Origin of the sequence: Nonomuraea sp. NPDC050383 (assembly GCF_044459125.1) — a bacterium.
Classification (GTDB): Bacteria; Actinomycetota; Actinomycetes; order Streptosporangiales; family Streptosporangiaceae; genus Nonomuraea.
Window position 1 is genome coordinate 1 of record NZ_JBITIP010000004.1, and the last position, 457,998, is coordinate 457,998.

The following is a 457,998-nucleotide window of genomic DNA, read 5'->3' on the forward strand; positions in this document are numbered from 1 at the left end:
GGCCGGCCTCGCACCCGACCGGAGCATGTCATCGCTGACAAGGGCTACAGTTCGCGGGCCATCCGCACCTATCTGCGTCGGCGGGGCATCGGCGCAACCATCCCTGAACGCGCCGACCAACTGGCCGGGCGAGCTCATCGAGGGCACCGGCGCTGCGAGTTCGACCCAGCCCGCTACAAGCGTCGCAACGTCGTCGAACGCTGCTTCAACCGGCTCAAGCAGTTCAGAGGCATCGCCACCCGCTACGACAAGCTCGCCGTTCACTACCAGGCAAGTGTCACCATCGTCTGCCTGTTGCTATGGCTCACATGAGATCCACAAAACAGGCCCTAGGGTGTGCATCGCCCCACAGATCACAGCGCGTCCGGGAAGGGAGCGGGATGCCGGGTTCACGCCCGCTCCGGCCAGGCGACCCCGAGCGGATCGGCGCGTACCGGCTCGTCGGCGTGCTCGGCTCCGGCGGCCAGGGCGTCGTCTACCGCGGTGTGCGCGACGGCGGCGGCGACGTCGCGGTCAAGGTCGTCCACAGCCATCTGAGCCAGGACGACGACGCCGTCAAGGGCTTCCTGCGGGAGGTGGAGGCGGCGCGCCGGGTGGCCGCGTTCTGCACCGCCGCCGTGCTCGACATGGGGACGCTGGGCGACCGGCCGTACATCGTGAGCGAGTACGTCCCCGGCGACACCCTCCAAGAGGTCGTCCGCGCCGAGGGCCCGCGCGGCGGAGGGGCGCTCGACCGGCTGGCGATCTCGACGCTCACCGCGCTGGCCGCGATCCACGACGCCGGGATCGTGCACCGCGACTTCAAGCCGGGCAACGTGCTGATGGGCCCCGAGGGGCCGATCGTCATCGACTTCGGCATCGCCAAGGCGCTGGACGCCACCACGCTCGCCTCCGGCCCCATCGGCACCCCCGCGTACATGTCGCCCGAGCAGTTCAGGGGCGAGCGGGTCGGGGCGCCGTCGGACCTGTTCAGCTGGGCGGGCACGATGGTGTTCGCCGCGACCGGGCACCCGCCCTTCCCGGGCGAGACGGTGCCGGCCATCCTGAACGGCGTCCTGAGCAGGGAACCCGACCTGACCGGCGTTCCACCCCGCCTGACGGGACCGATCCAGGAGTGCCTGTCCAAGGACCCTGCGGCCCGGCCGACGGCTCCCGAGCTGCTGCAACGGCTGATCAGCCGTACCGGTGACGGAGCGGCCCGCCCCGTCACCGTCCCTCCGCCCTCAGGCATCAGGGAGGCCCCGGACATCCGGGAGGCGGCGACCGAGCCGAGCCGGCCCAGGACGTTCAGCCGGCGGGCCCTGATCGGCGGGGCCGCCGTCACCGCCGCCGCGGCCGTCTCCGCGTTCACCGTGCTCGGGCGCCGCGACCAGGCCGCCCGGCCGTCCCCGACCGGGACGCCCACGCCCAGCGCCTCCTCCTCCGCCGCCGCGACGCCCACGCCGCAGCCGTTCGGTGCGCCCCTCACCCGCCCCGTCGCCCTCACCGGGGAGTGGGGCACGGCCACCGCGCTCGCCGCCACCGGCGCCCTGGTGGCCTGCGGCACCGGCAAGGGCACCGTGCTGGCCTGGGACACCGCCCAGGCGGCGGCCACCCGCCTCGGCGACGGCGGCGCCTCGGTGACCGCGGTGGCGTGCGGCGAGCGGGACGGCACTCCCGTCGTCGCCTCCGGCCACGGCGACGGCAGGATGCGCCTGTGGAGCCTGACGGGCGAGAACTTGGCCGACCATCGCGCCACCGACCCCGTCATCGGGGTGACCGTCGCCGGCCGCCCTGTCGCGGTGTCGCAGAAGTACGACGGCTCCAAGGACCTCCACAGCGTCGTACGGCTGTGGGACCTCACCACCGGCAAGCAGATCGGGCCCACGATCACCGACCACTTCCAGGGCGTCGACTGCCTGGCCTTCGGCACGCTCGGCGGGAAGCCCGTGCTGGTCACCGGCGACGGCAACAACCGGATCCGGGTGCGGCGGCTCTCCGACGGCAAGGTGACGGGCACGTTCGTCACCGGCGAGATCGGCGGCGTCGAGCGGCTGGCCTGCGGCGAGATCGACGGCAGGACCGTCCTGGTCTCCACGCACCGGGACGCCACCCTCCGCGTGTACGACCTGGCCACCGGCAAGCGCCGCGAGAGGTGGACGTTCAGCGAGCGCAGCCCCGACGACCGGGGCGTGACCGCGCTGGCCATGGGCCGCAGCGGCGACGTCCCCATCGCGGTCGCCGTGCACAACCCGTCCGGCGGCGACGTCCTCGTCCGCGTCTGGAACCTCACCGACGGCGACGTCATCGGCTCCCTCGGGCCGGGCCCCGGCGGCCCGATCCTCACGGCCACCCTGGCCCAGGCCACCGGCCTGCCGGTCGTGACGGGCGTCACCGAGGACCGCACGCTGCGCACCTGGAACATCGGCCCGGCCTGACGACCGCCGGCCTCCGTTCCGCGGAGGAGTGGCGCGTTCCGGCGTCAGGCTCTTCTCGCCGAGCTGCAGACGCGCGGCGCTTAGGCCGGCCCGGCGCACCTGACGGCCGCTTCGCCATGAGGGGACTCGCGGGCGCGGGACGGGGTAGACGGCGGCAGGTGAGAAGGGAGCACTCGTGCGCCGACTGCTGGCCATCGTCAACTCCTCGGCCGGAGGCACGGACGAGGACGTGCTGTCCGAGGTCCTGTCCGAGCTGACCCGGCACGCCGACACCGTGGAGGCCCGTATCAAGGACCCGTCCGAGCTGCCCGGCCTCCTGGGGGAGCATCCCGGACGCGACCCGGTGGTGCTCGGCGGGGACGGCTCGCTGCACTGCCTGGTGGCGGCGCTGGCCGAGCGGGGTGAGCTGGACTCCCGGACGGTCGGGCTGGTGCCCATGGGCACCGGCAACGACCTGGCCCGCGCCCTCGGCGTGCCGCTCGACCCGGTGCGGGCGGCCCGGGTGGCGGCCACCGGGGAGCCGCACGCGCTCGACCTGCTGCGCGACGACGACGGGGGCGTCGTGGTCAACGCCGTGCACGCCGGGGTCGGGGTCGAGGCCGCGCGCACGGCCCAGCCGCTCAAGCCGTACCTGCGGCGCTTCGCGTACGCGGCCGGCAGCGTGATCGCCGGTGTGTGGACCCGTGGCGTGCCCCTGCGGGTGGAGGTGGACGGCAGGGTGGTCGCGGACGGGCGCCGCCGGGTGCTCATGGTCGGCATCGGCAACGGCCGCACCATCGGCGGCGGCACGCCCATCACCCCCGACGCCGGCCCCGCCGACCGGGTCGCCGACGTGATGGTCTCCTTCGCCACGGGCCCGCTCCGCCGCCTGTGCTACGGCCTTCTGCTGAAACTGGGCAGGCACACCGGACGTACGGACGTCGTGACGGTCCGCGGCTCACGCGTCCGCCTCTCCGGCCCTCCGGTGCACGTCAACGCCGACGGCGAGCTGATCGGCCCGTACACCGCCCGCACCTGGACCGTCGCCCCGCACGCGTGGCGCGTGACCCTCCCGCGCGGGTGAGACCGCCTTCTCGGCCATCGCACCGGCATCTCCGCCGACCGCCTATCATCGCCGGGTGATCGAGCTACAGGAGGACGGGGAGATCGCCTGCCCGGCCGCGCGTGTGTGGGCGGTCGTCGCCGACTACGGCCAGGACCCACGCTGGCGCGAGGGCGTCGAGACGATGGCGCCGTGCCCCGAAGGCATCGTCCGGGTGGGCACGACCACCGCCGAGGTGATGCGGTTCGCGGGCCGGACCTACCGCAACGGCGGCGAGGTCGTCCGGGTGGAGCCGGGGCGCTCGTTCGCCTGGCGCACCACCTCGGGGATCGACGCCGAGGGCGGCAGGCTCGTCGAGCCGCTCGGCGAGAGCCGGTGCCGCTTCACCTTCCACGTGCGCGTCACCCCGCGCGTGACCTCCGAGAGGTTGCTGGAGCCGGCGCTGAGGTGGTTGCTGCGGCGGTCGATCCGCGCCGACGTCCGCCGCCTGGCCCGCCTCTGCGCCTCTTGACGAGTCCGGCCCTGACGCCTCGTAACATGCGCGCATGACCACGCACGGATTCGCGCTCACCGCCGAGGGACCGTTCGACTTCGGAGCCTCGTTGCGTTTCGTCGAGGACTGGCCGGCCACCAGCGCGCTGCCCTCCGACGGGCGGGCGCTGCGCTTCGCCTACTGCGCGGAGGCCGACTGGCTGCCGATCGGCGTGAGCGTCACGGCCGCGCCGGGCGGGGTCGCCGTGGCCACGACGCGGGCCGCGGGGCCGGGCGTCCGGGGCGAGGTCGCCCGCATCCTGTCCCTGGATGTGGACGGCGCCGGCTTCGCCAAGCTCGGCGAGGCCGACCCGGTGCTCGGCGACCTGCAGCGGCGCCGCCCCGGACTGCGGCCGGTGTGCTTCTGGAGCCCGTGGGAGGCGGCGTGCTGGGCGGTGATCGTGCAGCGCTCGTCGATGCTGATCGCCGCCCGGATCAAGCAGCGCATCGCCGAGCGGTACGGCGCGCGGGTCACCGTGGACGAGCGGACGTACACGGCGTTCCCGCCGCCCATGACGCTGGTGGACGCCGGCGGCCTCGGCCTGCCCGCGCAGAAGGAGGAATGGCTGCGCGGGCTGGCCCGCGCGGCGCTCGACGGCGTCCTCACCGCCGAGCACCTGCGCTCGCTCGCCCCGGAGGAGGCCCTGGCCGAGCTGCGCGCCCTGCCCGGCGTGGGCCCGTTCTCGGCGGGCCTGATCCTGATCCGCGGGGCGGGCGCGCCGGACGCGTTCCCGGGGGACGAGCCGCGCCTGTTCGCCGTCCTGCGCGAGGCGTACGGCCTGCCGGAGGACGCGCCGCCCGCCGCGTACCGGAGGCTGGCCGAGGCGTGGCGGCCCTACCGCTCCTGGGCCTCCTTCGTGTTCCGGGCCTCGACCTACGGCGTCATGGACGACTGAGCACCCCGCACGGCCCGCGGCGCGGAGTCCCGCGTCCGCGCCGGCGAGCGCCGGTACAGGATCGCGCGGGCGGCCACCACGACGCAGACGGCGCCGAGCAGCAGCCCCCAGGTGATGTCGGTGAGGAAATGCATGCCGCGGTACAGCCGGGAGAAGGCGACGGCGAGCGGGGCGGCGATGCCGACCACCCAGATCACCACCTGGAGCGCCCGGTTGCGGACGTGCGTGGCCAGGACGAGCGCGACCCCGCAGTAGAACGCGACGGCGGCGCTGACGTGCCCCGACGGGAAGCTGGAGGTGGGCGGGGCCGGGTCGAGATGCTCCACCGGCGGCCGGTGCCGCCCGACGATCTCGGTCACGGCCAGGAAGACGAGCGACTGGCTCCAGACCGCCGCGACGAGGAAGACCGATTCGCGCCAGCGCCCGTACGCGAGCCGGAAGAGGATCACGGCGATCGCGGTGAGCGCCACGATGTACGGGGTGTCCGACAGGCTGCTGCCGAAGTCGGTGAGCGTGTTCCCCAGCGAGGTGCGGTCGGCGGCCAGGGCCCGGCTCACACCCGCCTCGCCGGTCGGCACGGCGAGGATCAGCTCGCCCACGCCGTAGGTCACGCCCGCCAGCAGGAGCAGCGGGAGTAAGAGCGTCAGCGCGTAGTGCTTCACGTGCTCAGTTCTTGTGGTCATGGGTCACCTTCACCTGTTCGGGTTCCACTCCCTCGGTCAGCGGCGAGACGGGCCTGCGGCCCTCCTCGCGCCGCCACGTCTCGAATCCCGCCGCGGTGGCCGCGACCACCGCGACGCCCAGCACGATCCCCGCCACCACGTCGCTCACCCAGTGCACGCCGAGCGCGATCCTCGTGTAGCCGACCGACAGCACGAGGAACCAGGCGACGCTCCAGGCCACCCACCGTCCCCAGCGGGGCAGGTGCGGCAGCAGGAGAAGGACGACCACTCCGGCGCCGAGCGTCACGTTGACCGCGTGCCCCGACGGGAAGGAGTCGCCCGGCGCGAGCGCGACGGGGTCGGGAAGGTGCGGCCTGGCCCGGGCGACGACGATCTTGAGCGCGAGGCCGAGCAGCCCGCCCACGGTCACGGTGGTGACCGCCCAGACGGCCAGCCGCGGCGCCCCCTTGTACAGCAGCCAGGCGGCGTACGCGATGACCGCGATCCGCCACGGCCATGGCCCGAACAGATCCGTCCACACGATGAGCAGCCTGGTCACGCCCGGATGAGCCAGCGCGTACTCGTGCAGGTCCGCGGCGACTCCCGCGTCGAGCCCGTTGAGGGGCATCTTGGCCACGACGAGCAGCAGGCCGAACGGGACCATGACCAGCGCCACCGCGAGGCTGGCGAGCGTCAGGCGCAGCCCCAGACGGCTGTCGCCGTCGGCGCGGGCCTTGCGCTGGTGAAGCGTCATGGTTGCGGCTCTTTCTGCGAGATGCGTTCGCGGTCGGCTACCCCGGCGGCCGGAGATGATTCCTCGCCTGAACGACGGCGGCGAGGGTAGTCGGGGTGGCATGTCCCCCACCGTGGCGGTCGTCGCGCACCGCAAGAAGACCCTGGGCGCGGGCCTGGACCGGCTCCGCGTGCTCATCACCGAACAGAACGTGGGCGATCTCCTCTGGTACGAGGTGCCCAAGAGCAGGAAGGCGCCGAAGAAGGTCCGCCAGGCGCTCAAGCAGGGCGCCGACCTGGTGTTCGTCTGGGGCGGCGACGGCATGGTGCAGCGCTGCTCCGACGCGATGGCCGGCACCGGCGTGCCGATGGCGATCCTCCCGGCGGGGACCGCGAACCTGTTCGCCACCAACCTCGGCATCCCCGTCGACCTGGAGGAGTCGGTGCGGATCGGCTTCCACGGCCGGCGGGAGAAGCTGGACCTGGGGCTGCTGAACGGGGAGCACTTCGCGGTCATGGCGGGCGCCGGGTTCGAGGCCGAGATGATCGCCGACGCCGACGGGCAGGCCAAGAGACGGCTGGGCAAGCTCAGCTACGTCAAGGCGGCCGTCCGGCACGTCGGCGGGCCGCTGGTGCCGATGAAGATCAAGGTGGACGGGACGACCTGGTTCGAGGGCGACGCGAGCTGCCTGCTGCTGGGCAACGTGAGCAGGATCGCCGGCGGCATCGACGCGTTCGACGACGCCCGGCCGGACGACGGCTGGCTGGAGGTGGGCGTCTCCACCGCCAAGGGGCCGATCCAGTGGGCCCGGGTGCTCGGCAAGATGGCCGCGGGCCGCTCCGACGACTCCCCGTTCGTCCGCATCACGCGCGCCAGGAAGGTGTCCGCCCGGTTCGGCGCGCCGCTGACGTACGAGCTGGACGGCGGGGAGCGCGAGGCCACCACCCGGCTCAAGGCCGAGGCCGTCCCCGGAGCGCTCACCCTCTGCTTACCGGAGGCGGCGACGATCTAGGGAGAAGTGACAACTTCTGCTCCCCTTCGGCCGTCCAACCGTGCATGATCCGAAACACGATGACCCGTACCGCGCTGGCGACGCTGGTGACGGCCGGCCTGACGCTGGGCGCCCTCGCGCCCGCCGCCCACGCCGCCACCTCCGGCACCACGTTCGGCCCCGCGGGCTACGGGGGCGTGAAGCTGGGGATGAGCGCCAAGGCCGCCCAGGCCACCGGCAAGATCTCCCACAAGAAGGGGCTGGACTCCCCCTCCTGCACCGGATGGCAGCTCAAGGCGCATCCGACCGGCAGCGACGGCGTCGGGCTCTACATCTCCAAGAAGCACGGCGTCGCGATGATCTTCGCTCCGAAGGGCGTCAAGACGCCGGCGGGCATCGGCCTGGGCTCCACCTACAAGCAGATCAAGAAGGCCTACCCCAAGGTGAAGACGGCCGCGAGCGGTTACCCGTACGTGGACGTCCCCGGCGTCACGGGGGCCTACTACTCGTTCCTCCTCCAGAAGGGCAAGGTGTACGAGATGGCGCTGGCGCTCCACAAGCAGGACTGCGCCAACTGACCGTCAGCATGACGTGACAGGCGACCGCGGCGGCCGGCCTCGCGCTCCACCGCCGCGGCCTGGAACGACTTCCTCCGTCTGCACGCCGAGCCGGACCGGTCAGATCTTCGTTACGCTTCCGTGACCGGAAAATGAGTGACAGGAGCCCGTGGAGCGGGCATGGTAGATCGCGAAGTCCAGCAGAGGGCTTTGACTACGCGAGAACCAAGGCGTGCCTCTGCATGGGCTTTTTTCCATGGACGAGGCCGCCCCGCCCATCTGGGAGCAGCAGTGTCCGTCCTCACCGTCGCATTCGAGCAGCTCACCGCCGAGGAACTCCTGGCCGGCCTGGCCGACCCGCAGACTTCCGACCTGCACGCCGCGCGCATTCGCGAGCGCCTGGTGGAGATGCATGAGGGCCTGGTGACCGAGGTCACCCGCCGTTACCGCTACCGCGGCGAGCCCATGGACGACTTGCGGCAGGCCGCCTACGTCGGCCTGATGAAGGCCATCAACGGCTACGACCCCACGCTCGGTCACGAATTCCGCGGATACGCGATGATCACCGTGCTGGGCGAGGTCAAGCGGCACTTCCGTGACCGCACGTGGGCCATCCGGGTGCCGCGCGTCTACCAGGAACGCCGCATCGAGCTCAACAAGGCCACGGCCGAGCTGACCCAGGTCCTCGGTCACTCGCCGACCGTGTCCGAGCTGGCCGCCAAGCTGGGGATCTCCGAGGAGGACGTCCTGCTGGCCATGGAGGCCTCCACCGCCTACTCGGCGCTGTCGCTGGACGCCCCGGTCGGCGGCGCCGACGACGACGCCGCCGAGCTGAGCGACTTCCTGCCCGCGCAGGACGACTCCCTCGACACCCTGCTCGACCGGCACTCGATCAAGCCGCTCATCGACGCCCTGCCGGCCAGGGAGAAGAACATCCTGCTGATGCGCTTCTACGGCAACATGACCCAGTCGGAGATCGCCAAGGAGTTCGGCATCTCGCAGATGCACGTCTCGCGCATCCTCCGCGCCGTGCTCAACAAGCTCCGCACCGCCCTGACCGACTGACCGCCCGGGGCGGCCGCGTCACGTGCCGGTGAGCCCTCCGGTCTCCAGCAGCCGCCCCCCGGACAGCTCCAGCCAGCGGCCCACCCCGATCTCCGCGAGGAACCGCTCGTCGTGGCTGACCACCACGAACGCCCCCTCGTAGGCGCCGAGCGCGCTCTCCAGCTGGCCCACGCTGACCAGGTCCAGGTTGTTGGTGGGCTCGTCGAGCAGCAGGAGCTGAGGCGCCGGCTCCGCGAACAGCACGCAGGCCAGCGTGGCGCGCAGCCGTTCGCCGCCCGACAGCACCCCGACCGGCAGGTGCGCGCGGGCGCCCCGGAACAGGAAGCGGGCCAGCAGGTTCATCCGCTCCGCCTCCGGCATGTCCGGGGCGGACGCGGCCAGGTTCTCCGCCACGGTGCGCCCGACGTCGAGCAGGTCGAGCCGCTGCGACAGATGGGCCACCCGGCCGTCGGCGCGCCTGGTCGTGCCCCCGTCGGGCTCCAGCTCGCCGCTGATCAGGCGCAGCAGGGTGGACTTGCCGGCGCCGTTGGGGCCGGTCAGGGCGATGCGCTCGGGTCCGCGGATCGTCAGGTCGACGCCGGGCTCGGCGAACAGGCCGCGTGCCCGCAGGTGCTCGCCGAGGAAGACCGTGCGGCCGGCGGGGACGTTGGTGTCGGGCAGCCGGAGCACGATCTTCTGGTCGTCGCGCAGGTCGCGCTCCGCCTGGTCGAGACGGGCCCTGGCGTCGCCGACCCGCGCCGCGTGCGTCTGGCCCGCCCGCCCGGCCGACTCCTGGGCGCCCCGTTTCATGTTCCCGGCGAAGATGCGCGGCAGGCCGGCGTTCTTGAGGTTGCGGGCCGCGTTGCTCGCCCGCCGCTCGGCCCGCTCGCGGGCCTGCTGCATCTCCCGCTTCTCGCGCTTGAGCTCCTGCTCGGCGCTGCGCACGCTCCGCTCGGCGGCCTCTTGCTCGGTGCGTACGGCCTCCTCGTACGCCGTGAAGTCGCCGCCGTAGAAGCGGACCTCGCCCCGGTCGAGCTCGGCGATGCGGTCCATGCGGTCGAGCAGCGCCCGGTCGTGGCTGACCACGAGCAGGCAGCCGTTCCAGTCGCCGAGCACGTCGTACAGCCTGCGACGGGCGCCGATGTCGAGGTTGTTCGTGGGCTCGTCGAGCAGCAGGACGTCGGGCCGCCTGAGGAGCTGCGCGGCCAGGCCCAGCGACACGACCTGCCCGCCGCTCAGCGTGCGCAGCGGGCGCGCGAACTCCAGGTGGCCGAGCCCGAGCCGGTCGAGCTGGGCCCGGGTGCGCTCCTCGATGTCCCAGTCGTTGCCGATCGTGGTGAAGTGCTCCTCGCCGGTGTCGCCTGACTCGATGGCGTCCAGCGCGGCGATCACCGGGGCGATCCCGAGGACTTCCGCCACGGTCAGGTCGCCGGCCTGGTCGCCCGTCAGCGGCAGGCTCTGCGGCAGGTAGCCGAGCACGCCGTCGACGGACACGCTGCCGCTCCCGGGCCGGTACTCGCCGGCGATCAGCTTGAGCAGCGTGCTCTTGCCCGCGCCGTTGGGGGCGACGAGGCCCGTCCGGCCGGCGCCCACGGTGAAGGAGAGGTCACTGAAGACGGGCGTGTCGTCAGGCCAGGAGAAGGACAGGTTGGAGCAGATGATGAACGCGTCGGACATGCGGGAGACCTCGTGCATACGTGGTCCGGGCGTGCCGGAGCAGCCCGGCGAAAGGGACAGGGAAAACGACGATCAAGGCCACGCCGGCGGCGGGCATACGCGCCTGCCGGGGCCGATCAACCTCCGGTATCACCCGGAGATGTCGTCGTCACCTGCCATGTCTGCTCTCCTCGATTCCGATCCCAACCGTTCCACACCCTAGCAGCCACCCACGGCCCGACCGCAAGGCCATTTCCGTACGGCTCCCGTACGGCAGGATGAGCCGGCATGAGCGTCCACGTCCACCGGATCACCAAGTACGACCCCGCGGACCGCACCGAGCACGGCTCCTATGCCGGCCCCGAGGACGTGCACAGCGACCACGGTCCGGTGGAAGCGGCCTACCTGGAAGCCGTGGCCGCTTTCGCCGAGGAGACCGGCATCACCCACCTGACCATCCGGGAGCCCGGGGTGACCGGTTTCGTGAACTTCGGAGTGGAGCCCCCGCTCGACGGTCACGGTCTGGCCGGGCTGTTCCCGCCCGACCTGACCGGCTACCACGACGGCGCCCGGGTGCCGATGGCCGTCGCGCTGGAGCTGGTCCGGGCGATGCTGCGCGACAACGGCGCCTGGTGCCGGCTGGAGGACGAGGACCGCTTCTTCGTCCACGTCGGTTACGACCAGTACGTCTATGTCGGCAGTGAGTCACCGTGCCCGCACGCGGTGGCGCTCACTCACCACCGGGGGCTCTTCGCCGAGCCGATGAGCCGGTCACCGTACGACCCGCGACTCGACGACGATGACGAGGACGACGCCGCGCGGCGACGCCCCGCCGACGGGGCGTTCTGGGCCGAGCTGGACGCTCTTCTCGTCGAGCGCGGCGCGGTGGTGCTGGAGGAGGGGTATGTCTCCAACGCCTCACGCTGGCACCGGATCACCGCCGACGAGGTCGCCGCGACACGCGGCGGGCTCGCTCCCCGGGCCAGGCTGCTGGTCTGGCCCGACCTGTCCACAGACGTGGACGCGACCCTTGACGCCCTGGCCGGCAAGAACCTCGTCGAGATCGTCTGGCAGGACCCTCAGGGGCACATCACCAGCCTGACAGTCGACGACCCCGACAACCCGGGACTCCCCGCCAGGCTGGCCGGAGCCCGCGCCATGCTGGTCCTCTCCGGTTACGCGGACGACCGCCACCCGCTGCTGGCCGCCGTACTCCCCGACCCCGACGGCGTGCTCCGCGCGCGATGGCTGCCCTGACGTACCTCACAATGAAGGGGATGTCACCTCATCCCCTCGCGCGGGCCACCGCCTCCCTCCATGGCCTGGCCCTCGGCGACGCCTTCGGTTCCCAGTTCTTCGTCCCCGACCACCGCCACGCCCTTTCCGCTCGCCTCCTTCCACCCGGCCCATGGCAGTGGACGGACGACACCGAGATGGCCTGCTCCGTCTACCGCGTCCTGGACGACCATGGCGCCATCGACCAGGACAAGCTCGCCGCGAGCTTCGCCGCCCGCCATGACTTCGACCGCGGGTACGGCCCGGCCACCAACCGGATGCTCCGGCTGGTCCGTGAAGGAGGCGACTGGCGGCGGCTCTCGGCCGAGCTGTTCGACGGCAAGGGCTCCTGGGGCAACGGGGCCGCGATGCGCGTGGCGCCGCTCGGCGCCTGGTTCGCCGGCGACCTGGCGCACGTCGCCCGGCAGGCGGCCCTGTCGGCGCAGGTCACCCACACGCATCCCGAAGCGGTGGCCGGCGCCGTGGCCGTCGCCGTGGCCACAGCCGTGACCGTCCAGGAGCCCGACCTCCCCGCCGGGCGTTTCCTCGACCGGATCAGGGAGCACGTACCCGCGAGCATGGTCCATGACGGCATCGGCGAGGCCCGGCAACTCCTCACCATCAGCGACCCCGCACTCGCCGCCCGGATGCTCGGGAAGGGGCGGCAGGTCTCCGCACATGACACGGTCCCGTTCACCCTCTGGGTGGCGGCCCGCGAACGCCACGACTTCACAGCGGCCATGTGGACCACCGCGACGGCCGGCGGCGACGTCGACACCACGTGCGCCATCGTCGGCGGCATCGTCGCGGCCGCCTCGGGCGCCCACCTGCCGCCGGAGTGGAGAGCACGATGCGAACCACTACCGGACTGGGCAGGCTCACCGCCGCTCGGCGCAGGTTGATCCGCCGGCCCGGACGCCGAGCCCGGTCTGGCCGTACTGCGGTCGCAGTAGCGCGGATGGGTACCCCGGGATGAGGGAAATCGCCCAGGTCAGACCTACCTTTTAGAGGTGCGTACGGTGACCTGGCTGAGACGGGAGCTGCTCTCCCGTCCCTATGTGGCCGAAACGATCCTGGCCGGGTGCGTGTATGCGATCACGCTGCTGGCACGGGGCGCGCCCCCTCCGCCGGGGGTGGAATGGCATCCCCCGATTCAGCCCCTCACCGCTGACGACATCGCGCTGGCTTCGGTCGTCTGCGGCGCTCTGATCTTCCGGCGGCGTTGGCCCCGCGCCGTTCTCGCCGTCACGGTCACCGGGTTCGCCGCCTACGCCATGACCGACGGCGGGCGGAGCCTGTTGAGCCTGGGGCCGGCGGTCGCGGTGTACACGGTGGCCTCGCGATGCCCGCGCCGGCACGCGTGGACCTACGGAGGGCTCGCCGCGCTCGTGGTGACCATGGCCACGGTCGTGTCCGGTGAAAGCGCGTGGCTGGCGCCCGAAGTGGTGGCACCGATCGCGTCGATCGGCATGGCCACCGCCGTCGGGGACGCGCTGCGCAGCCGCCGGGCCTACGTGGCCGCCGTCGAGGAGCGGGCGCGCAGGGCCGAGGAGACACGGGAGGAGGAGGCCGAACGCCGGGTGATGGAGGAACGGCTGCACATCGCGCGGGAGTTGCACGACGTGCTCGCCCACCACATCGCGCTGATCAACGTGCAGGCGCAGGTCGCCGCGTACATGCTGGCGACCGAGCCCGAGCAGGCCCGCACGGCGCTGGGCCATGTCCGCGAAGCCGGCAAGGAGGCGCTGGAGGAGTTGCGGACGACAGTCGGGCTGCTGCGCAGTCCGGGCAGCCGCGACGACCTTCTGACCGAGCCCGCGCCGGGGCTCGATCGCCTGCCCGAACTGGCCGACTCCTTCACGGCGGCCGGGCTGAGGCTGGGCTGGCTGGTCCACGGCGACCCGCGGCCGTTGCCCGCTCCGGTCGACCTCGCCGCGTTCCGGATCGTCCAGGAGGCGCTGACCAACGTGAGCAAGCACGCGCCGCGCGCCACCGCGACCGTGCGGATCGGCTACGCCGCCGACAAGGTGATCGTCGACGTGGCCGACGACGGTCGGAGCGATGCCGGTGGGACCTCCTCCGGGACCGGTCACGGGCTGATCGGCATGCGCGAGCGGGCCCTGTCCGTCGACGGGACCTTCCTCGCCGGTCCCGTGGACGGCGGCGGCTTCCGGGTGCACGCCGTGCTCCCCACCACCAGGAAGAACACGTGATGACCGTCAAAGTGCTGCTGGCCGACGACCAGGCGCTGGTCCGCGCCGGGTTTCGGGTGCTGATCGACTCCGCCCCCGATCTGGAGGTGGTCGGCGAGGCCGCCAACGGTCATGACGCCGTACGGCTGGCGCGGGAGACCCTTGCCGACGTGGTGCTGATGGACGTCCGCATGCCGGGAATGGACGGTCTGGCCGCGACGAGGGAGATCACCTGCGAGGCGGCCACGGCCGGAGTCCGGGTGCTGGTCCTGACCACGTTCGAGATCGACGAGTACGTCTTCGCCGCGCTGCAGGCGGGCGCCAGCGGTTTCCTCGGCAAGGGCGTGGAGGCCGGCGAGTTGCAGGAGGCCATCAGGGTGGTGGCCGGGGGCGAGGCGCTGCTGTCACCGTCGGCGACCAGACGTCTGATCACCCGCTTCCTGGCCGGCCCCGGCGTCTCCGCCCAGCACGTGCCCGAAGACCTGGCCGTGCTCACCGAGCGCGAGCGCGAGGTGATGATCCTGGTGGCCCACGGGCGCACCAACGACGAGATCGCCGACCTGCTGGGGATCAGCCGGGTGACCGCCAAGACGCACGTCAACCGGGCCATGACCAAGCTGAAGGCGCACGACCGCGCCCAACTGGTGATCATCGCCTACGAGACCGGCCTGGTCCGTCCCCAGGCCCGTTGATCGGCCGGGACCGCGGGCGTGGTAGCCCGCGCCCGCGTCTACTGCGATCGCCGCAGCTCAGAACCATCCTCCAGGCGGACGTTCCCCCGGGGGCAAGGCAGCGAGTCTTGAGTAGCCCGTTCCCGCGCACCGTGCGATCCGGCACCCCTGCCTTGCCACCCGAGGACATCCATGACCAACACCACCCGCGGCCTGGGCGCCCTCCGCGATTTCCAGCCCGCGAAGCTCCCGAATCCCACCGTCGAGATCGTCATCCCCGTCCACAACGAGGAGCGCGCGCTGCCCGGATGCCTGCGCACCCTTCACGCGCACCTGCTTGAGCGGATGCCGTTCCCCTGGCGGATCACCGTGGCGGACAACGCGAGCGGTGACCGGACGCTGGAGGTGGCCCGGGAGCTGGCCGCCGAACTGCCCGGCACGAATGTGGTCCACCTCGACAGGAAAGGGCGCGGGCTCGCGCTGCGTACGGTGTGGGGCGCGAGCGAGGCCGACATCGTCGTCTACATGGACGTCGACCTGTCCACGCGCCTGGACGGGCTGTTGCCGCTGATCGCCCCGCTCGCCAGCGGCCACTCCGATCTCGCCATCGGCAGCCGGCTGGCCCCCGGCGCGCGCACCGTGCGCGGGCCGCGCCGCGAGCTGATCTCCCGCTGCTACAACGCGATCATCCGGCTCACCCACGGAGCCCGGTTCAGCGACGCGCAGTGCGGCTTCAAGGCCGCCCGTACGGACGTGCTCGGCCCGCTGCTCGAACGGACGCGGGACGACGCCTGGTTCTTCGACACCGAGTTGCTGCTGCTCGCCGAGCACAACGGGCTGCGCATCCACGAGGTCCCGGTCGACTGGGTCGAGGACGTCGACACCCGGGTCGACGTCGTCAGCACCGCCGCGGACGATCTGCGCGGACTGTGGCGGGTGGCCCGCATGAAGGCGTCCGGCGCCGCGCGGGCCCCGTTGCCGGGACGCCCCGCACCCGCCGCCGAGCACCCCGACGCCGTGCTGGCCACCGGCAGGGCGGGCTCCCGGATCACCTGGGAGGTCGGCTGCTTCGTGATCATCGGCGTGCTCTCGACGGCCGGTCAGGCGCTGCTCTACTGGCTGCTGCGCACGTGGTGGCCGCCGGTGCTCGCCAACCTGGCGTCGCTGGTCGTCCTCACCGTACTCAACACCGAGGCCAACCGCCGCCTCACCTTCCGCTGGTCCGGCACGGGCGCCGGACGGGCCCACCTGGGAGCCGGAGCCCTGTTCCTGCTCGGGTACGTCGTCACCTCCGCCGCCGTGCTGCTGTTCCGCGAGGTCCAGCCCGAGGCGTCGGCCGCGGCCGAGACGCTGGTGCTCACCGCCTCGTCCGTGCTGGTGACCATTGTCCGCTTCGTGGTGCTGCGGCTGGCCGTCTTCCGCCGCACCACGCCCTGACCGTCTCCGGAGAAGTGACCCAGATGACCGACACCACCGAACTCCCGGCGCCGCCACGCGCCGCGGACCGTCCGCTTCCGGGCTGGGCGGCTCCGGCCGCGCTGGCGGCGATCCTGCTCCTGGCCACCGGCCTGTACTGCTGGGCCCTGGGCTCCCTCGGCTGGGGCAACAGCTACTACTCCGCCGCCGTGAAGTCGATGGGCCAGAGCTGGACGAACTTCCTGTTCGGCGCCTACGACCCGGCGGGGGTGATCACCGTCGACAAGCCGCCGGCGGCGCTCTGGCCGCAGGTCCTCAGCACCAAGATCTTCGGCATGCACGGCTGGGCGCTGATCCTGCCCCAGGTGGCGGAGGGCGTGGCCACGGTGTTCCTCCTGCACCGCGCCGTACGCCTGTGGGCGGGCGAGGCGGCGGGGCTGCTGGCCGCACTGGTCCTGACCCTGACGCCGATCACGGTGGCGATCAACCGTGACAACAACCCCGACACCCTGCTGGTGCTGACGCTGGTGGCGGCGGCATACGCGCTGACCCGGGCCCTGCGGACGGAGTCCGGCCGGGCCGCCCTGCGGTGGCTGTGCGGCGCCGGGCTCCTGATCGGCCTCGGCTTCCTGACCAAGATGCTGGCCGCCTGGATGGTGATCCCCGCCTTCGCGGCGGCCTGGCTGGTCGGCGCGCGCGGTCCCTGGCCCGGCCGGCTCGCCAGGCTGCTGGCCGGCGGCGGCGTCCTCGCGGTGTCCTCCCTGTGGTGGGTCGCGATGGTCGCGCTCTGGCCCGGCGACCGCCCGTACATCGGCGGAAGCACCGACGGCGGCGCCTGGGACCTGGTCATCGGCTACAACGGTCTCGGCCGGATTCTCGGCGGGAGCGGCGGCGGCCTGGGCGGCTTCAGCATCTCGTTCGGCGGAGCGGCCGGCCCGGGCCGGCTCTTCAACGACCAGGTCGGCGGGCAGATCAGCTGGCTGCTGCCCCTGTGCGGGGTGGCGCTGGCGCTGGCCGTGGCCGTCGCCGTACTGCGCCGGCGCGGGGTCACGATGCCCGGTGAGCCGCTCGCCGCGGCCGGATGGGTGCTGTGGGGAGCCTGGCTGGTGATCTGCGGCCTGGTGTACGCCACACAGCAGGGGATCTTCCACCCGTACTACACCACGCAGCTGGCTCCCGCGATCGCCGCCGTCACCGCCGGCTTCGCCACGACGCTGGCCCGCGCCCACCGGGCGGGGGCTCGCTGGGCGCTCCCGCTGGGAGCAGGGGCCGTCGCGGTGACGGCGGCATGGGCCTACGTCGTGATCGAGCGGGTCCCGTCCTGGAACGGCTGGCTGGCGTGGCCCGTGGCCACGGCCGGTGTGGCGGCGATCGTCCTGCTCCTGCTGTCCGCCGGCCGCCGGCGGCTGCTGCCCGCCGCCCTCGGCGTCGCGATCCTGGCGGTGCTGTCGGCGCCCGCGGCCTGGGCGATCAGCGTTCCGGGCTCCACGTCGGTGATGGGCGGCGCCAACCCCACCGCCGGGCCGCCGACCATGCCCTTCGGTCTCGGGGGCGGAGGCGGCCGGGGACCGGGCGGGTTCCAACTCCCGGAAGGGATGCGGCTCCCGCCAGGCGTGAAGCTCCCCGAAGGATTCCCGGGCGGGAACGGTGGCATGCCACCCGGGTTCCCCGGCGGCGGCGCCGAGCTCACCTCCGACCAGCGCAAGATCCTCGACTATGCCGTCGAGAACTCCGGCTCCGCCCGGATCAAGCTCGCCGCCGAGGGTGGCTCCATGGCCGCCTCCCCCTTCATCCTGAACAGTGACGCGACCGTCATCGGCATGGGCGGTTTCAGCGGCATGGACGACGCTCCGACCGTTCAGCAGCTGAAGGACTGGACGAGCTCCGGGCACCTGCGCTTCGTCCTGGGGTCCGGTGCGGGAGGCTTCGGCGCCATGATGGGCGGGACGAGCACGCACCGCTCGCGATGGATCAAGGAGAACTGCGCCGAGGTCCCCGCCGCCGCGTATGGCGGAAGTCCCACCTCCACCGCGCCGGGCAGCCCGACGACCGGCGGTCTGATGATGGGCGGCACCACCCTCTACGACTGCGCCGCCAAGCGCTGACGACGGTGCAGCCGGTACGGCAGGGGCTGGGACCGGCATGTGCGCCTCCGCGAGGCGCCCGGCGCCGGCTGCAAGACTGGTTGGACAGTCTCCGAAGGAGGTCGCCCATGACCCGCCCCGACAACGCGAAGATCGCCATAACGGGGGCCACCGGCCGCATCGGCGGCCGGATCGCCCGCAGGGTGGCGGCGGCCGGGGCGGCGCAGCGCATGGCGGTGCCGCGTCCGGACCGCGCCCCTCAGCTACCGGGCGCGACCACGGCCCGCTGCGCGTACGGTGACCGCGACGCCGCCCGCGCGCTGGAAGGCATCGAGGTGCTCTTCATGATCTCGGCCCCGGAGTCGCCGGACCGCCTGAGCCGGCACCTGTCGTTCGTGGACGCCGCCGCGGAAGCCGGGGTACGGCACGTGGTGTACCTGTCCTTCTTCGGCGCCGCGCCGGACGCCGTCTTCACCCTCGCCCGTGATCACTGGGCGACCGAGGAGCACATCCGTGACAGCGGCCTGTCCTTCACCTTCCTGCGCGACAACCTCTACGCCGACTTCATGCCCGCGCTCGTGGGCCAGGACGGCGTCATCCGCGGCCCGGCGGGCGAGGGCCGGGCCGCGGTCGTGGCCCAGGACGACATCGCCGACGCCGCCACCCAGGTGCTGCTGAACGCCACCGGGCACGAGGGCCGCACGTACGACATGACGGGCCCGCGGTCGCTGTCCATGGCGGAGATCGCCGCGATCCTGTCGGAGACCACCGGCCGCTCGATCACCTACCAACCGGAGACCGTGGAGGACGCCTACCGGTCGCGCGCCTCCTACGGCGCGCCTGACTGGCAGGTCGACGCGTGGGTGTCGACCTACACCGCCATCGCGGCCGGGCAACTGGACGGCGTGAGCGACGACGTCCCGCGTCTGACCGGGCACGCCGCCACTCCCCTGGCCGACGTCGTTCCTTAGCAGGCCGACGTCGTTCCTCAGAAGCAGGTGATGCCGGCCGGGCCGGGCGTGGACGGCCCGTCGGCCTGGAAGCCGAAGGTGGCCGACGCGCCCGGCGCCAGGCTCGCGGCCCAGCTCGGCGCCTTGACCGTCCAGGTGGTACCCGACGACGTGATGGTGGAGCTCCAGGCGTTGGTCAGGGTCACGCCGGCCGGCATGGTCCACGTGACCGTCCAGTTGTTCAAGGTCGTGGTCCCCGTGTTCCGCACGGTGCCGTTGGCCGTGAAGCCGCCCTGCCAGGCGTTGGCGACCTGGTAGTCCACGCCGCAGGAGCCGCCGGTGCCGCCGGTGGTCGTGGGGGTCGGAGTGGCGGTGGGCGTGGGTGTGGGGGTGGGCGTGGAGGTCGGGCCGTCCGAGGTGGTGTAGCCGACCTTGGTGTACGGCGTGCCGCACTGTGGGTCGCAGGCCGGCGGAAGCGCGAAGCTGTACACGCGTCCGCCGTTGATCAGCGTGTCCGTGACGTCCCGCACCCGGATCTGGAACCGGCTCGCCCCCGACGTGGTCCCGCCGATGACGTACGACTGGCCCATGTCGCCGTTCATCTGAGCCGTCCGCCACGCTCCGTCGGCGAAGTACTCGACGCCGTGAATGCCGTTGGCCAGGTGCGAGACGGAGATGGCGGGCCACCACACCTGGGCGGACCGCAGGAACCCGATGCCGATGTCGCCGCTGTAGTTCGGCGCGGGGACGAACGACCAGGTGACGCGCCGGTTGTTCCAATGGCCGGGATACATGTCCCCGACCGTGGCGCCGTTCTTCACGAACCGGTTGAGCGAGTCCTTGGCCAGGTCCAGGTGGTAGGGATCGTCGCGGCACCAGGCGTTGGAGTCGCCGCAACTGTCGGCGACCAGCATGGTGAGCTTCGCGCCCTTGTAGGCGTCGGAGACCCAGGAGCCGTTGCGGCAGAACGGCTGGTTCGGCGCGCCGTCGTTGGTGCCGGTGCAGAGGTCGCCGATCTCCGCCTGCACGTAGCGGCCGCAGTTCAGCCCGTTGTTCCACAACCCGGCCTTGCTGAGGTTCGCCCCCGTCAACGGCCGCGGGTAGAAGCTGTAGTCGCCGGGCGTGTTGTAGACGTTGAGCGCCACGAAGTCCGGTGAGTCGAGATTCGCCTGCGGCACTCCGCAGCCGCCGTACGGCACGCCGAGTCCGTCGAAGTAGGTGGCGTTACCCGTCACGGGGCCGGGCGGGTCGCCGGCCGCGCCGGCGGGCTGTTGCGTCAAGGGCACCAGGCCGCCCAGCGCGACCAGGAGACCGGGAAGCAGGAGGGCGAGCAACCGGCGACGAGCGTGACTCATCGGACCCCCTCGATCGGAAAGGTTCGCGAGAACGAACCTCTCCGCAGAGCGCCGGCCGGTCAAGCAGGGGCCCGCGCGAGCTGGGCGAACACGCCGACAGAACTGAAACTTTCAGCACTCACCGGAAATCGGAGACGACCGCGATGCCCACACCGGCGGCGAGGCGGAGCGGCGGTCCCGGCAGTTGTAAGGTATTGCGGCATGGGGGCGTGGGAAGGGATGAGCCCTGACCTCATGGGGAGACCGGGCGCGCCCGGCGACGGGAGAGCGGGATCTCCCGCCCCCGCGTGGCAAGCCCCCACCGACATCGAACGGGGTTTGTACGAAGCCAAGATGCGGGGCGACTGGGCTGCGTACTTCGACGTCCTCGCCACCGCGAACCTCTATCACCCGATGTCGCGCGCCAGGGCCGATGCCCAACCCGGCTGGGTCAGCTACACCCCCACGTCCTGGGGCCCGCGGCCCGGCGTCAAGGCCCTTGCCTTCCTCACCGACGGGATGCTCCCGGCACCCGCGCCCGACCCGGTCTTCTTCCAGGACGACCTGGGCGAGCTGGCCCGGAACTGGCCCCAGGACGACGAGTGGCTGGCCGTCAACCCCGGCAGCCCCTGCGAAGCGTTCTTCCCCGCGACCGCCGCCCATCGGCTGACGTGGCGCCGGCACGCCGACCGGATGCCCCACCCTCGCCGAAACGAGCTGCGCACGCTATGGACCGGAGGCCCGCTGCACGGCCCGGTCGCTCACGGCCTCGCCTGCGGGGCTCTTCTCTGCGTGAGCAACGCCTCACTCTGGAACGCGATGGGCTGGCACGGCACCGGCTACGTCCGCGAGCGGAAACGCCTCAAGGAGTGGTGGGACATCACCAGCCGCGAGGAGTGGCTGCCGGTCCAGGAGGACCTTCTCAACGGCCGGATGAGCAGCCCGTTCTGGGGGCTGGTCCTGCGGGTACGCAGTGTTCTCGCCCGCGACTTCGGTGGCATGGTCGAGGTGGATCACTGGCGCCAGGCGACCACGCGCGTCATACGGAACAGCACCGCGGAGAAGGACACCGCCCCCGGCGGGGTCACCATGAGCGACTCCGAGACGGAGGCCCAGGTCGCCGGAGCGCAACGGCTCATCGGGCGGATCATCCGATACGAGGCGCGATTTCGTGCAGACGGCCTCCTCGCCGAGGGCAGATTCGTCCACACGGTGGAGGCATGGGACTACGGACGGGCTTCCAAGATGGCCCGGTGGGGACTCGGCGCCCGCTACTGCGACCTGGCGGAGGCCGAACGGGCCGTTCTCCGCGCCGGAAGGCTCAGCCGGATCAACTACCGATCATGGGAAGAGTTCTCGGCCGCCTACGTGCTGGGCCGTTGCCTCCATTTCGACGAGGAGGAGTTCGGCGACTGGTACGGGCAGATGCTCGACGCACACAGAATCCTGACGAGCGACCCGAACAGCCCTTGGCTCAACATCCCCTTCAGATGATCGAGCCCGAAATCGGCGATCGGTGACAGACAAGATCGACTATGCTGGTTCGTCCCCCCGCCTGTGCCCCCGGGAGTCCTGGTGAAGAGGCCCCACCCGAAGTCGCCGTTCGCCGTCGACCCCGTCCTGATCGTCGGCACGGGCCTGTCCGTGCTGCTCGGCGTGATCTTCTACGTCCGCGAGGACACCGCGCAGGCGCTCGGCACCGTCGCCGGGCTCATCGGCGGCGTCATCACCCTGCAGATCCAGTCGCTGATCCAGGACAGGCGCCGGGTCGAGCACGAGACCAGAGTCGGCCAGATGGTCTCCACGATCGACAGGATTCCGTGGATGACCGACCTCATGGAGCCGATGCTGCGAGCGGCCAAGCACGTCGAGCGCGACTACAAGGGGACGCCCGCCGAGGACGCCTGCCGTGCCGCCTTCGAGGAGTGCCTGCGCACCCTCGCCGACCTCGAACGCGGCCACTTCCGCGCGCCGTACGGCGACAACGAGGTCTTCCTGCGCCTCATCGCGCAGGCACGCGAGCACATCTGCGTCACCAGCGTCCCCGCCGTCGACCTCACGTGGTGGCGCCAGCCGGTCGGCAGGCAGTACTGGCGGGCCCAGCTGGACGCGCTGGCGCGCGGTGTGAAGATCCGACGGGTGTTCATCTACCACGAGTGGACGGACGACCTCGACGCGCTGGCCCGCGAGCAGCTGGCGGCCGGGGTCCAGGTGCGCCGCGTTCAGGTGGACCGCCTGCCCCCGCCGATGCGCGTCATCACCGGGCTGTGGGACGGGGCGTGCGGGCACGAGCTCAGCTACACGGCGGCGGGCGAGGCGGTGCACGACACGTTCACGGTCTCGCCTCCGGATCTGGAACGCCTGATGCGCCAGTTCGAGATGATCGAGCGGAGCGCGGTCGAGCTGGACGACGAGCCGCGTCCGACCGCCGGTCCCGTCGCCTGAGGCCGCCGGCGGTCAGCACCGCCAGAGCGGCCCAGAGCAGCCCGAACGCCGCCCACCGGCTGCCCGGCATCGACTCCTTGAAGACCAGCAGACCGACCAGGAACTGCACGATGGGCTCGATGTACTGCAGCATGCCGGTCAGGCTGAGCGGGATCTTCGTGGCGGCGGCGCTGAACAGCAGCATCGGCGCCATCATGACGAAGCCGGCGCCGATGCCGAGCAGGGTGTTGACCGCCGACACGTGCCCGAACGTGGCCTGGCCGGTCGCCTGCAGCCACACCGTGTACACCAGGGCCAGCGGGAACACCACGGCCGTCTCCACCATCAGCCCCTCGACGGCCCCGGCGCCCACCCGCTTCTTGATCATGCCGTAGCCGCCGAAGGTGACCGCCAGGCCGACCGCGATCCACGGCGGGCCGCCGTACCCGATCGTGAGGACGAGCACGGCGGCGGCACCCAGCCCGATGGCCGTCCACTGGCGGAGGCTCAGCCGCTCGCCGAAGACCGCCACCCCCAGCGTGACGCTGACCAGCGGCGTGATGAAGTAGCCGAGCGAGGCGTCGACGACGTGCCCGTTCATCGTGGCCCAGATGAACAGGGCCCAGTTGATCGAGGTCAGCGCGCCGGCCAGGGCGAGCAGGAGCAGGTCGCGCGGGCGGCGCAGGAGCGCGGCCACCTGACGGCGGCGGCCCGTCGCGAGCACCAGCAGGGCGATCGCCACCGGCGACCACAGCACGCGCAGGGCCAGGACCTCAAGTGAGCCGGTGGGCTCCACCAGCGGCCAGTAGAGGGCGGACAGACCCCACAGGACGTAGGCCGCCACACCCAGCAGGACACCACGGCGGGCAACGGACATCTGATCAACCTACGCGGTCCCGCAGCCGCATCGTGAACCTCACCGATCAGGCTCAGGGGCGGAGGACGTCCTCGCCGAAGCCGAAATGGACACCCCGCCTGTCGACATATGATCCTTTCAAGTGATATCTGCACGATCGTCGGAAAGGCCGCCATGCCCCACCCCCTCAGCCGGCGGTCCGCCCTGCTGGGCACCGCGGCCGTGGCCGGCCTCGCTCTGTGGGACAGACCGGCCGAGGCGGTCGGCACCACCGCATCCGGCACCGCCGCGTTCAACACCACCGCCGTCAACGCCGCCGCGTTCGACGCCGCGCGTGAGCGGTGGGTGAGCCTGCTGGCCGGTGGATCGTACGACTCGGCCTACACCGACAAGACCCAGGCGATCGAGGGGTCGGCCAACGCGGTGCTGCGCAAGCTGCGGCCCGTCCCCGGTCGCCCGAGCCTGTGGCCCGACCTGCCGCTCGACGACCCCCGGACGGGCAACTTCAACCGCTCCTACAACCGCATGCGCACACTGGCGCTGGGCTGGGCCACGCCGGGCACCGCCATGCACGGGGACAGGCAGGTCGCCGAGACCGCGGTCAGCGCGCTGGACTTCCTGTACGAGCACGCCTACCACGAGGGGCTCGACCGGCGGGGCAGCAACTGGTACTGGTGGGAGATCGGCGTCCCCCGCTCGCTGACCGAGGCCTGCGCCCTGCTGTACGACGGCCTGCCCAAGGACCGCCTGGAGCGCTGGCTGCGCCCCTTGCGCCGCTGGTGCCCGGACCCGGAGCGCCGCGTCAGCCACCCCGGCGTCGTCGAGACCGGCGCCAACCGGGCGGGCAAGGCCATGGCGGTGGCGATGCGCGGATTGCTCACCCACGACGCGCGCCTCATCACGCGGGCCGGGGACGCGGTCTCCGACCTGTTGCGGCCGACCGCGGGACCAGGCGACGGCTTCTACCGTGACGGGTCGTTCATCCAGCACGACGTGTACCCCTACACCGGCAGCTACGGCGTGGACTACCTGGAGAGCGTGGCCAAGCTCATCGCCATGCTCGCGAGGTCACCGTGGGAGATCACCGGCATCGGGAACGTCTACGACATCGTGGACCGCTCGTTCGCGCCGTTCATCTTCGACGGGCTGATGATGGACTGCGTACGCGGCCGGCAGATCTCGGTGCAGGGCCACCGCGACTACCATTCGGGGCAGAAGGCGGTCGAGGCCGTCCTCACCCTGCTGGAGGCGGCGCCGGAGCGCTATGCGCGGCGCTGGCGACCGCTGGTGAAGGGCTGGCTCACCCGCAACCAGGCCTTCCCCTACGACACGCTCGCGCCGCTGGCGAGCGTCGCACGGGCCAACGCCCTGCTGGAGGACCCGTCGGTGCCGGTCGGCCCGCGTACGACGGGCACGTACGTCTTCGCCGACATGGACCGGGTGGTGCACCGCCGCCCCACCTGGGCCTACGCGATCGCGATGAGCTCGGAGCGCATCGGCGCGGCCGAGGCCATGAACCAGGAGAACCTGCACGGCTGGTACACCGGCGACGGCATGACCTACCTCTACACCGGCGACCTCACCCACTGGAACGACGACCTGTGGCCCACGATCGACCCGTACCGGCTGCCGGGCACGACGGTCGACACCCGCAGGCGCGCCGCTCTCACGCACGGCAAGCGTCGCCTGCCGCCCACCCCGTGGGCGGGCGGCGTGGCGCTTGACGGCGAGTACGGCGTGGCGGCCATGAAGCTGATCGCCGACGGCTCCTCGCTGCGGGCCAAGAAGGCGTGGTTCCTCCTCGACGACGCGGTGATCGCCCTCGGCACCGGCATCTCCGCCTCCGACGGCCGCCGCATCGAGACCGTCGTGGAGAACCGCAACACCCACGACGGGCATCCGCCACTGACCCGGGGCGACGGCTGGGTCCACCTGTCGGGTACGGCCGGCTACGCGCTGCTCGACGGCGTCGAGGCGAAGGTGGTCCGCGAGAAGCGCACCGGCCGCTGGCGGGACATCGACCAGGGCGCCACCACCGGAGGCGACAAGACCCCCGTCACCAGGCACTACACGACGATCCTCGTCGACCACGGCGTCGATCCGCACAAGGCGCGCTACGCCTATGCCGTACTGCCCGACGCCTCCATCGCGCAGACCGCGGCTTACCGCGGGCGGGTCGAGATCCTCGCCAACTCCGGAGCGGTGCAGGCCATCTCCCGCGACGACGTGCTCGCCGCCGTCTTCTGGCGCGCGGGGACCGTCGAGACCGCGGACGGGCCGCTCGCCGCCGACGGCCCCTGCACGCTGCTGATCCGCCGCGACCACAAGCGGGTACGGCTCGCGGTCTCCGACCCGTCGAGGACCGCCGACGAGGTGAAGATCACGCTGCCCTGGCCGGTGAGATCGGTCAAGGAAGGCGACCGCGGCGTCCGCAAGGCCAGGAAGGCGGTCAAGGTGAAGGTCGGCGGCAGCCGCGGCCACGCCCGCACCGCGGTGGTGCGCGTCTGACCCTCCGGGCAGGGACGCACCAGGTACGAGGTCAGGTCAGGTCAGGTCCAGGGCCACCTCCAGGCGCAGGTAAGCGTCGATCCAGGCCTGCTCGACCGCCTCGTCGGAGTCGCGGGTGCGCGTCGCCGCGAAGGCCGTGACGGCCTGGGCGATGCGGTGCAGCCCGAGCACGGTCAACCGCTGCGCCGCGGCGGCGAGCCGGTCGTCGTAGGTCGGCGGCAGGTGGGACAAGCCGTGATGGGTCACTTCGGCGAGCAGTCCCAGGGTGTCGACCAGGGCCGCGGTCAGCGGTTCGTGCCGGACGTCCGCGGCGGCCACGAGCCTGCCGCTTGGGCCGGCAGGCTGCAGGTCGGGGACGACGACGCGTCCGCCGACCGCCAGACCGACCGGTTCGATGACGACACCGCCCGCGGTCCGCCCGACCACGCCGCTGACGAAACGCAGCTCGCCCTCCTCACCGGCGAGCACGGCGGCCAGCGAGTCGAGGCGTCCGGGAGCGGCGCCGGTGTGAACGGCCCGCACCGTGGCGGTGTTACCCGCCCGGTCGACGATGACAGCGTCGAGGCGCTGGTCTCCGGGGGCGTAGGTGACGGTCTCCACCCGCGCGACGGCGACGGCCCGGACCAGCTCGGCCTCCACCCTCGGGCGGATGGGCCAGAGCGTGAGGGCGTCGAGTTCACGGCTGAGCGCGGCGAAGTCGGTCACCAGCAGAGACGGCGGCAGCTCATCCCAGTCGCCCCGTGACGGGCTGACCGTCGTCCTGGAGATCCGGCCGGTGGCCAGCCGCACCGTACGGCTGGCGCTGCGGACGGCGGACTCCGTGACCAGGTTGCCGGTGGCCAGCGCGGCCAGCGTGGAGCCGGCGATCCGCCGCCGGGCCGGCGCCACCCCGTCGTCGTCGCCGTCCCACTGGCGGCGGAGGACCAGCACCATGCCACTGTCGCCGTGGGCCAGGTAGACCTCGGCGATCCGCTGGTCGCCCAGACTGCGGATCCGGCAGCCCAGGCTCTCCAGCCGGGCCCGGCGCAACGGGGTCTCGGCGGCCTCGGCGGTGCCGAGCACGCTGCTGCGCAGGGTGGCGTCCGGCCGCGTCACCGCCCGGTGCCGGGCGTGCAGCTCGGCGACGTGGCTCGCGAGCAGCTCGGGACGGTAGTGGGCGCTCCGGTCGTGGTAGGCGGCCAGTTGCTCGGCGAGGTCGCCGACGGCCAGCAGCGGCCAGCGCGACCCGGCGGCGTCCAGCCGGCGCCGCACGTCGGCGATGGTGGCCTCAAGGCCCTGACCGAGATGCGCCGCGCCCTCACGCAGGACCGTGCCGGCCAGCGCCAGGGCCGGCTCCAGCCCGGAACCGGCACCGGCGCCGGCCTCGCCGCCGACGTCGACGCGCACCTCGGGGACGCCGGGGTGCAGCTCGTCGGCGGCCCGGAACGCCCACACCGCCAGGGCGACGACGTCGTCGCGGCTGCCGGCGACGGCGTCGGTGTGGACGAACCCGAGGTCGCCGGGGACCAGGAAGCGCACGGTCGCGGCGGGCAGCTCGACCTGCGGCACCGGATCGGCGGAGGTGGCGCGGCGGACCCGCGCGGTGAATCCGGCTCGCTCCGTGCGGCGAGCGGCGGCCATCAGGCGGGCACCGATCCTGGCGGTGAGCTCGTCGTCGGTCACCTGCCCCGGTGACCAGGGCAGGGGCTCCGGGGCAGGCTCAGCGGGCAGCCGTTGGTAGGCCAGGACCACCCCGACGACGTGCCGGCAGACGCCGGTGGCGCCGCAGGTGCAGCGGGCCACGTCGAGGCCGCCGGGAGGCAGGGCCGCGGCCACGCCGTCGGGGAAGCTGCCGTGCACGGTGCCGTCAGCGTCGGTCCGGAGCTCCGGCGCGGCCTCCTTGCCGGCACGTTTGACCAGGCCGCGGTTGGTGAGCGCGGCGAGGGAGTCCGCCGTGAGCCCGAGGAGATCCGTCCTCATCGGCCCACGTGCTCCGCCACGAAGGTCGCCAGCTCGCCGGGTGTCATCGCGCCCACATAGGCTCCGGCGTCGGCCAGGCGCTGCGCCAGCTCCCGGTCGTAGGCGGGATTGGCCTGCTCGTCGAGGGCGGCCAGGCCCAGCACCTTGCTGCCCTGGGCCACCAGGTCGCGCACGACGCGCACCAGCCGGTGCGGATCGCCGCCCTCGTAGAAGTCGGAGATCAGCACGACGATCGCCCGGCGCGGCCGGTCCACCAGGCCCGCGCCGTACGCCGCCGCGCGGGCGATGTCGGTGCCGCCGCCGAGCTGGACCTTCATCAGCAACTCCACCGGGTCGTCGACGTCGGCGGTCAGGTCCACCACTTCGGTGTCGAAGGCGACCAGGTGGGTGCGTACACCGGGCAGCCCCCACAGGCAGGCCGCGGTGACCGCCGAGTGGATCACCGAGTCGACCATCGACCCGGACTGGTCGACGAGCAGGATCACCTGCCACTGCTCCAGGTGGCGGCGGGTGCGGGAGAAGAAGAACGGGGTCTCGATCACCACCTTGCCGGTCTCGGGCTGGTAGCGGCCGAGGTTGGCGCGCAGGGTCTTGGCCATGTCGAAGTTGCGGGCCAGCCGCATCCCGCCGGACCGTCGCACCTTGGTGCCGGAGAACGCGCTCCGGACCTCGGTGGCGAGCTTCTCCATCAGCTGCCGTACGACCTGCTCCACGATCCGCCTGGCAAGCCGCAGCACCTGCGGGTTCATCAGGTGCTTGGTCCGCAGCACCGCCTTGAGCAGCGCGGGATTGGGTTCGATGCGCGCCAGCACGGCCGGGTCGGTCACCACGTCATGGATCTCGTAACGCTCGACCGCGTCACGTTGCAGTCGTTCGACGGTCTCCTTGGGGAACAGCCGGGCGATGTCGTCGAGCCAGTCGAAGGTCGTCAGCGTCGACGGGCCCGTCCCGCCTTGCCGTACGCCACGCCGGCGCAGGTCGTCGTCGCGGCCGTAGAGCCAGTCCAGCGCGGCGTCACGGGCGGCGGCCCGTGCGTCGAGTTGCCGCCCGCCGAGGCATGCGCCGCCGGGCTCGCCGAGCAGCAGTCGCCACCGTTCCAGGGTGGGGTCGGTCATGGGGTGATCAGTCCTTCCCGGCGCAGTGCCGCCTCGACCCGCTCGTCCAGTGCCATACCGGCGGCCACCAGCTCCGGCGCCGCGTCCAGCCGCATCAGGTCCCATCCGGACGCGCCGCCGGCGCGCCGCTCGACCAGGCGAGTGGCGATGAGGTGCCGTTCGCGGGGCGGGAAGAAGCCGAACGCCTGGCGCAGCGCGGGCAGGGCCACCAGGAAGTCGTCGTCGGTCATCCCTCCGACCAGCTCGTCGAGCAGCTCCAGCAGGCCGGCGGTGTGCAGCACCTCCTGGCGGGCGAGCGCGAACAACCCGGCCAGCCAGTCCCCGGCCGACGCCGGGACGAACGCGCCGCGCACCGCCCGCGCGGGGTCCGCGGCAGCCGTGCCACGCAGTGACCAGCCCAGACCCAACGACGCTCCGCGCAGGTCGGGTGGCGCCTCGCGGGCGGCGGCGACCCGGTCGGCGACGCCCAGCGCCGCGTGCGTGTCCAGCCCGAGCGACGGGCCGGCGTGCCTGAGGGCGTCACGGACGGCGGTCATGGCGTTGATGCGCTGGAGGTCGGCCGGTGCGGGGCCGCCGCGCACGCCTTCGGCCAGCCACAGCGCCCGGCGCGTGGCGGCCTGGACGACCGCGCCCAAGGTGGTGCTGCCGCTGGTGCGGAACAGGTCGTCGTGGCGCCACATCGCCAGGGCGACGGTGAGGGTGCGGCCCAGCGATGCCAGGTCGGCCGTCGCGCCGACAGCCCGCGCCAGGTCGTCCAGCACCTGTCCGGTCAGTTCGCCGATGCCGCACAGCGCCGTGTCGAACAGAACGTCGGCCAGCTGGTCCAGGTCCGCGCCCGTGATCCGTTCGGCGAGGGCGGCAGCCGCCGCCTCCTGCGGGTCCACGCCGTACCCGCCGGCCTCGATCAGAGCGGGCAGCCGGTCGTCGGACTCGGTCAGCGTCCATCGCTCGACCAGCTCCGTGCCGCCTGCCGGGTGGGGTCCCGAGGTGCGCGTCACGCCCGGGATCCCCAGCACCCGCAGCCGGTGCAGCAGCCGGCTGCGCTCGCGGTCGGCTTCCCTGCCGAGGTCGAGCCGTTCCTCACCCGGGCCGCCCAGTACCCCGAGAACCGCGTGGACCAGCGGTGGTAACGGGGTCGAGTGATGCAGGCGGCCCACCCGGTCACCGCTGAGGGCCGCGATCATCTCGACGATCACCGGATGGTGGCCGGCCTGCAGCGGGCCACGGGTCGCCCAGGGCAGCGGGGTCTCGATCGCCTCGCTGACCAGCGCGCCGGCCAGGCCGTCCAGCACATCGACCCGGGCCGGATGCGGATGACCGCGCATCAGCGCGATCCCCTCCGCGGTGGCCCGGGCGGCGATCAGGTCCGCGGTCGACACCGGCTGGCGCCGGGCGCGCAGCCGGGCCGTCACCGCCTCGGTGAGCCCACGCGCGGCGGCGGCGGGACCGGACTCCCACAGGTGCTGGTAGTAGCCCGGCGACGGCATACCCGACTGGTAGCCGTCGAAGGCGTCCAGCCGCCGGAACGAGTACGGCACCAGGTAACTGCCGACGACCGCGTCCGCGGGCGGCCGCGGCACCTCCGGCCGGCTGCGGTCACCCTGCTCGGCCAGCCGGATCAAGGCGGGGCGGTGGAAGCCGCCCGTGACCACGACCACCGGCCTGTCGCCCGCGTCGGCGACGGCGGCGCGGATCCACTGCGCCATGTACGCCTCGCGGGCCAGGTCGTCCGGCCCGGCCTGCGTGTCGCCGCGCACCAGGTCGAAGTAGGTGGCCAGCCGCTCGGCCAGCCCGTCGGCCGGCTCGATCTCGAACAGGTGGTCCCACAACGCGTCCGCGTTGTCCACGGCGAAGGTACGGCACAGCCGTCTGGTCACCTCGCTGTAGCGGGCCTCGGCGTCGGCGTAACGGTTGCGGACCTCGGCCAGCGCCGGATGCCAGGCGGGCAGGTCGATGAAACGCAGCTCGGAGCCGACCTCACGGCCCGCGGTCAGCGCCGCCCACTCCGGGGAGTAGTCGCACAGCGGCGTCCATGAGCCGTGCCGTCGTCCCGGGTCCCGGTAGCTGGTGTAGACCGCGATCGGCAGCTCATGGCCCAGCAGGAGCTCGTCCATCCGGTGGTTCATGTCCGCCGGGCCTTCGACCAGCACGTACGCGGGCCGTACGGAGTGAATGGTGTCGGCGACCAGCCGGGCGCAGGCGGGGCTGTGGTGCCGCACGCCGAGGAATGTGACCGCCATCGTCAGCCCGGAAGCAGGTGGCGGGCCTCGTACAGGGCCTTCCACTGGTCGCCGTGCCGTTTCTGCTCCAGGTACCTGCGAAGTTTCGCCAGGTCCTCCGGGTTGTCCTTGGCCGCCGTACCGGCCAGGCAGGAGACCAGATCGGCGGGGGTGCCGGGCTCTCCGCGCAGGAACCAGCCGCGCAGTCCGACGGCATGCGCGACCGAGACGGCCTCGGCGGTGCTCATCACCCCGGACAGCCGGTCGGTGGCGTCACCGCGCGCGGTCTGCCCCTCGCGCAGCTCGCGGAAGGCGGTGACCAGGACCTCCAGCACGTCGCGCCGTGGCGGCGCGCCGACGCCTGACCGCTTCAGCAGAGCGGTGGCCTCCGCCTCCACCAGCAGCAGCTCGGTGTCGAAGTCGGCGATCGGGAAGACGGTCTCGAAGTTGAACCGGCGCTTGAGCGCGGCGCTCATCTCGTTGACGCCGCGGTCGCGGGTGTTGGCGGTGGCGATGATGGTGAACCCCTCCTGGGCGAACACCATCGCCTCCGGACCGGTCAGCTCCGGCACGGCGAGCACACGGTCCGACAGCGGCGACAGCAGGCAGTCCTGCACCTCCAGCGGGCACCGGGTGATCTCCTCGAAACGCACCACCTTGCCCTCGGCCATGCCGCGCAGCAGCGGAGCGGCCACCAGCGACCGGGTGGACGGGCCCTCGGCGACCAGCAGCGCGTAGTTCCACGAATATTTGATCTGGTCCTCGGTGGTGGCCGCTCCGCCCTGGATGGTGAGCGTCGAGGTTCCGCTCACCGCCGCGGCGAGCAGCTCGGACAGCAGCGACTTAGCTGTGCCCGGCTCACCCACCAGCATCAGCCCGCGGTTGGTCGCGAGCGTCACCAGGGATCGATCGATGAGTGAAGGATCACCCACGAACTTGCGGCTGATGCCCAGCTTCTCGTCCCCGAGGACGAAGCGCCGGGCGGCGCGCAGGCTCAACGCCCAGCCGGGCGGTCGGGCGTCGGTGTCGTTCTCCCGCAGCCGGGCCAGCTCGCCGGCGTAGCGGATCTCGGCCGGGGGCCGCTGGACGTGCTCGTTCATCGGGTGATCTCCCGCAGGTCCCGCAGGATCTCGGAGACGGTGATCGGGTCGAGGCCGTCGAGGCTGTCGAGGCCGACCCCCTCCAGGGTCTGCTCCTCGGCGAACTCGTGGTAGCCGATCGCGATGCCCGGCAGGAGACCGATCGTGATGGTCCTGCCGTCGGGCACGTCACGCTCGATCCAGCACTGGATGCCGGCGTCCTGTGGCGCGCCCCGCCGCCAGCCACGTCGTTCCAGGCCGATCACCTTCCCGGTGGGGATCTTGGCGGCGCTGATCTCGGACAGCAGCGTCTCGTCCGGCTGACAGGTCTCCCGGCCCAGCTGCGGGAAAGGCTGCAGGATCTCGTAGTCGGCGAACATCTCGGCCCACGCGGCCAGCTCCTCCCCCAGCTCCAGCGGGTGCGCCACCCCTACGACGGCCTCGTCGGGCAACGTCAGCGTGTCGTCCTCGACATCGGCGAAACTGCGGTCCTCGGCCACGCGCAGGGCGCCCGTGAGCAGGCCCGAGGTGTCGTAGCGGCCCCACACCAGCCGCCGTACGATGTGCCAGAGCAGCGGGTGGCCGACGAGCAGCCGCTTGAACTCCGCACCGCTCCAGCGGCGCCGGTTGACCATGGCCTGCTCCAGCCGGCGGATGTTGTCCGCGGCCACGGCCCGCACGTCCTTCTTCAGCCCGGCGAACCGCTGGTGGGCGGCGGGCGCGAGCTCCGGATCGTCGTTCGCCCCCGGCTTGGGCAGGTTCTTGAGCCGCTTCCCCGCGGCGTCGGTCACGTACGGCTTGAGCTGCTCGTCGAAGCCGACGACGAACTGCCTGCGGCCGTAGTCGAGGGTCAGGCTGCCGTCGGCGGACAGTCCGAAGGTCGGCACCAGCCGGTCGGCCAGCTCCTGCGGCGTCAGGCCGAGCCCCGCGGCGACCTCGTCCATCTTCTGCCTGGCCCGGTTCTTGAGCCCGCTGAACTTGACCTTCTCGGCGATGCCGTGCAGGTGCATCAACGCGACCTCGGAGCCGATGCCGGCCAGCAGGTCCAGGCCCGCGACCGCCCGCGCGTGCCCGCCCTCGCCGGGCCAGGTCCTGATCAACGGCGTCAGCCGTCGGACGGTCTCGTCGTCGCCGAGCAGTGCCAGCGCGTCCATCATCCAGCTCTCCTTGGACGGGTAGCCGGCCGCCTGCCAGCGCTGGAACAGCGCCCAGCCGAAGTCCGCGAGGCTGCGGCTGTCGCAGGCCTCCTTGACCAGGGCGAGACCGGCATACGGATCACCGGGCCGGGAGATCGCCAGCATCGTCATCACGTGGCGGGCCGCCTCGGCCGGCAGCGCACCCGCGTCGCCGCGCAGGTGGATCGGTGTCAGGACCGCGACGTCCGCCCACTCGGGCAGCACGGGCAGCTTGGCGGGCAGCGCGTCGAGCGGGTCGGCCGCGAGCAGGTCGGCGACCGCGGCCTCGGCGACGGGGCCGTACCCCGCGGCGGCCCGCGCCACGGCGTCGCGGCTGCCGCTCGCGGCCAGCGCCGCGAGCGCCTGCTCGGCCTGTCGCCGGGCCGCGCCGGGCTTGCCCAGAGCCGGCGGGATCAGCGCCCTGGCAGCCGCCTCGGGGTGGCGTGCCAGCCACGCCAGCGCGGTGGCGCGCACCGACTTCAGCCGGGCCAGCCACTCGGCCATCAGCACGGCGATCTCCGGGGCGGCGAACGGAAGCAGCGCCGGAGCGATCGCGCCGGGGTTGCGCCGGGCGCCGGCCAGCACCGGGGGCAGCGCTGCCAGCTCGAACCTGGCCACCACCTTCGGCATCCACTCGGAGGCTCCCCACAGGTCGGCCGGGTTCCACTTCGCGACCAACGGTCCGGCCAGCTCCTCGGGCCCGGAGACGAACAGGGCGATCTCGTCGTACCAGTGGCTCGTCCGGCCATCGGCGATCCCGCCGGCGATCTCTTCCCAGTTCCGGTGCCACGGGCGATCCCATGAGTCCTGCCCCGGCCGGGCGGAGCGCCAGTTGTCCCGCTCGCCCGGCCCCCACACCACGGCCGGCTCATCGGCACAAACGAGGCCACTCACCACGACCGGCTTGCGGACCGTACGCGGACGGGTCCACGGCGGGCTGACCAGCACCTCGGGCAGGGCCTCGAGCGGAGCGGTGGCGACGGTCGCGGCGGACGCGATCTTGTTGATCCGCTCAGCGGCGGCAGCACCGACGCTCGTGAGGACTTCGGCCACCAGGTCGGGATGGGCCAGCACGTGGGCGCGCAGCAGCAGGTCCGCGACCTTGCCGTCGCAGGTGGCCAGCATCCGCATCGCCCGGCGCGGGAAGCGGGCCGCCGCGCGCAGGAGCGCCGGCTGGGTGTACTTGTGCTCGATCCGGTCGAGGAGTGCCCGCATCGCCGCGTCGGCCGGCAGCTCGGCGAGCACTCCCAGCAGCCGCCGCTCGCTCTCCGCGTCGTAGAGCTTGTCGAACCAGCCGGCCAGCACCGGCACGGCCGCGTCGCCCATGCCGTCCACGAGGGTGGCGGGCAGCGCCAGGGAGCTCATCACGAAGTAGCCCTGCACGTGGCCCACGATGAGCGCCGCGTGCTCCGGCGTGCTGATCGCGGCGACCAGGTTGTGGGCGAGCCCCGGATTGACCTGGCTCACCTCGGCGCAGTCGGCCGCGACCCAGTCGGCCTCGGTCGGCGCCAGGTAGGAAGCCGCCACCCGATGGTGGAGCCCGCCTTCACGGCTCACCGCCAGCGCCGCGACGGCCTCGGCGTACTCGGCGTCCGACGCGGCCGCGAGGGCGGCACGGACCCGCCTGGTGAGCTCTGACCGATTCCAGCCGAACCAGCGGTTGTGGGGCTCATGGGGAGCCAGCCGCCGGACCGGCCGGGTGTCCCCGCCGGCATCCCACTGCAGCGAGGCCAGCTCGGTCACGGCCGTCGCCGCGAACACCAGGCCATGTTCGAGCAGCCAGACTTCGGCGAACAGGGGCAGTAACGTCCGGTCCGCCCATGGCAGGAAACCGGTCATCGCCTCGGCCACCGCGGCGGCGCCCAGCGGCGTGGCGGTGGGCTCCCCGGCCAGGTATGCGGCGCCCGCGGCGGCGATCTCCGGGTCGGGACACTTCGCCAGCGAGTCGAGGATCGATCGGCGACGCTCGTCCAGCCTGGCGGCGAGCTCCTTGGGCGCGCCCGCGTCCAGCGCTCTCGCGGGGACCTGCGCACCGCCCCGCCGCGGATGAAGAGTGCGCAGCCAGGCGGCCGGCATCGTCAGCCGGTCCTCGTCCTCGACGCTGCCGCTCGCCGCTGTGCTCATGCCGGTACCTCCGCGCTGTGTTCGAGTAGGGCTGGTCGTTCAGGCGACGGGGGAACCGCGCCATCGCCGACACCTCATCGGTGATCGTCAGCGGCGAGTATTGCGGGGAAGACCGACAAACTCGCACTCACCGCATGCCCGACGGCCGGACGGCGGCGTGGCCCCCTCCGCCCGGAGAGCCGCCCATCGGTCGAATGGCGCCCAGACGATGCCATCCCCATGGGATGATTTCCGGGCTGGATCAGGATGACGCGAGTCATGATGGGTGGCGGAATGTCCGACGAGAGGGCCGAGCCCGGCCACGGCCGCAATCCGCGCAGGCTGAGCGAGGAGAACGTCGCCCTGCGACTCGCGTGGGAAATGCGCCAGCGGGGCTGGTCCCAGGAGCGGATGGCGCAGGAGCTGACGAACGCCGGCTGCCCCACGCACCAGTCGGCGATCTCGAAGATCGTCAACTCCAAGCCGGACGGAAGCCGCCGGGCGATCAGCCTCGACGAAGCGATCGCCATGGCCAAGGTGTTCGGGATTCCCCTGGAAGAGCTTCCGCTGCCCCCGGAGGGAGCCCAGGGGCGAGATCTGCACGAGCTGAGCCGGGCCGTCACCCAAGAAGGACGTGATGCCCGCGAGCAGTACGCGCGATTCGTCCTGGCCTGGGCCCGCCTGCGCCACCGCCTCAGCCGGCAGGACGACCAGACGGCCTACAGAGACTTCCTGAGTACGAGAAGAGTCGACGCTGACAGGACGAGCAAGGCGATCGAGACCTGGCTCGACGCGGACTCGTGGCGGGACGCGACGGCCGCGTACGACGTGCTCGAACGAACCCTGCAGACGATGGGCACCGGCCGGGACCTGACTCCGCCCAGGCAGGAGCGCCGCTGGCGGCACAGCGTCGTGGCCGACCTCCTGCGCCTGCGTGACCTGTTCGGCAGGAGGATCCCCGGAAGCCAGGTGCGGGCGGTGCCGGAGCTGATCCAGGACGCCGCGGATGTCCTCATCCGCTCAGGAACGCTGGAGGCGGCCATCCCGGTCATCGACTCCTGCGAACAAGGTCAGGCGCACGCCACCGAAGACGTCGTGGCCGAGATCGACACGCGACTCCAGCAGGTCATCGACCGAGAGCCCCGGGACCGGCTGGACTACCTCGAAAGCCTGGCAGCACGCATCGGACTGCGCTGGAAAGGCAGCCAGACCAAGCCGGACCAGGAAGAGCTGGCCGCTCAGCTGGGCGCGAGCCCGGAGGACTACATGGACGCCAAGAAGATCGGCGGCATCTACCGCGGCATAGGAGGCGAGGTGAGCCGTAGCTGACCGGTGTCACCTGTCGCGGGTCCTGAGGAGCGGCGGCACGAGCTTTTTACTTGTCGCGCTGTCGGCGCACCATCTCGGTGATCCAGATGGGGGCGAACGGAGACGTGCAGTTCGGCGGAGTCGGGTAGTCCTTGAGCACCTCCAGGCGCTCACCGATGTCGATGGCGCGGGCGCGGTGCTCGGCATGCTCGATCCCGATCTGAGCCAGGCAGTTGTTCATCGCCCACTGCAGGCGAGCCGGGGCGTCTCTCATCTCCGCCTCGATGACGTCCAGCAGTCCCGCCAGGTCGAGGCCCTCGGGCCTCTTGGCCACGCGCTCGGCGGTCAGCGCCCAGCCGGCACTCGCGACCACCGGATCGGGATCGGCGGACCAGGCCAGGCGCAGCTCCTCGGCGTGCGGGCTCTTCTTCACCACGTAGTTCACGAGCCAGTCGTGCACCTTGGGGGTGCGCGCCTCGCGCACCATGACGTCCAGCTCGTCACGCTCGAACGCCTTCGGGCGGCAGATCAGGATCGCCAGCAGTCTCGCCGCGGTGTCAGTCGTCTGCCAGAGCCGGCGCGCGAGCTCCTGCTGCGTCTTCAGCCGCTTCGCGAGCGCGCGCAGCCTGCCGAGGTTCACACCGTGATCGTCACCGTGTTTCTCGTTCACCTCGCGGGTTCTCGGGTCCTCGATCGCGGCCAGCTCGGCCATCACCTCGGCTACCGTCGTCTCAGTCACCTCAGCCTCTTACCCATCAGATGGATCACCGGCGCGGCGGGTGCCGGCCGGTGGGGCCGATGGTGCGCGGCGAGGAGCGACGCCCATGCCATCGCGAGGGCGATCGCGAGGGCGAAGGCGACGTTGGCGGGGCGGGATCCCTGCAGGGCGAAGATCAGGCTCCAGGTGGCGAGGAAGGCCGCGCCGGTCACGCCGCTGAAGGCCGCCCAACCGGTACGGCCGGCCGCGAGGAACCGCCGGGCGAGGACGAAGCACGCGGCGACGAGCGCGAGAAAGGCGATCGCGGAGACCAGCAGGTGCACCGCCGCGTGCCAGCTCATCGTGGTCGGAAGGCCCCTCGGGGTGCCCGGCGGGAAGCCGTCGGCCGGGTCGGCGGAGAAGGCGGCCGCCGCCAGCATCCCGGCACCGAAGACACCGATCAACCGTGGCCCCCACGTGCCTCCCGGACCCGCCGCCGGGCCGAGGACCCGGTGCAGCCCGATCGCACCCGCCACGAACAGCAGACCGCTGACCACGAAGTTGGCGATCTGGATCCAGCCTTCGTCACCGTTGCTCAGCATGCTGGCCGGGTGCCGGCTGATGTCGAACCCGTCCCTGGTGAGCAGCTGCAGGACGACCACGACGATGTAGAGCGGTCCGGCGACAATGCCGCAGGTCAGCAGAGCTCTCGTCGATCCGGTGTCCGCCGCGGGCGCCCTGCCGCTGGAGGTGACGTCGTGGGTCATCAGCGGTCGCCGCCGGTCTCGGGGGCGAAGTGCCGCACCGCGAACGCGATGGCCGCGGAGATGTCGTCGTCACCGGTTCCCCAGGCAGCCTGGATCGGGGGTCCCCAGGCGTGGCAGCTGCGGACGGCGAATTCCTTGCCCTCGGGCGTGTCCTGCCAGGTGGCGGGGTCGAACGTCACGCCGTTCAGGAAGAGGTCGAGGCCGAGCAGCGCGAGGTCCCAGCCGCAGCCGATTCCGATCGTGCCACCGGGACCGTAGGTGCGCACGAGCTCGTCGACGATCTGGGCGGGTGAGGCGTGCTCCAGCTCGAAGATGGTGCGGCCGTCGTCGCCGGGCGCCAGGCGCACCTCGACCTCGGTCGGCATGCCCTCGCCGAAGACCCAGGTCACCTTGATCAGACGGGGCTTCTCGCAGCGCAGGATCTCGCCACCGGCGTTGTCCTTGAGCTGGAACGTGCCGCCGACCCGCAGGTCGCCCTCGACCTGGCCCAGCCATCGGCCGAGCCGCTCCAGGTCGGTGCAGGCGCTCCAGACGTCTTCGATCGGGGCGTCGTAGACCCGGCGCAGCAGCACCGACCGCCCTTCACCGGTGGCGACCGCCTGATTGCCGATCTCCCGCTGAGTGGCGTTGATCTGGTTGATGACGTCGATCACGTGTCCTCCTCGCTGACAGACTCAGTCCCCTGATGACGATCCGGTGTCCCAGCTGCGTTTCCACCGTTGTCGCGCTGTTCGCGGCGTTCGCGTTTGCCGCGGACGAGTTCGGCGGCCAACGCGTCCATGCGCTGGCTCCAGAACTGCCGGAAGCGCTCCAGCCAGATGTCGACCTCCTGCAGAGGTGCTGCCTCCACCGCGTAGAGGCGCCGCGTACCATCCGGACGGACGGTGACGAAACCCGACTCCCTCAGCACGCGCAGATGCTGCGACACCGCAGGTGGCGAGATGCCGAACTCCGCCCGGACGACCTCACTGATGGCGCCGGCGGCCTGCTCCCCGTCGGCGAGCAGCTCCAGTATCCGGCGACGCACCGGGTCGCCGAGGACATCGAAAGCGTGCACCCAGGAACTATGTCAGCGAGAGCTTAATTAAGTCAAGTCTTAAGAAGGCGCGGGGCGCGGGCGGCGCCGGCCGGGCCCTGCGCCGCTTCCCGCGGCATTACTCGCCTTGCGCCTGACGTGCGGCCTGCGCGGTGACGCGTTCGATGGCCTGGACGGCGACGTCGGGCTCGTCGACGTAGATGTAGTGCCCGCTGTTGGCGGCCGTGCTCAGCTTGGCGGCGCTGGACAGCCCGAGCCACTTGCGCTGGCCCGCGGCCCACGCCTTCTCCAGGCGCGACCCGTACTCGGGGATGGCTTTGAGGTAGGGCTTGCCGTGCTTGATGACCTCGACCGGGATGTTCCCCGCGGAGCGGACCTCGCCGTCGACGACGGTGAGCTTCTCCGGGTTCTGGCCCTGGAAGACCGCGAGGTTCTGCGCGCGCAACTCGGCCGCCGGGCCCTTGGCCGACTCGGGGATCGACTTCTTGATGTCGTCCAGCATCGTGGACGGGGTGGCGTCCAGCAGGACCAGCCCCTTGACCCGGTCCTTGTGGTCGGGGGCGTACCTGGCGGCGATCAGCCCGCCCAGCGAGTGGCCGACCAGGACGACCGGGTTGTCAGCGGCGACGCGGTCGAGCACCCCGGTCAGGATCTTGCCGGTGCTGGCGAAGCTCTGCGGGCCGTCCGGTTGGTCGCTCCCGCCCGAGCCGAGCCGGTCGTAGGAGCAGACCCGGTTCTGCTTGCTCAGCGTCTTCTGGACGGCGGCCAGCTTGTCCAGCCCGTCGCCTGCCCCGTGCATCAGCACGATGACCGGCCTGCCTTTCTCCGGGTCGCCCGAGCAGGACACGTTCACCGACCGGCCCGCCACCTCGATCTTCTTGGTCCCCGAGATCGGGGCGGGCTGGGCCGTCCGCGTGGCCGGGGCCAAGGGGTCCCAGTTCTCCATCGCGTCGCCGTCGCAGCCGGCGACCCCCGCGCCGAGCACGGTGCAGCACAGCGTGGTCACGGCGGCTGTCTTGATCTTGCGGAGCATAGGTCCTCCAGTGAGGGAGTGGATGCGGGGGTGAGGCGCACGGCTGCGCAGTGGAAAGGGCGCCGTGGCCGTGTCGTAACGCTACGGATCGGGCGGTCCGAGATCGTCCCCGCACGGTGGACATTCACCGGTAGCTCGGGCGGGGGACAAAGCGGGTCCGCCGGTGAGGGCCGCGATCGCCCCGCTCTGCCGTGCGACGAATCGCATGTGCGCCTGTCCCCCGTGCGAGCTACCCGCGAGTGTCCACCGCGCGGGGACGATTCCAGGCCGCCGAATCCCTAGCGTTTCCGGCGTAGCGGCGGCATCCCGTCGCGGAATCCCCAGGGAGTAGTCATGCGGTTGTTCAAACAGCTCGTGCCCGTCGCGGTGGTCGCCTTCGTCGGCAGCGCGATCGTGGGCGCGGTCCAGGGGAGCCCGCTCCTCACTCTGCTCCTCGGCGTCGCGACGGCCGTGCTCGCCGTGTTCGTGTACGCCCGCGTGGTGCGGTGGTCCGAGCGCCGCGCACCTGTGGAGGTGGCGGCGCGAGGCGCCGCCGGCGCCATCGCGCGAGGCACGCTGCTCGGGGTCGCGCTGTTCGCGGCCGTCATCGCGAACATCGCTCTCGTGGGCGGCTACCGCATCGACGGCCTGGGCTCGCCGGCGGGCGCGGCCGGGCTGTTCGGCTTCATGGCCGCCGCCGCGGTGACGGAGGAGCTGCTGTTTCGCGGCATCCTGTTCAGGATCGTCGAGGAACGCACGGGGACGTGGCCGGCGCTGGCGCTGACCGGCGTCCTGTTCGGCCTGTCGCACCTGTTCAACCCGCACGCCAACCTGTGGGGAGCGATCGCCATCGCGATCGAGGCGGGCGGCATGCTCGCCGCCGCCTACGCCGCCACCCGCACCCTGTGGGTGCCGATCGGCGTGCACTTCGGCTGGAACTTCGCGGCGGCCGGCATCTTCGGCACCGAGGTCTCGGGCAACGGCGCGACGCAGGGGCTGCTGCACGGCGTGACCTCGGGCCCAGCCCTGCTCACGGGCGGCGAGTTCGGGCCGGAGGCGAGCCTGTACGCGGTGGTGTCCGGCCTGCTGCTGATGGTCGTGTTCATGTGGCTGGCCCGCCGGCGCGGCAACGTGGTCCCGATGCGGCGCGGCGCGACCACTACGCTCGCCCAATGATCGATCTACGGCGGGTCACGGACCTGTGGCGGCGGTGCGACGTCGTGGTCCGGGATTTACCGTTCGGGCTGCTGCTGGCCGTCGCATCGCTCCTGCCGGCGCTCTACGGCAAGGGGACCCAGGTCGGCGACCTGCCGACCCGGCCCTTCGACGCGCTGGCGTTCGTGGTGATCGCCCTGGAGACCCTTCCGCTCGCCGTGCGCCGGCGCTGGCCGGCCGTGTGCCTGGCTCTGGTCTCGCTCGGTTTCGCCCTCGACCAGTTGCACGCCTACCACGTGTTGGCGAGCAACGCGATGCCCATCGCGCTGATCAGCGCGGGCGCCCACCTGGAGCGCCACCGGCGCGTCACCGTGATCATCCTCTCCATGGCGTACGTGCCGCTGGCGTTCGCGCTCAACCGGCTCGGCGCGACCGAGAAGGTGGAAGGGTACGTGGTGTTCTACCTGGCCCTGGCCCTCGCGTGGGGCATCGGAGCCTGGCTGCGCTCCACCCGCGCCGCCGAGGCGGAACACCGCCGCCACGTCGCCGAGGCCACCCGTGCCGCCGAACGCACCCGGATCGCCCGCGAGCTCCACGACGTCGTGACGCACCACGTGACGGCGATGGTCGTGCAGGCCGAGGCGGCCCGCTACCTGATGGCCGCGCCCGATCGCCTCGACGCGACGCTGAGCGCCGTCACCGACACCGGCCGGCGGGCCATCACCGATCTGCGGCACATGCTCGACCTGCTCAAAGCCGATCACGACACCGACGTCAGCGTGCCCTCCGCCGGCGAGCTGCACACGCTCGTGGAGCAGACCCGCCAGGCCGGGCAGCCGGTGGAGTTCGCCGAGGAGGGCAGTCCGGCGGAATCGGCGGGCAGCGCCGAGTTCGTGACCTATAGGGTCGTCCAGGAGGCCCTGACGAACGCCCTCAAACACGCCCACGGCACCCGCACAGTGGTCCGGGTGCGTTACGGCGAGAAGGAGATCAGCGTGGAGGTCAGCACCGACGGCGCCGGCTCCCGGGCCGTCTCTCCCGGCGGGAGCGGGCGGGGGCTGGCCGGGCTCCGCGAGCGGGTGGACGCCCTGGGCGGCGAGTTCAGCGCCGACCGGCAAGCGGGTGGCGGCTTCGTCGTACGGGCCCGCATCCCCGCGAAGAGCCCGTCGTGACTGCGCCGGTCCGGGTCCTGGTCTGCGATGACCAGGCGCTGATCCGCACCGGGTTCGCGACGATCATCGATGCGCAGCCGGACCTTGAGGTGGTGGGCGAGTGCGGCGACGGCCGTGCCGCGGTGGACCTGGCCCGCCGGCTGAGCCCCGACATCGTGGTGATGGACGTGCGGATGCCGGTGCTCGACGGCATCGAGGCGACCCGCCTGCTGGCCGGCGCCGGGGTGGAGCATCCGGTCAAGGTGCTCGTGGTGACGACGTTCAACCTGGACGAGTACGTCTACGAGGCGCTGCGGGCCGGCGCGAGCGGGTTCCTGCTCAAGGACGCCCCGCCGGCGCAGCTGCTGCACGGCATCCGCACCGTCGCGGCGGGCGCCGCGCTGCTGGCGCCCGAGGTGACGCGGCAGCTCGTCGGCAGGTACGCGTCCCGCATCCGCCCCTCCCGGGACAGGCCGGACGACACCGCGCTGACGCCGCGCGAGCTGGAGGTGCTGCGCCTGATCGCCGACGGCCTGTCCAACAGCGAGATCGCCGCCACCCTGGTGATCAGCCAGGAGACGGTCAAGACGTACGTGTCGCGCATCCTCACCAAGCTCGGCCTGCGTGACCGCGTGCAGGCGGTGGTCTACGCCTACCGCAGGGGCCTGGTGACCTGAGGCGCACCGCCGGGCCACCTCGATGGGGCGAACGCCGCAGACATCAGGAACCGTATGTAACCCTGTGCGACCATCAGCGCTCGGCCGTCGGCCCCTCCACGGCCTGTGCGGGCGACGAGCGGGCCGAGACGACGTCGAGCAGGCTGACGAGCCGATCGAGCTGTTCCGGATTCAGGCGGCCGGTCGCGGGCGTCAGGGCACGCCGGATGTCGTCCTCCACGCGTGCGGCGAGTTCGTGCCCGGCAGGGGTCATGTAGACCTCGACCACCCGGCCGTCATAGGGGTTCTTGCCGCGTGTCAGCAGCCCCCGGCGCTGGGCGCGGTCGATGAGGCCGGACATCGTGGACTTGTCCAGGCCGAGGTAGTCGGCCAGCTCGGTGATGCGGGCCCGGCGGTCGCGGAGGATGCCGAGCACCCGTAGCTGGGTGAGCGACAGCTCATGCTCGCCGCCGATGCGGGTCAGCACGCCCGCCACCTCGAAGGTGGTCCGGACGAGGGCGTCCATGGCATCGTCGGCGGTCCTCATGCCGTCATGCTAGCCCGGCATGGTTGGCAATACCAACCATGCCGGGCGAGAGCCTCCTGGTCGTCGACCAGCGTGTTCCCGGCACGTTTTCCGCTCTCCCGCAGTAGCGGCCACTTCCTGACCCCTACCCCTGTGACTGTTGTCCCCTGTGAGGCGCTGCACAGCGTCCCGAACCGATAGGAGCGACATGTCCGTCCAGTCCGTCACTCATCTGAACTTCCGGGGCGACGCCCGCGCAGCGCTGGAGTTCTACCAGTCCGTCTTCGGCGGTCACCTGTCCGTCGTCACGTACAAGGACGCCGGGAACCCGCAGGACGCGGCCGAGGCCGACCAGGTGATGTGGGGCCAGGTGGTCTCGGACCGCGGCTTCCACGTGATGGCCTATGACGTGCCCTCGCGGCTGCCGTGGGACCGGGGCGAGAACTCGTTCTTCCTGTCCGTGCGCGGCGACAGCGCGGAGGAGATCACCGCCTACTGGGAGAGGCTCTCCGAGGGGGCGAGCATCGCGCAGCCGCTCGGACCCGCGCAGTGGGCTCCGCTCTACGGCATGCTGACCGACCGCTTCGGCGTCGTCTGGGTCGTGGACGTCGCGAGCGAGTACAACGGCTGAGCAGCGGGAGCGACCAGCCCCTGGGGCGGACCTGGATCCAGGTCCGCCCATGCCGCCTGCCGCACGGGAGGTGACTCCGCAGGGGGCGTGATCGACGGATACGGCAGCGATCACGCCGCAGCGGTTGACAAGGTTTGTATTACCAACAATCATAGGAGTAGTTGGTAAAACAAACCTTCTGGAGGTCACCATGCACGCTGCCGTCATCCAGGCCGCCGACGCCCCGCCGGTCTATCGCGACCACCCCGACCCCGCGCCGCGCCACGGCGACGAGATGGTCGTCGAGGTCCTCGCGACCGGCCTGCACCATCTGACCAGGGCCAAGGCGAACGGCTCGCACTACTCCGCCGACGGCGTGTACCCGCTGGTCCCCGGCGTCGACGGCGTCGTACGGGACGAGGAGGGCAACGTCCGCTACGTGGTCGTGGACGACACCCCGCTGGGGACGTTCGCCGATCGCACCCTCATCGACCCTCGCCGCAGCGTGATCCTGCCCGGCGGCATCGACCCCGTGCGGATCGCCGCCGCGATGAACCCGGCCATGTCGTCCTGGATCGCGCTGCGCCGGCGCGTCGACTTCCAGGCCGGCCGGCGCGTCCTCGTCCTGGGCGCCACCGGCAACGCCGGACGGATGGCCGTCCAGATCGCCAAGCTGTTCGGCGCCGCCCAGGTCATCGCCGCCGGCCGTGACACCACCCGCCTGAGCGCGCTGACCGCGCTCGGCGCCGACGAGACGATCACGTTCGACCAGATCGGCCGCGCGGCCGACGTCGATGTGGTCATCGACTACGTGTGGGGTGAGCGGGCCGCCGGCGCCATGATGACGATGCTCACCGCCCGCGCCGACCGCTCCGCCCCGCTGGCCTGGATCCAGATCGGATCCATCGCCGGCCAGAGCGCGCCGATCCCCTCCGTGGCGCTGCGCTCCGCCCGCCTGCAGATCGTCGGCAGCGGCATCGGCTCGGTCCCCGCCCGGGACATCCTCGCCGAACTGCCGGAACTGGCCTCAGCGGTGGCCGCGGGCGCGATCGACGTACGGGCCCGCGCCGTCCCCCTCGCCCAGGTCACGCAGGCGTGGACCGCCGAGACCGACGACCGCGTCGTCTTCGTCCCCTGAGGAGCGAGCCATGACAGCGTTGAGCAGCAGCAGGAAACGGGCCCTGGTCGTCGGCCTCGGCGTCAGCGGCATCGCCACGGCGATCGGCCTGCGGCGCATCGGCTGGGAGCCGGTGATCGTGGAGAGAGCGCCGGGCCGCCGATCGGGTGGTTACTTCGTCGGTTTGTTCGGCGCCGGCCAGGCCGCCGCGCGGCGACTCGGCATTCTCGACGCCCTCCCCGACCGATCGCCGCCCGGAGGCATCACCTACACGGTGGATCGCGCCGGCGTCCGCAGGCCCGGCGTGGGGTTCGGGGACCTGCCGGTCTCACCTCGCACGATGCTGCGCGGCGACGTGGAACGGGCCGCCTTCGCCGCGCTCCCGCACGACGTGGAGATCCGTTACGCGACGACCCCCACCCACATCGAGCAGGACGCCTCCGGCGCCGAGGTGACCCTCGAACACGACGGTGGTTCCGTGACCGAGCGATACGACCTCGTCGTGGGCGCCGACGGGTTGCGGTCCACGGTCCGGCGTCTCGTCTTCGGCCCGCACGACAGCTATCTGCACCGGCTCGGCTACATGATCGCGGCGACGATGCTGCCGGGTCCGGTCGGCGGGCTCTCCCCGCACGAGGGGGCGAGCCTCCTTGAGCCCGGCCGGGCCATGTGGGTCTTCCCGTTCGCCGATCACCCGCCCACCGTGCTCTTCTCCTACCGCACCGACGACGTCGACGCCGAGTTCACCGGCCGGCCCGCCGAACGGGTCCGCGCGGCGTACGGACCTCAGCCCACGGGCCGACTGCTCGGCGAGGCGCTCGACGCGCTCGACGCCGCCGACGAGTTCCTGTTCGACTCGGTGGAGCAACCCCGTATGGACGCCTGGTCGCACGGCCGGGTGGTACTGGTCGGCGACTCCGCGTGGTCGCCCAGCCTCTACGCCGCCATGGGGATCTCCGCCGGGCTCGCCGGAGCCGACCTGCTCGCCGGCATGCTGCACCGCCACCCCGGCGACATCCGCGGCGCTCTGCGCGCCTGGGAGACACAGCTCCGCCCGCACATGACCTACTACCAGGCCGACGGCGTCGAACAGCGGTATTTCTTCACCCCGGACAACCAGCGGCAGGTCGCCCTCCGGCCCCTCATGGGGCACAGCCTCCGGCTTCCGGTGATCGGCAACGCCTTGCGCTCCCTGCGAAGCGGCAGCAAGTCCATCCGGGAACGGGAGCGGGACATCGCCCACGCCGGCTGACAAGAGCCCGGCCCGCGGACACGCGCTCGGACGATCAGGCCTGTCCGGCCCTGTGCACGTCCGTACCACTGTTCGTGGCCACCATTCGGCACCGAGCATCCCGCGTCCCGGCGGCTTCCGCCTGCGCTCACCGGCGGATCTCCCGGGGCGCGATCACGGTGGCCAGGCCGTCCAGCAGGCGTTCGAGGCCGAAGGTGAACAGTGATTCCAGGTCGAGCTCCGCGCCCGGCTCCGCGACCTGGGCGATCAGCGGCCCGTCGGCGGACAGCTTGGCCTTGCCCCACTGCCTGCTGGTCATCCCCGTGTCCAGCTCGGCGATGGCCTCGCTCTCGATGTTGATCGCCGTCCCCCGGACGTAGTTCACCATCGTGCCGTAGACGTGCACGCGGGTGATCGGGTCCAGGCCGAGGCCGTCGAGCGCGCGCATCGTCCATACCCCGTACGCGAGCTGCCCGGGCAGCGTGGCCGGCCGGGTGATGGACACGAGCCGTGGCAGCCAGGGATGGCGCTGGTAGGCCGCCCACTGCAGCTGGGCGGCCACCCGCAGGTGGGAACGCCATCCCGGCGGCGGCCCCGGATATTCGATCTCGGCGAACGCGGCGTCGGCGATCAGCTGGGTGAGCTCGGCCTTGGCCTCGAGGTGCCGGTAGAGGGCCATGGTGGCGACGCCGAGCTTGGCCGCCACCGCCCGCATGGACAGTGCGGCCAGGCCGTCGGCGTCGGCGATCTCCATGGCCATGCGGACGACGCGGTCGCGTTCCAGACCCCCGGCCGAACGGGAGGGCAGTCTCCGGGGAGCGACCACGGCGCCGACCCGAGACACCGACTCGATGGCGCCTGCCTGCTTGAGCGCGGCCAGCGCCTTGGTGGCCGTCGCCATCGCGACGCCCCACTCGCGCATGATCGCCCTGGTCGTCGGAACGGGAGCGCCGGGCTGCAACTCCCCGTCGGCGATGCGCCGCTCGATGGCGGCGACGATCCGGAGGTACGGCGGTTGCGGATCGTTCACGACGGCCATGCTGCCACGTCTCAGCGGTCAGGCAGCCAGTTGCCGTGCAGACCGAGCGGCACTCTGACAGGGAGGTGGACGCGCGCGACGGGCTCACCGGTGAAGTCCTGGGCTGAGAGGATCACCAGGTCGCTGGCGCTTCGGCGAGGATTGTGCACGTATGTGAGCAGGTACCCCTCGTCCTCCCCTTGCCCCGCGGCGGCGAACACGGCCTCTCCGACCGCCTCGTCCCTGCCGAACCCGTGTACTTCTTTCGTCCCTCGTACCAGGTCGTGCTTGACCAGGGCGTTGGTGAAAGCGTCGTCCGGCGCGATGCCCTCGGGCGCGAACGGAATCCCGTAGAGGGCTGTCGCGGCCGAGTAGCCGTATCGGTACGGGCGGGTGGTACGTGCCTCGTTCACACGCGGGAAATCCTGCGGCCGGTCGTCGATGCGCTGCTGGTGGATCTTGTCCGGTGTGATCGTCCAGCGGTCCAGCGTGGGCCGGATCGCTCCGGGGTCGGCGGGATCGAACGGCCCCTCGGCCGTGACCAGGTCGACCACGATCGCGTCCCCGTCGTCGTAGGCGTTGAGCGTGTGGCTGACATGGATCGGGTCGATGTCGAGCCAGCGCACCTCACCACCGGTCCGCGGCATGACCCCGACGCGCGTCGGGTGCTCCGGCAGCCACCGGCACTCGAACCCGTCGAAACCCAGCGGCGTGTCCCACAACACCACGTGCTCCTCGGTGAGCGCGAAGTCGTGCATGAACGGCGTCCGCGCCATGGGGACGGTGGTGGTCCGGACGACGCTTCCCCCGGGGTCGGTCACGATGTACTGGACGTAGTCGCGGCCCGGCATGTACGACAGCGAATGCAACTCGCCGGTGAGCGGGTCGTGCTTGGAGTGCGCCCCCGCCGTGAACCCCTCCGCGGTCCCACCCAGCTCACACACGCCCACGGTGTTCAGCTCCTCGTCCAACTCGGCGGGCGGCAGGCCACCCTCGGCCAAGGCGAAGGTGCGCTGAGCGTGCTCGATCACGTGCACCATGGGCGCGAAGCCCGGTGTGCGCACGAAGCGGTTGCGGTACCACTCGGCCCGGCCGTCACGCAGCCGCACCCCGTGCACCATGCCCTGGCCCATGCCCCAGATGTGCACGACGGGGTCTTCCACGCCCAGCGGGTTGGGCCCGTTACGCAGGTAGCGGCCGTTGAGCTCGGCCGGGATCCGCCCGGTGACAGGCAGGTCGTAGGCGGTGACTTCTTCAGCAAGGGGCGCAAAAGGCCCTTCCAGATACTTCATGTGGACACCGTACGCAGGAGAACGCCTGATCCCACGGCAGCAGCGGGAAATGCCCTGCTGTGCACTAGTGCAACAGCACGAGCCCACCCGAAAGGGACCCTCGCAGCGTCGCGGTTCCGAAGAGAAGGCGAGGCAGATTGCACACCCCAGCGGAGCCCGTGTCGCTGATTCTCCAGGTCTCACATTTCACGTTCTCCCCAGATGTCCTTCACTCTCCGCCACTGACCTTCTGGTCGCGATCCCCTGTCAGCATCTGTGTCGCTCAACAACACTGGTTCCCCGCACCTTGACGCTTATGGCGCATCTTGCCCTGTGGAAATGCGGTGAAGACATGTCCCGGAGCTTGACGTTGATCTCGGCTGTGGTTCTACGCACGACTTCCTGCGCTGTGTTCAGCGAGTTCTGATGCCAATTGCTGATCAACGAGGGGCGTGATCGCGAGCGACTTCTGGTACCAGAGGGCTGATTCAGTTCTTTCCTCCGCCGGGGACATTCGCCTGTTTTGGAGCGTTGTACGGGAAGACCATTGAGATGGAGCACAGGTGTCCCTCTACGGAAGCCGTCATGTCACCGCGGTCAGTTTGACCGCCCTCTGTCTTGGGCTGCCGGTCGGTGCGGCCGTCCAGATCGCCGAGGAGGATTACGCACTTCCCGCCGTCATCGGTGCCGTCCTGGTCTGGTGCCTGTCGGCTTGGGCGGGACGGTGGATTCTCAATCGGAAGGCCGCGTCGGCTGAGCCTGTCGAGTGGCTGGTGCGTGCGCATGTCGCGACCCATAAAGGGCTGGTCCGATGCCCCATGCTCAGGCTTACTCCGCTGGACGGCGGCAGAAGTTATTGGCAGCGGGTTATGTGGCATCCGTGGCTAGATGACATGGCCGACGAGGAGATCCTCTTGGTCCGGATCGGCGAGGGTCTCGCGCGGCGCGCGATCGTGGAATTTCCCGAAGGCACGCGCATCATCCCCGCAGGACGCTTGCGTCGGTGGTCCTATCTTGGATGGCCCGTCGGGGACCGCGCACCGGAGCGGGTCGATGGTTTTCCATTCCCTCCGTGGTTCTGCATCGGCCTTCCGGTTTTCGGCGGGATGCTCGGCGGATTCCAGATGTCGCCGGGGGAATGGAGCGGTGCCGCGACGATGGTTCCGGTCATGCTGGGGATCATTCTGCATTTTTGGGGATGGGCCGGAGGGCTGCCCCAGGCGCCGGGCAATCGTCTATGAAGCGGTCCCAACATTCCTGAACTTAAATCTACTTCAGCCAGGTGGCACCGCTGTTCGTACGTACGTGCTATCGGAACACATTCGCATACCATTGGCTGCGAGAGTGAGCGGGGGGAGTTCGGGCATGCCTGCTCCGGCGGGCGATCGTGGTCGGCGTGCCGGGCGGCCGCGTGCTCTCGAAGTCGGCCCAGAATTAGCGCATTTTGTGTTCGAAGGCGTTGGAGCTCGGCCCTGAGCTCGCCGTTGGTGACGGCGAGCTGGCGAATGCGGGCTTCCTTGGAGGGATCCGTCATGCGCTGGCGGGCAGGACGCCGCTGGCCGGAGCGCTGTTGAAGGTTGCGCAGCCGCTGGGTCTCCTCGATCAGCTCGGGAACCCGGTAGAGGAAGGCGCCGGAGGCGCGGACCACCGCGGCAACCGTGATGGCGTCTCCGGCGCCATCGAGACGCCGGATCGCCTCGCGAGGCTGGTCAATGAGCCGTGCTCGGCGCTGCTGCTCGGCAGCGCGCAGGTACCGGGTGTGGTCCGGCATCATGACCGCGCCTCCAACTCTTCGATGGTGTCGATCACGCGGGTCAGGCTGATCTCGACGCGCTGATTCATCTCCACCAGTCGCTGGTTGCCACATGCCTCGCCAGGTTCTTTGAGCCAGGCGGCCTCGTCACCAGGGTCGTGCAGGACTACATGGCCATGGATGTTGACCCGCTTGCTGCTCCACTCGTCGAACGCCTGGCGCAACGTTTGATCGGTAAGCCGGGCATAGACGGTGGTCATTTCCGCGCTCTTGTGCCCGTAGAGGCGCTGGACGACGTGCTGGGCGGCGCCTTCGTTGATCATGCGAGTGCCGAGGGTGTGCCGAGACTGTGCCGGCGAGGGGGCGGCCGATGAGGGTGCGGGTGGCCACGTCCCACAACCGCACGGAGTCGTCCCTGCTGCCGGGCACCGCCACACCTAGGGTGCTGCATACGGCGGTGACCGACATGCGCGTCATCAAGATCTGCCGCCGGCGCCGCCCGGCCTGAGGTCAGCCGGGCTCGTCGTCCCAATGCGGAGGCGTGACGGTGCCCGCCTGCCAGTCCCGGCGCAGGATCGCATAGCTGACCGCGTCGCGGCGCGTTCCGTCGCCGGCGGGCCACGCCTCCCGGTAATGGGCCTCCTTGACGAACCCGCTCTTGCGCAGGACGGCCCGCATGGCGAGATTGTCCTGGCGGGTGGTGCCCTCGATCCGGTCCACCTCGGGCAACTCGGTGAACAGGTAGCCGGTCAGCCAGGCGACCGACGCCGTGCCGAGCCCTCGGCCGCGCCAGGCGGCCCGTACGCGCAGGTCGAACATGGGCGTGTCGTCGGCGAGGTCCTGCAGTCTCACCAGGCCGGCGCGCTCGCCGTCGGCGAGCACCCAGAAGGTCCGCGTCTCCTCGTTGTCGTAGCCGCCTTCGGCCGCCCGCCGCCTGACGGCCTCGCGGTCCTGCGTTGCCGCGTGGTATGGCCAGTCCTCACCCGCCAGGAAGTCGGCGAGCGCGTCCCCGTCGTCGTCGGCGATCGGGGCGAACTCGATGCGCATCCGTCGAGGATGGTCATCGGCCGGCCTTCCGGTCAACCGCTTTTCGGGTCCGCGAACATCGTCTCGATGCCCGCGACGAGCATGTCGAGCCCACTGTCCCTTGCTCCCGTCCTTGGTCTGCCCTCTTGGAACAGATCGCCCTCACCCACGACCGGATGCTCGCCTACGGCCTTGCCCGCCGCGCCGGGCAAGGCCGGCGATCCGCGCTGGCCCGCCTTCGCCGCCGGCTACGGCCTGGACCCGGCCGCGCCGACAACTGGGCCGGATCGACGCCATGCTCACCCCGAGGGATGCGCGGGCAAGATCTGTTCAGACCCGAAGGGCTTCATCGCCGGCCAGGTCAGGGTGGAGCCGAAAGAGTACGCCTACCAGTGGATGAGCGGTGACGACACCTCCGACAAGTACCGCAACCTGTGGGTGCGGATCATCTGCGACCCATCGCTGGTGAAGCTCGCTGACCTGCGCAAGCCCTCCTTCGACTCGGGCGAGTTCGCCAAGGCGGAGCAGGGGAAGGTCGGCGGGCGTACGGTGCTCGTGAAGGTCCCGAACAAAGAGTTTCGCGCCTTCCGCGACGTCGCCTGGGTGGAGCGCAAGGGCGTCGTCGTCAGCGTGACGGTCTCCCAGCCGCTCTTCGCCGACCTCGGCAAGGTCGTCAAGGGGATCCAGGTCAAGTAGCCCTTCAGATCACGTCAGGTGGAACCTGACCGCGGCGGCCGGCGTACGTATGGCGCCGCACCTTCTGCTGCGGCGCCATAGGCACTCATGCGGGGAGGGTCAGCCTTGCGGGCATCCGGCCATCTTCTTCTTCACGTCCGCGATCAGCTCGGGAGTGAACTCCACTCGCTCCGGCTGCGCCCAGACGAGCACCTGCCCCGGGGCCGTCGGCACCGCGTCCTTGACGAACCAGTTCCCCGGCACCTGCTGAGCGCGGTCCGACCTCTTGCCGACTCTGAACTCCTCGATCGAGCCGTCCCGCTCGGCCAGCACGGCCCGTACCTCGTCCACGGTCATGCCGCGATACGGGACGCAGTGCAGCAGCTCACCGGTGGCATCGACGTCACCGGCCGATTCGTACCGCTCGCCGGGACGGGCCGGACGGGCGAACCAGATCGCCGCGCTGCCCTTGAAGTCCGCGGGAATGCGGAACGCGACCGCACACCGGCCGCCGGGGGACTCGCACTCCACCGACTCCTCCTCGATGCGGGCTCCCTCCGAATTCTCCCCGCCCGTGACATGGCCGACCGCGCTCGGCGAGCCTGGGGCGATCGACAGCCGGATGTCGAGCCCGCGGGCCTTGAACTCGGACGCGAAGCGTTCAGGGTCGGCGTAGAGGTCCTTGACGGTGACGATCCAGTCGTCGCCCGAGCGCTGGAACGCCAGCGCGGCGGACGGCGCGATGCCACTCGGCGCGTCGGCGGGGAGGAAGGCCACGCCCAGGACGGCCGCCGCCGCCAGCACCGCGGCGACGGGGAACAGCACCGGCCAGCGCGCCCGGCGACGTGCCTTGATCGGCGTCTCGATGATCTCGTGGAGCAACTCCCGCGCGCCCTGCCCCTGTTCCGGCGCGTGGGGAGCGGGGTCGATGGCGGCCACCATCCGGCCGATCCTGCTCACAGGGTCTCCCCTCTCAGTTCCGCGATCGCCTGGTCTTCTTCCGTGAGCCCCAGCGCCTTGGCCAGCCGCTTGCGTGCACGGTGCAGTCTGATCCGGGCCGCGGTCGCCGTACAGCCGAGCACTTTGCCGATCTCCGGGCCGGTCAGGTCTTCCCAGAAGGCCAGCGCGAGCACCTCACGGTCACGGGCGGGCAGGTCATCGAATGCCTCCCGCACGCGGTCGGGCCCGGCCGGCTCGGACGGCCGAGTGGCGGACAACTCGTCCTTGAGCCGTTCAGCAAGCCCGGTCCTGCGGGACTGGCCGCGCCGGTGGTTGGCCAGGACACGACGGGCCACGCCGTACAGCCACAAGCGGGTGGCATCGCCGTCGGGGACGTCGGCGATGCGCCGCCACGCGGTGAGGAACGTCTCAGAAATCACGTCCGCCGTGTCGTCGGGCGAGTCCGTACGGCGGGCGGCGTACTGGTGGATGGCCGGGTAGTGCGCGTTGTAGATCGCTTCTAAGCGGTCTCGCGCTCCCGGGGAATGGCTCACGGATGGCTCTCCTCGTGCCAAGGTGTCGGACATCTCGTACATGTCCGGCACCTTTTCCGAGTGTTTCACCATGTCGTCCTGGACCGCCGTTCGCAGGGGCCTCCCCGTTCGGTCGCACGTAGCGTGGCCCGTCGATGCCGACAAGCCCGATCCGAGGGATTCCGCAAGCCAGGTCACGACGTCTGCTGGTGCCGGCTGACGCGACCTGGCTCAGCCCCCGCTCGTCCGAATCCATGCTTTCGAGGCGAGCCGCTGCCGGCATGGCCGGCCCGGCGCGCGCACGCGTGGGGTGCCCGGAAAGTCTGGAGACTCGGGGTTTTCGCCGCCCGCCGCGGTGCGCGCCGGCGCGCGACGAATCCCGGCGAGCCGGGCAGCACCGATGATGAGGTGTATGACTGCTGTCACACGTCTGGTGACGTTCGTCGATGTCGATGATCAGGCGGCTGACACCATCTCGGTGTCGGCGCGTCACGAAGCAGAGCTCGTCGACGGAACCCGCGTACTGCTGCTGGATGACCGCGGTTGGGGCTCATCGCAAGGCTGGGCCGCGACATCGGCAGCAGAGATTCAAGAGACGACACGGGTGGTGGTTGGGCCCGATGAGCCGTTCGATGGCCGTTCTCAGGAAGCCATGGAAGCAGACCATTGGGACGCGCTCCAGCAGATCGCCCAGCGGCACGGAGTCATTGTCGACGCGGCCGCGCTCAGACGACTGCCGCACGACGTCGTGCTCAGCCAACAGGTGCTCGCACGCATCGGCGGCAACCCGGACACCGGCACCTCCGGCTGAGCCGGGCAGACCTGCTCACGCCATCGCCGGCCAGATGCGCGAGCACGACGACCGCGACCAGTTCGTCACCGGCATCGCCGCTCTCCATCACCCAGGTGCGGGCCGTCCTCAGGGATCGGTCCTGAGGACGGCCCGCACCTCGGCCTCAGCTGAACTGCCACCAGTCCACGTTGAACAGGTAACCGCTTCCGCCGGTGAACTTCAGGTACAGGTCGCGGGTGCCGGTCGCGCCGGTGACCGAGCAGGAGACGGTGGTCCAGGTCTGCCAGCCGCCCGTGCCCGGGACGGTGCACGTCCCGGCCGCCGCGCCGTTGACGCCGTCCAGGCGTAGTTCGAGCCTGCCGCCGCTGGACGCCGCAGCGACCCGCGCGGTGAAGGTCCTGGCGCCGGCGCCGAACGCGACGCCCTTGACCTTGACGTAGTCGCCGTTCTCGATCCAGCCGACGTTCATCCCGCCTTCGCTGGAGGTCTCGGTCTCGACTCCGGACGCCCAGGCGATCGTCTCGGCCTCCTGGCGGACGTACGGGTTGAGGGTGCCCACCTGCGGCGCCCCGGACGTGGTCATGTTGATCGTCGGGATCGTGCCGCCGGAGCCGTAGGTGAACTTCTCCACGGCCACCGAACGGGTGAAGCCGCCGCCACCCGTCAGTGCGCCGTTGTGGTAGAAGAAGTACGAGCCACCCTGGTAGTCGACGATGCCCACGTGGTTGGTGAAGCTGCTGCCCTGCGTGGGCATGATCGTCCCTCGGTAGGTCCAGGGCCCGGTAGGACTGGTGGCCGTCGAGTAGGCGATGAACTCCGAGCAGCACTTGGCCGCGAACACGATGTAGTACAGGCCGTTCCGTTTGTAGACCCAGGGCCCCTCTTCGAACAGCGTCGGACGGTTGGCATCACCCGTCCGGGTGCCGAACCCCGCCGTGGTGAGCGGGATCTGCGTCGCGCTGCCCGAGTACGAGATCATGTCGGCGTTCAGCTTCACGTACCACAGATGCGGGTTGCCCCAGTACAAATAGGCCTGCCCGTCGTCGTCGATGAAGACCGTGGGGTCGATCTCGCCGTTCTCGACCAGTGGCCGTCCGAGCGCGTCCTTGAACGGCCCGGTCGGACTGTCCGAGACGGCCACCCCGATGGCCATCCGGCCGGTCGCGCGGTTGGTCGTGGGCACGTACCAGTAGAACTTGCCGTTCCGGTGGATGGCCTGCCCCGCCCAGGCGTCGGACTTCGCCCAGCTGAAGGTGGTCAGGCTCAGCGGGGAGCCGTGGTCGGTCCAGTTCACCATGTCGGTGGAGGACCAGACCCGCCACTCCTTCATGGTGAACCACGTCGAGCCGTCCTCGTCGTGGCCGGTGTAGAGGTACACCCGGCCGTTGTGCACCAGCGGAGCCGGGTCGGCGGTGTAGATGGTCTGGATGATCGGGTTGTCGGCCCTGGCCGCGTGGGCGGGCAGGAGCGCCACGAGGCCGAGCAGGACCAGCACTCCCGCGATTGCGCGTCCGGCTCTTGCGGTGGCCGGCAACCGTAATGCCACTCTCACGATCGCTCCCGAGGTGATGCGGCGGATGGGGTCAGGTACGGGTCCAGCGTTGGTTGGCGTCGCCGTTGCACGACCAGATGGTCAGCTTGGTGCCGTTGGCGGTGGCGTTGTTCGGCACGTCCAGGCACTTGTTCGCCCCGACGGCGGTGATGGTGCCGTCGGCGTTGAAGCGCCACTGCTGGTTGCTCTGGCCGTTGCAGTCCCAGATGATGACGTTGGTGCCGTCGGCGGTTCCCCGGTTGTACACGTCCAGGCACTTGCCGCCGTAGACCCGCAGCTCCCCGCTCGCGGAGGGCGTCCATTGCTGGTTGGACTGGCCGTTGCAGTCCCAGATCTGCGCCTGGGTGCCGTTGGCCTGCGCGGCGCCGGTGACGTCGAGGCACCTGCCCGAGCCCACTCCCTTGATCGCGACCGTGGTGGGCTGGACGATGCCGCCTCCGGTCACGACGTACATGGCCGCCCCGTGCCCGGGGACCGACGCGCTGATCGTCCCGGAGGAGGAGGACGTCGTGTGCGCCCACAGGTCACGTACCGAGTAGGAGGACGCCGAGCCCAGCCCCAGGGCCGCGGCGGTGGTGGAGACGGTCGAGGTCGAGGTGCCCCGGTTGAGCAGGACGACCGCGACCGAGCCGTTCTTCATCGGCTTACGCCAGACCTCCAGGTTGCCGTTGTCGCTGATCTTGTGGCCCTGCCGGCCGCCCCAGTCCTGGTTGACCGCGATGACCTCGGTGTTGGTGAGGATGGTGCGCGTGTCGGCGCTCATCGTACGCAGGTCGTTGCCGGCGATGAGCGGAGCGTTCAGCAGCGACCACAGACTGAAGTGCGCGCGGCCCTCGGTCCCCGTCACCCCGCCGACACCCACCTCCAGCATGTCGGGGTCGTTCCACCCGCCCGGGCCCGAGTACGACTCCAGCCCGACCTGCTGGTCCAGGATGCCCATGATGGAGCTCCAGTTGGCCGCGATGTCGCCGGTGTTGCGCCAGGAGTTGCCCACCGGCATCCCCCACGTCCACACGCTCTCCTGGCCCCAGTTGCACAGGCTGTACACGATCGGACGGCCGGTGGCGGCCAGCGCGTCCCGCATGGCCGTGTACCGCTGCTGCCCGTTCATGCCCAGATGGTCGCCGCAGTTGTCGTACTTCAGGTAGTCGATCCCCCAGGACGCCCAGAGAGCCGCGTCCCGCCGCTCGTTGCCCAGGCTGGCCGGGTAGCCGGCGCACGTCGTGGTGCCGGCGGAGGAGTAGATGCCGACCTTGAGCCCCTTGGAGTGGATGTAGTCGGCCAGGGCCTTGATGCCGTTGGGGAACTTCTGCGGGTCCGGCACCAGGTCGCCGTTGGCGTTGCGGCTCTTGGTGGACCAGCAGTCGTCGATGTTGACGTAGGTGTAGCCCGCCGCCGCCATGCCGCTGGAGACCATGGCGTCGGCCGTCTGACGGATCAGGCCGTCGTTGACGTTGCAGCCGAAGCTGTTCCAGTCGTTCCAGCCCATCTGGGGTGTGCGGGCCAGGCCGTTGTCCAGGGCGAGGGCCGGTGACGTGGCACCGCCGATCGCGACGAGGGAGCCGGCCGCAAGTAACGCGGCCATCGTCAGGCCAAGGATTCTGCGCATCTGATTCTCCACCTGTCGAAGTGATGTCATGAGCCGGCGCGGGTCCAGCGCTGGTTGGCGGCGCCGCTGCACGACCAGATCTGGAGCTTGACGCCGTTGGCCGTGGAGTAATCGGGCACGTCCAGGCACTTGTTCGCGCCTACCGCGGTGATGGTGCCGTCGGCGTTGAAGCGCCACTGCTGGTTGCTCTGGCCGTTGCAGTCCCAGATGACGACGCCGGCGCCGTCTGCGGTGCTCCGGTTGGACACGTCCAGGCACTTGCCGCCGTAGACCCGCAGCTCCCCGCTCGCGGAGGGCGTCCATTGCTGGTTGGACTGGCCGTTGCAGTCCCAGATCTGCGCCTGCGCACCGTTCGCCTGCGACGCGCCGGAGACGTCCAGGCACCGGCCCGAGCCCACTCCCTTGATCGCGATCCCGCTGGAGGTGCCACCCCCCGGCTGGCCGATGCTGCCCGCGACCGACTGCAGCGCCGCGTACCAGGCGGCGGCCATCTTGTCGTAACCGCCGGCGGTCGGGTGGATGCCGTCGATCAGGTCGGAGGTGGTCAACCTGCTGTGCATGTCGACCAGGTGAACGTGCTTGCCGCTGTTCACCTTGCTCTGGACGATGCCGGGGATCGCCGCGTTGAAGGTGCGGGCGGCGGACTCCTGGCCGGAGTTGGACAGCGGGATGATGGTCGCGACGAAGACGTCCGCGTCGGGCACGGCCGCGGTGATGTGGTCGATCAGCGTGGACAGCCGTTGCGGGGCGCCGGCCACGTTGTAGTTCTGCAGGATGTCGTTGGTGCCCAGGTGGAGGAGCAGCGTGCGCGGCGTGTACGTGCGCAGCCAGCCGGTGATGTTCGCGTCGATCTGGTCGATCCGCCAGCCCGGGTGGCCCTCGTGGTCGTGATCGCCCAGGCTGCCGGGCCCGTTGAACTGCGAACCGACGAAGTCGGCTGTGTAGCGGCCGCCGATCAGGCGCTGCCACAAGCCGATCCGGTACCCGCCCGGCACCTGCGTGCCCTCGGTGATCGAGTCGCCGAGCGGCATGACCCGGACCCCGCCGTTGGACTCGGCCCTGGCGACCCCCGTCCCCATCGCCGTGCCGGCCGCCAGTAACGCCACCGCCGTGAGCACGGCGGCCCACCCTTGCCTCCAGGTACGCATGGTGGACACCAGGACCTCCCTGTGGTCATGTTCGGAAGCGACGTCACCGGCTCAGGAGCGGGTCCAGCGCTGGTTGGCGCCGCCGTGGCAGGAGTAGAGCTGGAGCCGGGTGCCGTTGGCGGTGCCCTGGCCCACGGCGTCCAGGCACAGCCCCGACTGCGCCCCGGTGATGCTGCCGTCGGCGTTCAGGCGCCATTTCTGGTTGGCGCCGCCGTGGCAGGAGTAGATCTGGACGCCGGCGCCGTTGCCGGTGCCGGCCGCGTCGAGGCATTTGCTGCCGTAGACCCTGAGCTCATCGGCCGAGGTGGCGGCCCACTGCTGGTTGGCACGCCCGTTGCAGTCCCACAACTGCACCGCGGTGCCGTCGGCGGTGGCGGCGCCGGGCACGTCGAGGCAGCGCCCCGAGCCGACTCCCTTGATCTGCCCGGCGGCCGGTGGGGTCGGTGTCGTGGTGGACGAGCCGCCGTCCAGGCCGAAGAAGCGGACGGCGTAGGCGGCCATCCCGGGGTGGGGCAGGTCGTGGCCGGCGCCGCTGATGGTGTACGCCTCGACCTGCCCGGACCCGAAGACCCGACGGGTCCAGCCGGATTGCGGGCTGTCGGTGGAGGCGGGGGTCTGGCTCAGTCCGTGCACGTTGGTCCACTGGTCGACCTCTTCCTGCAACATCGTGTACGGCAGGACGGAGTCGGCGGTGCCGTGCCAGGCCATGACGCGCGGCCGGGGTCCGGTGTAGCCGGGGTAGGCGTTCCTGGCCAGGTCACCCCACTGCTGCGGCGTCTTGTCGCCGCAGCCCGCGGGGCCCAGGCAACCGTAGGGGACCCCCGAGAACGGCGCGCCGGCCCTGAACACGTCCGGATACGTGGCGAGCAGGTTGAGGGTCTCCATCGCGCCGGAGGAGAACCCGGTGGCGAACACCCGTTGCGGGTCGCCGTCGTAGCGTTGCAGCACGTAGTCGGTCATGGAGACGATCGACACCGGGTCGCTGCCGCCGCCGTGGCGCAGGGCCTCGTTCGACCAGACGTCGAAGCAGTTCGACATGCCGTTGGCGCTCTTGTTCGCCTGCGGATAGATGACGATGAAGCCGTACCGGTCGGCCAGCGAGGCGAACTCCGTGCCCTGGTGGAAGCCGGGAGCCCATCCGTTGCAGCCATGCATGGCCACGAGGACCCCTGGCCGGGGCGCCACCCTGTCGGGGACGTAGAGGTACATCCGCAGACCGCCGGGATTGGCGCCGAAGCTCGTCACTTCGGTCAGGACCGCCGCCGACGCTCCCGGCACAGCCGTGAGGAACACGGACAGAGCGGTGGCCACCGCCGTGATCACAGCCGCCAGGGCGGCTCCGATGCCCGCGTACCTTCTCGTACGCGGTTCGCCTCGCCTCATTGTTCCGCCTCTCCGCTGTTAGCGTTAACAATCCGCTGACCAGTCGAACTGCCTCAGGCCGGTGGAAGTGGTGGCAGGTCGGAGCAAATATGAGTCAGAAAGGTACTGTCAAGAGCGCCTTAGCTTGCTGCGGGCCGGAGGGGCGCCGACCGAGCGCGTTCACCTCGGATTATTCGATCTGGACGTGACGACGCAGCGAGAGCGTCGCCATGAAACTTTCACATGGCCCCAGCTACCAGGCCCGATCGAAACATTTCAAGGCCACCGCCAGTACGGCAGACACAGGCGGGCCGGGCATCTCCGAAAGTTTTCATGGCATTCTTGACAACTTTCGGCGAGATTCACACACTGAGTGCCCGAAGGTGAGCTCCCCTGCCGGCTCCGGCGCCGGTGGAGCGCGCACCACCGGGGGTGTGCCCCGCACGATCCCTCCCCACGATTCGCCGATGGAGGCTCAAGCATGCGTGTCAACGCCATGTCCCCACCGACCACCAGGCGGCCGCTCGGCGCGCGCCGCCGGGCGCTGATCACCGGCGCGCTCGGCGCACTCGGCCTGATCACGGCACTGGCGACGGCGGTTCCGGCCGATGCCGCGGCGAGCACGCTCGGCGCGGCCGCCGCGCAGAGCGGCCGCTACTTCGGCACCGCCATCGCCTCGGGCAAGCTCGGCGACTCCGCCTACACGACGATCGCCAATCGCGAGTTCAACATGGTGACGGCCGAGAACGAGATGAAGATCGACGCCACCGAGCCCAACCGGGGGCAGTTCAACTTCACCAGCGGGGACCGGGTCTACAACTGGGCCGTGCAGAACGGCAAGCGGGTGCGGGGGCACACCCTGGCCTGGCACTCCCAGCAGCCGGGCTGGATGCAGTCGCTGTCGGGCAGCTCGCTGCGCCAGGCGATGATCGACCACATCAACGGCGTCATGGGCCACTACAAGGGCAAGATCTACGCCTGGGACGTGGTGAACGAGGCCTACGCCGACAGCGGCGGCGGCCGCCGCGACTCCAACCTCCAGCGCACCGGCAACGACTGGATCGAGGTGGCCTTCCGCACCGCGCGCGCCGCCGACCCGGCCGCCAAGCTGTGCTACAACGACTACAACATCGACAACTGGACCTGGGCCAAGACGCAGGGCGTCTACAACATGGTCAGGGACTTCAAGTCCCGAGGCGTGCCGATCGACTGCGTCGGCCTGCAGTCGCACTTCAACGGCAACAGCCCCTACAACAGCAACTACCGCACGACCATCCAGAGCTTCGCCGCGCTGGGGGTCGACGTGCAGATCACCGAGCTGGACATCCAGGGCGGCTCGGCCACCACGTACGCCAACGTCGTCAACGACTGCCTCGCGGTGTCGCGTTGTGCCGGCATCACGACATGGGGTGTCCGCGACAGCGACTCCTGGCTGGGCGCCAACGCCGCCCCGCTGCTCTTCGACGGCAACGGCAACAAGAAGGCCGCCTACACCGCGGTGCTCAACGCGCTCAACGGCGGCAGCACGACGCCGCCGCCCGGCGGGGGCGATGCGGGGCAGATCAAGGGCGTGACCTCCGGCCGCTGCGTGGACGTGCCCAACGCCGGCACCACCGACGGCACCGCGGTGCAACTGTGGGACTGCAACGGTCAGAGCAACCAGCAGTGGACGCAGACCTCGGCAGGTGAGCTGAAGGTGTACGGCAACAAGTGCCTGGACGCCGGAGGCACGGGCAACGGCGCCCGGATCCAGATCTACTCCTGCTGGGGCGGCGACAACCAGAAATGGCGCGTCAACTCCGACGGCACGATCGTCGGGGTGCAGTCCGGGCTGTGCCTCGACGCCGTCGGCAGCGGCACCGGCAACGGCACGGGGCTGCAGCTGTACAGCTGCTGGGGCGGCAGCAACCAGAAGTGGACCTACAACGCGGGCACCGCGTGAGCTGCACCTGCTGATCCGGTGCGCCCCTCCCCCGGCCCGGCGAAAAGGCCGGGGGAGGGCGAGCCGTGCCCGGCCGTGCGACAGCAACTTAACCATCACTCTGTCGCAATTTACGGTCTTGCCAGTCGGTAACTTATGTGAAACTTTCACATGCACGAGCGGTGCGGCGCGATCTCCTAGGACGGAAAACTCCAGGAGGAATGGCGTTCCGACGGCGACACCCAGGCCGGCGCGGGGCGCCTTTCGTTGACGGCGAGCCGGACCCTCGGATGTACTCCGCGACAACACGCTCCACGGAGGAGGTCAAGACAGCTCCACAGGATGTGATGTTAACGCTAACAATGCACGGAGAGCGGCCTCTCCCAGGGCCTGACCTGCTGAACACGTGACCAGCCGCGGCCGGTCACCGCCCCCCACCCCCAAGGAGCTCCGCATGTCCTTGAGCCGTCGTCAGCTCTTCCAAGCCACCGGCGCGGCCGCCGCGCTCTCGGTCGTCGGCCGGACAGCCGGCGCATCCCCCGCCCTGGCCGCACTCCCCTGGGCCAGACCCGACATCGGCGTCTCGGCCTACGAGTTCGACCTCGGCCAGGTCCGGCTGACCTCCGGCCGCCTGCTGGACAACCAGAACCGCACCCTCACCTACCTGCGCTTCGTCGATGTCGACCGGCTGTTGTACGTCTTCCGGGCCAACCACCGGCTGTCCACCGAAGGCGCGGCGGCCGACGGCGGCTGGGACGCGCCCACCTTCCCGTTCCGGTCGCACGCGCAGGGCCATTTCCTGACGGCGTGGGCGCAGGCCTACGCCGTGCTCGGCGACACCACCTGCCGGGAGAAGGCCGACCACATGGTCGCCGAGCTGGCCAGATGCCAGGCCAACAACGGCGCCGCCGGATTCACCACCGGCTACCTGTCCGGCTTCCCCGAGTCGGACATCACCGCCCTGGAGAACCGCACCCTGACCAACGGCAACGTGCCGTACTACTGCATCCACAAGACCCTGGCCGGACTGCTGGACGTCTGGCGGTTGACCGGCAACACCCAGGCCAGGACCGTGCTGCTGGCTCTGGCGGGGTGGGTGGACACCCGCACGTCGCGACTCGGCTCCAGCCAGATGCAGGCCATGCTCGGCACCGAGTTCGGCGGCATGAACGCCGTGCTGACGGACCTGTACCAGATGACCGGCGACTCCCGCTGGCTGACCACGGCCCAGCGGTTCGACCACGCGGCCGTGTTCAACCCGCTGGCCGCGAACCAGGACCAGCTCAACGGGTTGCACGCCAACACCCAGGTGCCCAAGTGGATCGGGGCGGCCCGCGAGTACAAGGCGACGGGCACCACCCGCTACCGCGACATCGCGGCCAACGCCTGGTCCATCACCGTCGGCGCGCACACGTACGCGAACGGCTCCAACAGTCAGGCCGAGCACTTCCGCGCCCCCGGCGCGATCGCCTCCTACCTGACCAGGGACACCGGCGAGGCGTGCAACACCTACAACATGCTCAAGCTGACCCGGGAACTGTGGACGCTGTCACCGACCCGGGCCGACTACTTCGACTACTACGAGAACGCCCTGCTCAACCATCTGGTCGGGCAGCAGCACCCCACCGACGCGCATGGGCACGTCACCTACTTCACCCCGCTCAACCCCGGCGGACGCAGGGGCGTGGGCCCGGCCTGGGGCGGCGGCACCTGGAGCACGGACTACAACTCGTTCTGGTGCTGCCAGGGCACCGGGATCGAGACCAACACCAAGCTGATGGACTCCATCTACTTCCACAACGGCACGACCCTGTTCGTGAACCTGTTCGTGCCCTCCACGCTCGACTGGAGCCGGCGCGGCATCACGGTCACCCAGACGACCTCCTACCCCGTCGGCGACACCACCTCGCTGCGGGTCACCGGCAACGCGAGCGGATCGTGGACGATGCGCATCCGCATCCCCGCCTGGACCCAGGGCGCGACGATCAGCGTCAACGGGGTCGAGCAGGACATCGCCACCGCGCCGGGCTCCTACGCCGAGCTCACCAGGTCGTGGACCTCGGACGACACCGTGACCGTACGGCTGCCCATGCGGGTGGTCATGAAGGCCGCCAACGACAACCCCGACGTACAAGCCGTCACCTACGGCCCGGTCGTGTTGTCGGGCAACTACGGCGATACCAGCCTGTCGTCGGCCCCCGCCCTGACCCCGTCCTCGATCACCCGGACCAGCACCTCCTCCCTGGCCTTCACGGCCACGGCCAACGGAGCGTCGGTGCGGCTGGGGCCGTTCTACGACGCGCACGACCACAACTACGTCGTCTACTGGAACACCGGTGGCCAGGGCGGCGCAGGCACGGCGAGCTTCCGGCTGGTCAACGCGGCCACCGGGCTGGTCCTCGGCATCCAGAACATGTCCACCGCCGACGGCGGCCTGGCCCTCCAGTGGACCGACAACGGCACCGACGACCACGACTGGGTCCCGGTCGTCGACGGCGGTGCCCTGCGGCTCCGCAACGTGCACAGCGGCAAGGTGCTCGGCGTCGAGAACATGTCGACCGCCGACAACGCCCGGGTGCTCCAGTGGGGCGACACCGGCACCGCCGACCACCGCTGGACGATCACCGACGCCGGCGACGGCTCCGTCAAGATCCGCAACGTCAACAGCTCCAAGCTGCTGGCCGTCCAGAACGGCTCGACCGCCGAGGGCGCCCAGGTGGTCCAGGACTCCGACAACGGCAGCCCGGACAACCAGTGGCGGTTCATGCCGAACGGCGCGCGGCGTATCCAGAACGTGGGCTCCGGCATGGTGCTCGGCGTCACCGACATGTCGACGGCCGACGGCGCGCTCGTCGTGCAGTGGGGCGACACCGGCACCGCCGACCACCTGTGGACGGCGATCGCCGACACCGGCGGCTACCTGCGGCTGCGCAACGCCAACAGCCAGAAGGTGCTGGGCGTGACGAACATGGGCACCGCTGCCGGGTCGCGTGTCGTGCAGTGGGCCGACAACGGCACCGCCGACCATCGCTGGCGGCTCCGCTACGGGTCAGGCGCCGCCTTCCGCATCCAGTGCGCCAACGGCGGCCGGGTCCTCGGCCTCGCCGGCACGTCGCAGGGGGCGCAGGTCGTCCTCGCCGACGACAACGGCGCGAACGACAACCTCTGGAGGTTCCTGTGAGGCGCGTGCTCGCGGCGCTGTCGGCCCTGCTCCTGGTAGGCGTGTTACTCACGGCCCAGGAGGCGTCGGCCGCGACGGTCGACACCAACACGTGGTACGTGCTGGTCAACCGCAACAGCGGCAAGGCCCTGGACGTCTACAACCTGTCCACCGCCGACGGTGGCCGCATCACCCAGTGGACCCGTAACGACGGCAACCAGCAGCAGTGGCAGTTCGTCGACTCCGGCGGCGGCTACTACCGGCTCAAGTCCCGCCACTCCGGCAAGGTGCTGGACGTCTACAACTTCTCCACCGCCAACGGCGGCGCGATCGTGCAGTGGGCCGACGGCAACGGCACCAACCAGCAGTGGAAACTCACCGACTCCGACAGCGGCTACGTGAGATTCATCAACCGCAACAGCAACAAGGCCCTCGAAGTACAGGGCGCCTCCACCGCCGACGGCGCCAACATCGTCCAGTACGACGACTGGGGCGGCGCCAACCAGCAATGGCAGCTCGTCCCCATCGGCGGCACCACGAATCCGGGCGGCACCTACGCCAACCCGGTCGTCTGGCAGGACTTCGCCGACGGCGACATCATCCGGGTCGGCGACGCCTACTACTACTCGGCCTCGACGATGCACTACTCGCCGGGCGCGCCGATCCTGCGCTCCTACAACCTGGTCGACTGGGAGTACGCCGGGCATTCGGTCCCGAGGCTCGACTTCAACTCCAGCGCCTACGACCTCAACGGCGGCCGGGCGTACGTGAAGGGGATCTGGGCCTCGGCCCTGAACTACCGGCCCAGCAACAGCACCTACTACTGGATCGGCTGCGTCGAGTTCAACCGGACCTACGTCTACACCGCCTCCGCCGTCGACGGCACGTGGACCAAACGCTCGCAGATCAACAACTGCTACTACGACGCCGGCTTGCTGGTCGACACCGACGACACCATGTACGTCGCCTACGGCAACAGCACCATCAGCGTCGCCCAGCTCTCGGCCGACGGGCTCAGCCAGGTACGCGCCCAGCAGGTGTTCCAGACCCCGAGCAGCGTCGGCACCCTGGAGGGCTCCCGCTTCTACAAGCGCGGCGGCTACTACTACATCTGGCTGACCCGCCCCGCCAACGGCCAGTACGTGCTGCGCTCCACCTCGCCGTGGGGGCCGTACGAGATGCGCCAGGTCCTGCTCGACATGCCCGGCCCCGTCTCCGGCGGCGGGGTCCCGCACCAGGGCGGACTCGTCCAGACCCAGAACGGCGACTGGTACTACATGTCGTTCGTCGACGCCTACCCCGGCGGCCGTGTCCCGGCGCTCGCGCCGATCACCTGGACCGGCGACTGGCCGACCGTGCAGACCGTCAACGGCGGCTGGGGCGTCAACTACCCGCGCCCGAACATCCAGACCAGCCGGACCGTCGCGTCCATGATCGGCCCGGACACCTTCACCTCGGGCACGCTGGGCCCCCGCTGGGAGTGGAACCACAACCCTGACACCAGCCGCTTCTCCACCGGCAACGGCCTGCGCCTGCAGACCGCGACCGTCACCGGCGACCTCTACAACGCCCGCAACACCCTGACCCACCGCATCCAGGGCCCGTCCTCGACGGCGACGATCGAGCTCGACTACTCGCAGATGGCCAACGGCGACCGCGCCGGGCTGGCGATGCTGCGCGACCAGTCGGCCTGGATCGGCGTCAAACGCGACAACGGCGTCAACCGGGTCGTGATGACCAACGGCCTGACCATGAACACCTCGTGGCAGACCACCGGCACCGGCACCGAGGCGGCGAGCGCGAACATCTCGGGCGGCCGGCTCTGGTTGCGGGTCAGCGCCGACATCCGGCCGGGTTCCGGCAGGCAGGCCCGCTTCTCCTACAGCACCGACGGCAGCACGTTCGTGAGCCTCGGCCCGGCCTTCACGTTGAACAACGCCTGGCAGTTCTTCATGGGCTACCGCTACGGAATCTTCAACTACGCCACCCAGTCCCTCGGCGGCGCGGTGACCGTACGCCGCTTCGACCTCACGACCCCGTGACGACCCGACCCTACGAATCGGAGCACATCGTGAAACCCAGATTGCCGGCCGTCCTCGTGACGGTGGCCACCTTACTGGTGAGCCTGTTCGTCGCCGTCCAGTCCGCCCACGCGGCCACCATCGATACCAACGCCTGGTACGTGCTCGTCAACCGCAACAGCGGCAAGGCCCTGGACGTCTACAACCTGTCCACCGCCGACGGCGGCCGCATCACCCAGTGGACCCGTAACGACGGCAACCAGCAGCAGTGGCAGTTCGTCGACTCCGGCGGCGGCTACTACCGGCTCAAGTCCCGCCACTCCGGCAAGGTGCTCGACGTCTACAACTTCTCCACCGCCAACGGCGGCGCGATCGTGCAGTGGGCCGACGGCAACGGCACCAACCAGCAGTGGAAACTCTCCGACTCCGACAGCGGCTACGTGAGATTCATCAACCGCAACAGCAACAAGGCCCTCGAAGTACAGGGCGCCTCCACCGCCGACGGCGCCAACATCGTCCAGTACGACGACTGGGGCGGCGCCAACCAGCAATGGCAGCTCGTCCCCGTCGGCGGCGGCGGCAACCCCGGCACGTGCGCCCTTCCGTCGACGTACCGCTGGACCTCGACGGGCTCGCTGGCGAACCCGAAGTCGGGGTGGGTCTCGCTCAAGGACTTCACCGTCGCCCCCTACAACGGCCGGCATCTCGTCTACGCCACGACGCACGACACGGGGACGAAGTGGGGCTCGATGAACTTCAGCCCCTTCACCAACTGGTCCGACATGGCCTCGGCCGGACAGAACACGATGTCGTCCGCCGCTGTCGCACCGACGCTGTTCTACTTCGCCCCGAAGAACATCTGGGTGCTCGCCTACCAGTGGGGTGGGACCGCCTTCTCCTACCGGACCTCCAGCGACCCCACCAACCCCAACGGCTGGTCGGCGCAGCAGACGCTCTTCTCCGGCAGCATCTCCGGCTCCGGTACGGGCCCCATCGACCAGACGGTCATCGGTGACGGCACGAACATGTACCTGTTCTTCGCCGGCGACAACGGCAAGATCTACCGCGCCAGCATGCCGATCGGGAACTTCCCCGGCAGTTTCGGCACGACGTCGACGGTGGTCATGAGCGACACGACGAACAACCTGTTCGAAGCCGTTCAGGTCTACAAGCTCCAGGGCCAGAACCAGTACCTCATGCTCGTCGAGGCGATCGGCTCCCAGGGCCGCTACTTCCGCTCGTTCACGGCCACCAGCCTGAACGGTTCGTGGACACCGCAGGCCGCCACCGAGGGCAACCCCTTCGCCGGCAAGGCCAACAGCGGCGCCACCTGGACCAACGACATCAGCCACGGCGAGCTGATCCGCACCAGCGCCGATCAGACCATGACCGTTGACCCCTGCAACCTGCAGTTGCTCTACCAGGGCCGCAGCCCCAGCTCCGGCGGCGACTACGGCCTCCTGCCCTACCGGCCGGGCCTGCTGACACTGCAGCACTGAGGGCGTTGACAGGCGGCCCCGGCGGGCCCGGGCCGCCTGTCGAACGGCGCTCGATCCCGGCAGGACGGGACCGCCCGTCTTCCCGCGCCCCGTGACTAGACTGCCGCCATGACCACGGAGTCGTCCGCTCTCACCATCGCCCAGCTCGCCGAGCTGGCCGGTGTCTCCACCGCGACGGTCTCCAAGGTCGTGAACGGCCGTTCCGAAGTGTCGTCCGAAACCCGCGCCGCCATCGAAGAGCTCATCCGCCGGCACGGCTACCGGCGCCAACGCCGCCGCTCCACGCCGACGGCCCTGGTGGAGCTGGTCTTCCACGCGCTGGAGGGCGACTATCCCGTCGAGATCACCAAAGGAGTGGCGGAGGTCGCGCGTGAGCACGGCCTCATGGTCGGGATATCGGACCTGGGCCATGACCGCACCGCCGGGGACGCCTGGCTGGAGGACGTGCTGCGGCGCCGCCCGAGCGGCGTGATCGCGGTGTTCTCGGGCCTGACCGAGGCCCAGCACGAACAGCTCGCCTGCCGCGAGATCCCGCTGGTTCTGCTGGATCCGGCCGACGTTCCCGCGAGGAACATCCCGTCGGTCGGCGCCGGCAACTGGAACGGCGGGCTCACGGCCACCCGCCACCTCCTGGAGCTCGGGCACCGCCGCATCGCCATCATCACCGGGCCCGACTCCGCGCTGTCCAGCCGGGCCCGCCTCGACGGCTACCGCACCGCTCTCGACATGGCCGGGGTGCCCGTCGACCCGGAGCTGATCGGCCGGGGAGACTTCTACATCGAGGGCGGTCTGGCCGAGGCCCACCGCCTGCTGCGCCTGCCCCACCGGCCAACCGCGATCTTCGCCACGAACGACGGCCAGGCCATCGGCGTCTACCACGCGGCCCACCAGCTCGGCCTGCGCATTCCGGACGATCTCAGTGTGATCGGCTTCGACGACATGCCGTCGGTGAGATGGGCCATCCCACCGCTGACCACCATCCGCCAGCCCTTCACCGAGATGGCCGCCGCGGCCACCTCGATGCTGCTGAGATTGGCCCATGGCGAGCCGCCGCCACAGAGCCGCGTCGAGCTGGCCACCGAACTCGTCGTACGCGAAAGCACCGCGCCTCCCCCACCTCCGGCCGCCTGAGCCGAAACAGCGAGAAGAGACGTCGCGGTGGCGCGTTATGGAAAGATCACCGATCACAGCGGCGTGCCAGGCCGCGCCTGAGAACGACGCAGAACGTCTTTCCCCGTCCTGGGTCGCACTCACGCGCCAGGAGCATGGCCATACCCGAAGACAGAGGAGTTTCTTTGTTCCACCGATATCGGTCCTTACTCGTGGCGGTGGCGGCCCTCACCACGCTGGGGTCCGTCACCGTCACCGCCTCCCAGGCGTCGGCCGCAACGCCGGTCAGCGTGACCTTCGCCGCCGCGGAGGACGTGTTCGTCAGCCAGGCCGAGCCGGCCAAGAGCTTCGCCACCGCGACGTGGCTGAGCGTCTGCGGCTCCGGCTGCGGCGGCGCCGGCGCGGGACAGCGCCTGGCCCTGACCCGCTTCAAGGTCACCGGGATCCCGGAGGACGCCGAGGACGTCAAGGTCACCCTGGACGTCGTCTCGGCCCGGACGACCGACACCACCATCTCCGCCCATCAGGTGACCGGTACGTGGTCGGAGGCGACGACCACGTGGAGCAACCGGCCGGCGGTCGACGGGACGGCGATCGGCTCGAAGACCGGCTTCACGACCGGTTCGACGACCCGGCTGGACGTCTCCTCCGCCGTCAAGGGCGACGGCACCTACGCGTTCGCCCTCACCGGAACGTCCGACACGACCACGGTGCTGATGTCCTCGCGCGAGAGCGGGAACCGCGGCCCGAAGCTGACCGTCACCTACACCGAGGGAACCGGCGGCCAGGAGCAGACCGACGGGCCCCTGCCCTTCACCCTGGCCGGCACGGCGGCGCTGCGGGCGTCGGGCAAGAAGGTGTTCGCGCACTACTTCACCCCGTACCCGGTCTCGCTGGACAACCAGGCGCCCACCGGCGACTACTACGCCAGGAACTACCTGAAGCCGGAGGGTGAGAGCGGCAAGCATGCCGCCTACGGCGGGCTGCTGCGCGACCGGCCGATCGGCCGCGCGCCGCTCAGCGGCGACTACGCGCTGGCCGACTTCAAGACCGAGGTCAAGCAGGCCATCGCCGCCGGTCTGGACGGCTTCACCGTCGACATCCTGTCGGTGACCAGCGCGCACTGGACGCGGGTGCAGAACCTCATCAAGGCCGCCGAAGCGGTCGACCCCGGCTTCAAGATCGTGCTCATGCCGGACACCAACGGGCTGGCCTCGGTCGACAGCGCCACCCTTGCCTCCTCGATCGCCAAGCTGGCCGCCTCCAAGTCGGTCTACCGGCTGGCCGACAACCGCCTGGTCGTGGCGCCGTTCAAGGCCGAAGGCCGCACCGCGGCCTGGTGGGCCGACTGGATGAAGACGATGGAGACGAAGCATGGCATCAAGGTCGCCCTGGTGCCGACGTTCCTGGACTTCAACAAGAACCGCGCGGCCTTCGCCTCCATCAGCTACGGCTTCTCCAACTGGGGCAACCGCAACCCGGCGGGCAACGCTTCGCTGACCGCCAACATCACCACCGCGCACGACATGGACAAGATCTGGATGCAGCCGGTGTCGGTCCAGGACGAGCGGCCCAACCAGGGCATCTTCGACGAGGCCGGCAACACCGAGAACCTGCGCGCCTCCTGGAAGGGCGCGATCGACGGCAAGGCGGACTGGGTCCAGCTCACCACCTGGAACGACTACTCCGAGAACACCCAGTTCGCCCCCTCCGCCAATGCCGGGTGGACCTATCTGGACATCAACGCCTACTACCTGACCTGCTACAAGCTCGGCTGCCCGAAGATCACCAACGATGTGGCCTACCTCACCCACCGGATCCAGCCGGTCGCGGCCACGCCGACGTACGCGCAGACCAAGCTGATGAAGCTGCGCGGCGGCAGCACGGCGGCCCGTGACACGGTCGAGGTGCTCAGCATGCTCACCGCGGCCGGCAAGGTGTCGGTCACGATCGGCGGCACGACGCAGACCTACGACGCCCCCGCCGGAGTGTCGGCCAAGACGTTCCCGCTCAAGGCGGGCACCGCCTCGGCCACCGTGACCAGGAACGCCGCCACGACGGCGAAGGTCGTCTCGCCCTACCCGATCACCACCACACCGTACGTGCAGGACCTGCACTACCGCGCGGCCTCCAGCGACCGCTGATCGAAACGCCGGGTCCCTGAGCCCCAGGGACCCGGCTTCGCCCGGAGCCTGTATCGAAGTCCGCCGTGGGGTGACTCCATCCCCTGCGGGGCGAAGAGCATGGTGTAAGAACGTCCAATATTCACTCGGCGCGGCTTTCCTACCGTGGTGGCATGACCTCCCGGAATGAACGCCTGCCTTTGGACCTTCCGCCCGGCACATCCGAAGCTCTCGGCAGGCAGGCCCTCGATTTCGTCGTCCGGCAGCTCGGCGAGCTGCCGGACGCGCCGGCCAGCGACTACCGGGCCCCCGCCCGTCTGTCGGCGCGGCTACGCCGCCCGCCCGCCGGCAGGGCCTGTGGTTCCACGTGGACGCGGCCTACGGCGGCGGCTTCCAGCTCACCGAACGTGGCCACGCCAGACTACGCGGGATCGAGCAGGCCGACTCGATCACCTTCGACCCGCACAAAAGCCTGTTCCTGCCGTATGGAACAGGCGTGCTGCTCGTGCGTGACCCGGCCGTGCTGCGCGCCGCACACGCCGGCGACGGCCACTACTTGCAAGACCTCCACCCGTGGGAAGGACTGCCCGACCACGGCCACCTCGGCGTCGAGCTCACCAGGGAGTTTCGCGGCCTGCGGGATGACATCAACGCCACCCGGCGCGTCTACCTGTCCAGTACTTCCATCGGGGGTGACTTCTACCTGCGCCTCCGCGTACTGAGTTTCCGCACCCACGCCGATCGCGTCCACGAGGCGCTGCACATCATCCGATCCGCCTGCTGAGCGGTGGCGCGATGCGGGGTTCGCCGGGCGGTCATGCTCCGGGTTCGCCGAGCCTCTGGGCGCCGGCCTCGTGGTGGCCCGCCTCCACCAGACGACGACTGGCCCGTTGCCACGTCAGGGTGTCCTCCAGGATCAGGTCCTCCACCACCTTGCCCCACCGCATGGTGAGGAACTGGGCGAACTGGTTCTGGTAGGGCTCGCCGAGGACGGTACTGCGAATGATCACATGTGCGGCCAAGCGCTGGTTCCACGGGGGGCCACCGACGACGAGGCGTCGGACCTCGAAGCGTGGATGGGGAAGCAACCGTCCGAACCGCTCGAACCAGCGTCGCAGGTCGGCGCGAGTGGAGAGACGGGCACCGAGCGCCGTGTCACTGATGAAGATCAGCTCGCAGTCGGCCCGGAAATTCGCCAGAAGGGTGTCGATGTCGCCTTTCTCGACCGCGGCCAGCCCGCGCCGGTAGACCGCCGCCGCGATGCGGCCGATCATCTGACGTTCCGCTGCCGTGTTGCGAAGGTGCTCATCATCGGGGTCCTCCGTTAGATTGACAGTGTCAATCTAACGGAGTTGGACAGTGTCAATCAAGCATGATTCGCAAGCTGGTAATCGTCCGGCGCGCGCTCGCAACGTCGGCGTGCACTTCGACGGAGACCTCCGCCACGCCTTGATCCAGGCCGCCGTCACCGCTCTCGACGAGGTCGGCGCCGACCACCTCAGCCTGCGCGACGTCGCACGCCGCATCGGGGTGTCGCACACCGCACCGGCCCACCATTTCACCGACAAGGCCGGGCTGCTGACCGCCGTCGCCGTCGAGGGGTTCCATCTGTTCGCCGAGCATCTGGGCGACGCGCTCGCGGCCACGCGCGACGGGCAGCCGCTCGACCAGCTTCCCGCCCTCGCCCGCGCCTATGCCGAGTTCGCCGAGCGGCATCCCGGCCGGTTCGAGGTGATGTTCCGCCCTGCGCTCATCCGTCCCGATGACCCTGACTATCAGCGCGCCGGCGATGCGGCCTTCGCGGCCCTGCGCGAGCACATCGGCCTGTGCCAGCGCCAGGGGTGGCGACCTGACGTCCCCACCGCGACCCTGGCCGCCGCCACCTGGGCGTTCAGCCACGGCATCGCCACCTTGCGCATGCACGGCTCTCTGGCCGGGCACCATCTAGACTCGTCCCTCGACGGCGTGGAGCTCCTGGTCTCCACCATGCTGGGGCGATCAGGGCAGGGTCCTGCGTGATCCTGCGACGTCTTCGCCATGCTGAGCCGTAGGCCGCGGCGGGCATGATCGCCGGGCGGGATCGCGCCCATCGGCTCCAGAACCGGCTGCGCGCGTGCCTCAGCCGGGTCGTCCACGAGCGGTGGAGCGGACGCCTCTCTGGTACGCCCGGGGTGTCGCTCCGACGATCCGCCGGAAGTGCCGCGCCAGGTGCGACTGGTCGCAGAAACCGGTCGCGACCGCCGTCTGGGCGGGCGGCATTCCGCCTTCGAGCAGCTTGCGGGCCTGCCGCACTCGTAACTGGACGACGTAGGCGTGCGGCGGCAGCCCGTAGGCGCGACGGAACGAGTGGAGCAGCGCGAACGGCGTGATGCCCGCCGCCGCGGCCGGCTCCTGCAGATCCGGCGGGTCTGTCCAGGACGCGTGCAGCATCTCGCGCGCCCTGGCTCTCGACGACGCCGATCGCACGCAGCTTCCTGCGCCATCTCCTACACATTTGTGTAGTACCTTGTCCATATGAATAGTCAGATACATGGTCGTGTAGGGAGCTGGGAGTCGTGACGACGCCTCTTCCCGACCCGGAAGACCTCACCGCGCGGGCCCGCATCCGTGACGCGGCTGCCTGGCATTTCGGTGAGTCCGGGTTCGAAGGCGCCACCATCAGGGGCATCGCCGAGACCGCCGGCGTCTCCTCGGGCCTGCTGCGCCACCACTTCGGCTCGAAGCAAGCCCTGCGGGAAGCGTGCGACGAGCACCTGGTCAAGCTCATCCGCAGGCTCGACGACAGCGCCCGGGCCGACCCGGTGCCCGGCATGAACCCGCTGGCCGCCGCCCGCCTCGCGATGGGCCCGTACCAGCGCTACCTCACCCGGGCGCTGACCGAGGGGTGGGCCGCGCCGGTGTTCGACCAGATGGTCGAGGTGGGCGAGACCTGGCTCACCGAAGCCGACAGCAAGCGCCCCGACCAGCCCTACGCCGACCGGCGGGTGCGGGCGGCACTGATCGTCGCCATGGCACTCGCGGTACCGGTCCTGCACCAGCACCTGTCACGCGTCCTGGGCATCGACGCGCTCGGCGCCGAAGGCGACGCGACACTCGCCAGAGCCCTGCTCGACATCTACTCCCACCCCATGCTCAGCCCGGACGAGGCCGCCACCCACCTCGACCTCCTGAACGCGACCGTCAAGGAGTACGACCATGACTGACGCCATCGCCGTGGCCGACCTGGTCAAGAGCTTCGGGTCCACCCGGGCCCTGGACGGGCTCGACCTGACCGTGCGCACGGGCGAGGTGCACGGCTTCCTCGGCCCCAACGGCGCGGGCAAGAGCACCACCATCCGCATCCTGCTGGGACTCATGCGGGCCGATGCCGGCACAGTCCGACTGCTCGGCGGCGATCCGTGGGCCGAGGCGACCACGATGCACCGCCGGCTCGCCTACGTCCCCGGCGACGTGACGTTGTGGCCCAACCTGTCCGGCGGCGAGGTGATCGACCTGCTGGGCCGGTTACGCGGCGGCTTCGACCGGGCCCGCGCCGATGAGCTGCTGGAGCGCTTCGACCTCGATCCCCGCAAGAAGGGCCGCGCCTACTCCAAGGGCAACCGGCAGAAGGTCGCCCTGGTCGCCGCGCTGGCCTCCGACGCGGAGCTGCTCATCCTCGACGAGCCCACCTCCGGCCTGGACCCGCTCATGGAGGAGGTGTTCCGGCAGGCGGTCGGCGAGGAGAAGCAGCGCGGGCGGACGGTGCTGTTGTCCAGCCACATCCTGTCGGAGGTGGAAGCCCTGTGCGACCGGGTCACCATCGTCAGGGACGGCCGTGCGGTGGAGACCGGCACCCTGGCCGGACTACGTCACCTGACCCGCACCGTCATCACCGCCGAGCTGGCCGGCCCCGCCGACGAGCTGGCCGGACTGCCCGGAGTGCATGATCTGCGCGTCGAAGGCGAGCGGGTGCGCTTCGCCGTCGACACCGCCGCCCTGAACTCCGCTCTGAGCCGGCTCACCGCGATCGGCGTGCGCGGTCTCACCAGCCGGCCCCCCACGCTGGAGGAGCTGTTCCTGCGGCACTACGAACGCACCGGCGCGGGGCAGGGACGGCACGCGGAGGCGGCCAGATGAGCGCCCTGACCGGCATGGGAATGATGATCCGCCTCGCCTTGCGGCGCGACCGCGTCGTGCTGCCGCTGTGGACCCTCCTGCCCGCCCTGTTCCCGGTCGCGTTCGTCACCGCGTTCACCACCGGCTACCCCACGGCGCAGGCCCGGCAGGAGTACGCCGAGACGAGCGTCCACAACGTCGCCTTCACCGTCGTCTACGGCGCCCTGCACGGCTCCAGCCTCGGCGAGCTGGTCACCTGGCGCGCCGGCTTCATCCCCATCGTGGTGGGACTGTCCGCCCTGCTGACGGTCATCCGGCACACCCGCACCGAGGAGGAGCAGGGCCGGCGCGAGCTGCTCGGCGCGACCGCGCTGGCGCGCCACGCCGGCCTGGCCGCCGCGCTGATCATCGTCGCGTGCGGCAGCGCGGTGCTCGGCCTGCTGTCCGCGCTGCTGCTGATCGGCCAGGGCCTGCCCGCCGCCGGCGCCCTGGCCTACGGCTGCCGGCTGTTGATCGCCGGATGCGTCTTCGCCGCGGTGGGAGCTGTCGCCGCCCAGCTGACCACCAGCGCGGGCGCCGCCCGCGCTCTGGGCATCGTCGCCCTGGCCGGCGCGTTCCTGCTGCGCGGCATCGGTGACGGCGGCGGTTCTGAGTGGCCGGCCTGGCTGTCGCCGTTCGGCTGGGCCGGGCGGCTCCAGCCGTTCGGCGGTGAACGCTGGTGGGTGCTGGCCCTGCCCGCCGTCGCGTCCGCCGCGCTCGTCGTCCTGGCCGTGGTCCTGTCGCAACGGCGCGACCTCGGCGGCGGTCTCCTGCCCGAGCGGCGAGGTCCCGCCGGTGCGGCGTCCGGACTCCGCAGCCCTCTGGCTCTGGCCTGGCGGTTGCACCGCGGCTCGCTGGCCGGGCGGATCGGCGGCCTGGCGCTGGTCGGGCTGGCGCTGGGCGGCATCACCGAGAGCCTGGGCGAGCTGATGAACAACAGCACCCCGGCCGCCCGCGAGGCGCTGGCCCGGCTGGGCGGTCCCGGCACCGTCGTCGACCAGTTCCTGGTGGGCATGATGACGCTGCTCGGCGTGGTCTGCGCCGGCTTCGCCATCCAGACCGTGCTGCGGCTGCGCGCCGAGGAGAGCGGCGGACGGGCCGAACCGGTGCTGGCCACCCCCGTCGACCGGTCCCGCTGGGCGGGCAGCCATCTGGTCCTGGCACTGGCCGGCCCGGCCGCCGGGCTGGTCGTCTTCGGAGCGGCCCTCGGTCTCGCCCATGGTCTCGGCACCGGCGACCTGTCCGGTCAGCTGCCCCGGGTGCTGGGCGCCGCCCTCATCCAGCTGCCCGCGGTATGGGTGTTCACCGGTCTGGCCTTCGCCCTGTTCGGGCTGCTGCCCCGCTGGGCGGCCACCGCCTTCGCCATCCTCGTGGCCAGCCTGCTGTGCGGCTGGGCCGCCGAAGAACTGCGGCTCAGCCCCTGGGTGACCGACCTGTCGGTGTTCGCCCACCTGCCGCGCCTGCCCGGCGCCGACGTCACGCCGCTGCCGCTGATCGTGCTCACAGCGCTGGCACTGGCCCTCGCCGCCGCGGGCTGGGCGGGCCTGCGCCGTCGCGACATACCGATCAGCTGATCCCCATGATGGAGGAGACCCACCCATGGACAAGATCCCGGCTCGTCTCACCGGCGTCCGCGCCACCGCGCTGCTGGAGCAGTACCTGCGCGCCCTCGACAGCGACGCCCGGCACCCCATCCTCGCCGACCCGTGGGCGCCCAAGGCCGTACGGCGGCTGGACCACGACTTCACCTCGTTCCGATCGGCCGCCATGGGACGGTTCGCGGTCGCCCTGCGCAGCCGGGTCATGGATCTCTGGATCACCAGATACCTGGCGCGGCATCCGGACGCCACCGTCGTGGACCTCGGGAGCGGTCTGGACAACCGGTCCTTCCGCGTCGACCCGCCGCACGGTCACCTCTGGTTCGACCTGGACTTCCCGGACGTCATCGACCTCGCCCGCCGGCTCTACCCCGAACGCCCCGGCCGTACCGGCATCGGCGCCTCCGTCCTCGACCCGGACTGGCTGAAGCAGATCCCCGGCGACAGGCCCGTGGTGGTCGTCGCCGACGGCCTGTTCGGCTTCCTCGCCGAGGAGGAGGTCCGGGAGGTCTTCCGGCGGATCGTGGACCACTTCCCCACCGGCGAGATCGTCTTCAACAACATCTCCACCAGAACCCGGGACCGGCACGCGAAGCAGCCGCCCGCGCTCTTCGAAAGGCTCGGCATCGAGGAGAAATGGGCGCTGCACGACGCGCGGGCGGCCGAGAGGCTGGACGAGCGGCTGCTCCTGGTGGAGAAGCTGGACCAGACCGACATGCCGCTACTCGCGCTGAGCCCGCCGCACTACCGGCTGCTGTGCTCGTTGATCACCATGGTGCCGGCCTGGAGGGAGAGCGGCTGGATCCTGCGCCATCGCTTCTGACGCGCACCGCGCGCGGAGCCGCCGATGCGCCCGGCAAACGGTGGCACGGCGAGGGCGCCTTGGGACACGACGATGCCGGGAGCGCGATACGCTCCCGACATCTCCGCGGCGGGACTAGCTCAGCGTGAACGCCCGGGCCGTGGTCTGCTCGACCTTGTTGCCGTCGGCGTCCCACGCCTCGGCCCTGAGGCTGACGGCCCCCTTGGTACGGGCGAGCGCGGGGTAGGTGAGCGTGGTGGTGTACGCCCCGTCCCGGCCCTTCCTGACCGTGGCGTTCTGCCAGGTCCGGCCGTCATCGGTGCTGTAGGAGAGCTTCAGCCCGGCGATCGCGGGCAGCCTCTCGGTGGACGGCGCGTGGCTCACATCGATCTCGAACGTGTGCCGGCGCCCGGCCGGGACGCTGTTGTCCAGCGCCTGCGTGTCCCCCAGGTCGTAGCCGACGAACACCAGCGGCTGGGGCCCGCACGCGCCGGTCAGCTGCGGCAGGGACAGGCAGACGTGGGTGCCGGTGACGGTGTCCGTCGGACGGCCCTTGGACCGGAACGTCCAGACGTTGGTGTTGCCGCGAGCAGTCTGTTCGAGCCGGTAGACGCCTTCCTCCTTCGGCAGGCTGTACATCGGGTACGGGCTGCCCTGGTGGCGCGGGAGTTCCTTGGCGTCCTTGTACAACTTCGCGAGGCCGCTGAGATAGGTGTCTTCTCGTCCCTGCCGTCCGTTGCCGTTCACGAGGCTGAAAGAGGCCAGGAAGACATTGCCGGCCCGGCACATCGGACATTCCAGCCGGTAGTTGATCCCGGGCAGCGAGGGCATGATCTGGCTTCCGGGGGTGAGCACGCCCGCGTTCCAGTTCCGCGTCTCCCTGCCGGCCTTCTCGACCGTCGTGGCGATCCTGGCGGATTCGGTGCTGCCGGCGTCCACGGTGCCCAACCGGAGCGTGTCCGTGGAGAACCCGCCGAAGTACTCGGGCCGCTGGGCAGGTCCGGCGAAGCCGAAGGCGGCCGAGAACGACACCATCTCCAGCGGCTTGAAGCTGTGCCAGACCTCGAGCTGCCGGCCAGGGCCGTCCGGGCCGTGGAAGTCGGTGTCCACGGTGCGCAGCCGGTTCTGGGAGTAACGGTAGGTGAGGTCGGCGGGGATCCTGCCTTCCTCGTACTCCTGCAGCTGGTAGGTGTAGTCGATGGTGGGAGTACTGGTGACCTCGAGGGTGAGGGGGCCGCGGGCCAGCTGTGCACGCAGCTTCTCACCGGCTGTCCTGAGTATCTGCGCCACCGGGAGCTCCGCCGTGCCGGCACCATGGGTCGAGGTGGGGACCTGGCACTGGGGGGCCGAGCCGTTGGGGAACAGCACGATGCCCACGGCGCCGGCGGCCTTCAACCGCCGGACACGCTCGATGTCGATCTCGCACGCCTGGGGCGGGCCGACGACGAGCAGCGCGAGTTTCCCGCGAAGGTCGGTGGCGGCGATCTCCTCGGGACTGGCGGCGCCGACGTAGGCCGGTTTGTAGCTGCGGGTCCCGGCCGGGAAGGGGATGTCCTCCACTCCCATGCTCTGTCCCTTGTCGAAGTACTCGTTCGTCCAGGATCCGATGGGGTATTTCTGGGGGGCCACGGCGCGCACGGCCAGCTGCTCGTTGAACGCGGTGAGCCGGGTCGAGAACAGGAACTTCCCCTTGGTGACCTTCTGGGTGGGGCTGACATACCGGTCTCCGCCGGCGATGAGGCCCATCTCTCCCGAGGCCACCGGCATGCCGTCCCATGCCGTGCGCACAGACGTGATGGCGCCGACGGCGTGTCCCAGGTCGATCGGCTTCGGGGTCTCGTAGCGAAGGAGGACGGCCTTGCGGGCGTCCAGGGTGATCTCGCGCCCGCCCTCCGGCACGACGACCTCGGGATCCATCAGCGTGGCCGTCGGGCCGGCTCCGCCGTCGACCGGCTGGTGCACGATTCCGGCGGAGACGGCGTAGGTGCCGGGCTCGACCATGTACCGGTAGGTCCCGTCACCGAGGTAGGAGGCCCCCTTGACGCCGTAGGTGCCGGGAACGTCGACCGCGGTCGCCGCGACGTAGAACTCCAGGGGCCCCGGCGCCTGACCGTACCTGTTGATGGTGTGGATGGTCAGCGGGACCCGCTTGGGCCCGCGTACCAGGCCGATCGGGGTGGTGACGTGCGCACCCGCGGCGTCGGTGGCCACCAGGGCGCCGGTGTAGGCGCCTCTGGCGAGACCCTCCGGGTGCAGGGTGACGGTGGCCGAGGCGGTCCCGCCCGCCGGGACGGTCACGGTCGGGGCGCTGACCGTCAGCGCGTCCGCCGTGTCCTTCATGGTGGCGTCGAGCGTCAGGGTCACCTCGGCGTCGCCGTCGTTGGCGTAGGTGACGGTCCTGTCCACGGTGTCGTTCTGGTCGACCGCGATGGAACCGAAGTCGGCGTTGGGGGTGGTGGCGCTCACCTTCTGGGAGATGGCCCGGGCCACGTCCACCCGGCCGGCGCCCTGCTGGTAGACGGTGTGCCCGGCGTCCTTGGCGGTCGACATGAGGGCCGCCTTGAGCCGTTCGCCGCGCCAGCCGGGGTGTTCCTGGGCGAGGATGGCCGCGGCCCCGGCGACGTGCGGGGTGGCCATGGAGGTGCCCGAGAGCGTGGTGTGGAGGTCGTCGACGGGGGTGCCCAGGCTGGTGCCGGCCGCGCGGGCGGCGATGATGCTCACGCCCGGTGCGGCGATGTCCGGCTTGAGCGCGCCGTCGGAGACGCGCGGACCCCGGCTGGAGAAGCTCGCCAGTGCGTCGGACTTGTCGGTGGCGGCCACGGTCAGCGCCGACTCCGCGGCGCCGGGTGTGCCGACGGTCTCCTTCTCCGGCCCCGAGTTGCCGGCGGCGATCACGAACAGCGCGCCGGTCGATTCGCTGAGCTCGTTGACGGCCTGCGAGAGCACGTCCGTGCCGTCGGTGGGGTCACCGCCGATGCTCATCGAGACGATCTTCGCTTTGGCCTCGCCGACGGCCCACTCCATGCCGGCGATGATGGCGGAGCTGTCACCGGATCCGGCGTTGCCGAGAACCTTGCCGATGGCGAGCTTGGCGCCGGGTGCGACGCCCTTGCGGGAGCCGCCGGAAGCGGCGCCGGAGCCGGCGACGGTGGCGGCCACATGGGTGCCGTGGCCGTGGCCGTCGGCCACTTCCTCGCCGGGGACGAAGCTGCGGCTGGTGACGATCTTCCCGGCCAGGTCGGGATGGGCGGCGTCGACCCCGGTGTCGAGGACGGCGACGGTGGTGCCGGAGCCGTCGAACCCGGCCTTCCACGCCTCCGGCGCGCCGATCAGCGGCACGCTCTCCGCGAGGTCGACCTTGACCTTGGCGTCCAGCCACACCTTCCCGATTCCGCCGGTCAGCGACGTGAGCTGCTTGTCCGGTGTCGCGGCGCTCCGGCCGCGCAGGGTGGACCAGAAGTCCAGCGCGCCGTCCTTGTCCACCGCCACCGCGGCGCCGTGGATGCTGGGCAGCGAGCGCTGGGCGGTGCTGGCGGGCAGTGCCTGCGCGGTGGCCGCGACCGAGGCCTGCGGAGCGCTGCCCTGGTACTGCACGATCAGCGGCAGTTGCCTGGCCGCGTCGTCGGCGAAGCCGTTGGTCGCCAGGTACCGCACGTCGAACAGGCGGCGCTCCAGGATCCCCGCCTCGATGGCGGGCCGCGCGTCATCCGGGATCACGAAGATCCCTTCCGGGCTCGCCTCGCTCCGGAAGATCGGCGTGCTGCCGTCCGGACGGCGGACGGCCTCAGGGGTCGCGGTGTACCGGCCGCTGCCGTCCCGGGTGAGCCGGACGGTGTCACCGGTGATCAGAGTGACGTTCCACCGGCCACCACCGGAACCGGCCGGCGTGACGACGTCGCCGTCATCCCCGGAGGCGGCGCTCGCGGCCGCCGTCGTGAGCAGTCCGGCGACCAGCGCCGTGACGACGGCTCCGGCTAACAGTCTGGGCATGCTGCGTTCCTGCCTTCTTGCGGGATGGGGGACGGGGCAGCGCTACGGGCGCGCCTCATGCGTCGACCCAGCTGTCGTCGAGCTCCGGCGCCGGTGTGCCGTCGGCAACCTGCTCGTCATCGTCCTTGTCTTCGGGAGCACGGTCGGGCATGCGACAAGGGTCGAGGTTCCGGCCGCAAGTTACCTATGGGGCGAATGCCCCATTTGTTGTACGTCGGCCAGACGGTTGGCGATCGCGGCACGCGAGTGCAGGCCCAGTTTGCGCATCGCGGCGCCCAGATGCTTGTCGACGGTCTTCGCCGACACGAAGAGCTGCCTGGCGATCTCCTTGTTGGTCAAGCCGGTGGCCGCCAGCCTGGCCACCGCGCTCTCCCTCGGTGACAGCTCGGAGCCGTAACCGCGGGGGCCGCCCCGATGGCGGGCCGGTGAGGACAGGCCCCACTGCCTGCCCGCTCGGGTGGCGCGATCGAGATCCCAGCCGGCGCCCAGCCTGCCGTACCCCTCGATGGCGGCCGCCAGGAGGTCGGCGGCCCGCTCGTCACCCACGGCGAGCAGTCGTGTGGCGGCCTGCTCGCGCGCCTGCGCCGCCTCGTAGGGCGCGGGAAGCCGGTCATAGGCGGCCGCGGCGGCCGTGAACCGTTCGGCGTCGCCTGTCAGGAAACCTCTGGCGTGCTCGAGCGCCGCCGGCGCGAGAGGGGCGTCCAGCTCGGCGAGCTCGCGATCGAGACGCGTCACCAGCTCGGCGGCCTCGTCGGCGCGGCCCACACTGACCAGAGCCTCGGCCAAGGCCGGAACCGCCCGCACGCCGACCGGCCACAATCCCTTGTCCGCCCACAGGGCGAACGTCGCGGCGGTGCCCGCCACCGCGGCGCTCGCCCCGCCCCGGGCCGTGGCGAGCCGGAGCAGCGCGCTCACCGGCAGCGGCAACATGTCCACGGCGCCCGTCTCGAGGTTCTCGCGCACCAGGTCGTCGAAGCGGATGCCGTCGAGCCTGCCCTGCGCGAGTGCCAGGCACGCCGCGACGGTCTCGGCCAGGACGTGGTAGGTCCGCTGCCCGGCGAACAGGTCCAGCAGGACCTCGACCTCTTCCCTCAGCCCCTGCCACGAACCGCTGCAGTAGGCGTGGACGGCCAGATCCACCCGGCATCTGAACTCGGTCAGGCGGGTGACGTCGTGCCTGACGGCCTCCGCGAGAGCGGTGTCCAGCAGTTCCTTGGCGGTGTCATGGTGTCCGGCGAGTGCGGCGATCGCACCGACGGAGTCGTAGGCCACCACCTCCCACCGATTGGCCGGACGGTTCCCGGTCTGCTCCAGCATCTGCCCGGTCAGCGCGGCCCGGCGCGGGTCGCCGATGGAGGTCAGGACCATGGCGGCCTTGCCGAGGACGGAGACCCTCCGCTCGGGTTCGTCGATGGCCGGGATCAGGGCGAGTGCCCGGTCGAGCCACGACAGATGCTCGGCGAGCGGGATGCCGGGGCCGTTCGGAATGCTCAGCCCCACCATCGCCGAGGCTGCCAGAAAGGGGTTGTCCAGCAGCTCGGGAACGGCATCGGCGATCTGGCGGAAGCGTTCGCGCAGTGCGCCCGATCTTTCGAGCTGCAGGCCGATGAGGAAGTTCAGCTCACCGCGCACAGGGCCGGCCGGCTGCCGTTCCGCGGCCTCGCGCAGCAGGTCGATGACCTCGCCCGCCGACAGCGCGTAGCCGGCCGCCCATCCCAGCCGCACCGCGATCCGGCCCTGCCGGACCGGATCGAGGGGCGCGTGCCGAAGCACCGCTTCCAGCAGGCGCTCCGCCTCGGCGTCGTTGGCCAGCGCCACCGCCTGGGCCGCGGCCTTCTCCGCGGCCTCGACCCACGCGTCGTGGTCGCCGGCGCGGCGGAGATGGTGGGCGATCTGCCCCAGAGGCTCGGGACGCTGCCGCGACACGGCCGCCGCGGCGCGCGCGTGCAGCGACTGCCGTCTGGGCAGCGGGACGCTCTCGTACACCGCCTGAACGGCCAGCATGTGCCGGAACCCGGCGGCCCCCGCGCCTTCGGTGAACAGGCCGCGCTCCAGCAGCTCGTCCAGGCCCGCGCGGGCGTCCTGCGCCCGCGCGTGGCAGGTGGCCACGAGTACGGACACCGGCACGGGCACCTGCAGCACGGCCGCGGCCTCCGCCATCGCCTGCGCGCTCGCACTCAGGCCGCGCACGCGCTCCAGCACCGAGTCACGCACCCCGGCGGGGACGTCCAGCGCGTCGAGTGCCTTGCGGGCCCACCCGGTGCCGCGCTGGACCAGCATGCCGCGTCCGCGCAGCAGCGCGACCAGCTCCTGGATGGCGTACGGCAGCCCGGAGGTCCGCTCGCACAGGTAGGCGGCGAACTCCTCCGACACCTGCGCGGTGCCCAGGATCGAGGCGGTCAGCTCGTTGGTCTGGGCCACGTTCAGCGGCGGCAGGACGATGTGGGCCCGTGTCACCTCGGCGCGGTGCCGGGTCATGAGCGCCCTGATGCCCGGGTCGACCTCCTCGCCGCGGAAGGTCAGCACGAGCGCGAGCCCGGCCGGCGGATCGGCCAGCAGGTAGCCGAGGAACGCCACCGTCTGCTCGTCGGCCCAGTGCATGTCCTCCAGCACCAGCACCACCGGGCCCAGCGCCCTGAGCAGCTCCACCAGCCCGCGGAACACCCGATGCCGCCGGCCGGCGGGATCGTCGAGCGGCTCGGGCGCCGGCGGCAGGCAGGGAGCCAGCTCGGGAAGCAGCGGACGCAGGGCGCCGGTCACCGGTGACAGGAGCGCCTTGTCCAGGTGCTCCCCGGTGCCGCGCAGCGCGTCGAGGAGGGGGCCGAGAGGGAACGGCTCGCGGATCTGCACGCATCCACCGACGAGCAGCAGGTGAGCGCCGAGCTCTGGCTCCGAGGCGAGCTCCCCGACGAGCCGCGTCTTGCCGATCCCCGCCTCGCCCTCGATCAGGGCGACGGAAGGCGCGCGCGCCACCGCAGCCAGCAGGCGCCGCAGCTCCGCGGCCCGCCCCACGAGGACCGGAGAGATCACCCGGTCTCCGGTCACATCAGCGTCGTCCATGGTCAGTGCTATTGAAGCGGCCCTTGTGCGGGTTTGTCACCTCAGGCGCCCGCCTTCGACCCGCCTGAAGATCGGACGTCCGCCCAGGCCCTACGATCCCCTGACCTCCCACCAGCCGCGCGTGCATGACCACTTGCCCGCGGCCTTCACGCATGCGCGGAACTTGCGACCCCCTGGGGCGTCCACCGCGAACGACGTGGCGCTGCGGCCTCCCCTGCCCACGACCGCGTGGCAGGCGTGGTAGGTGCGGCCTCCGTCGTCCGTCCAGTCGACGGAGACCCTGTCGCCGGCGCGCAGGCCGGTGCCCCATGCCCACCACACGTCACGGCCTCTGTAGACACCGTTCGCCTCGTACAGGTGGACCGCGCCGCGGCGCCCCGACGCCCCTGCCATGCGCTGCCATGCGCTCCTGGGCACGTCGCGACTCACCCTCAGCCGCGCCCCGCACGAGTAGTTGATCGGTCCCGCGGCCTGGGCGTGCGACACCTGACGGGCGTCCCGCACGGAGGCGCCGGCGGGCGAGGCGGCGGTCAGGACACCGCCGGCCACCATCGCGGCGACCGCCAGAGTTCGGAGGTTACGCATGTGCTCTCCCTGGTTGCGAAATCTTGTCGACCGCAGAGTAGGAGCGCCTCCGTTGAGAATCCGTTGAGCATGCGTTGACCGGCCGTTTCAGGGCAAGAGCTGTGCGCCGCGTTCGCCGCGGTACGGTGAGCACCCGGCGGCGTACGGCCACCAGGACGGAGAGCGAAGGGAACCTCGCGCCATGAACGCCACCGGACCGTTCAAGGGCCTGGCGGCGACCTGGCGGCGGGCCCGCGACCGGCACGGCTGGCTCGACCATCTGTCCCGCGCCGTGGTGCGCTACGACAAGGCCGACGGCGGCCGGCTGTCGGCGGCCCTCACCTACTACTCCTTCTTCGCCACCTTCGCCCTGGCCCTGCTGGCCTTCGGCATCCTCGGCCACGTCATGGACGACCCGACGGTCCTCGCCACGGTCCAGCACTACCTGAGCGAGAACTTCCCGCGCCTCGACGTCCAGGCGCTGCGGGAGGCCGGGGGCACGGCCGGCGCGGTGGCCTTCGTCGCGCTGCCGGTGACCGGGCTGTTCTGGATGGACACCCTGCGCTCGGCCACCCGGGCGATCTGGCGGCTGGAGGAGTACCCGGGCAACTTCTTCCTGCGCCAGCTCATCGACCTGGGCGTGATGGCCGGGCTGGGGCTGCTGCTCGCCCTGTCGCTCGCCGTCGCCTTCGCCGCCGAACGGCTGCTGACGTGGCTGGCCGTGCTCACCGTGGGCGTGGAGGCCCTCCCGGCCCAGTGGGTGCTCACCGCGGCCGGGATCGTGCTCGGCCTCGGTGTGAACACGCTGCTGGCCATGGCGCTGCTGACCGCGCCGCCCCGGTTAAGGATGCCGCTGCGCCGCGTGATGGGCCCGGCGCTGGTCATCACCGCCGGGCTGGAGATCCTCAAGACGCTCGGCCAGGTCTACGTCAACCTCACCGCGGCCAACCCCGCCTACCGGGTCGTCGCGGGCGCGGCGGGCATGCTGCTGTTCCTGAAGGTGCTCAACCAGCTCATCCTGTTCGCCACCGCCCTGACGGCCACCGGGACGGCGGGCGACGTCAAGGATCTGGCCGTCCGGGAGCGCGGCATCGACGACCGCGCAGCCCACCTGTGACCCGGTCTACCCGGTGGAGCCGCGGACGACCAACGGGGTGGGCAGGATCCGCGGGAGAGGGGTGACGCCTTCGTTGATCATCGTGATGACCGCCGCGGCCGCCACCATACCGAAGCCCGCCTTGTCCTGGGCCAGCGTCGTCAGCCCCGGCGGCACCAGCGCGGCCAGCTCGATGTCGTCGAACCCGACCAGCGCGATGTCGTCGGGCACCTTCAATCCCGCCTCCGTCACGGCCCGCAGCGCGCCGATCGCCATCTCGTCGCCTGCGACGAACACCGCGTCCGGCCGCTCCTCCAGCTCCAGCAGGGTACGCATCGCGGCATGACCACCGGACAAGTAGAAGTCGCCCTCGACGACCAGCTCCGGCCGATGTGCCAGACCGAGCGCGGCCAGCTCCTCCAGGTAGCCGCGCAGCCGCTCCGCGCCCGGCCCGGTGCGGACCGGGCCGGTGATGGTGGCGATGACCCGGCGCCCGGTCGCGTGCAGGTGGCGGACCGCCTCGCGCGCCCCGCCCACGTTGTCGGAGGTCACGTAGGTGGTCCACGGCCCCTGGACGGGCCGGTCGAGGGAGACGCACGGCACCTCTGATCCTGCCAGCGGCTGGAGCGAGGGGTCGGCCCTGCCGTTGTCTATGAAGACCACGCCGTCGAGGTTGTGCCTGCGTACGGCGCGGAGATAGCTGTCGGGCGTGCCGTCCTCGCTGGTGGCGAGCATGAGCAGGTGGTAGCCGCGCTCGCTCAGCGCGATCTTCAGCCCGATGAGGATGTCCTGGAAGAACGGGTGCCGCCAACCGGGGCGGCGGTGGTCGGTGTCCCAGATCAGGCCGACCATGTGGGACCTCTTGGTGGCCAGAGTGCGGGCCGACTCGTTGGGCGAATATCCGATGCGTGTCGCGGTGCTGAGAATGAGCTCGCGGGTCTGGGCGTTCACCACCTCGGGGCTGTTGAACACGCGGGAGACAGTCGCCGGCGAAACCCCGCAAAGGCGCGCCAGCTCACGAATCGTTGCCACGGACTTACGTTATCGCACCTCGCTGAAACCGGTTTCATGTAACCGGTTACCGGGAAAGTATGGGAGAGCTGACAGCGTGTCAACCAACACCGCCAATTTCTTTTGCGTGACGTTTCTGTGACTTGACAGAGAATGGTGGAGTTATATGGGATGTCGCACTGACAGGCCGATGCCGCACCGTTGCCGCGGGGCTCGGCCTTCTCATCGCATCTCGCAGTCACCCTTCCTCTCCTTCGAAGGAGTCCCAGGTGTCTGCTGGACGAATCCGTCTCGCCGCCGGAGTGCTCGCCGTCGGCATGCTCGCCACCGGTTGCGGCGGCTCCCCCTCCACCGGCTCCACTCCGGCCGAGGGCAAGATCACCCTGACCCTCAACCTGTTCGGGAACATGGGCTTCAAGGAGCTCTACGCCAAGTACGAGGCCGCCCACCCCAATATCAAGATCGTCGAAAGGACGTCGGCGTACAACGACCACCACCGCAACCTCGCGGCGCACCTGGCCACCGGCAGCGGCACCGCCGACGTCGAGGCGATCGACACCGGCTTCATCGCCCAGTTCAGGAACCAGCCCCAGCACTTCGCCGACTTACGCCGGCACGGCGCCGACCAGCTCAAGGATCGCTGGCTGCCGTGGAAGTGGGAGGCGTCGCTGGCCAAGTCGGGGGCCCAGATCGGCTACGGCACCGACGTAGGCGGCCTGGCCATGTGCTACCGCCGCGACCTGTTCGAGAAGGCCGGGCTGCCCACCGACCGTGACGAGGTCGCCAAGCTCTGGCCCGACTGGACGTCCTACTTCGAGACCGGCAAGCGCTACACCGCCAAGAAGCCCGAAGGCGCCGCGTTCTTCGACGGCGGCCCCCAGGTGTTCAACGCGATGGTCGGCCAGGCCGAGACCGGCTACTACGACACCCAGGACAAGGTCGTGGTCGCCACCAACCCGGCCATCCGCTCCGCCTACGACGAGGTGCTCAAGGCCGTGGCCGACGGCCAGTCGGCCAAGCTCGTCGGCAGCTCGCCCGCCTGGAACACCGGCTTCGCCAAGAGCCAGTTCGCCACCATCGCCTGCCCCGCCTGGATGCTCGCCAAGATCCAGGACCAGGGCAAGGACTTCGCCGGCCAGTGGGACGTGACCGCCATCCCCGGCGGCGGCGGCAACTGGGGCGGCTCCTACCTGACCGTCCCCGCCAAGGGCAAGCACGTGAAGGAGGCCGTGGAGCTGATCGCCTGGCTGACAGCGCCCGAGCAGCAGATCGAGGTGTTCACCAAGCACGGCATCCTGCCCTCCACCGTCGCCACCTACGACAAGCCCGAGGTGACCGGGCTCAAGCATGAGTTCTTCAACAACGCGCCGATCGGGCAGATCTTCACCACCGCCGCCCGCAACCTCAAGCCCCAGTACCAGGGCCCGAGGGCCGGCGACATCCAGACCGCCATCCGCGACGCGATCAACCGCGTGGAGGAGGGCAAGCAGAACGCCGCCGAGGCGTGGACGCAGATGCTCGGGGACGTCGAGCGCATCAGCAAGTGACGCGCATCGATCCGTGAGAGCCGGGCGACGGCGGGCGGTCAGGACCCGCCGTCGTCACCCTTCCCTCCGAGGAGCCGACCATGACCTCCGTCAGATCAGGGCCTCGGCGCCGCTGGGCCTACCAGCTCGACGTCAAGGGCTCGCCGTACCTCTACATCGCCCCGTTCTTCCTGCTGTTCGGCGTGCTGGGCATGTTCCCGCTGCTGTACACCGCGTACGTCTCTCTCACCGACTGGAACCTGCTGGACCCGAACCGCGAATGGGTGGGGCTGGCCAACTACGCCGAGCTGCTGGCCGACGACTACTTCTGGAACGCGCTGTTCAACACCGTCAGCATCTGGCTGTTGTCCACCGTGCCGCAACTGCTGGCCGCGCTGTTCATCGCGCACATGCTCAACCGCCGGCTGCGCGCCCGCACGCTGTTCCGGATGGGCGTGCTGCTGCCCAACGTGACCTCGATCGTCGCCGTCACGATCATCTTCGCCCAGCTCTTCGGCCGCGACTTCGGCATGGTCAACTGGGCCCTCGATCTGGTGGGCCTGGATCCCATCGACTGGCAGGCCGGCACGCTCTCCTCGCACGTCGCGATCTCGATGATCGTCATCTGGCGGTGGACCGGCTACAACGCCCTCATCTACCTGGCCGCCATGCAGACCATCCCCGAGGGCCTGTACGAGGCGGCCCGGCTGGACGGAGCGAGCCAGCTCACCCAGTTCCGGAAGATCACCGTGCCGATGCTCCGCCCCACGATCATCTTCACCGCCGTCGTGTCCACCATCGGCGGCTTCCAGATCATCGCCGAGCCGCTGCTGTTCCAGGCCGGCACCGGCAACCCGACCGGCGGCTCGGACCGCCAGTTCCAGACCGTCGGCCTCTACCTCTACGAGCAGGGCTTCAGCTTGTACGAGTTCGGCTACGCCTCGGCGATCGCCTGGACCCTCTGCGTGATCATCGTGGTCATGGCGCTCGTCAACTTCGCCGTCACGCGCAGGATCAGGAGCAGCTGACATGGCAACCGTCACCGCGGTCCGACGCCGCCTGAACCCCCGGGGAGCAGGGTTCTGGACCTACGCCGCGCTCGTCGCCGTGCTGCTCGGCTCGCTGTTCCCCATCTACTGGTCGCTGGTCGTGGCCTCCCATGACAACGACGCCATCGCCAGCGTGCCGCCCGTCCTCACCCCCGGGGGCCACCTGTTCGAGAACATCGCCCGGGTCTTCGACACCACCCCGTTCGGCCAGGCGATGCTCAACTCCGTCCTCGTGTCGGGCACGGTCACCGTCTCGGTCGTGCTGTTCTCCACGCTGGCCGGCTTCGCCTTCGCCAAGCTGCGCTTCCGCGGGCGCAACGTACTGCTCCTCCTGGCCATCGCCACCACGACCGTGCCGCAGCAGCTCGGCATCATCCCGCTGTACATCCTGATGGCGGAGTTCGGCTGGACCGGCAGGCTCGAGGCGGTGATCGTGCCCGGCCTCGTCACCGCGTTCGGCGTGTTCCTCATGACCCAGTACCTCTCCAGCGCCATCCCCGACGAGCTGCTGGAGGCCGGTCGCATCGACGGGTGCAGCACGCTGCGGCTGTTCTGGCACGTCGTGCTGCCCGCCGCCCGCCCGGCCGCCGCCGTGCTCGGCCTGTTCACCTTCATGCACGCCTGGAACGACTTCTTCTGGCCGCTGGTCGTCCTCACGCCGGAGAACCCGACCGTCCAGCTCGCCCTCTCCAGCCTGGCCAGCGGCTACACCACCGACTACGCGCTCGTGCTCACCGGCACCGTGCTCGCCATCGTGCCGATCGTGGCGGTCTTCGCCGCGCTGGGCCGTCAGATCATCGGGGGAATCATGTCAGGAGCGATCAAGGGATGACCCAGCCACATACCGCCTTTCCCCCCGGGTTCGTGTGGGGGACGGCCACCGCCGCGTACCAGATCGAGGGCGCCGTGGACGCCGACGGGCGCGGGCCCTCCATCTGGGACACGTTCTGTCGCGTCCCCGGCGCGGTGGCCATGGGCCAGAGCGGCGAGCACGCCTGCGACCACTACCACCGCTGGCGGGAGGACGTGGAGCTGATGGACCGGCTCGGCACCGGCGCCTACCGCTTCTCGCTGGCCTGGCCCAGGATCATGCCCGACGGCGACGGCCGGGTGAACCAGCGCGGCCTCGACTTCTACCGGCGGCTCGCCGACGCCCTGCGCGGGCGCGGCATCGAGCCGTACGTCACCCTCTACCACTGGGACCTGCCCCAGGCGCTGGAGGACCGCGGCGGCTGGCGCGAGCGCGACACCGCCGAGCGCTTCGCCGACTACGCCGAGGTCGCCCACGAGGCGCTGGGCGACACGGTGTCCCAGTGGATCACGCTGAACGAGCCGTACTGCTCGTCCATCGTCGGCTACGCCGAAGGCCGCCACGCACCCGGCGCACGCGAGGGTCACGGCGCGCTGGCCGCCGCGCACCACCTGCTGGTGGGCCACGGCTTGGCGGCGGCCAGGCTGCGGGCACGGGCCCGGCCGGGACAGCGGGTCGGCATCACGCTCAACATGTCACCCACGGTGCCCGCGACCGGCTCGGCGGCCGACGCCGACGCGGCGCGCAAGATGGACCTGCTGGTCAACCGCCAGTTCACCGACCCGCTGCTGCTCGGCGTCTACGCCTCCGACATGGTGGAGACCTTCGGCGCGATCAGCGACTTCGCCTTCCGCCGCGAGGGCGACCTGGAGGTCATCGGCGCTCCGTTGGACTTCCTGGGCGTCAACTACTACTACCGCATCCACGCTGCCGCGGCGCCGTACGAGCAGGCGGATCCCGCGCTGCGCACCGCCTTCGACCTCGGGGTGCGCAGCGTCACCCCGGACGGCGCGGCCACCAGCGGGCTGGGCTGGCCGGTGGAGCCGCAAGGGCTCCACCAGACTCTCCTCGGCCTGGCCGGGCGCTACCCCGAGCTCCCGCCGATCTTCATCACCGAGAACGGCTACGGCGACGACGGGACTCTCGACGACACCGGTCGCGTCGGCTTCCTGCGCGACCACCTGGCCGCCATCCGCGCCGCGATGACCGACGGTGTGGACGTGCGGGGCTACTTCTGCTGGTCGCTGCTGGACAACTTCGAGTGGGCCCGCGGGTACGCCGCCCGGTTCGGCCTCGTCCACGTCGACTACGAAACCCAGGCCCGCACCGAGAAGGCGAGCTTCCACTGGCTGCGCGAGTTCATCGGGAAACAGGGATGAGGACCCTGGCACCCGACCTCGGCACCTCATCGGTACGATCACCGCTCCATGAGACCGCCACCGCACTTCGCAGCTGAGGCCCAGGGCGCGTGGACAGCCGGACGGCCGGTGCAGTTCGGGCCTGTGGTCGAAAGCTCATGCCGTAGACGCCGGCGATCATGGTGGGGACGGCGATGAGGGCCGCCTGGACGAGGTGGCCTCCTTCGCCTTGACCGTCGACACGCACTCAGCGCCGTCATGGAACGCCTCGACATGACCCATGACACCGCCGGCGTGCTCAGACGGCAGGGGCGCCGAGATCAGCGGCTGCCCCGTTCCATGCAACCCGCGACCGGGCCGGCGGCATCTCCTCTGGTGTGAAGCCATCTACCTGGGAGAACCATGAGCCCTGACGAGGAGTTCACCGTCTATGTGACGGGGCGACTGTCCTGGTTGCGCAAGATCGCTTACCCGTTGTGCCAGGACTGGCACCGCGCGGACGACCTGGTACAGACAGCGATAACCCGGCTCTACGTCAAATGGCGCCAGGCGCGGGCGGCCGACGATCTCGACGCCTACGTACGGGTGATACTGATCCGGGTCTTCCTCGCCGAACAGCGAAGGGGCTGGTTCTCCCGGGTACGGCTGACGTCCGCGCTACCCCACCAGCAGCTCGAAGACGGCGACCGGGACATGGCCATGGACATCCACCGGGCCCTCGCCGCAATACCTCCGCGCCAGCGCGCCACCCTGGTCCTGCGCTTTCACTGCGATCTGAGCGTGGAGCAGACCGCCCAGGCGCTGGGCTGCTCCACCGGAACCGTCAAGAGCCAGACCGCCCGCGGCCTCACCACCCTGCGCGCGATGCTCGGCGAGCCGCAATCCCGACTAGCACGTTCGGAGGAATGCTGATGGATGTCAAGCAGGTGTTCGACTCGCTGGCGCGCGAGGAGCAGCCGCCTACCGCCGTGGACGTGAACCACGCCATTGCCGCAGGACGCGCCACGCGCGGACGTCATCGTGCCGCCATCGCCGGGATCACGGCAGCGACGGCGGTCACGGCCGTCCTTTCGGCCTGGGCGGTTCACCCGTGGCCGGGACAGCGGGACGGCCTCGCCGTCGCTGTGCTGACCGCACCGTCCGCCACGGCCAAGCCGTCCACCACAACCACGCCACGACCCACCTACAAGGGGTTCGCGGAAATGAAGAAGAAGTATCCCCCCAAGGGAAAGATCGCCTCCGTACCACCGCTGGTCATATGGCTGAGCAACGCACCCCGCGGGAACAAACTCCTCCTTTGCGAGAGCGGGCCGAACGGTAGCTCCTGCTCCAGCTTCCCTCCACTCGCCGCCAACGAGTTCGCCCGCACGCAGGGCAAGCTTCGCGGTATGGACGTCTGGTTCGGTGTGGCCAAGGACGACGTCCACGGGGTGACGGCTGTCACCAAGGACGGGGGGAAGCTCCCAGTGAACCTCACAAGAAACGCCGGAGCGGGGCTCGGGCTGTGGGCCGTGAAGTTCCCCCCGGGAGCCGACGTACGGAGGCTCGTCGTCACCGGCGCGAAGGGCGAGACCCTGCAGCGGATCTCACTCCATTGACGAGCCTGACAGCCCACCCCAGCGATCGGCGCGAGCCTGCCGGGCGCGGCCTGGCAGCGCTGCCGCACCCATTACCTGCGCAATCTGCTCACCACCGTGCCCAAGAGCGCGCAGCCATGGGTGGCCACGCTGGTGCGCACCATGTTCGACCAGCCCACCGCCGAGCAGGTCCGCGCCCAGCACACCTGGGTCATCCAGGCGCTGGAGGCCCAGGAGTGCGGCGGCCGCCCGCCGCCGCCTGTGTCACGGTGCAGTCGGCGGCGGCATGACGATGTGGAGGAGTCGCCGAATTCTGTCAAGGTCGACGTCGGTCGCCAGCCGGGTCTCCTCTGGCGTCTCGTCAACGAGGGGTTCCACTCCGAACAGCAGGCGGGGAAGCGTCGGGTGGATGACGAGGCCGATCAGTTCGTTCGCCACGACCTCGGCCTCGTCGGCCGTGAGCCCCAGGGCTGTCACCAGATGTGAGGCGAGATCGCGGACCGTGATCCCGAAGAGGACGTCGTAGAGGCCCGCCGCCAGATCCGGCAGCCGGTCGGCCTCGGCGATGCCGAGACGAAGCATCCTGGCCACCGAGGACCACCGCAACAACTGGACGAAGCGCCCGCAGTATCGCACGACCGCTTCCGACGGTGGCCCGGAGTACTCGGCAGGTGTGCGCATCCGGGCACCGAACAGGACACGGATGCGCTCGACGACCGCGAGGAACAGCGCGTCCTTGGTCGGGAAGTGCGCATACAGGGAACGCTTCGACGTTTCCGCGCGCGCGGCGATCGCATCCATCGAGGTCCGCTCGAAGCCGTCCTCCAGGAACGCGAGCTTCGCCGTGTCGAGGATGTGCTCGCGCAACTCTTGCCCGCGCCGGGCCATGGCACTCACCTCAATGTATACGGTACAGTCTAGTTTACTTTGCTCACGGTGCTGATGGGAGTCATCATCCATGATTGTGATTACCGCCCCGACCGGGCAGATCGGCAGCAAGCTCGTCACCGCGCTGCTCCAGCAGAGCGAGCCGGTCCGCCTCATCACCCGGGACCCCGGCAAGCTACCCGCCGAGGTACGGGAGCGAGCCGAGATCGTCGTCGGATCGCATCGGGCTCGCGACGTCCTGGACCGCGCGCTCGACGGCGCCGACGCGCTGTTCTGGCTCATGCCGGCGGCCGCGACCGCGAGCAGCCCCTACGAGGCGTACGTCACTGCCTCCGTCCCAGGCGCAGATGCCGTCGTGCGCCACGTGGTACCGCGCGTCGTGATCATCTCCGCGCTCGGGCGCGGATCGCAGATCTATGCCGGTCACGTCTCCGCATCGCACGCGATGGAGGACCTCTTCCGCAGCACCGGCGCGCATGTGCGCGCTCTGGCTCTGCCTACCTTCATGGACAACATCCTCCGGCAGACAGCCACGATCAGGAACGGGGTCGTCTCAGGCACCCTCCCAGCCGATTTCACGATGCCGTGGATCGCGACGAAGGACATCGCGGCGCTCGCCGCCACGTACCTTCTCGACCACACCTGGACCGGGCAGGACTCGGTCGAGGTCCTCGGCGGTGAGGACCTCTCGTACCACGACATCGCCGAAATCCTGACTGACGTTCTCGGCACGCCCGTCCGGTTCGAGCTCGGAGACCGCGCTGCCGTCAAACAGTTCCTCATCAGCCGTGGCTTCTCCGAGGCGATGGCACAGTCCATGATGGATATGGACCTCGCCGGCGAACGCGGCATCAACAACGCCACGCCGCGCACCGCTGAACGCACCACGCCCACCACCTTCCGCGAGTTCGCCGAAGAGACCATCAAGCCGGCGGTGACCGGATGAGCGGCGCCGTCGGCGTTCACGTCTCCAGCCTCCCGACGATCCGCCGTACGGCCGCAAGCGCGGTGACCCCGCCCGTTGCCCCACGACTGCTCCCTGACGCGAGGCAAGGAGACCGGCCAGGATCCTTCGAGCTCCGGATCCGCCTACGCGACGGTCTGGCGGAGGCTCGGACATACGCCTTCACACCGGACCAGGTCGCGTCACCTCTGGCGGGCAGGCCGTACGACCTCCGGCACGCGGCCGTCTCGCTCTGGCTCAACGCGGGCGTGCACGCTCCAGAAGCGGCCGAACGGGCAGGCCACGGCTTGGACGTCATGCTCCGCGTCTACGCCAAGTGCATCGACGGCCAACGAGACGTCGCCAACCAGCGCATCCTGGAGGCCCTCGCGGCGTGACCAGAACCCACAGCAGGACCCCGGGACATCTCGGGGTCCTTTCGCCGTTCCAGGGCTCGAAACCGCCTTCCCGACCTGGAGAAACGCGCTCGCGAGCATTCCGCGTACGTTCCGCGACCACCGGCGCTGCGGCCTCCCGTTGCCTACCGCACCACAACGCCGATCATGCAAAGACCAGCTCATACGGTGTTTGAGCTGGTCTGGTAAGCGCGCCCTGCAGGATTCGAACCTAATGACTCCGTACGACCCCGAGTTTACGGACTCGGGTCCTCGCCCCTGAAGCCTCGATTCGAACTGGAGCTTGACTCCTGACCGCAGGCCGTGCGCGATGGGGCGAGTCCTGGCGGGTGGCGGTCGACGGGGACCGAGTGAACGCCTGAGTTGATACCGGGCCTGGAGCCCTCTGCTAAGGCAGTGCGCCTCGGTCCCTCTCGATCACCGCCCGCCTTTCGTCCATTTTCGCCAAGATCGTGGCGTGAGCCAGCCGCAGGAGACACCGCTCGTATCCACCTGGGCCGTCGAGCCCTTGCGCAGCGTGCGGGCCTGCGGCCGGCTGGGGCTACGAACTGCTGATCGGATGTCGAGCCGTCGAGCTCTCTCATTAGGGCGTGGCGTGCCCCTGCGCGGCTCACCTGCCGCAACGACCGACGAAGGAGATGCTGTTGACGGTGACATGCGGGATCGACTGGGCGGAGAAGCACCACGACGTCGCCCTGGTCGACCAGGCCGGAAAGCTGGTGGCCAAACGGCGCATCAGCGACGACGCCCATGGATGGCGGGTCCTGGTCGAGTTGCTGGCCGAACACGGCGACCGCCCCGACAATCCGATCCCGGTCGCGATCGAGACCAGCCGGGGGCTGCTGGTGTCCTGCCTGCGCTCCACCAGCCGCAAGGTGTATGCGATCAACCCCTTGGCCGTGGCCCGCTACCGCGAACGCCACACCGTCGCCCGATCCAAGTCCGACCACGCCGACGCCATGACCCTGGCCAACATCCTGCGTGTCGACGCCGACCACCACCGGCCCCTGCCGGCCGACTCTGAGCTGGTCCAGGCGATCGCGGTGCTGGCCCGCGCCCAGCAGGACGCGGTCTGGAACCGCCAGCAGCTGGCCAACCAGCTGCGCTCGCTGCTGCGGGAGTACTTCCCCGCAGCACTGAAGGCGTTCCACATCAAGAACATCGGCCTGACCTCCCGCGAGGCTCGTGCCGTCCTTCAAGCGGCGCCGACACCTACCGCGGCCGCCCAACTCACCGCCCGCCGGTTGCACGTGCTGCTGCGCGCCTCGGGCCGACAACGCAACATCGACACCTGGGCCGACCGGCTGCAGGCCATCTTCGGGGAAGAGCACCTTCGCCGGCTCCCGCTGGTCGAGGAAGCCCTCGGCCGTCAGGCGCAGGCGCTGCTGCTGCAACTGGATGCGGCATGCCGCGCCGCCGACGACCTCGCCGACGCCACCAGCGAAGCCTTCCGCCAGCACCCCGACGCGGACCTCATCACCAGCTTTCCCGGCCTGGCCGACCTTACCGGCGCACGCGTGCTCGCCGAAGTCGGAGACGACCGCACCCGCTTCGCCGACGCCCGCGCGCTGAAGGCCTACGCCGGTGCGGCGCCGATCACTCGCGCCTCCGGCAAGAGCCTGGTTGTCCACCATCGCAAGGTGAAGAACCAACGCCTGGCCGCCGCCGGCTACGTGTGGGCCTTCGCCTCTTTGAGAGCGCCAGGTCCCCGAGCGCACTACGACCGCCGCCGAGACGGCGGTGACCGGCATTCCAGCGCCCTGCGCAACACCTTCAACCGGATGCTTGGCTGCCTGTACCACTGCCTGAAAGAACGCAAGGAATACGACGATTTCGCAGCGTTTCCGCCACGATGAGGATCGGCATGCCCTGATTCGGCCGAAGACCATGAGGCCTGAGCCGGTTGACCTACATGACCGTAGAGGCGAGGCTGGTCTGCTCTGCAGCGGTCAGGGGCGCACGAGCCTGACGGCGAGGAAGCACGGCCTTTGGTGCAGCCTGTTGTAGGCGGCCTCGTCGATCTCTCGCAGCTCGGCCACCGGTCGCGGCTCGATGAGCCTCACCAGGACGAATCCGGCTGCCAGCAGCTCGCCCAGGAACGTCTCCAGCGTCATCCGCTGGAAGCGGATCGACAACGGGCTGCCGGCCAGGGGCAGTTCAACCCAGTCGTCGGCGTAGTAGGAGCCGCCGAAGTGGCGCCAGTCGGCCGCCGGATGGGTCGTCGATACCAAGAGCCATCCTCCGGGCCGCAGCACGCGGCGCAGCTCGCCCAGCAACTGCGCGCGATGGGTGAGGTGGTGCAACACCAGCGCGCATATGATCCCGTCGAACGACGCGTCATCGGCGAAGTCGAGCGGTTCCTCCAGATCGTGCAGGACGAGCGTGGTCCGCTCACCTGCACGTACCCGCGCGTGCTCCAGCAGCGTGGCGCTACCGTCGACGCCGACCACCTCTGCACCGCGTGCCAGCAATTCAGCCGCATAGTGCCCGGCTCCGCAGCCGACGTCGAGGACTTTCGCGCCGGCGACGTCACCGGCGAGTTCCAGCATCGCTGGCCGATCGGTGTAGGCGTTGTACGGGCTGATGCCGGAGTGCTCGGCGAAGTAGTCTCCGAGCGCGTCGTGATAGGCGGTCTTCGGGGGCATCAGCACATCATGGCGGCGCTTGTGATCCACCGCGAATGGATTGCAGCGTGACAGAGCCAGACTCGTGATCAAATGACGAACGCTGGCACTGGTACAACTTGACGCCTTAGGCAGATCGGATGTCTGCGACCGTCGGATGAGAAGCAAGATCTTTAAGTGCCGCGCCGTGCCGTTGGATGACGGTTCGTGCCACCTCGGCGCCTTTTGTGTGTCAGGGGGTGCCGGGTCCTGACGGCCGTGTGACGGAGCGTACGAGCACGGTAATTGCGCCGCACGAATCCCCCAACCCCACAGCACGCCGGCACTCTGCAGCGATGACGGTCGCCGCGCTCGGCACGTGCTCCAACACCCGAACGTCCGTCAGATCGCGCAACCGAAGGAAGCGAGCGACACCAGTCAGAATTCGACATCAGTGCCTGTAAAGCCGAGACGATCGCCGACTGCCGATCTTGACGGAGCGTGCGATTTCTGGCTTGATCAGGGCATTTGGATCTTTCCCATGGCCTCACGAGCGGAGATCTCTGTGCGTCTGTTATCCATGGCACCTTCCCGGGCTGTCGCGTCACAGCCCGCCCGGCTCGCTCGCAGGTCGTTGAGCCTCGTCTCGGCCCTGGCCACGGCGGCCGGACTCCTCGTCGCGCTCAGCCCGGCCGCTTCTGCCGCCGACACCACGACGGACCTCGGCGTGGACTACAGCTTCTACAGACCGGGTGATCTGGCCCTCGGCAACGGAAAGGTCTTCGTCTCGAGCGGGGACCAACTCGTTGTCGCCGATACCGATGGTGACCTCCTGGGCGAGGTCGACGGGCTGACAGAGGCCTCCGGGCTGGCAATGTCGCAGGACGGCACGCACCTGTACGCGGCGCTGGTCGGTCCGCAGCAGATCGTCGAGATCGATACCGCCACCCTGGAGATCACCCGGCGCATCGACCTCCCGTCATACCCGTGCCCGACGCGCCTGGCTCGGTCCGGCGAGTGGCTGTGGGTGGGCCACGGCTGCGACAGCAACTGGGACGGCGGCGTTGTCGGGCTTGATCTGACGGTGACGGCACCACAGCCGATCGTGGTCGCATCAGAGATCTCCGGTGCTCCGCTGCTCGCCGCCAACGGGGGCACGCTGGTCGTGGGACAAGTGGGGAGTACCAGCCATCTGTTCGTCTATGACGTGAGCGGCACTCCCACCTTCCGCGGCGAGATCGACGGATTCACACACGACCTCGGCAGGCTAAACGGTCTCGTCGTCACCCCGGACGGGTCAAAATTCTTCTCGGCGGCCTCTGCCGAACGCGGGACCGATCTGTGGGACGCCAACAGCCTGGAGAAAATCCGCTCCTATGCAGGGGAGTCGGCCGCCGAAGGCCCCCCCACGTCCGTCGCGATCAGCCCGGACGGGGCGTACGTGGTGGCCGGGGAGGCTGACGGCTCGGACCTCGTGATGTACGACGCTGTGACGGGGGCGACGATCCACGCGCTCGACAACCTGGCGCTGGCCGGAGGCACGGACCGCCTCGCATTCTCGGGCACGGACGTCTTCGCCGTGAAGACCACCTCCTCCAGACGGCTGCACTTGTGGCGGGTGGAGGACATCACCTTCCCGGCCTCCGCGCTGACGCTGACGCCCCCGTCCGGCGGGGTGGTGAACCAACCGCTCACGCTGACCGGCCGCCTCGAACTGCCCGGCGGAGCGGCGGCGGGAGCCAAACCGCTCACGGTGACCCGCCGCCTGCCCAACGGGACCACCGAGACGCTCGCCGGCGTGACGACCGACCCCGACGGGAGCTTCACCGTCACCGACACCCCGGCGGCCGGCGGGGTGTACACCTATGCCGTGCTCTGGGACGGTGACGCCGACGTTCGCTGGAGCACGGCTTCGGCGAAAGTGGCGGTCAAGAACACCTCGTCACTCACGGTGACGGGCTCCTCGGAATGGCCCGTCGGCGTCGCCCTGACGCTCAGCGGCGTACTGCTGCCCACACCCCCGCCCTCGGGATGGGGTTACCCGCTCACAGTGAAGCGCACCGTCACCAACGCCAACGGCACCGTCACGACCACGTTGCCGGGCGCGCCAGGCCGTAAGAACGGGACCTACAGCTTCTCGGACAGACCGGCCGAGACGGGGCACTACACGTACACCGTCGAGTGGGCGGGAAACGCCGACTATACGCCCGCGAAGGCCGACCACGAGGTGGAGGTCAAGGAGAGCATCGAATAGTCGCGCGCTCTGGGTAACGACTGGGCGGGACCGCCCCTGACCTCCTCGAGGCGCTCATCGCGGGGAGGTCAGGCGGCTGCAGAACTCGGCGGTGACACACTGGCGAATGCGGTTCATCTGCCCCAGCTCGTCCTCCGTACGCTCAAGGTTGAGCTCGACGCGGACCTGGAGGTCGTTGTTCACCAGCGTCACCTCCAACTCCACCAGGAGCCGCTCGGCGTCATGTACCGCTGTTGCACCATCGCCGTATTCCTGCAACTGGTACGAACGCTTTCACAACCAGCACCGCGCTCATCAAACCCTGGCCCAGGCGTGGCTCCGCTGCGTACTGCCCGGGGCCCGACCACGGGCGCGGGACGAATTGCCGACCTGAACATACGCTGGCGAGAATTCGGCGCGAGTCTCGCCGTCAGGGGACCCGCCGTCAGAGCGTTCGCCGCCGGAGGTGGCGGTCACGTGACGCTGCCCGCCGGCTTCCTGCGGGCGCGCCGGTCGGGCACCGGAGAACGGCCTGCGGCGTGATCGGCGAACGCGTCGGCGGCCGTGGCGCCGTCGCCGTCTCCCAGCAGCGTGACCAGGCGGCCGTGCTCGTCGGCCATCGCGCGCCAGTCGCCCTCGAACAGCGGGTCGGCGATGGCACGCAGCGCGCGCAGGTTGGGTTCGAGGACCTCCCACATGCGGGTCAGGAACGGGTTGCCGGCGATCTGGACGACCCGGGTGTGGAAGGCGATGTCGACGTCGCGGAACCGGCCGACGTCGTTGACCCGCACGGCCTCGCGCATCTCGGCGACCAGCTCGCCCAGCTCGCCGAGCTGTTCGGCGGTGATGCGCTCGGCGGCCATGGTGGCGGCCAGCCGTTCGAGCGGCTCGCGGACCTGGCGGGCGTACTCGGCGTCCTGGGCGGAGATCTCGACGACGAAGTTGCCGCGCCGCGGCACGTGCACGAGCAGGCCCTCGCGGGCGAGCTGCTTGACGGCCTCGCGGACCGGCGCTTGACTCACTCCGAGACGGCGGGCGATCTCCGACTCCACCACGCGGTCGTTCGGCGCGAGGTCGCCTTCGACGATGGCCTGCCGGAGCAGCTCGTACACCCGATCGGAAATCAGAGTGGGGCGAACGGAGTCCTTGCTCGTGGCCAGCCGCGAGGCGAAGCCGCTCACTTGCGGTGTCGATGCCATGTGTTCCCCATCATGCGCTGTCGCGTCCCCCTGTCAATGATAAATGATCATCGCTTAGCAGGTATCGATGGTGACAGCCGCCCGGCCGGCCAGCCAGGCGAGCTTGACGACCTCGTGGTCTGCGCCGCCGCCCTCGTGGTCGTTGAATGGGTAGACGCTGATCTGCTTGTCGCCGGCCGGCAGCGCGGCGCGCGCCCCGTAGTGGTTGAAGGCCGCGTACACGGTGGACGGCGGGCAGATGCGGTCCATGAGGCCGACGGAGAACAGCGCGGGGGCCGTGGCCCGCCGGGCGAGGACGGCGGCGTCGAAGTAGGACAGCGTCCGCATCACAATGTCCGCGTGCGCGCGGTGGAGCTTCACGTACCGGGTGATCTCCACGTAGGGGGGCTGGTCGGTGAAGGTGGCGGCGCGCGGGAAGCAGCACAGGAACGGCACGTCGGGCAGGACCGCAAGCAGGCCGGGGGCGAGGCCGGCCGCGGCGAGGGCGATGCCGCCGCCCTGGCTGGTGCCGGTCACCGCGACCCTGGCCGGGTCCACCGCGGGGTGGGCGCGCACGGCCGCCACGGCGCGCACCGCGTCGGTGTAGAGGCGGCGGTAGTAGTAGCGCTCCGGGTCGAGCACGCCACGGGTGAGGAACCCGGGCGCGGCGACGTCGCCGGTCGCGACGTCGGGGTCGGGGGTGTCGGCCCCCTGGCCGCGGCTGTCCATGACGAGGTGCGCGTATCCGGCGCACGCCCAGAGCCGCTTCTCGTGCGGCACGCCGCGCCCGCTGCCGTAGCCCAAGTACTCGACCACGGCGGGCAGCGGCCCCGTCCTGGTGACCGGCAAGTGCAGCCAGCCCCGGACGGTATGGCCGCCGTAACCGGCGAAGGTGACGTCGAAAGTGTCGATCGTCGCCAGGCCGTTCGGCACCGGCTCGGCCGTCATCGCCAGGTCGAAGGCGTCGCTCTCAGCGAGGGTCTTCGCCCAGAACAGGTCGAGGTCGGGCGGCTCCGGCAGGGCCGGCCGGTACTGCTCGAGCTGGTCAAGCGGCAGATCGAACTGTGCCATCGCCCACCAATCATCGCTTATCGATCGTTGACCGGTGCATCGAAGCAGGGCCCCCGATCATTGTCAACCTGAGGCGTCAGGCCGTACGCGCGCCGGGCGGTGCCGCTCAGCACGAGCCGGCGGCCGGCGGCGTCCAGCCCGGCCAGCCCGCGCCGGGCCAGCCGCAGCGAGGCGGCCCGGGAGCCGCGGGCCAGGCAGATCGGCCAGTCGGAGCCGATCATGCACCGGCCGGGGCCGAACTCCCCTGCCGCGTGCGCGACCAGGGCGGCCACCCGCTCCTCGGGCACGCCGTGCTGCTGGGTCAGCAGGCCGGAGATCTTCATGAACACGCCGGGCAACCGGGCCGCCCGCCGCACCTGCTCCCGCCACTCCCCCGGATCGGCGACGGCGAGGCTCGCCGGGTTGCCGAGATGATCGATGATCACGGTCAGCCCGGGGTGGCGGGCCGCGGCCTCGACCGCCGCCGGGACGGCCGCGTGGTGCAGGTTGACTTCGAGGGCGACGCCGTGCCGGGCCAGGACGGGGACGAGCGCCCGCGCGCCCGGCGGCGTGGCGTCCCAGGAGGCGCCGCCGAGCCGCATGCCGTTCGGCCGGGTGCGGGCCAGCAACTCGGCGAAGCGCGCCGGGCCCAGCCCGGCGCAGGCGTTGAGGTTGCCGACGTGGCCGAGGAGCAGGTCGGGGTGGCGCAGGCGCAGGTCGCGCAGCAGAACGTTCTCCGCGTGGTCGCCCCGTGACGCCTCGACCAGGATCGCGCCGGTCAACCCCAGCCCCGCACCCGACGCGGCCAGGTCGCCGGCGGTGAACGTCCGATGGTGCGGCGACCCCGGCCGGATCCAGGGATAGCCCTGGTCGAGGTCCCAGAGGTGGACATGGCAGTCGATCACGTCGGCTCCGTGTTGACAGGCAGATTCGGGGTCAAGAAGATTCATATCATCGGCTATCGATGAACGATTGGTGTTCTCATGCGCATCTCACACCCGCTGGCGCTGCGGGCGAGCCGCACCGTGACCGACCCGCCCGCGTGGGCCGGGCTGCAGCGCGAGCTGTTCGCCGCGCAGGACAAGGCATGGCGGACCTTCGCCGACCGCTACACCGAGGGCGACGGCCGGCTGGTCTTCCGCGACCGGCTCGGCCAGGGGCTCGACGGCCGCGACGGCGTGGACGACTTCTACGAGGCGTTCTTCAACTGGCCGACCCTCTACCTGCTCGGCGGCAGCGACGACGTGCTGGCCGCAGCCCGCAGGCATTGGCGGGGCGTCACCGCCCAGCTCGCCGAGATGGGCATGCTGGTGGACGGCTTCGAGCGCGGCTACGACTGGTTCCACCAAGGCGAGGGCCTGCTGCTGTTCTACGGCCTCTGCCTGGCCGAGCCCGAGGACGGCGAGCTGAGGGAGCTGGCCGCCCGCTTCGCCGACCTCTACCTGCCCGGCGGCCCCAACTACGACCCCGAGCACCGGGTGATCCGCGCGCCGCACAACGGCGCCGCGGGGCCACGCTGGGGCTTCAGCGACCACGACGTCTACTTCCCGTGGAGCCTGGCGCTGCGCCCCTACGGCCTGCCGCTCGACTGGATCGCCGAGGCCGCCCCCTTCGACGACCTGGCCGCCGACCCAGGACGGGCCCGCGCGTACGGCAAGGCGATGTGGGAGCGCATGGGACGCGGCGACACGATCGTCAACCTGGCCGCGACCAGCCTCGTCGCCAACGCCTACCTCCTCGGCGGCGAGCCGCGCCACGCCGTCTGGGTGAGCGAGTACGTGAACGCCTGGCGGGAGCGCCTGGACGGCCGCGAGATCGTCCCGGACAACGCCGGCACGCACGGCGTCGTCGGCGAGCACCTGGACGGCCGCTGGTACGGCGGCCACTACGGCTGGTCCTGGCCGCACGGCCTGCCGCCCGTCGGCACCGCCGCGATCGTCGGCGCGACCAACGCGGCGCTGCTGACCGGCGACCGCTCCTACCTGGAGCTGGCCCACAACCCGCTGGACGCGGTGCTGCGCGAGGCAGCGCCCCGGCGGCCGGCCGAGGTGACCACGATCACCAAGCGCTGGCGGCCCCACCTGCGCGGGCTGGCGGACGAACCGACGCTGCTGGTCCCGATGCGCCGCGACGACTCCGGCTGGTTCGACCACAACATCATGCCGACCCAGCTCCCGGTGGCCCTGTGGCACTTCAGCAGGGACGCCGCCGACCGGGAGCGGATCGACCGGCTCCGGGAGGCGTCGAGCTGGGACTGGACGGCGGTGCACACCCAGCGCACCAAGGAGGAGTCGGGCCACGAGGAGCCCTGGTACGAGTACCTCGCCGGCCGCAACCCCGGCTACCCCGAGCGGATGCTGCGCAGCGCCGCCGACACCTGCGCCGAGCGGATCGCCGCGATCGAGAACGACCCGGTGGACCCGGCCGTCGGACCCGACGCGTTCGGCATCCACGACTGGCAGGACCGCAACCCGGTCGTCACGGAGGCGCTGCTGCAGCTCACCACCGGCTCGCCGCAGGTGCTCTACAACGGCGGCCTGGCCCAGATGCACGTGCGCTACTTCGACGCCGGGCGCCGCCGCCCCGGGCTGCCGCCGGACGTGGCGGCGCTGGTGTCCGCCATCGACCCGGACCGCACGGTGATCGAGCTGGTCAACCTGGGCGGCGTGGCGTGCTCGCTGGTGGTGCAGGGCGGCGCGTTCGCCGAGCACCGCATCGACACGGCCGGCGCCGACGACGAGCCGCCCCGGCCGGTCGGGGGCCCGCACGTCGGCGTCCGGCTGCCGGCCAGGACGCAGGTGCGGCTGACGCTGGCCATGACGCTGCACGCCGCCCGCCCCACCTGCGCGACGCCGCCGTGGGAGGTGGCGGGATGAGCGTCGTGCTGCCCAGACTGGGCCTGGGCACCGCGCCCATCGGCAACCTCTTCGCGGAAGTGAGCGAGCGGGACGCCGCCGACACGGTGGCCGCCGCCGCGGCCGAGGGCATGACGTACTTCGACACCGCCCCGCGCTACGGCCACGGGGTGGCCGAGGACCGGCTCGGCCGGGCCCTGACGGACGGCGCGGCGCCCGGCGCGGTGATCTCGACGAAGGCCGGCTGGCTGCTGCGACCCGGGGAGCGGGTGGTCACCGACTGGAGCGAACGCGGCATGCGCGAGTCGCTGGAGTCGAGCCTGCGCCGGCTGCGCCGGCCGGCGGTGGACGTGCTGTTCCTGCACGACCCGGACGACTTCCGCGAGGAGATCCGGCGCACGGGCTACCCGGCAGCGCGCAGCATCCGCGAGGAGGGGCTGGCGGGGGCGATCGGCTTCGGGATGAACCACTGCGAGCCGATGGCGGCGTACGTGGCCGAGTTCGAGCCGGACGTGGTCCTCATCGCCGGGCGGTTCTCGCTGCTCGACCACGACGCTCTGACGACCCTGCTGCCGTTGTGTGTGAAGACCGGGACCACGGTGGTGGTGGGCGGGGTGTTCAACACCGGGCTGCTGGCCGACCCGCGGCCCGGCGCGATGTTCCACTACCGCGAGACGCCCCCGGACGTGCTGGCGCGAGCGCGGCGGTGCGGGGCGGTCTGCGCGGAGTTCGGGGTGCCGCTCGCCGCGGCGGCACTGCGGTTCCCGTACCTGCATCCGGCCGTGGGGTCGGTGGTGGTGGGGTGCCGGTCGGCGGACGAGGTACGCGCCAACGCGGCGGCGGCGCGGGCCGAGATCCCGCCGGAGCTGTGGCACCGCCTCGCCGCGGAGGGCTTCGTCCCGCCCGAGCTCCTGGAGGCGTGACGGGCCCGCCGTGACCGGGGCCGCCGTGACCGGGCCCCCGCCGCGACCGGGCCCGCCGCGACTGGGCCCGCCGCGAGCGGGCCCGGCCGGTCCCGGGGCGCTGGGGTCAGCCCGCGTCCCGGGACGCCAGGTACTCCTCCAGCCCGGCCCCGGTCAGCGGGTAGTAGTCGGACAGCCGGCCGCCCTCGTCCAGCCGCCGCCGGGCGAACTCCTCGCGGTCCTGGTGCAGCAGGGAGTCCTCGGCCAGCGCGACGGCGCTGCGCTGCGGCACGACGACCGCGCCGTCCTCGTCGGCGACGATGAGGTCGCCGGGCGTCACCAGCGCGCCGCCCACGCCGACCGGCACGTTGAACGCCGACGGGAACAGCTCGGTCTGCGAGGCGTAGTGCGGCGTCACCCCCGTGCACCAGATCGGCACGCCGAGGGCCCGCACGCGCGCGGCGTCGCGCACCCGCCCGTCGACCACGATGCCCGCGCCGCCGCGCAGTTTGAAGTAGCGGACCAGCATGTCGCCGAGGCAGCCGGTGAAGTGGCTGGCCTGGGCCGACACGACGAGCACGTCGCCGGGCCTGATGGTCTCCAGCACCGCCCACAGCGCGGTCTTGCGCTCGGCGTCCTCCTGCTCGCCGCCGGAGAAGACGTCCTCACGCTGCGGGAGGAACTGCAGCGTGACCGCTCCACCGGCGACGCGGACGTCCGGCTCGCGGTGCAGCGGCACGGGCCCGTCGATGAAGGTGCGGGTGATGCCCATCTGGTGCAGTTTGGCGCAGGCGGTGGCGGCGCTGACGCCGTCGAGCGCCTCTACCATCTGCGCGGTCGGCCGGCCGAAGGGCGAGGACTGCGCCGGCCCCAGCATCGTCTCGTAGGTCTCCTGCTCAACGCCGTGCATGTTCGTGTTCATGCGATGCTCTCACCCAAACGTCGACAATTATCGCCTATCGATGGTAGATGTAACTGCCCATCAGCGAGGGCTGTCAACCGTGGGAGGAGACGCCGGTGTCAGGCGGATCGGCAGAGTGGTTCCGGGCGGCGCGCTTCGGATTGTTCGTTCACTTCGGCTTGTACAGCCTCGCCGCGCGGCACGAGTGGGTGCGCAGCCGCGAGGCCATGTCGGACGCCGCCTACGACCGCTACCTGGAGCGGTTCGACCCCGACCTGTTCGACGCCGCCGCCCTGGCCAGGGCGGCGCGCGAGGCGGGGATGCGGTACGCGGTGCTGACCGCCAAGCACCACGACGGCTTCTGCCTGTTCCACTCGGCGCTGACCGACTACACCTCCGTCCGGGCGACCGGCCGCGACCTGGTCGCCGAGTTCGCCGAGGCGATGCGGGCGGAGGGGCTGCGGGTGGGGCTCTACTACTCGCTGCTGGACTGGCGCCATCCCGACTTCACCATCGACCGGTACCACCCGCTGCGCGACAGCGTGCCGCCCGAGGAGGCGGCCGGACGTGACATGGCGCGCTACCGGGCGTACCTGCACGGGCAAGTGCGGGAGCTGCTGACCGGCTACGGCCCCATCGACCTGCTGTTCTTCGACTTCACCTATCCGGCGAAGGGGTCCGCCGAGTGGGGCGCGGCGGAGCTGATGGCGATGGTCCGCGAGCTGCGCCCGGGGATCGTGGTCAACGACCGGCTCGGCATCCCGGGCGACTATGTCACGCCGGAGCAGTACCAGCCCGACTCACCGCTGACCCGCGACGGCGCGGAGGTCATGTGGGAGGCGTGTCACACGCTGAACGGCTCGTGGGGCTACGACCGCGACAACCACGACTACAAGAGCCCGGACCTGCTGGTGCGCATGCTCGTGCAGTCGGTCGCCTGCGGCGGCAACCTGCTGCTCAACGTCGGCCCCACCGGGCGGGGCGCGCTGGACCCGCGGGCCGCCGAGACGCTGCGCGCGATCGGCGCGTGGACCTCCCTGCACGCGCGGGCGGTGCACGGCGCGGGACCCAGCGCGTTCGAGGCACCGCCGAACGCGCTCTACACCCAGCGCGGCGACCGGCTCTACCTGCACCTGCTCGCCTGGCCGATCAAGCACGTCCACCTGCCCGGCCTGGCCGGCCGCGTTCGGTACGCGCAACTGCTGCACGACGGCTCGGAGGTGCGCATGCAGGAGCTGGACGGCGGCGACCACGAGCACAACAACCTCGCTCCCCCGGGCCGGGAGCCGGGCACGCTCACCCTCACCCTGCCGGTGGTCCGGCCGGACGTGCTGCTGCCGGTCGTCGAGCTCGTGCTGTGCGGCGAAGGACCCTGACGCCGCACGAAATGGCTCTTGAACAAGTGAGGCAGGCGAAATAACATCGCCTATCGATAGACGATTGATGGAAGAAGGCACATGAACAGGCGACTGCTGGCGGCCGCGGCGACGGCCCTCGCGTTAACGGCGACGTCGGCGTGCGGCGGTGACGGCGGCGGCACGGACGGCGGAGCGGGCAAGACCACGCTGCGGATGATCGTCAACATCACGCCCAACCTCACCGAGCAGTTCTGGAACGGACTGTTCGACCGCTACGAGGCCAAGCATCCGGACGTGACCGTGCAACTGGAGCTCACCGGCACCATCGAGGCCGAGGCCAAGCTGCGCCAGGACCTCGCCGCGGGCGACCCGCCCGACATCGCGCAGCACCTGGTGCCCACCCCGGAGACCGCCGAGCTCTTCGTGGACCTGTCCGGCCAGCCGTGGGCCGCGAAGACGCCGCTGTTCGACGACTACGCGATCGGCGGCAAGCACTACGTGGTCGGCGTCGGCGAGCAGATCCAGTCGCTGGTCTTCTACAACAAGAAGGCGTTCACCGACGCGGGCCTCGACGCCACCGAGATCCGGACCATCGCCCAGTTCGAGGAGGCGATGGGCAAGCTCAAGAAGGCCGGGCTGGTCCCGCTGCAGACTGCCGGCCAGTGGGTGACCGGGGCGCAGTTCAGCATGCTGGCCGACGCGGGCGTGCTCACCGCCGACCCCGACTGGACGGTCAAGCGCAAGAAGGGCGAGACGACCTTCGCGGCCAGCGGCTACAAGCGCTACTACGAGCTCTACCGGTCCTGGCTCGACCAGGGGTTCCTGGACAAGAGCGCGCTCGGGCTGCAGTACCCCGACGGCCAGGCCGCCTTCCTCAAGGGCGACTCCGCCATGTACATCATGGGCTCGTACTTCGTGCCCGCGGCCGACGAGGCGGGCAAGAGCGACGGCATCGGCGTCTTCCCCGTGCCGTCCGACGGCGCGTACCCGCCCGGCCAGTTCGGCAACATGGCGCAGCCGTACACGGTCGTCGCGCAGTCCAAGCACCGCGAGGCGGCGATCGACCTGGTCGAGTGGCTGGTGACCGACGAGGAGGCCATCAAGGAACAGCTCGCCGCCGACGGCAATCTGCGCAAGGGGTTCGCCTACGACGTCTCCAGCCTCGGGGACGGCGTGCAGAAGGTCCTCGACGAGACGCCGGCCGTCCTGGTCAAGCAGGGCGACCGGCAGCCGGTCCAGGGCTACGCCGACGAGCTGAACAAGCAGATCCAGTCCCTGTTCACCGGCGCCTCGGCCGCTGACGTCGCCACGAAGCTGGACCAGTGGTGGGACTCGCAGGGCTGAGCGCGGACTCCGTGCGGGTGGCCGCCGGGAGTCCTGATTCCGATCGCAGCACGCCGGGCGGCCGGCGCCGCCGCCTGCGCGAGGCGGCGCTGAGCGCGGGCATGCTCGCCCCCGCCGTCGTGGTGTACACGGTCATGACGGTCGTTCCGGTCGTCGTGGCGCTGTACCTGAGCCTCACCGACTGGAACGGCTTCTCCTCGGCGGCCTTCGTCGGCCTGGACAACTACGCTCGCCTGTTCGACGACCCGGACACCACCCGGGCCGGGGTGGTCACCGTGATCGTGGCCTTCTTCGGGTCGGTGGGGATGCTCGGGCTGGGCCTGGTCTACGCGCTCCAGCTCAAGGAGCGGAACTGGGTCAACTCCTTCTTCCGCACCCTCGCCTATTACCCGCACGTGATCAGCTCGCTCATCCTGGGCTTCCTGTGGAGCGCCATCCTCGGCACCAACGGCGCGATCAACAACACCCTCGCCGACCTCGGCATCGGCCCCGTCGGCTTCCTGTTCGACGAGAACCTCGCGGTGATCACCCTGGTGGGCGTCATCGTGTGGGCGGGCTTCGGCTTCAACGTGGTGCTGTTCGTGGCCGGCCTGCAGACGGTGCCGCGCGAGCTCGTCGAGGCGGCGCAGATCGACGGCGCGTCGCGACGGCAGATCAACCGGAGGATCGTCATCCCGATGATCGCGCCGGTGGTCACCGTCGCCATGGTGCTCAACCTGGTGGGGCTGATCAAGGTGTACGACATCGTCGTCAGCCTCACGGACGGCGGCCCGGCCGGGGCCACCGAGACCATCGCGTACGTCATCCTCACCAAGTCGTTCGCCGGCACGGACGTCGGCTTCGCCACCGCCCAGGCCGTGGGCCTCATGGTGGCCTCCGCCGCGCTGTCGGTCGTCGTTACCGCCCTGCGCAACCGGCAGGACCGGGCCGCGGCGAGCTAGGTACCCCAGGAGCCCCCATGACCCTCAATCCCCGCGCCGGCGCGCGGCGGCCGTCGCCGGTCCGCGTCGCGCTGCTGACCCTGCTGTTCGCCGTCATGACCGTGCCGGTCTACCTCCTGCTGGTCAACAGCTTCAAGTCGCAGCAGGACATCCAGAACAGCCCGTTCTCGTTGCCGTTCGCCAGGATCTCGCTGGACTACCTGGCGGCGGCGGTGCAGAGTCCCCAGTACAACGTGCTCAAGAGCTACGGCTTCACGCTCGTGCTGGTGGTGGCCGTCGATCTGCTGTGCATCCTGTTCGCCGGGCCGGCCGCGTACGTGATCGCGCGCAGCCTCAAGCGGCGCACCCAGTTCCTGCTGCTGTTCTTCCTGGCCGGCACGTTCATCCCAGCCTCGGCCCTCATCGTGCCGCTGATCTACGTACTGCGCGCGCTCGGGCTGGGCAACACGGTGGCCGGGCTGATCCTGCACGACGTCGCCATGACGCTGCCGGTGAGCATCTTCCTGTTCGTCGGCTTCATCCGCACCGTCCCCCGGGACATCGACCACGCGGCCGCGATCGACGGGGCCGGACGGCTGCGCACGTACTGGCAGGTCATCTTCCCGCTGACCCGGCCGGCCGTGATCACGGTGCTGATCCTCAACTCGATCGGGATCTGGAACGACTTCATCAGCCCGCAGATCCTGCTGAGCCCCGGATCCGGCACCTACACGGTCACCACCGCCATCTACGCCGGCATCAGCCAGTACTCGACCGACATGACCAAGGTCTTCCCCAACCTCCTCCTCGCCGTGGCCCCGGTGATCATCTTCTTCGTCTACATGCAGCGGCACATCATCAGTGGCCTGACGGTCGGCGCGCTCAAGGGCTGAGCCGGCCCCACCCCCCCCACCTCCGGAAAGGCGGAACGGTGTCCATCACCCGACGGCTGCGCGCCACCCTGGCGGCTTGCCTCCTGTTATCCCTGGCGGCGACGCCCGCAGTGTCACCCGCTGTGGCTCACGCGGAGACCGCGCCGCGGCCGCCAGGAAAGATCCTCTACGTCGCGCCCGGCGGTGACGACGCCGGCAGCGGGACGAAAGGCCGCCCCTTCCGCACCCTCGAAGGGGCCAGGGACGCGATCAGGAAGCTCAAGGCCCGCCACGGCCTGCCCCCCGGCGGGGTGACCGTCTACCTGCGCGAAGGCACTTACCAGCGGAGCGCGTCGTTCGCGCTCGACCAGCGGGACTCCGGCACGGCGAAGGCGCCGGTCGTCTACCGCTCCTACCCCGGCGAGACGGCCCGGCTCACCGGCGGGCGGCAACTCAACCACGACAGCTTCATCCCGGTGACCGACGAGGCCGTGTTGCGGCGCATCGTGGACGAACCGGCCCGCGGCAAGGTGCTGCAGGCCGACCTCGCGGCCCTCGGCATCACCGACTACGGGCAACTCAGCCGGCACGGCTACTGGAAGGCCAACGATGTCAGCACCGTCCCGCCCATGGAGCTGTACGTGGCGGGCCAGGGCATGACGCTGGCCCGCTGGCCCAACGAGGGCACCGTCCAGATGAACAAGATCATCGATGCCGGGCCCACCGTGAAGGACGCCGACCTGCAGAACCGCGGCGGCACGTTCAGCTACGGCTACGACCGGCCGCGCCACTGGAAGCAAGCCGAGGACGTCTGGCTGGACGGCATCTTCGGCTACAGCTGGGAGTGGTCGTACAACAAGATCGCCGCGATCGACACCGAAGCGAAGACGATCACCCTGCGCTACGGCGAGATGTCCGGCCTGATGAAGTCGTGGTACCCGGACTTCCACTTCGCCCAGAACCTGCTGGAGGAGCTGGACGCCCCCGGCGAGTACTACATCGACCGGGCCAAGGGCGTGCTGTACCTGATGCCCAACGCGGCCTTCCGCACGAAGCAGGGCGACATCACCGTCACCATGCTCAAGGAGCCGATGATCAAGACCGCCGGCGCCTCCCACATCTCCTTCCAGGAGCTGGCGCTGGAGTACGGGCGCAGCCTGCCCGCGGTGATCCTCGGCGGCAGCCACGTCACCATCGAGCGCAGCGACATCCAGAATTTCGCCGACGGCGGCGTGTACCTGAACTCAGCCGGCCGCTACGTCTACGACGGCATCCCGGACAAGGCCAAGGGCCGCGACCACGCCGTGGTGTCCTCCACGATCCGGCACGTCGGCGGCGTGGGCGTCGTCCTCAACGGCGGCGACGACAAGACCCTGGAGCCGGGCCGCAACCGGGTGGAGAACTCCCACATCCACGACTTCGCCTACTACCACAAGGCGTACAACCCGGGCGTGATGTTCGACGGCGTCGGGAACACGGCCCGCGGCAACGAGATCCATGACGCGCCGCATCCCGGCATCATCGTCCACGGCAACGACCACCTCATCGAGTACAACGACATCTACGACATCTGTCAGGACTTCCAGGACCTCGGCGCGATCTACATGAACGCCGGCATGACCCCGCACGAGCGGGGCACCGTGATCCGGCGCAACTACTTCCACCACATCGGCGAGGGGCGCGGCGGAGTCGAGGGCGTCTACCCCGACAACCTCACCATGGGCCTGACGATCGACGAGAACGTCTTCTACCGGATGGGCAACGACGCCATCAAGAGCGGCTCCGGCGACCACATCAAGGCCAGGAACAACATCTTCGTCGACACCCACGTCCCGTACGACAACTACGAGATGTGGATGGGCGACCAGCCGGGCAACACGGTGGACAAGAACTACCTGCCGGCCTGGCGGAAGCTGTTCGAGGAGAACGGCGGCTTCGCCGGCACCCCGTACGCCACCAAGTACCCCGAACTGCTCACCTTCTTCGACGAGAACCACTACTTCCCTGCGAAGAACTCCTTCGAGAACAACCTCGTCTGGAACCCAGAGCTGGCCCGGGCCTCCAGCGTCAACCAGCACGGCGCGCGGGACGTCAAGAACCTGCTCAACTACGCCGGCAACTGGGTCGCCGACCGCAACCCCGGCTTCACCGGCTGGCAGTCCGGCGACTTCTCCCTGACCGCGGACGCCGAGGTCTTCCAGCGCATCCCCGGGTTCAAGGCCGTCCCGTTCGCCGAGATCGGCACCCACAGCAAGGTTGGCCTGCCGGGCGGGCCCGACCGGATCGAGCTGACCGCCCTCCACCTGCCCGGCGACGAGCTCACGGTCCCGCTCGGCAAGACCGTGTCCGTCCGGGCCGAGCCGGTGCCGTGGAACGCCACCGACCAGGCGGTGACGTACGCGAGCAGCGACCCGGCGGTGGCCACGGTGAGCGCCGGCGGCGCGGTCACCGCGCTCATGCCGGGCACCACCACCGTCTCAGTCGCCTCCAAGGCCCACCCGGAGATCACCGACACGGCCACCGTAACCGTGAGCGAGGGCGACGGCGTCATGCACGCCACCGACTTCGAGTCCGGCGGCAACGGCTGGCCCGTCGATCCCAACCGCGGCATCGTCGCCGACGCCGCCGGCAACCATTGGTACCGGATCGTCAAGGGCGCCAACGGGCTGCTCGACCGCGCCTTCACCGACTACGCGCTGTCGTACCGGCTGCGGACGCCCGCGCAGATGCCCGAGGGGGCCGTCCTCATCATGTACGACCGCCAGGGCGACGCCGGCGGCGGCTACGTCCGCTACCGGCACGCGACGGCCGGGCCGACCTGGACGCTCTACGACGCGCAGTGGCGGACCCTGAGCCAGGCCGTCCTGCCGGCCGAGCGCGGCCTGCGTCCCGACACCGTCTACGACGTGCGGATGACGGTGCGGGGGGCGTCGGTGAGCGTCAGCGTCGGCGGCGAGGCCGTCCTCGAAGGCGAGAACCCGGCACACAATCCGTCCGGGAAGGTCGGCTTCTACACCGAGGGCTTCGCGCACCTCGACTTCGACGACGTCACGTTCTCGTTGCCACGAGCGTCCTGACCGGCGTCCGGGGCGCCGCCCGGCGGCGGTGCCCCGGACCTCACCAGCGGCGGTAGACCTCCTCTGCCCACCCGTCGAGGTCGCGGATCTCCGCCACCTCGCCGTCGTCGGCGACGCCCGTGCCGTTGCAGGAGCCGAACGCCTGCGCCTCGCGCCACCCGGAACACGGAAGCGCGTACGGCAGGATGATCCGCTGTGCTCCTTCGCCCGGCCTGTCTCACTGTCACGAACGCCTTCGCCGCGCTGCGGTTGCTCCCCATGAGCGATCGGGACAAGGACGTGGAGATTATCGTTCTGCGTCACAGATCGCCGTCCGTGAACGCCAACTCGCCGCTCTCCTGACCTCACTGCCGCGTGAGGCCCTGCGCCAGATGCGCCTCCTCGTCCGTCTGGACACCGTCCTGCGCTGGCACCGCGACCTGATGAGACGTCGTCACGCTCGTATCTGCCGGCCCAAGCGGCCTTCGCACAGTTCGCCCGCCACAACGCCGCCATGTTCTGCGGCGACGCCCGATCCCGTGTCACCCCCTGAGCAGGGCCGCTGCCGCATCACCCGCATGCCCGCCCGAGATTGCTACGGACCCGGCGATGAATCCCGTCTCCCGACCAGGTCTCGTCCAAGCTCATGGCCGGGACTATGGCACTTCCGATTATTTCCGTAGGTTTTGTTGGGGTCCGTCAGGCGCGCGCCGGGCGTCGTAGCGGCCGCGGGCACCCTCGATGTCGTCGTGGTGCTCAACGGCCCAGTCGATCAGCCCCCAGACCCGCTCGAGCAACGTGCGGCCGAGCGGCGTCAGCTCGTAGTCGACGCGGGGCGGCACCTCGGCGTACACGCTGCGGGTGACCAGCCCGTCGCGTTCGAGCACGCGCAGGGTGGCGGTCAGCATGCGCTGGCTGATGCCGGGAACGGTGCGCCTGAGCTCGTTGAAGCGGCGCGGGCCGGCTCCGAGCTCGTTGACGACCGCCAGGGTCCACTTGTCCCCCACCCGGTTCAGGACGTCGCGTACCTGGCAGGTCGTCTCGTCACGCGCCTTGAGCACGGAGCTCGCGCCGCTGGCGGGTCCGTCGGCGTTCATGGGTTCCCTCCGCTTCACTGAGGCAGAAAAAAGTGCCTACTTCCGGTAGGGATTCAGCGTTACTCAGAATGGTGCCGGTTACCAGTCGGAACCATCTCTCATCTCAGGGGATACATCATGTCCGTGCAAACTGTCGTGCCCGACGAGACGTTCGCCGCCCCCGCGCCCGCCGAGCAACTGGACCGCGCGACCGCCGCGTTGCGCGACAACGGCTTCATCGTGCATGTCGTGGACAGCGCCGCCGAGGCCCGCGAGCTCGTCACCGGGCTGATCCCCGGCGGCGAGAGCGTCTTCACCGCCTCCAGCGAGACGCTCCGGCTGTCCGGCATCGCCGCCGACCTTGACGAGTCGGGCCGGTTCGCCTCCGTCCGAGCCGGGGCCGAGGACCCCAAGGGCGACGTGCAGGCGGTCGTCCGTCTCGGCGCCACGGCCGAGTACGTCGTGGGCAGCGTGCACGCGGTGACGGAGGAGGGCCACCTGGTCATCGCCTCGGCCAGCGGCAGCCAGCTCGCGCCGTACGCGTCGGGAGCGCGCAAGGTCGTCTGGGTGGCCGGCGCCCAGAAGGTGGTGCCGGACCTGGAGACGGCGCTGCGACGGGTCCGCTCGTACAGCCTGCCGCGCGAGCACCGGCGCCTCCAGGAGTTCGGGCAGTCGTCGTTCATCGGCAAGATCCTCATCGTCGAGCGCGAGGCCCTGCCGGAGCGGGCCACGGTCGTGCTGGTGCGTGAGCCGATCGGCTTCTGAGCGGGTGCACCGGGACGCCGCTCTCGCCCGGCTGCTGGGCCCTGGGTCGCATTCGGCGCGCACGTCCACCTCGAGCGCGTCCAGGGGCACCTCCGGCTCGGCCGCCCTGATGAGGAGGATGTGGGTCACGCAGCTCCCGAGCATGCCGGCCTGCAGCTCGGGCGAGGCGGGGCCGAGGTCGTAGCCGGCCAAGTCGGGGCCGCTGTCACTGATGAGCTGGTGGTCCCTGATCCTGATGCGCCGGATTCCGCTGCGGCCCTCCGCGGTGACGTGGGCGTGCAGCGGTACCGGCCCGGACGCGGGGGCCGCGCGATGACCTCGCCGCTCTCGTAGTCGTCGACGATCCACAGCTCGCGGTATACCCCTTAAAACTAGTAGGAAATGTTGACTTTAGTGGGGTGCCGCCGTAGCTTCGTGGTCATGAGCCCGTCTCAGACGGTGGCCTCGTCCACCTCGACGGCCGCCCCCTCGACCGCCGTTACCGACGGCGGACCGGAGTCCGCCACCCGGCGACTGCGACCGGCGACACGCAGGATCGTGGTGCGCGTGCTCGCCGCAGCCGCACTCCTCGGCTTGTGGCAGCTCGCCGCGACCGCGGCGGCCAACCCCTCCTTCATCCCCTCCCCCGGCGCCGTGTGGGAGCAGCTCCTGCGGTTGTCCACGACGCACGACGGCATCCGCGGCTACAGCGGCAGCCTGCTCGTCGAGCACCTCGGGATCAGCCTGCGGCGCATCCTCATCGGATCCGCGATCGGCGTGGCAGGCGGGCTCGTCGTGGGCGTCGTGCTCGGCACCGTGCCGTGGATCCGCGTCGTGGCCGAGCCGGTGGTCACGTTCGTGCGGGCGCTACCACCGCTGGCGTACTTCAGCCTCCTCATCATCTGGTTCGGCATCGACGAGACGCCCAAGCTGTGGCTGCTGGCGATCGCGGCGCTGCCGCCGGTGGCGGTGGCCACCGCCGCCGCGGTGCACGGCGCGCCGTCCGACCTGGTCGAGGCCGCCAGAGCGCTGGGCGCCAGGCGGCGCGACGTCATCCGGGACGTGGTGCTGCCCAACGCCCTGCCGGAGATCTTCACCGGCGTGCGTCTGGCCGTCGGCGTCGCGTACTCGTCCGTGGTCGCCGCCGAGACGGTCAACGGCGTGCCCGGCATCGGCGGCATGGTGCGGGACGCCCAGCGTTACCTGCAGACCGACGTCGTGGTGCTGGGGCTGCTGGCCATCGGCCTGTCGGGCCTGCTCATCGACGGCCTTCTGCGGGTCGCGGAGAAACGGCTCATCCCCTGGCGGGGCCGCTCGTGACCCGCCGCACGTCCCTCACGAGGAAGCCGCCATGCGTCTGAGATTCCTGCTGTCCTTCGTACTGATCACGGTCCTGGCCGCCTGCGGTGACGGCACCGCGTCCCGGGGAGGCGGTGACGGCGCGGCCGCCAACCGCATCCGCCTCGCCTACCAGGCGTTCCCCAGCGGCGACCTCATCGTCAAGAACAAGAGGTGGCTGGAGGAGGCGCTGCCCGGCTACCGGATCCAGTGGACGAAGTTCGACTCCGGCGCCAGCATCAACACCGCCTTCGTGGCCGGCAGCGTGGACATCGCCGCCATCGGCTCCAGCCCCGTGGCCCGCGGACTGTCGGCCCCGCTGAACATCCCGTACCAGGTGGCGTTCGTGCTCGACGTGGCCGGCGACAACGAGGCCCTGGTCGTCAGGAACGACAGCGGCGTGTCGGCGATCGAGGGCCTGCGCGGCAAGAAGGTCGCCACGTCGTTCGCCTCGACCTCCCACTACAGCCTGCTGGCCGCGCTCGACCGGGCGGGGGTGCGCGAGTCGGAGCTGACCATCGTCGACCTCGAACCGCAGGACATCCTCGCCTCCTGGACGCGCGGCGACATCGACGCCGCCTACACCTGGCTGCCCACCCTGAAGGAGCTGGAGAAGGACGGCAAGGTCCTGGTCACCAGCCGGGAGCTGGCCACGGCCGGCAAGCCCACGCTGGACCTCGGGGTGGTGTCCACCACGTTCCTCAAGGCGCACCCGGACGCGGTGGACGCCTGGCGCAAGGCCGAGGCGAGGGCTCTACAGCTCATCACCGACAACCGCGCCGAGGCCGCCGCGGCCGTCGCCGCCGAGCTCAACCTGACCAAGAAGGACGCCGAGGACCAGCTCACCCAGGGCGTCTTCCTCAAGCCCGCCGACCTGGCCTCCGCCGAATGGCTCGGCACGCCGGAACGGCCGGGCGCGCTGGCCGAGAACCTCGTCAGCGCCGCGCAGTTCCTCAAGGACCTGCAGAAGATCGAAGCCGTCCCCGATCTGGCGACCGTGCGGAACGCCGTCTACAACAAGGGCCTGCCCGATGTCCTCACCCCTTGAGCTCGGTACGGACACCGCCGTCCACGTGGCGGAGGTCGTGCACGTGTACGGGACGGGTGCGGACGCCGTGACGGCGCTCGGCCCGATCTCGCTAGACGTCCCCCGGGGCTCGTTCCTCGTGATCGTCGGGGCGTCCGGCTCCGGCAAGAGCACGCTGCTGCGCCTGATCGCCGGCTTCGAGCGGCCCACCGCCGGCGTCGTCCGCACCGCCGGAGCTCTGCCGGTGCCCGGCGCCGGCGCCGGGATCGTGTTCCAGCAGCCCCGGCTGTTCCCTTGGAAGAGCGTGGGCGGCAACGTCGGGCTCGCGCTGCGCTACGCCGGCGTCCCCCGCGAGGAACGCGCCCGCCGGGTGCCGGAGCTCCTGGAACGGGTCGGCCTGCACGACGTGGCCCACCGCCGGACCTGGCAGCTCTCCGGTGGTCAGCAACAGCGGGTGGCCATCGCCAGGGCGCTGGCGGGCGACAATCCGCTGCTGCTGCTCGACGAGCCGTTCGCGGCCCTGGACGCGCTCACCCGCGAGCGGCTGCAGGAGGACCTGCGCCGGGTCAGTGAGCAGACGGGCCGCACCTCCGTGTTCGTCACCCACAGCGTCGAAGAGGCCGTCTTCCTCGGCAGCCGCGTCGTCGTGCTCACCAGCAGGCCCGGCCAGATCGCCCTCGACCTCGACGTCCCTCTGCCCCGCACCGGCCTGGAGCCCGACGAGCTCCGCGCCCTCCCCGAGTACACGGCCCTGCGTGCCACCGTCAGTCATGCCGTCCGCGACGCCGCCGGATGACCACCACAGAACAGGAGCGCACATGTCCACACCCCTGGCCGCCAAGCTCACCCTGCGCCCGCTCGGACCGCACTTCGGCGCTCAGGTAGAAGGGCTCGACCTGGCGACCGCCGCCGACGAGGAGCTGGCCGCGGTACGAGCCGCGCTCGTCCAGCGGAAGGTGCTCTTCTTCTCCGGGCAGACCCTCGACGAGGACGGACAGGTCACCCTGGGCCGCCGCCTCGGCGAGCTGACCGCATCCCACCCCGTCGTCGGCGGCGTGGACGAGGCGCACCCGGAGATCTACGCGCTCGACAGCGCCGACAACGGCTTCGCCGACGTCTGGCACACCGACGTCACCTTCATGCCCCGCCCGCCGCTCGGCTCGATCCTGCGTGCCGTGGTCCTGCCTCCCACCGGCGGGGACACGAGCTGGGCCGACAGCCAGCTCGCCTACGACTCCCTTGCCGCGCCCGTACGGGAACTGGCCGACCAGCTCACCGCGGTGCACGACGGCAACCGGGAGTTCGGCTACTACCTGGCCCAGCGGCGCGGCGGCCAGGGCAGCGTCTGGGACGGCGAGGTCGTCACCCGGCTGGACCCGGTGGAGCACCCCGTCGTACGCGTCCACCCCGAGACCGGACGCAAGGGCCTGTTCGTCAACCCCGGCTTCACCTCGCACATCGTCGGCGTCTCCGAGGCCGAGAGCCGTCACATCCTCGACCTGCTCTACGCTCACCTGACCAAGCCGGAGCACATCATCCGCCACCGCTGGAGCCTCGGCGACGTGGCCATGTGGGACAACCGCAGCACATCCCACTACGCCAACCGCGACTACGGCACCGCCCACCGGGTCATGCACCGCATCACTCTGCGCGGCGACCGCCCGTTCGGGCCATCGTCCCCCCGCTGAGGGGAACGGCCCATCCCCTGCCTGCCGGAGGCGGTGGACGGGCTGGACCACCTCGGCCGTGCCAGGCTCGGCCTTCAACGCGCTGTTCTGGTTCGGCGCGGGCGTGGCCGCCCTCGGCGTCGCGGTCGCCCGTACGCCGTGCGCGCCCTGCCCACAGGACCACCGAGCAGGAAGACCGACTGATGAATCTCCAGTTCCTCTGGTACATCCCCAACCAAGCGCAGCCCGGGCACCGCGGCGACGTCGTCGTCGAGAATCACAACAGCCTGGAGACCCTCACCAGCCAGGCCAAGGCCCTCGAGGAGCACGGGTGGGGAGGGGCGCTCATCGGCACCGGCTGGGGACGGCCCGACACCTTCACGGTCGCCACCGCCCTGGCCGCGCGAACGACAACGTTCCAGCCGCTGATCGCCGTCCGGCCCGGCTACTGGCATCCGGCGAAGTTCGCCTCCGCCGCCGCGACCCTCGACCATCTCAGCGGGGGACGGGTGCTGATCAACATCGTGTCGGGCCAGGACAACCTCGCCGCGTACGGCGACCGCGAAGGCGACCAGGCCCACCGCTACGCCCGCACCAAGGAGTTCCTCCAGCTCGTACGCAAGCTGTGGACCGAGGAGAACGTCACCTACCACGGCGAGCACTTCACCGTCACCGACTCCACCGTCGTGCCGCGCACAGTCGTCCGGGGCGAGCGCCGGCACCCCCCGCTCTACTTCGGCGGCGCCTCGGAAGCCGCCGAGAAGGTGGCCGCCACGGAGGCCGACGTCCAGCTCTTCTGGGGCGAGCCGCTCGACGGCATCGAAGAGCGGATCGAGCGGCTCAAGGAGCTCAGCGAGAAGCTCGGACGCGAGCACCCTCCGCTGGAGTTCGGGCTGCGGGTCACCACACTGGTGCGGGACACCACCGAACAGGCCTGGGCCGACGCCGAGGCCAAGGTCGTGCAGATGGCGAACGGCGGCATCGCACGCGACCCCAACCGGTTCACCGCCGTCGGCCAGGAACGGCTGCTCGACCTGGCCGCACGCGGAGAGGTTCTCGACGACAACCTCTACACCACCCCAGGTAAGTTCGGCGGCGGCGGCGCGGGCACCACCTGGCTGGTCGGCTCGGCCGAGGACGTGGCGAAGTCGCTGCGCAGATACCAGGCACTCGGCATCACCCACTTCGTGCTCTCCGACACCCCCTACCTGCCAGAGATCAAGCGTCAGGGCGACCGGCTCCTACCGCTGTTGCGCGGATGAGCGCCGATGCCTGATGCCACAGCCGAATGCTCAGACCGACCGCATCCCTGTGCCGCCCAGAAAGGACGCCTCGCTTTGTCAACGCCTTCACCCCGCACGCGAAACACTCCGCCTCACCGGCTGCGCTCCGCCGTCACTGTGGCCGTGCTCGCCACCAGCACGGCCTTGAGCGGCACAGCCACCTCCGCGTCGACAGCGCGTGCATCGGGGCCGCCCGACGTCGACGTGGCGGTGGAATGGTACGACGTCACCGCCGACACCATCGCCGCCGCCGGGTCTTCCACACAGGTCACCAACAGCCGCACGTGGGCCATCAGCTGGGTGTCCGCCGCCCGCGCCCTGCGATCCGGTCCCCGCCTGCGCGCCTTCCAGGACGCCGCGCTCGCCTCCGCGGTCCGCACCTCACTGGTGAGCCTGATTCCGGCCCGCGCCGCCGAGTTGGACGCTGCGTTCGCGGCGACGCTGGCGCGCATCCCCGCCGGCCCGCCCAAGGATCGGGGTGTGGCGGCCGGAGCCGAGGAGGCGGCGGCGCTGCTCACCGAACGAACCGATGACGGCCTGGACCCGGCGTCGGTCAACCCGCCGTACCCGGTCCCGCAAGCCGCGCCCGGAGTCTGGCAGCCCACGCCGCCGGCTCTCGGGCCGGCCCTTCAAGCGGGCACGAGGTTCGCCAGGCCGTTCCTCCTGGGCCGCGTCGACCGGTTCCGGCCAGGGCCTCCTCCCAAGCTCAGCTCTCCGGAATATCGGGCCGACCTTGAGGAAGTACGCGACTACGGCGCGGCGAACAGCAGCGCACGCACGCAGGCCCAGACGGACATCGCGCAGTTCTGGCTGGGGTCCTCACTGACCATCTACAACGGCGTCTTACGTGCCGCCCTCGTCCAGTCCCGCCTGCCGGCATCGAGGAAGACCGAACTCGTCGCGCTCTTCCATGTCGCTCTGGTGGACACCCAGATCGCCACTTCGGATACCAAATACACCTATGTGAGATGGCGCCCGGTCACCGCGCTTCGCGCCGTCGACACCGGCCACCCCTCCATTCCCTCCGATCCAGCCTGGACACCGCTGCACACGACGCCGTCGCACCCCGACTACCCGAGCGGCCACAACACCTACGCCGGTGCCGCCGAGCAGGTGCTGACCGCACTGGTCGGCTCCCGCTCCCGCGAACCGTTCGAGCTCACGAGCCCGACCGCGCCCGGGGTCACTCGCACCTACACCACATGGAAGGTCCTGACCGACGAGAACGTCGACGCCCGGGTCTGGTCGGGTATCCACACCCGCTCCGCCGACCAGGCCGGGGTGAGGTTGGGCCGCCAGGTCGCGGCCTACGCTCTACGTCACGCCGCGCGACTGTTCTCGTAGGTCGTACCAGGAAGACCACTGAAGACCCATGTTCGGCCCCGTTCCTTCTGGACGGGGCCGAAACAACGGGCGGCTGGTGCCGACGCCCTGGACGCGTGCAGGAATGGCGTCTCGCCCCGGTTCCGAATCATCGCCACCAGCACGCCGCCGGACCTGAGGCCGACATAGACGCTCATGGTGCGACCCGGCTCAGCGGTGCCCGCTGCCGGTCCCGTTCGGCGACCCCCTCACGGACCAGCGGGATCACATGCCGCCCGAAGTCGATGACGTCGTTCAGGATGTCGTAGCCACGGGCCGAGAGGATCTCGACGCCCAGGTCGTAGTAGTCCAGCAGGGCCTCGGCGACGGTCTCGGGGGTGCCGACGAGCGCCGTCGAGTTGCCCGCACCCTGTGTGGCCGCGGCGGTCGGCGTCCACAACGCGCGGTCGTGCCGTTCCCCCTTGGCCGCGACCTCGAGCAGCCGCTGCGAGCCGGCGTTCTGCGGCGGGCCGGACAACCGGCGCCGATTCGCCCCCACCCTGCGCAGATCCCCCAGGATGCGCCGGGCCTTCTCCCAGGCCAACTCCTCGGTCGGCGCTATGATCGGCCGGAACGCCACCTGGAACTTGGGCACGTCACTTCGCCCCGCTCGCAACGCCGCCCGCTTCACCGAGGCGATCTGCTGTGCCGTCTCGGCCAGCGGCTCCCCCCACAGGCAGTAGATGTCGGCCTCCGCCCCGCCCGCCGCGTAGGCGGCCTCCGACGATCCACCGAAGGACACCCTGGGCCGCGGCTGCTGCACCGGGAACACGTCCGAGACGAAATCCCTGAACGAGTAGTGCTCGCCCTCGTGGTCGAACGGCTCCCTCGACGTCCAGCCCTTCTTGACGATCTGGATGTACTCCCTGGTCCGGGAGTAACGCTCGTCCTTGGTCAGGACGTCACCCTCCCTGCCCTGCTCGTGGTCGTTGCCGCCGGTGATGAAGTGCACCGTCACCCGCCCGTCGCTGATCTGGTCGAGGGTGGCGAAGGTCTTGAGCGCGTACGTCGGGTAGGACACGTTCGGCCGGTGCGCCAGCAGGATCTGCAGGTCTTCGACCCTGGTCGCCACGTAGGCGGCCACCTGCGCCGGATCGGGCGAGCCCGAGCCGTAGGCGAACAGCACCCGATTCCAGCCGTACTCCTGGTGGGCGCGCGCGAGCCGCAGCGTGTACTGCTTGTCGAAGGAGGAACCCGAGCGCGGAGAGGTCTCCGAGCCGTCATTGGTCCCGCCGATCCCGAGAAACTCCACAGGCATGAGCCGAAACCTTTCCGATGTTCGTCAGCGAATGGTCTTGTCGTGCGTGGCCGGGAGGGCGCCACTCTGACCAAGGACACAGCCGTACGGCTGCCGCCGCCGCATCACGAGATGATCACCTGCGACGCCGCGGGCAGCACCGGCCCGATCGCCCGCCGCGCGCCCGGAGTGCGCCCGTACCCCCAGCCGATCTGCGCGCGGTAACCGCCCAGCAATCCCCGCTCGGCCAGTTCCGTCGCATCGGGCGGCTCGGGGAGCGGGTGCGCGACCGGCGCCACGTAGAGGGCGTCCACCGGGCAGTACGCCTCGCACATGAAGCACGTCTGGCAGTCGCCCTGCCGCGCAATCAGCGGCACCCCGTCATCCCCTCGTTCGAAGACGTCCGTCGGGCAGACCTGTATGCACTTGTCGCAGGCGATGCACCGGTCGCGCACCACGATCTCGATCACGACGCCACCGCCAGGGGCCGCCCGGTCTCGGGCGCGACCCACACCTCGTCGAGCCCGCCGCAGCTCAGCCGGTGGTGCTGGGCCGGGTCGGAACCCGGGTAGTCCTCGCGCTTGTGCATGCCGCGGCTCTCGGTCCTGGCCAGCGCGCCGGCGTACATCCAGCGCGCGTGGGCCGCCATCGCGGCCGCCGAGCGGGCGCGTACGACGTCGGGGCCATCCGCGCGCAGGGCCTGCCTGGCCCGCGTCCAGGTCTCATCGAGCGAGGCCAGGGCGGGCGCGAGCCGGTCGCCGTGGCGCAGGTAGTTCTTCTCGTACGGCAGCACCTCGGCCTGGACCGCCTCGACGATCTCGCGGTACCCGGCCCGGCCGGCGCCGGTCGGCCGCAGCCCGGCGCCGCCGGCCCCGACCACTGCGCGCCTGGCCGCGCGGGCGCCCGACGTGCGGGCGTGACGGGCGGCGGCCTGCCCCGCCCAGGTGCCGGACGACATGGCCCACGCCGCGTTGTGGCTGCCGCCGCCGGTGAAGCCGCCGCAGATCGGCTCTCGGGTGGCCGCGTCACCGGCGGCGTACAGTCCGGGGACGGAGGTCGCGCAGTCGTAGCCGGTGAGGCGGATGCCGCCGGTCCCGCGCACGGTGCCCTCGGCCAGCAGCGTGACAGGGAACAGCTCGGCGAAGGGGTCGATGCCCTGGCGGTCGAAGGGGAGGAAGAAGTTGGGCTGGGCCAGCCGCATCGCCTGTCTGATCTCTTCCCCGGCCTGGTCGAGTCGGCAGAAGACGCGCTCGGACAGCAGCGCCCGCGCGATCACGGACCGGCCGCGCGTGCTGCCCGCGCCTTCCAGGACACTTCCGTCGGCGTGGTAGAAGGTGGCGTAGGAGTAGAAGGCGGTCTTGGTCACGGAGGTGAACTCGGGGGCGATGGCATAGGCGTTGGAGAACTCCATGCCGGACAGCTCGGCCCCGGTCTCCGCGGCGAGCAGCGCCCCGTCGCCGGTGTTGACGTCGCAGCCGAGTGCCTTGCTGAGGAAGGCGCAGCCGCCGGTGGCCAGCACGACCGCACCCGCGCGTACCTCATAGGACCGGTCGTGCTGCCTGCGGTACCCGGCCGCGCCTGCGACCGCGCCCTCCGCGTCCACCAGCAGCTCGGTAATGGGGCTGTGATCGAGTACGCGCACCCCTGAGCGGCGTGCGCGGATGCGCATGCGGCGCATGTACTCGGGGCCTTGCAGGCCGCGCCTGATCTGATGGCCGTCATCGCCCACGGGGAAGGGGTAGCGGCTCACCTCGGCCAGCTCGTTCATGTTGGCGTAGGTCTGGTCGAGGACGCGGGCCATCCAGCTCCGGTCGGCGAGGTAGCCGCCCAGGGCCTTCCTGGAGGCCATCGCCTCCTCGCGCACCGCAGGGTCGGGATCGACGTACCACACGCCGGTGCCGGCGGCGGCCGTGGCACCGCTCGTGCCGAGATAGCCCTTGTCCACCAGGACGACGTCGGCACCCGCCTCGGCGGCCTTGATCGCGGCCCACGCGCCCGCGGGCCCGCCGCCCGCGACCAGGACGTCGGCCGTGACATCGAGATCTGTCATGCCCTGAAGCTAAGAGCAGGGATGCCTAAAGTCAACATTTCCTACTTGACATACATGGATTTCTGAATGCACGATCTGGTTTGTGAAGAGCAGCGAGCTTCTGGTGGCTCGCCTCCACGTCGATCTCAGACGGCAGGCGAGCGCGCTCTGTGCCATGCGGTGACCTCCGGGTCCCGCCATCCCCGTTTCCGCTCGAACACCCGTCCAAGCTTCAGGGAGCACTTCACCATGTCATCCTCGTCCATCCTCGCCATCAAACGCGTCGCCGGGCACATCGGCGCCGAGATCGCCGGAGTCGACCTCGCCCACCCCCTCGACCCCACCACGGTCGAGGAGATCCGCCAGGCCCTGCTCGCCCACAAGGTGGTCTTCTTCCGCGGACAGAACCTCGACCACGCCGCCCAGATCGCCTTCGCCCGCCAGTTCGGCGAGCTCACCCACGCCCACCCGCACGAGGACGCCCCGCCGGAGGAGTACCCGCAGATCCTCACCATCGACCCGCGCCGCTACGAGGAACGCTACGGCGCGAACTACCGCGAGCTGTACCGCAAGCGGCAGTACTCCTACTACTCCGGCTGGCACACCGACGTGACCGCCGCCGTCAACCCGCCCGCCGCCTCGATCCTGCGCGCCGAGACCGTCCCCGAGTTCGGCGGCGACACCCAGTGGACCAACCTGGTCGCCGCCTACGAGGGCCTGTCGGCGCCACTACGCGACTTCGTGGACGGCCTGCGCGCCGAGCACCGCTTCCTCGCCGGCCACCAGACCACCGACGAGGACGGCAAACTGGTCAAGCGGATCAACGACAACCTGCTGGTCTCCGTGCATCCGGTGGTGCGGGTGCATCCCGACACCGGTGAGCGGGCGCTGTTCGTCAACCCGGGCTTCACCGACCACATCGTCGGCCTCTCGGCTCTGGAGAGCCGTCGCGTCCTGGAGCTGCTGTACGAGCAGATCACCCGTCCCGAGTACACCGTCCGCTTCCGCTGGCAGCCGGGTAGCGTCGCCTTCTGGGACAACCGGGCCACCGCTCACCTCGCCCCGACCGACCTCGACCACCTCGACGTCCAGCGCACCCTGCACCGGGTCACCCTGATCGGTGACCGCCCCGTCGGCCCCGACGGGTTCGTCTCCGAAATCGTCGCCGGCCGCGAGTTCCGGGCCGAGGCTCTCGTCGTCGCCTGACGACCCGAGACCGTGCGGGCGGGGTTGGGGGTCTCCGCCCGCACCGCGGCGTGCGCGACATTCCGAGCGTCACCATGTTCCAACTGCCGGCAGCGCCCCAGCCCTGGTCCATCACCCAAGCGGGCGACCCCGTGCTGCACCGCACGGCCGAGCCGCAGATCGGCATCCCGCCGGCGCCGGCCGTCATCGAGGACCTCCTCCTCGGTGTCGCCCAGCGCGAACGTCACGCGGGGCATGATCTTCAACTGGTGCGGCTCGCGACCGTACCTGGCCAGGCGGCGCTTGACGTCGGCGTAGAAGCCCGTGCCATCCTCCAGCCCGCCGTGCGGTGTGACCATCACATCGGCGTTGACGGCGGCGAACTCGCAGCCCTCGTCGGAGTCGCCCGCCTGATGAAGGAGCCAGCGAGGATCTTGTGGAGGGAGAATGCCGCTGATCAACAAGTGGAGTGGATCAATCCACCCACCGGGGTGGTCTCCGCCAGAGCGTTGTAACGCTCGACGGCGGCCGTCGTCTCCTCCACATAGATCTCGACGCCTTTCTCCATCAAGAGGTCCAGCGTCTCGGGGCAGGTCTGAAGGACCAGCCGCATGCCACGGGAAAGAACGATTGCTTGGCTGCCGTTGTGGAGGAGTTCTTGGACGTCTGCAGGCTGGATGCCGGGAGTGTGCCGTGTGCCGGTCTCGTTCCAGTCCCAGGGCCGTCCACCACCGGGGTAGAGCTTGAAGTCCTTGCCTTCGCCCAGACCCTCGACCACCGTATGGCCCCAGGAGATCTGTGTGATCAGCGGTGATCGACGCTCCATACGGCGAGACTACTTGTCGTCATGTCGCAGGCATAAGCCTGGCCCCGCCTGATCGTCTCGTCACCGTCGTCCCCCCGTCAGGGAAGCGGGCCAAGGGCGGGAGGCGAAGGTGGAGCTCCCCACTGGAAGAGCGACCTTCACCTCTGGCCCCTGGTCTGCTCGGCTTGTCCTGGGCGACGGTGGCGGGAAGATCAGGGTTCCACCTCGGCCACTGATCTCCTGGCCCTGTGGCGCAGACGCAGCATGTCAGACCGTTAGGGCGGCCGCCGCTTCACGGTAGATGACCTTCGGGTCCTCGGACAGCCATGCCTTCACCTGACGGCTCCAGTCGTCGGCGAGCACCTCAGGCCGGTGTGCCTCAAGGCCGTCGAGGGCCGCCGCGACGATCGCCTCGGGGGCGCTCTTGTCGCCGTTGTACCAGGCCATCATGTCGGTGTCCGCAGCGCCCAGGTGCAGGCCCGTCACCAGCGTGCGCTGGTGGGCCAACTCCAGGCGCACGCTGTTGGTGAGCGCCCACTCGGCGGCCTTGGCCGCGTGGTATCCGCCCGCCCCGTCGACGGCGAGCCACGAGATCGCGGACAGAACGTTGAGGATCGCGCCGTCGGCCAGCTGGGGCGCGAAGGCACGGATCACGTTGAGAGTGCCATAGAAGTGGGTGTCCATCTCACGGCGAATCAGGTCCAGGTCCCCGGTGACCAGATTCGCCCCGGTCGAGATTCCCGCATTGTTGATGACGATCTTGACATCAGGTGCCGCTGCCGCCGCGGCGGCGACCGACGCCGGATCCGTGATGTCAAGGCGCAGCGGGACGACCCCCGGTACGTCGATGAGCTCCGGGCGGCGGGCAGTGGCGTACACCTTGCCTGCGCCGCGGTCGAGGAGAGACAGGACGAATTGCCGTCCCAGGCCCCGGTTGGCCCCGGTCACCAGCACATGTGCTCCGTTGATCTGCATGCCGCTAGGCTAAAACCTGACGTTGACGTCAGAGGCAAGTCTTGTGATGGAGGTCACGGTGCGCATCGGCGAGTTGGCGGCAAGGTCGGGCGTCAGCCCGCGGGCCCTGCGCTACTACGAAGAGCAGGGACTGTTGGACGCATACCGGAGCGACTCCGGGCAGCGCCACTACCCCGAGTCGGCGGCCGACCGTGTCCAGCTGATCCAGATGCTTTACGCGGCCGGCCTGTCCAGCCGGACCATCGCCGAACTGCTGCCCTGCTGCGAGGCCAAGGTCAGTACTCCGCAGTCGCGTGCCCGGCTCGCCGCCGAGCGCGATCGCATCGATGCCCAGATCGCCGCGTTGACCCGTACCCGTGACCGCCTGGACGCGGTCATCCGGGTCTCCGGAAGCCCGGACAGCGGCTGCACGTGGATCGCGGACCAGGACGTCGCCGCAGAGGCGGGTCTCTCCGCAACGCCGTGATCGCCGTGGCCAGGTCGGACTCGATGCCAAGACCGCGGTCCGTTGCACAGAGAACGCCCGAGCACTCCTGACGACCGCCGCAGAGCAACAAGATCCCGCCGGTTCCCGCGAACCCAAGGCTCCGAATCACTCATGAAGCGTGAAGACCCATGGGTTTATCGTGAAGACCCTTCGGTTCGCAGAACTTTGGGACTTCAAGGGGTCCCGGTAGCAATCGCCGAAATTCCAATGCCGCAGATAGGAGTCCGGCGGACTGCCATAAGCCCCATGCATGTCCGCCGGCCGTTTGACTGCCTGGTTCGCCTGGTTTGCACCAGTCTGGGCTGATGTGAGCGTCATCGGAGTTGGCGTTTCTCATCAATGTCTGCCGAGGCCGAGGCGATCATGACCATGCCCGTCGCACGCACATGCCGAGTTCAGGGTGTTCGCGGGAGCGTGGACGCGATTCCGGTCGTGCCGATGAGTTCTGTGCGGATCCGTGGTCGATACGGCTGGACACACCGATAGCGGTGGGCCTGTGCTGGGGACGTCCATCGCGGGAGGAAGCACATGGAGGTAGTGATGAGCGTCGACGACTCCAAGCAGGAGCACACCATCCGGGCTGGCGAGCAGGGGACGCGGGTGAGCGGTCCCAGGGTGTTGGTGGCGGGGGCGAGCATCGCGGGACCCGCGCTGGCCCACTGGCTGCGCCGGCGGGGGGCCGAGGTGACCGTGGTGGAGCGGGCTCCTGAGCTGCGTCCCGGCGGGCAGGCGGTGGACGCGCGCGGGATCGCCAAGGAGGTCATCGGGCGTATGGGGCTGGACGCGGCGGTGCGCGCGGCGTGCACCGACACCGCCGGCGCGCACACCGTGGACCCGGACGGGAAAGTGCTGGAGACCTTCCGTGCCGACGACCACGGTGGCGACGGGTTCATCGCGGACATCGAGATCCTGCGCGGGGACCTGTCCCAGGTGCTCTACGACGACACCCGCGACGGCGTCGAGTACGTCTTCGGCGACCGGATCGCGGGGCTCGCCCAGGACGCGGACGGGGTCGACGTGGTCTTCGCGGGCGGCGACCGGCGGCGCTTCGACCTGGTGGTCGGGGCCGACGGGTTGCACTCGGCGCTGCGAGCGATGGTCTTCGGGCCGCATGAGCGGTTCCTCCGCCACCTCGGGCACGTGCTGGCCTTCTACAGCGTGCCCAACGAGTTCGGGCTGGACCGCTGGCTGTTCGAGCACCAGGACCAGGAGTCCGGGCGCTCTGCCCTCCTGCGGCCCATCCAGGACGCCACCCGGGCGATGGCCATGTTCTCCTTCGCCTCGGCCGACTTCGACGTCGACTACCGTGACGTCGCGGCCCAGAAGGTCCTGCTGCGTGAGCGGATGGCGGGCCTGGGCTGGTTGGCCCCGGACATCCTGGCGCACCTGGACGACACTCCGGACTTCTACCTCGATCAGGTCGCCCAGGTGGTGATGGACCGCTGGTCGAGTGGACGGGTGGGGCTGCTCGGGGACGCGGCGTTCAGCTCCTCGCCGATGTCGGGGCAGGGCACCGGGCTGGCGCTGGTCGGCGCCTACCTGCTGGCCGGAGAGCTGGCCGCCGCCGGCTGGGACCCCGACGCCGGGTTCGCCCGCTACGAGGCGCGGATGCGCCCGTTCGTCGAGGCCAACCAGGAGATCGGCCGGTTGAACGCGCGCAGCCGCGGCGTCCCCGGGCCAGAGGCCGAACCGCTCCCCGATTTCGCCGGCGAATGGTTCACCGAGCTGGTCGGGCGCGCGATCAACGGCGTCGAGCTGCCCGACTACGCGGGGGTGCCGGACTCCGCAGCCCCGGCCGGATCGCCGATCACCTCGTCGGCCAAGCCGTAGGTGTCACGTAACGTGTCGGGAGCGACCACGCTTCGGTGGGACACCGCCGGACGGCCTCCGTTCATGCCGCGGAATGCGCGTTGGAGCGCCCGTTCGGCGGCCACGCCACGTTCCGATGAGGCGGTGTCGACTCGGAAAACTGACCAGATCGATGAGATTCCGCCGCGCGGGGTCTCAGCGGTTCTGTCACTTGCCTGGTCGGCGCTGACCGGAACTGACAAGACCATGGGGACATCGACCCTGTGACGTCCAAGCCCATTGATCCCCAGCTGGATTGCTCGCCCGTCCTGATCTCAAGGCAGTTGTCGGTGCGCAGCTCGCCGACATGGCTCCCTGACGCGATGGATGAGAACGGACACTTTGGGATGATCAACGGTGCGTCGGATGTTTGTCCCGCGCGAACCTTGCGACCTTCGGACCTAGCTTGCAAAGAATCATGTGACGGTCCGGACTACGAGTGTGAGAGAAGGCCGGTAGTCGTGAGCGATGCTGGGCGCGTCGATGGTGAGTTGATCCAGCGCCTCCTGTCCAACGCGTGATGGGATATGAGCCGCTGTCGCGGTTCGCGGCCAGATCGCCGCAGTGACACTGGAGTCCGGTGCACGCGCTGTCTTCAAGGCCGCCGACAAGCGCGCGGCGAAAAGCGTTCATGACAGTCAGGTAGGCCAGGCGAAGGAGCACAGCGGATCATCCTGCCGTACCGCTCTCGTCTCTGGGGTGATCGGAGTTCGCATACGCCACGCGAGGCACTCGCAGGTTTATGACCTGGGCGGACGGAATTATCGGCAGGCGCAGAGTCCTTTCCGCATGAAACAGGCACGAACTTGACCGTTGACAGTGCCAGCAGACCTGAATGCTGACGCGCGGGACGCGGCGACCTACGGACAAGCCAGCGACGTCTTCGGCCCGGAGCGCCGACCGCCGGATGTCGGGGAAGGTCCCCGGCATCCGGCAGCGGCCGATCAGATCAGGCTCAGCGCAGGTTGAACAGGCGGGTGCTGGTCTGCTTGAGGCGGTTGCCCTGGGTGTCCCAGGCTTCCACCTTCAGGCTGACCGCGCCCTTGGTGTCGCGGAGCGACGGGTAGCGGGTGGTGGCGGTGTAGGCGCCGGAACGGTCGCGCTTGACCGAGACGGGCGCCCACCGGACGCCGTCGTCGGTGCTCATCCACAGCTTGAGACCGGCGATCTCGGGCATCTTCGCCGCGGACGGCGAGTGGTAGGCCTCGACGGTGAAGGTGTGGGATCGGCCGGCGCGGACGGTGTTGTCCAGCGCCAGGCTGTCGTCCAGGTCGTAGCCGGCGAAGACGACGGGTGTCGGCCGGCACTGCTCGGTGACGCCCTCGACGACCCAGTACTTGCAGAACGATCCCGGCAGCACCTGGTCCTTGGCCGGCGGAGCGCGGAACGTCCACTCGGTGTCGTGCTGGGCGTTCTTCGCGGTCAGCCGGTAGGTGCCGGAGCCCTCGGGCAGGGTGAACGCCGGCATGTTGTCCAAATAGGGCGCCTTGACGCGCGGGATCTCCGTGCCGTCCCGGTAGAGGTGGAGGTCGTAGTCCGGGGTGAGATAGGCCTCACCCTTCCAGAAGCTGCTGCTGGTCGGCTGCTTGTCGGGCGTGCCCGCCGGGGCGAACTCGGCCCAGAGCGTGTCACCCTGCACGCAGATCGTGCACACCAGGTCGATGCCCCGGGTGGACAGGGGCGGCGCGTCCTTGTCGGCGAGGGCGTAGACCTTCTCCGCCGCGGTCTGGGCGCCCGGCGTCAGGTCCGCGGTGAACCATTGCTGCCGGGTCCGTCCGGGCCGGTCGAACACCTCTACGCGGAAGCGGGTGTCGTAGAAGACCGTCGCGTCGAGGTTGGCCGAGGCCATGGCGTGGGACTGGATGACCTTGGGATCGAGGGGCCCGACCCATTCGGTCTGTCTGGCCGGTCCGACGAAGCCCGTCGGCGCCCAGAGAGAGGTGGCCGTCGTCGTGTCCGTGACGTCGTCCTGCTTGTACATCGATCGGTAGCTGTTGAAGCTGGTCGGCTGGGAGGCGTGCACGTCCATGTCGATCTGGGCGAGCTGCTTGCTGGTGAAGGTGTAGTGCAGGGACTTCGGCACGCTGCCCTCGGAGTACGGCTTGAGGACGTAGGTGTAAGGCGTGAGCGGTGTGCCGGTCACCTGGACCGAGACCGGTTCGCTCGCGATCCGCGTACGCAGGCTCTGCCCTTCCTTGCTCGACAGGGAGACGTTCGGGATGCTGATGGGCTTGGGGTCGCCGGTGTTGATTTCCTGGTAGACGCCGATCGGCAGGGAGCAGCGGCTGCTCGTCGACGGGAAGATCGCCACTCCGGCCGCACCGGCCTCCCGCAGGCGGATGATCTGAGTGATCATCACGTAGCAGTTCGCGGCGCCGTCGGGCGCGAGCCCCGTGTCCATGAGCGCCAGTTTGCCGCGCAGGTCCTTCCCGGCGATGTCCTCGGGCCGGGCTGTGCCGACGTCGACGACCGGCAGGTTCTGCGTCCCGGTGAACGGCTTCCAGTCGGGCTGGTTGTTCTGGCGGGGCGCGTTGTCGAAGCCGATGTGCTGGGGGGCGACGGGGTTCAGGGTGATCGGCTTGCGCCCGCCCATGGTCATCGTGACCTGGGCCTGCCCCAGCGTCCATTGGCCGGCGAAGCGGAACTTGCCGGTGGTGACCGGCTTGGTGGGGATGGCCCACACCTCCGCCCACGCGCTGGTCTCGAAGCCCGGAGTCACGGTGGTGCCGTACGTCTGGCCGTTGGCGATGGTCCGCTCGGTGCCGACGACCCAGATGTTGTTCAGCGGCTCGGCCGGCTTCGGGGTGCTGAAGCGGAACTGGGAGGCCTGCCGGGCGTCGAGCGTGATCTCGGTGTCACCGGTGACGGTGATCTCCGGGTTCATCAGGAATGTCTCGTTGTCCCGGTCGTCCTCGTCCACCGTGCTCAGCAACTGCAGCACCGAGATCGTGCCGGCCGGAACCCGGGTGATCGTGATCCCCGTGGACGACACCACGGTGTCGTCCAGGAACTTCTTGTCGCCACCGACGTCGAGGGTCTGCTGAAACCACGGTGTGGCGGGCTGGCCGTCCCTGCCGATGGTGTGGACGGTGAGCTGGAACAGCGGCGCCTCGCGCACCACGCCCACGGGGGTGGTCAGCTGGACGCCGTCTGCCGCGGCCGTCACGGCGCCGGGGTAGGTGCCGAACTCCAGGCCGGTCGTGTCGAGGGTGACGGTCGCCGTGGCGGTGCCGTTCGCGGGTACGGTGAGGGTCGGATCGGCGCTCAGCCTTCCCTCCACCGCCTTCCCGCCGGCCGTGCGCAGGCCGGGAGTGAGCGTGAGGGTGACCGGCTGGTCGGTGAGGTTGGTGTAGGACAGCTCCCGCCGCAGGGGCTCGCCCTCCTCGGTCAGCGAGCCGAAGTCGATCCCGGCGGTGGTGGCGAAGACCCGCTGGGTGTAAGCCTTGGCCAGGTCCACCCGGCCGGCGCCCTGCTCGTAGGCGCTGAAGCCGTCGTCCTTGGCCGTGGACATCAGCGCGGTCTTGAGCAGCGGCCCCTTCCAGTCGGGGTGCAACTGGGCCATGATCGCCGCGGCGCCGGCGACGTGCGGCGTGGCCATCGAGGTGCCGGACGCGCTGGTGTAGTGCTCGTCGAGGGGCGTGCCCATCGTGGTGCCGGCGGCACGCGCGGCGGTGATGTTCACGCCGGGCGCGGCGATGTCGGGCTTGAGCCCCGAGTCGCCGAATCGCGGCCCTCGGCCAGAGAAGTCGGCCAGTTGATCCTTCTTGTCGACCGCGGCGACGGTGAGCGCGGCTTCGGCGGCCCCGGGCATGGACACGGTCCCCGCCCCGGGACCGGAGTTGCCCGCGGCGATGACGAACAGCGTCCCGGTGGTGGTGCTCAGGTCATCGACCGCCTGGCTGATCGGGTCGGTGCCGTCGCTGGGACCGGCGCCCAGGCTCATGCTGACGACCTTGGCGCCGCTGGTGGCGGCCCACTCCATGCCTTCGATGATCCAGGAGTCGAGGCCGCTGCCGGCGTCGTCCAGCACCTTGCCGACAACCAGTCGCGCGCCCGGCGCCACGCCCTTGCGCGTGCCGCCGGCCGCCGCTCCGGAGCCTGCGATGGTGGAGGCCACGTGGGTGCCGTGGCCATGGCCGTCCTTGACCGACGGTGAGTCGGGGACGAAGGACTTGGAGTCGGCGATCTTCCCGTCGAGGTCGGGGTGGGTGGCGTCGATGCCGGTGTCCAGCACCGCGACCTTCACGCCGGTGCCGTCGTGGCCCCCGGCCCAGGCCGTCGGCGCGCCGATCATGGCGACGCTCTCGTCCAGGATGGCCTTGACCTTGCCGTCCAGCCACAGCTTGGCGATCCCACCGCTCAGCGTGTCCGCCGCTTTCAGTCCGGCCGAGGGCGCGGTCCGTACGGCGTTCCAGAACGCCCCCGCCTCCGCCTTGGTGACGCTCACGGCCGAGGCGTGGATGCTGTCCAGACTGTGGGTGGGGACGCTGGCCGGGATCGCGTCGGCGGCCCGCTTGAGCGCCGTGGCCTCCCGGTCCGCCGGGTACTGCACGATCACCGGGACCTGCTTGGTCCGGTCGTCGGCGTAGCCGTTCTCCGCCAGATACTTGACGTCGAACAGCCGCCGGTCCAGCCGCCCCGCCTGGATGGCGGGCATCGCGTCGTCGGGAAGGACGAAGACGCTCTCGGGAGTGGTCTGGGTGATCAGCCGCGGCCGGTGGCCGTCCTGGCGGGTGGCGGGCTCGGTCTTCACCTTGTAGCGGCCGCCGGCGGACTGGGAGAGGGTGACCTTGTCCCCGCTGACCAGGGTGATGACGTGCGGGCCCGGCCCCACCCCGCTCAGGGTGACGGGGGCGGCGGGCGGCGGTGCGGCGGCCGCTCCCGCCGCGATCGGCGGCAGCGTGGCCGCGGCCAGCGCGAGGGCCGACGTCACCAGGATGGCGCGTCTCACGCGGTCCTCCCGGGAGCGGACGGCCGGAATCTGTGCTTGAGCATGGCGGAGGGAGGCCTTTCTACACGATCGTGGTGACGGGGTGGAGCGGGGTCACAGAGGCTCGAAGCCGTCCGGCATCTGGGCCTCTTCGGTGACCGCTCCGATCGGCTCCTCGGGCCGCGGGCAGTGAGCGGGCTCCTCGTCCGGCGGAGGCTCGGGTGCGTCCTGGTCAGACATGTGCCAAGTATCGGCGCGTCCCTATCCCCGGGATATGGGGGATATATGGGGAAAAGCTCCCCAACTTTCCTGCTCAGCCCTCTGGGGTGGGAGCCAGATGCCGGGCGAGCTCCCGGCGGGAAGCCGCGCCGACCTTGCGCATTGCCGCGCTGAGATGCTTGTCGACCGTCTTCGGCGACAGGAAAAGCTCTTTGGCGATCTCCTGGTTGGTCAGCCCCTGCGCGGCCAACCGCGCCACCTGCTGCTGCCGCGCGGACAGCGCGTCGCCCGCCTCCCCGCGCACCGCGGCGGGGGCGGACGGGCGGACCCCCCACCGTCGTGCCAGCCGCGTGGCGCGATCCAGGTCCCATCGGGCGCCCACCCCGGCGTACGCGCTGACGGCGGCCGTGAGAGTGCCGGCCGCGGCCGGGTCTCCCAGGGCGAACAGGCAGGCCGCCGCCTGCTCGTTCGCCTGCGCCTGCTCGTACGGCGCCGACAACCCGCCGAAGGCGACGGCGGCGGCCGTGAAGTGCGCCACGGCCTCGTCCCACCGCTGCTCCGCCGCGGCCATGAGGCCGCGGGCCTGCCGCAGCGCCGCCGGTGCCAGCGGCGCGTCCAGCCCCGGCAACCGCGACTCGTACCGGTCCACCAGCTCCCGCGCCCGCTCCGGATCGCCCGCCGCCAGCATCGCCTCGGCCAGCGCCGGCACCGCACGGACCCCGACCGGCCAGAAACCCCTGACCTCCCACATGGCGACGGCCGGTTCGACCTCCACGACGGCCGCGGCGGCCTCACCCCGCGCGGTGGCCACCCGCAACAGGACGCTCACCAGGAACGGGAGCAGATCGGCGTCCCCCATCAGCCGCACCCGCCGGACGACCGCACGCAGGAGATCCTGAGCGGCGTCGAGACGGCCGGAAGCGGGCGCGAGGCAGGCCGCGAGGGCGTCCAGGGTGACCAGCTCGGTGGGGCGGTCGCTGCGCCCCTGACGGAGCGAGTCGATCGCCTCGCCCAGACCGTCCCAGGCGCCCTGGCAGTAGGCCGCCACCGCGAGTGAGGCCCGGCAGCGGAACTCCGCGCCACCGGTGATGTCAGAGCCGGGCGCACTGTTCAACGCCAAAGTCAGCAACCGCTGCCCGACCTCGTGATGTCCGCTGAAACAGGCTTCCTCGCCGATGGAGCGGTAGGCGTTGACCTCCCTGCGGCGCTCGGCGAGCCCGCCGGTCTCCCGGATGACGCGGTCGGTCAGCTCAGCCCAGCGCGGATCGCCGACCACCGTGAACACCATCGCCACCTTGCTCAGGACGAGCAGGCGGATCTCGGCGTCGCCGACCTCGGTCAGCGTCTCCAGCGCGCGCTCCAGCCACCTCAGCTGGGCGCCGGACGACGCGTCCAGAGTGGTCTGCATCCCCAGGGCCACCATGGTCCAGGCCGCCAGCTCCGGCCGGTCGGCCAGGTCCTCCAGCGCGTCGACGAACGTCCGGGTCCGGCGAGCCGGGTCCGTTCTGGTCACTTCCAGCTGCATCCCCAGCAGGAACCGCAGCTCACCGCGGACCGGTCCGGGAGGCAGGCGATCGAGCGCCCTGACCAGCAAATCGGTGACGTCCGGCAGGTGCAGCAACTCCGAGGCAGCCCACCCCAGCCTGATCGTCATGGCCGCCCGGCGCTCGGGGTCGAGCTCCGCCCGGCGCAGCACGTCTTCGAGGAGCCGCGCCGCCTCGGCGATGTCACCCAGCTCGAAAGCCTGGTCGGCTGCCTGTACGGTCGCCTCCACCCAGTCCCCGACGCGACCGGCCTGCCGGAGATGGTAGGCCACCCGCCCCAGCGGCACCGGGCGCAGGCCCCGTACGACGGTCGCGGCGGCGGCGTGCAGCGTCTGCCTGCGCCCCAGCGCGATCCCCTCGTGCACGGCCTGGGCCGCCAGCACGTGCCGGAACCGCACCATCCCGTCCCGCTCGACGAACAGGCCGGCGTCCAGCACCTCGTCCACGCCGTCGGCCGTGTCCGGCTCCGACAGGCCGGTCACGCCGGTCAGCACCGCGACGGGCGAAGCCAGCTGGAGTACGGCGGCCGCCTCCGCCACCACCCGCGCCGGAGGCGACAGCCGGCCCACCCGCTCCTGCACCGAGGCGCGCACCCCGCTCGGCACGTCCAGTGTGTCCAGAGTCCGGCGCGCCCACCCTCCGGCCCATGGGATCACCGCCCCGCGTGAGCGCAGCAGCGCCAACAACTCCTGGATCGCCAGCGGTAACCCTGAGGCCCGCGCGCACAGATGGGCGGCGAACTCCGCGGAGACGTCCGCGCTGCCCAGGATCGCGCCCGCCAGCTCGCGGGTCTGGTCCTCGTCCAGCGGAGCCAGCACGATGTGCTCATGGGTGAGCGCGTCGGCGGGGCGCGCGGTCAGCGCCCGCACGCCGGTCGGCGCCTCCTCGCCCCGGTAGGTCAGGACGACCGACAGCGCACCGGGCGGATTGGCCAGCAAGTACGCCAAGAACTCGGCCGTCTGCTCGTCTGCCCAGTGCAGGTCCTCCACGACCAGCAGCACGGGGCCCAGCGCGGTCAGCACCTCGCTCAGTCCGCGGAACAGCCGGTGCCGCTCGACCGCCCGATCCTCCAGCGCCTCGGGCTGCGGCGGAAGCACGTGCGCCAGCTCGGGAAGCAGCGTCCGCAACGCACCCGCCACCGGCGACAGCTCCGCGCCGGCCAGGTCCGCGGCCCTGGTCCGCAGCGCCTCGACGACCGGCCCCAGCGGGAACGGCTCCCGGATCTGGCCACACCCGGCGTGCAGGATCCACCGTCCGGAGAGCTCCGGGCGGCTCAGCAGCTCGGCCACCAGGCGGGACTTGCCGATCCCTGCCTCACCCTCGACCACGACCACCGAGGGCGGCACCGTCACGGCGGTGATCAGCCGCCGCAACTCCGCGTCGCGCGCCACCAGAATCGGAGAGACCACCCGGCCCAGAGTCTTGCGCCCATCCGTGCTCATCCGCCTCGCATCCGGTCACCGACCTCAGCCGGTCGGCCCCCGGTCGTGGTGACGATATTCAATCCCCTTGCTTGACGAATGTCACCTATCGCACCGAACGCGACCTCTGCCTACGACGTCACGGTCCCGGCCAGTACGGGCTGAACAGGGCGAACTGGTTCGGCAGACCCAGCAGGTAACGTGCGTCGTCGGTGTTGTAGAGCGGCTTTGTCACTCCCCCGAAGCGTGGAGACGGTTCTATGCCACAGCGGTGTTGACGCTTACCTCTTGGCGATCATCCGCTGCTCGAAGGTAACGGGCGGCAGTCCGTCGTTGGCACTGTGCCTGCGTCGGAGGATTGTAGAAGCCGACGACCCACGTCGCAATCTCCAGTTGGGCCTGGGCCCGGATTGGTGGACATACTCGACCCTTAGCGTGCTGTTCAGCGCCTCGGCGGCGGCGTTGTCCAGGGCGCAGCCGACCCTGCTCATCGGCTGGACCACCCCATGAAGCGGCGCCGCGCGGACTTGGACGCGGTGATCGAGGCGAGGTTCACCGCCTCGGGCGGCACCTACGGCAGCCCTCGGCTACGCCATGTCCGAGCATCACGACGCGGCGCTGACCATCGCCTCGCTGCAGATGGCCGCGGTCACCCGCGGCGGAACCGTCGACGGGGTGATCTTCCACACCGACCGCGGCAGCGAACTCGGATTCAGTCGGTCGTCGCAACACTGCTGTTCAGCAGCGAGTTTAGATGTTCGGTGAAGGCTTCTGCCGGGGTCCTCCATCCAAGGGTCTTTCTCGGCCTGGTGTTGAGCGCGAACGCAACAGCCGCCAACTCCTCGGCATCCCAGCGTGACAGGTCGGTGCCCTTGGGAAAGTACTGCCGCAGCAGGCCGTTGGTGTTCTCGGTGGTGCCACGCTGCCAAGGGCTATGAGGGTCGGCGCAGTAGACCAGCAAGCCGGTGTCGATGCGCAGTTGGGCATGCTGGGCCAGCTCTGTTCCCCGGTCCCAGGTCAGCGAGCGACGGAGTTGCTCGGGCAACCCGGTGATTTCTTTGGTGATCGCATCCCGCACGGCTTCGGCGCCACGGCCTGCCAGCGCCGGGCCGTTCTTGACCCGTTCCTGCGTGCCGAAGCCTTCCACCCGGGGCAGGTGCAGCAGCAGGGTGAACCGCGTCGTGCGCTCCACCAGGGTGCCGATCGCCGACCTGCCGGTGCCGATGATGAGGTCGCCCTCCCAGTGGCCCGGAACCGCGGGTCATCGGCTTCGGCGGGCCGCTCGCTGATCAGCACCTCAGCGGTCACGTGGCCGCCGGCCTTCTTCCGGGCGCGGGCCCGCGGCACCCGCAGCGCACGCCCGGTGCGCAGGCACGCGACCAGCTCCCGCTTGAGCGCTCCACGCCCCTGGATGAACAGGGCCTGATAGATCGCCTCGTGTGAGATCCGCATGGTGTCGTCCTCGGGGAAATCGATCTTCAGCCGGTGGGAGATCTCTTCCGGGCTCCATGACGTTGTCCAGCGGCGGTCTTGAGGGTGGGGTTTGTTCCGTCCCTTCCAGGGCGCTGTCTGCGGCCCCGCCGCCGGCGTGCCGTCCGGATGGCGGACCTGTCCCGCCAGCCGCTGCAGCACATACTCGCGCAGCTGCTGGTTGGCCGCCAGTTTGGCGGTCTTCGGCCGGCGAGCCCGGCGTTCGGCGTGCCATTGCGCGACCGTCGCTCGATAGTCCACGTCACATGTCCGTGTCGAGGCATTGCGCCGCAGCTCGCGCGAAATCGTCGAGGGCGAGCGCCTCAAGCGTCGGGCGATCTCGCGCACGCCGAGCTTCTGGGCGCGGCATAACGCGATCTCTTCCCGCTCTGCGAACGACAGGTAACGACCCGACACCGTCGGGGCAAGGCATGGTCCCACCCCGCCAGCCTGGCGAAACCAGCGTGTCCCGACCGCCGGCGACACGCCGATCTCCACTGTGGCGTCCTCCGAACTCACCCCTCGTGCGATCGCTTGCCAGAACCGGACACGGTCCTGCCTCCAAGCAACGGTCGGCCGTCCCGGCGAGGGGATCTGACCGCGATACAACCGGACGGCCTGCTGCTTCTTGCCCACGCCCATGCACCAACACCTCCAACGACGAGGTGTTGCGAGCACCGATTTAATCCACCCTGACAACCGCGGTCGGAGTGGAAGATCACATCTTTCACGTCGCCGCCCCGTGTGGCGGCCGCCGCGGTCAGCGCGTCACTGATCAGTTCCGTGCGCAGGTGGCCGGCGGTCGACCAGCCGATCAGTCGGCGTGATCCGATGTCGATGACCGTGGCCAGGTACAGCCACGAGTCACCGACCGGCAGATAGGTGATATCGCCGCACCACCGCTCGTCCACCGCGCCCATGCTGAAGTCGCGACCGAGCAGGTCAGACGCGGTAGCGGCCGCCTGATCAGGGATGGTGGTCCGCCTGCCCTTACGCAGGTGCAGGCCGACGACGCCCGCAGCACGCATCAGCCGGGCTACTCGCTTCTCGTTGACCATCTCTCCGTCATCGCGCAGGTCGGCGGTGATCCGCGGGGAACCGTTGGTCCCACTCGAGTCGGTGTGGAAGGCTCGGATCTTCGCCAGGATCCGCTCGTCCTCGGCCGCCCTGGCCTGGCGGGCGGGTTCGCCCGCCCGCCAGGCGTAGTAGGCGCTGCGTCCGACGTTCAAGACCCTGCACAGCCGCGCGATGCCGTAGGTGGCGTGGGCGGAGATGAACCTGAAGCGGCTGGTCAACGATCCATCTCCTTCGCACGATAGGCGGCTGCCTTGCGGAGGATCTCCTTCTCGGTCTCCAGCTCGGCGACCCGCTTGCGCAGCCGGGCGAGTTCGTCGCGTTCGGCCTTGGCCAGGTCCACTCCCGATTGCCGTCGAGGACCGGCATGCGCACATCCATGACGACCATGTCGAGGTCGAGCCGGCGGGCGAGGTCGACCGCGGCGCGGCCGCCGCCGCACTCGCCCACCACCTCCAGGTCGGGCCGGGCGTCGATAACGGTGGCGAAGACGGTGCGAATCAGCGCCTGGTCGTCGGAGATCAGGACCCGGATCGGTGTCGTCACGACGAATTCTCGGCGGGGATGCGGGCCCGTACGAGGAAGCCGCCTCCCGGCTGCCGGTCGGCGCTGAACTGGCCACCGAGGGCTTCGACCCGGTCGTGGAGCCCGGCCAGACCGCGTCCGCTCCCGCCGGGAGAGGCGGTCCGGGAGCCGGGGCCGTCGGTGCTGACCTCCACGCTGATCTCTTTCTCGCCTAACGCACGCGGACCGCGGTGGGGCTGCGATGCCCGGCGATCAGGCATACGCCTAACGATCGTCGCCCTCGACCGGCTCGAAGCCTTCGTTCGCAACCGGCTCAAGCGCCTTCAGCGCCGGCCCGGCACACTCAGGTGACGTCTGCTTCACGAGCGGCGGTCGCGGCGTAGTCGGTCGGGCTCTGGTCGTAGCGGTTGCGGAAGGCGCGGGCGAAGTGACCGCTGTCGGAGAACTGCCAGCGGGCGGCTATGTCCGTGATGGTCATACGCCGGTGCGGTGCGATGAGCGCGCGGCGCGCCTCATCGAGGCGGCGATCCCGGATGTAGGCGCTCAGTGACTGCCCTTCATGGGCGAAGGCCCGTTGCAGGGTACGCACGGAGATGTTCAGTTTCCGCGCGAGTGCCGCAGGGGAGAGGGCGGGGTCGGTGAGCCGCTGGTCTGCCAGGTCCCGCGCGGCCTGGGCCAGCGCCGGCGACAGCCGGGGCTCCACGTCGTCGACCCCGCCTCGGACCGCGGCCCGGGCCAGCTCGGCCAGGGTGTCGCGGGCGGCGTCAACCCCGGCCGGCCCGAGGTCGACCAACGTTCGGCTCACCATGGTGGCGTGCGCGGTCAGCAGCCGCATCTCGGCGGTGTCGACCGGGCCTGAGGCCGTCATGCCCCGTCCGCGCCGGATCTCGGCGGCGGGCAGCACGAGCACTTGGACGGTGGTGCGCGGCGTCGTGGCGAAGTGGGACAGCTTCCCTGTCTGTACCAGGAAGCGGCCGGCGGGTGCCGTGTGCTCGGCTCCCCCCGGTTCCGCGAACCGCCAGGTGCCCTGGTGGATGATCCACAGGCGTACGTGGTCGTCGGCCCCGACTCGCGGGCCCGCCGTCCGGAGGGGGGCCGTGTTCTCGAAGCGGTTGAACATCACGTCCCGCAGCCGGAACCCGCGGGAGCGTGCCCCGAAGCCGGCGACGGTCGCCCGGCTGAAGGGCGCCAGTGCGAAGGTCTCCCCCATCCGGGTCCGCCACTCGCGTGCGAAGTCGCTGAAGGCGTTCGCACCGCTCAGGCTCACCGAGAGAGTGTCGTTCATCGTTGTCGCGAATCTTCCGTTCAGGTTGTCGCGCCGGTCCAAGTCCCCGCGACCCATGCCTTCCTATGTTGTCGACGTGAACCGAAACGATAATAACGAGGTGGTGAATTGAGCACGATCGCGATCGTGGGCGCGGGCCCGCAGTTGGGTCGGGCGATCGGCAGGCGGTTCGGCGCTGAGGGGTTCGGCGTGGCGCTGATCGCCCGCAACCGTACAACGCTCCAGGCGGTGGCCGATGACCTGTCCGGTGCGGGCATCCGGGCCGAGGTGTTCCCCGCCGACGTGACCGACCGTCCCACTCTGCACGCGGCGCTGACCGCCGTCGAGGAGCGGCTGGGGCCGATCGACGTACTCGAGTACTCGCCCGCGCCGGCCCCGGCCGACCTGCGCCGAGCGCCGATCGTCGAGGCCACGAAGGTCACCGTCGACTCGGTCCTGGCCCAACTGGATCTCTACCTACTCGGCGGTGTCGCGGCGGTGCAGCACGTCCTGCCCGGCATGCTGGAGCGCGGCACGGGGACGGTCCTGATCAGCAGTGGCGCGGGTTCCGGACCGATGATCGCCCCACACGTGGCGAACGTTCAGATTGCCACCGGTGGGATGCGCAACTGGATCCTCAATCTGCATGCCGCGCTTTCCGGTACCGGCGTCTACGCCGCGCACGTGGCGATCGCCGCCTTCATCGGCCAAGGCGGCCACGACTCCCAGCCTCAGACGATCGCCGACGCCTACTGGCGGCTGCACACCGGGCGCACCGAAGCCGAGTTGATCATCCAGGACCTGCCGGACGACTACCTGGAACACGGTCTGGCGGACAAGTTCATCGAGTCCTGAGCCTTTCCGGGCAACGCTCAGGTTCTTGTGGGTGCCAAATATTGTGTCACAGGGTTTGGTCTGGGGTTTTGCTGCGTTCGATGGCCCAGCTCCGGCTGGATCGCAGGATGGCGCTTCGGCTGTTGTACGTGATCGTCTTACGGGTATTCGGCTGGTCGCGCTACTCGTCCGATCACAGGCGTCAAGGACGCGGAGATCCTGATACTGCGGCATCAGCTGGCTGTCCTCCGACGCCAGGTCGCCGCTCCCCGGCCATCCTGGGCGGACCGGGCGATCCTCTCCGCGCTTGCGCGACTCCTGCCCCGACGCCGCCGATGTCACTTGTTCGCCACACCGCGGACGCTCCTGCGCTGGCACGCCGAGCTGGTGAAGCGACGCTGGACCTACCCCAAGCATGGGCCGGGACGACCACCGATCCGACCCACCATCCGAGCTCGCGCGCTTGTACTGCTTCGCCGTGGTCGAGCATGCCACGCGGCGGGTCCACCTGCTGGGGATCACGGCGAACCCAACGGCCGGCTGGGTTGCCCAGCAAGCCCGCAACCTGATATTCGACCTGGGCGATCGGATCGGTGACTTCCGATTCTTGATCAGGGATCGGGACAGCAAGTTCACCAGCCTGTTCGATGAGCCTCCAAGATTCCCGGGGCCGTCCAGGAGGTGATCTACCGGGACCGGGCCGGTTGCTATGCCGAAGGCGCCCAGCGTGGCACCCCGCCGGCCATGCAGGTCGCCGACCAAGAACCGGGAGGTCACTGGCTGGATCGTCCAGCCGCCCACCAAGGTCGCCGCCGAAGACCTGGCCACGCTCGAACGGATCACTGCCCGTTGATCGGAACTCGCCTCGGTCACCGAGTTGACGCGCCAGTTCGCCGAGATGCTCGTTGCCCGTCGTGGCGAGCAGGACCTGGAAGGCTGGGGGGCGCGAGCGCAGGCCCAGTCCCGCACGGGAACTGCGCGACTTCGTCGCCGGCCTTCGCCGTGACTGGGCGGCGGTCAAGGCCGGGCTCAGCCTGCCCTACAGCTCCGGTGCCGTGGAAGGCAACCTGAACTGCATCAAGATGATCAAACGGATCATGTACGGGCGAGCCAACCCCGACCTTCTCCGCGTCCGTGTTCTGCACGGCTACTGATCACGAAAAGTGGGCCAGACCCACACGCAATCGGCCGTTGACAGCCCGTTTCCAGGAATCGGCCGGTCCCGAGGAAGCTCCTAACCTCTCTCTGTAGCGGCTGTCAGCTGCGCAGACGGGCCGCGAGCCCGTCGAGGACGATGCCGAGCTGCCGTTCGAACCGCAGGTCACCGTCGTCGCGGAGGTGCCCGGCGGCCTTGACCAGATCGGCGCCTTCGCCCAGCCACGCGTCGCGCTCGGCGAGCGAGTACCGGGCCGGGTCGACGCCGGCGGACTGGCTGCGCTCCTGCTCCTCGATCACGAAGCCGACCACGAACGCGGTGACCAGGTCGATGGTGTCGTCCGCCTCGGCCAGGGAGAATCCGGCCGCGGTCAAGCGCACGAGCCAGGACTCCTTCGCCTTCACCACGTCGGGGTCGGAGAAGCGCGTGCCGCTGAAGATACGCGCTCCGTCCCGGTGGCGCAGGTACTCCGAGCGCAGGACGCGGGCGTAGGCGGCTACGTCGTCACGCCAGCCGGCGCTGGGAGCGATCGCTGAGAGGGCGTCGGTGACGCGGCGCATGACGGACGTGCTCATCTCGTCGAGCAGTTCCTGCTTGTTGCGGACGTGCCAGTACAGCGCGGGGGCTCCCACGCCGAGCCGGGAAGCGAGCGCACGGACGGTGAGAGCGTCCATGCCCTTCTCATCGAGCAGCTCGAGTGCCACCGCGACGATCCGCTCTCGCGTGATGCCCTTCGCCACGGTTGACAGCTTAACAAAGTTCAGGCATGGTGAGCGACACCAAAAACGAACTTAGTTCAGGAGCGTGTCATGCGTGCTGCGGTCGTCAAAACTCCAGAATCGACACCCGTCTGCGCGGACTTCCCCGACCCGGAACAACGGCCGGGCCGGGCACCGCTGAGACTCGTGGGCGCGGGTCTGCACCACGTCGTCCGCGGGCTGGCTGCTGGCCGCCACTACGGCAGCCACCAGGCCTACCCCCTCGTGCCGGGCGTCGACGCCGTGGCCCGGACCGATGACGGGCGGCTGGTCTACACGGGCCTTGCCCGGTCGCCGTGGGGAACGATGGCCGAATGGCTGGTCGCCCCGTTCGAGGTGGAGCTGCCCGCCGGGGCCGATCCGCTCGCGGTCGCCGCCGGCATGAACCCCGCCATGGCGGGCTGGAACCGCTGATCACCCACCACAAGGAGGTGGGCGAGCTCGGCACCGTGCTGGTGCTCGGGGCGACCGGCATGTCGGGCAGCCTGGCCGTACGGGCGGCACTGTCCCTCGGCGCGAAACAGGTCATCGCAGCCGGGTGCGATCACGAGGCGCTGGAGCGGCTGCGCGGCCTCGGCGCCGTCACCGTTCCGCTCGCGGCCGCGGCACCCGACGCCAGGGCGACCGCCCTCGCCGCCACCGTCGCCGAGGCGCAGCCCACGCTCGTGCTCGACTTCGTGTGGGGCCCCGTCGCCGAGGCCACCTTCGCCGCACTGGGAAAGACCGGCACGGACGACGACCGCGCGGCCATCGACTACGTGCAGATCGGCTCACTCGCCGGAACCGAGGCGGCGCTGCCCGCGGCACTGCTGCGCAGCCGGCGGATCCGGATCAGCGGTAGTGGCACGGGCTCGGTCTCCAAGGCCGAGATGATCGCCGAGTTCCCCGAGATCATCGCCCGGTTCGCCGACGGCACCTTCCACGCGCCATACACCGACTACCCGCTCAGCCGCGTCGGCGAGGCCTGGGCGCACCAGGGCCGCACCCGCGCCGTCATCGTCCCGGACTGATCGGACCGACTCGTGGAGCACGGAGGACGGCATCGTGCAGAAGCGCGCATTGGTCGTCGGGCTGGGGATCGCGGACATGTCTGCGGCGATCGGGCTGCGGCGGTTGAGTTATTTCGAGGAGGCCGACGCGTCGGCGCGCTTCCGGCTGCTCTGCACCTCGGTGCTCACGCCGTTCCTGACCACGACACCACGGCCGTTCCCGGCCGGACCACGACAAGAGACGGGCGAAAGGGAAACGACATGACCACCACCCCGTTCACCGGCGGCTTCACCCCCGTCACCGAGGAGATCACGGCCTTCGACCTGGAGGTCACCGGTCGCATTCCGGCCGAGCTGACCGGCCGCTATCTGCGTAACGGCCCCAACCCGCTCGGCCTCGACGACCCCACCGCCAGCCACCTGCTCACCGGCGAAGGCATGGTGCACGGCCTGCGGCTGCGCGACGGCCGCGCCGAGTGGTACCGCAACCGGTGGGTGCGCAGCGCGGCCGTCGCGCGGCGGCTCGGCGAGGAACCGCGTCCCGGGCCGGTGCACGCCGGCATGGACTTCTCCCCCAACACCCATGTGCTTGGGCTGGCCGGGCGCACCTTCGCGACGCAGGAAGGGGGAGCGCGTCCGTACGAGCTGAGCTACGAGCTCGACACGATCGGCCCGTGCGACTTCGGCGGCGCACTGCCCGGGGGGTACACCGGCCACGCCCACCTCGACCCGGTCAGCGGCGAGCTGCACGCGATCGCGAACTTCTGGGGCTGGGACTATCACCAGCACATCGTCATCGACCCCAAGGGCGTGGTGACGCAGGTGACGAACATCCCGGTCCCCGACGGGCCGATGGTGCACGACTTCGCGCTCACCGAGCGGTACGTGGTGATCTATGACCTGCCGGTGACGTTCAGCATGGCGCACGCGCAGAAGGGCTCGCCGCTGCCGGTCGCGTGGAACGAGGCACATACGCCGCGGCTCGGCCTTCTGTCGCGCAGCACCGGCGAAGTGCGCTGGTTTGAGGTGGAGCCGTGCTGGGTGTTCCACACGCTCAACGCCTACGAGGACGGCGACGAGGTGGTCGTGGATGTGGTGCGCTACCCCAAGCGGTTCGTGGAGGGCCGGCTGGACCTCGGGGGCTCGCCCACGCTCGACCGCTGGCGCGTTGACTTGCGTACCGGCCGCGTCGCGCAGACCCGGCTGGACGACCGGGCGCAGGAGTTCCCGCGCATGGACGAGCGCCGCACCGGCCGGCCGTACCGCTACGGCTACACCACCGCCACCCTCGACGTGGAAAACGTCTTTTACCCCGGCGACACCCAGCTGGAGGACATGCCCGACGAGGCGTTCGACAACACCTTGATCAAGCACGACCTTGAGCGCGGCACGCACGAGACCCGGCGGATGGGGCGCAAGGCGTACGTGGGCGAACCGCTCTTCATCGCCGCCGGCGAGGAAGAGGACGACGGCTACGTGTTCTCCTACGTCAACAACCCCGACCGGGGAGCGGCTGACCTGGTGATCCTCTCCGCGCAGGACTTCACCGGCGAGCCTCTCGCCACCGTGCACCTGCCCGTCCGCATCCCGCTCGGCTTCCACGGAAGCTGGATCGCCGACTGAACCGGAATGCTGTGAGCTGGTCACGTGTGTTCGAGGGGGCGGGTCGCCTGCACGAAGGTGACCCGGCCGAACCTGTGGTCGGCGTGCGCGACCTCTCGGGCGTCGCCGAACCCGGCCTCGGCTAGCAGCGCGACGATGCCGTCGCCATGGTTGCGGGCCATGACTGGGCTGTGCGCCACGCGGGAACGGATGAGGCGGGGCAGGTGCTGGAGGGCGTGGGCCAGGCCGTGGCCATGGCGGCCGACCTGACCGCGGGCGCCCAGCCCGTTGCGCTCGGCAGGCAACGCTCGCTCCGTGCTCCCTCCGGCGGGACGGGCCGAGGCCCGACCCGAGAGTCCTTCTCCACGGCGCCCTTCGTCCGGCTCTTCGCCGCCGCTGCCTGCGACAACGGGTTACGGATGGGGAGGCCTCGACGTGGCGGGATCTTGCGGTTACGGTACGTATCGTCTGCTTCAATCGGCGGTCGCGGCAGAGCGTGCAGGGCACGCAGGGTCAGGCCGAGGCCTTTGGCGCTGGCCTCGATTACCGGCGTGGTGTGCACGGCCCTGGCCGCGGTGCTGATGGTCCTCATTACCACCCGCGCTTCCCGATCGGCTGACCTGGCTCAGGTGTTGCGCGCTCTTGCCGAAGTACTGCGCGCAGTCTGGGGCAGGCGATGCGCCCGTCACCTGCGGCTTCATTGCTCCCATCCGGCGGCCTCCGGGCCTTATTCCCGCTACGCCGACCTGCAGCTGAACTGAGGACATCGCAACCGGACGAGAAAGGACGACGACGTGATGAACCTCGACCTCTGATGGTCATCGTCGCCCGGGCGGTGAGCACGCTCACCGCCCGGCATTATGTCCCTCACACTGAAGGTACAACGCCCACGCCGGGCCCGGAGCCGGGCAGCTTGCCCGCCTCCACGTAGCGCGTCGCGCAACTTCTGCCGGTCGGGTGGCAGCTGCCTGGCCTCGCTCATGGGCCTGCCGCCCGTACGGCGTATCCGGCCCATCCGGCGCGAGCAGCACCGGACACCATGCCGGTGCCCTGCGCAGACGGGACCGCAGCCGGCACCCGGTGGCGCTGAGCGCGTCCAGGTAATCTACCCGGCACCGACTTCGGCCTCATGGAGCGCTGTTCCAGCGTGCGGCGGCGCCGGGCGTCGAAGAGTCACCGGAGCCGCTACGCGCCAGCACGCAGGCGCGTAGCGTCCAGGCCATGACCAGGATGTCCCCTCTCCCATCCGCCTCCGTCGACCCGAAACACCCTCCTAGCGTGAGGAGACGGCGAGCAGGCAAGCGGCCAGAGCGCGGCAGTGCGCCAAGACCGAATCAAGCACCGGTACATGAGCGATGGGCTCCGCGGCCCGGTACGCCGACGGTCGGCCGTGCTCGACGGCTCGCAGCTGCTCGACCTCGGCCTGACTCCGCGACCTGGTCCGCGAAGCGGGCGACCGCGCGCACGGGAAGCGATTGATCAGACACGCGTCGTTATCTACGCTGTCATCATGTCACTCCCCACCGAGCCGATCGGCAGCATTCCCCGCCCGCCTGCCCTGCTGACCATCGCAGCCTCCCAACCGGCCGAAGGAGCGCCCGCGCTGGCCGAGGCGCAGGAACAGGCCGTCCGCGACACCATCCACCGTCTCCAAGAGCTGGGTTCGCCGGTGGTCACCGACGGCGAGCAGGCCAAGCCCAGCTTCGCCACCTACCCGATCGACGGGCTCGACGGGCTCGACGCGGACGGCGTGGTGATCCCCTTCGCCGACGGGCACCAGCGGCAGTTGCCCCGGCTGACGGCCGGACCGTTCCGCTACCAGGTCCACGCCGAACGCTACCTGCGCGCCGCCCAGCGCCACGCGAGCGTGCCGGTCAAGCAGGCCGTCATCGCGCCGTCGGCGCTGAGCCTGCTCTACCCGGCCGAGGGCATCGACGGCTACCCGCGCGAGGCGTTCCTGGCCGACCTGGCCGACCAGGCCGAGGCCGACATCCGCGGCTGCCTGGAGGCCGGGGCGCACGTGGTGCAACTCGACTTCACCGAAGGCCGGCTCTCGCTCAAGCTCGACCCCAGCGGCGGAGTGCTGGACGACTTCGTCACGTTCAACAACAGCATCCTGGAGCGCTTCGCCGACGCAGAACGCGCGCGCATCGGGGTGCACACCTGCCCCGGCGGCGACCAGGACTCCACCCACAGCCTCGACGTCGACTATGCGGCCCTGCTGCCCCAGCTGTTCCGGCTCAAGGCGGGCAACTTCTACCTCCAACTGGCCAGCGAGCCCGACCCGGACAAGGTCCTGACGGTCGCCGCCGAACACCTGCCTGCCGACGCGCGGATCTTCGTTGGCGTGATCGACCCGGTGGACCCGCGTGTCGAGACCGCCGAGGAGGTCCGCGACCGCGTCCTGACCGCCGCCCGCCACCTGCCCGCCGACCGACTGGGCACCTGTGACGACTGCGGGTTCGCGCCGTTCGCCGACGACACCTCCACCTCACGGGAGACGGCGTTCGCCAAGATCCGGGCCCGGCTGGAGGGCACAGAGCTGGCCTCGGCCGAGCTCGGCATCTGATCGTCCCGCCTGCCCGTCCGTGAGAACGTTGCCCAAGGCCGAGCAGGTCACCCGCAAGGAGTTGGGCGGGGTACGGCGCACGGACCGCAGCGTTACCCGCCTACTAAGTGCTGAACCGCGCCGACCGCCACCCTGTCCGGTGCCAGAAACTGATTGCAGCGGGTCTGACCTGGTCTTCTAGGCTTGCCTCTCGCGCTGTTTCGCCTTGCTGTATCTGCTGATGGTCAGGGTGTTCGGCTGGCTGGTGCTGCTCGCACGGGGCAGTGCCTCCAAAGAGGTGGAGATCTTGGTGTTGCGGCATGAGGTCGCGGTGCTGCGTCGCCAGGTCCCCCAGCCCAGGCCGTACTGGGCCGATCGGGCGCTGCTGGTCGCGCTGGTAAGACTGTTACCCTGTCTTGCTCGAAAATAGGGTCTCGTGCTGTGAACTGCGGTTTTGCTGCGCGTCCAGGGCAGCGACTGCGACCGTCGCCAAGTGTTGTTGTCGCTGGTCTATCAATTTCTGAGGAACCTCTTCGGCCTGCTGACGATCCTGGTTCGCGCTGATCTGTCCAAGGACGTTGAGCTGCTGGTTCTTCGTCACGAAAACCAGGTGCTCCGCCGCCAACTCGACGGCCGGCCGCAGTGGGACCACGCCGACCGGCTCTGGCTTGCAGCGCTATCGCGGCTGGCCTGCCGCCACCAGTGGACGAAAATCTTCCCGGTCACTCCAGCGACGATCCTGCGTTGGCATCGTCACCTGGTAGCCCGTAAGTGGACCTTCACAGACAGGCGGTACCCGGGACGGCCCCGCACCCGTCAACCCGTCAAGAGACTGATGGCGCGAGAGAACCCGACCTGGGGGCACCGAAGAATCCAAGGCGAGTTGGCGCGCCTGGGCTATCCGATCGCGGCCTCCACGGTGTGGGAGATCCTGCACACAGCCGGTATCGACCCGGCACCCCGCCGGGCCGGGCCGACCTGGCGACAGTTCCTAACCACACAAGCCCACGTGATCGTTGCCTGCGACTTCCTCGTGGTCGAGACGATGATGCTCAAACGCCTGTACGTGCTGGTCTTCATCGAGGACGGCACCCGGAGACTGCACCTGGCCGGAGTAGCCGCGCACCCAACCGGGGCATGGACAGTGCAGCAGGCCCGCAATCTCATGATGGATCTTGGTGATCGCATCTCAGGGCTGCGGTTCGTGATCCACGATCGAGACCCGCTCTTCACCTCCGCCTTCCGGGAGGTCTTCACATCTGAAGGGCTGCGGGACATCACCACGCTGCCGCGGACGCCGAGAATGAACGCCATCTGCGAGCGCGTCATCGGCACTCTACGCCGCGAACTCCTCGACCGGATCCTGATCCTCAACGAACGCCACCTGACCCTTGTGCTTCAGGAGTACCTGATCCACTACAACGGGCACCGGCCGCACCAGTCCAGGCACCAACGTCCCCCGGACATCGCAACCCAACCCGCCCGCGACGTAACCGACCTCAACGACCAGGGGATCGTCCGCCGAAAACCCGTCGTCACAGGCACGATCAACGAATACCACCACGCCGCTTAACCGCAGCTCAGACCACGTAACTCAATATCCGAGCGGCACAGGGGCAGAACGCGGCGCAACACGGATGCATGGTCATCCCAGTCGCTGGGCTGCCAAGCGCGACGCAGGAGATCAAGGCCCAGCTCCACCTCCGGCACCTTCAACTGCGCGAGCTCTTCCGCGCTGCCCCAGTGGCACTCACAGTTGTACTCATCAGGATGTGCGGTCATGCCACGGAAGGTGACGGCCAGGCGGTTCAACGCGGCGTCGAGACGGAGTCGCGCGGACGTCTGGTCAAGGTTCGTCACGAGCGTTCGCTTTCAGAGACTCCGAAAACCTGCGTCATCCGAAGATTGCTACCTTAGCGAACTCCGTGCTCTCGGGCTGATGGTGAAGGAGACGAAAGCGGCGCTGTCAGCTTGGGAACTCTTTCTGGGTCATCGTCCCTGAACAGGGGAAACATTGACCTGGACGTATGCCGGTCGGCTGGCCGTGAGTCCCCCTGAGTTCCCGTTGATCGCTCTGCGAACGGGCACGCAACGGGCACGGCTGAACGGGTCTGTGTCCCTACGCTGTCACCGTGGGCACCGATATCTACGGCTTCATCGAAACTCGTCACCCGTGTGCTGCCGAGGACTGGTACGAAGGAGAACCATGGTCAGTATCGACGCCCCTCTATCCCCTCTATGACGGCCGCGACTACGACGCCTTCGGTTGCCTCTTCGGCGTCCGCAATCGGCTTGACTGGACTCCCGTCGCGGCCGGCCGCGGCCTACCAGCCGACGCTTCGGAAGCGATCCGTCATGACTACGAGAAGTCGGCGAACATCGATAACGCCATACACGGCTGCACATGGGTTGCGTGGGCGGAGCTCCGCGACCTGGACATGACTGTCCGACCCGCCGCGCGCGGAGTACTGCAGATCCACTCGGCAAGATCAGTGATCCACCAGTATCGGATCGACGATCAGTGGCCGGAAGAGGTCGTGGACCTCTATTCCATACCGCCCTTCGACGTCTCGCCTGATCAGGCTCTGCCTGGTCGATGGGACCTTCCCGATGTGACGCTCAAGTATGGCCCGTTGACGCGGCAGGCCGCGCTGGGCCCGGGAACAGGGTGGGAACACGTCTTCGGCGTGATGGAGGCGTTGGGGCGGCGGTTCGGGCCCGATGGCGTGCGGTTGGTGGTCTGGTTCGACTAAGAGAAGAGGCACCTGCGGGAGCACGGCGATTGATCGAAAATCCCTCGACACTGACTGCTGTGTTGTCAGATTGGGAATTGCAGGGATCTTGCCTCATAGGGGCTTTGGCCTGGTTCTGAGGCCGGTCATGGGTGACCGTGGTTGGCCCCTCGTTACCGCCATTAATGGCACGCTAATGGCACGACGATCAAGGGCTTGGCCTCGGCATGCATAGCTCACTCGTCGTAGAGAAAGCTGCGAACCTCTCGCGCGAGATTGGTCAAGGTCTCTCCAGGGAGAATCGGGGTGCGAACGGTGGCGGACCACATGTCGTCCGGATCCTCGCTCGGATTCGGAAAGCGGAGGGTCCAGCGGAGGTCTACCCAGTGACCAGAGTGGATAGCTTCCAGCTGAAGATCAGCTCTATAGGACGTCCATGTCCGTGTTCCGCGCCACCCTTTGAAGTCGGTCACCAGGTTCTCGAGGAAGTCGGCGAGCCCGTCTCCCATGATTGTCTCCACGGTTACCTCGGCGTGAAGCCCGGCTGACTTGGCCTGAGCAAGGAAGAACATCAAGGCGTCGTCGTGTGGACGCTCGCACTGCGCGAGCTTGATGAAGGTCACTCCTGGGCCTGGTATGTCGACCTCCGGAGTTGGACGTTCATCTGCAAAGTCCTCCACCATGACTGCTCCCACGCTGGTGCATCGCGGCGTTCAGTGTCTGTACGGAATCGTGATTAGCCGGGGATCCACCAGCAGTAAAGCAGTTGATCGCTCTCTTTGGCCCTTCGTGCTAGCGCGACGAACTCCTTGACCAGATCGAGCACGTGGTCACTGTCGTGGAAGCTGGAGGCATCTTCCTGCATCCATCGCTGGGCCACTTCGGGCAGGCGGTCGTCATTGACCTCGGCCAGTGCGTCGCGGACGCTCACCGAGAGTTCTTCGATCTCTGGTCCTTCGCGGTAGGGGGAGTCCTCCGGCAGCGCTAGCCATTCGTCTTCGGTCTTTGGAGCCCCTTCGGGCGGCGGGTACAAGGTGATGGTCTCGACCAGGTCGTTCGAGTAGGGGATGCCCTTGATGACGGCTACGAGTTCGCCGAGAGATCCGGTGGGGTCGATCCACTTGGTTTCCACGACGTCGAACGCTGGAGCGTCGGGGAGGGGTTTGGCCGGTGCCCGTAACTGGCTCGGCCGCCAGGTTGCGGTGGCGCGATCGGGGGCGCGGTAGTAGTCGTGCATGGCGCTCATGCGTGTCCTCCTGTCGACGAGGGCATGATCGTGAGTCGGGCCGATGACAGGGTACGGGGGCGGGAATGCGGGTAGAAGTTCGGGCAGGCGGCCGCTATCCGGTGAGCCGGTGCTGAGGGACGAAGCACCGGATCGTCGATCGCCCCCAACTATCGGCGGAGGCCGGCCCACACGTGGCGATCGTAGGGCTGCATCTGTGCGGCGGCGTGGCGCTGGGTCGGAGGGTTTGCTGGGTACGGCGGGTCCGGCGGTCGGCGTGGCGGCCCGGTGCTGCTGCCGCCCGGGACCGGCCCCCAGGCCGCATGCCCGGGCGGCGGGCAAGCGACGGGCCGCTTACGGCGGCGCGCCGCGCCGCCGCTTGATCACCTATAGAACAATTCGGCAAGTCGCTCGGTCGCTATGAGGCGGGTCCGGTGAGGTGCGTGTTGGCGGCTCGTGCGGACTCGGCGAGTTCCGGCAATGTGATGACCGTGACTCCGGCGGCGGTCAAGGCTTCAGTGCCGTTGGCGTCGACGACGAAGGTGGGCGGTTCCTTTCAGGCGGTCACTACGCGAGGGATGCCGGCGTCAAGGATGAGCTGGGTGCAGGTTCTCGGACGGGACCGGCGTTGAGTGCAGGGCTCCAGGGAGCTGCAGAGGGTGGGTGTCTTGAGGCGTGGATCGTCAGCAGCGACCTTGGCCAGAGCCGACTCCTCCGCGTGGACGTGCGCGTCCGTCTCGCGAGAGTAGCCGCGGCTGATCTCGTTGCCGTGCTCGTCGACGATGACCGCACCGACCGAGAAGGCCGTCTGGGATGGCGGGCACTGGTGGGAGAGGTCGATCGCGGTGAGCAGCCATCGGCGGTCTTGTTCGGTGCTGGTGCCGGTCATGAGGTCTTACTACCCGAGGACTCTTTCGGCAGGTAGCGAAGGAGGACGACGTCGTCCACGGCCCGTACTTCGGCAAGTGCCATGCGGTGGCCGGCGCCTCCTGGGAAGTCCCCGGAGTTGACGAAGCGGGGGGCGTTGCCGTCACCGACGAAGATGGGGGCGATGGCGAGGTGGATCTCGAGACGGCCGCGTGCCGAAGGTCGTACGGTCTGCCGCCAGGGGAGAAGCGACCTGATCGGGCGTGAGGGCATACGTGCGAGCCTCCTGCCAGACCTTCGCGTACGCCGATCCCGAGATCACGCCGCCTGTGCGTGTGCGGAAGAGGCTCAACGCGGGCGTGCACGCTCCGGAAGCGGCGGAACGGGCGGGGCATGGCGTGGACGTGCTGCTCCGCGTCTACGTCAAGTGCATCGACGGCCAACGAGATGTCGCCAACCGGCGCATCTTGGAAGCACTCGCGGCGTGACCCACCACACCCAGCAGGACCCCGGGACACCTCGGGGTCCTTTCGCCGTTCCGGGGCCCGATACCGCCGCGCCGACCAGGGGAAACGCGCTCGCGAGCATTCCGCGTATGTTCCGCGACCACTGGCACAGGGCTGCTTACGGCGGCCTCCCGCTGCCTACCGCACCACAACGCCGATCATGCAAAAGACCAGCTCAGACGGTGTTTGAGCTGGTCTGGTAAGCGCGCCCTGCAGGATTCGAACCTGCGACCGTCGGATTAGAAGTCCGGTGCTCTATCCAGCTGAGCTAAGGGCGCTCCCGCCTTATTGTGCATGATCCTGGGACCTGTCATGCACACGTTTTCCCCGTGTTCGTCCACCCAACCTGGCAGTCCCGGGGGATGTTGCCGACCGAAATGGCAGGCGGGGGGCGTACATATGGGTCTAAGCTGTCGTGGCATGGTCGCGACGCTCCTGCACGAGATCCCCTTGCAGGGCGGGGACGTGACCGACGGGGTGGTGCGCGTCGGGGACACCGTGCGCAGGCCCGCCGGATCGTTCACCCCCGCCGTCCACTCTCTCCTGCGCCATCTTGAGGCCGTAGGGTTCGCGGGAGCGCCGCGGGTCGTGGGGATGGACGGGCTGGGGCGGGAGATCCTCACCTACGTCCCGGGTACGACCGGGTTGAACGCCGTGACCGCCACCGATGAGGCTCTGGTCGGGGTGGCCGGGCTCTTACGGGAGCTGCACGACGCGACCGCCGGGTTCCCGTTGAACACGCGCGGGTGGCAGGCCGGGTCGAACGACGACGCCGCCCCCGAGATCGTCGGGCACTGTGACGTGACGCCCGACAACGTGGTCTTCCGCGACGGGTGCCCGCGGGCCTTCATCGACTTCGAGCTGGCGCGGCCCACGACACGGCTGTTCGACGTCGTCACCACGCTCCGCCACTGGGCGCCGATCGCCGATCCCGTGGACACTCCCCCGCTGCTGCGCGGGCTGGACGTGGGTGGGCGGTTGCGGCTGTTCTGCGACGCGTACGGCCTGCCGGCCCGCGACCGGCGGCGGCTGCTGGACCTGGCCCGGCTGCGGTTCCACCGGTCGTACGAGGTGATGCGCGCGCGGGCCGCGACCGGCGGCGGATGGGCACGCATGTGGGCCGGAGGGGCCGGCGAGCGCATCCGCCGGGCGGCGGCCTGGCTGGACGCCCACGAGGATCAGCTGCGCAGTCATCTGGTCTAGTCTCCGGTCTCCGTCTGCTGGTTCACGGCCGACCGGTGTCCGGTGGTTCCGGGTTCCGGGTGGCTGCCCCTGGGTGCGTCGGGGTGTCCGGTGCTGCCCCACTACGCGCCGGGTTCCGGGCAGTGGGACGGTGATGGGTTCACATGTGTGAGAGGGCGGGGTTATGGGTGGGGTCGGTCGTGCGGGCTCGGGCCGGGGACGGGCGAACACGCGGGCGAGTGGGTGGGCTCGGGTGGGCGGGGTGGCCACCGGGGTGGTCGTCGACGCTCTGGTCGGTGACCCGCGTGCCGGGCATCCCGTCGCGTTGTTCGGGCGGGCCGCCGCCGCGTTGGAGCGCCGCCTGTACGGCGACGCGCGCGTGAACGGCGTCGCCCACGTCGTCGTCTGCGTCGGCGGCGCCGTCGCGCTGGGCGTCGCGGCCGAGCGGGTGTCGCATCCGGCGGCGCGGGCCGCTCTGACGGCCGCCGCCACCTGGGCCGTGCTCGGCGGCACCACGCTGGCGCGTGAGGGAGAGCTCATGGCCGACGCGCTGGAGGACGGCGATCTGGAGCGGGCCCGCGAGCGGCTGCCGCACCTGTGCGGGCGCGACCCGTCGGAGCTGGAGGCGCCCGAGCTGGCCCGCGCCACGGTGGAGTCGCTGGCCGAGAACACCTCCGACGCCGTCGTGGCCCCGCTCTTCTGGGGGGCCGTCGCCGGAGTTCCGGGGCTGCTGGCGTACCGGGTGGTCAACACGCTGGACGCGATGGTGGGACACCGCTCCCCGCGGTACGAGCGGTTCGGGTGGGCGGCGGCGCGGCTCGACGACGTGGCCAACTACGTGCCGGCCAGGATCACGGGACTGCTCACCGTGCTCGCCGCTCCGGCGCCGGGCCGGGCGATGGCGGTCCTGCTGAGGGACGGCCATCGGCATCCCAGTCCGAACGCGGGACGCTGCGAGGCGGCCTTCGCCGGGGCACTCGGCGTCACGCTCGGCGGGGCGAACGTCTACGGCGGCAGGACCGAGCACCGTCCCACGATGGGCGACGGCCGCAAGCCCGCGGTGGGGGACGTGCGCCGGGCGGTCCGGCTCGCCCGCGCCGTCGGCGTGGCCGCCTCGGCCCTCACCCTCGTGGCGGTTTCGGCGATCGCCCTCCGATCGGGATCAGGAAAAGCCTCCCTCGGATCGGGATAAGCCTCGCTCCGATCGGGATCGGGATCGGGATCGGGAAAAGCCTCCCTCCGATCCGGAGGAGCCCTGCTCCGACTGAACGGATCGGGCAAGTCAGTCGAAAGTGCTTAAATACGGCACCGGCGGCTAGGTCAGGCGGCTCGCGTTCGTGAGGAACCAGAAGACCACCGTGATGATCAACGCGATTCCGATCACCACTTTCAGCGTGCCGCCGCTCGACTGCCTTTTGACGGGGACGGCTCTCATCGAGTCGCGCCATGCCTGACGTGCGGAGACGATCGACTGGAAGCGCCGGCCCGCGACGAACAGGGCCAGCGCGATGATGATCAATAAGATGACGACCCGGCCGTCGGAAGTGTCCACGCAGCGGCCCCTCTCGGCGTTCAAGAAGAAATGCCCCCGCACATGTGGGCCCCACAATACTCAGATAATGAGCGTTGGGAAGTTATTTAGTTCGCCGCCATTTACCGGGTATTCGACTGGTCGGAGCGCTCGACGCCGACCGTGATCTCCTTGCCCAGCCGGTGGCCGCCCAGCAGGCCGAGGTCGTCGCCGCTCCAGAACCTGCCCGGGTCGTACCAGTTCGGCCGCCGCCCGGCGGGCAGCAGCCCCATCTCCTGGTACGTCACGGCCACGACCTCGGCGCAGTACGCGCTCTCCAGTGCCCGCTCCCCCCGGACCCGGTCCCGCAGCAGGCGCGGCAGGCGCGGCAACCGGCCGCGGGCCCAGCGGCCGGCGAGCCGGGCGGTGCTGGGGAACGGCGTGCCGTCGAGCCGGGCCACCGTGCGCAGCGCCGCGTCCTCCATCTCGGGTGTCGCCTCGGGTTCGAGCTGGCGCAGCCAGGGGCGCTGGCCGTACCGGTCGGCCCAGACCGTGACGGCGGCGCGCAGGTCGTGGAGCTGCACCCCGCGCTGGTGGGTTCCCGACCACAGGTCGGGCAGGGACCTGCCCAGCTCGGCGTGCCACATCATCGGCGGCATGTCCTCCACGACGATCGCCATGCCGACGTGGTTGACGGGACTGTTGGTCATGGTCTGGATGGCGCGGTCGGGCACCGACCGGCCGCGGAAGACCCACAGATCGCCTGTCCTGGTGAGGTCGACGGCCTCGTCGAGAGTCAGCACATCGCTAGCCTAGGCACATGCGCTGGTGGAAGATACTCGGGCTGGCCGGGGTCGCGGGGGTCGCGGCCACGGGGGTGGCGATCACGCGGGCGGAGCGGCGGCGCCGCGCCTACACCCCGGAGGAGATCAGGCAACGACTGCGCGAGCGCATCGAGAAGGGCGAGCCGGTCGAAGAGACCTGAGCCGTCAGCCGGAGGGCCGCAGGTCGTGGACGAAGGCCACGTCCGGGTAGGCGGGGTTGTCGTCGTAGCCCTGGATGCCGCCGAGGTAGGCGCGCTGGTAGGTGACGACCCACGGCAGCGCGGCGGCGGCGTGCCGGTCGAGGATGCGGGCGGTGGCCTGCCGGAAGGCGCGCTGGGCGCCCGCCCGGTTGGTGACGGTGAGCCGCGGCAGCGTGTCGAGCAGCGCGTCGGTCTGCGAGTCGTCGAGGTACGTGAGGTTGAACACGGTGGGGTTCTCGCCGTGGAAGACGTTGCCGAACCAGGAGTAGCCGTCGGCGTAGTCGGGCCACCAGTACATGACCAGGATGTCCTGGCCGCGTTTCTTGCCGAGGTCCCACTGGGCGTTCCACTGCATGGCCTTGGCGTCGACCGTCACGTTGAGCGGCTTGAGCGTGTCCGCGAGCCGGGTGGCGAGCAGCTTCTCGTCGGCGTCGCCCTCGGCGTAGGTGAGCGAGAGCCGCAGCGGCCGGCCGCCGGGGCCGTAGCCGGCCTGACGCAGCAGCTCGGTCGCGGCCGGCAGGTCCTGGCGGGGCTCGCGGCCGGGGACGTGCCCGGGCAGCCCCTTGGGGACGATGCCGCTCAAGGGTGAGCCGGCGCCCTTGAGCGCCCTGATGATGCCCCGGTAGTCGACGGCCTTCTGCACGGCGCGCCGTACGCGCACGTCGGCCATCGGCCCCCCGGCGGTGTTGAAGAGCATCATCATCGTCTGGAACGACGGGCTGCGCGAGGTGCGCACGCCCGGGGTGGTCCTGGCGCGGGCGTACAGGCGGGGGTCGAGCCGCTCGACGAAGCTGGCCTCGCCGCGCAGCAGCATCCGCCAGGCGTGGTCGGGGTCGGGCACGACGCGGTACTTGACCGTGCGGTAGTGCGGGCCCGTCCAGCCTCCCCAGTAGCCGTCGTACGCGGTGAGCGTGAGCTCCTCCTCCTTGCCCTTGCGCCAGGTCTTCACGGTGTACGGGCCGGAGCCGGCGTCCTTGCCGTCGCGCAGCCAGGCGCGCAGGTCGGTCGCGGCCTTGGTGTCGTAGACGTAGGCGGCGTAGCCGGAGGAGGCGACGAGGTCGAGCGGCACGGGGTACTTGAGACTGAAGGTGACGGTCAGCGCGTCGTCGGCCCTGATGGCCTCGACGGCGTCCCAGATGTAGGAGGCGCCCTGGCCGAGCTTCATGGTCCGGTCGATCGACGCCTTGACGGCCTGCGCGTCCACGGGCCTGCCGGTGTGGAAGGTCACGCCGGGGCGCAGCTTGAACGTCCACGTGCGGCCGTCCACGGACGAGACCCAGGAGGTGGCGAGGCGAGGGGCGGCCTTGGCGGTCACCGGGTTCCACATCGTGAGGGTCTCGTACACGTTCTGGAAGGCGATGATCTCGTTGGAGTAGGAGCTGGCGGGGTCCCACTCGGTGATCACGTCGAGGTTCTGCACGTGCACGAAGGCGGAGTCCCCACGCGGTGTCTGCCGGACGGCCACCTCGGCGGGGATCGAGCACGCCGCGATGGACAGCAGCAGGGCGGTGGCCGCTGCGAGACGACGGCGCAACGCATCTCCCTCTGTGACCCGGTCTACGGCGAAACCTACTGCAAGATCATCATAGACTGTCCAAAAGTCCCGAAAAATTAGGACTTCGAGAGATCGAATTGCTATTCTCATGCGTTGTCCCGTCCGGGGTTCACCAGCAGGGGACCGACCGGAAGAGGTGCCATGGGTCGCAGACGCACGATCCGCCTGAAGATCATCGGCCTGCTGCTGGTTCCGCTCGCCTCGATGGTGGTGCTGTGGGGAGTCATCACCGCTGTGACCGCCACCGAGAGCCTGGAGCTGCGGCAGTACAAGACGCTCTGGACCAATCTGCGCCTCCCGGCCTACCAGCTCACCACCGAGCTCCAGCGGGAGCGCCTGGCCTCGGCGCGGCTGCTACGCCTCAAGACCAACTCCACCGAGTCGGACGTGGTCGCGCAGCGCTCGCGCACCGACGCGGCCAGGGAGCGGTTCAAGCAGCTCTCCAGCGCGCCCATGAACACCTCTGACCGGATCCACGCCCAGGTCGAGGCGGTCCTCGCGCAGCTCGGCCGGCTGGAGCCGATCCGGGGCGAGATCGACGCCGGCCTGGCCGCCCGGCTGCACGTGGTGGAGACGTACAACGGGATCACCGACGCCCTGTTCGGCCTGCACCGCAACGTCGCCTTCGTCGACGACATCCCGATCTACGAGCAGTCCCGGGTCATCGTGGACGTCAGCTACGCCCGCGAGCTGCTGACCAGGGAGCAGGCCCTGGCCGCCGGTCCCACCACGACCGCCGAGCGGCGGCTGTTCACCCAGATCGTCGGCAACCGCCGCTTCCTGCTGGACCAGGCGCTCGGGGAGCTGGACGCGGGCCTGCGCGAGACGCAGGTCTCGCTGATCACCTCTCCGGCGTACCAGCGGATGCGGATCATGGAGGACCAGATCATCGCGGGCGACGCGCCGGCGGGCTGGCTGAGCACCACCGAGACGCTCAACAAGTCCTTCCAGGACGCCCAGCTGCAGGCCAGCAGCCTGCTGTCCGAGCGGGCCGAGCCGGTCGCCGACTCGGTGCTGCAGCGGGCGTTCCTGCTGGCCGGCACCTGCTTCGTGCTGGTGATCGTGTCGATCGGGTTCTCCCTGCGGATGGGCAACCGGCTGTCGCGGGAGCTGGCCGCGCTGCGGCAGGCCGCGCTGGAGGTCTCGCGGGAGCGGCTGCCGCAGGTCGTGGAGAAGCTGCGCCGGGGCGAGACGGTCGAGGTGCCCGCGCTCTCGGTCACCAGCACCACGACCGAGATCGGGGACGTCGGCGAGGCGTTCTCCACGGTCCAGCAGACGGCCGTGGAGGCCGCCGTGGGCCAGGCGCAGCTTCGCGACGGCGTCGGCCACGTCTTCCGCAACCTGGCCCGCCGCAGCCAGACCCTGCTGCACCGCCAGCGCATCCAGCTGGCGGACATGCAGCACCGGGCCACCGAGCCGGAGGCCCTGGACGACCTGTTCCGCCTCGACCACCTGACCACCCGCATGCGCCGCCACGCGGAGGGCCTGATCATCCTGTCCGGCGCGACGCCGGGCCGCGGGTGGAGCAAGCCCGTGCCGCTGATCGACGTCGTGCGCGGCGCCGCGGCGGAGGTCGAGGACTACCAGCGGGTCATCGTCGAGCCGATGCCGGGCCAGCGCCTGGCGGGGCCGGTCGTCGGTGACGTGATCCACCTGATCGCCGAGCTCATCGAGAACGCCACCGTCTACTCGCCGCCGCACACGCCGGTCCAGGTGCGCGGTGAGGTGGCGGCCCGCGGCTTCGCCCTGGAGGTGGAGGACCGCGGTCTCGGCATGAGCCCGGAGGACATGGCCGAGCTCAACGCGAGGCTGGCCAGCCCGCCCGAGTTCGACCTGGCCGACAGTGACCAGCTCGGCCTCTTCGTCGTTTCCCGCCTGGCCGCCAGGCATGACATCCGCGTGACGTTGCGCGGTTCACCATATGGAGGGACCACCGCCATCGTGCTGATCCCGGCAGAACACGTGAGCGACCCGCCGGCCGAGCCGGAGGAGAGCGCCACGGAGAAGGAACCCGCCTCGGAGCCCGCCAGGGAAGGCGCTCGTTCGATCCGGGTGGTGCAGAGTGACTGACGAGCGCTGGCTGGACGAGGACGCTGGTCCGATCGTCCCGGCCTACCTGTTGACCAAGGGCCGTACGGTGCCCGCGAGCGAGGCCATCGACCTCATCGCGGTGATCATCACGGCCGGTGGCCTGGCTCCGCCCGTCGGGCTCGGCCCGGAGCATCTGATCATCATGCAGAAGTGCACGACGCCCACCCGCCTCGTGGACGTGGCGGCGGAGCTGGGCCTGCCCATCGGCGTGGTCCGCGTGCTGGTGGGCGACCTGCACGCGCAGCAGCTCGTGCAGGTCGAGCACCCGCCGCCCGCGCCGGACGCCAGCGTGCTGCTGGAGGTGATCAACGGCCTGCGGGCGCTGTGACCAGGAGAGCCCGGCGGTTCAGCAGCCCGAACACGGCCGCGAAGAGCGCCGCCACCATGCTCCCCGCGGCGGCCGTCGCGAACACCCACTGGTAGCCGTGCTCGCCGGGCAGCGCGGCCAGGATCGCGGCGATGACCGCGCCGGCCGTGCTGCCGCCGACGATCCGCACCAGCGCGTTCACGCCCGCCGCTGCGGCCGTCCTGGTCGGCTCCACGTGCTCCACGGCCATCGTGCCGAGCGCGGCGTAGCCGACGCCGAGGCCCACGCCGAGCAGCGAGGTGGCCACGTAGACGTCCACGGGCGCGCCGTGCCTGACGACCAGCCACAGGCCCGCCAGGCCGACGGCCGCCGAGCCGGCCGCCACCATCGAGGACGCGGAGAAGCGGCGCATGAACCGGCCGGCGAACAGCGAGATCACCAGCATGATGACGGTGCTGGGCAGCAGGTAGAGGCCGACCTGGAGGGTCGAGGCGCCGAAGCCGACGCCGGGGGCCTGGGTGAACCCCGAGATGCCGGTCATGCAGGTGAAGAAGGCGAACCCGAGGAGCATCGAGGCGACCGTCGCGCCGACCGTGGTGCGCTGGGTCAGCATCGCCATGTCCACCAGCGGCTCGCGCACGCGCCGCTCGACGACCACCCAGGTCACCACGGTCACCAGCGCGACGGCGAACAGGCCCAGCACGCCGGGCGAGGTCCAGCCCCATGAGCCGCCCTCGCTGATGCCGAGCAGGAGCGCGACGAGCCACACGGTCAGCAGCGCGGCGCCGAGCAGGTCGGGGCGTCCCCCGCCGGCGGGCGCGGTGTCCCGCACCAGGATCGCCACCAGGGTGCCGGCGACCACGGCGATCGCCCCGGTCACCCAGAACAGCACGTGGTAGTCGCCGGCCACGAGCCCGGCCAGGATCATGCCGCCGCCGCTGCCGAAGCCCATGGTGGCGCTCAGGACGCCGATGCCGGTGGCCAGCTGTCTCCTCGGCAACGTCTCGCGGACCACCCCGATCGACAGCGGCACCAGCGCGGTCACGAACCCCTGCAGGATCCTGGCCACGATCAGCCAGGTCAACGAGGTGGCCAGCGCTCCCACGATCGATCCGGCCACCAGCAGGCCGATCGCGCCGAGGATCATCGGCCGCCGGCCGTACATGTCGCCGAATCTGGACAGCAGCGGGGTGGCCACCGCGCTCACCAGCAGACTGATCGTCAAGGTCCAGCTCACGGCCGTCAGTGAGGCGTGCAGCTCGCGCTGGAGCACGGGCAGCAGCGGGACGACGGCGGTGTTCTGCAGGGCCGCGATGGACGCCGCGAAGGCCAGCGCGACCACGGCGGGCCACGGGTTGCGCGTGGCCTTCTCGTGGGACGGGGGTGCGACGACTGTCGCCATGAGGGCTCCTTTGGATAACTTGGGTAAGTAACCGAGGAGCGAGCATACATACGTAAGTTAGGTAAGTAAATGTCGAAGGACGCAGATCTGCTGACGACCGTGGCGTCGTTCCGGCGGCTCGTGACCACGCTCAACCGCGCCAAGACGCACGAGCGGCTGACCGAGGCCGCCGGCGTCCGGCTGGACAGGCCGGACGTGCAGATCCTCGTCTACCTGCTCGACGCGGGTGAGCCGCGCCGGATCGGGGCCATCGCCGAAGGGCTCCAGGTGGAGAGCCCGCACGTGACCCGGCACGTGTCCGCGCTGGAGAAGCGCGAGCTGCTGGAGCGGGTGCGCGACCCCGAGGACGGGCGCGCCTGGCGCATCGCGCTCACGCCCGCCGGGGCCAAGGCCGCGGAGAGCTGCCGCCAGGTCACGATGGACTGGTTCTCCATCGCGCTCGCCGACTGGCCGGAGGACGACCGCGCCGAGCTGGCGCGGCTGATCTCCCGGCTCTCGGAGGACGTGAGCGAGCGCCTGGTCAACCACACGGCCGCCAAGTAGGCGGCCGCGCCCCATCAGGCGAGCAGCTCCTCGGCACGGTGGCAGGCCGCCCGGCGGCCCTCCCCCACGTCCCTGAGCTCCGGCGCCCGCTCACAGGCGGGCACGGCCAGGGGGCAGCGCAGCCGGAACGGGCACCCGGTGGCGGCCGGCCTCGCCTCGGTGCGCCCGCGCGCCCTGGGCGGCTCGCCGCCCAGCCTGGGCACGGCGTCGCGCAGGGCCAGCGTGTACGGGTGGGCCGGGCGCTCCAGCAGCTCGGCCGTGGGCCCCGACTCGACGACTCTCCCGGCGAACAGCACGTGCGCGGTACGGCAGAGCCGGCCCACCACGGCCAGGTTGTGGGTGATGAGCAGCCGCTCGGTGCCCAGCCCGGCGAGCAGGTCCAAAATTTTGGCCTGCACGGTCACGTCGAGGGCGCTGGTGGGCTCGTCGAGGATGAGCAGGCGGGGCGAGACGGCGAGCGCGCGGGCGATGACCACGCGCTGGCGCTGGCCGCCGGAGAGCTGGTGCGGCCGGCGCTCGGCCACGTCGGCGGGCAGCCCCACCTTCTCCAGCAGGGCGGGGACGCGGTCCCGCTCCTTGCGGGGCAGCGCCTCGGCGACCGAGGCGCCGACGCGCATGCGGGGGTCGAGGGCCTCGGCCTGGAAGACCGGCTGGACGTCCCTCCGAAAGCGCCTCATATCCGCTTTTTTCAGGTTCTGGGCGCCGTACCAGATGTGCCCGGACATGGGGGTCAGGAGGCCCAGGAACGCGCGCGCCAGCGTGGTCTTGCCCGACCCGCTCTCCCCGATCAGCCCCACCCCGCCCTCGGTGACGTCCAGGCTGACGTCGTGGACGACGGCCGTGCGGCCGTACCCGAGGGTCACGGCCTCCGCCCTCAGCACGGTCATGGCAGCGCCTCCAGCAGCTCGCGCGTGTACGGGTGGGACGGCGCGGACAGCACCCGGCCGGCCGGGCCGCTCTCCACGACCTCGCCGTCCTTCATGACCAGCACCCGGTCGGCGATCGTGGAGACCAGGGCCAGATCGTGGGAGACGAGCAGCAGCGCCAGCCCCCGCTCCTCGCGCAGCCGGCGCAGCACGCCGACCACCTCGGCCTGCACGGTCACGTCGAGGGCGCTGGTCGGCTCGTCGGCCAGGACGACCTCCGCGCCGAGCGCGATGGCCAGCGCGATGGCGAACCGCTGCGCCTGCCCGCCCGAGACCTCATGCGGGTAGCGGCGCAGGATCGCGGGGTCCAGCAGCACCGCCTCCACGGCCTCCGCCATGGCCTGGTCCGTCGCCGCCACGCCGTGCAGCCGCAGCGCGCGCCGCATGAGGACGCCCAGGCGGGTGGCCGGGCTGAGCGCGGCCTGCGGCGACTGCATGACCAGCGCCACCCGGGCGCCGCGGATCTCCCGGAGCCGGCGCGGCGGGGCGGTCAGCACGTCCACGCCGCAGACCCGTACCCGCCCGGACACCTCGGCGCCCTCGGTCAGCCCGAGCAGCGACAGCAGCGTGGTGGACTTGCCGGACCCGCTCTCCCCCACGATGGCCACGCACTCCCCCGCGCCCACGTCCAGCTCGGGCACGTGCGCGACCGTCCGCGTCCCGTACCTGACCCGCAGCTCCCGCACCTCGATCATCGGACGACCCTTCGCGGATCCAGGGCCGCCCGCAGCCCCTCCCCGAGCAGGTTGAAGGCGAAGGCCGTCACCAGGATCGCCAGGCCGGGGAAGGTGACGACCCACCAGTCGGTGGTGAAGTACGTCTGGCTCTGCTGCACCATCAGCCCCCACTCGGCCAGCGGCTCCTGCGCGCCCAGGCCCAGGTAGGACAGGGCGGCGCCGGTGAGGATGACACCGCCCGCGTCGAGCGAGACCTGGACGAGGACGGGGGTGAGCGAGTTCGGCAGGACGTGCCGGAGCACGATGAGCGGCGCGGGCACGCCCAGGCACCGGGCGGCGTCCACGTACGGCCGGGTGGCGATCGAGGCGGCGACGGAGGCCGCGAGCCGCGCGTACCAGGGCCACCACGTGGCCGCGATGGCCACGATGACCGTGGTGACGCTCGGCTGGAGCACCACCGCGAGGGCCAGCGACAGCAGCAGCGCCGGGAAGGCCAGGAACACGTCCGTGACCCGCATGATCACGTCCCGCACCCAGCCGCCCGCGTACCCGGCCACGACGCCCAGTGTCACGCCGATCACCGCCGAGACGGCCAGCACGGCGACGACGATGGTCAGCGAGGTGCGCCCGCCGTACAGGACCTGCGTCAGCACGTCGCGGCCCGCGCCGTCGGTGCCGAACCAGTGCGCGCCGCCCGGCGGCTGGAGGCTGTGCACGGGGTCGGGCGTGTTCTCCGGGTACGGCGCCAGCCACGGCGCGAGCACCGCCGACAGCACGATCACCACGACGATCGCGGCCCCCAGGACGGCCAGCCGGTCGACGCCCCCGCGGCCCTTGACGGAGACGACGGCGGAGACGGCGGTCACCGGAGCCTCGCCCTCGGGTCCACCACGCCCTGCAGCAGGTCCACGACCAGGTTGGCCAGCACGTACACCAGCGCCACCAGCAGCGTGACCCCGGCGATGGCGGGCGTGTCCAGGCTGCGGATCGCGTCGACCGCGTACCGGCCGAGCCCCGGCCAGTTGAACACCGCCTCGACCAGGAACCCGTTGACGATCGCGTACGCGAACACCAGGGCGATGAGCGACAGCACCGGGTTGAGCGCCGGCCGCAGGGCGAACCGGACCAGGATGGACGTCTCGCCGAACCCGAGGGCCCGCTCCAGCCGCGTGTGGTCCTGGCCGGCCTCCTCGATCAGCGCGGCCCGCGTCATCTGCGCGATCACCCCCGTCGGGTAGGCGGCCACGACGATCGCGGGCAGCACCAGGTGTTCGAGGGTGCTGGTGAGGATGGGCCAGTTGCCGGTGATGAGCGCGTCCACGACCGTGATGTTCGTCCAGAGCGTGAGCGGGCTGGTGGTGTCGAGCGCGGAGTCGTACTCGCCGGCGACCGGGAACCAGCCCAGGTTGCCGGCGAAGACCGTCTGCAGCGCCAGCGCGAGCCAGAACACCGGCACCGAGACCGACAGCATGCCGCCCACCCGTACCCCGAGGTCGGGGAGCCGGCTTTGGTGGCGGGCGGCGAGCACGCCCGCCGGCACGCCCACGAGGACGGCCATCAGCAGCGCCGCGCCGACCAGCTCGAGCGAGGCCGGGAACGCCACGTACAGGTCGGACAGGACGGGCCGGCGGGTCCGCAGGCTGGTCCCCCAGTCGCCGGTCGCCAGGTCCCTGACGTAGTTCCAGAGCTGCGCGGGCAGCGGGTCGTCGAGGCCGAAGCGCGCCCGCGCCTCGGCGAGCTGCTGCGGCGTGGCCTTCGGCCCGGCGAACGCCACCGCCGGGTCGCCCGGCACGAGCCGCATCACGACGAACGTCAGCACCACCACGCCGGCCACGACCAGGATCGCCTGGCCGAGCCGGCGGGCCACGTAGCGCGGCACAGGGTCAGCCGGCGGGCTTGAGGTCGTAGAAGAAGACCACGTTCGGGTAGGCCGGGTTGTCGGCGTAGCCCTGGACCGTGGCGGACAGCGCGCGCTGGTAGGTCTGCACGTACGGCACGGCCACCGCGGCCTGGTCCTGGATGATCTTCTTCTGGAGGTCGGCGTACGCCTGGTCCGCGGCGAGCGCGTCCGTGGCCGAGAGCTGCGGCAGCGCGTCGATGGCCTTGTCGATCTCCGCGTTCTTCAGGTACGACAGGTTGAACTGCGGCTGGTCGGCGCTCTTGAACACGTTGAGGAACCACGAGTACGCGTCGGGGTAGTCCGGGTACCAGTACATGACGAACAGGTCCTGGCCCTTCTTCTTGCCGAGGTCCCACTGGGCGTTCCAGGCCATCGGCTTGGCCTGGAGGGTGACGTTGAGCCGCTTGAGCGTCGAGCTGAGCAGCGTGACCAGCAGCTTCTGGTCCTCGTCGCCCTGCGCGTAGGTCATCGTCAGCTTGAGCTCCTCCAGGTCGGGCCCGTAGCCGGCCGCGTTGAGCAGCTCCTGCGCCCGGGCCAGGTCCTGCTTGGGCTCCATGCCGGCGACGTGGCCGAGCAGCCCGTCCGGCACCAGGCCCGACGCCTTGGTGCCCGCGCCCTTGAGGGCGGCGACCAGGCCGTCGTAGTCGATCGCGAGCTGGAGCGCCTGCCGGACCTTGACGTCCTTGGCGGGGCCGGTCGCGGTGTTGAAGAGCACGAGCAGGTTCTGGAAGGACGGCTTCTGCGAGCTCTGCACGCCCTCCGTCATGCCGGCCTGCTCGAACAGCTGCGGGTTGAGCCGCGGGACGAAGCTCACCTCGCCCTTCTGCAGGAGCTGCCAGGCCGTGGTGATCTCCGGGGTGACGCGGAAGGCCACCTTCTTGTACTGCTCCGGCTTCCAGCCGCCCCAGTAACCCTCGAACGCCTTGAGCGTGAGCTCGGTCTCCTTGCCCTTCTGCCAGGTGTCGATGGTGTACGGGCCGGTGCCGGCGTCGGCCTTGCCGTCCTTGAGCCGGTCCGCGGCGGCCGTGTCGTAGATGTAGGCGGCGTAGCCGGAGGAGGCGACGAGGTCGAGCGGGGCGGCGTACTTGAGGGTGAACCTCAGCGTCGAGGCGTCGACCGCGTCGATCGTCTTGACCGCGCCCCAGATGTACGCCGCACCGGAGTTGATCTTCATCGTGCGCTCGATGGCCTTCTTGGCCGCCTCGGCGTCGAGCGGCGCGCCGGTGTGGAACTTCACGCCCTGCCGCAGCTTGAAGGTCCACTCCTTGCCGCCGGCCGCCGACGTCCACTCCGTGGCCAGGCGCGGCACCGGCTTGCGCGCGTCGGCGTCGTACCGGGTGAGCCCCTCGTAGATGTTCGACATGGCGATGATCTCGTTGGAGTACGAGCTCGCCGGGTCCCAGTCGGTGACCACGTCGAGGTTCGGGGCGTAGACGAACGTGGCGTCGTTGGCCTGCCCGGCCGGTCGGCCGGTGCCCGGGCCCGCGCTCGCGCCCGTGCTCGTGCCCGGCTCGGGTGTGCCGCCGGCGCCACGAACCTGGCCGCCCGCGCACGCGGACGCGGTCATGGCGACGACTCCGGCTACTCCGGCGACGAGCAGCCGCTTGTGCCAGCGCATGGTGGGGGGATCCTTTCGGTTACGTCACCGGGCGAGAGGTCCGGCGGCTTTCACGTGTACGCGCACGGCGGGCTCGGAGAGGTAGCTCAGGGGCACCTCCAGCAGGTCCACGATCTCGACCCGCGAGGAGTCCGCGCCCGCGGCGACGGCTCGCGCGGCCGCCTCCTCCTTGACCCTTTCGATCGCTTTCGACCGGCTTTCGCCCGCAGGCAAGATCGTATCCACTCTGCCGCTCGCCAGCGCGATCGCGGCCCCCACGGCGTTGGCCACCTCGGCGTGGCGGGGCCGCACCACGCCGCTCACCCCGGCGACGCGCGGCGGCAGCAGGAACGCGCCGCCCCCCACCGCCACCAGCGGCCGGTCGGCCCGCCCGAGCGACATCCGGTCCACGGCGTCGGCCACCATCGCGTCGGCGACCGCCACGGCTCTTTCCAGGCCGTCCCGTCGCACCCCGTCGCCCAGCCGGGCGCGCCAGTCGTCCGCTCCCGGAGGGGTACGGCCGGCGGCCACCGCCGCGTCGGTCATGGTGACCGTGGAGCCGCCGAAGACCAGCGCCTCCTCGGTGATGCGGTATCCCACCGAGTCGGGCCCGACCTCCTCGCCCCGGACCACGGTCCCGCCGCCCAGCGCGATGGCCAGGATGTCCGGCATGCGGAAGTTGGTGAGCACCCCGCCGATCTCCACGGCCGCCGCCGACTCCCTCGGGAACCCGCCGGTCAGCACGCCGAGGTCCGTGGAGGTGCCGCCCACGTCGGCCACGACCGCCTCGGCCACGCCCGACAGGAACGCGGCGCCGCGCAGCGAGTTGGCCGGGCCGGAGCCGATGGTCGACACCGGCAGCCGCGCCGCGTGCTCCGTGGTCATCAGCGTGCCGTCGTTCTGCGCCAGGTACGGCGTGGCGGTCAGCCCGTGCTCGGCCAGGGCCCCGGCCAGCGCGCCGGTGACGTGCCCGGCCACACCGTACAGGGCGGCGTTGAGCACGGTCGCGTTCTCGCGCTCCAGCAGGCCCAGCGAGCCGATCTCGTGGCTGACCGACACGGGCAGCCCGTACTCGGCCGCCACCAGCTCCGCGACCGCCCGCTCGTGGTCGGCCGTGGCCGGGCTGAACACGCCCGTCACCGCCACCGCGTCCACCCTGGCCCCGTCCTTGCGCAGCCCGTCGAGGAACCGGCGGATCGCGTCGCGGTCGAGCGGGCCGATCTCGCGGCCGTCCACGTAGTGACCGCCGGGCAGCACGGCCTCACCGGCGGAGACGGCGGCGCGCAGGGCGGCGGGCCAGTCGGACAGCGGCGGCACGGACGTCGTGGCGGGCGCGCCCAGCCGCACCACCGCCACCCGGCCGAGACCGCGGCGCTCCAGGATGGCGTTCGTGGCGTGCGTGGTCCCCAGCATGACGCGGGTCACGTGGCCCTCCGCGTGCTGGTCCAGCTCGGCCAGGACCGCGCCGAGCGCCGCCCGCAGGCCGCTCGTCACGTCGGGCGTGGTCGGCCGCTTTGCCTTGGCGATCACCCGGTCGGCGGCGTCGAGCACCACCGCGTCAGTGTTCGTCCCGCCGACGTCGATCCCGACGCGCAGGGCTCCCCGAGCTCCGTCAACCACGCGGACCCTCCTTCACCGGCTCCTCCGCCGGGTCCTTCGCCAGGTCTTCGACCGGGGTGTAGTCGAGGTCGTAGCCGAAGGCCCGGGGACCGGCCGTCTCCAGGCCCCTCGGGGTGCGCCACAGCGGGTCGCACGGCCAGGCCAGCACCGTGACGCGCTGGCCGTACCGGAGCGACTCGGTCTGGATGGCCGCGGCCGTCTCGGTGTCGACCACCGTGATGAGGTCGGGCACCATGGCCATGATCCGGCCGCCGGCCGTGGCGACGAGGTTCTCGTTCTGCAGCTCAAGGGTCAGGGCCCGGCCGCGGTCGGCTCCGGTGCCCTCGACCGTCGCCGTGCCCCGCACGAACCCGCCCGTGGTGCGCCGCTCCACGTCCGCCAGCTTGCCGGTGATCAGCTCGTACGCCCCCAGCTCGCGCCGCAGCGCCTCCAGCGGGTCGCCCGTCCCCTCGGTGGCCCGGCCGACGGCCAGGGCCCGCGTGACCGTGCCCTCGATGACGGCGCCCCGCGCGCCCTCGGCGGTGAGCACGTAGTCGGCCATGAGCGCGTGCGACCCGGCCGCCACGCAGACCGCGCGGGCCAGCCGCTCCGACCACAGGCCGTCCACCGGCCTGATCGTGACGACGTTGCCCACGATGTCCGCCATGATCACCAGGTCGGCCGGCAGCCCCGCCACGTACATGGAGACCATCTGCACCTCGGGGAACGCCCGGCCCATGCCGTCGGCGTCCAGCAGCGGCAGGCCGAGCTGCGCCGCCCAGGCGACGGGCGCGACCCCGTTGGCCCCACCGATCTCCGACGACATGACCGCGGACGGCGGCCGGCCGAAGATCCGCTCGATCTCCTGGGCGATCCGCCGGGGCTCGTCCTCGCCGTGGATCATCTCGTGGCTGACCGTGGGCGCGCCGATGCCGGACAGCGGCACCACCAGGGCGTCATCCGGTAAGTCCGCCAGCCCGACGAGCGGCACGTCGCCGTACTCCTGGATCGCCCGCCGCGCCGCCAGCGCCCCGGTACGCACGTCGCCCCCGCCACCGGTGCCCAGCACGGCGCAGCCGCGGGCGAGAGCCGCGACGTCAGTCAGTTGAATCTTCATGAGGCGTCACAACCAAGCACATGGCACCACGTTGCCGCCAGTCCGAAACGCCCTATACGCGAGGAGAAGTCAGATTTCGTCGAGGTGGGAGACGTTCGAGCGGTCGGCGTCGTCCGTGCTGGGCTCGCCCGCGAACCACGCCTCCAGGATCTCGCCGAGCACCACCTCCGAGGTGAGGCGCAGGCTGAGGGCCAGCACGTTCGCGTCGTTCCACCTGCGGGCCCCGTCCGCGGTGTACGCGTCGGCGCACAGCGCCGCCCGGACGCCCGGCACCTTGTTGGCCGCGATGGACGCGCCCGTGCCGGTCCAGCAGCACACCACGGCCTGGTCGGCCCGCCCCTCGCCGACGTCGCGCGCCGCCGCCTCCGACGCCCACGCCCAGTCGTCGCGCCCGCCCGGGTCGAGCGCCCCGTGGACGATCACCTCGTGCCCGCGCCCGCGCAGCTCCTCCACCACCCGCTCCGCCACGCCGTCCAGGCTGTCGGCCGCCACCGAGATCCGCATCCCCCAGGTCTACCACCCGAGCCCCGTTTGATTCGGCTCGCCGCTGATCCGCGGGAAATCGTCGGTGCCTGCCTCTAGGGTGCTGGACGACGACCGGCGCGCCCTGGCGGCCCGCGCGGTCCCGGGGGACGGCCCCTTCCTGCACAATTGACCGGCGGGACCATCGAAAGGCAGGCAAGTGCTCTCTATTCACCAGCGGATCGCGGCTGAGCTCGGCGTGCGCGACGGGCAGGTGCTCGCGGCCGTCGAGCTGCTCGACGGCGGCGCCACGGTGCCGTTCATCGCCCGATACCGCAAGGAGGTCACCGGCGCCCTCGACGACGCCCAGCTGCGCACCCTGGAGGAGCGGCTGCGCTACCTGCGCGAGCTGGAGGAGCGGCGGACGGCCATCCTGGAGTCCGTCGAGTCCCAGGGCAAGCTCGACGACGAGCTGCGCGCCCAGATCATGGCGGCCGAGACTAAGGCCCGGCTGGAGGACATCTACCTCCCGTACAAGCCCAAGCGGCGCACCAAGGCGCAGATCGCCCGCGAGCTGGGCCTGGAGCCGCTGGCCGACCGGCTGCTCGCCGACCCGTCGCTCGACCCGGCGGCCGAGGCCGAGGGGTTCGTCACCGAGGGCGTGGCCGACGCCGGTGCGGCGCTGGAGGGGGCGCGGGCCATCCTGATCGAGCGCTTCGCCGAGGACGCCGACCTCATCGGGTCCCTGCGCGAGCAGCTCTGGACCCGCGGCCGGCTGGTGTCCAAGGTCCGCGAGGGCAAGGAGGAGGCCGGGGCCAAGTTCTCCGACTACTTCGAGTTCGGCGAGCCGCTCACCAAGCTGCCCTCCCACCGCATCCTGGCGATGTTCCGGGGCGAGAAGGAGGAGGTGCTCAGCGTCACGCTGGAGCCCGACGACAGCCCCGACTACGAGGGCCGCATCGCCACCCGCTTCGGCGTCTCCGACCAGGGCCGGCCCGCCGACCGCTGGCTGAACGAGACCGTCCGCTGGGCCTGGCGCACCCGCATCCTCGTCCACCTCGGCCTGGACCTGCGGATGCGGCTCTGGCAGGCCGCCGAGGACGAGGCGGTCCGGGTGTTCGCCGCCAACCTGCGCGACCTGCTGCTCGCCGCCCCGGCCGGCACGCGCACCACGATGGGCCTCGACCCTGGCCTGCGCACCGGCGTCAAGGTGGCCGTGGTCGACGCCACCGGCAAGGTCGTCGAGACCGCCACCATCTACCCGCACGAGCCCAAGCGGCAGTGGGACCAGTCGCTCGCGGTGCTCGGCGCGCTGGTGCAGCGGCACGGCGTCGAGCTGATCGCCATCGGCAACGGCACGGCCTCCCGCGAGACCGACAAGCTGGCCGGCGAGCTGGTCAAGCACATGCCGTCGGTCACCAAGATCGTGGTGTCGGAGGCCGGCGCGTCGGTCTACTCGGCCTCCGCCTACGCCTCGCAGGAGCTGCCCGAGCTCGACGTCTCGCTGCGCGGCGCCGTCTCGATCGCCCGCCGCCTCCAGGACCCGCTGGCCGAGCTGGTCAAGATCGACCCGAAGTCGATCGGCGTCGGCCAGTACCAGCACGACCTGGCCGAGACCAAGCTGTCCCGCTCGCTCGACGCGGTGGTCGAGGACTGCGTCAACGCCGTGGGCGTCGACGTCAACACCGCCTCCGCGCCGCTGCTCACCCGCGTGTCCGGCATCGGGTCCACGCTGGCCGAGAGCATCGTGCGCCACCGCGACGCCAACGGCCCGTTCCGCTCCCGTACGGCGCTGAAGGACGTCGCCCGGCTCGGGCCCAAGGCGTTCGAGCAGTGCGCGGGCTTCCTGCGGATCCCCGGCGGGGACGACCCGCTCGACGCCTCCAGCGTCCACCCCGAGGCGTACCCCGTGGTGCGGCGCATCCTCGGCTCGGTCCAGACCGACCTCAAGACGCTGATCGGCAACACCGCGGCGCTGCGCTCCATCAAGCCGCAGGAGTTCACCGACGACACGTTCGGCCTGCCGACGGTCACCGACATCCTGCGCGAGCTGGAGAAGCCCGGCCGTGACCCGCGACCGGCCTTCAAGACCGCCACGTTCAAGGAGGGCGTCGAGAAGATCTCCGACCTCCAGCCGGGGATGATCCTGGAAGGCGTGGTCACCAACGTGGCGGCGTTCGGCGCGTTCATCGACGTCGGCGTCCACCAGGACGGCCTGGCCCACGTCTCGGCCCTGTCCCGCACCTTCGTCAAGGACCCGCGCGACGTGGTCAAGCCGGGCGACATCGTCCGGGTCAAGGTGCTGGACGTGGACATCCCGCGCAAGCGCATCTCCCTCACGCTCCGGCTGGAGGACGAGACGACCACCTCCGGCGGCGAGTCCCGCGGCCCCCGTGGCCGCGCCGAGGGCGCACGGGGGGACGGGGGTGCCGGTGGCCAGGGTGCCCGTGGTCAGGGTGCCGGCGGTCAGGGCTCCGGTGGTGGGAGCGGTGGCCGGGGTGCCGGCGGCCGCGGCGGGAACGGCCGGAACGGCGGCGGCCGTGGCACGGGCGGCCGTGACGGCGGCGGCGCGCAGGGCCGCGACGGCGGCCAGGGTCGCGGTGGGGGTCAGGGCCGTGACGGCGGCCAGGCCCGTGACGGGCGTGACGGCGGCGCTCGCGGCCGCGACGCCGGCCAGCGTGGCCGCGGCGGCCAGCGCCCGGACCGCCCCGCCCCCTCGGGCGCCATGGCCGAGGCCCTCCGCAAGGCCGGCCTCACGGGCGACAACCGCTGACGTACGGCCGGGGGCGGGTCCGGCCACCCCCGGCCGGACGTCCCGTACGAGCCGGGGGCGGGTCCGACCGCCCCGGCCGGACGTCCCGTATGAGCCGGCGGCCGAGACCCTCGCGCGACTGGTGGACCTCGCGCGACGGTCTCGGCCTGACCGTGGCCCCGCCCCGCGCCGGCCATGGAGATCCGTGGACTACGGTCGGAGGGTGAGCACTCCAGCGTTTACGACGGCGGTCACCCAGGCGCGTGATCTGCTCAGGTGGCGTTCTCCCCTGCGCACCGAGCTGTGGGCGTCACGGCTCATGGGCGGGCTGGACCCCGCCGACGCGCGCGGGCTCGTGCGGGAGCTGGTGGAGGCGGGCACCCCGGAGGGCCGCCTCACGCTGGCCGCCCTCGCCGCCGTCGCGACCCCCGACGCCGTGGAGGCGCAGGCGGATGCCGCGCCCGCCGGCGAGCCGCCCCTCGCCGATCTGTACGCCGCGCACGGCGCCGAGGCCAGGGACGCGTTGCCCGGCTGGGTGGCGCGGATGGGGCAAATCGAGTGCGACGGAGCCTGGTACGGCAAGGCGGATCGCCACGGCCTCCAGGCGCTCGCCGCCCTGTCCTTCCACTACCGCTCCGGCAAGGAGCCGCACCTGCTCGTCGTCGCCGTCGACCAGGTCAACGGCGGCCTGGCGGTGGACGCGCTGGTGGAGGAGCGCAAGTTCCTCGACGACCTGAGCCTCGAACCGTCCGAGCCCCGGGCCGTGGCCGGGCGGATCCTGGACGCGGTGGAGCTCACGGACCGCGTCATGGGGGCGGCGGTCGCCGACACGTTCCCGGGCATGCGGCCGTTCGCGCTGGCCCGCGCCCGTTCTGTCCCCGATCCGGTACGGCCGGCTCCCGACGACACGCTCTCCCGCTTCCACGACCTGCCCGCCCTGCCGGGAGCCGAGGAGGCGTTCGCGAAGCTGGTGGAGTTCATCGGGGATCGTCCCCTGTGGTGGAGTCCGGGGAGGGTGTCGCAGTTCCTCACGTCGTGGCTGCCCCGGGAGGCGATCCTGTCGCCTGACGCGATCGCCGCCATGCCGGACGTGGTGCGCGCCTGGAGCCGCTTCGCCGGCGCGGACCCGGAGGTCCTGCGCCAGGTGGACGCCGACGCGCCCCGTCTGGCGGCGCTGATGGCCGACGAGTCCCTGGCCGGACTGGGCAAGCGCCTGGCCCGGAGCCGTCCGCGCGACGAGGACGAGGGCTGACCCCGGCCCTGTGGTCCGATCCCCGTCTCCTCCCACCGGGCAGGCGCGGGGGCGGTGCTGGACGGAGTGGCGGGCGTGGGCGGCTATGCTGCGCAGTGACGTGTACGCCGCCCCCCGGGGCGTGATGAGGGAGATCCGCGCGATGTACAAGGAGTTCGCTGCCGAGGCCGTGGTCTGGGTGGTGCCGATCGTGGTGCTGATCGGCCTGGCCCTGCTCGTCACCTCCTGACATGACGGCCAGGGGCCGAGCCGGTCTCGGACCCCTGGCTTTCCCGCCCGGTCCTCGGACCAGGCCGGCGATACGGCCGGTCGGCCGCAGCGGGTAGTACGCGTATCAGCGGTAGTACTCGTAGTGGACGACCGTGCCGGCGCGGGTGTCCCAGCGGATCTCGCCGTCGAGCCACCGCTTCCACATCGACGTCAGCTTGGCGGAGCGCACGGTGCAGCCCGCCCAGCGCTCGCGCTTGGCGCGGATGGTGCCCACATAGTCGTGGCACGAGCCGACCTTGGTCTTGTTGACCTTGAGCCGGGCGGTGAGCGAGACGTCGTACAGGGTCTTGCGCGAGATGTTGGTGATCTGGACCTTGATGCGGCACGTGTCCTTGCACCTGCCGAAGACGATCTTGTAGCGGATCAGATGCGCACTGGCGCCCGCATCCGCGGCCGCGGCCGGGACCGGTGCGGCGGACAGGAGCGTGGCGGACAGCAGCGTGGCCGATAAGAGCGTGGCCGAGAGACGGTTGCGCATGGCGCCCCCAGAGGCGACGAGCCCTCGCTTCCCCCGTCAGAAGCGACCTCAGGCCCTTCGATTAACCGTCACGGTCTCCACCGGGTCAACGCCTCACGACGCCCACGCCGTCACCGGGCTCCTGCGCCTGAGCCGCTTCAGCGCCTGCCGCTCCAGCTGGCGGACACGCTCGCGGGTCAGCCCCAGGTGGTCCGCGATCGTCCCGTACGTGGCGGCCTCGCTGCCCGCCAGGCCGTACCGCTGCCGGATGACGAACGCCTCACGGGGCGGGAGCGCGGTGACGAGCGCGCGCAGCTCCGCGCTGAGCGCCCGTTGCTCGGTGAGCTCCTGCACCTGCGGGCCGTTCTCGTCGACGATCATGTCGCCGAGGCTGCTCTCACTGTTCTCGCCGACCGGCAGGTCGAGGCTGACGGTGTCCCGGGCCAGGCGGCGCAGCGTGGTGACCTCGGCCACCGTGCGCCCGGCGACCTCGGCCAGCTCGGCGTCGCGCGGCTCGCGGCCCAGCTCGACGGCGAGCCGCCGGTCCAGCCGGGTCAGGCGCGACAGCTCCTCGCCGACGTGCGTGGGCAGCCGGACGGTACGACCCTTGTCGTGGATGCCGCGCTCGATGGCCTGACGGATCCACCACATCCCGTACGTCGAGAACTTGTAGCCGCGCCTGTAGTCGAACTTCTCCACGGCCCGGATCAGCCCGAGGTTGCCCTCCTGGATGACGTCGAGGAGGGGCAGCCCGCGCTGGGCGTAACGCCGGGCGGCGGCCACCACGAGGCGCAGGTTGGACCTGATGAGCACATCCTTGGCGCGCAGCCCCTCGTCCCGGATCTCGCACAGCTCGGCGAGGCTCACCGCCTCGTACGCGCCGTCCCGGTGCGGGCGACGGGTGATCAGGTGGCCGGCGTACAGGCCGGCCTCGACGCGCCGGGCGAGCTCGACCTCGTCGGCGGCGGTCAGCAGCGGGATACCGCCGATCTGCTCCAGGTAGACACCAAGAAGGTCGGGCTCGTGGGCCGGCATGCCATCGCGACTACCCCGTGAACGGCGGTGAATTCCCCGGTTCGCTGAGTTCGGCGATGGCCAGCTCGGCCGTGCTGCGGATGTCGAAGAACTTGTCCAGCGCGGTGATCGCGAACAGGTGCTTGCACCTGCCGTTCAGCCCGGCCAGCAGCAGCCGGCCGCCGGACGCGGTGACGGCCTTGTGCACGTAGACGAGCACCGACAGGCCGGACGAGTCGCACACCTCGACGCCCTGCATGTCGATGACCAGCATCGGCGGCTGCGTGAGATCGAGCGCCTTGGTCACGCGATCGCGCACTTCGGCGGCTGAGGCGAAATCGAAGTCTCCTGTGAGCCTCGCGATGACGCATGGGCCCTGGAGCCCCAAGCTGATCGACAAGGCTTGCTCCGAGGTCACCCAGCTCCACCTACCCGCGTTGTGTTACCAATCCCGCTACTTTACGCAAAGTAGCTTCTCGGGTTATACACCAGCATTTGGTCGATATGCCGCTGCGCCACGCCCGATTCCAGCAACATTGCCAAGACCTGATCGTGAATGTGATCGTATCGCCAGTTTGGGGCGATGGTGGCCAGGTCGTCGTCCCAGGCCGCGCCGAAGTAGTCCATGAAGCACGCCGTGTCGTGGCTGAGCACCATCCGGTCGGCGTACCCGCGACGGCACAGCTCCGCGATGGTGGCCACGCGCTGCTCGGTCGAGTTGTACAGGTCCAGGCCGAACCGGTCCATGCCGAGCGTGGCGCCCGTGTCGGCCAGGCTCATGAGGTGGTCGAGGTCGTTGGAGTCGCCGGCGTGGCCCACGACCACCTTCGTCAGGTCCACGCCCTCCTTGGCGAACAGGTCGAGCGCGATCGTCCCGGTGCGCGCCCCGGCGTTCGTGTGCACGGTGATCGGCGCGCCCGTGCGCAGGTGCGCCTGGGCGACGGCCCGGCAGATGCGCTCGACGCCGGGCGTCAGCCCCTTCTCCTCGACCACGCACTTGAGGAACGCCGCCCGCACCCCGGTGTCGGCGATGCCCACGGTCAGGTCGCGCACGAAGTCGTCCACCATCGGGTCCGGGCCGTCCAGGAGCAGGCCGGGGCCGCGGTGCTCGTACTGGTGCGGCAGCTCCTCGAAGCAGTAGAGGCCGGTGGCGACGACGATGTGCAGGTCCGGCACGCCGGCGGCGACGCGCTGGATGCGCGGGATGTACCGGCCGAGGCCCCACACGGTCGGGTCGACGATGGTCCGCACGCCCTTCGCGGCCAGCGCGTTGAGCTTGCGGATCGCGTCGGCCACGCGGAACTCCTCGTCCCACCAGACGCCCCGGCCGTAGTTCTCCAGGTGCTCGGGCGAGAGGACGAACACGTGCTCGTGCATCAGCGTCTGCCCGAGATCGGCGGCCTCGACGGGGCCCCGCACGGTGGGGACGGGCATGGTCACCTCCATGCCGGCCGGCCGGTACGCGCTCACCCGAGCGCCGCCCACACCGTCCAGGCCGTGCAGGCGCCAACCTAGGCGCGTCCCGGAAGCCGGTCAACGTCCGAACCGGCGAGGCGGGGGAACAGCGGGCGGGGCGCGGGCAGCCGCTCGCCGCTCACGGCCGCCGCCACGCGCGCCGCCGCCGAGGGCAGGAAGGGCTCCAGCCGTACGGCCAGCGTCCGGCAGGCGGCCACCAGCGCGGCCAGCGACGCCTCCCGATCGGCCGGCTCCTGCTGCCACGGCCTGACCCGCTCGACGTACGCGTTCGCCGCCGCCACGATCTCCTGAACCGCCGCGGCGGCCCGCCGGAAGTCGAAGTCCTCCAGCGCCTCGTCCACGAGCGCGCCCGTCCGCTCCTCGACCTCCGCGAGCGCCCGCTCCGCCTCCCCGGCCAGGCCCGGCAGATCTTCCCGATCGGTCACGTGGCCGTCCTGGAAGCGATGGACCATCGTGACGACCCGGTTGACCAGGTTGCCGACGCCGTTGGCCAGGTCCTCGTCCGCGCGGGCGACCAGCCGTTCCTCGGTGAAGTCGGCGTCACCCACGCGCGGCACCTCCCGCAGCAGCCACCACCGCACGGCGTCGACGCCATAGGCCCGCACGAGCGCCACCGGGTCCACGGTGACCCCGGACGACTTGCTGATCTTGCGCCCGCCGGCCGTCAGGTAGTCGTGGACGACGATGTCGCTCGGCAGCGGCAGCCCCGCCGACAGCAGCATCGCGGGCCAGTACACCGCGTGGAACCGAATCACGCCCTTGCCCACCAGGTGGATCTTGCGGGGCTCCCGCACCCACCAGCGGTCGTAGTCGTCCTCCAGGGCGGTGACGTAGTTGGCCAGGGCGTCCCACCACACGTACACCACCTGATCCGGATCGCCCGGCACGGGGATGCCCCAGCCGCGGGCGCGGGCGGCGGAGCGCGAGACACTGAGGTCCTCCAGGCCGCCCCGCAGGAACGCCAGCACCTCGTTGCGCCGCGCGGCCGGCTCGACCCGCAGCCGCCCGCTCTCGACGAGGTCGATCAGCCGCTCGCCGTAGCGGGACAGGCGGAAGAACCAGTTCTCCTCCGCCACCCGCTGCAACGGCGCCTCGTGCCCCTCCGGGCATGGCCCTTCCGGGTAGAACTGCTCGCAGCCCACGCAGTAGAGGCCCTCGTAGGAGCGCCGGTAGAGGTCGTGGGAGACGGCCTTCCAGATCCGCTCGACGCCCGCCCGGTGGCCGGGATGGCGGCTGGTCCTGACGAAGGCGTCGAACGACAGCTCCAGTGGCTCGCGCAGCGCCTCGAAGGCCGCCGCGTTGCGGTCCACCAGCTCCCGCACCGGCACCCCCTCGGCCTCGGCGGCCAGGACGTTCTTGAGCGAGTTGTCGTCGGTGCCGGTCTGGAACCGCACGGGCTCACCCCGCCCGCGACGGTGGCGGGCGAGCACGTCCGCCTGCACGATCTCCAGGGCGAACCCCAGGTGCGGGCGGGCATTGACGTAGGGAATCGTGGTCGTGACGTACATCCGGAACCTCCCATGGGGCCGGACATGACGAAGGCCCCGGTCAGCGGGGCCTCGACAGGACGCGGACGATGGACCCCCTAGGGGGCGGTCATCACCGTGCGCAGCGTCATGCCGCCGATCCTAACGCCCCGCCCGCCGCGCCGGCTCGCCCTTTTTCCGGACCGCGTACGTCACGCGTCTCCAGGCTCACGTGCGGCGGTGGACGAGCGCCCGGACGCCTGCCCCCACGGCGAAGACCGCCAGGCCCGCCGCCACGGAGACCGGCGGCAGGGTGGCGGCGAGCAGCAGGCACAGGAGGAGACCCGCCACGGGGACGATCCTGGGCGGGGCGCCCTCCTCCTGCGACAGGGTGAGGGCGGCGGCGTTGGCGATCGCGTAGTACACCAGCACCCCGAACGAGGAGAACCCGATCGCCCCGCGCAGGTCCGCCACCAGCACCAGCAGGACCACCGCGACGCCCACGGCGAGCTCGGCGCGCCGGGGCACCCGCCGTACCGGGTCGACCGCGGACAGCACGTGCGGCAGGTCGCGCTCGCGCGCCATGGCCAGCACCGTACGGGAGACGCCGAGCACGAGGGCGAGCAGCGCCCCGAGCGCCGCCACCGCCGCGCCGGCCGTCACCACGGGCCGCAGCCCGCCGAAGCCCGCCGCCGTCACCACCTCCGCCAGCGGGGCGCCGGAGGCCGCCAGCCGCGCGTGGCCCAGGACGTGGAGGGCGGCCACGGCCACCAGGACGTAGACGGCGAGTGTGACGCCGAGGGCGATCCCGATCGCGCGGGGGATGGTCCGGCCCGGGTCGCGTACCTCCTCGCCCAGGGTGGCGATCCGGGCGTACCCGGCGAACGCGAAGAACAGCAGCCCGGCCCCCTGGAGCACCCCCCACAGGCCGGGCGTCATCGGGTTCTGCCCGCCCGGGGCAGGCGGGGCGGCGAGCAGGCCGGTGGCGATGACCGCCGCGAGGACGGCCAGCACGAACGCCACCATCACCCGCGCCGCCACGGCGGATCGTTGCACGCCGTACAGGTTGAGCACGGTGACCGCCACGACGGCGGCGACGGCGAGCGGTCTGGCGAGGCCCGGCGCCACGTAGGCGCCGAAGGTCAGCGCCATCGCGGCGCAGGAGGCCGTCTTGCCGACCGTGAAACCCCAACCGGCCAGGTAGCCCCACAGCGGGCCGAGCCGCCGCCGGCCGTAGACGTAGGTGCCCCCGGACTCGGGATGGAGGGCGGCCAGGCGGGCCGAGGACGTGGCGTTGCAGTAGGCGACGACGGCCGCCAGTGCCAGGGCGGCGAGCAGCCACGGCCCGGCGGCGGCGGCCGCCGGCGCGAACGCGGCGAACACCCCCGCGCCGATCATCGCGCTCAGCCCGACGACGACCGCGTCCCCAGTGCCGAGCCGCCGCGCCAGCCCCTCCGCCACGTCGCTCCTCCCTCGACGGGAGCCGCTCGGCCCCGCGCCGCCTCCGCCCCACGCCTCCGGCCCACGCCGCCGACATTCTCGCATCGGCACAGGACCGGCGGCGGGCGGGTCAGGAGTCCGTGTGCGGGGACGGGACCACCAGGACGGGCCTGGTGGCGTGGTGCAGCACGCGGTCCGACGTGCTGCCCAGCAGCAGCGACCGGATCCCGCCCATGCCCCGCGTGCCCGTCACGATGAGCGTGGCGCCGATGTCCTCGGCCACGTCCACGATCGCCGACCACACGGACAGCGCGTCGGTCGCCACCCGGTGCGTGGCCTCCAGTCCCGCCTCCCGCGCGAGCCTGGCCCCCTCGGCCGCCAGCTCCGTCATGGACTGCTCGATCGCGTCGTCCTCCGCGCTCGTGTCTCCCACCGCGACCACAAGCCCCGCCGACGCGCGCGCCGACGTCATCGCCGCCCGCTCCCACACGGTCAGCACCACGGCCGGCTGCCCCTTCAGCAACGTCCCGGCGAAGGCGATCGCGGCCTTGGCGTCCTCGGACCCGTCATAGGCGATCAGCACGCTCATCTCGACATCTCCTCATCAGATCCGTTCGGTCGGACCGTGCTTCTACCGCTGGACGGCCGTTTCACGCCTGCCGGGCGGGTAGCTCCTCGTCATGACGGTGACGAGGTTCCAGGATCTGCCGCTGGCCGACCGCGACCGCGCGTGGGACGCCGCCGCGGCCGAGAAGCGGGTGCGGAAGTGGGCGGGCGCGGAGGACGCGCCGACCGACAAGTACCGGCAGGCGCACATCTGGTACGACGGCGACGACGCCGGCGAGTTCGGCGCCTACAAGCTGCCGATCGCCGACGTCGTCGGGGGTGAGCTGAAGGTGGTGCCGCGGGCCGTCATCGCCGCGGCCGGGGTCGTGGACGGCGCCAGGGGCGGGGTCCGCCTGCCCGAGGAGGAGGTGTCCCGGGTCAAGGCGCACCTCGCCAAGTACTACGCCAAGATGGGCGACACGCCGCCCTGGGACCGCTGAACCGCCTGCTGGGCCGCCGTCCGGGCCGCCTGCTGGGGCAGTGCCCGCAGCATCGACAGGCCGGCCAGGGCGAGCACTCCCAGCTCGGAGACGACCACCACGCGCTGGGTCAGCCCGGCCGGGACCTCGTCGTCGGCCAGCGGGATCCCGCACATCCGCACCACGTAGGGGATCACGACGAGCAGGAGCGCGCCGAGCGCGATCGCGCTCAGCACCCGCACCGCCACCGCGTACCGGGCGCGGGTCCTGGCCCACAGCATCCCGGCCGCCGGCATGGCGAGGAACGCGGCGAAGGCGGCGTACCGGTGGATGCCGCCCGACAGCGACAGCGGCACGCCCGGCCGGTCCGTCGGGAACGCCCCGATGAGAAAAATGCTGACCGCCCACGCCACCACCAGCACCACGACGCCGCCGTTCGCGCCGGCCCGGCGCAACCCTTCGGCGGTGAGCGCGCCGCCCACGGCGAACAGCGTCAGCGACGTGGGCAGCAGCCAGCCTCCCGGGGCGAAGGCGTACGAGCTGATCACGGTGTGCATCGGGTCGAGCCCGGTTCGCGCGTGCAGGGCCAGCATGGCGCCCGCCCCGGTGCCGATGGTGGAGAGTCCGCTCACAAGCAATGCCTTCATGCTTCAAAGCTCGTGGAATGCGGCGTTGCGGAACATCGGAGATCAGCCCGAACCGGCCCTGAACGTCCCCCTAATACCTTGGTCGGGGCGCCCCTGGGAGGGGGCCGGTGACCTGGGCGGACGTCACCCCGATGGGGAGGGCCTCCTCAGGGTCGGTAGGGCGGGCCTCACCCGGGACGCCCCACCCGGGGATCAGCGGGCCGGGACGTCGAAGTAGGTGCGGATCGTGGTGCCGCCGGCCCGTGTGTGGAGCCGTACGAGATCGCTCAGCAGGTTGACGATGAGCAGCCCGCGCGAGCCCGCGACGCGCGGATCGACCGGCCGGCGGCCGGCCAGCGGGTCGGTGATGTGCCCGGCGTCGCTGACCTCGCACACCAGCCGGCCGTCCTCGACCCAGACCCGGATGTCGCCCGCGCCGCCGCCGTAGTCGAGGCTGTTGGCGCCCAGCTCGGCGACGACCAGGCGGATGTCGTCCAGGCGGGTGCCGTCGAAGCCCAGCTCGGCCGCCCGGCCGGCGGCGAGGGTGCGGGCCGCCGCGAAGTTGTCGCGGTCGAAGCGGAGGGCGGCGAAGTCGGCGGGCTCGTCGAAGGGCCGGTTGTGCTCGCGCACGACGTGGTCGGGGTCGTAGGCGGCGCTGGCCCGCTCACCGTCGCCGTCCTGGAGCACCGGGTGGGTCAGCTCGGCCTCGCGCAGAACCCGGGGGTCGAGCCGCTCGGCGTCGTAGGGGCACAGGATCGTGACGTTCCGCCCGGTGAAGGCATGGTTGATCAGCGCCTCGTGCTGAGCGCAGGCGGGGTACTCGGTGGCGCTGCGGCCGGCCCAGATCGGCTCGCCGATGATCCGCACGTGCCTGTCGGTGTGGCGGTCGGCGAAGGAGCGCAGCACCGAGGGGATGATGCGGCCGGGGTTGCGGCCCGCCTCCTCCATGTCGAGGAGCAGCACGTCGGCCGCGTCGGAGCCGAGCCCGCCCTCGATGAGCTTGAGATTGGCGGCGGGGACCGCGACGGCCACCGGCTCGTCCGCGGCCAGACCCGCGCGGATGAAGGCCGTGGTGGCAGCGACGTACTCCCGGTCGCCTCGGTAGTAGAGGGCCGGGTGCACGAATGGATCTGCCAGCATCACCTGTCACGGTACCCGCTCATGAGGAGTTCAAGGCACTCCGATGGGTATCCCTCGGTTGTGAAGAGAGCCCAGATCGTGCAACGCCCCCGTCCGGCGCAGCAGCCGGCCCCCCTCGACCTGCGCACTCCGTCCGGCCGGAGGCTGCCGTTCTGAGGCCGGGACCATGTCGGTGACAGGCCCGCGCGTAGGCCCGTGAGGGCCTCGGGTCACCGGGACGCCCAGCGGTGACAGCGGTGTGCAAGTGGCGATCAAGGCAGGGCCCATACTTTTGCTTCATCCGCAAAAGCAAAGAAGGGCCTGAAATGAACACCCCTCGCCGTCGCATCGCTCTCATGGTCGCGACGCTCTCCCTTGCCGGCCTCACCACCGCCTGTGGCGCGATCGGCAACGCTGTCGACTGCAACCAGGTCGGCAACGATGTCACCAAGATCATGAATGACTTCAGCGGCTCGATGACCAAGGTCGCGACCGACCCGAAGGCGCTCGAGACCGCCGGCGACGAGGCCGCCTCCAAGGTGAAGACCCTCGCCGGCAACTACGACGGAGAGCTCGCCGCCGCCCTGAACGACCTGGCCAGCGGCCTGGACGGGCTCAAGATCGACTCTGAGAACCCGACCGCGACCATGGAGTCGGTGCAGAAGATGCAGGGCTTCGTCACGAAGATCCAGAGCGCCTGCTCCTGATCCGGTCTCCGGCCGTCGCGACGCCTGCGGGGGGCAGTGCGATCGCGGCGGCCGGTCCGTTTCCGCAGGGGCGACGGAGCCACGGCAACCGCCGCATGTCCCGAAAAATCCGTCTACTCTTGCTGCCCGTGACGGGCGACGCGCCGGCGGGCGAGACCGAGGCGGCCCCCGCCACCCCTTCCCTCTGGAAGCTGTGGCTGAGCGATCACCGGCTCGGCGTGGGCCTGATCGCCCTGCTGTCCACCACCGCCTACGCGGCCGTCGGCCTGGTCAAGCTGGCCACTTTCCGCGCCTCCGTCTTCGACCTGGTCATCTTCGATCAGACGGTGCGCAACTACTCGCACTTCCGCCTCCCGTACGCGCCGGCGGTCGGCGCCATCCACGGCCGGGGGCTCGACTACCTGCAGCTCGCCGACCACTTCTCCCCCGCGTACGCGCTGCTCGCGCCGTTCTACTGGGTCCACGACGGGCCGGAGTCGCTCGTCGTCGCGCAGGCGCTGCTGTTCGCCGCGGCGATCCCGTTCGTCTGGCTGTTCACCCGCCGGGTGCTCGGCACCGGCCCCGCCTACCTCGTCGCCGTCGCGTACGCGCTGTCCTGGCCCGTGGCGCAGGCGATCGCGTTCGACGTGCACGAGGTGATGTTCGTCCCGCTGCTCACCTCGATCATGATCGAGCGCTACCACGCGGGCCGGTCGCTGCCGGCGTTCGCGGCGATGGGCGGGCTCCTCCTGGTCAAGGAGGACATGGGCCTGATGGTGATCGGGTTCGCCCTCTACCTGTTCGTCACCGGCGACCGCTTCCGCGGGGTGTGCTGCGCGGCGATCGGCGTCGGCGGCGTGCTGCTCGCGCGCGGGGCGCTCATCCCCATGCTGGGCGGCAGCGCCGACGACTTCTGGGCGTACGGCCACCTCGGCCCGGACGTGCCGGGCGCCCTGCTGACGCTGCTGCGGGACCCCGTCGCCGCGATCCTGCTGCCGTTCAGCGACGAGGCGAAGGTGGACACGCTCTTCCTGATGGCCTGGCCGACGCTCCTGCTGTGCCTGCTGTCGCCCCTGTCGCTGGTCGCGCTGCCGCACGTGCTCGAACGCATGCTGGCGGACCGGGCCCTGTGGTGGCAGGCGGACTTCCAGTACAACGCGTTCACCGTGGTCATCCTGCTCTGCGCGGGCGTGGACGGGCTGGCCAGGCTGCTGCGCCGGCTCCGGCGGCCCGACGACCGGCCGCTGCGGCTGGCCTGGGCGTTCGGCGCCTGCGTGGTCGCCGTGACGCTCGTCCCCCGCTTCGCGCTGGACCAGCTCTACCATCCCGACTTCTACCGGGGCGACCAGGTCAAGGTGGCCGCGGCCCGGGAGGCGGTGGCGAAGGTGCCGGCCGGCGTCGTCGTGGAGGCCGCCAACTCGGTCGGGCCCGCGCTCAGCGCCCGTACCACCGTCCTGCTGTGGACCGGGCAGCCGCACGGCGCCCCGTGGGTGGTGGCGGACACGGCCCGCTGGGAGTTCCCGTTCGGCTCGGCCGAGGAGCAGGCGGCGCAGGTGGGGCGGCTGGAGGCGGAGGGCTACCGGAGGGTGTTCGAGCGCGACGGCTACGTGGTGCTGAACCGTCCCTGAGCGGCCTCCGCGTACGCGCGGTCGAACCCCTCCAGGACGGCGGGCCAGGTGCCCGCCGTCGGCGGGGTGGCGCGGTTGTGCGCGGTGATCCGGTCGCGCAGGCCCGCGTCGGCGCACAGGCGGGCCACCGCCGCCGCCATCTCGCCGAGGTCGCGGCCGAGCAGCCCTTCCGTGCCGTTCCGGACGAAGTCGGCCACCCCGCTCTGCGCCCGCGCCACCACCGGCAGACCGGCGGCGCGGGCCTCCAGCGCGGCGATGCCGAACGACTCGCGCGGCGCCGGCGCCACGAACACGTCGGCCGACTCCAGCACCTTGGCGATCTGCTCGCGCGTGTGGCGGCCGGGCAGCGACACCCAGCCGGTCATGCCGTGCCGGGTGAGGTAGCGCTCCATGGAGCCGCGCGCCGGCCCGTCGCCGATCACGGTGGCGCGCAGCGGGACGGCCGCCGGGACCAGGGCGCGCACGCGGCCGAGCAGCCGCAGCAGCCGCACCGGCTGCTTGCGCGGCGCCAGCCGGCCCACCGCGACGATGTGCACCTCACCGTGCTTCCCGAGGCCCGCGCCCGCCTCGCCGAGGTCCGCCTCGGGCTCGATGACGGCCGTGCCGGACCGCCACGCCGACAGGTCGAGGCCGTTGGAGACGACGTGCACGGGCACGCGGCCGCCCGCGACCGCGCGGATCGGCGCCGCCGCGGCGTTGCTCACCGTCGTGGCCACCAGACCCCAGCGCTGCCAGCCGTACGCCAGACGCAGCAGCCGGTACGCGGCCCGCGTGAGCGGGTCCCACATGCTGTGCACGGTTACCACGCACGGCAGCCCGGCGCGCACGGCCGCGCGCACGCCCATCCAGGCGAACGGCGAGACCGCCCCCGTGTGGACGTGCACCACGTCGGGCCGCGACGCCGTCATCCGCCGCGTGAGATGTCCCACCCCCGCCGGGTGCACGGGCAGGTCGAAGGGCATCGGGGCGACGATCCGGTGGACGCCGGGCAGCGCCTCGCCCCGGGTGGCGGTGGCCACCTCGACCTCGTGGCCGGCCCGCCGCTGCATCCGCACCAGATCGGCGACCTGAACCTCGATCCCCCCGAGCCGCGGCAGGTAACAGTCACTCACGTGAAAGATCCGCACCCCTCCCAGACTAATCTGGGCCTGTGCCTCCACGTACCGCTGTGTTCTTCCACGCCCATCCCGACGACGAGGCCCTGCTGACGGCGGGCACGATGGCGATGCTCGCGGCCGAGGGTCACCGCGTGGTGCTCGTGGTGGCGACCGCCGGCGAGCGCGGCCTGGCCGAGATGGAGCCCGGCGACGAGCTGGGCCGCACCCGGATGGAGGAGCTGTACGAGTCCGCCGCGCTGCTCGGGTGCGCCCGCGTGGAGTGCCTGGGCTACGGCGACTCGGGCCTCAGCCCCAAGGGCGGCGTGGCCGACGAGCGGCCCGACAACGCCTTCATCGACGCCGACTCCGAGGAGGCCGCCGGCAAGCTCGCCGCCATCCTCCGGGAGGAGGAGGCCGACCTGCTGTCGATCTACGATCCGGCGGGCGGCTACGGCCATCCCGACCACGTGCAGGTCCACCGGGTGGGGCGGCGGGCCGCGGAGATCGCGGGCACGCGGATCGTGCTGGAGGCGACGGTCAACCGCGACCCGCTGGTCAGGCTGCTGCGCCTGGCGGGCAAGGTCTACCGGTTCCCGCCGGAGTTCGACGTGCGCACGTTCGAGAGCGCGTACTCGCCCGGCGAGGCCATCACCCACCGGGTCAACGTCCGGAAGTACACGAGACAGAAGCGGGCGGCCATGGCCGCGCACGCCTCCCAGGCGAGCGGCGGCGACGGCGACCGCACCCTGGCCGTGCTGCTGAAGGTCCCCGGCCCGCTCTACCGCCTCGTGTTCGGCACGGAGTGGTACGTCCGCCGCGACGTCCCGGCCGGCACCCGCCTGCGTCATCCTCTGGACCCGTGGCCGAGTTGACACCTGCGGATGATCCGGGTCGCGTCCCCTACCGGCAGACTGGGGTGCGATGAAGAACAAGTGGCTCCAGATCGCCCTGTCCACGCTCTCGCTGGCGCTGGCCGTGGTGCTCGTCGTGTACCTCCCGCAGATCGTCCGCGCGCTGACCGGCAAGCCGGTGTCCTGGCACGAGATCGGCGCGCTGTTCGCCACGCTCAGCCCCGGCACGATCGCGCTGATGACCGCGCTGTGGCTGCTGAGCCTGCTCGCCTACACGTTCGTGCTGACCGGCTCGCTGCCCGGCCTCGGCCACACGCGGGCGCTCACGCTGAACGCGGCCGGGAGCGCGGTGAGCAACCTGCTGCCGTTCGGCGGAGCGGCCGGGGTGGCGCTGACCTTCGCGATGACCCGCGGCTGGGGGTTCGCCAACCGCCCGATCGTGGTGATGACGCTGGTCAGCGGCATCTGGAACACCTTGTTCAGGTTCATCCTGCCGGCGGTCGGCATCATCGCGCTGCTCATGGCGGGCGAGGTGCCCAACCACACCGTGGCGCGGGCCGGCTGGGTGGGCGCGGTGTCGATCCTGGTGCTGTGCGCGGTCGTGGCGGCGGCCCTCTACTGGGACCGCGCCGCCGACCTGCTCGGGCGCGGCCTGGACGCGCTGGTCCGCCTGCTGCGGCTGCGCTTCCACGCCTCCGAGGCGCTGCATCGGCTGCGCGCCGACACCGCGGACATCGTCCGCACCCGCTGGCTCGGCCTGTCGGCGGGCATGGTGTTCTTCCTCGGGTTCCAGTGGGCGATCATGGCCGTGTGCATGCTGGCCACCGGCGCCTACCCCGGCCTGGCCCAGTCGATCGCCGTCTTCGCCTTGTCGCGCGTGCTCACCAGCGCCCTGATCACCCCCAGCGGGGCGGGCATCATGGAGGGCGGCGTGGTGCTCCTGCTCACCAGTGCCTTCGGGGTGGATGCGGCTCCGGCCACCGCGACCGCACTGCTGTTCGGCTTCTGGACTTACACTGTCGAGATCCCGTTCGGTGGTCTCGCCCTGGGCGCGTGGGCGCTGCTGCGCAGGCGTGATGGCCGAGGCACCGCCACGGAGCCCCCGTCCACGATCTCGAAGGCCTCCCCGTGACCATCCGAAACGAAACAAAGACCTTGTGCGTGATTCGGAAGCATGCATAGCGTGGCGGCTGACATGGTGGCGTTCCGGGTTCTGGGGCCAGTCGAGGCGTACGAAGACGACGAACTCGACCTCGGCGGGTTGCGGCAGCGGGCCGTCCTCGCCCGGCTTCTCGTGGCCAGAGGTCAGGTCGTCCCCGTCGACACGTTGCTGTACGACCTCTGGGATGACGACACGGCCAAGGGAGCCCAGTCAGGGCTCCAGGTTTACATCTCGCGGCTGCGCCGCGTGCTGGAGCCGGGCCGTCCCCGTGGCGGACCCAACCGGCTGCTGGTGACCGTCGCCTCCGGCTACGCGCTGCGGGTGGCGCCCGACCAGGTGGACGCGCTCACGTTCGAGCAGCTCGTCCGCGCCGCCGGCGAGCACCTGGAGGAGGCCGACCCGCAGTCGGCGCGCGGCCGGCTGCAGAAGGCCCTCGGGCTGTGGCGCGGCACCCCCTACTCCGACTTCGCCGACCAGCCGTGGGCCGAGGCCGAGGTCCACCGGCTGACCGAGCTGCGCCTGGTGGCCCGCGAGCGCCACGCCGACACCGGCCTGCGCCTCGGCCTGCACGCCGAGACCGTGCCCGACCTGGAGGCACTCACCACCGAGCACCCGCTGCGCGAGGAGGGCTGGCGGCTGCTCGCCCTCGGCCTCTACCGCTGCGGCCGGCAGGGCGACGCGCTCGCGGCTCTGCGCCGGGCCCGCGGCATCCTGGCCGACGAGCTGGGCATCGACCCGGGGCCGGCGCTGCGCAAGCTGGAGTCCGACATCCTCGCCCAGTCCCCCGAGCTGGAGCTCGCCACGGTGGCCCGGCCGCCGCGGCCCGTGCCGGTCGGCGACACCTGGCCGCCCCGGCCCGCCGCCGCGGTCGAGCCTCCGCCGCTGGAGCCCGAGCCGTTCGTCGGCCGCGACGCCGAGCTGGCCCGGCTGACCACCGCCGCCGGCCGTACGGGCCGGTTCCAGGTGGCGATCGTCACCGGCGTCGCTGGGGCGGGCAAGACGACGCTGCTGCGCCAGCTGGAGAGCCGGCTGGCCGGCGACGGCTGGATGACTGCCTCGGGCGCCTGCCCCGACTCCAGCGCGACGCCGCCCGGCTGGGCGTGGGTGGAGATCCTGCGCTCGCTGGTGGGCCGCACCGGCGCGGGTGAGTACTCCCAGCTTCTCGCCCCGCTGCTCGACGACGCCGCGCCCGATCCCGACGACGACGAGGTGTCCGGCGGCTTCCGCCTGCACCGGGCGGTCGGCGGTTACCTCGCCGGGGTGGCGCGGCGCGCGCCGATGCTGCTGACGCTGGAGGACCTGCACTGGGCCGACGACCAGACGCTCGCCCTGCTGCGCGCGCTGCCCAGCCTCCTGGCCACCAGCCGGGTGATGCTGGTCGTGACGTGCCGTGAGAGCGAGCTCGACGACGGGCAGTCCGACGTGCTGGCCTCGCTGGCCCGGCTGGGCCCGCTGCGCGTGCAGCTCTCGGGGCTCGACCCGAAGGCCGTGGCCGAGCTGGTGAGGGCGACGTGCGTACGCGAGATCGACGAGGACGCGGTCGAGTCGATCGTGGAGCGCACCGCCGGCAACCCCTTCTTCGTCCGCGAGACCGTCCGGCTGCTCGACTCCGAGGCCGCCGCCGACCGGGCCAGCGCGACCGAGGTGCTGTCGCGCGTGCCGTCCGGCGTGCGCGACGTGCTGCGGCGGCGCATCTCGCGCCTGCCGGCCGGGGCGCAGCAGATCCTGCTGCAGGCCGCGGTGATCGGCCGGGACGTGGACGTCGACGTGCTGGTCGACGTGGCCGGCGACATCGAGCGCAGGAGCTCGCGAGGAGAGGGCGACGGAGGAGCCGGCGACGAGCGCGGCGGGCGCGGTGACAGCACGGACGCCGTCGTGGAGGCCGTCGAGGCGGCGTTGCTCGCCGGGCTGGTCACCGAGCCGGGCCCGGGGCTCCTGCGGTTCGACCACGACCTCGTACGCGACACGATCTACTCCGACGCGTCGCGGCTGCGCCGCACCCGGCTGCACGCGGCGGTCGCGGCCGTCATCGAGCGGCGGACACCGTCCGACGTGGCCGCGCTCGCCCATCACTACTTCCTGGCCGACGCCTCGGAGAAGGCCGTGCACTACGCCGGGCTGGCCGCCGAGCAGGCCGAGCGCCGCTTCGCCCACCGGGAGGCGGCGGCGCTGTGGGAGCAGGCCATCGCCGCTTTCAACCGCACCGGCGGTGACACGCGCGACCGGCTGCTGCTCATGCTCCACCGGATCAAGGCGCTGGCGCTGTGCGGCGACATGACGGCCGCCCGGCTGCTGCGCCGCGAGGCCATGGACGCCGCGCTGCCGCTGGGCGATCTGGAGATCACCGCCCGGGTGGCGGCCTCGCTGGCCGTCCCGCACAAGGGCATGGCGCGCGACTTCACGCGCACCGCGTGGGAGATCGTGGACGTCACCGAGAAGGCGCTCATGGAGCTGCCCGAAGGTGAGCAGACCCTGCGCGCCAGCCTCCTCACGACCCTCGCGCTGGAGCTGGAGGGGTCCTCCTCGCCCGAGCGCGGGCGGCAGGCGTCGCTGGAGGCGCTGGAGCTGGCCCGCCAGAGCGGGGACCCGGTGCTGCTGGCCGCCGCGCTGAGCGGGCGGCTGCGCCAGTCGTACGACATCCCGGCGGTCGACACCCGCGAGAGCATCGGCAGGGAGCTGCTGGAGGTGGCCCAGCGCTCCGGCCAGATGGCCACGCAGGCGCTCGCCCACCTGGTGCTGCTGGAGTGCGCGGCGGCGCGCGGCGAGTTCGCCGTGGCCGACGAGCACGCCGCCGCCGCCGACCGGCTGGCGCGGCAGTACGACCTGTCGGCGCCCGCCGCGGTGTGCGCCTGGTACTCCGGGCAGCGGATGATGATCGCCGGCGACTACGCGGGGGCCGAGCGGACCTACCGCGAGGCGGCCCGGATGACGGCGCGCGCCGGCATGCTGGAGGGCCGCCAGGACCTGCCGCTGATCACCACGTTCTGCCTGCACCTGGTCGACGGCCGCGCGGCCGAGACCGTCGAGCTGCTGTCCGAGGCGCACCAGCGGGGCGCCAAGTGGACGCTCGACGCGTACGCGCTGGCGCTCGCCTCCGCCGGGCACCAGGCCGACGCCAAGGCGGTGGCCGCCGTCCGGCCGCCGGTCCGGCCGGACTTCCTGTACGAGCTGGCGATGACGTGGCGGGCGCTGGCCGGGATGCTGCTCGACGACCGGGAGCGGATGGTCGACTGCTACGACAAGCTCGTGCCGTTCGCCGACCGGATCGCCGGGGCGGGCACCGGCGTGGTGGCGCTGTGGCCGGTCGCGCTGACGCTCGGCGACCTGGCGCTGCGGCTGGGGCAGCCGGAGGCGGCGCGCGACCACTACGTCAAGGCGCTGGAGGTCGCGGAGCGGGTCGGCGTGCGGCGCTGGGTCGAGGCGGCCCGCCGGTCGGTCGACGGCTCCGGCGTCTGACCGGCTCGTCAGCGCGCCGGCGGCGCCGGCGTGATCCCGCCACTCGCCTGCTCGTTGCCCGGGCCGGTGATCGGCCCGGTGACGGGTGTCGCGCGGGCCGACAGGGTCACGATCTGCTCGCCCCGGGCGGTGGCGCCCGGGGTGTCGTGGGCCGCGAATCCCACGTACGCGGCGGTGAAGGCGAGGGTCGCCACGAACAGCTTGGCCGTGTGCGCCGCCCCGCTGAGCAGGACCGCGGCACTTGTCTTCCCCATGATCGTGACTCCTGTTCGCACACTACAGGTGTACGCGCGAGCGATTGAGGAGTGGTTGCCGATGGCTTGCACCTTCTGCACGGCCGGAGTCGCCCGTGGGCGCGCGGCGGGCAGGCCGATGTGGCAGGGTCGGAGAGGGTGGCGGCCGGGACCGCCTGTGGCGGGCACGGCGGAGCGTGAACTAAGGTTAGCCTGACCTTTGTACGATCTGGGATGGTGATGTTCCGCTATGTCGCGTCCGGCGCTCGCCGTCCCCTCCCCCACCGAGCCGTTCTGGCTCGGCCTGCCGTACTGGCTGGTGGGGGCCATCCTGATCGCGGCTCTCTTCGGGGCGTTCCAGGTCTACTACTGGGTCGGGCGCAGGCTCGGCGAGCGGCTGTACGACTCGCGGATCGGCGTGCGGTTGGGCCGAGAGCGCATCGCGAAGGTCGAGCGGATCGTCGAGCGGTGGGGCGCGCTGGCCGTGTTCGGCTGCTTCTGGGTGCCGATGCTGCGGCACACGCTGCCGTGGGTGGCCGGGGCGCTGCGCGTGTCGTATCCGTGGTACCTGGTGGCCAGCGCGCTGGGGTGCCTGACATGGGCGCCGATGTGGTGGTTCGGGCTGACGGCGCTGGTGTGGGGCTGGCTGCGGCTGGCCGCCGCGTCGCCGGTGACGGCCGTGGTGGTGGCCGTGCTGGCGGTGGCGGGCGTCGTCGCCTTCACGCTCCGGCGTCGCAGGAAGCGCGCCGCCAAGGCCCTCGTGTCCTGAGCCCGCACGTGTCCTGAGCCGCACGTCGCCGGGGCCCCGCGTCAGGCGGGGCCCTGCGTCAGGCGGGGGCGTGGGTGCGGTCCTCGACCGTGGCGTCCGGGGCGATCCGGCGGACCGACTCGATCCCGTTCACGCAGGCGGCCTTCGTCGCGAACCCCTCCCCGACCGCGACCGTCTGCCCGTTCCCCGCGACCAGCGCGAAGCGGAATCCGCCCGTCTCGTCCCTGCTGATGACATACCTGCCCGCCATGACGCCCCCGTTCGCCATCGTCCGTAACGGCGGTTTACCCGTCACTGGTCCTTGTTGTCGCGTCTTTGAGACCTGGTTCGGCAAACGGAGCATTGATCACCTGGGACCATATCGCCATGCGTATTGGGGGTTTCATCGGCTCTGCCGCTCTCGTTCTCGCCCTGGGGGCCACCTCTCCCGCGCCCGCGGGCGCCCTGCCGGCGTCCGCGGTGCGGCCCGCGGCCATGGTCAGTACCGTGTCCGTGCCGAAGGTGGGGGCCAAGACGGCGTACGTGGTGGACTCAGCCGGAACGGTGCACTTCGGTAAGCGCCAGACCAGCCGGGTCCCGGTGGCCAGCCTGGTCAAGGTCATGACCGCGTACGTGGTGCTGCGCGAGGCGCAACTGACCGACACGATCGAGATCACCGCGACCGACGTGCGCCACGCCACGAGCAACGGCGCCACCACGGCCGCGCTGAAGAAGGGCGAGCGGCTGACGGTCCGCGACCTGTTGTACGGGCTGATGCTGCCGTCGGGGGCGGACGCGGCCAACGCGCTGGCGCGCAGGTACGGCCCGGGGACGACCGCGTTCGTGGCCAAGATGAACGCCCAGGCCAAGAGGCTCGGCCTCCAGAACACCCGCTACACCAACCCCGACGGCCTGCCCACCCCGTCGAAGGGCGGCTACTCCACGGCCGTGGACCAGGTGAAGCTCGCGGAGACGGCGCTCGGCGACACCACGTTCAGGACGGTCGTGGGCAGCGCGGTGCACCGGGTGGCCAAGTCCGCCGTGCACCGGGCGCACACCTGGCGCAACACCAACAAGCTGCTCCAGCAGGCCGACGGGGTGCTCGGTGTCAAGACCGGCTACACGGACGCCGCGGGGTTCTGCCTGCTGTTCGCCGGGGAGCGCAGCGGCCGCGAGGTGGTCGGCGTGCTGCTCGGCGACCAGGACGCCCGCCGCTTCACCACGGCGGAGCAGCTGCTCGACTACGCGGGCGAGCAGATCGCCGGCGGCTGACCGGCCCCGCTGATTCGTCCCACGTGGTCCGGTGATCGGTGGGTTCGGTAGCCTGACGTGCTCAAGGCATCCCGGACGCAGACCGATCGACAGAAGGGACCGCGCGCGTGCTCGACGACGCCGGACTCCAGGCGCTCCGCGAAGCGGCGCGTTTCTCGCCGGACAACCTTCCTCTGCGACGGCACCTCGCCGACCAGCTCCTGGGCAAGGGGTACCTCGCGGAGGCCGAGTCCGAGTACCGGGCGGCCCTGGTGCTGGCGCCCGGGGACCCGGAGATCGCGGCCGGGCTGGCCGAGGCGTTCGTCCGGCAGAGCGCGTACGGGCCGGCGCTGTCCGTGCTGGAGCCGTTCCTCTCGACGCCCGGACACGCGCCCCGGCTGGGCGTGATCGCGGCCAGGGCGCTGCTCGGCGAGGGCGACGCGCACGGCGCGGCCCGCCGCTACCACGAGGCCGTCTCCCGCGACGCCTCGCTGGCCGACGCCGACCTCGCGGCCCGGCTGACGCCCCAGCCGGCAGCCCCGGCGGGGACCCCGGTGGGGACGTCGTGGGGCGGCCCTCCGGCCGGGCCCGCGCACCAGTCCGTACAGCCCCTGCAGCAGCCCATGGACGGGCCGGACGCCGCGCAGGTCGAGCGGTCCGCGATCTCCTTCGCCGACGTGGCCGGCATGGAGGCCGTCAAGGAGGCGCTGCGCGTCAAGCTGCTGCTGCCGATCCAGCAGCCCGAGCTGTTCAAGGCGTTCGGCAAGCGGGCCGGCGGCGGCGTGCTGCTGTACGGGCCGCCGGGCGCCGGCAAGACCCACCTGGCGCGGGCCGCCGCCGGCGAGCTCGGCGCGGCGTTCGTGAACGTCGGACTGTCCGACGTCCTCGACATGTACATCGGCTCCAGCGAGCGCAACCTGCGCGGCATGTTCGACCTGGCCCGCCGGCACCGGCCGTGCGTGCTGTTCTTCGACGAGGTCGACGCGCTGGCGGCGCGCCGCTCCGACATGCGGCAGGCGCACACCCGCCAGCTCGTCAACCAGTTCCTGGCCGAGCTCGACGGCGTGGACCAGCACGCCAACGAGGGCGTCCTCGTGCTGGCCGCGACGAACGCCCCCTGGTACATCGACGTGGCCTTCCGCCGCCCGGGCCGCTTCGACCAGCTCGTGTTCGTGCCGCCGCCGGACCTGGCGGCCCGTACCGCGATCCTGCGGATCCTGTGCCGCGACAAGCCGCTGGCGGAGATGGACTTCGAGGCGGTGGCGCGGGTCACGGACCTGTTCGCCGGCGCCGACCTCAAGGGCGTGGTGGACCGGGCGGTGGAGGCCAAGCTGCACCAGTCGATCAGCGCGGGCCGGCCCATCCCGTTGTCCACCTCCGACCTGCTGGCCGCCGCGCAGGCGGTCAGGCCGGCGGCCGTGCGCGAGTGGCTGGGAACCGCCCGCAACTACGTGATGCACGCCAACGACTCGGGCGCCTGGGACGAGCTGATGCCATGGATCAAGCAGGTCCGATGACCATGCCGTCCGCGCCCGTCGCGGGCGCGATCCAGCGGGCCCGGGCCCTGCTGGAGCTGTCCCGCCCCGCGGACGCCGAGCGGGAGCTGCGCGGCGTCCTGGCCGAGGCCCCGGAGCACGCGACCGCGCACGCCTACCTCGCCGTCGCGCTCGACGCGCAGAGCAGGGGGGCCGAGGCGGTCGCGGAGGCGCACGAGGCCGTGCGGCTGGCGCCGGAGCACTGGTTCACGCACTACATCGCCGCCCAGGTTCACCGGGGCGCGAACCGGCTGCCCGAGGCGGTCGCGGCGGCGCGGGCGTCCCTGGCCCTCTCCCCCGAGGAAGCGCTGACCTGGGAGGTGCTGGCGCGGGCGCACCTGCAGGCCGGCCAGTGGCGGGAGGCGGCCGAGGCGGCCGGGCGCGGGCTGGCCGTCGCCCCCGAGGAGTCCGATCTCGCGAGCCTGCTGGCGCTCGCCCTCAGCTCGCTCGGCGACGCCGCCCAGGCGCGGGAGACCGCCTCGCGGGCCGTGGCGCTGAGCCCCGAGAACCCGCTCGCCCACCTGGCGTACGGGCAGGCGGCGCTGGCCGCCGGCGACCCGGGGGAAGCGGCGTCGGCCTTCCGGGAGGTGCTCCGCCTGAATCCGGGCTTCGACACCGCCCGGGGGCTGCTGCTGACCGCGCTCAAGCAGCGCAACCCCGTGTACCGGGTCCTGTCGCGGCTGCGGGAGCGGTTCTTCGGCCGGGGGTGGCTGGTGCTGCTGCTCCCGGCGATGCCGGGGCTCATCGCCGCGTTCGTGCTCATCGCGCTGCTGCACTGGGGGGCGTGGGTGGCCGAGGCGTTCACCACGTTGCGCCTGGCGCGAGGCAAGACGACGAGGCTGCTGTTCGCGAGCGGCGACGTGCGGCAGGCGGCGCTGTGCTGCGGCCTGCCGGTCGCCGGCGCGGTGGTGCTGACGCTCGGGGCGGTGACGGGCCTGGAGGCGGTGGCGACGGCGGGCGGCGCGGTCATGGCGCTGGTCACCCCGGTCCAGGAGGCCGCGCACACCGGCTCACGGCGCGCCCGCAAGCTCCTGTACGGCTGGTCGGTGCTGCTCGCCGTGGCCGTCGCCGCGTCCGTGCCGCTGTCGTCGGCCCCGATGGCGCTGCTGACGGCGTACGCGGCTCTGGCGACGATCTGGATCGCGGCCGGAGTGCGACGCTTTCTCGGCACGTGACGGGAAATTCCACCCTTCACCCTTTATTCCGTTTTTAGGGCTCGCAAAGGCACATCACGAATGCCGTCAATCGGGCATTGTGCGTCACGCAATACCTGCAATGACAGGATGCGCCGCCCGTTGACGCTTTTTCACCTTTACTTTCCCTGTACGGGGAATTCCGATTCGGCGTGGCGGCATGGGATGGCTCGCGGCAACTGTAAGCATCTTTACCATCACGCTGGGATGTCTCAGCGCGCGCAAGTGGGCCTTTCCGGCCAATGGATTGTCCGCGGCCATCCGCCGCGTTCCGAGAGGAACGGTACGTCTGATGTTCACCAGTTCCCGAACCACCGAGACCGCCACCCGGCCGGTCAAGGCGCTGTTGATGCTCGCCACGGCCGGAAGCCTGTCCGTGGTGCTCGCCGCCGGCGTGTCCGTCCCGGCGCTGGCGTCACCGCCGAAGGACAAGCTCAAGAAGGCCGTCAGGCACGCCGTGTCGTCGCATCAGCACAGCAAGCGCGGGACCACCGACACGGTGGACTCGGACGGCTCGGACCCCGCGGTCACCACGTTCACCACGGACGACGATGACGACGACGATGACGACGCCGACGACAACACGTCGACGACCACCACGACGGCCATCAAAAGGCATCTCAATCGCCACCTCCACCTCGCCGGGGCCGGCGAGGACTGCAACCGGGGCACCTTCTTCAAGATCCACTCACTGGAGCCGAGGCACTTCTACGTCCCGCGCACCCGCTTCGTCGACGGCCCCGGCGGCTCGATGACGGTGAGCGTCCACCGGGAGCACGAGGTGCTCGCGTTCGTCGAGGCGGACTTCATCAAGCTCAGGCAGTTCAACAGGACGATCACGCCGGACACGGTGATCCGCGCGCTCACGAGGATCTCCAGGCCGCACCTGGAGAAGCGGCACATGGTCTTCACCGGCCACGACTACACCCAGACGGTCAGCAAGGGCAAGTACGGCAACATGTGGTACCGCGTCTTCGGTTACCGCGTCCACTTCGGCGTCCGCGCCCGGCTCGACAGTTGCAAGGTGCTCAACGTCACCAACGGAATCGCCGACATCCCGTCCCGCGTGGAGGGCTGGCGGTACTGGGAGACGGACAAGCCCAAGTTCCACGGCCACGTCCTGTCGCAGAAGTAACCGGTCCTCACAGCGACCAGCCGGCCGCGCTCCCAGGACGGGGGCGCGGCCGGCGCGCTGTCAGCCCTTCCCCTCGACCGCCCTGTGCCGGAAGGTCTGCGCGCCGGCGCGATGCACGGCGGCCTTGACCAGGCCGAAGATGGCGCCCTGAATCGCGGCGGCGGCGAGGACCTCCGTCCAGCCGCGGGCCAGGTCGCCCGCGTCCGGTGCGTCCTCCTGACCCGACGCCAGCTTCCACACGCGCTTGAACAGCCCGGCGGCCAGGGCTCCACTGAGCATGCCCATTCCGAGCGAGGTGGCTTTCTCCACAGGTTTCATGTCATCTCCTCCCGACGGTGTCTGCCTGTGCCCCGTGTCACGGTCCTAAACGCGCGTACGCCGCCTCCTGGACACGCTCCGCCCGGCAGGGAGCCGAACCATTGATGGCGCAATTCCCGGTCAACCCCGATGAGCCGCTCCCCGCCGTGCCGTACGCGGAACTACTCCCGGCGGCGTAGCCGAGGCCACCGGATGATCCCTGTGAGGTAGCGGGAGAAGACCTCGCTGTGGGATGCCCCCAGCCGAGGGCCGGACGACGATATCGGGTCATGGGACCTCCATTCCGATATGTCCACGGGGCCACGTGGCCGGCCACCGGGCTGCTCGCCGTCGTTTCCCGCCGTGCCGAAACGGCGCCCGCATGACGATGACCCGACGGCAGGCGCTGCGGCTGCTCGGCCTGGGCGCGGCGGCGCTGACCGTCCCGGGCTGCTCGCTGCTGGGCCGTACGCCGTCGCCCAGGCTGCTGGTCGGCGGCGCGCCGCTGCCCGAGCCGTACACGGTGCCGCTGCCGCTGCCCGCGACCGCCAAGCCGCACAGGACCGACGCGACCACCGACTACTACGAGCTCGTGCAGCGGCCGGCCGAGGTGGAGATCCTGCCCGGCCTGCGCACCCCGATCTGGGGGTACGACGGGCAGTTCCCCGGGCCCACCATCCGGGCGCGCAGCGGACGCCGGACCGTCGTCCGCGTCACCAACAGACTCGGCGTCCCGACCGTCACCCATCTGCACGGCGGCCACACCCCGCCGGAGTCCGACGGGTATCCCACCGACCTGGTCCAGCCGGGCACCCACCGCGACCACACCTTCCCGCTGGAGCAGCGGGCCGCCACGCTCTGGTACCACGACCACCGCATGGACCACACCGGGCCGCAGGTCTGGCGGGGGCTGGCCGGGTTCTTCCTGGTGGGCGACGAGGAGGAGGCGGCGCTGCCGCTGCCCGCGGGCGAGCGGGACCTGCCCCTGATGATCTGCGACCGCTCCTTCGCCACCGACGGCACCATGCCCTACCCCACCCGCGGCGACGCGCCCGGCGCCCGGGAGGCGTTCATGGGCGGTGTGCTCGGCGACGTCATCCTGGTCAACGGCGCGCCCTGGCCGCGGCTCGGGGTGGACCGTGCCCGGTACCGGCTGCGGCTGCTCAACGGCTCCAACGCCCGCACGTACGAGCTGGGTCTGTCGCCGGGCGGCACGCTGACGCAGATCGGCAGCGACGGGGGGCTGCTCGCCGCGCCCCGCTCCCTGCGGCGAGTACGGCTGGCGCCGGGCGAGCGGGCGGACGTGGTCGTCGACTTCGCCGCCCACCGCGTCGGCGACCACGTCGAGCTGCGCAACCTCCTGGAAGAGGGGCCGCAGGCGCGCGTGATGCGCTTCACCGTCGAACGGGACGCCCGCGACGACTCGGCCGTCCCGAAGACGCTGTCACGCGTCGAGCCGCTGGACCCGGCCAAGGCCGCGGTGACCCGCGACTTCACGTTCACCAGCGGCAGCATGCACGGCGGCACCGGCTGGCTGATCAACGACAAGCCCTTCGACGCCCGCCGCGTCGACGCCCGCCCCAAGCTCGGCCAGAGCGAGATCTGGCGGCTCACCAGCGACGTCTCCCACCCCGTCCACCTGCACCTGTCTCCCTTCCAGGTGCTCTCCGCCGGCGGCGAGCGCCCCGCCGGGCCGCCCGAATGGAAGGACACCGTCGAGCTGCGGGAGGCGCAGACCGTGGAGATCATCACCCGCTTCACCGGCTACCGCGGTCGGTACGTCCTGCACTGCCACAATCTCGAACACGAGGACATGGCCATGATGAGTACCTTCGAGGTGATCTGATGCCAGGCTTCCACGCCCTCCTGACCATCCGGACGGTACAGCCATGAGAATCGCGATCATCGGCTCCACCGGGCGTACCGGCCGGCACGTCCTGGCCGAGGCGCTCCGGCGCGGCCATCAGGTCACCGCGTTCACCCGTGACGCCACCGCGCTCGCGGGGAAGCCTGAGCCGCACGCCGTCGTCGAGGGCGACGGCCGCGACCCGGACAAGGTCCGCGCGGCCGTGGACGGCGCCGACGCGGTGATCTCCATCATCAACGGCGGCGACAAGCGTGACCCGCACCGGGCGGCCCAGGCCACCCGGACCATCATGCGGGCCATGGCCGAGACGGGGACACGGCGGCTGGTCGTCACCACGCCCTACCCGAACGTCGCCCGCCGGCCGTACCTGGTCCTCTGGCTGCTGCGCCGCCTGCTGGCCACGCCCTACGCCGACGCCCGCGAGCTCGAACAGGCGGTCGCCGCCAGCGACCTGGACTGGACCATCGCCAGGCTGACCAGGCTCACCGACGGTCCCGCCGCCGGCTCCGGGCTGGTCAGCCACGGCCTGCTCGCCAAGCCACGAGCACTGACCCGGGCGGATGTGGCCACGACCCTGCTGGACATCGTGCACGACCCCGGCGTGAGCCGCGCGGCCGTCAACATCTGCGGCCGCTGAGCCGCGGGGCGGACGGGCGTGGATCGACCGGGCGAGCAGCCGTTGGGAGTGAGCCGATCGTCGCGCCCGCCTAGGGCATGATGGCCGCATGGCGGTGACATCGACCAAGGGCGGCGCCGTACAGCCGAGTGCCGAGACCGAGAGACGGCTTCGTGACGCCTTCGCCGCGGGTGACCTCCTTGATCTGCGCGTCGGCGACCGGACGAGCGCCGATGACCATGACCCTGGGACATGGTCACCGGCCAGGGTCGTCGCCGCTGACGTCATCGCCTCCTTGCTGCTCGGGAAGGTGGACGCCGAGCCGGGGCAGATCCCCCAGCTGTTCCTGGCCGGGGCGCACATCGTGGGCAGGCTCGACCTTGACGGCGCCGAGGTCGCCCACCGGCTGCACTTGATCGACTGCGTGCTGGAGCAGGAGCTGCTGCTCAACGACGCACGCACCCGCACGATCGTCCTGGACGGGTGCCGGCTGCCGGCGTTGAACGCCGAGATGGCGAGGATCGACGGGAACCTGGTGCTCGCCAGATGCGTGGCCGCCAAGCTCGCTCTGCTCGGCGCGCGGGTGGATGGGATTCTCGCGCTCAGCGGGTCGAGGATCGAGGGCGTCGACGGGGTCGCGATACAGGCGGACGGGCTGACCGTCTCCAACGATCTTTTCCTGCGTGAGGGGTTCCGAGCCGCGGGGCGGGTGTGCATGCCGGGCGCCGTCATCGGCGGAGACCTCGCGCTGTCGGATGCGGAGCTGACCTGGCCGGACACCTCTCTGAACGCCGGCACCGCACAGGTCAAGGGCCACCTCTGGCTGGGCCCCAAGCTCACCGTCGCAGGTGAGGTCACTCTGCACTACGCGGCCGTCGAAGGGCGGGTCCACATCGAGGAAGCCAGGCTGGGCGGGTTGGGAGCCACTCGCGCGCGGTTCGGGACCGACCTGTTCGTGGCCGCGCACGCGCGATGTGGCGGCGCGCTCACGCTGACGGGGGCGAGCGCGGTGGGCCGGATCGACCTCGAACTCCTGGAGCTCACCGACGGGGCGGCCCTGCTGTGCCAGGAGGTCCAGGCGGGGGTGCTGGAGCTGCCGCGCCTCATGACCGGGCCGCTCGACCTGACGAATGCCCGGATCGGCGTCCTGAAGGGCGTGCGCCCGCCGTGGCCGGACAGGGTGTCCATCGGCGGTCTCACCTATGACTCCATCGACCCGGTACACCCGGCCTCGAAGCAGATCGACTGGTTACGCCGCAATCCGTCGGGCTACCAGCCGCAGTCGTACGAACAGCTCGCCGCCATGTACCGGCGGATCGGGCACGAGAGGGACGCCCGTGCGGTCCTCCTGGCCAAGCAGCGCGACCGCCGCAGGACATTGCCATGGGTCGAGCGCGCGGCCGGGTTCGTCCACGACATCACCGCCGGGTACGGCTACCGCTCCTGGCTGGCGGCCCTCTGGCTGATCGCGTTCCTGGCGGCGGGCACGGCCCACTTCCTCGGATCTCCTCCGCCGCCGCTCAAGGCCGGCGAACACCCCGACTTCAACGCCCTGGCCTACTGCCTCGACCTGATCATCCCCGTGATCGACCTCGGCCAGGCCAAGGCATGGAATCCGCACGGCCTCGACCAGCTCGTCTCCTACGTGCTCACCCTGGTCGGCTGGCTGCTCACCGTGTCGGTCGTCGCGGGCGTCACCAGGGTCCTGGTCCGGGACTGAGCGAGGACCGCGGCCTCACGCCCGGAACGTCCGGCGGTAGGCGTCCGGTGGTACGCCGATCGTGCGGTGGAAGTGGCGGCGCAGTGTGGTCGCCGTGCCCATGCCCGCGGCCGAGGCGATGGCGTCGACGCTGTCGTCCGTGGTCTCCAGCAGCTCCTGCGCGCGGCGGATCCGCTGCGTCAGCAGCCACTGCAGCGGGGTGGTGCCGGTCACCGAGCGGAAGTGGCGGGCCAGGTGGCGGGAGCTCATGTTCGCCTGGCGGGCCAGGTCCTCCACGGTGAGCGGCTGGTCCAGCCGCCGCATCACCCAGGGGAGCAGCTCGGCGAGGGGATGGCCGTCCTGGGCGGGCACCGGTGTGGTGACGAACTGGGCCTGGCCGCCGGCCCGGTGGGGTGGCACGACCAGGCGGCGGGCGACCACGTTGGCGATCGCCGAGCCGTGGTCGCGGCGGACCAGATGCAGGCACAGGTCCATGGCCGCGGCCTTGCCCGCGGACGTGAGCACGCTGCCGTTGTCGACGTAGAGCACGTCCGGGTCGACCTGCACCCGGGGATGGCGCGCGGCCAGCTCCTCGGTGTGGGCCCAGTGTGTGGTCGCGCGCAGCCTGTCCAGCAGGCCGGCGGCGGCGAGCACGAACGCGCCCGTGCACAGGGAGACCACTCGCGCGCCTGACTCGTGGGCCGCCCGCACCGCCTGGACAAGGTCGGCCGGCGGGTCCTCGTCGACGTCCGCCAGGGCGGGGACGATCACGGTGCCGGCGCGCGTGAGCCGGTCGAGCCCGCAGTCCGGCTCCAGCAGGAACCGGCCGACCCGGACGGCGTGCGCGCCGCACACCGTGACGTCGTACCAGGGCCCCGGCAGGGCGGCCGGGGCGGAGCCGAAGACCTCGTAGGCCAGGGCCAGCTCGAAGTGCAGCATCCCGTCGGTAGCGGCGACCGCGACGGAGCGCGGGAAAGAGCTCATGTCGGAAATTGTACGGGTCGTGTCGTTCCGGACACTGGGCCGCGATGGGTCAACGGGGACAGGATTTCCCCCGTGACAACGTCGAGCACGCGGGGAGCGGACATGGGATCGGTTCGGAACGTGGCGGTGTTCGGCGCCTACGGGCACACCGGACGGTTCGTGGTCGCGGAGTTGCGAGAGCGCGGATACGTCCCGCTGCTCCTCGGCCGGGACCAGGACAAGCTGCTGGCGCTGGCGCAGGCCTGGCCGGGGCTCGAGGCGCGGCAGGCGTCGGCCGAGGATCCGGCCTCGCTCGACCGCGCGCTGGACGGCGCGGCCGCCGTGATCAACTGCGCCGGGCCCTTCGCCACGACCGCCGCCCCGCTGGTCGAGGCGGCACTGCGCGCCGGCATCCCGTATGTCGACGTGGCGGCCGAGATCGAGGCGAACCTTGACACGTTCGATCACTTCGCGGAGCGCGCCCGCGCCGCGGGCGCCTTGGTGATCCCGGCGATGGCCTTCTACGGCGGCCTCGGCGACCTGTTGGTCACCACCGCGATGGGCGACTGGACGGCGGCGGACGAGGCGCACATCGCCTACGGCCTGAGCAGTTGGCACCCCACTGCCGGAACGCTCGCTTCAGGCGCGATCTCGGGGCAGCGACGGGGTGGCCGCCGTGTCCGCTACACCAGCGGACGGCTGGAGTACCACGACGACGCTCTGCCGACCCTGGAGTGGCCCTTCCCGGCTCCGCTCGGCCCCCAGCGCGTCATAGCGGAGTTCACCATGGCCGACGTCGTCACCGTTCCGAGCCACCTGGCCGTCCCGGAGGTGCGCACCTACATGACCGCCAAGGCGGCCGCGGACCTGTTCGCTCCCGACGCCCCGGCACCTGCCGCCGTCGACGGGCGCGGCCGCTCCGCGCAGACCTTCGTCGTCGACGTCCTCGTCCGCTCCGGCGGCAAGGAACGCCGCGTGGCCGCCGCCGGTCAGGACATCTACGCCGTCAGCGCGCCGCTCGCGGTGGAGGCCGTCGACCGCGTCCTCACCGGCCGGACCAGGACCACCGGCGTCGCCTCCGCGGGCGCGGCCTTCGACGCCCCGGACTTCCTCCGCGCCCTGTCCTCACACCTCTCGCTGCACGTCCCGCTCGACACAGCCGGCTGACCGGCGGCCCCAGCGAGTCCACCCCCATCGCCCGGGACCTCATCGGCGGGCGGCGGGAGGCCGTCACGTGCTGCCATGTGAGGTCTGGCCAGTGCGGCCGAGGAGGCCGAGGAGCTCCTTCTCCCGGGCCGCGCTGAGCCCCGCCCGACGGTCTCGGTTCAGTCCCTGGTCGCGTTCCCACGCCAGCACGTCCGTGAGCAGGTCGGCCCGAGGACGGTGGTGCAGGCCGGCGGCGAGTGCGGCCGCTCCGGAACGGGCGGACCAGCCCTCCCATCCGGGCTCGACGAGCCACATCGGCAGCGACTCAGGCCCCATGTACTGGGCGACACCCTGCTCGAGCAGCCAGGCCGGGTCAGCCCGGACCAACGGCCCGGTGTGCCCGGCGATGGTGCGGCTCAGCTCGATCCACTCGCCGAACGGCACCACCGGTCCGACCGCGTCGAAGGTGCCGGTCGTCCCGCTCTCGGCGCAGTCGAGCAGCCAGGTGGCCAGGTCACGCACGTCGATCGCCTGGGTGGGGAGGTCCATGGAGTCGGGGACGAGCATCGGGCCGTGCGGGTCGCGTGCCGCCCGCGCCACCCAGTAGCCCGAGCGCCCGCTGTGGTCGCCGGGCCCGCCGATCAGGCCGGCGCGCGCGATGACCAGCCGGTCGCCCACGGACTCGGCCGAGGCCTGCTCGCAGGCGACCTTCGCCTCGCCGTACAGCTCCTGGTCCACCTCGTCGCGGTCGGTGGGTTCCAGCAGCGGCGAGCTCTCGTCGGCGCCGGGCACGCCGTGGCCGGCGTAGGCGTTGCCCGAGGACACGTACGCCCAGTGCTTCGCCCGCTCCCCCAACGCCGCCAGCGCGCCGCGCACCAGGCCCGGCTGCCACGACACCTCCACGACGGCATCCCAATCCTGGTGCCGCACCTCCTCGTACGCCCCCGCCGACCGCCGGTCGGCGGCCACCAGCACCGCGCCGTCGGCCACCCGGCCGCTCTCGCCACGGGCCAGGCACGTCACCGCGTGCCCCCGCCCGACCGCCTGCCGTGCCACCTCACGGCCCAGCCATGCCGTCCCGCCCAGGATGAGAACATTCATGAACGCACTCAACCACCTTCCACGACATCTTCCGGGGCTGATTCGCAAGGGGCGTAACGGACGCCGGACGCGAACACGGCCTGCCTGAATGTGATCACTGTTACATGTTCTGGCGCGGCGCCACGGGTCGGCGCATACTGCTGTTTCATGCCAAATCACATGATCAACCGTCGGGCGCTGCTGCGCGCCGGCATCATGGCCGGAGGCCTCCTGGCCGGTGCGACATCCGCGGGCACCGCCGTCCTCGCCCAGACCGCTCAGCGGTCGTACGACACCGCTCCGGACCAGCGGCCATCCACTCCGGATCAGGCGTGGGCGACCCTGCGCGAGGGCAACCGCCGCTGGGTGGCCGGCACCACGACCCACCCGCACCAGGACGCCGCCCGGCGCAAGGAGGTGGCGCAGAAGCAGGACCCGTTCGCGGTCGTGTTCTCGTGCATCGACTCGCGCGTCGCTCCCGAGTTAGTCTTCGACACCGGACTGGGCGACCTGTTCGTGGTACGGACGGCCGGGCAGACCATTGACCCGCTGGTGACAGGCGCCGCCGAGTACGGGCCGGCGGAGCTCGGCACCCCCCTTGTCGTCGTGCTCGGCCACCAGCGCTGCGGGGCGGTCACGGCCGCCGCGGAGTCCCTGCACGAGCACAAGAAGCTGCCCGGCGAGCTGAGCACGATCGCTTCATCGCTGCGCTCGGCCTACACGCGTTCGGGCGGCGACGTGGACAAGATGATCCGCATCAACACCGTCGACGTCGTGAACCGGCTCAAGAAGGACAAGCTCTTCGCTCCTCGCATCGCCAAGGGCAAGCTCAAAGTCGTCGGCGCGTACTACTCGATCGACACCGGCGAAGTCACCCGCCTCGTCTGACGTGCATCTCCAGCACTTCGAGGCGATCAGTCGCGGGCCGGCGGGAGGGCGTGGCCGATCTCGGCGGAGCGGCGTGGCCGGGCCATGGCGTACAGGCACAGCGTGCCTGACCGTCACGGTCGGGCCGCGCCCCGGCCGATGCCCCTGGCCGACCGCCGGCCGATCGGCCAGGGAGAACGACGACCAGGCGCTATGCCCGCATCAGGCCGTGGCAGGCGATCGCGGCCGCGGCCACCACGTTGAGGGAGTCCACCCCCGCCTCCATCGCCCGGGAGCTCATCGGGATGCACACCGCCTCGTCCGCCTCGGTCAACCACCGCGACGACAATCCGTCCCCCTCCGACCCCAGCAGCAGCGCCACCCGATCGGCCATCTTCACCTCATCGAGCGAGGTGACCGACTGGTCGGGCGTCAGGGCCAGCGTCCGGTAACCCGCATTCCGGATCACCTCCAGCCCGGTGAACCAGTTGTCCATCCGCGCGTACGGGATCGAGAACACCGCCCCCATCGACACCTTCACGGCACGGCGGTAGAGCGGATCGGCGCACCGGGGCGACAGGATGATCCCATCCGCCCCCAACGCCGCAGCACACCAAATATGGCGCCGACGTTGCTGTGATCAACAAGATCCTCAAGAACCAGAATCCGCCGAGAGTCTTGTTTTGCGACCTCCACATTCATGCAGGCGTCTTTCCTGCGATCCCTGCACTCCTGGCTATGTCCGAGTACGTTCCGACCAGTAGATGAGGTCGTGTCGGTTGGCCAAGCTGGACGAATGCTCGACGCCTAGAACTCGCTCCCGCACAGGAAGCAGGGCGGCAAACTGGTCTCGAGCAGCCGCTGCGTCCCCTGCCTCTCCCGTCCAACGCGCGAGTTGGTGCCGGGTGGCTAGGGTATGGCGGTGCTCGGCGCCCAGGATGCGTTCGTATAGGGGAAGCAGCACGGAGAACTGATCACGAGCACTAGCCGCATCCCCCGCCTCCCCTGTCCAGTAAGCGAGGTTGTGCCGAGTGACGAGCGTGGACGGATGCTCGACGCCCAGGACGCGCTCGCGTATGGGGAGAGACTCGATCAGTTGGTCGCGCGCCGCGGTTGCGTCTCCCGCCTGTCCCGTCCAGCGGGCGAGGTTGTGCCGGGTGGCCAAGGTGGACGGGTGCTCTGCGCCTAGGACGCGCTCACGTATAGGGAGAAGGGCGGCGAACTGATCTCGCGCCGCGGTTGCGTCGCCTGCCTGCCCCGTCCAGCGGGCGAGCTGGCTTCTAGTGATCAACGTCTCTGGGTGCTCCACACCTAACAGGCGCTCACGTACGGGGAGCAGGGCGATGAACTGGTCGCGAGCGGCGATTGAGTTCCCGGCCTGTCCAGTCCAGTGGGCGAGCTGGCTTCGAGTGGCCAGGGTGCTGGGGTGCTCTGTTCCTAGAACCCGCTCGCGTACAGGGAGAAGGGCGGCGTACTGGTCGCGAGCGTCGGCAGTGTCCCCAGCCTCGCCCGTCCAATGAGCGAGGTCATGCCGGGCGGTCAAGGTTTCCGTATGCTCGGTGCCCAGGACACGTTCGGCTACAGGAAGTAGGGCGGCGAGTTGGTCACGGGCGGCGGCGGGGTTCCCCGCCTGCCCCGTCCAGCGAGCGAGACTGCACCGGACAGACAGAATGTGTGGGTGTTCTGGGCCAAGGTTTGTGACCTCGCTGTCATGTATCTGCTGGCACAGAGCCTTCGCGGTGCGGTAGTCCCCACTGAAGCCGAGGAACTGCGTGATGGCAGAGAGGGCAGGTGAGCTGAGGGGTAGGACGGCACTGGCGTGCGGCAGTAGTTGGGCGAAGCGTAGCCATGTGCCCGGGTCCTCCGGTCTTTGGGGCAAGGCGGCTGCGAGGAGAGCGGCTGCGGCGCGCCGCCAGATGTCGCGCTGGCTCGGGGTGAGTTGGTCGAGAGTGACAGCCTGGACCAGGCGGTGCACCGACACTGTTCCGCCAACCGGTCTGCTGATGAGGCAGAAGCGGCGCAGTGCAGTGACCGCTGCGTTTATCGCCAGGTCACCGTAAGGCAATGGGAGCGGCTCGCCGATGCCATCACTGCCGCTGGCGAGCAGGCCTTGGAGGCTGGGCTGGCCGATCGGCGTGAGCAACAGCCGGTAGGGGATAGCCTCCGGCGCGTAGCAGGCCAGCAACCGCAGCAGCGCGATCGCCTGCGGGCTGGTCTGGGCCAGGCGGTCAAAGGCCAGCTTCCAGGTAGAGGCCACTCGCTGCTCATAACCCCACGCTTGTCCCTGGTCGAGCAGATCGGCGCGCCTGTCTCGCAGCAAGCCCAAGTAATCGGCCAGCGTGATGCCCGAGTCGGAGATGTAGGCGCCAGCCTGTTCGAGCGCCAGTGGTAGCGCACCCAACTCATCGACCACGGCGGCAGCAGCAGCCTCGTCATGCTGGCCACTGCGATCGAGCAGGAAAGCCGCGGCCGGCGCTGCGTCCAACATCGGCAGTTCCATGCCATGCCGCGGAGGCCAGTGGCCGGAACGGCTGGTGATCAGGACGTGTCCGTTGCCGGCGGGTGGCAGAAAGGCTCGCAAAGCTTCCGCGTCGGGGGCATTGTCGAGGATAAGCAGCCACCGGCAGGTACGAGCGGCCAGCGCGGCATGGACTTGGCGCACCGGATCGGCCGTCTCGCCAGGCGGGCGCAGCCCGAGTAGCGCGGCCAGATCGGCGAACGCAGCCGACAACACTGCCTCATCCTCCGCGGCGACCTGCCAAACCAGCTCATAGGCGTACTGGTAGCGGTGGCCGTACTCGACGACCAGGCTTGTCTTGCCGACCCCGCCCAACCCGTGCACAGCAATGGGAAACGGTAGAGCCTCAGCAACCGACAGCTGCTCGTAGAGCTCAGCTAGGACATCATCACGACCGGCTAACTGCGGTGGACGCGGAGCCAGCCGCACCGGACGGGTATCCACCGCCTTCCGCGGTGCCAAATACACATCTCCTACCGCGCCCACGAAGCCGCCGGTGATCGCAACGGCTTTGTCGCCGGTCATCGGCGGAGCTGTCACTGAGCCTACAACGGCGATGGACCGAGCGCCTTCGGCATGCACACTGCCGGAACCACTGGCCCGAGCCGACACGCCTACTTGGCCTATCACCATGCCACCAGGCGAATGGCCGCCGACCGCTGGCGAGCCTGCCTCTGAGGGTAATGCCGACGGCGGGGCATCTGGCGAAGGCCCAGAAGCGCGTAACTGCATCCACAACGCCGCGCCGCCCAACAACGCACCGACCGCCATGCTGACCACACTGGCCCGCTTGTCCAGCACGTCCAGCACCTCTGGCGGAAGGTGCAGGGGGTCGGCGAAGAAGAAACCAACTAATCCGGCCACCACTGAGCCCAATGACACCGCCGCCCCAGCCCGCGCTAACGTATGCCGCCGACCCCGCCGCACCGGCGCGCCCTCAGGAGTCTTTTCCGGGAAAGAAGCCACCACCATTCCAGCGTGCCGCCGAAGCAAGCCGTTGCCCAGGATTTATCGCGAAGCCGCTATCCGTGGCCGCAGTCCGCGCCATGGACGCATGAGCGCCGACTACCCACCCAATAGTCCGTCCCTACCAATGCCTCTGCACGTCTTTCAGAGTCATATATGAGTGTCCATAATCGGCTCCGGAGCGTCACTTCGCCGCGCCCCCAAAACAAGAGCCGCATCCCCGAGATCGAAAGACTTCGGCATCCCCTGGACCCATCTCGCCGTCGGATGGATCATGGCTATCAAACGATCTTTCTGAGCCTAAGGAGGACCATGATGCCGAAGATCAGGTCGACGGGACGAGCGGTGGCCCTCGTGACGGCGAGCATGCTGGCCGGGGGCATGCTCACGGCCGGCGGAGCGGCCCTGGCCACCGCCATGAACGAGGCGCCGATCAACGCCTGCGTCACCACTTCAACCGGCGCCCTGCGCATCGTCCCGCCTGGAACAGTGTGCGAAGAGGGCGAAACCGCGCTGGACTGGAACCGGCAGGGTTCGCCTGGACAGCTCGGCGTATTTACGATCAAGGGTCCGGGAACCAGGATCGCTCCCGGGGAAACAGCTCACCTGCGGGCTGACTGCGGCGACGGGAACTACGCGATCTCCGGCGGGTACTTGGGCGAGCGGCCGACGGCGCCCATAAGCGTCTTCGCCAACACGATCGACAACAATGACACCAGCGCATGGCGAGTCAGCATCATGAACCACAGCGAAACTACGACCTACCCCTTCGTGACGTACGCGTCATGCGTGCCACTTCCAGCTACTCGATGAAGACGTCTGTTCCTCGCCGGTGAGCCTGCCCACCGACATCTTGTCGATCATGTAGCGCAGGAGTCGGAGGCTGAGTCGTTGACCGTCCGGCACGGCCGGGCGGTCAACGTCACAAGGCACGTCGTACGAACCACACAGGCGTCTCCGCGATCAGCCGGGAACCGGTCGTCAACAGTCACACCTCGGCAAGGCTCACTGCACATCTGACCGCACGACCCATTCAGGCACGCACCCTCTACGCCCCGAGCTACAACCGGGCACCGCCTCGCATAAGCCCGTGGCAGGCGATGGCAGCCGCAGCCACCACATTGAGGGAGTCCACCCCAGCGGCCATCGCGGCTGGGCTCATCGGGATGCACACCGGCTCATCCGCCTCCGCCAACCACCGAGACGACAACCCATCACCCTCCGAGCCCAGCAACAGCGCCACCCGATCCGTCAGCTTGACGGTATCTATGGGTGTAGCGGCCTGATCGGGAGTCAGGGCGAGTGTCTGGTAGCCCGCCTTTCGGATCTGCTCCAGCCCCGTGAACCAGTTCTCCATCCGCGCGTACGGGATCGAGAACACCGCCCCCATCGACACCTTCACCGCCCGCCGGTACAACGGATCAGCGCACCTCGGAGACAGGATGATCCCGTCCACTCCCAACGCGGCAGCACACCTAAATATGGCGCCGACGTTGCTGTGATCAACAAGATCCTCAAGGACCAGAATCCGCCGTGGGTGTTGTTCTGCGACCTCCACATTGGAGTGGTCGACCAGGTCCTCCAGGACGAGGACGCGCCTGGACGGGTCGCCGGACGCCCCGGCCAGGACGGCCGCCATCGAGGGCAGCGGGAGGCGGGCCATCGAGGCGAGGGCCCCTCGGTGCACCGGGAAGCCCGCGATGCCCTCCATGACCTCGTCGCTCACCACGTACACGAGCGCGTCGCCGAGCACGTCGGACAGCGGCTCCAGCCAGCGGCGCGTGGTGAGGACCGAGCGGACCGGGCAGCCGGCGCCGATCGCGCGCCGGATGACCTTCTCCCCCTCCGCCAGGAACAGCCCGCGCTCGGCCTCCAGGCTCTTGCGCAGCTCCACGTCCCGCAGCCGGGTGTAGTCGGCCAGGCGCGGATCCGCCGCGTCGGTCACGTACTCAAGCACGTTCCGATACTGCCATGAGCCGCGTGACCTGCCAGACCAGCGCGTACCCGAGGAGCACCACCCCAAGGCCGACGATCGTGCCCGCGCCGACCTTGGTGATGACGCTGGGCACGCCGAGCTCCGGCGACGGCGGGTCGACCACCGGCCACAGGAGCGCCCCGGCGATCGTGCCGACCGAGGCCGCGCCGAGGACGTAGAACCGCACGGCGGGCCTGACACGCAGCCGCGCGGGCGGCACGACGGCGGGGATGCGCGACAGGCCGCGCCAGACCCACCACACGACCACGGCCAGCCCGACGACCGACGAGACGTACTGGAGCAGCCGGAACAGCCTGATCACGCCGAAGACCGACACCGCGAGCCAGTCGCCCCAGCGGGGCGGCGCGGTGGAGTGGGTGAAGGAGTCCCACAGGACGTGGGTCCCGGCGCCGACCAGCGCTCCCATGACGATGGGCAGCACCCGGAAGCTGCGCCACGACGGCAGGAGCGTGGCGGCGCGCCCCGCGAGCCCCGGCGGGAGGAGGGTGATCAGCGGGTCTCGCACCACCAGGTGGAACAGGGCGAGCAGCGCGAGGACTGCGGCGATGTCGATGGTGAGCACGCCGCGCAGGGAGTGCCAGTCGGTGTAGTCGGGCAGGAACGGCAGGAAGATCGGCAGATCGGGCACCATGGCGCCCATCGCCAGCGCCCACGGGTCCAGCACCTTGCGGACGCGCGGTGACGACACCAGCGGAAGCACCGCCGCGATGTGGCTCGGCGTGAACGGCACGGCCTGTCAACCCCTCCCCCTCAGTCGGCCCCCATCGGTCGCCCCGCGCAAGAGACCGCAAAGGCGCCCCGGACAGGGCCGTAATCGAGCCCTGAAGCGGACCCGTGATCGGCGGCGACCCGTGAAGTGATCCCCGCAACAGCCCTCCGGTAATCGATCATTGAACATCACCCGACCGACCTTTGCCGCTCGCCTTCGGGATTACTTGGGGTAACGGATAAGGTACGTACCGCTGCCGACGGCCGGACGACGTCGGGGATTCGGGAGGTCAAGGTGCCTGACCAGCGGGTTCACGCGCATCCGGCCGCGTCAGCAGAATGGCTGCGCGCGGCCCGGTCGGCGCGGGCGCTGTCGGTGGCGACCCTGGTGTGGCTGGGCCTGGAGAGCTCGCTCGGTCTGTGGGCGGGGTTCCGGGCGCACTCGGTCGCGTTGATCGGCTGGGGGATGTCGGCGCTGGTCGAGGGTGCGGCGAGCCTCATCGTGGTGTGGCGGTTCACCGGGTCGCGGACGTTGTCCGAGGGCGCCGAGCACCGGGCGCGAAAGGCGTTGGCGGTGAGTTTCTGGGTGCTGGCGCCGTACCTGGTCCTCCATGTCGCGTACGACCTGGACATGGGCCACCGGGCGGTGCCGACGGCGCTGGGGATCGCGGTCACGGCGGTGAGCCTGGTGAGCATGCCGGCCCTGGGGCTGGCCAAGCGCCGGCTGGCACGGCGGCTGGCGTCCCCCGCGACCGCCGGCGAGGGCACGCAGAATCTCATCTGCGCGGCGACGGCGGGCGGCGTGCTGGTCGGGCTGTGGCTCAATACGGTCGGCTGGTGGTGGGTGGATCCGGTCATGGCGGTGGCCCTGGCGGCCGTGGCGGCGCGGGAGGGTCACCGGGCCTGGCGTGGTGACGGATGCTGTCACTGAGCTGACACTCCGTAGTATCCGCACCAAAAGGGCTGTTTTGCCACAGTAAGCGCACCGAGTATCGTTCCGGAGGTATTGCGGAGCATCTCCGGTCAGGGTCTCCGGAAGGTCTCAACACACCAAAGAGGACATCGTGGGGCGACACCGCACAGACGAGTTCGATGGCGGCTACCAAGCCCAGGAACCCGCTCCCCGCCGGCGATCCGCCGCACGGGGCCGGGGCAGGGTGCTCGTCCCGCTCGCCGGGGCCGTCGCCCTGGCCGTCCTGCTCGGCGTCGCCGCGTTCGTCATCTTCAACCGCGACCACGACTGCTCGGCGGGCAAGCTGGCGCTGCGCGTGGTGGCGACCCCCGACATCCAGCCGGCCCTGAGCAAGGTCGCCGGCACCTACAACAAGGCCCTGCACTCCATCGACAGCCGCTGCGTCGAGGTGACGGTCACCAAGGAGGCCGCGGCCCGCACGGCCAACGCGCTGGCCGCCGGCAAGGCGGCGGCCGACCTGTGGGTGGCCGACTCCAGCCTCGCGGTGGCCAGGCTGCGCAGCGAGCCCGCGGGCGCCGCCGCGCTGCCCGAGCCGTCCGGCTCGGCCGCCGTGTCACCCGTCGTGCTGGTGACCGCCAAGGCGTCGGCCGAGAAGCTCGCCGGCAGCCTCCAGCCGAGCTGGGCCGGCATGATCGCGGCCGCGAACGTGGCCAACCCCGACGGACCCGGCAAGAAGGTCCGCGTGCTCGCCCTCGACCCGCAGAAGAACTCCGCGGGCATGGCCGCGCTGATCGCCGCCGCGGGCTCGGCCAAGAAGGCGGGCCAGGACAAGGCGCTCGTGGGGGCGCTGAAGGAGCTGTCGGGCCAGATCGTCGCCGACCCCGGCGCGCTGCTGGCCAGCCTCACCGTGAAGTCCGGCAGCAAGGTGCCGGTCGGCGTCGCCTCCGAGCAGAACGTCTACAGCCACAACGCGAAGAAGCCCGACGCGCAGGTGGTGCCGCTCTACCCGGCCGAGGGAACGTACAGCCTGGACTACCCGATGCTGGTCCTGTCCAAGGACGCGGAGGTGCGCAAGGCGGCGGCGGCCTTCCAGAAGGAGCTGACCACCGAGTCGGCCCGCCGGACGCTGCGCGACCAGGGCTTCCGTACGCCCGACGGCAAGGGCGGCGACGCGCTCGCGAAGGACAAGGGCTTCGTCTCCACCGCGCCGCGGGCCCTGGCGCCGCCCGACGCCAAGACGGTGGCGAGCATGGCCCAGACCTGGTCGAGGCTGAACCTGGGCAGTCGCCTGCTGACCCTGCTCGACGTCTCCGGCACCATGGCGCTGCCCGTGCCGGGCACGAACCTGACCCGCATGCAGGCCATCTCCCGCATCGCCACCGAGGGCCTCGGCCTGTTCCCCGCCGACTCGGAGATCGGGGTGTGGGCGTTCTCCACGCACCTCGACGGCCAGGGCAAGGACTGGCGCGAGATGGTGTCGGTGGGGCCGCTGAGCCAGACCGTCGACGGCCGGCTGCGCAAGGAGGCGCTGGCGGCGCAGTTCGCGACCGTGCAGGCCAAGGCCACGGGCGACACGGGGCTGAACGACACGCTCAAGGCCGCCTACACCGAGATGACGAAGTCGTACGCGGAAGACAAGATCAACACGATCGTGATCCTCACCGACGGCGCCGGCAACGACGACCCCGACGGCGGCGTGGGCAACGCGGAGCTCCTGTCGTTCCTGAAGAAGACGTACAACCCGAAGCGGCCGGTCAGCATCCTGCTCATCGCCTTCGGCCCCGACGCGCCCAAGGGCAAGAAGCAGATGGACGCCCTGGCCAAGGCGACCGGCGGCGAGGCGTACGTCGCCGAGAACATCCTCCAGGTGCGCGACTTCTTCCTGCAGGGCATGGAGCGCCGTCTGTGCGCTCCCAAGTGCGACGGCTGACCGTCACACCGGCACCTTCCGTCCCTGTCCTCCCAGCTCATGCCCGTTCGGCATGGGCGGGCGAACGCGGGTCAACCCGGCCGCGCCAGGCGGCGTCCTAGGCGCGTGGGGGTCACACGCGAGCCGCGGGGAGGGTATTCGTGCCTGGATGGCCGACTGTCGACCGCGCCGGGGATCACCGGTTGGCGGACGCGCTGCGGCGCGGCGACCACGGCGCTCCGGCCGAACTGTACGACGCGTACGGCGTGCGGCTGCACGACTACGCCTGCTCGCTGACCGGTGACGGCCACAGCGCCGCGGGGGCCGTGCACGACGCGCTGGTCACCGCGTACGGCCGGGTGGACCGGCTCAAGGACGAGGCGCGGCTGCGCGCCTGGCTGTACGCGCTGACCAGGGTCCAGGTGATGGCCCGGCTGGCGCACCGGAGCGGCGCCCCGGTGCGGGGCGTCGCGGAGCCGTCCGTGGACGAGCCGGACGACCCCGAGCTGGCCGCGCTGGTCCACGACGCGCTGGGCGAGATGGACCGTCTCGACCGGGAGACGCTGGAGCTGTCGCTGCGGCACGGCCTGACCCCGGCCGAGGCGGGCACGGTGCTCGGCCTGACCTCGCGCCAGACCGCCACGCGGCTGCGGCGCTCCCGCGACCACCTGGAGAACGCCGCGGCGGCCGTCATTCTGGCCCGGGTGGGACGCGCCCACTGCCCCGACCTGTCGGCGATGCTCGACTCGTGGGAGGGACCGCTGACCCCGCTGCTGCGGCGCCGGCTGTCGAGGCACATCGGCGGCTGCGAGGTGTGCACCGAGGGACGGCACGGCAAGGTGGCCGGCGAGCGGCTGCTCGACAAGATCCCCGTGGCGTTCCCCCCGCTGTCGCTGCGCAGGCGGTTCATCGCCACCTGCCTCGCCCCCGAGCGCGGCGAGGCACGCACGCTGATCATGGACCGGGGCGAGAGCTTCGACCGCGACGGGTTCCCCGTCCTGGCCGGCCACCGCTCCCGGCGGCGCTCGCGCAGGCTGGCGCCGGTGGTCATCGCGGGCGCGTGCGTGCTGGCGGGGACGGGCGCGGTGATCGTGGCGAACGCGGCCTCGGGCGGCACGATGTTCCAGGGCGCCCCGTCCGCGACGCAGGACGCCGGGGCGAGCGCCGCCCCCACGCCGGGACGGGCGGAGACGGAGCCCGCGGAGCCGGACGACCTCCAGGACGGGCCGGAGGACGCCGGGGACCCCACGCCGGAGCGGACCCCGGCGGCGGACCCGCGTCCGTCCCGGGCGACCCCGCGCCCGGCCGCCACGGCGGCCACCACCCGCCCGGCCACGACCCGCACCCGGCGCCCCGCGGCGGGCGCCCGGCTGAGCGCCGTGTGCCCCGGCGACCTGGACGGGTCGGCCAGGGTGGGCCTGCGTGCCCGCAACGCCGCCGTGGTGTGGAACGCGAGCGCGTCGACGGGGCTCGACGTGTTCCCGTCGGCCGGGTCGATCAGGGCGGGCGGCTCGGTGGCGGTCTGGGTGACGGTGGACGACCCGGACACGGCGGGCGGCGGCACGGTGTCGTTCACCTCGAACGGCGGGCGCGTGAGCTGCCGGCTGTCCTGGGAGGGCCGGAGCCAGGTCTCGGAGCCGCCCTCCACCGGAGGGCCGACGCGGTCGCCCGAGAGCACGCCACAGCCGAACAACCCGCCCGGCAATCCGCCCGGCGACCCGCCGGACGACTTTCCGGACGACTCGTCGGCGACTACCGCGCTGGCCGAATCACCGGCAGGACTGGAGTGACGGACGTTACTACGGCGAAAGGCATGGATCGGTAGATCCATGGCAATGACAAACTAGGATAAACCGGGCCCTGACTCGAAGATCGGGCCATCTATAGGGCATCCTGGTGTGCTTGGGGACCGCACCGGCGCCGGAAGAGTACTGATCCGTGTGCCCTATGTCACGGGGAAAAGTCGCCCCTCCGGTAAACCGGAGTGCGTCACCAAGCGTCGGCATTGACGTGTCCATGGACGGATTGGTCCCATGAAATGCGATCAATCGCGCCTTTGCCCAGCCAGGACCGGGAGAACGGTAAATGATCAAGCACCGCCGAGCGCTCGCGTGGCTGCTCGGACTCGCGTGCGTCGCGGGCGCCGTGATCGCGTTGTTCGACATCGAGACACCGCTGCGCCCGTTCCTGATCTCGCTGTTCCTGCTCGTGGTCCCCGGAGCCGCGGTCGTCGGGCTGTTGCGAGATCGTGACCCGCTCGCCGCGCTGTCGGTGGGCGCCGCGGCCAGTCTCGTGGTGAACGTTCTTCTCGCCCAGGCCATGCTCCAGTTCGACGCCTGGTCTCCCCGGGCGGGGGTGGCGACGATCGCCGTGCTCGGAGGGTTCATGTACGTGCTTCGCGTGTTGTACCGGGGGAAGAACATGCAGACCGAACAGGGGGCCAGGACCAAGTGAAGATCACGGTGGTCCGCCCGGGCGAGCTCGGAGACTCCGAGAGAGCCCGCTGGCGCGAGTTGCAGAAGGCCGACCCGAGCCTGGACAACCCGTTCCTGTCCGTCGAGTTCGCCGTGGCCATGGACCGCTTAAGGGACTACGTGCGGGTCGCGGTGCTCGACGACGGCACCGGCATCGTCGGGTTCTTCCCGTACGAGCGCCACAGCTTCGGCATCGGCAAGCCGCTCGGCGGCTTCCTGACGACCTGCCACGGTCTGATCTCGGTTCCCGGCCTGAAGGTGGACGTGCGCGCGTTGCTGCGCGCGTGCAAGCTCACCGTCTACGACTTCGACCACCTCGTGGCGGGCCAGCCGACCTTCGCGGCGTACGAGTCCGACGTCCGGCCGGCGCCGGTCATGGACTTCACCGAGGGCTTCGACGCCTGGCTGGAGCAGGTCAGGACCAACTCCCCCAAGAACCTGAAGACCGTGCGCTACAAGGAGCGCAAGCTCGGAAGGGAGCAGGGTGAGCTGCGCTTCGAGTACGCCTCGGCGGACCCGGAGGTGCTGCGCGTCCTGCTCGGCTGGAAGTCCGACCAGTACCGGCGGACGGGCCGCGTCGACCGGTTCGCGCAGCCCTGGATCGTCGAGCTGATCGACCTCATGCACGCGGAGCGGTCCGCCGACTTCGGCGGCGTCCTCACCATGCTGTACTCGGGCGAGGCGCCGGTCGCCGGCCACTTCGGCCTGCGTACGGCCACCACCCTCGTCGGCTGGTTCCCCGCCTACGACACCGAGTACGCGCGATACTCGCCGGGCATCGTGCACCACCTCCGCATGGCCGAGGCGGCGGCCGAGGCCGGCCTGCTCATGGTCGACATGGGCAAGGGCGGCAAGGAGTACAAGGACTGGCTCAAGAGCGGCGAGCTCTACGTGTCCGAGGGACGGGTCTCCCGCCCCTCGGCCGCGGCGGCCGTCCACTGGATGGGACGAACTCCTTTCAACAAGGCGCGAACAATCGTCATGGATCGGCCGTCTCTCTATAGGGCAGCCGACCGTGTCCTCAAGGGGTTCGGCCGGGTTCGCAGTTCGATCCAGCAGGAGCAGTCCAATGCGGTAGTCAAGGAGCCCACGGGAGCGCGCTAGCGCCCCCGCCTCCTGCACAGCAGCACAGCACCAGCACCAGCACCAGCACCAGAGCAGCAGCAGAGCACCCGTAGCACCACCCTCACTCCACAGGACCCCGTGCGCCGATCACGGATCGGCCGTTCCCCACAGCACCCGGGAACGGGCGGCCCAGGCTCGCGTGGAGGCGGGTCCCGGAAGGATTTACCTCACCATGAGTCCCGAGAGCACCAAGTACAACGGCAAGGCGCAGATCACCCCTCTGCGCTCGATGCCACCCATCGAGCGGTTCACCCCCATCACACCGCACATCGCCATCTCGCCCACCGTCAGCGTGGTCGTCCCGGCGATGAACGAGGCCGAGAACCTCCCCCACGTCTTCGCCACGCTGCCCCAGTGGATCGACGAGATCGTCCTCGTCGACGGCAACTCGGTGGACGACACGGTCGAGGTGGCCAAGCGACTGCGCCCGAACGTGAAGGTCGTCACGCAGACCGGCCGCGGCAAGGGCGACGCCCTGGCCGCCGGGTTCGCCGCCTGCACGGGCGACATCATCGTCATGATCGACGCCGACGGCTCGACCGACGGCCACGAGATCATCTCGTTCGTCGGGGCGCTGGTGACCGGCGCCGACTTCGTCAAGGGCTCGCGCTACGCGGCCGGCGGCGGCAGCGACGACCTGACGTTCAACCGCAAGTTCGGCAACAAGGTGCTCACCGGCCTCGTCAACATGATGTACGGCACCCAGTACACCGACCTCTGCTACGGCTACAACGCCTTCTGGGCCCGCCACCTCGACGTGCTCGACCTCGACTGCGACGGCTTCGAGGTGGAGACCCTGATGAACGTCCGCGCCGCCAAGGCCGGGCTGAAGGTGCACGAGGTGCCGAGCCACGAGCGCTGCCGCATCCACGGGGAGAGCAACCTGCACGCCGTCCGCGACGGCCTGCGCGTGCTCAGGACCATCCTGCGTGAGCGGCGCCGCAAGCCCACGATCCCGCAGCCGAAGCCGGCCGCCGCCCCCGCCGCTGACCGGGGCGTCGCCTGACCAGCACCAGAAGAGGGATGACAGTGAGAACGTCTGTCGTCATCTGCGTCTACACCGAGGAGCGGTGGGAGGACATCAGGCAGGCCGTCGAGTCGGTCGAGCGGCAGAGCCGCCCGCCACACGAGCTGATCCTGGTGGTCGACCACAACCCGGACCTGCACCTGAAGCTCAAGCAGGCGAATCCACAGGCCATTGTGGTGGAGAACTCGCACGAGCAGGGGCTGTCCGGCGGCAAGAACACCGGCGTGGCCACGGCCACCGGTGACATCGTCGCCTTCCTCGACGACGACGCGGTCGCCGACCCGGGCTGGCTGGAGGCTTTGGAGGAGGGCTTCCAGGATCCGGCCGTCGTCGGCGTGGGCGGACGCACCGACCCACTGTGGGCATCGCAGCGCAGGCCGCGATGGTTCCCCTACGAGTTCGACTGGACCGTCGGCTGCACCTACCGGGGCATGCCGGCGGTCCGCGCGCCGATCCGCAACGTGATGGGCGGCAACGCGGCCTTCCGCCGCGAGGTCGTCTCCGAGGTGGGCGGCTTCCACAGCGGCATCGGCCGCAGTGTCCAGGGCCGCAAGAGCAGGCCCCTGGGCTGTGAGGAGACGGAGTTCTGCATCCGGCTGAGCCAGCGCAAGCCCGGCTCGGTCATGCTGTACGAGCCGCGGGCGGTCATCGGGCACAAGGTGTCGGCGCAGCGTGAGCGCTTCGCCTACTTCAGGTCCCGTTGCTACGCCGAAGGGCTGTCGAAGGCGCTGGTCACGCGCGAGGTGGGCACCCAGGACGGGCTGGCCAGCGAGCGCGCCCACGCGATGAAGACGCTGCCCCTCGGCGCGCTGCGCGGGCTGAGCGAGGCGGTCCGCGGCGACGTGGGCGGCCTCGGCCGCTCCGCCGCGATCGTCATCGGCCTGGCGTGGACCACCTGGGGGTACGTGGTCGGGTCCGCCCGGCTCAAGGGAGCACGCTCGTGATCAGGGTGCCCGTCCTCATGTACCACTCGGTGACCGACAGTCCCAACGAGGAGACCCGCCCCCACTCGGTACGCCCCTCCGATCTGGAGGAGCAACTCGCGTACCTCGTGGAGGGCGGGTTCACCCCGCTGACCTTGGGCGATCTGGTCGCCAGGCTGAACAAGAACACCGGTATGCCCGTCAAACCAGTCGTGGTCACCTTCGATGACGGCTACGCCGACTTCCATGCACACGCGCTCCCGCTGCTGGAGCGCCACCGCTTCCCCGCCACGGTCTTCCTGACCAGCGGCTGGGTGTCCGACGCGGGCGCCGACGCGGCCGGCAGACCGCTGGACGACATGCTGAGCTGGGGTCAGGCCCGGGAGATCGCCCAGACGGGCATCGAGATCGGCGGCCACAGCCACAGCCACCCGCAGCTCGACCAGCTCCCCACCGAGGAGCTGCGCCAGGAGCTGCGCCGCAACAAGGGCCTGCTGGAGGAGAAGATCGGCGCGCCGGTCGCCACCATGGCCTACCCCTACGGCTACTCCAGCGCGCGGGTGCGCCGCGAGGTGCGCAAGGCCGGCTACTTCGCCGCCTGCGCCGTGAACAACGCGATCGCCGCCGACCGGCACGACATGCTGGCCATCCCCCGGCTGACGGTGGGCCGGCACACCACCATGGGCATGTTCCGCCGCGCCGTCGAGGGCAGCGCCGTACCCCTGATCTACCTGCGCGAGCGCGTCCTCACCAAGGGCTACGCGGTCGTCCGGCGGACCAGGTACGGCCTGCAGCGGGTGCGCGGAAATGTCTAGCGTCTGGCGGAAGGTGCTGCACGACCTGCGCAGCCCCCTGTTCCGCAACGGATACGCGCTCATGGCCAACACCGGGATCACCGCCACGCTCGGCATGGGCTACTGGCTGCTGGCCGCCCACTACTACACGCCCGAGGAGTTCGGCCGCGGGCAGGCCGTGATCACCGCGATGCGGCTGTTCGCGTCGCTGACCGCGCTCGGCTTCGTGGGCGCGCTGGCGCGCTTCCTGCCGCTGGCCGGCCGCCGCACGCCCGAGCTGGTGCTGCGCGGCTACGGCCTGGCGGCGGCGACCGGCGGGGTGGCCGCGGTCGGCTTCCTGCTGACCCTCCCGATGTGGGGGCGCACGTACTCCGCGCTGGGCGGCTTCGGCCCCGGGCTGTTCTTCCTCGGGGCGGTGCTGGTCTGGGCGGTGTTCACGCTGCAGGACGTGGTCCTGACCGGGCTGCGCAAGGCCACCTGGGTGCCGCTCAACAACCTCGTCTTCGGCCTGGTCAAGATGGGCCTGCTGGTGGCGCTGGCGGGCGCGCTGCCCGAGGGGGGCATCTTCGTCTCCTGGATGGTGCCGACCGCGCTGGCGCTCATCCCGGTCAACTGGTTCATCTTCTCGGTGGTCATCCCCCGGCACGTCAAGGACTCCGCCTCCATCGCGGCGCCGCCGCGGCTGCGGGAGGTCGGGCGTTTCCTGGCCGGCGACTTCCCCGGCACGCTGTCGATCCTGGCGATCGTCTACCTGGTGCCGGTGGCCGTCGCTACGCAGGTGGGCGAGGCCACGTTCGGCCGGTTCTCGATGGCCCACACGCTGGGCTGCATGATCGAGCTGCTGGCGATGAACATGGCGGTGTCGCTGACCGTCGAGGGCTCCTACGACCGGGCGCAGCTCGCCGAGAACTGCCGGCGGGCACTGCGCCGCGCGTTCATGATCATCACACCGATCATCGCCGTGACGGTGCTGGGCGCGCCGCTGATCCTGATGATCTTCGGGTCGGAGTTCGCCACCGAGGGCACGACGCTGCTGCGGCTCATGGCGCTGGCCGTGCTGCCGCGGGTGCTCATCGAGGTCTACCTCAGCTCCCTGCGGGCGCGGAGCGAGGCTCGGGCGCTGGCGCTGGTGCAGATCGGACTGGCCGCGCTCGTGCTGGTCTCCATCGGGGTGCTCTTCCCGTTCGCGAATGTGAACGCGGTCGGGTACGGCATGCTGTTCAGCGAGCTGCTGGTGGCCTGCCTGATCTTTGGAAAGCTACGTAAAGTTCTCAATTCCGGCGAAACAGGACAGCCTCGCGTCGCCCAGGGGTCGCACGGGGCCTCATGATGGTCAACGTGAGGCAACGGGACGGCGATGGAATGACAACCGGGTTCACAGGCTCCTCCGAGCTCAACGGCGAGACGGAGGAGGAGCCGGGCGCGCCCTTCGATCCGGACGCCACGGGTGTCATCCCGCGGATCGTGCTCGACCTGGGCTCCCCCGCCAGCGCCGCCTCAGCGGGCGCGCCGGGGGATGCCTCAGGGGATGCGCCGGGGGACGCCTCAGGGGATGCGTCGGGGGACGCCTCAGGGGATGCGTCGGGGGACGCGTCGGACGCGGAGTCCGAGGCCGAGACGGACGAGGCCGAGACGGACGAGGCCGAGACGGACGAGGCCGCGCACGCGGCTCCCGGCACGGACACGGACACGGACTCGGCTCCCGGCACGGACACGGACTCCGCCGCGCGCGCCGGGGACACCCATGGCGCTCAGGACGCTGAGGGCGCTCGGGACGCTGACGACGGGGACGCGGACGCGGACTGGGAAGAGGACGAGGACGAGGACGACGCGGACACGACCACGGCGATCCGGCTGCCCGCGGCCTTCCGGGTGGGCGGCCCGCCCACGGTCCCCGACGTCACGGCCGCCTCCCGTGCCGTCGCGTCCTCCCCCGCGAAGCCCACCGCCGGGGACCGCACGACCGACGACCGTCCCGCCGAGGACGGCACCGCTGAGGACCGTCCCGCCGAGGACCGTCCCGCCGGGGACCGCGTGGCCCAGGACGGCGCCGCCGAGGACCCCCAGGCTGAGCCGCCGGTCGCGCCGCCCACCACGCCGTTCCGAGCGGCGCCCCGGCAGGACGCGCCGTCCGCCCCCGCAGCGTCCGCGGCCCCCGCCGCGCCGGCCACGCCCGAAGCGCCCGCCGCTACGAGCGCGCCAAGCGCACCAACCGCACCAAGTACGCCGAGTACACCGACCGCGTCGAGTACGCCGGAGCGGGACGAGCCGCGGCCGAAGCCGGCCCCGCAGCGCGCCGCGACCGGCGGGGCAACGGCGGCAGGCGGGTTCGGGGCGCGGCTGAGCGCGCTGATGAGCAGCGCGCCCAAGTGGCTGCCCGCCCTGCTCACCGTCGAGGGCCTCATCCTGTACGTGCTCGCCCTGCGCGTGCCCCCCGGCCCACTGCGCGGCGTGGACCCCGCCGACATCAACGGTCTCGGCCTGATCGCGGCCCTGCCCGCCAGCGCGTTCGCCGCCATCCTCATCATGCTGGTGGCGTTCTTCGTCACGGTCGCCCAGTCGACCGACCGCAAGTTCCTGCTGCTGTTCCAGATCGCCACGATCACGTTCGCGCTGCACGGCGCGGGCGCCCTGGTGGCCACCGAGCCGCGCTTCCCCACGGCCTACATCCACGCGGGCTTCGTCGACTTCATCGGCCGCACCGGTGAGACGGCGATCAGCATCGACGCCCGCATGGGCTGGCCGGGCTTCTTCGCGCTGTTCGCGTTCGTGACCAAGGCGGCCGGCATCACGGACATGACGCCGATCCTGATGTGGACGCCGCTGCTGTCCAACCTGCTCTACCTGCTGCCGTTCGTGCTCATCCTGCGGCAGGTGGTGGCGACCACGCGGGCGCGCTGGTTCGCGGCGCTGCTGTTCGTCCTCGTGCAGTGGATCGGCCAGGACTACTTCTCGCCACAGGGCTTCACGTTCGCCCTGTATCTGGCGTTCGTGGCGATCCTGTTGCGCTGGTTCGGGCGGGTGGAGCCGCGCACGAAGCCGGTCCCGGAGAAGGGGCTGCGCAAGTGGCTCGGCCGCCTCGACGCCATGACGCCGGGCGAGATCGCCAACACCGGCACCTACCGCGCCGACAAGCTGCTCATGCTGACGCTGCTGCTGGCGCTGTTCTTCGCCTCGACGGCTTCGCACCAGATCACGCCGTTCATGATGCTCGGCGTCATCACCGCGTTCCTCATCTTCAAGCGGACGTCGCTGACCTGGTCGCTGCCGTTCTTCCTCGGCCTGGTCGTCCTGGCCTGGATCAGTTACGAGACCGTGGGCTTCTGGGCCGGCCAGATCGACGCGATCTTCGGCGGCCTGGGCAGGATCTTCGACAATCTCCAGCGCAACACCGGCGACCGCATCGCGGGCAGCGACCCCGCGCACGCGATGGTGCTGAAGGCCCGGCTCGGCATCCTGGTCGTCATCCTGTCGCTGGCCGCCGTCGGCCTGCTGCGCCGGCTGCGCCGCGGCGTGTTCGACCGCGCCTCGCTGATCCTGCTGTGCGTGCCCGTGCTGGCGCTGGGGCTGCAGAGCTACGGCGGCGAGATCGGGCTGCGCATCTACCTGTTCGCGATGCCCGGCGCCTGCCTGCTGGCCGCGTACGCGTTCTTCCCGAACCTGCCCTCGGACAGCGCGGACGTGCGCGAGGAGACCGTGCCGATCCGCAGGCGGAACGTCCGCTTCAACCCCGAGCTGACCCGGAAGCTGTCGGTGCTGCTCGCGGCGTTCTTCGCCGTGCTGTTCGCGATGGCCTTCCTCGTCGCCCGCTACGGCAACGAGAAGTTCGAGCGGGTGACCGGCGGCGAGGTCGCGGCCATGCACTACGTGTACGAGCACGACAAGCCGAGCGCCCGCGTGGTGTACCTGGTGCCGAAGGAGGGCCCGGAGGTCACGCCCACCATGCCGTGGGGCGAGAAGGACGTGGAGCTGGTCAACTTCTCCGGCCAGGCGCTGGTCTACAAGGACCCGGCCGACATCACCGGCGCGCTGAAGAAGCTCAAGGCCAGCCCGCGCAACACGTTCCTGGCGGTGACCCGCGGCCAGGTGAGCTACCTCCAGCTCAACGAGGGGTTCCCCGAGGGCTGGCGGGAGAAGTTCCAGGCGGCGCTCGACGCCTCGCCGGAGCTGAAGAAGGTGTACTCCAACGAGGACGCCGCGCTCTACACGCTGAAGAAGTTCGTCAGGGGCACGGAGATCCCCGATCCCCAGCCGTACAAGGGCCGGGGCGACCCCACGTCGCCGTGGACGCCCGTCGGCCTCGCGGCGCTGGCCGTGACGTGGCTGACGCTGTTCGCCTATGAGGTGATCCGGCTGCACGGGCCCACGCGGGCGCCCAGAGCGCGCAAGCGGCTGCTGTTCGTCGCGGTCCCGGCCTTCGTCATCGCGGTGGGCGTCATAGCCGAGCGCTTCATCTACATCGCGCTAAATAACTGAACTCACAGGAACCTCTCAGGTTATGCGGGATGATGATCCGTGATGACGGCACAACGGGCAGACGGCGCCATGCGGGACACGCGGGCGTCACGGATCACCTCGGTCGACGCCTTGCGCGGCTTCTCGCTGCTCGGCATCCTCCTGGTCAACATCGCCTTCCTGGCCTCCGGCTACCGGATGGCCGGGATGGCGGAGCCCGCGTTCCACTCCTCGCTCGACTGGGGCGTGCGCTGGAGCGTGACACTCCTCCTGGAGAACAAGTTCTACCTGCTGTTCTCCTTCCTGTTCGGCTACAGCTTCACGCTGCAACTGGACTCGGCGGTGCGCCGGCGCATGCCGTTCACGCCGATGTTCCTGCGGCGGGTGGCGGGGCTCTTCGTGATCGGGCTCGTGCACGCCGTGCTGCTGTTCCCGGGCGACATCCTCACCACGTACGCCGGGGTGGGGCTCGCGCTGCTGCTGCTGCGCAAGCTGTCGCCGAAGAACGCGGTCATGCTGGCGGTCGTGCTGACCAGCCTGCTCGCGCTGGGCTTCGTGTTCCTGGCCGGGCTGGCGGCGCTGGGCCTCGACACGGCGGGCACGGTGTCCCACGGCGTCGCCGAGGCCATCAAGTCGGACCAGTCGCTGGCCGGCTCCGCCGTCGACATCGTCTCCGAGCACGTGCGCAAGCTGTCGCTGATCGTCGTGCTGCGCCTGCTCTTCCAGGGGCCGGCCGTGCTCGCCGCCGCGCTGATCGGCCTGGCGGTCGGCAAGCTGGGGCTGCTGCGCGACCCGTCAGCGCACACGAAGGCGCTGCGGCGGCTGCAGTGGGCCGGCTTCACGGTCGGCCTCGCCGGCGCCGCCGTCTACACGATGTCGGCCTGGAACGGCACGGTGCACAAGTTCCTCGGCGAGGCGCTGGACCTGGTCACCGCGCCGCTGCTGGCCGCCGCCTACGCCGCCACGTTCCTGCGCGTGCTGCCGCACGTGCCGCGCCTGGCGAGCGCGCTGGCGGCGCCCGGCCGCATGGCGCTGAGCAACTACCTCGCCCAGTCGCTGATCTGCGGCCTCATCTTCACCGGGTACGGCCTGGCGCTGGTGGACCGGGTCAGCCCGCCGGTGGAGGTGCTGATCGCGCTGGTCATCTTCGCGGCGCAGGTGGTCTACAGCCGGTGGTGGCTGCGCGGGCACAGGTACGGCCCGGTGGAGTGGCTGCTGCGCTACCTGACGTACTGGAGCCGGCCGGGAAGGATCGCCGGGGCCGCCCCGGCCGTGCAGAGCCCCGCTCAGCCCTGACCGCGGCCGCTCCACCTGATCTCGTACGGCTTGAGCGTCACCTGCTTGCCGTCCACGGTGGCGGTGACGTCGGTGGCGGCGCTGTTGACCATGACGACCTGCTGGGCCTGCGCCAGGACCTTGACCCGCGCGTCGGACGACTGGACCTGCTCCAGCGCCACCCCGGCGGGGAACCAGCGGGTGAAGCCGCTGAGCAGCCCGGCCATGGGCATCTCCCGGCCGTCGGCGTCCCACACGCAGCCGTGGCACTCGCGGGCGCCGCTCTTCTGCTGCGGGTTCCAGTAGAGGGCCGTCGTGACGCCGCCGCGCGCGAACTCCATCATGGTGGCGGCCTGCAGGGCGGTGCGCTTGGCCTCGCTCCAGCCGGAGTTCTCCGGCTCGTTGTACCACTCGGCCCACCAGACGGGCATGTCGTTGCTCTTCTTGCGCAGCCACGAGGTGATCGCGCCGAACTTGGCCTGCGCGGCGAAGTCGTCGGGGATGTTGCCCTTCTCGTTGGTCATGGACGCGCCGTCGACGACGATGAAGTCGGCGCCCTTCTTGTGCTGGATCCAGTACTCGATCGCGTCGAGGGCGCGCTGGTCGACCGTGCCCCACGGCCCGCTCAGCTCGGAGGGGCCGGGGTTGGCGCTGGTCTCGATCGGCACGTAGGGGCCGCCCACCTGGATGTCGCCGTCGACGCGCTTGAGAGCGTCGTAGACCTTGTTGTACATCTCGGTGTAGCCTTCGGCGTCCCACCGGTTGGTCGTGGGGTCCCAGAAGCCCTTGAACTCGTTCCAGACCATGTAGTGCTTGACGGTCGGGTACTGGCGGGCGACCTTCGCGGCGAGCTTCGCGTAGTCGTCGAAGTGCTCACGCTCGGGCGCGACCGTGTGGTTCTTGCTCCAGTCGGTGCGGCCGGCCTGGCCGCCCTTCATCCAGTCGGGCGCGCAGCACAGCGTGATGACCGGCGTCCCGCGCGAGGAGGAGATGAACTTCATCCGCCGGTCGAGCTGGGCGAGGGCGTACTGACCGGGGCTCGGCTCGGGGTTGCCGACGCCCCAGCCCATGATGTGCTGGTTCTGCAGGAGAGGTACCCGGCCCAGGATGCCCCTGGCCTGCTCGGTCACGGGGCGGGGCGCGGTGTCGGCGCTGTACTGGGTGTGGGTGACGCCCCAGCGCGGCCAGTTGTCCAGCTTCGGCGGGGGCTCCAGGCTGGGCGGGGGCTGCGACGGGCCGGCCTCGGCCACCTCGCCGCCCTTGTACCCGTCCCGCGAGCCGCGCGTCCCCGCGTACACCATGATCCCTGCGACGAGCAGGACCGCCACGATGCCCGCTCCCACGGCGAGTGGCCACGGCGACCGCCTGCGGGCATGCCGACCATCGCTGGGAATCACGGGAACCTCCACCCTCACGCGTGCACGGTGACCGGATGCCACAGCATCCGTGCCTATAACCGTATCTATGCCACTTGCAGGCTACTTGCCGCCGACTCAGAGCGCGGGCGGCCGCTCGCCGCCCGCCGGACCGGGGACGCCCGCATAACGGTACGGCACCGGTTGCCGTCCGGGCTGCACGACGAGCAACGTGCCGGGATCGGCGTAGCAGGCGCTCTCGACCGCGGCGGCCACGTCCTCGGCGGTGAGCAGCGGGAAGCCGGCGTTCAGGAAGGTCTCCCGCTCCTCGGCCACCAGAGGGGTGTCGGTGAAGCCGGGGCACACGGCGCTGATGCGGACGCCGTCGGCGGCGAGGGGCGTCGCGAGCGCCCGGACGAGGCCGATCACGGCGTGCTTGGTCATCGTGTAGATCGGGTCGCCGTCGTAGCCGACGAGCCCCGCGAGCGAGGAGGTCACCACGACCGCGCCGCCCCCCGAGCGCCTGAGCAGCGGCAGGGCGGCCACGACGCCGAAGACGACGCCATCCACGTTGACGCCGAGCGCCGTGCGGTAGCGCGCCGCGTCGAACGCCCCGAGGTCGATCCCGGTGGCGATGCCCGCGTTGAGGTGGACGACGTCCAGCCTGCCGTAGCGCTGCTCGGCGAGCGCGACGGCGTCGAGGCTCGCCTGCTCGGTGCTGACGTCGGCGGCGAGCGCGACCCCGCCGGTCTCCTTGGCGAGCCGCTCGGCGCCCTCCCCGTCGAGGTCGACGAGGACGCACCTGGCCCCGCCGGCGGACAGCCGCCGCGCGACCGCGGCCCCGATGCCGCTCGCCGCTCCGGTGATCAACGCGACAGTGCTCATGACGGCTCCAGCATGCGGTGGGCGCGGGCGATGAGGACGGGCACCGCGGAGCCGATCTCCTCGAACCCCTCCCCCACGGTCTTACCCTGGCGGAACCGGGCGTGGATACCCTCCACGATGACCGCCAGCTTGAAGTTGCCGAAGGCGACGTAGAAGCCGAGGTCCGGGATGTCCCGGCCGGACGCCTTGGCGTAGTGCGCCGCGAACTCCGCCGCGCTCAGGAAGCCGGGCGCCAGCGTCACGTCACCGGCCACCGGGATGGAGGCGCGCTCCTCGTCGCCCGGGTCCTGCCAGTAGGTCAGCGTCAGCCCGAGGTCGGCCAGCGGGTCACCGAGCGTGGACATCTCCCAGTCGACCACGGCCATGATCTCGGGCTCGGGCGCGAGCCGGACGAGCGTGTTGTCGAGCCGGTAGTCGCCGTGGACGAGCGTGCCCGCCGACACGGGCGGCAGCCGGTCGCGCAGCCGGGTCACCAGCCGGTCGTACTCGGGCAGCTCGGCGGTCTTCGAGCGCTCCCACTGCTGGCACCAGCGGTCGAGCTGCCTGGCCAGGTAGCCGTCGGGACGGCCGAAGCCGTCGAGGCCCACCTCGCGGTGGTCGACGGCGTGGATGGCGGCCAGCACCTCGGCCAGCCGCTCCGACAGCCGCCGCGCGTGCTCCGGCTCGGGCTCGCCCAGCTCCTCCTTGGTGCGCACGGCCGCGCCCTCGACGTGCCCCATCAGGTAGAACGGCGCGCCGATGACGTCCTCGTCGGCGCAGAACGCGACCGGCTCTGGCACGGGGACGGGCGTCGGGGCGAGAGCCGAGATCACCCGCCACTCCCGCCGCATGTCGTGCGCCGTCGGCAGCACGTGGCCCAGCGGCGGGCGGCGCAGCACCACGCGCCGGTCGCGGCCCTCGACGAGGTAGGTCAGATTGGACCTGCCCCCCGAGATCAGCGACACTGAAAGCGGCTCACCCGTGTCAGGCACGTGGTCCGCCATCCATGCGCTCAGGCGGGGCAGGTCGATTCCGGGGACCGTCATGGACACACATTAGAACGCCACTCGGTACTGAATGCCAGCTTAGAGTTGTGTAACGTTCCGGACCTGCGTCGATGACTACTGATAGCAACGGTTAACCTGTCCCTTGCACGGTGTACCCTCCACGCTCGACAGCACACGGCATATCGCCAGTAGGAGCCCATGCGCGTCTCACTTGCCCACCCCCGTGACCTGGGCGCACCGGAGCTGAGCCGGTGGCGAGCGCTCCAGGAGGCGCACGCGGGGTTCGACAACCCCTTCCTGTCGCCGGAGTTCACGATCGCCGTCGGCGAGTCGCGCGACATGGTGCGCGTCGCGGTCATCTACGACGGCGCCGACATCGTGGGGTTCTTCCCGTTCGAGCGACATCCGCTCGGCATCGGCAAACCGGTCGCCGCGGGGCTGACCGACGCGCAGGGCCTGGTCCACGCCAAGGACGTCGAGATCGACCCGCACCGGCTGCTCCGGCTGTGCGGGCTCTCCGTCTACGAGTTCGACCACCTGGTCGCGGATCAGCCCATGCTGGCCGCCCGGCACGAGAGCCACCCGTCGCCCATCATCGACCTGCGCGACGGCCATGAGAAGTACATCGCGTTCCTGCGGGAGCACTCCGGCAAGACGTACAAGTCCACCCTCGCCAAGGAGCGCAAGCTCGAACGCGAGGCCGGAGAGGTCCGCCACGACTACGCGATCGCCGACGTCGAGCCGCTGCACACCCTGATCGGCTGGAAGGCCGAGCAGTACCGCCGCACCGGCCGCACCGACCGGTTCGCGCACCGGTGGATCGTCGAGCTGGTCGAGCGGCTGCACGCCACCCGCACCGACCAGTTCGCGGGGGTGCTGGACATGGTCTACGCCGGCGGCGTGCCGATCGCCGGGCACTTCGGCCTGCGCACCCGCACCACGCTCGTCGGCTGGTTCCCCGCCTACGACACCGCCTACGCCAAGTACTCCCCCGGCCTCATCCACCACCTGGCCATGGCCGAGCAGGCGGCGGCGTCCGGCGTCGAGGTCATCGACATGGGGCGCGGCCAGAAGGAGTACAAGGACAAGCTGAAGAACGGCGAGTTCCGGGTCGCCGAGGGCCGCGTCGCCACGATCGGGCCCGCGGCCGGCGTCCACTGGCTGATGCGCGTGCCCGCGCGCAAGACCCGCGCCACGGTCCTCGCCAACCCCGTCCTGCACCGCACGGCCGACCGGGTCCTCAAGACCTTCGGCCGGCTGCGCACGGCCATCCAGCCGTGAGGCTGCTCGCGGAGCGGACCGGACGCCACTGCCTCCTGCTTCCCTCCAACCGCCTCGGCCTCTACCTCGCGCTGCGCCACTGGTGCGTGCCCGGCCAGCGGCTGCTCATGTCGCCGGTCTCCGCCGACGAGATCCTGTTCCTGGTGATCGCCGCCGGCCTGCGGCCGGTCATGGCGCCGCTGTCGCCGCGCGACGGCAACATCGACACCGCCCGCGTCGACCTGTCCACCGTCGACGCGGTCCTCACCACCAACATGTACGGCCTGCCGGACCGGGTCGGCGCCTTCGCCGGGAAGATCCTCATCGAGGACCTCGCCCACGCGCTGGAGACGTCCGTCGACGGGCGCCCGCTCGGCACCTTCGGCCAGGCCGGCGTCTACAGCCTGTCCAAGCACTGCGGCGCCGGGTCCGGCGGCGTGCTGGTCGTGGCGGGCGAGGACGACTTACACGCCCTCGAACAGGCCCGCGACCTCGTCCTGGAGCCGGGCTCCTGGCGGGCGGAGCTGCTCGCCGTGACCACCTCCGCGGCCCGGCGCGCCGCCCTCCGCCTCGACCTCGTCCGCCCGGCCCTCCGGCTCGCCCGCCTGCTGGGGCTGCAGGAGGAGCGCCTCGGCTACCGCATCGAGCTGCGCGGCGACGAGCTGGCCCGCACCATGAAGCACGTGCCCGAGCTGGCGCCGTTCGACCCGTGGGTGCGTGCCGACCTGCACGACTACCGGGTGCGCAAGGGACGGATCGCCCGGCGCTACCAGGAGGCCCGCCTGGCCGGGGTGGCCGCCGAGCGGGAGCGGCGGGTCTCCGGGGTGCGGATGCTGGCCGAGCTGCCCACGGTCGCCGAGGGCGTGCGCGACCACCTCGACCAGCCGCTGTTCCGGGTGCCGCTGCTGGTGCGCGACCGCGACGCGGCCATCGCCGCGCTCGAACGGCACGGGGTGGCGGTGGGCTACCTGTACGACCCGCCCTACGACGACTACGCGCCCGGCTTCACCGAGCCGTCGCCGTACCCCGAGGTGGCCCGCTGGTGGGCCCGGCACGTGCTGCCGGTGGACCCGGTCCACGCGACCCGGGCACTGCCGGTCGTGCGCCACCTCGCCCCGGCCCCGCCGCCGCCCGTCTGACCCCGACCCCGCCTGCCCGGCCCCTATCAGCTCGTACGGATGAGCTCGGCCAGGACGTGGCAGGCGCGGCGCACATCCGGCAGGGAAGCCGAGCCGTACCCGATCACCAGCCCGAGCGGCGCGCCCGGCGTGTGCCAGTGCCGTTCGGGCACGTCCAGCAGGACACCCCGCTCGGCGGCGCGCTCCGCCACCCGCCCGATGGTGCCGTGGGGCAGCTCGGCCAGCACGTGCAGCCCCGCCGTGTCCCCGCGCAGCCGGCAGACCGGGCCCAGGATCTCGACCACGGCGGCGCGGCGGCGGGCGTACTCCAGGCGCATGCGGCGCAGGTGGCGGTCGAGGTCGCCGCGTTCGAGCAGCGTGGCGACGGCCTGCTGCACCGGGCCGCTGGTGCGGTCGGCCACCGCCAGGCGGAGAGCGGCGATCCGGTCCACCAGCTCCGGCGGGCCCACCAGCCAGCCCACGCCGACGTCCGGCGCCAGCGTCTTCGACAGCGTGCCGAGCAGCACCACGCGCGACGGGTCCAGTCCGTACAGCGCGGGCAGGGGGCCCACGTCGTAGCGGAACTCGGCGTCGTAGTCGTCCTCCACGATCATCGCGCCGCTGCGCCGCGCCCAGGCCAGCAGCCGCTCGCGGCGCGGGATCGGCAGCCGGCCGCCCAGGGGGTACTGGTGGGCGGGCGTGGTGTACAGGAGGCGGAGGTCGCCGGGCAGGCCGTCCACGACCACGCCGTCCTCGTCCACCGGGCAGGGCACGACCTCGGCGCCCCGGGCGGCGAACACGGTGCGCGCCACGTGGTAGCCGGGGTCCTCCACGCCCGCGCGGGTACCGGCGCCGAGCAGGGCGAGCGCGCACAGGTCGAGGCCGTTGCCGGTGCCGCGGGTGACGAGGATGTTCTCCGGCCCGACGGCCACGGCCCTGGCCCGTCTCAGGTGCCCGGCCAGCAGCTCGCGCAGGCGCGGCAGGCCGTACGGGTCGGGCGAGTCGCCGGGCGGAAGGTCGGCGGCCCTGCGCCAGGCGCGCTTCCAGGCGGCGTCGTCGTAGTCGCGTACCCACGGCTTGCCGGGCCTCAGGTCGATCCCCTCGGACGGACGGGAACTCACGGCGGGGACGGGCGTACGGGCGGGGGCCGGAGCCGAGGGCGGGAGGCCGGTCCGGCCGGCGGCCTCCTCCAGGGCGGCCACGAAGGTGCCGGACCCGTGCCTGCCCTCCAGCCAGCCCTCCGCGTACAGCTGCTGGTACGCCTCCGTGACGACCGTGCGGCTCACCGCGAGCTGCGCGGCCAGCCCGCGCGAGGACGGCAGCCGCTCCCCTGCCGCGAGCGTGCCCGCCAGCATGGCCCGGCGCAGCCACCCGGCGAGCTGCGACGAGAGCGGCAGGGGCGAGTGCCGCTCCAGGGAGACGGGCAGGTCGAGCAGGCTGCGCACGGAAGTGGTCTCCAGGAAGGCGGGAATAGTGGCCCTACAGGATAGGTCCACTCGCGGGTTAGCGTCGTGCCCATGCTCTCCACCACGCCCCGCACCACGCTCGGCCGCTCGAAGGAGCGCGGCAGCGCCGACCGGAACGACCTGTACGAGGTGCTGGACGCCGGCCTCATCTGTCACCTCGGCGTCGTGGCCGACGGTCACCCGATGGTGGTGCCGACCGGCTACGGGCGCGACGGCGACACCCTCTACCTGCACGGCTCCACGGGCGCCCGCTCCCTGCGCGCCGCCGAGGGGACCGAGGTGTGCGTCACGGTGACCCATCTGGACGGGATCGTGCTGGCCCGGTCGGTGTTCCACCACTCCGTCAACTACCGCTCGGCCGTCATCTACGGCACCGCCCGCCTGGTCACGGACGACGACGAGCGGCTCACCGGGCTGCGCGTGCTGACCGAGCGGCTCGCCCCCGGCCAGTGGGACTACGCCCGCCGCCCGAACCGCAAGGAGCTGGCCGCGACGGCCGTGCTCGCGCTGCCGCTGGACGAGGCGTCGGTCAAGATCCGGCGCGGCGGCCCGGTCGACGAGGACGAGGACCACGGCCTGCCGGTCTGGGCCGGCGTGCTGCCCCTGGTCACGTCGTGGGGCGCGCCCGTGCCGGACCCGCTGCTCCGAGAAGGTATGGATGTGCCTGTTCACATCGGCGGCCGTCGGTAGTTCCATGAATCCAGAGCCACCTGGCGAACCAGTTCGCTAGATCACGCGTCTCATCAGGTGGGCCGGCTCCTGATGGGAGAGGCAAATGGAGTGGAGCGCTCCCGGTTATACGGAAGTCAAGCAGCTCGGGTCGGGCGGCAGCGGCAGAGTCGTGCTGGCCGTGCACGACGAGACGGGCGTCAGGGTCGCCGTCAAGTACCTCTCCGAGGAGTTACGGCGCGACCCCGAGGCGCTCGCCCGCTTCCAGTCGGAGGCGCGCCTGCTGGTCACGCTGCGCGACCCACACATCGCCACGATGTGGGAGTACGTCCAGGACCATGACGGCGCCGCCATCGTGATGGAGCTGGTCAACGGCGTGTCGCTGCGGGCGCTGCTGCGCGAGAACGGCACGACGGGGCCGGAGGCGGCGCTGACCGTGCTGAAGGGGTCGCTGCTCGGCCTCGCGCGGGCGCACCGGCTGCGCCTGGTCCACAAGGACTACAAGCCGGAGAACGTCATCGTCCGCGACGACGGGGTGAGCAAGCTCGTCGACTTCGGCATCGCCGTGCGGGAGGGCGCGACCGCGCGGCCCGAGGGGACGCCCCCGTACATGGCTCCGGAGCTGTGGGCCGGCGCCCCCGCCTCGCCCGCGACGGACGTGTACGCGGCGACGGCCGTCTTCTTCGAGTGCCTGACCGGTCACCGGCCCTACCGCTCGACCGAGCCGAGCGTGCTCGGCTACCAGCACGTGTACGCCCCGATCCCCGTCCAGGACGCGCCCGAGCCGGTGCGCGAGCTGCTCATGCGCGGCCTGGCCAAGGACCCGGCCGACCGGCCGCGCGGCGCCGAGGCGTTCGTGGCGGAGCTGGAGGAGACGGCGCGGGCCGCGTACGGCGACGACTGGGAGGAGCGCGGCAGGCGGCGGCTGGCCGGGCTCGTCGCGCTGCTCGCCCTGCTGCTGCCCGTGCCCGAGACGCCGCCCGCGCAGGCGAGCACGTCGCTGGCCCGGACGGTCTTCCGCGGCGGGCACGAGCTGGGGCGCACGGTGGCGCGGGCCGCCCGGCACAACGCGGTGCGGCTGGCCATGGGCGGCGGCCTGGCCGTCGTGGTGGCCGTCGCCGCGGTGTTCGTGCTGGCGAGCCGGGACCGGCTGCTGCCCCGGCCCATCGACGTGGCGGCCGCCGCGCCGAGCGACTCCCCCGGGCCCGCCGAGCTGGTGTCGCCGCCCGCCACACCGGTGGGCGCCACGGAGAGCGCGACCCCGGAGCCGGCCGTGTTCCCGCCGGAGAGCACCGGGCCGGCCGTGATCGTCCCGGCGACCAGCGACGGTCCCACACCCACGGCCACACGCGACCGGACGCCCACGCCCACGGCCACGCGCGGCCGGACGCCCACGCCTCTGCCCGCGCGTACCACGCGGCGGCCCACGCCGCGGGTGACGGTCACGCCGCCGACCACGCCTCCCCCCACCACGCTTCCCCCGACGACGCTTCCTCCGAGCACGCCGGCCCCCACGCCGGTGCCTGCGACCTCGGTGGCGGCGCTCGCCCTCGGCGGCCTCACGGTGAACGAGGACGCCGTCGCCGCGGCCACGGTCACGATCCGCGCCACCGGCGTCGCGCCCATCGGCGCGAGCGCCACCTGGGCCGTGGCGGGCGAGAGCGTCCACACCGAGCGGCTGCGGCTCAGCGGCCGCACCACCTACACCCGCGCGCTCAGCCACACGCTGGCCGAGCGTCCCTGCGGCAGGACCGTCACGCTGACCGTCGCCACCACGCCCGCCGCTCCCGGCGGGGCCAGGACCACCACGCTGAGCGTCCCGCCGTGCCCCACGACCGTGACGGGTCTGAGGGTGTCGCTGGACATGTCGCCCTCACCGGGCACCGGCGCCTCGGCGCGCGTCCGGGTGACGACGAGCGGCACCGGGGAGGTGCCGGTGCAGGCGAGGTTCGCGGTCAACGGGGACACCGTCGGCACCGCGACCGCCACGCTGGGCGGCCGCACCTCCTACAGCCGCTCGTTCGGCCAGGGCTTCAGGACCAGGCCGTGCGGGGCGACGTTGTCCGTGACGGTCACGGCCGGCGGTGAGCAGGCGAGCGCTCGCACGCGGGTGACGTGCCCGCCGGGGGTCCGGCGGGTGTCCATCGCCCGGGCCACGGTCAACGGCCGGGGCGCTGCCGTCGCGGTGGTCACGGTCTCGACGGTGAACGACCGCCCGGTGCGGCTGGCCGTCACGTTCTCGGCCGGGGGCAGCCAGCACACCGAGCAGCTCACGCTGTCGGGTGACACGTCGTACACCCGTACGCTGAGCCACGCGTTCGGCGAGCTGCCGTGCGGGGCGCGCTGGGCCGTACGGGCGGCGACGCGGCCGGGCGCGGCCGGGGGCGGCGACGAGGCGAGCGGTTCCACGCCGGAGTGCCCGCCGGAGGAGGAACCGTCCCATGACCCCGACCCGTCCACGGACCCGCCCAGCTCCGGCCCGCCCGTCACGCCCTCACCCCGCCCGGACGAGCCCACGACCGACCAGCCGGCACCCGGCGAGCCCGGCTGACCGGGAACGGCCTCCCGAGCCCCCCGCCATCCGTGCCGGCACCCCGGTCCCAGCCGCGCCAGACATCCGGGACCGGGCCGGGAAATGGGCGCGTGGCGGGGTGGCGAGGTTGCATTTTCCGGCTTATCGGGATAACCGGCCCCAGAAAACGCTTGCCGCTGGTTAAGCTACGGTGCGTTTGTTCAGGGTGGGGGCCCATAAATGTGCAGAGGAGACAGTTATGCACGGTGGTGGGCTATGGGAGGTCCCCGGTTACCGCGCCGTCCGGGAGCTGGGCAGCGGGTCCGCCGGCCGGGTGGTGCTGGCGCGGCGTGACCACGACGGCGCCGAGGTCGCCATCAAGTACCTCTCCGACGAGCTCCGGGCCGACGTGGGCTTCGTCGCCCGCTTCCGGCACGAGGCGCGCCTCCTCGGCACACTGCGCGGCCCGTACAACGCCCGCCTGATCGACTACGTCGAGGCCGGCGCCGGCGCGGCCATCGTGATGGAGCTAGTGAACGGCGTCTCGCTGCGCCAGCTGCTCCGCTCCGAGGGCCCGACCGGGGCCGAGGCCGCGCTGGCCGTGCTGAAGGGCTCGCTCAAGGGCCTGGCCGCCGCGCACGCCATCGGCGTGGTCCACCGCGACTTCAAGCCCGAGAACGTCATGGTCCAGGCCGACGGCGCGAGCAAGCTCGTCGACTTCGGCATCGCGGCGCGGGCCGGCGAGCAGGCGAGCGCCGCCGGCACCCCGCCGTACATGGCGCCCGAGCAGTGGTCGGGCGCGCCGGCCGCGCCCTCCACCGACGTGTACGCCGCCACGGTCGTGTTCTTCGAGTGCCTGACCGGCACCCGCCCGTTCCGCGGGTCCACCATGGCGGCGCTCGCCCGGCAGCACCAGAGCGCGCAGCCGCCGGTCGACGAGGTTCCCGCCCCGCTGCAGGGGCTGGTCCGGCGGGGCCTGGCCAAGGACGCCTCCGAGCGGCCGCCGTCCGCCGAGGCGTTCCTGACCGAGCTGGAGGCCGTCGCGGCCGAGGCGTACGGAGCCGGCTGGGAGGAGCGCGGACGCCGGCGCCTGTCGAGCCTGGCTGCGCTGCTGCTCGCGCTGTTCCCGACGCCCCCCGAGGTGCCGGCGGAGGCGCAGACCTCGCTCGCCGAGACGCGCTTCCCCGAGCCGTCGAAGCTGCTGGCCAGGCTGTCGTCGAAGATCCTCATCGGTACGGCCTGCGTCGCCGTGGTGGTCGGCGTGGCGCTGGTGGCGGTCAACGTGTTCGACGGGAACACGACCCTGCGGGCGCAGATCACCCCGGTGACGCCCACCGCGGACTCCCCCGCGGCGGGCGAGCCCGGCATCGGCGACCCGTCGGACGACCCCTCGGAGGAGCCGACGGAGGAGCCCACCGAGGAGCCGTCGGACGACCCGGCGCCCTCCACCGAGCAGACGCCGACGACCGGGCCGACCGCGACCGCCGCGCCCGTGGCGACGAGGACCGCGACGCCCACGCCCCGCGCCCGCCGCACGCCCCGGACGACGCCCACCCCGACCAGGACGCGGGCGACGCGGGCGACCAGGACGCCGACGCCCACCGCGTCGGACGAGCCGCGGGTCCTCGGCACGCTCGACGACCAGGACGGCGCCACGACCGCGCCGCGGCCCTCGTCGCCCCCGGCCACGAGCCCGCAGCCGACGTTCACCACGCCGACCCGTACCCCGCCCACCCAGACGAGCGAGCCCACCGAGACGACCCCCCCGCCTTCCCAGACGACCCAGCCGTCCTCGACCCGAGGCGGCGACGGAGGCAACGGAGGCGGCGAGGGCGACCCCACCCTCGGCGGGCCCACCGGGGGCGACGGGGAGCCGACCGGGGACGGCGACGTCCCGCGCGTGGCTCCGGCCGACGAGCGGGGCAGCGCGGCGGGCGTGCTGCTCGCGACCGGGCTGGTGACGTCGGGGGCGGTTCCGTTCACACTTGCGGTCAGACGCCGCGTGGCGGGGCGGCACCGGAGCAGGCGCTGACAGCGCCGGGGGGCGGCGCGATGGAGAACGCCAGGGACGGCATCGCCGGATTCCGGCTGACCGAGCACACCTGGATCACCGAGGTGGGCAACTGGATCGACGCGATCGCGCCGGACGGCCGACGCGCCGGGGCGCTGCTGTTCGACCCGAGGGTGGCCGGGCTGCCCGGCGTGCGCGACCGGGTCGTGGCGGCCGTCCTGACCGACCAGCGGCTGGTGCTGGGCGGGCTCGGCGGCCTGATCCCGGTGGCGGACGTGGTCGCCGCCGGGGAGCAGGTGTGGCTGCTCACCGCGCAGGCGGTCAGCCCCACGCTGTCCGACCTGCTGAACGCCGATGCCGTGGACGCGGGCGGCGCCGCTTCGGTGCTCGCGGAGACGGCCCAGACGCTGCTCGCGCTGCACGCCGCGGGGGTGGCGCACGGCTCGCTGCACCCGGGGACCGTGGTCATCGCGGCCGACGGCGGGGCCCTGCTGTCGGAGCGTGGGCTGAGCGACGCCATCCGGGGCCAGGCGTCGCCGCCGGCGCGCGACGCCGAGTCGTGGGCGGCGCTGGCCCGCGGGCTGGCCGCCTCGGTGCGGGACGCGCCCGGAGCCGTCGAGCTGTTCGAGCGGGCGGCCGCCACGGCCACCACCCACGGCCTGGCCGCCGCGCGCGACACGGTGCTGTCCGGGCGGGGCGCGCTGCCGGGCGGCATGGTCAGCCGTGACGGGCTGGCCCAGGCGGCCCGCGGACGCTCGGCGTTCGCCCAGCCGCCCGTGCGGGCGCTGCCGTACCCGCCGGAGCCGGTGGACGAGGGCGACATCGTCACGCTCCTGCGTGTGCCCGGCCGCTCCCCGGCCCCCTACGGCGGGCCCGCCGAGAGCTCTGCGGCGATGCGGTTCGGTCCCGGCGTGGAGACGCGGCAGGACAGGGCGGAGACCACCGCGGAGCGGATGTGGCGCGAGGGCAGGGAGGAGCAGACCGTCCGGGGCGGCCGCGCCGTCCGGGCCTCACGGGCGCGGCGCCGCCGCACGGTCCTCGCCGCGGCGCTGTTCGCGGTCGTCATGGCGGGCGCGATCCTGGCCTGGCTCAAGCTGGGCGGCGGCGGACCCGAGCTGGCGGTCGCGTCGGTGGACGTCGCCGGCCCCAGGAAACCACAGGGCTGCGACAGCGCCGTGGTGATCACCGGCACCATCGTGACCAACGGCGGCACGGGCGAGATCCAGTACGAGTGGCGCAAGAATCTCGACAAGGAGGTGGTCAGGCGGACCCTGCGCACCACCGCCGACCAGACCTCCTACCAGGTGCCGCTGAGGTGGGCGCTCAAGGGCAGGAGCACGGTCAAGGCGACGGCCACGCTGCGCGTCCTGTCGCCGGGCCCCGTGCGCACCGACAAGGCGAGCTTCACGTACAAGTGCTGAGGTGCGGTCGGCGACACCGCCGCCGACAATGCATATCAATGCGGTTCTTACTAATCTGGCCAGCATGACCACGCAGACCCCCGCGGGCTGGTACCCGGACCCCTACGGATCGCCCCAACTCCGTTGGTGGGACGGCGCCCAGTGGACCGACGCGACGCATCCTCAGGAGCCCGGGGCGGCGCCACAGCAGCAGCCGCCCTCGGGGTCGCAGCCCGGCCACGACTGGTCGGCCACCCCGGCGAACCCGACGCTCCAGTACGGCCAGCCGGCCTTCGCCCCGCAGCCGTACGCGCAGGGCGACCAGCCCGGCCACGGACAGCAGGGCGGCCCCGGACAGCCGGGCGGTCCCGGACAACCGGGCGGCCCCGGACAGCCTCCCTACGGCTCGCCCCAGCCCACCCGGGTGCTGCCCACGTACGGGCACGAGGGCGGCCCCTACGGACAGCAGCCGGGCGGTCAGGCGCAGTGGGGCGGCGCGCCGCTCCCCGGCCCGGGCTTCGGCCCGCCGCCGAAGCAGCGCAACCCCATGCCGTGGGTGTTCGGCGGGCTGGCGGCGCTGGTCGTGGTGGCGCTCATCGTGGTCGCGGGCATCTTCCTGGTGAACCGGGAGGGCTCGTCGGCCGCCTCCTCCCCGACCTCCGGGCCGACCGGGACCGAGGCGCCGTCCGATCCGCCGTCGGAGTCGCCGACCGGGCCGCCGCCCAGCTCGCAGCCCGCCGAGCTGCCGCAGCCGCAGGACGGCCGCGTCACCGACCCGCTGGCCGGCCTCTCGTACTCCGTGCCCGAGGGCTGGACGGTGCCGGACGTCTCCGAGGTCACCAGCACCGATCCCACGCAGCAGAGCTGGTCGAGCGGCGTGCAGAAGGTCGCCCAGGAGAAGTACCAGGACGAGAGCGACTGGATCGGCAACATCTACTCGGGCCGCCTGAACGACCTCTTCCCCTACGAGGGCAAGCAGAGCCTCGGCCTGACGGCCAAGGCGGTGTACGTCGACTTCGGCAAGTACTACCAGATCCAGCACACGACCAAGATCCTTCAGGACAAGGCGATCAAGGTCGGGGGCAAGGACGCCTGGCTGCTGCAGTTCCAGCTCGACTTCAGCAAGGTCTCGAAGCAGAAGGGCTACAAGTGGAACAAGGAGAACGGCGCCATCGTGCTCATGGACCGCGGTGAGGGGGAGCGCCCGGCCCTGTTCTACGTGTCCGTTCCCGACAATCTCGGGACCAATGTGGTCGCCCAGGTTCTCAGCTCGCTCAAGCCTGCCTGACGCTTGGCACTAGTCTGGTCCTGAGAGCAAGCGGCGGGTGTCTCCGAGCCGCTTGGGCGAGGAGAACGAATGAGTGACGTGCTGGTCTGGATCGACTGCGAGATGACCGGGCTGGACCTTGGCCGTGACGCGCTCGTCGAGGTGGCGTGTGTCATCACCGACAGCGAGCTCAACCAGCTCGACGAGGGCGTCGACGTGGTCATCAAGCCGCCGCCCGAGTCGCTGGAGCAGATGTCGCAGGTGGTCCGGGAGATGCACACCGCCTCGGGGCTGCTGCCGGAGCTCGCGGGCGGGGTGACGCTGGCGGAGGCCGAGTCGCTCGTGCTCGACTACATCCGCCGCCATGTCCCCGAGCCGAAGAGGGCGCCGCTGTGCGGCAACTCCATCGGCACCGACCGCACGTTCATCTCGCGTGACATGCCGGCGGTCGACGCGCACCTGCACTACCGGATGATCGACGTGTCCTCCATCAAGGAGCTGGTGCGCCGCTGGTACCCCCGCGTCTACTTCGCGGCGCCGGAGAAGCAGGGCGGGCACCGGGCGCTGGCCGACATCACGGAGAGCATCAGGGAGCTGCGTTACTACCGCGCGGCGGTGTTCGTGGCCCAGCCCGGCCCCGACTCGGCGACGGCGCGCACACTGGCCGAGCGCGTCAGCGGCTGACCCGGGGGACGACCGGGCGCACCTGCCGCCGACCAGGGAGGCGGGCCCGCGAGTGAGGGAACGAACACGTGTCGGCGCGCCGCTGATGGCGTAAAGACTCCCGAACACCGCTACACTTTTCCTGTGCCGCCTCGCGGGGCGGCTCATGGTGGGTGTAGCTCAGTTGGCAGAGCGCCAGGTTGTGGTCCTGGATGCCGAGGGTTCAAGTCCCTTCACTCACCCGCACGCGAAGGCCGGTCCCACGGGGCCGGCCTTCGCCGTTTTCTCCTTGTCGTCCCCAAAGCAGGACAATGCGAGCTATGCTCACTGTCTACCGCTAACGCCGGAAGCGCGGGGGCATCGGCGATTCTGACCGTCTGCGCGCCCCCGGAGGCCGGATGAGAGTCGACGACGCAGCGTTCGATAGCGTGTTCACGTCCTTGAGCAAGCGCGAGGCGGAGGTCATGGACCTGATCGCCGCGGGTCAGTCCAACGGCCAGATCGCGCGGCGTCTCTTCCTCAGCGAGAAGACGGTCAAGAACCACGTCAACCGCATCTACGCCAAGCTGGGCGTGGACTCGCGCGTCACCGCCATCGGCCTCTGGCTGTCCCGCAACGGCTGACCCCGGGCACGCCCGCCCATCCGGGGATCGCCGCCCACCTTCACGACCCCGCGCGACCCGGTTCCGGCGCCACGCGGGAGTTTTCACATGCCCGCTTTTCCGGCCGTGCCCGTCTTTCCCACCGTTCCCTCTTTTTCCGTTCGTACGGCCTTTCGCGCCTTTTATCGGTAAATAGAACGACCCAAAAGGCGGACGCCCGGGTTAGGGGGATGAAGGGTAAAAGAAGGGCACATGGCCGCCAGCCACGCGCCGGACGACCGCGAACGCGGGACACTCCGGATGAGACGGCGAATACGCGAAACCCCTTGCGGGCCCGGCCATCGCGGCAGCGTCAACGGCCGGCGAACGATGCCTGATCGTTCGGTAAGGCTCGTGTGCCGCGCGGAGCGTCCCCGGACCCGGCACATATAACGGGTTCCGTAGTGAACATGTCGCCGGGCTATTCCCGTCGCCATGTTCTATGGCCCGCACTACCGTCTCGGGGAGTCCGAAATGGCACAAAAAGTCAGGAAATCAATATTCGCGGCCGTGGCGGTAGGGGGTGGGATCGCCTTCGGAACCGCGGGGCTGGCCACAGCCGTCGCGCACACGGCCTCCGCCGCGCAGGCCACCACCGCCGCGCAGGCCGGCACGGCCGTGCGGGTGCCGCTCCTGCAGCCGCCGTACCCGCCGTGCCCTCGCGTGGACGCCGACGTCGACGCCTGCCTCCACAACAACAACGTCAGCGACAACGAGAACGGCGCCAAGGCCGACGCCGTCTCCGTCGGGGTGGGCGAGGACGAGGACGAGCAGGACTCCACCGAGTCCGCGTCGGCCCACCAGTCGTCCGGTGACGTGGACCTCGGCGACTTCAGCCAGCTCGACGTCCTGTCGAACACCCCGGCGCCGCAGCCCATCTCCGGCCTCGTGCCGGGCTCGGCCGCGGAGTGCGACGAGATCTGTGACACCCCGGGTGCCCTGGCGGCCGACGACGGTGAGTCGGGTCTCGTGCCCGGCACCACCACGACCGAGGAGCTGGCGGACACCGACGCGGGCCTGATCCAGGCCCTCGACGACGACGATGACGATGACGGGGACGACGACGGGGACGACGAGGACGACTCCGACGACGAGTCCGATGACGACGAGTCGGACGACGACGACCTCGTCACCCCGACGCCCACGCCGAGCGACTTCGACAAGAACTTCACCGTGGACCTCGGCCCCTGGGACGACGGCCCGTGGGGCGGCCCCCACGGCCACGACGGCGGCTGCTTCGAGGTGGAGTGCTGGAAGAAGGAGGCCGCCGAGCTGCCGATGACCGGCACGGACGTGCGTCCGCTGATGGCCGCGGGCACGGGCCTGCTGCTCATCGGCGCCGCGGGCACCGTCGTCGCCGTGAGGCGCCGCCGCTCCTCCGATGCCAAGTAAGAAGCGGCAGCCACGTAGGACCCGGCGACGACTCCTCGTCGCCGGATTGCTGGGTCCGGCCGCGTGTCTCACGCTGGCCGGCGCCTGGGAGGCGCGTCTCGGCCTGGACGTGCGCGAGCACCTCCAGGCGACCAGGGACGCGCTGGAACGGCTCCCCGCGAGCGCCCCGGAACTCATGGACGGGGCGCTCGCGGACGCCCGCCGGCACGCCGCCGAGGCGCGCCGGCTCACCGCGGGTCCGGACTGGTCGTTGCTCACGCGCTCGCCCCTCGTCGGGGACGGCGCGACGGCCGTCCGCGGCCTGGCCGACACCGCCGCCGACCTCACCGACGTCCTCGCCACCGTGCACCAGAGCGGCGAGCGGCTGGTGCGGCCCGGCGGCTTCTCCATGCGCGACGCCCCCCGGATGCTCGGCGAGCTCGCCGCGGCCGGGCCCGGGCTGGACTCCGCCGTGACCCGGATCGACCAGGCCAGGCAGCGCCTGGCCGCCACCCCCGCGGACACCGGCCTGACCGAGCTGGACGCGGCCCGCGCGACGGCCCTGCGCGAGACGGACCGGCTGCTCGGCTACCTCCACGCCGCGGCGGGCGCCGCCGCGCTGCTCCCCCCGATGCTGGGCCACGACGGCCCGCGCCACTACTTCCTGGCCTTCCAGACCAACGCCGAGTCCCGCGGCACCGGGGGCCTGGTCGGCGCCTTCGGCATCCTCCGCGCCGGACACGGCAAGATCGGCATCGACCGGCTCTCCGCCAACACGGGCCTGGCCGAGAGCCCCGTGCCGGTCGCCGACCACGGCCGCGCCTACCGCGCCCGCTACGGCCGCGAGGCCCTCTCGATGCTGTCCATCTCCAACCTGTCCCCGCACTTCCCGTACGCGGCGGCCACCTGGGCCGGGCTGTGGGAGCGGCAGACCGGGCAGCGCCTGGACGGCGCGATCGCCACCGACCCCGTCGGCCTGTCCCGCCTGCTGGAGCTCATCGGCCCGGTCAAGCTGCCGGACGGCACGGTCGTGACCGCGCGGAACGTCGTGGACCTCACCGAGCGGGAGGCCTACGCCCGCTTCGACGACCCGCAGCGGCGCAAGCGGTTCCTCATCCGGATCGCCGGCGCGGTCAGCGAGGCCATGTTCCAGGCCCGTCCCGACCCGCTGAGGGCGGTGTCCGTCCTGACGCGCATGGTGGAGGAGCGGCGCATCCAGATCTGGAGCCGCCACGACGCCGAGGAGCGCCGCCTGGCCGCCACCCCGCTCGGCGGTGTCCTGCCGCGCGACCCCGGGCCGTTCGCCGGGCTGGTCGTGAACAACTCCGCCGGCAACAAGCTCGACTACTACCTGAACCGCTCGCTGGAGTACCGGCTCGGGCGGTGCAGCCCGAGCGGGTGGCGCGCCTCACGCGTCCGCGTGCGGCTGGACAACGACGTGCCGCGCCGCAGCCTGCCGGAGTACGTGACGACCCGCCTCGACGCGCCGGACCAGCGCCACGCCGAGGGCTCGACGCTGCTCTGGGTGTCGCTGTACGCGGGCGTGGGCGCCAGGGCGGAGGAGGTGCGCGTGGACGGCGAGCGGATCGAGCCCATCCGGGAGGTGGAGCGGTCGCATCCCGTCTACTCCACGGTGCTGGAGTTCGCCCCCGGCCAGGCGCGGACCGTGGACTTCCTGCTGATGGAGCCCGCGTCGGCCGCGGCGCCGGAGGTGCCGGTGCAGCCGCTCGTGCGGCCGCAGACGACGCGGATCCTCCAGGACCAGCGCGGCTGTCTGTCCCCCTCGCCCCAGGGCTGAGCGTGCGCGACACCACGGACGCCTTCCGCATCCTGTTCGTGTGCACGGGCAACCTCTGCCGGTCGCCGCTGGCCGAGCGCCTGGCCCGCGCGGCGCTGGGCCCGGCGTTCGAGGTGGGGAGCGCGGGAACCCGCGCGGTCCCCGGCAGGCCGATGCCCGGGAACGCCGTGCGCGTGCTGCTGCGGCTCGGCGGCGACCCGTCCGGCTTCGTCTCCCGGCCGCTGACGGCCCCGCTGGTGGCCGGAGCCGACCTGGTGCTGGCCGCGACCGCCGCCCACCGGGCCGCGGCCGTTGCCCTGCATCTGCCGGCGGCCCCGCGGACGTTCACGATCGCGGAGTTCGGCGCGCTGGCCGGTGAGGTCCCCGTCGAGGAGGTCGCGCGGGAGCGCGACCCCGCGCGCCGGGCCCGGACGCTCGTGGACCAGGCCGCGTCCCTGCGCGGCCTGGTCCGGGTCGACGCCCCTGACATCCCCGACCCGTACGGCCGGTCCCGGTGGGCCTACCGGGCCGCGGGACGCCGGATCGCCGAGGCGCTGGCGGTCCCGCTGCGGCTGCTCACACACCCACCGGCGTCTTGACCTCGGGCTCCTCCACCCGGGCCTCGTATCCGTAGCCGTAGCCGTAGCCGTCGTATCGGCTGGCTTTGGGCGGGACGAAGTTCAGCACCGTGCCGACGAGGCGGGCGTTGATGGACGTCAGCAGCTCGACGGCCCGGACGACGTGCTCCTGCCGGGTCCGGCCGTACCTGGCCACCAGGATCGTCCCGTCGCACAGCGCGGACAGCGTGGCGGCGTCGGTGACGGGCAGCAGCGGCGGCGCGTCGATGATGACGATGTCGTAGTGGGCCGTGAGCTCGGCCAGGAGCTGCCGCATGCCCTGGGAGCCGAGCAGCTCGCTGGGGTTCGGCGGGATCTGGCCGCAGGGCAGCACGAACAGGCGCGGGTCCCCCCACGTCTGGATGACGCTCTCCAGCCGGACCTTGCCGATCAGCACGTCGGTGAGGCCGACGCCGCCCTCGATGCCGAAGTAGTCGGGCAGCCGGGGGCGGCGCAGGTCGCCGTCCACGAGCAGGACCCGCCAGCCGGCCTGCGCGAGCGTGATGGCCAGGTTGGAGGAGGTGGACGACTTGCCCTCGGCGGGCAGGCAGCTCGTCACCACCAGCGACTTCGGCTGCCGGTCCACGCCGATGAACTGCAGGTTCGTGCGCAGCGACCGGAACGCCTCGGCCCGGAACGAGCGTCCCTTGTGCCGCACGATCAGCGGGTGGCGCCGCGCGTCCCGCTCGTAGCTGATGACGCCGAGCGTCGAGCTGCCGGCCGCCTGCTGCAGCGCCCCCGTGGTCTTGACGGTGGTGTCGAGACGGTCGCGCAGGATGAGGGAGCTGACGGCGACGATCAGCCCGATCAGCACGCCGACCAGGACGTTCACCACCGGCACGGGGCTGACCGGCTGCTTGGGGACCTCGGCCTGGTCGATGATGGTGACCTTGACGGTCGGCCGGCTGTTGGGCGTCGGCCGTTCGATCTGCTCCACCAGCGACGCGAACCGGGCGCCCAGCCCGTTGGCGAGCGCGGCGGCCCGGGCGGGGTCCCCGTCGGTGACCATCGCGCGCAGCAGGACGGTCCCGGGCACGATCTCCGCGGTGACGTTGTCCCGCAGGCGCGCCACGTCCTCGGGCCTGGTCACCTGGCTCAGGGTCCGCCGGCTCGTCAGCAGGGCGGCGTACGACTGCGCGCCCTGCGCCAGGCTGCTGATCTGGTACGCGGGCGAGAACGCGCCCTTCTTGTCGTGGCTGGAGAACAGCATGGTGACCGTCGCGGCGTACTTCGGCGGCATGTTCGCGGTCACGACCAGCGCGGCGCTGACCGAGAGGATCAAGGACAGGACGAGGAGCATCCAGTTCTTGCGGGCGAGCCGGATGAAGTAGAGCAGGTCCAACGGATCATCGCCGCCTTTCGCGGATTCGTGGAGGGTTCTCGAAGGAGCGGCGTGGCGCGTACACGTGCACGCCCTGGAAGAGGCCGATGGCGGCGAGAGCCGTCACGGCGGCGACGATCGCCGCGGCGAGCGGCGGGACCAGGCCGAGGACCATCGCCGTGCACAGCGCGCCGGCGAGCCCGGCGGTCAGCCCGAGCACCACGGCGACCAGCCGGGTGTCGAAGCCCAGCCGGCGCAGCCGGTGCGAGACGTGGTCGGTGCCGCCCGACAGCGGCGACCGGCCCGCCCGGACCCGCGAGAAGACCACCACCCCCGTGTCGACGATCGCGACGAAGGCCGGCAGGAGCAGCCCCGCGACCGTCGTGTCCGGGCCGCGCCCGGTGACCAGGACGATCGCCGAGCAGGTGAGGCCGAAGCCGATGAACAGCGACCCGGTGTCGCCCATGAACATCCTCGCCGGCGCCCAGTTGTGCGGCAGGAACCCCAGCGCGGCGCCGGCCAGCACCACCAGGAAGAGCCCGAACGCGGCCTCCCCCCGGAGGAACGCGACCACGGCCAGGAACGCGGCGCTGACCGCGGTGACCGCGCCCAGCGCGCCGTCCATGTTGTCGAGCAGGTTGTAGGAGTTGGTCACCACGACGATCCACACCACCGTCAGCGGCCCGTCCGCCCACCCTCCGGTCACGGTGAGCTCCACCCCGGCCAGCACGACGCCGACGGCGCCCACCGCCTCCACGGTGAGCCGCGTGACGGCCGGGAGCGCGGCGATGTCGTCGATGAGGCCGAGGGCGGCCACCGCGGTGGCCGCCAGCAGGATCGCGGTGAGCCGCAGGTCGGCGAGCCCGCCTCCGGCCACCGTGGTGAGGACGGTGACCAGCGCGATCCCGACGCCCCCCAGGTACGGGGTGGCCCGCTTGTGCGCCTTGTGCCCGCCCGGCCGGTCGGTCATGCCCCAGCGCAGGGCCAGGCGTTTCAGCGGGACGGCGGTCACCGCCGTCATCAGGAAGGCGGCCGCGCAGGCGGCGGACGTGAGTGCTCCGCTCACCGCGACGCCGCCGCGAGCTCCTCGCGGGCCTCCTTGACGACCTCGCTGAGGATCACGTCCAGTGTGCGGCGCGGAACCCACCCGGTGAGCTCGCGGAGCTTGGTGGTGTCGGGCACCCGGCGGGTCATGTCCTCGAAGCCCTTCTGGTAGGCCTCGTGGTACGGGACGAGGTCCACCCCGGAGGTGGAGCCGGTGTGCTCGACGACGAGCTTGGCCAGCTCCAGGATGCTGACCTCGTGCCCCGAGCCGATGTTGAACGTCTGCCCGATCGCCGCCTCCGAGGCGAGCAGCCGCAGCAGGGCGTCGACGACGTCGGCCACGTGCGCGAAGCAGCGGGTCTGGGTCCCGTCCCCGTGGACGGTCAGCGGCACGCCGGTGAGCGCCTGCTGGACGAGGCGCGGGATGACCATGCCGTAGGCCGGGCTCTGCCGCGGCCCCACGGTGTTGAACAGCCGCACGACGATCGTCTGCAGGCCGCGCTCGTGGTGGTAGGCGTTGGCGAGGATCTCGTCCACGGCTTTGGCGGTGCTGTAGGCCCACCGGACGACGCCGGTGTTGCCGAGGATGCGGTCGGCGTCCTCGCGCAGCGGCCCGGAGGAGTTCTTGCCGTAGATCTCGCTCGTGCTGGTGACCAGGATCTTCTTCCGGTACCGGTGCGCGGCCTCGATGACGATCTCGGACCCGCGGATGTTGGTCATCAGGGAGCGCAGCGGCTGCTCCACGATGAGCTTGACGCCCACGGCCGCGGCCAGGTGGACGACGATGTCGCACTGGCGGACCAGCTCGTCCACGATCAGCTCGTCGAGGATGGAGCCCTGCACGAAGCGCAGGCTCGGGTGCGGGCGCAGGTTGGCCAGCCGGCCGGTGGACAGGTTGTCGAGGACCACGACCTCGTCCCCGCGGGCCAGCAGGGCGTCGGTCAGGTGCGACCCGACGAAGCCGCTGCCGCCCGTTATCAGGTACCTGAGGCTGCTTGCGTTGCTCATGCTTTCCCCTAGTGACGAGTTCGTTTGCTGGAGACCGCGGCCGTTCACGCGGGCACGCCCGGGCTCGCGGTCGCGGTCGTCTCCCTCTGGAACCAGGCGACCGTCATGCGGAGCCCGTCCTCCAGCGAGGTCGGGCGGACCCTGGGGAAGAGCTCGCGGAGCAGGTCCGGGGAGGCCTGCGACTGGCGGATGTCGCCCGTGCGCGGCGGCAGGAACACCGCCTCGATCGGCCGGCCCAGCACCGAGCCGAGCACCTCCTTGAGCGTCAGCAGCGGCACGCGGGTGCCGAAGGCCAGGTTGACCGGCCTCGCGCTCGTCACCCGGCGCAGCGCCGCCTCGCCCAGCACCTCCGTCACCGATCCGACGTAGGTGAAGTCCCTGGCCTGGTGGCCGTCGCCGTGAACGGGCACCGGAGCGCCCTCCAGTGCCCGCGACACGAACGCCGGGATGACCGCGGCGTAGGCGTGGTCGGCCGGCTGCAACGGGCCGTAGACGTTGAAGAAGCGGAACGGCAGCACCGGCAGGCCGAAGCTGGAGGCGTACGCCAGGGCGTACGCCTCGGTCGCCAGCTTGCTCACGCCGTACGGGCTGAGCGGCCTGGCCGGCAGGTCCTCGTGGTTGAACGGCCCGGCCGTGTCGCCGTACACGGACGAGGAGGAGGCGAGGATCACGTGCGGCCTCGTCGCCCGGCACGCCTCCAGCAGTCGGAGCGTCCCGGTCGCGTTGACCTCGTGCGTGGCCAGGGGGTCGGCCAGCGACCGGGGCACCGATGGGCGCGCCGCCAGATGGACGACCGTCGTGACGTCCGCGACCAGGCGGCCCACGAGGTCCGCGTCGAGGATGCTGCCCAGCACGAACCGCACGGCCACGCCGTCGAGGTTGGCCAGGTCGCCGGTGCTGAGGTCGTCCAGGACCGTGACGCCCTCGATCTCGGGCAGCGCGGCGAGCGTCCGGCACAGGTTCGCGCCGATGAAACCGGCGCCGCCGGTTACCAGGACTTTCACCCGTTGATCCCTTCTGTGGTGACACGACGGTCCCGGCGGGACTCGCCCAGCGATCGGTAGAGGGTCTCGGTGTCGGCGACCAGGCGGTCGACGTCGAAGGAGGCCGTTGACCAGCGGCGGGCGGCCTCGCCCAGCCGGCTCGCGAGCGGGGGGTCGGAGAGCAGGTGGAGGACGTGCGTGGCCAGCTCCGCGGAGTCGGCGGCGCCGAGCAGCCCGGTGCGCCCGTCCTGGACGACCTCGGCGACGCTGCCGACGCGGGAGGCGACGACCGGAGTGCCGGCCATCTGCGCCTCGATGAGGGTGAGCGGGGTCCCCTCGTTGTCGGAGGTCAGCAGGACCACGTCGGCGGCGGCGTAGACGGTCTCCACGTCCTTGCGCCAGCCCGTCAGGTGGAAGGACGCGCGGACGGGCTCGATGTCCCTTTCCAGCTGCTCCAGCAGCTCGCCGCCGCCGCAGACGACGAAGTGGCAGTCCGGCTTGGCCCGCAGGATCTCGCGGGCCGCCGCGACGAACCTGTCGGGCCGTTTGACCTGGGTGAGGCGGCCGACGTACGCCACCACGGGCGCCTCCGGCGGCAGGCCGAGGGCCAGCCGGGCGGCCCCGCGGCCGGGCACCGCTCCCAGCCGGACGCCGGGCGGGATGACGACGTACTGCTCCGGGCGTCCGATGCCGGCCTGGAGCAGCTCGTCGCGCACCCGCGCGCCCACGGTGACCAGGCGGTCGGACATGGACGCCAGGAACCGCTCGGTCCCCACGTAGAGCGCGCGTTTCGGGCCCGAGAAGTAGCCGTGGAGCAGGTGGCCGTGGAAGCCGTGGACCCGCGCGGCGGGGATCCCGGCGAGCCTGACCGCGACCCGCCCGAGCGCGCCCGCCTTCGCCGTCTGGGTGTGCACGATGTGCGGTCTGTAGGAGCGCATCGCCGACACGAGCCCGGACAGCGCGCGGACGTCGTCCGTCGGCCTGATGGTGCGGCCGAGTCCCGGGATGCGGTGCACCGGCATGCCGGAGGAGCGCAGCTCGAGGTGGTCGCCCTCGCCGCCGTCGACGTGGCCGGTGTAGAGGCGGTGCGCGAATTCTTCCGGGTTCAGCCGTGCGGAGAGCCCGCACACCAGCGTGGCGGGACCGCCCACGTTCATGCGGGCGATGATCTCCATGACGCGAATCCGACTGTCCGGCTTCATACGGCTCCCCAGTGACAGGCTTGGCTCACCTCCGCGAAGCTAGCTGCGATATCGGCGCGTTCCGCTCATGCCGTCGCGGAGAGTGGTGAAATGTTTTCTCCCTCCCTACCTGAGCATGATCGTCCGGGAGTCGCCGCTTACTCTCTTGAGGATTTGTCGCCATTCCCGGAACAAGGTGCGCAGCAGAAAATCCGCCTTACCGGAAAGAGTCCGCAAAGCGGAGTAATCAGCGGGCCATTCACCTCCCGCGAAAAGTGAGCCGCCCAGTCGTCGGCGCTAGCGTCGTCGTCGCCGACCTGCCTGCCGGCGGTTCGGATCGGCTGCTGGGCGTCGCCGCACGGTGCTCAGGTGGACTGAAAGTCGTCATCCATGGAATACGTCATCGTCGCGGCCGCCGCCGTGACACTCGTCATGCTGGTCAACGCGCACCTGGACGCGCCGGTGGCCCGGCGGGCCCTGCCCGTCCTGCTCGCCGCGTTCGGGGTGCGTCTGGTCGTCCACGTCCTGGTGATGCGCGCGGGCGTCATCGACTACGGCGGCGACAACCTGGCCTACGAGGCGCGCGCGATGCTGATCGTCAACTCCTGGAAGCTGGACGGCCTGCAGTTCGTCACGGAGGAGAACCTGAACTTCCTCGGGACCGCCGCGCTGCCGTGCAACGTCTTCGCACTGATCATGTACGTGTGCGGCGGCCCGGCGCCGCTGGCCTGCACGGCCGTCGTGGCCCTGCTGGCCTGCGCGCTCTGCGTCGTCATCTACCGCGTCGCCCGGCTGATCGGGGCCGACGAGCGGGCGGCGTTCCTGCTGCTGGCGGTGACCGCGTTCATGCCCGCGTTCCTGCTGCACACGTCGGACACCTACAAGGACGGGTTCAACGCGTTCCTCGTGGTGGCGTGCGTGGGCATCGGGGTGTCCGTCGCGCACCGGTTCCGGCTCGGCATGCTGCTGGCGGCCGCGCCGCTGCTGTGGTGCCTGTGGTACGTCCGCCCGTACATGGTCTTCGTCGCCGGGCTGCCGCTCGTCTGCGGCGTGGTGGCCTCGAAGTCGAGACTGTCGCTGCGCAAGCTCTTCGCGTTCGGCGCGATCCTGGTGGTCGCCATGCTGTTCGCGGGCGGCGTGTACGAGAACACGCCGCTGGAGCAGGCGGAGCGGCAGCTCGACCGGGGGCAGTCGGAGGTCGTCATCCGCGCCAACGCCGACAGCGACTCCGGAGTGCTCTTCGACGACGGCGGCGACCGGTGGGACGCTCTGGGGCCGAAGCTGCTCTACACGGTCATGTCGCCCTTCCCGTGGGCCAGCGGCAGCCTCACCATGCACCTGGGCAAGATCGACGTGCTCACCTGGTACGTCCTGCTGTACGCCGCCGTGCGGGGAGGCCGCCGGATGTGGCGCGAGGACCGCAGGACGCTGCTGCTGCTCCTGCTGTTCATCGTGCCCTGCACGATCGCCTACGCGACCACCATGTCCAACATCGGGCTGATCTTCCGGCAGCGCATCCCCATCGTCATGGTCACCAGCCTGCTGGCCGCGGTGGCCTGGACCAGGACGTCCCGCGAGGAGCCCTCGTCCCTTCCGCCGGAGGCGCGTGCGCCCGGCGCGCCCGATCCGGTCCCACCGGCTCCGGTCCCACCCGCGCCCGTGCGGCGCTGAGGTGGCGCCGCACGGGTCCCCGGGCCGTCAGCCCGCGGGTGCCTCGGTCCGGTAGACGGCGAAGTCGCCGCTGCGGAAGCCGAGCCGCGCGAAGTCCCCGATGGCGGGGCTCACTCCCGGGCTCCGCTCGTCCACCAGGAGCCAGTGGACGCCGCGCCCTTCCCGCAGCTCCCGGATCGCGGCCGTGGACGGCGACCGGAACGCCGCGTCGTTCGCCTCCAGCCGCTCCTGATCCCAGAACGGCTGGTGCTCCTCCAGACGTCCGGGCTGCCAGCTGTCGGCGTTGTGCACCGTGAACGCCCATCCTTCGACCAGCATGCGCCGCTCGGTCAGCGCGGACAGCCAGAACTGGCGCGAGTCGCAGGGGTCCTCCTCGCCCCAGCGGCAGTGCACGTTCGTGGCCACGAGCTCTTCCGGCGAGGAATGGTCGCGCAGCCAGCGCGCCGCGGACAGCGCGCCGAGCGGGGCCGTCGGCGCCGGCTCGGCCGCGGCGGCGGCGGGCTGCCCGGCGAGCCCGGACAGGAAGGAGACGACCCGCGCGTGGTGCGCCGCGGGCAGGCCGATGACGGCCAGCGCCGTGACGAGGAGGGCCCAGCCGCGCGTCCGGGCCCGCGTGACGACGATGACGACGACCGCGAGCGCGACGGCGACGAGCAGCGTCAGGTACGGGAGGTAGAGGGCGGTGTCCGGCTGCCCCGGCCCGAGCGGCGCCGTGACGCCCCACAGGAAGGGGATCGCGTAGGCCGCGGTCAGCCCGGCACCGATCGCGCCCACGACGAGCCCGCGCGGCACCCGTGCCCGCCGCAGGACGGCGAGGACGCCGAACACCGCGATGATCACCGGGTAGGGGTGCGACCCCCACAGGAAGTAGACCTGGCTCTGGCCGGGATGGTCGAACACGATCATGGCGCCGAGCCCGGCGGCGCCGATGCCGGTCAGGAGGACCACGTCGGGCCGGACGAGCAGCCTCGGCCTGCTCAGCAGCCCCAGCATCGGGCTCCAGGTGACGGCCCAGGCCAGCAGGTACATCACCGCGACGCCGGCCAGCGACGCGAGGGCCGGAGCGGTGCCCACCGGCATGCCGGTCAGCTCCTGCCACACGGTGCGCAGGTAGGAGAAGGGCGCGACCATCAGCCCCTGCCGCCGCCCGCCGAACAGGACGAACTGCGCGAAGGCCAGGCACGCACCGGTCATCAGGAGCGCCGTGAGCACGGGCCACGGCACCCGGCGCCGCCGTACCGCCTCGACCAGGGCCACGGCCACCAGCCCCACGAGGAGCATCGGCAGGTACGTGGCCTTGGCCCCCATGACGGCCAGGAGGAACACCCCCAGCAGGAGCCATCCGCGCAGGTCGTACCGGCGTCGCTGGATGAGGTCGGTCACCAGCAGGACCACGGGGACGAACAGCACCGCCCCGAAGGCGAACGTGGGACTCAACCACGCCGCGTCGTGGATGCCGCCCCAGGTGAACGTCCCGGCCGAGCCGAGGAACAGCCGCGGGGCTCCCACGAGGAGCGTGGCCCCGGCGGCGAGCGCGCCGCCCGCCCACGAGTCCGTCACCCGGCGCCCGAGCATCGCGACCAGGACGACGAACGCGGCCAGCACCGGCAGCATGCCCAGGCGCAGCAGCAGCACCAGCGGCTCCACGCCGGTGATCCAGCTCGCCGACGCCCAGTGCGCGTAGACGAACCAGTGGTAGAACAGCGGCTCACCGGCGACGATGGGGCTCATCGGCGGCATGTGGTGCTTCAGCTCGCCGATCAGGCCGAGGTGGAACGGCGCGTCGTCCGCGTACCTCACCAGGTCCGGCCAGGTCAGCGGGGCGATGCCGTAGAGACTGTGGGAGGTCTTGGCAACCAGGTAGCAGATGAGCAGCGCCGGCACCCACGGCCACCAGACCGGCGCGGCGGGACCGGCTCCCTTGCCCCGCCAGTGCCCGCGCAGGCCGGGCACCGCGAGGAACGCGGCGTAGGTGGCGATCGGCCACGCCAGGACGAGGAGCGGGAGCCCCACCGCGCGGGCCGGGATGTAGACGCCCACCTCCACGGCGAACCCGAGCGCCGTGCCCAGCGCCAGCTCCTCGGCCGGCGTGCGGTTGTCGCCGTAGAGGGCGCGCACCAGCAGCAGGCCGGGAAGCGCGAGACACAGCACCAGGTACGCGCCGTAGCAGGCGATGTCCCGGACGGAGACACCGTGCAGGTTCAGGACGGCGGCGACGAAGACGATCGTGAGTGCCGCGGGCGCCCAGGCGAGGAGCCGCCGCCCCCAGGTCCGGCGAGCCGGGTGCCGTCCCTGCCCGGCCGGCGGGCCCGGTCGTACGTCCCCCGGTGGTCCGGGCGCGTGATCTTGACGAGATGTGGCCATGAGGGGAGTGTGGCCGCGCCCATGATCACGTCGAGGTCAGGCGCTCGGCGCGAGGCAGACTCCTTGCCGTTCCCTGATGTGGCCATGAGTGTACGCGGCCGCCGCCTGGAGAGGGCTCACCGCGGCACCGGCTGCCTGCTCGACCGCCGCATCCGGTTCATCTCCCGCCTGAAGGCCAGGTACTGCCGAGGCGTCGGCGAATACCACTGGCGGCTCTCCAGATCCGTCCGCCGATAGGGCCGCGCCCGGTCGTCCAGCACCGCCCGGACGGCGTCCGCCATCGCGTCGAGGGCGCCCAGGTACTGCTTGACGGGAAGCGTCCGGTACGTGTCGGTGAAGGGGTCGACTGCGACGGCCCGCTGCTCGATGATCTCGCCGGTGTCCACCCCCGGATCGAGCAGGTGAATGGTCGTTCCGACCAGTTCGGGGCGGCCCTCGTACACGGCCCAGAAACCGCCGTGCACGCCCCTGTACCGGGGCGTGACCCCGACGTGGATGTTGACGAACGCGGGCGCGCGGTCGAGGATCCGCTTGGCGATGATGCCCGTGCCCGAGACCACGACCGCCGCGGGCGGGCGGGCCGCCAGCAGGCGGGCGACCTCCTCGCTGTTCACCGAGTCCACGTCCAGGACGTCGAGGCGGCCGTCGGGCGGGCGGACGTCGTGCCCCTCGAGCAGTGCCGCGATGCGGGCCCGGGACCTGGGCGCGATCACCAGGCGGTCGTAGCCGAGGAAGGCGAGCTGGCCCGCGACGGCGCCCGCGCCCAGCCTGCGCAGGCGGTGCCGCAGCATCTTCGCCTGGTGCGCCGCCTCGAACACCACCACGGACACGTCGAACCGCTCCGCCAGGTGGTTGATCAGGAGGTACGACGTCTCGCCACGGGACGCCATGATCATGATTTCGCTCATGCGCGCGTCGCCGTCCCGGGGCCGGTGACCGTCGCGGTCCGCAGGACGTGCTCGGCGGCCTGCTCCATGGTCAGGACCCGCAGCTCGCCCCGGTCGCGGCGGGCGGCGACCTCGCGCAGGATCCGCTCCAGCGCGCCGAACATCAGGTCGCCGTCGAGGTTGAAGGGGTGGAACCACAGGTGGTAGAGCTCGCCCCGGCGGGCGGCGCGGTCGAGCCCGAGCCGGGCCTGCCTGACCCGGGAGGAGACCGGGATCATCCTGCGCGGCCCGTTGCTCCCGACGAGGAACTGCGAGGCGGGCAGGTTCACCAGCCGCTCGCCCTTCCTCAGCGTGCTCAGGTCGTACGTCGTGGCCGGCGTCCCGAGGGCGCGGTCCAGGAAGTGCAGGGCTCCGAGGCGGTTGCCGTACCAGTTCCGCTCGACGCCGCGGTAGGCGATGATGCCGAAGTCCGGGAGCGTGTCGACGTACGCGATCTGGTTGCGCGGATGGACGATGGAGCGCATGGGCAGCCCGAGCCGTTCGCTGACCCGGGCGGCCGCTTCGAGCTCACGCAGCCAGACCTCCCGGGTGGTGGACGCGTGGTGCGCGTACACGTGGGTGAAGGTGTGCGTGCCGATCTCGTGCTCGACGCGGGCGCCCTTGATCCAGTCGAGCAGATAGGGCGCGTAGTACCACTCCTGCGGCGTCCGCGTGGGCTCCCGGCCGTCCGGTGGCAGGAGGAGGCGGCCCACCACGGCCCAGGTCGCCGGGATCCGGTAGTCGTCCAGCAGGCCGATCAACCGCCTGATGATCCGCGGTTCCTCGTCGAAGACCTTCGCGAGTTTCGGCAGGTCGGCGGTGTCCGTGCCCCATGCGAGCTCGGTGTCGACGGACAGGATGCATGTTCCCGGCATGCGGCCGACCTTAGTCATCGGGCTTTCACCGCCGAATGACCGAAAGTCTGACTTGATCTAATTTTTGGCCGCCATGTCAACGGGTTTGCCGCAGTGACTCCCTCTTCGGGGATTCCCGGTTCCTCATCACGGGACGCAGCACCACCCGCACGTCGGCGACGCGCGGGACCAGCGCGCTCAGCGGAACCCCGGTCGCCCGGGTGAACCGGAACAGCTCGACGGCGGCCATGGCGCTGTAGGTGAACGTGGACGTCAGCGCGGCGCCCACCGCGCCCCATCGGGGGATCATCACCAGGTTGAGCAGGACGTTGGCGCAGAGGGCGCCGATCGAGACGTACGTCATCGTCATCGGGCGCGCCAGCCGTACCAGATGCTGCTCCAGCGGCCGGATGAGCATCAGGGCGACGGTCCCGGGAGCCAGCGCGAGCAGCGGCGCCACGGCTCCGGCGAAGGACCGGCCATAGACCAGGGGGATCAGCCAGGGCGCGCAGACGGCGAGCCCGGCCACCAGGACGAAGGACAGCAGGAAGACGAGCCTGAACGCGCGGGCCGTGATGTGCTTGGCCTCCTCCACCTCGCTGGCGGCCTGCTGGGGCAGCACGACCTGCGCGACGGTCTCGCAGGGGATGCGGGTCAGGGTCATGACCGTGACGGCGACGGTGTAGACGCCGACCGTGGCCGGCGAGTCCAGCGCGCCGAGCAGCGGGACGTCGACGACGACGAGGAGGTAGAGGGCCACCCATCCGACGTGGTACCTGCCCGAGAGGCCGAGCTGGCGTCTCGCCAGGGCGCGGTCCACCCGCAGGGAGGCGGGCCGGACCCCGCCCACCACGAGAAGGAAGGGCAGGGCGATGGCGATCGCCCAGCAGACGATCACGCCGCCGATGGTCAGGCGGCCCGTGGCCGCGAGCGCCACGACGGGCAGGCACCAGACCAGCGCGGTCAGGAGCGACCAGCGGTTCACCACGTCCATCCGCGAGCGCAGGGTCAGGATGCCGTTGAGGTTGACCGTGGCCGCGCCGAGCGGCACCACCGACAGGGCCGTCGCCCACAGGGCGAACCCGCCGGGCGAGCCGTTCACCGCGACGAGCCCGAGGGCGCCCAGCGCCGCCAGGGAGCCCAGCACGAGGCCGAGGATCAGGCCGTTCGTGGCCAGCGGTTGCTGCCGCGAGCGGTCCGACCAGAGGGTGATCTGCGACTTCTCCAGCGAGAGGTGGCCCACGACGATCGCGGCGTACGCGGCGGTGGTGATCACCGCGTAGACGCCCCTGCCCTCCGGCTGGAGGGTGCGCGCGATGAGCACCCCCGTCGCCGTCTCCAGGGCCAGGCGGACCCCGCGGGTGGCCAGCGCGCGGAAGGCGACGGCCGCCGAGGACGTCGTGTCCTGCGGGGACCTGTCGGGCATGTCACTTCTCCAGGAGCCGGCGGTACAGGGTGACGTGCTCGTCGACCATGACGTGTGTGTCGAAGTGCTTGCGCGCCCACGCGCGCCCCGCGGACGCCAGCCGCCCGGCCAGTTCCGGGTCGTCCAGCAGCCGGCCGATCCCGTCGGCGAGCGCCACCGGTTCCGACGGCGGGACGAGGACCCCCCGGCCCTCCAGCAGCTCGGGATTGCCGCCGACCGAGGTGGCGACGACCGGCCGGCCGGCCGCCATCGCCTCCATGACGGAGTTGCTCAGGCCCTCGGTGAGCGAGGGCAGCAGCACCACGTCGGCACGGGCGAGCAGGCCCGCGCTGTCCGTCCTGGACCCGAGGAAGCGCACGTCGATGCCGAGAACGGCAGCCTGCCGCTCCAGGCGGTCACGCTCCGGGCCGTCGCCCGCGAGCACGAGCGTGCACGGCCGGCCCCGCCGGGCCAGCAGCGCCAGCGCGTCCAGCAGGAAGCGGTGCCCCTTCTCCTCGCTGAGCCGGGCCACGCAGGCGAGCACCGGCAGGCTCGTGCCGACCGGCTCCGGCTCGGCCGGATCGAACGCCGCGCCGGGCAGGCCGTTGTAGATCACCGAAAGCCGGTCGGGGTGCGCGCCGGCCGAGACGGCGTCCCGGGCGAGCGCCACCGCGTTGACGACCACGTGATCCGTCATCCGGGTCACCGCCCTGTCCAGCACCGCGCTCCACGGATGCCGCAGGTCGAGCCGGCTCTCGTTGCGCCGTCCCGCGACCACGACCGGGACGCCGGCCAGCCGGGCGGCCGGGACCCCGATGAGGTAGCCGTGGTAGAGGAAGGCGTGCAGCACATCCGGCCGCAGCCGCCGCAGCGTACCGACCATGCGGGCGAAGGTCCGCGCGTTCCCCGCGCCGGCTCCCCTGGCGAACCCGAGGTGGTGCACGCCGACGCCACCGTCGCGAAGCGGCGCTTCGAAGGGGCCGCCCTTCGACAGGGTCAGGACGTCCACCTCGACGCCCGCGCGGCGCAGCTCCAGCGCGATCAGGGCCAGCTGCTTCTGGGTGCCGCCGACCTCCAGGTGCCCGATGAGCAGCGCGACCCGCCGCAGACGTGGGCCGGGCCGGGAGTTCTGTGCCGTCATGACGCCAGGACCTCGTCGTAGAGCCGCTCGAACCATTCGGCCGTCCGGCTGATGTCCACCAGGTCCGCGCTCTCCCGCGCGCCTTCGCGCAGCCGCGCGTGCTCGTCGGGGCGCATCGCCCGCAGGATCGCCTCGGTGAGGTCGCCGGCGTGTCCGGGCCTGGTCAGGTAGCCGTTCCGGCCGTGCTCGATGAGCTCGGGAACGCCTCCGACGGAGGTGGACACCACGGGCACGCCCGCGGCGAGCGCCTCCATGATCACAACGGGCAGGCCCTCGTACGCGGAGCTGAGGACGAGGAGGTCGGCCGCGGCGATCAGGTGGGCGGCGTCCGGCACACAGCCGACGAACCGCACGCCGTCCGAACCGAGGTCCGCCACCTGGCGGGCTATCTGCTCCTCCAGCGGCCCCTGTCCGGCCAGGAGGAACACGGCCCGCGGGTCCCGCTCCACCACCCTGGCCGCGACCCGGATGAGAAGGTCGTGCTGCTTCTGCGGCCGGAAGTTGGCCACGTGCGCGATCAGGAAGGCCGATTCTGGAACGTTCCACTCACGACGGATGCGCGCGGCCTCCCCGGCCAGGCGGCGCTGCCCGGCGACGTCCACCCCGTGGATCCTGGTGGACAACCGGCGCGCGCCCCGGCTGGCGACGGCGCGGGCGACCTGCGCGGAGACGGCCACCGTGTGGGTGTCCAGCCATCCGGTGGCGCGGTCGAGCAGCATCGTCGGCAGGCGGTAGCGGACGTTGTGCACGGTCGAGATCAGCGCGGGGCGCCGCCGCCAGAGCCGGGTCGTCACGCGCAGCAGCGACGCGGGCAGCGGCGAGTGCAGGTGGACGACGTCGGGCCGCAGCCGCCTGACCGCGGCCGCCAGGCGCAGCAGGCGCAGCGGGAGTGGGCCGGACACCATCTGGACGACCTCGATGCCCGCGGCGCCGAGCCGCTCGACGCGCTCGTCGGAGGCCCACAGGCACACCACCGTGTAGCGCATATCCGCCCGGGGCGCGGCGAGCAGGCGCTCCACCAGCAGCGTCTCGGCGCCGCCGACGTGGAGAACTTTGATCACTTCGCAGACGTGCGTCATGGTCTTCACCAGCGCATCATCGCCATCGGCAGGCCCATGGCGGCGGCGACGCTCCGGCGACCGCAAACATTGCCCGCCCGTGCCCCGGGCCATACCGTCGGCCCCTGTCGCCGGCCCCTGTCGCCGTCCCCTGCCGTCGGCGCGACTCCGGCCCCGCGCCGGTACGGCTACGTGTCGTCGGTCAGCTCGTAGACGCTGTGGTCGCCGGAGCGGAAGCGGCGCTTGGCATGGACCCACAGCTGGGTGCCGGGCCGCATCAGGGTCTCGTCCACGAACAGCCACCGCACGCCGTAGCGCTCGCGCAGCAGCCGCACCGTGTCCGGCGACGGCTGCTGAAAGACGGCGTCGTTGGCGCGCAGCCGCTCCTGGTCCCCGTACGGGCGGTACCGGGGCGCCTCGCCCGGACGCAGGCCCGCCAGCGAGGTCGCCGTGTACGCCCACCCCTCGACCAGCACCCGCCGCTCGCTCAGCGCGCTCGCCCAGAACCGGCGGCTGTCGCACGGGTCCTCGCCATGCCAGCGGCAGTGCGCGTTGGTGGCGACCAGGTCGTCCGGGTCCGAGTTGGCGCGCAGCCACCGGCCGGCCGCCAGGGCGCCGCGGGGCGCCTCCTCCCCCACGTGCCGGTGCCGGCCGAGCACCAGCGGGCCGGGCGGGGCGCCGGGCAGGAGCTGGGCCGCCCACGCGGCGGGCGTGCCGGCCGCCGTGACCAGGCAGAGCACGAGGGCGAACGTGCGCGCCCGGCTCTGGCGCAGCGCGCGCAGCGCCACCACGGCCACCAGAACCATGCCGAGCAGCGCGGCGTACGGCAGGTACAGCGCGGCGGCGTCCTCGCCGTCCCGGACCGGGACCCCCACGCCGAGCAGCACCCGGATCGCCAGGACGGCCGCCACCCCGGCGCAGCCCGCGCCCACCGCCGCGGCCGGGCGCACCCCGGTCCTGCGGACCACCGTGGCCAGGCCGTGGCAGGCGAGGATCGCCAGGTACGGGAAGGGCGCCTGAAGGAAGTACCCCTGCGACAGGTTCGGGTGGCCGAGCAGCAGCGCGGCGCCCAGCCCGGCCGCGCTCATGCCGAGGATCAGCGGCACGGGGTGACGGGCGAGCAGCCGAGGCCGGCACAGCAGCCCGAGCACACCGCACCAGGCGATCGCCGCGCCCAGCAGGCACAGCAGTGACGCGCCGGCCAGCGCCTGCCACGGGACCTCCGCCCGCGCTCCGGCGCCCGTCAGGTTGCGCCAGGTCACCCGGACCATCGACAGCGGATCGACGACGATGCCCTGCCGTGCGCCCCCGAACAGGACCGTCTGCGCGAACACGAGGCATGCCACGGTCAGGCCGAGCACCGCGGCCGCCTGCCTGGGCGGCCGGAACCACGTGACCGTCTCCACCACCACGACCACCAGCAGGCCGGCCGCGAGCAGGGGCAGGTAGGTGGCCTTGGCCCCGGTGAGGACCATGAGCATGACCGTCAGCACGGCCCACCAGCCCCGGCTCCGCCGCCGCCCGGGCAGGTCGAGGAGCAGGAGCATCACGGGCGCGAACAGCAGGGCCGCGAAGGTCTGGGTGGGGCTGGCCCACGAGTACGGCGGCGCCCAGGTCAGCAGGCCGGAGACCGAGCCCGCGTACAGGCCGGGCGCGGCCACGAACACCGTGGCCACCACACCGGCCAGCGCCACCTTCCGCGAGCCCGTCATGCGGTGGCCGACCATCGCGATCAGCACGACGAACGCGGCCAGCATGGGCAGCATGGCGAGCCGGAAGAGCAGGATCACCGACTCGATCCCGGTGACCCAGCTCGCCGCCGCCAGGTGCGCGTACACGAACCAGTGGTACGCGAGCGGCTCCCCCACGACCGACGGCACCATGGGCGGCACGTGGTGCCTCAGCTCGCCGGTCAGCGCCAGGTGGAAGGGCATGTCCACGGGCGACCTCAGGAGCGACGGCCAGGTGAGCGGCTGGCCGGCGAAGAAGCCGGCGGCGACCAGCGCGATCACCGCGATCACGACCAGGGCGAGGCTCCACGACCACCACAGCGGGGCGTGGCCCGCCTCCGGCCGCCGCCTCCAGTGCGCGCGCAGCCGGGGAACGGCGGCGAACAGCGCGTACGTGCCGAGCGGCCACACCACGACGAGCACCGGCTGCCCGAGGGCGCGGGCGGGCAGGTAGGTGAGCACCTCCAGCGCGTAGCCCAGCGCCACGCCGAACGCGACCTGCTCCGGCAGCACGTGCGCGCGACGGTACAGCGCCCGCACCCAGAGCGTGCCGGGCAGCGCCAGGCCGAAGGCGACGTACAGGCCGAACACCACCATGTCGCGGGCCGCGACGCCGTTCAGTCTCAGCGCGAGCGCGGCGCACGCGAGCACGGCCACCGCCGGCAGCAGGCGCGAGAGGCGGGTCAGCGGGCGGGACGGAAGGTGCGCGGGCGCGGGCGCATCGACGGATGCCGGGGACTGCGGGAGGGGCGGGGCGTCGGCCATGCGCGCAAGCTTGGCGACGCCGCCCCGCTCGCGGGCCGCGTATGCCCTAGTGGTGCGATGTTCTTGCATCTGCTTTGCCGGGCTTCACGGCCCCCGCACAAGGCTCATCGCAAAGACGGACGCATCATTACAACCCCCTTTTTGTCTCCCGACACGCCCAACCCCTATCGAGTGCTGTCATTGTCCGCCCCACGCGATCACCGCCCGAATTCATCCCTACTCTGCGTCGAGATGCATTCACATCGCCTTTGCTCCCTTTTTACCTAGCAACCGCGTTCTTGGGGGTTTCGCATGCCGGACAGCGAGGAGAAGATCGGCCGGAGACGTCGCCGGGCTCGTGTGGTGCCGGCGGTTCTCGGAGGGACGGCCTGCGCGGCCGCCCTGCTCTGGACCGCCTGGACCCTGACGCCTCTGCCCGGCGGCGAGCAACCGGTCGATCCGCTGGCCGTGCCCGTGTCCGTGGAGTCGAGCACGACGGCGCGGCCCCCCACCTCCACCGTCCAGCTCAACCAGGTGCCGGACCACGTGGTCAGAGCCGTCCTCGCCGCCGAGGCCGCGGCCCCCGCGCCGGAGACGGGCGTGAGCGTGGAAGGACTGGCCCGGGGGCTGTGGTTCGGGCTCACCGGACAGAGCACCGGCGACTTCGCGATCACCCAGCGGATGGTGCGCAACCAGCACGCCGAGGACTCCTCGTTCCTGCGCCGGCTCGCCGACCTCGCGATCACCGCGAAGGTCGAGCTGTCACGCTCGCGCGCGTGGGTGCTGGAGAGGTACCTCAACGTGCTCGACCTCGGTCAGGGGCCCCAGGGGATCCAGGCGGGGGCGCGGGCGTTCTTCGGCAAGGACGCCCAGGAACTCACCGTGTCCGAGGGCGCCTACCTGGCCGCGGCCATCCGGCGGCCCGACCCGGCCGGCGGCGCCTCGCCCGAGCCGGTCGCGGGCATGCGCGCCCGCTGGCGCGAGGTGATCCGCGCCATGCGCCAGGAGGGCGCCCTCAGCCCGGCCCAGGCCGCCGTGCAGCGCTTCCCCGCCACGGCGGACGGCGTCCGTCCCGTGAGCAACGCGGCGGACGGCGTCCGTCCCGTGAGCATCGCGGCCGACGGCCCCGGGGCGGCGCGCGCGGCCGTGGTCTCGGCACTGGGAGCCGGGGCCGCGCGGGCCATGCCCGCGGCGGCGCTCGGCCCGCAGCGCCCGCGCGCCCGGCAGGCGCGGCAGCAGTGCCCGCCCGGCTCGATCATCTGCGCGGAGAACGAGCTGCCCGGGAGCCCGGAAAGCGAGTGGGACGTGGGCGGGTCCGGCAGCCCTGACATGCAGGGCTTTCCCGCCCAGATCAGCGTCGGCCAGGGCGAGACCATCGACTTCAAGGTCAACACCCCGGCGACCGACTACCGCCTGGACCTCTACCGCATCGGCTACTACGGCGGCATGGGCGCCAGGCACGTCGCCACCGTGCAGCCGTCGGCCGCGCTCCCGCAGACCCAGCCGGCCTGCCTGAGCGACGCCACGACCGGCCTGATCGACTGCGGCAACTGGGCGGTGTCCGTCTCCTGGACGGTGCCGGCCACCGCCGTCTCGGGCGTCTACGTGGGCAAGCTGGTGCGCGAGGACGGCCCGGACGCCGCCGGCCAGGTCATCTTCGTGGTCCGGGACGGCCGCGCGTCGGACCTGCTGTTCAAGACCTCCGACACGACCTGGCAGGCGTACAACAGCTACGGCGGCAACAGCCTGTACCAGGGCTCGCCCGCGAACCGCGCCTACAAGGTGAGCTACAACCGCCCGATCATCACCCGCGGGATCACCAACGGGTCGGCGAACTACTTCTTCAACGCCGAGTACCCCATGATCCGCTGGCTGGAGGCCAACGCCTACGACGTCGGCTACATCTCCAGCGTCGACGCCTCGGCCCGGCCCGCCGACCTGCTCGACCACAAGGCGCTGCTGTCCGTCGGTCACGACGAGTACTGGGCCAAGGAGATGCGGGACAACTTCGCCGCGGCCCGCGACGACGGCGTGGACATCGCCTTCTTCTCGGCGAACGAGGTCTTCTGGAAGATCCGCTGGCAGAACAGCATCGACGGGTCGGACACCCCGTTCCGCACCATCACCTGCTACAAGGAGACGATCGCCAACGCGAAGATCGATCCCAGCCCGCAGTGGACCGGGAGCTGGCGAGATCCGCGCTTCTCACCGCCCTCCGACGGAGGCATGCCGGAGAACCAGCTCACCGGCACCCTGTTCATCATCAACGGCATCGTCAACGACGCGATCCAGGTGCCCTCGCAGTACGCGCCCATGCGGCTGTGGCGCAACACCTCGATCGCCAACCTGCAGCCGGGCCAGGTCGCCACCTTCCCCGCCGGCACGCTCGGCTTCGAATGGGACAACACGCCCGACAACGCCGTCGCGCCCGCCGGTCAAGCCGGCTTCTCCAGCACCACCCTCAGCTACACCAACAAGTACCTGCTCAACTTCGGCAGCGCCTACGGCGCCGGCACCGCGACGCACCACCTGACCCTCTACCGGAAGTCGGGCGGCGGGATGGTGTTCGGCGCGGGGACCATCCAGTGGGCCTGGGGGCTGGACGCCGACCACGACCGGGCCGGCAGCCCCACCGACGTCCGCATGCAGCAGGCGACCGTCAACCTCTTCGCGGACATGGGCGCCCAGCCGGCGCTCCTCCAGCCGGGCCTGGTCCCGGCGACTCCGTCCACCGACACGGCGCCCCCCACCTCGGCGATCACCGCACCGGCCGTGGACGCCACCGTGCGGACCGGCGTGCCCGTCACGATCAGCGGGACGACGGCCGACACCGGCGGCGGCGTGGTCGCGGGGGTGGAGGTCTCCGTCGACGGCGGCACCACGTGGGCCAAGGCCACCGGATTCGGCCCCTGGCAGTTCACCTGGGTGCCCACGGGCAACGGACCGACGACGATCATGTCGCGGGCGGTGGACGACATCGGGAACCTCCAGACCACCCCGGCCTCGCGCTCGGTCACGGTCGTCACGAGCTGCCCGTGCTCGCTGTGGAACTCGACGATCATCCCCTCCGTCCTGTCGATCAACGACACGAGGTCCGTCGAGCTCGGCGTGAAGTTCCAGGCGTCGCAGGAGGGCGCCGTGTCCGGCATCAGGTTCTACAAGGGCGCCGGCAACACCGGCACCCACATCGGCAGCCTGTGGAGCAGCACGGGCCAGCTCCTGGCGCAGGCCACCTTCACCAACGAGACGTCCACCGGCTGGCAGCAGGTGAAGTTCGCCACGCCCGTGCAGCTGACGCCGGGCACCACGTACGTCGCCTCCTACTTCGCGCCGAACGGCGGGTTCGCCTACAACTACGACTACTTCGCGGCGCTCTACACCAACGGACCGCTGTCCGCGCCCGCGAGCACCGCGACGAGCGGCAACGGCGTCTACCGGTACGGGGCCACGAGCGGCTTCCCCACCTCCACCTTCCGGATGACCAACTACTGGGTGGACGTGGTGTTCGCGCCGACGAGCCTGTGGCCGAGCACCGCGGTGCCCTCGGTGGTGACGGGCACCGACGGGAGGTCCGTCGTGCTCGGGGTGCGGTTTCGCTCGATCGTGGCCGGCACCATCAGGGGCATCCGCTTCTACAAGGGCCCGCAGAACACCGGAACGCATGTCGGCAGCCTCTGGACGACCGGCGGCCAGCTGCTCGGGAGCGCGACCTTCACCAACGAGACGGCGTCCGGATGGCAACAGGTGCTGTTCAACACGCCGATCCGGATAACACCGGGGACCAACTACATCGCGTCCTACATGGCGCCGGCCGGGCATTTCTCCTACGACCAGAACTACTTCACCACGACGTACCAGAACCCGCCGCTCATCGCTCCGGCGAGCACCGCGACGAGCGGCAACGGACTGTACCGGTACAGCGTCGACAACAAATGGCCGACCGAGACCTACAAGGCCAGCAACTACTGGGTCGACGTGGTGTTCGACGCCGACTGAGACACCGGCCGGGACGGACGGCTGAGTCGGGTCGCTGAAACGGGTGGCCGGCGCCTCGCGGCGCGGGCCACCCGTCCGCGTGAACGCGTCTCTAGACGGCCGGTAATACCGCGCCAAGGAGAACGCAATGCGGCGCCGCCCGTCATGGCCGCCGCACCGGGCGTGTGATGCGATGACCGCCAGGAGCCATGGCGAAAGGACCGTTCCGCGAACGCGCGTCCGCCAAGGGCGCCTTCGCCGAGATATCGGAGGATCCATGTCGGAGTCAGTGTCGGTGGTCATCCCGTGTTACCGCTCAGCGCTGACCCTCCCGGTGCTGGTGCCCAGGCTCGTCTCCGTCCTGCGCGAGCTGAACGTCCGGTACGAGGTGATCCTCGTGGTCGACGGCAGCCCGGACGACACGTGGCCGACCGCCGCGGACCTGGCCGAGCGGGTGGAGGGCGTCCGGGCCATCCACCTGTCGCGCAACTACGGCCAGCACAACGCCCTGGTGGCGGGCATCAGGGAGGCGGGTTCGCAGGTCGTCGTCACGATGGACGACGACCTGCAGCACCCGCCCGAGCAGATCCCGAACCTGCTGGCCGCGCTGGAGGGCGACCGGCTCGACCTGGTCTACGGCGTCCCGCACGTGGAGGAGCACGGGTTCCTGCGCAGCTTCGCCTCCCGCTCGGTGAAGGCGTGCATGTCCGCCACGCTGGGGATCCGCACCGCCCGTAAGATCAGCGCGTTCCGCGCCTTCCGCACCCACCTGCGCGACGGCTTCGCGCAGCTGTCGGGCCCGCACGCCTCCATCGACGTGGCCCTGTCCTGGGCCACCACCCGCGTCGGCTCGGCGCACGTGCACATGAACCACCGCCGGCACGGCCGGTCCAACTACTCGCTGCCCCTGCTGGTCCGGCACACGGCGAACATGGTGCTCGGCTACAGCGCGGCGCCCCTCCGCCTGGCCAGCTACCTCGGCTTCCTCGTCGGCCTGGTCGGCCTGCTGCTGGGCGTGGCCGTCCTGTGGCACTTCGCGACGGGCAGCACGACGGTCGCCGGGTTCACCACGATCGCCTCGATGGTCGCGCTGTTCTCGGCCGCGCAGCTCATCGCCATCGGCGTGCTCGGCGAATACGTTGGCCGCATTCACGGCAGCGGAATGGGACATCCCACCTACGTGATCCGGGAGCGGGTCGGCTCGGCCGCCCCCGTCGGACTGCCCCGGCAGAGCAGCGGCGCGGGCGCGCCCGCGCGCAACGCGCCTTAGCCGTACGCGGCCGGCGCCATTGCGTCATCGGTTCTCCACCGACGGGCCAAGCTATAGCCCGCGAATCCGCGGGACGCGCGCCGACACGGTCCGCGTCAAATGGGACGGGTTAGAAACAGGAGCAGGAATTTCGGCCGGGGTCGTTTCGTGCTGAGGAAATGTCACCGGCTCGATGAAACACCCGTCGAATGGAGTGAGTGTGCGTTTCTTGCCCGCTCAGGAGAACATCACGGCCGGAGTCATCGGCCTGGGATATGTCGGATCGTGTATAGCCGCGACCCTGGCCGACAGGGGCGTCGACGTGATCGGCGTGGACACCGACGCCTCGCTCGTCGAGGAGCTGAGCGGCGGCCACTGCCGGTTCAGCGAATCGGGGCTGCCCGAGATCGTCTCCCGCCTGGCCGGCACCACGAGCTTCACGGCCACCACGGAGTGCGCGGCGGTCGCCTCCGCCGATGTGGTCATCGTCACGGTCGGCACCCCCGTCCGGGACCAGGGCGTGCTGATGGACCTCCAGCTCAGGAGCGCCTGTGAGGAGCTGAGCAAGCACCTGCGCCCCGGCCAGCTCCTGATCTTCAAGAGCACCGTCCCGCCGGGCATGACGCGGGAGCTGGTCGTACCGCTGCTGGAGCGTTCCGGTCTCACCTGCGGAGCCGACTTCGGCCTGGCCTTCTGCCCGGAGCGGCTCTCCGAGGGCAACGCCCTCAACGAGCTGCGCACGTTCCCCATCGTCGTGGGCGGCTGGTGCGCCGACAGCACCGAGGCCGCGGCGGCGTTCTGGCAGCGCGCCCTCGGCGTCGAGGTCATCCGCTGCGCGTCGCTGGAGACGGCCGAGATGGTCAAGCTGGCCGACAACTGGTGGATCGACCACAACATCGCGATGGCCAACGAGCTGGCCCAGGTGTGCGCCACGGTCGACGTCGACGTGCTCGACGTGATCAGCGCCGCCAACTCCATCAAGAAGGGCAGCGGGAGCGTCAACATCCTCCTGCCGAGTGTCGGCGTCGGCGGCTCGTGCCTGACGAAGGACCCGTGGATGCTGTGGCGCTCGGCCGGTGAGCGCGGCCTCGACCTGCTGACCATCCCCGCGGCGCGGCAGGTGAACGACGGCATGCCGCGCTACACCTTCCGCCTCATCGTGGAGGAGCTGGCCAAGGTCGGCCGGGCGCCGGAGGAGGCCAAGGTCGCGGTGCTGGGGCTGGCGTTCAAGAACAACACGGGCGACCTGCGGGCGACGCCCACCCAGCCCGTCGTCGCGGCGCTGCGGGAGGCGGGCGCGCAGGTCGCGCTCTTCGATCCGCTGGTGGACGACGACGAGGCCGAGAAGACGTTCGGGCTGCGGCCGTGCGCCTCCGTCGAGGAGGCCGTGCGCGACGCCGACTGCCTGGCGGTGCTGGCCTGGCACCGGCCGTTCCAGAGCCTGGACTTCGCGCGGATCCGCGGGCAGGTCGCCGCGTCGTGCGCGGTGATCGACGGGCGGGCCTACTACCCGCGCGAGACGATCGCCCGCCTGCGTGAGCTGGGCTTCGCCTACCGCGGGATCGGACGGTAGACGCCATGGCACGCGTGGTCGTCACGGGCGGCAGCGGGTTCGTCGGGACCCATCTCGTCGAGCGGCTCGCCGCGGAGGGCAACGAGACGACGGTGTTCGACTTCGGCGGGCCGCCGCCCGGCCTGCCCGAGCGCGGCGGCGCCGTCCGGTACGTCAGGGGCGACATCCGGGACCGCGACCAGGTGGCCGCGGCCATCGAGCCCGGGGTCGAGGTCGTCTACCACCTCGCCGCCGTGGTGGGGGTCGACCGCTACCTCGACCAGCCGCTGGACGTCATCGACATCAACCTCATGGGCACGAGGAACGTGCTGGAGCTGGCCGAGCGGACCGGCGCGAAGGTCGTGCTGGCCAGTACCAGTGAGGTCTTCGGCAAGAACCCGGCGGTGCCCTGGGCGGAGAACGACGACCGGGTGCTGGGCAGCACCGCCGTCGACCGGTGGAGCTACTCCTCCAGCAAGGCGCTGGCCGAGCACCTGACGTTCGGGTTCATCCGGCAGCGCGGGCTGCGGGCGACGATCGTGCGCTACTTCAACGTCTACGGCCCGCGCCAGCGGCCCGCCTTCGTCGTCAGCCGGACGATCCACCGGGCGCTGAACGGCCTGCCGCCGGTCGTCTACGACGACGGGGGCCAGACCCGGTGCTTCACGTTCGTCGACGACGCCATCACGGCCACGCTGACGGCCGGGGCGAGCGAGAAGGCCGACGGCGAGTGCTTCAACGTCGGCAGCTCGGAGGAGACGACCGTGGGCGAGGTGATCCGGCTCGCCCTCGAACTCGCCGGCGACGGCCGGTCGACGGTCCCGGTCGACACCGGGGCGCGGCTCGGCGGGCGGTACCAGGACCTGCGCCGCCGTATCCCCGACGCCCGCAAGGCGTACGAGGTGCTCGGCTGGCGCAGCACGACCGGCCTGCGCGAGGGGCTGGCCCGCACCATCGAGTGGGCCCGGGCGAACCCCTGGTGGCTGGAGCTGCCGGACAGCGGCCAGTCCTAGCCCCGGACGGCACACGGGGACGGCACCGGATGGTGCCGTCCCCGTTCTGCTGTCAGCGGCCTGCCGTCAGCGCCTCGCGCGGGCCGGGACGAGCTCGACGAACATCTGCGACGGCCGGCCGCCGAGGAGCCCCCTGGCGAGGTCGAAGGCGGCGAAGCCGGCGGCCAGGATGGGGAAGAGCGGATGGCGGGTCATCGGGCGGTCCGCGGAGACCTTCACCCACCCGCGGCGGACCAGCCCCGCCAGGATGCTGGTGCCCCAGAACGGGGCGCCCTGCGTGTAGGCGAAGCGGTGGACCGTGAACCCGCACGCCAGAGCCAGCCTGGTGAAGTTGCGCCGGTCGAACAGCACCCAGTGCCGCGGGCAGTGGTAGCCGCCCCAGTCGCGGTGCCGGAAGATCCGGGCGTCCATGCTGTCGGTGTTGGGCGTCTTGATGAGGATCACCCCCTGCGGCGTCAGGTGGCGGCCGAGCGTCCTCAGCACGTCACCCGGGTCGCTCACGTGCTCGATCAGGTTGATCAGCAGGATGAGGTCGAACCGCTGCTCGGTGGAGAAGTCCTCGACGCGGCCGCAGAAGAACTCGTGCCCCCGCGCCACGGCCCGCGACTGGGCGGCCTCGTCCAGGTCGACGACCTGGGTGAAGGACACGCGGGAGTCCAGGCCGCGGATGACGTCGAGCTGCCAGCCGTCTCCCCCGCCGACGTCGAGCACCTTCAGCTCGTCACCGGACAGCCGCGACAGGATGCGCCGCAGCCGTACCGCGTCGAGCCGGTCCTTGACCCGGTGGGCGAAGGACTGCTCGTCCGACGCGTAGGCGTAGTAGTTGGCCGGGTAGATCTCGGCCAGCCGGTCGACCGGCATGGGGTCGAGGAAGAGGGCGCCGCAGCGCGCGCAGCGGTAGTACTGGAACTCCTGCTCGCTGGTGCGGTACTCGACGTCGCGGGCCGTCGCCCAGTGCTCGGCTCCGGCCTCCTGGCACGCGGGGCACCTCGTGCTCGTGCCGGCGTCGGCCGCCCGCGGCGCCCGGCCGCGCATCGTCTCGGTGTGCTCGTTCATGTCCTGTCCAGCTGACGCCAGGTGCGGTAATAGGTGGTCCGGCGCCGCTGGAGCAGCGGCGCGACGTCGGTGTTCATCAGGAAGAGCTCCACGTCCTTGAGCCGGGTGAAGGACACGCTGGGGTCCCAGTGGTGCAGCAGGTGGCGGTTGAATCCGGCCGCGCCGAACACGGCGGCGAACAGCCCGTCGCCGAACAGCCGGTTGACGGGCCCGTGCGGCACGACGCTGTAGTCGGTCAGGTCGTCGGCGAACTCGCTGCGGTGTTCGAGCACCTGCCGGACGGTGTTGAGCAGCGGCAGGAACAGCAACTGGCCCATGGCCCAGGCGACGGCGAGGACGACGGCGCCGCTCCACAATGCGCAGACGATGACCAGGGCGTTGAAGAGGCCGGAGACGAGGAACACCACGTCCACGGAGCCGCCCTTCGCCTGCTCCTCCCCCGGGCGGGACTTGCTCCTGACCACCTCGCGGTAGCCCTTCAGCGCCCGGACGAGCCGGATCCCGGTGAATCCCTCGACCAGGAAGCGCCGGTTGAGGGGGGCGAAGTAGCTGCGCTCCGGGTCGCGGGTGGTGCCGAGGTAACGATGGTGCTCGAAGTGCACCTTGCGGTAGGACTTCACGTTCATGCCGACGAACAGGCCGACGAACGAGTTGGTCAGCGCGTCGCTGGTCTCGCGGCCCGGCGCCAGGTTGTAGTGGGCGCCCTCGTGCAGGTACGTCATGAGGTAGTGCAGCCAGAAGCCCAGCAGCGCTCCCCCGGCGAGGGCGAGCAGTCCCGAGGCCGGCCAGGTCGCGGCGGTGACGTTCCCCAGGTAGACGATCAGCGCCGCCGAGGCGACGAGCGCGAGATGGCCGCAGAGCAGCGTCGCCCAGACCACCTTCCAGCGGGGCGTCAGAGTGCGCCGGAAATCGACGTACCGGGTGCCCGAGGAGTCGACCAACGTGGAATGGCGCACCTTGCCGATGTCCAGGGCTTCGGCGTCTACCTGCACGGCAGTCCCCCTTCTGCTGAGCCTTCCGGAACTCTAACCAAAGGCTTCGCGATATCGGGGACCGCCGTGCGGAGGTGCGAATTAACCGATGTCAAACAATACGTCAACCCAGTAATTCGCGCCCTGGTAGGTGCTGGTGGGGAACGTGTTGGTCGCCCCGTACGTGAACACGCCGTTGGTGCCGGAGGTTCCGTTCTCCAGCGCCGTCAGCGGGTAATGGCTCTGCCTGTTGAAGAATCCCTGCACCGTGTACGAGAAATGCCCCGCGTCCGTGTGATAGGAGGCGATATAGGTGGTGTTAGCGGTTATCGGGATGGGCTCCACGAAGACGGCCTGCTGCCAGCCCGAGGCGGTCTCCCCGCTGAAGTTCACGCTGGCGACCTCCTGGCCGCCCGCCGTCCACAGGGTGCCGACGTGCGTCCCGGTGTTCTGCGAGCCCTTGTAGAACCGGATGCCCCGCACCGACCCCGCCGCGACGCTGCGGAACTTGACCCCCACCGTCACCGGGTCGGTGTCGCTGTGGTTGGCCACGTCGGGCGTGGCCGCGTCGCTGAACACGGTGTCCGACTGCACGAACACCGGCTCCACCCAGTAGTTCGTGGCCTGGAAGGTGCTCGTCGGGAACGCGCTGGAGGCGCCGTAGGTGTAGACGCCGTTGCCGCCCGACGCGCCGCTCGACGGCGCGCTCAGCGGCGGGTTGTTGTACTGGCTGGTGAAGTAGCTGAGCGTGTACGAGAAGTGCCCGGAGGGCGTGAAGTACGAGGCGATGTAGGTGGTGTTGGCGTTGATCGAGACGGGCGAGGAGAAGTTCGCCTGCTGCCAGCCCGACGCGGACTCTCCGGAGAAGGTCACGGTCGCGAGCTGCTGGCCGCCCTGCGTCCACAGGGTGCCGACGTGCGTCCCGGTGTTCTGCGAACCCTTGTAGAACCGGATGCCCCGGACGGCCCCGGTCACGGAGGACCTGAACTTGACCCCCAGCGTGACCGCGTCGGTGCCGGTGTGGTTGGCCACGGCGGGCGTCGCCGAGGGCGCCCACAGGGTGTTGGTGACGACCTGCACCACGCCGGGCGAGGTGCTGGGGGCGAAGTGGATGACCTGCTCACCGGAGAAGGTGTCGCCGCCCAGGTAGACGGCCCTGATCTCGTGGTCGCCGCCGTCCAGGTTGGAGACCTGGAGCTGGGCGTGGCCGCTCGGGTCGACGAAGTCCGTGCCGAGCAGGGTCGTCCCGTCCTTGAAGGCGACCTCGCCCTGCGGGATGACGTCCCCCGACTCCGGGGTCACGGTGGCGGACATCGTGATCTGCTGACCCTCCCGGGAGGGGCTGGGCGTGACGGTCAGCGCCGTGTCCGTCGGCGGGTCGTCCGGCACGGAGACGCGCGTGAACGGGCCCGTCGTGGTGCCCTGGAGGTTCAGGTTGTTGGTGAAGACGAGAACCCTGCCCTTGACCGCGGCGCCGGTGCTGACCGTCGCCGTGTTCGACGCGAGCACGTTGCCCTGGAAGGTGGAGTTGACCCCGAGCGTGGCCGAGCCGCTGAGCTGGAAGAAGACGTTGTCGGCCTGCGCGCCGCGGACGAGGTTGATGTTGCTCACCGTCGCGGTGGTGAGCGTGGACGCCTGGAAGACGAAGATCGCGTTCGGGTCGGTCTGCGCGTCCAGGGTCAGCGTGCCGCTGATCTGGAACGCGGTGCCGGACGACGGCGTGTAGACGCCCGGCCCCTTGGTCGTCCCGCCGAGCTGCGCGGCCACGGAGGCGGTCGGTGTGCGCCCCGCGGCGTCGTTGTAGGCGGCCAGCGCGTCGGACTTGGCCGCCGCCGCGGCGGCGTCGCCCGCGTGGATGGTTCCGGACACCGTGCCGGGAGGGAACCCGGTCACGCTGCCGCTCGGGCTCACGCCCAGGTTGCCGTCGATGGCGGTGTTGTTGCTGTTGATGACCGCGGCGCCCGCCATGACTCCGTACGACGCCGCGTTCCCGAGCACGATCGGCGGCGCGGCGAGGGCCCTTCCAGGCATCACCACGACGACTCCCGTCGCGAGGACGACCGCGAGGATCGTCCCCAGTGCGGAACGGCGGGAGCCCGGCCGGCGCGGGAGAACCGCGCGGCGGGCGCGGGCGCCGGCGGACGGCGCCTCGGGTGATGAGTTGATCGGCCCTGGTGTGCGATGCGACTCAGCGGCTTTCGCGTGGCCGGGCCCTTCGGGGTGTTTCACACCGCAGTTGTACTGCAATCATGGCGCTGTGTAACTGAACCACTCTGCCATGTCATGCTAACCGTGCGCCGGCCGGTGCGCCCGGACGATCAGGGAGACCCCGGGAAGCGACTTCACCGGCAGATACCGCTCCGCCGTGACCACCGCCTTGAGCGCCAGGTTGACCAGCGGCGGTGTCTCCATGACGTCCGAGCCGGAGCTGCTCCTGCGGTGGCGGGCCACCACGGGCCGCAGCAGGACGTTCCAGCTCCACATCCGGTCCAGGACGAGCCCCTGGCCGGCCAGCAGGGCGCGCAGGGTCGGCCGGGTGTACCTGCGGACGTGACCGGAGGCCACGTCGTGCGCCGACCAGAGCCTCATGTCGCACGGCACGGTGATCAGCGCCGTGCCGCCGCGGCGGAGCACCCGCGTGATCTCGGCCGCCGCCCGGTCGTCCTCGTCGATGTGCTCCAGCACGTCGAAGGCGAGCACCAGGTCGTACGACTCGTCGGGCAGCGGCAGTTTCCGCGCGTCGGCCTGGATCGCGCGCAGGCCCCGCTCGCGGGCGAGCTCCACCGCGGTCTCGGAGTAGTCGGCGACCAGCGCGTCCCACCCGTGCCGGACGAGGACCCGCGTGTTGCCGCCGCCGGCCGCCCCGATGTCGAGCGCTTTGCCGGGCCGGCCGGACCGGCGCAGCGCGCGCAGCTCCCGGGCGAGGATGGCGCGCCGCTCGCGGTACCACCAGTGGCGGTCCTCCAGCTCGACCGTGCGGCGAATCTCCGTGGCCTCCATGATCCCCTCCTAGCTCAGGCGCCACCTGTGTGGTGGCCGTGTCGTCACGCCCGCACCTGGACCTTGCTGTGGTCGCCCACCATGAGCTGGTGGGCGTTGGGCATGCCCTGGGCCCGGGTCACCTCGACGTTGCGCCCGATGAGCGAGTACGTGAGCCGGGAGACGCCCGTGATGGAGGAGTCCCGCAGCACGATCGCGTACTCGACCTCGCAGTCCTGGAGCAGGCAGCTCTCACCGATGGAGGTGTAGGGGCCGACGTAGGCGTCGCGGATCACGGTGCCGGCGCCGATGACGGCGGGCCCCCGGATCACGGACCCCTCCACCGACGCGCCCCGCCCGATGACGACGTTCCCGCTGATCTCGGAGCGCCCGTCGACGGTCCCCTGGATGTCGGGGCCGATCGCCTCCAGGACGATCCGGTTGCACTCCAGCATGTCCTGCAGCCGCCCGGTGTCCTTCCAGTAGCCGCTGACGAAGTGCGAGTGGACGCTGTAACCGTGGTCGATGAGCCACTTGATGGCGTCGGTGATCTCCAGCTCGCCGCGCGCGGACGGCTCGATGGCGCGGACCGCCTCGTGGATGGCCGGCGAGAAGGTGTAGACGCCGACGATCGCGAGGTCGCTGCGCGGGTGCTCCGGCTTCTCCTCCAGGCACAGGATCTGCCCGTCGGGGCCCAGCTCGGCGACGCCGTAGAACTGCGGCTCGGCGACCTTGGTGAGCAGGATCTGGGCGTCGTGACCCGCCCTGCCGAAGGCGTCCACCAGGTCCGCGATGCCGCCGATGAGGAAGTTGTCGCCCAGGTACATGACGAACGGCTCGTCGCCCAGGAAGTCGCGGGCGATGAGGACGCAGTGCGCCAGCCCGAGCGGCGCCTCCTGGGGGATGTACGTCACCTCCAGGCCGAACCGCGAGCCGTCGCCGACGGCCTCGCGCACCTCCGCCCCCGTGTCGCCGACGACGATGCCGACGCTGGTGATGCCGGCCGCGCGGATGGCCTCGAGGCCGTAGTAGAGGACCGGTTTGTTGGCGACCGGCACCAGCTGCTTCGCCGACGTGTGGGTCAGCGGGCGCAGCCGCGTGCCCTTTCCCCCTGCCAGGACGAGCGCCTTCATCGCCGTGGAGTCCTTTCGCGACGAGCGCGTGGCCCGTGGTGATCAACCATTTCGGGTCGAAGCTACGAACGGCCCGGTTCAGCGGACCTTCGCCGCGCTGCGGCTTGGCCGAAGGTTGTGCGGCGGGTTGCCGGACCTGGACGATCCCCGGCCGCGGAACGTCCAGGTCCGGTGGAGCGCGTAGCTCAGCAGGAACGTCACGGCGATGATCAGCGCCTGGGCGGGCAGCACGGTGAGCCCGGCGAGCTCCACGAGGATCGGCAGCCCCACGAGGGAGGCCGTCAGGATGCTCAGCCCGGCCGCGTAGAACCGCAGGTAGCCGGCCAGCCAGCCGTCACCCGTTCCGGGGAAGACGACCAGCCGGTACCACGGGTACACGATGATCACGGTGACGAGGTGGCTCGCCACCACCAGCCCGAGGTACGGCACCCGGTCCCCGAGCGCGGGCAGCGCCGCGGCGAGGATGCCGTAGTAGATGACGGCCGTCCCGCCGCCGCCGGCCAGGTAGGCCAGCCGGTGCCCGAGTCGCGGGCGGGCCGCGGGGGGCGCGGCCGGCGGCCGGGTCAGGGCGTTCACGGCCCCGCCGGGTGCAGCAGCGCCGTCCGCACGAGGTGGACGGTGACGTGCGTCTGGACCGGCGCGAACCCGTACCTGGCCCAGGCCCGCTGCACCCGCGTGTTGTGGCTCTGGGTGGAGATGACGACCTCCCCCGCGCCGCGGGCCACGGCGTGGTCCTCGACGGCCTTGAGCAGGTGGGCGTAGAGCCCGCGCCCCCGCGCGGCGGGGACCACGCCCGCCAGCAGGATCTCGGTCCGGGGGCCGCTGTCCTCCAGCGTGGCCAGCCCGAGCACGTGCGCACCGTCGTCGATGGCCAGGCAGCCGCCCTCGGCGGCGGAGCGCACCGCCCACTCCTGGTAGCCCTCCAGCGCCGCGGCGGCGTCGAAGAGCGGATCGGCCAGGTAGTGGTTGCCGTACGCGGCGAAGATGTCGGCGACCAGCGTCCCGACCGCGTCGGGAGCGCCCAGCGGCGCCGTGTGGAGGCCGGGCGCGGGCGCGGGAGGGCGGCCCTGCCCCGCGCGCAGGCTCCAGTACACCAGGCAGTCGGCGAACAGGGCGGTCCGGCCGAGCCCGGTCAGCTCCGCGAACCAGCCGACGTGCTCGGCCGGGTAGCGCAGCACGACCACGTCCGCGTCCGACGCCTGGACGGCCGCGCGGACGGCGTCGATCGTGCTCTCCGATCCGGCGCCGACGGTCAGGCGCTCGACCGGGCGGCCGAACCGGGCCGATTCCAGCGGCGACGGCACCGCCCGCACGGTCCGCGCCTCGATCACGTCGTTCCAGGCCATCAGCGCACCTCGAATTCCCGGACGGCGCCGATGACGTGCGCCACGTCCTCCTCGCCGAGGTCGGCGAACAGCGGCAGGCGGACGAGCGTGTCGGCGACCCGCTCGGTGACGGGGCAGCCGCCCGGCGCCGGCCGCCCGTGCCGGATCCCGGCGGGCGCGTCGTGCAGCGGCTGATAGTGGAAGGCCGCCCCCACGCCGCGGTCGGCGAGGTGGCCGATGAACGCCTGCCGGGTGGCGAGGTCGGGCAGCAGCAGGTAGTAGAGGTGGGCGGGGTGCTCGCACCCGTCGGGAACCGTCGGCCGGTGCACCCCGTTGCTCTCCGCCCAGCCGGCCAGGCCCTCGTCGTAGGCCCGCCACACCGCCAGCCGGCGGCGCTGGATCACCTCGAAGGACTCCAGCTGCGCGGTGAGCTGCGCCGCGAGCAGGTCGGACGGCAGATAGCTGGAGCCGAGGTCGACCCAGCGGTACTTGTCGACCTGGCCGCGGAAGAACCGGCTGCGGTCGGTGCCCTTCTCGCGGATGATCTCGGCCCGTGACGCCAGCTCCTCGTCGTTGACGAGCAGCGCGCCGCCCTCCCCGCACTGGACGTTCTTGGTCTCGTGGAAGCTCTGCGCGGCCAGGTCGCCGAACGACCCGAGCGGCCGGCCCTGGTAGGAGCCGCCCAGACCGTGCGCGTTGTCCTCGACGAGCGCGAGGTCGTACCGGTCGGCGAGCTTGCCGAGCTCCTCCATCGCGCAGCCGACGCCCGCGTAGTGGACGACGGCGATGGCGCGCGTCCGCTCGGTGATGGCGGCCTCGACGAGGCGCTCGTCGATGTTCAGCGTGTCCGGCCGGCAGTCGGCGAACACCGGCACGGCGCCGCGCAGCACGTACGCGTTGGCCGTCGACATGAACGTGAACGAGGGCACGATGACCTCGTCGCCGGGGCGCAGGCCCAGCAGGAGCGCCGACATCTCCAGGGCGTGCGTGCACGAGGTGGTCAGCAGCGCCTGGCGCGCTCCGGTCAGCTCGGCCAGCAGCGCGGTGGCCCGGCGGGTGAACGGCCCGTCGCCGGAGGTCCGTCCGTTGTGGACGGCCTCCGCGACGTAGTCGAGCTCGCGCTCGCTGACGTACGGCCGGTTGAAGGGAACGGTTCTGGACGCGGTGGTGCTCACTGCCGCAGTGAATCCCGGCGGAACCCGTGGGCCGGCGGCGCGCCACCGTGTGTGGCGGAGCCGTTGCGCAAGCCTTACCCGCAGCCGACCGGCTTCGGTCAGGCAGCCGGAGTGGTGGGCGCGGTGACCTGGGTGAAGTCGTCGCACTGGTCGGCCCAGAGCGGCTCGACGGGCGGCTTCCCCGCGGTCAGCCGGCAGGTCGTCTCCCTGATGCCGCCCTCCGCGGTGACCACGGTGACCAGCAGGGCGTTGAGCGGCACGGCCTCCGTCAGCGAGACGCCGACCACCCCGGCCGGGTAGTTCGGCACCGTGTCCAGACTGTGCCAGGGCGCGTCGGAGCGAGGGTCGCGGACCCACGTCGTTCCGCCACGGGTGTACGCCGCGAAGTTCGTGTCGAACGGGAAGAAGGTGAGCGACACGAGCGTCGTGTCGATGTCCGGGACGGCGGTGCCGGCGGGTCCCGCCGGCCCCCTCGGCCCTGCGGGCCCTGCCGGCCCTGCCGGTCCCGCCGGTCCTGTCGAGCCGGGCCGCCCCTGCGGGCCGCTCGCGCCGTCCTTGCCGGCCGGGCCCACCGGGCCGCGCTCGCCCTCGTGGCCGTGCGGCCCCCGGCGTCCGCGCGGGCCCACCGGACCCGGCCACCCCCGCCCGCACCACGCGCGCCGGCACCCGCAGTGGTGCCTGCGGCAGTGCGCGCCCGCCACGGCGCCGCGGCCGTCCGCGCTCCCCGGCCGTACGCCGGCCACGCCTCCGGTCATGGCGCCCGTGCCGGCCGCGGCCGCGTCCATGCCGGACAGCCCCCAGGCGGCACAGGCCATCGTCAGCGCGAGCGCCGGCGTCCTCATCCCACGAAACACTGCATTCCCCCTGTGTCGGTCAGGTCCTATCGGCGATTGAGCACCTGGTGCTGCACTACGGGGGATTCGCTGGGCTCGAAGTAGACCCATCCTTCGTGGACGGCGCTGCCTCCGTCCAGGTAGACGGCCTGGATCAGGTGCACGCCCCTGGTGAGCTCGTCGGTGGTGAACCTGGCGATGCCCATGCCGTTCAGCTGGGCCGAGCCGAGCTCGGTCGACCCGTCCCTGAAGACCACCTTGCCGCCCGCGTGGACGCCGTCGAAGGTGCCCTCGACGACGGCGGTGAAGGTGACCGGCTCGTTCAGGCGCGAGGGGTTGGGCGAGGAGGTGAGCGTGGTCGAGGTGGGCGGGCGGACCGGCAGCGTGATGTGGGTGGTGGGCTCCACGTCCGTGCCCGTGAGGGCGACGGAGGTGTCGAGCGACATCGCCCGCCCGACCATGGCCACGCCCTCGTTCACCACGATCCCGTTACGGGCCAGGATGTTGCCGCGGAAGGTCGAGAGTGTCCCGAGGCCGACGGTGCCCGCGACCGCCCAGAAGACGTTCTTCTCCTGGGCGCCGTTCACGACGTCGATGTTGCTCACCCGGGCGGTGTCCAGGGTGGTGTCCGCCCGGAAGATGAAGACGGCGTCGGGGTCACCCTCGGCGTCCAGCTTGAGGGTGCCGTCGATCTGGAAGGCGCCGCTCCGGCTCGCGTACACGCCGGGGCCCAGGGTCCGGCCGCCGAGCTGCGAGGGGATCGAGCTGTTGGCCGCCCGCCCCCGCGCCTCCTGGTAGGCGCTCACCGCGTCCGCGTGGGCCCGCGCGGCGTACCCGCCGTCTGTCTCGATGTCGCCCAGCACCACTCCCGGCGGGAAGCCGGTGACGATCGTGCCGGGGCTGACGACGATGTCGCCCGCGATCCTGGTCAGGTCCGTGCTGTTGACCGCCAGGCCCGCCATGATCGCGCAGTCCTCGGCCAGACCCAGCTCGATGGGCGACTGGCGGGCGTCCGCGGTCCGGGTGGAGGCGGTGAGCAGCCCCATGGCCAGCAGACCCGTCAGCGCAGCGGACAACCATGAACGCGGCGAAAGATTGGCCATGCCCGCAAGTGTGGCGACCGGATCACTCCCGACAGGCCCGGACATCGCGCCGGAGCCATGTCATTGCCAGTCCTTGCCTGCGCCACGACCTTCGCCGCCCGCCCCCTCGCGGGCGCCGCCGCCGACACGCCGGACCTCCGGCCGAATCGGCGGCACGAGATCACCTGACTCCTACAGTCGGGTGATATCTCATCTCGAAACGACGGGGGTCCAGACATGAGAGAGAAACTGGTGGTCGTCGGCCAGGGATACGTCGGCCTGCCACTGGCGATGCGAGCGGTCGACGCCGGGTTCGACGTCGTGGGGATCGACGTCGACGACTGGCGGGTCAAGCGGCTCAACGCCGGGGAGTCGTTCGTCGAGGACATCGGCGACGACCAGGTGGCCGCCGCGCTGAGCTGCGGACGCTATCTCGCCAGCACCGACTACGCCGACGCCGCGGGCTTCGACGTGTGCGTGATCACCGTGCCGACGCCGCTGTCGGAGGGCGCCCCCGACCTCTGCCACATCGCCTCGGCCGGCCGGTCCATCGCGCCGCTGCTGCGGCCGGGCGCCACGGTGGTCCTGGAGTCGACCACCTATCCCGGCACCACCGAGGAGTACCTGCTGCCGATCCTGGAGGACGGCTCGGGGCTGCGCGCGCCCGAGGACTTCCTGCTGGGCTACAGCCCCGAGCGGATCGACCCGGGCAACGCCGTCTGGCGCCTGGACAACACGCCGAAGGTCGTCTCCGGCCTCGACGAGACCTCGCTGGAGCGCATCCAGGGCTTCTACCGGCGCGTCGTGGACCAGGTCGTGCCGGTGTCGTCGCTGCAGGTGGCGGAGCTGTGCAAGCTGCTGGAGAACACGTTCAGGCACGTCAACATCGCCCTGGTCAACGAGCTGTCGATCTTCGCCGAGCAGCTCGGCATCGACGTCTGGGAGGCCATCGACGCCGCCTCGACCAAGCCGTTCGGCTTCATGCGCTTCACGCCCGGTCCCGGCGTCGGCGGGCACTGCCTGCCGATCGACCCGTCGTACCTGTCGTGGAAGGTCAAGCGGAGCCTCGGGCACAACTTCCGGTTCGTGGAGCTGGCCAACGACATCAACGACCACATGCCCGACCACGTCGTGAACCGGCTGATGCTGGCGCTCAACCAGCGCGGCAAGGCGCTCAACGGCAGCCAGGTGGTCGTGCTGGGACTGGCGTACAAGAAGAACGCCGGCGACTGCCGCGAGTCGCCCGCGATCGAGGTGGTCAGGGCGCTGCACAAGCTGGGCGCCCGCGTGCGGGCCGCCGACCCGCACGCGGCGGACTGCCGGCTGCCGGCGGGCATCGAGATCGTCGAGGCCACGCGCCGGGAGCTGGCCGAGGCGGACGCGGTCCTGGTGCTCACCGACCACGACGACTTCGACTACGAACTGGTGCGGGAGGTCAGCCCGTACGTCTTCGACACCCGCAACCGCTGCCGGGGGCCGAACGTCGAGGTGCTGTAGAACCCCACCCGCGCGCGAGGCCCTCCGGAGTCCTTCCGGAGGGCCTCACTCATGTCCCGGTGCTCACGCCCCGGTGCTCACGTCCCGGCCTGCTCGGCCGGTGCGATCGGGCCGGGGGCCGTCGCGACGGTGTCCGGACCGGGCAGCACCTGGCCGAGCCGGGCGGCCGGCGTGCCCGCCGCCGTCACCAGCACGAGCGCCAGCGCCCAGACGCGCGGGCGCGGCAGACCGGCCGCCCCCAGCAGGGCGGCCACCGCCAGCACCACTCCGGCCAGCGTCAGGTACGGCAGGTACAGGGCGAGCTCCCCGCCGCCCGGCCGCAGCGGGACGTGGACGCCGAAGACCCAGCGGACGGCGCAGGCCGCCGCCACCCCGGCCAGCGCCGCGCACAGCCCGGCCCTGAACGAGACGCCCGCCTTCCTGATCACGCAGCCGAGCCCGTAGACCGCGGCCATCGCCAGGTACGGGCAGGCCGCCTGGAGGTAGTCGCCCTGTGCCTGGTACGGGTCGCCGAGCAGCAGCAGCGCCCCCAGCCCGGCCGCGCCCATGCCGAGCGCCAGCACGACCGGCGGGCGCGCCAGCAGCCGGGGCCGCCGCAGCAGCCCGAGCACGCCGCACCAGGTGATCGCCCCGCACAGCAGGCAGAGCGCGGTGACGCCGGCCAGCGACGACATCGGCGCCTCGGCCGGGTCCCCCGCGCCGGTCAGCCCGGCCCAGGACGCCCGCACGAACGCCAGCGGCTGCACGGCCGTCCCCTGCCAGGCGTCGCCCAGGAGGGCCGCCTGCGCCGCGAGCGCGCACGCCGCCAGCCCGAGGGCCGCGGTGGCGCGGCGGGGCAGCGAGAACCACTTGACCGCCTCGACCGTCACGACCGCCAGCAGCCCGGCCGCCAGCAGCGGCACGTACACCGCTTTGGCCCCGGCCAGGGCGGCGAGCAGCACGGCGAACAGCAGCCACACGCCCCGCCGCGACGCCCGGTCGCCGAACAGGTCGAGCAGCAGCACGACGAGGGGCGCGAACAGCAGCGCGCCGAAGGTCTGCGCGGGCATGGCCCACTCCTGCGCGGGCGTCCAGGTGAGGAGACCGGCGGCCGTCCCCGCGTACAGGCTGGGCGCCGTCACGAACGCGGCGGCCGTCAGGGCGGCCAGCGCCTGACGGCGCGAGCCGGTGAAGCGGCGGCCCGCCATGCCGAGCAGCACGACCAGCGCAGCCAGCATCGGCAGCGGGGCCAGCCGGAAGAGCAGCACGGACGGCTCCACGCCGGTGATCCAGCTCGCGGCGGCGAGATGGGCGTGCACGAACCAGTCGTGGCCGAACGGCCCGCCGCCCGGTCCGTGGCTGATCAGCCGGTTGATCATGTCCAGGTGGGGCAGGGCGGCGACCGGCGCCGTGCCCCGCGGTCCGGCGATCGGGTGGGCCGCGAAGTAGCCCACGGAGATCCACAGGGTCAGGCCGATCACGGCCAGCGCGAGGCACCACGACCACCACAGCGGGGCCTTGGGCCGGCGGGTCACCCTGCAGTGGGCGCGCAGCCGCGGCACCGCGGCGAACAGCGCGTAGGTGCCCATCGGCCAGGCGGCCACCAGCAGCGGCGCGCCCGCCGCGCGGGCGGGCAGGTAGCACAGGACTTCGGCGGCGTAGCCGAGCGCCAGGCCCAGGGCCAGCTCCTCGGGCAGCGTGTGCGGGCGCCGGTAGAGCACTCGGACCCAGAGCAGGCCGGGCAGGGCCAGGCCGAGCGCGGCGTAGAGGGTGAAGACGCCCAGGTCGGAGATGGGGACGCCGTGGAACCCGAGGACCGCCCCGACGCAACCGGCCACGGCCACCGCCGGCAGCCAGGCGGACGGCCGCAGCGAGGGCGGGGCCGTGGGGGGCGCGCCTTCCGTGAGGGGGTCGGGGGCGAGAGGCGCTGAACGCGGAAAGGGTGGAGCTTCGGCCATGCGGGCAAGCCTGACGACGTCCGGGCCCCCGCCGGCGCGGGAAAGCCGACCCACGGCGATGTCCTTGCCAATCCTTGCCGGTTTTCGGGGAAGGCCGGGAACGACGCCTCACGCGGGCGGCGCGTCAGGCGCGGGGTGTCAGACGCGGCGCGTCAGGCGTCCAGTGCCGTGGCGATGGCGCGCAGGCCGTGGTCCAGCTCGCCCTCGGTGATGTTGAGCGCCGGACGCAGCCGCACCGAGCGCGGCCCGCACGACAGCACCAGCACGCCCTGGTCCTCCCGCAGCCGGGAGACGAGGGCGTCCCTGCTCTGCCGGTCCGGCAGGTCGAAGGCGCACATGAGACCGCGCCCCCGCACGCCGGACAGCACGTCGGGCCGCTCGGCCTGCATCTTGGTCAGGCGCTCGACCACCAGCGCGCCGAGCCGCCCGGCGCGCGGCATCAGGCCGTCCCGCTCGACGATCTCCAGCAGGGCGCGGGAGCGGACCATGTCGACCAGGCCGCCGCCCCAGGTCGAGTTGATCCTGCCGCTGACCTGGAAGACGTTGTCCGACACCAGGTCCACCCTGCGGCCCGCCATAATGCCGCCCACCTGCACCTTCTTGGCGAAGGCCACGATGTCCGGCGCGAGGCCGAGCTGCTGGTAGGCCCAGGGCGTGCCGGTGGTCCCGCCGCCGGTCTGCACCTCGTCCAGGACGAACAGCGCGTCGTACTCGTGGCACAGGCGCTGCATGGCCTGCAGGAACTCGGCGCGCATGTGGTTGTCGCCGCCCTCGCCCTGGATGGGCTCGGCGATGAAGCAGGCGATGTCGTGCGGATGCCGCTCGAAGGCGGCTCGCGCCTGCTCCAGCGCGCGGGCCTCCGCCGCCTCCACGTCGCCGAGGTGCGCGGCCGGCACGTCGATGCGCGGCCAGGCGAACTTGGGGAAGCGGTCCGTCTTGCCGGGCTCGGTGTTGGTCAGGCTGAGGGTGTAGCCGCTGCGCCCGTGGAAGGCCCGGGTCAGGTGCAGCACCTGGGTGCCGAGGTCGGCGGATCGCCCGGCGGCCTCGTTGCGGCGGCTCTTCCAGTCGAAGGCCGTCTTCAGGGCGTTCTCGACGGCCAGGGCGCCGCCCTCGACGAAGAACAGGTGGGGCAGCTCGGGATCGCCGAGGACGCGGGTGAAGGTCTCCACGAAGTCGGCGAGCTGCTCGGTGTACATGTCGGGGTTGGCGGGCTTGTTGCGCGCGACCCGGCCGAGCAGCTCGGCTGTCTCGGGGTCGAAGGACGGGTTCACGCCGAGCGGCGCCGAGGCGAAGAAGGTGTAGAAGTCCAGGTAACGGCGGCCGTCGCGGGCGTCGACGAGCCAGGAGCCCCGGCTGCGGTCGAGGTCGAGCACGAGGCGGTAGCCGTCGACGAGTAGGTGGCGGGCGAGGCGGGCGTGTACGTCCATGATTCCTCCACAACGAACCAACAGAACATACTTCCCCGCCCATATCCCCATTCATCCGGAAATTTTCTGGAAATCTACGCCGCAGGCTGAAGTTTCTTCACACGGAACGAGAGCACGATCATCGCTATGCCGTACACGATGGCGAAGACTCCGACCAGCCAGATCAGCGTGAGCAGCCCGGCGCCCGGCCAGATCAGCAGCAGCACGCCGAAGATGACCGAGAGGATGCCGCCGATGATGAGCATCCACTCGTTGTCGACGACCTTGCGCAGCTGAATGCCGGCCACGATCTCGGTGATGCCGGCGAAGATGGCCCAGAAGGCCACGACGTACAGGAGCGCCAGCGACGTGATGCCCGGCCACAGGAACGCCACGATGCCGGCCAGGACGCCGAGGATGCCGGAGATGATGAGCCAGGCCCGGGACTGCGCGTTGTGCCGGGCGCCGGCGAAGATCGCGAAGATGCCCTCCACGATCGCGTAGGCGCCGAAGAAGATCACCACTATGAGCAGCGTCTTGCCCGGCCAGATGAGCGCGAGGATGCCGAAGATGAGGGCGGCTATGCCCCGGATGAGGATCAGCCACCAGATCCGCGCGATTTGCTCCATGTCGGTCTCTTCTCCAGAAAGATCCCGAAAGCAGACCACCGTCCGGTCAAAAGTCGGCGATCCACCGCCCACTGATCTCCACGCTCCGCACCGGCCGGCCGGAGATCACATCTGGGCGTAGACGACGATCGACACCGCGATGTACTGCACCAGGTAGGCGGCGATGGTGCAGGCGTGGAAGACCTCGTGGTAGCCGAACCAGCGGGGCGACGGGTCGGGGCGGCGCAGGCCGTACACGATGGCGCCGGCACTGTAGAGGACGCCGCCGACGGCGACCAGCACCACGGCGGCCGGCCCCGCGCCCTCCAGGAGCTGCGGCATCACGAAGATCGCCGTCCAGCCGAGCACCAGGTAGAGGGCCGTGTAGAGCCAGCGCGGCGCGCCGATCCAGCACACCCGGAACACCACGCCGGCCAGCGCCCCGCCCCAGATGACCGACAGCACGGCCACCCGCGCGGCGCCGGTGAGCGCGAGCAGCGCGAACGGCGTGTAGGTGCCCGCGATGATGAGGTAGATGTTGGCGTGGTCGAAGCGGCGCAGCACCTCGGCCAGGCGTGGCCCCAGCGTGCCGCGATGGTAGGTGGCCGAGATGCCGAACAGCAGACCCGAGGTGATCGCGTAGATCGCCGCGGCCAGGCGGGCCTGGAGGGTGGGGCCCAGCGCCACGAGCACGAACCCGCCGACCAGGGTCACGGGCAGCGCTCCGGTGTGCAACCAGCCACGCAGTCTGGGCTTCATGGTGACCGTCGTCATGAAACCTACGGTACCGTAGGTTACAGCCCGTTCGGCTACAGATCTTTCGGCTACAGCCCGTTGAGGAAGCGGGAGGTGATCGGCAGCGCGGCCGTCCGCCCCGCCCCGCCGTGCCGGACGAAGACGCAGAAGGCCAGGTCGTCGCGGTAGCCGATGAACCAGCCGTGATCGGCGCCGTCGATCGTCTCGGCCGTCCCCGTCTTGCCCGCCACCCCCGCCGGCAGGCCCGCCCCGCTCGCCGTCCCGTGGTCCACGACCGCCGCCATCATGCCGCGCAGCGCGTCCACGATCCCCGCGTCGAGCTCGACCGGCTTGGGCGGTGGCCCCTCCAGGCGCCGCACCTCCTTCTCGGGCAGCAGTCGCGGCGAGCGCCAGGTGCCGCTCTGCACGGCGGCGGCGACCGCCGCCATGCACAGCGGGGTGGCCTGCACCGAGCCCTGGCCGATGGCGTCCGCGCCGAGCCAGTCGGTGTCCTCCGGCTCCTCCATCGTGCCGCAGGTGCCGCCCGCGCCCGTGGGCAGCGACCTGCCGAACCCCCACTGCCCGGCCGTCGCGAGCAGGTCGCCGGCCGCCAGACGGGTGGTGACCTGCTCGACGAACGTGGTGTTGCACGACAGGGCGAAGGCGTCGGTGAAGCTGACCGTGCCGTGGTCCTCGAAGCCCGCGTTGTGGAAGGAGCGGTGCAGGGGGATCTGGTAGTCACCCGGGCAGGACAGCTCGGCCGCCGGGTCGAGGCCGCTCGCCAGCAGGGCCGCAGCGGTGATCGTCTTGAACGAGGAGCCGGGCGGGAACAGGTCGTCGAAGGCGCTGTGGCCGTCGCCCAGGCGGTCGGCCACCGCCAGCACCTCGCCGGTGCTCGGCCGCAGCGCGACGATCGCGGCGTCCTCGACCCCGTCCAGGGCCCGTGCCGCCGCCGCCTGCACCGGCCGCGACAGCGTGGTGCGCTGGACCACCGGGTCGAGGGCGTGCGTCAGCAGCCGCCGCTCCGGCTGTCCGGGCGCGGCGGCGACCAGAGCGCGCCCGCCGGACGCGACGGCGAACTCCGGCGCGAGCCGTTCGAGATAGGCGTCGGCGTAACTGTCGTGCGGAATCCTGTCGCCCTCGCTGGTGAGGAACTCCGCCTTCACGTCCTCCAGCTCGACGATCTTCAGGGTGCCGCCGCCGGCGAGCAGCGGGTGCAGCGTCTCGGGACTCCACAGGACCTTCCATGTCCTGTCCCGCACGGCCAGCCGCAGCGTGCCCGCGAACGGCCACGCCCCGAACTCCCGCAGCGTGCGCGTCCCGGTGAACGGCACCTCGGCCGTCCCCTCCCCCGTGCTCTTCAGCGCCCCCGGCCGCAGCTCGATCTTCTGGACGTGCAGCTCCTCGCTGAAGGTCAGGTGGCGGGAGACGAAGTCGGAGGGCGCCTGGTAGACCAGGCGGGCCATGGCCCGCACGTCCCCCTCCCGCCAGGCCTCGAAGTAGGAGTCGGCCGCCTGCCCGGCCGTGCCCCGCACCCGGGCGGCCGAGGCGACCGCGAAGCCGTACGCGCCCAATATCGCCAGAACCGCGACGGTAAGCACGATCAGCCTTCTTCGTCGCATACGGTGTTCTCCCAGGGAGGCAGCAACGTGGCACGAGCACAGCGCGAACCGATGCCCGGCCTGTATCCGGTCACCTTCGGCGAGATCGAACTGCTCCGGGATCTGGACAGGCCGGACGGCTGGGTACTGTCCAAGGATGGCGTACCGCAGTCTTATGTGGACCTACAAGACCCCACATATCTGGAATTCGAGTACGTGCAGCTCATGGCGGATGTCATCGACGTGCTCCCGGAGGGGCCGCTGAGCTGCGTCCACGTGGGCGGCGGTGCCTGCACGATCCCCCGCTACGTGGCCACCACCCGCCCCGGCTCCCGCCACATCGTCGTCGAGCCCGACGGGCTGCTCGTCAACCTCATCCGCGAGCAGCTCGACCTGCGCTCGGTGCCGCGCCTGAAGGTGCTCGTCATGGACGGCCGCGAAGGGGCCGCCCGGGTCTGGGACGCCTCGGCCGACCTGGTCGTGCTGGACGCGTTCGCCGGGGCGACCATGCCGGTCGAGCTGGCGACGGCCGAGTACATGGACGATCTCGCCCGGGTCCTGCGGCCGTCGGGCACGCTGCTCGTCAACCTCGCCGACGGCAAGGGCCTGGCCTTCGCCCGGCGGCTGGCGGCCACGGTGCAGGGCACGTTCGGCCACGTGGCCCTGCTGTCGGAGCCGGGCGTGCTGCGCGGGCGGCGCTTCGGCAACCTCATCCTGGCCGCCTCACGGACGGCCCTGCCGCTCGATCTCCTCACCCGCCGCGCCGCCGGCGGCCTCACGCAGGCGCGATGCCTGCACGGGGACGCGCTGACCCGGTTCGTCGCCGGGGCGGCGCCCATCAGGGACGGCGACCCGGTCCTCGCCCCGGTCCCGCCTCCGGCCGTCTTCGGCTGACCCACCGCACCGCCGAGCCACGGCTCGTCACGCCCGCGGAATAGTTGAAACTTGTACTGAGTTGAGGGGGGCACAACGCCACGCGAAGGAGCGCGAGATGCCAGCCGTAACCGTCGAGAACCCGCTCGCCCTGCCGCGCCTGCCCCGGCCGGACGGCGCCAGGCCCGAGCGCAAGGTGCTCGCCGTCGAGACCGCGCCCAGCGGGTTCGAGGGCGAGGGCTTCCCCGTCCGCAAGGCGCTCGCCACCATCAAGCCGGAGTACCTCGACCCGTTCGTGATGATGGACCAGATGGGTGAGATCGACTACGCGGCCGGGGAGCCCAAGGGCACCCCGTGGCACCCGCACCGGGGCTTCGAGACCGTCACCTACATGATCGACGGTGTGATCGACCACCTCGACTCCAACGGCGGTGGCGGCACGATCACCAACGGCGACACGCAGTGGATGACGGCCGGAGCCGGCATTCTGCACCAGGAGGCGCCGCCGGAGTGGCTGGTCCAGCAGGGCGGGCTGTTCCACGGCATCCAGCTCTGGGTCAACCTGCCGGGCGCCAAGAAGATGATCGCGCCGAAGTACCAGGACATCGGGGCGTCCAGCGTCGCGCTGCTGAGCAGCGACGACGGCGGCGCGCTGGTGCGGCTGATCGCCGGTGACCTGGCGGGCCACGCCGGCCCCGGCAGCACCCAGACGCCCATCACGATGCTGCACGCCACGATCAGCCCCGGGGCCCGGCTCACGCTGCCGTGGCGCAAGGACTTCAACGCCCTCGTGTACGCCCTGTCGGGCCGCGGCACCGTCGGGGCGGAGCGGCGGCCGCTCGCGAGCGGCCAGCTCGCGGTGTTCGACGGGTTCGGCGACCGGCCCGGGCTCACCACGTCCGGCGAGTCGATCACGATCACGGCCAAGGACGCGCTGGACGTCATCGTCCTGGGCGGGAAGCCGATCGGGGAGCCGGTGGCCCACTACGGGCCGTTCGTCATGAACACGCACGCCGAGCTGGTGCAGGCCTTCGAGGACTTCCAGGCCGGCCGCCTCGGCACCGTCCCGGCCGGACACGCCTGACCGCCGGCCGCCGATCAGCGACCACCGGCCACCGGCCGCCGCCCGCGGATCGGGCGGCGGCCGGTGCGGTGGAGCACGGAGTGGCGCGGCGGCTCAGCCCAGGGTGAGGCAGGCGACGCGCGCGCCCGCCTCGCCGGCCTGGGGCCCGCTGGCGGTCGTCTGCTTGGCGTGGATCACCAGCGAGTGCGGCCGGTGGCCCGGGGAGAACGTCCACGCGTTGCGCGCGGTGGCGCGACCGGCGCCCGTGGAGTCGGTGGTGAAGTCGAGCCAGACCTCGTTGGCGGCGCTGGCCTCGCCCTTCTCGTGCTGGTAGTGCGGGCCCGAGTCGTCGGGCTTGGCGCCGCACGGCTTGGTGTGGAGATGGGCGCCGTAGGCGCGGTCGGGCAGCAGGCCCTCGACGACGAGCGAGGACAGCGTCTGGCCGCTGGACGACTCGACGGTGATGCTGGCCCGTGCCCCCTGGGGGGCCAGCTTGCGGTCGTAGACGATGGCGCGCTTGCCGTCCTGCGTGAAGTCGCCGCTGGAGGACAGCGAGCCCGACTTGTCGGACGCGCCGCGGTGCCCGCCCTCGGGGCTGGGCGCCGGCGACGGCGTGTGCGCCGCCGCCTCCTGGGCCGGAGTGTCCTGGGTCTGGGCGGTGCCGGCCTGACCGGCCGTGGTGGGTGCACAGCCTGCCGCCAGAACGGCGAGCAGCACTATGGGAACGGGCATGCGCATGGAAAACCCCCGGGGTGGTGACAAAGGATCGCGTCACGAGCGGGTACGGCCGGCTCGTGGAGGGCCACCACTCTAGCGGGTGACCGAGCGGCTACGCACAGTGTTCGGAGACGATCCCGTCGATGAGGGCGGCCGGCGCGAAGTCCGTCTCGGTCAGGGCGTTTTTGTCATGCGTGGTGAGGGCCGGATGGGGTTCGGTCATTTGAGGGCGCCGGCGCCGAGGCCCGACTGGATCTGACGCTGGAAGATGACGTAGACCACGAGCACCGGCAGGATCGCCATGCTGACCGCGGCGAACAGGCCGGGCCAGTCGGCCTCGTAGCCGGCCAGCGTGGAGATGTCGGCGATGCCCTGGGTGATCACCCAGTCGTCCCGGTCGCGGGCGAGCAGGACGAGGGGCAGCAGGTACTGGTTCCACTGGCCGAGCACGTTGAAGATCGTGATGCTGACCAGGCCGGGCCGGGCCATGGGCACCATGATCTGGAAGAACGTGCGGGTGTGCGAGGCGCCGTCGATGCGGGCGGCCTCGGCGACGGTCTCGGGCAGCGTGCGGAAGAACGCCGCCAGGAAGAAGATCGTGAACGGCAGCGAGTACGCGATGTAGACCAGGATGATCCCGGTGTGCGTGTACAGCAGCCCGACCCGCTTGACCACGAAGAACAGCGGTCCCAGCGCCAGGAACACCGGGAAGGCCATGCCGGCCGTGAAGTAGTAGTAGATCATCCGGCTGCCCGGGAACCGGTAGCGCGCGAGCACGTACGCCGCCATCGACCCGAAGAGCATCGTCCCGAGCGTGCTGAAGAACACGACGATGACGGTGTTCACCAGGTACTGCCCGATGTGCGCCTTGCTCCAGGCCCGTCCCCACGCGCCGAGCCGCAGCTCGCCGGGGAGCTGGAGCGCGTCGCCGAAGATCTCGGTGTTGCTCTTGAACGACGCCAGGAACGTCCACAGCAGCGGCGCGATGATCAGCACGGCCCAGATGACGAGCGCGAGGTGGGACAGCCCGCCGAGCACGCCCGGCCGCGGCCTGCCGGAGCGAGGGGGTTGCGGTGCCATGGTCAGGGGTCGATCCTCTCCCGGCGGGTGGTGCGCAGCGTCAGCACCGCGAACGTGACGGTCAGGAAGAACAGCGCCACCCCCATGGCGGAGGCGTAGCCCACCTTGGAGTAGGAGAAGGCGGTCTTCCAGATCTCGATGGGCAGCACGGTCGTGGCGCCGTCCGGCTCGCCCTTGTCCCCCGCCAGCACCTGGATGAGCGCGAACCCGTCGAAGGCCGCGATGCCCAGGTACACCCAGCCCACCTGCACGGTGTCGCGCAGCAGCGGCAGGGTGATCGAGAAGAACAGCCGGACCCGCCCGGCCCCGTCGAGGGCCGCCGCCTCGAAGTAGTCCTTCGGGATGGCGGCCATCCCGGCCGAGAACAGCACCACGTAGAAGCCGACCGCCTGCCAGACCATCACCGCCATGATCGACCAGAGCGCGAGGCGCGGCTCGATCAGCCAGCCCACCGGCTCCATCCCGAGCTTGACCAGCGCGCCGTTGATCACCCCGCTCTCGTCCGGCCGGTAGACGGCCTTGAACAGCACCCCGACCACGGCGACGGCGAGCACCTGCGGGATGAAGAACACGACCCGGTAGAACCCCGAGCCGGGCACGCCCGTCATGCCCGCGCCGCGCGACCCGCCGCCCAGGTTGAGCAGGAACGCGAAGAACAGCGCGATCACGATGGTCGCGATCGGCAGCGCCAGCAGCAGGACGCCGTGGTTGCGCAGGGCCCGCCAGAACACCTCGTCCCCGAGCAGGCGGCCGAAGTTGTCCAGTCCGACGTAGTTCAGGCGCGAGGAGATGCCGTTCCAGTCGGTCAGCGAGATCTGGAACGCCTGGACGTACGGGCTGATGACGAAGACCGTGTAGAGGACGATCGGGACGGCGAGGAACCCGGCGACGAAGCCGTATGTGCGCCACCGCTCCATCGGCTACTGGCCCCGCATCTGCTTGGGGACGGAGCCGTCCTTGCGTACCTTGTCCGCCTTGTCCTGCATCCTGGCGCAGAACTCCTCGGGGGTGATCCGGCCGGCCATGACCACGTTGATCTGCTCGGTGCCGTAGTCGAACAGCTCCTTGTACCAGCCCTCGAAGCGCGCGTCGGTGATGATGTTCTGGCCGGCGGCGTCCTGGGCCTTGGCGGCGCTGCGCAGGCCGGGGGTGAGGTCGAGTCCCTCGGCGGCGCCGTTCACCACCGTGAGGTTCTGGGTCTTCTCGGTGAAGCCCCGGGCGCCGTCCTTGGAGAGCATGACCCGCAGGTACTCCAGGCCGCCCTGCGGGTTCTTGCCGCGGGCCGCGACGAAGAAGTTCTCGCCGACGCCGACCTGGATCGCGCCGTACGGCATCTTGTCGGCCGCCGTCACGTCCGGGACGGGGGCGATGGCGTACTCGAAGCCGTCAGGCTTGTCCTTGGCCATCTCGTTCTCGATCCAGGAGCCGACCGGGTAGAAGAGCAGCTTGTCCTGCAGGTGCTTGACCTGGGTCTGGGTGTGGTCGAGGCCGAAGTACGCCTTGTCGCCGTACTTCGCCTGGATGTCCGCCCAGGCGGCGACGGCCTGCTTGACCGGGTCGGCCTTCCAGGCGTTGTCGATCAGGTTGTCGATGTCGATGAGCACCTGGTTGCCGCCGATCTTGGCGGCCGTGTAGAGGACGTTCCAGAGCTGGTAGTACGGCCCCTTCTGCCCCGGATAGGCGAACAGCAGGATGCCCTCGGCCTTGGCCGCCTCGCCCAGGGCCGTGAACTCGGCCCACGTCCTGGGCGGCGTCCACCCCTTGGAGGCGAACAGCTTGGCGTTGTACCACAGGGCGCGGTGGGAGACCGTGTAGTTGAGGACGAGGTCCTTGCCGTCGATCTTGGCGTTGTCGATGACGGCCGGGGTGACGACGTCGCGGATCTTCTTGGCGGGGTCGTCGATCGAGGGGGCGTCGAACAGGGCCGTCAGGTCGGCCAGGTGCCCCTGCTTGGCCAGTGCCACCAGGTCGAGGGCCTCGGGGCCGGAGTTGTTGACCACGTCGGGCACGTCGCCGCTGACGAACAGCGGGCGGAGCTGGGTGCCGATCTGCTGGGTGGCGTTGTGCTCGACCGCCGCGCCGGGGAACTCCTTCTTGTACAGCGCCTCGTGGACGTCCTTGGCGTACGCGTCGCCGTAGCCGCCGCTGAAGATGGTGACCTTCAGCGGCTTCTTGGCGTCCACCCCGAACGGGTTCGCGGGGCTCGTGGAGCCGGTGGCGGAGGTGACGGGCGCGGCCGGCTCCTCGGCGCCGCCGGTGGCGCAGCCGCCCAGCAGGCTCGCTCCGGGCCCCACGATCAGCGCCGTCATGCCGATGCGCCGGATGAGCTGCCGTCGGGTGATCTCTCCGGGGTGGGTCATGGGGGCTCCTGGAGGGCAATTAGGAAAGTTTCCTAAACGTTTGCCCGAACGTACGGACGGCCCCCGAGCTGCGTCAAGGGGTCGCCATCGAGACGTGACCCTGCCGTGACCCCGTGGCGCCCGGATGATCCCAGGACAGCATCGTCCACCACCGGCGAGAAGGGCAAGAGCCGCGAACCGCCCGAGACCGGTCAGCCCAGGTGGGCGCGGGTCTCGGCGAAGGCCAGGTCCGTCCCTTCGAGGGCGCGGGCCACGTCCTCGTCGGTGTGGGCGGCCGACATGAACCAGTTGTGCCACGGATGGAGGTAGACCCCGTGCCGCAGGCAGGCGTCGCTCCAGTACAGGGCCGTGGACAGGTCAGCGTCGCCGTCGAAGCTGAGCCACGGGATCGTCACCGGGCCCGTCTGGTTCACCGTGAAGCCGTGCGCCTTGGCCTGCGCGTACAGCCCCTCGCGCAGCCGCGTGCCGGCGCGCTCCATCGCGGCGATGCCGTCCTCGTCGCGCAGCGTCTCGATCGTCGCCTTGGCCGCGGCCATCGCCACCGCCGAGAACCAGAACGAGCCCGTCGAGTACAGGGTCTGGGCCGCGCCGCGCAGCGCGTCGGTGCCCGTCACGGCGGCGATCGGGTAGCCGTTGGCCATGGCCTTGGACCAGGCCGTCAGGTCGGGGCGCACCCCGTACGGCTCCCACGACCCGCGCAGGTCGACCCGGAACCCGGCCCGCACGTCGTCGATCACCAGCGCGGCCCCGAGCCGGTCGGCCAGCGCCCGCGCGCCCCTGGCGAAGGCGGGCTCCACCAGCTCCTGGTCCTCGAACGAGTCGTGCTTGAACGGCGTCACGATGATCGCCGCCACGTCGCCCTCGACGGTCGCCGCCGCGGCCTCCAGCGACTCCAGCGAGTTGTAGGCGAACTCCACCAGGTCGGCGCGCTCGTTCGGGGTGGTGCCGGCGGTCGACGGCGTGCACCACGGGTCGGCGCCGTGGTAGGCGCCGTGCGCCATGAGCACCTTCGTGCGGCCGGTCGCCGCGCGGGCCACCATGAGCGCCTGCGTGGTGGCGTCGGTGCCGTTCTTGGAGAACATCGCCCAGTCCGCGCTGGGGATCAGGTCCACCAGCAGCTCGGCCAGCTCCACCATGACGGGGCCCGGCCCGTTCAGGCAGTCGCCCTGTGCGAGCTGCCGGGCCGCGGCCTCCTCCACGCGCGGGTGCCGGTGGCCCAGCACGACGGGGCCCCAGCTGCACATGAAGTCGATGTACTCGCGGCCGTCCACGTCCCACTGCCGGCAGCCTTCGCCGCGCTCGAAGAACTGCGGGTAGCCGGGGGCGAAGATGGCGGCGTTGAGGTGGCCGTACATGCCGCCGGGGACGACTTTCAGCGCCCGCGCGCGCAGCTCGGCGTCTTTCATCGGTCAGGCCTTCTCTCGGATCGTCGGGACACGCGTCTGGACGCGCTTCGGGGCACGCCTCGGGGCATGCCTCAGGACAGCAGGGCGAGCGTGGAGTCGAGGTCGGTGATGCCGGCGTCGGAGCCGAGCCCGGTGGCGACGCGGGCGGCGGCGGCCGTCCCCCAGCGGGCGGCGCCCAGCACGTCCTGGCCGTGCAGCAGGCCGGTGACGAAGCCGGCGCAGTACGCGTCACCGCAGCCCGTCGTGTCGGAGACCTCGACCTTCAGGGCCGGCACGTGCTCGACGCCGTCGGCGGTGGCGACGAGGCTGCCGTCGCCGCCGAGCGTGACGATCACCCCGCGCGGTCCGTCGGCCAGCAGCTCCAGCGCCGCCTCGGCCACGTCCCCGCCGTCACCTTCGACGCCGTCGCCGTGCTCCAGCCCGGCCATGAGCAGCGCCTGCGACTCGTTGGGCAGCACGTAGTCCACGTGGGGCAGGAACACCCTGGCCATGCCCAGCAGGTCGGGCAGCTCCGACAGCAGATCCATCGTCACGACGGTCCCGTCCGCGCGGAGCGAGTCGAGCAGCTCGAAGAACCGCGGATCGCCCAGCCCGAACGTCACGTCCATCCCGCCCAGGTGGACGGCCCGCGCCCCGCGCAGCGCCGCCACGTCGAGGTCGGCGAGCGTCACGCCGAGGTTGGCGCCGGGCACGTGGAAGCTGGGCCGGCCGCCGTCCGGCCTGATCGGCAGGATCGACGCGGCCGTCTGCTCCCCCGGCCTGCGCACCAGGCGCGAGGCGTCCACGCCGCGCTTGGCGAGCACCGCCAGCAGGAAGTCACCGAGCTCGTCGTCGCCGACGGCGCCCATGGTGACGACCTGGTTGCCCAGCTTGACCAGGTCCACGGCGGTGCCGGCGGCGGCGCCCGCGGCGGTCAGGCGGATCTGGTCCACCAGCACGGTGTCCTGGCCCTCGGGGATGCGCTCGACGGGCCTGGCGAGGATGTCGACGATGTGGACGCCGACGGTGACGACGGTCATGGTCTAAATAGACAGACGTCCGAATAAAAAGTCAATATGCTGGGAGCGGTACGACGCACGAAGGGGGACGACGCCTTGCCGAAGATCGTTGACCACGACGAGCGCCGGCGCGAGCTGCTCTCGGCGGCCCGCCGGGTGATCGTCCGGGACGGCATCGACGCCGCCACCACGCGTGCCATCGCCAAGGAGGCGGGCTACTCCAACGGCGTGCTCGCCCACTACTTCACCGACAAGGACGAGATCCTGCTGTCGGCGCTGCGCCAGTCCCACCAGCGCATCCGCGACCGCATCACCGGCAGGGTGGACGGCGTGACCGGGCTCGCGGCGCTGCGCGAGGTGCTGCTGGACAACCTGCCGCTGGACGCCGAGCGCACCCAGGAGACGCGCCTGGAGGTCAGCTTCTGGAGCCGCAGCCTGGCCTCCGAGCGGCTGGCGGAGGTCCAGCGCGCCGAGGGCGGCGAGCTGCGCGCGGCGGTGCGGACCCTGCTCGCGCAGGCGCGCGAGGCGGGCGAGCTGACCACCGAGGACAACCTGGACGATGTCACGGAGCACCTGCTCGCCCTGGTGGACGGCCTGAGCCTGCACCTGCTCCTCTACCCCGGCCGCCTGACGCGGGTGGACCTCGAACGCCTCATGCTCACCCACCTCGACCGCCTCTGACCTCTTCCTCGCGGCCTCCGTTTAGCGTTGATGTATTTCGGACGACCGACTACATTGCCGCTCATGAGCCCCCGTGAGCAGCTGTGCGCGTACGGCAGGCGCGCCGTCGAGCTTGGCCTGGTGATCGGCACCTCGGGCAACCTGAGCGTCCGCCAGGGAGATCTGGTCGCCGTCACCCCGTCGGGCGTGGCGCTGGACCGGCTCACTCCCGAGATGTGCCCGGTCGTGGACGTCGAGGGGCACCTGGTGGAGGGCGACCTCCAGCCGTCGTCGGAGACCCCGATGCACCTGGCCGTCTACGCGAGCACGCAGGCCCAGGCGGTGGTCCACACGCATTCGGTGTTCGGCACGGTGGTGGCGGCCACGATGACGGAGCTGCCGCCGATCCACTACAACGCGCTGCTGCTCGGCGGCACGGTCCGCGTCGCCCCCTACGCCACGTACGGCACGCCCGAGCTGGCCGGGCACGTGCGTGATGCGCTCGACGGCCGGCAGGCGGCGCTGATGGCCAACCACGGCGGGGTGACCATCGGCGCCACGCTGGAGCAGGCGTTCGAGGCGACCCGGCTGCTGGAGTGGCTGTGCGAGGTGTACGTGCGGGCGCTCGGGGTGGGACGGCCGGCCGTCCTCACGCCCGAGCAGCTCGACGCGGTGGTGGAGCGGGCGTTCGACCCGCCCGTGTTCCCGCGCCGGCCCGCCTGAGGCCGGCGCCGGAACAGGACATGGGCTCAGCTGCGCGGGGCCCCGGTGACGGCCTTCTCCGCCAGGCCGAGCGGCAGGCCGCCCGAGCCGGCGATCAGGTCGTGGAACGCCTTCGGGGAGCCCTCGTACGACTGCCTGATGCGGTCGATCTCGATGGCGCCCGTCAGGTACGACGGCGCCTGCGTGGGCCAGGCGCAGTAGCGGCTGACCTCGCCCTGGGCCGTCCCCGGCGTGAGTGACGCCTTCGTGGACATGAACTCCTCGGCCTGCTCGATCGTCATGTCGTCGCAGTGCAGCGCGGTGTCCACGACCATCCGGGCGGCCCGGAAGATGCGGCAGTCCAGGTGGGCCAGCTCGGTGGCGGGGGTGTCGAAGTAGCCCTCCTCGTGCAGGACCTTCTCCACGTACAGGGCCCAGCCCTCGGTGAAGTACGGCGTGCGGAACACCTTGCGCGCCGTCCGGGGGTTGCCGGCCATGTGCGACAGATGCCAGTGGTGGCCCGGGTACGCCTCGTGGACGGCGATCGAGGGCATCTGGGCCCGCGAGTTCGTGCGCAGCCGCTGCCGCACCTGCTCCTCGGTGAAACCGTCCGGGGTGTACGGCACGAAGAACACGCCGGTGCGCGAGCTGGTCAGCGGCGGCGGGGCCAGGTAGTGGGCCACGGCCAGGATGGGCCGGGTGTACTCGGCCGACGGCAGGACCAGGCACTCCTCCCCCTCGGGGAAGGTGACCAGGTCGCGCTCGCGGACGAACTCCCGCGCGCGCAGCGTCTCGGCCTCGTACTCGGCGCGCATGTCCGCCAGCGTCGGCGGGTGGTCGTCCATGAGCGACTCCATGGCGGCCCGCCAGTCGGTGGTGCCGTTGACGCCGCGCGCCACCTCGCGCATGCGCTCGTCGAGCGCCGCCCAGGCGGCCTTGCCCTTCTCGTGCAGTTCGGGCGCGCCGTACCCGAGCATCTCGCGCTCGCGCAGCAGCGTGGAGTACAGGCGCTCGCCCATCCGCCACGTGCCGCCGCACTCGAAGCCCTCCAGGAACGTGACCAGCTCGTCGAAGGCGCGGCCGGCGGGCTTGGCGGCCTCGGCGAGCCGGGCCCGCGCGTCGGCGTCGGCGACCATGGCGGGCACGGTCTCGGTGAGGAACCTGCGGCCGGTGCGGGCCTGCCCGAGCGCCCGCTGCACCAGGAGGGGGGCGGCGAGGTCCGGGTCGAGGTTGGCGCGGCAGGCGGCCAGCACGCCGGGCACCTCGGCCAGCCGCGAGACGGCGGCGGCGACCAGCTCCGGCTCCGGCTTGAGGCGCTGCTGGAACGGGGTGTAGAGGGCGTTGAAGATCGGAGCGAGGTACGCGGCCGGGTCGCGGCGCCACTCCGGCCAGGCGGCGAGCGCCACCGAGCCTCTCAGCTGGGAGACGACGAGATCTCTGTCGATCTCGTCGTCCAGGGTCGGGGTCTCCGTCGCGGACAGCCGTGCCAGCCAGGCTTCTTCCTCGCGGGCGCGGGCGGTCCAGGCCTCGGCGGAGAAGTCGCCGAGTGTGTGGTCGTAGCCGTCGGCCCCCAGGTTGCTGGCGATGACCGGACGACCGGAAAAGTACCATTTGAGAAACTCGTCCACTGCCGCACAATATCCTGTAGAAATGCCCCTGCAGATCACCGGCGCGCTTGATGATCCTGACCTCATCGGCCTTCCCTGGGACCGCCCTCTGGCGGAGTGGCCCCAGCACCACCTCGTCGACCTCCCCCGGGGCATCTCCCGGCACATCGTCCGCTTCGCCCGGCTCTCCGGCAAGGTGTACGCGATCAAGGAGATCAGCGAGCGGTACGCCCGCCGCGAGTACCAGCTCCTCTGGGACCTGGCCCGGCTGGACGCCCCCTCGGTGGAGCCGGTCGCCTACGTCACCGGCCGGGACGAGGGCCTGGACGCGGCGCTGATCACCCGGCACCTCCAGTTCTCGCTGCCCTACCGGGCCGTCATGTCCGGCACGCTGCGGCCCGACACGCTGACCCGGCTGCTCGACGCGCTGGCCGTGCTGCTCGTCCGACTGCACCTCAACGGGTTCTACTGGGGCGACTGCTCGCTGTCCAACACGCTGTTCCGCCGGGACGCCGGGGCGTTCGCCGCGTACCTGGTGGACGCCGAGACCGGCGAGATGCACCCGATGCTCAGCCAGGGGCAGCGGCTGGCCGACATCGACGTCGCCCACACCAACATCTTCGGCGAGATGCTCGACCTGGAGGCCGGCGGCCTGCTGCACCCGTCGGTGGACCCGATGGAGACGGCCGAGGACATCGTCACCCGCTACCACCGGCTGTGGGAGGAGATCACCCAGGACGAGATCATCGAGGAGGTCGACTGGCACCGGGTGGAGCAGCGGATCCGGCGGCTGAACCTGCTCGGCTTCGACGTGGCCGAGATGATGGTGCGGCGCAAGGTCGGCACCGGCCGGCTCATCGTGCGGCCCAAGGTGGTCGACGCGGGCCACCACCAGCGGCGCCTGCTCCGCCTGACCGGCCTCGACGTGGAGGAGAACCAGGCGCGGCGGCTGCTCAACGACCTCGACGGCTTCCGCGTGGCCAAGGGGCTGCGGCACGAGGACGAGGCCATCGTGGCGCACCGGTGGCTGGCCGAGGTGTTCCAGCCGACGATCGACTCGCTGCCGGCCGGCCTGCGGGCCAAGCTCGACCCGGCGCAGCTCTTCCACGAGGTCCTCGACCACCGGTGGTACCTGTCGGAGGAGGCGGGCGCGGACGTGGGGCTGGCGACCGCCGTGAAGTCGTACATCGAGAACGTCCTCGTCCACAAGCCGGACGAGGCTGCCGTCCTCCCGGACGAGCCCGCCTGAGCCTCCGGCCGCGGCCCTGACCTGCGAAAAGGCGAAGAATATTCGTCTAAGTCATCCTCAATACGGATAACTCGGAGAAAGCTGCGCCGCGGTGGGGTTTTTCTCCTTCCGCGCCGTATAGCTTTCGTACCGCTGCCGACCGGCTCCGCTGCGTGACACCGGCGCGCTCCTACGCTGTCCCAGTCCTCAAGGAGTCTTCGGGACGGCGAGGGGAGGATCCGTGCTCGGGCTGGACGACTGCCTGGCCGAGGTCATGGCCATACCGGGCGCGCTGGACGCCATGCTGCTGGACCAGACCAGCGGCATGGCGGTGGCGGCCAGCGGCGCGCCCCGGGGCGTCGACACCGAGCACTCCGCCGCGGCCCTGACCGAGACGCTCCGCGCCACCATGGACGGCCTGGCACGCTCCTGCCCCGGCGACACGGTCCGCATCGACGACATACTCGTCACCACCGACCGCGGGCACCACCTGCTCAGGCTGATGGAGACCGCGTTCGAGGGGCCGCTGGTCATCTACGTCCGCCTCGACCTGGAGCGCTCGAACCTCGCGCTCGCGCGCCACCGCCTGCGGGACATCTCCGGCCGGCTGCTGGCGTGACCCATGGGGACCCTCGACACGCTGCTGGCGAGCCTCGCCAACGACCGTCCCACCGGCGCGCTGCGCGTCGGCCGGACCGGCACCGTCTTCCTCGACGAGGGACGGATCACGTACATGGAGTGCGCCCAGACGCCCGGCGTCGAGCGGCTGCTGGCCGCGCGCGGCCGGATCCCCGAGGCCGAGCTGCGCCGCCTCCAGGCGGACGGCGGCTGCGAGCGGCTGCTCGCCGAGGGCCCGGTCACGCTCGGGGAGCTCCAGTACTGCGTGCTGGGCGCCGTCCTGGACGCCGCGTTCTTCCTGCTGCCGGCCACGGGGACGCGGCCGAAGTTCCGGCCCGGCGAGCGGCACTGGCTGGGCGGCCGGTGGTACTTCGAGGTGTCCGGGCTCGTGCGGGAGTGCGCCCGCCGCCGGGCGCACCTGGCCCGGATCTGGCCGTCCGCCGACGTGGACACCGCTCCGGTACGGCCCGCGCCCCGGCTTCCCGGGCAGGGGGTGACGCTCAGCGCCGTCCAGTGGGAGGTCGTCACCCGCGCCGACGACGAGGCCACCCCGCTGGACCTGGCCCGGCGGCTGGGCCGCTCCGGGTACTCGGTGCTGCTGGCCGTACGACGGCTGGCGGCGGCCGGGCTGCTCGCGCCCGCCGGCCCCACCCCGCCCCCGCCCGCGGAGCCGGCGCCCGTACGGCCCACATCTCCGCAGGCGCCCGCGCACCCGCGGTCGCCGTCGGAGCCCGGGCATCCGGAGCCCGCGACGGGCGGGGAGCACGACGCCCCGTTGCCCAGGCGGCCACGCGGCGGCCGGCGCTCCCGCCCCTCCCCCCAGACCCCGGATCCGGCGGATGCGCCGCCTCAGCCGCCGGATCCGGCCGGCCCTCCCACCGCCCCGTTCCCCGGCGTCTCCAGCGGGCCGCCCGGCATGCCGCTCGCGGCGCCGGCCGGTCCGCCGCCTCTCCTCCCCCACGCGGCCGGCGCGGCCGGCGCGCAGCCGCACGCGGCCCGCCCCCTCGGCCCCGCCGTGACGGCGGACCCGAGGGATCTGGCCCTGCTCATGCGGCTGAAGAAGGCGCTGGAGGAGCTGGCATGAGGTTCCCCCCACTCACCGTCGTGAGACTGCCCTCGTTCAGAAGGAGGCCACCGGTGGAGCTGCACGACGAGGTGCTCAAGGAGATGGTGCTCCTGCGGGAGCGCACCCCGGACGTCAGCGGCAGCGTCGCCTGCACGGTCGACGGACTGGCCGTCGCCTGCGACCCCGCCGTGGACAACGGCGAGCGGACGGCCGCGCTCACCGCCGCCCTGCTCGCCATGAGCAGGCGCATGCTCGCGATCTCCGGGAGGGGCGACCTGGAGGAGACGCTCATCTCGGGCACGGCCGGGTACGCCGCGTTCTACGCCGCGGGCCCCACCATCGTCCTCACAGTCCTGGCCCAGCCCGGCACGAACCTCGGGCTGCTCCGGCTGGAGGGCCGCAGGACCGCGGCCGCCCTGGCCGCCATCGCGGCACGGACGCGATGACCGTCCACCAGAGAAATCAGCAGAGAACGGAGAAATGACATGGCCAGCATGGACGTCTCTCTCAAGGAGATGATGACGATCGACGGCTCCATCGGGGCGGCGGTCGTCGACCACGGCAGCGGCATGACGCTGGGCTCGCTCGGCGGCTCCAAGGAGCTTGACCTCCAGGTCGCGGGCGCCGGCAACACCGAGGTGGTCAAGGCCAAGCTCCGCACGATGGACTCGCTCGGGCTCAAGGACACGATCGAGGACATCCTGATCACGCTCGGCTCGCAGTACCACATCATCCGGCCCATCAGCGGGCGCGGCGGCAAGGGCCTGTTCCTCTACCTGGCCCTGGACCGGGCCCGGGCCAACCTGGCGATGGCCAGGCACCAGCTCCGCTCCATCGAGGAGAAGCTGGACGTCTAGCCGGGCGGCGCCGGCGGGGTCATCCGGCGGTCAGCTTGGCGATGGCGGCGACGAGGTCCGGCCAGAGCGGACGCGGCAGGTCGTGGCCCATGCCGGGGAAGGTCAGCAGCCTGGCCCCGGGGATGGCCTCGGCGGTGGCCCGGCCGCCCGCGAGGGGGACGAGCTGGTCGGCCTCGCCGTGGACCACGAGCGCCGGCACGTCGAGCCGGCGCAGCCGTTCGGTGCGGTCGCCGGAGGCCATGATGGCCGCGAGCTGGCGCGCGGTGCCCGGCGGGTCGAAGCAGCGGTCGAACGCGCGGGCGGCCACGTCCGCGATGCGCGCGCGGTCCGGCTCGAAGCCGGGTGAGCCGATCAACGCCCAGGCGTCCTGGGCCCGCGCGACCACCTCCTCGCGCCCGGCGGGCGGCGTGGCCAGCAGCACCGCGCTCGCCGCCGGCGTGGGAGGGGCGACCCGCGAGCCGGGCGTGGACATGATGGAGGTGAGCGTGAGCACCCGGCCGGGATGCCGGATGGCCAGCGTCTGGGCGATCATGCCGCCCATCGAGGCGCCCACCACGTGGGCGGCGCTCCAGCCGAGCGCGTCCATCAGCCCGGCGGCGTCGTCGGCCATGTCGTCCAGCAGGTACGGCGCCGGGCCCCCGAACACGGGCTGGCCGAGGTCGTGCAGGTGCGTCGACAGGCCCGCGTCGCGGTTGTCGAAGCGGACGACGTGGTGCCCCTGCTCGGCGAGGAGGTGGCACAGGTCGTCGTCCCAGTGGATGAGCTGGGCGCCGAGGCCCATGACGAGGAGGAGGGGACGAGCCCCGGCCGCGCCGAAGCTCTCGTAGGCGATCTCGATGCCGTTGGCCTTCGCTCGCATGGTCACGAGAAACAGAATGACATTCTGATCGCGGGCCGGTAAAGCCCCCACGCGGGGACCCGTGTGCGCGGAAATGCGCGCACCCCGTCCCGGAACCGCCGGGGCGGCGGCGGTTCCGGAACGGGGTGGCGGGGTGGGGGCCTGGATGGAGAGGCAGGCAGGCCCCCGGGGGAGGCCGGACCGGACGGGGTGGCGTCCGGACCCGGCCGATGGTCGGGTGCCGGCCCGTGTGCCGCCTGAGGGGGCGGCATGCGGGCCGGGCGGTCAGCGCTGGACGAGCTTGCGCAGGCGGTCGCGGCCGAGGTACAGGCCGCCGCCGACCGCGGCCACGCCCACCAGGGCGAGGCTGGCCGAGGTGCTCAGACCCTCGTCGCCGGAGGCGGCGTCGCGGGCCTCGGTGCGGGTGGTGGTCTCGGAGGCGTTCACCACGCCGGCGTCGTCCTTGTCACGGGACGAGACGGAGGTGCCCTTGCCCGCGGATCCGGCGCCGGACTCCTCCGGAGTGGTGGACTTGTCCTCGGCCAGCACCGGCGGCTTGGCCGGGTTGTGGTCGACGCGACGCCAGGCGCCGGTGGAGAAGGCGACCGGGTGGTTCTTCTTGCCCGCGCCGTTGCCCCACTTGGTGATGACGTAGCTCACCTTGATGTGGCCCTGGCCGCCGACACCGTCCACACCGAGGGTGCTGGAGTTGAAGCGGCCGCCGGTGAGCTGGGCGAAGGTCTTGGCGTCGAGGTCGAGCATGACGCCGCTGCTGGAGGGCACGCCCGGGCCGCGGTCCCCGACGAAGAAGGGGGCCTTCTTGCCCTTGTACATGACGTAGCCCTCGGTCATGAGCGGCCAGCTGGGGCTGGCTGCCAGACCCTTCTGCATGGGCTTGCCGCTGGCCGGCAGGCCGGTGTCACCGGCGCGGCCGGAGGAGTCGTCCCAGAAGTAGGAGGCGGTGGTCGAGCCCTTGAGGAGAACCTGCCGGCCTTCGTCGCTGTCGGCGTGCGCGGCCGTGGTGCCGGCGCCGATGGTGAGCGCGCCGAGTACGGCCGCCGTGAAGAGGCTGAAGGAACGCATGCCAAGTCGTTCGGACATGTGTTGAAAAAGTCCTTTACGTGGGGGTACAGAGGGGCGCGCTCCGAAGAGATGGGGACGCGTAGCCGGGCAGAACGCCGAACGGGCGCTACGCGAGAGCGCGAGAGAAGGTCAGGGGGAACGGGTGCCGCTCAGGAGGCGGCGGGTGGCACTGCCCCGTCCGGGGGTACGCGGTAGCGCATGAAAGTCTTGTCCTCTCCATCTCGCCTACCGGGTTAGCTGACGGGTTCGGACGTGGAGATGCCCTACCGGCCAGGTGCGGCCGGATTCACCCCAGAAGTGGGTCCCCGGTTCCCGCGCGGTGCGGGATTCGGCGCCGGCCAGTCGCCGCTTCCTCTCGAAGGGCTAGGTCACTGACCGGAATGCGCTTGACTCTAGCCAGCGAACCGGACAAAAGCAAAGGTAAGCCCATAAATCGGGCGAAGATCTACCTTTCAGGCAAAGAAAAAGAGGGGTACGGCATGCCGTACCCCTCCAGGAAACCAGGTCTCAGCCCGTGCTCCGGACGCCTCAGCCTCCGCTCTTGCGCCGGAAGGAACGCTTGCTGGCGGCCGGTCCGTGAGCGCCGTGAATCTTGGAAGCGTCGCCGCCCCTGCCACCAGCGCCCGAGTCGGCCTGCCGGGCACGCTTGCGCTCCAGCGCCTCACGGAACTTGCGCTTCAACTCGTCCTCGGGAGTTGCTTCGCTGGCTTCCGGCTCCGGTGTTTCCGTCATGAGGACCTCCTGGTGTTGGGGACATTCAAAGCTTCGCACGCCCGAACCCGCCGCGCGAAACCGGCGGGCCTCCTCAGCCGCCGAGAGCGGCGAGCTCCTCGGAGGTCAGGACCAAATCCGCCGCCGCCACCGAGTCGAGGATGCTCTCCGGCCGGCTCGCCCCCGGGATCGGGACTACGACCGGGCTGCGCGCCAGCTCCCAGGCCAGGCATACCCGCTGCGGAGACACCCCGCGCTGCTCGGCCACCCTGGCGAACCCCTCGTGCGCGCCGCCGAGCCGCCCCGCCGCGCTGATCCCGCCCAGCGGCGACCACGGCAGGAACGCCACGCCCAGCTCCTCGCACAGGTCCACCTCGGGCTCGCTGGAGCGGAACGCGGGCGAGTACTGGTTCTGCACACTCGCCAGCCGGCCGCCGAGGATGTCGTAGGCGATCCTGATCTGGCGCGGGTTCGCGTTGGAGATGCCCGCCATCCGGATCTTGCCGGCGTCGAGCAGGTCGCGCAGCGCGCCGATCGTCTCCTCGTACGGCACGGCCGGGTCGGGCCGGTGGTGCTGGTAGAGGCCGATCGCCTCGACGCCCAGGGCCTTCAGGGATCGCTCGCACGCCTCGACCAGGTACGACGGCCGTCCGTCCACGGCCCAGCCGCCGTCCGGGGGCCGCGTGTGACCGCCCTTGGTCGCCACCAGCACCGCGTCGCCGTCACCGCCCCAGCTCGCGAGCGCCTTGGCGACCAGCCGCTCGTTGTGACCCACCTCGTCGGGTGCGGGCGTGTAGGCGTCGGCCGTGTCGATCAGCGTCACGCCGGCGTCGAGCGCCGCGTGGATCGTCCGGATCGACTGGGCCTCGTCGGGCATGTGCCCGGCCACCGACATGGGCATCGCGCCGAGACCGATGGAGCTGACGGCGGTTTGTCCGAGTGGTCGCGTGTTCATGCGGACCATCCTCCCCCTGGGGCGACCGAAAGAGGAAGGCGACCCTACCGGTTTCGCCAGCCGGGGGTGACGCTTGTGGTCCGGCGCCCGGGGCGCGGGTGCCACGCACGGGCGGGCACGTGGACGCGGTGGCGGACGGTCGCGGGCCGGGCACGTGGACCCGTCGGGTGTGCGGACGGTCGCGGGGCGGACATGTGGACCCGTCGGGTGTGCGGACGGTCGCGGGGCGGACATGTGGACCCGTCGGGTGTGCGGACGGGGGCGGGCGTGCCGGGGAGTCGCCGTACAGTGATGTGAGGTCGTGCGGAGGCCGGGCGGTGATCGCCACGGCTCGGAAGAGGGCGGAACGTCGTGCGTGGCTGGTTGATCGGGCTGGCGGTCACCGTCGTGTGCGTGGCGGCCACGTGGGGTGTGCTCGTCCTGCTGGCGCGCCGCCTGCCGCCCGGGCTCGCGCGGGACCTCGCCGCGTTCATCCCCGACTGCCTGACCACCGTCCGCAGGCTCCGGAGCGACCCCGCGGTGCCGCGCCGGGCGAAGATCGCGATCGTGATCGCGGGTGTGTGGGTGGCCAGCCCGATCGACCTGATCCCGGAGTTCCTGCCGGTCATCGGCCCGCTGGACGACATCGTGGTGGTCGCCCTGGCCCTGCGGTACGCCGCCCGGCAGGTGCCCCGCGAGGTGCTGCTGGACGCCTGGCCGGGCGAGCCCCGACTGCTCCTCCGCCTCCTCGGCGACCGCGGCTGACCACCAGCCGCCGCCCACTCGCGCGCACCGGCGAGCGGCGGCGCGCTCAGTCGTCCAGCCTCATGCGGAGGAGGCAGAACTCGTTGCCCTCCGGGTCGGCCAGCACGTGCCACGTCTCCTCGCCGGTCTGCCCCACGTCCGCCGGCCGGGCCCCCGCCGCGAGCAGCCTCTCCAGCTCGGCGGCCTGGTCGCGATCGGTCGGGTTCACGTCGATGTGCAGCGGGAGCTTCCCGGGCCTCGGATCGTCGGACGGATTGAACACGAGGGTCGGCTGCAGCCCCCCGAACCCGGTCTCCCCCGGCCCGATCTCCACGCTCCCCTCATCCCGGTCTATCACCACGAACCCAAGCACTTCACACCAGAACGCCGCCAGCCGCTCGGGGTCGCGACAATCCAGCACCAACTCACTGATCCGACAAGCCATGAACACTTCACTACCCCGCTCCACCGGAGATTCATGCCGCATGCCCCGATACCCGGAGGAGTCGCCGATCGCCTGAGGGACCGCGGGCTCGCCTGGCATCCTTGGCCGCGTCATGGCGGATCACAGCGCGGCGGCGCTCGCGGCGTACGAGCGGGCGGCGGCGGCACTGGCCGCGTACGGGCGGGCGGCGGCACTCGCGGCGGGCCATCACGCCGGCCTCGACCCGGCGGCCCGGCTCGCGCACGCCCACGCCTGGGTCGGCGGCGGTGCCCCCGCCTTCGCGGAGGACCTGGCCCGCCACCGGGCCCGCCTCCAGTCCTCGCTCACGGACGCGCTACACGGGCTCGCCCTCCTCGTCGTACGGCACGGCGGACCGGCACCGGCCGTTCCCGCGCTGACCACGTCCGTCGCGGCTCTGGCCCCCGCCCCGGGCCGCTTCCAGGGCGTCGAGCAGAACGCCATGACCACCCTGGTGGCGTCCCTGGGCCACGCCGCACAGACGCTGCCGGTCGCCGGGGCGTGCCTCGCCGCCGAGCTGTCCGCCCACGGCCTGCCCGCCGAGCCCGGCCACGAACTCCGCCGCATCGCCACCTGGGCCGCCGCCCACAGCGACGACCTGCGGCGCCGCCTCAACCTGATCCGCCAGACAGTGCCCGGCCCGACGCTGCCGGCGGGGCTGGCGGCGTACGGGCTGTTCGGCGGCCACGCCCCCGACCCGGGCGGCGCGGAGCGCCTGCTGGCGCGCATCGCGGCGGGCGAGGAGCACGCGGTGACGCGGCTGCTGACCGTCCAGGAGAACGGGACCGACGCGGGCCTGGCGGCGCGGGTCGCCGCGTGGTGGCACACGCTGCCGCGCGAAGCGCGGGAACGCCTGGTGACGCTCCGCTGGTCCGGACTGCTGAACGGCCTGCCGGCGACGGTCCGGGACCGGGCCAACCGCCGCGGGCTGGCCGAGGAGCGGACCCGGCTGGAGCGGGAGCTGGAGACGGCCACGGCCGACCTCGGCCGGCTCGCCGACCCGGGCCTGCTGGGCGGCTGGGAACGCATCGCCGCCCGGCTGCGGCGCATCGACCTCATCGAGTCGCAGCTCCGCCCGGTGGCGGGACATCCGGCGCCGCTGCTGCTGGCGTTCGACGCGACGGGTCAGGGGCGGCTCGTCGTCTCCTGGGGCGATCCAGACACGGCGGACATCACGGTCACGTCTGTGTCGGGGCTCACGTCGGGACTGGACGCCGCACGGGGGGATCTGGAGCGGTCCCGGGCGTTGTGGCAGCAGGCGCGCGCGACCAGCGGAGAACGCTCGATAGCGTCGATCACCTGGCTCGGCTATGACGCCCCGCAGATCGACCCGGGCCTGTTCGACATCACCAGGTCCGTCGCCGCCGACAACGCGGCGGCCAAGGGCGGCAGGGCGCTCGCCGCGTTCGCCGACGGCCTGCACGCCGCCCACGCGCCCTCGGGGACGGCACGCAGCGTCGTCATCGGGCACAGCTACGGCTCGCTCACCACGGGCCACGCCGCCGCCCTCCGCCCGGGCAGGCTCGCGGACGACCTCATCCTCATCGGCAGCCCGGGGACCGGCGTCGACCACGCCTCACGGCTGGGCGTCGACCCGGCGCACGTGTGGGTGGGCGAGGCCGGCAACGACCCGGTGGCGGCACTGGGCAGGTTCGGCAGGGATCCGGGGGACGAGTCGTTCGGGGCCAGGCGTTTTCCGGTGGGACGAGAGGTGTTCACGGAGGCGCACAGCAGCTACTGGAAGCCTCATTCGCCTTCGCTGCGCAACATGGGGCGACTTATCAACGGTCAATACGACATGCTCACCGCTCCAGTGCCGCTGAACTGCACGCCCCAACTCCTCATGCCAGAGCTAGGACCAGAGTCGCCCAGTTCGAAGAGGTGAACGACGTGTTGCGACTTTTCGCCGCTCTTGTCCTCGTCATTTCGGGATGCTCCATGAACCAAGCCACAGCCACCTCCACCCAAGCACTCGCACGTGTAGAGGAGCTCATTCACGACACTGCCAACGCTCTCACTCCCCGACCGCGGCTGGAACCGATCCACTCCTTCGAGGCACCCAGCCCGTGCCTGGACGAGGACAAATCTCAAGACCAAGTCATCGTGAGCCGTGCCTACTGGCTTCGTGATGTCCCGAAGACCGACAACATGTCGATCTCACGGCAGGTTCACACCTTCTGGGAGGCCCAGGGCCATCACATCATCGCGGGGGGAAAGACCAACAATCCGGACCTGAGCGGCACATCCCGCCCTGAGGGCTACACCCTTACGCTCACCTGGGCGGAAGGCGGCGATCTCTACCTTGGGGCGGCCTCCACCTGCGTCTGGCCGGATGGGCACGCGCCCGAGTGACCCAGTCTCCTCAACACAAAGACCCCAGATCGCCGGAGCGCCCTGGGGTCTTGTCGCGGTGCGCCGCCAGGGACTCGAACCCCGGACCCGCTGATTAAGAGTCAGCTGCTCTAACCAACTGAGCTAGCGGCGCGTTGCTGAGAGGAATATACCGGCACTCGGCATCCTGGTCGAATCGGTCGGAGTCCGGCGTCAGATGGGGCGGGACCGCCGGACCCGGGCAGACTAGAATAAGGTTCGGCTGTGACGACAGGAGCCTTCATGTTCGACTCCCCCGCCGAGGTCGGTGAGCGGCTCGCCGCCGCGGGATACCTCTCCGACGACGCCATCTCCACCTCCGTCTTCCTGGCCGCCGCGCTCGGCAGGCCGTTGCTGGTCGAAGGGCCCGCCGGGGTGGGCAAGACGCAGCTGGCCAAGGCCGTGGCGCGGGCGAGCGGGTCCGAGCTGATACGGCTCCAGTGTTACGAGGGGCTGGACGAGGCGCGGGCCCTGTACGAGTGGAACTACAAGAAGCAGCTGCTCCGCATCCAGGCGACCAGCACCGACGAGGACATCTTCGGCGAGGAGTTCCTGCTCGAACGGCCGCTGCTGAAGGCCATCCGGGCCGGCGTGCCGACCGTGCTGCTGGTGGACGAGACCGACAAGGCGGATGTCGAGGTCGAGGGGCTGCTGCTGGAGCTGCTGTCGGACTTCCAGGTGACGATCCCCGAGCTGGGCACCATCTCGGCGGTCCGCAGGCCGTTCGTGGTGCTGACCTCCAACGCCACCCGCGAGCTGTCCGAGGCGCTCAAGCGCCGCTGCCTGTACCTGTACATCGGCTACCCGACGCCCGAGCGGGAGCGGGACATCGTGCTGGCGCAGGTTCCGACGATCCGGGCCGACCTGGCGGAGCAGCTCGCCCGTACGGTGGCGACGCTGCGGGGGCTGGAGCTGAAGAAGGCGCCGTCCGTGGCGGAGACCGTCGACTGGGCCAACACGCTGCTGGCCCTGGGACGCGAGGAGCTGGACGAGGCGACCGTCGCCGGGACGCTGGGCGTGGTGCTCAAGCACGCCTCCGACCACCGGCGGGTGTTGAAGGAACTGGGCCTGTCCGGTGGGTGAGTCGCTGGTCGGCAGGCATGTCGGGTTCGTGCGGGCCCTGCGGGAGGCGGGACTGCCCGTGTCCGTGGCCGAGGGGCTGGACGCGGTACGGGCCCTGCGGGTGATCGACCTGGCCGAGCGCGAGTCGCTGCGCGCCGCCTACGCGGCGACGCTGGTCAAGCGGCCCGCGCATCGGCCGGGGTTCGACGTGCTGTTCGACCTGTGGTTCCCGCCCGTCATGTCGGGGGGACCGGACGAACGTCTCCGGAGGGATCTGGAGGAGGCGTCGGTCGCCGAGTTGCGGGAGCGGCTGGCCGGGCTGGTGACCGGGGGCGGCGACGCGGAGATGCGGGAGTTCGCCCGGGCCATGGTGGAGCGGTTCGGGCGGCAGCAGGCCGGGCCGGGTCGCCAGAACTGGTTCTCCTACAGTGTCATGCGGGCCCTGTCGCCCGAGACGCTGATGGCCGGGATCCTTCGTGAGGTCCTCGCGGGACGCGAGCGCGGCGGCCTGGCGGAGCGGACGGTCCGGCAGCAGGTGACGGCCGGGGTCCGGCGCTTCGAGGAGGCGGTGGCCGCCGACGTGCGCCGCCGCATCGCCGAGGACTCGGGCATTGAGCGCATCGCCCGCTCGGCCGTGCGCCCGCCGCTCGACCAGGTCGACTTCCTGCGGGCGACCAGGGAGGACCTGGCCCGGCTGCGTCGCGAGGTGTATCCGCTGGCCAGGCGGCTGGCGACCCGGCTGGCGATCCGCCGGCGGCGGGGCAGGCGGGGCCGGCTCGACTTCCGCCGGACCGTGCGCGCGTCCCTGCAGAGCGGCGGCGTGCCGCTGACGCCGTCGTTCCGGCCGCCCCGCCCGCACCGGCCCGAGCTGGTCGTGCTGTGCGACGCCAGCGACTCGGTCTCGTCCTTCGCGCATTTCACGCTGCTGCTCACGTACGCGCTGAGAGAGCAGTTCGCCAAGGTACGGGCGTTCGGGTTCGTGGACACGGTGGACGAGATCACCCGGTTCTTCCGGCCCGGTACGGACGTGGTCGACGCCATGACCAGGCTGGCGGACGAGGCCGACATGGTGCGGTTCGGCCGTACCAACTACGGTTACGCGCTGGAGCGCTTCGCCGAGCGCCACGGCGATGCCGTGGGGCCGAGGACGTCGCTGCTGATCCTCGGCGACGCCCGCTCCAACTACCAGCCGCCCGCCCTGGACACCCTCAGGGCCCTGGCCGGCCGGGCCCGCCACGCCTACTGGCTGAACCCCGAGCCGAAGGCGCAGTGGGACACCGGCGACTCCGTCGCGAGCGCGTACGCGGGCGTCGTGCCCATGTACGAGTGCCGCAACGTCTCCCAGCTCACAGCCTTCATCGAGAGCCTCGACTGACCCTCCGGCCACGTTACCGTCCAGTAGAAACAAGGGGACGTGGGCTAGAGTGGGCGGAAAGTCCGTAAAGGGCGATATGACATCGAGGAGGCAGGGCCCGCCTGGGGCTCGCGATTTTGACGGGTGCAACGAGCGAAGCGGAACACAGCCGGGCCGGAACCGTGTGGCAGGACGCGCCGTATCCGGTGCTGCTGATCGACGGTGACGGCGTCATAGGGCTCGTCAACGACGCGGCCCGGGCTCTGCTGCCCGCGGCCGCCCCGGGGGTGCCGCTGGCCGACGCCGTCCCCGCCTGGCTGTCCCGGGCCCACGACACCCTGACCGGCCGGTCCTCCCCCGTGCCACCGCCGCCCCTCTCGGGGCCGCGCGCCGCGTCCGAGGGCGCCGTACGCGGGCCGGTGGGTGATCGGATGTTCGAGGCGCACCCGTCGCCCGGCGACGGCTCCTCCGTGGTCTGGTGGCTGGTGGACGCCACCGACCACCACCGGGTGTCCGAGGCACTGCGGATCGAGCGCCGGCGGACCGCCTTCCTCGCCGAGGCGTCCAACGAGCTGCTCTCCTCCCTGAACCTCGACCGCTGCATGGAGGTCACGGCCCGCCTGGCCGCCCGGCACCTGGCCGACGCCGCCCTGGTCATCCTGCCGAAGTCCGGGCACAGGCATCCGGTGGCCTACTGCGGGCCGGACGGCCGCGTGGTCCGCGAGAGCCTGTCCGTGGACCCGACGCAGGTACCGGGGCTGACCGAGGCGCTGCGGGGGTTCCCGCCGACGCCGTCGCGCTGGATCGACCCCGCCTCGGCCCCCGGCTGGATGGCCCGCGGCGAGCTGGGCGAGCCGGGGTCCATGGTCGTCACGGCCCTGCCCGGCCACGGGGTTCCGGCGGGCGCGCTCGTGCTGCTGCGGCGCTCCGGCCAGGCGGGCTTCTCGGAGGGCGAGGAGGTGTTCGCGCGGCTGTTCGCCGCTCGTGCCGGTGCCGCCATGTCCGCCGCGCGCCTGTACGCCGAGCAGACGGCCATCACCGAGACCCTGATGCGCGAGCTCCTGCCGCCTTCGACCAGCCACCTGGACGGGGTGGAGCTGTCGGCCCGCTACCGGCCCGCGGGCGCGACCGAGCTGGTCGGCGGCGACTTCTTCGACCTGCACCCCGCCACGGAGCCGGGCGGGGAGTCGCTGGTGGTGCTGGGCGACGTGTGCGGCAAGGGCCTGGAGGCGGCCGTGCTCACCGGCCGGATCCGTACCACGCTGCACGCGCTGCTGCCCATGGCCGACGATCACCGCCGGCTGCTCGGGCTGCTCAACGACGTGCTGCTGCGGGGTGACCGCAGCAGGTTCGTCACGCTGGTGCTGGCGTCCGTACGGCGGGACGGCCCCAGGGTGACGGTACGGCTGACCAGTGCGGGCCACGAGCCTCCCCTGATCCTGCGGGCCGACGGCCGGGTGGAGGAGTCCCGCACCCGGGGCACCCTGATCGGCATGCTGGAGCGGATCACCAGCACCACCGAGTCCGTGGTGCTGGAGCCGGGCGACACCTGCCTGCTGTACACCGACGGCGTGACCGAGGCGCGCGGCGGCCCGCTGGGCGACGAGCTGTTCGGCGAGCAGCGGCTGCGCGAGGAGCTGGAGCAGTGCGCCGGGATGCCGCCCGAGGCGGTCACCGAGCGCGTCCAGATGCTGGCCGCGCAGTGGGCGGGCGGCGGCGACCACGACGACGTGGCGGTGATCGCCATCACCGCACCCCGCGCGGGCCGGGGCGGGGAGCGGTGATGGCGGGCAACGCTCCGAACGGCCCTGAGGCGGACCGGGCGGGGCTGCTGTGGGAGGCCGCGGCGGCCGGTGACGAGTACGCGGCGGTGGACGTGGTGCTGGCCGCCCTCGACGACGGCGTCGACATGGAGAGCCTGCTGATGGACGTCGTGGCGCCGGTGCAGGCGCGGGTGGGCCGCGAGTGGGCCGCCAACCTGATCACGGTCGCGCAGGAGCACACGATCACGGCGGTCAACGAGCGCGTACTGGCCGCCCTGGCCCACCACCCCGCCGCCCGCGATGCCGCCCGTACGAGCCGGCAGGCCCGCGAGTCCGCCGCCGGAGCCGCGCGGACGAGGGGTCGTGTCACGGTGGCGTGCATCGACGGGGAGTGGCACGCCTTCCCCGCGCGGATCCTCACCGAGGTGCTGCGCCTGCGCGGCTGGACGGTGGACTACCTGGGCGCGCAGGTGCCCACGCAGCACCTGATCGCGCACCTGCACCGCACCGGCCCGGACGTCGTGGCGCTGTCCAGCTCGATCGCCACGCGGCTGCCGGCCGCGCACGCCGCCATCACGGCCTGCCAGGCGACCGGCACTCCGGTGCTGGCCGGTGGCGCCGCGTTCGGACCCGACGGCCGCTACGCCCGCCTGCTCGGCGCGGACGCCTGGGCCCCCGACGCCCGCTCGGCCGCCGACCGGCTGGCGGGCGGCCCTCCGTCCCGCCCCGCCCCGAGCCGCCAGGCCGTCGACGACCTGCCGCACCTGGACGACCAGGAGTACACACTGGTCACCCAGTCCGCCCCGCGGCTGGTCAGGCACGTCATGGACGGGCTGCGCGAGCGCGTCCCCGCGATGGCCTCCTACACCCCCCAGCAGCTCCGCCACACCGCCGAGGACGTGGCGCACGTCGTGGACTTCCTCGCGACCGCCCTCTACCTGGACGATCCTGGTCTGTTCGGCGCCTTCCTGACGTGGACGGCGGAGATCCTCACGGCGCGGGGCGTCCCCGCGCGCACGCTGCTGCCCGCGCTGGACCTGCTCGCCGCGCGGCTCACCGACTTCCCCCGGACGACGGGCCTTCTCGCGTACGGGCGCGAGGCGCTGCGTACCGCCGGCGTCCCCGTCGAGGCCGGTCCCGCGGTGGACGTCACCGCTGTGCCCTCGCCCGCCGTCGACGCTCCTGGAGGCAGCGCGTGACCGACTTCGTTCCCGAGCCGCTGGAACTCACCCAGGAGACGCCCGCACCGCACATCGTCCGCATCTGCCTGCACGGTGATCTCGACCACACCACCGCGCAGGAGTTCCTCGAAGCCGTCACCGCCGCGCTGACCGGGCCCGGCGCGCCGCGCGAGCTGCGGATCGGCTGCGCCGGGCTGCGGTTGTGCGACTCCAGCGGCCTGTCCGCGCTGCTGGTGGCCCGCCGCCGGGCGGGCGAGGCGGGCGCGCTGCTGCTCCTGGACGACCGTGGCCCCGCACTGGAGCGGCTGCTGGACATGACCGGCACCCTCGCCCACCTCACCGGCGAGAGCGCCCCACGCCACGACGACCACCTCGACGACCGCGTCTGACCTGGCTCCGGGGTCGGGTCAGGAGCGCTGGAGCTCGCGGGCCGCCGTGCGAGTCAGCAGCTCGATCTGGTCGTCGTCCAGCACGACCTCCCGCGACGCCTTGATGCGGCGGGCCACCAGGCGGGGCTTGAGCAGCGTGATGCCCTCCGCCGTGACACTGCCGCCGCGCGGCAGCGAGCCGGAGTGCGCGGCCAGCATGACCGTGATCGTCACCGGCACGCCGGTCTCGCGCGTCAGTATCTCGGCGAACGCGCGGGCGGTCTCGGCCAGCGGTCTGGCGACGTTGGTGCCGTACTTCTCGCCGAAGAAGAGCCTGCCGCCGTACGCGGCGATCTCCGTGTCGGGGCTCCACGACTCGTTGTCCACGATCCACAGCCCGCCAGGGCCGATCACGAGGTGGTCGATGGACGCCTGGCCGCGGATGGCGCGGCCGTCGAGGACCTTGTAACCGCGCCTGCGCAGCGAGCGCCGCAGGAGGCGGCCGGTGATGGCCTCGCCGCGCCGCTGGCCCCGCCAGACCGCCGTGGCCCGGAACGAGCTCCACGCCAGCCACCAGTCGGCGGCGGCGACGACGCCGGCGAGCGCGAGGCCGTAGAGGGGAACGAGGTCGAGACCGAAGCGGATGGCGAGCCCGATGCCGGCCACGAAGCCGACCGCCGCCTTGACCATCCGGGACCGCTGGCGGCCCTTGGCCGCCTCACGCCAGAACTTCTCGTAGTACCACTGCGGCGACGAGCCGGCGTACTTCGCGTCCTGCTGCACGTAGATAGAGCCACCGGGCACGGCAAACTCCCCGAATGATGAGATCGAACCGAACCAAACGGGATCTGCCACGCCGAAGATCCCTCGCCAAGTCAAGTAATACCCCACTCCAAGCAAGGGCACCCTAAGGTGACGGAAATAGCACCGGGAAGACCGCTCGACCGACCAGTCGGTATCCTGTCGGAGGTGACCAAGGGGGACACGTGAAGGAAGAACCGGTACGCGGCCGGCTGCTGAGCGCGGCGACGCGGTTGTTCGCCGCGAGAGGCTTCGAGGGCACCTCGGTGCAGGAGATCGTGCTGGCGGCGGGCGTCACCAAGGGCGCCATGTACCACTATTTCAGCTCCAAGGATGACCTGCTGCACGAGATCTACGCTCGCGTGCTGCGCATGCAGATGGACAGGCTCACCCTGATCGCCGACGGCTCCGGCACGGTCGCCGAGCGGCTGCACGCCGCCGCGGCCGACGTCGTCGAGACCACCACCGCCAACCTCGACGACTCCAAGATCTTCTTCCGGTCGATGCACCTGCTGGCGCCCGAGACGCAGAAGAGCGTGCGGGCCGAGCGCCGACGCTACCACGAGCGATTCCGCGATCTCGTGGCCGAGGGGCAGCGCGAGGGCACCTTCAGCGACCACGTCCCGGCCGACCTGGTCGTCGACTACTTCTTCGGCTCGGTCCACCACCTGGGCACCTGGTACCACGCGGACGGGCCGCTGACCGGCGCCCAGGTGGGAAGGCACTTCGCCGACCTGCTGCTCACCTCACTCCGCGCCGGGGCCGGGCACACCGGCGAGTGAGGCCAGCGCCTCCCGGTGGTCGCCGGGGGTGCCGAGAGCGATCTCTCCGGCCTTGGCGCGCTTGAGGAAGAGATGCACGGGATGCTCCCAGGTCATCCCGATCCCGCCGTGGAGCTGGAGAGCCTCCTCGGCCGCGTGCACGGCCACGCCGCCGTTCCACGCCTGGGCCACGGCGACGGCCACCGGGTCGAGCCCGGCCCCGCCCGGCGCTCCCTCCTCGGAAGCGGACACCGCGCCTCGGGCGGCGGCCCTGGCCCTGACCACATCGAGCCACAGGTCCGCCAGCCGGTGCTTGACCGCCTGGAACGACCCCACCGGCCGGGCGAACTGATGGCGCTCCTTGACGTACGCGAGCGTGGTCTCCAGGCACCACTCGGCCACGCCGAGCTGCTCCGAGGCCAGCAGCCCCGCGCCGAACCGCAGCACCTCGGCCAGGTCCACCACGCCGAGCCGCGTGCCGGGCGCGCCGTCGAGGGTCACGGTCGCCACCGGGCGCGTCAGGTCCAGCGACGGCACCGCCTGGACGGCCGCGGCGTCGCGTTCGACGGCGTAGAGGGTCGCCGAGCCGCCCGCCGAGGCCCCGGGGACCGGGACGAGGAGGACGTCGGCCACGTCGGCCCCCGCCACGCTCCGCACGCTCCCTGACAGCAGCGCCTCGCCGCCGCCTCCGGGCTCTCCGGAGCTCACCGGGGAGCCGTGCCAGGGCCGGTACGGCGAGGCGGCGAACGGGACCGCCAGCGCGGCCGTCACCCGGCCCTCCGCGAGTCCCCGCAGCAGCCCGACGCCCGCGGCCGTCTCACCGGCGGCCGTCTCACCGGCGCCCGTCCCCGTGGCGCGGACCAGCGCGTACGTGGCCAGGACCGAGCTGGTGAAGAACGGCACCGGCGCCACCCCGCGGCCCAGCTCCTCCAGCACCACGGCCGCCTCGCTCGCCGTGGCCCCGGCTCCCCCGTGCGCCTCCGGGACCAGCAGCCCCGCCACGCCGATCTCGCCGGCGAGGGTCTTCCACAGGCCCGGGTCGTACGGCTCGGACTCGACGCGCGCCAGGACGGCGGCGGGCGGGCAGCGGTCCGCGAGCACGGCCCGGACGGCGGCCCGCAGCTCCTCCTCGACCTCCGAGTACAGCAGGGTCATCGCGGCAGGTCCTTCCAGGGGACGTCCTTGTCGACGCGGGGTTCGGCGGGCAGGCCGAGCACGCGCTCGGCGATGATGTTCCGGAGGATCTCCGAGGTGCCGCCCTCGATGGAGTTGCCCTTGGCGCGCAGGTAGCGGTAGCCGGCGCCGCGGCCGTAGAAGTCGACGGTGTCGGAGCGGCGGAAGGCCCAGTCGTCGTAGCCGAGGTCGCGGCGGAGCTCCACGTCGAGGCCCGACAGCGCCTGGTTGAGCCTGGCGAACGACAGTTTCATGCCCGACCCCTCGGGGCCGGGCTGGCCGGCGGCGAGCTGCTCGCGCAGCCGCGCGCCCGACAGGCGGGTGACCTCGGCCTCCACCCACAGGGCCAGCAGCCGCTGGTGCAGGTCGTGGGTGCGCAGCTCGGGGTGCTCGCTCCAGGTCTCCAGCACCGGCGCGAGCATGCCGCCGCCGCGCCGCACGCGCGCGCCGCCGATGGCGACGCGCTCGTTCATGAGCGTGGTCTGCGCGACGCGCCAGCCGTCGCCGACCTGGCCGAGCCGCAGGTCGTCGGGGAGCCGCACACCGGTCAGGAAGACCTCGTTGAACTCCGCCTCGCCGGTGATCTGCCGCAGCGGCCGGACCTCGACGCCGGGGGCGTGCATGTCGCAGACGAAGTACGTCAGGCCGCGGTGCTTGGGCACGCCCGGGTCGGTGCGGGCGACGAGGATCGCCCACCGGGCGTGGTGGGCGCCGGACGTCCACACCTTCTGCCCGTCCACGATCCACTCGTCGCCGTCGCGGACGGCCCGGGTGGCGAGCGTGGCGAGGTCGGACCCGGCGCCGGGCTCGCTGAAGAGCTGGCACCAGATCTCCTCGCCGGTCCACAGCGGGCGCAGGAACCGCCGCCGCTGCTCCTCGGTGCCGAACGTCAGGATCGTGGGCGCCGCCATGCCGAGGCCGATGCCCTGGACGCCGGTGTCGATCTGCGGCGTGCCGGCGAGCCCCTCCTCCACGACCCGTTGCAGCTCGGGTGAGAGCCCGAGGCCGCCGAGCCCCTCCGGATACCACACCCAGGCCAGCCCGGCGTCGAACCTGGCACGCAGGAACTCCAGCCGGTCGCCTCCGGGGTCGTGGCGGGCGAGGAAGTCCGCCACCAGCTCCCTGAGCCGCGCTTCGTCCACTCGGGGTCCTCCGATCGGTGTCACATGTACTTCTTGAGCTCGCGGTAGGCCAGGGACCGCTTGTGGACCTCGTCCGGGCCGTCGGCCAGGCGCAGGGAGCGGGCCCCGGCCCACAGACCGGCCAGCGGGAAGTCCTGCGAGACCCCGCCCGCCCCGTGGACCTGGATGGCCTTGTCGAGGATCCACTCCACGGTCACCGGAGTCGCGATCTTGATGGCCTGGATCTCGGTGTGCGCGCCCTGGTTGCCGACGGTGTCCATGAGCCAGGCCGTCTTGAGGACGAGCAGCCGCAGCTGCTCGATGCGGACGCGGGACTCGGCGATCCAGTCCTGGACCACGCCCTGCTGGGCGACGGGCTTGCCGAACGTGGTCCGGCTCAGCGCACGGCGGCACATCAGCTCGACGGCCCGCTCGGCCATGCCGATGAGCCGCATGCAGTGGTGGATGCGGCCCGGCCCGAGCCTGGCCTGGGCGATCGCGAAGCCGCCGCCCTGCTCGCCGATGAGGTTGTCCACCGGGACGCGGACGTCCTCGAACACGATCTCGGCGTGGCCGCCGTGGTCGGCGTCGTCGTAGCCGAACACGCTCATGCCGCGCCTGATGTGCATGCCGGGCGTGTCACGCGGCACCAGCACCATGCTCTGCTGCCGGTGCGACGGCGCCTCCGGGTCGGTCTTGCCCATGACGATGAAGATCTTGCACTCGGGGTTCATGGCGCCTGAGATGAACCACTTGCGGCCGTTGATGACGTACTCGTCGCCGTCCCGGACGATCGAGGTGGCGATGTTGGTGGCGTCCGAGGAGGCCACGTCGGGCTCCGTCATGGCGAACGCGGACCGGATCTCCCCGTCCAGCAACGGCCGCAGCCACTCCTCGCGCTGCCAGTCGTCGCCGAACATGGACAGCACCTCCATGTTGCCCGTGTCCGGCGCGGCGCAGTTGGTGGCGACGGGTGCGAGGTGCGGGCTGCGGCCCATGATCTCCGCCAGCGGCGCGTACTGGAGGTTCGTCAGCCCGGCCCCGTCGGCGCCGGGCAGGAACAGGTTCCACAGGCCGCGCTTGCGCGCCTCGTCCTTGAGGTCGGCCAGCAGCGGCGGGGCGCTCCAGCCGCTGGTGGCGGCCTGCTCGGCGAAGGCGGCCTCGGCCGGGTGGACGCACTCGTCCATGAAGCGCAGCAGCCGCTCGCGCAACTCCTGGGTGACGCTGTCGTAGGCGAAGTCCATACCGCCGAGCCTACCGACCGGCCGGTATGCGTGTCGACAGTGGTCTTCGTCGAAGACAGTGGTCGTCGCCAAAAGGCGCCATGTGGCCATGACCCGGTTTCCGGTCATCTCCTAGGCTGGCCGCCATGACCGCCAGGCTCCCCTCTCCCGTGGTGCTCGAGAACGACGTCGTCCGGCTCGAACCGCTCACCCTCTCCCACGTGCCCGACCTGTTCGCGGCCGGCGGGGACGACACGGAGGTGTGGCGCTGGATGCCGGCGCGTCCCCGGACCGAGGAGGAGCTGAGGGAGGTGGCCGCCGGGCTGATGGCGGACGACAAGCACGTCCCGCTCGCGGTCGTCCCCCGCGAGAGCGGCCGGGCGGTGGGCTGGACCACCTACGGCGACGTGCCGGGCTTCGACGAGAGCGTGGAGATCGGCTGGACCTGGTACGGCAGGGCGGTCTGGCGCACGGCCGTGAACACGAACTGCAAGGTGCTGCTCATCGACCACGCCTTCGGCGAGCTGGGGTACAACCGCGTGCTGCTCAAGACGGACGTGCTGAACACCCGCTCGCAGAACGCGATCCGGCGGATCGGCGGCGTCCACGAGGGCACGCTGCGGCGTCACCGCAGGCGGCCGGACGGCACCTGGCGCGACACCGTCTTCTTCGGCATCCTCCAGGAGGAGTGGCCGCCCCACCGGGCCCGCCTCACCGCCTGACGAACCCGCCCGACCAGCCCGCCTGACGAGCCCCCGTCGGACCCGCCCGACGGGGCCGCCCGGCCGGGACGGGCTCAGCCGGCTCCCAGCATGCCGGTCAGCAGCTCGCGCATCGCCGCCCGGACGTCGTCCTTGGACGGGCGCTCCCCCGCCCCGGCGATCGCGTCGAACATGACGCCCTCGGTGAACGCCACGAGCTGGTGCGCGTGCCGTACCGGATCAGGGGAGCCCAGGGCGGCCAGCAACGCCACGGCGGGGTCGCGGAAGCGGCGGCCGGCCCGGTCGTAGACGCGGCGCAGCTCGGGCCGGCGGGTGGCCTCCAGGGCCAGCTCGTAGCGGGCCAGCGTGCGCCGGGCGTCGGAGAGCTGCACGTCCAGCGCCTCCACGAGCAGCTCCACCAGGTCCTCGCGCGACGGGCGCCGGTCGCGCGCCGGCAGCCCGGCTTCCAGGGCCGGGGCCAGGGCGCGCTCCTCCAGCCCGACGAGGTGGGCCAGGGTGAGTTCGAGCAGCGCGGCGCGGGTGCGGGCGAGGTTGGAGGCCGAGCCGGGCGGCAGGCCGGCGGTCTCGTCCACGGCCCGATGGGTCAGGCCGCGCATCCCCCGCTCGGCCAGCAGCGTGATCGCCGCCTCCGCCACCGCCTCTGAACGCTTCACAGCACCCGATCCTACGGGCAACTCACTACCCCTGTAGTTATCGCACTACAGGAGTAGTATCTTGGAACTACAGACGTAGTTGAGGAGGCGAAGATGCCGGCTGCTGTGGTGATCGGTGCGGGGATCGGCGGGCTGACCGCGGGGATCGCCCTGCGCCAGGCGGGGTGGGACGTGACGGTGCTGGAGCGGGCCGAGCGGTTGAAGCCGGTCGGCTCGGGCCTGGCCGTCGCGGTGAACGCGCTGCGAGCCCTCGACACCCTCGGGCTCGGCGACCCCGTGCGCGCGCTGTCCCGGGTCCAGGGAACGCTGGGCATCCGCAGGCCGGACGGCCGGTGGCTGGCGCGCAGCACGGAGGAGAGCGTCAGGAAGGAGTTCAGCGACTCCGTCGTGGTGCTGCCGCGGGCGGCGCTCGTGGAGCTGCTGGCGGAGGCGCTGGGCGCGGACGCCCTTCACCTGGGCGTCCAGGTGACGGAGGTGGATCCGGACACGGGCACCGTCCGCACGAGCGAGGGCGAGCGCGTGGGCGAGCTGGTCGTGGCCGCCGACGGCATCCACTCGGCGACCCGCCGCGCCCTCTTCCCCCTCCACCCGGGCCCGGTGTACTCCGGGGTGACGGCCTGGCGGGGGCTGGTGCCGTGGACGGGCGGCCCGCTGCCCAGCACCGAGACGTGGGGCAGGGGCAGGGTGTTCGGCGCCCACCTCCTCGCGGGCGGCCTGGTCTACTTCTACGCGACCGACGTGTCCCCGGCCGGGGAGTCGGGCCGCGACGAGCGCGAGGAGCTGCTGCGCAGGTTCGGCGGGTGGCACGAGCCGATCCCGTCACTGCTGCGCGACGTCCCGGCGGAGCGGATCCTGCGCAACGACATCCACGCGTTCGCCACGCCGCTGCCGGCCTTCCACCGGGGACGGGTGGCGCTGGTGGGCGACGCGGCCCACCCGATGACGCCGAACCTGGGGCAGGGCGCCTGCCAGGCGATCGAGGACGGGGTCGTGCTCGCGTACGTGGCCGGCGGCGACCTGGCCGCCTACTCGGCGGCCCGCGTGGAGCGGACGGCCACGCTCGTGCGGCGCTCGACGGCGGTGTGCCGGGCGACGAAGGTGCGCAACCCCGTCGCGGTGTCGCTGCGCGACGCGGGGATGGCCCTGGCGGCCCGGCTCAGCTCCGATCTGATGCCGAAGTCAATGCGGGAGGTACTGGAATGGACTCCACCGCGACGGGCCGCGAGTGGTCGGGGGCCAGGCGCCCCAGCGTGATCGTGCCGGCGATGGTCAGCGCGCCGGCCAGCAGCGCCGGGACGGCCGTGGACGGGCTGGCCGGCAGCGGCTCGCCCAGCAGGATGGCCCCGGCCAGCACCGAGGTGACCGGGTCGACGACCTGGACGCCCGCGTAGGCGATGCCGAAGTAGCCGATGGCGTACGAGCGCTGGAGCAGCACCACCGCGCAGACCAGCAGCACCGGCACGACCAGCGTGAACCAGTGCAGCAGCCTGCCCCAGTCGCCCTGCATGCCGCCGCCCACCACGCGCACGAACGTGGACACGCTGGCCGTGACGACTCCCGCCCCCACCGACATCAGCAGCGCCTTGCCGGGGCCGCGCAGCCGGCGGGCGACGAGCTCGGAGACGAGCGCGATCGCCGCGATCACCCCGATGAACGCGAGCGCGGCCCCGTCGGTGAGGTGCGGGACGACGTTGTGGGCGGGCACGAGCAGCATGAGCCACACCAGGCCCACGGCGACCGCGAGCGAGCCGAGGATCTCCGCGCGGTACGGCCGCCGCCCGTACATGAGCGCGGCCAGCGGCACGGCGAACACCAGCGTGGCCACGCTGATGGGCTGCACCGCGACCAGCGGCGCGAAGCTGAGCGCGACGGCGTGCAGGCTCGCCCCCGTCAACCCGATGACCCCGCCGATCACCCAGCGGGGACGTCTCACCAGCTTGAGCGAGGCGCCGCCCGCCACGGCCTCGTACTGTTGCAGGGCCGCCCCGAGCGCGTATCCCAGGGCGCCGAGCAGGGCGATGAGGAGTCCGGCCCAGGTCATCGGCGCCCACGCAGGGGCAGGGACGTGTGGAGGCGCATTGCTCCAGCTTAAGAGGGAAGCGGAGCACACGAATCATCCTTTTGGACAACATCACCCCGCCAAGTCCCCGGACGGCCCCATTGACCAGCGCCGAGGCCGGCGTCAGGAACGCTCGGGGCAGACGCAGAACAGGTGCCCCTCGGGGTCGCGCAGCACGATCCAGCCCACGCCCTCGTCCGTGACGCCCGGCTGGAAGTCGGGCCTGGTCGCGCCGAGCGCGATGTACTCCTCGACCGCCTTCTCCACGTCGGGCACCCGGAAGTCGAGGTGGAACTGCTTGGCCGCGCCCGGCCAGGGGGCCGGCTCGCGCTCGGGGACGCGGCCGAAGTAGATCGCGGTGGTGCCGTCGCCCACCGCGGCGTACTCGTCCTCGGCGTACTGCAGGTCGAGGCCGGTGATCTCGTGGTAGAACTCGGCCAGCTTCTTGGGCTCCGCGCAGTCGATGGTGACGGCCAGGAGCTTCGCCTTCGTTGTCATGGCCCAAGCCTCGCAGGCATACCTGCCATCTTCTGTCAGGTACGTCGGCCGGTTTCTAACGGCGCCGGCCGCCCGACCCCACCCGCTTGAGTATCCGGTCCCACTCGGTGCCGAACGGGTTGTCCTGCACCATGTACGTCCAGGTCGCCGTGGGCCGCTTGAGGTCGGGCTCGGGCGCCTCGAACGCCTCCAGCGACCGCCGCTCCACCTCGGCCAGCATCGCCTTGTACTCGGCGACCGCCTCCCGGTGGAACTCGTCGATCGGGCTCATCCGGCCGAGGGCCCGCAGGTGGATGCCCTCGCGCAGGTCGGTGAGGAAGGCCAGGTGCTCGGTCCAGCAGCTGTCGATGGCGTGCAGCACGATCTGCCGGGCCGTCTCCTCGCGGGTCTCCTCGGGCATGGAGGCCCACCGCTCGGGGTCGCCCTCGGCCAGCGCCCGCGCGGCGGAGTCGCCGTGCAGCACCTTGTCGCGCCACTCCAGGATGAGCTCGCGCTGCTGCTCCAGCAGCCGGGTGTAGCGCCAGGTGTTGCGGTGGATCTGCAGGTTGACGCCCTCGGCCACCCGCTGGGCGTGGGCCACGATGTAGGCGCCGCGGCGGTGCCTGACCACGCCGTCGGCGTCGGCCGCGGGCGGCCGCTCGTCGGCCGCGAACTGGGTGACCAGCTCGTCGCGCATGCTGACGAAGAAGACCGAGCCACCGGGGTCGCCCTGCCGCCCGGCCCGGCCGCGGAGCTGGTCGTCCAGGCGGCTGCTGGCGTGGCGGCCGGAGCCGATCACGTACAGGCCGCCCAGCTCGGCCACGCCCTCGCCGAGGCGGATGTCGGTGCCGCGACCGGCCATCTGCGTGGAGACGGTGATCGCGTCGCGCTCGCCGGCCCGCGCGATGATCGAGGCCTCCTCGGCGTCGTTCTTGGCGTTGAGGACGACGGGGTCCAGGCCGCGCCGGCGTAGCAGCCCGGCGAGGTTCTCCGACTCGGCGACGTCGAGGGTGCCGATGAGGATGGGCCGGCCGGTGGCGTGGACCTCCTCGATCTCCTCGACGAGCGCGGCGTCCTTCTCGGGCACGTCCGGGTAGACGCGGTCGGGCTCGTCCTTCCTGACGCAGGGCCGGTTGGACGGGATGACGGCGACCTTGAGCCCGTAGAACTCGCCGAGCTGCTCGCTGACCGCGACGGCCGTGCCCGTCATGCCGCAGATCTGCGGGTAGCGGCGGACGAGGCCCTGCACGGTGATGGAGTCGAGGATCTCGCCCTTCTCGCTGGGCGCCAGCGCCTCCTTGGCCTCCACGGCCGCCTGGAGGCCGTCGGGCCAGCGCTGGAGCAGCGCGACCCGGCCGCGGGAGGCGTTGATGAGCTGCACCCGGCCGTCGCGGACGATGTAGTCGACGTCGCGGGCCAGCAGGATGTGGGCGTGCAGGGCGAGGTTGAGCTCGATGAGGGTGCCGGGCTCGTTCTCGTCGTAGAGGTCGACGCCGAGGAGGTTCTCGACCGTGTCGGCGCCCTTGGGGGTCAGGTAGACGTTGCGCGCCTGGTCGTCCACCTCGTAGTGGTAGCCGCGGACGAGCTGCCTGACCAGCGCGGCCATCTCGGGGACGGCGCTGCCCGCGTCGGAGGCCCCGGCCATGACGAGCGGCACGCGGGCCTCGTCCACCAGCACGGAGTCGGCCTCGTCGACCAGCGCGACCTCGGGGGCGGGCACGATGAGCTCGGCGGCGTCGGTGCGCAGGCGCTCGCGCAGCACGTCGAAGCCGATCTCGCTGACCGCGCCGTAGGTGACGTCCCTGGAGTACGCCTCGCGCCGCTCCTCGTGCGTGGAGGACTGCCCGACCCAGCCGACGGTGACGCCGATGGCCTCGTAGAACGGCGCCATCCATTCGGCGTCGCGCCGGGCCAGGTAGTCGTTGACGGACATGACGTGGACGCGCTTGCCCTGCAGCGCGTAGCCGGCGGCGGCCATCGCGCCGGACAGCGTCTTGCCCTCGCCGGTCGCCATCTCGGCGACCTTCCCGTCGAGCAGCGCCAGCGTGCCGAGGAGCTGCGCGTCGTACGGCCGGAGCCCGAGCGAGCGGTCGGCCGCCTCCCGGGCGACGGCGCAGAACCTCGCCAGGTCGTCCATCGCGGGGCGGGCGAGCTCGTCCAGCTCGCCGACCGGCCCGGCCAGCTCGCGGGCCGCCTTGACGACCTTCTGGTACGGGCCCAGACTCACTCCTCCCGGCCGGTCCAGGAGGTTCTTCAAGATTCCGGAAATAGACGCCACAGTCCCTCCAACGCGCGCTCTGCCCGGCAGCGTTCCTCTCGTGCCCACCTCCACGAGTGTGACCGAAGTGGGGAGCGGAGCGACGGTACGGCATGCGTCGCCGTACCGGACCCTAACCCATATGGGGACGTGCACGGCGTTCCGCGCCGCCGCCCCGCTCCCCGGTCGGCCCTCGATCAACCGTCCGTCACCGTGTCATCGCTGCTCGGGGCGCACGGCCGGCACCACCACGGCGGCGGCCAGCAGCGCGCACCCGGCCCAGCCGGCCACGCTCAGCCGCTCCCCGAACAGCAGCACGCCGAGCACGGCCGCGCCGACGGCCTCGCCGAGGGAGATGACCGACACGGTGGCGGCCCGCAGCGCGGTCAGCGCCCGGAAGAACAGGGCGTAGGCCAGCGCGGTCGGCACCGCGCCGAGGTAGGCCAGCAGCGCCACGGTCGTCACGGTCGGCTCGGGCACCACGCCGCCGGCCAGCGCGAACGGCGCCAGGCACACAGCGCCCACCACGAACCCGCCCACGGCCATGCCGCCGGGGTCCTCCCGGTGCCGCCGCGAGTACAGCGTCACCGCGGCGTACCCGGCGGCCGACACCAGGGCGAACGCGACGCCCCCCAGCCGGCCGCCGCCCGCGAGCAGGCTCTCGCCCGTGAGCAGGAACAGCCCGGCGAGCGCGGCGGCCAGGGCGAGCAGGCCGGTGCGGCCGGACCGCTCGCCGAGCAGGAGCCGCCCGCCCAGCTCGGTGACGACCGGGGTGGCGCCCATCGTCACCACGGTCGCGACGGCCACGCCGGACCGCTCGATGGCCGCGAAGTACGCGGTCTGGTAGACGGCCATCCCGGCGCCCACGACCACCATCCGGACGTCGAGGCGCGGGAGGACGCCGCCGGTCAGCCGGGTGAGGACGAGCAGGAAGACGGCGCCGAGGGCGTAGCGCCAGAGGGACACGCCGGCCGGGCCGAGCCCGCCGGACTGGAAGAGCAGGGATCCCGCGGCGCCGCCGGTGCCCCAGGCGGCCGCCGCCACGGACACGTAGAGGGCTCCCCGGCGCGCGGAGACGGGTGAGGGGACATGCGTCATGACAGATCTCTCCGGATGGAGTGGTCGGAAGGGGGCCCGTACGCGGGCAGCGACCACCCCCGGATCGGTCAGATCCGGCGAGATGTCAGAAGAGGCCGCCCGCTACCGGGCGGGCGGCGGGGAGCAGATCAGGAAGCGCGGCACGTCCCCCACCCTAGCGGCTCCGGGGTCGGCGGGGCCTCACGGTCTGCGGTGCCTCACGGTCTGCGGGGCCTCACGGTCTGCGGGGCCTCACGGTCTGCGGGGCCTCACGGTCTGCGGGGCCTCACGGTCTGCGGGGCCTCATGGTTTGCGGGCGACTCCCCCGAGGAGGAGCTCCTCCCAGGCGGCCGGCGGGTCGGGCAGCCGGTCGTCGGGCCGCCACTCGGGGAAGCGCACCAGGCCGGGCTCCACCAGCTCCAGCCCGTCGAAGAAGCGGCCGATCTCCTCGCGGGAGCGGAAGTGGCCGGTGCCCATCGTGACCCGGAGCATCGCCTCCAGCGCCTGGGCCTTCGGGTTGGCCGAGGCCAGCATGTTGGAGGCCGCCAGGTGGCTGCCGGACGGCAGCGCGTCCATGTAGCGCCGGACGATCCCGTGCGGGTCGTCCTGGTCGGGGAACAGGTGCAGCAGCCCGATCGCCAGCACCGCGACGGGCCGGGACAGGTCGATGAGCCGCCGCAGCTCGGGGTTGCCCAGCACGGCCGCGACGTCGCGGGCGTCCTCGGTGATGGCGACCACGTGCGGGTTGCCCTTGAGGATGGCGCGCGCGTGCGGCTCCACCGACGGATCGACGTCCACGTACACGACGCGCGTCGAGGGGTCGGCGAACTGGGCGACCTCGTGGGTGTTCTCGATGGTGGGCAGGCCGGCGCCGAGGTCCACGAACTGCCGGACGCCGGCCTCGCGGACGAGGTGGTCGACGACGCGGCCGACGAACGCCCGGTCGCACCAGACCAGGTCCACGATCTCGGGCACGGCCTCCCTCAGCCGCCGCGCGACGGACCGGTCGGCGGCGAAGTTCTCCATGCCGCCGAGCAGGGCGTCGTGGACGCGGGCGACGCTGGGCGTGGACGGGTCGACCCCGGGCGGGGCCCCCTCCTCATGGGACCACTCACCGCTCGCCCACGCGCTGGAGGAACCGAGGCTCATCCGGACTCCCCTTTGGTCGGTGACGCGGATCGTACCGAAATCGGGGGCTCCATGTCTGCGCCGACCTGTGGCTTCGCACCGGCCGCTTGGCCGTCCGTTGACGAAATTCCGGGACGCGGTTTACGCGCCGTCTCCCGGGTAGCTGGAGCGGGCCCGAGTACGAGACGGAAGCAGAGAGGACGTGAGCTTCATGGAGCTCTGGGACTATCGATCTGACGTCTACGACCGCGGCCAGGCGCTGGACATCAACGGTTACCACGTCCACGCCACCGACGGAAAGATCGGTTCCGTCGACGAGGCCACGTACGAGGTCGGCGAGAGTTACCTGGTCGTCGACACCGGTCCGTGGATCTTCGGTAAGAAGGTCATGCTGCCGGCGAGTGTCATCACCCGGATCGACCCCCAGGCACGCGAGGTGTACGTCTCGCGTACCAAGGCGGAGATCAAGGACGCTCCGGAGTTCGACGAGGGCCGCTTCAAGGAGCCCGAGTACCGGACGCGGGTGGGCGACTACTACGGCCGGTTCCCGCACTGACCTTCGGTCAAGGTGAAGGGCCGCACCCCTCGGGGTGCGGCCCTTCGTCCGTTCTGAGGGCCCGTCCTGAGGGTCCGTCCTCAGGGTCCGTCCCCCGGGGTCCGTCCTCAGGGCCAGGACGGGTCGCCCTTGGGCTCGGCCGGCCCCTCCAGCACACCCAGGCGTTCCAGCAACGTGAGGAAGGTCGCCGCGTACGGCGAGGCGGCCGTCACCGTGGCCACCCGCTGCCAGTCCACCTGCTCCCGCAGCGCCCGCACCTGCGGCAGCAGCGCGCCGTAGTCGCAGGCGTGCTCCGACAGCGGCATCAACCAGGAGATCACCAGGTCCGTGGCCTCCAGCACGGGCACGATCACCGCCGACGCCTTCATAGGCTCGGCCCGCTCGATCAGCTCGTCGGTCACCGGCCGGTCGGAGATACGGAAGATCAGGTCCACCAGCCGTCCATCGTCGTACGCCTTGACCAGCCAGTCCTCCGGCGGTTTGGCCGTCTCGAAGCCGAGGGCGCGCAGCGCTTCCAGGGCGGCCGGAACGTCATGCTCGGTGATGACGAAGTCCACGTCGTGCAGCGAGGGCGCCGCGCCCCTGGCGTAGGCGGCGCACCCCCCGGCCAGGGCGAACTGCACTCCCGCGTCCTTCAGCCCCGAGCTCGCGCGTTTGAGCGTGTCGAGGATCGCGTCGGTGACTTCATGACTGTGGCTGCTCATGTGATCCGGCTACCCTCCCGGTCCCCCGCTAGACGTCGGATCGCGCGCAGGAGCGGTGCCAGCACGGGATTGTCGTTGCCGGCCCGCCAGGCGAGATCGAGCCGCACCGTGTCGGGCCCGAGCCCGGTCACCGGCCGCAGCACGACGCCGTCCATGCGCAGCGCGGAGGCCGCCGCGGGCACCAGTGCCAGGCCGAGCCCGGCCTTGACCATGGCCAGGACCGTGTGGACCTGGCTCAGGTACTGCCGGTGGACCGGCTGCACGCCGGCCGTGCGGAAGACGGCGACCAGCACCTCGTGGAAGTAGCGGGCCTCGGACGGCGAGTACATGATGAACGGCTCGCCGTCGAAGTCCGCCACGCTCGGGTACGGCGCCCGCACCGCCAGCGGGTGGCCGTCGGGCAGCGCCGCGAGCAGCGGCTCGCTGGTCAGGGGCGCGGTGCGTATGTCGGCCGTGCGCACCGGGGGGCGGACCATGCCGACGTCCACGGCGCCGGACAGCAGCGCCTCCACCTGCGCGGCGGTGACCATCTCGCGCAGCACCAGCTCCACGCCGGGCAGCCGGGCGCCCGCCTCGGTGACGACGCGCTCCAGGAAGGAGTAGGCCGTCGTGGCGGTGAAGGCGAGGGTGACCACCCCGGCGTCGCCGCGCGGCGTGCGGCGTGCGGTCAGCACCGCCTCCTGCGAGACCTGCAGCACCTTGCGGGCCTCGGCGAGGAAGGCCCGCCCGGCGGGGGTGAGCCGGACCGCCCGGCGGGTCCGGTCGAACAGCTCGACGCCCAGCTCGCGCTCCAGCGCCTGGATGCGCCGGCTCAGCGGCGGCTGTGTCATGCGCAGGCGCGCGGCGGCCCGGCCGTAGTGCAGCTCCTCGGCGACCGCGACGAACCCGACGAGCTGCTCCATCGACACCATGCTCGGCAATGATACGCGGCACGCATCGGAGGATGCGAAAAGAGTGTTGGACCGGCATGAGTCGCGCTGCCTATGGTCATGACGGGACACCGACCCCAAAGGGGACGGATCCCCCGACGAAGGAGACCCGATGACCCCCGACGAGCTGAGCGCCCGGCTGGCCTCAGGGCTGCTGTCGTTCCCCGTGACCCACTTCAAGGACGACCTGTCCTTCGACGAGGCCGCCTACCGCGAGCACCTCGCCTGGCTCGGCCGGCACGAGGTGGGCGGGCTGTTCGCGGCCGGCGGCACGGGCGAGTTCTTCTCGCTGACCCAGGCCGAGGTGGAGCGGGTGGTGGCCGTCGCCGTGGACGCGGCGCCCGCCGGGGTCCCGGTGCTGGCCCCGTCCGGGCACGGCACCGCGACCGCCGTCCAGCTCGTCCGCTCCGCCGAGCTCGCCGGGGCGGCCGGGATCCTGCTGTTCCCGCCGTACCTGACCGAGGCCGACGAGGAGGGGCTGGCCGCGCACGTCGCGGCCGTGTGCCGGGCGACCGCCCTGGGCGTGATCGTTTACAACCGGGCCAACGCCCGCTACTCCACCGCGACGCTGGAGCGGCTGGCCGCCGAGCATCCGAACTTCGTCGGCTTCAAGGACGGCGTGGGCGACCTGGAGCAGATGACGCGCGTCCGTGCCCGCCTGGGCGGCCGGCTGCTCTGCATCGGCGGTCTGCCCACGGCGGAGCTGTACGCGCTGCCGTACCACGCGCTGGGTGTCGAGACCTACTCCTCGGCGATCTTCAACTTCCTGCCGGAGTTCGCGCTCGCCTTCCACCGGGCGGTACGCGGCGGCGACACCGCCGCGGTGACCGGGATGCTGAACGACTTCGTCCTGCCCTACGTGGAGCTGCGCGACCGGCGGCGGGGATACGCGGTGAGCATCGTCAAGGCGGGCCTGCGCGCCGCCGGCCGCCCGGCCGGACCGGTGCGGCCCCCGCTGGTGGACCTCACCGGCGAGGAGCAGGACCGGCTGTCGGCCCTGATCGGGCGGGTGAGCGCCTGACCCGCGTCCCCGCTCCGGCGCGCGAGTAGAGCGCCGGAGCGGGGGTAGCGCGAGGCCCTATGACCGACTTCCTGGAGAAGACCGAACGCGAGTACCAGGGCGAGCACGACCGGCCGCTGCGCGGCTACCTGCGCATCATGACCGTGTACGGCGGGGCGATCGCCGCGGCGGTGGGCGCGGCCGCGCTGATGGGGCGCAAGGCACCGGAGCGGGTGGGGCTGATGGACGTGGCGCTGATGGCGGCCTGCACCCACAAGGTGTCGCGGCTGATCGCCAAGGACCCGGTGACCAGCCCGCTGCGGGCGCCGTTCACCCGGTACGAGGGGACCAGCGGCCCGGCCGAGCTGAAGGAGGAGCCGCGCAACTCGGTCGGCGAGCTGGTGTCGTGCCCGTTCTGCCTGGCGCAGTGGACGGCCACCGCCTACGCCGCCGGCCTGGTCTTCGCGCCCCGGTTCACGCGGCTGGCGGGGGCGACGATGACCGCGGTGGCCGCCTCCGACTGGCTCCAGCTCGCCTACGCGAAGATGATGCGCTCCGCGTCCTGACCCGCACGGCATGGGGGGAAGGGCCTCGGCGAGGCCCTTCCCCCCCATGCCGTGCGGGCGGTCCCTGTGCCGTCAGCGCAGCCGGGGCAGGACCTCGCGCGCGTAGAAGTCGAAGAACGCGTCCTGCTCGGCCCCGATCTGGTTGACGTACACCTCGTCGAAGCCGGCGTCCACGTACTCGCGGATCGCCTGGACGTGTGCCTCGGGGTCGGGGCCGCACGGGCTGCCGCCGACGGCCTGCTCCTCGGTGACCGACTCGGCGAGCTGCTCGAAGTGCCGGGGCAGGGGCAGCAGCTGCGACGCCTCGCCCTGGATGCCCTGGTTGGGCCACAGCCGGTGGACGGTCCTGCGCGCCTCGGCCTCGTCCGGCGCGTAGCAGACCTTGAGGCCGCCCATCGCCGGCTTGCCCGCGCCGCCCGCCTTGTGGAACTGCTCCACCATCTCGGCGCTGGGGCCGGTGGAGATGTAGCCGTCGGCGATGCGGCCGGCCAGCTCGATGGCCTTGGGCCCGAAGCCGGACATGTAGATGGGCGGCGGCTCGTCCGGCAGCGTGTAGAGGCGGGCGGTGTCCACCCGGTAGTGGGCGCCGCGGTGCGTCACCAGCTCGCCGGTGAACAGCTCCCGCATCAGGCCGACGGCCTCCTCCAGCATCTCCAGCCGCTCCTCGGCCGGCGGCCAGCGCGACTCGATGACGTGCTCGTTGAGCGCCTCGCCGGTGCCGACGCCGAGCCGGAAGCGCCCGCCGGACAGCGCCGCCGTGGTGGCCGCGGCCTGGGCGGTGATCACCGGGTGGATCCGCATCAGGGGGCAGGTGACGGCCGTGGTGATGGGCAGCGACGTGGCCTCGGCCAGCGCGCCGATCACGGACCAGACGAACGGGCTCTGCCCCTGCGCGTCCAGCCAGGGATGGAAGTGGTCGGAGATCCACAGCGCCTCGAACCCCGCGCGCTCGGCCGCCTTGGCCTGCCGGACCAGTTCCCGGGGGCCGTGCTCCTCGCAGGAAAGGAAGTATCCGAATGTGGTCATGAAGGTCCACTTCCCGGCGCACTCAGGGAAAACATGGCGTGCGCCAGGAATGGATGTTAAATGCCTTTCGGCACGGGCAGTAGCGGGCCATGGCTACTTTGCTGTGGATCATCGCGGTCGTTCTCGTCATCGCCGGCATCTATGTGATTCTGGCCCGTCGCGATCTCCTCTGGGGGATCGTCCTCATCGTCCTCGGCTTCCTGGTGGGCCCCGGCGGTGTCAGCATCTTCAATGTCTAGGGGCGCCATCGACGCGCCACCCGTTCTCCGCCCGGCCGGTGAACGCCGGCCCGGCGGACCTACCCGACAGGCTGTGCCATCCCGTGTTACCCGTCTCACGCCTTTATCCGGCGACGAGATGAAAATGTAATCAAATTCCCGAAAATCAGCCAAAAGATCAGCTATCGAAAGGGAAGGGCGGCCGCGCCGGGGGGGGGCGGGCGGGGCGCCCCCCCCCGCCCCACCGGCATGACGGGGATCAGGACAGGGTCAGGGACCGGCCGGCCGGGTCAGGAAACAGCCGGCCGAGTCAGGAGCAGCCGGGGAAGGTCAGCGCTGGTCGGCGGCCTGCGGGGCGCCGCCGTTGTCGCGGCGGTCCAGCGCGGTCTGCACGGCCTCGGCCGCCTCGTCGTCGCGCTCCTCGGCGCCGTTCCAGGAGTACATCTCATACATGTGAGTCATCTCGTTTCGCGGGGCGTCATACAGACGGGAGTCGAATCCCGGCCGAGCATGAGCTCGCGGCACGGGAACACGGACCAGGCGATGGGACTGACGGCCGACGCGACGCCACACCGCGGCGGGTCGCCGGCCTGCCCTAACAGGCCCCGCCGCGGCAGGTAATGAGTACGAGAACCTGGCGCATTGCTAGCAATGTACCTTCCGGTCTCCCGGCTGTCTCCTAGGACGTCCTAATATCTCGCATCGTGAGACAAAAACGACCGCCGCCGGACAGGTGCTGTCCGGCGGCGGTCTGCGGGAAGGGGACGGCCCGTCAGCCGTCGAGGTCGACCGAGCGGCCGCTGTCCGCGCCGATCTCGCCGACGATCTGCTCGACCACGTCGGCCGGGATGGCCGTGTCGACGGTCAGCGCGATGAGCGCCTTGCCGCCCTTGACGTCACGGGCCACCTGCATCGAGGCGATGTTGACGCCGTGCTCGCCGAGGAGGCGGCCCACGACGCCGACCACGCCGGGCCGGTCGGTGTAGGTGAAGAACGACAGGTGCTCGGTCGGCTCGATCTCCATCTCGTAGCCGTTGACCTCGACGATCTTCGTGATCTGCCGCGGGCCGGACAGCGTGCCGGACACGGAGACCTGCCGGCCGTCGGCCAGCACGCCGCGCACGGTGACGACGTTGCGCCAGTCGGGGCTCTCGGAGCTGGTCACCAGCTCCACCGTGACGCCGCGGTCCTTGGCCAGCAGCGGCGCGTTGACGTACGTCACGGAGTCCTCGACCACGTCGGTGAAGACGCCCTTGAGCGCGGCCAGCTCCAGCACCCGCACGTCCTGCGAGGCGATCTCGCCGCGCACCTCGACGTCGAGCTTGGTGGCCACCTCGCCGGCCAGGGCGGTGAAGACGCGACCGAGCTTCTCGGCGAGCGGCAGGCCCGGCTTGACGTCCTCGGCGACGGCGCCGCCCTGGACGTTGACCGCGTCGGGCACGAACTCGCCCGCCAGCGCCAGCTTCACGCTGCGCGCCACCTGGGTGCCGGCCTTCTCCTGGGCCTCGTGCGTGGAGGCGCCGAGGTGCGGCGTCACGACGACCTGGTCGAGCTCGAACAGGGGGCTGTCGGTGCAGGGCTCCTTGGCGAAGACGTCGATGCCGGCGCCCGCCACGCGACCCTCCTTGATCGCGGTGTAGAGCGCCGCCTCGTCGACGATGCCGCCGCGGGCCACGTTGACGATCCGCACCGAGGGCTTGACCTCGTGCAGCTCCTTGTCGCCGATGAGGCCGACGGTCTCCTTGGACTTGGGCAGGTGGACGGTGATGAAGTCGGCCTGCTTGAGCACCTCTTCGAGGCTGAGCAGCTTGACGCCCATCTGCGCGGCGCGGGCCGGCGGCAGGTAGGGGTCGTAGGCGATCAGCTCGACGCCGAACGGCTGGAGCCGCTGCGCCACGAGCTGACCGATCTTGCCGAGGCCGAGGATGCCGACGACCTTCTCGTCGAGCTCGACGCCGGTGTACTTGGACCGCTTCCACTCGCCGTTCTTCAGCGCGGCGTGGGCCTGGGCCGTGTTGCGGGCGCTGGCCAGGATGAGGGCGATGGTCTGCTCGGCGGCGCTGGTGATGTTGGAGGTGGGCGCGTTGACGACCATCACTCCGGCCTTGGTGGCCGCCTCGACGTCGACGTTGTCGAGGCCCACCCCGGCGCGGGCGACGACGCGCAGCTTGGGCGCGGCGGCGATCGCCTCGGCGTCCACCTGCGTGGCGGAGCGGACGATCAGCGCGTCCACGTCGGCGAGCGCGGGCAGCAGCTGCGAGCGGTCGGCGCCGTCGGTGTGGCGGACCTCGAAATCGGCGCCGAGCACGGCGAGGCCGGCCTCGGACAGCTCCTCTGCGACCAGGACGACGGGCTTTGTCACGGATGGATCCTTAAGGCGAGCGGCGGGCTAGGGGCACGTCGGCGAGCCCCTCGGAGTCCCACAGAGTGTATCCGCGCTTGTGAACGCGTTCACGAGGGACCCGGCATGTGAGACGGACGCCGCCCTACCCGTGGACGGCCAAAGTCATCCACGTCGCACCCATCTTTGTCTTGATAGGGGGATTTCTTCGCCATTAGCCTGATAAGCCGTGGCCCACTACCTATGGTTCGTCATATGAGCATCGGGAATCCTGCGCTCGCCGACGTGCTCGTCCAGCATGGTGCCCCGCACCGCCTGCTCGCGGCCCTGGCCGAGGGCGGAGTCCTGGTGGCCGTGCGACCCGACCGGTCCGTCGTCCTGGGCACCACGCAGGCCGGCGACCGGGTCCTGCTCGGATACACCGGCCCTGGGACCTACGCCAGGCACCGCGGTTGCCATGTCCTGTCGGCCTGCGACGCCGACACCATTCTCGACATCCAGCGCGTCACGGGTGTGCGGGAGATCGTCATCGACGCCGCCGGGCCGGCCGCGGCCGCCGTGCCGATCGACGACCTCCAGCGGTTCCTGACCTCGACGCGCACCGGGCCGACGCCCGTCCTGTCGGGCGCCGCCCCCGCCGCCTACGCGACCGGCGCCATGGCCATGGTGTCGCGCGGTGCCCCTGCGCTCGCCCAGGTGGCGCCGCCGGCTCCCGAGGCGCCGCAGATGCCGTGGATCCCCGCGCCGCGCCCGCACCTGTCGGGCCCGATGCAGCAGGTCGATCCCGGCTACCGGCGCTGCACGCACCCCATCCTGCCCGCGCTGCGGCGCGCCATCGCGCACCTGCTGATGGACTACCCGCTGGTCCACCACGTCTGGATCTCCGAGGCCCGCACCGCCTCGGGCGTCCCCGGCATCATGCTGCACGTGAAGGTGCACATGTCGGCGGCCGAGGACGTCGTGCGGGACCTGCACCGCGGGGTGCGCGCCCGGCTGCCGCAGTTCGCGGCCAGCGGGGCGCCGATCCTCATGGCCCGCGTGGCCGACGCGCGCAGCGAGCGCCGCATGATCGAGATCGGCGCGCACGTGGTGTGCGCGAGCGTCACCGACTAGCCGTACGGGCGCCGCCTCCGGGTCGGCGGGCACGGTGGAAGTGGGCCCTACCGAACAAGGGCTCGCTCGGTTTAGATGAGGGCATGATCGCGAAGCCCTCGGGCGTGCCCACGGTGTCCGGGGGCGTGCGCCTCGGCTACGGCGTCGGTTCGTTCTGCACGGCCACGTTCAACGCGGTGCCCGGTCTGCTGCTGCTGTACTACATGACGAACTTCCTGGCCGTGCCCGCGTGGCTGGCCGGGACCGTGGTCGCCGCCCCAAAGGTCTGGGACCTGGTGATCAATCCGCTCGTCGGCCGCTGGTCGGACCGCACCACGTCGCGGCTGGGCCCCCGGCGCCCGTGGCTGCTGGCCGGCGCCTGCACGCTGCCGGTGGCGTTCTTCCTGGTCTTCGCCGGGCCGCCGCTGACCGGGCTGCGGGCCGCCCTGTACGTCGGGGCCTGCTTCATGGGCGCCGCGACGGCGTACGCGCTGTTCGAGGTGCCGTACAAGGCGATGCCCGCCGAGATGACCGGCGACTACCACGAGCGGACCTCGCTGCTGCAGTGGCGGATGGTCTTCATCGGCGCCGCCACCGTGATCAGCGGCATCGTCGCCCCGGCGATCGTCAACAGCGACGGCCCCAGGGGCACCCTGGACAGCTACCGGCTGATGGCGGTGACCATCGCGGTGGTCCTGCTCGCCTCGATGCTCGGCTCGTTCTTCGGCACGGCCCGCGCCCCCATGACCGGGGCGCCGGAGCCGGACGCGGGCAGCCTGCGCGAGCAGTTCGCCGCGGCCCGGGGCGACTCGGCGTTCGTCTGGCTGCTGGGGCTGAGCTGCGCGCAGATGACCGCGGTGAGCATGCTGCTGGCCGGCGCGCCGTACTTCGCCTCGTACATCCTGGGCGATCCCAAGGCGACGAGCACGCTGTTCGCGGTCATCGTGGGCCCCATGCTGCTGGCCATGCCCGCCTGGGTGTGGCTCGCCAAGCGGTACGACAAGCGGGGGGCGATGATCCTGGCCGGGCTGCTGTTCGGCGGCGGCACGCTGGCCGCCGCGGCCACGCCGGTCTTCGGGTCCTGGTACGCGCACGCGGCCATGCTGGTCGTGGGCATGGGGTACGCGGGCGTCCAGCTCCTGGAGTTCTCGATGCTGGCGGACGTGATCGCGGCCGACGCCGAGCGGACGGGCAAGCGGCGGGCGGGGGTGTTCACCGGGCTGTGGACGGCGATCGAGAGCGGGGTCAGCTCGTTCGGGGCGTTGATCTTCGGCGGCGTCCTCTCGCTGGGCGGCTTCCTGGAGTCCGACGCCAGCCGGCCGGTCCGGCAGCCGGACGGCGCCGTGACCGCGATCCTCATCGGGGAGACCGCGGTCCCGGCGCTGGTGCTCTTCCTGGCGGTGCTGATGACGCTGAAGTACCGGCTCAGGCCAGGCGGCGTGCCGGCGTCCAGCGCGTCCGGGTGAACAGGCCCGCCACCAGGGCGGCCAGCAACGGCAGCCCGAGCACGATCGCGGCGACGTAGAGCCACGGGACCGCGACGAGGGTGGGCTCCGCGATCAGCCTGCTGCCCGGTATGCCGAACGGGTGGAGCATGGGGAAGATCAGTGCGACCCCGGTGACCAGGCCGGCCACCAACCCCACGAGTGTCCCGGTGCCCGCGATGAACCCGGCCTGGGCCGCCACGACGAGCCGGCGTGTCCGTCGCGTGGCCCCGACGGCCGACAGCGTGTCGAGGTCGCGCCGCATGTCGGCCGCCGCCAGCCCGGTGGCCGCGAAGGTGCCGCCGAGCACCAGGAGCACGGCCAGCCCGAGGGCGGCCACGAGCATCGTCGTGTCGCGGCCGACGTAACCGTACTCGATGGAGGCGGTCACTCTCGTGTCCACCGCCCGCAGATCCCGCTCGAACCGGTCATAGTCGGCGGGACGGTAACGGAGGAACAGCTCCCCCTCGACCGTCTTGAAGCCCGCCCGAGTGAACACTTCCGGCGGGATGACCGCACCGGACTGCCGCGGATCGGCGCCCCGGGCGACCACGGCGGGGATCCGCAGCGGGGTGGCTTTCGCGCCCTCGCCGCTCACCCGGACTACGAGTGCGTCCCCACGGAGGAGCGTCCGGTCGAAGACCACGGCCTTGCCCGCCGCCAGGGCCGCCGCGGCGCGGTCGTCCCGCCGTCCCTGCTGGAAGGCGAGCAGCCGCCCGTCCCCGATCATCGCCCGTTCGAAGCCACACCCGTCCCCGCACTCCCGCGGGCCGATGACCAGGGGCACCGCCTCGCGACCCCTGGCATCGCGCAACTGCTGCCCGGCGACCAGGTCCACGCCCGGCAGCCTCCGCTGGAGGGAGTCCCGGATCTTGGCCCATGCGGCGGCGTCGTTCAGCCCCAGCCCGCTCACCCACGTGGTACCGATGGGCATGGACGGCTGGTACTGCCGTTCCGCGGCCGCATTCGCACTCGTGGAGGCGACGCCCAGCGCGACCGCCGCCATGGTGGCGGCCATGACCGCCGCCGCCGCCGAGGCCGTTCGCATGCGGTGGCGGACGGCGTCGCGCACGGACAGCCGCGCCGGAAGGGGCAGCCTCGGGGCGAGCCGCCCCAGGAACCGGACCACCCACGGCATCAGCGCGACCAGCCCGAGCACGACCGGCACCGAGGCCGTCACGATGGGTTGCTGGCCACGGCGCATGGCCAGCATCGCCGCTGTCGCCGCCAGGCCCAGCAGCACCAGGACGAGACCCAGGACGGGCCGGCCGGCACGCCCGCGGATCTCCCCCATCTCGCCCTCCCGGCCCGCCAGCACCTGGACCGGGCTCTGCCGGGCGGCCTGCACCGCCGGCACCACGGCCGCCACCAGGCCACTGACCAGGCCCAGCGCGGCGACCCCGAGCACCTGCGCCCAGGGCACGTCCAGCGGCCCCAGCGACGCTCCCCACCGTGCGATGACGGGCGCGGCCAGCCAGGCGCCGCCGATCCCGACCGGGACGCCGAGGAGGGTGGCCGCGCCGCCCAGCACCAGGCCGTCGGCCAGCACGATCACCTTGAGATGGGCGGCCGACGCGCCTTGAGCCGCGATCACGGCCAGCTCGCGCCTGCGCCGCCGCAGGCCCACGGCGAAGGCCGGCCCGGCCAGCAGGACGGTCTCCATGACGACGAGGATCACGACGGTGGCGATCCAGAGCAGAGTGTCCCTGCTCGGCCGGTTTTCCCGGGTGAGGGCTCCGCTGGGCGCTTCGGATGCCTCGACGACAGCGCGGGACGTCACCCGCAGCCCCACGGCGTTCAGCTTCTGCACGTCGCGCCACTGGAGCGGCGCGGGCGTGTCGGCGAGCCAGATGGGCCTGAGGTCCGGCGACTTCAGGATCGAGCCCGGCATGGCGATGACCTCCATGGCGCCGGGCCGGTTCGGGTTCTCGGCGATGCCGACCACCCGCCGGGGCCGATCCCACCGGGTGACCTTGAGTACCTCGCCTATCCGCATCGGCGCGTCCGCCACCGGCGGTGCGACGACGATCTCGTCCTGCGCGGCGGCGAACCTGCCCTGCACAAGTCGGCGGACCCCTCGGGCGATCGGGTCGCGCAGGTCCGCCTCAAGCAGGTCCACGCGCTGGTAGCCGTCGGCCAGCCGCACCTCCACCTGGCTGGTCTGGAGCGGGAGCAGCCGGCCGCCGCCGAGCAAGGCGCCGAGCGTGTCCGTGGTCCACCGGCGCGGCTCGCGGTTCTCCTCTCCCCGCCCCTCGACCCGCCAGGCGTCGCCCGAGAAGTCCTGGGTGATGGGGCCGCCGGACGCCGGCATCTCGATCCGCGCGTCGGCCGCGCCGAGCTGCGTGGTCAGCCCTTCGAGTGGGCTCACATCCAGCGTGCGCAAGCCGGTGAACAGGGCGGTGAAGACGAGCACCGGTAAGCCGATCATCACCATGACCAGGGCGCTGCGCCCCTTGAAGCGCAGGGCGTCCCTGCGGGAGATGCGCAGCGCGGCGGTGAAGGAGCTCATCGGGCGCTCTCCAGCCCTACGGCGGCGGCGTCCGCGATCGCGCCGTCACGCAGGTAGACGACCCGGTCGGCCCAGCCCGCGTACCTGGGCTCGTGGGTGACCAGCAGGACCGCCGCGCCCCCGTCGCAGCGCTCCCGCAGCAGCCGCATGATCTCGTCGCCGGTCGCCGTGTCGAGCGCCCCGGTCGGCTCGTCGGCCAGCAGCAGGCTCCGCTCCCCCGCCAGCGCCCGCGCGATGGCGACCCGCTGCCGCTGGCCGCCCGACAGCTCCTCGGGGAAGCGGTCGGCGACGTCCCCCACGCCCACCTCCTCCAGGACGGCCAGCGCCTCGGCCCGCGCCCGGCCCGTCCGTACCCCGTCGAGCTCCCGGGGCAGCATCACGTTCTCGGCCGCCGTGAGCGACGGGATGAGGTTGAGGTCCTGGAAGACGTAGCCGACCTCGCGGCGGCGCAGCGCGGCCAGGTCCTTCACGGCGGCGAGATCGGTGCCGCCGATGGTCACGGTGCCGGAGGTGGGACGGTCGAGGCCGCCCGCCACGTTGAGCAGCGTGGACTTGCCCGAGCCGGACGGCCCCATCACGGCGACCAGCTCGCCGCGCGAGACGTCCAGGCTCACCCCCGTCAGGGCGTGCACGTCGCCGTGGACGCGTGTCACGTCCCGCAGCTTCACCACAGTCATGCCTTCTTCTCCCTCAGAACGGCCTCGCAGTGGTCCAGCCAGCGCTGTTCCGCCTCGGCCTTGAAGATCAACGAATCGAGGACGAGCCGTTCGGCGAGCCCGCCTGACGCGGCCCGCTTGGCCCGCGTGAGTTTCTGCAGCGCCCCCATGGCGGCCATGCGCTGGGCCTGGACGACCGCGTGGACGTCCACGCTGCCCGTGGCGACGGCCATGGCGAGCTTGATGGCGAGCTCGTCCCGAGGCCGGTCGGCCTGGTCGACGGGGGTGCCGAACCATCGCTCCAGCTCCTCCCGACCGGCCTCGGTGATCGTGTAGACGGCCCGGCCCTGGTCGTCGGTGCCGCCCGGGGCGACCAGGCCGTCGCGTTCCATCCGGGAGAGCGTCGTGTAGACCTGGCCGATGTTGAGCGGCCAGGTCGCCCCTGTCGACGCCTCGAATTCCACCCGGAGCTGGTAGCCGTATCGCGGCCCCTTGCTCAGCAGTGCCAACAGTCCGTGCCTGATCGACATGAATACTGAGTATGCATACCGAGTATGCTCACCGCAAGGCGAACGCCGGAACTGCCGCGGAATCCGGGGTTTCTGGACACGGAACGCGGAGTAGGCCGATACTCGGGGCATGAGCTCGACGCATCCACCGTTTCGCGCGTCCGACGGGGAACGCGATCGCGCGATCGGCGAGCTTCGCGACCGGGCCGTGGAGGGACGCATCTCCCACGACACCTTCGTCGGCCGGGTGGACGAGGCCCTGCGCGCCCGCAGTCGCGACGAGCTCGACCGCCTGGTGGCCGACCTGCCCCGGCGCCGGTCGCTCCGAGAGCGCGTGACCGACATGGTGTCCTCGGCCTCCGACTTCACCACCGGCCTGCGCGCCGCCTGGCGCAAGCCGCGCCTGCCCCGGCTGGCGCTGCCCGACGACGACCGCGCCCGCTACGTGGTGGGCCGGGGCGCGGCGTGCGATCTCGTCCTGTCCGACCTCACCGTCTCGCGCGTGCACGCCGAGCTGCGGCGCGAGGAGGGCGGCGGGTGGATGCTGGTGGACCTCGGCTCGCTCAACGGCACGCGGCTGAACGGCTGGCGGCTCGTCGGGCCGGCCCGGGTCACGTCGGGCGACGAGATCTCCTTCGGCGACTGCGGCTTCCTGGTCACCTCCGGCCCCCCGGCCGCCTGACCCGCTCTCCGCCGCTCCGCCGCTCCGCCGCTTCCGGTACGGCGGCGAAAGATACGGATATTTGCGGATTACACGGCGTCTGGGCTGCTCGATGATCCAGGGCGAGACCCCCAGCCCTTTGGAGACTCCATGCGGCGCACCTCAGCCTCCCTCGTCGCGGGCGCGCTCGTCGCGGCCCTCGCGTGGGCGTCCAGCCCCAGCACGTCCGCGATCGCGCTCGAACCGTCGCCCGGCGTGGCCGACCTGGCCCAGGACATCAACCAGATCCTCGCCGACTCGCGGCTGACCATCGCCCGGGCCGGCGTGGTGGTCAAGAGCGCCACCACCGGCGAGGAGCTCTACTCCACCGACGCCGGCAAGCAGATGATCCCCGCCTCCAACACCAAGCTGTTCACCTCGGCCGCCGCCGCCGAGACGCTCGGCCTCGACTACCGCTTCCCCACCACGGTCCTGTCCGCCGGGCACAAGATCGGCTCCGCGCTGACCGGCGACCTGGTGCTGCGCGGCACCGGTGACCCGACCATGCTGGCCGAGGACTACGACGCGCTGGCCGCCAAGGTCGCCGCCGCGGGCATCAAGGTCGTCACGGGCAAGCTGGTCGCGGACGACACCTGGTTCGACTCCACGCGGCTCGGCAGCGACTGGGCGTGGGACGACGAGACGGCGTACTACGCGGCGCCGATCTCGGCGCTGACCGCCTCGCCCGACCGCGACTACGACGCCGGCTCGGTGATCGTCTCGGTGGCCGCCGACGGCGACAAGGTCAAGGTGTCGACCACCCCCGAGACCGACTACCTGAAGATCGTCAACAAGGCGACGGTCGGCTCGTCCACCGATGTCCTCATCGAGCGGGAGCACGCCGGCCGCACCGTCGTCATCACCGGCACCGTGGCGGACCCGTACCAGGAGTGGGTGGCCGTCGACGACCCGACGAGCTACGTCTCCTCGCTGTTCCGCAAGGCGCTGACCAAGCACGGCGTGCGCGTGCTCGGCCCCACCGTGACCGGCGCCGCCCCGTCCGGCGCGGCCGAGCTGGGCAAGCACGAGTCGATGCCGCTCGGCGAGCTGCTCGTGCCGTTCCTGAAGCTGAGCAACAACATGCACGCCGAGATCCTGACCAAGGCGATGGGCCGCAAGGTCTCCGGCAAGGGCACCTGGGCGGCCGGCCTCAAGGTGTCCACGGACTTCGCCAAGGCGAACGGCGTCCAGGTGATCAACATGCGTGACGGCTCCGGCCTGTCGCGGCGTGACGGCTTCTCGCCCGGCTCGATCGCGCAGCTCCTGACCGCCGTACGCGGCAAGCCGTGGTTCAAGACCTGGTACGAGGCCCTGCCCATCGCCGGCAACGCCGAGCGCTTCGTCGGCGGCACCCTGCGCAGCCGGATGCGCAACACCCCGGCCGCCGGCAACGTCCACGCCAAGACGGGCTCGCTGACCGGCGTCACGTCGCTGTCGGGTTACGTGACCAGTGCCGAGGGCGAGCCGCTGGTCTTCTCGATCATGCTCAACCAGTTCCTGTCCGGCTCGCCGAAGGACATCGAGGACAAGATCGCCATCCGCCTCGCCCAGTTCTCCCGCACCGCCACGGTGGACGCCACCGCGCAGCTCCGCCAGGCCGCGGTGGACGCCCCGGACCTCGAGTGCTCCTGGCTCAAGCCCGCCGAGTGCTGACCCGGCCCGGAACGTAGTCACCCACCCCGGCCCGAGCCTCCGTCCGCGTGACGGGGCTCGGGCCGAGGCGTTCGGGAGCGCCTCGGACGCTTTCACCGAGACCGCAGACAATCGCTATCTGGTGATCAGTGTTTTGACGGCGAGTTGCTCCTCCCCCGCGGGGCCGTCGAGGCGGATCGCCAGCTCCCAGACGCCGCTCATCGGGAACAGCTCGCCCACGGCCACGAAGCGGCCGGGCTCCCGCTCGGTGGCGGAGATCTCGGGTGTGGAGTGTCCCATCTCGGCCATCACCGCCGACACGGCCACGGTGTCGGGGTCGCCCTTGCTCACCTTGATCTCCACGGTGACCCGGCCGGGAGCCGGGTCCGCGATGAGGATGGTGGCGGCGTAGCGGGTGCCCGTGGTGGTCACGTCGACCGGCTCGGCGGCCGTGCTCCTGCCCGCGACGAACAGCGCCACCGCCGCGACCACGAGCGTGGCCGCGGCCACCACGTGCCACCTCCTGATCACTGGGTCTCCGATGCGGTCACGTTCACGGTCAGAGGTACGGTCACGATGCGGTCGGCGGTGGCGTACTGGATCCAGGCGAGGTAGCGGCCCGGCTCGGGGAAGCTGAAGGTGAAGCGCACCTGGGACCCCGGGGTGCCCATCTCGTGCACGTGGCCGAAGAAGTCGCCGTCCTGGCTGCGTATGAGCAGGTGGCCGGTCATGCCGAGCCAGGTCCGCACGCCGGCCGGGGTGTCCACCTCGATCGTCGTGGGCCGGCCCGCGACGGGCGCGCCGGGTTGCAGCCGCGGCGTGGCGGTCGTACCGGCCCGCGCGTCGGGTGCGCCGGCACCGCCGGGCTCCGTGGCTGTGCCGGACTTCTCCGGCGCCTGGGCCGTCCCTCCGACGGTGAAATCCGCGGCGACGAGCTGCCCGCCCGAGCCCTCCCGTTCGAGCTCGGCGTGCGCCAGGTACCGGCCGGGGCGGTCGGCGCTCAGTCTGACCTCCAGGTGTCCGGGTGCCGTGCGCAGGGGGTGCACGTGGCGGAAGTAGCGTCCGTCCTCGCTGGTGACGATCACATGGGCGAGCGCCTCGTGGTGCGCGGTGAGGTCGTCGACGGGCCGCCCGGTGGAGCCGTCGATGAGATCGGCTCGCAGGGTGAACTCCTCCCCCGCCGCCGGCCGGGCCGGGACCGTCTCCATGCGGACCTGCGCGTACGGCCGCCCCTGCGCGGTCGTGGAGGTGGGCGCGGCGCCGGCGGGCGCGGGCGGCGGCACCTGCGAGCCGAACACGACGACCATGGCGGCGACCGTCACCCCGGCCGCGGCGCCCGCGGCCAGCGCCATCGCCGGTCCGGGGCGGGCCAGCGCCCCGGTGAGCAGGCCGCCCACCAGCAGGATCGCGGCCACGAACAGGCCGCCGTAGATGAGGAGGTCGCCCGCCGACTGGCGTTCGACGAGGACGCGGAACGGGATGACGGCGACCTCGTCCCCGGCGCTCAGTCTCAGCTCGTGCGGCCCGGCCCGCTCCACCTGGAGCTGCGTGAACTGCGGGTTCGCCGTCGCCTGGGCGGTGCCGGTCACCGTGTGGCCGTCGTCGACGGAGCGGACTTCGAGACCGACGCGCAGGCCGGACACCGGCTGGTAGGCGACGACGCCGATCCGCAGCGGCCCCGGCACCCGGGTCGTTCCTTTGACCACCACGGTGACCTCGGCGCCGGCGATCGTCTGGGCGATCCGCAGGTCCGCCCCCGCCGTGACGTTGTGCGCCGCGGCGGGGGCGGCCATCGCCAGCACGAAGGCGGCGGCGAGGCACAGAACTCGGATCATGCCCGCTCGGCGTCGGCCGCGCCGGGCGGAACCGGCTCGGCGCTGACCGCGCTCGGCGGTACCGGCGCGGCGGTGACCGCGTTGGGCAGGAACAGCGCCCCGAGCGCCAGCCCGATCAGCCCGGCGATGATCGGCGCGCCGGTCCACAGCTCGGGCACGGCGGGCAGGCCGCCCCCGGTGGCCGAGGCGACCCCGATGTACAGCGACCAGGTGGCGAAGGCCGACAGCCCGGCGAAGGCCCAGTACGCGGCGCGCCGCTCACCCGACGGCCGCAGCCGGCGGATCAGCAGGTCGCTCACGAACCCGGCGGCCACGAACGACAACAGGATCGGCACGTTGCGGAACGCCGTCTGGGCCCCCGGCATGAGCACCATGATCGCGTACATGACGGTCACCGAGCCGAACGGCAACATCCAGCGGCGCACCAGGAACAGCACAGGGCTGAGCATGATGACGTTGGTGACGACCATCGCGACGGCCACCCGTTCGGCGCCCGAGTCCTCCAGCACGGAGAACGCCTGGACGATCCGCTCGGGACGGTACTGCAGGGCGTCGCCGTACGACAGGAACAGCGACACCAGCGTGGTGGCGAACGCGAGCCCGATCAGCGCGGGCAGCAGACGGCCGAGCGAGGGCCGGGCGCCGAGGCCGGGGGCGTTCCACGCCGAGCGCAGCGGTGTCGTGATGATGAGCATCATCGTCACGATGAGGCCGAGATGTGACGGGCTGAAAAGAATGTTGATGGTCGTCTCGATGCCGAGGATGGTGTGCCACATCATGTCGGCGAATCCGAAGGCGGCGAACGCGGGAATCGCCACCAGCCCGGCGAGATAACCGGTGGGAACGGCCGCCAGCCCCTGACGGCCGGCGCGCATGTTGCGCCACACCTGCCAGATTATCCAGCCGGAGACCACGGCGAACCCGGAATAGAACACCGCGTGCCATGGCGTGAAGAAGGTCTCCAGGCCCGCCAGGTTGGTGTGCGCCCAGGCGTCGATCATCAGTCCGACCCCGAACCAGATCCCGAGCAGCGCCATCACCAGGTCTGTCCTGGGGGACACCCATCCGCGGGGTTCCCCCGTATCCACCATGAATCGCCGAATGCCGGCGGCTAATGCCACGTCATGAATCCTTTCCGTCACATCACATCTCTTTTTCGAGACATCGGGGTGGCGGTGATAACCGCGTCATGAGCCCCAAACGGCGTTGATCCTAATGGCTGCCGGCCGCTGTGTGCCGACATGGCTTTCATGAATCTGCGGCAGTCGTAATTCCGGCCGGACGCAGAGTTTCGCCGGCCGATGAACCCTGGCGGCCGGCCTCGCGTACCTCTCACTACCGACTCCACGTCCCGGGCCCGGGGTCGCCGAGCCAGGGAGCGCCTGGCCCCCGCCGAGCGCGTCACCGCGCCGGTTCCCACCGCCCGCCACGGCGCTCCCTTCCCGGCGGGCCCGGCCGCGCCTCCCCCGCACACGGACCGCGGCCGGGCCCCGCCCTTCTCTCCTCCGCTATGCTGCTGATCCGTAAGGTGCGGCGAGGCACGCCTGGGCGTGGTCTCGTGCCGGGACTTCCGGCCGGCACGACGTCCCCACAGCGGGTGAACGTCTGAGTCTCTCGAGAACAGAGAGTGCTTCGCCATGCCGCAAACCGGCACCGACGTCCGCGTCTCCGCCCGCTGGCGGATCTTCGCCGTCATCCTCGTCGCCGACGTCCTCGACCTGCTGAGCACGACGGTCACCAACATCGCCGCCCCGTCCGTCGTGCGCGACCTGCACGCCCCGCCCTCGCTGACGCCCTGGCTCGGCTCCACCTACGCGCTGGCGCTCGGCTCGATCCTGGTGATCGGCGGCCGGATCGGCGACCGGTACGGACAGCGACGGGCCTTCCTGACCGGCACGGCCGGGTTCGCGGTCGCGTCCCTGCTGTGCGCCCTCGCCTGGAGCCCCGAGTCGATCATCGGCGCGCGCCTGACCCAGGGCGTGTTCGGCGCCCTGCTCATCCCGCAGGGCTTCGGCATCCTGCTGCGCGTCTTCCCGCGCGCGGAGCTGGGCCGCGTCTTCGGGCTGTTCGCGCCGCTCATGGCCGTCGGCTCGATCAGCGGCCCGGTCGTGGCCGGGCTGGTCATCCAGGCCAACCCGTTCGGGCTCGGCTGGCGCGGGATCTTCGCCGGGAACGTGCTGCTCGGCCTCGCCGTGCTGCTCGCCGGCGCGAAGGAGCTGCCGCCCGACCGGGAGCGCCGCGCCGTGGTGATCGACCCGCTCGCCGCGGTCCTGCTGATGCTGGGCGTCCTCGGCGTGCTGGGCGGCCTCGTCCAGAGCGGCGACGGCGGCTGGAGCCCGGCGACGCTGCTCGCCGTCGCCGGGGGCGCGGCCTGCCTGGCCCTGTTGGCCGTCCACCAGGTACGCGGCGGCAACCCGCTGCTGGAGCCGTCGCTGTTGCGCAACCGCGGGTTCGTCGCCGGAGTCCTGGTCGGCGCGCTGTTCTTCGCGGCCGTCTCGGGCCTGCTGTACGTCTCGTCCCTGTACCTGCAGGACGGGCAGCGGCTCGAACCGCTGACGACCGCGGGGACGATGGCGCCGCTGTCCGTCGGCATCATCGTGGCCTCGTTCACGGCGCGCGGCCTCATCACCCGGCTCGGCCGCCGGCTGGTGGCGATCGGGCTCGCGCTGACCGGCGTGGGGGTGCTCTGCTACCTGGCTGTCGTGGCGGCTCCGGGGCTGTCCACGTGGGCGCTGACGGCGCCGCTGTTCGTGTGCGGGCTGGGGATGGGCTGCTGCTTCGGCTCGATCTTCGCGGTGGCGCTCGGCGACGTCGGCGTCGACGAGTCCGGCAGCGCCGGCGGGGCGGTCAACGCCGTGCAGCAGCTCGCCAACGCGTTCGGCGCGGCCGGCGTCTCGACGGTCTTCCTGACCGTCAGCACCGGCCACGACGCGCGGTCGGGTGCGCTGCTCACGCTGTGCGGCGTCCTCGGGGTGATCGTGCTCTGCGCGCTGTGCCTGCCGCTGCTGCCGAGAGCCGCAACGGCCGGCCACCACTGACCCGCCCCGGGTCACGGGTCGCCCCCCGACAGGAGGGGAGCGACCCGGACCCGGGCGGGGAAGGAACTCTGGTGGGAGTTCCATGACCGTTGGGGGTGACCGGTGCACTGGCATGCCTACGCCTGGGTCGGCGACGGCGCGGAGCGCGAGCGGGAGGAGGAGCGGCGGCCCGGCTCGCCGGAGTTCGGCGCCTCGGACCTGCCGCCCATGCTGACCGGCGACTGGCTGGCCCGCCCGGCCTCCCGGATCGCCGCGACCTTCGACGAGCCCGGCCCGGCGCTGGAGTGGCTGGCCGCCCGGTACCGCCGGGCTGCGAGGTCCTTCCCCCGCCCGGACCGGGTGGGGCTGCGGGCCCGGCTCGACGGCGCCGCCGACGCGCTGCCGCGCGGGGTGGACGTGGTGTGGGGCGAGTGGCTGACAGGCGGGCGGTTCGCGAGCATCGCGATGATCTGCTGCCCGAACCGCCACACCGCGCATCCGTGCCCGATCCGCCGCCCACCGCGGCTGACCGCGGGCCGGTAGACCCGGTGACCCGACTCAGGGGCGCTGGTCGGAGAAGCGGGCCAGGACCAGCGACTCCACCACGCCCACCACCGCGTACGCCAGGATCGACACCGCCGTGACCACCACGATGTCCGCCCACACCTCGTCGTACCGGAACCCGCCGATGGCGCGCAGGATGCCGGCCCCGATGCCCTCGCCCGTGGCCAGCCACTCGGCGATGAGGGCGCCGATGATCGAGGCGGGCACCGAGATCCGGGCCGAGGCGAAGACGGAGGGCATGGCCGTCGGCACCGCGACCTTGCGCAGCACCGTGAGCCGCCCGCCCCCGTACGCCAGGACGAGGTCCGTGGCCTGAGGTGAGGCGGAGCGGAGCCCGAAGGCGATGTTGACCAGGGCGGGGAAGAACACCACGATCCCGCCGATGACGGCCACGCCGGCCAGGTCCCGGCCGAAGACGAGAGTGATCAGCGGTGTCATGACGACCAGCGGCACCGACCGGAGCAGCATGGCGACCGGCATGAACGTCTGCTCGACGGTCCTGAACAGCACGAACGCGACCGCCACCGCCATGGCGGCGACCATCCCGGCGGTGAAGCCGATGGCCGCGTCCCGGACCGTGACGCCGAGCGCCCCGAACACGGCGTCGCGGTGCGCGGCGGCGTCCGGGGCGAACAGGTAGTCCCAGACCTGCGGTGGCCGCTTGCCGACGAGCGGGCTGATGCCGAACGCCTCCAGGAACAGCCACCACCCGGCGACCACGATCAGCACGGCGGGCGCCAGCGGCCCGACGACCCGCAGCCCGGTCCGCAGCCCGGTTCTCAGCCCGGTACGTCCCGTCACAGCGCCGACCCCGATTCCGTACGGCCGGACGACCACGGGGTGACCACCCGCGCGACCAGCGCGACCACGGCGTACCCGAGCCCGGCGACCAGCCCGGCCACCAGCGCCAGCCCCCACGTGCGTGGCACCTGGAACTGCTGCTGGGAGATCATGAGCGACACCCCGAGCCCCTGGTCGTTGCTGCCCAGGTACTCCCCGATGATCGCGCCCAGCAGCGCCGACGGGGCCGAGATCCGCAGCCCGGCGAACGTGCTCGGCAGCGCCGCGATGACCTGCACGTACCGGAGCCTGGCCAGGCGCCCGCCCCCGTACACGGTGACGAGGTCGAGGCTGGCCCGGTCGGCCGAGCGGAGCCCGAGCAGGGCGCCGATGAGCGTGGTGAAGAACACCGAGACGGCGGCGAGGAACACCACGGTGGCGGGCCCGCCGAAGACGACCAGGATGATCGGCCCGATGGCGAGCAGCGGGATGCAGTAGCTGATCACGGCGAGCTGGGTGGCCACGGCTTCCAGCCGGGGGACGAGCAGGACGAGCACGGCCACGACGACGGCCAGGCCGTTGCCCCACAGGAACCCCTGGAGGGCGGCGCCGACGGTGGCGGTGACGTTGGGGCCGTAGAAGGCCCAGCCGTCGCGGGCCATGCCGGCGAGGACCTGCCACGGGGTGGGCACCGCGCCGCCGTCCGCGAAGAGGGTCGCGGCGAGCAGCCACCAGAGGCCGATGAGAGCGACGACGCCGGCCGGCCCGTGGACCCGCCTCACGTGCCGCGCCCGAGGGGCTCGGTCCGGCCGCCGCCGAACAGCAGGGCGCTGAGGTGGTCGTGGATGGCGTGGAACTCCGGCGTGCGCATCATCTCGGGCGTGCGCGGCCGGGGCAGGTCGATCTCCACCAGCTCCACGACGCGGCCGGGGCGCGGGCTCATGACGGCCACGACGTCCGACAGGAAGATCGCCTCGCCGATGCCGTGGGTGACCATGAGCGTGGTGGCGGGCTTCTCGGTCCAGATGCGCAGCAGCTCCAGGTTGAGCCGCTGCCGGGTCATGTCGTCCAGCGCGCCGAACGGCTCGTCGAGCAGCAGCACGCTGGGCTTGACCACGAGGGCGCGGGCGATGGACACGCGCTGGCGCATGCCGCCGGACAGCTCGGCCGGCCGGGCCTTCTCGAAGCCTTCGAGCCCGACCAGCTTGACCAGGTCCTCGACGGCCCCGGGCTCGGGCCGGATCCCGGCGACCTCCAGGGGCAGCCGGATGTTGGCGGTGACGCTGCGCCACGGCAGCAGCGCCGAGTCCTGGAAGGCGATGCCGAGGTGGTGGCCGCGGCGCAGCTCCTCGGGCGTCTCGCCGTTCACGCGGATCTCCCCGGTCGTGGGCCTCTCCAGACCGGCCAGGATGCGCAGCACCGTGGACTTGCCGCACCCGGACGGGCCGAGCAGCGACAGGAACGAGCCCCTGGGCGTGCTCAGGTCGACGTCGTCGACGGCGGTCAGGCCCTTGGCGAACGTCTTGCTCAGCCCCGAGATCGCGATTCCGGTCATGAGAGCTTCAGGCTCGGGTCGGCCTTGTAGACCTCGTCCAGGATCGTCAGGTCGAACAGCTGCTCGGCCTTGACGGCGAGCCCGGCCTTGCCGAGCGAGGCGATGTTCTGCTCGATCAGCTCGGGGGTCATCGTGAACAGCCCGTTGGCCTTGGCGTCGGGGGTGACGACCAGCTCGTTCTGCATCTTGGCCTCCTCGGTCTGCTCGGCGACGTCGAGGTTGAGGTCCTTGCCGTAGGTCTTGGCGGCCATCTCGGCGGACTTGGCGGGGTCGGCGACGGCGTCCTTCCAGCCCTTGATCTCCGCGGTGAGGAACGCCTTGAGCTTGTCGCGCTCAGTGTCGATGGTCTGCTGGGTGACGGTGAACGTCTCGGCGACGAGCGGCAGGCCGTGGTCGGCGAACAGCAGGTGGGCGGCGTCCACGCCCTGCATCTTCAGCCGTACGGGGCCGCTGGTGACGAAGCCGACGTAGCCGTCGAGCTGGCCGGAGGTGAGCATCGAGGGGTCGGACTGGAACGGCACGCGGGTCACACTCGCCGGGTCGATGCCGTTGGCCTTGAGCAGCGCGTTCCAGACCAGCTCGTTGGAGTCCTGGACGCCGATCCTCTTGCCGACCAGCGCCTTGGGGTCCTCGATGGGGTTCTTGGACAGGGAGACGACCGCGAACGGGTTCTTCTGGAACGTCGCGCCGACGATCTTCAGGGGGGCGCCCTGGAGGACGGCGGGCGCGGTGATGGTGGGGGCCGAGAGCCCGATCCAGCACCGGCCGGTGGTCAGGCCCGACTCGACCGAGGTGCCGGAGCCGCCACCGGACAGCAGCTCGACCTGGGAGAACCCGGCCGCCTTGAAGTAGCCCTTGCTGTCGGCGAAGTACTCGCCGGCGAACTCGACGTTCTTCTTCCACGAGAGCTGGAGCTTCACCGAGCCGAGACCACCCTCGCCGCCACCGCCGCCGGTGGAGGCGGAGTTGTCGCCACAGGCGGCCAGACCGAGCGCCAACCCGGCCAGACCGGTCGTCCGCAGGAACGCGCGACGGTCGAGGGGAGCCATGATTCTCCTTGGAGCGAGGGAGGTGCGGCGGGTGAATCCGCAGGTCAGGACGGTATACATCGATTATTACCATCATGTGACGGAATTTCGGTCATCCGGTGGTGCGTCGGGCCCTCATTGACCGCTGCAGACCGCCCCGGCCGTGCACGCAGGGGAAACCGCTCCGCGCCCGGTGCCGTGCCCTGTAGGTCCCTACGAGAGCGTCCGGGCAGGTCCGTAGATCCCTCCAGCCGCTGAAGGGCTCCGGTAGCGTCGGCGAGGAGACGAGGCTGGGACGAGAATGAGACTTGACGGAATCCTGCTCTGGGACGGCACCGAGGCGCGCGGCCCGGTGGACATCGACTGGGAGCCCGACCGCATCGGCGAGATACGGCCCGCCGCTCAGCGGCACGACGACCTGTGCGTCATCCCGGGCCTGGTCGACACGCACGTCCACCTCGTCGGGTACGCGGGCCCGCACCGGCCGCCGCCCGACTTCGCGACCTGGCCGCTCGTCACCACCCGCGACGAGCAGGTGCTGCACGGCGCCGCCCACGCCCAGCGAGCCATGCGCAACGGCGTCACGACGCTGCGCGACCTGGCCGGCGACGAGGCGCAGATCGCGCTGCGCCGCGCGTTCGACACCGGCGTGCTGCCCGGCCCGCGCGTCCAGGTCCACGGCGTCGTCGGCATGACGGCCGGCCACAACGACCTGTTCGTGCCCCCGGCGTTCCCGCAGCGCAAGCCCACGGCCGACGGCCCCGACGAGTGCCGCAAGCTCGTACGCACCTGGGCACGGGCCGGGATGGACGGCATCAAGCTCACCACCAGCGGCGGCGTGCTGTCGATCGGCGACAAGAACGCCTGGCGCAACTACACGCGCGAGGAGATCCGGGCCGTCGTCGACGAGGCGCACGCGCTCGGCATGCTCGTCGCCTCGCACGCGCACTCCGAGGACGGCATCCGCGTCGCCGCCGAGGAGGGCGTCGACTCGATCGAGCACGGCACGCTGATGAGCCGCGACCTGGCCGAGACACTGGCCGCGCGCCGCACCCCGGTCGCGCCCACGCTGCTGATCAACGAGGCCATCGCCGCCGGCCGCGTCCCGGTGACGCCCGAGGCCATGGCCAAGGCCGCCGAGCTGGTGGCCAGACGGGACGTGCTGCTCGCCGAGGCCGCCCGGCTCGGCGTGCGGTTCGTGCTCGGCACCGACGCCAACGGGCACCACGTGCAGTTCGGCGACCAGCTCGCCGAGGTCGTGCGGATGACCGAGGTGCTCGGCATGGACGCCGAGTCGGCGCTGCGCGCGGCCACCTCCGACGCGGCCGACGCGATCGGCGCGCCGGTCGGCCGGATCGCGCCGGGGCTGGGGGCCGACCTGGTCGTGCTGCGCGGCCGCCCGTGGGAGCGCATCGAGGACCTGGCCACCGAGAACATCGTGGCCGTGGTGTCACGGGGCCGGCTCGTCGCGGGCGCCCTCCCCGGCCCTCGGCCGTGACGTCACGGACCTGAGCGCCAGGTACAGGTCCGTGCGGTCACGCATCGACGACATGCGTCGCCCGGTCAGCTCCTCGATCCGCTGCATCCGGTAGCGCAACGTGTTGACGTGCACGTACAGCTCGTCCGCGGCCCGCTGCCACGACCCGCACGTCTCCAGGAACACGTCCAGCGTGCGCATCAGCTCCGAGCCGTGCCGCGCGTCGTACTCCTCCACCGGCCCGAGCACGTGCTCGCGGAACGTGCGCCGCACCCCGCCGGGCAGTCCCGCGAGCAGCAGGTCGAAGCTCGCGACGTCGGCCACGGACATCACCGAGACAGGTCCCTCGCCGTCGAGCGCCGACTCCATGCCGCGCCGCGCCGTCTCCAGCGCCTCACCGAGCTGGGACACGCTGGTGGCCGCCTCGCTGATCCCGGCCGCGATCCGCAGTCCGGGCCGCGCGGCGGCTAGGGCACGCAGCTCCTCGGTCAGGCTCTTGCGCGTCGCGCGGCCGTTGACCAGCACCACCGCCTCGTCCGGCCGCCCGCCGACGACCAGGTGCCGCCCCTTCCTGGCCAGGCCCTCGTGCAGCATGGCCGGCAGGTCGTGTCCGGCGACCCGTGCGCTCACCACCATGGCGGTGGTCGGCAGCCCGGGGTCGGCGCCCAGCAGCCGCAGGTGGGCCGAGACCTCACCGGGCGCGAGCTGCTGCGTCCCCAGCACGTCGAGCAGCGTCTGCGCGCGGGCCCGCTCGGCCCTGTGCTGCTCGGCGGCGAACCCCTCCGCGCTGACCGCCTCGGTGATCGCCCCGAACGACTGGTCCGGCGCGGCCAGCAGCAGCGGCAGCCCGCGCCGCTCGCAGGCCCGTACCAGTGCCTCGGGCAGCTCGCCGAGCACGATGAGCCCCACGACCAGCCCCGCCACGTCGCAGGCCCACAGCGCGTCGGCGAAGGTGTCGCAGTCGGACGGCTCGCCGTACCAGACGCCGCTGGTGAGCACGAGGTCGCCGGAGCGCAGGTAGCGTCGCGGGTCGGGGAGGTCGGTCGGGTAGGCCCGCCGCACCTCCCGGTCGAGCGCGTCGTGGCCGGTCACGACGGTGAGGCTCATGTCGTCACGCGCCGGCAGGTCCGCCAGCCTCATGCAACACCCCCGATTTCCCGAAATTTGATGTTATGCCAGGTCAGGGGGCAACAGTTCAGAGGTTCGCACGATACCGCGACGGCCCCCGGTCCGGTTTACTCGGTCCCATGCGCCCCAAAGCGGAACTCCACCTGCACATCGAAGGCACTCTGGAGCCGGAGCTCGTCGTCGAGCTCGCCCGGCGCAACGGCGTCGAGCTGCCCACCTTCGACACCGAGGAGATCCGCTCCCGGTACGACTTCGCCGACCTCCAGTCGTTCCTGGACGTCTACTACGACAACCTCGCGGTGCTCCGCACCGACCAGGACTTCCACGACCTCGCCGCCGCCTACCTGCGCCGCGCCGAGCAGCAGGGCGTACGGCACGCGGAGATCTTCTTCGACCCGCAGGCGCACCTGACGCGCGGCGTCCCGCTGGAGGCGGTCTTCTCCGGGCTGTCCGCGGCGTTCGACGAAAGCCCCGTGTCCACCGCCCTCATCCTGTGCTTCCTGCGCGACCGGGGCGCCGAGGAGGCCGAGACCGTGCTGCGCGCGGCGCTGCCGTACCGGGAGCGGTTCATCGGCGTGGGGCTGGACTCGGCGGAGGTGGGCCATCCGCCGTCGCTGTTCCGGCGCGTGTTCGACATCGCCGCCGGCGAGGGGCTGCGGCGCGTCGCGCACGCCGGGGAGGAGGGTGGCCCCGACTACGTGTGGGAGGCGCTGGACGTCCTCAAGGTCGAGCGCGTCGACCACGGCATCCGCGCGATGGAGGACCCGAAGCTGGTGGCGCGGCTGCGTGAGGAGCGGATCCCGCTCACGGTGTGCCCGCTGTCGAACGTGCGGCTGCGGGTCGTGCCCACGCTGCGCGACCACATCCTGCCCGCGATGCTGGACGAGGGACTGCTGGTGACGGTCAACTCCGACGACCCGGCCTACTTCGGCGGGTACGTGGAGGACAACTACCGGGCGCTGCGTGACGAGCTGGGCATGACGGACGACCAGCTCGACCGGATCGCCCGCAACTCCTTCGAGGCGTCGTTCGTCCCCGTGGACGTCCCCGCCTCCTGAGAGCCCGCCGGCGCGGGGTGCGTCCCGCGCCGGCGTCCCTGATGTCAGGCCTTGAGCCAGCTCATCATCGGGCGCAGCTTGGCGCCCGTCTTCTCGATCGGGTTGTCCGCCAGCTCCTCGCGGTAGCGCGAGAAGTCCTTCTGGCCGCCGTCGAACTCCTCGACGAGCTGCCGGGCGAACGTGCCGTCCTGGATCTCACCGAGGATGCGGCGCATCTCCTGACGGGTCTCGTCGGTGATGACGCGCGGGCCGCGGGTGTAGCCGCCGTACTCGGCGGTGTCGGACACCGACCAGTACATCTTCGAGATGCCGCCCTCGTACATGAGGTCGACGATGAGCTTCATCTCGTGCAGGCACTCGAAGTAGGCGACCTCCGGCTGGTAGCCGGCCTCGATCAACGTCTCGAAGCCCGCCTTGATCAGCTCGGACACGCCGCCGCACAGCACGGCCTGCTCGCCGAACAGGTCGGTCTCGGTCTCCTCGGTGAAGGTCGTCTTCAGCGCGCCGGCGCGGGTGCCGCCGATGCCCTTGGCGTACGACAGGGCGAGGTCGAGCGCCTTGCCGGAGGCGTCCTTCTCGACGGCGACGAGACACGGCACGCCGCGCCCCGCCTCGAACTGGCGGCGCACGAGGTGGCCGGGGCCCTTGGGGGCCACCATGCACACGTCGACGCCCTCGGGGGCCTCGATGAGGCCGTAGCGGATGTTCAGGCCGTGGCCGAAGAACAGCGCGTCACCCTCGACGAGGTTGGGCGCGACGTGCTCGGCGTACAGGTGGCGCTGGATGTGGTCCGGCGCCAGGATCATCGTCAGGTTGGCCTCTTCGACGGCCTCGGACGGGGTGAGGACGCGCAGGCCGTCGTTCTCCGCCTTCTCGCGGCTCTTGGAGCCCTCGGGAAGGCCGACGCGCACGTCGACGCCCGAGTCACGCAGGGAGAGCGCGTGGGCGTGGCCCTGGCTGCCGTACCCCAGCACGGCCACGTGACGCCCCTGGATGATCGAGAGGTCGGCCTGGTCGTCGTAGAAGATCTCGGTCACTTGCATAAAACCTTTCAGGCGGTACGGTCCAGTGCCCTGAGGGACCGGTCGGTGATGGAACGGGCTCCGCGGCCGATGGCCACCATGCCCGACTGGACGAGCTCCTTGATGCCGAACGGCTCAAGCACCCTGACGAAGGCCTCGAGCTTGTCGGTGGTGCCGGTGACCTCGATGGTCACGGCGTCGGCCGACACGTCGACGCAGCGGGCGCGGAAGAGCTGGACGAGCTCCAGCACGGAGGAGCGGTTGTCGGCGTCGGCCTTGACCTTGATCAGCATCAGCTCGCGCTGGACGCACTGGGCCGGGTCGAGCTCGACGATCTTGAGCACGTTCACCAGCTTGTTGAGCTGCTTGGTGACCTGCTCCAGCGGGAGCTCCTCCACGTTGACCACGATGGTCATGCGGGAGATGTCGTCGTGCTCCGTCTGGCCGACGGCCAGCGAGTCGATGTTGAACCCCCGTCGGCTGAACAGCGCCGACACCCTGGCCAGGACGCCGGGCTTGTTCTCCACAAGCACGGACAACGTGTGCCTGCTCATTGGTCGCTCACCGCTCCTCCTTCGCTCCGCGGGCGCTCCTGCGTCGCGACCACTCCGCTCAGTGCGTCGGGTTCGCTCCTACTCATCCTCGTTCTCCCACGTCGGCGCCATGTCACGGGCGATCTTGATGTCGTCGTTGCTGGTGCCGGCCGCCACCATCGGCCACACCATCGCGTCCGCGTGGACGACGAAGTCGATCACGACGGGCACGTCGTTGATCTCCATGGCCTTCTCGATGATGGCATCGACGTCCTCGGGCCGCTCACACCGCAGCCCCACACAACCATAGGCCTCCGCCAGCTTGACGAAGTCCGGGATGCGGCGGACGGACTGCAGGTCGGTGTTGGAGTAGCGCTTGTCGTAGAACAGGGTCTGCCACTGGCGGACCATGCCCAGGTTGCCGTTGTTGATGACGGCGATCTTGATCGGGACGCCTTCCAGGGCGCAGGTGGCGAGCTCCTGGTTGGTCATCTGGAAGCAGCCGTCGCCGTCGATGGCCCACACCGTGGCGTCGGGCCGGCCCATCTTGGCGCCCATCGCCGCCGGGACGGCGAAGCCCATCGTGCCGGCGCCGCCCGAGTTGATGAACGTCCCCGGGTTCTCGTACTGGACGAACTGCGAGGCCCACATCTGGTGCTGGCCGACACCCGCCACGTAGAAGGCGTCGGGCCCGACGATCGCGCTCAGCCGCTCGATGACGTACTGCGGCGCCAGCGAGCCGTCCTCGTACTCGTCGTAGCCCAGCGGGTAGGTCTTCTTGTAGCCGTTGAGCAGCGCCCACCAGGCGGCGTAGTCGCCCTGCTGGCCGGACGCCTCGATGGCGGCGACGAGGTCGCCGATGACCTCCTTGCAGTCGCCGACGATCGGGACGTCGGCGTGGCGGTTCTTGGAGATCTCGGCCGGGTCGATGTCGGCGTGGACCACCTTGGCGTCGGGTGCGAACGACGCCAGGTCACCGGTCACCCGGTCGTCGAAGCGCACACCGAGGCCGATGATCAGGTCCGACTTCTGCAGCGCGCCCACCGCGGCCACGGTGCCGTGCATGCCGGGCATGCCCATGTGCTGCGGGTGGCTGTCGGGGAACGTGCCGCGCGCCATCAGCGTGGTCACCACGGGGATCTCGGTCAGCTCGGCCAGCCGGCGCAGCTCGGCAGCGGCCCCCGCCTTGTGGACGCCGCCGCCCACGTACAGCACCGGACGCCGGGCCTCGGCGATCAGCTTGGCGGCCTCGCGGATCTGCTTGGAGTGGGGACGGGTGACGGGACGGTAGCCGGGCAGCTGCATGACCGGCGGCCACGAGAAGGTGGTCTCGGCCTGCAGGGCGTCCTTGGAGATGTCCACCAGCACGGGTCCGGGACGGCCGGTGGAGGCGATGTGGAACGCCTCCATGATCGTGCGGCCGATCTCGGCCGGGTCGGTCACCAGGAAGTTGTGCTTGGTGATCGGCATCGTGATGCCGGAGATGTCGGCCTCCTGGAAGGCGTCGGTCCCGATCGCCTTGCTGGCCACCTGCCCGGTGATCGCCACGATCGGCACGGAGTCCATGTAGGCGTCGGCCAGCGGGGTCACCAGGTTGGTGGCGCCGGGGCCGCTGGTCGCCATGCAGACGCCGACGCGGCCGGTCGCCTGGGCGTAGCCCTCGGCGGCGTGACCGGCGCCCTGCTCGTGCCGTACGAGCACGTGCCGGACCTTGGTCGAGTCGTAGAGGGGATCGTAGGCCGGGAGGATGGCGCCGCCCGGGATCCCGAACACGGTGTCGACTCCGACGTGCTCCAGAGCCCTGACGAGGGCCTGTGCACCTGTCATCCGTTCGGTCATCGGCTCGTTCCTTGCGTGGCTGTCTCTTGAGGACATAAAAAATGCCCCTGCCCCACCGTCAGGCGGGACCAAGGGGCGGCGCGCAGGTCGTCGTGCTTCGCTAACGGCCTGCGCGCCGGCGAAGTACTACGAGGATCTGCATGCGAAGCATGGCCTCACCATAGCCGCCCATCGCGGGTTCATGTCAACTTGATGGGACGCGTGTCTCAAACAGTGAGACTGGTCCTCATCAGCGAGTCCACTCCGCGGGCGGCCATCGGCCTGGCCACGAGGAAGCCCTGGCCACGGGTGCAGCCCATCTCACGCAGCAGTTCGAGCTGCTCCGGCCGCTCGATGCCCTCGGCCACCACGATGAGGCCGAGGTCGTGGCCGAGCCGGACGATGGTCCGGGTGAGCAGGGTGAGCGTGTCGTCGCGGCCCAGGCCGGACACGAAGGACGGGTCGATCTTGATCATGTCCACCGGGAGCTGCCGGAGGAACGCCAGCGACGCGTACCCGGTGCCGAAGTCGTCGATCGCCAGGCGCACGCCGAGGGCGCGCAGCTCCGACAGGCGCCGGATGGTCTCGTCGGCGTCCTCGACGAGCATCTCCTCGATGACTTCGAGGGTGAGCGCCGAGGCGGGCAGCCCGCTCTCGGTCAGCGCCTCCTCGACGGTCTCCACGAAGCGCGGCGCGGTGATCTGCCGGGCCGACAGGTTGACCGACAGGCCGATGTCCCAGGAGGAGGCCCGCCAGGCGGCCACCTCGCGGCACGCCTCGCGCAGGATCCACTCGCTCAGCGGCACGATCAGCCCGGTGTCCTCGGCGGGGCCGAGGAACTGCTCGGGCGGCACGAACACCGAGCCGCGCCACCAGCGCACCAGCGCCTCGACGGCGGTCACGCGGGAGGTGGCGAGGTCGACGACCGGCTGGTACTCGATCGCGAACTGCTGCTCGATGAGCGCCCGCTGGAGGTCGGCGGCCAGCTCCAGCCGGCGCACCACGTCGGTGTGCATCTGCGCGGCGAACACCTCGACCCGGCGCCCGCCCAGCTCCTTGGCCCGCGCCATCGCCACGTCGGCGTTGCGGATCAGGTCGCCGGAGGGCATCTCGTCCTCGGCGAAGGCGACGCCCACGCTGGCGGTCAGCGCCACGTCGCGGTCGGCCACCCGGAACGGCTCCTGGGAGACCTCCCGCAGCAGCCGCTCGGCCAGGTCGACGGCGAGCTGCGCCTCTCCCCCGGTCTCCACGAGCACCGCGAACTCGTCGCCACCCCACCGGGCGAGCGTGTCGTCGGCCCGTACGGCGCCGCGCAGCCGCCGGGCGGCCTGACCGAGCAGGTAGTCGCCGCTGGCGTGGCCCACGGAGTCGTTGACCGAGGTGAACCCGTCGAGGTCGAGGAAGATGACCGCGACCTGGCCGGCGCGCCCGGAGAGCACCTCCCGGGTGCGCTCCTCGAAGTAGGCGCGGTTGGGCAGCCCGGTGACGCCGTCGTGGAAGGTCAGGTGGGCGACCCGGTTGCGCAGGGCCTCCTCGTCGCTCACGTCGCGGGTGGTGACGAGCAGCAGGTCCTCGCCGCCCACGTGGCGGGTGGCGACCGACTCGGTGGGCCGCCAGGTGCCGTCGGCGGCCCGTACCCGGCAGGCGATGAGGCAGGCGCCGGGGCTCGCGCCGTCGTCGTCGAGGCCCATCGCGCGCAGCGCCGCCTGGATGCCGGGGACGTCCTCGGGGTGGATGTACTCGAAGATCGTGCCGCCCACCAGCTCGTCGGGGCGGTAACCGTAGGTGACCTCGACGCCGGCGCCGATCTCCCGCACGATGCCCTCGTAGTCGCAGACCAGCACCACGTCGCCGGTGCTCTCGGCCAGCTCGCGCAGCTGGCGGTCGCCCAGGGCGGCCAGGCGGCGCAGCCGGCCGTTGGCGCCCGACAGCACGAACACGCGGAAGAGCAGCAGCAGGACGGCGGAGCCGGCGAGCACCACGACGCCGGTCACGGGCGCGAGCTGGCGCGCGCCCGCCAGGTGGGCGAGCAGCGTGCAGGTGGCCACGCCGACGAGCACGAGCGGCACGAGCGCGATCACGTTGCCGAAGGACGCGCCGGCGGGCGGCGGGTCCTGCTCGCGCGCGGCCCAGGGCACGGCGGCCAGCAGCAGGAACGCCATGGGCGCCGGCATGACGCTCCACAGGGGCGGCGCGGCGTCGGTCAGCCGGGCGACGGCCTCGGCGATCCCGGCGACCGTGGTCGTGGCCAGCACCCCCACCCCGGCCGCCGCCAGCGGCGCCGACCGGCCCCTGAACGCCGACGGCACCGCGGCGCAGGTCACGAGCAGCGCCAGCATCGGGGGGAGCATGGTGAAGGTGAACGTCGCGGGATCGGCCTGCTCGTACACCCTGCGCAGGGCGACCACCCAGCCGATCAGGAACAGCGAGACGGCGCACAGGTAGGAGTCCGTGACGAGCCGTAACACGACGGTCCCCGGCAGGGAGCGGCCGCTCGCGATGAGCGCGCCGCCGGCCAGCAGGACGGTGCCGAGCAGGACCAGCAGGTCCGCGAAGCTCACCATGAGGCCGGTGTTCTCGGCGACCGGACGCAGGGCCACGCCCCCGGCCCAGACGACGGCGCCGCCGCCCATCCAGCGGGTGCCCGTCGCCGCGAGGCGGTGGTCGTTCAGCCGTGCCGAGGTGGTGAGCAGGGAGACGGCGGCGAGCAGCGCCGCGAGGACACCGGCGACCGCGCCGGTCACCGAGGCCGGACCGCCCGCAAGGAGCGCAGCCGCGAACCCAGCGGCACCGGTCGCCGCGGCGGCGGTCAGCGGTGCACGTGGATCACGCCAGCGGATCACAGTCGTCGCCCATCCCGTCTCGAACTCGCTCAGTGACCGCCGAAGGCCGCCGGCCACATCGCCAGTGTGTGCGCTCGCGCGGGCCCGGGTGGTGACAACGCCGATGTCGTCACCGATCTGATAACCGCGCGGACCAATCTGCTCCGAGAACTTACTTGACAGTGAGTCAGGAATCTTAGGTAGAAGCAACCGTACGCACCGAAGGTCACGGTGCAGCCACTTTCCGGATTCCTCTCAGTACGCGTCGGTGATGACGTTGTTGAGGGGCTCACCTGCGAGATGACGCAGGAGCTGGGAGCGGAGCAGGCGCAGCAGCCGCCGCCCGGAGGCGGGGGTGCTGCCCGCGACGTGCGGGGTGATCAGCACGCCGGGAGCGCTCCACAGGGGATGGCCGGCGGGCAGCGGCTCCGGCGCGGTCACGTCGAGCGCGGCGCGCAGCCGCCCGGTCTTCAGCTCGGCCACCAGCGCGTCGGTGTCGACGACCCCGCCGCGGGCCGCGTTGACCAGCACGGCGCCGTCCTTCATCCGGGCCAGGAACGCCGGGTCGACCATGCCCGCCGTATCGGGGGTGGCGGGCACGAGCAGGACGACCACGTCCGCCTCGGGGAGCAGGGCGGGCAGCTCGTCCATGCCGTGGACCCTGCCCCGGGCGCCGTCGCGGGCGGTGCGGGCCACGCGGACGACGTCCACCTCGAAGCCGTCGAGGCGCCGCTCCAGGGCGGCGCCGATGGAGCCGTAGCCGACGATCAGCACGGTCGCGTCGGCCAGCACGCCCGTGTGGTGGTAGGTCCACTCGCCGCGTCGCTGCGCGTCCACGAACCCGGGGAACTCGCGCAGCACCGCGATCATCGCGCCGACCGCCCACTCGGCCGTGCCCGCGTCGTGGACGCCGCGCGCGTTGCACAGCACCGCGCCCTCCGGCACGTGCGGCCGGTACGGCTCCACGCCGGCGGTCACCGTCTGCAGCAGGCGCAGGGACGTCATCCGCGCCAGGATCCCCGGCACGTCGGCCACCGTGACGAGCGGCGGGATCCAGACCTCGACCTCCTCGACGCCCTCCGGCAGCGGTCCCGAGCCGTCGAACACGGCGCACTCCACGCCGGGCAGGTCGGACAGGACATCGGCCACCGCGTCGGAAGGAACCCAGATCCTCATGCCGAGAACCTTACGACCCGGGGGGAAGTATGAACCACATGAGGAAGCTCAGGAAGATCCTTCTGGTGGCGGGCCTGGCGGCGGCCGTAGGAGCGTGCTCGGGCACGGGCGGGGCGGCGGGCGTGGCGGCGGAGTCCGGCGTGGCAGCGCCGTCGGGGGCCGCCTCCCCGCCGGGCGACGCGGCCGTGCCGGGCGGGCCGCGCACGGTCGCCCGCGACCTGGCGGTGCCGTGGGGGATGGCGTTCCTGCCGGGCGGCGACGCCCTGGTCACCGAGCGGGACTCGGCGCGGCTGGTGCGGGTCACGCCGCAGGGCCGCGTCACCGAGGTGGCCACCGTGCAGGGCGTGGAGCCCGACGGCGAGGGCGGGCTGATGGGTGTGGCGGTGAAGGGCGAGCAGGTGTTCCTGTACTACACCGCGGCCCAGGACAACCGGATCGTCCGCTACCGCTTCGCCGGCGGCCGGCTGAGCGAGCCGAAGGTGATCGTCCAGGGCATCCCGAAGGGCGTCATCCACAACGGCGGCCGGCTCGCGTTCGGCCCCGACGGCTACCTGTACGCCACCACGGGCGAGACCGGCGACCGCGGCCTCGCCCAGCGGCGCGACTCCCTCGGCGGCAAGATCCTGCGCATGACCACGGACGGCGCGCCCGCGCCGGGCAACCCGTTCGGCACGCTCGTGTACAGCCTCGGCCACCGCAACGTGCAGGGGCTCGCCTGGGACCCCTCGGGCCGTCTGTACGCCTCGGAGTTCGGGCAGAACACCTGGGACGAGCTCAACCTCGTCAAGCCGGGCGCCAACTACGGCTGGCCGGAGGTGGAGGGCCGCGGCGACGACCCGCGCTTCACCAATCCGGTGCTGGTCTGGCCCACCTCCGACGCCTCGCCGTCGGGCCTGGCCTACGCCGGCGGGTCGCTGTGGATGGGCGCGCTGCGCGGGCAGCGGCTCTGGCAGGTGCCGCTGGGCGCCGACGGCTCGGTGGGGCGGCCGGTGGCCCGCTTCACGGACAGGTACGGCCGGCTGCGCGGGGTGGCGGCGGCCCCCGGTGGAGCGCTGTGGGTGTCGACCAGCAACAAGGACGGGCGCGGCTCGCCCCGGCGGGGCGACGACCGCATCCTGTCGGTGCCGCTCCGCATCCCGTAGAGCCGGGCGGGTCCCGTCACTCGGCGGCGCAGATCACCTGGGCCTGGGGGCGGTACTTGGTGGTCTGCTTGCGGTCGCGCTTGACCTCTTTGCCGTCCTTGAAGAACACCCGCGTGACGTCGACCGTGAAGCCCTGCACGCCGGCGGTCGGCACGCACGCCGGGTCGCTGCTGGTCTGGGTGCGGAACGGGGTGAAGTCCCGCTTCTCCGACTCGATCGCCTGGATCTTGTCGTAGCGCCGGGTGCTCCACAGCGTGACCGTGACGGACGTGCCCGTCGTGGCGGTCTTGATGAGCACCCCGTGGTCGGAGTCGTTGCGCCACTTCAGGTCCCGGTCCGGGTAGAGCAGCGCCGCGTCGCGGCCGGCGGGGTACCGCACGGCGTAGTAGTCCATCGGCGTGCGCTCGACGTCCTCGAACCCGGCGAAGTACGCCGCGTTGTAGAGGGTCGTGGCGAACTGGGAGACGCCGCCGCCGACGATGTTGACGAGCCGGCCGCCGACGATCTGTCCCGCCTCCACGTAGCCGCCCTCGCGGGTGCGCTCCCCCGTGGCGTCGTTCAGCGAGAACGTCTGGCCCGGCCGGACCACGCGGCCGTCGAGCTGGGCGGCCATCCGCTGGATGTTGGTGGCCCGGGGCTGGCAGCACTCGAACGTGGTGGTGAACTCGCCGACGTTCTCCTTGATGCCGAGGCCGCTCACCTGGCTCGTCGCCACCTCGGGCTTGACCGTGGCGAGCTTCACCGGGACGACGCGGCTGCCCTGTCCGGCGACGACCCGGGCCACGTCGGCGGCGAGGCGGTCGGGGTCCACTCCCCTGCCGGTGCGGGCCGGGACGAGGACGGGCTTGCCGTTCACGATGTCGTAGGTGGCGTCGCGGGGCGCCTGCGCCTCGTCGATGAGGCCGCTCTCCACGGTGGCGAGGGCCTTCTCGGCGTCGAAGCGGGGGGTCAGCTCGCCGTCCTCGGAGTCCTCGCCGACGGCGAAGGTGAGGTTGGCGGCGATCATCGCGGGCGGGATCTGGGCCTGCCTGCCGTTCAGGGCGAGGGTGATGGGGGCCGCGACGGCCTGCTCGGCCAGGGCCTTGGCCTTGGCGACGGTCTCGGGGGTGCTCTCGGGCTTGGCGGGCCGCAGGGTGAGGGGGGCCAGCTCGCGGCCGGCGCGGAAGGCGGCGTCGATGGCGCGGACCGCGTCGTCCCGGTCGAGGAGCACGCCGTCGCGCGGCTCCGTCGCGACCGGCCGCAGCCCGTCGAAGGTGACCCGGCCCTCGCGCGGCACCTTGTCGTGGCTCTCGGCGAGCCCCTCGACGGTCCGGGTGAGCTGGGCGACGTCGATGGTGACCTTCGGCTCCAGGTCGACGGTCCCGGTCAGGCCCCGCCACACGTCGACGGGGCTGGGGAAGCCGCTGCGCGCCTGGCCGATCGTGCCGACCACGTCGAGCTCCAGCCCGGCCTCGTCGGCCTGGATGATCTCCTTCTGGCCGCCGATGTCCACGGTGACGGGCTTGTTGAGCTTGACGGCCAGCCGGTCGCGGAGCCTGTCGGCCGCCTGGGTGACGGTCAGGCCGCCGATGTCCACGCCGCCGACCCGGGTGCCGCGTAAGACGGAGCCCGACATCAGCACGGCGGGCACCAGGTACGCGAGCACGGCCAGCGCCACGACGACCAGCAGGAGGGCGGGCAGCAGGCGGCCGCGGCGGGGCGGCTCGGGGTCGAGGAGGGAGGGTGGGCGCTCGGGCTGTTCCGGCAGCTCGGGCATGCCGAAGACGGGGCCGCGCGGCGGGTCCACCCGGGTACGGCTCACCGGCCACGGCTGCACGGGGGCCGCCATCGGTGGCAGCGCGCTCTTGCCGCCGGGGGTGCCGTCGCCGTTGGGGGCGCCGTCCGGCGAGCCGTTCGCGGGGCCGCCAGGTCCGGGGGCCGGCGCGGTGCGGGGCTCCGGCGGCACGGGCGGTCCGGTGGGGCCGAAGATGTCCCGGGACACTCCGGGGGGCAGGCCCTCGATCCGCGGTTTCCTGCTCGTGGTGCCCGAACTGGGCAGGGGCACCGACGAGAAGGGATCGGTCGGCGAGTCGATCGGCCCGGCGTTACGCACGCCTCAATCTCCTCCCGCTCCGCAGCCACATCTTCAGGCAACAGTAAGGCACGAGCATGGGGATATGTCGCGGAATACGGCTACGGAAGGGTGTCATCCTCTCCACTGGTAGCGATGTTCGGGGCGACCGGCGCTGCCGTACCGGGGTCTCAGCTCGGCCCGGCCCTCCGCGCACAGGAACTCCAGGTAACGACGGGCGCTGACCCGCGACAGGCCCGCCAGCTCGGCGGCCTCGGCCGCCGACAGGTCGCCGCCCGCCTCGCGCAATGTCTCGGCGACCAGGGCGCAGGTGGCCGGCGACAGGCCCTTGGGCAGGGACGCGGCCGAGGTCGGCGTGCCGAAGAGCCGGTCCACGTCGTCCTGCCGCGCCTCGGGGCCGATGGAGGTGAGCCGCCTGCGGGTCTCGGCGTACTGCCGGAGCCGCTCGGCCAGGGCGTCCGCGGTGAACGGCTTGATCAGGTAGTTGACCGCGCCGCGGCGCATGGACTCCTTGACGGTCGGCACGTCGCGGGCGGCGCTGATCACCAGCGCGTCGGTGTCGCGCAGGTCCTTGAGCACGTCCAGGCCGGACATGTCGGGCAGGTAGATGTCGAGCAGGACGAGGTCGGGCCGGTGCCGGGCGGCCTCGGCCAGCGCGTCCGCGCCGGTGTGCGCGGTCGCGACCACCCGGAAGCCGGGGATCCGCGCCACGTAGCCGCTGTGGATGCGCGCCACCATGAAGTCGTCGTCCACGACCAGCACGCGCAGCTCCGCCCCGTCGTCGCCGGTCCCGGCCGTGCCGGCGTCCCGCCGGTCATCGCCGCCGCGTGTCATCGCGCCACCGCCTCCACCTGGGACGGCAGCAGGGCCGTGAAGACCGCGCCCCGCTCGTTGCGCACCTTGACCCAGCCGCCCCTGCGCAGGCATGCCTGCCGGGTCAGCGCCAGGCCCAGCCCGCGCGGCCCCGAGTGGGCGGCCTTGGTGGTGAATCCCTCCCGGAACACCTCCTCCACCAGGTCCGGCGCGATGCCGGGGCCGGAGTCGCCCACCCGCACCCGCAGACCGTCCGCGTCGGCCCGTACCGACACCTCGATCGTGCCGGGCGCTCCGTCGAGCGCGTCGATCGCGTTGCCCACCAGGTTGCCGACCACCAGGACGGCGTCCCGCGGGTCGCCGAGCGACCCCTCGGGCACCGCCGAGTCGTCGGACAGCACCAGCCGCGCTCCGCGCTCGCCCGCCTCGGCCGACTTGGCCAGCAGCAGCGCCGCGAGCGTCGGCTCCTGGACCCGCTCGCGCAGGTCGGCGGCGTAGGCGGCGCCGGTGCCTCGGGTGATGAAGCCGATCGCGGCGTCGTGCTCTCCCAGCTCCAGCAGCCCGACGACCGTGTGCATGCGGTTGGCGAACTCGTGCGCCTGGGCCCGCAGCGCCTCGGTGGCGCTGCTGGTGTCGTCCAGCTCGCGGGCCAGGCGTACCAGCTCGGTGCGGTCGCGCAGGGTCACCACCCAGCCCCGGTGCTGGCCGCGTACGGACACGGGGGTGCGGTTGAGCACGAGCACGCGGTCGCCGTGCAGCACGATCCGGTCCTCACCGGGGTCGGCGCCGCCGAGCACGTCGCGCATGCGGTCGGAGACCGGCATGCTCCCCAGGTCCTGCCCCACGTCGCCGAGCAGCTCGCGGGCGGCGTCGTTGACCAGCGTCACCCTGCCGGTGAGGTCGAGGGCGAGCACGCCCTCCTTCACGCCGTGCAGGACGCCCTCGCGCTGCTCCAGCAGCGCGGCGATCTCGGCGGGCTCCAGCCCGAACGTCTGCCTGCGCACCCGCGCGGTGATCAGCCCCGCCAGGGCGAGCCCCGCCACCAGGACGGCCAGCGCGGTCCACAGCAACGGCGGCAGCGCGCCGGCGAGCTGGCCGGTGACCGTGGTCTCCAGCACCCCCACCGACACCAGGCCGATGACCTCGCCGTACTCGTCGAAGACCGGCGCCTTGCCGCGCACCGTGGTGCCGATGGTGCCCGTCTCGGTGCCGACCCAGCTTCGGCCCGTGGTGAGCACGGCGGTGCCGTCGGTGGACAGCTTGCGGCCGATGAGCGCGGTGTTGGGGTGGGCGTAGCGGGTCTGCTCGCGGTTGGCGATCACCACGTAGTCGGCGCCGGTGGAGTGCTGGACGCTGGCCGCGAGCGGCTGGAGCACCGTCTCGGGGTTCTTGAGGTCGAAGGCGTCGCGCACCTGCGGGAGCGCGGCCACGGACTGGGCGATGGCCAGCGCCCGCTGCTGGTGCAGCGCGTCGAGCTGGTCGCGCGTGTGCTCGGCCCACACGCCGGCGGTGCCCCCGACGGCGAGCAGCACGATCACCATCTGGAGCACGAAGAGCTGCGTCCCCAGGGACGCGTCACGTACCCGTCTCACCCGACTCATGGAAACACCCGCAGGTCACAGGCGGGTAGCGACCAAAAAGACCTAAACGACGACTATCGGATAAAGCTCGACTCTGCCTGGGACGGACTTCACCATCCAGATTTCATACCGTGAAATCCCCCCTTGGAGTTCTCATGCGTCTGCGTATACTCGCCGCCCTGGCGGCGATCTCCGTCACGGCCCTGACCGGCTGCGGAGAGAACGCCGGTGGCGGCAGCGCCTCCGGCGGCACCAGCGCCCTTCGGATCATGGCGCCCGCCTCCCCCGGAGGCGGCTGGGACCAGACGTCCCGCGTCGCCGAGCAGGCGATCAAGTCCGCCGACCCCAAGCGCAGGGTCGAGGTCTACAACGTCCCCGGCGCCGGCGGCACCATCGGGCTGTCCCAGCTCGCCGGCGAGAAGGGCAACGGCAACCTGCTGATGACCATGGGCCTGGTCATGCTCGGCGCGATCGAGCAGAACAAGTCCAAGGTCACGCTGGCCGAGACGACGCCCGTCGCCAAGCTGACCGAGGAGTACGAGATCGTCGTGGTCCCGGCCGACTCCCCGCTCAAGCAGCTCTCCGACCTGGTCGCGACCTGGAAGGCGGACCCGGCCAAGGTCTCCGTGGCCGGCGGCTCGGCCGGCGGCACCGACCACATCGTGGCCGGCCTCATGGCCAAGGCCGCGGGCGTGGACCCCAAGCAGGTCAACTACATCGCCCACTCCGGCGGCGGTGAGGCGCTCAACGCGCTGCTCGGCGGCAAGGTCACGATCGGCGTCTCGGGCATCGGCGAGTTCGCCGAGCACGTGAAGTCCGGCAAGCTGCGCGCCCTCGGCATCACCTCCGGACAGCGGATCTCCGGCCTCGACGCGCCCACCCTCAAGGAGGGCGGCCTGGACGTCGAGCTGGCCAACTGGCGCGGCTTCGTGGCGCCCGGCGGGATCAGCGACGGCGACAAGCAGGCCCTGACCGACCTGGTGACCAAGATGCACGACTCGCAGGCGTGGAAGGACGCGGTCGCCAAGAACGGCTGGATCGACTCGTTCCAGACGGGCCAGGAGTTCGCCGGCTACCTCAACGCCGAGCAGGCCCGGGTCAAGGGCATCATCGCCGAGATGGGGCTCGTGTCCTGATGTCCTCCCCAGACACACCCGTGCGCGCCCCCTCCGGTGAGCCCTCGTCCGGGGAGGCGCCGCGCCGGTGGTGGCGGCCCGAGCTGGTGCTGGCCCTCGTGGTGCTGGGGCTGGGCGTGTTCGTCATCGTCGGCACGCTCGGCGTGTCGGCGGCGGCCTCGCAGCTCGGTCTCGGCCCGCGGTTCTTCCCGGCCCTGGTCGGCGGCGCGATGATCGTCGTGGGCGTCTTCTACGTGGCCGACGTGCTGCGCGGCGGCCAGGGTGACCCCGAGGAGAGCGAGGACGTCGACGCCGGGGCGCCCGCGGACTGGCGCAGCGTCGTGCTGGTGAGCGGGATCTTCCTGGCGTTCGTCACCGTGCTCAACGTCGTCGGGTGGGTCATCGGCTCGGCCCTGCTGTTCTTCGGGCTGTCCGTGGCGCTCGGCGCCGAGCACAAGGTGCGCGCGGCGGTCGTCGGTGTGGTCATCGGGCTCGTCACGTACCTGCTGTTCGTCAGAGGGCTCGGCGTCACGCTGCCGGGCGGCTGGCTGAAGGGGGTGCTGTAGGTGGACTCGCTCCAGCTCCTGCTCGACGGGTTCGGCGCCGCGCTGACCCCGGTCAACCTCATGTACGCGCTGGTCGGCGTCACGCTCGGCACGCTCGTCGGCGTGCTGCCCGGCATCGGCCCGGCCATGACCGTGGCGCTGCTGCTGCCGATCACGTTCACGGTGCCGCCCGCCAGCGCGTTCATCATGTTCGCCGGCATCTACTACGGCGGCATGTACGGCGGCTCGACCACGTCGATCCTGCTCAACACGCCCGGCGAGTCGTCGTCTATGATCACCGCGCTGGAGGGCAACAAGATGGCCCGGCGCGGGCGGGCCGCCCAGGCCCTTGCCACGGCCGCCATCGGCTCGTTCGTGGCCGGGACGATCGCGACCGCGCTGCTCGTCGTCGCCGCCCCCGCGGTGGTGGCCTTCGCCATCTCGTTCGGGCCGGAGGACTACTTCGCGCTGGCGATCCTCGCGTTCACCGCCGTGTCGGCCGTGCTGTCGCGCTCGCTCGTGCGCGGCCTCGCCTCGCTCGGGCTCGGCCTGGTGATCGGGCTCATCGGCATCGACCAGCAGACCGGGCAGGCGCGGCTCACGCTCGGCATCCCGCAACTGCTCGACGGCATCGACGTGGTGATCGTCGCGGTCGGGCTGTTCGCGCTCGGCGAGGCGCTGTACGTGGCCTCGCGGCTGCGTCACTCCACGCCCGAGGTGGTGCCCGTGGGCCGGGCCTGGATGGGCCGCGCCGACTGGGCCCGCTCCTGGGCGCCGTGGCTGCGCGGCACCGCGCTGGGCTTCCCGTTCGGCGCGCTGCCGGGCGGCGGCGCGGAGATCCCCACCTTCCTGTCGTACGCCGCCGAGAAGCGCCTGGCCCGAGGCGTCGCCCGCGAGGAGTACGGCAAGGGCGCGATCGAGGGCGTGGCCGGGCCGGAGGCGGCCAACAACGCCTCCGCGGCGGGCACGCTCGTGCCGCTGCTGACGCTCGGCCTGCCGACCTCGGCGACGGCCGCGATCCTGCTGGCCGCCTTCCAGCAGTACGGCCTGCAGCCCGGTCCGCAGCTGTTCGACCACAACCCCGCGCTGGTGTGGGGCATGATCGCGTCGCTGTTCATCGGCAACACCATGCTGCTGGTGCTGAACCTGCCGCTCGCCCCGCTGTGGGCGCGGGTGCTGCGGATCCCCCGGCCCTACCTGTACGCCGGGATCGTGGTGTTCGCCGCCCTCGGCGTCTACGCCCTGAACGGGACCGTGGTGGACCTGGTCGTGCTGTTCGTGCTGGGACTGCTCGGGTTCGCGATGCGCCGCTTCGGGCTGCCCGTCGCGCCGGCCGTCATCGGCATGATCCTCGGCCCGATGGCGGAGATCCAGCTCCGCCGGGCCCTGGCCATCGGCGCGGGCGACGTCACCGTGCTGGTCAAGAGCCCGGTCGCCGTGGTGCTGCTGGTGCTCGCGCTGGCGGCGCTGCTCACGCCGGTGGTGCGCAGGCTGGCCATGCGGAAGGACCTGGCGCCGGTCGTCATCCACGAAGAGGATTAGCCGCCGTCCTGGGGGGCACTGGCGTCAGTGCTTCTTCAGGGGAGGCGTCAAGGGGATGTGCGAAAGGTCCCGCCGTTCAGGTGCCGGCGGGACCTTTCGCGCGTCCTGAGCGCACTTACTTCGGTGCGCGCCTACGTCGGTGCGCGCCTACTCGGAGACGCCCAGCTTCTCCAGGATCAGCACCCGTGCCCGGGCCGCGTCGGCCTTGCCGCGGCTGGCCTTCATCACGCCGCCGACCAGCGCGCCCACCGCCGCGATCTTGCCGGAGCGGACCTTCTCGACCGCGTCGGCGTTGCCGGCGAGGACCTCGTCGATGATCGCCGACAGCTCGCCCTCATCGTTGACGATCTTGAGGCCGCGCTTGTCGACCACCTCGTCCGGCGTGCCCTCGCCGTTCAGCACGCCTTCGAGCACCTCGCGGGCGAGCTTGTCGTTGAGCGCGCCGGAGGCCACCAGCTCGGTGACGCGGGCGATCTGGGCCGGCGTGATCGGCAGCTCGGCGAGCGCGACGCCGGTCTCGTTGGCGCGGCGGGCCAGCTCGCCCATCCACCACTTGCGCGCGTCGGCCGCCGGAGCGCCCGCCGCCACCGTCGCCTCGACCAGGTCGATCGCGTCGGCGTTGTGCATGGCCTGCATGTCCAGGTCGGACAGCCCCCACTCGGCCTGCAGCCGCTGGCGCTTGACCGACGGCAGCTCCGGCAGGGCCGCCTTCAGCTCGGCCACCCACGCCGGGTCGGGCGCGATCGGCACCAGGTCGGGCTCGGGGAAGTAGCGGTAGTCCTGCGCCTCCTCCTTGGACCGGCCGGACGTGGTCGTGCCGGTGTCCTCGTGGAAGTGGCGGGTCTCCTGCACGATCCGGCCGCCGCCGGCCAGGACCGCGGCCTGCCGCTCGATCTCGCTGCGCACCGCCCGCTCGACGCTGCGCAGGGAGTTGACGTTCTTGGTCTCGGTGCGGGTGCCCCACTCCGACGAGCCGCGCGGCATGAGCGAGACGTTGACGTCGCAGCGCAGCGACCCCTCCTCCATGCGCACGTCGGAGACGCCGAGGGAGCGCATGATCTCGCGCAGCTCGGTGACGTACGCCTTGGCCACCTCCGGCGCCAGCCGGTCGGTGCCCGGGATGGGCTTGGTGACGATCTCGACCAGCGGGATGCCGGCCCGGTTGTAGTCGACGATCGAGTAGTCGGCGCCGTGGATGCGACCGGTCGCGCCGCCCATGTGGGTGGACTTGCCGGTGTCCTCCTCCAGGTGGACCCGCTCGATCTCGATGCGCACCGTCTTGCCGTCGACCTCGATGTCGACGTAGCCGTCGAAGCAGAGCGGCTCGTCGTACTGGGAGATCTGGTAATTCTTCGGCATGTCCGGATAGAAGTAGTTCTTCCGGGCGAAGCGGCACCACTCGGCGATCGAGCAGTTGAGCGCCAGGCCGATGCGGATCGTCGACTCGATCGCCTTCGCGTTGGCCACCGGCAGCGAGCCGGGCAGCGCCAGGCAGGTCGGGCACACGTGCGTGTTGGGCGGCGCGCCGAACGTGGTCGGGCAGCTGCAGAACATCTTCGACGCGGTGCCCATCTCGACGTGCGTCTCCAGGCCGAGCACCGGCTCGTACCGGTCGAGCGCCTCGTCGTAGGGCATCTTCGTGGTCGTACCGGTGTCCGTCACAGTGCCGGAGCCTCCTTCAGCAGCGGGCCGCCCCAGCGGCTCTCCAGGGCCTTCTCGACCGCGGCGCCGACCCGGTAGCAGCGGTCGTCACCCAGCACCGGGGCCATGATCTGCAGGCCGACCGGCAGGCCGTCCTCGTCGGCCAGGCCGCACGGCACCGAGATCGCCGCGTTGCCGGCCAGGTTGGTCGGGATCGTGCACAGGTCGGCGAGGTACATCGCCATCGGGTCGTCGGCGCGCTCGCCGATCGGGAACGCCGTCGTGGGCGTCGTCGGCGAGACCAGCACGTCCACCTGGTGGTAGGCGGCCTCGAACTCGCGCGAGATGACCGTGCGCACCTTCTGCGCCTGGCCGTAGTAGGCGTCGTAGTAACCGCTCGACAGGGCGTAGGTGCCCAGCATGATGCGCCGCTTGACCTCGGGGCCGAAGCCGGCGGCCCGGGTCAGCGCCATGACCTCCTCGGCGCTGCGGGTGCCGTCGTCGCCGACGCGCAGGCCGTACCGCATGGCGTCGAAGCGCGCCAGGTTGGAGGAGCACTCCGACGGCGCGATCAGGTAGTACGCGGGCAGCGCGGTCGCGAACGACGGGCAGGACACCTCGACGACCTTGGCGCCGAGCGACTCCAGCACCGCCACGGCCTCGTGGAAGCGCGCCAGCACGCCGGGCTGGTAGCCGTCGCCGCCGAACTCCTTGACCACGCCGACCCGCAGGCCGGCCACGTCGCCCTGCCGGGCCGCCTCCACCACGGAGGGCACCGGCGCGTCGATCGAGGTCGAGTCCATCGGGTCGTGCCCGGAGAACGCCTCGTGCAGCAGCGCCGCATCCAGCACGTTGCGGGCGAACGGGCCCGGCGTGTCGAGCGAGCTGGCGAACGCGATCAGGCCATAGCGGGACGAACCACCGTAGGTCGGCTTCATGCCGACGATGCCGGTGACCGCGGCGGGCTGCCGGATGGAGCCGCCCGTGTCGGTACCGGTCGACAGCGGCGCCTCGTACGCGGCGACGGCCGCGCTCGAACCACCCGACGAGCCACCCGGGATCCTGTCCAGGTCCCACGGGTTGCGGGTCGGGCCGTAGGCGGAGTTCTCGGTGGAGGAGCCCATCGCGAACTCGTCCAGGTTGGTCTTGCCCAGGATGACCAGCCCGGCCTCACGCAGGCGGCGCGTGACGGTCGCGTCGTACGGCGGGTGCCAGCCTTCGAGGATCTTGGACGCGGCCGTGGTCGGCATGTCCTCGGTTGCGAAGATGTCCTTGTGCGCGATGGGCACGCCGGCCAGCGGGCCGAGCCGCTCACCGGCGCGCAGCCGCTCGTCGACGGCGCGCGCCTGGCCGAGCGTCACCTCCCGGTCGACGTGCAGGAACGCGTTGACCTTCGGCTCGACCTCGGCGATGCGGTCGAGGTGCGCCTCGGCCACCTCGACGGCCGACACCTCGCCGGCCGCGATCATCGCGCCGAGCTCGGCGGCGGTCTTACGAATCAAGCTCATGCCTCCTCCCCGAGGATGCGCGGCACCCGGAAGCGGTCGTCCTCGACGGCGGGAGCGCCGGAGAGCGCCTGCTCGGGCGTCAGGGACGGTCGCACCTCGTCGGCACGGAAGACATTGGTCAGCGGGAGCGCGTGCGACGACGGCGGCACGTCCTCGGCGGCGACCTCGGCTACCTTCGCGACCGACTCGATGATGGCATCGAGCTGCGTGGCGTAGTGGTCGAGCTCGTCGTCGGTGAGCGCCAGCCTGGACAACCGAGCCAGGTGTGCGACCTCGTCGCGGGTTATGGCGGACATGAGTCGTTGAACCCGTTTCGTGGATGGAGTTTGGACACTCACATCCTAGGGGCCTTGACGGATCGCCTCCGAACCATTAACCACCTGGAAACACGCGCCCTGCCCGCACTCACCCGTACAGCTCCGCGGGGCCGACGGTCCTGACGTCCCGCTCCCCCTGCAGCGCGCCGTCGAACCCCAGGCCGCTGTAACAGGCCAGCACGGTGTCGCGTACGTCGTAGCCCTTGGCTCCCAGCAGATCCCTGGCCCGCCGGAGGCGACCGCTGTGCCCGGCCCCCATCGTCCTGCCCCACTTCGCCTCCCCCAGGGACAGGATCCGGCGGGGCTCGCCCGGAATGGCGGGGGCGAAGACGACCACGTCCACCTCGATCTGGCGGCGCTCCGCCGTGTCGGTGACCACTCCGGCGCCCACCTCACCGGGCAGCTCGCCGACAACGTCCTCCACACGCGCGAACGCCCGGCACATCTCCTCGAAGTGCGGGCCGAGGACCTGGTCGCTGAACCGGCCACGCGAGTCCTTCCAGACCGCCGCCGCCCGGCCGCTCTCCAGCAGCCCCCAGCGCGGCCTCATCACCACCTGGTAGAAGGTGATCAGCGGCTCGCACACGTGATAGACCGAGCGGGAGGGGCGGAAGACGTCGGGTTCCCGGCGCAGCAGGGAGCTGTCCTCCAGCACGTTGAGGTGATGGCCGATGTCGGCGGCCTTGCGCCCGATGTAGGCGGCGATCCCGCCCCGAGTGCCGTTGCCCGTCGCCACCGCGGCCAGCACCGAGTGGTAGAGCGCCGAGTCACGCACGTCCGCCTCCTCCTCCAGGAGGTAGCGCGCCTCGCGGAACAGCGGGGTGCCCGGGTCGAGCACGGTCCGCTGCACCCAGTCGTCGAAGTCGCCGGGCCCTGCGGGCGTGTCGCCACCCACGAAACGCAAGTGGGCCGGCGTGCCGCCGACGACAGCATGCACCTGTACGGCGAGCCGCGGATCATCGATCCGCCAGTACCGGGCGGCCAGGTCGTAGTCGAAGGGGCGGACGACCAGCTCCACGGACGCCCGGCCGCGCAGCGGCGCGCCGCCCGCCAGCAGGCGGCCCATGACGGACATCGCGGACCCGCACAGCAGCAACGACGCGGGCCTGTCATCGGCGATGGCCCGGTCGATCTCCCGCTGGATGATCGACGGGAGTGCGGGCGAGACCTTGCTCAGATAGGGGAACTCGTCGATGACCATGAGCTCCCGCCGCTCGGCGCTGATCGCGAACAGCCGGCGCATGGCCTCGTCCCAGTCACCGAACCGGTACGGCGTCGGCTCCTGGACATGCTCGGTGAGCGCGGTGGAGAACAGGCGCAGCGACTCGGTCTCGGTTGCCTCGGTCGCCCCGAAGTAGAACCCGCCGGTCTCTCTCGCCAGCGCCTCCACCAGGAAGGTCTTGCCCTGGCGGCGGCGCCCGCTGACGACGCCGAGCTGGGGTCGGCGGCCGACGCCGGCGGCGAAGCGAGCCAGGTGCCGCCATTCGAAGTCACGGGCGAAGACACGCTCGGGCTTGGGGATCACACAACCGCCCAAGGATGTAGGAGTGTACTTCGACGAAGTGTGCTCCCATCTCCTACGCCGTCTGGGTGACCTCCGGGCGGTAGCCGTACTCGATGTCCGAGGTGGAGGGGTCGAAGCGGTCGCGGAGCCAGGCCGTGGCGTCGGCCGGGGGCATCGGCTTGCCGAACAGCCAGCCCTGGCCGAGGTCGCAGCCCATCTCCGCCAGGCGCAGGGCGACCGCGTCCGTCTCGACGCCCTCGGCGACCGAGCGCAGCCCGATCGAGCGGACCAGGTCGACGATCGAGCGCACGATCCGCGCGTCGTCCTCGGACTCGGCGATCCGCCGCACGAACGACGCGTCGATCTTGACCTCGGAGATGGCCAGCCGCTGGAGCCGGATGAGCGAGGAGTAGCCGGTGCCGAAGTCGTCCAGCGCGAGCGGCACCCCGAGCGCGGCCAGCGCCTTGATCGCCTCGTGCTGGTAGACCTGGTCGCCCATGAGGATGCGCTCGGTGACCTCCAGCTGGATGGCGGCCGGCGGGAGCTGGTACTTGGCCAGCCCCATCTCCAGCTGCTCCGGCAGCGCCGAGTCGAGCAGGTCGCGGGCCGAGATGTTGACCGAGATCCGCACCCGCAGGCCCGTGTGCCACCAGCGGGCCGCCTGCTCCAGCGCGCTGTCGATGACGTACGCGGTGAGCTGGCGCATCAGGTAGGACTGCTCGGCCAGCGGGATGAACTCCGACGGCGCGATCGGCCCGTGCACCGGGTGGCGCCAGCGCAGCAGCGCCTCCATCCCGTGGACGGCCGCGTCGGTGAGACCCACCTTGGGCTGGTAGTGCAGCCGCAGCTCGCCGTTGTCGACGGCGCGGCGCAGGTCGCCGAGGAGGTTGAGACGCTCGGGCGAGTTGCGGTCCTTGTTCGGCTGGTAGAGCTCCACGCCCGTGCGGCTCTCCTTGGCGAGGTACATGGCCACGTCGGCGCGTTGCAGCAGCAGCTCGAAGTCGGGGGCGTGGTCGGGGTAGAGGGCGATGCCGACCGAGCCGTCGAGATCGAACGTCATGCCCTCCAGGCGCACGGGCTCGGTCAGGGCCGCCCGCAACCGGGCCGCCACCTCGCGTGCCGCGTGGGTGTCGCGGATGGAGGGCAGGAGCACGGCGAACTCGTCGCCGCCCAGCCGGGCCACGACGTCGCCGGGACGCACGGAGTGGGTGAGCCGGTGGGCGACCATCTGCAGCAGCCGGTCGCCCACCGGGTGCCCCATCGTGTCGTTGACCTCCTTGAACCGGTCGAGGTCCAGCAGGAACAGGCCGACCCGCTCGTCCTGGCGGGCCTCGGCCAGCGCCTCCTCGGTGCTGACGATGAGCATCTTGCGGTTGGGCAGGCCGGTCAGCTCGTCGTGCATGGCCTGGTGGTCGCGGCGCATCGACAGCGTGGCGGTGAAGTAGACGGCGGCCAGCGGCGCCACGAACAGCGGCACCATCTCCGGCGCCTGGCTCATGACGACCACGACCAGCGGCGCGAGACCGAGCAGGCCCGCGTACACAAGGCTCTGCGGCCCGGCCGAGGCCCTGAGCACCCGCACGATCGAGCGGCGCTCGTGCAGGGCGACGGCGCCGCTGACCAGCGCGGCCCGGATGGCGAAGTAGGCGACGCCGGCGATGCCGAGCGCGGCCAGGTCGCTCCCGTCGGGCACCCACGGCCGCGCCGGGCTCGGCATGATGCCGAACACGCCCAGCACCACGGCGGCGGCGGTCAGCGCCAGCGTCGACTGCGCGGTGTTGAACATCACCCGGTGCCACGCCCGGCGCGTCACCACACCGTTGATCACGACGGCCACGCACTGCATGAGCACCGCCACGGGCAGGCCGAAGTGCAGCAGCACGGCGAAGGTGAACATCGTGGAGGGGTAGGTGCCGCCCACCACGGCCGCGGAGGACACCATCACGGGCCGCAGCTCTCCCAGGATGACCAGCACGGCCAGCACCCAGAACAGGGGCGTGCGGGCGAGCTCCACCAGGGGCGCGGGATCCAGCCTCAGCAGGGCCACGACCAGGGCGGTGAAGCCGATCACGGTGATGCCCGCGAGGTACGCCCACAGGGGCGTGCCGACGCGTGGTCCTGTGTCGCGGGTGTCGGTTGGGTCAGTCATCGGTAAACAGAACCCCCATCAGGTCACTATGGGAGGGTACGACCTTTACCCCACTTCGCGAAACCAAGCGCGTACGTTCCGTCACTTCTCCTTTCGGACATATGCCCGGAAAGCACACTGTGTAGACAGCATATCGACGCTCTGTACCTGCGCGGCGCCTTTCGGCCCTTTGCTCCCCGCCGATGTGATCCGTTCGCTCCCCCGGGCGTGTCGCCCGGCGCCCCGCCCCGCTCCCCGCGCCGCGTCACACAAGAAACCGGCCTGCTCCCCGCGTCGTGTCACGCAGGACCTCGCCCCGCCCCTGCCTCCTGGCGCCCGGCCGGGCGGGGCGGCGATCGGGCCCGGTCACCCCTCCGGCGTCACCGCCGCCTTGGCCGCCGCCTCCGGCCCGTCCTTGAGCAGGACCTCGAAGCCCGCCTCGTCCAGGATCGGCACCCCCAGGCTGACCGCCTTGTCGTACTTGGACCCGGCGTTCTCCCCGACGACCACGAACGAGGTCTTCTTCGACACCGATCCCGACACCTTGCCGCCCCGGCTGGTGAGCGCCTCGGCCGCGGAGTCGCGCGTGTAGCCCTCCAGCGTGCCCGTCACCACGAACGTGAGCCCGTCGAGGATCTGCGGCCCCTTCTCCGGCGCCGGCTCGTCCTCCATGCGCACCCCGGCCGCGCGCCAGCGCTCGACGATCTCGCGGTGCCAGTCGACCTGGAACCACTCGCGGATCGTGGCCGCCGTACGGGGCCCGATGTCCTTGACCGCGGCCAGCTCCTCCTCCGAGGCGTTCATGATGGCGTCCATCGAGCGCAGCTCGCCGGCGAGCAGCCTGGCCGTGGGCGGGCCGATGTGACGGATCGACAGCGCCACCAGGACGCGCCAGAGCGGCACCTGCTTGGCCTGCTCCAGCGACTCCATGAGCTTGAGCGCGTTCTGGCTGGCCTCGCCGTTGAGGTTGGAGAAGAACGAGACGACCTTCTCCTCGCCCGTCTTCGAGTCGATCTTGGGTAGGCCACTGTCCATGTCGCGCACCACGGACCGGATCGGGATGAGCTGGTCGAGCGTCAGGTCGAACAGGTCGGCCTCGGTGCGCACCACTGGCTCCTGCGGCGGCAGCGGCTGGCTGAGCGCGGTGGCCGCGACGTAACCCAGGCCGTCGATGTCGAGGGCGCTGCGCCCGGCCGCGAAGTAGAGGCGCTCGCGGATCTGCGCGGGGCAGCCGCGGGCGTTGGGGCAGCGCAGGTCGGCGTCGCCCTCACGCTCGTAGGCCAGCTCGGTGCCGCACTCGGGGCAGTGCGTCGGCATGACGAACTCCCGCTCGGAGCCGTCGCGCAGCGCCGTCACCGGCCCGACGACCTCGGGGATGACGTCGCCGGCCTTGCGCAGCACCACGGTGTCGCCGATCAGCACGCCCTTCTTGACCACGATCGCGGCGTTGTGCAGGGTGGCCCGCTCCACCGTGGACCCGGCCACGGTCACCGGCTCCATCACCGCGAACGGCGTGACGCGGCCGGTGCGGCCGACGCCCACCTGGATGTCGAGGAGCTTGGTGTTGACCTCCTCCGGCGGGTACTTGTAGGCGATCGCCCAGCGCGGCGCCCGCGAGGTGGAGCCCAGCTCCCTCTGGAGGCGGAAGTCGTCCACCTTGACCACCACGCCGTCGATCTCGTACGCGGGGTCGTGCCGGTGGACGTGGTAGTGCTCGATGAACTCGTCGACCTCGGCCGCGCTGCCCACGACCTGGTACAGGTCGCTCACCGGCAGCCCGAAGGCGCGCAGCCGCTCGTACATCTCGGACTGGGTGCGCGGCGGGGTGGCGCCCTCCCAGACGCCGACCCCGTGGACGATCATGCGGAGCGGCCGCTGCGCGGTGATGCGCGGGTCCTTCTGCCGCAGGGTGCCGGCCGCGGAGTTGCGCGGGTTGGCGAAGGGGGGCTTGCCCTGCTCGACGAGCTGCTCGTTGAGCGTCTTGAAGTCGGCGACCGGGATGTAGACCTCGCCGCGCACCTCGACCAGGCTGGGCACGTCGTCGCCCGTCAGCCGGTGGGGCACGCCCCTGATGGTGCGGACGTTGGCCGTCACGTCGTCGCCCGTGCGGCCGTCGCCCCGGGTGGCGCCGCGCTCCAGCCTGCCGTCGCGGTAGACGAGCGCGATCGCGAGCCCGTCGATCTTGAGCTCCACGAGGTAGGGGCCGGGGTCGCGCTCGGCGAGCCGCTCGGCGCGCGCCTGCCAGGCGGCCATGTCGGCGGCGTTGAACGCGTTGTCGAGGCTCTCCATGCGGGCGAGATGATCGACCTTGGCGAAGTCGCCCGAGACCGGCGCGCCCACCTTCTGGGTCGGCGAGTCGGGCGTCTGGAGCGAGGGGTGCGCCTCCTCCAGCGCCAGCAGCTCGTTGAACCAGGCGTCGAACTGGGCGTCGCTGACCGTGGGCTGGTCGAGCACGTAGTAGCGCCAGCGGGCCTCCTCCACCAGCTCCGACACCTCGGCATGCCGCTTCAGCGCCTCCACCGGCACGCCCCCGGCCTCGGTGTTCAGCTCGCTCACGCCGGCACCCCTTCCTTCCTCGACCCCTGGGAGAACGCTATCGCCGGGCACCGACAAGATTGGCCAGGTGGGGGCGTCATTCGGCGCCCCCCGCCTCCGGATCATCACGGAGCACCCGGGCCGCCTTCCGGCAGGCCGCCAATGCCGCCCTCGCGTACGCGGGCGAGGCCCCGGCCAGCCCGCACGACGGCGTGAGCACCACCTGCCCGGCCAGCCGCTCCGCCGGGAACCCGAGTCGCCGCCACAGCTCCACGGCGGGCTTGGCGACGACGCCCACGTCCGGCAGCCGCGTGTCGGTGCCGGGCACCACGCCGAGGAACAGCAGCAGCCCGGCCTCCACCGCCTCGCCGACCGCCTCCTCGTCACGCCGCCTGACCAGGGACGCGTCCACGGAGACGCCGCGCACGCCCGCGCGGCGCAGCAGGTCGTACGGGACGGACGGCGCGCAGCAGTGGACGATCGGCGCGGGGAACCCGCGCAGCGACGCCTCCACCCGCCACTCCTCCACGGCGGCCAGCCGGCCGAAGCCCGAGGCGGTCGGCACGGTGCCGGCCAGCACCCCCGGCAGGCCCGGCTCGTCGAGCTGGAGCACCACCTCGGTGACGCCGGGCAGGCGCCGCCGCACCTCCGCGACGTGCTCGGCGACGCCCTGCGCGAGGGAGTCGGCCAGGTCGCGCACGGCCCCGCGGTCGGACAGCACCTTGTCGCCGTGGCGCAGCTCCAGCGCGCCCGCCAGCGTCCACGGGCCGCACACCTGCACCTTCAACGGCCCCTCGTAGGCGTGGCCCACCTCCTCCAGGCCGTCGAGGTCGCGCCGGAGGTGGTCCACGGCCCGCTGGTGGTCGCGCCCCGGCCGGCCGGTCAGCCGCCAGCCCGACGGCTGCACCTCCACCGGCAGCTCCACCAGCAGCCCCGCCGTACGGCCGATCATGTCCGCGCCCACTCCCCGGGCGGGGAGCTCCGGAAGGTAGGGCAGGTCCGGCAGCTCGCCGAACACCAGCCGTGCCGCCTCCAGGTGATCCTGCCCCGGCTGCGACCCGACCCCGGTGGCTTCCCACGTCAACATGGGACAAGCGTAGGCTCTCCAAGATGAGACTCACCAAATATGGCCACGCCTGCGTGCGGCTGGAGAAGGACGGCAAGGTCCTCGTCATCGACCCGGGGATGTTCAGCGAGGCCGAGGCCCTGGACGGCGCCGACGCGGTGCTGATCACCCACCAGCACGCCGACCACGTCGTCCCCGACCGGCTGAGGGCCGCACCGGCGGAGCTGGAGATCTGGACGTGCGAGGCGGTCGCCGAGGAGCTGGCCGCGGCGGAAGGCGTGCCCGCCAAGGTCCGGACGGTGCGCCACGGCGACACGTTCGAGGTGGCGGGGTTCGGGGTGAAGGCGTTCGGCGAGTGGCACGCGGCCAACCACCCCGACATGCCGATCGTGCAGAACGTCGGCTTCATGATCGACGACGAGGTGTTCTACCCGGGCGACGCGCTCACGGTGCCCGAAGCCGACGTGCCGACCCTCCTGGTGCCCACCTCCGCGCCGTGGCTCAGGTTGCCGGACATGGTCGAGTACCTGCGCACGGTACGGCCGGCGCGGGCGTACTCCACGCACGACGCGCTGTACAGCGACGTGGGGCTGGGCCTGCTGGACAGCTGGCTCAAGCTCGAGTCGGACAAGCAGGGCGCCGACATCCGGCGGATCCCCGTCGGCGAGTCGGTCACCCTCGGCTGACAGCGCCACCCCAGGCCTTGCCCGCGCGGGAGCGCGGGCCTCGGGTCAGACGGCGTGGCTGATCGTGGCGCTGCCGATGACGGTCGCGCCGGAGTAGAGCACCGCCGCCTGGCCCGCGGCGACGCCCGTGGCCGGGCGGTCCAGCTCGATGCGCAGCCCGTCGCCGGTCTCCTCGAAGCGGCATTCGTACACCTCGCCGTGCGCGCGGAGCTGGACGGTGAGGTCGCGGAGCCGGCCGGGCGGGTCGTCGTGGGCGGACGGCCCGTTCCAGACCGGGCGGCCGCACGTGATCGTCGTGACCTCCAGCGCCGACCGCGGCCCCACGGTGACCGTGTTGGACACCGGCTCGATCGACAGCACGTAGCGCGGCCTGCCGTCGGAGGCCGGCCGGTCGATGCGCAGGCCCTTGCGCTGCCCCACCGTGAACCCGTGGGCCCCCTGGTGGCTGCCCACCACCTCGCCCGACTCGTCGACGATCGGCCCCTCGGCCTCGCCCAGCCGCTTCGCCAGGAAGCCCCGCGTGTCGCCGTCGGCGATGAAGCAGATGTCGTGGCTGTCGGGCTTGTCGGCGACGGTCAGGCCGCGCCGGGCGGCCTCCTCGCGCACCTCGGCCTTGGTGGAGTCGCCCAGCGGGAAGATCGCGTGGCTGAGCTGCTCGCGGGTGAGCACGCCCAGCACGTACGACTGGTCCTTGCCCTGGTCGACGCTGCGGGACAGCACGCCGTCCACGAGCCTGGCGTGATGGCCGGTCGCCACGGCGTCGAACCCGAGCGCCAGCGCCCGGTCGAGCACGGCCGCGAACTTGATCTTCTCGTTGCAGCGCAGGCACGGGTTGGGCGTGCGGCCCGCCGCGTACTCGGCCACGAAGTCCTCGACCACGTCACGCTGGAAGCGCTCGGCCATGTCCCAGATGTAGAACGGGATGCCGATCACGTCGGCGGCGCGGCGCGCGTCCCGCGAGTCCTCGATCGTGCAGCAGCCCCTGGCTCCCGTACGGTGGGATTGAGGGTTGGCCGACAGGGCGAGATGGACACCGGTCACCTCGTGGCCGGCCTCGGCGATCCGGGCCGCGGCCACGGCTGAGTCGACGCCGCCCGACATGGCGGCAAGCACACGCAATCCCATGACGTTCCAAGCGTACTGTCCCGTGGAGAGTGCGCCTCGCGCCGATGGCGGGCCGCCGCGAGCCGGTGACGCCTGATGACGCCCCCGGGGTGAGGAGGCGAGGACGCGCGGGGTCTGAAAGGATGCACGACTATGCGACTGTTCGGGCGCAAGGACGGCGAGGACGGCACCGGCGGGCACGGGACGGGCGGGCCGGGCGCCGGCGTGCCCGTGTTCTGGGCGTGGTGGCAGGAGGCGCGGCCCCGCGTCGAAGCCGTGGTGGCGGCCGGTGACGCGGACGGCCTGGCGGAGCTGCTCGACCCCGCCGTGAGCGCGCTGCATCCCGGCCTGGTCTGGGAGCTGGCCCCGGGCAAGGAGGCGGCGCACGCCCTGGTGGTGACCGCCGCGGGCGACGCCGAGCTGCGGCCGCTGGCCCACCGCTGGGCCAGGGCGGCGCCGGAGGGCGACCTGCTGTGGGAGTTCCACCCGTCGCGGCAGGCCGACCCGCGCGCCTCGGAGCGGACCTTCGACATGGACGGGCGCACGGTCGAGCTGGACAAGCTGACGCTGGGGCTGCGCGTGCCGCGCGACGGCTCGCGCGTGGACGTGTCGGCCTACCACCCGATCTTCGGCGAGCTCGACGAGGACATCCGGATGGAGGCGACGCTGCTCGCCCTCGACTGGCTGCTGGGCGAGGACGACGTGGCCCGGTGGGTGGGCGAGATCACGCCGGTGACGTTCGAGCCGATCGACGCGGTGGCCGCCGCGCACCTGCCGGCCGTGGTGGCCGACCTGGCCTCGGACCTCGCCCCCGGCCCCGGCGAGGAGCAGTGGGCGCTGCTGGAGGGGCAGACGGTCAGCGGTGCGCCGCTGCACGCGAGCGCCCGCCATCCGCTGCGGCCGGTGGACCATCCACTGCTCGACCGGCACATCGAGATCACGCTGCCGTACCGGCACCGCGACGAGGGCGGCCTGCCCGCCGTCGGCTCGCTGAGCTCGCTGCAGTCCTTCGAGGACCGGCTCACCGCCGGGCTGCTCGACCGCCGGGAGACGGCCCTGCTGGCCGTCCGGCTGAGCGCCGAGGGGCTGCGGATCTTCCACCTGTACGCCGACCGGGACGGCGACGCCCACACCTGGGCCGAGGAGCTGGTCAAGGGGTGGAACGAGGGCAAGGCGCGGGTGCAGGTGTCGGACGACCCCGCCTGGACGGCGGTCGCCCCCTTCCTCACCTGACATCTCCGTCCTGACTTCTCCGTCCTGGGCGGCGGATCGGCCGGGTCAGCCGGGTCAGCCGGGTCAGCCGAGGCCGGCGCGGCGGGCGCGCTCGACGGCCGCCGGGAGCACCTCGATGAGCCGGTCCACGTCCTCCCGCGTCGAGGTGTGACCCAGCGAGAACCTGAGCGACCCGCGCGCCGCCACCGTGTCGGCCCCCATGGCCAGCAGCACGTGGGACGGCTGGGCCACCCCCGCCGAGCAGGCCGAGCCGGTCGAGCACTCCACGCCCTTGGCGTCGAGCAGCATGAGCAGCGCGTCGCCCTCGCAGCCGGGGAAGGAGAAGTGGGCGTTGCCCGGCAGCCGCCCCTCCGGGTCGCCGTTGAGCACGACGTCGGGCACCGCCTGCCGTACGCGCCGGATGAGGTCGTCGCGCAGCTCCGTCAGCCGTAGCCGCTGGCTCTCCTGCTCCTTGACCGCGACCCGCACCGCGGCGGCGAAGCCCGCGACGGCGGGCACGTCCAGCGTGCCCGAGCGCACGTCGCGCTCCTGCCCGCCGCCGTGCTGCACGGGGACGGGCGTCAGGCCGCGCGCCAGCAGCAGCGCGCCGACGCCGACCGGGCCGCCTGTCTTGTGGCCGCTGACGGTGATCGCGTCCGCGCCCGACCCGGCGAACGACACGGGGAGCTGGCCGACCGCCTGCACCGCGTCGGTGTGGAACGGGATGCCGTGCTCGTGCGCCACCGCCGCCAGCGCCTGGACCGGCTGGACGGTGCCGACCTCGTTGTTGGCCCACATCACACTGACCAGGGCGACGCCGCCGGGGTCGCGGGCGATGGCGGCGCGCAGCGTGTCGGGGTGGACGCGGCCGACCTCGTCGACGGGCAGCGGCTCCACCTGGGCGCCCTGCGTCTCGGCCAGCCAGTGGACGGGGTCGAGGCCGGCGTGGTGCTCGATCGAGCTGATCAGGATGCGGCGGCGCGGGGCGCGCGCCCAGTAGAGGCCCTTGAGGGCGAGGTTGTCGGCCTCGGTGCCGCCGGAGGTGAACACCACCTCGCTCGGCCGGGCGCCGAGCGCGTCGGCGATGGTCTCGCGCGCCTCCTCGACGACCCTGCGCGCCCGCCGTCCGGCCGCGTGCAGCGACGAGGCGTTGCCGACCTGGCCGAGCTGCTCCGTCATGGCCTCGATCGCCTCGGGGAGCATGGGCGTGGTCGCGGCGTGATCGAGGTAGACCGAGGGTCTGTTCACCCGGCAAGGGTATCTCGTTTGCCACTGTACCGTCCGGACGGTACAGTGGAGGCATGAGACGGGATGAGCTGCTGGACGCCGCGGAGGATCTGCTGTGCGATCAGGGCTCGGCCGCGCTCACGCTCTCCGCCGTCGCCGACCGCGCGGGAGTGAGCAAGGGCGGTCTCCTCTACCACTTCAGTAGCAAGGAGACCCTGATCAAAGCCATGGTCGAGCGCCTCATCGACGACTTCGACCAGCTCATGGCCGCCCAGCCGGGCGACACCTACACCGAGCGCTACCTCACGGCCACGCTGGCCGCCGTACGCTCGGGCCGACTGCGAAGATGGGCCGTCGTGACCGGCGCCTCGGGCAACCTGTTCCTGCTGGCGCCGCTGCGCGAGGCCATGACCCGCTGGCACCGCGACGAGCTGCGCGGGGAGCCCGACCCGCTGGCGTCGCAGATCGTACGGCTCGCGTGTGAGGGGCTCTGGGACGTGGCCAGCCACGACCCGGAGCTCAACACGGAGAGCGACCTGCAGGCCCTGGAGGCCCGCCTCCGCTCCCTGCTGAAACCTCCTCCCATGTCCTAGCGCGCTGGGGTTCCCCTCCGCCGCGGTCCGTCCGCGTGTGAGACGGCCGCTCCGGGTCCCGGGTGCGGGGTTTCCGCACGGGTTTCGGGCACCGTTTACGGGCTGGTTTCGGGCGCGGTTTCCGGGCGGGCCGTGAACGCGGCGCGCGGCGGAAATAAGGCGGCGCGGGGCGGTGTTGGAGGCTCTGGCCCGGGAATCGTGCCTGGTCACGGCGGCCCGCGCGGGGCTCGGAGGTCGCGGCGTTACCCGCCGTCCGGGCCGGAACACTGGGCCCGCCCGGAACGTTCCCCGCCGAGCGGAACGCCCCCGTCCGAGGGCTTCGGCAGGATCTCCGGCCGAGTCGGAGGCGCCGTGCCCGGCTCGGCGGGCCCGAGAGTAAACGCGCGAAGGCGCGGACCTCGCCCCAGCCCCCCACGGCCCAGGCGCACGCCGCCCCGCCTCCTGCCCGCAGGACGGCGGCCGCGTGCCCCGAGGCGCCCGACTGCCCCAAGGGACGCGGAATTCCCGCCGCCCCACCCCAGCCCCCGAAGGGCGCCGGCCCCGGCCGGCACCCGCCCCGAACGGGCGCCGGCACCCCACGGCGCCCGTTCCCCCCCTGGGTGCCGACCCCGTCGGCGCTCGCCCCCGAAGGGGCGCCGGTCCCCCGCCGGCGCCCGTTCCCCCGACATTCCGACTGACTGACCTTGCGTGACGCTCTGAGAGGTGTGCTGATGGCGAAGGACCTGCGGATGGCCCGATACGGGGCAATCCTGACATTTGTGATGGCCGGCTTGATGGTGGGCACGATGACCGTGCGCATCCCGGCGCTGACCGACAAGCTGGGCCTGTCGGAGTCCGTCGTGGGCACGATCCTGCTCGTCTGGGGCCTCGGCGCCCTCGTCACCATGCAGTCGATGCGCCGCGCCATGGCCCGGTTCGGCAGCAGGTCGGTCCTGCGCGTCGGCGGGCCGCTGACGGCGGTCGGCCTGGCCGCCGTGGCGTACGCGCCCAACCTGCCCGTCCTCCTGGCCGCCGCCGCGTTCTTCGGCATGGCGTTCGGCATGGTGGACATCGCCATGAACGCCCAGGGCTCCACGGTCGAGCGCGCCTACGGACGTCCCCTCATGAACGGCATGCACGCGGGCTGGTGCGTCGGCGCCATCTCCGCCGGTGCCCTGGGCAGTGTGGCCATCGCGCTGGGCATGTCGTTCACCGCCAACCTGGCGCTCGTCGGCCTGCTCTCCCTGCCGGTGATGATCCTGGCCGGCCGCGCCTACCTGCCCGAGGCCCCCGCCTCCGAGGCCGGGACGGCCGCGCGGCGCCGCATGCCGCCGATCGTCTACCTGCTGGGCGCGCTGATGTTCTTCGCGTTCATGGTCGAGGGCACGGTCGCCGACTGGAACGGCCTGTTCATGCGCGACACGCTGGGCGCGCCGGAGGCGCTGGCGGCGCTCGGCTATCCCGTGTTCGAGGCGGGCATGCTGCTCGCGCGGCTGACCGGCGACCGGCTGCGGTCCCGGTTCGGGGTGCGTGGCATGCTGACCGTGTCGGGGCTGGCCACGGCCGGGTTCTTCACGGTCGTGCTGGCGTCGCCCGCGCCGCTGATGGCGGTGCTCGCGATGTTCTTCGTCGGGCTGGGCGTGGCGACGATCTCGCCGATGACGCTCTCGCTCGCGGGGACCGCCACGGACAACCCGGGTCCGGCCATCGCGCAGGCAGGGGCCATGGGGTACGCGGGGCTGCTGCTGGGGCCGGTCGTCATCGGCTTCCTGTCGGACGCCACCTCACTGCGTACCGCGCTCGGGATCGCGGTGGTGCTCGGCGTGCTGATCGCGCTGGCGTCCCGCCTGCTGCCGCGCGAGGAGCCCACGGCTGTCCGGGTGCTGCCGGCGCGCGAGCGCGTCGAGGTCGCCGCCTGACAGTTGTCACCGTTCAGCCTCGCACCTGGGCCGCTGCTCCTTCGAGAGCCGCCGTGCGAGGCTGAACGCCATGGTGAAGCCATCACCACAGCCGTGGTCTCCGCGATCCCGGCGGTCCCCAGCCTCCTCCAGTTCTACGAGCTGCTGGTGTCCGCGCTGATGACTATCCGTCGCTCTGGTCGAACAGATCCCGCAGAGTCTGGACGGTCACCGCGCGGGTGGTCCAGCTTTCCAGCCGGGCGAGATCAGCGCAGGTGGAGATCTGGGCGCGTATGTCGTCTGGAACGTCGAAGCCACGGGCGCCCAGCACGAGCAGGAGCATCCTGGCCGCCTCTTCGGCTTTGCCCTCCGCTTTGCCTTCGGCTTTACCCTCGGCTTTACCTTCGTCGAGACCGCGGCCGTAGTGTTCGCGGGCGAAGGGGCTGTAGACGGGCCAGTCCGTGGACGTCATGATCTCCTCTGACTATCCGTCGCTCAGGTGGAACAGATCCTGCAGAGTCTGGACGGTCACCGCGCGGGTGGTCCAGCTTTCCAGCCGGGCAAGATCAGCGCAGGTGGAGATCTGGGCGCGGATGTCGTCTGGAACGTCGAAGCCACGGGCGCCCAGCACGAGCAGGAGCATCCTGGCCGCCTCTTCGGCTTTGCCCTCGGCTTTGCCTTCGTCGAGACCGCGACCGTAGTGTTCGCGGGCGAAGGGGCTGTAGACGGGCCAGTCTGTGGACGTCATGATCTCCTCCAGGAGGTGCCGCACTTCGGGCGCCGACATGCTGTAGGCGTATTCATAGTACTTCGGAGCGTGTTCGTCACGCAGCGCGGTCAACGCCGTGGCGAAAGCCTCCACCACCTTGCGGTCACGGCCGTGAACCATCACCGCCATGGCCGACAACGCCAGGTTGGCCGCAGCCTCCTGAGGATCGATGATGGCCGGTATGCCGTCCGGGCCCAGCACCCGGGCCTGCAAGCGATAACCGGTCAGCCCGGAATCGATCGGCACCGCATAATGGGCGGCAACCCCACGATCGGGACAGACGATCAGGACCGTGACATCACAGCGCAGCATCAACCACAACGCGGCGGCATAGCGCGCCAGTTGCCGGGGGACCTTGGACTTGTCCTGCTGGATCTCCACGATGATGGCGTGTGCGGGCGCCTGTGGAGGCCCCAGGACGAGGACCAGGTCGGCCTCGATGTCGTCGGAAGGTCGAGTGTTGAAGGTGCACTCCTCCAGCCGGATCAGCGGAGTGGCAGGCAGGTGCATTCCCAGAAGATCACGCAGAACCTCGACCGCCAACTGGGGACGATTGCTGAACAGCCGGATGAGAGCGTCATGGCGGGGGGACGGCATGGCACTTATTGTCACACGTCAAGCACATGGAGTTACGGAAATTGGCAGTACGAACTGGCCGTTTCGGGGACCTCCGCCCGCCCCGCGCCACCACCACTGACGTCTTCCGGCACGCAGCCCACGACTAGTGACCCGGAGGTGGCGTCATTCGCTGATCCAGGGCGTTCCCCGCCATATGACGCCGATCCGACGTGATCGGCCGGCGAATCGGCGAAGCGGCTCTTGAGCGGGGGTTTGGGGGGCTGCGCCCCCCAATGTCACAGCCTGAGCTCCCGGCGCGAAGCGCCATTCAGCGAAGACCGTGCCCTCCCCTGCGGCTACTTGCGCTTGGCGACCTCGTCGGCGAGCTGCGGCACGACCTGGTGCAGGTCGCCCACCACGCCGTAGTCGGCGAGCTCGAAGATCGGCGCCTCCGGGTCCTTGTTGATCGCCACGATCGTCTTCGCGGTCTGCATGCCGGCCCGGTGCTGGATGGCGCCGGAGATGCCGGCCGCGATGTAGAGCTGCGGCGACACGGTCTTGCCGGTCTGCCCGACCTGGAACTGGTGCGGGTACCAGCCGGCGTCCGTGGCGGCGCGGGAGGCGCCCACGGCCGCGCCGAGCGCGTCGGCCAGGCCCTCGATGACCGAGAAGTTCTCGGCCGAGCCGACGCCGCGCCCGCCGGAGACCACGATCGCGGCCTCGGTGAGCTCCGGACGCGCGCCCTTCTCCTGCTTGACCCGCTCGACGATGCGGGCCGCCCTGGCGGTGTCGCTCAGGGAGAGCGACACCTCCTCCTCCGTGCCGGCGCCGGCGGCGGGCTCGGGGGCGGTCGAGTTGGGGCGTACGGCGACGATGGGCGTGCCCCTGCGGACCCGGGAGCGGACGTTCACGCCGCCACCGAAGATCGACTGGTCGGCCACGAAGCCCTCGCCGAGACCCACGGCGTCGGTGATGACGCCCGAGTCGGTCTTGACCGCGAGGCGGCCGGCGACCTCCTTGCCCTCGGCCGTGGCCGCCACCAGCACCGCGGCGGGCGACTTCTCGGCCACGAGCTGAGCGAGCAGCTCGGCCTTGGGGGCCACCACGTAGTCGACCACGTCGCCGGAGGAGGCGACGTAGATCTTCTCGGCGCCGTACTCGGCCAGCCTGGCCTTGGCCCCGTCGGTGATGCCGGGGCCGGCCCAGACGGCGGCCGGCGTGCCGAGGGAGCGGGCCAGCGTCAGCAGCTCCAGCGTGACCTTCTTGACCTCGCCGTCGACCTGCTCGACGAGAACGAGAATCTCCGACATATCAGCAAAACCCCCGTTCTCAGATGAACTTCTTGGAGGCGAGGAACTCGGCGGCCTTCACGCCGCCGTCGCCCTCGTCCTTGACGATGGTGCCGGCCGCGCGCGGCGGGGCCGCGGCGAAGTCGACGACCTCGGACCAGGCGGCGCCGAGACCCACCTGGTCCGCGGCGATCTCGGCGTCGGCGATGCCGAGCGTCTCGACCGGCTTCTTCTTGGCCGCCATGATGCCCTTGAAGGACGGGTAGCGCGGCTCGTTGATCTTCTCCACCACGGAGACGACGGCGGGCAGGGTGGCCTCGACCCGGTCGAACCCGTAGTCGGTCAGCCGCTGGATCGTGATGGACGACCCGTCGACCTCGACCTTGTTGGCGAGGGTGAGCTGCGGGGTGCCGAGCCGCTCGGCCAGCATCGCGGCGAGCACGCCGGTGCGGGCGTCGGTGGACTCGGAGCCGAGGATGACCAGGTCGAAGCCGATCCGCCTCAGCGCCTGCGCCATCGCGTAGGAGGTGGACAGCGCGTCGGAGCCACGCAGGGCGTCGTCGCTGAGGTGGACCGCCTTGTCGGCGCCCATGGCCAGGGCCTTGCGGATGGTCTCGGTGGCCTTGCCGGGGCCCATGGTGAGGACGGTGACCTCACCGCCGTGGGCCTCCTTGAGCTTGAGGGCCTCCTCGACCGCGTACTCGTCCAGCTCGTTGACCACGCCGTCTACGGCGTCACGGTCGAGCGTCTTGTCATCGGACCGCAGCTTGCGCTCGGTCGCCGTGTCGGGGACCTGCTTCACGCAGACGACGATGTTCATGGCCGGTGGCCGACCTCCCGTGCTCGCGTGCGCCACCGCGTCGGTGCGGCGGGCGCTGGATGCTGTCCAGACTGCCAGGTGTCGCGTGGGCTCCGTGGCAGCGGGTGGCACGAGTCGTTCCCGGCCCCCGCCGACATGTTACCCATGGGTAGCTTAGTCGCAAACACGACCTTCCGTACCCGCGTCCCGGCTTCACCAGGCCCACTCTACCGAACTTTGTTCGGTACGCGGCGAGGGGCCACCGGTCAGGCGGACAGCAGGAACACGATCCCGACGACCAGCGCGGTGCCCGCGAAGAGCGCGAGCGTGAACGTGCTGAACGCCGCGCTCAGCCCCAGGCACAGCCCCGCCGCGCCCGCGATGCTCGCGAAGTCCACGACGATCCGGCTCGTCCGGTACGGCCTGCGGGAGAACAGCGCCACGCCCGCGTCGGCCACCACCGCCAGCGTGTAGCCGGCCAGCAGGAACAGCGCCACCTCCGGCAGCGGCTCGCGCGCCGCGGCGGCCAGCAGCGCCACGAACAGGGCGGAGCCGATCACCCAGCGCCTGCGCACCTTCTCCCGGTGCCGCGCCATGGACTCCTCGGCGGAGCGGCGCCGCGGGTCGTCGCCGGGCCGCCACTCGCGCGTCTCCAGGTCGTGCAGCCCCTCGCGGCGACGCTCGGCCCGCGATCGGCGGCGCTCACGCGGCAGGTCGGCGGGCCGCGGCCGGACGGCCGGACCGCCGGCCGCCGCGCCACCCAACGGAGGAACGCCCGCCGCGAGAGCGCCCCCGGCTGAACCGCCCGGCACGGACTCTCCCAGCACGGACTTTCCCGGCACGGAGTCGCCCGGCACGGACGCTCCCGGCACGAACGCTCCCGGCGAAGGGGAGAACGCGGCCGAGGCGGCGGTGGAAGTGGCAGCGGGCGAGGTGGCGGGCGGCTGCTGCCCGTCGTGCGCCTCCACCGCCCCGGCTCGCGCGGGACCGGCGAGGGCACCCAGCTGCGTGCACAACTCGGCGGCCGTCGGACGCTCCGCGGGATCCGTGGACAGACAGCGGCGCAGCAGCGGCTCCAGCCACTCCGGCGTCCCCTCCAGGTCCGGCTCGTGGTGGACGACCCGGTAGGCCACCGCCGAAGCCGGGCCCTGCCCGTACGGCTGCCGTCCGGTGGCCGCGTACGCCAGCGTGGCGCCGAAGGAGAACACGTCGGCCGCCATTCCCGCCTCATGCCCTTCGAGCACCTCAGGCGCCAGGTAGCCCGGCGTGCCCACCACCGCCCCCGAGGCCGTCACCGACAGCGAGTCGAGCGCGCTCGCGATGCCGAAGTCGATGACCACGGCCCGCCCTTCGGCCATCATCACGTTGGCCGGCTTGAGGTCGCGATGGATGACCTCGGCCTCGTGCATGGCGAGCAGCGCCGCGGCCAGCCCGGCCGCGAGCCGCGGCAGGTCGGCCACCGGTACGGGCACCGCGCTGAGCGGCCTGCCCTGGACGTACCGGGTCACCAGGTACGGCCGCGCCACGTCCAGCGAGGCGTCGAGCACCTCCGCCACGTACGGACCGCCGACCCGGCGCATCGTCTCGACCTCGCGCGCCAGCCGCGCCAGCGCGACGGTGTCGGCCGCGACGTGCGGATGCAGCACCTTGACCGCGACCGTGCGCCCTTCGGGGTCGAGCGCGAGATGCACCTCGCCGAAACCGCCGGAGCCGAGCCTGGAGAGCAGGTGGTACGGGCCGAGATGCTCGCTCATACCGCTTCCTTCCCCTCAGGGGCGCGTCGGGACACTCACGACCAGGGCGACAGGAAGCCCAGTCCCACCCTTCGCAGGAGGTCGTCGACAAGTCCGGTGAAAAGCCCCATCGCGCTGTCCTGGGCGTTGCGCGTCAGCTCCCTGATCACGGTCTCGGGAGCGCGCCACGGGCTCCACACCGTCTCCTGGCCCAGCGCGAACATCGCGACGACCAGCGTCAGGGTGCCCACCGCCAGCAGCGCGACCGTGGCGGCTCCGGGGCTGCGCAGCATGCCGGTGATCGCGCGGGTGACGGTCCGGCGGGGCGGTCCGCCGCCCGGCAGCACGAACAGGCCGGCCGAGAAGACGCCGGCCGCCCACGCGGCGGCCTCGTTGACGCCCATGCCGCCGCCCCAGCGGAGCACGCCGTACGCGCAGAGGCCGAACAGGATCGACAGCGGCACGTGGACCAGCGACACGAGCGCGGCCTTGACCAGCGCCCACGGGGTGCCGACGAGCACGAGCAGCGGGTCGGCGGCGCTGGAGCCGCGGATCTGGCGGCGCTTGACCATGTCGCCGAACAGGTAGTCGCCCACCCGCAGCACCACCGCGAGCGCGATGGCGACCGCCCCCACGGCGACGGGCATCATGACGGTCAGCGCGACGAGCATGATCAGCAGCAGCCCGCCGATGAGCTGGCTGCCCACGAGGTAGCGCTTGCGCTCGGCGGGCGGCGTGTACGGGGGCGGAGTGGCCGGGCGGCGACCGCCCTGGGTCGCGGGCGCGCTCGCGGGTACCGTGGGCGGCCGGTATCCGGGAGCCGGGTAGCCGGGGGCCCGGCCGGGATGGCCGGCGACCCGCTGGTCCGGCCGCGGCGCGGGCGGGCGGGCCGGCATGGGCGCCGGGACGTAGGGCGGCGGGCGCTCCTCCTGCCGCGGCCTGGGCGGCTCCTGCCGGGGCGGCGGCGTGCCGTACTCGACGGGCGGCAGCAGGTCGGCGTAGGAGTCGGCGTACGAGTCGAGGACCCGGGTGCGGCTGGACAGCTTCTTGGTGCCGCCGGGCCCGGTGTCCGGCGTGGTCTCGTGGAAGGTCGTGACCGACGGGTCGAGCGCTCTGGCCATCCGCAGCAGCTCCTGGGCGCTGGGCCGGGAGGCGGGTTCGACGTCGAGGGCGCGGGTGAGCCAGCCGCGCAGCCACGCGGGCGCCTTGTCGAGCTGGGCCCGCCCCTCCATGATGTTGAAGCAGACCACCTCGAACGTGCCGGTCCCGAACGGCGGCGCGCCCGTCGCGGCGAAGAACACCGTCGAGGCCAGCGCGTGGACGTCGGCCGCCTGGGTGATCTCCGAGTCGCGGATGATCTCCGGGGCGAGGTAGCCCGGCGTGCCGACGAACATGCCCGTCTGGGTCAGCCGGGTGGCGTTGACCAGGTGGGCGATGCCGAAGTCGATGACCAGCGGCTCACCGTCGACCAGCATGACGTTGGACGGCTTGAAGTCGCGGTGGATCACGTCGGCGGCGTGGATGGCCACGAGCGCCTGGCAGAGCCCGCGGGCGAGCTTGATCACCTCGCCCGCCGCCAGCGGACCGTCGTTGAGCACGGTCTCCTCCAGCGTGCGGCCCGGCGCGAAGCGGGTCACCACGTACGGCTGCCCCCCGACGAGCTCGGCGTCGAGCACCTCGGCCACGTGCGGGCTGCGCACGCGGCGCATGGTCTCGACCTCACGGGTGAGCCGGTCGCGGGCCTTGAGGTCGGCGGCCACGTGCGGGTGCAGGACCTTGATGGCGACCTCGCGGCCCTCGGAGTCGACGCCGAGGTGGACAACCCCCATGCCGCCTTCGCCGATCTTCCGTACCACCCGGTAGGGGCCGAGCCGCTCTGGCGCCTGGGTGTTGCCCGTGCTCATCGCCGTCTTCCCCCCGTCATCCCCCCGCGTCCCCCTTCAGTCCGTCGAGCTGCTTCACCACAGGTCCCACGTCCACCGGAGTCCATACGGCCCTCCTCGCGTCGTCCCTGAACGTGCCGTAGGCGAGGACGAGCGACAGCGCCGCGGCCGCCGCCAGGACGCCCGCGACGACCACCGCCGCTGTTCTCGAGGGTACGAGGGAAGCGAGCGTCCTGCGCATCTGGCGCCCCGGACCCTCCACTCCCGGCCCCGCGCACAGGGTCCAGAGGGCGACCGCCGCCCCCCAGGCCAGCGCGTTGTACGGGTCCGTCCCGAGCACCACGGTGAGCAGCAGCGTAACCGGTAGCCCGAGGATGAGCGCGTAAAGCACGAGGGCGAGCGTGATGCCCACGGACTTGGCCAGGGCTCGCGGATGCCCGAACACCCTGACCACGTCCAGCGCCGCCGCGCCGGTCGAGCGGCGGGCGATCAGCTCGGGCTGGGCCAGGTCGGCGGCGCGCAGCAGCACCGCGACGGGTACGACGACCACGGCCACCAGCACGGGCGCCATGACCGCCGAAACGATCATGATGAGGAGCAGCATCGCGCCCGCCACGCCGTACGCCCGGGAGCGCTGGAGCGCCTGGCCGGGCACGGCGCCCGGGATGAACGGCTCCCGCTTGGTCCTCGGGTCCGGGGGGTACTGGGGCTGTGCGGGGATGTAGGGCGGCGGCTGCTGCTGGACGGGGCGCGGCTGCGGCACCGGCGCGGGGCCGGACGGTCCGGCGGGTCCGGCGGGTCCGCCCATGCCGAACCCGTGCCCGGCTGGATGTCCCGCCGGGTGCCCGCCCGGGTGCCCGCCCTGATGGCTCGCCTGGTGGCCGGCGCCGGGCGCGGCGTGCGGCCCGGAGAACGCGGCGGGCCCGGCGTGCGGGCCCGGTCCGGGGTACGGCGCGGGGCCGGCGTTCGGTCCCGTGCCGGGGGCGGGTGAGGCGTTGGGGCGGCCGTAGTCGACGTTCGGACGGCCGTAGTCGGGCGTGTCGGGGCGTACGCGCCGGGTCGGCAGGTCGCCGTCGTGCGACGGCGGCGGGACGTGCTCGCCGGGGCGCGCGGAGAAGGCGTCGTCGCCCGGCCGCGGCGCGTTGCGCCACGGCTGCGAGCCGGCCTCCTGCTGCATGCGGCGCAGCTCCTCGGGCGTCACGCGGCGGGTCGGCCACGGGTCGCCCTCGTCGCTCGCCCACGGGTCGTCCTGGTCACCGCCGGCGGCCGGGCCGCCGACCGCGGGCGCGCCTGCCTGGCCGGGAAGCAGTGACACGAACGGCTGGTCCGTCTGCGCGAGGTCCTGGTGCGACGGCATCTGCCCGGAGACTCCCGAGACGCCGGGAACCCCGGGAACGGGCCCGCCCGGCCGGCCGAAGCGGGCGTCCTGGCCGTCGAGGAGCTGCCGGGGCGTGACCGGCGGCGTGGAGATCTCCCACGACGGCCGCTCCGTGACGGGCCGCGGCGCCGCCAGGTCGAACTGCGACCGGTCGGGCCCCGGCACGGTGGAGATCTCGTCAGGCGCCCGCCCCGGTGTCCGGGGCAGCATGCGCGCGGTCTGCTCGGCCAGCTCGGCCGCCTTCGGCCGCTTGGCCGGGTTGCGCTGGAAGGCCGCCTTGAGCAGCGGCTGGAGCTCGGCCGGGGCGGCGCCGATCTCGGCCTTGCCGGCGGTGATGTTGTAGAAGACCATCTCCAGCGTGCCCTTGCCGAAGGGCGGCTGGCCGGTGCTGGCGTACAGCAGCGTGCCGGCCCACGCGTGGACGTCGACCTCCGGCCCCGCCTCCTGGCCCTCGATGATCTCCGGGGCGAGGTAGCCGGGCGTGCCGATGAACATGCCGGTCTGGGTCAGCCGCGTCGCGTCGACCGCCTGCGCGATGCCGAAGTCGATGAGCACCGGCTCGCCGTCGAGGATGAGCACGTTGCCCGGCTTCAGGTCGCGGTGGATCACGCCGACGGAGTGGACGGCGGCCAGCGCCGTCGCCACGCCGTGCGCGATGCGCACCAGCGCGGGCAGGTCCAGCGGGCCGTCGTCCTTGACGATCTCGTCCAGCGAGCGTCCGGCGACGTAGCGCGTGACGATGTACGGACGATGACCGGTCACGTCGGCGTCGACGACCTCGGCGATGTACTTGCTGCGCGCGCGGCGCATGGTCTCGACCTCGCGCGACAGCCGTCGCCTGGCGACCTCGTCGCCGGCGACCTCGCCCCGCAGGACCTTGACCGCCACCTGCCGGCCCTGGGGGTCGGCAGCGAGGTGGACAACGCCCATTCCGCCTTCACCGAGCCGCCTGAGCAGCCGGTAAGGGCCAAGTCGGTCATCGTTCATGGCATGAAGCACCATACCGGCTTAATCCCCGCCCACGAGATGAACCATGAGGCCACATTCCCACTCGTACAACGTCCGGATCGGGGCCATCGGTTTCCGATCCGTCGGTATCGAATCGGCCACGACATTCGCGGGCCGCGGCGACCGTCTGCTTTGTATTGTTTTGCTGGGTGTTGTTCTGCTTAGTGCGTTTCTGCTGGATGTTGTCCTATGAGGCGTCGGTGGCCAGGGCGAGCACCTCCGCGCCCTTCAGCCCGGCCAGGGTGGAGCCGGCGACGGCCAGCTTGCTGCGGCGCAGGCCGCTGCCGATGACCACCTTCGGATGCTCGGCCACGCGCGCGTCGACCAGGATCGGCCAGTCGGCCGGCAGGCCCAGCGGCGTGATGCCGCCGTACTCCATGCCGGTCAGCTCCACCGCCTGCGCCATCGGCGCGAAGCTCGTCTTGCGGGCGTCGAGGTGCTTGCGCACCACTCCGTTGACGTCGACCCGCATCGTGGCCAGCACCATGCAGGCCGCGTAGCGGGTCTCGCCGCCGCGCTTGGCCGCGACGACGACGCAGTTGGCCGACTCGTCCATGCCGACGCCGTAGCGCTCGCAGAACGCCGCCGTGTCGGCCAGCTCGGGGTCGATCTCGGCCACCTCGGCGGCCTCGGCCAGCTCGCGCACGGCGCGGGCCACCGGGTCGGCCAGCAGGTCGGTCCGCTCGGTCGCGGGCACCCAGTGCAACGTCATCCCATCTCCTCGTTCGCTCTCCCAGGACCCTACGCGGTCCCGGTGACAGCGGCGCCGTCACTGCGCGCGCAGCACCCTCTGGTGCAGCTGCGTGACGGCGGCGCGGGCCGACTCCATGGCCCCCGCCTGCCAGGCGATCAGGTGGGTGAGCCAGTCGCCCGCGAAGTAGACCCTTCCGCTGGGACGTTGCAGAAGAGTGAACGACGAATCAAAGGCCGGCCAGCGGACCCAGCCGCCCTGGATGTGCTCCTGGCGTTCCCAGGCGATGGAGACGCTGGACAGCAGGTCCTTGCCGTACTTGTCGCCGTGGATCTTGCGGCCCTGGGTGAGGGCGCGGCGGCGGCGGTCCTCGGGGGTGAGGGCTCCGTACAGCTCGGCGTCGCGCTCGGTGTTGTAGTAGCCGACGATCAGGCCGCGCTCGGCGTGGTAGCCGTACGACGGGTACCAGATGTGGGCGATGTCGAGGTCGGTCTCGGTGATGCCGCCGTAGACGCGGTCCTCCAGCTCCCACCAGCGCCGGCCGTACTCCATGCCGATCTTGCCGGCGGCGACGGGGACGGGCGTCCTCAGCGCGGCGGTGACCTGGGCGCCCAGGTTGTGCGGGACCCGGGCGAGCAGATGGGGCGGCAGGGTGGCGACGCAGTAGTCGGCCTTGAGGCTGCCGCCGTCCCAGGTGACCTCGACGCCGTCGGCCAGGTTTGTGATCTTCGTGACGCGGGCGCCGGTCCTGATCCGGTCGGCGCCCACGGCCTCCGTCAGCCGCGCGACGATGGCGTCCATGCCGCCGACCGGCTGGAACATCGGGGTGGCCTGGTCGTAGCCGAAGTCGTTGAGTATGGCGCGGCCGGTGCCGGCGGCGAGGACGTCATGGAGCGTGCCGGGGCCGGTGACGGGGGTCCCGCCGTCGAGAGCCGGGTACGTCAGGTAACCGCGGCGCGGCGAGCCCTCGTAGTCCAGCTTGGGGCCGAGGTCGCCGAACCTGCGCAGGAAGTCCAGCAGGCGCTCCTGGTCGTCCTTGGTCATCCGCCGGTCGAGGGCGCCGGCGTTCGTCGCCTTGGCCAGCAGCTCCGCTATATATCCGTACATATCGGCCTTTGCGGTGCGGGCCCGCATGGTGCCGCCGTTCGTGTGGACGTACGCCTGGGCGTTGCTGTTCACGAACGTCTCGATCGGCACGCCCAGCTCGCGGCAGTAGTCGAGCGTGACCATCCACTGCGCGATGCGGCCGGGGCCGGCGTTGAAGTAGACGCCCTCCCCGAACCTCGCCTCCTGCGAGCCGCCGCCCATCTCGGTCAGCCGGTCGCCGCCGCGCAGCGTGAGGTTGCGCCCGCCCGCCCGCCCGCGCGCCTCCAGCAGCGTGCAGTCGTAGCCGGCCTTGCCCAGCTCGTACGCCACGGTGAGCCCGGCGACACCTGCGCCCAGGATCACCACCTTGGCCGCGGCCCTGCCGCTGAGGGAGAAGTCGCCGGGGCGCGGAGCCGCGAACGCCTTGTCCTGACCGGACGGCGCCAGGCCCAGAGCGCCCATGGCGGCGTACATCGCGCCCGCGCCGCCGACCGCCCCGATGCCGACGAGCAGCCCCCGCCGCGTCAGCGCCGCACCCTCCACGCCGTACCTCTCTCCAGGCAGGTCTCCGGACATCCAGAAGGCCGTCCCCCTCGGCGGGGCGACGGCCGATCCGCACCGTACACCCCGCGTCGGTCGCGGCGGGTCCGGCCGGGCCGTGTCAGCCGTAGGGGCCGCTGCCGCAGGCGATCTGGCCGCCGATCGTGGCGAAGATGCCGAACAGCGCCATGATCTGCGTGAAGTCGTCCGTCGTGAACTCGATGTGCCGCGACCCCACCGCCTTCACCCCCGGGATCAGCCCCACCGCGGCGGCGATGGCCGTGGAGTTCCACTCCACCCCCAGCGTGTACGGCGGAGCCGGCTGGTACGGCGTGAAGTCCGTCAACCGGTTGAGGGCCCGCTCCATGGCGTCACGGATGAGGGACTGGGCGACGCCCGGCGGCAGCAACTCGGCCGAGAACTTGTCGATCCCCTTCTTCACCGCGACCGTCTCGACGTCGCCGAGCAGCTCGCGCGCCTCCTCACCGACGGCCTCGTCCCCGGTCACCAGCACGACCGGGACGCCGTGGAACCCGGCGCACGCGGCCACCAGCCGGGTCTCGCCGCACACCTCGCCGTTGAGGTAGACGTTCTGGATCTCCTTGCCCATCCACGTGTGGTTGAGCACGCCGTGCTGGACGCCGGCGCGGGCGTGGTAGCCGACGAAGCCCGCCGCCTGGTACGAGCCGTCCAGGCCCTGCGCCATCCGCTGCGCCTTGCCGGGACCGCGGACGAGGGTGGCGCGCGGGTCGAGCAGGTCGATGCGGAGGTTCTTGGTGGAGCCGTGCGCGTCGTTGACCAGCACCGACGTGGCGCCGGCGGCGCAGGCGCCCGCGACGGCCGCGTTGGCGTCGGCCGTCATCAGCTCGCACCCGCGCTCGTAGCCGCGCTTGCCGGCGTGCATCTCCTCCGGGTCGGTGAGCCCGGTGACGCCCTCCATGTCGACCGACAGGTACACCTTCATCCGCCGCTCCTCCTTCACGAGCCCCAGGTCTCCACCCGGCGCACCTCGTCGTCCGTCATGAACCCGACCTCGGCGGCCATGAACGCCGCCGCCCGCTCGCGCCACGCCCGCGGGATCTCCTCGATCGCCGGCGGGTAGCAGTGGTCGAGCCAGCTCGTCGACTCCTCGGTGACGTCGAAGTACTCCAGAGCCTTGGCGAACACGGTGTTCTCGATGCCGGGCACGCGCGCCAGGCCGTACTGGATCATCTCCTGGCCGCCGTAGGGCGGCGGGCGCATCCACTTGCGGGCCACGGCCCGGTCGGCGGTGATGGGCGTGTCGAGGGGCCGCCGCTCGACGGCGGCCTGGATGAGCTCCTTGTACAGGCACTTGCCGCAGGTGCGGCAGGGGCCGTCGGTGCCGCGCAGGCACCAGCGGACGTGGTCCTTGAGCTCCGAGCCCAGCGCCAGCCGCATGGTGACGGCCTCGCTGACGCCGCCGACCGGCAGCACGATGTGCACGCCCACCGCGGCGAACAGCCGCCCCCACTTGCCGTGCGGCGCCCACAGGTCGTTGTCGGGCGTGTAGCGCAGCAGGTAACGGCCGCCGCCCAGCCACCGGGAGCCCATCTCGTACCCGAAGCCGAGGCCGCCGAGGTCCAGCCGGTCGGCCGACAGCAGCGCGCCGGCCGCGACGGCCTGGTGTTCGGGGTAGCCGGGGCGGGGCTCGGCGAGCGTGTACTCCAGGTCGGACTCGAAGACCGTGAGCTCGCGCCCGGTGCCCTTGGCCAGCTTGGCGAGCACATCCGAGCGGTAGTGGGGCCACCGGTTCGGCACGCGGGAGTGCGGCACCCGCCGGAAGTGGACGAAGGGGGCATCCGGGTAGACGGTGGCCGCGGCCACGGAGTCCGCGCCGCCGCTGTAGGAGATCGCGAGCGTGCTGCCCGCGCGGCGGGGCTCGGCGCCCACGGGCCCGGCCTCGACGCCCCACCCGTCGTGCAGCGCGGCGGCGACCTCGGCCGACACGGCCCGGTCGAAGGTGATCCGCCTGCGCGTCCACGGGGCGGCGACGGTCCACGCGGCCACGGCGAACAGGTCGGGGTGCGCGTCGTCCGGAACGCCCGAGACGGTGCAGGAGTTGATCGCGAGCTTGACGGGGTGGCCGTCGGAGGCGTGGCCGGTGATCTCGTCCTCGGGGTCCAGGCGGAAGGTCAGGTGACCGCCCGACCAGACGACCCTCACGACCGCTCCTGGGCGCCGGCGTGGGACCTGAGGTCGTCGATGGCCTGCCAGACCAGGACCTCGTTCTGCAGCACGCCGTCCATCGCCTTGGCCGTCTCCTGCGCCAGGCGCTGGGCGTCCTGGGCGAGGCGGCGGGTCTCGTCCAGCTTGGCGCGGTCCGCCCCCGCCGTCGCGGGCCTGGCGTTGCGCAGGCGCTCGACCTCGGCCTGGAGCGTCGCCATCTCGCGGCGCAGGGTCTGGACCTCCCAGAGGGCGTCACGGATGTCCTGGCGGTGGTCGGCGATGGAGATGTACCGGGCATCGAACCACGTGCGCACGGCCTGACGGAGCCGCGCGGGGACCAGGACGCGCATCATGAAACGCCACCATAGTGGGAAATCGCCACCCGCCATCGCGCCGTGCCCGAATGGCAACACCATCTCTTACTCGCGCCCTCGCGGACCCGCTCCCCGGAGCGGGAAGGCCGCCCAGCTCAAGCCTCCCGGCACTGACAGGGGTGTTGACGGATGCCCGGCCGGCGCTTACGTTTCCGGGACGCGCGCGAAATATATCGTTGAAGTTCCGAAAGTTTCGGAGGGCGCCATGTGGCGAGGCGTTGTCGCGATCACCCTGCTCGGCCTGCCGGCCGTCCACGTCCCATCCGCCGGTCCATCCACCGGCCCGCCAACTGACCCATTCACTGGGCCGGCCCCCGGCCCGTCCGCGGCCGCGATCACGGTGCGCGAGCACGTCCGCCACCAGGCGATCGACGGCTTCGGCATCTCCCAGGCGTTCCGCCGCAACGAGCTGGTCCGCGCCCTGCCCGAGGCCCAGCAGCGGGAGATCCTCGACCTGTGGTTCGACCGCGGCAAGGGGGCCGGACTGAGCATCCTGCGCCTCGGCATCGGCTCCTCCCCCGCCGGCAGTCCGTACGACCACATGGTGTCGATCCAGCCCGAGGACCCGGGCGGCCCCGACGCGCCGCCCCGCTACGTCTGGGACGGCGACGACAACAGCCAGGTCTGGGTCGCCAAGGCGGCCAAGGAGTACGGGGTGCGCCGCTTCTTCGCCGACGCCTGGAGCGCCCCCGGCTACATGAAGGACAACGGCGACGACAAGAACGGCGGCTCGCTCAAGCCCGAGTGGCGCGCCGCCTACGCCCGCTACCTGGCGCAGTACACCCGCTTCTACGCCCGCGAGGGCATCAGGATCACCGACCTCGGCTTCACCAACGAGCCCGACTGGACCGCCACGTACGCCTCCATGCGGTTCACCCCGGCCGAGGCCGCGGAGTTCGCCAAGGTCCTCGGGCCCATCGCCAAGGGCGTGGACGTGGTGTGCTGCGACTCCTTCGGCTGGAACGAGGCCAAGGCGTACACGGCGGCCATCGAGGCCGACCCGCAGGCCCGCCGCTGGGTGAAGACCCACACCGGCCACACCTACGCCAGCCCCGTGGACGGCCCCCTGCCCACCGCCCGCCGGACGTGGATGTCGGAGTGGAACCCCAACGGCAGCACCTGGGACGAGCGCTGGGACGACGGCGGCGGCTCCGACGGCATGACGATCGCCTCCGCCGTGCACGACGCGCTCACCCTCGGGAACGTCAGCGGCTACGTCTACTGGCTGGGCGCCTCGCGCGGAGCCACCCGGGCGCTGCTCCAGATCGACGAGACGGCCAGGACCTACCACGTGTCCAAGCGACTGTGGGCGCTGGCGGCCTACAGCCGGTTCATCCGGCCGGGCGCGGTGCGGGTGGACGCCTCCGCCGCCGACCCCGCGCTGAAAGTTTCGGCGTTCCGCAACGCGGACGGCTCCCGGGTGGTGGAGGTCCTCAACACGGGGACCGCCCCGGTCACGTGGAGCGACGTACGCGGCCGGGCGACGGCGTACCTCACGGACGAGACGAACAACCTGACCCCGTCCCCGGTCAGGAACCGCACGGTGACCCTGGCCCCACGGGCCCTCACCACGGTGGTGGTCGACGGGTGACCACGGCCCCGGTGACCTGGCGGCCGTGACGGCGCCCGGCCCCGTGCGGGCTCAGCGGCCGTGTCCCTGGAGGCCCTCAGCCGCGTGCGGCGACTGGGGGCTGCCGGGCCGTGCCGTGACGGAAGGAAGTCAGCGCCCGGAGAACTTGGGGCGCGTCTTCTCGGCGAAGGCCGTCATCCCGGCATGCGCGTCGTCGGTGGCGAACAGGCCGGAGAACTGGAGGCGCTCGATCTCCAGCCCCGTGTCCAGGTCGGTCTCCAGGCCCTGGTCGATCGCCTGCTTGGCGGCCCGCAGCGCCACCGTCGGGCCGCCGGCGAACGTGGCCGCCCACTCCAGCGCCGCCGTGTGGACGTCCGCGTCCGGCACCACCCGGTCCACCAGTCCCATCGCGAGGGCCTCGGCGGCCGGGACGTGCCGGCCGCTGAAGATGAGGTCCTTGGCCCGCGCCGGTCCGACCAGGCGCGGCAGCCGCTGCGTGCCGCCCGCGCCGGGGATGATGCCGAGCTGGATCTCCGGCTGGCCGAGCTTGGCCGACTCCCCCGCGACGCGGAAGTCCGCGCACAGCGCCAGCTCGCACCCCCCGCCGAGGGCGTATCCGGTGATCGCGGCGATGACGGGCTTGCCGACGCGCGCGACGGCGGTGAAGCAGTCCTGCAGCGTCCGGGAGTGCAGGGCCATGTCGGCGTAGGACATGCCGGCCATCTCCTTGATGTCGGCGCCGGCGGCGAAGACGCGCTCGCCGCCGTAGAGCACGACCGCGTGGACGTCGGGGTCGGCGTCGACGGCGCGGGCCGCCTCGGCGATCTCCCTCTGCACCTGGCCGTTGAGTGCGTTCATCTTGGGGCGGTCGAGCCTGATGGTGGCGGTCTGCCCGGCGACCTCTACGCGTACGAACTCAGCCATGCCCCGACCCTACAAGAGCGCCCTGCGGAAGATCGGCCGCCGTGAACTGCTGAAAAAAACCTTCGCAAAGCTCTCGCCGAAGAAAGAAAATGTTGAGACGCTGTGCCTGCACCACGCCCCCAGCAGTCTAGGAGCGCCCATGCGCAGAGCGCTGGCGATCGCCGCTGTCGCCTTCCTTCCCTTAGCGAGCATTCCCACGGCGGCCCACGCCGCCGAGCCCGACGACCGGCAGCAGGCGTTCACCGCCGCCGCCGAGGAGTTCAAGGTCCCCGAGAGCGTCCTGCTCGGCGTCTCCTACCTGGAGTCGCGCTGGGACGCCCACGCCGGCCAGCCCAGCAACAACGCCGGGTTCGGCCCGATGCACCTGACCGACGCCGCCTCCTTCGCCGGCTCCAACCACCACGCGGACGGCGAGGAGGACCCCCGCGGCGACGAGGCCCGGCCACTGGCGGCGCCCACCGCGACCCCCGCCCCCGCCGAGATCCCCGCCTCGCTGCGGACCATCGAGAAGGCCGCCGAGCTCACCGGCGAGAGCCGCGAGAAGCTGCGCGCCGACGACGCCGCCAACATCAGGGGCGGCGCCGCCCTGCTCGCCGACTACCAGAAGTCGATCGGCGCGCCGCTGAGCGGCGACCCGGCCGAGTGGTACGGCGCGGTCGCGAAGTACTCCGGCGCCGAGGAGTCGCAGGCCGCCAAGGTCTTCGCCGACGAGGTGTACGCGACCATCAAGGAGGGCGCCGACCGGGTCACCGACGACGGCGACCGCGTCACCCTCAGGCCGATCCCCGGCCTGGAGGCCGTCGAGAAGTGGCTGGAGAAGCTCGGCCTGCGCCCGCCGCGCCGCGACGGCGTCGAGTGCCCGCCCACGATCTCCTGCGAGTGGATCCCGGCCGCCTACGCCCAGCTCCCCGGCGACGACTACGGCCACTACGACCTGGCCGACCGCCCCGCCAGCCAGAAGATCGACTACATCGTCATCCACGACATGGAGGGCTACTGGGGCCCCTCGGTCAAGCTGAACCAGGACCCGACCTGGCCCGGCAGCTGGCACTACTCCGTCCGCTCCAGTGACGGCCACATCGCCCAGCAGATCAAGACCAAGGACGTCGGCTGGCAGGCCGGCAACTGGTACATCAACGCCAAGTCCATCGGCATCGAGCACGAGGGCTTCCTGGCCGAGGGCAGCACCTGGTACACCGAGGCGATGTACCGGTCGTCGGCCAAGCTGGTGCGCTACCTCGCACTGCGCCACGGCGTGCCGCTCGACCGCGCGCACATCCTCGGCCACGACAACGTGCCCGGCACGCTGCCGACCACGGTGAAGGGCATGCACGAGGACCCGGGCCCGTTCTGGGACTGGACGCACTACTTCCAGCTGATCGGCGCCCCGCTGCACCAGTTCGGCGGCCCCAGGGCCGGCTCCATCATGATCAAGCCGGACTTCGCGACGAACAAGCCGTACTTCTACGGCTGCGACCGCAAGAACCCGGAGAACGCCTGCCCGCCGCTGCCCGCTTCCACGGTCTGGCTGCGCACCGAGCCGCGCGCCGACGCGCCGCTGGTCAAGGACATCGGCAAGCACCCCACCGGCGAGTCGCTCTACAGCGTGTACGACCACAGCGCCCGCGCCACCACCGGCCAGCGCTTCGCCGTGGCCGACCGGCAGGGCGACTGGACGGCGATCTGGTACCTCGGCCAGAAGGCGTGGTTCCACAACCCCGCCTCGGCGCCGACCGCCGTGCCCTCCATGGGCCTCGTGGTGACGCCCAAGCCGGGCCTCGCCACGGTCCCGGTGTACGGCAGGGCCTACCCGGAGAAGGAGGCGTACCCGGCGGACATCCCGTACCAGGCGGTCACCCCGCTGCAGTACACCTTCTCGGCCGGCGAGAAGTACACGCTGGCCGGCCCGGCGGCGACCGAGTACTACCGCGCGGTCACCTTCGAGCCGGAGCCGCACAGCGTGGTCAAGGGCAAGACGAAGTACCTGGAGATCCAGTTCGGGCACCGCGTCATGTTCGTCAAGGCTGACGACGTGCGTGTGACGTTCTCCGGGTGAACTCCTGAATGGCGCGCCTGGTGCTGTTCCACGCCTCCTGGGAGGAGTCGAACGTGCGCTGGGCGACGCCGACGAACACGCAGTCGATGACGAGGAGCTGGCTGATGCGGCTGGCCAGCGCGCCGGGACGGAACTCCGTCTCGCGCCCGGCCGAGATGAGCACGTGCTCGGCCAGCTCCGCGATCGTCGAGCGCGGGTTGTTGGTGATCGCCACGGTGGTGGCGCCGGCCTCCTTGGCCCGGCCCAGCGGCTCCAGCACGTCGGGCGTCTCGCCCGACGTGCTGATGCCGATGGCCACGTCGCCGGGCTTGAGCAGGACGGCGCTGGTCAGCGCCAGGTGGGCGTCCTGGAAGGCGTGGCTGGACAGGCCGATGCGCAGCAGCTTCTGCGCGACGTCCGCCGCGACCAGGCCCGAGGCGCCCACGCCGTAGGCGTCGACCCTGCGCGCCCCCACGATGGCGTCGATGACCAGGCCGAGCCGCTCCGAGGTGAGCTGGGCGACCGTGTCGTTGATCGCCTCGGACTCGGCCCTGGCCACCTTGACGATGACCTCCGACAGCGGATCGTCGGGCGCGAGGTCGCCGGGCACCAGCCGGTCGGGCTGGGCGGCCGCGGCGGCCAGGGCCAGGCGGAGCTGCGGGTAGCCCGCGAAGCCCAGCAGCCTGGCCGTGCGCACGATCGTGGCCTCGCTGGTGCCGGAGGCGGCGGACAGCTCGGTGATGGTGCTCCGCGCCACCGTCGCGGGATCCTCCAGGATGAGGCGTGCGACGGTCTGCGCGGCGGGCGTCAACGAGGGAAGCACGCCGCGGACCGTGGCCACCAGAGTGTCGGCTCGCACGCCGTTCCCGCTGTCGTCCACATCCCGATTATCCAGCGCCGTCAAGGCCCTCCGCCCCGGCAGGGCGGAGACCCCGTCGTCACCGGAGGGTGCCGTTGGTCATCCCGACCGGCTCCTCCGGCACGGTGACCAGCCCCAGCTCGGCCGGCGAGGCCGCCAGCGCGTGATGGGGCACCACCCGGACCGTGTAGCCGAACGGCCCCGTGCGGTCCAGCGGCACCACGCCCTTGTAGTGGGCGCGGCCGTCGTCGTCCGTGTCGACGGGCGTGAGCGCCAGGTAGCTCGGGCGGATCAGCTCGTCGTGCGGCCCGACCTTGCCGTAGGCGGCCTGGACGAGCACGTCGTCCGGGGTCAGGTCGCCGAGCGCGATCGTGGCCCGCAGCTCCAGCGCGGCCCCCACCTCCGGGGTGTCGCCGATGCCCGAGCCCTCCACGTGCTCGACCCGGACCCCCGGCCACGCCTTGGCCACGCGCAGCCGCCAGGCGGCGAAGGCGCGGGCCCCGGCGGAGGAGTCGGCCGACAGCGCGCGGCCCGCCTTGGCAGCCGGCGTGTAGAGGCCGACGACGTAGTCGCGCAGCATCCGCCCCGCGAGCACCTTGGGCCCGAGCGAGGTCAGCGTGTGCTTGACCATCTCCATCCAGCGGCGCGGCAGCCCGTCCGCGGCCCGGTCGTAGAACCGGTCGGACACCTCGTGCTCGATCAGGTCGTAGAGGGCGGCGGCCTCCAGCTCGTCACGCCGGTCGGTGTCGGCGACGCCGTCGGCCGTGGGGATCGCCCAGCCGTTGGTGCCGTCGTACCACTCGTCCCACCAGCCGTCGCGGATGGACAGGTTGAGCCCGCCGTTCAGCGCCGACTTCATGCCGGACGTGCCGGACGCCTCCAGCGGGCGCAGCGGGTTGTTCAGCCACACGTCGCAGCCCTGCGTCATGAGCTGGCCGAGCGCCATGTCGTAGTCGGGCAGGAACACGATCCGGTGCCGCACCTCGGGCTGGTCGGCGAACTTGACGATCTGCTGGATCAGCTTCTTGCCACCCTCGTCGGCCGGGTGGGCCTTGCCGGCGATCACGATCTGCACCGGCTTGTCCGGGTCGAGCAGCAGGCTCTTCAGCCGTTCGGGGTCGCGCAGCATGAGCGTGAGCCGCTTGTACGACGGCACCCGCCGGGCGAAGCCGATCGTCAGCACGTCCGGGTCGAGCGCGTCGTCGATCCAGCCGAGCTCGGCGTCGGAGGCACCGCGGTCGCGCCAGGAGCGGCGCAGCCGGACCCGCGCCCCCTCGACCAGGCGGCGCCGCAGGATGCCGCGGATGTCCCAGAGGTCGCCATCGGCGATCTTCTGCACACCCTCCCAGCCGCGCGCCCGCTCGATCAGCGAGGGCAGCTCGCGCCCGGCCAGCTCCATCAGCTCACGGCCGACCCAGGTGGGGGCGTGGACGCCGTTGGTGATCGAGCCGATCGGCACCTCGGCCACGTCGAAGCCCGGCCAGAGGCTCTTGAACATCTCCCGGCTGACCTCGCCGTGCAGCACCGACACGCCGTTGACGCGCTGGGCCAGCCGCATGCCCATGACCGCCATGTTGAACCGGCCGGGGTCGGCCTCGGCGCCCAGGGCGAGGATGCGCTCCACGGGCACGGTCGGCCAGGCGTTGTCGCCGCCGAAGTGCCGCTCGATCATCTCGACGGGGAACCGGTCGATGCCCGCGGGGACGGGCGTGTGCGTGGTGAACACCGTGCCGGCCCGCACGGCCTCCAGCGCCTCGTCGAACGACAACCGCGCCTCGGTGAGCTCGCGGATGCGCTCCAGGCCGAGGAACCCGGCGTGGCCCTCGTTGGTGTGGAACACCTCGGGCTCCGGGTGGCCGGTGATGCGGCAGTAGGCGCGGATGGCGCGCACGCCGCCCACGCCGAGCAGCAGCTCCTGCATGAGCCGGTGGTCGGTGCCGCCGCCGTAGAGGCGGTCGGTGACGTCGCGGGCCGCGTTGTCGTTGTCGGCCACGTCGGAGTCGAGCAGCAGCAGCGGCACCCGGCCGACCTGGGCCACCCAGAGCTGGGCGTGCAGCGCCCGGCCCTCGGGCAGGCCGACGCGGATCTTGACGGGGGTGCCGTCCTCCTCCTTCAGGAGGGTCAGCGGCAGGCCGCCCGCGTCGAGCGACGGGTAGTGCTCAAGCTGCCAGCCCTCGGGCGACAGCGACTGGGTGAAGTAGCCGTGGCGATAGAGCAGGCCCACGGCCAGGATGGGGACGCCGAGGTCGCTGGCGGCCTTGAGGTGGTCTCCGGCCAGGATCCCGAGCCCGCCTGAGTACTGCGGGAGCGCGGCGGCGATGCCGTACTCGGGGGAGAAGTAGGCGATGGCATGCGCGGCGTCGGGCAGCGTCTGGTACCACCGCGGGGCGGTCATGTACTCGCGCAGGTCGTCGGCGGCGTCGGCCAGGCGGCGCAGGAAGCGGCGGTCGGCCGCCAGCTCGGAAAGCCTGGAGGGGTCCACGGCGCCGAGGAGGGCCACCGGGTCGTGGCCCACCTGTTCCCACAGGCGCGGGTCGACCTCGGCGAACAGGTCTGTGGTCTCGGGGTGCCACGACCATCGGAGGTTGTGGACCAGCTCGCCGAGTGCGGCCAGCTCCCGGGGCAGGACTGTGCGTACGGTAAACCGGCGGATAGCTCTCACGTTTGTGCACCCTATGGGCTAGGAGGGACCTCTCAGTCCCTCACCCTCAGCAAGGACGTTCAAACCCCTTCCGGGAAGAAGCATGAAGCGCGACGATTGGGGCAACTTCCACCATTGTCAGTTCTCCCGGGGACACGGGAGGTCTATCCGCTGCTGCCCACAATTTACATGCAAGGATCGTTCTTGCCACGGAAGCCTCCGGCGGTACCGAGTGTGCCGTCGCAACCTCGAAATGCGCGATGATCGGAAGAATTCCCATCACGGACATCCACCCCGTCGTCGACTGCGGGCAGTGGCCCGCCAAGGCGGTCGCCGGCGAGACCTTCCAGGTCTCGGCGACCGTGTTCCGAGAAGGTCACGATGCCGTGGCCGCGGGCGTGGTGTTCACCGCGCCCGACGGGCAGCGTGACCGCCTGAGACCGATGCACGAGCTGGCCCCCGGCACCGACCGGTGGGGGGTCGAGGTGAGTCTGCCCACCGAGGGCGAGTGGCTCTTCCGCCTGGAGGCGTGGAGCGACCCCATCGCGACGTGGCTGCACGACGCGGACATCAAGATCCCGCGCGGCCTGGACGCCGATCTGATGTGCGAGGAGGGCGCCCGGCTGTTCGAACGGGCCGCCCGCGGCGTGCGGCAGGCCGACTGTCCGGTTGCCGGCGGGCGCACGGCGCCGCAGGCCAGGAACGGGCACATCCCGGCCGACCCGGCCAGAGCCGCCGCGCGCGCGGCGGCCAGGCAGGGATCACTCAAGGAGGCGTCCCGGGAGAAGGGGACGGGCGTGAGCGCGTGCGGGCACCGGGCGGCGCTGCTCGCCGTCGCCTCCACGCTGCGCGACGACGAGCTGGACCCGCGGGCCCGGTTGGCGATCGCCCAGCTCCCCGAGACGGCGGCGCTGCTGGAGGCGCACCCGCTGCGCGACATGGTCACCCGGTCACGGCCGAGGAAGATCAGGGTCGATCGGCGCAGAGCCCTGTACGGCTCGTGGTACGAGTTCTTCCCGCGGTCGGAGGGCGCGGTCGCCGACGAGTCCGGCGTCAGCCGGTCCGGGACCTTCCTGACGGCGGCCAAGCGGCTGCCGGCCGTCGCCAAGATGGGCTTCGACGTCGTCTACCTGCCGCCGATCCACCCGATCGGCCGGACGTTCCGCAAGGGGCGCAACAACTCGCTCAGCCCGGAGCCCGACGAGCCGGGCTCGCCGTGGGCGATCGGCTCGGAGGAGGGCGGGCACGACGCGGTCCACCCGGACCTCGGCACGCTGGAGGACTTCGACGCGTTCGTCGCCCGCACCCGCGAGCTCGGCATGGAGGTGGCGCTCGACCTGGCGCTCCAGTGCTCCCCCGACCACCCGTGGGTCAAGGAGCATCCGGAGTGGTTCACGGTCCGCGCCGACGGCACGATCGCGTACGCCGAGAACCCGCCGAAGAAGTACCAGGACATCTACCCGATCAACTTCGACAAGGACCCCGAGGGCATCTTCGCCGAGGTCAATCGGGTGGTCCGGCACTGGATGAACCACGGCGTGCGGATCTTCCGGGTGGACAACCCGCACACCAAGCCGGTGGGCTTCTGGGAGCGGCTGCTGGCCGACATCCACCAGACCGACCCGGACGTGCTGTTCCTGGCCGAGGCGTTCACCCGGCCGGCGATGCTCCAGACGCTGGCCAAGGTGGGCTTCCACCAGTCGTACACGTACTTCACGTGGAAGAACTCCAAGCCGGACGTGGAGTCCTACCTGTCGGAGCTGGCCCAGGACACGTCGTACTTCCTGCGGCCGAACCTGTTCGTCAACACGCCGGACATCCTGCACGAGTACCTCCAGCACGGAGGGCTTCCCGCCTTCAGGATCCGGGCCGTGCTGGCCGCGCTGACCTCGCCGACCTGGGGCGTGTATTCCGGGTACGAGCTCGGAGAAAATAGTCCAGTTCGCCCGGGAAGCGAAGAATATCTCAATAGCGAGAAATATCAGTACAGACCTCGCGATTGGGATGCGGCGGAGCGCGAAGGTCGTACTCTCGCCCCGCTGATCACGCATCTTAATTTGTTCCGAAGAGCCCATCCGGCTCTGCAGGAATTGCGTAACCTACGGTTCCATCGGGTCGACCAGCCGGACACCGTCTGCTTCTCCAAGCGGCTCCCGGGCGCCTACGACCCCGCCACACGAAGGCACGGGCTGGGCGACGTCGTCCTGGCCGTCGTCAACCTCGATCCGCACCACACCCACGAGGCGACGGTCGAGCTCGACATGCCCGCGCTCGGCCTCGACTGGAACGCGGAGTTCGTGGTGGACGACGAACTGTCCGGCGAGTCGTATCGTTGGCGACAGAGGAATTATGTCCGCCTCGATCCCCATATCCGTCCTGCCCACATCTTCACCGTTCGAGCCGCGCCACGGTAGACCAGAATTCAGCGGGGAGTCTTCAACGTGTGTGTCAGCGCCTCCCTCATGAACCCTCCAAGGGAGGGCTCATGAGCTCCACACCCATACCCAACCCCTACGACGAGGAAAAGCCTCGCGACCCGTACTGGTACAAGCGCGCGGTCTTCTACGAGGTCCTGATCCGAGGCTTCTCCGACTCCAACGGAGACGGCACGGGCGACATCAAGGGCCTGATCAGCAAGCTCGACTATCTCCAGTGGCTCGGCGTCGACTGCCTGTGGCTGCTGCCGCTGTACGAGTCGCCGCTGCGTGACGGCGGGTATGACATCGCCGACTTCATGAAGATCCTCCCGGAGTTCGGCGATCTGGGGGACTTCGTGAAGCTGGTCGACGAGGCCCACAAGCGCGGCATGCGTGTCATCGCCGACCTGGTCATGAACCACACCAGCGACGCCCACCCGTGGTTCCAGGCGTCCCGGCACGACCCGGAGGGTCCGTTCGGCGACTTCTACGTCTGGGCCGACGACGACTCCGGCTACTCCGACGCGCGGATCATCTTCATCGACACCGAGACCTCCAACTGGACCTACGACCCGGTGCGCGGCCAGTACTACTGGCACCGGTTCTTCCACCACCAGCCCGACCTGAACTACGAGAACCCGGCCGTGCAGGACGCGATGCTGGAGGTCCTGCGCTTCTGGCTCGACCTCGGCATCGACGGGTTCCGGCTGGACGCGGTCCCCTACCTGTTCGAGGAGGAGGGCACCAACTGCGAGAACCTCCCCCGGACCCACGAGTACCTCAAGCGCGTCCGGGCCGAGGTTGACCGCCTCTACCCCGACAGCGTCCTGCTGGCCGAGGCCAACCAGTGGCCCTCGGACGTCGTGGACTACTTCGGCGATCCGGTCGGCGGCGGCGACGAGTGCCACATGGCGTTCCACTTCCCGCTGATGCCGCGCATCTTCATGGCCGTGCGCCGGGAGTCGCGCTACCCCATCTCCGAGATCCTGGCCCAGACCCCCAAGATCCCCGAGAACTGCCAGTGGGGCATCTTCCTCCGCAACCACGACGAGCTGACGCTCGAGATGGTCACGGACGAGGAGCGCGACTACATGTACTCCGAGTACGCCAAGGACCCGCGCATGCGCGCCAACGTCGGCATCCGCCGGCGCCTGGCGCCGCTGCTGGAGAACGACCGCAACCAGATCGAGCTGTTCACCGCGCTGCTCCTGTCGCTGCCCGGCTCGCCGGTGCTCTACTACGGCGACGAGATCGGCATGGGCGACAACATCTGGCTGGGCGACCGCGACGGCGTGCGCACCCCCATGCAGTGGGACCCGGACCGCAACGCCGGGTTCTCCGACTGCGACCCGGGGCGGCTCTACCTGCCGGTGATCATGGACCCGATCTACGGCTACCAGGGTCTCAACGTCGAGGCGCAGCAGAAGAACGGCGGCTCGCTGCTGCACTGGACCCGGCGCATGATCGAGATCCGCAAGCGCCACCCGGTGTTCGGGCTCGGCGAGTTCATCGAGCTCAACTCCTCCAACCCGAGCGTTCTGGCGTTCGTCCGCGAGCTGGGCGACGACCGGATGCTGTGCGTCAACAACCTGTCCCGCTTCCCCCAGCCGGTGGAGCTGGACCTGCGGAGATTCGTCGGCGTCTCGCCTGTCGAGACGATGGGCGGGGTCCCATTCCCACCAATTGGCGAGCTTCCGTATCTTTTGACGCTTCCGGGGCATGGGTTCTACTGGTTCACCCTCCCGCCGGCAGCCACCCAGGAGGAATAGGACGTGCTTGAGCAGCTCCTTGCCGCATGGATCGGTCGTCAACGATGGTTCGGCGGCAAGGGGCGCCCGATCGACAGAGTGTCGATCGACTCCGACGCCACGATCGAGTCCGGTGACCCCGGCCTACGTCACCTGATCGTGTCGGTGTGGCAGGAAGGCACGCGCGACCGCTACCAGCTGCTCCTCGGCATGCGCTCCGACCTGCCCGAACGGCTCTCGCACGCGCTGATCGGCAACTACGGCCCGTACACCTTCCAAGAGGGGCCCTCCCACTCCGACTGGTACGCCTACGACGCCGTCCACGACCACGAGCTCACCCCGTGGCTGCTCGACTGCATGGGACGCGACTGCGACTGGGAGACGGTGCGCTTCCGCCACCTGCCGGACCTGGAGATCGACACCTCCCTGCGCAGCCTCGTGCTGGGCGCCGAGCAGTCCAACACCTCGCTGGTGTTCGGCGACGCGTACATCTGCAAGCTGTTCCGCCGGCTCGTCCCCGGGATCAACCCCGAGCTGGAGATCGTCACCGCGCTCGCCGAGCGCCACGCGCCGCACATCGCCCAGCCGTACGGATGGGTGGAGACCGACCTCGACGGGGTCCCGACGACGCTGGCGTTCATGCAGGAGTTCCTGTCGAACTCCAACGACGGCTGGGACCTCGCGCTCGCCAGCGTCCGCGACTTCTACGCCACCGTGTCCGGCGTCAGCGCGGCCGACGCGGGCGGCGACTTCGCCGGCGAGTCCTTCCGGCTCGGCGCGGCCACCGCGCGCGTCCACCACGAGCTGGCCGAGGCGTTCCCCACCGACGTCATCGAGACGCACGAGGTCAAGCGGATGTCCGAGGGCTTCAGGCAGCGGCTCGGCCGGGCCGTGGCGGAGGTGCCGGAGCTGCGCGAGCACGTCGGCGCGATCGAGGCCGTCTACCACCGGGTCCAGGAGCTGACCACCGAGGTGCCCGTGCAGCGGGTCCACGGCGACTACCACCTGGGCCAGGTGATGCGCACCAACACCGACTGGGTGGTGCTGGACTTCGAGGGCGAGCCAGGGCAGCCGCTGGCCGAGCGCACGGCGCTGTCGTCACCGCTGCGGGACGTGGCGGGGATGCTCCGCTCGTTCGACTACGCGGCTAGGCACCTGCTGGCCGGGCGGCCCGACGCCGCGTCGCTGGAGCCGAAGGCCGAGGAGTGGGCCGCCCGTAACCGGACCGCCTTCCTCGACGGCTACACCGACGGCGGCGGGACCATCTCGGCCGGCGACGCGGCGCTGCTGCGGGCCTTCGAGATGGCCAAGGCGGTCTACGAGGTCGGCTACGAGGCCCGCAACCGGCCCGCGTGGATCGGCATCCCGCTGGCCGCCTTCCGCCGCACCGGCCTCTGACGCGTCAGGCTTCGTGTGGCGCTTCGCCCTGTGGCGCGTCAGCGCAGTTCTTCGATGAGCCCGGACAGGCCCTCGGCGCCGTGGCCGCGCGCCACCCGCCGGTCGATGAGCTCCTTCATCGGCAGCAGCAGGTCCGGGCGGACCCCCTGCTCCTCGAAGGCGATCACCAGATTGGCCACGCCCACCCGGTTGACCTCCAGGTTGGAGACCTCGGTCGCGTAGTCGCCGCTCTCGATCTCCTCGGCCCCGCGCGGCTGGGCCGAGGCCATCGCGTGCAGCCACGGCACGAGCAGCATCTCGGTGAACTCCCGCACCGGCCGCTTCTCGGACGCGATCAGCGCCGCCGCCTCCAGGAACCCGGCGATCTGGCCGTACATGCCGGTGAGCATGGCCAGGTCGTACAGCGGCGCGAGGCCCGGGTCCTCACCCAGGTAACGGGGCTCGGCCAGCGGCTTGAGCGCGTCCTCGTACCGGTCGAAGGCGGCCGGGGAGCCGCTGTAGAGGATCAGCGCGCCCGGCCCTCCGATCATCTGCGGGACGGCCATGATGCCGCCGTCCAGGTACTCGCCGCCAAGCTCCGCCACCCAGCGGCTGGTGTCACGGGCCTCGGCGGGGCGGCCGTTGGTGAGGTTCAGCACCGTACGGCCCGCCAGGTCGGCGCCGTCGAGGATCTCCCGGGCGGCCTGGTAGTCGAGCACGCAGACGATCACCAGCGAGGCGGACGCGACGGCCTCGGCGGCGGTGGCGGCACCGGTGGCACCCTTGGCGGTCAAGGGGCCGGCCTTGGCGGCCGAGCGGTTCCAGACGGTGACGCGGTGGCCGGCGGCGAGCAGGGTCTCGGCCAGGGCGGTGCCCATGAGGCCGAGGCCAAGAACCGCAATATTCTCCGACATTTCAGGATTCCTTAGGTTGTGGGGACGACGGGAATCCACGGTGCCGGACCGGCGTTATGGTGCGGTTCGGAGAGCGTTATGGGGGGCTGATGAGGTTCGGGGTGTTGGGCCCTCTGGCGGTGTGGGCGCCCGGCGGCGAGCCCGTCCAGGTGCCGGAGCTGAAGGTCCGCACGCTCCTGGCCGACCTGCTGGCGCACCGGGGCACTCCCGTCTCCACCGACCGGCTCATCCTCGACCTGTGGGGCGACCGCCCTCCCGCCGGCGCGCCGGCCGCGCTGCGCGTCAAGGTGTCGCAGCTGCGCCGCGTCCTCGGCGACCGTGACCTGATCGTGCACCAGGGACGTGGCTACGTGCTGCGAACCGGCGGAGCGCTCGACGTGGACGCCGACCGGTTCGAGGCCCTCCTGGACCGCGCCCGGCGCGGCGGCGGCCTCCCGGAGCGCCGGGCCCTGCTGACCGAGGCGCTGGCGCTCTGGCGCGGCCCCGCGTACGCCGGCCACGGCGACGAGGAGTTCGCCCGCGCCGAGGCCGCCCGGCTGGAGGAGCAGCGGCTGGTGGCGCTGGAGGAGCTGGCCGAGACACGGCTCGCGCTGGGCGAGCACGGCCCCCTGGCGGCCGACCTCGCGGGCCTGGTCGCCGAGCACCCGCTGCGCGAGCGCCTGCGGGCCGCCCAGGTGCGCGCCCTGTACGGGGCCGGGCGGCAGGGCGAGGCGCTGGCCGGCTACGCCGACCTGCGTACCCGGCTCGCGGACGAGCTGGGCATCGACCCCGGGCCGGAGCTGGTGACGCTGCACCAGGCCATCCTGGAGCGCGACCCAGCCCTGGAGCCCCCTCCCCGGCCCTCACCCCCTTCTTCCCTCGCCCCCTCCCCGGCCCCGTTCCCGGCTCCCGCGAACCTGCCGGCCGCGCTGACCCCGCTGGTCGGCCGGGACGGGGCGGTGGCCGAGGTGCGTGCCCTGCTGGACGCGCACCGGCTGGTCACCCTCACCGGACCGGGCGGCGTCGGCAAGACGCGACTGGCGCTGGAGGTGGCCGCGCACCCGGGCCGTACGTTCCCGGGCGGCGTGTGGCTGGTCGAGCTGGCCGCGTCCGCGCCCGGCGGTGCGGCCACATCCGCGCCCGGCGGGATGGCGGCGACCGGTGGGATGGCAGCAGGGTCCGGTGGGGTGGCGGCGCGGTCCGGTGGGGTGGCCGAGGCGGTGGCCGCGACGCTGGGACTGCGGGACGACATGCCGGGGTCGCTGGCGGATCGGCTCACGGACCGGCTGGCGGCGCCGGGGACCGGTGAGACGCTGCTCGTGCTGGACAACTGCGAGCACGTGGTCGAGGAGGTCGCCGAGCTGACCGGGCGCCTGCTGGGCGCCGCCCCCGGGCTGCGGGTCCTCGCCACCAGCCAGGAGTCCCTGCGCGTCTCCGGCGAGGCGCTGTGGAGCGTCCCCCCGTTGAGCGTGGAGGCCGCCGTCGAGCTGCTGACGTCCCGGGCGGGCCTCCCGCCCGGGGCCGAGGAGCCCGGACGCGGCGCGCTCGTCGAGATCTGCGAGCGGCTCGACGGCATCCCGCTGGCCCTGGAGCTGGCCGCCACCCGGCTGCGGGCTCTCACGCCCCGCCAGCTCGCCGACCGCCTCGACGACCGGTTCCGGGTGCTCGCCCCCGGCCTGCGCGGCGGCCCGGCCCGGCAGCGGACGCTCCGCGCCATGATCGACTGGAGTTGGGAGCTGCTCGGCGAGCAGGAGCGGGTGGTACTGCGCCGGCTCGCCGTCCACACCGGCGGCTGCACGCTGGAGTCGGCCGAGGCGGTCTGCGGGGAGCCCGGCCTGGACGTGCTCGGCCCGCTGGCCCGCCTGGTGGACCGGTCGCTGGTGGTGCGATCGGCGGACGGCAGGTACCGGCTGCTGGAGTCGGTGGCCGCCTACTGCCTGGACCGGCTGGGCGAGGCCGGTGAGCTGGACGCCGTCCGGCTCCGGCACGCCCGCCACTACGCCGAGCTGGCCGAGCGCGCCGAGCCGTACCTGCGCGGGCACGAGCAGCGCCGCGTCCTCACGCTGCTCGACGCCGAGAGCGCCAACGTCCGCGCCGCCATCGACCACTGCGTACGGCTCGGCGCGGCCGGCGAGGCGATCCGGCTGGTGAACGCGATGGCCTGGTACTGGGTACTGCGCGGCAGGCTGGGCGAGGGCCGCCGAGCCCTGGAGACGGCGCTGTCCGTGCCCGCGTCCGCCCCGACGCCGTCCGGCCCCGCGCCGTCCGCTCCTGGGCCGTCCGCTCCTGGGCCGCTGGACTCCGGTGGGGCGCGGGCGCGGCTCTGGCTGGACGGGCTGGAGGCGCTGGCCGGGCGGCCCCGCACGGTGGACGCCGGCCTGTTCGAGGCGGTCACCGACCCGGCGGAGCGGGCCATGGCGCGGTGGTTCGCCGGGTTCGCGCTGTTCGGCTTCGACGACCTGTCCGTCAGCATGGGGCTGATCGAGTCGGCGCTGGCCGGCTTCGAGGCCCTGAGCGACGGGTGGGGCACGGCCGCCGCGCTGAGCATCCGGGCCAGATGGGCGGGCATGCGGGGCGACCTCGCGACGCTCCGGCACGACGGCGAGCGCGGCCTGGCGCTCTTCCGCGAGGCCGGCGACAGGTGGGGCGAGATGCGGGCCGCGGAGAACCTCGGCACCCTGGCCGAGATCACCGGCGACTACGAGCAGGCCGCCGAGCTGCGGCGCGACGGGCTGCGGATGGCCGAGGAGCTGGGCCTGTGGGGGGCGGCCTGCGACGCCCTGTCGCGGCTCGGCCGGATCGCCATGCTGACCGGCGACCACGCCCAGGCCGAGGACCTCCACGGGCGGGCCAGGGCGCTGGCCGTGGCGCAGTCCAACCGGCCCGCCGAGGAGTTCGCGGAGGTCGGCCTGGCGCTGGGCGCCCGCAGGCAGGGCCGGCTGGACGAGGCGGAGCGGCTGCTGCGCAAGTGGATCGGCTGGGTGCGCGAGGTGTCGGGCGCGCCCGGCGAGGCGCTGATCCTGTCCGAGCTCGGATTCGTCGCGGAGCTGCGCGGCGACGCGGCCGCCGCCCAGGACCTGCACCTCGGGGCGCTCGCGGTGGCACGGTACGTCGGCGACCCCCGCGCCACCGCGCTCGCCCTGGAGGGACTGGCGGGCAGCCGCGTACTCACCGGGGAGCACGAGGAGGCGGCGCGGCTGCTCGGCAAGGCCGCGGCGCTGCGCGAGTCCGCGGGGGCGCCGCTGCCGCCCGGCGAGCGCGGCGACGTGGACCGGATCACGGCAGCCGCCCGCGCCGCCCTCGGCGACGGCGCCCTCGCCGCGGCCCTGTCCCGCGGCACCCACGCCCCGCTGGACGCCCTGCTCCCCCAGCCCGTCTGACGCCTGCCCGTCTGCCCGCTGCCCGCCGGCCCCGCCACGTCCGTCACACCGCCACGTCCGTCCCCCCGCCTGCGGCCCCGCTCCGCGCCCGGGGGCCGGAATCGCCGGGCAATCTCGCCGTTCCGCCGCGGGCCGCGCCCCGGACGATTACTCTTCGCAGGTGCTCGCAAACGAAGAGTAAAGGAGCCGGCATGCGCGGCGTGACTGTGCTCGCGGTCTCAGCAGGGGTCGTAGCGGTGATGACCGCCGCCGTCGTGCTGCTCCCCGGCGACGGCGCGCCGCTCACCGCGCGGGCGGCGCTGCCGGCGGCGGTCTCCCCGGCGCCCGGCGATCCCCTGTCCGACGCGGAGATCCAGCGGGCGGGCGACATCGCCACCTCCGCCGGCCCGCGGGCCCACTTCGCCGCCGGCCGGGCCGAGCTGCTCTACGTGGAGCGCGACGACGGCAAGGCCAGCGAGGGCGCCCGGCGGGCCGAGGCCTACGTCTACGACTACGGCACCGACACGCTGACCGTCCGCACCGTGGATCTCGGCGAGGGCAAGGTGGTGCGCGAGGTCTCCGGCACCGGCACCCAGCCTCCCCCGTCCCACCGTGAGGAGACGCGCGCCGCCGAGCTGCTGCTCGCGCACCCGCGCCTCGGCGAGGGCGTCAGGACCGCCTACCGGCGGGCCGCCGGCAAGCCGCTCGTCTCCACGGCCGATCTGTGGCTCCGGGGTCTGATCTACACGGCGCGGCGCGGAGCCTGCGCCACGCACCGGTGCGTGCGGCTGTTCGTACGGCTGCCGGACGGCACGTTCCTGGACACCAGCCGTGTCGTCGCCGACCTGTCCGCCAAGAAGGTTCAGATCCTGGAGTGGTGAGGTGTTCCTCCGTATCGCCCTCGCGGCCTTCGTCATCGCCGCGGCCCACGCCGCCCCGGCCCCGCGCGCCGTCCTGGCCTCGGCACAAGGTCCCGTCGTGGCCTCGGCGCCCGAAGGCGCGGCCGGGGCCGCGTGCGGCTCGCCGTACCTCATCGACCAGACGCTGCCGAACGGCGCGCGCTGGCGGATGTGCTGGGAGATGCGCACGATCGAGGGCCTGACCCTGAACCACGTCGTCTACGTCCCCAAGGGCAACGGTCCGCAGAACGTGCTACGCAGCGCGGCGCTCGCGCAGATCCACGTGCCGTACGACAGCGGCGAGCCGCGCTACCACGACCTGGGCTCGCTCGGCGAGTCCGCCATCGCGCTGAGCGCGGCCGACTGTCCGGGCGGGGAGCGGCGCGGCACGAAGGTGTGCGTCACCACCAGGGCGCGCGGCCACGCCCTGCTCAAGGACGGCTTCGGCGACGAGGAGCTCCGCAGGTCACGGCAGGGGCAGGAGCTGGTGGTGCTGTCGGCCTACCAGGTGGGCTGGTACGCGTACGTCGCGGAGTGGGTGTTCGGCGACGACGGCTCCATCACCCCGCGCCTCGGCGCCACGGGGTCGCTGGCCGGCACGGTCACCACGCCGGGGCACGGCTGGCCGATCGGCGTCGGGCGGCGGCACTTCGAGGAGTCCCACAGCCACAACGTGTTCTGGCGGCTGGACTTCGACGTCCACGGCGGCGCCCGCGACGCCGTGGAGCAGTACGACTTCACGGGCACCGGGACGAAGCGGCGCTTCATGGTCCGCACCCGCTTCACCCACGAGACCAGTGCCGTCAACGCGCCCATGCGCTGGTGGCGCGTCCTCGACCCCAAGGCGCTCAACGCCGACCGGCACCCCGTGTCCTGGCAGATCGACAACCCCGACAGCTCCGAGTACCGCGGCCCGGCCGACGAGGCGTTCACCCGGGCCGACCTGTACGTCACGCAGTACCACGCGTGCGAGCGCCTGGCCACCCAGAACCCGCTGCCGCGCTGCCGTGACTCCGTCGACCGCTACGCCGACGGTGAGCGGCTGACGGACCCGGTGGTCTGGGTGAACGTCGACTTCCACCATGTGGCCCGCGACGAGGACGCCGACCCGATGCCCGTGCACTGGCAGGGCTTCCGCGTCACCCCGCGCGACGTCACGGCCAAGAACCCGACTCCCTGACCCGGCCCCTCGAACGGCCGGTGCCCGGACATAGACCAGGTATTCCCAACTTTCGGTGATTGTCGCCGTGAAAGCGGGCAGTGGCTGGGATGGACGGTCGTCGTAGGGCAGGGTTGGGAGCATGCCGATGAGGACAGAGCTCGACCGCCTCGCGGGTGGGGCGCACCACGATCCCCACTCGATACTGGGGGCGCACCCCGTGGCGGGTGGTGTGACGTTCCGCACCCTGCGCCCGCTGGCCGAGCGGGTGCGGGTGGTGCTGGAGGACGGGACGGCTCACGAGCTGAAACACCAGGCACATGGCGTGTTCGAGGGCACGGTGTCCGGGCTCGACAAGGTGCCCGCGTACACGTTGAGCGTCCAGTACCCCGGCGGCGAGCCGCACGAGGTCCGCGACCCGTACCGTCACTGGCCCACGCTCGGCGAGGTCGACCTGCACCTGATCGGGGAGGGACGGCACGAGCGGCTGTGGGAGGTCCTCGGAGCCCGCGTCATGCGGCACCAGGACGTCGACGGCACCGCGTTCGCCGTCTGGGCGCCGAACGCGCGCGGCATCCGGGTCGTCGGCGACTTCAACCACTGGGACGGCACCGCCTATCCGATGCGCTCGCTGGGCCGTTCCGGGGTGTGGGAGCTGTTCGTCCCGGACGTGGGGGTGGGTGAGCGGTACAAGTTCCAGATTCTCGGCGCCGACGGCGTGTGGCGGGACAAGGCCGACCCGATGGCCCGCCGCACCGAGGTGCCGCCGCAGACCGCGTCGGTGATCGAGCAGACCGCGTACGCCTGGGCCGACGAGGCGTGGATGGGGCGGCGGCGCGAGGAGCAGCCGCAGCGCGGACCGATGAGCATCTACGAGGTGCACCTGGGCTCGTGGCGGCCCGGCCTGTCGTACCTGGAGCTCGCCGACCAGCTCGTCGAGTACGTGCTCGACATGGGGTTCACGCACGTGGAGCTGCTGCCGGTGGCCGAGCATCCGTTCGGCGGGTCGTGGGGCTACCAGGTGACGTCCTACTACGCGCCGACGGCGAGGTTCGGCACGCCCGACGAGTTCCGCCACCTGGTGGACCGGCTGCACCAGGCCGGCGTCGGCGTGCTGCTCGACTGGGTGCCCGCGCACTTCCCCATGGACGACTGGGCGCTCGCCCGCTTCGACGGCACCCCGCTGTACGAGCACGCCGACCCCAAGCGCGGCCTGCAGCCCGACTGGGGCACGTACGTCTTCGACTTCGGCCGCAGGGAGGTGCGCAACTTCCTGGTGGCCAACGCGCTGTACTGGCTGAAGGAGTTCCACATCGACGGGCTGCGGGTGGACGCCGTGGCCTCGATGCTGTACCTGGACTACTCGCGCCGTGAGGGCGAGTGGACGCCCAACATCTACGGCGGGCGCGAGAACCTCGACGCCGTCGAGTTCCTCAAGGAGATGAACGCCGTCGTTTACCGGGAGGCTCCGGGCATCTCCACCGTGGCGGAGGAGTCCACGGCCTGGCCTGGCGTGTCGCGGCCGGCCCACCTCGGCGGGCTCGGGTTCGGGTTCAAGTGGAACATGGGCTGGATGCACGACACGCTGGCCTACCTCCAGCACGAGCCGGTCTTCCGGCAGTACCACCACCACCAGCTGACGTTCTCGCTCATCTACGCCTACTCCGAGAACTACGTGCTGCCCCTGTCGCACGACGAGGTGGTGCACGGCAAGGGCTCGCTCATGGGCAAGATGCCGGGCGACGAGTGGCAGCGGTTCGCCCAGCTCAGGGCGCTGCTGGCGTTCATGTGGGCGCATCCGGGCAAGCAACTGCTGTTCATGGGCGGCGAGTTCGGCCAGGGCTCGGAGTGGTCGGAGGAGCGCGGGCTCGACTGGTGGGTGCTGGAGTTCGACGGGCACAAGGGCGTGCAGCAGCTCGTCCGCGACCTGAACGCGCGCTACCGCGAGACGCCCGCCCTGTGGGAGCTCGACACCGACCCCGCGGGGTTCCGCTGGATCGACGCCGACGACGCCTCGGGCAACACCTTCTCGTTCGTCCGGTACGCCGCTGACGGGTCCGCGCTGGCCTGCGTGGCCAACTTCAGCGGGGCGGCGCACGAGGACTACCGGCTCGGCCTGCCGTACGGCGGGGAGTGGGCCGAGGTGATCAACACTGACGCGTACGCCTACTGGGGCAGCGGGGTCGGCAACCTGGGAGCCGTGGAGGCGGCCGAGGACTCCTGGCACGGGCTGCCGTACTCGACCCGGCTGCGGGTGCCGCCGCTGGGCGTGGTGTGGCTGCTGAGGGAGGCCCCGGAGGCCGAGCCGTCGCCCGCCGAGGAGGAGGCCGCGGCGCTCGACGAGAGCGCGCGGATCGAGGAGCAGGCCGCGGCGCTCGACCAGGCCGTGCGGGCCGAGGAGCGGCCCGAGACCTTGTGATCACGTACGGGCCCGTCCGGGAGACTGGACGGGCCCGACGCCACCGGACGGGCCCGAGGTCGTCGTTCCGCCGTCGACCGAGGTCGTCGCGGCGTGGGTCTATGCGCTTCGCCGTCGCTGAGAGGTCGCCCGGAGTTCGCTGAGAAACCGTCTCCAGCCCTGTGCCTGCCGGATAAATCACCCTAAACTCCGAGATCATCCCCTGCTCGGAGGACGCGTGCGACTTCGCTCCCTGGTCACCTGGGTGACCACGCTGGCCCTGCTCACGGCAGCCCCCGCCGTCCCGGCCTTCGCCGACGACCCCACCGCCTCCCCCGAGACGTCCGCGCAGCCGGCGCCCACGCCGAGCACTCCCGAGGAGAAGCTGGAGGACGGCCTCGCGCTCGACCAGGGCACCGTACGCGCGATCGTGGAGCTGACCGACCCGGCCCAGCGCGAGCCGATCGCGGCCCGGGCGGCCGAGGAGAGCGTGGACGTGGTGCTGCGGTCGCGGACGCAGCCGTTCATGGTCGTGGAGGGCACGGCCGAGGAGTTGGCCGCGCTGGCGGACGACCCGCGCGTCACCGCCGTCCACCGGGACCGCGCCTATCCCCCGTCCGAGGTGTCGAACCTGCAGCTGATCGGCGCCGACCAGGCGCACGCGCAGGGGTTCAAGGGCGCCGGGCAGGCGGTGGCCGTCCTGGACACCGGCATCGACCTGGACCACCCGTCGTTCGGCGGCCGGGTCGTGGCGGAGGCGTGCTTCTCCGCCGTGGACGAGGGGGTCACGTCGCTCTGCCCCAACGGCCAGACCAGCATGGTCGGCGCGGGCGCGGCCGACGCCGTCACGGCCAGGTGCCTGGCCGGCGGCGTGAACCTGTGCGAGCACGGCACGCACGTGGCCGGCATCGCCGCGGGCGCCGAAGGGGTGGCGCCGGAGGCGAAGATCGTGGCGATCCAGGTGTTCAGCCGGGTGGACGACGAGAGCGTGTGCGGCGAGCCGTCCTGCCTGCTGGCGTACGAGTCGTCGCTGCGGCTGGCCATGGAGCACGTGGCCGAGCTGTCCACGCCCATCGCCGCGGTGAACCTCAGCCTCGGCGGCATGCTCCACGAGACCTCCTGCGACACCAGCGAGGAGGGCCAGGTCTTCAAGCCGCTGGTCGACGCGCTGCTCGCCAAGGGCATCGCGACCGTGGCGGCGGCCGGCAACGAGTACTACGAGGGTGTGTCGTTCCCGGCCTGCGTCTCGTCGGCCGTGGCCGTCGGCGCCAACGACGGGAACGACGTCATCGCCGACTTCTCCAACCGGGGCGAGCTGGTCGACCTGTTCGCGCCCGGGGTGGACATCGAGTCGTCGGTGCCGGACAACCAGAAGGCCGTGCACAGCGGCACGTCCATGGCCTCGCCGCACGTGGCCGGGGCGCTGGCGCTGCTGAAGGCGCAGTCGCCGGACACGCCGATGCCCGACCTGATCGCCAAGCTCACCTCGACCGGCAGACCGTACGCGTACCGCGCGAACGACAAGGACGTGGTCACGCCGCGCCTGGACGTGCTGGCGGCGCTGGGCGGCGCGAGCCCGCAGCCGACGGTCAGCCAGACGCCGGCCCCCGTCCCGACGGGTGACGACCCCGGCCCCGAGCCGGACCCCACGGACGGCAGCGGCCCGGCGCCCGAGCCCGACCCGACGGACGGCGACCCCGATCCCACGCCCACGCCGTCGTCCAGCCCGATCCCGCTGCCCACCGTCACGGTCACGGTGACGATCACCCCCACGCCGACCGCCGCCGCCACCCCGGCCCCGGTCTGCACGAGGGGCAAGACCGCCAAGCGGCTGACGGCCCGGCAGTGGGCCGTGGAGATCCACCGCTCCAGCGGCACGATCCCCGACGCGACGCTGACCTGCTACCTGAAGCTGGTGCAGAAGGCCAGCAAGGTGTTCCCCGAGATCACCAAGGCGTCGTCGCTGGGCACGGCGTACCGGGTGCTGAAGGCGTCCAAGACGTCCCGGCAGCGGCTGGACGCCTCGCTGCTGGCGGGCTGGCTGACCTGGGCCCACGGGACGAACGGCACGGCCAAGCTGGCGAGCGCGGAGAAGGTGCGGCTGAGCGCCAAGGCCAAGGCCGCCTCCCTGAAGAAGGCGGCCCGGACCCTGGCCAAGTAGCTGGTCAGCGGCGCAGCCGCAGCGTCACCAGCTCGAACGGCCGCAGGCTCAGCGCGACCGTGCCGTCCTCGCGCCACGTGACGCCGCCCTCTCGCGGGGCCTCGGTCAGAGGCCGTTCGAGCAGGTCGGTCGCCGTGACCTGGCTGACCGGGAAGCCCGCGGTCAGGGTAGCGGCGGCCCGGCCGCCGTGAGCCTCGTGGAAGCGGACGACCACGTCGCCGCTCTCGTCGTCGGCCAGCTTGACGGCCGTCACGACGACGGCGTCGTTGTCGAGCGTGACCAGCGGGGCGACCTCCGCGTCGCCGGGCAGGTGGCGCGCGGGCAGGTTGACGACGTACCCCTCGCGCACGGCGTCGCCGACCGTCGCCCCCGGCACGAGCGCGTGCCGGAACCGGTGCACCCCCTGGTCGGTCTCCGGGTCGGGGAAGCGCGGCGCGCGCAGCAGGGAGGCGCGGACCGTGGTGGTGGTGCCCCCGTCGAGGTCGCGGACCGTCCGCGTCACGTCGTGGCCGTAGGTGGAGTCGTTGACCAGGGCGATGCCCCAGCCCGGCTCCTCCAGGTGCACGAAGCGGTGGTTGCACGCCTCGAACTTGGCGGCCTCCCAGCTCGTGTTGGTGTGCGTGGCGCGGTAGGCGTGGCCGTACTGGGTCTCGGAGGCGTACCGCTCGGCGCGGACGTCCAGCGGGAAGGCCAGCTTGAGGAACTTCTCCGTCTCGTGCCAGTCGACCTCGGTGTCGATGTCGAGCCGCTTGGCGCCCGGCCGCAGGCCGAGCACCTGGGTCACCTTCGAGCGGCCGAAGGAGCGGGTCACCCTGACCGTGCCGGGCTCCTCCCCCGGCGCCACCTCGTCGGCCTCCACCAGGTCGGTGCCGGTGTTGCGGTAGAACGCGTCCACGTCCCAGGCGTCCCACATGTTGGGGAAGTCGGGGTGGAGCTGGAGCAGGTTGGCGGCCTGGCCGGGGGCGACGGCCTCGCGCCCGGCCGCGATGTCGTGGACCGACACCACCAGGCCGCGGCCGTCCACCTCCACGCGCAGCAGGCCGTTGTCCAGGACGTGGCCGCCGCCCTCGCGCGGGCCGGCGGTCGTGCCGCCGGCCATGACGGGGGCCTGGGCGCCGCCCGCGGGGACTCCGTCCCGCGTGTGCGGCGCGGAGTTGAACAGCAGCCGCGTCCCGCTGCCGGCGTCGCCGGCGAGGGCCCGCTGGGCGGCGTCGATGATCGCGTTCAGCTCCCCGGCGACGGCCGCGTACGTCTTCTCGGCCTCCCGGTGCACCCAGGCGATGGACGAGCCCGGCAGGATGTCGTGGAACTGGTGCAGCAGCACGGTCTTCCACAGCCGGTCGAGCCGCTCGTACGGGTAGGGATGGCCGGCCCGCACGGCGGCGGTCGCCGACCACAGCTCGGCCTCGCGCAGCAGGTGCTCGCTGCGCCGGTTGCCCTGCTTGGTCCTGGCCTGGCTGGTGAGCGTGGCGCGGTGCAACTCCAGGTACAGCTCGCCCACCCAGACGGCCGGGCGTGGGTGCTCGGCCTCGGCCTTGGTGAAGAACTCCGCGGGCGTCTCCCAGGTGACGACGGCCGAGCCCTCCAGGTCGCGCATCCTGGCCGCCTTGGCGACCATCTCCCGGGTGGCGCCGCCGCCTCCGTCGCCCCAGCCGGTGGGGGCGAGCGAGTGCCGCGCCAGGTCCTTGTCCTTGAAGTTGCGCGCCGCGTGGGCGATCTCGCTGCCCTTCATGGAGCAGTTGTAGGTGTCGACCGGCGGGAAGTGGGTGAAGATCCGGGTGCCGTCGATGCCCTCCCACAGGAACGTGTGGTGCGGGAACGTGTTGGTCTGGCTCCACGAGATCTTCTGGGTGAGCAGCCAACGGGAGCCCGCGGCCTTGATGATCTGTGGCAGGCCGGCGGCGAAGCCGAACGTGTCGGGCAGCCACACCTCGTCGTTCTCGATGCCGAACTCGTCGAGGAAGAACCTCTTGCCGTGGACGAACTGGCGGGCCATGGCCTCCGAGCCCGGCATGTTGGTGTCGGACTCCACCCACATGCCGCCCGCCGGGACGAACCGTCCGGCCGCCACCGCCTTGACGACTTTGGCCCACACCTCGGGCCGGTGCTCCTTCACCCAGGCCCACTGCTGGGCCTGCGACATCGCGAAGACGAACGAGGGCTCGCTCTCCAGCAGCGCGGTCATGTTGGAGGTGGTGCGGGCCACCTTGCGGACCGTCTCGCGCAGCGGCCACAGCCAGGCCGAGTCGATGTGCGCGTGGCCGACGGCGCTGACGCGGTGCGCCGACGGCGCGGCGGGCGTGGCCAGCACGCCGGCCAGGCACTCCCGGGCGGCGGCCGCGGTGCCGTTGACGTCCTGGAGGTCCACCGCGTCGAGCGCGCGCTCGATCGCCCGCATGATCTCCCAGCGGCGGGCCCCCTCGACGGGCAGCTCCGCCATGAGCTCGCCCAGCACCTCCAGGTCCATGACGAGCTGCCACACGGTCTCGTCGAAGACGGCCAGGTCCATCCGGGCCAGCGTGTACTGCGGGTGCGTCCCCGCGGTCTCCTTGTCCCCGAGCGGCGTCGGCAGGAACGGGTGGTAGTCGAGGATGACCGGGTTGGAGGCGGCCTCGATGTGCAGCCGCACCTCCTCGCCGCCCTCGACGGGCGCGCCGATCCGGACCCAGTCGTTGAGCGGGTGCAGGCCCTTCACCGGCGTGCCGTCGGGGCGGTAGACCAGGCCCTCGCACTGGAAGCCGGGCATGTTCCGGTCGAAGCCGAGGTCGAGGATCGCCTCCACGGTACGGCCCGCCCACTCCGGCGGCACCGTGCCCGTGACGGTGAACCAGCTCGTCCCCCACGGGGCGCCCCATCGGTCGCCGGCCGCGATCGGCTCGGGCGTGGCCGACAGGCCCTCCGCGACGGGCACCGGCTCACCGGGGGCGTGCCAGACGGCCACGTCGAGGGGCACGGACTCCGGGTGGACGGCCGGCCGGATGCGCTCGTCGAGGACCCGCTTCAACCGGCCTTCGACAAGCTTGCGGTCGTCATGCATCTGAACTCCTGATTGCCTGGATGGCTAACCTTTGATCGCGCCTTCCTCGACGCCTCGGAAGAAGTACCGCTGGAGCGCCGCGAACACGACCACGATAGGCACGAAGGAGATCATCGTGCCCGCCGCGATCAGCCGCGGGTTGGAGGTGAACGTGCCGTTCAGGTACTGCAGCCCGACCGTCAGCGTGTAGTGGTCGGGGTCGGTCAGCACGATGAGCGGCCACAGGAAGTCGTCCCACGCGCCGATGAACGTGAAGATCGTGATCACGCTCAGCATGCCGCGGACGTTGGGCAGGCCGATCTGGCGCAGCCGCTGCCAGGCGGTCGCCCCGTCGATGACGGCGGCCTCGTCCATCTCCGGCGGGATCGCCGCGAACGCGGTGCGCATGAGCAGGACGTTGAGCATGGCGATCGCCCCGGGCAGCGCCACGCCGAGCAGCGTGTCGGCCAGGCCGAGGCTGCGGACGGTGACGTACTGCGACACGATCGTCACCTCGCCCGGCAGCACGAGCGTGGCCAGGAAGAGGCCGAGCAGCAGCTTGGCGCCGCGGAAGCGCAGCCGGGCGAGCGCGTACCCGGCCATGGTGGCCCCGACGACGTTGCCCGTGATGACGATCGCGGCCACCACGAGCGAGTTGGTGGCGTAGGACCAGACGGGGATCGCGTCGGCCACCTGGGCGTAGTTGTCCAGCGTGGGGTGCTCGGGCAGGAAGGTCGGCGTCCGGGAGTAGACGTCCTCGTGCAGGCTCTTCAGCGACGTGGACAGCTGCCACAGGAACGGCGACACGGTCAGCGCCAGCACCAGCAGGAGCAGCGCGTACCGCAGCGCCTTCTCGGCGGGGCCCGCGGCGGCGAGGCCACCGGGACGGACGCGCCTGGCGTGTGCCGCCATGTCAGGCCGCCTTCCTGTCGAGCCGCAGCAGCAGCAGCATGGGGCCGACCGTGATGACGAACAGCACGATGCTGAGCGCGGAGGCGTAGCCCAGATGGCCGGAGAAGCCGCGGGTGTAGAGCTGGATCAGCATCACGACCGACATGTCGCGCCCGCCGGGGCCGCCGGTGCCGTTGGACAGCACGTACAGCTCGGAGAACACGCGCAGCGCCGAGACCGACACCAGCACCGAGACCAGGAGCATCGTGTTGCGCACGCCGGGCACGGTGACGCTCCAGAACCTGCGCACCGCCCCGGCGCCGTCCACCGCGGCGGCCTCGTGCAGCTCGCGGCGCACGTTGCCCAGCGCCGACAGGTAGATGATCATGTAGTAGCCGAGCCCCTTCCAGACCGTCAGGCTGATCGCGCTGAACAGCAGCAGCCAGCGGTCGGTGAGGAACGGCACCGGCTCGGTGACGACGCCCAGCCACTGGGCGAAGCCGTTGACCAGACCCCGGTCGTCCAGCACCCAGCCCCAGATCAGCGCGACCACCACGGCCGAGGCCACCACCGGCGTGTAGAAGGCGGTGCGGAAGAACGTGATGCCGGGCAGCCGCTTCTCCACCAGGATCGCGAGGAGCAGCGGCAGCATGGTCAGCAGCGGCAGGCAGACCAGCATGTAGACGATGCTGTTGACCAGTGCGTCGGTGAGCTGGGAGTCGTCCAGCGCCCGGGCGAAGTTGGCCAGGCCGGTGAAGTGGCCGCCGCCGAGCGGCTTGGCGTTGGTGAACGCCAGCACCACCGTGTTGAGCGACGGCCAGAGGTTGAACACCAGCAGCCACACGACCGCCGGCGCCACCAGCAGCCAGGGCGTGAACCAGCGGCGGTGGGTCATCAGTTCTGCAGCAGCTCGTCGCACTTGGCCACGGCCTTGTCCAGTGCCTCCTTCGAGGTGACCTCACCGCTGATCGCGAGCGCCAGCTGCTGCTTGACGATCTTCTTCATCGCCTCGGTGAGCACGACCGGCTCCAGCACCTTCGCCTTGGCCAGCGCCTCGAAGGCCATCACCTTGGCGTCGCCGGCGTTGGTGCCGTCGCTCCTGCTGAAGAACGGGTCGTTCGCCGACGCCTTGGTGCTGGGGAAGATGGCCACCAGATGGGCGAAGGCCGCCTGGTTCTCCGCGCTGGTCACCCAGCGGGCCAGGGCGAGGGCCGCGGGCGCGTTCTTCGACTTCGCCGACACCGACAGGCCCTGGACGTACAGCGGCGGGGTGCCCATGGCGGGCGACGGCACCACCTTGGGCGCCAGCGACGGGTTGTCCACGGCGAGGCTGGTGATGTAGTTGCCGCCGCCGGTCGTCCACGCGACCGTGCCCTCGTTGAAGAGCTTGGCGTTGCCGGCGTAGGTGTCGGTGAGCACGTCGCGCGGCAGCAGGCCCTCCTTGAACGCGTCACGGTACTTGTCGAGCAGCGCGGCGGCCTCGGGGGTGTTGAAGGTGAAGCTCTTGCCGTCGTCGGACAGCAGCTTCACCCCGGCCTGCACGAAGTCGCCCAGCTCGGGCTTGCGGCTCATCAGGTAGACCTTGCCGCCTGACTTCTCCTTGAGCGTGCGGGCCTGGGCGACCAGCTCGTCGAAGCTCGCCGGCGGCTTCTTGGCGTCGAGGCCGTTCTGGGCCATCAGCTCGGAGTTCCAGTAGTTGACGTCGGTGTTGAGGTACCACGGGTAGCCGTAGACGCCCTGGACGCCGGGGTAGGTGTAGGCCGACAGGCCGCCGGGGACGTACTCGTCCTTGACCGCGGGGTCGGCCTGGGCGACGTCGAGCAGCAGGCCCTGCCTGACGAGGGGCAGGGCGTACTCGGGCGGCAGATTCGTCACGTCGGGCAGCGAGCCGCCGGCGGCCTGGCTGAGCACCTTGTCGGAGTAGCCGTCCCCGGGCTGGTCCAGCCACTCGACCTTGACGCCGGGGTACTTCTTCTCGAAGGAGTCGATGACCTTCCGCATGTAGTCGGTGAACTTCGGCTTCAGTGCCCACGTCTGCAGGCTGACCTTGCCCGTCACCTCGCCCGTCGCCGTCGCGCCAGGCGCCGCGGCCGGCTGCCCCGTGTCCCCCAGCCCGCAGCCGGCGGCCGCCAACACGGCGGCCAGACCCAGACCTGACCAGTACCTACGCATGAAGCTCTCCTCGGAGAAGGCGCTAAACCGCTATAGTTGCCGGACTATTCACTGGCTAGACTCTGCTGTCAATAGGTGACATCGACTTGTGAAGGAGTCGCTGGTGGCTCGACCGACGATCGCCGACATCGCCGAGCGGGTCGGCGTCTCCAAGGGCGCGGTCTCGTTCGCGCTCAACGGGCGTCCCGGCGTGGCCGAGGCGACGCGGGCCCGCATCCTGCAGGTCGCCAAGGAGATGAACTGGCGCCCGCACAGCGCCGCGCGGGCCCTCGGCGGGGCCAGGGCGGAGGCGGTCGGGCTGGTGATCGCCAGGCCCGCCAGCACGCTCGGCGTGGAGCCGTTCTTCGCCCAGCTCCTGTCGGGGCTGCAGGCGGGGCTGTCGCGGCAGTCGGTCGCGTTGCACCTCCTGATCGTCGAGGACGTCGAGGCGGAGACGGAGGTCTACCGCGACTGGGCCTCCGCGCACCGCGTCGACGGCTTCATCCTCGTCGACCTCAAGGTCCGCGACCCGCGCATCGAGGTGCTGGAGGAGCTCGGCGTGCCGAGCGTGGTGCTGGGCGGCCCGGGCAGGCACGGCTCGCTGTCCAGCGTGTGGGCCGACGACCGGGAGGCCATGCTGTCGGTCGCCGACTACCTCGCGGCGCTCGGCCACCGGCGGCTGGCCCACGTCGCCGGCCTGCCCGAGTTCCACCACACCCAGCGCCGCATGCGGGCGCTGCGCGACTCCAGCCGCCGGCTCGGCCTGGCCGACACGGCGTCGACGACCACCGACTTCAGCGACGCCGAGGGGGCCGCCGCGACCCGGGCGCTGCTGTCGCGCCCCCGGCGGCCCACCGCGATCGTCTACGACAGCGACGTGATGGCCCTGGCCGGGCTGGGCGTCGCGGGCGAGATGGGGGTACGGGTGCCGGACGAGCTGTCCGTCGTGGCCTTCGACGACTCGGTGCTGACCCGGATCGCGCACCCCGCCATCACCGCGCTGTCGCGCGACACCTTCGCCTACGGCCGCCGGCTGGCCGAGGTCATGCTGGCGGTGATCGAGGAGCCGGAGCGCCGGCGCGAGGTGAAGACGGCCACGCCACGGCTGGTCGTCAGGGAGAGCACGGCGCCGCCCGGGGCTTGGCAAGGTGACTAAACCGGTTTAGGGTTCGCGGGAGATCGACTCATCTCCCGGAGGACGCGTGCCCCTGCCCCACCCCATCCGTTTCGGCGCCAACTACGTGAGCTCGGCAGGTTGGTTCCACGGCTGGCTCGACCTGTCCCCCGACTCGGTCCGCCGCGACTTCGACGACCTCGCCGGGCTCGGGCTGGACCACGTCCGGATCTTCCCGATCTGGCCGTGGATCCAGCCCAACCGCACCCTGATCAGGCAGCGGGGCATCGACGACCTGCTCCAGGTGATCGACATCGCCGCCGAGTCCGGCCTGTCGGTGGCCGTGGACCTCCTCCAGGGGCACCTGTCCAGCTTCGACTTCCTGCCGTCGTGGGTGCTCACCTGGCACCGGCGCAGCGTCTTCACCGATCCCGAGGTCCGCGACGGCATCGCCGCGTACGCGGACGCCGTCGCCCGCGCGGTCGCCGGGCGCCCCAACGTCTTCGCCGTGACCCTCGGCAACGAGGTGAACAACCTCTACCCGGCCAACCCGACGACGCCCGAGGCGTCCGCCCGCTGGGCGGCCGAGCTGATCGACGTCGTGCGCGCCGCCGCCCCGAACCTGCTGTGCCTGCACTCCCTGTACGACGCGACCTGGTACGACCCCGGCCACCCCTTCCACCCCGCCGACAACGTGGACCTGGGCGACCTGACCACGGTGCACTCGTGGGTGTTCAACGGCGTCTCCGCCCTCGACGGCCCGCTCGGCCCGGCCACCGTCACGCACGCCGACTACCTCGTCGAGCTGGCCGCCGCCACCTCGCCGGACCCGGCCCGCCCGGTCTGGCTGCAGGAGGTCGGCGCGCCCCGCCCGGACGTCCCGGAGGCCGACGCGCCGCGCTTCGTGCGCGCCACGCTCGACGCGGTCACCGCCAACCCGGCCCTGTGGGGCGTCACCTGGTGGTGCTCGCACGACGTGGACCGCGCCCTGGCCGACTTCCCCGAGCGCGAGTACGACCTGGGCCTGTTCACCGTCGACCATCGGGCCAAGCCCGCGGCCCTGGAGCTCGCCTCCGCGATCCGGGAGCACCGCGAGGGGCGCGTCGCGGCGGCCGGCAGGCCCGCGCTGCTGTGCGACGTGGACCTCAGGGCGGAGCCGGAGCGCCGGGCCGAGGTCGCGCCGGGCAGTGCCTTCCACGCCGAGTGGGTCAGGCTGCGCCAGGCCGGTCCGCTGGCCATCGTCACGAAGGGCCGCGCGGACGACGCCGCCCACCTGGCCGCCCGCGGGATCGAGGCCGTCCTGACCCCGGCATGACCCCTGCACGCCCAAGGAACGACAGGAGGAGACCCGGATGCGACTGTTCCCCCTGTTACCCCGGCTCTGCGCGGTGCTCACCGCCACGGCCCTCCGCCGCGGTCACCTGCCAGGTGGCGCCTGTGACACCGACCAGCCCGGACGCCCGGGGGCTGGTCGGTGTCGTGGTCGACGAAGGGGCGACCTCATCTCCTGGTGCGTGCGCAGGCCGTCATCCGTAGAGGTCCGCCAAGGTGATCAGCCGCACGTCGCGGTCGGCGCGGAGATCCGCATCGAGATCCGCCCCCCTGTGACACGTCAGCAGCGTGTCGCGCGTGTCGTACCCCTTCACCGCCAGCAGGTCCCGCGCGGGCCGCAGCCCGGCCTAGGGACCGTACTTCTAAGGGGCCTCCCAATACGGCCGCGTACGTCCGAGATGTGTCGCTTAGGGTGGCTTCATGGACGCAGGCAAGGCGATCTTCGAGACCGTGGACAGGCTTCGTCAGCGGCGCACCGCCCCGCTGGTCCTGGAGCTGGACCTGACCGAGGGCCTCACCGAGGGGCCGCCCACCGACCCGCTGTCCGCCGTGCTGTCCATGCGGAAGCCGCGGCTGGCCGACGTGCTGGCCGGGCTGAAGCGCGGGCGTGCCGACTCCCGGGTCAAGGCGCTGGTCGTGAAGGTCGGCGGGAACCCGCTCGGGCTGGCCGTGGCGCAGGAGCTGCGGGAGGCCGTGACGCGGTTCCGCGCCTCCGGGAAGCTCACCGTGGCCTTCGCCGAGACGTACGGCGAGTTCGGCAACGGAACCGTCCCCTACTACCTCGCGAGCGCCTTCGAGCGCGTCTACCTCCAGCCGAGCGGCGACGTGGGGCTGACCGGCGTGGCGCTGGAGCAGCGGTTCGTCAAGGGGGCGCTGGACAAGCTGGGCGTCGGGTACGAGCTGGGCCAGCGGCACGAGTACAAGACCGCCGCGAACACCTTCACCCAGGACCATATGACCGAGCCGCACCGCGAGTCGATGGAGCGGATCGTCGAGTCCGTCGTCGAGCAGGTGGTCGCGGGCATCGCCGAGGGGCGCCGGCTGGACCCCGCCAAGGTGCGCGAGCTGGTCGACCGCGGGCCGTTCATCGCGTCCGAGGCCCTGGAGACGGGGCTGGTGGACGGGCTGGCCTACCGGGACGAGGTGTACGAGGAGGTCAAGCGGGCCGCCGGGAGCGACGCGCACCTGCAGTACGTGTCCCGGTACGCCAAGGCGGCGGCCGTGCGGAAACTGCCGCAGCCCACCGCCGACGGGATCGCGCTCGTCCAGGGACACGGGCAGATCAGGATGGGCCGCAGCGGGCGCAGCCCCCTCGGGGGCGGCGGCGCGATGGGGTCCGACACGGTGAGCGCCGCGCTGCGCGCCGCCCGGCGGGACGACCACGTCAAGGCGGTCGTGTTCCGGGTGGACAGCCCCGGCGGCTCGTACGTGGCCTCCGACACCGTGTGGCGCGAGGTGGTGCTGACCCGCAAGGTCAAGCCCGTCATCGTGTCGATGGGCGACCTGGCCGCCTCGGGCGGCTACTTCGTCTCCATGGCCGCGGACGTGATCGTCGCCCAGCCGGGGACGCTGACCGGCTCGATCGGCGTGTTCGGCGGCAAGCCCGTGCTGTCGGAGCTGCTGGACCGGATCGGGATCAACTCCGAGCTGGTGGCCGGCGGCGCGAACGCCGGGATGTTCTCCACCACGCGCGGCTTCTCGCCCGAGCAGTGGGAGCGGGTGAACGCCTGGCTGGACCGCATCTACGACGACTTCGTGGGCAAGGTGGCGCAGTCGCGCGACCTGACCCGCGAGCGCGCCCACGAGCTGGCACGGGGCCGGGTGTGGACCGGCGCCGACGCGAAGGAGCGCGGGCTGGTGGACGAGCTGGGCGGGCTTGAGGACGCGCTGGGCGTGGCCCGCAAGCGGGCGGGCCTGGCCGACGACGCGCCGGTGCGGCTCTACCCGCGCGTCCACCCGCTGGAGCGGCTGCGCGGGGCGGAGTCGAGCGAGGACAAGGCGGCCGCGCTGACCAGGGTCCGGATCGACGCCTGGGGGCCGCTGGCGCGGCTGTCGGCCGAGCTGGGCCTGCCGGCCGCGGGACCGCTCGCCCTGCCGGGCTGGTATGCCATCCGCTGACGTCCGTCTGCTCTTCGGCCCGTACCTTGTGACGGCCGAGGAGTTTGTGGACCGTCGACGAGGCTCGCTCGTCAACGCCGATGCGGATGTGTCACCTGGCGGACAGTCAGCAGACCCTCCAATCCTTTGAAGTCATCAGGATTCACCGTGTAGAGCGGAAGCCGGTTGGCGATCGCCACGGAGGCGATGAGCAGGTCCGCGGTGTTGCCGCGTGGATTGCGCCCCGCTTCCTTGACGGCCGCGTACACCTGCCCGAAGGCACGGGCCGCGGCCACGTCGAACGGCAGAGGCTCGAACTCTGCCTCGACGCGGGCGAGGACGTCCTGCCTGGTGGCGCGTTTGCGCGGATCGTCTGTCGCCAGAGGCCCGACCGAGAGTTCCGCGAGCGTGATGGTGCTGATGGCCGGCGCGTCAGGCAGCTCGTCGGGATCGAGCCCGGCGGCAAGAATGATCACATTGGTGTCGAGCAGTCCGGCTGCGGCAGGGCCGATCATTCGGGGATCCGCTCGGCTCGCTCCCACGGGTCCTCGCCGGCGTCGTCGAAGGCCGCTCGGACATCGGCTTCGAACTCCTCGTCGTCGATGATCGGAGCGTTTTCGAACACTGCCAGGAAGCGTTCCTTAGGAACGAACGTTCTGCGTCGACTGATCGGGATCACCGTCGCGATCTGATGTCCGTGACGGGTCAACGTGAACGTCTTGCCACGCTCGATGGCATCCATGATCTCGCCTGTACGGTTTTTCAGGTCCCGCTGGTTGATCTCAGGAGGCTCGTGCCATGCTTCGCTCATACAGCCACGGTACCCAGCAAGGCCACACTGTGCCACCACGTGGCACCTTTCTTTCGGCATGCCGCGGAATGCCGGTCTTCAGCCCATCGGGCGGTAGCGGCCTCGGAGGCGGATCAGGGGGGCCAGGGTCGGGGTGACGTAGGTGACGGCAAGGACGCGGGCGAGGAAGAGCGTGTGGTCCCCCGCCGGCACCACCTGGGTCGTCTCCGCCTCCACGGCCGCGACGCCGTTCTCGACGATGATCGCGCCCGAGTGCGGGCCGCGGTGGTGCGGGACGCCCGCCACGAGGTGGCGGGCGCTGGGGCGGCCGGCGGTGGCGAAGCGGCTGGCGATCGCGGCCTGGCCGGACGACAGGATCGAGGCCGCCCAGCGGTCCTGGCGCAGCAGCACCTCGCACAGGTAGCCGCGGGCGGCCAGGCTGACCAGCACGAGGGGCGGGTCCAGGGAGACGGACATGAGCGCCGACACCGTGGTGCCGAGGTCGTCCCGCCCATCCTGTACGGTCACCACCGCCACACCGGCGGCGAGCTGGGCCATCGCCTCCGTGAATTCCAAGGTCCCCTCCGACGACGGGTGATGACGGGCCCCCGGAGTGAGGGGGCCCGTCATCGGGTCAGGCGAGGCCGTTGCCCGTCAGCCACTCCTTGGCGACCGTGGCCGGCTCGTCCTTGTTGACGCTGATCTTCTGCATCATGTCCAGCAGCGACTGCGTCGTCAGCTTGGCCGAGACCGCGTCCAGCGTGGTCCTGATCGTGTCGGTCGCGGCGGCCTTGTTCACGAGGGGCGTGACGTTCTGCGCGGGGAAGATGTTCTTCGGGTCCTGCAGCGGCACAAGGTTGTTGGCCGTCATCTTGGGGTCGGTGGAGAAGACGTTGCCGACCTGGATGGAGCCGTCCTTGATGGCGTCGGCCGTGGTCGGGCCGGTCGACTTCCACTGCTTGAACTCCAGCCCGTACACCTCCTTGAAGCGCGCCTCCCAGCGCTTCTTGAACTCGGGCGGACCGCCGACGATCATGGTCTTCGACACCTTGGCCAGGTCCTCCATGGTGTTGAGGGACTGCTTGGCCTGCGTGTCCTTGGTGATGGAGAGGGTGTCCTTGTCCTCGGCGGGCGAGGAGGTGAGGACCTCCAGCTCGGCCGGGAGCTTCTCCTTCAGCGCCGCGTTGACGTCGTCGGTCGTGGACGCCTTGTTCTGCAGGTCGATGAAGGCCAGCAGGTTGCCGTTGTACTCCGGCACGACCGTCAGCCCGCCGCTCTTGACCTGGTCGTAGACGACCTCGCGGCTGCCGATGCGGGGCTTCTCCTCGACCTGCACGCCCTTGGCCTCCAGCGCCTGGGCGTAGATGGAGCCGAGCAGCACGCTCTCGTCGAAGTCGAACGAGCCGATGACGGCCTTGCCGCCGCCCGCGCCCGAGGTGCCCGAGGTGGAGCCGCTGGGCGCCGCGCTCGTGGTGTCGAGCGGGTTGCCTCCGCCACCGCCGCCGCCACCGCACGCGGTCAGGGCGAGTGCCGCCGTCAGCAGCACCGCCGCGGTGCCGAACCTACGTCTCATCACGTTGTTTCCCTTTCTGAGGTCACCTGGCGGACCTTCACCCGCCGGCTGACGCCGGGCGAGACCGTCGTCCGCTGGAGAAGCGTGAAGACGAGCTGCACCGCGAGTGCGAACAGCACAATCAGTACTGAACCCCCGACGACGCTCGCGTAATCCTTCGTGGCGAAGCCGTCGATCACGAATCGGCCGAGGCCGCCCAGCCCCGTGTACGCGGCGACCGTGGTGGTCGCGACCACCTGGATGGCCGACAGCCGCAGACCCAGCAGGATCAGCGGCAGCGCCACCGGCACCAGCACCCGGCCGAGCACCTGCCCGCCGGTCAGGCCCATCCCGTACGCGGCGTCGCGCAGCTCGGGATCGACGCCCCTGATGCCCTCGAACGTGTTGACCAGGATCGGGGGCACGGCCAGCAGCACCAGGGGGATGACGACCGGCAGGATCGAGGCGGTGCCGAGCAGCAGCACGAACAGCACCAGCAGGCCCAGCGTGGGCAGCGCCCGGGCGAGGTTGGCGGTGACGACCACGAGGACGCCGCCCCGGCCGGTGTGCCCGATGAGCAGCCCGAGCGGGATCGCGATGAGCATGGCCAGCGCCAGTGCCAGCAGCGAGAACTCCAGGTGCTCCAGCAGCCGGGCCGGGATGCCGTCGGGGCCGGACCAGTTGGCCGGGTCGCCGAAGAAGTCGCTGAGCCAGCTCATGAGGTCCTCCTGGCTCGCACCCAGGGAGTGAGCAGCCGCTGCGCGAGGACGAGCAGCCCGTCGGCGACCAGCGCGAGCGCCACGATGAGCACGATGCCGACGATGACCGGGGGCAGGAACGGGTTCTGGTACGCCCGGGTGAACAGCATCCCGAGCCCTCCCTGGCCGATCAGCGCGCCGACGCTGACCAGGCTGATGCTGGAGACGGCGACCACCCGCAGCCCGGCGAGCACGACGGGCACGGCGATCGGCAGCTCAACCTGGACGAGGCGGCGCAGCGGCGTGAAGCCCATGGCCACGGCCGACTGGCGCACGTGGTCCGGCACCGCGCCGAGGCCGTCCACGACGGCGGGGATGAGCACGGCCATCGCGTAGAACGTCAACGGGATGATCACCGTGGTCTTGGACAGGCCGGTGACCGAGATCAGCAGCATGAAGACCGGCAGCGACGGCAGCGCGTAGACGACGTTGAACAGCCCGGTCGTCGGCTGGTAGAGCCAGCGCCAGCGGACGCTGGCCAGGCCGAGCGGCAGGGCGAGCAGGAGACCCACGACGATCGGCGCCAGCGACATGACGAGGTGGTCGCCGAGGAGGTCCTTGATGCTGCCGACCCGGCCGGTGTCCCAGTTGCGGGCGACCCACTCCCACAGGGACGGCGGCCCGTCGGCGGCCAACGGCAGGGACATCCACTCACCCGACATCGGCGGCCTCCGCGAGCGCCTCGTCCAGGGCCTCCCGAGTGGCCACGCCGACGACCTTGCCCTCCTCGTCGACCGCCACCGCGCAGCCGGAGGGCGACAGCAGCGCCGCGTCGAGGGCGGAGCGCATGGAGTCGTGCCCGTGGCGGAACGTGCCGTACGGCTCGGGGGCGGCGTTCCCGGCGCCCGGCACCCAGCCGACCGGCCGGCCGTCCTCGGAGACGACGAGCACCCAGGGCTCCGGCGAGCCTCCGGAGAAGCCCGCGGGCACGGTCAGGTCGGCGCGCAGCCGCAGGCCCTCGGTGGAGACGAACTGCAGGCGGCGGATGCCCCGGTCGTGGCCGAGGAACTCCCGCACGAAGTCGTCGGCCGGCTCCGACAGGAGCGTCTTGGGCGCGGCGAGCTGTGCCAGCTTGCCGCCGACGCGGAGCACGGCGACGCGGTCGCCCAGCTTGATGGCCTCGTCGATGTCGTGGGTGACGAAGACGATGGTCTTGTTGAGCTCGGCCTGGAGCCGCAGCAGCTCGTCCTGGAGGCTGGCGCGGACGACCGGGTCGACGGCGCTGAACGGCTCGTCCATGAGCAGCACGGGCGGGTCGGCGGCGAGCGCCCTGGCCACGCCCACGCGCTGCTGCTGGCCGCCGGAGAGCTGGAACGGGTAGCGCTCGCTCATCGCGGTGTCGAGGCCCACGCGTTCGAGCAGCTCCATGGCCCTGGCGCGGGCCTTCCTGCGGTCCCAGCCCAGGAGGAGCGGGACGGTGGCGACGTTGTCGACGATCTTCTTGTGCGGGAAGAGGCCGGCCTGCTGGATGACGTACCCGATGCCGCGCCGCAGGGTGGGCGGGTCGATGCCCTGCACCGGCTCGCCGTCGAGGAGGATTCGCCCCTCGGTCGCGTCGATCATCCGGTTGATCATCCGCAGGGACGTCGTCTTGCCGCAGCCGGACGGCCCGACGAACACGGTGATCTCCCCCGTGGGCGCCTCAAGGGTCAGGCCGTCCACGGCCACCGTGCCGTCCGCGTAACGTTTCGTGACGGCGTCGAATGTGATCACGCGCGACCTCTCGCTTGCCGGGCAGGGCCGCGGCCCCCCCTGCCACGACCGCCGCAAGATCTCTTCGCGCCCACCTTATGACCCCCGATACGGGTGTGTCGCGTCGCCCCGAGGGTTAAACGCTTCACCCCACCAGCGGGAATTGGCAACAAAACGGGATCTAGTGATGCGCCGATGGTGGCGACTTGGCATGATTGCCTCACCATCGGTAAGAACACCGGTACCGCAGGCCCCTTCTCCACCCCCGCATCGCAACACCAGCAAGAGGAACGGCCCGTGACCCAGCCGCTCACCGACCAGCGTGCCCGCGCCGAGTTGGTCGCAGAGCTCTACGACAGTCACGCCGCCGGGCTGTTCGCGTACTGTGCTGACCAGCTCGGCGACCCCGGCTCCGCGGCCGACGTCCTGATGTCCGTCCTCGCCGCCGTCCCCGCCTCCGTCCCGGCCCGCGCCGCGCTGTACGCGCTCGCCCGCCGCGAGATCGGCCGCCGCGACGTCGCCTACACGCCCCCTGTCGTCGATCCCCTCATCGATCCCGCCTCCGCCCTGGTGGAGCGCGCGCTGCACGAGCTGCGCCCGCACCACCGCGAGGTGCTTCTGCTCTCCGAGGTGTGCGGCCTGGACCGCGCCGAGCTGGCCTGGGTGCTCGACGTGGCGCCCGACACGGCCGGCGAGCTCCTGGACGCCGCCGCCCACCGCTACCGGCGCCTGCTCGGCGCCGCGCTCGACCGCGCGGCCGCCCGGCGCGTGCCGAAGCCGGTGGCCGACGTGTACGGGGCGCTGGGCGTCGCGCCGCTGCGCGACGTGCTCGGCCGCCTGCCGTGGCCGGAGCCGCCCGCCGCGCTGCGGGTGCACTTCGCCGGCTCCCGTACGGCCGGCACCGCGCCGATGTTCGTCAGGCCGCGCTGGCCGGTGCCGCCGGTCTGGCCGCTGCCGCTCGGCGACCGTGACCCGCTGACCAGCACCGGGCTGTTCCCCGCCGAGCTGCTCAAGCCGCCGTCGCCGTCCCGCGTGCCGCCGCACGAGGCCACGACCGAGCCGATGCCGACGGTGGGCGACCCGTTCGCCCCGACCGACCGTGCCCGGCCGGGCACGGGGCTCACGCGGCCGTGGCAGGCGTTCACCTCCGCCCGCGACCAGGGGCTCGTCACGCGGGGACAGCCGCGGACCGGGGACTCCGGGGAACGGCCGGCCCTCCGGCCGAACGGCGGTCCGGGCGGCGGTCCGGGCGGTGACGTGTTCGCCACGGGAGACGTGTTCCCGGTGCCCCGCGCGGCCCATACGGGCGTCCTGGCCGGGCCGGTGGCGGGTGACGTGCTGGACGACGAGCCGGCCACGCAGGAGATGCCCGCGATCCGGGCCGGTGACGTGCTCGTCCACAAGACGCCCGACTCCCCGGGCGCGACCGGGGGGAGCGGCGCGCCCGGCAGTCTGTTCGCCCGGCGCGACCGGCCGGCCGAGCCGGTCTACCGGCTGCCGCTCCCGGCGGACGGCGACAAGCCCACGCCCGTGACCGCGTCGGCGTCGGCGTCCACGACGACCTCGTCCCCCACCACGACGGAGCCCGCGAGCGAGGGCGAGGCCCATGACGCCGGTGCCGCCGCCAAGCCGCCGAAGCCCCGCAGGGACGCCCCGCCCAAGCCGCTGCGCTCGGGCAGGGACGCCCCGCCCAGGCCGCCGCGCTCAGGCAAGGGCGCGCCGCGCAAGGGACGGCCGCGCCCGCGCCGGCACCACGACTGGGCGTGGGAGCTGATCGGGTTCCTGATCTGCGTGGCGATCGCGATGATCGTGTTCTTCTCGGTCCCCGCCATGCTCAGCCCCTGACGGTCACCGGCCCCCGGGCGGGACGGGGCGGTCAGCCGGCGGAGAGGATCAGGCCGCTGGTCGGCACGCCCGTCCCGGCCGTCACCAGGACGTGCTGCA

Annotated in this window: 392 protein-coding genes, 3 tRNA genes, 5 pseudogenes and 1 riboswitch (1 of these 401 only partly in view); of the genes and pseudogenes, 192 read left to right on the top strand and 208 right to left on the bottom strand. The window is 71.5% G+C overall.

What is annotated here, in order from left to right; genetic code table 11:
* The 5 genes from ACIBG4_RS11460 to ACIBG4_RS11480 all read left to right on the top strand — a co-directional run.
* A partial coding sequence (locus ACIBG4_RS11460) for a transposase (protein WP_397201725.1) occupies positions 1-312 on the top strand: 312 nt, incomplete at its 5' end.
* Positions 313-380: 68 nt separating this feature from the next.
* On the top strand, positions 381-2,417 hold the full coding sequence (locus ACIBG4_RS11465) for a WD40 repeat domain-containing serine/threonine protein kinase (RefSeq protein ID WP_397201726.1): 2,037 nt from the start codon (positions 381-383) through the stop codon (positions 2,415-2,417).
* 175 nt (positions 2,418-2,592) lie between these two features.
* Positions 2,593-3,480 carry a diacylglycerol/lipid kinase family protein gene (locus ACIBG4_RS11470; RefSeq protein WP_397201727.1) on the top strand — a complete coding sequence of 296 codons (888 nt, stop codon included), beginning with the start codon at positions 2,593-2,595 and terminating at the stop codon, positions 3,478-3,480.
* A 55-nt stretch (positions 3,481-3,535) separates the two neighbouring features.
* Positions 3,536-3,970: an SRPBCC family protein gene (locus ACIBG4_RS11475; protein WP_397201728.1), complete on the top strand. Its 435-nt coding sequence runs from the start codon at positions 3,536-3,538 to the stop codon at positions 3,968-3,970.
* 34 nt (positions 3,971-4,004) lie between these two features.
* A complete protein-coding gene (locus ACIBG4_RS11480; RefSeq protein WP_397201729.1) occupies positions 4,005-4,886 on the top strand; it encodes a DNA-3-methyladenine glycosylase family protein in 882 nt (293 codons plus the stop codon).
* Here ACIBG4_RS11480 and ACIBG4_RS11485 read toward each other — a convergent pair.
* Both ACIBG4_RS11485 and ACIBG4_RS11490 read right to left on the bottom strand, forming a co-directional pair.
* On the bottom strand, positions 4,865-5,569 hold the full coding sequence (locus ACIBG4_RS11485) for a phosphatase PAP2 family protein (protein WP_397201730.1): 705 nt from the start codon (positions 5,567-5,569) through the stop codon (positions 4,865-4,867). The genes ACIBG4_RS11480 and ACIBG4_RS11485 overlap by 22 nt on opposite strands.
* A complete protein-coding gene (locus tag ACIBG4_RS11490; protein ID WP_397201731.1) occupies positions 5,553-6,302 on the bottom strand; it encodes a phosphatase PAP2 family protein in 750 nt (249 codons plus the stop codon). Before ACIBG4_RS11490 ends, ACIBG4_RS11485 begins: the two co-directional genes overlap by 17 nt.
* Before the next feature lie 100 nt (positions 6,303-6,402).
* Between ACIBG4_RS11490 and ACIBG4_RS11495 the strand changes: the two genes are divergently transcribed.
* The 3 genes from ACIBG4_RS11495 (at position 6,403) to ACIBG4_RS11505 (ending at position 8,894) form a co-directional block, all read left to right on the top strand.
* Positions 6,403-7,293: a diacylglycerol/lipid kinase family protein gene (locus tag ACIBG4_RS11495; RefSeq protein WP_397201732.1), complete on the top strand. Its 891-nt coding sequence runs from the start codon at positions 6,403-6,405 to the stop codon at positions 7,291-7,293.
* A 59-nt stretch (positions 7,294-7,352) separates the two neighbouring features.
* A complete protein-coding gene (locus ACIBG4_RS11500; protein ID WP_397201733.1) occupies positions 7,353-7,850 on the top strand; it encodes a hypothetical protein in 498 nt (165 codons plus the stop codon).
* A 270-nt stretch (positions 7,851-8,120) separates the two neighbouring features.
* Positions 8,121-8,894 carry a SigB/SigF/SigG family RNA polymerase sigma factor gene (locus ACIBG4_RS11505; protein ID WP_310712155.1) on the top strand — a complete coding sequence of 258 codons (774 nt, stop codon included), beginning with the start codon at positions 8,121-8,123 and terminating at the stop codon, positions 8,892-8,894.
* Between the two features lie 18 nt (positions 8,895-8,912).
* On the opposite strand, the gene ACIBG4_RS11510 is transcribed toward ACIBG4_RS11505, so the two are convergent.
* Entirely contained in the window at positions 8,913-10,550 is a 1,638-nt protein-coding gene (locus tag ACIBG4_RS11510) for an ABC-F family ATP-binding cassette domain-containing protein (RefSeq protein WP_397201734.1), read from the bottom strand.
* 267 nt (positions 10,551-10,817) lie between these two features.
* On the opposite strand from ACIBG4_RS11510, the gene ACIBG4_RS11515 reads away from it, so the two are divergent.
* The 7 genes from ACIBG4_RS11515 to ACIBG4_RS11545 all read left to right on the top strand — a co-directional run bounded on the left by ACIBG4_RS11515 (position 10,818) and on the right by ACIBG4_RS11545 (position 19,138).
* Complete coding sequence (locus ACIBG4_RS11515) at positions 10,818-11,786, top strand: RNA-binding protein (RefSeq protein WP_397201735.1); 969 nt, start codon at positions 10,818-10,820, stop codon at positions 11,784-11,786.
* A gap of 20 nt (positions 11,787-11,806) precedes the next feature.
* Positions 11,807-12,706: an ADP-ribosylglycohydrolase family protein gene (locus tag ACIBG4_RS11520; protein ID WP_397201736.1), complete on the top strand. Its 900-nt coding sequence runs from the start codon at positions 11,807-11,809 to the stop codon at positions 12,704-12,706.
* Between the two features lie 117 nt (positions 12,707-12,823).
* Complete coding sequence (locus ACIBG4_RS11525) at positions 12,824-14,017, top strand: sensor histidine kinase (protein ID WP_397201737.1); 1,194 nt, start codon at positions 12,824-12,826, stop codon at positions 14,015-14,017.
* The gene (locus ACIBG4_RS11530; protein ID WP_397202125.1) at positions 14,017-14,688 is read left to right on the top strand and encodes a response regulator; all 672 of its coding nucleotides are present in this window, start codon (positions 14,017-14,019) and stop codon (positions 14,686-14,688) included. Before ACIBG4_RS11525 ends, ACIBG4_RS11530 begins: the two co-directional genes overlap by 1 nt.
* A gap of 171 nt (positions 14,689-14,859) precedes the next feature.
* On the top strand, positions 14,860-16,104 hold the full coding sequence (locus ACIBG4_RS11535; protein ID WP_397201738.1) for a glycosyltransferase: 1,245 nt from the start codon (positions 14,860-14,862) through the stop codon (positions 16,102-16,104).
* A gap of 23 nt (positions 16,105-16,127) precedes the next feature.
* The gene (locus ACIBG4_RS11540) at positions 16,128-18,188 is read left to right on the top strand and encodes an ArnT family glycosyltransferase (protein ID WP_397201739.1); all 2,061 of its coding nucleotides are present in this window, start codon (positions 16,128-16,130) and stop codon (positions 18,186-18,188) included.
* 107 nt (positions 18,189-18,295) lie between these two features.
* Positions 18,296-19,138, top strand: a complete 843-nt coding sequence (locus ACIBG4_RS11545; RefSeq protein ID WP_397201740.1) for an SDR family oxidoreductase — start codon at positions 18,296-18,298, stop codon at positions 19,136-19,138.
* 17 nt (positions 19,139-19,155) lie between these two features.
* On the opposite strand, the gene ACIBG4_RS11550 is transcribed toward ACIBG4_RS11545, so the two are convergent.
* Entirely contained in the window at positions 19,156-20,472 is a 1,317-nt protein-coding gene (locus ACIBG4_RS11550; protein ID WP_397201741.1) for a cellulose binding domain-containing protein, read from the bottom strand.
* A gap of 333 nt (positions 20,473-20,805) precedes the next feature.
* Between ACIBG4_RS11550 and ACIBG4_RS11555 the strand changes: the two genes are divergently transcribed.
* On the top strand, positions 20,806-21,945 hold the full coding sequence (locus ACIBG4_RS11555) for a DUF1266 domain-containing protein (protein ID WP_397201742.1): 1,140 nt from the start codon (positions 20,806-20,808) through the stop codon (positions 21,943-21,945).
* Positions 21,946-22,026: 81 nt separating this feature from the next.
* Positions 22,027-22,896, top strand: a complete 870-nt coding sequence (locus ACIBG4_RS11560; protein ID WP_397201743.1) for a hypothetical protein — start codon at positions 22,027-22,029, stop codon at positions 22,894-22,896.
* Here ACIBG4_RS11560 and rarD read toward each other — a convergent pair.
* Positions 22,784-23,752, bottom strand: coding sequence for an EamA family transporter RarD (gene rarD / locus ACIBG4_RS11565; RefSeq protein ID WP_397201744.1), 969 nt, complete (start codon positions 23,750-23,752; stop codon positions 22,784-22,786). The genes ACIBG4_RS11560 and rarD overlap by 113 nt on opposite strands.
* Before the next feature lie 153 nt (positions 23,753-23,905).
* On the opposite strand from rarD, the gene ACIBG4_RS11570 reads away from it, so the two are divergent.
* The gene (locus ACIBG4_RS11570) at positions 23,906-26,239 is read left to right on the top strand and encodes a polysaccharide lyase 8 family protein (RefSeq protein ID WP_397201745.1); all 2,334 of its coding nucleotides are present in this window, start codon (positions 23,906-23,908) and stop codon (positions 26,237-26,239) included.
* A gap of 36 nt (positions 26,240-26,275) precedes the next feature.
* On the opposite strand, the gene ACIBG4_RS11575 is transcribed toward ACIBG4_RS11570, so the two are convergent.
* The 5 genes from ACIBG4_RS11575 to ACIBG4_RS11595 are packed head-to-tail and all read right to left on the bottom strand — an operon-like array spanning position 26,276 to position 35,910.
* Complete coding sequence (locus tag ACIBG4_RS11575; protein ID WP_397201746.1) at positions 26,276-28,198, bottom strand: hypothetical protein; 1,923 nt, start codon at positions 28,196-28,198, stop codon at positions 26,276-26,278.
* Positions 28,195-29,313, bottom strand: a complete 1,119-nt coding sequence (locus ACIBG4_RS11580) for a VWA domain-containing protein (protein WP_397201747.1) — start codon at positions 29,311-29,313, stop codon at positions 28,195-28,197. The genes ACIBG4_RS11575 and ACIBG4_RS11580 overlap by 4 nt, the downstream gene beginning before the upstream one ends.
* The gene (locus ACIBG4_RS11585) at positions 29,310-31,532 is read right to left on the bottom strand and encodes a DUF5682 family protein (RefSeq protein ID WP_397201748.1); all 2,223 of its coding nucleotides are present in this window, start codon (positions 31,530-31,532) and stop codon (positions 29,310-29,312) included. The genes ACIBG4_RS11580 and ACIBG4_RS11585 overlap by 4 nt, the downstream gene beginning before the upstream one ends.
* A gap of 23 nt (positions 31,533-31,555) precedes the next feature.
* Positions 31,556-32,632, bottom strand: a complete 1,077-nt coding sequence (locus ACIBG4_RS11590; protein WP_397201749.1) for an AAA family ATPase — start codon at positions 32,630-32,632, stop codon at positions 31,556-31,558.
* On the bottom strand, positions 32,629-35,910 hold the full coding sequence (locus ACIBG4_RS11595) for a DUF4132 domain-containing protein (protein WP_397201750.1): 3,282 nt from the start codon (positions 35,908-35,910) through the stop codon (positions 32,629-32,631). The genes ACIBG4_RS11590 and ACIBG4_RS11595 overlap by 4 nt, the downstream gene beginning before the upstream one ends.
* Before the next feature lie 273 nt (positions 35,911-36,183).
* Between ACIBG4_RS11595 and ACIBG4_RS11600 the strand changes: the two genes are divergently transcribed.
* The gene (locus tag ACIBG4_RS11600) at positions 36,184-37,218 is read left to right on the top strand and encodes a helix-turn-helix domain-containing protein (protein WP_397201751.1); all 1,035 of its coding nucleotides are present in this window, start codon (positions 36,184-36,186) and stop codon (positions 37,216-37,218) included.
* 46 nt (positions 37,219-37,264) lie between these two features.
* On the opposite strand, the gene ACIBG4_RS11605 is transcribed toward ACIBG4_RS11600, so the two are convergent.
* The 5 genes from ACIBG4_RS11605 to ACIBG4_RS11625 all read right to left on the bottom strand — a co-directional run bounded on the left by ACIBG4_RS11605 (position 37,265) and on the right by ACIBG4_RS11625 (position 40,730).
* Positions 37,265-37,909: a DNA alkylation repair protein gene (locus tag ACIBG4_RS11605; protein ID WP_310714792.1), complete on the bottom strand. Its 645-nt coding sequence runs from the start codon at positions 37,907-37,909 to the stop codon at positions 37,265-37,267.
* A gap of 23 nt (positions 37,910-37,932) precedes the next feature.
* Positions 37,933-38,661 (bottom strand): DUF998 domain-containing protein, encoded by a 729-nt coding sequence (locus ACIBG4_RS11610; protein ID WP_397201753.1) that lies wholly within the window; start codon positions 38,659-38,661, stop codon positions 37,933-37,935.
* Entirely contained in the window at positions 38,661-39,314 is a 654-nt protein-coding gene (locus ACIBG4_RS11615; RefSeq protein WP_397201754.1) for an SRPBCC domain-containing protein, read from the bottom strand. The genes ACIBG4_RS11610 and ACIBG4_RS11615 overlap by 1 nt, the downstream gene beginning before the upstream one ends.
* Complete coding sequence (locus tag ACIBG4_RS11620) at positions 39,311-39,718, bottom strand: ArsR/SmtB family transcription factor (protein ID WP_397201755.1); 408 nt, start codon at positions 39,716-39,718, stop codon at positions 39,311-39,313. Before ACIBG4_RS11620 ends, ACIBG4_RS11615 begins: the two co-directional genes overlap by 4 nt.
* 97 nt (positions 39,719-39,815) lie before the next feature.
* A complete protein-coding gene (locus ACIBG4_RS11625) occupies positions 39,816-40,730 on the bottom strand; it encodes an alpha/beta fold hydrolase (RefSeq protein ID WP_397201756.1) in 915 nt (304 codons plus the stop codon).
* 333 nt (positions 40,731-41,063) lie between these two features.
* Here ACIBG4_RS11625 and ACIBG4_RS11630 point away from each other — a divergent pair, with 333 nt between their 5' ends.
* Genes ACIBG4_RS11630 through ACIBG4_RS11640 form a run of 3 tightly spaced genes read left to right on the top strand, consistent with a single transcriptional unit; the run spans position 41,064 to position 43,692 of the window.
* Positions 41,064-41,885 carry a lysostaphin resistance A-like protein gene (locus ACIBG4_RS11630; RefSeq protein ID WP_397201757.1) on the top strand — a complete coding sequence of 274 codons (822 nt, stop codon included), beginning with the start codon at positions 41,064-41,066 and terminating at the stop codon, positions 41,883-41,885.
* Positions 41,882-43,036 carry a histidine kinase gene (locus ACIBG4_RS11635; RefSeq protein WP_397201758.1) on the top strand — a complete coding sequence of 385 codons (1,155 nt, stop codon included), beginning with the start codon at positions 41,882-41,884 and terminating at the stop codon, positions 43,034-43,036. Before ACIBG4_RS11630 ends, ACIBG4_RS11635 begins: the two co-directional genes overlap by 4 nt.
* Positions 43,033-43,692 carry a response regulator transcription factor gene (locus tag ACIBG4_RS11640; protein WP_355446328.1) on the top strand — a complete coding sequence of 220 codons (660 nt, stop codon included), beginning with the start codon at positions 43,033-43,035 and terminating at the stop codon, positions 43,690-43,692. The genes ACIBG4_RS11635 and ACIBG4_RS11640 overlap by 4 nt, the downstream gene beginning before the upstream one ends.
* Positions 43,693-43,765: 73 nt before the next feature.
* On the opposite strand, the gene ACIBG4_RS11645 is transcribed toward ACIBG4_RS11640, so the two are convergent.
* The gene (locus tag ACIBG4_RS11645; protein WP_397201759.1) at positions 43,766-44,218 is read right to left on the bottom strand and encodes a MarR family winged helix-turn-helix transcriptional regulator; all 453 of its coding nucleotides are present in this window, start codon (positions 44,216-44,218) and stop codon (positions 43,766-43,768) included.
* A 187-nt stretch (positions 44,219-44,405) separates the two neighbouring features.
* Between ACIBG4_RS11645 and ACIBG4_RS11650 the strand changes: the two genes are divergently transcribed.
* The 3 genes from ACIBG4_RS11650 (at position 44,406) to ACIBG4_RS11660 (ending at position 47,176) form a co-directional block, all read left to right on the top strand.
* Positions 44,406-44,828, top strand: a complete 423-nt coding sequence (locus ACIBG4_RS11650; RefSeq protein ID WP_397201760.1) for a VOC family protein — start codon at positions 44,406-44,408, stop codon at positions 44,826-44,828.
* A 190-nt stretch (positions 44,829-45,018) separates the two neighbouring features.
* The gene (locus ACIBG4_RS11655) at positions 45,019-45,945 is read left to right on the top strand and encodes a zinc-binding dehydrogenase (protein WP_397201761.1); all 927 of its coding nucleotides are present in this window, start codon (positions 45,019-45,021) and stop codon (positions 45,943-45,945) included.
* 10 nt (positions 45,946-45,955) lie between these two features.
* Positions 45,956-47,176 (top strand): FAD-dependent monooxygenase, encoded by a 1,221-nt coding sequence (locus ACIBG4_RS11660; protein WP_397201762.1) that lies wholly within the window; start codon positions 45,956-45,958, stop codon positions 47,174-47,176.
* A 127-nt stretch (positions 47,177-47,303) separates the two neighbouring features.
* Here the strand turns inward: ACIBG4_RS11660 and ACIBG4_RS11665 are convergent, their stop codons facing one another.
* Positions 47,304-48,194, bottom strand: coding sequence for a GntR family transcriptional regulator (locus ACIBG4_RS11665; protein WP_397201763.1), 891 nt, complete (start codon positions 48,192-48,194; stop codon positions 47,304-47,306).
* A gap of 11 nt (positions 48,195-48,205) precedes the next feature.
* Positions 48,206-49,465 carry a carotenoid oxygenase family protein gene (locus tag ACIBG4_RS11670; RefSeq protein WP_397201764.1) on the bottom strand — a complete coding sequence of 420 codons (1,260 nt, stop codon included), beginning with the start codon at positions 49,463-49,465 and terminating at the stop codon, positions 48,206-48,208.
* Positions 49,466-50,007: 542 nt separating this feature from the next.
* Between ACIBG4_RS11670 and ACIBG4_RS11675 the strand changes: the two genes are divergently transcribed.
* Both ACIBG4_RS11675 and ACIBG4_RS11680 read left to right on the top strand, forming a co-directional pair.
* A complete protein-coding gene (locus ACIBG4_RS11675) occupies positions 50,008-50,685 on the top strand; it encodes a hypothetical protein (protein ID WP_397201765.1) in 678 nt (225 codons plus the stop codon).
* A gap of 218 nt (positions 50,686-50,903) precedes the next feature.
* A complete protein-coding gene (locus ACIBG4_RS11680) occupies positions 50,904-51,281 on the top strand; it encodes a hypothetical protein (RefSeq protein ID WP_397201766.1) in 378 nt (125 codons plus the stop codon).
* Here ACIBG4_RS11680 and ACIBG4_RS11685 read toward each other — a convergent pair.
* Positions 51,215-51,634, bottom strand: coding sequence for a tyrosine-type recombinase/integrase (locus ACIBG4_RS11685; RefSeq protein ID WP_397201767.1), 420 nt, complete (start codon positions 51,632-51,634; stop codon positions 51,215-51,217). The two genes, ACIBG4_RS11680 and ACIBG4_RS11685, sit on opposite strands and share 67 nt — an antisense overlap.
* On the opposite strand from ACIBG4_RS11685, the gene ACIBG4_RS11690 reads away from it, so the two are divergent.
* Positions 51,568-51,705 carry a hypothetical protein gene (locus tag ACIBG4_RS11690; RefSeq protein WP_397202136.1) on the top strand — a complete coding sequence of 46 codons (138 nt, stop codon included), beginning with the start codon at positions 51,568-51,570 and terminating at the stop codon, positions 51,703-51,705. The two genes, ACIBG4_RS11685 and ACIBG4_RS11690, sit on opposite strands and share 67 nt — an antisense overlap.
* Before the next feature lie 2 nt (positions 51,706-51,707).
* On the opposite strand, the gene ACIBG4_RS11695 is transcribed toward ACIBG4_RS11690, so the two are convergent.
* Positions 51,708-52,244 carry a GNAT family N-acetyltransferase gene (locus ACIBG4_RS11695; RefSeq protein WP_397201768.1) on the bottom strand — a complete coding sequence of 179 codons (537 nt, stop codon included), beginning with the start codon at positions 52,242-52,244 and terminating at the stop codon, positions 51,708-51,710.
* Positions 52,245-52,415: 171 nt separating this feature from the next.
* Here ACIBG4_RS11695 and ACIBG4_RS11700 point away from each other — a divergent pair, with 171 nt between their 5' ends.
* On the top strand, positions 52,416-52,919 hold the full coding sequence (locus tag ACIBG4_RS11700) for a hypothetical protein (RefSeq protein ID WP_397201769.1): 504 nt from the start codon (positions 52,416-52,418) through the stop codon (positions 52,917-52,919).
* A gap of 99 nt (positions 52,920-53,018) precedes the next feature.
* Here the strand turns inward: ACIBG4_RS11700 and ACIBG4_RS11705 are convergent, their stop codons facing one another.
* Together ACIBG4_RS11705 and ACIBG4_RS11710 are read right to left on the bottom strand one after the other, a co-directional pair.
* Positions 53,019-53,858, bottom strand: a complete 840-nt coding sequence (locus ACIBG4_RS11705; RefSeq protein WP_397201770.1) for a hypothetical protein — start codon at positions 53,856-53,858, stop codon at positions 53,019-53,021.
* Entirely contained in the window at positions 53,855-54,391 is a 537-nt protein-coding gene (locus ACIBG4_RS11710) for an RNA polymerase sigma factor (protein ID WP_397201771.1), read from the bottom strand. Before ACIBG4_RS11710 ends, ACIBG4_RS11705 begins: the two co-directional genes overlap by 4 nt.
* A 391-nt stretch (positions 54,392-54,782) precedes the next feature.
* On the opposite strand from ACIBG4_RS11710, the gene ACIBG4_RS11715 reads away from it, so the two are divergent.
* Entirely contained in the window at positions 54,783-55,181 is a 399-nt protein-coding gene (locus ACIBG4_RS11715; protein ID WP_397201772.1) for a hypothetical protein, read from the top strand.
* Between the two features lie 145 nt (positions 55,182-55,326).
* On the opposite strand, the gene ACIBG4_RS11720 is transcribed toward ACIBG4_RS11715, so the two are convergent.
* The 4 genes from ACIBG4_RS11720 to ACIBG4_RS11735 form a co-directional block, all read right to left on the bottom strand.
* Positions 55,327-56,658, bottom strand: coding sequence for a glycoside hydrolase family 43 protein (locus ACIBG4_RS11720; protein WP_397201773.1), 1,332 nt, complete (start codon positions 56,656-56,658; stop codon positions 55,327-55,329).
* An 88-nt stretch (positions 56,659-56,746) separates the two neighbouring features.
* Positions 56,747-58,324 (bottom strand): glycoside hydrolase family 27 protein, encoded by a 1,578-nt coding sequence (locus tag ACIBG4_RS11725; RefSeq protein WP_397201774.1) that lies wholly within the window; start codon positions 58,322-58,324, stop codon positions 56,747-56,749.
* 26 nt (positions 58,325-58,350) lie between these two features.
* Positions 58,351-59,472, bottom strand: a complete 1,122-nt coding sequence (locus ACIBG4_RS11730; RefSeq protein WP_397202126.1) for a lectin — start codon at positions 59,470-59,472, stop codon at positions 58,351-58,353.
* Positions 59,473-59,523: 51 nt separating this feature from the next.
* The gene (locus ACIBG4_RS11735; protein WP_397201775.1) at positions 59,524-60,855 is read right to left on the bottom strand and encodes a PHB depolymerase family esterase; all 1,332 of its coding nucleotides are present in this window, start codon (positions 60,853-60,855) and stop codon (positions 59,524-59,526) included.
* A 460-nt stretch (positions 60,856-61,315) separates the two neighbouring features.
* Between ACIBG4_RS11735 and ACIBG4_RS11740 the strand changes: the two genes are divergently transcribed.
* From ACIBG4_RS11740 to ACIBG4_RS11770, 7 genes are all read left to right on the top strand, one after another.
* Positions 61,316-62,776 carry an endo-1,4-beta-xylanase gene (locus ACIBG4_RS11740; RefSeq protein ID WP_397201776.1) on the top strand — a complete coding sequence of 487 codons (1,461 nt, stop codon included), beginning with the start codon at positions 61,316-61,318 and terminating at the stop codon, positions 62,774-62,776.
* A gap of 433 nt (positions 62,777-63,209) precedes the next feature.
* Positions 63,210-65,936: a beta-L-arabinofuranosidase domain-containing protein gene (locus tag ACIBG4_RS11745; RefSeq protein WP_397201777.1), complete on the top strand. Its 2,727-nt coding sequence runs from the start codon at positions 63,210-63,212 to the stop codon at positions 65,934-65,936.
* Positions 65,933-67,957 (top strand): family 43 glycosylhydrolase, encoded by a 2,025-nt coding sequence (locus tag ACIBG4_RS11750; protein ID WP_397201778.1) that lies wholly within the window; start codon positions 65,933-65,935, stop codon positions 67,955-67,957. The genes ACIBG4_RS11745 and ACIBG4_RS11750 overlap by 4 nt, the downstream gene beginning before the upstream one ends.
* A gap of 29 nt (positions 67,958-67,986) precedes the next feature.
* Positions 67,987-69,435 (top strand): non-reducing end alpha-L-arabinofuranosidase family hydrolase, encoded by a 1,449-nt coding sequence (locus ACIBG4_RS11755; protein ID WP_397201779.1) that lies wholly within the window; start codon positions 67,987-67,989, stop codon positions 69,433-69,435.
* Positions 69,436-69,543: 108 nt separating this feature from the next.
* On the top strand, positions 69,544-70,566 hold the full coding sequence (locus ACIBG4_RS11760) for a LacI family DNA-binding transcriptional regulator (RefSeq protein WP_397201780.1): 1,023 nt from the start codon (positions 69,544-69,546) through the stop codon (positions 70,564-70,566).
* A gap of 164 nt (positions 70,567-70,730) precedes the next feature.
* Positions 70,731-72,689, top strand: a complete 1,959-nt coding sequence (locus ACIBG4_RS11765) for an endo-1,3-alpha-glucanase family glycosylhydrolase (protein WP_397201781.1) — start codon at positions 70,731-70,733, stop codon at positions 72,687-72,689.
* Between the two features lie 334 nt (positions 72,690-73,023).
* A complete protein-coding gene (locus ACIBG4_RS11770) occupies positions 73,024-73,452 on the top strand; it encodes a pyridoxal-dependent decarboxylase (protein ID WP_397202127.1) in 429 nt (142 codons plus the stop codon).
* Between the two features lie 31 nt (positions 73,453-73,483).
* Here ACIBG4_RS11770 and ACIBG4_RS11775 read toward each other — a convergent pair whose 3' ends face one another.
* Positions 73,484-73,942, bottom strand: a complete 459-nt coding sequence (locus ACIBG4_RS11775; RefSeq protein WP_397201782.1) for a nuclear transport factor 2 family protein — start codon at positions 73,940-73,942, stop codon at positions 73,484-73,486.
* Positions 73,943-74,087: 145 nt separating this feature from the next.
* Here ACIBG4_RS11775 and ACIBG4_RS11780 point away from each other — a divergent pair, with 145 nt between their 5' ends.
* The gene (locus ACIBG4_RS11780) at positions 74,088-74,687 is read left to right on the top strand and encodes a TetR/AcrR family transcriptional regulator (RefSeq protein ID WP_397201783.1); all 600 of its coding nucleotides are present in this window, start codon (positions 74,088-74,090) and stop codon (positions 74,685-74,687) included.
* Between the two features lie 99 nt (positions 74,688-74,786).
* Here the strand turns inward: ACIBG4_RS11780 and ACIBG4_RS11785 are convergent, their stop codons facing one another.
* Positions 74,787-75,134, bottom strand: coding sequence for a helix-turn-helix domain-containing protein (locus ACIBG4_RS11785; RefSeq protein WP_397201784.1), 348 nt, complete (start codon positions 75,132-75,134; stop codon positions 74,787-74,789).
* A gap of 89 nt (positions 75,135-75,223) precedes the next feature.
* Between ACIBG4_RS11785 and ACIBG4_RS11790 the strand changes: the two genes are divergently transcribed.
* Genes ACIBG4_RS11790 through ACIBG4_RS11805 form a run of 4 tightly spaced genes read left to right on the top strand, consistent with a single transcriptional unit; the run spans position 75,224 to position 79,223 of the window.
* Entirely contained in the window at positions 75,224-75,871 is a 648-nt protein-coding gene (locus ACIBG4_RS11790; RefSeq protein WP_397201785.1) for a TetR/AcrR family transcriptional regulator, read from the top strand.
* Positions 75,864-76,784, top strand: coding sequence for an ATP-binding cassette domain-containing protein (locus ACIBG4_RS11795; RefSeq protein WP_397201786.1), 921 nt, complete (start codon positions 75,864-75,866; stop codon positions 76,782-76,784). Before ACIBG4_RS11790 ends, ACIBG4_RS11795 begins: the two co-directional genes overlap by 8 nt.
* On the top strand, positions 76,781-78,376 hold the full coding sequence (locus tag ACIBG4_RS11800) for an ABC transporter permease (RefSeq protein ID WP_397201787.1): 1,596 nt from the start codon (positions 76,781-76,783) through the stop codon (positions 78,374-78,376). The genes ACIBG4_RS11795 and ACIBG4_RS11800 overlap by 4 nt, the downstream gene beginning before the upstream one ends.
* A 25-nt stretch (positions 78,377-78,401) precedes the next feature.
* Positions 78,402-79,223, top strand: a complete 822-nt coding sequence (locus ACIBG4_RS11805) for a class I SAM-dependent methyltransferase (protein ID WP_397201788.1) — start codon at positions 78,402-78,404, stop codon at positions 79,221-79,223.
* 114 nt (positions 79,224-79,337) lie between these two features.
* On the opposite strand, the gene ACIBG4_RS11810 is transcribed toward ACIBG4_RS11805, so the two are convergent.
* The 3 genes from ACIBG4_RS11810 to ACIBG4_RS11820 form a co-directional block, all read right to left on the bottom strand.
* The gene (locus tag ACIBG4_RS11810) at positions 79,338-83,192 is read right to left on the bottom strand and encodes a S8 family serine peptidase (RefSeq protein WP_397201789.1); all 3,855 of its coding nucleotides are present in this window, start codon (positions 83,190-83,192) and stop codon (positions 79,338-79,340) included.
* 180 nt (positions 83,193-83,372) lie between these two features.
* Positions 83,373-86,252 carry an ATP-binding protein gene (locus tag ACIBG4_RS11815; RefSeq protein ID WP_397201790.1) on the bottom strand — a complete coding sequence of 960 codons (2,880 nt, stop codon included), beginning with the start codon at positions 86,250-86,252 and terminating at the stop codon, positions 83,373-83,375.
* Between the two features lie 90 nt (positions 86,253-86,342).
* Entirely contained in the window at positions 86,343-86,837 is a 495-nt protein-coding gene (locus ACIBG4_RS11820; RefSeq protein ID WP_397201791.1) for a hypothetical protein, read from the bottom strand.
* Positions 86,838-87,018: 181 nt separating this feature from the next.
* Here ACIBG4_RS11820 and ACIBG4_RS11825 point away from each other — a divergent pair, with 181 nt between their 5' ends.
* Positions 87,019-87,933 carry a YihY/virulence factor BrkB family protein gene (locus ACIBG4_RS11825; protein WP_397201792.1) on the top strand — a complete coding sequence of 305 codons (915 nt, stop codon included), beginning with the start codon at positions 87,019-87,021 and terminating at the stop codon, positions 87,931-87,933.
* A 6-nt stretch (positions 87,934-87,939) separates the two neighbouring features.
* Here the strand turns inward: ACIBG4_RS11825 and ACIBG4_RS11830 are convergent, their stop codons facing one another.
* Complete coding sequence (locus ACIBG4_RS11830; protein ID WP_397201793.1) at positions 87,940-88,944, bottom strand: LacI family DNA-binding transcriptional regulator; 1,005 nt, start codon at positions 88,942-88,944, stop codon at positions 87,940-87,942.
* 248 nt (positions 88,945-89,192) lie between these two features.
* On the opposite strand from ACIBG4_RS11830, the gene ACIBG4_RS11835 reads away from it, so the two are divergent.
* The 7 genes and pseudogenes from ACIBG4_RS11835 to ACIBG4_RS11865 all read left to right on the top strand — a co-directional run.
* Positions 89,193-90,470 carry an ABC transporter substrate-binding protein gene (locus tag ACIBG4_RS11835; protein WP_397201794.1) on the top strand — a complete coding sequence of 426 codons (1,278 nt, stop codon included), beginning with the start codon at positions 89,193-89,195 and terminating at the stop codon, positions 90,468-90,470.
* Positions 90,471-90,550: 80 nt separating this feature from the next.
* A complete protein-coding gene (locus tag ACIBG4_RS11840; protein ID WP_397201795.1) occupies positions 90,551-91,477 on the top strand; it encodes a carbohydrate ABC transporter permease in 927 nt (308 codons plus the stop codon).
* Between the two features lies 1 nt (position 91,478).
* Positions 91,479-92,330, top strand: coding sequence for a carbohydrate ABC transporter permease (locus tag ACIBG4_RS11845; protein WP_310714713.1), 852 nt, complete (start codon positions 91,479-91,481; stop codon positions 92,328-92,330).
* Positions 92,327-93,688: a GH1 family beta-glucosidase gene (locus ACIBG4_RS11850; protein ID WP_397201796.1), complete on the top strand. Its 1,362-nt coding sequence runs from the start codon at positions 92,327-92,329 to the stop codon at positions 93,686-93,688. The genes ACIBG4_RS11845 and ACIBG4_RS11850 overlap by 4 nt, the downstream gene beginning before the upstream one ends.
* Before the next feature lie 381 nt (positions 93,689-94,069).
* Positions 94,070-94,579: a SigE family RNA polymerase sigma factor gene (locus ACIBG4_RS11855; protein WP_397201797.1), complete on the top strand. Its 510-nt coding sequence runs from the start codon at positions 94,070-94,072 to the stop codon at positions 94,577-94,579.
* Positions 94,579-95,265, top strand: coding sequence for a hypothetical protein (locus ACIBG4_RS11860; RefSeq protein WP_397201798.1), 687 nt, complete (start codon positions 94,579-94,581; stop codon positions 95,263-95,265). Before ACIBG4_RS11855 ends, ACIBG4_RS11860 begins: the two co-directional genes overlap by 1 nt.
* Positions 95,266-95,286: 21 nt before the next feature.
* Positions 95,287-95,469, top strand: a pseudogene (locus ACIBG4_RS11865) (transposase); the annotation flags it as partial.
* Between the two features lie 39 nt (positions 95,470-95,508).
* Here the strand turns inward: ACIBG4_RS11865 and ACIBG4_RS11870 are convergent.
* Positions 95,509-96,132, bottom strand: coding sequence for a TetR/AcrR family transcriptional regulator (locus ACIBG4_RS11870; RefSeq protein WP_397201799.1), 624 nt, complete (start codon positions 96,130-96,132; stop codon positions 95,509-95,511).
* 70 nt (positions 96,133-96,202) lie between these two features.
* Here ACIBG4_RS11870 and ACIBG4_RS11875 point away from each other — a divergent pair, with 70 nt between their 5' ends.
* Complete coding sequence (locus tag ACIBG4_RS11875) at positions 96,203-97,078, top strand: NmrA family NAD(P)-binding protein (protein ID WP_397201800.1); 876 nt, start codon at positions 96,203-96,205, stop codon at positions 97,076-97,078.
* A 1,051-nt stretch (positions 97,079-98,129) separates the two neighbouring features.
* Positions 98,130-99,347, top strand: coding sequence for an IS110 family transposase (locus ACIBG4_RS11880; RefSeq protein WP_397201801.1), 1,218 nt, complete (start codon positions 98,130-98,132; stop codon positions 99,345-99,347).
* 93 nt (positions 99,348-99,440) lie between these two features.
* Here the strand turns inward: ACIBG4_RS11880 and ACIBG4_RS11885 are convergent, their stop codons facing one another.
* A complete protein-coding gene (locus tag ACIBG4_RS11885) occupies positions 99,441-100,208 on the bottom strand; it encodes a class I SAM-dependent methyltransferase (RefSeq protein WP_397201802.1) in 768 nt (255 codons plus the stop codon).
* Between the two features lie 520 nt (positions 100,209-100,728).
* On the opposite strand from ACIBG4_RS11885, the gene ACIBG4_RS11890 reads away from it, so the two are divergent.
* The gene (locus ACIBG4_RS11890) at positions 100,729-102,348 is read left to right on the top strand and encodes a hypothetical protein (protein ID WP_397201803.1); all 1,620 of its coding nucleotides are present in this window, start codon (positions 100,729-100,731) and stop codon (positions 102,346-102,348) included.
* A 54-nt stretch (positions 102,349-102,402) separates the two neighbouring features.
* Here the strand turns inward: ACIBG4_RS11890 and ACIBG4_RS11895 are convergent, their stop codons facing one another.
* The 4 genes from ACIBG4_RS11895 to ACIBG4_RS11910 form a co-directional block, all read right to left on the bottom strand.
* The gene (locus ACIBG4_RS11895) at positions 102,403-102,531 is read right to left on the bottom strand and encodes a hypothetical protein (protein WP_397201804.1); all 129 of its coding nucleotides are present in this window, start codon (positions 102,529-102,531) and stop codon (positions 102,403-102,405) included.
* Between the two features lie 269 nt (positions 102,532-102,800).
* The gene (locus tag ACIBG4_RS11900; protein WP_397201805.1) at positions 102,801-103,526 is read right to left on the bottom strand and encodes a GntR family transcriptional regulator; all 726 of its coding nucleotides are present in this window, start codon (positions 103,524-103,526) and stop codon (positions 102,801-102,803) included.
* A 54-nt stretch (positions 103,527-103,580) separates the two neighbouring features.
* Positions 103,581-104,576, bottom strand: a complete 996-nt coding sequence (locus tag ACIBG4_RS11905; protein ID WP_397201806.1) for an acetylxylan esterase — start codon at positions 104,574-104,576, stop codon at positions 103,581-103,583.
* Between the two features lie 17 nt (positions 104,577-104,593).
* Entirely contained in the window at positions 104,594-105,460 is an 867-nt protein-coding gene (locus ACIBG4_RS11910; RefSeq protein WP_397201807.1) for an amidohydrolase family protein, read from the bottom strand.
* A 78-nt stretch (positions 105,461-105,538) separates the two neighbouring features.
* On the opposite strand from ACIBG4_RS11910, the gene ACIBG4_RS11915 reads away from it, so the two are divergent.
* On the top strand, positions 105,539-107,431 hold the full coding sequence (locus ACIBG4_RS11915; protein WP_397201808.1) for a hypothetical protein: 1,893 nt from the start codon (positions 105,539-105,541) through the stop codon (positions 107,429-107,431).
* Positions 107,428-108,333, top strand: coding sequence for an aldo/keto reductase (locus tag ACIBG4_RS11920; protein ID WP_397201809.1), 906 nt, complete (start codon positions 107,428-107,430; stop codon positions 108,331-108,333). The genes ACIBG4_RS11915 and ACIBG4_RS11920 overlap by 4 nt, the downstream gene beginning before the upstream one ends.
* Before the next feature lie 106 nt (positions 108,334-108,439).
* On the opposite strand, the gene ACIBG4_RS11925 is transcribed toward ACIBG4_RS11920, so the two are convergent.
* Positions 108,440-109,234: a hypothetical protein gene (locus tag ACIBG4_RS11925; protein ID WP_397201810.1), complete on the bottom strand. Its 795-nt coding sequence runs from the start codon at positions 109,232-109,234 to the stop codon at positions 108,440-108,442.
* A 95-nt stretch (positions 109,235-109,329) separates the two neighbouring features.
* Here ACIBG4_RS11925 and ACIBG4_RS11930 point away from each other — a divergent pair, with 95 nt between their 5' ends.
* The 5 genes from ACIBG4_RS11930 to ACIBG4_RS11950 all read left to right on the top strand — a co-directional run bounded on the left by ACIBG4_RS11930 (position 109,330) and on the right by ACIBG4_RS11950 (position 116,784).
* A complete protein-coding gene (locus tag ACIBG4_RS11930) occupies positions 109,330-110,589 on the top strand; it encodes an alpha-L-fucosidase (protein ID WP_397201811.1) in 1,260 nt (419 codons plus the stop codon).
* Positions 110,590-110,670: 81 nt separating this feature from the next.
* Positions 110,671-111,915 carry an ABC transporter substrate-binding protein gene (locus ACIBG4_RS11935; protein WP_397201812.1) on the top strand — a complete coding sequence of 415 codons (1,245 nt, stop codon included), beginning with the start codon at positions 110,671-110,673 and terminating at the stop codon, positions 111,913-111,915.
* On the top strand, positions 111,894-112,856 hold the full coding sequence (locus ACIBG4_RS11940) for a carbohydrate ABC transporter permease (protein WP_397201813.1): 963 nt from the start codon (positions 111,894-111,896) through the stop codon (positions 112,854-112,856). The genes ACIBG4_RS11935 and ACIBG4_RS11940 overlap by 22 nt, the downstream gene beginning before the upstream one ends.
* Before the next feature lie 17 nt (positions 112,857-112,873).
* Entirely contained in the window at positions 112,874-113,728 is an 855-nt protein-coding gene (locus ACIBG4_RS11945; protein ID WP_397201814.1) for a carbohydrate ABC transporter permease, read from the top strand.
* A 122-nt stretch (positions 113,729-113,850) separates the two neighbouring features.
* Positions 113,851-116,784, top strand: a complete 2,934-nt coding sequence (locus ACIBG4_RS11950) for a right-handed parallel beta-helix repeat-containing protein (protein ID WP_397201815.1) — start codon at positions 113,851-113,853, stop codon at positions 116,782-116,784.
* Positions 116,785-117,434: 650 nt separating this feature from the next.
* Here ACIBG4_RS11950 and ACIBG4_RS11955 read toward each other — a convergent pair.
* Positions 117,435-117,860, bottom strand: a complete 426-nt coding sequence (locus ACIBG4_RS11955; RefSeq protein ID WP_397201816.1) for a winged helix-turn-helix transcriptional regulator — start codon at positions 117,858-117,860, stop codon at positions 117,435-117,437.
* Between the two features lie 117 nt (positions 117,861-117,977).
* On the opposite strand from ACIBG4_RS11955, the gene ACIBG4_RS11960 reads away from it, so the two are divergent.
* From ACIBG4_RS11960 to ACIBG4_RS11990, 7 genes are all read left to right on the top strand, one after another.
* The gene (locus ACIBG4_RS11960) at positions 117,978-118,604 is read left to right on the top strand and encodes a lactate utilization protein (protein WP_397201817.1); all 627 of its coding nucleotides are present in this window, start codon (positions 117,978-117,980) and stop codon (positions 118,602-118,604) included.
* A 420-nt stretch (positions 118,605-119,024) separates the two neighbouring features.
* The gene (locus ACIBG4_RS11965) at positions 119,025-119,903 is read left to right on the top strand and encodes an ABC transporter permease (RefSeq protein ID WP_397201818.1); all 879 of its coding nucleotides are present in this window, start codon (positions 119,025-119,027) and stop codon (positions 119,901-119,903) included.
* Positions 119,904-119,934: 31 nt separating this feature from the next.
* Positions 119,935-120,969, top strand: coding sequence for a glycine betaine ABC transporter substrate-binding protein (locus ACIBG4_RS11970; protein ID WP_397201819.1), 1,035 nt, complete (start codon positions 119,935-119,937; stop codon positions 120,967-120,969).
* Positions 120,953-121,744 carry an ABC transporter ATP-binding protein gene (locus ACIBG4_RS11975; RefSeq protein WP_397201820.1) on the top strand — a complete coding sequence of 264 codons (792 nt, stop codon included), beginning with the start codon at positions 120,953-120,955 and terminating at the stop codon, positions 121,742-121,744. The genes ACIBG4_RS11970 and ACIBG4_RS11975 overlap by 17 nt, the downstream gene beginning before the upstream one ends.
* 22 nt (positions 121,745-121,766) lie before the next feature.
* Positions 121,767-122,636, top strand: coding sequence for a TauD/TfdA dioxygenase family protein (locus ACIBG4_RS11980; protein WP_397201821.1), 870 nt, complete (start codon positions 121,767-121,769; stop codon positions 122,634-122,636).
* Positions 122,637-122,818: 182 nt separating this feature from the next.
* Positions 122,819-123,877 carry an LLM class flavin-dependent oxidoreductase gene (locus ACIBG4_RS11985; RefSeq protein WP_397201822.1) on the top strand — a complete coding sequence of 353 codons (1,059 nt, stop codon included), beginning with the start codon at positions 122,819-122,821 and terminating at the stop codon, positions 123,875-123,877.
* A gap of 144 nt (positions 123,878-124,021) precedes the next feature.
* Positions 124,022-125,242: a vanadium-dependent haloperoxidase gene (locus tag ACIBG4_RS11990; RefSeq protein WP_397201823.1), complete on the top strand. Its 1,221-nt coding sequence runs from the start codon at positions 124,022-124,024 to the stop codon at positions 125,240-125,242.
* Positions 125,243-125,414: 172 nt separating this feature from the next.
* Here the strand turns inward: ACIBG4_RS11990 and ACIBG4_RS11995 are convergent, their stop codons facing one another.
* From ACIBG4_RS11995 to ACIBG4_RS12005, 3 genes are all read right to left on the bottom strand, one after another.
* On the bottom strand, positions 125,415-126,518 hold the full coding sequence (locus ACIBG4_RS11995; RefSeq protein WP_397201824.1) for an LLM class flavin-dependent oxidoreductase: 1,104 nt from the start codon (positions 126,516-126,518) through the stop codon (positions 125,415-125,417).
* 104 nt (positions 126,519-126,622) lie between these two features.
* Entirely contained in the window at positions 126,623-126,967 is a 345-nt protein-coding gene (locus ACIBG4_RS12000; RefSeq protein WP_355450996.1) for a ferredoxin family protein, read from the bottom strand.
* Positions 126,964-128,547 (bottom strand): FAD-dependent oxidoreductase, encoded by a 1,584-nt coding sequence (locus ACIBG4_RS12005; protein WP_397201825.1) that lies wholly within the window; start codon positions 128,545-128,547, stop codon positions 126,964-126,966. The genes ACIBG4_RS12000 and ACIBG4_RS12005 overlap by 4 nt, the downstream gene beginning before the upstream one ends.
* A gap of 82 nt (positions 128,548-128,629) precedes the next feature.
* Between ACIBG4_RS12005 and ACIBG4_RS12010 the strand changes: the two genes are divergently transcribed.
* The gene (locus ACIBG4_RS12010; RefSeq protein ID WP_355451062.1) at positions 128,630-128,710 is read left to right on the top strand and encodes a putative leader peptide; all 81 of its coding nucleotides are present in this window, start codon (positions 128,630-128,632) and stop codon (positions 128,708-128,710) included.
* Positions 128,711-128,775: 65 nt separating this feature from the next.
* Entirely contained in the window at positions 128,776-129,732 is a 957-nt protein-coding gene (locus tag ACIBG4_RS12015; protein ID WP_397201826.1) for a TauD/TfdA dioxygenase family protein, read from the top strand.
* Positions 129,733-129,971: 239 nt separating this feature from the next.
* On the opposite strand, the pseudogene ACIBG4_RS12020 reads toward ACIBG4_RS12015, so the two are convergent.
* From ACIBG4_RS12020 to ACIBG4_RS12030, 3 genes and pseudogenes are all read right to left on the bottom strand, one after another.
* Positions 129,972-130,175: pseudogene (locus ACIBG4_RS12020) on the bottom strand (hypothetical protein); the annotation flags it as partial.
* Positions 130,169-130,537, bottom strand: a complete 369-nt coding sequence (locus ACIBG4_RS12025) for an Mth938-like domain-containing protein (protein WP_310714671.1) — start codon at positions 130,535-130,537, stop codon at positions 130,169-130,171. The gene ACIBG4_RS12025 and the pseudogene ACIBG4_RS12020, both read right to left, overlap by 7 nt.
* Before the next feature lie 246 nt (positions 130,538-130,783).
* Positions 130,784-131,491: an SDR family oxidoreductase gene (locus tag ACIBG4_RS12030; RefSeq protein WP_397201827.1), complete on the bottom strand. Its 708-nt coding sequence runs from the start codon at positions 131,489-131,491 to the stop codon at positions 130,784-130,786.
* A gap of 58 nt (positions 131,492-131,549) precedes the next feature.
* On the opposite strand from ACIBG4_RS12030, the gene ACIBG4_RS12035 reads away from it, so the two are divergent.
* Positions 131,550-131,957 (top strand): MerR family transcriptional regulator, encoded by a 408-nt coding sequence (locus ACIBG4_RS12035; RefSeq protein WP_310714668.1) that lies wholly within the window; start codon positions 131,550-131,552, stop codon positions 131,955-131,957.
* A 561-nt stretch (positions 131,958-132,518) separates the two neighbouring features.
* Positions 132,519-133,808, top strand: coding sequence for an FAD-dependent monooxygenase (locus ACIBG4_RS12040; RefSeq protein ID WP_397201828.1), 1,290 nt, complete (start codon positions 132,519-132,521; stop codon positions 133,806-133,808).
* A gap of 973 nt (positions 133,809-134,781) precedes the next feature.
* Here the strand turns inward: ACIBG4_RS12040 and ACIBG4_RS12045 are convergent.
* From ACIBG4_RS12045 to ACIBG4_RS12085, 9 genes and pseudogenes are all read right to left on the bottom strand, one after another.
* The gene (locus ACIBG4_RS12045) at positions 134,782-138,777 is read right to left on the bottom strand and encodes a S8 family peptidase (RefSeq protein WP_397201829.1); all 3,996 of its coding nucleotides are present in this window, start codon (positions 138,775-138,777) and stop codon (positions 134,782-134,784) included.
* Positions 138,778-138,870: 93 nt separating this feature from the next.
* The gene (locus ACIBG4_RS12050; RefSeq protein WP_310714662.1) at positions 138,871-138,996 is read right to left on the bottom strand and encodes a hypothetical protein; all 126 of its coding nucleotides are present in this window, start codon (positions 138,994-138,996) and stop codon (positions 138,871-138,873) included.
* Between the two features lie 73 nt (positions 138,997-139,069).
* Positions 139,070-141,928 carry an AAA family ATPase gene (locus tag ACIBG4_RS12055; protein ID WP_397201830.1) on the bottom strand — a complete coding sequence of 953 codons (2,859 nt, stop codon included), beginning with the start codon at positions 141,926-141,928 and terminating at the stop codon, positions 139,070-139,072.
* 724 nt (positions 141,929-142,652) lie between these two features.
* Positions 142,653-143,929, bottom strand: a pseudogene (locus ACIBG4_RS12060) (IS30 family transposase).
* Entirely contained in the window at positions 143,926-144,705 is a 780-nt protein-coding gene (locus ACIBG4_RS12065) for an IS3 family transposase (protein WP_397201831.1), read from the bottom strand. The pseudogene ACIBG4_RS12060 and the gene ACIBG4_RS12065 overlap by 4 nt, the downstream one beginning before the upstream one ends.
* Entirely contained in the window at positions 144,702-144,827 is a 126-nt protein-coding gene (locus ACIBG4_RS12070) for a hypothetical protein (protein WP_397202137.1), read from the bottom strand. Before ACIBG4_RS12070 ends, ACIBG4_RS12065 begins: the two co-directional genes overlap by 4 nt.
* Positions 144,828-144,835: 8 nt before the next feature.
* Positions 144,836-145,030: pseudogene (locus tag ACIBG4_RS12075) on the bottom strand (response regulator transcription factor); the annotation flags it as partial.
* On the bottom strand, positions 145,027-145,203 hold the full coding sequence (locus ACIBG4_RS12080) for a hypothetical protein (protein WP_397201832.1): 177 nt from the start codon (positions 145,201-145,203) through the stop codon (positions 145,027-145,029). The pseudogene ACIBG4_RS12075 and the gene ACIBG4_RS12080, both read right to left, overlap by 4 nt.
* Positions 145,204-145,352: 149 nt before the next feature.
* Positions 145,353-146,294 carry a helix-turn-helix domain-containing protein gene (locus ACIBG4_RS12085; protein ID WP_397201834.1) on the bottom strand — a complete coding sequence of 314 codons (942 nt, stop codon included), beginning with the start codon at positions 146,292-146,294 and terminating at the stop codon, positions 145,353-145,355.
* Between the two features lie 108 nt (positions 146,295-146,402).
* On the opposite strand from ACIBG4_RS12085, the gene ACIBG4_RS12090 reads away from it, so the two are divergent.
* Both ACIBG4_RS12090 and ACIBG4_RS12095 read left to right on the top strand, forming a co-directional pair.
* Complete coding sequence (locus tag ACIBG4_RS12090; RefSeq protein ID WP_397201835.1) at positions 146,403-147,128, top strand: SDR family NAD(P)-dependent oxidoreductase; 726 nt, start codon at positions 146,403-146,405, stop codon at positions 147,126-147,128.
* Between the two features lie 893 nt (positions 147,129-148,021).
* Positions 148,022-148,261, top strand: a complete 240-nt coding sequence (locus ACIBG4_RS12095; RefSeq protein WP_397201836.1) for a transposase — start codon at positions 148,022-148,024, stop codon at positions 148,259-148,261.
* Between the two features lie 103 nt (positions 148,262-148,364).
* On the opposite strand, the gene ACIBG4_RS12100 is transcribed toward ACIBG4_RS12095, so the two are convergent.
* Positions 148,365-149,003 carry a TetR/AcrR family transcriptional regulator C-terminal domain-containing protein gene (locus ACIBG4_RS12100; protein WP_397201837.1) on the bottom strand — a complete coding sequence of 213 codons (639 nt, stop codon included), beginning with the start codon at positions 149,001-149,003 and terminating at the stop codon, positions 148,365-148,367.
* 69 nt (positions 149,004-149,072) lie between these two features.
* On the opposite strand from ACIBG4_RS12100, the gene ACIBG4_RS12105 reads away from it, so the two are divergent.
* The 4 genes from ACIBG4_RS12105 to ACIBG4_RS12120 are packed head-to-tail and all read left to right on the top strand — an operon-like array spanning position 149,073 to position 151,633.
* Positions 149,073-149,435 (top strand): hypothetical protein, encoded by a 363-nt coding sequence (locus ACIBG4_RS12105; RefSeq protein ID WP_397201838.1) that lies wholly within the window; start codon positions 149,073-149,075, stop codon positions 149,433-149,435.
* A 17-nt stretch (positions 149,436-149,452) separates the two neighbouring features.
* Positions 149,453-150,031: a hypothetical protein gene (locus tag ACIBG4_RS12110; RefSeq protein WP_397201839.1), complete on the top strand. Its 579-nt coding sequence runs from the start codon at positions 149,453-149,455 to the stop codon at positions 150,029-150,031.
* A gap of 34 nt (positions 150,032-150,065) precedes the next feature.
* Entirely contained in the window at positions 150,066-150,275 is a 210-nt protein-coding gene (locus tag ACIBG4_RS12115; RefSeq protein ID WP_397201840.1) for a hypothetical protein, read from the top strand.
* Positions 150,272-151,633 carry a carotenoid oxygenase family protein gene (locus ACIBG4_RS12120; RefSeq protein ID WP_397201841.1) on the top strand — a complete coding sequence of 454 codons (1,362 nt, stop codon included), beginning with the start codon at positions 150,272-150,274 and terminating at the stop codon, positions 151,631-151,633. The genes ACIBG4_RS12115 and ACIBG4_RS12120 overlap by 4 nt, the downstream gene beginning before the upstream one ends.
* Before the next feature lie 20 nt (positions 151,634-151,653).
* Here ACIBG4_RS12120 and ACIBG4_RS12125 read toward each other — a convergent pair whose 3' ends face one another.
* On the bottom strand, positions 151,654-151,917 hold the full coding sequence (locus tag ACIBG4_RS12125) for a hypothetical protein (protein ID WP_397201842.1): 264 nt from the start codon (positions 151,915-151,917) through the stop codon (positions 151,654-151,656).
* A gap of 1,205 nt (positions 151,918-153,122) precedes the next feature.
* On the opposite strand from ACIBG4_RS12125, the gene ACIBG4_RS12130 reads away from it, so the two are divergent.
* From ACIBG4_RS12130 to ACIBG4_RS12140, 3 genes are all read left to right on the top strand, one after another.
* Entirely contained in the window at positions 153,123-154,181 is a 1,059-nt protein-coding gene (locus ACIBG4_RS12130; protein WP_397201843.1) for a cobalamin-independent methionine synthase II family protein, read from the top strand.
* Positions 154,182-154,386: 205 nt separating this feature from the next.
* Complete coding sequence (locus ACIBG4_RS12135; RefSeq protein ID WP_397201844.1) at positions 154,387-154,590, top strand: hypothetical protein; 204 nt, start codon at positions 154,387-154,389, stop codon at positions 154,588-154,590.
* A gap of 63 nt (positions 154,591-154,653) precedes the next feature.
* Positions 154,654-155,733 (top strand): integrase core domain-containing protein, encoded by a 1,080-nt coding sequence (locus ACIBG4_RS12140; RefSeq protein ID WP_397201845.1) that lies wholly within the window; start codon positions 154,654-154,656, stop codon positions 155,731-155,733.
* Here the strand turns inward: ACIBG4_RS12140 and ACIBG4_RS12145 are convergent.
* Entirely contained in the window at positions 155,730-156,020 is a 291-nt protein-coding gene (locus tag ACIBG4_RS12145; protein WP_397201846.1) for a hypothetical protein, read from the bottom strand. The genes ACIBG4_RS12140 and ACIBG4_RS12145 overlap by 4 nt on opposite strands.
* Before the next feature lie 272 nt (positions 156,021-156,292).
* Here ACIBG4_RS12145 and ACIBG4_RS12150 point away from each other — a divergent pair, with 272 nt between their 5' ends.
* The gene (locus ACIBG4_RS12150) at positions 156,293-156,913 is read left to right on the top strand and encodes a hypothetical protein (RefSeq protein WP_397201847.1); all 621 of its coding nucleotides are present in this window, start codon (positions 156,293-156,295) and stop codon (positions 156,911-156,913) included.
* 215 nt (positions 156,914-157,128) lie between these two features.
* Here the strand turns inward: ACIBG4_RS12150 and ACIBG4_RS12155 are convergent, their stop codons facing one another.
* The 3 genes from ACIBG4_RS12155 to ACIBG4_RS12165 all read right to left on the bottom strand — a co-directional run bounded on the left by ACIBG4_RS12155 (position 157,129) and on the right by ACIBG4_RS12165 (position 159,006).
* Positions 157,129-157,515, bottom strand: a complete 387-nt coding sequence (locus tag ACIBG4_RS12155) for a DUF6228 family protein (RefSeq protein WP_397201848.1) — start codon at positions 157,513-157,515, stop codon at positions 157,129-157,131.
* A 113-nt stretch (positions 157,516-157,628) separates the two neighbouring features.
* The gene (locus tag ACIBG4_RS12160) at positions 157,629-158,138 is read right to left on the bottom strand and encodes a hypothetical protein (protein WP_397201849.1); all 510 of its coding nucleotides are present in this window, start codon (positions 158,136-158,138) and stop codon (positions 157,629-157,631) included.
* Positions 158,139-158,673: 535 nt separating this feature from the next.
* Positions 158,674-159,006, bottom strand: coding sequence for a dCMP deaminase (locus ACIBG4_RS12165; RefSeq protein ID WP_397201850.1), 333 nt, complete (start codon positions 159,004-159,006; stop codon positions 158,674-158,676).
* A gap of 307 nt (positions 159,007-159,313) precedes the next feature.
* On the opposite strand from ACIBG4_RS12165, the gene ACIBG4_RS12170 reads away from it, so the two are divergent.
* Positions 159,314-159,472, top strand: coding sequence for a hypothetical protein (locus tag ACIBG4_RS12170; protein WP_397201851.1), 159 nt, complete (start codon positions 159,314-159,316; stop codon positions 159,470-159,472).
* 222 nt (positions 159,473-159,694) lie between these two features.
* On the opposite strand, the gene ACIBG4_RS12175 is transcribed toward ACIBG4_RS12170, so the two are convergent.
* Positions 159,695-159,768 (bottom strand) — tRNA-Arg (locus ACIBG4_RS12175).
* 142 nt (positions 159,769-159,910) lie between these two features.
* Here ACIBG4_RS12175 and ACIBG4_RS12180 point away from each other — a divergent pair.
* Positions 159,911-160,693, top strand: coding sequence for an aminoglycoside phosphotransferase family protein (locus tag ACIBG4_RS12180; protein WP_397201852.1), 783 nt, complete (start codon positions 159,911-159,913; stop codon positions 160,691-160,693).
* Between the two features lie 163 nt (positions 160,694-160,856).
* Positions 160,857-161,864, top strand: a complete 1,008-nt coding sequence (locus ACIBG4_RS12185; protein WP_397201853.1) for a cobalamin biosynthesis protein — start codon at positions 160,857-160,859, stop codon at positions 161,862-161,864.
* A gap of 123 nt (positions 161,865-161,987) precedes the next feature.
* Here the strand turns inward: ACIBG4_RS12185 and ACIBG4_RS12190 are convergent, their stop codons facing one another.
* Complete coding sequence (locus ACIBG4_RS12190) at positions 161,988-162,224, bottom strand: hypothetical protein (protein WP_397201854.1); 237 nt, start codon at positions 162,222-162,224, stop codon at positions 161,988-161,990.
* A gap of 101 nt (positions 162,225-162,325) precedes the next feature.
* Positions 162,326-162,982 (bottom strand): hypothetical protein, encoded by a 657-nt coding sequence (locus ACIBG4_RS12195; protein WP_310714787.1) that lies wholly within the window; start codon positions 162,980-162,982, stop codon positions 162,326-162,328.
* A 20-nt stretch (positions 162,983-163,002) separates the two neighbouring features.
* On the opposite strand from ACIBG4_RS12195, the gene ACIBG4_RS12200 reads away from it, so the two are divergent.
* Positions 163,003-163,167: a hypothetical protein gene (locus ACIBG4_RS12200; protein ID WP_397202138.1), complete on the top strand. Its 165-nt coding sequence runs from the start codon at positions 163,003-163,005 to the stop codon at positions 163,165-163,167.
* Positions 163,168-163,171: 4 nt separating this feature from the next.
* On the opposite strand, the gene ACIBG4_RS12205 is transcribed toward ACIBG4_RS12200, so the two are convergent.
* A complete protein-coding gene (locus tag ACIBG4_RS12205) occupies positions 163,172-164,740 on the bottom strand; it encodes an ABC transporter substrate-binding protein (RefSeq protein ID WP_397201855.1) in 1,569 nt (522 codons plus the stop codon).
* Positions 164,741-164,902: 162 nt separating this feature from the next.
* Here ACIBG4_RS12205 and ACIBG4_RS12210 point away from each other — a divergent pair, with 162 nt between their 5' ends.
* Complete coding sequence (locus tag ACIBG4_RS12210; RefSeq protein WP_397201856.1) at positions 164,903-166,831, top strand: nitrate- and nitrite sensing domain-containing protein; 1,929 nt, start codon at positions 164,903-164,905, stop codon at positions 166,829-166,831.
* A complete protein-coding gene (locus tag ACIBG4_RS12215; protein ID WP_310714629.1) occupies positions 166,824-167,180 on the top strand; it encodes a DUF742 domain-containing protein in 357 nt (118 codons plus the stop codon). The genes ACIBG4_RS12210 and ACIBG4_RS12215 overlap by 8 nt, the downstream gene beginning before the upstream one ends.
* On the opposite strand, the gene ACIBG4_RS12220 is transcribed toward ACIBG4_RS12215, so the two are convergent.
* On the bottom strand, positions 167,158-168,561 hold the full coding sequence (locus ACIBG4_RS12220; protein WP_397201857.1) for an MFS transporter: 1,404 nt from the start codon (positions 168,559-168,561) through the stop codon (positions 167,158-167,160). The genes ACIBG4_RS12215 and ACIBG4_RS12220 overlap by 23 nt on opposite strands.
* Before the next feature lie 69 nt (positions 168,562-168,630).
* Here ACIBG4_RS12220 and ACIBG4_RS12225 point away from each other — a divergent pair, with 69 nt between their 5' ends.
* On the top strand, positions 168,631-169,104 hold the full coding sequence (locus ACIBG4_RS12225) for a MarR family winged helix-turn-helix transcriptional regulator (protein WP_397201858.1): 474 nt from the start codon (positions 168,631-168,633) through the stop codon (positions 169,102-169,104).
* A gap of 14 nt (positions 169,105-169,118) precedes the next feature.
* On the opposite strand, the gene ACIBG4_RS12230 is transcribed toward ACIBG4_RS12225, so the two are convergent.
* The 8 genes from ACIBG4_RS12230 to ACIBG4_RS12265 all read right to left on the bottom strand — a co-directional run bounded on the left by ACIBG4_RS12230 (position 169,119) and on the right by ACIBG4_RS12265 (position 177,424).
* Complete coding sequence (locus ACIBG4_RS12230) at positions 169,119-169,991, bottom strand: ABC transporter ATP-binding protein (protein ID WP_397201859.1); 873 nt, start codon at positions 169,989-169,991, stop codon at positions 169,119-169,121.
* Positions 169,988-170,725, bottom strand: a complete 738-nt coding sequence (locus tag ACIBG4_RS12235) for an ABC transporter ATP-binding protein (RefSeq protein WP_310714622.1) — start codon at positions 170,723-170,725, stop codon at positions 169,988-169,990. Before ACIBG4_RS12235 ends, ACIBG4_RS12230 begins: the two co-directional genes overlap by 4 nt.
* Complete coding sequence (locus ACIBG4_RS12240) at positions 170,722-171,573, bottom strand: ABC transporter permease (RefSeq protein WP_397201860.1); 852 nt, start codon at positions 171,571-171,573, stop codon at positions 170,722-170,724. The genes ACIBG4_RS12235 and ACIBG4_RS12240 overlap by 4 nt, the downstream gene beginning before the upstream one ends.
* Complete coding sequence (locus ACIBG4_RS12245) at positions 171,570-172,586, bottom strand: ABC transporter permease (protein WP_397201861.1); 1,017 nt, start codon at positions 172,584-172,586, stop codon at positions 171,570-171,572. The genes ACIBG4_RS12240 and ACIBG4_RS12245 overlap by 4 nt, the downstream gene beginning before the upstream one ends.
* A gap of 4 nt (positions 172,587-172,590) precedes the next feature.
* On the bottom strand, positions 172,591-174,225 hold the full coding sequence (locus ACIBG4_RS12250) for an ABC transporter substrate-binding protein (protein ID WP_397201862.1): 1,635 nt from the start codon (positions 174,223-174,225) through the stop codon (positions 172,591-172,593).
* A gap of 24 nt (positions 174,226-174,249) precedes the next feature.
* The gene (locus ACIBG4_RS12255; protein WP_397201863.1) at positions 174,250-175,824 is read right to left on the bottom strand and encodes a hydantoinase/oxoprolinase N-terminal domain-containing protein; all 1,575 of its coding nucleotides are present in this window, start codon (positions 175,822-175,824) and stop codon (positions 174,250-174,252) included.
* On the bottom strand, positions 175,817-176,920 hold the full coding sequence (locus ACIBG4_RS12260) for a DUF917 domain-containing protein (protein WP_397201864.1): 1,104 nt from the start codon (positions 176,918-176,920) through the stop codon (positions 175,817-175,819). Before ACIBG4_RS12260 ends, ACIBG4_RS12255 begins: the two co-directional genes overlap by 8 nt.
* A gap of 69 nt (positions 176,921-176,989) precedes the next feature.
* The gene (locus ACIBG4_RS12265) at positions 176,990-177,424 is read right to left on the bottom strand and encodes an RpiB/LacA/LacB family sugar-phosphate isomerase (protein WP_310714610.1); all 435 of its coding nucleotides are present in this window, start codon (positions 177,422-177,424) and stop codon (positions 176,990-176,992) included.
* Between the two features lie 178 nt (positions 177,425-177,602).
* Between ACIBG4_RS12265 and ACIBG4_RS12270 the strand changes: the two genes are divergently transcribed.
* From ACIBG4_RS12270 to ACIBG4_RS12280, 3 genes are all read left to right on the top strand, one after another.
* On the top strand, positions 177,603-180,155 hold the full coding sequence (locus tag ACIBG4_RS12270) for a Tex family protein (protein WP_397201865.1): 2,553 nt from the start codon (positions 177,603-177,605) through the stop codon (positions 180,153-180,155).
* 202 nt (positions 180,156-180,357) lie between these two features.
* Positions 180,358-181,386: a hypothetical protein gene (locus ACIBG4_RS12275; protein ID WP_397201866.1), complete on the top strand. Its 1,029-nt coding sequence runs from the start codon at positions 180,358-180,360 to the stop codon at positions 181,384-181,386.
* An 85-nt stretch (positions 181,387-181,471) separates the two neighbouring features.
* Positions 181,472-181,615: a hypothetical protein gene (locus ACIBG4_RS12280; protein ID WP_310717024.1), complete on the top strand. Its 144-nt coding sequence runs from the start codon at positions 181,472-181,474 to the stop codon at positions 181,613-181,615.
* 105 nt (positions 181,616-181,720) lie between these two features.
* Here ACIBG4_RS12280 and ACIBG4_RS12285 read toward each other — a convergent pair whose 3' ends face one another.
* From ACIBG4_RS12285 to ACIBG4_RS12315, 7 genes are all read right to left on the bottom strand, one after another.
* Positions 181,721-182,134, bottom strand: coding sequence for a hypothetical protein (locus tag ACIBG4_RS12285; RefSeq protein ID WP_397201867.1), 414 nt, complete (start codon positions 182,132-182,134; stop codon positions 181,721-181,723).
* A gap of 93 nt (positions 182,135-182,227) precedes the next feature.
* A complete protein-coding gene (locus ACIBG4_RS12290) occupies positions 182,228-183,148 on the bottom strand; it encodes an RNA polymerase sigma factor RpoD/SigA (RefSeq protein WP_397201868.1) in 921 nt (306 codons plus the stop codon).
* Positions 183,149-183,158: 10 nt separating this feature from the next.
* Positions 183,159-183,545 carry an STAS domain-containing protein gene (locus ACIBG4_RS12295; RefSeq protein WP_310717030.1) on the bottom strand — a complete coding sequence of 129 codons (387 nt, stop codon included), beginning with the start codon at positions 183,543-183,545 and terminating at the stop codon, positions 183,159-183,161.
* Between the two features lie 41 nt (positions 183,546-183,586).
* Positions 183,587-184,561, bottom strand: a complete 975-nt coding sequence (locus tag ACIBG4_RS12300) for a phosphotriesterase (protein ID WP_397201869.1) — start codon at positions 184,559-184,561, stop codon at positions 183,587-183,589.
* Between the two features lie 77 nt (positions 184,562-184,638).
* Entirely contained in the window at positions 184,639-186,111 is a 1,473-nt protein-coding gene (locus tag ACIBG4_RS12305; protein WP_397201870.1) for a methionine--tRNA ligase, read from the bottom strand.
* Positions 186,112-186,297: 186 nt separating this feature from the next.
* Positions 186,298-187,530 carry an APC family permease gene (locus ACIBG4_RS12310; protein ID WP_397201871.1) on the bottom strand — a complete coding sequence of 411 codons (1,233 nt, stop codon included), beginning with the start codon at positions 187,528-187,530 and terminating at the stop codon, positions 186,298-186,300.
* A gap of 109 nt (positions 187,531-187,639) precedes the next feature.
* A complete protein-coding gene (locus ACIBG4_RS12315; protein ID WP_310717037.1) occupies positions 187,640-188,098 on the bottom strand; it encodes a universal stress protein in 459 nt (152 codons plus the stop codon).
* 91 nt (positions 188,099-188,189) lie between these two features.
* On the opposite strand from ACIBG4_RS12315, the gene ACIBG4_RS12320 reads away from it, so the two are divergent.
* Entirely contained in the window at positions 188,190-188,555 is a 366-nt protein-coding gene (locus tag ACIBG4_RS12320; RefSeq protein WP_397201872.1) for a hypothetical protein, read from the top strand.
* Here ACIBG4_RS12320 and ACIBG4_RS12325 read toward each other — a convergent pair.
* Positions 188,516-189,181 carry a DUF998 domain-containing protein gene (locus ACIBG4_RS12325; RefSeq protein ID WP_397201873.1) on the bottom strand — a complete coding sequence of 222 codons (666 nt, stop codon included), beginning with the start codon at positions 189,179-189,181 and terminating at the stop codon, positions 188,516-188,518. The genes ACIBG4_RS12320 and ACIBG4_RS12325 overlap by 40 nt on opposite strands.
* A gap of 192 nt (positions 189,182-189,373) precedes the next feature.
* Complete coding sequence (locus ACIBG4_RS12330) at positions 189,374-190,300, bottom strand: anti-sigma factor RsbA family regulatory protein (RefSeq protein ID WP_397201874.1); 927 nt, start codon at positions 190,298-190,300, stop codon at positions 189,374-189,376.
* Between the two features lie 335 nt (positions 190,301-190,635).
* Between ACIBG4_RS12330 and ACIBG4_RS12335 the strand changes: the two genes are divergently transcribed.
* Together ACIBG4_RS12335 and ACIBG4_RS12340 are read left to right on the top strand one after the other, a co-directional pair.
* The gene (locus ACIBG4_RS12335) at positions 190,636-190,986 is read left to right on the top strand and encodes a hypothetical protein (protein ID WP_397201875.1); all 351 of its coding nucleotides are present in this window, start codon (positions 190,636-190,638) and stop codon (positions 190,984-190,986) included.
* 128 nt (positions 190,987-191,114) lie between these two features.
* Positions 191,115-192,593: a DUF2079 domain-containing protein gene (locus ACIBG4_RS12340; protein ID WP_397201876.1), complete on the top strand. Its 1,479-nt coding sequence runs from the start codon at positions 191,115-191,117 to the stop codon at positions 192,591-192,593.
* On the opposite strand, the gene ACIBG4_RS12345 is transcribed toward ACIBG4_RS12340, so the two are convergent.
* Positions 192,569-193,705, bottom strand: a complete 1,137-nt coding sequence (locus ACIBG4_RS12345; protein ID WP_397201877.1) for a glycosyltransferase family 4 protein — start codon at positions 193,703-193,705, stop codon at positions 192,569-192,571. The two genes, ACIBG4_RS12340 and ACIBG4_RS12345, sit on opposite strands and share 25 nt — an antisense overlap.
* A 38-nt stretch (positions 193,706-193,743) precedes the next feature.
* Between ACIBG4_RS12345 and ACIBG4_RS12350 the strand changes: the two genes are divergently transcribed.
* From ACIBG4_RS12350 to ACIBG4_RS12360, 3 genes are read left to right on the top strand one after another with little or no spacing between them, the layout of a single operon-like run.
* Positions 193,744-194,562, top strand: coding sequence for a PIG-L family deacetylase (locus ACIBG4_RS12350; RefSeq protein ID WP_310717051.1), 819 nt, complete (start codon positions 193,744-193,746; stop codon positions 194,560-194,562).
* A 49-nt stretch (positions 194,563-194,611) separates the two neighbouring features.
* Positions 194,612-195,673, top strand: coding sequence for a lysylphosphatidylglycerol synthase domain-containing protein (locus ACIBG4_RS12355; protein ID WP_397201878.1), 1,062 nt, complete (start codon positions 194,612-194,614; stop codon positions 195,671-195,673).
* Between the two features lie 51 nt (positions 195,674-195,724).
* Positions 195,725-199,159 carry a BTAD domain-containing putative transcriptional regulator gene (locus tag ACIBG4_RS12360; protein WP_397201879.1) on the top strand — a complete coding sequence of 1,145 codons (3,435 nt, stop codon included), beginning with the start codon at positions 195,725-195,727 and terminating at the stop codon, positions 199,157-199,159.
* 8 nt (positions 199,160-199,167) lie between these two features.
* Here the strand turns inward: ACIBG4_RS12360 and ACIBG4_RS12365 are convergent, their stop codons facing one another.
* Positions 199,168-199,413 (bottom strand): hypothetical protein, encoded by a 246-nt coding sequence (locus tag ACIBG4_RS12365; protein WP_397201880.1) that lies wholly within the window; start codon positions 199,411-199,413, stop codon positions 199,168-199,170.
* A gap of 229 nt (positions 199,414-199,642) precedes the next feature.
* Between ACIBG4_RS12365 and ACIBG4_RS12370 the strand changes: the two genes are divergently transcribed.
* Positions 199,643-200,161, top strand: a complete 519-nt coding sequence (locus tag ACIBG4_RS12370) for a VTT domain-containing protein (RefSeq protein WP_310717060.1) — start codon at positions 199,643-199,645, stop codon at positions 200,159-200,161.
* A 58-nt stretch (positions 200,162-200,219) separates the two neighbouring features.
* Here the strand turns inward: ACIBG4_RS12370 and ACIBG4_RS12375 are convergent, their stop codons facing one another.
* The gene (locus tag ACIBG4_RS12375; RefSeq protein ID WP_310717062.1) at positions 200,220-200,411 is read right to left on the bottom strand and encodes a DUF1508 domain-containing protein; all 192 of its coding nucleotides are present in this window, start codon (positions 200,409-200,411) and stop codon (positions 200,220-200,222) included.
* Between the two features lie 116 nt (positions 200,412-200,527).
* On the opposite strand from ACIBG4_RS12375, the gene ACIBG4_RS12380 reads away from it, so the two are divergent.
* The 4 genes from ACIBG4_RS12380 (at position 200,528) to ACIBG4_RS12395 (ending at position 205,254) form a co-directional block, all read left to right on the top strand.
* Positions 200,528-201,412 carry a D-alanyl-D-alanine carboxypeptidase family protein gene (locus tag ACIBG4_RS12380; RefSeq protein ID WP_397201881.1) on the top strand — a complete coding sequence of 295 codons (885 nt, stop codon included), beginning with the start codon at positions 200,528-200,530 and terminating at the stop codon, positions 201,410-201,412.
* A gap of 107 nt (positions 201,413-201,519) precedes the next feature.
* On the top strand, positions 201,520-202,908 hold the full coding sequence (locus ACIBG4_RS12385; protein WP_397201882.1) for an AAA family ATPase: 1,389 nt from the start codon (positions 201,520-201,522) through the stop codon (positions 202,906-202,908).
* Complete coding sequence (locus ACIBG4_RS12390; RefSeq protein WP_397201883.1) at positions 202,905-204,101, top strand: tetratricopeptide repeat protein; 1,197 nt, start codon at positions 202,905-202,907, stop codon at positions 204,099-204,101. Before ACIBG4_RS12385 ends, ACIBG4_RS12390 begins: the two co-directional genes overlap by 4 nt.
* A 310-nt stretch (positions 204,102-204,411) precedes the next feature.
* Positions 204,412-205,254 carry a hypothetical protein gene (locus tag ACIBG4_RS12395; RefSeq protein WP_397201884.1) on the top strand — a complete coding sequence of 281 codons (843 nt, stop codon included), beginning with the start codon at positions 204,412-204,414 and terminating at the stop codon, positions 205,252-205,254.
* A 60-nt stretch (positions 205,255-205,314) separates the two neighbouring features.
* On the opposite strand, the gene ACIBG4_RS12400 is transcribed toward ACIBG4_RS12395, so the two are convergent.
* A complete protein-coding gene (locus ACIBG4_RS12400) occupies positions 205,315-205,572 on the bottom strand; it encodes a DUF4235 domain-containing protein (RefSeq protein ID WP_310717071.1) in 258 nt (85 codons plus the stop codon).
* A 361-nt stretch (positions 205,573-205,933) separates the two neighbouring features.
* On the opposite strand from ACIBG4_RS12400, the gene ACIBG4_RS12405 reads away from it, so the two are divergent.
* The 3 genes from ACIBG4_RS12405 to ACIBG4_RS12415 all read left to right on the top strand — a co-directional run bounded on the left by ACIBG4_RS12405 (position 205,934) and on the right by ACIBG4_RS12415 (position 209,754).
* Positions 205,934-207,397, top strand: a complete 1,464-nt coding sequence (locus ACIBG4_RS12405) for a multicopper oxidase domain-containing protein (RefSeq protein WP_397201885.1) — start codon at positions 205,934-205,936, stop codon at positions 207,395-207,397.
* Between the two features lie 43 nt (positions 207,398-207,440).
* Positions 207,441-208,055, top strand: coding sequence for an NAD(P)-dependent oxidoreductase (locus ACIBG4_RS12410; protein ID WP_397201886.1), 615 nt, complete (start codon positions 207,441-207,443; stop codon positions 208,053-208,055).
* Between the two features lie 88 nt (positions 208,056-208,143).
* A complete protein-coding gene (locus ACIBG4_RS12415) occupies positions 208,144-209,754 on the top strand; it encodes a hypothetical protein (RefSeq protein WP_397201887.1) in 1,611 nt (536 codons plus the stop codon).
* 15 nt (positions 209,755-209,769) lie between these two features.
* Here ACIBG4_RS12415 and ACIBG4_RS12420 read toward each other — a convergent pair whose 3' ends face one another.
* Entirely contained in the window at positions 209,770-210,717 is a 948-nt protein-coding gene (locus ACIBG4_RS12420; RefSeq protein ID WP_397201888.1) for a helix-turn-helix domain-containing protein, read from the bottom strand.
* A gap of 102 nt (positions 210,718-210,819) precedes the next feature.
* Between ACIBG4_RS12420 and ACIBG4_RS12425 the strand changes: the two genes are divergently transcribed.
* Positions 210,820-211,863, top strand: coding sequence for a saccharopine dehydrogenase family protein (locus ACIBG4_RS12425; protein ID WP_397201889.1), 1,044 nt, complete (start codon positions 210,820-210,822; stop codon positions 211,861-211,863).
* 63 nt (positions 211,864-211,926) lie between these two features.
* Here the strand turns inward: ACIBG4_RS12425 and ACIBG4_RS12430 are convergent, their stop codons facing one another.
* The gene (locus tag ACIBG4_RS12430; protein WP_397201890.1) at positions 211,927-212,943 is read right to left on the bottom strand and encodes an epimerase; all 1,017 of its coding nucleotides are present in this window, start codon (positions 212,941-212,943) and stop codon (positions 211,927-211,929) included.
* A gap of 159 nt (positions 212,944-213,102) precedes the next feature.
* On the opposite strand from ACIBG4_RS12430, the gene ACIBG4_RS12435 reads away from it, so the two are divergent.
* Positions 213,103-213,810: a carbonic anhydrase gene (locus ACIBG4_RS12435; protein ID WP_397201891.1), complete on the top strand. Its 708-nt coding sequence runs from the start codon at positions 213,103-213,105 to the stop codon at positions 213,808-213,810.
* Positions 213,811-214,000: 190 nt separating this feature from the next.
* On the opposite strand, the pseudogene ACIBG4_RS12440 reads toward ACIBG4_RS12435, so the two are convergent.
* Together ACIBG4_RS12440 and fxsT are read right to left on the bottom strand one after the other, a co-directional pair.
* Positions 214,001-214,464: pseudogene (locus tag ACIBG4_RS12440) on the bottom strand (TrmH family RNA methyltransferase); the annotation flags it as partial.
* A gap of 61 nt (positions 214,465-214,525) precedes the next feature.
* A complete protein-coding gene (fxsT, locus tag ACIBG4_RS12445) occupies positions 214,526-216,832 on the bottom strand; it encodes an FxSxx-COOH system tetratricopeptide repeat protein (RefSeq protein WP_397201892.1) in 2,307 nt (768 codons plus the stop codon).
* A gap of 753 nt (positions 216,833-217,585) precedes the next feature.
* Between fxsT and ACIBG4_RS12450 the strand changes: the two genes are divergently transcribed.
* Positions 217,586-218,086, top strand: coding sequence for a hypothetical protein (locus tag ACIBG4_RS12450; protein ID WP_397201893.1), 501 nt, complete (start codon positions 217,586-217,588; stop codon positions 218,084-218,086).
* Positions 218,087-218,333: 247 nt separating this feature from the next.
* Here the strand turns inward: ACIBG4_RS12450 and ACIBG4_RS12455 are convergent, their stop codons facing one another.
* Positions 218,334-219,230 carry a TrmH family RNA methyltransferase gene (locus ACIBG4_RS12455; RefSeq protein ID WP_397201894.1) on the bottom strand — a complete coding sequence of 299 codons (897 nt, stop codon included), beginning with the start codon at positions 219,228-219,230 and terminating at the stop codon, positions 218,334-218,336.
* Entirely contained in the window at positions 219,223-219,999 is a 777-nt protein-coding gene (locus ACIBG4_RS12460) for a DUF4184 family protein (protein ID WP_397201895.1), read from the bottom strand. The genes ACIBG4_RS12455 and ACIBG4_RS12460 overlap by 8 nt, the downstream gene beginning before the upstream one ends.
* Positions 220,000-220,272: 273 nt before the next feature.
* Here ACIBG4_RS12460 and ACIBG4_RS12465 point away from each other — a divergent pair, with 273 nt between their 5' ends.
* The 11 genes from ACIBG4_RS12465 (at position 220,273) to ACIBG4_RS12515 (ending at position 234,893) form a co-directional block, all read left to right on the top strand.
* Complete coding sequence (locus ACIBG4_RS12465) at positions 220,273-220,908, top strand: cation transporter (protein ID WP_397201896.1); 636 nt, start codon at positions 220,273-220,275, stop codon at positions 220,906-220,908.
* 133 nt (positions 220,909-221,041) lie between these two features.
* Complete coding sequence (locus ACIBG4_RS12470) at positions 221,042-222,820, top strand: substrate-binding domain-containing protein (protein WP_310716448.1); 1,779 nt, start codon at positions 221,042-221,044, stop codon at positions 222,818-222,820.
* Positions 222,821-222,960: 140 nt separating this feature from the next.
* Complete coding sequence (locus ACIBG4_RS12475) at positions 222,961-224,589, top strand: RNA polymerase sigma factor (protein ID WP_397201897.1); 1,629 nt, start codon at positions 222,961-222,963, stop codon at positions 224,587-224,589.
* Between the two features lie 295 nt (positions 224,590-224,884).
* Complete coding sequence (locus tag ACIBG4_RS12480; RefSeq protein ID WP_310716445.1) at positions 224,885-225,253, top strand: hypothetical protein; 369 nt, start codon at positions 224,885-224,887, stop codon at positions 225,251-225,253.
* Positions 225,250-226,377, top strand: a complete 1,128-nt coding sequence (locus ACIBG4_RS12485; protein WP_397201898.1) for a GNAT family N-acetyltransferase — start codon at positions 225,250-225,252, stop codon at positions 226,375-226,377. The genes ACIBG4_RS12480 and ACIBG4_RS12485 overlap by 4 nt, the downstream gene beginning before the upstream one ends.
* 193 nt (positions 226,378-226,570) lie before the next feature.
* The gene (locus ACIBG4_RS12490; RefSeq protein ID WP_310716442.1) at positions 226,571-227,404 is read left to right on the top strand and encodes a glycosyltransferase family 2 protein; all 834 of its coding nucleotides are present in this window, start codon (positions 226,571-226,573) and stop codon (positions 227,402-227,404) included.
* A 17-nt stretch (positions 227,405-227,421) separates the two neighbouring features.
* Complete coding sequence (locus ACIBG4_RS12495; protein ID WP_397201899.1) at positions 227,422-228,369, top strand: glycosyltransferase family 2 protein; 948 nt, start codon at positions 227,422-227,424, stop codon at positions 228,367-228,369.
* Positions 228,366-229,163, top strand: coding sequence for a polysaccharide deacetylase family protein (locus tag ACIBG4_RS12500; protein ID WP_310716438.1), 798 nt, complete (start codon positions 228,366-228,368; stop codon positions 229,161-229,163). The genes ACIBG4_RS12495 and ACIBG4_RS12500 overlap by 4 nt, the downstream gene beginning before the upstream one ends.
* Positions 229,156-230,472, top strand: coding sequence for a hypothetical protein (locus ACIBG4_RS12505; RefSeq protein ID WP_310716436.1), 1,317 nt, complete (start codon positions 229,156-229,158; stop codon positions 230,470-230,472). The genes ACIBG4_RS12500 and ACIBG4_RS12505 overlap by 8 nt, the downstream gene beginning before the upstream one ends.
* A gap of 32 nt (positions 230,473-230,504) precedes the next feature.
* Complete coding sequence (locus tag ACIBG4_RS12510) at positions 230,505-233,618, top strand: hypothetical protein (RefSeq protein WP_397201900.1); 3,114 nt, start codon at positions 230,505-230,507, stop codon at positions 233,616-233,618.
* A gap of 42 nt (positions 233,619-233,660) precedes the next feature.
* On the top strand, positions 233,661-234,893 hold the full coding sequence (locus ACIBG4_RS12515; protein WP_397201901.1) for a DUF418 domain-containing protein: 1,233 nt from the start codon (positions 233,661-233,663) through the stop codon (positions 234,891-234,893).
* Here ACIBG4_RS12515 and ACIBG4_RS12520 read toward each other — a convergent pair.
* The 3 genes from ACIBG4_RS12520 to ACIBG4_RS12530 form a co-directional block, all read right to left on the bottom strand.
* A complete protein-coding gene (locus ACIBG4_RS12520; protein ID WP_397201902.1) occupies positions 234,884-236,200 on the bottom strand; it encodes a xylan 1,4-beta-xylosidase in 1,317 nt (438 codons plus the stop codon). The two genes, ACIBG4_RS12515 and ACIBG4_RS12520, sit on opposite strands and share 10 nt — an antisense overlap.
* 165 nt (positions 236,201-236,365) lie before the next feature.
* Complete coding sequence (locus tag ACIBG4_RS12525; protein ID WP_310716429.1) at positions 236,366-237,112, bottom strand: SDR family oxidoreductase; 747 nt, start codon at positions 237,110-237,112, stop codon at positions 236,366-236,368.
* Positions 237,109-238,137, bottom strand: coding sequence for a phosphotransferase family protein (locus ACIBG4_RS12530; RefSeq protein WP_397201903.1), 1,029 nt, complete (start codon positions 238,135-238,137; stop codon positions 237,109-237,111). Before ACIBG4_RS12530 ends, ACIBG4_RS12525 begins: the two co-directional genes overlap by 4 nt.
* Before the next feature lie 159 nt (positions 238,138-238,296).
* On the opposite strand from ACIBG4_RS12530, the gene ACIBG4_RS12535 reads away from it, so the two are divergent.
* Together ACIBG4_RS12535 and ACIBG4_RS12540 are read left to right on the top strand one after the other, a co-directional pair.
* A complete protein-coding gene (locus ACIBG4_RS12535) occupies positions 238,297-239,379 on the top strand; it encodes a GNAT family N-acetyltransferase (protein ID WP_397201904.1) in 1,083 nt (360 codons plus the stop codon).
* Positions 239,376-240,497: a DegT/DnrJ/EryC1/StrS family aminotransferase gene (locus ACIBG4_RS12540; RefSeq protein ID WP_397201905.1), complete on the top strand. Its 1,122-nt coding sequence runs from the start codon at positions 239,376-239,378 to the stop codon at positions 240,495-240,497. Before ACIBG4_RS12535 ends, ACIBG4_RS12540 begins: the two co-directional genes overlap by 4 nt.
* Positions 240,498-240,523: 26 nt before the next feature.
* Here the strand turns inward: ACIBG4_RS12540 and ACIBG4_RS12545 are convergent, their stop codons facing one another.
* The gene (locus ACIBG4_RS12545) at positions 240,524-241,921 is read right to left on the bottom strand and encodes a PLP-dependent aminotransferase family protein (protein ID WP_397201906.1); all 1,398 of its coding nucleotides are present in this window, start codon (positions 241,919-241,921) and stop codon (positions 240,524-240,526) included.
* Positions 241,922-241,993: 72 nt separating this feature from the next.
* Between ACIBG4_RS12545 and ACIBG4_RS12550 the strand changes: the two genes are divergently transcribed.
* From ACIBG4_RS12550 to ACIBG4_RS12600, 11 genes are all read left to right on the top strand, one after another.
* A complete protein-coding gene (locus ACIBG4_RS12550) occupies positions 241,994-242,632 on the top strand; it encodes a pyridoxamine 5'-phosphate oxidase family protein (protein ID WP_397201907.1) in 639 nt (212 codons plus the stop codon).
* Positions 242,633-242,717: 85 nt separating this feature from the next.
* Entirely contained in the window at positions 242,718-245,162 is a 2,445-nt protein-coding gene (locus tag ACIBG4_RS12555; RefSeq protein ID WP_397201908.1) for a protein kinase, read from the top strand.
* Between the two features lie 220 nt (positions 245,163-245,382).
* The gene (locus ACIBG4_RS12560) at positions 245,383-247,155 is read left to right on the top strand and encodes a serine/threonine-protein kinase (protein WP_397201909.1); all 1,773 of its coding nucleotides are present in this window, start codon (positions 245,383-245,385) and stop codon (positions 247,153-247,155) included.
* Between the two features lie 20 nt (positions 247,156-247,175).
* Entirely contained in the window at positions 247,176-248,555 is a 1,380-nt protein-coding gene (locus tag ACIBG4_RS12565; protein WP_397201910.1) for a hypothetical protein, read from the top strand.
* Positions 248,556-248,619: 64 nt separating this feature from the next.
* Positions 248,620-249,822 (top strand): APA family fibronectin-binding glycoprotein, encoded by a 1,203-nt coding sequence (locus tag ACIBG4_RS12570; RefSeq protein ID WP_397201911.1) that lies wholly within the window; start codon positions 248,620-248,622, stop codon positions 249,820-249,822.
* A gap of 69 nt (positions 249,823-249,891) precedes the next feature.
* Complete coding sequence (orn, locus tag ACIBG4_RS12575) at positions 249,892-250,485, top strand: oligoribonuclease (RefSeq protein ID WP_310716412.1); 594 nt, start codon at positions 249,892-249,894, stop codon at positions 250,483-250,485.
* Positions 250,486-250,633: 148 nt separating this feature from the next.
* A tRNA-His gene (locus ACIBG4_RS12580) sits at positions 250,634-250,706 on the top strand.
* Positions 250,707-250,862: 156 nt separating this feature from the next.
* Complete coding sequence (locus tag ACIBG4_RS12585) at positions 250,863-251,087, top strand: helix-turn-helix transcriptional regulator (RefSeq protein WP_310716411.1); 225 nt, start codon at positions 250,863-250,865, stop codon at positions 251,085-251,087.
* A gap of 528 nt (positions 251,088-251,615) precedes the next feature.
* Complete coding sequence (locus ACIBG4_RS12590; protein ID WP_397201912.1) at positions 251,616-252,497, top strand: LPXTG cell wall anchor domain-containing protein; 882 nt, start codon at positions 251,616-251,618, stop codon at positions 252,495-252,497.
* A 46-nt stretch (positions 252,498-252,543) separates the two neighbouring features.
* The gene (locus ACIBG4_RS12595; protein ID WP_397201913.1) at positions 252,544-254,274 is read left to right on the top strand and encodes a DUF4012 domain-containing protein; all 1,731 of its coding nucleotides are present in this window, start codon (positions 252,544-252,546) and stop codon (positions 254,272-254,274) included.
* 2 nt (positions 254,275-254,276) lie between these two features.
* Positions 254,277-254,852, top strand: coding sequence for a hypothetical protein (locus tag ACIBG4_RS12600; protein ID WP_397201914.1), 576 nt, complete (start codon positions 254,277-254,279; stop codon positions 254,850-254,852).
* Here ACIBG4_RS12600 and ACIBG4_RS12605 read toward each other — a convergent pair.
* From ACIBG4_RS12605 to ACIBG4_RS12625, 5 genes are read right to left on the bottom strand one after another with little or no spacing between them, the layout of a single operon-like run.
* Complete coding sequence (locus tag ACIBG4_RS12605; protein ID WP_397201915.1) at positions 254,830-256,212, bottom strand: polysaccharide biosynthesis tyrosine autokinase; 1,383 nt, start codon at positions 256,210-256,212, stop codon at positions 254,830-254,832. The two genes, ACIBG4_RS12600 and ACIBG4_RS12605, sit on opposite strands and share 23 nt — an antisense overlap.
* 4 nt (positions 256,213-256,216) lie before the next feature.
* A complete protein-coding gene (locus ACIBG4_RS12610; RefSeq protein WP_397201916.1) occupies positions 256,217-257,257 on the bottom strand; it encodes a glycosyltransferase family 4 protein in 1,041 nt (346 codons plus the stop codon).
* Entirely contained in the window at positions 257,254-258,243 is a 990-nt protein-coding gene (locus ACIBG4_RS12615) for an NAD-dependent epimerase/dehydratase family protein (RefSeq protein WP_397201917.1), read from the bottom strand. The genes ACIBG4_RS12610 and ACIBG4_RS12615 overlap by 4 nt, the downstream gene beginning before the upstream one ends.
* Positions 258,244-258,287: 44 nt before the next feature.
* Positions 258,288-259,247, bottom strand: coding sequence for an NAD-dependent epimerase/dehydratase family protein (locus ACIBG4_RS12620; RefSeq protein WP_310716401.1), 960 nt, complete (start codon positions 259,245-259,247; stop codon positions 258,288-258,290).
* Positions 259,244-260,401: a glycosyltransferase gene (locus ACIBG4_RS12625; RefSeq protein WP_397201918.1), complete on the bottom strand. Its 1,158-nt coding sequence runs from the start codon at positions 260,399-260,401 to the stop codon at positions 259,244-259,246. Before ACIBG4_RS12625 ends, ACIBG4_RS12620 begins: the two co-directional genes overlap by 4 nt.
* A 396-nt stretch (positions 260,402-260,797) precedes the next feature.
* Between ACIBG4_RS12625 and ACIBG4_RS12630 the strand changes: the two genes are divergently transcribed.
* Positions 260,798-262,078, top strand: coding sequence for a hypothetical protein (locus tag ACIBG4_RS12630; RefSeq protein ID WP_397201919.1), 1,281 nt, complete (start codon positions 260,798-260,800; stop codon positions 262,076-262,078).
* 27 nt (positions 262,079-262,105) lie between these two features.
* Here ACIBG4_RS12630 and ACIBG4_RS12635 read toward each other — a convergent pair whose 3' ends face one another.
* The 7 genes from ACIBG4_RS12635 to ACIBG4_RS12665 form a co-directional block, all read right to left on the bottom strand.
* A complete protein-coding gene (locus ACIBG4_RS12635; protein WP_397201920.1) occupies positions 262,106-264,442 on the bottom strand; it encodes a hypothetical protein in 2,337 nt (778 codons plus the stop codon).
* 116 nt (positions 264,443-264,558) lie between these two features.
* Positions 264,559-265,350: a formyl transferase gene (locus ACIBG4_RS12640; RefSeq protein WP_397201921.1), complete on the bottom strand. Its 792-nt coding sequence runs from the start codon at positions 265,348-265,350 to the stop codon at positions 264,559-264,561.
* Positions 265,347-266,243, bottom strand: a complete 897-nt coding sequence (locus ACIBG4_RS12645; RefSeq protein WP_397201922.1) for a hypothetical protein — start codon at positions 266,241-266,243, stop codon at positions 265,347-265,349. The genes ACIBG4_RS12640 and ACIBG4_RS12645 overlap by 4 nt, the downstream gene beginning before the upstream one ends.
* 76 nt (positions 266,244-266,319) lie before the next feature.
* Positions 266,320-267,648, bottom strand: coding sequence for a lipopolysaccharide biosynthesis protein (locus tag ACIBG4_RS12650; RefSeq protein WP_397201923.1), 1,329 nt, complete (start codon positions 267,646-267,648; stop codon positions 266,320-266,322).
* Between the two features lies 1 nt (position 267,649).
* Positions 267,650-268,768, bottom strand: coding sequence for a glycosyltransferase (locus ACIBG4_RS12655; RefSeq protein WP_397201924.1), 1,119 nt, complete (start codon positions 268,766-268,768; stop codon positions 267,650-267,652).
* Positions 268,765-269,847: a glycosyltransferase gene (locus ACIBG4_RS12660; RefSeq protein ID WP_397202128.1), complete on the bottom strand. Its 1,083-nt coding sequence runs from the start codon at positions 269,845-269,847 to the stop codon at positions 268,765-268,767. The genes ACIBG4_RS12655 and ACIBG4_RS12660 overlap by 4 nt, the downstream gene beginning before the upstream one ends.
* A gap of 167 nt (positions 269,848-270,014) precedes the next feature.
* The gene (locus ACIBG4_RS12665) at positions 270,015-272,321 is read right to left on the bottom strand and encodes a hypothetical protein (protein ID WP_397201925.1); all 2,307 of its coding nucleotides are present in this window, start codon (positions 272,319-272,321) and stop codon (positions 270,015-270,017) included.
* A gap of 291 nt (positions 272,322-272,612) precedes the next feature.
* Between ACIBG4_RS12665 and ACIBG4_RS12670 the strand changes: the two genes are divergently transcribed.
* The 4 genes from ACIBG4_RS12670 to ACIBG4_RS12685 all read left to right on the top strand — a co-directional run bounded on the left by ACIBG4_RS12670 (position 272,613) and on the right by ACIBG4_RS12685 (position 280,089).
* Complete coding sequence (locus tag ACIBG4_RS12670) at positions 272,613-276,296, top strand: DUF4082 domain-containing protein (RefSeq protein ID WP_397201926.1); 3,684 nt, start codon at positions 272,613-272,615, stop codon at positions 276,294-276,296.
* A gap of 256 nt (positions 276,297-276,552) precedes the next feature.
* Positions 276,553-277,545, top strand: coding sequence for a glycosyltransferase family 2 protein (locus ACIBG4_RS12675; RefSeq protein WP_397201927.1), 993 nt, complete (start codon positions 276,553-276,555; stop codon positions 277,543-277,545).
* Positions 277,546-277,744: 199 nt separating this feature from the next.
* Positions 277,745-279,097 (top strand): nucleotide sugar dehydrogenase, encoded by a 1,353-nt coding sequence (locus ACIBG4_RS12680; RefSeq protein WP_397201928.1) that lies wholly within the window; start codon positions 277,745-277,747, stop codon positions 279,095-279,097.
* Between the two features lie 5 nt (positions 279,098-279,102).
* A complete protein-coding gene (locus ACIBG4_RS12685; RefSeq protein WP_397201929.1) occupies positions 279,103-280,089 on the top strand; it encodes an NAD-dependent epimerase/dehydratase family protein in 987 nt (328 codons plus the stop codon).
* Positions 280,090-280,155: 66 nt separating this feature from the next.
* On the opposite strand, the gene ACIBG4_RS12690 is transcribed toward ACIBG4_RS12685, so the two are convergent.
* The 10 genes from ACIBG4_RS12690 to ACIBG4_RS12735 all read right to left on the bottom strand — a co-directional run bounded on the left by ACIBG4_RS12690 (position 280,156) and on the right by ACIBG4_RS12735 (position 290,637).
* Entirely contained in the window at positions 280,156-281,145 is a 990-nt protein-coding gene (locus tag ACIBG4_RS12690; protein WP_397201930.1) for a class I SAM-dependent methyltransferase, read from the bottom strand.
* Complete coding sequence (locus ACIBG4_RS12695) at positions 281,142-282,137, bottom strand: fatty acid desaturase (RefSeq protein WP_397201931.1); 996 nt, start codon at positions 282,135-282,137, stop codon at positions 281,142-281,144. Before ACIBG4_RS12695 ends, ACIBG4_RS12690 begins: the two co-directional genes overlap by 4 nt.
* Before the next feature lie 81 nt (positions 282,138-282,218).
* Positions 282,219-284,147 (bottom strand): DUF4082 domain-containing protein, encoded by a 1,929-nt coding sequence (locus ACIBG4_RS12700; protein ID WP_397201932.1) that lies wholly within the window; start codon positions 284,145-284,147, stop codon positions 282,219-282,221.
* Between the two features lie 255 nt (positions 284,148-284,402).
* Complete coding sequence (locus ACIBG4_RS12705) at positions 284,403-285,116, bottom strand: class I SAM-dependent methyltransferase (protein ID WP_357620673.1); 714 nt, start codon at positions 285,114-285,116, stop codon at positions 284,403-284,405.
* Between the two features lie 44 nt (positions 285,117-285,160).
* The gene (locus tag ACIBG4_RS12710; RefSeq protein ID WP_310716378.1) at positions 285,161-286,228 is read right to left on the bottom strand and encodes a glucose-1-phosphate thymidylyltransferase; all 1,068 of its coding nucleotides are present in this window, start codon (positions 286,226-286,228) and stop codon (positions 285,161-285,163) included.
* Positions 286,229-286,306: 78 nt separating this feature from the next.
* The gene (locus ACIBG4_RS12715) at positions 286,307-286,804 is read right to left on the bottom strand and encodes a GtrA family protein (protein WP_397201933.1); all 498 of its coding nucleotides are present in this window, start codon (positions 286,802-286,804) and stop codon (positions 286,307-286,309) included.
* Positions 286,801-287,574 (bottom strand): GNAT family N-acetyltransferase, encoded by a 774-nt coding sequence (locus ACIBG4_RS12720; RefSeq protein ID WP_397201934.1) that lies wholly within the window; start codon positions 287,572-287,574, stop codon positions 286,801-286,803. The genes ACIBG4_RS12715 and ACIBG4_RS12720 overlap by 4 nt, the downstream gene beginning before the upstream one ends.
* Complete coding sequence (gene rffA / locus ACIBG4_RS12725) at positions 287,574-288,728, bottom strand: dTDP-4-amino-4,6-dideoxygalactose transaminase (RefSeq protein WP_310716372.1); 1,155 nt, start codon at positions 288,726-288,728, stop codon at positions 287,574-287,576. Before rffA ends, ACIBG4_RS12720 begins: the two co-directional genes overlap by 1 nt.
* Before the next feature lie 98 nt (positions 288,729-288,826).
* Entirely contained in the window at positions 288,827-289,570 is a 744-nt protein-coding gene (locus ACIBG4_RS12730; protein WP_397201935.1) for a hypothetical protein, read from the bottom strand.
* A 38-nt stretch (positions 289,571-289,608) separates the two neighbouring features.
* Entirely contained in the window at positions 289,609-290,637 is a 1,029-nt protein-coding gene (locus ACIBG4_RS12735; RefSeq protein WP_397201936.1) for an ice-binding family protein, read from the bottom strand.
* A gap of 243 nt (positions 290,638-290,880) precedes the next feature.
* On the opposite strand from ACIBG4_RS12735, the gene ACIBG4_RS12740 reads away from it, so the two are divergent.
* On the top strand, positions 290,881-292,140 hold the full coding sequence (locus ACIBG4_RS12740; protein ID WP_397201937.1) for a nucleotide sugar dehydrogenase: 1,260 nt from the start codon (positions 290,881-290,883) through the stop codon (positions 292,138-292,140).
* A 77-nt stretch (positions 292,141-292,217) separates the two neighbouring features.
* Here the strand turns inward: ACIBG4_RS12740 and ACIBG4_RS12745 are convergent, their stop codons facing one another.
* The 5 genes from ACIBG4_RS12745 to ACIBG4_RS12765 form a co-directional block, all read right to left on the bottom strand.
* A complete protein-coding gene (locus ACIBG4_RS12745; RefSeq protein ID WP_397201938.1) occupies positions 292,218-294,077 on the bottom strand; it encodes a hypothetical protein in 1,860 nt (619 codons plus the stop codon).
* Between the two features lie 152 nt (positions 294,078-294,229).
* Positions 294,230-295,504 carry an L-lysine 6-transaminase gene (gene lat / locus ACIBG4_RS12750; protein WP_397201939.1) on the bottom strand — a complete coding sequence of 425 codons (1,275 nt, stop codon included), beginning with the start codon at positions 295,502-295,504 and terminating at the stop codon, positions 294,230-294,232.
* A gap of 74 nt (positions 295,505-295,578) precedes the next feature.
* Positions 295,579-296,112, bottom strand: a complete 534-nt coding sequence (locus tag ACIBG4_RS12755; RefSeq protein WP_310717347.1) for an HdeD family acid-resistance protein — start codon at positions 296,110-296,112, stop codon at positions 295,579-295,581.
* Between the two features lie 105 nt (positions 296,113-296,217).
* Entirely contained in the window at positions 296,218-296,865 is a 648-nt protein-coding gene (locus tag ACIBG4_RS12760) for a hemolysin III family protein (RefSeq protein ID WP_397201940.1), read from the bottom strand.
* A gap of 50 nt (positions 296,866-296,915) precedes the next feature.
* A complete protein-coding gene (locus ACIBG4_RS12765; RefSeq protein ID WP_397201941.1) occupies positions 296,916-298,427 on the bottom strand; it encodes a penicillin-binding transpeptidase domain-containing protein in 1,512 nt (503 codons plus the stop codon).
* A 72-nt stretch (positions 298,428-298,499) separates the two neighbouring features.
* Here ACIBG4_RS12765 and ACIBG4_RS12770 point away from each other — a divergent pair, with 72 nt between their 5' ends.
* Positions 298,500-299,321: a fused MFS/spermidine synthase gene (locus ACIBG4_RS12770; protein ID WP_310717352.1), complete on the top strand. Its 822-nt coding sequence runs from the start codon at positions 298,500-298,502 to the stop codon at positions 299,319-299,321.
* A 97-nt stretch (positions 299,322-299,418) separates the two neighbouring features.
* Positions 299,419-300,384 (top strand): pirin family protein, encoded by a 966-nt coding sequence (locus tag ACIBG4_RS12775; protein ID WP_397201942.1) that lies wholly within the window; start codon positions 299,419-299,421, stop codon positions 300,382-300,384.
* 93 nt (positions 300,385-300,477) lie between these two features.
* On the opposite strand, the gene ACIBG4_RS12780 is transcribed toward ACIBG4_RS12775, so the two are convergent.
* From ACIBG4_RS12780 to ACIBG4_RS12805, 6 genes are all read right to left on the bottom strand, one after another.
* Positions 300,478-301,095 carry a superoxide dismutase family protein gene (locus ACIBG4_RS12780; RefSeq protein ID WP_397201943.1) on the bottom strand — a complete coding sequence of 206 codons (618 nt, stop codon included), beginning with the start codon at positions 301,093-301,095 and terminating at the stop codon, positions 300,478-300,480.
* Positions 301,096-301,299: 204 nt separating this feature from the next.
* Positions 301,300-302,160, bottom strand: a complete 861-nt coding sequence (locus ACIBG4_RS12785; RefSeq protein WP_310717342.1) for a carbohydrate ABC transporter permease — start codon at positions 302,158-302,160, stop codon at positions 301,300-301,302.
* A 2-nt stretch (positions 302,161-302,162) separates the two neighbouring features.
* A complete protein-coding gene (locus ACIBG4_RS12790) occupies positions 302,163-303,077 on the bottom strand; it encodes a carbohydrate ABC transporter permease (protein WP_397201944.1) in 915 nt (304 codons plus the stop codon).
* A 3-nt stretch (positions 303,078-303,080) separates the two neighbouring features.
* Positions 303,081-304,520, bottom strand: coding sequence for an N-acetylglucosamine/diacetylchitobiose ABC transporter substrate-binding protein (gene ngcE, locus ACIBG4_RS12795; protein ID WP_397201945.1), 1,440 nt, complete (start codon positions 304,518-304,520; stop codon positions 303,081-303,083).
* Positions 304,521-304,711: 191 nt separating this feature from the next.
* Positions 304,712-305,926 (bottom strand): aminotransferase class III-fold pyridoxal phosphate-dependent enzyme, encoded by a 1,215-nt coding sequence (locus ACIBG4_RS12800; protein WP_397201946.1) that lies wholly within the window; start codon positions 305,924-305,926, stop codon positions 304,712-304,714.
* Positions 305,927-305,997: 71 nt separating this feature from the next.
* Positions 305,998-306,945 carry a carbohydrate kinase family protein gene (locus ACIBG4_RS12805; RefSeq protein WP_397201947.1) on the bottom strand — a complete coding sequence of 316 codons (948 nt, stop codon included), beginning with the start codon at positions 306,943-306,945 and terminating at the stop codon, positions 305,998-306,000.
* Between the two features lie 75 nt (positions 306,946-307,020).
* Between ACIBG4_RS12805 and ACIBG4_RS12810 the strand changes: the two genes are divergently transcribed.
* Both ACIBG4_RS12810 and ACIBG4_RS12815 read left to right on the top strand, forming a co-directional pair.
* Positions 307,021-307,605, top strand: a complete 585-nt coding sequence (locus ACIBG4_RS12810) for a TetR/AcrR family transcriptional regulator (protein WP_397201948.1) — start codon at positions 307,021-307,023, stop codon at positions 307,603-307,605.
* A gap of 63 nt (positions 307,606-307,668) precedes the next feature.
* Positions 307,669-308,307 carry a class II aldolase/adducin family protein gene (locus tag ACIBG4_RS12815; protein WP_397201949.1) on the top strand — a complete coding sequence of 213 codons (639 nt, stop codon included), beginning with the start codon at positions 307,669-307,671 and terminating at the stop codon, positions 308,305-308,307.
* A 26-nt stretch (positions 308,308-308,333) separates the two neighbouring features.
* Here ACIBG4_RS12815 and ACIBG4_RS12820 read toward each other — a convergent pair whose 3' ends face one another.
* Complete coding sequence (locus ACIBG4_RS12820) at positions 308,334-309,914, bottom strand: DUF885 domain-containing protein (RefSeq protein WP_310717335.1); 1,581 nt, start codon at positions 309,912-309,914, stop codon at positions 308,334-308,336.
* A 22-nt stretch (positions 309,915-309,936) separates the two neighbouring features.
* On the opposite strand from ACIBG4_RS12820, the gene ACIBG4_RS12825 reads away from it, so the two are divergent.
* The 5 genes from ACIBG4_RS12825 to ACIBG4_RS12845 all read left to right on the top strand — a co-directional run bounded on the left by ACIBG4_RS12825 (position 309,937) and on the right by ACIBG4_RS12845 (position 313,662).
* Positions 309,937-311,142 carry a DUF4032 domain-containing protein gene (locus ACIBG4_RS12825; protein ID WP_310717334.1) on the top strand — a complete coding sequence of 402 codons (1,206 nt, stop codon included), beginning with the start codon at positions 309,937-309,939 and terminating at the stop codon, positions 311,140-311,142.
* Positions 311,143-311,362: 220 nt separating this feature from the next.
* On the top strand, positions 311,363-311,740 hold the full coding sequence (locus tag ACIBG4_RS12830) for a roadblock/LC7 domain-containing protein (RefSeq protein WP_397201950.1): 378 nt from the start codon (positions 311,363-311,365) through the stop codon (positions 311,738-311,740).
* A 3-nt stretch (positions 311,741-311,743) separates the two neighbouring features.
* A complete protein-coding gene (locus ACIBG4_RS12835; protein WP_397201951.1) occupies positions 311,744-312,823 on the top strand; it encodes a hypothetical protein in 1,080 nt (359 codons plus the stop codon).
* Positions 312,820-313,251, top strand: a complete 432-nt coding sequence (locus ACIBG4_RS12840) for a roadblock/LC7 domain-containing protein (protein WP_397201952.1) — start codon at positions 312,820-312,822, stop codon at positions 313,249-313,251. The genes ACIBG4_RS12835 and ACIBG4_RS12840 overlap by 4 nt, the downstream gene beginning before the upstream one ends.
* 39 nt (positions 313,252-313,290) lie before the next feature.
* Entirely contained in the window at positions 313,291-313,662 is a 372-nt protein-coding gene (locus tag ACIBG4_RS12845) for a hypothetical protein (protein WP_310713428.1), read from the top strand.
* Between the two features lie 19 nt (positions 313,663-313,681).
* Here the strand turns inward: ACIBG4_RS12845 and ACIBG4_RS12850 are convergent, their stop codons facing one another.
* From ACIBG4_RS12850 to ACIBG4_RS12865, 4 genes are all read right to left on the bottom strand, one after another.
* Positions 313,682-314,521, bottom strand: coding sequence for an alpha/beta fold hydrolase (locus ACIBG4_RS12850; RefSeq protein WP_397202129.1), 840 nt, complete (start codon positions 314,519-314,521; stop codon positions 313,682-313,684).
* Positions 314,522-314,785: 264 nt separating this feature from the next.
* Positions 314,786-315,601 (bottom strand): hypothetical protein, encoded by an 816-nt coding sequence (locus ACIBG4_RS12855; protein WP_397201953.1) that lies wholly within the window; start codon positions 315,599-315,601, stop codon positions 314,786-314,788.
* A gap of 189 nt (positions 315,602-315,790) precedes the next feature.
* Positions 315,791-315,927: riboswitch (cyclic di-AMP (ydaO/yuaA leader) on the bottom strand.
* A 184-nt stretch (positions 315,928-316,111) separates the two neighbouring features.
* Entirely contained in the window at positions 316,112-316,315 is a 204-nt protein-coding gene (locus tag ACIBG4_RS12860; protein WP_310713424.1) for a DUF5302 domain-containing protein, read from the bottom strand.
* Positions 316,316-316,388: 73 nt separating this feature from the next.
* Complete coding sequence (locus ACIBG4_RS12865) at positions 316,389-317,249, bottom strand: aldo/keto reductase (RefSeq protein WP_397201954.1); 861 nt, start codon at positions 317,247-317,249, stop codon at positions 316,389-316,391.
* Positions 317,250-317,600: 351 nt separating this feature from the next.
* On the opposite strand from ACIBG4_RS12865, the gene ACIBG4_RS12870 reads away from it, so the two are divergent.
* Positions 317,601-317,993: a YkvA family protein gene (locus ACIBG4_RS12870; protein WP_397201955.1), complete on the top strand. Its 393-nt coding sequence runs from the start codon at positions 317,601-317,603 to the stop codon at positions 317,991-317,993.
* Positions 317,994-318,039: 46 nt separating this feature from the next.
* On the opposite strand, the gene ACIBG4_RS12875 is transcribed toward ACIBG4_RS12870, so the two are convergent.
* Complete coding sequence (locus tag ACIBG4_RS12875; RefSeq protein WP_397201956.1) at positions 318,040-318,417, bottom strand: VOC family protein; 378 nt, start codon at positions 318,415-318,417, stop codon at positions 318,040-318,042.
* A gap of 112 nt (positions 318,418-318,529) precedes the next feature.
* On the opposite strand from ACIBG4_RS12875, the gene ACIBG4_RS12880 reads away from it, so the two are divergent.
* The gene (locus ACIBG4_RS12880; protein WP_397201957.1) at positions 318,530-320,320 is read left to right on the top strand and encodes an alpha/beta hydrolase; all 1,791 of its coding nucleotides are present in this window, start codon (positions 318,530-318,532) and stop codon (positions 320,318-320,320) included.
* Positions 320,317-320,787, top strand: coding sequence for a hypothetical protein (locus tag ACIBG4_RS12885; protein WP_397201958.1), 471 nt, complete (start codon positions 320,317-320,319; stop codon positions 320,785-320,787). The genes ACIBG4_RS12880 and ACIBG4_RS12885 overlap by 4 nt, the downstream gene beginning before the upstream one ends.
* A gap of 59 nt (positions 320,788-320,846) precedes the next feature.
* Here the strand turns inward: ACIBG4_RS12885 and ACIBG4_RS12890 are convergent.
* Positions 320,847-320,920 (bottom strand) — tRNA-Lys (locus ACIBG4_RS12890).
* A gap of 128 nt (positions 320,921-321,048) precedes the next feature.
* Here ACIBG4_RS12890 and ACIBG4_RS12895 point away from each other — a divergent pair.
* The 5 genes from ACIBG4_RS12895 (at position 321,049) to ACIBG4_RS12915 (ending at position 326,554) form a co-directional block, all read left to right on the top strand.
* The gene (locus ACIBG4_RS12895; RefSeq protein ID WP_355438406.1) at positions 321,049-321,888 is read left to right on the top strand and encodes a MoxR family ATPase; all 840 of its coding nucleotides are present in this window, start codon (positions 321,049-321,051) and stop codon (positions 321,886-321,888) included.
* Positions 321,881-323,242, top strand: coding sequence for a VWA domain-containing protein (locus ACIBG4_RS12900; RefSeq protein ID WP_397201959.1), 1,362 nt, complete (start codon positions 321,881-321,883; stop codon positions 323,240-323,242). Before ACIBG4_RS12895 ends, ACIBG4_RS12900 begins: the two co-directional genes overlap by 8 nt.
* 161 nt (positions 323,243-323,403) lie before the next feature.
* A complete protein-coding gene (locus ACIBG4_RS12905; protein WP_397201960.1) occupies positions 323,404-325,005 on the top strand; it encodes a PP2C family protein-serine/threonine phosphatase in 1,602 nt (533 codons plus the stop codon).
* A complete protein-coding gene (locus ACIBG4_RS12910) occupies positions 325,005-326,183 on the top strand; it encodes a B12-binding domain-containing protein (RefSeq protein WP_397201961.1) in 1,179 nt (392 codons plus the stop codon). Before ACIBG4_RS12905 ends, ACIBG4_RS12910 begins: the two co-directional genes overlap by 1 nt.
* Complete coding sequence (locus ACIBG4_RS12915) at positions 326,180-326,554, top strand: STAS domain-containing protein (protein ID WP_397201962.1); 375 nt, start codon at positions 326,180-326,182, stop codon at positions 326,552-326,554. The genes ACIBG4_RS12910 and ACIBG4_RS12915 overlap by 4 nt, the downstream gene beginning before the upstream one ends.
* 18 nt (positions 326,555-326,572) lie before the next feature.
* Here ACIBG4_RS12915 and ACIBG4_RS12920 read toward each other — a convergent pair whose 3' ends face one another.
* Complete coding sequence (locus tag ACIBG4_RS12920) at positions 326,573-327,337, bottom strand: nuclease-related domain-containing protein (RefSeq protein ID WP_397201963.1); 765 nt, start codon at positions 327,335-327,337, stop codon at positions 326,573-326,575.
* A 182-nt stretch (positions 327,338-327,519) separates the two neighbouring features.
* Here ACIBG4_RS12920 and ACIBG4_RS12925 point away from each other — a divergent pair, with 182 nt between their 5' ends.
* Positions 327,520-328,116, top strand: a complete 597-nt coding sequence (locus tag ACIBG4_RS12925; protein ID WP_310713406.1) for a TetR/AcrR family transcriptional regulator — start codon at positions 327,520-327,522, stop codon at positions 328,114-328,116.
* Here the strand turns inward: ACIBG4_RS12925 and ACIBG4_RS12930 are convergent.
* Genes ACIBG4_RS12930 through ACIBG4_RS12940 form a run of 3 tightly spaced genes read right to left on the bottom strand, consistent with a single transcriptional unit; the run spans position 328,081 to position 331,633 of the window.
* The gene (locus ACIBG4_RS12930; RefSeq protein ID WP_397201964.1) at positions 328,081-329,250 is read right to left on the bottom strand and encodes an acyl-CoA dehydrogenase family protein; all 1,170 of its coding nucleotides are present in this window, start codon (positions 329,248-329,250) and stop codon (positions 328,081-328,083) included. The two genes, ACIBG4_RS12925 and ACIBG4_RS12930, sit on opposite strands and share 36 nt — an antisense overlap.
* The gene (locus tag ACIBG4_RS12935; protein WP_310713402.1) at positions 329,247-330,410 is read right to left on the bottom strand and encodes an acyl-CoA dehydrogenase family protein; all 1,164 of its coding nucleotides are present in this window, start codon (positions 330,408-330,410) and stop codon (positions 329,247-329,249) included. Before ACIBG4_RS12935 ends, ACIBG4_RS12930 begins: the two co-directional genes overlap by 4 nt.
* Before the next feature lie 20 nt (positions 330,411-330,430).
* Positions 330,431-331,633, bottom strand: a complete 1,203-nt coding sequence (locus ACIBG4_RS12940; RefSeq protein WP_310713400.1) for an acyl-CoA dehydrogenase family protein — start codon at positions 331,631-331,633, stop codon at positions 330,431-330,433.
* Between the two features lie 125 nt (positions 331,634-331,758).
* Between ACIBG4_RS12940 and ACIBG4_RS12945 the strand changes: the two genes are divergently transcribed.
* Positions 331,759-332,334 (top strand): GNAT family N-acetyltransferase, encoded by a 576-nt coding sequence (locus ACIBG4_RS12945; protein ID WP_397201965.1) that lies wholly within the window; start codon positions 331,759-331,761, stop codon positions 332,332-332,334.
* 74 nt (positions 332,335-332,408) lie between these two features.
* Here the strand turns inward: ACIBG4_RS12945 and ACIBG4_RS12950 are convergent, their stop codons facing one another.
* Positions 332,409-332,987, bottom strand: a complete 579-nt coding sequence (locus ACIBG4_RS12950; protein ID WP_310713396.1) for a TetR family transcriptional regulator C-terminal domain-containing protein — start codon at positions 332,985-332,987, stop codon at positions 332,409-332,411.
* Between the two features lie 93 nt (positions 332,988-333,080).
* On the opposite strand from ACIBG4_RS12950, the gene ACIBG4_RS12955 reads away from it, so the two are divergent.
* On the top strand, positions 333,081-334,241 hold the full coding sequence (locus tag ACIBG4_RS12955) for an FAD-dependent monooxygenase (RefSeq protein ID WP_397201966.1): 1,161 nt from the start codon (positions 333,081-333,083) through the stop codon (positions 334,239-334,241).
* On the opposite strand, the gene ACIBG4_RS12960 is transcribed toward ACIBG4_RS12955, so the two are convergent.
* The 5 genes from ACIBG4_RS12960 to ACIBG4_RS12980 all read right to left on the bottom strand — a co-directional run bounded on the left by ACIBG4_RS12960 (position 334,144) and on the right by ACIBG4_RS12980 (position 340,006).
* On the bottom strand, positions 334,144-335,028 hold the full coding sequence (locus tag ACIBG4_RS12960) for a hypothetical protein (protein ID WP_397201967.1): 885 nt from the start codon (positions 335,026-335,028) through the stop codon (positions 334,144-334,146). The two genes, ACIBG4_RS12955 and ACIBG4_RS12960, sit on opposite strands and share 98 nt — an antisense overlap.
* Positions 335,029-335,169: 141 nt before the next feature.
* Positions 335,170-335,544, bottom strand: coding sequence for a VOC family protein (locus tag ACIBG4_RS12965; RefSeq protein ID WP_310713391.1), 375 nt, complete (start codon positions 335,542-335,544; stop codon positions 335,170-335,172).
* A gap of 55 nt (positions 335,545-335,599) precedes the next feature.
* A complete protein-coding gene (gene secA2, locus ACIBG4_RS12970; protein WP_397202130.1) occupies positions 335,600-337,792 on the bottom strand; it encodes an accessory Sec system translocase SecA2 in 2,193 nt (730 codons plus the stop codon).
* Between the two features lie 204 nt (positions 337,793-337,996).
* Positions 337,997-338,878: a DMT family transporter gene (locus ACIBG4_RS12975; protein WP_397201968.1), complete on the bottom strand. Its 882-nt coding sequence runs from the start codon at positions 338,876-338,878 to the stop codon at positions 337,997-337,999.
* Between the two features lie 282 nt (positions 338,879-339,160).
* Positions 339,161-340,006 (bottom strand): SAM-dependent methyltransferase, encoded by an 846-nt coding sequence (locus ACIBG4_RS12980; RefSeq protein WP_397201969.1) that lies wholly within the window; start codon positions 340,004-340,006, stop codon positions 339,161-339,163.
* 190 nt (positions 340,007-340,196) lie between these two features.
* Here ACIBG4_RS12980 and ACIBG4_RS12985 point away from each other — a divergent pair, with 190 nt between their 5' ends.
* Positions 340,197-340,541, top strand: a complete 345-nt coding sequence (locus tag ACIBG4_RS12985; protein ID WP_310713437.1) for a PRC-barrel domain containing protein — start codon at positions 340,197-340,199, stop codon at positions 340,539-340,541.
* 107 nt (positions 340,542-340,648) lie between these two features.
* Here ACIBG4_RS12985 and ACIBG4_RS12990 read toward each other — a convergent pair whose 3' ends face one another.
* Together ACIBG4_RS12990 and ACIBG4_RS12995 are read right to left on the bottom strand one after the other, a co-directional pair.
* Positions 340,649-341,245, bottom strand: coding sequence for a nucleotidyltransferase (locus ACIBG4_RS12990; protein ID WP_397201970.1), 597 nt, complete (start codon positions 341,243-341,245; stop codon positions 340,649-340,651).
* Complete coding sequence (locus tag ACIBG4_RS12995; protein ID WP_397201971.1) at positions 341,242-342,156, bottom strand: LysR family transcriptional regulator; 915 nt, start codon at positions 342,154-342,156, stop codon at positions 341,242-341,244. The genes ACIBG4_RS12990 and ACIBG4_RS12995 overlap by 4 nt, the downstream gene beginning before the upstream one ends.
* Positions 342,157-342,286: 130 nt before the next feature.
* On the opposite strand from ACIBG4_RS12995, the gene kdgD reads away from it, so the two are divergent.
* On the top strand, positions 342,287-343,195 hold the full coding sequence (gene kdgD, locus ACIBG4_RS13000) for a 5-dehydro-4-deoxyglucarate dehydratase (protein ID WP_397201972.1): 909 nt from the start codon (positions 342,287-342,289) through the stop codon (positions 343,193-343,195).
* Positions 343,196-343,254: 59 nt separating this feature from the next.
* Positions 343,255-343,740, top strand: a complete 486-nt coding sequence (locus ACIBG4_RS13005; RefSeq protein WP_310713381.1) for a DUF1360 domain-containing protein — start codon at positions 343,255-343,257, stop codon at positions 343,738-343,740.
* 72 nt (positions 343,741-343,812) lie between these two features.
* Here the strand turns inward: ACIBG4_RS13005 and ACIBG4_RS13010 are convergent, their stop codons facing one another.
* A complete protein-coding gene (locus ACIBG4_RS13010; protein WP_397201973.1) occupies positions 343,813-344,766 on the bottom strand; it encodes an LLM class F420-dependent oxidoreductase in 954 nt (317 codons plus the stop codon).
* Positions 344,767-344,855: 89 nt separating this feature from the next.
* Between ACIBG4_RS13010 and ACIBG4_RS13015 the strand changes: the two genes are divergently transcribed.
* Positions 344,856-345,005: a GPGG-motif small membrane protein gene (locus ACIBG4_RS13015; RefSeq protein WP_175593845.1), complete on the top strand. Its 150-nt coding sequence runs from the start codon at positions 344,856-344,858 to the stop codon at positions 345,003-345,005.
* Positions 345,006-345,314: 309 nt separating this feature from the next.
* On the opposite strand, the gene ACIBG4_RS13020 is transcribed toward ACIBG4_RS13015, so the two are convergent.
* Both ACIBG4_RS13020 and serA read right to left on the bottom strand, forming a co-directional pair.
* Positions 345,315-345,437 carry a hypothetical protein gene (locus ACIBG4_RS13020; protein ID WP_310708763.1) on the bottom strand — a complete coding sequence of 41 codons (123 nt, stop codon included), beginning with the start codon at positions 345,435-345,437 and terminating at the stop codon, positions 345,315-345,317.
* Positions 345,438-345,756: 319 nt separating this feature from the next.
* Positions 345,757-347,346 carry a phosphoglycerate dehydrogenase gene (gene serA / locus ACIBG4_RS13025; RefSeq protein ID WP_355440264.1) on the bottom strand — a complete coding sequence of 530 codons (1,590 nt, stop codon included), beginning with the start codon at positions 347,344-347,346 and terminating at the stop codon, positions 345,757-345,759.
* 234 nt (positions 347,347-347,580) lie between these two features.
* On the opposite strand from serA, the gene ACIBG4_RS13030 reads away from it, so the two are divergent.
* Complete coding sequence (locus tag ACIBG4_RS13030) at positions 347,581-348,438, top strand: hypothetical protein (protein ID WP_397201974.1); 858 nt, start codon at positions 347,581-347,583, stop codon at positions 348,436-348,438.
* Positions 348,439-348,521: 83 nt separating this feature from the next.
* Positions 348,522-349,883 (top strand): MFS transporter, encoded by a 1,362-nt coding sequence (locus ACIBG4_RS13035; protein ID WP_397201975.1) that lies wholly within the window; start codon positions 348,522-348,524, stop codon positions 349,881-349,883.
* Here ACIBG4_RS13035 and ACIBG4_RS13040 read toward each other — a convergent pair.
* From ACIBG4_RS13040 to ACIBG4_RS13050, 3 genes are read right to left on the bottom strand one after another with little or no spacing between them, the layout of a single operon-like run.
* Complete coding sequence (locus ACIBG4_RS13040) at positions 349,843-352,410, bottom strand: FtsX-like permease family protein (protein ID WP_397201976.1); 2,568 nt, start codon at positions 352,408-352,410, stop codon at positions 349,843-349,845. The two genes, ACIBG4_RS13035 and ACIBG4_RS13040, sit on opposite strands and share 41 nt — an antisense overlap.
* Positions 352,407-353,087 carry an ABC transporter ATP-binding protein gene (locus ACIBG4_RS13045; protein WP_397201977.1) on the bottom strand — a complete coding sequence of 227 codons (681 nt, stop codon included), beginning with the start codon at positions 353,085-353,087 and terminating at the stop codon, positions 352,407-352,409. The genes ACIBG4_RS13040 and ACIBG4_RS13045 overlap by 4 nt, the downstream gene beginning before the upstream one ends.
* A complete protein-coding gene (locus ACIBG4_RS13050; RefSeq protein WP_397201978.1) occupies positions 353,084-353,596 on the bottom strand; it encodes a PadR family transcriptional regulator in 513 nt (170 codons plus the stop codon). The genes ACIBG4_RS13045 and ACIBG4_RS13050 overlap by 4 nt, the downstream gene beginning before the upstream one ends.
* Positions 353,597-353,705: 109 nt before the next feature.
* On the opposite strand from ACIBG4_RS13050, the gene ACIBG4_RS13055 reads away from it, so the two are divergent.
* Positions 353,706-354,257 (top strand): FHA domain-containing protein, encoded by a 552-nt coding sequence (locus ACIBG4_RS13055; protein ID WP_397201979.1) that lies wholly within the window; start codon positions 353,706-353,708, stop codon positions 354,255-354,257.
* Positions 354,258-354,386: 129 nt separating this feature from the next.
* Positions 354,387-355,928 carry a D-alanyl-D-alanine carboxypeptidase/D-alanyl-D-alanine-endopeptidase gene (gene dacB, locus ACIBG4_RS13060; RefSeq protein WP_397201980.1) on the top strand — a complete coding sequence of 514 codons (1,542 nt, stop codon included), beginning with the start codon at positions 354,387-354,389 and terminating at the stop codon, positions 355,926-355,928.
* 114 nt (positions 355,929-356,042) lie between these two features.
* Here dacB and ACIBG4_RS13065 read toward each other — a convergent pair whose 3' ends face one another.
* From ACIBG4_RS13065 to ACIBG4_RS13075, 3 genes are read right to left on the bottom strand one after another with little or no spacing between them, the layout of a single operon-like run.
* Complete coding sequence (locus tag ACIBG4_RS13065) at positions 356,043-356,438, bottom strand: hypothetical protein (protein ID WP_397201981.1); 396 nt, start codon at positions 356,436-356,438, stop codon at positions 356,043-356,045.
* Positions 356,435-357,742: a hypothetical protein gene (locus ACIBG4_RS13070; RefSeq protein WP_397201982.1), complete on the bottom strand. Its 1,308-nt coding sequence runs from the start codon at positions 357,740-357,742 to the stop codon at positions 356,435-356,437. The genes ACIBG4_RS13065 and ACIBG4_RS13070 overlap by 4 nt, the downstream gene beginning before the upstream one ends.
* A complete protein-coding gene (locus tag ACIBG4_RS13075) occupies positions 357,739-358,803 on the bottom strand; it encodes a hypothetical protein (RefSeq protein WP_397201983.1) in 1,065 nt (354 codons plus the stop codon). Before ACIBG4_RS13075 ends, ACIBG4_RS13070 begins: the two co-directional genes overlap by 4 nt.
* Before the next feature lie 576 nt (positions 358,804-359,379).
* Here ACIBG4_RS13075 and ACIBG4_RS13080 point away from each other — a divergent pair.
* Both ACIBG4_RS13080 and ACIBG4_RS13085 read left to right on the top strand, forming a co-directional pair.
* The gene (locus tag ACIBG4_RS13080; protein ID WP_397201984.1) at positions 359,380-360,780 is read left to right on the top strand and encodes an MFS transporter; all 1,401 of its coding nucleotides are present in this window, start codon (positions 359,380-359,382) and stop codon (positions 360,778-360,780) included.
* Between the two features lie 102 nt (positions 360,781-360,882).
* Positions 360,883-361,302, top strand: coding sequence for a hypothetical protein (locus ACIBG4_RS13085; protein WP_397201985.1), 420 nt, complete (start codon positions 360,883-360,885; stop codon positions 361,300-361,302).
* A 15-nt stretch (positions 361,303-361,317) separates the two neighbouring features.
* On the opposite strand, the gene ACIBG4_RS13090 is transcribed toward ACIBG4_RS13085, so the two are convergent.
* The 4 genes from ACIBG4_RS13090 to ACIBG4_RS13105 are packed head-to-tail and all read right to left on the bottom strand — an operon-like array spanning position 361,318 to position 364,707.
* Positions 361,318-362,124, bottom strand: coding sequence for an ABC transporter permease subunit (locus ACIBG4_RS13090; RefSeq protein WP_355440229.1), 807 nt, complete (start codon positions 362,122-362,124; stop codon positions 361,318-361,320).
* Positions 362,121-362,885, bottom strand: a complete 765-nt coding sequence (locus tag ACIBG4_RS13095) for an ABC transporter permease subunit (protein ID WP_310708748.1) — start codon at positions 362,883-362,885, stop codon at positions 362,121-362,123. Before ACIBG4_RS13095 ends, ACIBG4_RS13090 begins: the two co-directional genes overlap by 4 nt.
* Positions 362,882-363,658 carry an ABC transporter ATP-binding protein gene (locus ACIBG4_RS13100; RefSeq protein WP_310708747.1) on the bottom strand — a complete coding sequence of 259 codons (777 nt, stop codon included), beginning with the start codon at positions 363,656-363,658 and terminating at the stop codon, positions 362,882-362,884. The genes ACIBG4_RS13095 and ACIBG4_RS13100 overlap by 4 nt, the downstream gene beginning before the upstream one ends.
* On the bottom strand, positions 363,655-364,707 hold the full coding sequence (locus tag ACIBG4_RS13105) for an ABC transporter substrate-binding protein (RefSeq protein ID WP_397201986.1): 1,053 nt from the start codon (positions 364,705-364,707) through the stop codon (positions 363,655-363,657). Before ACIBG4_RS13105 ends, ACIBG4_RS13100 begins: the two co-directional genes overlap by 4 nt.
* 280 nt (positions 364,708-364,987) lie before the next feature.
* Here ACIBG4_RS13105 and ACIBG4_RS13110 point away from each other — a divergent pair, with 280 nt between their 5' ends.
* Positions 364,988-366,184 carry an amidohydrolase family protein gene (locus ACIBG4_RS13110; RefSeq protein ID WP_397201987.1) on the top strand — a complete coding sequence of 399 codons (1,197 nt, stop codon included), beginning with the start codon at positions 364,988-364,990 and terminating at the stop codon, positions 366,182-366,184.
* On the opposite strand, the gene ACIBG4_RS13115 is transcribed toward ACIBG4_RS13110, so the two are convergent.
* On the bottom strand, positions 366,137-367,303 hold the full coding sequence (locus ACIBG4_RS13115; RefSeq protein ID WP_397201988.1) for a PucR family transcriptional regulator: 1,167 nt from the start codon (positions 367,301-367,303) through the stop codon (positions 366,137-366,139). The two genes, ACIBG4_RS13110 and ACIBG4_RS13115, sit on opposite strands and share 48 nt — an antisense overlap.
* Before the next feature lie 107 nt (positions 367,304-367,410).
* Between ACIBG4_RS13115 and ACIBG4_RS13120 the strand changes: the two genes are divergently transcribed.
* Positions 367,411-368,349: an adenosine deaminase gene (locus ACIBG4_RS13120; protein ID WP_397201989.1), complete on the top strand. Its 939-nt coding sequence runs from the start codon at positions 367,411-367,413 to the stop codon at positions 368,347-368,349.
* Between the two features lie 44 nt (positions 368,350-368,393).
* On the opposite strand, the gene ilvC is transcribed toward ACIBG4_RS13120, so the two are convergent.
* The 5 genes from ilvC to ACIBG4_RS13145 form a co-directional block, all read right to left on the bottom strand.
* A complete protein-coding gene (gene ilvC / locus ACIBG4_RS13125; protein WP_310708880.1) occupies positions 368,394-369,377 on the bottom strand; it encodes a ketol-acid reductoisomerase in 984 nt (327 codons plus the stop codon).
* A 23-nt stretch (positions 369,378-369,400) separates the two neighbouring features.
* Positions 369,401-369,925 carry an acetolactate synthase small subunit gene (ilvN, locus tag ACIBG4_RS13130; protein ID WP_310708742.1) on the bottom strand — a complete coding sequence of 175 codons (525 nt, stop codon included), beginning with the start codon at positions 369,923-369,925 and terminating at the stop codon, positions 369,401-369,403.
* 78 nt (positions 369,926-370,003) lie between these two features.
* The gene (locus ACIBG4_RS13135; protein WP_310708741.1) at positions 370,004-371,779 is read right to left on the bottom strand and encodes an acetolactate synthase large subunit; all 1,776 of its coding nucleotides are present in this window, start codon (positions 371,777-371,779) and stop codon (positions 370,004-370,006) included.
* A gap of 170 nt (positions 371,780-371,949) precedes the next feature.
* Positions 371,950-374,622, bottom strand: coding sequence for a putative bifunctional diguanylate cyclase/phosphodiesterase (locus ACIBG4_RS13140; protein WP_397201990.1), 2,673 nt, complete (start codon positions 374,620-374,622; stop codon positions 371,950-371,952).
* A 177-nt stretch (positions 374,623-374,799) separates the two neighbouring features.
* Complete coding sequence (locus ACIBG4_RS13145) at positions 374,800-375,720, bottom strand: 2-hydroxyacid dehydrogenase (protein WP_397201991.1); 921 nt, start codon at positions 375,718-375,720, stop codon at positions 374,800-374,802.
* Between the two features lie 29 nt (positions 375,721-375,749).
* Here ACIBG4_RS13145 and ACIBG4_RS13150 point away from each other — a divergent pair, with 29 nt between their 5' ends.
* Positions 375,750-376,862 (top strand): PQQ-dependent sugar dehydrogenase, encoded by a 1,113-nt coding sequence (locus tag ACIBG4_RS13150; RefSeq protein ID WP_397201992.1) that lies wholly within the window; start codon positions 375,750-375,752, stop codon positions 376,860-376,862.
* Between the two features lie 16 nt (positions 376,863-376,878).
* On the opposite strand, the gene ACIBG4_RS13155 is transcribed toward ACIBG4_RS13150, so the two are convergent.
* The 3 genes from ACIBG4_RS13155 to ACIBG4_RS13165 all read right to left on the bottom strand — a co-directional run bounded on the left by ACIBG4_RS13155 (position 376,879) and on the right by ACIBG4_RS13165 (position 381,347).
* Entirely contained in the window at positions 376,879-378,954 is a 2,076-nt protein-coding gene (locus ACIBG4_RS13155; RefSeq protein ID WP_397201993.1) for a VanW family protein, read from the bottom strand.
* Positions 378,955-379,047: 93 nt separating this feature from the next.
* Complete coding sequence (locus tag ACIBG4_RS13160) at positions 379,048-379,767, bottom strand: response regulator (RefSeq protein WP_397201994.1); 720 nt, start codon at positions 379,765-379,767, stop codon at positions 379,048-379,050.
* Complete coding sequence (locus tag ACIBG4_RS13165; RefSeq protein WP_397201995.1) at positions 379,764-381,347, bottom strand: ATP-binding protein; 1,584 nt, start codon at positions 381,345-381,347, stop codon at positions 379,764-379,766. Before ACIBG4_RS13165 ends, ACIBG4_RS13160 begins: the two co-directional genes overlap by 4 nt.
* A gap of 134 nt (positions 381,348-381,481) precedes the next feature.
* On the opposite strand from ACIBG4_RS13165, the gene ACIBG4_RS13170 reads away from it, so the two are divergent.
* The 3 genes from ACIBG4_RS13170 to ACIBG4_RS13180 are packed head-to-tail and all read left to right on the top strand — an operon-like array spanning position 381,482 to position 384,528.
* The gene (locus ACIBG4_RS13170) at positions 381,482-382,462 is read left to right on the top strand and encodes a tripartite tricarboxylate transporter substrate binding protein (RefSeq protein ID WP_397201996.1); all 981 of its coding nucleotides are present in this window, start codon (positions 381,482-381,484) and stop codon (positions 382,460-382,462) included.
* Positions 382,462-383,007, top strand: coding sequence for a tripartite tricarboxylate transporter TctB family protein (locus tag ACIBG4_RS13175; RefSeq protein WP_397201997.1), 546 nt, complete (start codon positions 382,462-382,464; stop codon positions 383,005-383,007). The genes ACIBG4_RS13170 and ACIBG4_RS13175 overlap by 1 nt, the downstream gene beginning before the upstream one ends.
* A complete protein-coding gene (locus ACIBG4_RS13180; protein WP_397201998.1) occupies positions 383,008-384,528 on the top strand; it encodes a tripartite tricarboxylate transporter permease in 1,521 nt (506 codons plus the stop codon).
* A 147-nt stretch (positions 384,529-384,675) separates the two neighbouring features.
* Here ACIBG4_RS13180 and gatB read toward each other — a convergent pair whose 3' ends face one another.
* From gatB to ACIBG4_RS13215, 7 genes are all read right to left on the bottom strand, one after another.
* The gene (gatB, locus tag ACIBG4_RS13185; RefSeq protein WP_397202131.1) at positions 384,676-386,163 is read right to left on the bottom strand and encodes an Asp-tRNA(Asn)/Glu-tRNA(Gln) amidotransferase subunit GatB; all 1,488 of its coding nucleotides are present in this window, start codon (positions 386,161-386,163) and stop codon (positions 384,676-384,678) included.
* A 23-nt stretch (positions 386,164-386,186) separates the two neighbouring features.
* A complete protein-coding gene (gatA, locus tag ACIBG4_RS13190) occupies positions 386,187-387,677 on the bottom strand; it encodes an Asp-tRNA(Asn)/Glu-tRNA(Gln) amidotransferase subunit GatA (protein ID WP_310708732.1) in 1,491 nt (496 codons plus the stop codon).
* Positions 387,674-387,973: an Asp-tRNA(Asn)/Glu-tRNA(Gln) amidotransferase subunit GatC gene (gatC, locus tag ACIBG4_RS13195; protein WP_113699768.1), complete on the bottom strand. Its 300-nt coding sequence runs from the start codon at positions 387,971-387,973 to the stop codon at positions 387,674-387,676. The genes gatA and gatC overlap by 4 nt, the downstream gene beginning before the upstream one ends.
* A 109-nt stretch (positions 387,974-388,082) precedes the next feature.
* Positions 388,083-389,519 carry an ATP-binding protein gene (locus tag ACIBG4_RS13200; protein WP_397201999.1) on the bottom strand — a complete coding sequence of 479 codons (1,437 nt, stop codon included), beginning with the start codon at positions 389,517-389,519 and terminating at the stop codon, positions 388,083-388,085.
* Between the two features lie 52 nt (positions 389,520-389,571).
* The gene (locus ACIBG4_RS13205; RefSeq protein WP_397202000.1) at positions 389,572-391,647 is read right to left on the bottom strand and encodes a putative bifunctional diguanylate cyclase/phosphodiesterase; all 2,076 of its coding nucleotides are present in this window, start codon (positions 391,645-391,647) and stop codon (positions 389,572-389,574) included.
* Positions 391,648-391,992: 345 nt separating this feature from the next.
* Complete coding sequence (ligA, locus tag ACIBG4_RS13210; RefSeq protein WP_397202001.1) at positions 391,993-394,182, bottom strand: NAD-dependent DNA ligase LigA; 2,190 nt, start codon at positions 394,180-394,182, stop codon at positions 391,993-391,995.
* A 76-nt stretch (positions 394,183-394,258) separates the two neighbouring features.
* On the bottom strand, positions 394,259-395,248 hold the full coding sequence (locus ACIBG4_RS13215; RefSeq protein WP_397202002.1) for a methionine synthase: 990 nt from the start codon (positions 395,246-395,248) through the stop codon (positions 394,259-394,261).
* A gap of 23 nt (positions 395,249-395,271) precedes the next feature.
* Between ACIBG4_RS13215 and ACIBG4_RS13220 the strand changes: the two genes are divergently transcribed.
* Entirely contained in the window at positions 395,272-395,913 is a 642-nt protein-coding gene (locus ACIBG4_RS13220; protein ID WP_310708728.1) for an MBL fold metallo-hydrolase, read from the top strand.
* A gap of 45 nt (positions 395,914-395,958) precedes the next feature.
* Here ACIBG4_RS13220 and mnmA read toward each other — a convergent pair whose 3' ends face one another.
* Positions 395,959-397,038 carry a tRNA 2-thiouridine(34) synthase MnmA gene (gene mnmA, locus ACIBG4_RS13225; RefSeq protein WP_397202003.1) on the bottom strand — a complete coding sequence of 360 codons (1,080 nt, stop codon included), beginning with the start codon at positions 397,036-397,038 and terminating at the stop codon, positions 395,959-395,961.
* 132 nt (positions 397,039-397,170) lie between these two features.
* Here mnmA and ACIBG4_RS13230 point away from each other — a divergent pair, with 132 nt between their 5' ends.
* Positions 397,171-398,250 carry a DUF695 domain-containing protein gene (locus tag ACIBG4_RS13230; protein ID WP_397202004.1) on the top strand — a complete coding sequence of 360 codons (1,080 nt, stop codon included), beginning with the start codon at positions 397,171-397,173 and terminating at the stop codon, positions 398,248-398,250.
* A gap of 63 nt (positions 398,251-398,313) precedes the next feature.
* On the opposite strand, the gene ACIBG4_RS13235 is transcribed toward ACIBG4_RS13230, so the two are convergent.
* Positions 398,314-399,477, bottom strand: a complete 1,164-nt coding sequence (locus ACIBG4_RS13235; protein ID WP_397202005.1) for a cysteine desulfurase family protein — start codon at positions 399,475-399,477, stop codon at positions 398,314-398,316.
* A 53-nt stretch (positions 399,478-399,530) separates the two neighbouring features.
* Between ACIBG4_RS13235 and ACIBG4_RS13240 the strand changes: the two genes are divergently transcribed.
* Together ACIBG4_RS13240 and ACIBG4_RS13245 are read left to right on the top strand one after the other, a co-directional pair.
* The gene (locus tag ACIBG4_RS13240; protein ID WP_357620050.1) at positions 399,531-400,049 is read left to right on the top strand and encodes a TetR/AcrR family transcriptional regulator; all 519 of its coding nucleotides are present in this window, start codon (positions 399,531-399,533) and stop codon (positions 400,047-400,049) included.
* A 710-nt stretch (positions 400,050-400,759) separates the two neighbouring features.
* The gene (locus ACIBG4_RS13245) at positions 400,760-401,947 is read left to right on the top strand and encodes an MFS transporter (protein WP_397202006.1); all 1,188 of its coding nucleotides are present in this window, start codon (positions 400,760-400,762) and stop codon (positions 401,945-401,947) included.
* Between the two features lie 163 nt (positions 401,948-402,110).
* Here ACIBG4_RS13245 and ACIBG4_RS13250 read toward each other — a convergent pair whose 3' ends face one another.
* The 12 genes from ACIBG4_RS13250 to ACIBG4_RS13305 all read right to left on the bottom strand — a co-directional run bounded on the left by ACIBG4_RS13250 (position 402,111) and on the right by ACIBG4_RS13305 (position 416,200).
* Positions 402,111-402,398, bottom strand: a complete 288-nt coding sequence (locus ACIBG4_RS13250) for a hypothetical protein (RefSeq protein WP_397202007.1) — start codon at positions 402,396-402,398, stop codon at positions 402,111-402,113.
* 12 nt (positions 402,399-402,410) lie between these two features.
* Positions 402,411-403,292, bottom strand: a complete 882-nt coding sequence (locus ACIBG4_RS13255; protein WP_397202008.1) for a hypothetical protein — start codon at positions 403,290-403,292, stop codon at positions 402,411-402,413.
* A 317-nt stretch (positions 403,293-403,609) separates the two neighbouring features.
* The gene (locus ACIBG4_RS13260) at positions 403,610-404,563 is read right to left on the bottom strand and encodes an electron transfer flavoprotein subunit alpha/FixB family protein (protein ID WP_310708721.1); all 954 of its coding nucleotides are present in this window, start codon (positions 404,561-404,563) and stop codon (positions 403,610-403,612) included.
* A gap of 19 nt (positions 404,564-404,582) precedes the next feature.
* Complete coding sequence (locus tag ACIBG4_RS13265; protein ID WP_397202009.1) at positions 404,583-405,362, bottom strand: electron transfer flavoprotein subunit beta/FixA family protein; 780 nt, start codon at positions 405,360-405,362, stop codon at positions 404,583-404,585.
* A gap of 245 nt (positions 405,363-405,607) precedes the next feature.
* Positions 405,608-407,095, bottom strand: a complete 1,488-nt coding sequence (locus tag ACIBG4_RS13270) for a serine/threonine-protein kinase (RefSeq protein WP_397202010.1) — start codon at positions 407,093-407,095, stop codon at positions 405,608-405,610.
* Between the two features lie 35 nt (positions 407,096-407,130).
* Positions 407,131-408,978: a serine/threonine-protein kinase gene (locus ACIBG4_RS13275; protein WP_397202011.1), complete on the bottom strand. Its 1,848-nt coding sequence runs from the start codon at positions 408,976-408,978 to the stop codon at positions 407,131-407,133.
* Positions 408,979-408,994: 16 nt separating this feature from the next.
* Positions 408,995-411,322 (bottom strand): protein kinase, encoded by a 2,328-nt coding sequence (locus tag ACIBG4_RS13280; RefSeq protein ID WP_397202012.1) that lies wholly within the window; start codon positions 411,320-411,322, stop codon positions 408,995-408,997.
* Between the two features lie 208 nt (positions 411,323-411,530).
* Positions 411,531-412,055, bottom strand: coding sequence for a YbaK/EbsC family protein (locus ACIBG4_RS13285; RefSeq protein ID WP_310708716.1), 525 nt, complete (start codon positions 412,053-412,055; stop codon positions 411,531-411,533).
* 57 nt (positions 412,056-412,112) lie between these two features.
* A complete protein-coding gene (locus tag ACIBG4_RS13290; protein WP_397202013.1) occupies positions 412,113-413,696 on the bottom strand; it encodes a flavin monoamine oxidase family protein in 1,584 nt (527 codons plus the stop codon).
* An 85-nt stretch (positions 413,697-413,781) separates the two neighbouring features.
* Complete coding sequence (locus tag ACIBG4_RS13295) at positions 413,782-414,624, bottom strand: M55 family metallopeptidase (protein WP_397202014.1); 843 nt, start codon at positions 414,622-414,624, stop codon at positions 413,782-413,784.
* Between the two features lie 14 nt (positions 414,625-414,638).
* Positions 414,639-415,844, bottom strand: coding sequence for a DUF6395 domain-containing protein (locus ACIBG4_RS13300; RefSeq protein ID WP_397202015.1), 1,206 nt, complete (start codon positions 415,842-415,844; stop codon positions 414,639-414,641).
* The gene (locus ACIBG4_RS13305; protein WP_310708712.1) at positions 415,841-416,200 is read right to left on the bottom strand and encodes a hypothetical protein; all 360 of its coding nucleotides are present in this window, start codon (positions 416,198-416,200) and stop codon (positions 415,841-415,843) included. The genes ACIBG4_RS13300 and ACIBG4_RS13305 overlap by 4 nt, the downstream gene beginning before the upstream one ends.
* A gap of 226 nt (positions 416,201-416,426) precedes the next feature.
* Between ACIBG4_RS13305 and ACIBG4_RS13310 the strand changes: the two genes are divergently transcribed.
* On the top strand, positions 416,427-417,812 hold the full coding sequence (locus ACIBG4_RS13310) for a glycoside hydrolase (protein ID WP_397202016.1): 1,386 nt from the start codon (positions 416,427-416,429) through the stop codon (positions 417,810-417,812).
* A gap of 129 nt (positions 417,813-417,941) precedes the next feature.
* Here the strand turns inward: ACIBG4_RS13310 and ACIBG4_RS13315 are convergent, their stop codons facing one another.
* Positions 417,942-418,715 (bottom strand): enoyl-CoA hydratase-related protein, encoded by a 774-nt coding sequence (locus ACIBG4_RS13315; RefSeq protein WP_310708710.1) that lies wholly within the window; start codon positions 418,713-418,715, stop codon positions 417,942-417,944.
* Positions 418,716-418,854: 139 nt separating this feature from the next.
* Between ACIBG4_RS13315 and ACIBG4_RS13320 the strand changes: the two genes are divergently transcribed.
* Positions 418,855-420,771 (top strand): N-acetylmuramoyl-L-alanine amidase, encoded by a 1,917-nt coding sequence (locus ACIBG4_RS13320; protein ID WP_397202017.1) that lies wholly within the window; start codon positions 418,855-418,857, stop codon positions 420,769-420,771.
* On the opposite strand, the gene ACIBG4_RS13325 is transcribed toward ACIBG4_RS13320, so the two are convergent.
* Together ACIBG4_RS13325 and glgP are read right to left on the bottom strand one after the other, a co-directional pair.
* Positions 420,734-421,630: a MurR/RpiR family transcriptional regulator gene (locus tag ACIBG4_RS13325; protein WP_397202018.1), complete on the bottom strand. Its 897-nt coding sequence runs from the start codon at positions 421,628-421,630 to the stop codon at positions 420,734-420,736. The two genes, ACIBG4_RS13320 and ACIBG4_RS13325, sit on opposite strands and share 38 nt — an antisense overlap.
* A gap of 58 nt (positions 421,631-421,688) precedes the next feature.
* A complete protein-coding gene (glgP, locus tag ACIBG4_RS13330) occupies positions 421,689-424,271 on the bottom strand; it encodes an alpha-glucan family phosphorylase (RefSeq protein WP_397202019.1) in 2,583 nt (860 codons plus the stop codon).
* Between the two features lie 239 nt (positions 424,272-424,510).
* Here glgP and ACIBG4_RS13335 point away from each other — a divergent pair, with 239 nt between their 5' ends.
* From ACIBG4_RS13335 to ACIBG4_RS13345, 3 genes are all read left to right on the top strand, one after another.
* Complete coding sequence (locus ACIBG4_RS13335; protein ID WP_397202020.1) at positions 424,511-426,664, top strand: alpha-1,4-glucan--maltose-1-phosphate maltosyltransferase; 2,154 nt, start codon at positions 424,511-424,513, stop codon at positions 426,662-426,664.
* A 71-nt stretch (positions 426,665-426,735) separates the two neighbouring features.
* A complete protein-coding gene (treS, locus tag ACIBG4_RS13340) occupies positions 426,736-428,436 on the top strand; it encodes a maltose alpha-D-glucosyltransferase (protein WP_397202021.1) in 1,701 nt (566 codons plus the stop codon).
* Between the two features lie 3 nt (positions 428,437-428,439).
* Complete coding sequence (locus ACIBG4_RS13345) at positions 428,440-429,813, top strand: phosphotransferase (protein ID WP_397202022.1); 1,374 nt, start codon at positions 428,440-428,442, stop codon at positions 429,811-429,813.
* Positions 429,814-429,851: 38 nt separating this feature from the next.
* On the opposite strand, the gene ACIBG4_RS13350 is transcribed toward ACIBG4_RS13345, so the two are convergent.
* Positions 429,852-430,706, bottom strand: coding sequence for an NAD(P)-dependent oxidoreductase (locus ACIBG4_RS13350; RefSeq protein ID WP_397202023.1), 855 nt, complete (start codon positions 430,704-430,706; stop codon positions 429,852-429,854).
* 101 nt (positions 430,707-430,807) lie between these two features.
* Between ACIBG4_RS13350 and ACIBG4_RS13355 the strand changes: the two genes are divergently transcribed.
* The 5 genes from ACIBG4_RS13355 to ACIBG4_RS13375 all read left to right on the top strand — a co-directional run bounded on the left by ACIBG4_RS13355 (position 430,808) and on the right by ACIBG4_RS13375 (position 440,661).
* On the top strand, positions 430,808-434,065 hold the full coding sequence (locus ACIBG4_RS13355; RefSeq protein WP_397202024.1) for a BTAD domain-containing putative transcriptional regulator: 3,258 nt from the start codon (positions 430,808-430,810) through the stop codon (positions 434,063-434,065).
* 191 nt (positions 434,066-434,256) lie between these two features.
* The gene (locus tag ACIBG4_RS13360; protein WP_397202025.1) at positions 434,257-434,925 is read left to right on the top strand and encodes a hypothetical protein; all 669 of its coding nucleotides are present in this window, start codon (positions 434,257-434,259) and stop codon (positions 434,923-434,925) included.
* Position 434,926: 1 nt separating this feature from the next.
* Positions 434,927-436,123 (top strand): copper amine oxidase, encoded by a 1,197-nt coding sequence (locus tag ACIBG4_RS13365; protein ID WP_397202026.1) that lies wholly within the window; start codon positions 434,927-434,929, stop codon positions 436,121-436,123.
* A gap of 127 nt (positions 436,124-436,250) precedes the next feature.
* Positions 436,251-438,521 carry a 1,4-alpha-glucan branching protein GlgB gene (gene glgB, locus ACIBG4_RS13370; RefSeq protein ID WP_397202027.1) on the top strand — a complete coding sequence of 757 codons (2,271 nt, stop codon included), beginning with the start codon at positions 436,251-436,253 and terminating at the stop codon, positions 438,519-438,521.
* Positions 438,522-438,738: 217 nt separating this feature from the next.
* Positions 438,739-440,661, top strand: coding sequence for a S8 family peptidase (locus ACIBG4_RS13375; protein ID WP_397202028.1), 1,923 nt, complete (start codon positions 438,739-438,741; stop codon positions 440,659-440,661).
* A 4-nt stretch (positions 440,662-440,665) separates the two neighbouring features.
* Here ACIBG4_RS13375 and ACIBG4_RS13380 read toward each other — a convergent pair whose 3' ends face one another.
* The 4 genes from ACIBG4_RS13380 to ACIBG4_RS13395 are packed head-to-tail and all read right to left on the bottom strand — an operon-like array spanning position 440,666 to position 446,740.
* Positions 440,666-443,698, bottom strand: coding sequence for an alpha-mannosidase (locus ACIBG4_RS13380; RefSeq protein ID WP_397202029.1), 3,033 nt, complete (start codon positions 443,696-443,698; stop codon positions 440,666-440,668).
* Between the two features lie 24 nt (positions 443,699-443,722).
* Positions 443,723-444,589 (bottom strand): carbohydrate ABC transporter permease, encoded by an 867-nt coding sequence (locus ACIBG4_RS13385; RefSeq protein ID WP_397202030.1) that lies wholly within the window; start codon positions 444,587-444,589, stop codon positions 443,723-443,725.
* Position 444,590: 1 nt separating this feature from the next.
* Positions 444,591-445,463 carry a sugar ABC transporter permease gene (locus tag ACIBG4_RS13390; RefSeq protein ID WP_310708695.1) on the bottom strand — a complete coding sequence of 291 codons (873 nt, stop codon included), beginning with the start codon at positions 445,461-445,463 and terminating at the stop codon, positions 444,591-444,593.
* Positions 445,463-446,740 (bottom strand): ABC transporter substrate-binding protein, encoded by a 1,278-nt coding sequence (locus ACIBG4_RS13395; protein ID WP_397202031.1) that lies wholly within the window; start codon positions 446,738-446,740, stop codon positions 445,463-445,465. The genes ACIBG4_RS13390 and ACIBG4_RS13395 overlap by 1 nt, the downstream gene beginning before the upstream one ends.
* 103 nt (positions 446,741-446,843) lie before the next feature.
* Here ACIBG4_RS13395 and ACIBG4_RS13400 point away from each other — a divergent pair, with 103 nt between their 5' ends.
* From ACIBG4_RS13400 to sppA, 3 genes are all read left to right on the top strand, one after another.
* Positions 446,844-447,875 carry a LacI family DNA-binding transcriptional regulator gene (locus tag ACIBG4_RS13400; RefSeq protein ID WP_397202032.1) on the top strand — a complete coding sequence of 344 codons (1,032 nt, stop codon included), beginning with the start codon at positions 446,844-446,846 and terminating at the stop codon, positions 447,873-447,875.
* Positions 447,876-447,921: 46 nt separating this feature from the next.
* Positions 447,922-449,148 (top strand): glycosyl hydrolase, encoded by a 1,227-nt coding sequence (locus ACIBG4_RS13405; RefSeq protein ID WP_397202033.1) that lies wholly within the window; start codon positions 447,922-447,924, stop codon positions 449,146-449,148.
* Positions 449,149-449,585: 437 nt separating this feature from the next.
* Complete coding sequence (gene sppA, locus ACIBG4_RS13410; RefSeq protein WP_397202034.1) at positions 449,586-451,283, top strand: signal peptide peptidase SppA; 1,698 nt, start codon at positions 449,586-449,588, stop codon at positions 451,281-451,283.
* Between the two features lie 71 nt (positions 451,284-451,354).
* On the opposite strand, the gene ACIBG4_RS13415 is transcribed toward sppA, so the two are convergent.
* From ACIBG4_RS13415 to ACIBG4_RS13445, 7 genes are all read right to left on the bottom strand, one after another.
* Positions 451,355-451,777: a type II toxin-antitoxin system VapC family toxin gene (locus ACIBG4_RS13415; protein ID WP_397202035.1), complete on the bottom strand. Its 423-nt coding sequence runs from the start codon at positions 451,775-451,777 to the stop codon at positions 451,355-451,357.
* Complete coding sequence (locus ACIBG4_RS13420) at positions 451,774-452,073, bottom strand: type II toxin-antitoxin system Phd/YefM family antitoxin (RefSeq protein WP_397202036.1); 300 nt, start codon at positions 452,071-452,073, stop codon at positions 451,774-451,776. Before ACIBG4_RS13420 ends, ACIBG4_RS13415 begins: the two co-directional genes overlap by 4 nt.
* Positions 452,074-452,151: 78 nt before the next feature.
* Positions 452,152-452,610 carry a flavin reductase family protein gene (locus ACIBG4_RS13425; RefSeq protein ID WP_355451293.1) on the bottom strand — a complete coding sequence of 153 codons (459 nt, stop codon included), beginning with the start codon at positions 452,608-452,610 and terminating at the stop codon, positions 452,152-452,154.
* A 76-nt stretch (positions 452,611-452,686) separates the two neighbouring features.
* Complete coding sequence (locus ACIBG4_RS13430; RefSeq protein WP_310708686.1) at positions 452,687-453,625, bottom strand: ABC transporter substrate-binding protein; 939 nt, start codon at positions 453,623-453,625, stop codon at positions 452,687-452,689.
* Positions 453,625-454,323, bottom strand: coding sequence for an ABC transporter permease subunit (locus tag ACIBG4_RS13435; RefSeq protein WP_310708685.1), 699 nt, complete (start codon positions 454,321-454,323; stop codon positions 453,625-453,627). Before ACIBG4_RS13435 ends, ACIBG4_RS13430 begins: the two co-directional genes overlap by 1 nt.
* Positions 454,320-455,009: an ABC transporter permease gene (locus ACIBG4_RS13440; RefSeq protein ID WP_310708684.1), complete on the bottom strand. Its 690-nt coding sequence runs from the start codon at positions 455,007-455,009 to the stop codon at positions 454,320-454,322. Before ACIBG4_RS13440 ends, ACIBG4_RS13435 begins: the two co-directional genes overlap by 4 nt.
* Before the next feature lie 4 nt (positions 455,010-455,013).
* Positions 455,014-456,075, bottom strand: a complete 1,062-nt coding sequence (locus ACIBG4_RS13445) for an ABC transporter ATP-binding protein (RefSeq protein ID WP_397202037.1) — start codon at positions 456,073-456,075, stop codon at positions 455,014-455,016.
* Between the two features lie 276 nt (positions 456,076-456,351).
* On the opposite strand from ACIBG4_RS13445, the gene ACIBG4_RS13450 reads away from it, so the two are divergent.
* Positions 456,352-457,899 (top strand): hypothetical protein, encoded by a 1,548-nt coding sequence (locus ACIBG4_RS13450; protein ID WP_397202038.1) that lies wholly within the window; start codon positions 456,352-456,354, stop codon positions 457,897-457,899.
* Positions 457,900-457,930: 31 nt separating this feature from the next.
* Here ACIBG4_RS13450 and ACIBG4_RS13455 read toward each other — a convergent pair whose 3' ends face one another.
* Positions 457,931-457,998, bottom strand: partial view of a lipid-transfer protein gene (locus tag ACIBG4_RS13455; protein WP_397202132.1) — the final stretch only. It continues 1,096 nt past the right edge of the window; 68 of the gene's 1,164 nt are visible here — the last part of the coding sequence; its start codon lies beyond the right edge, outside the window; it ends in the stop codon at positions 457,931-457,933.

What these genes read in the sequence shown, in the direction of transcription:
- ACIBG4_RS11975 (WP_397201820.1), top strand. Translation starts at nt 120,953, where the DNA reads ATGTCCTCACCCCTTGAGCTCGGTACGGACACCGCCGTCCACGTGGCG.
- ACIBG4_RS12855 (WP_397201953.1), bottom strand. Translation starts at nt 315,601, where the DNA reads ATGTCCGAACGACTTGGCATGCGTTCCTTCAGCCTCTTCACGGCGGCC.
- ACIBG4_RS13220 (WP_310708728.1), top strand. Translation starts at nt 395,272, where the DNA reads ATGAGACTCACCAAATATGGCCACGCCTGCGTGCGGCTGGAGAAGGAC.
- ACIBG4_RS13290 (WP_397202013.1), bottom strand. Translation starts at nt 413,696, where the DNA reads ATGTCCGGAGACCTGCCTGGAGAGAGGTACGGCGTGGAGGGTGCGGCG.
- ACIBG4_RS12945 (WP_397201965.1), top strand. Translation starts at nt 331,759, where the DNA reads ATGACCGCCAGGCTCCCCTCTCCCGTGGTGCTCGAGAACGACGTCGTC.
- ACIBG4_RS11810 (WP_397201789.1), bottom strand. Translation starts at nt 83,192, where the DNA reads ATGCCCAGACTGTTAGCCGGAGCCGTCGTCACGGCGCTGGTCGCCGGA.
- ACIBG4_RS12660 (WP_397202128.1), bottom strand. Translation starts at nt 269,847, where the DNA reads ATGACGCACGTCTGCGAAGTGATCAAAGTTCTCCACGTCGGCGGCGCC.
- ACIBG4_RS12940 (WP_310713400.1), bottom strand. Translation starts at nt 331,633, where the DNA reads ATGGACTTCGCCTACGACAGCGTCACCCAGGAGTTGCGCGAGCGGCTG.
- ACIBG4_RS13110 (WP_397201987.1), top strand. Translation starts at nt 364,988, where the DNA reads ATGAGACTTGACGGAATCCTGCTCTGGGACGGCACCGAGGCGCGCGGC.
- gatC (WP_113699768.1), bottom strand. Translation starts at nt 387,973, where the DNA reads ATGTCCGCCATAACCCGCGACGAGGTCGCACACCTGGCTCGGTTGTCC.
- ACIBG4_RS13320 (WP_397202017.1), top strand. Translation starts at nt 418,855, where the DNA reads ATGCGCAGAGCGCTGGCGATCGCCGCTGTCGCCTTCCTTCCCTTAGCG.
- ACIBG4_RS11480 (WP_397201729.1), top strand. Translation starts at nt 4,005, where the DNA reads ATGACCACGCACGGATTCGCGCTCACCGCCGAGGGACCGTTCGACTTC.
- ACIBG4_RS12865 (WP_397201954.1), bottom strand. Translation starts at nt 317,249, where the DNA reads ATGAACACGCGACCACTCGGACAAACCGCCGTCAGCTCCATCGGTCTC.
- gatA (WP_310708732.1), bottom strand. Translation starts at nt 387,677, where the DNA reads ATGAGCTTGATTCGTAAGACCGCCGCCGAGCTCGGCGCGATGATCGCG.
- ACIBG4_RS11920 (WP_397201809.1), top strand. Translation starts at nt 107,428, where the DNA reads ATGAGCGTCGTGCTGCCCAGACTGGGCCTGGGCACCGCGCCCATCGGC.
- ACIBG4_RS12875 (WP_397201956.1), bottom strand. Translation starts at nt 318,417, where the DNA reads ATGGCTTGTCGGATCAGTGAGTTGGTGCTGGATTGTCGCGACCCCGAG.
- ACIBG4_RS11555 (WP_397201742.1), top strand. Translation starts at nt 20,806, where the DNA reads ATGCGGGGCGACTGGGCTGCGTACTTCGACGTCCTCGCCACCGCGAAC.
- ACIBG4_RS11795 (WP_397201786.1), top strand. Translation starts at nt 75,864, where the DNA reads ATGACTGACGCCATCGCCGTGGCCGACCTGGTCAAGAGCTTCGGGTCC.
- ACIBG4_RS12265 (WP_310714610.1), bottom strand. Translation starts at nt 177,424, where the DNA reads ATGCGGATCTCGGTGGCGGCCGACAGCCTGGACGGCGTGGCGGAGCGG.
- ACIBG4_RS12200 (WP_397202138.1), top strand. Translation starts at nt 163,003, where the DNA reads ATGCGCTGGTGGAAGATACTCGGGCTGGCCGGGGTCGCGGGGGTCGCG.
- ACIBG4_RS12160 (WP_397201849.1), bottom strand. Translation starts at nt 158,138, where the DNA reads ATGAGCGCCATGCACGACTACTACCGCGCCCCCGATCGCGCCACCGCA.
- ACIBG4_RS12730 (WP_397201935.1), bottom strand. Translation starts at nt 289,570, where the DNA reads ATGAGGACGCCGGCGCTCGCGCTGACGATGGCCTGTGCCGCCTGGGGG.
- ACIBG4_RS12420 (WP_397201888.1), bottom strand. Translation starts at nt 210,717, where the DNA reads ATGAGCTCTTTCCCGCGCTCCGTCGCGGTCGCCGCTACCGACGGGATG.
- ACIBG4_RS11915 (WP_397201808.1), top strand. Translation starts at nt 105,539, where the DNA reads ATGCGCATCTCACACCCGCTGGCGCTGCGGGCGAGCCGCACCGTGACC.
- ACIBG4_RS13100 (WP_310708747.1), bottom strand. Translation starts at nt 363,658, where the DNA reads ATGACCGGAATCGCGATCTCGGGGCTGAGCAAGACGTTCGCCAAGGGC.
- ACIBG4_RS12405 (WP_397201885.1), top strand. Translation starts at nt 205,934, where the DNA reads ATGACGATGACCCGACGGCAGGCGCTGCGGCTGCTCGGCCTGGGCGCG.
- ACIBG4_RS12505 (WP_310716436.1), top strand. Translation starts at nt 229,156, where the DNA reads ATGTCTAGCGTCTGGCGGAAGGTGCTGCACGACCTGCGCAGCCCCCTG.
- ACIBG4_RS11970 (WP_397201819.1), top strand. Translation starts at nt 119,935, where the DNA reads ATGCGTCTGAGATTCCTGCTGTCCTTCGTACTGATCACGGTCCTGGCC.
- ACIBG4_RS12570 (WP_397201911.1), top strand. Translation starts at nt 248,620, where the DNA reads ATGACCACGCAGACCCCCGCGGGCTGGTACCCGGACCCCTACGGATCG.
- ACIBG4_RS13250 (WP_397202007.1), bottom strand. Translation starts at nt 402,398, where the DNA reads ATGACGTCCACGGACTGGCCCGTCTACAGCCCCTTCGCCCGCGAACAC.
- ACIBG4_RS11465 (WP_397201726.1), top strand. Translation starts at nt 381, where the DNA reads ATGCCGGGTTCACGCCCGCTCCGGCCAGGCGACCCCGAGCGGATCGGC.
- ACIBG4_RS11520 (WP_397201736.1), top strand. Translation starts at nt 11,807, where the DNA reads ATGTCACCTCATCCCCTCGCGCGGGCCACCGCCTCCCTCCATGGCCTG.
- ACIBG4_RS13205 (WP_397202000.1), bottom strand. Translation starts at nt 391,647, where the DNA reads ATGACTGACCCAACCGACACCCGCGACACAGGACCACGCGTCGGCACG.
- ACIBG4_RS13030 (WP_397201974.1), top strand. Translation starts at nt 347,581, where the DNA reads ATGAGCATCGGGAATCCTGCGCTCGCCGACGTGCTCGTCCAGCATGGT.
- ACIBG4_RS11535 (WP_397201738.1), top strand. Translation starts at nt 14,860, where the DNA reads ATGACCAACACCACCCGCGGCCTGGGCGCCCTCCGCGATTTCCAGCCC.
- ACIBG4_RS13135 (WP_310708741.1), bottom strand. Translation starts at nt 371,779, where the DNA reads ATGTCCTCAAGAGACAGCCACGCAAGGAACGAGCCGATGACCGAACGG.
- ACIBG4_RS12690 (WP_397201930.1), bottom strand. Translation starts at nt 281,145, where the DNA reads ATGAACGAGCACACCGAGACGATGCGCGGCCGGGCGCCGCGGGCGGCC.
- ACIBG4_RS13265 (WP_397202009.1), bottom strand. Translation starts at nt 405,362, where the DNA reads ATGAACATCGTCGTCTGCGTGAAGCAGGTCCCCGACACGGCGACCGAG.
- ACIBG4_RS13435 (WP_310708685.1), bottom strand. Translation starts at nt 454,323, where the DNA reads ATGAGCTGGCTCAGCGACTTCTTCGGCGACCCGGCCAACTGGTCCGGC.
- ACIBG4_RS12130 (WP_397201843.1), top strand. Translation starts at nt 153,123, where the DNA reads ATGTCACTCCCCACCGAGCCGATCGGCAGCATTCCCCGCCCGCCTGCC.
- ACIBG4_RS13425 (WP_355451293.1), bottom strand. Translation starts at nt 452,610, where the DNA reads ATGGCCCAGCTCGCCGCCGGTGTGGCGGTGGTGACCGTACAGGATGGG.
- ACIBG4_RS12800 (WP_397201946.1), bottom strand. Translation starts at nt 305,926, where the DNA reads ATGAAAGACGCCGAGCTGCGCGCGCGGGCGCTGAAAGTCGTCCCCGGC.
- ACIBG4_RS11815 (WP_397201790.1), bottom strand. Translation starts at nt 86,252, where the DNA reads ATGGACGACGCTGATGTGACCGGAGACCGGGTGATCTCTCCGGTCCTC.
- ACIBG4_RS11570 (WP_397201745.1), top strand. Translation starts at nt 23,906, where the DNA reads ATGCCCCACCCCCTCAGCCGGCGGTCCGCCCTGCTGGGCACCGCGGCC.
- ACIBG4_RS12305 (WP_397201870.1), bottom strand. Translation starts at nt 186,111, where the DNA reads ATGTACGTCACGACCACGATTCCCTACGTCAATGCCCGCCCGCACCTG.
- mnmA (WP_397202003.1), bottom strand. Translation starts at nt 397,038, where the DNA reads ATGGGATTGCGTGTGCTTGCCGCCATGTCGGGCGGCGTCGACTCAGCC.
- ACIBG4_RS13350 (WP_397202023.1), bottom strand. Translation starts at nt 430,706, where the DNA reads ATGTCGGAGAATATTGCGGTTCTTGGCCTCGGCCTCATGGGCACCGCC.
- ACIBG4_RS12025 (WP_310714671.1), bottom strand. Translation starts at nt 130,537, where the DNA reads ATGGAGCGTCGATCACCGCTGATCACACAGATCTCCTGGGGCCATACG.
- ACIBG4_RS12005 (WP_397201825.1), bottom strand. Translation starts at nt 128,547, where the DNA reads ATGACAGATCTCGATGTCACGGCCGACGTCCTGGTCGCGGGCGGCGGG.
- ACIBG4_RS11650 (WP_397201760.1), top strand. Translation starts at nt 44,406, where the DNA reads ATGTCCGTCCAGTCCGTCACTCATCTGAACTTCCGGGGCGACGCCCGC.
- ACIBG4_RS12480 (WP_310716445.1), top strand. Translation starts at nt 224,885, where the DNA reads ATGATCAAGCACCGCCGAGCGCTCGCGTGGCTGCTCGGACTCGCGTGC.
- ACIBG4_RS13255 (WP_397202008.1), bottom strand. Translation starts at nt 403,292, where the DNA reads ATGCCGTCCCCCCGCCATGACGCTCTCATCCGGCTGTTCAGCAATCGT.
- ACIBG4_RS12880 (WP_397201957.1), top strand. Translation starts at nt 318,530, where the DNA reads ATGGCGGATCACAGCGCGGCGGCGCTCGCGGCGTACGAGCGGGCGGCG.
- ACIBG4_RS13430 (WP_310708686.1), bottom strand. Translation starts at nt 453,625, where the DNA reads ATGAGACGTAGGTTCGGCACCGCGGCGGTGCTGCTGACGGCGGCACTC.
- ACIBG4_RS13275 (WP_397202011.1), bottom strand. Translation starts at nt 408,978, where the DNA reads ATGAGCACGGGCAACACCCAGGCGCCAGAGCGGCTCGGCCCCTACCGG.
- ACIBG4_RS12260 (WP_397201864.1), bottom strand. Translation starts at nt 176,920, where the DNA reads ATGAAGATTCAACTGACTGACGTCGCGGCTCTCGCCCGCGGCTGCGCC.
- ACIBG4_RS11960 (WP_397201817.1), top strand. Translation starts at nt 117,978, where the DNA reads ATGTCCGTGCAAACTGTCGTGCCCGACGAGACGTTCGCCGCCCCCGCG.
- ACIBG4_RS11725 (WP_397201774.1), bottom strand. Translation starts at nt 58,324, where the DNA reads ATGCGCAGAATCCTTGGCCTGACGATGGCCGCGTTACTTGCGGCCGGC.
- ACIBG4_RS13440 (WP_310708684.1), bottom strand. Translation starts at nt 455,009, where the DNA reads ATGTCCCTGCCGTTGGCCGCCGACGGGCCGCCGTCCCTGTGGGAGTGG.
- ACIBG4_RS12285 (WP_397201867.1), bottom strand. Translation starts at nt 182,134, where the DNA reads ATGCGCAACCGTCTCTCGGCCACGCTCTTATCGGCCACGCTGCTGTCC.
- ACIBG4_RS12700 (WP_397201932.1), bottom strand. Translation starts at nt 284,147, where the DNA reads ATGCCTGGAAGGGCCCTCGCCGCGCCGCCGATCGTGCTCGGGAACGCG.
- ACIBG4_RS12030 (WP_397201827.1), bottom strand. Translation starts at nt 131,491, where the DNA reads ATGCAGATCAACGGAGCACATGTGCTGGTGACCGGGGCCAACCGGGGC.
- ACIBG4_RS12400 (WP_310717071.1), bottom strand. Translation starts at nt 205,572, where the DNA reads ATGAAACCTGTGGAGAAAGCCACCTCGCTCGGAATGGGCATGCTCAGT.
- ACIBG4_RS12955 (WP_397201966.1), top strand. Translation starts at nt 333,081, where the DNA reads ATGCCGGCTGCTGTGGTGATCGGTGCGGGGATCGGCGGGCTGACCGCG.
- ACIBG4_RS12330 (WP_397201874.1), bottom strand. Translation starts at nt 190,300, where the DNA reads ATGCTGGCAGATCCATTCGTGCACCCGGCCCTCTACTACCGAGGCGAC.
- ACIBG4_RS12565 (WP_397201910.1), top strand. Translation starts at nt 247,176, where the DNA reads ATGGAGAACGCCAGGGACGGCATCGCCGGATTCCGGCTGACCGAGCAC.
- ACIBG4_RS11820 (WP_397201791.1), bottom strand. Translation starts at nt 86,837, where the DNA reads ATGCGTAACCTCCGAACTCTGGCGGTCGCCGCGATGGTGGCCGGCGGT.
- ACIBG4_RS11500 (WP_397201733.1), top strand. Translation starts at nt 7,353, where the DNA reads ATGACCCGTACCGCGCTGGCGACGCTGGTGACGGCCGGCCTGACGCTG.
- ACIBG4_RS13015 (WP_175593845.1), top strand. Translation starts at nt 344,856, where the DNA reads ATGGCTACTTTGCTGTGGATCATCGCGGTCGTTCTCGTCATCGCCGGC.
- ACIBG4_RS11775 (WP_397201782.1), bottom strand. Translation starts at nt 73,942, where the DNA reads ATGATCGGCCGCATCGCGGCGGCGGTCTACCGGCGCGGGCTGGCCGCG.
- ACIBG4_RS11665 (WP_397201763.1), bottom strand. Translation starts at nt 48,194, where the DNA reads ATGGCCGTCGTGAACGATCCGCAACCGCCGTACCTCCGGATCGTCGCC.
- ACIBG4_RS13420 (WP_397202036.1), bottom strand. Translation starts at nt 452,073, where the DNA reads ATGAGCGAAGCATGGCACGAGCCTCCTGAGATCAACCAGCGGGACCTG.
- ACIBG4_RS12105 (WP_397201838.1), top strand. Translation starts at nt 149,073, where the DNA reads ATGCGTGCTGCGGTCGTCAAAACTCCAGAATCGACACCCGTCTGCGCG.
- ACIBG4_RS11875 (WP_397201800.1), top strand. Translation starts at nt 96,203, where the DNA reads ATGATTGTGATTACCGCCCCGACCGGGCAGATCGGCAGCAAGCTCGTC.
- ACIBG4_RS12965 (WP_310713391.1), bottom strand. Translation starts at nt 335,544, where the DNA reads ATGACAACGAAGGCGAAGCTCCTGGCCGTCACCATCGACTGCGCGGAG.
- ACIBG4_RS13230 (WP_397202004.1), top strand. Translation starts at nt 397,171, where the DNA reads ATGCGACTGTTCGGGCGCAAGGACGGCGAGGACGGCACCGGCGGGCAC.
- ACIBG4_RS12185 (WP_397201853.1), top strand. Translation starts at nt 160,857, where the DNA reads ATGGGTGGGGTCGGTCGTGCGGGCTCGGGCCGGGGACGGGCGAACACG.
- ACIBG4_RS13280 (WP_397202012.1), bottom strand. Translation starts at nt 411,322, where the DNA reads ATGAACGATGACCGACTTGGCCCTTACCGGCTGCTCAGGCGGCTCGGT.
- ACIBG4_RS12320 (WP_397201872.1), top strand. Translation starts at nt 188,190, where the DNA reads ATGACGGTGACGAGGTTCCAGGATCTGCCGCTGGCCGACCGCGACCGC.
- ACIBG4_RS12770 (WP_310717352.1), top strand. Translation starts at nt 298,500, where the DNA reads ATGCCCGGCCTGTATCCGGTCACCTTCGGCGAGATCGAACTGCTCCGG.
- ACIBG4_RS12450 (WP_397201893.1), top strand. Translation starts at nt 217,586, where the DNA reads ATGATGCCGAAGATCAGGTCGACGGGACGAGCGGTGGCCCTCGTGACG.
- ACIBG4_RS12790 (WP_397201944.1), bottom strand. Translation starts at nt 303,077, where the DNA reads ATGGAGCGGTGGCGCACATACGGCTTCGTCGCCGGGTTCCTCGCCGTC.
- ACIBG4_RS12655 (WP_397201924.1), bottom strand. Translation starts at nt 268,768, where the DNA reads ATGACGGCACAGAACTCCCGGCCCGGCCCACGTCTGCGGCGGGTCGCG.
- ACIBG4_RS12775 (WP_397201942.1), top strand. Translation starts at nt 299,419, where the DNA reads ATGCCAGCCGTAACCGTCGAGAACCCGCTCGCCCTGCCGCGCCTGCCC.
- ACIBG4_RS13080 (WP_397201984.1), top strand. Translation starts at nt 359,380, where the DNA reads ATGCCGCAAACCGGCACCGACGTCCGCGTCTCCGCCCGCTGGCGGATC.
- ACIBG4_RS12650 (WP_397201923.1), bottom strand. Translation starts at nt 267,648, where the DNA reads ATGCCCGACAGGTCCCCGCAGGACACGACGTCCTCGGCGGCCGTCGCC.
- ACIBG4_RS12640 (WP_397201921.1), bottom strand. Translation starts at nt 265,350, where the DNA reads ATGAGCGAAATCATGATCATGGCGTCCCGTGGCGAGACGTCGTACCTC.
- ACIBG4_RS11595 (WP_397201750.1), bottom strand. Translation starts at nt 35,910, where the DNA reads ATGAGCACAGCGGCGAGCGGCAGCGTCGAGGACGAGGACCGGCTGACG.
- ACIBG4_RS12375 (WP_310717062.1), bottom strand. Translation starts at nt 200,411, where the DNA reads ATGGCGGGCAGGTATGTCATCAGCAGGGACGAGACGGGCGGATTCCGC.
- orn (WP_310716412.1), top strand. Translation starts at nt 249,892, where the DNA reads ATGAGTGACGTGCTGGTCTGGATCGACTGCGAGATGACCGGGCTGGAC.
- ACIBG4_RS11510 (WP_397201734.1), bottom strand. Translation starts at nt 10,550, where the DNA reads ATGTCCGACGCGTTCATCATCTGCTCCAACCTGTCCTTCTCCTGGCCT.
- ACIBG4_RS12490 (WP_310716442.1), top strand. Translation starts at nt 226,571, where the DNA reads ATGAGTCCCGAGAGCACCAAGTACAACGGCAAGGCGCAGATCACCCCT.
- ACIBG4_RS11690 (WP_397202136.1), top strand. Translation starts at nt 51,568, where the DNA reads ATGAGGGTGCGGGTGGCCACGTCCCACAACCGCACGGAGTCGTCCCTG.
- ACIBG4_RS11900 (WP_397201805.1), bottom strand. Translation starts at nt 103,526, where the DNA reads ATGGCATCGACACCGCAAGTGAGCGGCTTCGCCTCGCGGCTGGCCACG.
- ACIBG4_RS13005 (WP_310713381.1), top strand. Translation starts at nt 343,255, where the DNA reads ATGACCGACTTCCTGGAGAAGACCGAACGCGAGTACCAGGGCGAGCAC.
- ACIBG4_RS13385 (WP_397202030.1), bottom strand. Translation starts at nt 444,589, where the DNA reads ATGGCGGCACACGCCAGGCGCGTCCGTCCCGGTGGCCTCGCCGCCGCG.
- ACIBG4_RS13115 (WP_397201988.1), bottom strand. Translation starts at nt 367,303, where the DNA reads ATGAGGCTGGCGGACCTGCCGGCGCGTGACGACATGAGCCTCACCGTC.
- ACIBG4_RS12210 (WP_397201856.1), top strand. Translation starts at nt 164,903, where the DNA reads ATGGGTCGCAGACGCACGATCCGCCTGAAGATCATCGGCCTGCTGCTG.
- ACIBG4_RS12380 (WP_397201881.1), top strand. Translation starts at nt 200,528, where the DNA reads ATGCGTATTGGGGGTTTCATCGGCTCTGCCGCTCTCGTTCTCGCCCTG.
- ACIBG4_RS12290 (WP_397201868.1), bottom strand. Translation starts at nt 183,148, where the DNA reads ATGCCGGCCCACGAGCCCGACCTTCTTGGTGTCTACCTGGAGCAGATC.
- ACIBG4_RS13045 (WP_397201977.1), bottom strand. Translation starts at nt 353,087, where the DNA reads ATGACTGTGGTGAAGCTGCGGGACGTGACACGCGTCCACGGCGACGTG.
- ACIBG4_RS12395 (WP_397201884.1), top strand. Translation starts at nt 204,412, where the DNA reads ATGTTCACCAGTTCCCGAACCACCGAGACCGCCACCCGGCCGGTCAAG.
- kdgD (WP_397201972.1), top strand. Translation starts at nt 342,287, where the DNA reads ATGACCCCCGACGAGCTGAGCGCCCGGCTGGCCTCAGGGCTGCTGTCG.
- ACIBG4_RS13360 (WP_397202025.1), top strand. Translation starts at nt 434,257, where the DNA reads ATGCGCGGCGTGACTGTGCTCGCGGTCTCAGCAGGGGTCGTAGCGGTG.
- ACIBG4_RS13390 (WP_310708695.1), bottom strand. Translation starts at nt 445,463, where the DNA reads ATGACCCACCGCCGCTGGTTCACGCCCTGGCTGCTGGTGGCGCCGGCG.
- ACIBG4_RS12685 (WP_397201929.1), top strand. Translation starts at nt 279,103, where the DNA reads ATGGCACGCGTGGTCGTCACGGGCGGCAGCGGGTTCGTCGGGACCCAT.
- ACIBG4_RS12410 (WP_397201886.1), top strand. Translation starts at nt 207,441, where the DNA reads ATGAGAATCGCGATCATCGGCTCCACCGGGCGTACCGGCCGGCACGTC.
- ACIBG4_RS12300 (WP_397201869.1), bottom strand. Translation starts at nt 184,561, where the DNA reads ATGCCCGTCCCCACCGTGCGGGGCCCCGTCGAGGCCGCCGATCTCGGG.
- ACIBG4_RS12780 (WP_397201943.1), bottom strand. Translation starts at nt 301,095, where the DNA reads ATGCCCGTTCCCATAGTGCTGCTCGCCGTTCTGGCGGCAGGCTGTGCA.
- ACIBG4_RS12755 (WP_310717347.1), bottom strand. Translation starts at nt 296,112, where the DNA reads ATGGAGCAAATCGCGCGGATCTGGTGGCTGATCCTCATCCGGGGCATA.
- ACIBG4_RS12740 (WP_397201937.1), top strand. Translation starts at nt 290,881, where the DNA reads ATGAGAGAGAAACTGGTGGTCGTCGGCCAGGGATACGTCGGCCTGCCA.
- ACIBG4_RS13035 (WP_397201975.1), top strand. Translation starts at nt 348,522, where the DNA reads ATGATCGCGAAGCCCTCGGGCGTGCCCACGGTGTCCGGGGGCGTGCGC.
- ACIBG4_RS11670 (WP_397201764.1), bottom strand. Translation starts at nt 49,465, where the DNA reads ATGAAGTATCTGGAAGGGCCTTTTGCGCCCCTTGCTGAAGAAGTCACC.
- ACIBG4_RS13040 (WP_397201976.1), bottom strand. Translation starts at nt 352,410, where the DNA reads ATGAGCTCCTTCACCGCCGCGCTGCGCATCTCCCGCAGGGACGCCCTG.
- ACIBG4_RS13240 (WP_357620050.1), top strand. Translation starts at nt 399,531, where the DNA reads ATGAGACGGGATGAGCTGCTGGACGCCGCGGAGGATCTGCTGTGCGAT.
- ACIBG4_RS11825 (WP_397201792.1), top strand. Translation starts at nt 87,019, where the DNA reads ATGAACGCCACCGGACCGTTCAAGGGCCTGGCGGCGACCTGGCGGCGG.
- ACIBG4_RS11530 (WP_397202125.1), top strand. Translation starts at nt 14,017, where the DNA reads ATGACCGTCAAAGTGCTGCTGGCCGACGACCAGGCGCTGGTCCGCGCC.
- ACIBG4_RS11660 (WP_397201762.1), top strand. Translation starts at nt 45,956, where the DNA reads ATGACAGCGTTGAGCAGCAGCAGGAAACGGGCCCTGGTCGTCGGCCTC.
- ACIBG4_RS13215 (WP_397202002.1), bottom strand. Translation starts at nt 395,248, where the DNA reads ATGTTGACGTGGGAAGCCACCGGGGTCGGGTCGCAGCCGGGGCAGGAT.
- ACIBG4_RS13150 (WP_397201992.1), top strand. Translation starts at nt 375,750, where the DNA reads ATGAACCACATGAGGAAGCTCAGGAAGATCCTTCTGGTGGCGGGCCTG.
- ACIBG4_RS12515 (WP_397201901.1), top strand. Translation starts at nt 233,661, where the DNA reads ATGACGGCACAACGGGCAGACGGCGCCATGCGGGACACGCGGGCGTCA.
- gatB (WP_397202131.1), bottom strand. Translation starts at nt 386,163, where the DNA reads ATGCCCTACGACGAGGCGCTCGACCGGTACGAGCCGGTGCTCGGCCTG.
- ACIBG4_RS11805 (WP_397201788.1), top strand. Translation starts at nt 78,402, where the DNA reads ATGGACAAGATCCCGGCTCGTCTCACCGGCGTCCGCGCCACCGCGCTG.
- ACIBG4_RS13160 (WP_397201994.1), bottom strand. Translation starts at nt 379,767, where the DNA reads ATGACACGCGGCGGCGATGACCGGCGGGACGCCGGCACGGCCGGGACC.
- ACIBG4_RS11610 (WP_397201753.1), bottom strand. Translation starts at nt 38,661, where the DNA reads ATGACCCACGACGTCACCTCCAGCGGCAGGGCGCCCGCGGCGGACACC.
- ACIBG4_RS11575 (WP_397201746.1), bottom strand. Translation starts at nt 28,198, where the DNA reads ATGAGGACGGATCTCCTCGGGCTCACGGCGGACTCCCTCGCCGCGCTC.
- ACIBG4_RS12510 (WP_397201900.1), top strand. Translation starts at nt 230,505, where the DNA reads ATGACAACCGGGTTCACAGGCTCCTCCGAGCTCAACGGCGAGACGGAG.
- ACIBG4_RS11495 (WP_397201732.1), top strand. Translation starts at nt 6,403, where the DNA reads ATGTCCCCCACCGTGGCGGTCGTCGCGCACCGCAAGAAGACCCTGGGC.
- ACIBG4_RS12675 (WP_397201927.1), top strand. Translation starts at nt 276,553, where the DNA reads ATGTCGGAGTCAGTGTCGGTGGTCATCCCGTGTTACCGCTCAGCGCTG.
- ACIBG4_RS11925 (WP_397201810.1), bottom strand. Translation starts at nt 109,234, where the DNA reads ATGAACACGAACATGCACGGCGTTGAGCAGGAGACCTACGAGACGATG.
- ACIBG4_RS11905 (WP_397201806.1), bottom strand. Translation starts at nt 104,576, where the DNA reads ATGGCACAGTTCGATCTGCCGCTTGACCAGCTCGAGCAGTACCGGCCG.
- ACIBG4_RS11490 (WP_397201731.1), bottom strand. Translation starts at nt 6,302, where the DNA reads ATGACGCTTCACCAGCGCAAGGCCCGCGCCGACGGCGACAGCCGTCTG.
- ACIBG4_RS12120 (WP_397201841.1), top strand. Translation starts at nt 150,272, where the DNA reads ATGACCACCACCCCGTTCACCGGCGGCTTCACCCCCGTCACCGAGGAG.
- ACIBG4_RS12805 (WP_397201947.1), bottom strand. Translation starts at nt 306,945, where the DNA reads ATGACCGTCGTCACCGTCGGCGTCCACATCGTCGACATCCTCGCCAGG.
- ACIBG4_RS12745 (WP_397201938.1), bottom strand. Translation starts at nt 294,077, where the DNA reads ATGGCCGAAGCTCCACCCTTTCCGCGTTCAGCGCCTCTCGCCCCCGAC.
- ACIBG4_RS11635 (WP_397201758.1), top strand. Translation starts at nt 41,882, where the DNA reads ATGATCGATCTACGGCGGGTCACGGACCTGTGGCGGCGGTGCGACGTC.
- ACIBG4_RS12015 (WP_397201826.1), top strand. Translation starts at nt 128,776, where the DNA reads ATGTCATCCTCGTCCATCCTCGCCATCAAACGCGTCGCCGGGCACATC.
- ACIBG4_RS12225 (WP_397201858.1), top strand. Translation starts at nt 168,631, where the DNA reads ATGTCGAAGGACGCAGATCTGCTGACGACCGTGGCGTCGTTCCGGCGG.
- ACIBG4_RS12370 (WP_310717060.1), top strand. Translation starts at nt 199,643, where the DNA reads ATGTCGCGTCCGGCGCTCGCCGTCCCCTCCCCCACCGAGCCGTTCTGG.
- ACIBG4_RS13170 (WP_397201996.1), top strand. Translation starts at nt 381,482, where the DNA reads ATGCGTCTGCGTATACTCGCCGCCCTGGCGGCGATCTCCGTCACGGCC.
- ACIBG4_RS12230 (WP_397201859.1), bottom strand. Translation starts at nt 169,991, where the DNA reads ATGACCGTGCTGAGGGCGGAGGCCGTGACCCTCGGGTACGGCCGCACG.
- ACIBG4_RS11600 (WP_397201751.1), top strand. Translation starts at nt 36,184, where the DNA reads ATGTCCGACGAGAGGGCCGAGCCCGGCCACGGCCGCAATCCGCGCAGG.
- ACIBG4_RS11745 (WP_397201777.1), top strand. Translation starts at nt 63,210, where the DNA reads ATGTCCTTGAGCCGTCGTCAGCTCTTCCAAGCCACCGGCGCGGCCGCC.
- ACIBG4_RS12960 (WP_397201967.1), bottom strand. Translation starts at nt 335,028, where the DNA reads ATGACCTGGGCCGGACTCCTCATCGCCCTGCTCGGCGCCCTGGGATAC.
- treS (WP_397202021.1), top strand. Translation starts at nt 426,736, where the DNA reads ATGAGCTCCACACCCATACCCAACCCCTACGACGAGGAAAAGCCTCGC.
- ACIBG4_RS12220 (WP_397201857.1), bottom strand. Translation starts at nt 168,561, where the DNA reads ATGGCGACAGTCGTCGCACCCCCGTCCCACGAGAAGGCCACGCGCAAC.
- ACIBG4_RS12815 (WP_397201949.1), top strand. Translation starts at nt 307,669, where the DNA reads ATGAGCCCCCGTGAGCAGCTGTGCGCGTACGGCAGGCGCGCCGTCGAG.
- ACIBG4_RS12180 (WP_397201852.1), top strand. Translation starts at nt 159,911, where the DNA reads ATGGTCGCGACGCTCCTGCACGAGATCCCCTTGCAGGGCGGGGACGTG.
- ACIBG4_RS11630 (WP_397201757.1), top strand. Translation starts at nt 41,064, where the DNA reads ATGCGGTTGTTCAAACAGCTCGTGCCCGTCGCGGTGGTCGCCTTCGTC.
- ACIBG4_RS12415 (WP_397201887.1), top strand. Translation starts at nt 208,144, where the DNA reads ATGGCGGTGACATCGACCAAGGGCGGCGCCGTACAGCCGAGTGCCGAG.
- ACIBG4_RS12435 (WP_397201891.1), top strand. Translation starts at nt 213,103, where the DNA reads ATGATCAACCGTCGGGCGCTGCTGCGCGCCGGCATCATGGCCGGAGGC.
- ACIBG4_RS12390 (WP_397201883.1), top strand. Translation starts at nt 202,905, where the DNA reads ATGACCATGCCGTCCGCGCCCGTCGCGGGCGCGATCCAGCGGGCCCGG.
- ACIBG4_RS12635 (WP_397201920.1), bottom strand. Translation starts at nt 264,442, where the DNA reads ATGGCCACATCTCGTCAAGATCACGCGCCCGGACCACCGGGGGACGTA.
- ACIBG4_RS12040 (WP_397201828.1), top strand. Translation starts at nt 132,519, where the DNA reads ATGAGCGTCGACGACTCCAAGCAGGAGCACACCATCCGGGCTGGCGAG.
- ACIBG4_RS12585 (WP_310716411.1), top strand. Translation starts at nt 250,863, where the DNA reads ATGAGAGTCGACGACGCAGCGTTCGATAGCGTGTTCACGTCCTTGAGC.
- ACIBG4_RS12335 (WP_397201875.1), top strand. Translation starts at nt 190,636, where the DNA reads ATGGTCGCGACGCTCTCCCTTGCCGGCCTCACCACCGCCTGTGGCGCG.
- ACIBG4_RS11580 (WP_397201747.1), bottom strand. Translation starts at nt 29,313, where the DNA reads ATGACCGACCCCACCCTGGAACGGTGGCGACTGCTGCTCGGCGAGCCC.
- ACIBG4_RS11715 (WP_397201772.1), top strand. Translation starts at nt 54,783, where the DNA reads ATGACTGCTGTCACACGTCTGGTGACGTTCGTCGATGTCGATGATCAG.
- ACIBG4_RS13050 (WP_397201978.1), bottom strand. Translation starts at nt 353,596, where the DNA reads ATGTCGATCAGGCACGGACTGTTGGCACTGCTGAGCAAGGGGCCGCGA.
- ACIBG4_RS11760 (WP_397201780.1), top strand. Translation starts at nt 69,544, where the DNA reads ATGACCACGGAGTCGTCCGCTCTCACCATCGCCCAGCTCGCCGAGCTG.
- ACIBG4_RS12710 (WP_310716378.1), bottom strand. Translation starts at nt 286,228, where the DNA reads ATGAAGGCGCTCGTCCTGGCAGGGGGAAAGGGCACGCGGCTGCGCCCG.
- rarD (WP_397201744.1), bottom strand. Translation starts at nt 23,752, where the DNA reads ATGTCCGTTGCCCGCCGTGGTGTCCTGCTGGGTGTGGCGGCCTACGTC.
- ACIBG4_RS13335 (WP_397202020.1), top strand. Translation starts at nt 424,511, where the DNA reads ATGATCGGAAGAATTCCCATCACGGACATCCACCCCGTCGTCGACTGC.
- ACIBG4_RS11735 (WP_397201775.1), bottom strand. Translation starts at nt 60,855, where the DNA reads ATGAGGCGAGGCGAACCGCGTACGAGAAGGTACGCGGGCATCGGAGCC.
- ACIBG4_RS11955 (WP_397201816.1), bottom strand. Translation starts at nt 117,860, where the DNA reads ATGAACGCCGACGGACCCGCCAGCGGCGCGAGCTCCGTGCTCAAGGCG.
- ACIBG4_RS13260 (WP_310708721.1), bottom strand. Translation starts at nt 404,563, where the DNA reads ATGTCGGAGATTCTCGTTCTCGTCGAGCAGGTCGACGGCGAGGTCAAG.
- ACIBG4_RS12550 (WP_397201907.1), top strand. Translation starts at nt 241,994, where the DNA reads ATGCTCTCCACCACGCCCCGCACCACGCTCGGCCGCTCGAAGGAGCGC.
- ACIBG4_RS12235 (WP_310714622.1), bottom strand. Translation starts at nt 170,725, where the DNA reads ATGATCGAGGTGCGGGAGCTGCGGGTCAGGTACGGGACGCGGACGGTC.
- ACIBG4_RS12530 (WP_397201903.1), bottom strand. Translation starts at nt 238,137, where the DNA reads ATGACGGTCCCCGGAATCGACCTGCCCCGCCTGAGCGCATGGATGGCG.
- ACIBG4_RS12560 (WP_397201909.1), top strand. Translation starts at nt 245,383, where the DNA reads ATGCACGGTGGTGGGCTATGGGAGGTCCCCGGTTACCGCGCCGTCCGG.
- ACIBG4_RS13415 (WP_397202035.1), bottom strand. Translation starts at nt 451,777, where the DNA reads ATGATCGGCCCTGCCGCAGCCGGACTGCTCGACACCAATGTGATCATT.
- ACIBG4_RS11980 (WP_397201821.1), top strand. Translation starts at nt 121,767, where the DNA reads ATGTCCACACCCCTGGCCGCCAAGCTCACCCTGCGCCCGCTCGGACCG.
- ACIBG4_RS12910 (WP_397201961.1), top strand. Translation starts at nt 325,005, where the DNA reads ATGGCGGGCAACGCTCCGAACGGCCCTGAGGCGGACCGGGCGGGGCTG.
- ACIBG4_RS12630 (WP_397201919.1), top strand. Translation starts at nt 260,798, where the DNA reads ATGGAATACGTCATCGTCGCGGCCGCCGCCGTGACACTCGTCATGCTG.
- ACIBG4_RS11540 (WP_397201739.1), top strand. Translation starts at nt 16,128, where the DNA reads ATGACCGACACCACCGAACTCCCGGCGCCGCCACGCGCCGCGGACCGT.
- ACIBG4_RS12050 (WP_310714662.1), bottom strand. Translation starts at nt 138,996, where the DNA reads ATGTCTGACCAGGACGCACCCGAGCCTCCGCCGGACGAGGAGCCCGCT.
- ACIBG4_RS12495 (WP_397201899.1), top strand. Translation starts at nt 227,422, where the DNA reads ATGACAGTGAGAACGTCTGTCGTCATCTGCGTCTACACCGAGGAGCGG.
- ACIBG4_RS11965 (WP_397201818.1), top strand. Translation starts at nt 119,025, where the DNA reads ATGAGCCCGTCTCAGACGGTGGCCTCGTCCACCTCGACGGCCGCCCCC.
- ACIBG4_RS13380 (WP_397202029.1), bottom strand. Translation starts at nt 443,698, where the DNA reads ATGCATGACGACCGCAAGCTTGTCGAAGGCCGGTTGAAGCGGGTCCTC.
- ACIBG4_RS13120 (WP_397201989.1), top strand. Translation starts at nt 367,411, where the DNA reads ATGCGCCCCAAAGCGGAACTCCACCTGCACATCGAAGGCACTCTGGAG.
- ACIBG4_RS11935 (WP_397201812.1), top strand. Translation starts at nt 110,671, where the DNA reads ATGAACAGGCGACTGCTGGCGGCCGCGGCGACGGCCCTCGCGTTAACG.
- ACIBG4_RS13165 (WP_397201995.1), bottom strand. Translation starts at nt 381,347, where the DNA reads ATGAGTCGGGTGAGACGGGTACGTGACGCGTCCCTGGGGACGCAGCTC.
- ACIBG4_RS13175 (WP_397201997.1), top strand. Translation starts at nt 382,462, where the DNA reads ATGTCCTCCCCAGACACACCCGTGCGCGCCCCCTCCGGTGAGCCCTCG.
- ACIBG4_RS13010 (WP_397201973.1), bottom strand. Translation starts at nt 344,766, where the DNA reads ATGACCACATTCGGATACTTCCTTTCCTGCGAGGAGCACGGCCCCCGG.
- ACIBG4_RS12670 (WP_397201926.1), top strand. Translation starts at nt 272,613, where the DNA reads ATGCCGGACAGCGAGGAGAAGATCGGCCGGAGACGTCGCCGGGCTCGT.
- ilvN (WP_310708742.1), bottom strand. Translation starts at nt 369,925, where the DNA reads ATGAGCAGGCACACGTTGTCCGTGCTTGTGGAGAACAAGCCCGGCGTC.
- ACIBG4_RS11880 (WP_397201801.1), top strand. Translation starts at nt 98,130, where the DNA reads ATGCTGTTGACGGTGACATGCGGGATCGACTGGGCGGAGAAGCACCAC.
- ACIBG4_RS11840 (WP_397201795.1), top strand. Translation starts at nt 90,551, where the DNA reads ATGACCTCCGTCAGATCAGGGCCTCGGCGCCGCTGGGCCTACCAGCTC.
- ACIBG4_RS12985 (WP_310713437.1), top strand. Translation starts at nt 340,197, where the DNA reads ATGGAGCTCTGGGACTATCGATCTGACGTCTACGACCGCGGCCAGGCG.
- ACIBG4_RS11645 (WP_397201759.1), bottom strand. Translation starts at nt 44,218, where the DNA reads ATGAGGACCGCCGACGATGCCATGGACGCCCTCGTCCGGACCACCTTC.
- ACIBG4_RS11850 (WP_397201796.1), top strand. Translation starts at nt 92,327, where the DNA reads ATGACCCAGCCACATACCGCCTTTCCCCCCGGGTTCGTGTGGGGGACG.
- ACIBG4_RS11695 (WP_397201768.1), bottom strand. Translation starts at nt 52,244, where the DNA reads ATGCGCATCGAGTTCGCCCCGATCGCCGACGACGACGGGGACGCGCTC.
- ACIBG4_RS12315 (WP_310717037.1), bottom strand. Translation starts at nt 188,098, where the DNA reads ATGAGCGTGCTGATCGCCTATGACGGGTCCGAGGACGCCAAGGCCGCG.
- ACIBG4_RS11995 (WP_397201824.1), bottom strand. Translation starts at nt 126,518, where the DNA reads ATGCCTGTGGAGTTTCTCGGGATCGGCGGGACCAATGACGGCTCGGAG.
- ACIBG4_RS13020 (WP_310708763.1), bottom strand. Translation starts at nt 345,437, where the DNA reads ATGTATGAGATGTACTCCTGGAACGGCGCCGAGGAGCGCGACGACGAG.
- ACIBG4_RS12845 (WP_310713428.1), top strand. Translation starts at nt 313,291, where the DNA reads ATGGCCAGCATGGACGTCTCTCTCAAGGAGATGATGACGATCGACGGC.
- sppA (WP_397202034.1), top strand. Translation starts at nt 449,586, where the DNA reads ATGGACGCAGGCAAGGCGATCTTCGAGACCGTGGACAGGCTTCGTCAG.
- ACIBG4_RS11625 (WP_397201756.1), bottom strand. Translation starts at nt 40,730, where the DNA reads ATGCTCCGCAAGATCAAGACAGCCGCCGTGACCACGCTGTGCTGCACC.
- ACIBG4_RS13285 (WP_310708716.1), bottom strand. Translation starts at nt 412,055, where the DNA reads ATGACGTTGCACTGGGTGCCCGCGACCGAGCGGACCGACCTGCTGGCC.
- ACIBG4_RS12325 (WP_397201873.1), bottom strand. Translation starts at nt 189,181, where the DNA reads ATGAAGGCATTGCTTGTGAGCGGACTCTCCACCATCGGCACCGGGGCG.
- ACIBG4_RS11590 (WP_397201749.1), bottom strand. Translation starts at nt 32,632, where the DNA reads ATGAACGAGCACGTCCAGCGGCCCCCGGCCGAGATCCGCTACGCCGGC.
- ACIBG4_RS11800 (WP_397201787.1), top strand. Translation starts at nt 76,781, where the DNA reads ATGAGCGCCCTGACCGGCATGGGAATGATGATCCGCCTCGCCTTGCGG.
- ACIBG4_RS12860 (WP_310713424.1), bottom strand. Translation starts at nt 316,315, where the DNA reads ATGACGGAAACACCGGAGCCGGAAGCCAGCGAAGCAACTCCCGAGGAC.
- ACIBG4_RS13315 (WP_310708710.1), bottom strand. Translation starts at nt 418,715, where the DNA reads ATGGCTGAGTTCGTACGCGTAGAGGTCGCCGGGCAGACCGCCACCATC.
- ACIBG4_RS11545 (WP_397201740.1), top strand. Translation starts at nt 18,296, where the DNA reads ATGACCCGCCCCGACAACGCGAAGATCGCCATAACGGGGGCCACCGGC.
- ACIBG4_RS12250 (WP_397201862.1), bottom strand. Translation starts at nt 174,225, where the DNA reads ATGCGCTGGCACAAGCGGCTGCTCGTCGCCGGAGTAGCCGGAGTCGTC.
- ACIBG4_RS13305 (WP_310708712.1), bottom strand. Translation starts at nt 416,200, where the DNA reads ATGATGCGCGTCCTGGTCCCCGCGCGGCTCCGTCAGGCCGTGCGCACG.
- ACIBG4_RS11740 (WP_397201776.1), top strand. Translation starts at nt 61,316, where the DNA reads ATGCGTGTCAACGCCATGTCCCCACCGACCACCAGGCGGCCGCTCGGC.
- ACIBG4_RS12825 (WP_310717334.1), top strand. Translation starts at nt 309,937, where the DNA reads ATGCCCCTGCAGATCACCGGCGCGCTTGATGATCCTGACCTCATCGGC.
- ACIBG4_RS12645 (WP_397201922.1), bottom strand. Translation starts at nt 266,243, where the DNA reads ATGCCGGGAACATGCATCCTGTCCGTCGACACCGAGCTCGCATGGGGC.
- ACIBG4_RS12930 (WP_397201964.1), bottom strand. Translation starts at nt 329,250, where the DNA reads ATGACCCTGCTGTACTCGGAGGTCGAGGAGGAGCTGCGGGCCGCCGTC.
- ngcE (WP_397201945.1), bottom strand. Translation starts at nt 304,520, where the DNA reads ATGACCCACCCCGGAGAGATCACCCGACGGCAGCTCATCCGGCGCATC.
- fxsT (WP_397201892.1), bottom strand. Translation starts at nt 216,832, where the DNA reads ATGACCGGCGACAAAGCCGTTGCGATCACCGGCGGCTTCGTGGGCGCG.
- ACIBG4_RS12785 (WP_310717342.1), bottom strand. Translation starts at nt 302,160, where the DNA reads ATGGCACCGCAACCCCCTCGCTCCGGCAGGCCGCGGCCGGGCGTGCTC.
- ACIBG4_RS13055 (WP_397201979.1), top strand. Translation starts at nt 353,706, where the DNA reads ATGAGCTCGACGCATCCACCGTTTCGCGCGTCCGACGGGGAACGCGAT.
- ACIBG4_RS12165 (WP_397201850.1), bottom strand. Translation starts at nt 159,006, where the DNA reads ATGACCGGCACCAGCACCGAACAAGACCGCCGATGGCTGCTCACCGCG.
- ACIBG4_RS12720 (WP_397201934.1), bottom strand. Translation starts at nt 287,574, where the DNA reads ATGGCCTGGAACGACGTGATCGAGGCGCGGACCGTGCGGGCGGTGCCG.
- ACIBG4_RS12525 (WP_310716429.1), bottom strand. Translation starts at nt 237,112, where the DNA reads ATGAGCACTGTCGCGTTGATCACCGGAGCGGCGAGCGGCATCGGGGCC.
- ACIBG4_RS13070 (WP_397201982.1), bottom strand. Translation starts at nt 357,742, where the DNA reads ATGATCCGAGTTCTGTGCCTCGCCGCCGCCTTCGTGCTGGCGATGGCC.
- ACIBG4_RS12975 (WP_397201968.1), bottom strand. Translation starts at nt 338,878, where the DNA reads ATGACGCATGTCCCCTCACCCGTCTCCGCGCGCCGGGGAGCCCTCTAC.
- glgB (WP_397202027.1), top strand. Translation starts at nt 436,251, where the DNA reads ATGAGGACAGAGCTCGACCGCCTCGCGGGTGGGGCGCACCACGATCCC.
- ACIBG4_RS12615 (WP_397201917.1), bottom strand. Translation starts at nt 258,243, where the DNA reads ATGAGCAACGCAAGCAGCCTCAGGTACCTGATAACGGGCGGCAGCGGC.
- ACIBG4_RS13395 (WP_397202031.1), bottom strand. Translation starts at nt 446,740, where the DNA reads ATGCGTAGGTACTGGTCAGGTCTGGGTCTGGCCGCCGTGTTGGCGGCC.
- ACIBG4_RS12760 (WP_397201940.1), bottom strand. Translation starts at nt 296,865, where the DNA reads ATGACGACGGTCACCATGAAGCCCAGACTGCGTGGCTGGTTGCACACC.
- ACIBG4_RS11550 (WP_397201741.1), bottom strand. Translation starts at nt 20,472, where the DNA reads ATGAGTCACGCTCGTCGCCGGTTGCTCGCCCTCCTGCTTCCCGGTCTC.
- ACIBG4_RS11515 (WP_397201735.1), top strand. Translation starts at nt 10,818, where the DNA reads ATGAGCGTCCACGTCCACCGGATCACCAAGTACGACCCCGCGGACCGC.
- ACIBG4_RS12665 (WP_397201925.1), bottom strand. Translation starts at nt 272,321, where the DNA reads ATGGCCGACGCCCCGCCCCTCCCGCAGTCCCCGGCATCCGTCGATGCG.
- ACIBG4_RS12705 (WP_357620673.1), bottom strand. Translation starts at nt 285,116, where the DNA reads ATGGAGGCCACGGAGATTCGCCGCACGGTCGAGCTGGAGGACCGCCAC.
- ACIBG4_RS11870 (WP_397201799.1), bottom strand. Translation starts at nt 96,132, where the DNA reads ATGGCCCGGCGCGGGCAAGAGTTGCGCGAGCACATCCTCGACACGGCG.
- ACIBG4_RS11730 (WP_397202126.1), bottom strand. Translation starts at nt 59,472, where the DNA reads ATGCGTACCTGGAGGCAAGGGTGGGCCGCCGTGCTCACGGCGGTGGCG.
- ACIBG4_RS11845 (WP_310714713.1), top strand. Translation starts at nt 91,479, where the DNA reads ATGGCAACCGTCACCGCGGTCCGACGCCGCCTGAACCCCCGGGGAGCA.
- ACIBG4_RS12535 (WP_397201904.1), top strand. Translation starts at nt 238,297, where the DNA reads ATGCGCGTCTCACTTGCCCACCCCCGTGACCTGGGCGCACCGGAGCTG.
- ACIBG4_RS11945 (WP_397201814.1), top strand. Translation starts at nt 112,874, where the DNA reads ATGACCCTCAATCCCCGCGCCGGCGCGCGGCGGCCGTCGCCGGTCCGC.
- ACIBG4_RS12280 (WP_310717024.1), top strand. Translation starts at nt 181,472, where the DNA reads ATGCTGCGCAGTGACGTGTACGCCGCCCCCCGGGGCGTGATGAGGGAG.
- ACIBG4_RS13310 (WP_397202016.1), top strand. Translation starts at nt 416,427, where the DNA reads ATGTGGCGAGGCGTTGTCGCGATCACCCTGCTCGGCCTGCCGGCCGTC.
- ACIBG4_RS12085 (WP_397201834.1), bottom strand. Translation starts at nt 146,294, where the DNA reads ATGAACGACACTCTCTCGGTGAGCCTGAGCGGTGCGAACGCCTTCAGC.
- ACIBG4_RS12840 (WP_397201952.1), top strand. Translation starts at nt 312,820, where the DNA reads ATGAGGTTCCCCCCACTCACCGTCGTGAGACTGCCCTCGTTCAGAAGG.
- ACIBG4_RS11605 (WP_310714792.1), bottom strand. Translation starts at nt 37,909, where the DNA reads ATGGCCGAGCTGGCCGCGATCGAGGACCCGAGAACCCGCGAGGTGAAC.
- ACIBG4_RS12425 (WP_397201889.1), top strand. Translation starts at nt 210,820, where the DNA reads ATGGGATCGGTTCGGAACGTGGCGGTGTTCGGCGCCTACGGGCACACC.
- ACIBG4_RS12555 (WP_397201908.1), top strand. Translation starts at nt 242,718, where the DNA reads ATGGAGTGGAGCGCTCCCGGTTATACGGAAGTCAAGCAGCTCGGGTCG.
- ACIBG4_RS11855 (WP_397201797.1), top strand. Translation starts at nt 94,070, where the DNA reads ATGAGCCCTGACGAGGAGTTCACCGTCTATGTGACGGGGCGACTGTCC.
- ACIBG4_RS11655 (WP_397201761.1), top strand. Translation starts at nt 45,019, where the DNA reads ATGCACGCTGCCGTCATCCAGGCCGCCGACGCCCCGCCGGTCTATCGC.
- ACIBG4_RS13295 (WP_397202014.1), bottom strand. Translation starts at nt 414,624, where the DNA reads ATGAAGGTGTACCTGTCGGTCGACATGGAGGGCGTCACCGGGCTCACC.
- ACIBG4_RS13145 (WP_397201991.1), bottom strand. Translation starts at nt 375,720, where the DNA reads ATGAGGATCTGGGTTCCTTCCGACGCGGTGGCCGATGTCCTGTCCGAC.
- ACIBG4_RS12355 (WP_397201878.1), top strand. Translation starts at nt 194,612, where the DNA reads ATGAAGAACAAGTGGCTCCAGATCGCCCTGTCCACGCTCTCGCTGGCG.
- ACIBG4_RS12850 (WP_397202129.1), bottom strand. Translation starts at nt 314,521, where the DNA reads ATGCGAGCGAAGGCCAACGGCATCGAGATCGCCTACGAGAGCTTCGGC.
- ACIBG4_RS12995 (WP_397201971.1), bottom strand. Translation starts at nt 342,156, where the DNA reads ATGGTGTCGATGGAGCAGCTCGTCGGGTTCGTCGCGGTCGCCGAGGAG.
- ACIBG4_RS13270 (WP_397202010.1), bottom strand. Translation starts at nt 407,095, where the DNA reads ATGAGCGAGCATCTCGGCCCGTACCACCTGCTCTCCAGGCTCGGCTCC.
- ACIBG4_RS13105 (WP_397201986.1), bottom strand. Translation starts at nt 364,707, where the DNA reads ATGGCTCCCCTCGACCGTCGCGCGTTCCTGCGGACGACCGGTCTGGCC.
- ACIBG4_RS12895 (WP_355438406.1), top strand. Translation starts at nt 321,049, where the DNA reads ATGTTCGACTCCCCCGCCGAGGTCGGTGAGCGGCTCGCCGCCGCGGGA.
- ACIBG4_RS11985 (WP_397201822.1), top strand. Translation starts at nt 122,819, where the DNA reads ATGAATCTCCAGTTCCTCTGGTACATCCCCAACCAAGCGCAGCCCGGG.
- ACIBG4_RS11485 (WP_397201730.1), bottom strand. Translation starts at nt 5,569, where the DNA reads ATGACCACAAGAACTGAGCACGTGAAGCACTACGCGCTGACGCTCTTA.
- dacB (WP_397201980.1), top strand. Translation starts at nt 354,387, where the DNA reads ATGCGGCGCACCTCAGCCTCCCTCGTCGCGGGCGCGCTCGTCGCGGCC.
- ACIBG4_RS12625 (WP_397201918.1), bottom strand. Translation starts at nt 260,401, where the DNA reads ATGGAGATCATCGCCCGCATGAACGTGGGCGGTCCCGCCACGCTGGTG.
- ACIBG4_RS12980 (WP_397201969.1), bottom strand. Translation starts at nt 340,006, where the DNA reads ATGAGCCTCGGTTCCTCCAGCGCGTGGGCGAGCGGTGAGTGGTCCCAT.
- ACIBG4_RS12430 (WP_397201890.1), bottom strand. Translation starts at nt 212,943, where the DNA reads ATGAATGTTCTCATCCTGGGCGGGACGGCATGGCTGGGCCGTGAGGTG.
- lat (WP_397201939.1), bottom strand. Translation starts at nt 295,504, where the DNA reads ATGGACGTACACGCCCGCCTCGCCCGCCACCTACTCGTCGACGGCTAC.
- ACIBG4_RS12990 (WP_397201970.1), bottom strand. Translation starts at nt 341,245, where the DNA reads ATGAGCAGCCACAGTCATGAAGTCACCGACGCGATCCTCGACACGCTC.
- ACIBG4_RS13245 (WP_397202006.1), top strand. Translation starts at nt 400,760, where the DNA reads ATGGCGAAGGACCTGCGGATGGCCCGATACGGGGCAATCCTGACATTT.
- ACIBG4_RS12365 (WP_397201880.1), bottom strand. Translation starts at nt 199,413, where the DNA reads ATGGGGAAGACAAGTGCCGCGGTCCTGCTCAGCGGGGCGGCGCACACG.
- ACIBG4_RS11860 (WP_397201798.1), top strand. Translation starts at nt 94,579, where the DNA reads ATGGATGTCAAGCAGGTGTTCGACTCGCTGGCGCGCGAGGAGCAGCCG.
- ACIBG4_RS12835 (WP_397201951.1), top strand. Translation starts at nt 311,744, where the DNA reads ATGGGGACCCTCGACACGCTGCTGGCGAGCCTCGCCAACGACCGTCCC.